Annotated in this window: 476 protein-coding genes, 6 pseudogenes, 5 riboswitches and 2 other annotated features (2 of these 489 only partly in view); of the genes and pseudogenes, 371 read left to right on the top strand and 111 right to left on the bottom strand. The window is 35.9% G+C overall.

What is annotated here, in order from left to right; translation table 11 throughout:
* From buk to MKY70_RS21425, 16 genes are all read left to right on the top strand, one after another.
* A protein-coding gene (gene buk, locus MKY70_RS21500; protein ID WP_002088555.1) for a butyrate kinase crosses the window boundary here: on the top strand, window positions 1-1,100 show its 3' portion. The gene continues 4 nt to the left of window position 1, outside the view; the window shows 1,100 of its 1,104 coding nt (coding positions 5-1,104); its start codon lies off the left edge, out of view; it ends in the stop codon at window positions 1,098-1,100.
* 4 nt (window positions 1,101-1,104) lie between these two features.
* Window positions 1,105-2,526 carry a dihydrolipoyl dehydrogenase gene (gene lpdA / locus MKY70_RS21495; protein WP_002033960.1) on the top strand — a complete coding sequence of 474 codons (1,422 nt, stop codon included), beginning with the start codon at window positions 1,105-1,107 and terminating at the stop codon, window positions 2,524-2,526.
* Window positions 2,527-2,553: 27 nt separating this feature from the next.
* Window positions 2,554-3,555 carry a 3-methyl-2-oxobutanoate dehydrogenase subunit alpha gene (gene bfmBAA / locus MKY70_RS21490; RefSeq protein WP_000852549.1) on the top strand — a complete coding sequence of 334 codons (1,002 nt, stop codon included), beginning with the start codon at window positions 2,554-2,556 and terminating at the stop codon, window positions 3,553-3,555.
* Window positions 3,556-3,568: 13 nt separating this feature from the next.
* Window positions 3,569-4,552 carry a 3-methyl-2-oxobutanoate dehydrogenase subunit beta gene (gene bfmBAB, locus MKY70_RS21485; RefSeq protein WP_000290070.1) on the top strand — a complete coding sequence of 328 codons (984 nt, stop codon included), beginning with the start codon at window positions 3,569-3,571 and terminating at the stop codon, window positions 4,550-4,552.
* A 15-nt stretch (window positions 4,553-4,567) separates the two neighbouring features.
* The gene (locus tag MKY70_RS21480; RefSeq protein WP_088034315.1) at window positions 4,568-5,887 is read left to right on the top strand and encodes a dihydrolipoamide acetyltransferase family protein; all 1,320 of its coding nucleotides are present in this window, start codon (window positions 4,568-4,570) and stop codon (window positions 5,885-5,887) included.
* Window positions 5,888-6,227: 340 nt separating this feature from the next.
* On the top strand, window positions 6,228-7,406 hold the full coding sequence (locus MKY70_RS21475; protein ID WP_000831201.1) for an FtsW/RodA/SpoVE family cell cycle protein: 1,179 nt from the start codon (window positions 6,228-6,230) through the stop codon (window positions 7,404-7,406).
* Window positions 7,407-7,512: 106 nt separating this feature from the next.
* Complete coding sequence (locus MKY70_RS21470; protein ID WP_088034317.1) at window positions 7,513-8,217, top strand: DUF421 domain-containing protein; 705 nt, start codon at window positions 7,513-7,515, stop codon at window positions 8,215-8,217.
* Window positions 8,218-8,290: 73 nt separating this feature from the next.
* Entirely contained in the window at window positions 8,291-8,755 is a 465-nt protein-coding gene (locus tag MKY70_RS21465) for an NUDIX hydrolase (RefSeq protein ID WP_088034319.1), read from the top strand.
* 122 nt (window positions 8,756-8,877) lie between these two features.
* Window positions 8,878-9,285 (top strand): YjdF family protein, encoded by a 408-nt coding sequence (locus tag MKY70_RS21460; protein ID WP_088034321.1) that lies wholly within the window; start codon window positions 8,878-8,880, stop codon window positions 9,283-9,285.
* A 143-nt stretch (window positions 9,286-9,428) separates the two neighbouring features.
* Window positions 9,429-9,842, top strand: coding sequence for a BrxA/BrxB family bacilliredoxin (locus MKY70_RS21455; RefSeq protein ID WP_002015097.1), 414 nt, complete (start codon window positions 9,429-9,431; stop codon window positions 9,840-9,842).
* Window positions 9,843-10,092: 250 nt separating this feature from the next.
* Window positions 10,093-10,872, top strand: a complete 780-nt coding sequence (locus tag MKY70_RS21450) for a transporter substrate-binding domain-containing protein (protein ID WP_044442658.1) — start codon at window positions 10,093-10,095, stop codon at window positions 10,870-10,872.
* A 36-nt stretch (window positions 10,873-10,908) separates the two neighbouring features.
* On the top strand, window positions 10,909-11,568 hold the full coding sequence (locus MKY70_RS21445) for an amino acid ABC transporter permease (RefSeq protein WP_016100640.1): 660 nt from the start codon (window positions 10,909-10,911) through the stop codon (window positions 11,566-11,568).
* Window positions 11,561-12,283 (top strand): amino acid ABC transporter ATP-binding protein, encoded by a 723-nt coding sequence (locus MKY70_RS21440; protein ID WP_002088545.1) that lies wholly within the window; start codon window positions 11,561-11,563, stop codon window positions 12,281-12,283. The genes MKY70_RS21445 and MKY70_RS21440 overlap by 8 nt, the downstream gene beginning before the upstream one ends.
* A 100-nt stretch (window positions 12,284-12,383) precedes the next feature.
* The gene (locus MKY70_RS21435; RefSeq protein ID WP_002033971.1) at window positions 12,384-13,352 is read left to right on the top strand and encodes an aromatic acid exporter family protein; all 969 of its coding nucleotides are present in this window, start codon (window positions 12,384-12,386) and stop codon (window positions 13,350-13,352) included.
* 16 nt (window positions 13,353-13,368) lie between these two features.
* Complete coding sequence (locus MKY70_RS21430) at window positions 13,369-13,929, top strand: L,D-transpeptidase (RefSeq protein WP_002015103.1); 561 nt, start codon at window positions 13,369-13,371, stop codon at window positions 13,927-13,929.
* A 64-nt stretch (window positions 13,930-13,993) separates the two neighbouring features.
* Window positions 13,994-14,233, top strand: a complete 240-nt coding sequence (locus tag MKY70_RS21425; protein ID WP_002088543.1) for a DUF3894 domain-containing protein — start codon at window positions 13,994-13,996, stop codon at window positions 14,231-14,233.
* Between the two features lie 90 nt (window positions 14,234-14,323).
* Here MKY70_RS21425 and prli42 read toward each other — a convergent pair whose 3' ends face one another.
* Window positions 14,324-14,416, bottom strand: a complete 93-nt coding sequence (prli42, locus tag MKY70_RS21420; protein WP_000549036.1) for a stressosome-associated protein Prli42 — start codon at window positions 14,414-14,416, stop codon at window positions 14,324-14,326.
* 188 nt (window positions 14,417-14,604) lie between these two features.
* Here prli42 and MKY70_RS21415 point away from each other — a divergent pair, with 188 nt between their 5' ends.
* Both MKY70_RS21415 and MKY70_RS21410 read left to right on the top strand, forming a co-directional pair.
* Entirely contained in the window at window positions 14,605-15,150 is a 546-nt protein-coding gene (locus tag MKY70_RS21415) for a GNAT family N-acetyltransferase (RefSeq protein WP_002015105.1), read from the top strand.
* A 127-nt stretch (window positions 15,151-15,277) separates the two neighbouring features.
* Window positions 15,278-16,396, top strand: coding sequence for a tripeptidase T (locus MKY70_RS21410; protein ID WP_002015107.1), 1,119 nt, complete (start codon window positions 15,278-15,280; stop codon window positions 16,394-16,396).
* A 51-nt stretch (window positions 16,397-16,447) separates the two neighbouring features.
* Here the strand turns inward: MKY70_RS21410 and MKY70_RS21405 are convergent, their stop codons facing one another.
* The gene (locus tag MKY70_RS21405) at window positions 16,448-16,648 is read right to left on the bottom strand and encodes a hypothetical protein (RefSeq protein WP_002138267.1); all 201 of its coding nucleotides are present in this window, start codon (window positions 16,646-16,648) and stop codon (window positions 16,448-16,450) included.
* A 160-nt stretch (window positions 16,649-16,808) separates the two neighbouring features.
* Between MKY70_RS21405 and MKY70_RS21400 the strand changes: the two genes are divergently transcribed.
* Complete coding sequence (locus tag MKY70_RS21400; RefSeq protein WP_002033973.1) at window positions 16,809-18,047, top strand: DNA polymerase IV; 1,239 nt, start codon at window positions 16,809-16,811, stop codon at window positions 18,045-18,047.
* Window positions 18,048-18,088: 41 nt separating this feature from the next.
* On the opposite strand, the pseudogene MKY70_RS21395 reads toward MKY70_RS21400, so the two are convergent.
* The 8 genes and pseudogenes from MKY70_RS21395 to MKY70_RS21360 all read right to left on the bottom strand — a co-directional run.
* Window positions 18,089-18,298 (bottom strand): annotated as a pseudogene (locus MKY70_RS21395) (MgtC/SapB family protein); the annotation flags it as partial.
* 243 nt (window positions 18,299-18,541) lie between these two features.
* The gene (locus tag MKY70_RS21390) at window positions 18,542-19,051 is read right to left on the bottom strand and encodes a hypothetical protein (RefSeq protein WP_088034326.1); all 510 of its coding nucleotides are present in this window, start codon (window positions 19,049-19,051) and stop codon (window positions 18,542-18,544) included.
* 12 nt (window positions 19,052-19,063) lie between these two features.
* Window positions 19,064-19,708, bottom strand: coding sequence for an ATP-binding cassette domain-containing protein (locus MKY70_RS21385; protein WP_002143084.1), 645 nt, complete (start codon window positions 19,706-19,708; stop codon window positions 19,064-19,066).
* The gene (locus MKY70_RS21380; RefSeq protein ID WP_002192555.1) at window positions 19,695-20,555 is read right to left on the bottom strand and encodes a hypothetical protein; all 861 of its coding nucleotides are present in this window, start codon (window positions 20,553-20,555) and stop codon (window positions 19,695-19,697) included. Before MKY70_RS21380 ends, MKY70_RS21385 begins: the two co-directional genes overlap by 14 nt.
* 5 nt (window positions 20,556-20,560) lie before the next feature.
* Window positions 20,561-20,914, bottom strand: a complete 354-nt coding sequence (locus MKY70_RS21375) for a hypothetical protein (RefSeq protein ID WP_253719104.1) — start codon at window positions 20,912-20,914, stop codon at window positions 20,561-20,563.
* 373 nt (window positions 20,915-21,287) lie between these two features.
* Entirely contained in the window at window positions 21,288-22,079 is a 792-nt protein-coding gene (locus MKY70_RS21370; RefSeq protein WP_341025665.1) for a hypothetical protein, read from the bottom strand.
* Between the two features lie 117 nt (window positions 22,080-22,196).
* Window positions 22,197-22,607 (bottom strand): hypothetical protein, encoded by a 411-nt coding sequence (locus tag MKY70_RS21365; protein WP_002033980.1) that lies wholly within the window; start codon window positions 22,605-22,607, stop codon window positions 22,197-22,199.
* A gap of 395 nt (window positions 22,608-23,002) precedes the next feature.
* Window positions 23,003-23,254, bottom strand: a complete 252-nt coding sequence (locus tag MKY70_RS21360) for a DUF3932 family protein (RefSeq protein WP_000665712.1) — start codon at window positions 23,252-23,254, stop codon at window positions 23,003-23,005.
* Window positions 23,255-23,443: 189 nt separating this feature from the next.
* Here MKY70_RS21360 and rnz point away from each other — a divergent pair, with 189 nt between their 5' ends.
* The 4 genes from rnz (at window position 23,444) to sdaAA (ending at window position 26,669) form a co-directional block, all read left to right on the top strand.
* The gene (gene rnz / locus MKY70_RS21355; RefSeq protein WP_002014952.1) at window positions 23,444-24,367 is read left to right on the top strand and encodes a ribonuclease Z; all 924 of its coding nucleotides are present in this window, start codon (window positions 23,444-23,446) and stop codon (window positions 24,365-24,367) included.
* A gap of 553 nt (window positions 24,368-24,920) precedes the next feature.
* Window positions 24,921-25,067: a hypothetical protein gene (locus MKY70_RS21350; RefSeq protein WP_158080567.1), complete on the top strand. Its 147-nt coding sequence runs from the start codon at window positions 24,921-24,923 to the stop codon at window positions 25,065-25,067.
* A gap of 45 nt (window positions 25,068-25,112) precedes the next feature.
* A complete protein-coding gene (gene sdaAB / locus MKY70_RS21345) occupies window positions 25,113-25,772 on the top strand; it encodes an L-serine ammonia-lyase, iron-sulfur-dependent subunit beta (RefSeq protein WP_002088527.1) in 660 nt (219 codons plus the stop codon).
* An 18-nt stretch (window positions 25,773-25,790) separates the two neighbouring features.
* Window positions 25,791-26,669 carry an L-serine ammonia-lyase, iron-sulfur-dependent, subunit alpha gene (sdaAA, locus tag MKY70_RS21340; RefSeq protein ID WP_002033842.1) on the top strand — a complete coding sequence of 293 codons (879 nt, stop codon included), beginning with the start codon at window positions 25,791-25,793 and terminating at the stop codon, window positions 26,667-26,669.
* A gap of 57 nt (window positions 26,670-26,726) precedes the next feature.
* Here sdaAA and proI read toward each other — a convergent pair whose 3' ends face one another.
* Window positions 26,727-27,566, bottom strand: coding sequence for a pyrroline-5-carboxylate reductase ProI (gene proI, locus MKY70_RS21335; RefSeq protein WP_341025663.1), 840 nt, complete (start codon window positions 27,564-27,566; stop codon window positions 26,727-26,729).
* Between the two features lie 167 nt (window positions 27,567-27,733).
* Here proI and MKY70_RS21330 point away from each other — a divergent pair, with 167 nt between their 5' ends.
* Window positions 27,734-28,687, top strand: a complete 954-nt coding sequence (locus tag MKY70_RS21330) for an MBL fold metallo-hydrolase (RefSeq protein WP_002014957.1) — start codon at window positions 27,734-27,736, stop codon at window positions 28,685-28,687.
* Window positions 28,688-28,696: 9 nt separating this feature from the next.
* Window positions 28,697-29,491 carry an SDR family oxidoreductase gene (locus MKY70_RS21325; RefSeq protein WP_002143077.1) on the top strand — a complete coding sequence of 265 codons (795 nt, stop codon included), beginning with the start codon at window positions 28,697-28,699 and terminating at the stop codon, window positions 29,489-29,491.
* Between the two features lie 29 nt (window positions 29,492-29,520).
* On the opposite strand, the gene MKY70_RS21320 is transcribed toward MKY70_RS21325, so the two are convergent.
* The gene (locus MKY70_RS21320) at window positions 29,521-29,706 is read right to left on the bottom strand and encodes a YqzH family protein (protein ID WP_002192562.1); all 186 of its coding nucleotides are present in this window, start codon (window positions 29,704-29,706) and stop codon (window positions 29,521-29,523) included.
* A gap of 224 nt (window positions 29,707-29,930) precedes the next feature.
* Between MKY70_RS21320 and argC the strand changes: the two genes are divergently transcribed.
* The 11 genes from argC (at window position 29,931) to MKY70_RS21265 (ending at window position 39,603) form a co-directional block, all read left to right on the top strand.
* Window positions 29,931-30,968 carry an N-acetyl-gamma-glutamyl-phosphate reductase gene (gene argC / locus MKY70_RS21315; protein WP_088034332.1) on the top strand — a complete coding sequence of 346 codons (1,038 nt, stop codon included), beginning with the start codon at window positions 29,931-29,933 and terminating at the stop codon, window positions 30,966-30,968.
* A 10-nt stretch (window positions 30,969-30,978) separates the two neighbouring features.
* Window positions 30,979-32,202, top strand: coding sequence for a bifunctional glutamate N-acetyltransferase/amino-acid acetyltransferase ArgJ (argJ, locus tag MKY70_RS21310; RefSeq protein ID WP_002192564.1), 1,224 nt, complete (start codon window positions 30,979-30,981; stop codon window positions 32,200-32,202).
* Window positions 32,203-32,213: 11 nt separating this feature from the next.
* A complete protein-coding gene (gene argB, locus MKY70_RS21305) occupies window positions 32,214-32,981 on the top strand; it encodes an acetylglutamate kinase (protein ID WP_088034334.1) in 768 nt (255 codons plus the stop codon).
* Window positions 32,978-34,138: an acetylornithine transaminase gene (locus tag MKY70_RS21300; RefSeq protein WP_000200537.1), complete on the top strand. Its 1,161-nt coding sequence runs from the start codon at window positions 32,978-32,980 to the stop codon at window positions 34,136-34,138. The genes argB and MKY70_RS21300 overlap by 4 nt, the downstream gene beginning before the upstream one ends.
* A 12-nt stretch (window positions 34,139-34,150) precedes the next feature.
* Window positions 34,151-35,101: an ornithine carbamoyltransferase gene (gene argF / locus MKY70_RS21295; protein ID WP_088034336.1), complete on the top strand. Its 951-nt coding sequence runs from the start codon at window positions 34,151-34,153 to the stop codon at window positions 35,099-35,101.
* Window positions 35,102-35,155: 54 nt separating this feature from the next.
* The gene (locus tag MKY70_RS21290; RefSeq protein ID WP_254904990.1) at window positions 35,156-35,278 is read left to right on the top strand and encodes a hypothetical protein; all 123 of its coding nucleotides are present in this window, start codon (window positions 35,156-35,158) and stop codon (window positions 35,276-35,278) included.
* 181 nt (window positions 35,279-35,459) lie between these two features.
* Window positions 35,460-36,452 carry a WXG100 family type VII secretion target gene (locus MKY70_RS21285; RefSeq protein ID WP_061689288.1) on the top strand — a complete coding sequence of 331 codons (993 nt, stop codon included), beginning with the start codon at window positions 35,460-35,462 and terminating at the stop codon, window positions 36,450-36,452.
* Window positions 36,453-36,474: 22 nt separating this feature from the next.
* Entirely contained in the window at window positions 36,475-36,936 is a 462-nt protein-coding gene (locus MKY70_RS21280; RefSeq protein WP_002190613.1) for an Imm30 family immunity protein, read from the top strand.
* 716 nt (window positions 36,937-37,652) lie between these two features.
* Window positions 37,653-38,465: an Imm47 family immunity protein gene (gene imm47 / locus MKY70_RS21275; RefSeq protein WP_088034338.1), complete on the top strand. Its 813-nt coding sequence runs from the start codon at window positions 37,653-37,655 to the stop codon at window positions 38,463-38,465.
* Window positions 38,466-38,780: 315 nt separating this feature from the next.
* Entirely contained in the window at window positions 38,781-39,332 is a 552-nt protein-coding gene (locus MKY70_RS21270; protein ID WP_033728147.1) for a DUF2062 domain-containing protein, read from the top strand.
* Window positions 39,333-39,390: 58 nt separating this feature from the next.
* Window positions 39,391-39,603, top strand: coding sequence for a hypothetical protein (locus MKY70_RS21265; protein WP_088034343.1), 213 nt, complete (start codon window positions 39,391-39,393; stop codon window positions 39,601-39,603).
* 24 nt (window positions 39,604-39,627) lie between these two features.
* Here the strand turns inward: MKY70_RS21265 and MKY70_RS21260 are convergent, their stop codons facing one another.
* Together MKY70_RS21260 and MKY70_RS21255 are read right to left on the bottom strand one after the other, a co-directional pair.
* Window positions 39,628-40,074: a MarR family winged helix-turn-helix transcriptional regulator gene (locus MKY70_RS21260; RefSeq protein WP_002088507.1), complete on the bottom strand. Its 447-nt coding sequence runs from the start codon at window positions 40,072-40,074 to the stop codon at window positions 39,628-39,630.
* Between the two features lie 72 nt (window positions 40,075-40,146).
* A complete protein-coding gene (locus MKY70_RS21255; protein WP_088034346.1) occupies window positions 40,147-40,926 on the bottom strand; it encodes a GDSL-type esterase/lipase family protein in 780 nt (259 codons plus the stop codon).
* A 397-nt stretch (window positions 40,927-41,323) separates the two neighbouring features.
* Here MKY70_RS21255 and cpdB point away from each other — a divergent pair, with 397 nt between their 5' ends.
* Window positions 41,324-43,705 (top strand): bifunctional 2',3'-cyclic-nucleotide 2'-phosphodiesterase/3'-nucleotidase, encoded by a 2,382-nt coding sequence (gene cpdB, locus MKY70_RS21250; protein ID WP_088034348.1) that lies wholly within the window; start codon window positions 41,324-41,326, stop codon window positions 43,703-43,705.
* A 56-nt stretch (window positions 43,706-43,761) separates the two neighbouring features.
* On the opposite strand, the gene nhaC is transcribed toward cpdB, so the two are convergent.
* A complete protein-coding gene (gene nhaC / locus MKY70_RS21245) occupies window positions 43,762-45,135 on the bottom strand; it encodes a Na+/H+ antiporter NhaC (RefSeq protein ID WP_002143067.1) in 1,374 nt (457 codons plus the stop codon).
* Between the two features lie 278 nt (window positions 45,136-45,413).
* Window positions 45,414-45,633 (bottom strand) — a binding site (T-box leader).
* Window positions 45,634-45,775: 142 nt separating this feature from the next.
* On the opposite strand from nhaC, the gene MKY70_RS21240 reads away from it, so the two are divergent.
* The 8 genes from MKY70_RS21240 to MKY70_RS21205 all read left to right on the top strand — a co-directional run bounded on the left by MKY70_RS21240 (window position 45,776) and on the right by MKY70_RS21205 (window position 52,538).
* A complete protein-coding gene (locus MKY70_RS21240; RefSeq protein ID WP_002128995.1) occupies window positions 45,776-46,132 on the top strand; it encodes a hypothetical protein in 357 nt (118 codons plus the stop codon).
* A gap of 77 nt (window positions 46,133-46,209) precedes the next feature.
* A complete protein-coding gene (bioA, locus tag MKY70_RS21235) occupies window positions 46,210-47,643 on the top strand; it encodes an adenosylmethionine--8-amino-7-oxononanoate transaminase (protein ID WP_088034352.1) in 1,434 nt (477 codons plus the stop codon).
* Window positions 47,643-48,371, top strand: coding sequence for a dethiobiotin synthase (gene bioD, locus MKY70_RS21230; RefSeq protein ID WP_088034355.1), 729 nt, complete (start codon window positions 47,643-47,645; stop codon window positions 48,369-48,371). Before bioA ends, bioD begins: the two co-directional genes overlap by 1 nt.
* A complete protein-coding gene (bioF, locus tag MKY70_RS21225; RefSeq protein WP_002088498.1) occupies window positions 48,337-49,524 on the top strand; it encodes an 8-amino-7-oxononanoate synthase in 1,188 nt (395 codons plus the stop codon). Before bioD ends, bioF begins: the two co-directional genes overlap by 35 nt.
* Entirely contained in the window at window positions 49,521-50,261 is a 741-nt protein-coding gene (locus tag MKY70_RS21220) for an alpha/beta fold hydrolase (RefSeq protein ID WP_088034357.1), read from the top strand. Before bioF ends, MKY70_RS21220 begins: the two co-directional genes overlap by 4 nt.
* Window positions 50,227-51,036, top strand: coding sequence for a malonyl-ACP O-methyltransferase BioC (bioC, locus tag MKY70_RS21215; protein WP_341074557.1), 810 nt, complete (start codon window positions 50,227-50,229; stop codon window positions 51,034-51,036). Before MKY70_RS21220 ends, bioC begins: the two co-directional genes overlap by 35 nt.
* Before the next feature lies 1 nt (window position 51,037).
* Window positions 51,038-52,036 carry a biotin synthase gene (gene bioB, locus MKY70_RS21210; RefSeq protein ID WP_002014986.1) on the top strand — a complete coding sequence of 333 codons (999 nt, stop codon included), beginning with the start codon at window positions 51,038-51,040 and terminating at the stop codon, window positions 52,034-52,036.
* Window positions 52,037-52,217: 181 nt separating this feature from the next.
* The gene (locus tag MKY70_RS21205; RefSeq protein WP_341025656.1) at window positions 52,218-52,538 is read left to right on the top strand and encodes a hypothetical protein; all 321 of its coding nucleotides are present in this window, start codon (window positions 52,218-52,220) and stop codon (window positions 52,536-52,538) included.
* 23 nt (window positions 52,539-52,561) lie between these two features.
* Here MKY70_RS21205 and ribH read toward each other — a convergent pair whose 3' ends face one another.
* The 5 genes from ribH to MKY70_RS21180 form a co-directional block, all read right to left on the bottom strand.
* Entirely contained in the window at window positions 52,562-53,023 is a 462-nt protein-coding gene (gene ribH / locus MKY70_RS21200) for a 6,7-dimethyl-8-ribityllumazine synthase (protein WP_088034361.1), read from the bottom strand.
* 18 nt (window positions 53,024-53,041) lie between these two features.
* A complete protein-coding gene (ribBA, locus tag MKY70_RS21195; protein WP_002033864.1) occupies window positions 53,042-54,235 on the bottom strand; it encodes a bifunctional 3,4-dihydroxy-2-butanone 4-phosphate synthase/GTP cyclohydrolase II in 1,194 nt (397 codons plus the stop codon).
* A 12-nt stretch (window positions 54,236-54,247) separates the two neighbouring features.
* Complete coding sequence (gene ribE / locus MKY70_RS21190) at window positions 54,248-54,892, bottom strand: riboflavin synthase (RefSeq protein WP_002088492.1); 645 nt, start codon at window positions 54,890-54,892, stop codon at window positions 54,248-54,250.
* Window positions 54,874-55,986: a bifunctional diaminohydroxyphosphoribosylaminopyrimidine deaminase/5-amino-6-(5-phosphoribosylamino)uracil reductase RibD gene (gene ribD / locus MKY70_RS21185; protein ID WP_012261664.1), complete on the bottom strand. Its 1,113-nt coding sequence runs from the start codon at window positions 55,984-55,986 to the stop codon at window positions 54,874-54,876. The genes ribE and ribD overlap by 19 nt, the downstream gene beginning before the upstream one ends.
* Before the next feature lie 309 nt (window positions 55,987-56,295).
* A riboswitch (FMN riboswitch) is annotated at window positions 56,296-56,439 on the bottom strand.
* A gap of 190 nt (window positions 56,440-56,629) precedes the next feature.
* Window positions 56,630-56,836: a CDGSH iron-sulfur domain-containing protein gene (locus MKY70_RS21180; RefSeq protein ID WP_001151582.1), complete on the bottom strand. Its 207-nt coding sequence runs from the start codon at window positions 56,834-56,836 to the stop codon at window positions 56,630-56,632.
* Window positions 56,837-56,975: 139 nt separating this feature from the next.
* Here MKY70_RS21180 and MKY70_RS21175 point away from each other — a divergent pair, with 139 nt between their 5' ends.
* The gene (locus MKY70_RS21175) at window positions 56,976-57,221 is read left to right on the top strand and encodes a DUF2552 family protein (RefSeq protein ID WP_002014992.1); all 246 of its coding nucleotides are present in this window, start codon (window positions 56,976-56,978) and stop codon (window positions 57,219-57,221) included.
* A gap of 10 nt (window positions 57,222-57,231) precedes the next feature.
* Here the strand turns inward: MKY70_RS21175 and MKY70_RS21170 are convergent, their stop codons facing one another.
* The gene (locus MKY70_RS21170) at window positions 57,232-58,155 is read right to left on the bottom strand and encodes an alpha/beta hydrolase (protein WP_088034363.1); all 924 of its coding nucleotides are present in this window, start codon (window positions 58,153-58,155) and stop codon (window positions 57,232-57,234) included.
* 82 nt (window positions 58,156-58,237) lie between these two features.
* On the opposite strand from MKY70_RS21170, the gene MKY70_RS21165 reads away from it, so the two are divergent.
* Window positions 58,238-58,714, top strand: a complete 477-nt coding sequence (locus MKY70_RS21165) for a GNAT family N-acetyltransferase (RefSeq protein ID WP_341025655.1) — start codon at window positions 58,238-58,240, stop codon at window positions 58,712-58,714.
* Between the two features lie 114 nt (window positions 58,715-58,828).
* Window positions 58,829-59,755 (top strand): LacI family DNA-binding transcriptional regulator, encoded by a 927-nt coding sequence (locus tag MKY70_RS21160; protein WP_002143052.1) that lies wholly within the window; start codon window positions 58,829-58,831, stop codon window positions 59,753-59,755.
* 25 nt (window positions 59,756-59,780) lie between these two features.
* On the opposite strand, the gene MKY70_RS21155 is transcribed toward MKY70_RS21160, so the two are convergent.
* Both MKY70_RS21155 and MKY70_RS21150 read right to left on the bottom strand, forming a co-directional pair.
* Complete coding sequence (locus MKY70_RS21155) at window positions 59,781-61,100, bottom strand: Na+/H+ antiporter family protein (protein ID WP_002014950.1); 1,320 nt, start codon at window positions 61,098-61,100, stop codon at window positions 59,781-59,783.
* Window positions 61,101-61,219: 119 nt separating this feature from the next.
* Window positions 61,220-62,218 carry an alpha/beta fold hydrolase gene (locus MKY70_RS21150; protein ID WP_002143051.1) on the bottom strand — a complete coding sequence of 333 codons (999 nt, stop codon included), beginning with the start codon at window positions 62,216-62,218 and terminating at the stop codon, window positions 61,220-61,222.
* A 131-nt stretch (window positions 62,219-62,349) separates the two neighbouring features.
* Here MKY70_RS21150 and MKY70_RS21145 point away from each other — a divergent pair, with 131 nt between their 5' ends.
* Window positions 62,350-62,826 (top strand): ribbon-helix-helix domain-containing protein, encoded by a 477-nt coding sequence (locus tag MKY70_RS21145; protein ID WP_002014948.1) that lies wholly within the window; start codon window positions 62,350-62,352, stop codon window positions 62,824-62,826.
* Window positions 62,827-62,875: 49 nt separating this feature from the next.
* Here the strand turns inward: MKY70_RS21145 and MKY70_RS21140 are convergent, their stop codons facing one another.
* The gene (locus MKY70_RS21140) at window positions 62,876-63,199 is read right to left on the bottom strand and encodes a ferritin-like domain-containing protein (protein ID WP_193662404.1); all 324 of its coding nucleotides are present in this window, start codon (window positions 63,197-63,199) and stop codon (window positions 62,876-62,878) included.
* A gap of 165 nt (window positions 63,200-63,364) precedes the next feature.
* The gene (locus tag MKY70_RS21135) at window positions 63,365-64,954 is read right to left on the bottom strand and encodes a bifunctional metallophosphatase/5'-nucleotidase (RefSeq protein WP_088034368.1); all 1,590 of its coding nucleotides are present in this window, start codon (window positions 64,952-64,954) and stop codon (window positions 63,365-63,367) included.
* A 201-nt stretch (window positions 64,955-65,155) separates the two neighbouring features.
* Between MKY70_RS21135 and MKY70_RS21130 the strand changes: the two genes are divergently transcribed.
* The 3 genes from MKY70_RS21130 to MKY70_RS21120 all read left to right on the top strand — a co-directional run bounded on the left by MKY70_RS21130 (window position 65,156) and on the right by MKY70_RS21120 (window position 66,970).
* Complete coding sequence (locus MKY70_RS21130; protein ID WP_002014945.1) at window positions 65,156-65,419, top strand: YqkE family protein; 264 nt, start codon at window positions 65,156-65,158, stop codon at window positions 65,417-65,419.
* Between the two features lie 68 nt (window positions 65,420-65,487).
* Window positions 65,488-66,012, top strand: a complete 525-nt coding sequence (locus MKY70_RS21125) for a GrpB family protein (RefSeq protein ID WP_002167715.1) — start codon at window positions 65,488-65,490, stop codon at window positions 66,010-66,012.
* 130 nt (window positions 66,013-66,142) lie between these two features.
* Entirely contained in the window at window positions 66,143-66,970 is an 828-nt protein-coding gene (locus MKY70_RS21120; protein ID WP_088034370.1) for an aldo/keto reductase, read from the top strand.
* A gap of 58 nt (window positions 66,971-67,028) precedes the next feature.
* Here the strand turns inward: MKY70_RS21120 and MKY70_RS21115 are convergent, their stop codons facing one another.
* Together MKY70_RS21115 and mciZ are read right to left on the bottom strand one after the other, a co-directional pair.
* The gene (locus MKY70_RS21115; RefSeq protein WP_002192597.1) at window positions 67,029-67,943 is read right to left on the bottom strand and encodes an aldo/keto reductase; all 915 of its coding nucleotides are present in this window, start codon (window positions 67,941-67,943) and stop codon (window positions 67,029-67,031) included.
* A 193-nt stretch (window positions 67,944-68,136) separates the two neighbouring features.
* Window positions 68,137-68,271 (bottom strand): Z-ring formation inhibitor MciZ, encoded by a 135-nt coding sequence (gene mciZ / locus MKY70_RS21110; protein ID WP_000870297.1) that lies wholly within the window; start codon window positions 68,269-68,271, stop codon window positions 68,137-68,139.
* Between the two features lie 74 nt (window positions 68,272-68,345).
* Between mciZ and MKY70_RS21105 the strand changes: the two genes are divergently transcribed.
* A complete protein-coding gene (locus tag MKY70_RS21105) occupies window positions 68,346-68,885 on the top strand; it encodes an NUDIX domain-containing protein (RefSeq protein ID WP_002014941.1) in 540 nt (179 codons plus the stop codon).
* Between the two features lie 23 nt (window positions 68,886-68,908).
* On the opposite strand, the gene MKY70_RS21100 is transcribed toward MKY70_RS21105, so the two are convergent.
* Window positions 68,909-69,460 carry a GNAT family N-acetyltransferase gene (locus tag MKY70_RS21100; RefSeq protein ID WP_002145894.1) on the bottom strand — a complete coding sequence of 184 codons (552 nt, stop codon included), beginning with the start codon at window positions 69,458-69,460 and terminating at the stop codon, window positions 68,909-68,911.
* Window positions 69,461-69,586: 126 nt separating this feature from the next.
* Here MKY70_RS21100 and spoIIM point away from each other — a divergent pair, with 126 nt between their 5' ends.
* The 9 genes from spoIIM (at window position 69,587) to corA (ending at window position 77,617) form a co-directional block, all read left to right on the top strand.
* Window positions 69,587-70,234 carry a stage II sporulation protein M gene (spoIIM, locus tag MKY70_RS21095; protein ID WP_002014939.1) on the top strand — a complete coding sequence of 216 codons (648 nt, stop codon included), beginning with the start codon at window positions 69,587-69,589 and terminating at the stop codon, window positions 70,232-70,234.
* A 106-nt stretch (window positions 70,235-70,340) separates the two neighbouring features.
* Window positions 70,341-70,796 carry a ferric iron uptake transcriptional regulator gene (gene fur, locus MKY70_RS21090; RefSeq protein WP_000392654.1) on the top strand — a complete coding sequence of 152 codons (456 nt, stop codon included), beginning with the start codon at window positions 70,341-70,343 and terminating at the stop codon, window positions 70,794-70,796.
* A gap of 103 nt (window positions 70,797-70,899) precedes the next feature.
* The gene (locus tag MKY70_RS21085) at window positions 70,900-71,130 is read left to right on the top strand and encodes a YqzK family protein (protein ID WP_002088473.1); all 231 of its coding nucleotides are present in this window, start codon (window positions 70,900-70,902) and stop codon (window positions 71,128-71,130) included.
* Window positions 71,131-71,136: 6 nt separating this feature from the next.
* Window positions 71,137-72,027 (top strand): site-specific tyrosine recombinase XerD, encoded by an 891-nt coding sequence (gene xerD / locus MKY70_RS21080; protein ID WP_002143042.1) that lies wholly within the window; start codon window positions 71,137-71,139, stop codon window positions 72,025-72,027.
* Window positions 72,028-72,171: 144 nt separating this feature from the next.
* On the top strand, window positions 72,172-72,900 hold the full coding sequence (locus MKY70_RS21075) for a FixH family protein (RefSeq protein ID WP_140152420.1): 729 nt from the start codon (window positions 72,172-72,174) through the stop codon (window positions 72,898-72,900).
* A 363-nt stretch (window positions 72,901-73,263) separates the two neighbouring features.
* On the top strand, window positions 73,264-74,448 hold the full coding sequence (gene deoB / locus MKY70_RS21070; RefSeq protein WP_088034374.1) for a phosphopentomutase: 1,185 nt from the start codon (window positions 73,264-73,266) through the stop codon (window positions 74,446-74,448).
* A 12-nt stretch (window positions 74,449-74,460) separates the two neighbouring features.
* Entirely contained in the window at window positions 74,461-75,282 is an 822-nt protein-coding gene (locus tag MKY70_RS21065; protein WP_001078443.1) for a purine-nucleoside phosphorylase, read from the top strand.
* Between the two features lie 7 nt (window positions 75,283-75,289).
* Window positions 75,290-76,594, top strand: coding sequence for a pyrimidine-nucleoside phosphorylase (locus tag MKY70_RS21060; protein ID WP_002143040.1), 1,305 nt, complete (start codon window positions 75,290-75,292; stop codon window positions 76,592-76,594).
* A 72-nt stretch (window positions 76,595-76,666) separates the two neighbouring features.
* The gene (gene corA, locus MKY70_RS21055; protein ID WP_002033891.1) at window positions 76,667-77,617 is read left to right on the top strand and encodes a magnesium/cobalt transporter CorA; all 951 of its coding nucleotides are present in this window, start codon (window positions 76,667-76,669) and stop codon (window positions 77,615-77,617) included.
* Between the two features lie 33 nt (window positions 77,618-77,650).
* On the opposite strand, the gene MKY70_RS21050 is transcribed toward corA, so the two are convergent.
* Both MKY70_RS21050 and MKY70_RS21045 read right to left on the bottom strand, forming a co-directional pair.
* Window positions 77,651-78,940 (bottom strand): NCS2 family permease, encoded by a 1,290-nt coding sequence (locus tag MKY70_RS21050; protein WP_002192601.1) that lies wholly within the window; start codon window positions 78,938-78,940, stop codon window positions 77,651-77,653.
* A gap of 134 nt (window positions 78,941-79,074) precedes the next feature.
* Window positions 79,075-79,746, bottom strand: a complete 672-nt coding sequence (locus MKY70_RS21045; protein WP_002067033.1) for an SIMPL domain-containing protein — start codon at window positions 79,744-79,746, stop codon at window positions 79,075-79,077.
* A gap of 160 nt (window positions 79,747-79,906) precedes the next feature.
* Here MKY70_RS21045 and MKY70_RS21040 point away from each other — a divergent pair, with 160 nt between their 5' ends.
* Window positions 79,907-80,326: a MarR family winged helix-turn-helix transcriptional regulator gene (locus tag MKY70_RS21040; RefSeq protein WP_060749666.1), complete on the top strand. Its 420-nt coding sequence runs from the start codon at window positions 79,907-79,909 to the stop codon at window positions 80,324-80,326.
* Window positions 80,327-80,426: 100 nt separating this feature from the next.
* Window positions 80,427-80,972, top strand: coding sequence for a hypothetical protein (locus MKY70_RS21035; RefSeq protein WP_088034378.1), 546 nt, complete (start codon window positions 80,427-80,429; stop codon window positions 80,970-80,972).
* Between the two features lie 17 nt (window positions 80,973-80,989).
* Here MKY70_RS21035 and MKY70_RS21030 read toward each other — a convergent pair whose 3' ends face one another.
* The 4 genes from MKY70_RS21030 to MKY70_RS21015 are packed head-to-tail and all read right to left on the bottom strand — an operon-like array spanning window position 80,990 to window position 84,411.
* Complete coding sequence (locus MKY70_RS21030) at window positions 80,990-82,075, bottom strand: acetoin ABC transporter permease (protein WP_088034380.1); 1,086 nt, start codon at window positions 82,073-82,075, stop codon at window positions 80,990-80,992.
* A gap of 12 nt (window positions 82,076-82,087) precedes the next feature.
* Window positions 82,088-83,155, bottom strand: a complete 1,068-nt coding sequence (locus MKY70_RS21025) for an ABC transporter permease (protein WP_140152421.1) — start codon at window positions 83,153-83,155, stop codon at window positions 82,088-82,090.
* The gene (locus tag MKY70_RS21020; protein ID WP_159147039.1) at window positions 83,145-84,026 is read right to left on the bottom strand and encodes an ABC transporter ATP-binding protein; all 882 of its coding nucleotides are present in this window, start codon (window positions 84,024-84,026) and stop codon (window positions 83,145-83,147) included. The genes MKY70_RS21025 and MKY70_RS21020 overlap by 11 nt, the downstream gene beginning before the upstream one ends.
* Window positions 83,992-84,411 (bottom strand): GntR family transcriptional regulator, encoded by a 420-nt coding sequence (locus MKY70_RS21015; protein WP_002033900.1) that lies wholly within the window; start codon window positions 84,409-84,411, stop codon window positions 83,992-83,994. Before MKY70_RS21015 ends, MKY70_RS21020 begins: the two co-directional genes overlap by 35 nt.
* 166 nt (window positions 84,412-84,577) lie before the next feature.
* Between MKY70_RS21015 and dacF the strand changes: the two genes are divergently transcribed.
* The 14 genes from dacF to MKY70_RS20945 all read left to right on the top strand — a co-directional run bounded on the left by dacF (window position 84,578) and on the right by MKY70_RS20945 (window position 95,194).
* Window positions 84,578-85,768: a serine-type D-Ala-D-Ala carboxypeptidase DacF gene (gene dacF, locus MKY70_RS21010; protein ID WP_002088461.1), complete on the top strand. Its 1,191-nt coding sequence runs from the start codon at window positions 84,578-84,580 to the stop codon at window positions 85,766-85,768.
* A gap of 165 nt (window positions 85,769-85,933) precedes the next feature.
* Complete coding sequence (spoIIAA, locus tag MKY70_RS21005) at window positions 85,934-86,284, top strand: anti-sigma F factor antagonist (protein WP_002128957.1); 351 nt, start codon at window positions 85,934-85,936, stop codon at window positions 86,282-86,284.
* On the top strand, window positions 86,285-86,725 hold the full coding sequence (spoIIAB, locus tag MKY70_RS21000; protein WP_001243400.1) for an anti-sigma F factor: 441 nt from the start codon (window positions 86,285-86,287) through the stop codon (window positions 86,723-86,725). It begins immediately after the preceding gene.
* 12 nt (window positions 86,726-86,737) lie between these two features.
* Window positions 86,738-87,496, top strand: coding sequence for an RNA polymerase sporulation sigma factor SigF (sigF, locus tag MKY70_RS20995; RefSeq protein WP_002014922.1), 759 nt, complete (start codon window positions 86,738-86,740; stop codon window positions 87,494-87,496).
* A gap of 140 nt (window positions 87,497-87,636) precedes the next feature.
* Complete coding sequence (locus MKY70_RS20990; RefSeq protein ID WP_002143036.1) at window positions 87,637-89,163, top strand: sodium-dependent transporter; 1,527 nt, start codon at window positions 87,637-87,639, stop codon at window positions 89,161-89,163.
* The gene (locus MKY70_RS20985) at window positions 89,163-89,261 is read left to right on the top strand and encodes a methionine/alanine import family NSS transporter small subunit (RefSeq protein ID WP_000016829.1); all 99 of its coding nucleotides are present in this window, start codon (window positions 89,163-89,165) and stop codon (window positions 89,259-89,261) included. Before MKY70_RS20990 ends, MKY70_RS20985 begins: the two co-directional genes overlap by 1 nt.
* 115 nt (window positions 89,262-89,376) lie before the next feature.
* Window positions 89,377-89,997 (top strand): stage V sporulation protein AA, encoded by a 621-nt coding sequence (locus tag MKY70_RS20980; protein WP_088034383.1) that lies wholly within the window; start codon window positions 89,377-89,379, stop codon window positions 89,995-89,997.
* On the top strand, window positions 89,990-90,406 hold the full coding sequence (gene spoVAB, locus MKY70_RS20975; protein ID WP_088034384.1) for a stage V sporulation protein SpoVAB: 417 nt from the start codon (window positions 89,990-89,992) through the stop codon (window positions 90,404-90,406). The genes MKY70_RS20980 and spoVAB overlap by 8 nt, the downstream gene beginning before the upstream one ends.
* Window positions 90,407-90,418: 12 nt before the next feature.
* Window positions 90,419-90,877 (top strand): stage V sporulation protein AC, encoded by a 459-nt coding sequence (gene spoVAC, locus MKY70_RS20970; protein WP_002014918.1) that lies wholly within the window; start codon window positions 90,419-90,421, stop codon window positions 90,875-90,877.
* Window positions 90,878-90,890: 13 nt separating this feature from the next.
* A complete protein-coding gene (gene spoVAD / locus MKY70_RS20965; protein ID WP_002165116.1) occupies window positions 90,891-91,907 on the top strand; it encodes a stage V sporulation protein AD in 1,017 nt (338 codons plus the stop codon).
* 3 nt (window positions 91,908-91,910) lie between these two features.
* On the top strand, window positions 91,911-92,261 hold the full coding sequence (gene spoVAE / locus MKY70_RS20960) for a stage V sporulation protein AE (protein WP_002014916.1): 351 nt from the start codon (window positions 91,911-91,913) through the stop codon (window positions 92,259-92,261).
* A 5-nt stretch (window positions 92,262-92,266) separates the two neighbouring features.
* Window positions 92,267-92,836, top strand: a complete 570-nt coding sequence (locus MKY70_RS20955; RefSeq protein ID WP_002088445.1) for a stage V sporulation protein AE — start codon at window positions 92,267-92,269, stop codon at window positions 92,834-92,836.
* Complete coding sequence (gene spoVAF / locus MKY70_RS20950) at window positions 92,823-94,295, top strand: spore germination protein SpoVAF (RefSeq protein WP_088034386.1); 1,473 nt, start codon at window positions 92,823-92,825, stop codon at window positions 94,293-94,295. The genes MKY70_RS20955 and spoVAF overlap by 14 nt, the downstream gene beginning before the upstream one ends.
* Window positions 94,296-94,390: 95 nt before the next feature.
* Entirely contained in the window at window positions 94,391-95,194 is an 804-nt protein-coding gene (locus tag MKY70_RS20945; RefSeq protein ID WP_341025650.1) for a Cof-type HAD-IIB family hydrolase, read from the top strand.
* A 31-nt stretch (window positions 95,195-95,225) separates the two neighbouring features.
* Here MKY70_RS20945 and MKY70_RS20940 read toward each other — a convergent pair whose 3' ends face one another.
* On the bottom strand, window positions 95,226-96,092 hold the full coding sequence (locus MKY70_RS20940) for a DUF1002 domain-containing protein (RefSeq protein ID WP_088034390.1): 867 nt from the start codon (window positions 96,090-96,092) through the stop codon (window positions 95,226-95,228).
* A 187-nt stretch (window positions 96,093-96,279) separates the two neighbouring features.
* Here MKY70_RS20940 and MKY70_RS20935 point away from each other — a divergent pair, with 187 nt between their 5' ends.
* Together MKY70_RS20935 and ribT are read left to right on the top strand one after the other, a co-directional pair.
* Complete coding sequence (locus MKY70_RS20935; protein WP_000853785.1) at window positions 96,280-96,717, top strand: peptidylprolyl isomerase; 438 nt, start codon at window positions 96,280-96,282, stop codon at window positions 96,715-96,717.
* A 485-nt stretch (window positions 96,718-97,202) separates the two neighbouring features.
* Complete coding sequence (gene ribT / locus MKY70_RS20930; RefSeq protein WP_000908403.1) at window positions 97,203-97,571, top strand: GNAT family N-acetyltransferase RibT; 369 nt, start codon at window positions 97,203-97,205, stop codon at window positions 97,569-97,571.
* A 20-nt stretch (window positions 97,572-97,591) separates the two neighbouring features.
* On the opposite strand, the gene MKY70_RS20925 is transcribed toward ribT, so the two are convergent.
* Window positions 97,592-98,110: a DUF309 domain-containing protein gene (locus tag MKY70_RS20925; RefSeq protein WP_002033909.1), complete on the bottom strand. Its 519-nt coding sequence runs from the start codon at window positions 98,108-98,110 to the stop codon at window positions 97,592-97,594.
* A gap of 99 nt (window positions 98,111-98,209) precedes the next feature.
* Window positions 98,210-98,305 carry a YjcZ family sporulation protein gene (locus MKY70_RS20920; RefSeq protein WP_000510194.1) on the bottom strand — a complete coding sequence of 32 codons (96 nt, stop codon included), beginning with the start codon at window positions 98,303-98,305 and terminating at the stop codon, window positions 98,210-98,212.
* Between the two features lie 169 nt (window positions 98,306-98,474).
* Here MKY70_RS20920 and MKY70_RS20915 point away from each other — a divergent pair, with 169 nt between their 5' ends.
* From MKY70_RS20915 to phnF, 6 genes are all read left to right on the top strand, one after another.
* Window positions 98,475-99,218, top strand: coding sequence for a segregation/condensation protein A (locus MKY70_RS20915; RefSeq protein ID WP_002143025.1), 744 nt, complete (start codon window positions 98,475-98,477; stop codon window positions 99,216-99,218).
* Between the two features lie 156 nt (window positions 99,219-99,374).
* Entirely contained in the window at window positions 99,375-99,947 is a 573-nt protein-coding gene (scpB, locus tag MKY70_RS20910; protein WP_002128944.1) for an SMC-Scp complex subunit ScpB, read from the top strand.
* A 78-nt stretch (window positions 99,948-100,025) separates the two neighbouring features.
* A complete protein-coding gene (locus tag MKY70_RS20905; protein WP_002128943.1) occupies window positions 100,026-100,928 on the top strand; it encodes a ComEC/Rec2 family competence protein in 903 nt (300 codons plus the stop codon).
* Between the two features lie 206 nt (window positions 100,929-101,134).
* The gene (nagA, locus tag MKY70_RS20900) at window positions 101,135-102,277 is read left to right on the top strand and encodes an N-acetylglucosamine-6-phosphate deacetylase (protein WP_002088433.1); all 1,143 of its coding nucleotides are present in this window, start codon (window positions 101,135-101,137) and stop codon (window positions 102,275-102,277) included.
* Between the two features lie 4 nt (window positions 102,278-102,281).
* Window positions 102,282-103,070 carry a glucosamine-6-phosphate deaminase gene (gene nagB / locus MKY70_RS20895; RefSeq protein ID WP_002033913.1) on the top strand — a complete coding sequence of 263 codons (789 nt, stop codon included), beginning with the start codon at window positions 102,282-102,284 and terminating at the stop codon, window positions 103,068-103,070.
* A complete protein-coding gene (phnF, locus tag MKY70_RS20890) occupies window positions 103,000-103,731 on the top strand; it encodes a phosphonate metabolism transcriptional regulator PhnF (RefSeq protein WP_012261644.1) in 732 nt (243 codons plus the stop codon). The genes nagB and phnF overlap by 71 nt, the downstream gene beginning before the upstream one ends.
* A 73-nt stretch (window positions 103,732-103,804) precedes the next feature.
* Here the strand turns inward: phnF and MKY70_RS20885 are convergent, their stop codons facing one another.
* Window positions 103,805-104,611 carry an HAD family hydrolase gene (locus MKY70_RS20885; protein ID WP_341025648.1) on the bottom strand — a complete coding sequence of 269 codons (807 nt, stop codon included), beginning with the start codon at window positions 104,609-104,611 and terminating at the stop codon, window positions 103,805-103,807.
* A gap of 165 nt (window positions 104,612-104,776) precedes the next feature.
* Here MKY70_RS20885 and glcT point away from each other — a divergent pair, with 165 nt between their 5' ends.
* From glcT to ptsP, 4 genes are all read left to right on the top strand, one after another.
* Entirely contained in the window at window positions 104,777-105,625 is an 849-nt protein-coding gene (glcT, locus tag MKY70_RS20880) for a glucose PTS transporter transcription antiterminator GlcT (RefSeq protein ID WP_088034394.1), read from the top strand.
* Window positions 105,626-105,965: 340 nt separating this feature from the next.
* Window positions 105,966-108,029 carry a PTS glucose transporter subunit IIABC gene (gene ptsG, locus MKY70_RS20875; RefSeq protein ID WP_002014901.1) on the top strand — a complete coding sequence of 688 codons (2,064 nt, stop codon included), beginning with the start codon at window positions 105,966-105,968 and terminating at the stop codon, window positions 108,027-108,029.
* Window positions 108,030-108,164: 135 nt separating this feature from the next.
* On the top strand, window positions 108,165-108,428 hold the full coding sequence (ptsH, locus tag MKY70_RS20870) for a phosphocarrier protein HPr (protein ID WP_002033915.1): 264 nt from the start codon (window positions 108,165-108,167) through the stop codon (window positions 108,426-108,428).
* Window positions 108,428-110,140 carry a phosphoenolpyruvate--protein phosphotransferase gene (ptsP, locus tag MKY70_RS20865; RefSeq protein WP_107886389.1) on the top strand — a complete coding sequence of 571 codons (1,713 nt, stop codon included), beginning with the start codon at window positions 108,428-108,430 and terminating at the stop codon, window positions 110,138-110,140. Before ptsH ends, ptsP begins: the two co-directional genes overlap by 1 nt.
* A 96-nt stretch (window positions 110,141-110,236) precedes the next feature.
* Here the strand turns inward: ptsP and MKY70_RS20860 are convergent, their stop codons facing one another.
* The 3 genes from MKY70_RS20860 to MKY70_RS20850 form a co-directional block, all read right to left on the bottom strand.
* Complete coding sequence (locus tag MKY70_RS20860; protein ID WP_140152423.1) at window positions 110,237-110,617, bottom strand: DUF3915 domain-containing protein; 381 nt, start codon at window positions 110,615-110,617, stop codon at window positions 110,237-110,239.
* Window positions 110,618-110,813: 196 nt separating this feature from the next.
* Window positions 110,814-111,032, bottom strand: coding sequence for a hypothetical protein (locus tag MKY70_RS20855; protein WP_002088422.1), 219 nt, complete (start codon window positions 111,030-111,032; stop codon window positions 110,814-110,816).
* A 236-nt stretch (window positions 111,033-111,268) separates the two neighbouring features.
* On the bottom strand, window positions 111,269-111,886 hold the full coding sequence (locus MKY70_RS20850; RefSeq protein ID WP_002033918.1) for a nitroreductase family protein: 618 nt from the start codon (window positions 111,884-111,886) through the stop codon (window positions 111,269-111,271).
* Between the two features lie 310 nt (window positions 111,887-112,196).
* Between MKY70_RS20850 and MKY70_RS20845 the strand changes: the two genes are divergently transcribed.
* From MKY70_RS20845 to MKY70_RS20830, 4 genes are all read left to right on the top strand, one after another.
* Window positions 112,197-113,489 carry a GGDEF domain-containing protein gene (locus MKY70_RS20845; RefSeq protein WP_002033919.1) on the top strand — a complete coding sequence of 431 codons (1,293 nt, stop codon included), beginning with the start codon at window positions 112,197-112,199 and terminating at the stop codon, window positions 113,487-113,489.
* 149 nt (window positions 113,490-113,638) lie between these two features.
* A complete protein-coding gene (locus tag MKY70_RS20840; protein ID WP_061674461.1) occupies window positions 113,639-114,766 on the top strand; it encodes a serine hydrolase domain-containing protein in 1,128 nt (375 codons plus the stop codon).
* Window positions 114,767-114,770: 4 nt separating this feature from the next.
* Complete coding sequence (locus MKY70_RS20835) at window positions 114,771-115,649, top strand: NAD(P)-dependent oxidoreductase (protein WP_002033921.1); 879 nt, start codon at window positions 114,771-114,773, stop codon at window positions 115,647-115,649.
* 5 nt (window positions 115,650-115,654) lie between these two features.
* Entirely contained in the window at window positions 115,655-115,987 is a 333-nt protein-coding gene (locus MKY70_RS20830) for a DUF3909 family protein (protein WP_002014892.1), read from the top strand.
* Window positions 115,988-116,098: 111 nt separating this feature from the next.
* Here MKY70_RS20830 and MKY70_RS20825 read toward each other — a convergent pair whose 3' ends face one another.
* The 6 genes from MKY70_RS20825 to MKY70_RS20800 all read right to left on the bottom strand — a co-directional run bounded on the left by MKY70_RS20825 (window position 116,099) and on the right by MKY70_RS20800 (window position 121,143).
* Entirely contained in the window at window positions 116,099-116,374 is a 276-nt protein-coding gene (locus MKY70_RS20825) for a hypothetical protein (protein WP_002014891.1), read from the bottom strand.
* Window positions 116,375-116,704: 330 nt separating this feature from the next.
* Window positions 116,705-117,217 carry a 1,2-dihydroxy-3-keto-5-methylthiopentene dioxygenase gene (locus tag MKY70_RS20820; protein ID WP_341025645.1) on the bottom strand — a complete coding sequence of 171 codons (513 nt, stop codon included), beginning with the start codon at window positions 117,215-117,217 and terminating at the stop codon, window positions 116,705-116,707.
* The gene (locus tag MKY70_RS20815; protein WP_012261637.1) at window positions 117,195-117,833 is read right to left on the bottom strand and encodes a methylthioribulose 1-phosphate dehydratase; all 639 of its coding nucleotides are present in this window, start codon (window positions 117,831-117,833) and stop codon (window positions 117,195-117,197) included. Before MKY70_RS20815 ends, MKY70_RS20820 begins: the two co-directional genes overlap by 23 nt.
* A complete protein-coding gene (locus tag MKY70_RS20810) occupies window positions 117,830-118,489 on the bottom strand; it encodes a 2-hydroxy-3-keto-5-methylthiopentenyl-1-phosphate phosphatase (protein WP_002128925.1) in 660 nt (219 codons plus the stop codon). Before MKY70_RS20810 ends, MKY70_RS20815 begins: the two co-directional genes overlap by 4 nt.
* The gene (gene mtnW, locus MKY70_RS20805; RefSeq protein WP_002143008.1) at window positions 118,486-119,730 is read right to left on the bottom strand and encodes a 2,3-diketo-5-methylthiopentyl-1-phosphate enolase; all 1,245 of its coding nucleotides are present in this window, start codon (window positions 119,728-119,730) and stop codon (window positions 118,486-118,488) included. The genes MKY70_RS20810 and mtnW overlap by 4 nt, the downstream gene beginning before the upstream one ends.
* A gap of 64 nt (window positions 119,731-119,794) precedes the next feature.
* A riboswitch (SAM riboswitch) is annotated at window positions 119,795-119,900 on the bottom strand.
* A 52-nt stretch (window positions 119,901-119,952) separates the two neighbouring features.
* Window positions 119,953-121,143 carry a pyridoxal phosphate-dependent aminotransferase gene (locus tag MKY70_RS20800; protein ID WP_341025643.1) on the bottom strand — a complete coding sequence of 397 codons (1,191 nt, stop codon included), beginning with the start codon at window positions 121,141-121,143 and terminating at the stop codon, window positions 119,953-119,955.
* Window positions 121,144-121,157: 14 nt separating this feature from the next.
* Between MKY70_RS20800 and MKY70_RS20795 the strand changes: the two genes are divergently transcribed.
* The 4 genes from MKY70_RS20795 (at window position 121,158) to MKY70_RS20780 (ending at window position 124,980) form a co-directional block, all read left to right on the top strand.
* Complete coding sequence (locus tag MKY70_RS20795) at window positions 121,158-122,021, top strand: carbon-nitrogen family hydrolase (protein WP_113735428.1); 864 nt, start codon at window positions 121,158-121,160, stop codon at window positions 122,019-122,021.
* Window positions 122,022-122,092: 71 nt separating this feature from the next.
* Window positions 122,093-122,233: riboswitch (SAM riboswitch) on the top strand.
* 88 nt (window positions 122,234-122,321) lie between these two features.
* The gene (mtnK, locus tag MKY70_RS20790) at window positions 122,322-123,500 is read left to right on the top strand and encodes an S-methyl-5-thioribose kinase (protein ID WP_002131201.1); all 1,179 of its coding nucleotides are present in this window, start codon (window positions 122,322-122,324) and stop codon (window positions 123,498-123,500) included.
* Window positions 123,497-124,552, top strand: a complete 1,056-nt coding sequence (gene mtnA, locus MKY70_RS20785) for an S-methyl-5-thioribose-1-phosphate isomerase (protein ID WP_088034408.1) — start codon at window positions 123,497-123,499, stop codon at window positions 124,550-124,552. The genes mtnK and mtnA overlap by 4 nt, the downstream gene beginning before the upstream one ends.
* 290 nt (window positions 124,553-124,842) lie before the next feature.
* On the top strand, window positions 124,843-124,980 hold the full coding sequence (locus tag MKY70_RS20780) for a YvrJ family protein (protein ID WP_002066967.1): 138 nt from the start codon (window positions 124,843-124,845) through the stop codon (window positions 124,978-124,980).
* A 150-nt stretch (window positions 124,981-125,130) separates the two neighbouring features.
* Here MKY70_RS20780 and MKY70_RS20775 read toward each other — a convergent pair whose 3' ends face one another.
* Window positions 125,131-125,907 (bottom strand): 3-hydroxybutyrate dehydrogenase, encoded by a 777-nt coding sequence (locus tag MKY70_RS20775; RefSeq protein WP_002190555.1) that lies wholly within the window; start codon window positions 125,905-125,907, stop codon window positions 125,131-125,133.
* A gap of 196 nt (window positions 125,908-126,103) precedes the next feature.
* Here MKY70_RS20775 and MKY70_RS20770 point away from each other — a divergent pair, with 196 nt between their 5' ends.
* Genes MKY70_RS20770 through MKY70_RS20755 form a run of 4 tightly spaced genes read left to right on the top strand, consistent with a single transcriptional unit; the run spans window position 126,104 to window position 128,314 of the window.
* Window positions 126,104-126,436, top strand: a complete 333-nt coding sequence (locus MKY70_RS20770; protein WP_002014879.1) for a PadR family transcriptional regulator — start codon at window positions 126,104-126,106, stop codon at window positions 126,434-126,436.
* A complete protein-coding gene (locus MKY70_RS20765) occupies window positions 126,436-127,203 on the top strand; it encodes a DUF1129 domain-containing protein (RefSeq protein ID WP_341025642.1) in 768 nt (255 codons plus the stop codon). Before MKY70_RS20770 ends, MKY70_RS20765 begins: the two co-directional genes overlap by 1 nt.
* Window positions 127,204-127,216: 13 nt before the next feature.
* Complete coding sequence (locus MKY70_RS20760; RefSeq protein ID WP_088034412.1) at window positions 127,217-127,978, top strand: DUF1129 domain-containing protein; 762 nt, start codon at window positions 127,217-127,219, stop codon at window positions 127,976-127,978.
* A gap of 51 nt (window positions 127,979-128,029) precedes the next feature.
* Window positions 128,030-128,314 carry a DNA-binding protein gene (locus tag MKY70_RS20755; RefSeq protein ID WP_341025641.1) on the top strand — a complete coding sequence of 95 codons (285 nt, stop codon included), beginning with the start codon at window positions 128,030-128,032 and terminating at the stop codon, window positions 128,312-128,314.
* A 30-nt stretch (window positions 128,315-128,344) separates the two neighbouring features.
* On the opposite strand, the gene MKY70_RS20750 is transcribed toward MKY70_RS20755, so the two are convergent.
* Complete coding sequence (locus MKY70_RS20750) at window positions 128,345-128,962, bottom strand: ImmA/IrrE family metallo-endopeptidase (protein ID WP_002033939.1); 618 nt, start codon at window positions 128,960-128,962, stop codon at window positions 128,345-128,347.
* A 177-nt stretch (window positions 128,963-129,139) separates the two neighbouring features.
* Between MKY70_RS20750 and MKY70_RS20745 the strand changes: the two genes are divergently transcribed.
* The 3 genes from MKY70_RS20745 (at window position 129,140) to MKY70_RS20735 (ending at window position 131,459) form a co-directional block, all read left to right on the top strand.
* Window positions 129,140-129,433 carry a DUF3928 family protein gene (locus MKY70_RS20745; RefSeq protein ID WP_002088390.1) on the top strand — a complete coding sequence of 98 codons (294 nt, stop codon included), beginning with the start codon at window positions 129,140-129,142 and terminating at the stop codon, window positions 129,431-129,433.
* A gap of 261 nt (window positions 129,434-129,694) precedes the next feature.
* A complete protein-coding gene (locus tag MKY70_RS20740; RefSeq protein ID WP_012261633.1) occupies window positions 129,695-130,144 on the top strand; it encodes an NUDIX hydrolase in 450 nt (149 codons plus the stop codon).
* A 139-nt stretch (window positions 130,145-130,283) separates the two neighbouring features.
* Window positions 130,284-131,459: an acetyl-CoA C-acetyltransferase gene (locus MKY70_RS20735; protein ID WP_341025640.1), complete on the top strand. Its 1,176-nt coding sequence runs from the start codon at window positions 130,284-130,286 to the stop codon at window positions 131,457-131,459.
* Between the two features lie 29 nt (window positions 131,460-131,488).
* On the opposite strand, the gene MKY70_RS20730 is transcribed toward MKY70_RS20735, so the two are convergent.
* Together MKY70_RS20730 and MKY70_RS20725 are read right to left on the bottom strand one after the other, a co-directional pair.
* The gene (locus tag MKY70_RS20730; protein WP_002192628.1) at window positions 131,489-132,214 is read right to left on the bottom strand and encodes an AAA family ATPase; all 726 of its coding nucleotides are present in this window, start codon (window positions 132,212-132,214) and stop codon (window positions 131,489-131,491) included.
* Between the two features lie 10 nt (window positions 132,215-132,224).
* A pseudogene (locus MKY70_RS20725) lies at window positions 132,225-132,493 on the bottom strand (hypothetical protein).
* A 147-nt stretch (window positions 132,494-132,640) separates the two neighbouring features.
* On the opposite strand from MKY70_RS20725, the gene MKY70_RS20720 reads away from it, so the two are divergent.
* Window positions 132,641-133,369, top strand: a complete 729-nt coding sequence (locus tag MKY70_RS20720; RefSeq protein ID WP_002142995.1) for a DUF4184 family protein — start codon at window positions 132,641-132,643, stop codon at window positions 133,367-133,369.
* A 36-nt stretch (window positions 133,370-133,405) separates the two neighbouring features.
* Entirely contained in the window at window positions 133,406-134,164 is a 759-nt protein-coding gene (locus MKY70_RS20715; RefSeq protein WP_033715007.1) for a hypothetical protein, read from the top strand.
* Window positions 134,165-134,200: 36 nt separating this feature from the next.
* On the opposite strand, the gene MKY70_RS20710 is transcribed toward MKY70_RS20715, so the two are convergent.
* A complete protein-coding gene (locus MKY70_RS20710; protein ID WP_002033805.1) occupies window positions 134,201-134,632 on the bottom strand; it encodes a DUF3997 domain-containing protein in 432 nt (143 codons plus the stop codon).
* Window positions 134,633-134,763: 131 nt separating this feature from the next.
* Between MKY70_RS20710 and MKY70_RS20705 the strand changes: the two genes are divergently transcribed.
* The 3 genes from MKY70_RS20705 (at window position 134,764) to MKY70_RS20695 (ending at window position 136,192) form a co-directional block, all read left to right on the top strand.
* A complete protein-coding gene (locus tag MKY70_RS20705) occupies window positions 134,764-135,219 on the top strand; it encodes an RDD family protein (protein WP_002138152.1) in 456 nt (151 codons plus the stop codon).
* Between the two features lie 299 nt (window positions 135,220-135,518).
* Window positions 135,519-135,617: a hypothetical protein gene (locus MKY70_RS20700; protein WP_002142992.1), complete on the top strand. Its 99-nt coding sequence runs from the start codon at window positions 135,519-135,521 to the stop codon at window positions 135,615-135,617.
* A 65-nt stretch (window positions 135,618-135,682) separates the two neighbouring features.
* Window positions 135,683-136,192: an SDR family NAD(P)-dependent oxidoreductase gene (locus MKY70_RS20695; RefSeq protein WP_341025638.1), complete on the top strand. Its 510-nt coding sequence runs from the start codon at window positions 135,683-135,685 to the stop codon at window positions 136,190-136,192.
* A gap of 69 nt (window positions 136,193-136,261) precedes the next feature.
* On the opposite strand, the gene MKY70_RS20690 is transcribed toward MKY70_RS20695, so the two are convergent.
* The gene (locus MKY70_RS20690) at window positions 136,262-137,362 is read right to left on the bottom strand and encodes an ABC transporter ATP-binding protein (protein WP_002066938.1); all 1,101 of its coding nucleotides are present in this window, start codon (window positions 137,360-137,362) and stop codon (window positions 136,262-136,264) included.
* A 277-nt stretch (window positions 137,363-137,639) separates the two neighbouring features.
* On the opposite strand from MKY70_RS20690, the gene malL reads away from it, so the two are divergent.
* Complete coding sequence (gene malL / locus MKY70_RS20685; RefSeq protein ID WP_087955296.1) at window positions 137,640-139,316, top strand: oligo-1,6-glucosidase; 1,677 nt, start codon at window positions 137,640-137,642, stop codon at window positions 139,314-139,316.
* A 51-nt stretch (window positions 139,317-139,367) separates the two neighbouring features.
* Here the strand turns inward: malL and MKY70_RS20680 are convergent.
* Window positions 139,368-140,563, bottom strand: a protein-coding gene (locus MKY70_RS20680; RefSeq protein WP_340780769.1) for an IS3 family transposase whose coding sequence is annotated in 2 segments (ribosomal slippage) — window positions 139,368-140,257 and window positions 140,257-140,563 — 1,197 coding nt in all. Because the reading frame shifts where the segments join, the coding sequence is not laid out codon by codon here.
* A gap of 111 nt (window positions 140,564-140,674) precedes the next feature.
* A complete protein-coding gene (locus MKY70_RS20675) occupies window positions 140,675-142,435 on the bottom strand; it encodes an alpha-glycosidase (protein WP_341025637.1) in 1,761 nt (586 codons plus the stop codon).
* A gap of 323 nt (window positions 142,436-142,758) precedes the next feature.
* Between MKY70_RS20675 and MKY70_RS20670 the strand changes: the two genes are divergently transcribed.
* The 4 genes from MKY70_RS20670 (at window position 142,759) to malR (ending at window position 147,538) form a co-directional block, all read left to right on the top strand.
* Window positions 142,759-144,018 (top strand): extracellular solute-binding protein, encoded by a 1,260-nt coding sequence (locus tag MKY70_RS20670; protein WP_341025636.1) that lies wholly within the window; start codon window positions 142,759-142,761, stop codon window positions 144,016-144,018.
* A 77-nt stretch (window positions 144,019-144,095) separates the two neighbouring features.
* Entirely contained in the window at window positions 144,096-145,397 is a 1,302-nt protein-coding gene (malC, locus tag MKY70_RS20665) for a maltosaccharide ABC transporter permease MalC (protein ID WP_088034424.1), read from the top strand.
* The gene (gene malD, locus MKY70_RS20660; RefSeq protein ID WP_002145966.1) at window positions 145,398-146,240 is read left to right on the top strand and encodes a maltosaccharide ABC transporter permease MalD; all 843 of its coding nucleotides are present in this window, start codon (window positions 145,398-145,400) and stop codon (window positions 146,238-146,240) included.
* A gap of 266 nt (window positions 146,241-146,506) precedes the next feature.
* Window positions 146,507-147,538, top strand: coding sequence for a maltose operon transcriptional repressor MalR (gene malR / locus MKY70_RS20655; RefSeq protein WP_088034426.1), 1,032 nt, complete (start codon window positions 146,507-146,509; stop codon window positions 147,536-147,538).
* A gap of 4 nt (window positions 147,539-147,542) precedes the next feature.
* Here the strand turns inward: malR and MKY70_RS20650 are convergent, their stop codons facing one another.
* A complete protein-coding gene (locus MKY70_RS20650; protein ID WP_002033816.1) occupies window positions 147,543-148,706 on the bottom strand; it encodes an aminotransferase A in 1,164 nt (387 codons plus the stop codon).
* Window positions 148,707-148,940: 234 nt separating this feature from the next.
* Window positions 148,941-149,141 carry a hypothetical protein gene (locus MKY70_RS20645; protein ID WP_000929276.1) on the bottom strand — a complete coding sequence of 67 codons (201 nt, stop codon included), beginning with the start codon at window positions 149,139-149,141 and terminating at the stop codon, window positions 148,941-148,943.
* A gap of 309 nt (window positions 149,142-149,450) precedes the next feature.
* Here MKY70_RS20645 and MKY70_RS20640 point away from each other — a divergent pair, with 309 nt between their 5' ends.
* Window positions 149,451-150,725, top strand: a complete 1,275-nt coding sequence (locus MKY70_RS20640; RefSeq protein WP_002014814.1) for a sensor histidine kinase — start codon at window positions 149,451-149,453, stop codon at window positions 150,723-150,725.
* A 59-nt stretch (window positions 150,726-150,784) separates the two neighbouring features.
* Here the strand turns inward: MKY70_RS20640 and MKY70_RS20635 are convergent, their stop codons facing one another.
* Entirely contained in the window at window positions 150,785-151,528 is a 744-nt protein-coding gene (locus MKY70_RS20635) for a DUF3967 domain-containing protein (protein WP_002033817.1), read from the bottom strand.
* A gap of 236 nt (window positions 151,529-151,764) precedes the next feature.
* Between MKY70_RS20635 and nucA the strand changes: the two genes are divergently transcribed.
* Both nucA and comJ read left to right on the top strand, forming a co-directional pair.
* A complete protein-coding gene (nucA, locus tag MKY70_RS20630) occupies window positions 151,765-152,199 on the top strand; it encodes a DNA-entry nuclease (RefSeq protein ID WP_002014817.1) in 435 nt (144 codons plus the stop codon).
* A gap of 39 nt (window positions 152,200-152,238) precedes the next feature.
* Window positions 152,239-152,628, top strand: coding sequence for a competence protein ComJ (gene comJ, locus MKY70_RS20625; RefSeq protein ID WP_002088359.1), 390 nt, complete (start codon window positions 152,239-152,241; stop codon window positions 152,626-152,628).
* 40 nt (window positions 152,629-152,668) lie between these two features.
* Here the strand turns inward: comJ and metE are convergent, their stop codons facing one another.
* The 3 genes from metE to MKY70_RS20610 all read right to left on the bottom strand — a co-directional run bounded on the left by metE (window position 152,669) and on the right by MKY70_RS20610 (window position 157,819).
* On the bottom strand, window positions 152,669-154,957 hold the full coding sequence (gene metE, locus MKY70_RS20620) for a 5-methyltetrahydropteroyltriglutamate--homocysteine S-methyltransferase (RefSeq protein ID WP_341025634.1): 2,289 nt from the start codon (window positions 154,955-154,957) through the stop codon (window positions 152,669-152,671).
* Between the two features lie 130 nt (window positions 154,958-155,087).
* A riboswitch (cobalamin riboswitch) is annotated at window positions 155,088-155,275 on the bottom strand.
* Between the two features lie 353 nt (window positions 155,276-155,628).
* Window positions 155,629-156,186, bottom strand: a complete 558-nt coding sequence (locus tag MKY70_RS20615) for a PadR family transcriptional regulator (protein WP_000062071.1) — start codon at window positions 156,184-156,186, stop codon at window positions 155,629-155,631.
* Between the two features lie 91 nt (window positions 156,187-156,277).
* Window positions 156,278-157,819 carry an MDR family MFS transporter gene (locus MKY70_RS20610; protein ID WP_002192633.1) on the bottom strand — a complete coding sequence of 514 codons (1,542 nt, stop codon included), beginning with the start codon at window positions 157,817-157,819 and terminating at the stop codon, window positions 156,278-156,280.
* A 425-nt stretch (window positions 157,820-158,244) separates the two neighbouring features.
* Between MKY70_RS20610 and MKY70_RS20605 the strand changes: the two genes are divergently transcribed.
* Window positions 158,245-158,745, top strand: a complete 501-nt coding sequence (locus tag MKY70_RS20605; protein ID WP_002192634.1) for a hypothetical protein — start codon at window positions 158,245-158,247, stop codon at window positions 158,743-158,745.
* Window positions 158,746-158,776: 31 nt separating this feature from the next.
* Here the strand turns inward: MKY70_RS20605 and MKY70_RS20600 are convergent, their stop codons facing one another.
* Complete coding sequence (locus MKY70_RS20600; protein WP_002192635.1) at window positions 158,777-159,010, bottom strand: SPP1 phage holin family protein; 234 nt, start codon at window positions 159,008-159,010, stop codon at window positions 158,777-158,779.
* Between the two features lie 164 nt (window positions 159,011-159,174).
* Here MKY70_RS20600 and MKY70_RS20595 point away from each other — a divergent pair, with 164 nt between their 5' ends.
* Both MKY70_RS20595 and MKY70_RS20590 read left to right on the top strand, forming a co-directional pair.
* On the top strand, window positions 159,175-159,816 hold the full coding sequence (locus MKY70_RS20595; RefSeq protein WP_341025631.1) for a diguanylate cyclase domain-containing protein: 642 nt from the start codon (window positions 159,175-159,177) through the stop codon (window positions 159,814-159,816).
* 641 nt (window positions 159,817-160,457) lie between these two features.
* Entirely contained in the window at window positions 160,458-161,120 is a 663-nt protein-coding gene (locus tag MKY70_RS20590; RefSeq protein WP_105590041.1) for a YkyA family protein, read from the top strand.
* 32 nt (window positions 161,121-161,152) lie between these two features.
* Here the strand turns inward: MKY70_RS20590 and MKY70_RS20585 are convergent, their stop codons facing one another.
* The gene (locus MKY70_RS20585; RefSeq protein ID WP_002014827.1) at window positions 161,153-161,611 is read right to left on the bottom strand and encodes a YkyB family protein; all 459 of its coding nucleotides are present in this window, start codon (window positions 161,609-161,611) and stop codon (window positions 161,153-161,155) included.
* Window positions 161,612-161,752: 141 nt separating this feature from the next.
* Between MKY70_RS20585 and MKY70_RS20580 the strand changes: the two genes are divergently transcribed.
* Together MKY70_RS20580 and MKY70_RS20575 are read left to right on the top strand one after the other, a co-directional pair.
* Entirely contained in the window at window positions 161,753-163,327 is a 1,575-nt protein-coding gene (locus MKY70_RS20580) for a Ppx/GppA family phosphatase (protein ID WP_215576532.1), read from the top strand.
* Between the two features lie 108 nt (window positions 163,328-163,435).
* Complete coding sequence (locus MKY70_RS20575) at window positions 163,436-165,544, top strand: polyphosphate kinase (RefSeq protein WP_002014829.1); 2,109 nt, start codon at window positions 163,436-163,438, stop codon at window positions 165,542-165,544.
* Window positions 165,545-165,711: 167 nt separating this feature from the next.
* Here MKY70_RS20575 and MKY70_RS20570 read toward each other — a convergent pair whose 3' ends face one another.
* Window positions 165,712-165,948, bottom strand: a complete 237-nt coding sequence (locus tag MKY70_RS20570) for a hypothetical protein (protein WP_002033824.1) — start codon at window positions 165,946-165,948, stop codon at window positions 165,712-165,714.
* Window positions 165,949-166,045: 97 nt separating this feature from the next.
* Window positions 166,046-166,903: a metallophosphoesterase gene (locus tag MKY70_RS20565; RefSeq protein WP_002014831.1), complete on the bottom strand. Its 858-nt coding sequence runs from the start codon at window positions 166,901-166,903 to the stop codon at window positions 166,046-166,048.
* Window positions 166,904-167,098: 195 nt separating this feature from the next.
* Between MKY70_RS20565 and fadH the strand changes: the two genes are divergently transcribed.
* The 3 genes from fadH to MKY70_RS20550 all read left to right on the top strand — a co-directional run bounded on the left by fadH (window position 167,099) and on the right by MKY70_RS20550 (window position 170,007).
* Window positions 167,099-167,863, top strand: a complete 765-nt coding sequence (fadH, locus tag MKY70_RS20560) for a 2,4-dienoyl-CoA reductase (protein WP_002128892.1) — start codon at window positions 167,099-167,101, stop codon at window positions 167,861-167,863.
* A gap of 254 nt (window positions 167,864-168,117) precedes the next feature.
* Complete coding sequence (locus tag MKY70_RS20555) at window positions 168,118-169,335, top strand: EAL domain-containing protein (RefSeq protein ID WP_341025625.1); 1,218 nt, start codon at window positions 168,118-168,120, stop codon at window positions 169,333-169,335.
* A gap of 183 nt (window positions 169,336-169,518) precedes the next feature.
* The gene (locus MKY70_RS20550; protein ID WP_341025624.1) at window positions 169,519-170,007 is read left to right on the top strand and encodes a DUF3993 domain-containing protein; all 489 of its coding nucleotides are present in this window, start codon (window positions 169,519-169,521) and stop codon (window positions 170,005-170,007) included.
* A 25-nt stretch (window positions 170,008-170,032) separates the two neighbouring features.
* Here the strand turns inward: MKY70_RS20550 and MKY70_RS20545 are convergent, their stop codons facing one another.
* On the bottom strand, window positions 170,033-170,269 hold the full coding sequence (locus MKY70_RS20545; RefSeq protein ID WP_002014835.1) for a glutaredoxin domain-containing protein: 237 nt from the start codon (window positions 170,267-170,269) through the stop codon (window positions 170,033-170,035).
* A gap of 232 nt (window positions 170,270-170,501) precedes the next feature.
* Here MKY70_RS20545 and MKY70_RS20540 point away from each other — a divergent pair, with 232 nt between their 5' ends.
* The 10 genes from MKY70_RS20540 to MKY70_RS20495 all read left to right on the top strand — a co-directional run bounded on the left by MKY70_RS20540 (window position 170,502) and on the right by MKY70_RS20495 (window position 177,535).
* Window positions 170,502-170,738, top strand: a complete 237-nt coding sequence (locus MKY70_RS20540) for a YkuJ family protein (RefSeq protein ID WP_000055151.1) — start codon at window positions 170,502-170,504, stop codon at window positions 170,736-170,738.
* Between the two features lie 185 nt (window positions 170,739-170,923).
* Window positions 170,924-171,073, top strand: a complete 150-nt coding sequence (locus MKY70_RS20535) for a hypothetical protein (protein ID WP_002033828.1) — start codon at window positions 170,924-170,926, stop codon at window positions 171,071-171,073.
* Between the two features lie 74 nt (window positions 171,074-171,147).
* Window positions 171,148-171,666, top strand: coding sequence for a ribonuclease H-like YkuK family protein (locus MKY70_RS20530; protein ID WP_002033829.1), 519 nt, complete (start codon window positions 171,148-171,150; stop codon window positions 171,664-171,666).
* Between the two features lie 127 nt (window positions 171,667-171,793).
* The gene (gene abbA, locus MKY70_RS20525; protein WP_002145987.1) at window positions 171,794-171,985 is read left to right on the top strand and encodes an antirepressor AbbA; all 192 of its coding nucleotides are present in this window, start codon (window positions 171,794-171,796) and stop codon (window positions 171,983-171,985) included.
* 169 nt (window positions 171,986-172,154) lie between these two features.
* Window positions 172,155-172,598: a cyclic-di-AMP-binding protein CbpB gene (gene cbpB / locus MKY70_RS20520; RefSeq protein ID WP_002066926.1), complete on the top strand. Its 444-nt coding sequence runs from the start codon at window positions 172,155-172,157 to the stop codon at window positions 172,596-172,598.
* Window positions 172,599-172,775: 177 nt separating this feature from the next.
* Window positions 172,776-173,660, top strand: a complete 885-nt coding sequence (locus MKY70_RS20515) for a LysR family transcriptional regulator (protein ID WP_289404565.1) — start codon at window positions 172,776-172,778, stop codon at window positions 173,658-173,660.
* Window positions 173,661-173,731: 71 nt separating this feature from the next.
* Window positions 173,732-174,454, top strand: a complete 723-nt coding sequence (gene dapD / locus MKY70_RS20510; RefSeq protein ID WP_002014841.1) for a 2,3,4,5-tetrahydropyridine-2,6-dicarboxylate N-acetyltransferase — start codon at window positions 173,732-173,734, stop codon at window positions 174,452-174,454.
* 61 nt (window positions 174,455-174,515) lie between these two features.
* Window positions 174,516-175,646 (top strand): N-acetyldiaminopimelate deacetylase, encoded by a 1,131-nt coding sequence (locus MKY70_RS20505; protein WP_012261623.1) that lies wholly within the window; start codon window positions 174,516-174,518, stop codon window positions 175,644-175,646.
* A 273-nt stretch (window positions 175,647-175,919) separates the two neighbouring features.
* On the top strand, window positions 175,920-176,786 hold the full coding sequence (locus tag MKY70_RS20500) for a hypothetical protein (protein WP_002014843.1): 867 nt from the start codon (window positions 175,920-175,922) through the stop codon (window positions 176,784-176,786).
* Between the two features lie 83 nt (window positions 176,787-176,869).
* Window positions 176,870-177,535, top strand: a complete 666-nt coding sequence (locus MKY70_RS20495) for a potassium channel family protein (RefSeq protein WP_000504033.1) — start codon at window positions 176,870-176,872, stop codon at window positions 177,533-177,535.
* A 38-nt stretch (window positions 177,536-177,573) separates the two neighbouring features.
* On the opposite strand, the gene rnjA is transcribed toward MKY70_RS20495, so the two are convergent.
* Window positions 177,574-179,241, bottom strand: a complete 1,668-nt coding sequence (gene rnjA / locus MKY70_RS20490) for a ribonuclease J1 (protein WP_002033834.1) — start codon at window positions 179,239-179,241, stop codon at window positions 177,574-177,576.
* 4 nt (window positions 179,242-179,245) lie between these two features.
* The gene (locus tag MKY70_RS20485) at window positions 179,246-179,458 is read right to left on the bottom strand and encodes a DNA-dependent RNA polymerase subunit epsilon (protein WP_000576436.1); all 213 of its coding nucleotides are present in this window, start codon (window positions 179,456-179,458) and stop codon (window positions 179,246-179,248) included.
* A 548-nt stretch (window positions 179,459-180,006) separates the two neighbouring features.
* Between MKY70_RS20485 and MKY70_RS20480 the strand changes: the two genes are divergently transcribed.
* Entirely contained in the window at window positions 180,007-180,780 is a 774-nt protein-coding gene (locus tag MKY70_RS20480) for a Cof-type HAD-IIB family hydrolase (RefSeq protein WP_002014845.1), read from the top strand.
* 62 nt (window positions 180,781-180,842) lie between these two features.
* Here MKY70_RS20480 and def (MKY70_RS20475) read toward each other — a convergent pair whose 3' ends face one another.
* Both def (MKY70_RS20475) and MKY70_RS20470 read right to left on the bottom strand, forming a co-directional pair.
* Entirely contained in the window at window positions 180,843-181,397 is a 555-nt protein-coding gene (def, locus tag MKY70_RS20475; RefSeq protein WP_002014846.1) for a peptide deformylase, read from the bottom strand.
* A gap of 167 nt (window positions 181,398-181,564) precedes the next feature.
* Window positions 181,565-181,714 carry a YjcZ family sporulation protein gene (locus MKY70_RS20470; protein WP_002014847.1) on the bottom strand — a complete coding sequence of 50 codons (150 nt, stop codon included), beginning with the start codon at window positions 181,712-181,714 and terminating at the stop codon, window positions 181,565-181,567.
* Between the two features lie 513 nt (window positions 181,715-182,227).
* On the opposite strand from MKY70_RS20470, the gene pdhA reads away from it, so the two are divergent.
* The 5 genes from pdhA (at window position 182,228) to MKY70_RS20445 (ending at window position 187,571) form a co-directional block, all read left to right on the top strand.
* A complete protein-coding gene (gene pdhA, locus MKY70_RS20465; protein ID WP_000536893.1) occupies window positions 182,228-183,343 on the top strand; it encodes a pyruvate dehydrogenase E1 component subunit alpha in 1,116 nt (371 codons plus the stop codon).
* 3 nt (window positions 183,344-183,346) lie between these two features.
* A complete protein-coding gene (pdhB, locus tag MKY70_RS20460; RefSeq protein ID WP_000068162.1) occupies window positions 183,347-184,324 on the top strand; it encodes a pyruvate dehydrogenase complex E1 component subunit beta in 978 nt (325 codons plus the stop codon).
* A 93-nt stretch (window positions 184,325-184,417) separates the two neighbouring features.
* Complete coding sequence (gene pdhC, locus MKY70_RS20455) at window positions 184,418-185,713, top strand: pyruvate dehydrogenase complex dihydrolipoyllysine-residue acetyltransferase (protein ID WP_341074555.1); 1,296 nt, start codon at window positions 184,418-184,420, stop codon at window positions 185,711-185,713.
* A 5-nt stretch (window positions 185,714-185,718) separates the two neighbouring features.
* The gene (gene lpdA / locus MKY70_RS20450; protein ID WP_088034438.1) at window positions 185,719-187,131 is read left to right on the top strand and encodes a dihydrolipoyl dehydrogenase; all 1,413 of its coding nucleotides are present in this window, start codon (window positions 185,719-185,721) and stop codon (window positions 187,129-187,131) included.
* A gap of 212 nt (window positions 187,132-187,343) precedes the next feature.
* A complete protein-coding gene (locus MKY70_RS20445) occupies window positions 187,344-187,571 on the top strand; it encodes a hypothetical protein (protein ID WP_002088334.1) in 228 nt (75 codons plus the stop codon).
* A 1-nt stretch (window position 187,572) separates the two neighbouring features.
* On the opposite strand, the gene MKY70_RS20440 is transcribed toward MKY70_RS20445, so the two are convergent.
* Window positions 187,573-187,965, bottom strand: coding sequence for a DUF1885 family protein (locus MKY70_RS20440; RefSeq protein WP_002014853.1), 393 nt, complete (start codon window positions 187,963-187,965; stop codon window positions 187,573-187,575).
* 134 nt (window positions 187,966-188,099) lie between these two features.
* Between MKY70_RS20440 and MKY70_RS20435 the strand changes: the two genes are divergently transcribed.
* From MKY70_RS20435 to MKY70_RS20420, 4 genes are all read left to right on the top strand, one after another.
* Window positions 188,100-188,396 carry a DUF3055 domain-containing protein gene (locus tag MKY70_RS20435; RefSeq protein WP_000462037.1) on the top strand — a complete coding sequence of 99 codons (297 nt, stop codon included), beginning with the start codon at window positions 188,100-188,102 and terminating at the stop codon, window positions 188,394-188,396.
* Between the two features lie 195 nt (window positions 188,397-188,591).
* The gene (locus MKY70_RS20430; protein ID WP_000536778.1) at window positions 188,592-188,720 is read left to right on the top strand and encodes a GapA-binding peptide SR1P; all 129 of its coding nucleotides are present in this window, start codon (window positions 188,592-188,594) and stop codon (window positions 188,718-188,720) included.
* 59 nt (window positions 188,721-188,779) lie between these two features.
* Complete coding sequence (locus MKY70_RS20425; protein WP_002033839.1) at window positions 188,780-188,908, top strand: GapA-binding peptide SR1P; 129 nt, start codon at window positions 188,780-188,782, stop codon at window positions 188,906-188,908.
* 44 nt (window positions 188,909-188,952) lie between these two features.
* The gene (locus tag MKY70_RS20420; RefSeq protein ID WP_002111497.1) at window positions 188,953-189,081 is read left to right on the top strand and encodes a GapA-binding peptide SR1P; all 129 of its coding nucleotides are present in this window, start codon (window positions 188,953-188,955) and stop codon (window positions 189,079-189,081) included.
* A gap of 37 nt (window positions 189,082-189,118) precedes the next feature.
* Here the strand turns inward: MKY70_RS20420 and MKY70_RS20415 are convergent, their stop codons facing one another.
* Window positions 189,119-189,949 (bottom strand): protein-glutamine gamma-glutamyltransferase, encoded by an 831-nt coding sequence (locus tag MKY70_RS20415; RefSeq protein ID WP_002066931.1) that lies wholly within the window; start codon window positions 189,947-189,949, stop codon window positions 189,119-189,121.
* 619 nt (window positions 189,950-190,568) lie between these two features.
* Window positions 190,569-192,041 carry an arginine decarboxylase gene (gene speA / locus MKY70_RS20410; RefSeq protein WP_002128878.1) on the bottom strand — a complete coding sequence of 491 codons (1,473 nt, stop codon included), beginning with the start codon at window positions 192,039-192,041 and terminating at the stop codon, window positions 190,569-190,571.
* Window positions 192,042-192,424: 383 nt separating this feature from the next.
* Here speA and MKY70_RS20405 point away from each other — a divergent pair, with 383 nt between their 5' ends.
* The gene (locus MKY70_RS20405) at window positions 192,425-192,694 is read left to right on the top strand and encodes a UPF0223 family protein (protein ID WP_002014862.1); all 270 of its coding nucleotides are present in this window, start codon (window positions 192,425-192,427) and stop codon (window positions 192,692-192,694) included.
* An 80-nt stretch (window positions 192,695-192,774) separates the two neighbouring features.
* Here MKY70_RS20405 and MKY70_RS20400 read toward each other — a convergent pair whose 3' ends face one another.
* On the bottom strand, window positions 192,775-193,401 hold the full coding sequence (locus tag MKY70_RS20400) for a YktB family protein (RefSeq protein ID WP_002014864.1): 627 nt from the start codon (window positions 193,399-193,401) through the stop codon (window positions 192,775-192,777).
* A 206-nt stretch (window positions 193,402-193,607) separates the two neighbouring features.
* On the opposite strand from MKY70_RS20400, the gene MKY70_RS20395 reads away from it, so the two are divergent.
* Both MKY70_RS20395 and MKY70_RS20390 read left to right on the top strand, forming a co-directional pair.
* Window positions 193,608-193,796, top strand: coding sequence for a hypothetical protein (locus MKY70_RS20395; protein WP_002121995.1), 189 nt, complete (start codon window positions 193,608-193,610; stop codon window positions 193,794-193,796).
* A gap of 88 nt (window positions 193,797-193,884) precedes the next feature.
* Window positions 193,885-194,676 (top strand): inositol monophosphatase family protein, encoded by a 792-nt coding sequence (locus MKY70_RS20390; RefSeq protein ID WP_002033721.1) that lies wholly within the window; start codon window positions 193,885-193,887, stop codon window positions 194,674-194,676.
* Window positions 194,677-194,720: 44 nt separating this feature from the next.
* Here the strand turns inward: MKY70_RS20390 and MKY70_RS20385 are convergent, their stop codons facing one another.
* Window positions 194,721-194,900, bottom strand: coding sequence for a DUF5325 family protein (locus MKY70_RS20385; RefSeq protein ID WP_000400127.1), 180 nt, complete (start codon window positions 194,898-194,900; stop codon window positions 194,721-194,723).
* Window positions 194,901-195,040: 140 nt separating this feature from the next.
* On the opposite strand from MKY70_RS20385, the gene typA reads away from it, so the two are divergent.
* From typA to MKY70_RS20370, 3 genes are all read left to right on the top strand, one after another.
* Window positions 195,041-196,885 carry a translational GTPase TypA gene (gene typA / locus MKY70_RS20380; RefSeq protein ID WP_002014867.1) on the top strand — a complete coding sequence of 615 codons (1,845 nt, stop codon included), beginning with the start codon at window positions 195,041-195,043 and terminating at the stop codon, window positions 196,883-196,885.
* Between the two features lie 158 nt (window positions 196,886-197,043).
* Window positions 197,044-197,346, top strand: a complete 303-nt coding sequence (locus MKY70_RS20375) for a YlaH-like family protein (RefSeq protein WP_000893662.1) — start codon at window positions 197,044-197,046, stop codon at window positions 197,344-197,346.
* A gap of 14 nt (window positions 197,347-197,360) precedes the next feature.
* Window positions 197,361-197,636 carry a hypothetical protein gene (locus MKY70_RS20370; RefSeq protein ID WP_002033723.1) on the top strand — a complete coding sequence of 92 codons (276 nt, stop codon included), beginning with the start codon at window positions 197,361-197,363 and terminating at the stop codon, window positions 197,634-197,636.
* 35 nt (window positions 197,637-197,671) lie between these two features.
* On the opposite strand, the gene MKY70_RS20365 is transcribed toward MKY70_RS20370, so the two are convergent.
* A complete protein-coding gene (locus tag MKY70_RS20365; RefSeq protein WP_002094429.1) occupies window positions 197,672-197,872 on the bottom strand; it encodes a YlaI family protein in 201 nt (66 codons plus the stop codon).
* 145 nt (window positions 197,873-198,017) lie between these two features.
* Between MKY70_RS20365 and MKY70_RS20360 the strand changes: the two genes are divergently transcribed.
* A complete protein-coding gene (locus MKY70_RS20360; RefSeq protein WP_002014791.1) occupies window positions 198,018-198,473 on the top strand; it encodes a pyridoxamine 5'-phosphate oxidase family protein in 456 nt (151 codons plus the stop codon).
* A 246-nt stretch (window positions 198,474-198,719) separates the two neighbouring features.
* Window positions 198,720-200,048 (top strand): PhoH family protein, encoded by a 1,329-nt coding sequence (locus MKY70_RS20355; RefSeq protein ID WP_002088317.1) that lies wholly within the window; start codon window positions 198,720-198,722, stop codon window positions 200,046-200,048.
* 49 nt (window positions 200,049-200,097) lie between these two features.
* Here the strand turns inward: MKY70_RS20355 and MKY70_RS20350 are convergent, their stop codons facing one another.
* On the bottom strand, window positions 200,098-200,595 hold the full coding sequence (locus tag MKY70_RS20350; RefSeq protein WP_002014789.1) for a hypothetical protein: 498 nt from the start codon (window positions 200,593-200,595) through the stop codon (window positions 200,098-200,100).
* A gap of 150 nt (window positions 200,596-200,745) precedes the next feature.
* Between MKY70_RS20350 and MKY70_RS20345 the strand changes: the two genes are divergently transcribed.
* From MKY70_RS20345 to pyc, 3 genes are all read left to right on the top strand, one after another.
* On the top strand, window positions 200,746-201,033 hold the full coding sequence (locus tag MKY70_RS20345) for a YlaN family protein (RefSeq protein WP_002190534.1): 288 nt from the start codon (window positions 200,746-200,748) through the stop codon (window positions 201,031-201,033).
* 125 nt (window positions 201,034-201,158) lie between these two features.
* Window positions 201,159-202,340, top strand: a complete 1,182-nt coding sequence (locus tag MKY70_RS20340; RefSeq protein ID WP_341025615.1) for an FtsW/RodA/SpoVE family cell cycle protein — start codon at window positions 201,159-201,161, stop codon at window positions 202,338-202,340.
* A 333-nt stretch (window positions 202,341-202,673) separates the two neighbouring features.
* On the top strand, window positions 202,674-206,114 hold the full coding sequence (pyc, locus tag MKY70_RS20335; protein ID WP_341025614.1) for a pyruvate carboxylase: 3,441 nt from the start codon (window positions 202,674-202,676) through the stop codon (window positions 206,112-206,114).
* 86 nt (window positions 206,115-206,200) lie between these two features.
* On the opposite strand, the gene ctaA is transcribed toward pyc, so the two are convergent.
* Window positions 206,201-207,136 (bottom strand): heme A synthase, encoded by a 936-nt coding sequence (gene ctaA, locus MKY70_RS20330; protein WP_002014781.1) that lies wholly within the window; start codon window positions 207,134-207,136, stop codon window positions 206,201-206,203.
* 497 nt (window positions 207,137-207,633) lie between these two features.
* On the opposite strand from ctaA, the gene cyoE reads away from it, so the two are divergent.
* From cyoE to ctaG, 6 genes are all read left to right on the top strand, one after another.
* Entirely contained in the window at window positions 207,634-208,557 is a 924-nt protein-coding gene (gene cyoE / locus MKY70_RS20325; RefSeq protein ID WP_002033731.1) for a heme o synthase, read from the top strand.
* Between the two features lie 93 nt (window positions 208,558-208,650).
* A complete protein-coding gene (gene coxB, locus MKY70_RS20320) occupies window positions 208,651-209,700 on the top strand; it encodes a cytochrome c oxidase subunit II (RefSeq protein ID WP_002088304.1) in 1,050 nt (349 codons plus the stop codon).
* Between the two features lie 60 nt (window positions 209,701-209,760).
* On the top strand, window positions 209,761-211,596 hold the full coding sequence (gene ctaD, locus MKY70_RS20315) for a cytochrome c oxidase subunit I (RefSeq protein ID WP_176126945.1): 1,836 nt from the start codon (window positions 209,761-209,763) through the stop codon (window positions 211,594-211,596).
* On the top strand, window positions 211,596-212,219 hold the full coding sequence (ctaE, locus tag MKY70_RS20310) for a cytochrome c oxidase subunit III (protein ID WP_000557861.1): 624 nt from the start codon (window positions 211,596-211,598) through the stop codon (window positions 212,217-212,219). Before ctaD ends, ctaE begins: the two co-directional genes overlap by 1 nt.
* Before the next feature lie 3 nt (window positions 212,220-212,222).
* The gene (gene ctaF / locus MKY70_RS20305; protein WP_002014776.1) at window positions 212,223-212,555 is read left to right on the top strand and encodes a cytochrome c oxidase subunit IVB; all 333 of its coding nucleotides are present in this window, start codon (window positions 212,223-212,225) and stop codon (window positions 212,553-212,555) included.
* Between the two features lie 81 nt (window positions 212,556-212,636).
* Complete coding sequence (ctaG, locus tag MKY70_RS20300) at window positions 212,637-213,542, top strand: cytochrome c oxidase assembly factor CtaG (RefSeq protein WP_033708188.1); 906 nt, start codon at window positions 212,637-212,639, stop codon at window positions 213,540-213,542.
* 36 nt (window positions 213,543-213,578) lie between these two features.
* On the opposite strand, the gene MKY70_RS20295 is transcribed toward ctaG, so the two are convergent.
* Window positions 213,579-213,944: a YugN family protein gene (locus tag MKY70_RS20295; protein ID WP_002014773.1), complete on the bottom strand. Its 366-nt coding sequence runs from the start codon at window positions 213,942-213,944 to the stop codon at window positions 213,579-213,581.
* Window positions 213,945-214,152: 208 nt separating this feature from the next.
* Between MKY70_RS20295 and MKY70_RS20290 the strand changes: the two genes are divergently transcribed.
* The 6 genes from MKY70_RS20290 (at window position 214,153) to MKY70_RS20265 (ending at window position 217,668) form a co-directional block, all read left to right on the top strand.
* A complete protein-coding gene (locus MKY70_RS20290; RefSeq protein WP_341025610.1) occupies window positions 214,153-215,187 on the top strand; it encodes a CAP domain-containing protein in 1,035 nt (344 codons plus the stop codon).
* Window positions 215,188-215,360: 173 nt separating this feature from the next.
* Window positions 215,361-215,798, top strand: a complete 438-nt coding sequence (locus MKY70_RS20285; RefSeq protein ID WP_002014771.1) for a YlbD family protein — start codon at window positions 215,361-215,363, stop codon at window positions 215,796-215,798.
* 11 nt (window positions 215,799-215,809) lie between these two features.
* Window positions 215,810-216,055 (top strand): YlbE-like family protein, encoded by a 246-nt coding sequence (locus MKY70_RS20280; RefSeq protein WP_002014770.1) that lies wholly within the window; start codon window positions 215,810-215,812, stop codon window positions 216,053-216,055.
* Window positions 216,056-216,132: 77 nt separating this feature from the next.
* Entirely contained in the window at window positions 216,133-216,705 is a 573-nt protein-coding gene (locus tag MKY70_RS20275; RefSeq protein WP_002014767.1) for a histidine phosphatase family protein, read from the top strand.
* Window positions 216,706-216,821: 116 nt separating this feature from the next.
* Window positions 216,822-217,274, top strand: coding sequence for a YlbF family regulator (locus tag MKY70_RS20270; RefSeq protein WP_002014765.1), 453 nt, complete (start codon window positions 216,822-216,824; stop codon window positions 217,272-217,274).
* Between the two features lie 127 nt (window positions 217,275-217,401).
* Window positions 217,402-217,668 (top strand): YlbG family protein, encoded by a 267-nt coding sequence (locus tag MKY70_RS20265; RefSeq protein WP_002088292.1) that lies wholly within the window; start codon window positions 217,402-217,404, stop codon window positions 217,666-217,668.
* Between the two features lie 54 nt (window positions 217,669-217,722).
* On the opposite strand, the gene MKY70_RS20260 is transcribed toward MKY70_RS20265, so the two are convergent.
* Window positions 217,723-218,112, bottom strand: a complete 390-nt coding sequence (locus tag MKY70_RS20260; RefSeq protein WP_002014762.1) for a DUF7147 family protein — start codon at window positions 218,110-218,112, stop codon at window positions 217,723-217,725.
* Between the two features lie 529 nt (window positions 218,113-218,641).
* Between MKY70_RS20260 and rsmD the strand changes: the two genes are divergently transcribed.
* Together rsmD and coaD are read left to right on the top strand one after the other, a co-directional pair.
* On the top strand, window positions 218,642-219,208 hold the full coding sequence (rsmD, locus tag MKY70_RS20255) for a 16S rRNA (guanine(966)-N(2))-methyltransferase RsmD (RefSeq protein WP_001266992.1): 567 nt from the start codon (window positions 218,642-218,644) through the stop codon (window positions 219,206-219,208).
* Window positions 219,205-219,696 carry a pantetheine-phosphate adenylyltransferase gene (coaD, locus tag MKY70_RS20250; protein WP_044442849.1) on the top strand — a complete coding sequence of 164 codons (492 nt, stop codon included), beginning with the start codon at window positions 219,205-219,207 and terminating at the stop codon, window positions 219,694-219,696. Before rsmD ends, coaD begins: the two co-directional genes overlap by 4 nt.
* On the opposite strand, the gene ylbJ is transcribed toward coaD, so the two are convergent.
* Window positions 219,688-220,917: a sporulation integral membrane protein YlbJ gene (gene ylbJ / locus MKY70_RS20245; RefSeq protein WP_289404551.1), complete on the bottom strand. Its 1,230-nt coding sequence runs from the start codon at window positions 220,915-220,917 to the stop codon at window positions 219,688-219,690. The two genes, coaD and ylbJ, sit on opposite strands and share 9 nt — an antisense overlap.
* A 112-nt stretch (window positions 220,918-221,029) precedes the next feature.
* Between ylbJ and MKY70_RS20240 the strand changes: the two genes are divergently transcribed.
* Window positions 221,030-221,821 (top strand): patatin-like phospholipase family protein, encoded by a 792-nt coding sequence (locus tag MKY70_RS20240; protein ID WP_002088284.1) that lies wholly within the window; start codon window positions 221,030-221,032, stop codon window positions 221,819-221,821.
* Window positions 221,814-222,839 carry a SepM family pheromone-processing serine protease gene (locus MKY70_RS20235; protein ID WP_002088283.1) on the top strand — a complete coding sequence of 342 codons (1,026 nt, stop codon included), beginning with the start codon at window positions 221,814-221,816 and terminating at the stop codon, window positions 222,837-222,839. The genes MKY70_RS20240 and MKY70_RS20235 overlap by 8 nt, the downstream gene beginning before the upstream one ends.
* 26 nt (window positions 222,840-222,865) lie before the next feature.
* On the opposite strand, the gene MKY70_RS20230 is transcribed toward MKY70_RS20235, so the two are convergent.
* The gene (locus MKY70_RS20230; protein WP_176280948.1) at window positions 222,866-224,107 is read right to left on the bottom strand and encodes a nucleotidyltransferase; all 1,242 of its coding nucleotides are present in this window, start codon (window positions 224,105-224,107) and stop codon (window positions 222,866-222,868) included.
* Window positions 224,108-224,260: 153 nt separating this feature from the next.
* Here MKY70_RS20230 and MKY70_RS20225 point away from each other — a divergent pair, with 153 nt between their 5' ends.
* From MKY70_RS20225 to MKY70_RS20215, 3 genes are all read left to right on the top strand, one after another.
* The gene (locus tag MKY70_RS20225) at window positions 224,261-224,761 is read left to right on the top strand and encodes a YceD family protein (protein WP_002014753.1); all 501 of its coding nucleotides are present in this window, start codon (window positions 224,261-224,263) and stop codon (window positions 224,759-224,761) included.
* Window positions 224,762-224,822: 61 nt separating this feature from the next.
* Window positions 224,823-224,996: a 50S ribosomal protein L32 gene (gene rpmF, locus MKY70_RS20220; RefSeq protein ID WP_001984764.1), complete on the top strand. Its 174-nt coding sequence runs from the start codon at window positions 224,823-224,825 to the stop codon at window positions 224,994-224,996.
* A 129-nt stretch (window positions 224,997-225,125) separates the two neighbouring features.
* Entirely contained in the window at window positions 225,126-225,632 is a 507-nt protein-coding gene (locus tag MKY70_RS20215) for an RsfA family transcriptional regulator (RefSeq protein WP_061674434.1), read from the top strand.
* A 33-nt stretch (window positions 225,633-225,665) separates the two neighbouring features.
* On the opposite strand, the gene MKY70_RS20210 is transcribed toward MKY70_RS20215, so the two are convergent.
* Window positions 225,666-226,139 (bottom strand): N-acetyltransferase, encoded by a 474-nt coding sequence (locus tag MKY70_RS20210; RefSeq protein ID WP_002014751.1) that lies wholly within the window; start codon window positions 226,137-226,139, stop codon window positions 225,666-225,668.
* A 295-nt stretch (window positions 226,140-226,434) separates the two neighbouring features.
* Between MKY70_RS20210 and panE the strand changes: the two genes are divergently transcribed.
* The 39 genes from panE to pyrE all read left to right on the top strand — a co-directional run bounded on the left by panE (window position 226,435) and on the right by pyrE (window position 270,321).
* Window positions 226,435-227,322 (top strand): 2-dehydropantoate 2-reductase, encoded by an 888-nt coding sequence (gene panE, locus MKY70_RS20205; RefSeq protein ID WP_033709393.1) that lies wholly within the window; start codon window positions 226,435-226,437, stop codon window positions 227,320-227,322.
* Between the two features lie 79 nt (window positions 227,323-227,401).
* Complete coding sequence (bshC, locus tag MKY70_RS20200; RefSeq protein ID WP_088034447.1) at window positions 227,402-229,018, top strand: bacillithiol biosynthesis cysteine-adding enzyme BshC; 1,617 nt, start codon at window positions 227,402-227,404, stop codon at window positions 229,016-229,018.
* A gap of 366 nt (window positions 229,019-229,384) precedes the next feature.
* Entirely contained in the window at window positions 229,385-230,317 is a 933-nt protein-coding gene (gene rsmH / locus MKY70_RS20195; RefSeq protein ID WP_002014746.1) for a 16S rRNA (cytosine(1402)-N(4))-methyltransferase RsmH, read from the top strand.
* 15 nt (window positions 230,318-230,332) lie between these two features.
* Entirely contained in the window at window positions 230,333-230,695 is a 363-nt protein-coding gene (gene ftsL, locus MKY70_RS20190) for a cell division protein FtsL (protein ID WP_002014745.1), read from the top strand.
* Window positions 230,696-230,717: 22 nt separating this feature from the next.
* Complete coding sequence (locus MKY70_RS20185; protein WP_445662067.1) at window positions 230,718-232,865, top strand: penicillin-binding protein; 2,148 nt, start codon at window positions 230,718-230,720, stop codon at window positions 232,863-232,865.
* A gap of 81 nt (window positions 232,866-232,946) precedes the next feature.
* Entirely contained in the window at window positions 232,947-234,863 is a 1,917-nt protein-coding gene (locus MKY70_RS20180; RefSeq protein ID WP_002014741.1) for a stage V sporulation protein D, read from the top strand.
* A 210-nt stretch (window positions 234,864-235,073) separates the two neighbouring features.
* On the top strand, window positions 235,074-236,549 hold the full coding sequence (locus tag MKY70_RS20175) for a UDP-N-acetylmuramoyl-L-alanyl-D-glutamate--2,6-diaminopimelate ligase (RefSeq protein WP_341025603.1): 1,476 nt from the start codon (window positions 235,074-235,076) through the stop codon (window positions 236,547-236,549).
* Between the two features lie 22 nt (window positions 236,550-236,571).
* Complete coding sequence (mraY, locus tag MKY70_RS20170) at window positions 236,572-237,546, top strand: phospho-N-acetylmuramoyl-pentapeptide-transferase (protein ID WP_002014738.1); 975 nt, start codon at window positions 236,572-236,574, stop codon at window positions 237,544-237,546.
* Window positions 237,547-238,899, top strand: a complete 1,353-nt coding sequence (gene murD, locus MKY70_RS20165) for a UDP-N-acetylmuramoyl-L-alanine--D-glutamate ligase (protein WP_215588462.1) — start codon at window positions 237,547-237,549, stop codon at window positions 238,897-238,899.
* Between the two features lie 89 nt (window positions 238,900-238,988).
* A complete protein-coding gene (gene spoVE, locus MKY70_RS20160; RefSeq protein WP_002014736.1) occupies window positions 238,989-240,080 on the top strand; it encodes a stage V sporulation protein E in 1,092 nt (363 codons plus the stop codon).
* A gap of 102 nt (window positions 240,081-240,182) precedes the next feature.
* Entirely contained in the window at window positions 240,183-241,277 is a 1,095-nt protein-coding gene (gene murG, locus MKY70_RS20155; protein ID WP_002088269.1) for an undecaprenyldiphospho-muramoylpentapeptide beta-N-acetylglucosaminyltransferase, read from the top strand.
* A gap of 61 nt (window positions 241,278-241,338) precedes the next feature.
* Window positions 241,339-242,244 carry a UDP-N-acetylmuramate dehydrogenase gene (gene murB / locus MKY70_RS20150; RefSeq protein ID WP_002033752.1) on the top strand — a complete coding sequence of 302 codons (906 nt, stop codon included), beginning with the start codon at window positions 241,339-241,341 and terminating at the stop codon, window positions 242,242-242,244.
* A 98-nt stretch (window positions 242,245-242,342) separates the two neighbouring features.
* Window positions 242,343-243,113: a cell division protein DivIB gene (gene divIB, locus MKY70_RS20145; protein WP_002014733.1), complete on the top strand. Its 771-nt coding sequence runs from the start codon at window positions 242,343-242,345 to the stop codon at window positions 243,111-243,113.
* Window positions 243,114-243,514: 401 nt separating this feature from the next.
* Complete coding sequence (gene ftsA / locus MKY70_RS20140) at window positions 243,515-244,816, top strand: cell division protein FtsA (protein WP_002014731.1); 1,302 nt, start codon at window positions 243,515-243,517, stop codon at window positions 244,814-244,816.
* 39 nt (window positions 244,817-244,855) lie between these two features.
* Window positions 244,856-246,010 (top strand): cell division protein FtsZ, encoded by a 1,155-nt coding sequence (gene ftsZ, locus MKY70_RS20135; RefSeq protein ID WP_002014730.1) that lies wholly within the window; start codon window positions 244,856-244,858, stop codon window positions 246,008-246,010.
* Between the two features lie 454 nt (window positions 246,011-246,464).
* A complete protein-coding gene (spoIIGA, locus tag MKY70_RS20130; protein WP_002165147.1) occupies window positions 246,465-247,382 on the top strand; it encodes a sigma-E processing peptidase SpoIIGA in 918 nt (305 codons plus the stop codon).
* Between the two features lie 19 nt (window positions 247,383-247,401).
* On the top strand, window positions 247,402-248,121 hold the full coding sequence (sigE, locus tag MKY70_RS20125) for an RNA polymerase sporulation sigma factor SigE (protein ID WP_002128857.1): 720 nt from the start codon (window positions 247,402-247,404) through the stop codon (window positions 248,119-248,121).
* A gap of 157 nt (window positions 248,122-248,278) precedes the next feature.
* The gene (gene sigG, locus MKY70_RS20120; protein ID WP_002014725.1) at window positions 248,279-249,058 is read left to right on the top strand and encodes an RNA polymerase sporulation sigma factor SigG; all 780 of its coding nucleotides are present in this window, start codon (window positions 248,279-248,281) and stop codon (window positions 249,056-249,058) included.
* A gap of 293 nt (window positions 249,059-249,351) precedes the next feature.
* Window positions 249,352-249,630 (top strand): YlmC/YmxH family sporulation protein, encoded by a 279-nt coding sequence (locus MKY70_RS20115; protein ID WP_012261605.1) that lies wholly within the window; start codon window positions 249,352-249,354, stop codon window positions 249,628-249,630.
* Between the two features lie 117 nt (window positions 249,631-249,747).
* Entirely contained in the window at window positions 249,748-250,557 is an 810-nt protein-coding gene (gene pgeF, locus MKY70_RS20110; RefSeq protein ID WP_002128855.1) for a peptidoglycan editing factor PgeF, read from the top strand.
* Between the two features lie 5 nt (window positions 250,558-250,562).
* Window positions 250,563-251,237 carry a YggS family pyridoxal phosphate-dependent enzyme gene (locus tag MKY70_RS20105; RefSeq protein ID WP_341025599.1) on the top strand — a complete coding sequence of 225 codons (675 nt, stop codon included), beginning with the start codon at window positions 250,563-250,565 and terminating at the stop codon, window positions 251,235-251,237.
* A gap of 19 nt (window positions 251,238-251,256) precedes the next feature.
* The gene (locus MKY70_RS20100) at window positions 251,257-251,727 is read left to right on the top strand and encodes a cell division protein SepF (protein WP_002014721.1); all 471 of its coding nucleotides are present in this window, start codon (window positions 251,257-251,259) and stop codon (window positions 251,725-251,727) included.
* A 6-nt stretch (window positions 251,728-251,733) separates the two neighbouring features.
* Window positions 251,734-251,997: a YggT family protein gene (locus MKY70_RS20095; RefSeq protein ID WP_002014720.1), complete on the top strand. Its 264-nt coding sequence runs from the start codon at window positions 251,734-251,736 to the stop codon at window positions 251,995-251,997.
* Window positions 251,998-252,012: 15 nt separating this feature from the next.
* Window positions 252,013-252,780: a YlmH family RNA-binding protein gene (locus MKY70_RS20090; RefSeq protein WP_002033759.1), complete on the top strand. Its 768-nt coding sequence runs from the start codon at window positions 252,013-252,015 to the stop codon at window positions 252,778-252,780.
* Between the two features lie 89 nt (window positions 252,781-252,869).
* On the top strand, window positions 252,870-253,376 hold the full coding sequence (gene divIVA / locus MKY70_RS20085; RefSeq protein ID WP_001131609.1) for a septum site-determining protein DivIVA: 507 nt from the start codon (window positions 252,870-252,872) through the stop codon (window positions 253,374-253,376).
* Window positions 253,377-253,427: 51 nt separating this feature from the next.
* Window positions 253,428-253,652: a binding site (T-box leader), on the top strand.
* A 72-nt stretch (window positions 253,653-253,724) separates the two neighbouring features.
* Window positions 253,725-256,490: an isoleucine--tRNA ligase gene (gene ileS2, locus MKY70_RS20080; RefSeq protein ID WP_341025598.1), complete on the top strand. Its 2,766-nt coding sequence runs from the start codon at window positions 253,725-253,727 to the stop codon at window positions 256,488-256,490.
* A 158-nt stretch (window positions 256,491-256,648) separates the two neighbouring features.
* Window positions 256,649-256,978, top strand: coding sequence for a molecular chaperone DnaK (locus MKY70_RS20075; protein WP_044442869.1), 330 nt, complete (start codon window positions 256,649-256,651; stop codon window positions 256,976-256,978).
* A 124-nt stretch (window positions 256,979-257,102) separates the two neighbouring features.
* Window positions 257,103-257,561, top strand: a complete 459-nt coding sequence (gene lspA, locus MKY70_RS20070; protein WP_002128849.1) for a lipoprotein signal peptidase LspA — start codon at window positions 257,103-257,105, stop codon at window positions 257,559-257,561.
* A 4-nt stretch (window positions 257,562-257,565) separates the two neighbouring features.
* Complete coding sequence (locus MKY70_RS20065; protein ID WP_002033761.1) at window positions 257,566-258,474, top strand: RluA family pseudouridine synthase; 909 nt, start codon at window positions 257,566-257,568, stop codon at window positions 258,472-258,474.
* Window positions 258,475-258,678: 204 nt separating this feature from the next.
* A complete protein-coding gene (gene pyrR, locus MKY70_RS20060) occupies window positions 258,679-259,221 on the top strand; it encodes a bifunctional pyrimidine operon transcriptional regulator/uracil phosphoribosyltransferase (RefSeq protein WP_001156489.1) in 543 nt (180 codons plus the stop codon).
* A gap of 146 nt (window positions 259,222-259,367) precedes the next feature.
* Entirely contained in the window at window positions 259,368-260,660 is a 1,293-nt protein-coding gene (gene uraA, locus MKY70_RS20055; protein WP_002014712.1) for a uracil permease, read from the top strand.
* Between the two features lie 147 nt (window positions 260,661-260,807).
* On the top strand, window positions 260,808-261,722 hold the full coding sequence (pyrB, locus tag MKY70_RS20050) for an aspartate carbamoyltransferase (protein ID WP_002128846.1): 915 nt from the start codon (window positions 260,808-260,810) through the stop codon (window positions 261,720-261,722).
* Window positions 261,706-262,992 carry a dihydroorotase gene (gene pyrC / locus MKY70_RS20045; protein ID WP_088034457.1) on the top strand — a complete coding sequence of 429 codons (1,287 nt, stop codon included), beginning with the start codon at window positions 261,706-261,708 and terminating at the stop codon, window positions 262,990-262,992. The genes pyrB and pyrC overlap by 17 nt, the downstream gene beginning before the upstream one ends.
* The gene (locus MKY70_RS20040) at window positions 262,989-264,086 is read left to right on the top strand and encodes a carbamoyl phosphate synthase small subunit (protein ID WP_002111416.1); all 1,098 of its coding nucleotides are present in this window, start codon (window positions 262,989-262,991) and stop codon (window positions 264,084-264,086) included. The genes pyrC and MKY70_RS20040 overlap by 4 nt, the downstream gene beginning before the upstream one ends.
* Window positions 264,071-267,289: a carbamoyl-phosphate synthase large subunit gene (gene carB / locus MKY70_RS20035; RefSeq protein WP_002165154.1), complete on the top strand. Its 3,219-nt coding sequence runs from the start codon at window positions 264,071-264,073 to the stop codon at window positions 267,287-267,289. Before MKY70_RS20040 ends, carB begins: the two co-directional genes overlap by 16 nt.
* Complete coding sequence (gene pyrK, locus MKY70_RS20030) at window positions 267,286-268,065, top strand: dihydroorotate oxidase B electron transfer subunit (RefSeq protein ID WP_002088239.1); 780 nt, start codon at window positions 267,286-267,288, stop codon at window positions 268,063-268,065. The genes carB and pyrK overlap by 4 nt, the downstream gene beginning before the upstream one ends.
* A complete protein-coding gene (pyrD, locus tag MKY70_RS20025) occupies window positions 268,062-268,991 on the top strand; it encodes a dihydroorotate oxidase B catalytic subunit (RefSeq protein WP_002088238.1) in 930 nt (309 codons plus the stop codon). Before pyrK ends, pyrD begins: the two co-directional genes overlap by 4 nt.
* Entirely contained in the window at window positions 268,976-269,692 is a 717-nt protein-coding gene (gene pyrF / locus MKY70_RS20020; RefSeq protein WP_000083510.1) for an orotidine-5'-phosphate decarboxylase, read from the top strand. Before pyrD ends, pyrF begins: the two co-directional genes overlap by 16 nt.
* Window positions 269,689-270,321 (top strand): orotate phosphoribosyltransferase, encoded by a 633-nt coding sequence (pyrE, locus tag MKY70_RS20015; RefSeq protein ID WP_002142936.1) that lies wholly within the window; start codon window positions 269,689-269,691, stop codon window positions 270,319-270,321. Before pyrF ends, pyrE begins: the two co-directional genes overlap by 4 nt.
* Window positions 270,322-270,437: 116 nt before the next feature.
* Here the strand turns inward: pyrE and MKY70_RS20010 are convergent, their stop codons facing one another.
* Both MKY70_RS20010 and MKY70_RS20005 read right to left on the bottom strand, forming a co-directional pair.
* Window positions 270,438-270,692: a YbeF family protein gene (locus MKY70_RS20010; RefSeq protein WP_088034459.1), complete on the bottom strand. Its 255-nt coding sequence runs from the start codon at window positions 270,690-270,692 to the stop codon at window positions 270,438-270,440.
* 166 nt (window positions 270,693-270,858) lie between these two features.
* Window positions 270,859-272,244: a membrane protein gene (locus MKY70_RS20005; protein ID WP_002033770.1), complete on the bottom strand. Its 1,386-nt coding sequence runs from the start codon at window positions 272,242-272,244 to the stop codon at window positions 270,859-270,861.
* Window positions 272,245-272,282: 38 nt separating this feature from the next.
* Here MKY70_RS20005 and MKY70_RS20000 point away from each other — a divergent pair, with 38 nt between their 5' ends.
* Genes MKY70_RS20000 through MKY70_RS19990 form a run of 3 tightly spaced genes read left to right on the top strand, consistent with a single transcriptional unit; the run spans window position 272,283 to window position 273,162 of the window.
* Window positions 272,283-272,456: a hypothetical protein gene (locus tag MKY70_RS20000; RefSeq protein ID WP_341074633.1), complete on the top strand. Its 174-nt coding sequence runs from the start codon at window positions 272,283-272,285 to the stop codon at window positions 272,454-272,456.
* A complete protein-coding gene (locus tag MKY70_RS19995; protein ID WP_088034670.1) occupies window positions 272,392-272,778 on the top strand; it encodes a YoqO family protein in 387 nt (128 codons plus the stop codon). Before MKY70_RS20000 ends, MKY70_RS19995 begins: the two co-directional genes overlap by 65 nt.
* Before the next feature lie 15 nt (window positions 272,779-272,793).
* On the top strand, window positions 272,794-273,162 hold the full coding sequence (locus tag MKY70_RS19990; protein ID WP_016100707.1) for a YoqO family protein: 369 nt from the start codon (window positions 272,794-272,796) through the stop codon (window positions 273,160-273,162).
* Window positions 273,163-273,194: 32 nt separating this feature from the next.
* Here the strand turns inward: MKY70_RS19990 and MKY70_RS19985 are convergent, their stop codons facing one another.
* The gene (locus MKY70_RS19985) at window positions 273,195-273,719 is read right to left on the bottom strand and encodes a DinB family protein (protein ID WP_002066772.1); all 525 of its coding nucleotides are present in this window, start codon (window positions 273,717-273,719) and stop codon (window positions 273,195-273,197) included.
* 85 nt (window positions 273,720-273,804) lie between these two features.
* Complete coding sequence (locus MKY70_RS19980) at window positions 273,805-274,875, bottom strand: M24 family metallopeptidase (RefSeq protein WP_088034463.1); 1,071 nt, start codon at window positions 274,873-274,875, stop codon at window positions 273,805-273,807.
* A gap of 279 nt (window positions 274,876-275,154) precedes the next feature.
* Between MKY70_RS19980 and MKY70_RS19975 the strand changes: the two are divergent.
* Window positions 275,155-275,283 (top strand): annotated as a pseudogene (locus MKY70_RS19975) (lysozyme inhibitor LprI family protein); the annotation flags it as partial.
* A 51-nt stretch (window positions 275,284-275,334) separates the two neighbouring features.
* Here MKY70_RS19975 and MKY70_RS19970 read toward each other — a convergent pair.
* Window positions 275,335-277,044: an Rqc2 family fibronectin-binding protein gene (locus MKY70_RS19970; RefSeq protein WP_088034465.1), complete on the bottom strand. Its 1,710-nt coding sequence runs from the start codon at window positions 277,042-277,044 to the stop codon at window positions 275,335-275,337.
* A 105-nt stretch (window positions 277,045-277,149) separates the two neighbouring features.
* Between MKY70_RS19970 and MKY70_RS19965 the strand changes: the two genes are divergently transcribed.
* From MKY70_RS19965 to spoVM, 17 genes are all read left to right on the top strand, one after another.
* Complete coding sequence (locus MKY70_RS19965) at window positions 277,150-279,873, top strand: calcium-translocating P-type ATPase, SERCA-type (protein WP_088034467.1); 2,724 nt, start codon at window positions 277,150-277,152, stop codon at window positions 279,871-279,873.
* 99 nt (window positions 279,874-279,972) lie between these two features.
* A complete protein-coding gene (locus MKY70_RS19960; protein WP_002088227.1) occupies window positions 279,973-280,848 on the top strand; it encodes a YicC/YloC family endoribonuclease in 876 nt (291 codons plus the stop codon).
* A gap of 67 nt (window positions 280,849-280,915) precedes the next feature.
* Complete coding sequence (gene remA, locus MKY70_RS19955) at window positions 280,916-281,179, top strand: extracellular matrix/biofilm regulator RemA (RefSeq protein ID WP_001251456.1); 264 nt, start codon at window positions 280,916-280,918, stop codon at window positions 281,177-281,179.
* Between the two features lie 13 nt (window positions 281,180-281,192).
* The gene (gmk, locus tag MKY70_RS19950) at window positions 281,193-281,810 is read left to right on the top strand and encodes a guanylate kinase (protein ID WP_002014492.1); all 618 of its coding nucleotides are present in this window, start codon (window positions 281,193-281,195) and stop codon (window positions 281,808-281,810) included.
* Window positions 281,811-281,812: 2 nt separating this feature from the next.
* Entirely contained in the window at window positions 281,813-282,025 is a 213-nt protein-coding gene (gene rpoZ / locus MKY70_RS19945) for a DNA-directed RNA polymerase subunit omega (protein ID WP_002014493.1), read from the top strand.
* Window positions 282,026-282,222: 197 nt separating this feature from the next.
* The gene (coaBC, locus tag MKY70_RS19940; protein WP_088034469.1) at window positions 282,223-283,428 is read left to right on the top strand and encodes a bifunctional phosphopantothenoylcysteine decarboxylase/phosphopantothenate--cysteine ligase CoaBC; all 1,206 of its coding nucleotides are present in this window, start codon (window positions 282,223-282,225) and stop codon (window positions 283,426-283,428) included.
* Window positions 283,425-285,830: a primosomal protein N' gene (gene priA, locus MKY70_RS19935; protein ID WP_341025584.1), complete on the top strand. Its 2,406-nt coding sequence runs from the start codon at window positions 283,425-283,427 to the stop codon at window positions 285,828-285,830. The genes coaBC and priA overlap by 4 nt, the downstream gene beginning before the upstream one ends.
* A gap of 11 nt (window positions 285,831-285,841) precedes the next feature.
* Window positions 285,842-286,312: a peptide deformylase gene (def, locus tag MKY70_RS19930; RefSeq protein ID WP_088034471.1), complete on the top strand. Its 471-nt coding sequence runs from the start codon at window positions 285,842-285,844 to the stop codon at window positions 286,310-286,312.
* Between the two features lie 22 nt (window positions 286,313-286,334).
* Complete coding sequence (gene fmt / locus MKY70_RS19925; protein WP_002014498.1) at window positions 286,335-287,279, top strand: methionyl-tRNA formyltransferase; 945 nt, start codon at window positions 286,335-286,337, stop codon at window positions 287,277-287,279.
* Entirely contained in the window at window positions 287,276-288,610 is a 1,335-nt protein-coding gene (rsmB, locus tag MKY70_RS19920; RefSeq protein ID WP_088034473.1) for a 16S rRNA (cytosine(967)-C(5))-methyltransferase RsmB, read from the top strand. Before fmt ends, rsmB begins: the two co-directional genes overlap by 4 nt.
* Window positions 288,611-288,614: 4 nt before the next feature.
* Complete coding sequence (rlmN, locus tag MKY70_RS19915) at window positions 288,615-289,703, top strand: 23S rRNA (adenine(2503)-C(2))-methyltransferase RlmN (protein WP_002014500.1); 1,089 nt, start codon at window positions 288,615-288,617, stop codon at window positions 289,701-289,703.
* Between the two features lie 4 nt (window positions 289,704-289,707).
* Window positions 289,708-290,460, top strand: coding sequence for a Stp1/IreP family PP2C-type Ser/Thr phosphatase (locus MKY70_RS19910; protein WP_002014501.1), 753 nt, complete (start codon window positions 289,708-289,710; stop codon window positions 290,458-290,460).
* Window positions 290,461-290,468: 8 nt separating this feature from the next.
* On the top strand, window positions 290,469-292,442 hold the full coding sequence (pknB, locus tag MKY70_RS19905; protein WP_088034475.1) for a Stk1 family PASTA domain-containing Ser/Thr kinase: 1,974 nt from the start codon (window positions 290,469-290,471) through the stop codon (window positions 292,440-292,442).
* Between the two features lie 270 nt (window positions 292,443-292,712).
* Window positions 292,713-293,594, top strand: a complete 882-nt coding sequence (gene rsgA, locus MKY70_RS19900; protein WP_002014503.1) for a ribosome small subunit-dependent GTPase A — start codon at window positions 292,713-292,715, stop codon at window positions 293,592-293,594.
* 2 nt (window positions 293,595-293,596) lie between these two features.
* Complete coding sequence (gene rpe, locus MKY70_RS19895) at window positions 293,597-294,241, top strand: ribulose-phosphate 3-epimerase (protein ID WP_002014505.1); 645 nt, start codon at window positions 293,597-293,599, stop codon at window positions 294,239-294,241.
* 100 nt (window positions 294,242-294,341) lie between these two features.
* Entirely contained in the window at window positions 294,342-295,022 is a 681-nt protein-coding gene (locus MKY70_RS19890; RefSeq protein WP_002014506.1) for a thiamine diphosphokinase, read from the top strand.
* A 66-nt stretch (window positions 295,023-295,088) separates the two neighbouring features.
* Window positions 295,089-295,169, top strand: a complete 81-nt coding sequence (spoVM, locus tag MKY70_RS19885) for a stage V sporulation protein SpoVM (RefSeq protein ID WP_001213599.1) — start codon at window positions 295,089-295,091, stop codon at window positions 295,167-295,169.
* 73 nt (window positions 295,170-295,242) lie between these two features.
* Here the strand turns inward: spoVM and rpmB are convergent, their stop codons facing one another.
* A complete protein-coding gene (rpmB, locus tag MKY70_RS19880; RefSeq protein ID WP_000124776.1) occupies window positions 295,243-295,431 on the bottom strand; it encodes a 50S ribosomal protein L28 in 189 nt (62 codons plus the stop codon).
* A 378-nt stretch (window positions 295,432-295,809) separates the two neighbouring features.
* Between rpmB and MKY70_RS19875 the strand changes: the two genes are divergently transcribed.
* The 91 genes and pseudogenes from MKY70_RS19875 (at window position 295,810) to MKY70_RS19425 (ending at window position 396,677) form a co-directional block, all read left to right on the top strand.
* Complete coding sequence (locus MKY70_RS19875; RefSeq protein WP_002014507.1) at window positions 295,810-296,172, top strand: Asp23/Gls24 family envelope stress response protein; 363 nt, start codon at window positions 295,810-295,812, stop codon at window positions 296,170-296,172.
* 22 nt (window positions 296,173-296,194) lie between these two features.
* Window positions 296,195-297,871, top strand: coding sequence for a DAK2 domain-containing protein (locus MKY70_RS19870; protein WP_002014508.1), 1,677 nt, complete (start codon window positions 296,195-296,197; stop codon window positions 297,869-297,871).
* Between the two features lie 424 nt (window positions 297,872-298,295).
* Window positions 298,296-300,344 (top strand): ATP-dependent DNA helicase RecG, encoded by a 2,049-nt coding sequence (recG, locus tag MKY70_RS19865; protein ID WP_016100712.1) that lies wholly within the window; start codon window positions 298,296-298,298, stop codon window positions 300,342-300,344.
* 88 nt (window positions 300,345-300,432) lie between these two features.
* A complete protein-coding gene (gene fapR / locus MKY70_RS19860) occupies window positions 300,433-301,026 on the top strand; it encodes a transcription factor FapR (RefSeq protein WP_000747354.1) in 594 nt (197 codons plus the stop codon).
* Window positions 301,023-302,015 carry a phosphate acyltransferase PlsX gene (plsX, locus tag MKY70_RS19855; protein WP_002128828.1) on the top strand — a complete coding sequence of 331 codons (993 nt, stop codon included), beginning with the start codon at window positions 301,023-301,025 and terminating at the stop codon, window positions 302,013-302,015. Before fapR ends, plsX begins: the two co-directional genes overlap by 4 nt.
* A gap of 14 nt (window positions 302,016-302,029) precedes the next feature.
* On the top strand, window positions 302,030-302,974 hold the full coding sequence (fabD, locus tag MKY70_RS19850; protein WP_088034478.1) for an ACP S-malonyltransferase: 945 nt from the start codon (window positions 302,030-302,032) through the stop codon (window positions 302,972-302,974).
* Window positions 302,974-303,714: a 3-oxoacyl-[acyl-carrier-protein] reductase gene (gene fabG, locus MKY70_RS19845; protein WP_002014514.1), complete on the top strand. Its 741-nt coding sequence runs from the start codon at window positions 302,974-302,976 to the stop codon at window positions 303,712-303,714. The genes fabD and fabG overlap by 1 nt, the downstream gene beginning before the upstream one ends.
* Before the next feature lie 69 nt (window positions 303,715-303,783).
* Window positions 303,784-304,017, top strand: coding sequence for an acyl carrier protein (acpP, locus tag MKY70_RS19840; protein ID WP_002014515.1), 234 nt, complete (start codon window positions 303,784-303,786; stop codon window positions 304,015-304,017).
* Window positions 304,018-304,075: 58 nt separating this feature from the next.
* The gene (gene rncS / locus MKY70_RS19835) at window positions 304,076-304,813 is read left to right on the top strand and encodes a ribonuclease III (RefSeq protein WP_002033792.1); all 738 of its coding nucleotides are present in this window, start codon (window positions 304,076-304,078) and stop codon (window positions 304,811-304,813) included.
* A gap of 148 nt (window positions 304,814-304,961) precedes the next feature.
* On the top strand, window positions 304,962-308,531 hold the full coding sequence (gene smc, locus MKY70_RS19830; protein ID WP_088034480.1) for a chromosome segregation protein SMC: 3,570 nt from the start codon (window positions 304,962-304,964) through the stop codon (window positions 308,529-308,531).
* Window positions 308,532-308,545: 14 nt separating this feature from the next.
* Entirely contained in the window at window positions 308,546-309,535 is a 990-nt protein-coding gene (gene ftsY / locus MKY70_RS19825) for a signal recognition particle-docking protein FtsY (protein WP_002088200.1), read from the top strand.
* Window positions 309,536-309,667: 132 nt separating this feature from the next.
* Complete coding sequence (locus MKY70_RS19820) at window positions 309,668-310,000, top strand: putative DNA-binding protein (RefSeq protein WP_002033794.1); 333 nt, start codon at window positions 309,668-309,670, stop codon at window positions 309,998-310,000.
* Between the two features lie 12 nt (window positions 310,001-310,012).
* Complete coding sequence (ffh, locus tag MKY70_RS19815) at window positions 310,013-311,362, top strand: signal recognition particle protein (protein ID WP_002014519.1); 1,350 nt, start codon at window positions 310,013-310,015, stop codon at window positions 311,360-311,362.
* 100 nt (window positions 311,363-311,462) lie between these two features.
* Window positions 311,463-311,735: a 30S ribosomal protein S16 gene (rpsP, locus tag MKY70_RS19810; protein ID WP_000268750.1), complete on the top strand. Its 273-nt coding sequence runs from the start codon at window positions 311,463-311,465 to the stop codon at window positions 311,733-311,735.
* A gap of 14 nt (window positions 311,736-311,749) precedes the next feature.
* Window positions 311,750-311,977, top strand: coding sequence for a KH domain-containing protein (locus MKY70_RS19805; protein ID WP_002088196.1), 228 nt, complete (start codon window positions 311,750-311,752; stop codon window positions 311,975-311,977).
* 121 nt (window positions 311,978-312,098) lie between these two features.
* A complete protein-coding gene (gene rimM, locus MKY70_RS19800; protein WP_002014521.1) occupies window positions 312,099-312,614 on the top strand; it encodes a ribosome maturation factor RimM in 516 nt (171 codons plus the stop codon).
* Window positions 312,614-313,348 carry a tRNA (guanosine(37)-N1)-methyltransferase TrmD gene (gene trmD, locus MKY70_RS19795; RefSeq protein WP_002014522.1) on the top strand — a complete coding sequence of 245 codons (735 nt, stop codon included), beginning with the start codon at window positions 312,614-312,616 and terminating at the stop codon, window positions 313,346-313,348. The genes rimM and trmD overlap by 1 nt, the downstream gene beginning before the upstream one ends.
* 146 nt (window positions 313,349-313,494) lie before the next feature.
* Entirely contained in the window at window positions 313,495-313,839 is a 345-nt protein-coding gene (gene rplS / locus MKY70_RS19790; RefSeq protein WP_002014524.1) for a 50S ribosomal protein L19, read from the top strand.
* A 100-nt stretch (window positions 313,840-313,939) separates the two neighbouring features.
* Window positions 313,940-314,491 (top strand): signal peptidase I, encoded by a 552-nt coding sequence (lepB, locus tag MKY70_RS19785; RefSeq protein ID WP_002066791.1) that lies wholly within the window; start codon window positions 313,940-313,942, stop codon window positions 314,489-314,491.
* A gap of 20 nt (window positions 314,492-314,511) precedes the next feature.
* Window positions 314,512-315,402: a ribosome biogenesis GTPase YlqF gene (ylqF, locus tag MKY70_RS19780; protein WP_002014526.1), complete on the top strand. Its 891-nt coding sequence runs from the start codon at window positions 314,512-314,514 to the stop codon at window positions 315,400-315,402.
* 55 nt (window positions 315,403-315,457) lie between these two features.
* Window positions 315,458-316,231, top strand: a complete 774-nt coding sequence (locus MKY70_RS19775) for a ribonuclease HII (RefSeq protein WP_002014527.1) — start codon at window positions 315,458-315,460, stop codon at window positions 316,229-316,231.
* Between the two features lie 193 nt (window positions 316,232-316,424).
* Window positions 316,425-317,585, top strand: a complete 1,161-nt coding sequence (gene sucC / locus MKY70_RS19770; RefSeq protein WP_002014529.1) for an ADP-forming succinate--CoA ligase subunit beta — start codon at window positions 316,425-316,427, stop codon at window positions 317,583-317,585.
* A 19-nt stretch (window positions 317,586-317,604) separates the two neighbouring features.
* Complete coding sequence (gene sucD, locus MKY70_RS19765) at window positions 317,605-318,507, top strand: succinate--CoA ligase subunit alpha (RefSeq protein ID WP_002033796.1); 903 nt, start codon at window positions 317,605-317,607, stop codon at window positions 318,505-318,507.
* Between the two features lie 88 nt (window positions 318,508-318,595).
* On the top strand, window positions 318,596-319,465 hold the full coding sequence (gene dprA / locus MKY70_RS19760; RefSeq protein WP_088034482.1) for a DNA-processing protein DprA: 870 nt from the start codon (window positions 318,596-318,598) through the stop codon (window positions 319,463-319,465).
* 144 nt (window positions 319,466-319,609) lie between these two features.
* Window positions 319,610-321,688: a type I DNA topoisomerase gene (topA, locus tag MKY70_RS19755; RefSeq protein WP_002088184.1), complete on the top strand. Its 2,079-nt coding sequence runs from the start codon at window positions 319,610-319,612 to the stop codon at window positions 321,686-321,688.
* Between the two features lie 48 nt (window positions 321,689-321,736).
* On the top strand, window positions 321,737-323,041 hold the full coding sequence (gene trmFO, locus MKY70_RS19750) for an FADH(2)-oxidizing methylenetetrahydrofolate--tRNA-(uracil(54)-C(5))-methyltransferase TrmFO (RefSeq protein WP_002014534.1): 1,305 nt from the start codon (window positions 321,737-321,739) through the stop codon (window positions 323,039-323,041).
* Window positions 323,042-323,112: 71 nt separating this feature from the next.
* Window positions 323,113-324,012 (top strand): tyrosine recombinase XerC, encoded by a 900-nt coding sequence (gene xerC / locus MKY70_RS19745; RefSeq protein ID WP_078175468.1) that lies wholly within the window; start codon window positions 323,113-323,115, stop codon window positions 324,010-324,012.
* 42 nt (window positions 324,013-324,054) lie between these two features.
* Entirely contained in the window at window positions 324,055-324,597 is a 543-nt protein-coding gene (gene hslV / locus MKY70_RS19740; protein ID WP_002014538.1) for an ATP-dependent protease proteolytic subunit HslV, read from the top strand.
* A gap of 22 nt (window positions 324,598-324,619) precedes the next feature.
* Entirely contained in the window at window positions 324,620-326,011 is a 1,392-nt protein-coding gene (hslU, locus tag MKY70_RS19735; RefSeq protein WP_002014539.1) for an ATP-dependent protease ATPase subunit HslU, read from the top strand.
* A gap of 77 nt (window positions 326,012-326,088) precedes the next feature.
* A complete protein-coding gene (gene codY, locus MKY70_RS19730; protein ID WP_002014541.1) occupies window positions 326,089-326,868 on the top strand; it encodes a GTP-sensing pleiotropic transcriptional regulator CodY in 780 nt (259 codons plus the stop codon).
* 354 nt (window positions 326,869-327,222) lie between these two features.
* Entirely contained in the window at window positions 327,223-327,924 is a 702-nt protein-coding gene (gene rpsB, locus MKY70_RS19725) for a 30S ribosomal protein S2 (RefSeq protein ID WP_002088178.1), read from the top strand.
* Between the two features lie 103 nt (window positions 327,925-328,027).
* A complete protein-coding gene (gene tsf, locus MKY70_RS19720; RefSeq protein ID WP_002088177.1) occupies window positions 328,028-328,915 on the top strand; it encodes a translation elongation factor Ts in 888 nt (295 codons plus the stop codon).
* 66 nt (window positions 328,916-328,981) lie between these two features.
* The gene (pyrH, locus tag MKY70_RS19715; protein WP_002014544.1) at window positions 328,982-329,704 is read left to right on the top strand and encodes a UMP kinase; all 723 of its coding nucleotides are present in this window, start codon (window positions 328,982-328,984) and stop codon (window positions 329,702-329,704) included.
* Window positions 329,705-329,707: 3 nt separating this feature from the next.
* The gene (gene frr / locus MKY70_RS19710) at window positions 329,708-330,265 is read left to right on the top strand and encodes a ribosome recycling factor (RefSeq protein WP_000531506.1); all 558 of its coding nucleotides are present in this window, start codon (window positions 329,708-329,710) and stop codon (window positions 330,263-330,265) included.
* 85 nt (window positions 330,266-330,350) lie between these two features.
* On the top strand, window positions 330,351-331,127 hold the full coding sequence (locus tag MKY70_RS19705) for an isoprenyl transferase (RefSeq protein WP_002014545.1): 777 nt from the start codon (window positions 330,351-330,353) through the stop codon (window positions 331,125-331,127).
* A gap of 17 nt (window positions 331,128-331,144) precedes the next feature.
* Window positions 331,145-331,936: a phosphatidate cytidylyltransferase gene (gene cdsA, locus MKY70_RS19700; protein ID WP_002088171.1), complete on the top strand. Its 792-nt coding sequence runs from the start codon at window positions 331,145-331,147 to the stop codon at window positions 331,934-331,936.
* Between the two features lie 23 nt (window positions 331,937-331,959).
* Window positions 331,960-333,102 carry a 1-deoxy-D-xylulose-5-phosphate reductoisomerase gene (gene dxr / locus MKY70_RS19695; RefSeq protein WP_002014547.1) on the top strand — a complete coding sequence of 381 codons (1,143 nt, stop codon included), beginning with the start codon at window positions 331,960-331,962 and terminating at the stop codon, window positions 333,100-333,102.
* 17 nt (window positions 333,103-333,119) lie between these two features.
* Entirely contained in the window at window positions 333,120-334,376 is a 1,257-nt protein-coding gene (rseP, locus tag MKY70_RS19690) for an RIP metalloprotease RseP (RefSeq protein ID WP_002088169.1), read from the top strand.
* Between the two features lie 109 nt (window positions 334,377-334,485).
* Window positions 334,486-336,186 (top strand): proline--tRNA ligase, encoded by a 1,701-nt coding sequence (locus MKY70_RS19685; protein WP_341025578.1) that lies wholly within the window; start codon window positions 334,486-334,488, stop codon window positions 336,184-336,186.
* A 124-nt stretch (window positions 336,187-336,310) separates the two neighbouring features.
* Window positions 336,311-340,612, top strand: a complete 4,302-nt coding sequence (locus MKY70_RS19680; RefSeq protein WP_341074554.1) for a PolC-type DNA polymerase III — start codon at window positions 336,311-336,313, stop codon at window positions 340,610-340,612.
* Window positions 340,613-340,945: 333 nt separating this feature from the next.
* On the top strand, window positions 340,946-341,416 hold the full coding sequence (rimP, locus tag MKY70_RS19675) for a ribosome maturation factor RimP (protein ID WP_002146103.1): 471 nt from the start codon (window positions 340,946-340,948) through the stop codon (window positions 341,414-341,416).
* Between the two features lie 17 nt (window positions 341,417-341,433).
* Complete coding sequence (gene nusA, locus MKY70_RS19670) at window positions 341,434-342,540, top strand: transcription termination factor NusA (protein ID WP_002014554.1); 1,107 nt, start codon at window positions 341,434-341,436, stop codon at window positions 342,538-342,540.
* An 11-nt stretch (window positions 342,541-342,551) separates the two neighbouring features.
* Window positions 342,552-342,824, top strand: a complete 273-nt coding sequence (gene rnpM / locus MKY70_RS19665) for an RNase P modulator RnpM (protein WP_002088161.1) — start codon at window positions 342,552-342,554, stop codon at window positions 342,822-342,824.
* A complete protein-coding gene (locus MKY70_RS19660) occupies window positions 342,825-343,136 on the top strand; it encodes a YlxQ family RNA-binding protein (protein WP_002111365.1) in 312 nt (103 codons plus the stop codon).
* A gap of 4 nt (window positions 343,137-343,140) precedes the next feature.
* Window positions 343,141-345,207, top strand: a complete 2,067-nt coding sequence (gene infB, locus MKY70_RS19655) for a translation initiation factor IF-2 (RefSeq protein ID WP_002014558.1) — start codon at window positions 343,141-343,143, stop codon at window positions 345,205-345,207.
* Entirely contained in the window at window positions 345,204-345,485 is a 282-nt protein-coding gene (locus tag MKY70_RS19650; RefSeq protein ID WP_002088157.1) for a DUF503 domain-containing protein, read from the top strand. Before infB ends, MKY70_RS19650 begins: the two co-directional genes overlap by 4 nt.
* A 15-nt stretch (window positions 345,486-345,500) precedes the next feature.
* Window positions 345,501-345,857 carry a 30S ribosome-binding factor RbfA gene (gene rbfA / locus MKY70_RS19645; protein WP_000776437.1) on the top strand — a complete coding sequence of 119 codons (357 nt, stop codon included), beginning with the start codon at window positions 345,501-345,503 and terminating at the stop codon, window positions 345,855-345,857.
* Between the two features lie 90 nt (window positions 345,858-345,947).
* Window positions 345,948-346,871 carry a tRNA pseudouridine(55) synthase TruB gene (truB, locus tag MKY70_RS19640; protein ID WP_341025577.1) on the top strand — a complete coding sequence of 308 codons (924 nt, stop codon included), beginning with the start codon at window positions 345,948-345,950 and terminating at the stop codon, window positions 346,869-346,871.
* A 43-nt stretch (window positions 346,872-346,914) separates the two neighbouring features.
* Window positions 346,915-347,886: a bifunctional riboflavin kinase/FAD synthetase gene (gene ribF / locus MKY70_RS19635; RefSeq protein ID WP_002128800.1), complete on the top strand. Its 972-nt coding sequence runs from the start codon at window positions 346,915-346,917 to the stop codon at window positions 347,884-347,886.
* Window positions 347,887-347,986: 100 nt separating this feature from the next.
* On the top strand, window positions 347,987-348,256 hold the full coding sequence (rpsO, locus tag MKY70_RS19630) for a 30S ribosomal protein S15 (protein WP_001229392.1): 270 nt from the start codon (window positions 347,987-347,989) through the stop codon (window positions 348,254-348,256).
* A 161-nt stretch (window positions 348,257-348,417) separates the two neighbouring features.
* A complete protein-coding gene (gene pnp, locus MKY70_RS19625; protein ID WP_002033682.1) occupies window positions 348,418-350,571 on the top strand; it encodes a polyribonucleotide nucleotidyltransferase in 2,154 nt (717 codons plus the stop codon).
* A 154-nt stretch (window positions 350,572-350,725) separates the two neighbouring features.
* Window positions 350,726-351,625, top strand: a complete 900-nt coding sequence (locus MKY70_RS19620; protein WP_002033683.1) for a polysaccharide deacetylase family protein — start codon at window positions 350,726-350,728, stop codon at window positions 351,623-351,625.
* 86 nt (window positions 351,626-351,711) lie between these two features.
* Window positions 351,712-352,953, top strand: coding sequence for a M16 family metallopeptidase (locus MKY70_RS19615; RefSeq protein ID WP_002088150.1), 1,242 nt, complete (start codon window positions 351,712-351,714; stop codon window positions 352,951-352,953).
* Window positions 352,954-353,088: 135 nt separating this feature from the next.
* The gene (locus MKY70_RS19610; RefSeq protein ID WP_050000361.1) at window positions 353,089-353,337 is read left to right on the top strand and encodes a YlmC/YmxH family sporulation protein; all 249 of its coding nucleotides are present in this window, start codon (window positions 353,089-353,091) and stop codon (window positions 353,335-353,337) included.
* Between the two features lie 172 nt (window positions 353,338-353,509).
* Window positions 353,510-354,412 (top strand): dipicolinic acid synthetase subunit A, encoded by a 903-nt coding sequence (dpaA, locus tag MKY70_RS19605; RefSeq protein ID WP_002088148.1) that lies wholly within the window; start codon window positions 353,510-353,512, stop codon window positions 354,410-354,412.
* A complete protein-coding gene (gene dpaB / locus MKY70_RS19600) occupies window positions 354,409-355,008 on the top strand; it encodes a dipicolinate synthase subunit B (protein ID WP_002111357.1) in 600 nt (199 codons plus the stop codon). Before dpaA ends, dpaB begins: the two co-directional genes overlap by 4 nt.
* A 149-nt stretch (window positions 355,009-355,157) precedes the next feature.
* Window positions 355,158-356,204: an aspartate-semialdehyde dehydrogenase gene (asd, locus tag MKY70_RS19595; RefSeq protein ID WP_002014577.1), complete on the top strand. Its 1,047-nt coding sequence runs from the start codon at window positions 355,158-355,160 to the stop codon at window positions 356,202-356,204.
* Window positions 356,205-356,227: 23 nt separating this feature from the next.
* Entirely contained in the window at window positions 356,228-357,460 is a 1,233-nt protein-coding gene (gene dapG / locus MKY70_RS19590) for an aspartate kinase (protein WP_341025574.1), read from the top strand.
* Window positions 357,461-357,471: 11 nt separating this feature from the next.
* Window positions 357,472-358,350, top strand: a complete 879-nt coding sequence (gene dapA / locus MKY70_RS19585) for a 4-hydroxy-tetrahydrodipicolinate synthase (RefSeq protein ID WP_002014579.1) — start codon at window positions 357,472-357,474, stop codon at window positions 358,348-358,350.
* A gap of 608 nt (window positions 358,351-358,958) precedes the next feature.
* A complete protein-coding gene (locus tag MKY70_RS19580; protein WP_002014581.1) occupies window positions 358,959-360,629 on the top strand; it encodes a ribonuclease J in 1,671 nt (556 codons plus the stop codon).
* Between the two features lie 102 nt (window positions 360,630-360,731).
* A complete protein-coding gene (gene tepA, locus MKY70_RS19575) occupies window positions 360,732-361,481 on the top strand; it encodes a translocation-enhancing protein TepA (RefSeq protein ID WP_002014582.1) in 750 nt (249 codons plus the stop codon).
* Window positions 361,478-361,681: a YlzJ-like family protein gene (locus tag MKY70_RS19570; protein ID WP_002088064.1), complete on the top strand. Its 204-nt coding sequence runs from the start codon at window positions 361,478-361,480 to the stop codon at window positions 361,679-361,681. Before tepA ends, MKY70_RS19570 begins: the two co-directional genes overlap by 4 nt.
* 214 nt (window positions 361,682-361,895) lie before the next feature.
* Entirely contained in the window at window positions 361,896-364,280 is a 2,385-nt protein-coding gene (locus MKY70_RS19565; RefSeq protein WP_088034582.1) for a DNA translocase FtsK, read from the top strand.
* Between the two features lie 203 nt (window positions 364,281-364,483).
* Window positions 364,484-364,585: riboswitch (purine riboswitch) on the top strand.
* 233 nt (window positions 364,586-364,818) lie between these two features.
* Window positions 364,819-365,544 (top strand): GntR family transcriptional regulator, encoded by a 726-nt coding sequence (locus MKY70_RS19560; RefSeq protein ID WP_002088063.1) that lies wholly within the window; start codon window positions 364,819-364,821, stop codon window positions 365,542-365,544.
* Window positions 365,545-365,634: 90 nt separating this feature from the next.
* Window positions 365,635-366,711: a BMP family lipoprotein gene (locus tag MKY70_RS19555; protein ID WP_044442918.1), complete on the top strand. Its 1,077-nt coding sequence runs from the start codon at window positions 365,635-365,637 to the stop codon at window positions 366,709-366,711.
* Between the two features lie 108 nt (window positions 366,712-366,819).
* Window positions 366,820-368,352, top strand: coding sequence for an ABC transporter ATP-binding protein (locus tag MKY70_RS19550; RefSeq protein ID WP_088034585.1), 1,533 nt, complete (start codon window positions 366,820-366,822; stop codon window positions 368,350-368,352).
* A complete protein-coding gene (locus tag MKY70_RS19545) occupies window positions 368,345-369,403 on the top strand; it encodes an ABC transporter permease (protein ID WP_002088061.1) in 1,059 nt (352 codons plus the stop codon). The genes MKY70_RS19550 and MKY70_RS19545 overlap by 8 nt, the downstream gene beginning before the upstream one ends.
* Entirely contained in the window at window positions 369,404-370,363 is a 960-nt protein-coding gene (locus tag MKY70_RS19540; RefSeq protein WP_002066758.1) for an ABC transporter permease, read from the top strand. It begins immediately after the preceding gene.
* A 210-nt stretch (window positions 370,364-370,573) separates the two neighbouring features.
* Window positions 370,574-371,848, top strand: a complete 1,275-nt coding sequence (yfmF, locus tag MKY70_RS19535; RefSeq protein ID WP_088034587.1) for an EF-P 5-aminopentanol modification-associated protein YfmF — start codon at window positions 370,574-370,576, stop codon at window positions 371,846-371,848.
* Entirely contained in the window at window positions 371,849-373,135 is a 1,287-nt protein-coding gene (gene yfmH / locus MKY70_RS19530; RefSeq protein ID WP_341025570.1) for an EF-P 5-aminopentanol modification-associated protein YfmH, read from the top strand.
* 117 nt (window positions 373,136-373,252) lie between these two features.
* The gene (gene ymfI, locus MKY70_RS19525) at window positions 373,253-373,966 is read left to right on the top strand and encodes an elongation factor P 5-aminopentanone reductase (protein ID WP_002014593.1); all 714 of its coding nucleotides are present in this window, start codon (window positions 373,253-373,255) and stop codon (window positions 373,964-373,966) included.
* A gap of 76 nt (window positions 373,967-374,042) precedes the next feature.
* Window positions 374,043-374,291, top strand: coding sequence for a DUF3243 domain-containing protein (locus MKY70_RS19520; protein WP_000114449.1), 249 nt, complete (start codon window positions 374,043-374,045; stop codon window positions 374,289-374,291).
* A gap of 139 nt (window positions 374,292-374,430) precedes the next feature.
* On the top strand, window positions 374,431-375,216 hold the full coding sequence (locus MKY70_RS19515) for a DUF3388 domain-containing protein (RefSeq protein ID WP_000574107.1): 786 nt from the start codon (window positions 374,431-374,433) through the stop codon (window positions 375,214-375,216).
* 21 nt (window positions 375,217-375,237) lie between these two features.
* Entirely contained in the window at window positions 375,238-376,149 is a 912-nt protein-coding gene (locus MKY70_RS19510) for a helix-turn-helix domain-containing protein (protein ID WP_002128706.1), read from the top strand.
* 63 nt (window positions 376,150-376,212) lie between these two features.
* Window positions 376,213-376,791 carry a CDP-diacylglycerol--glycerol-3-phosphate 3-phosphatidyltransferase gene (gene pgsA, locus MKY70_RS19505; RefSeq protein ID WP_002014596.1) on the top strand — a complete coding sequence of 193 codons (579 nt, stop codon included), beginning with the start codon at window positions 376,213-376,215 and terminating at the stop codon, window positions 376,789-376,791.
* A 20-nt stretch (window positions 376,792-376,811) separates the two neighbouring features.
* Entirely contained in the window at window positions 376,812-378,050 is a 1,239-nt protein-coding gene (locus MKY70_RS19500) for a competence/damage-inducible protein A (protein ID WP_088034589.1), read from the top strand.
* Between the two features lie 142 nt (window positions 378,051-378,192).
* Window positions 378,193-378,801, top strand: a pseudogene (gene recA / locus MKY70_RS19495) (recombinase RecA); the annotation flags it as partial.
* A gap of 97 nt (window positions 378,802-378,898) precedes the next feature.
* A complete protein-coding gene (locus MKY70_RS19490) occupies window positions 378,899-379,522 on the top strand; it encodes a topoisomerase I (RefSeq protein WP_088034594.1) in 624 nt (207 codons plus the stop codon).
* Between the two features lie 266 nt (window positions 379,523-379,788).
* Window positions 379,789-380,214 carry a recombinase RecA gene (locus tag MKY70_RS19485; RefSeq protein WP_002088046.1) on the top strand — a complete coding sequence of 142 codons (426 nt, stop codon included), beginning with the start codon at window positions 379,789-379,791 and terminating at the stop codon, window positions 380,212-380,214.
* Between the two features lie 483 nt (window positions 380,215-380,697).
* Entirely contained in the window at window positions 380,698-382,260 is a 1,563-nt protein-coding gene (gene rny, locus MKY70_RS19480) for a ribonuclease Y (RefSeq protein ID WP_002111330.1), read from the top strand.
* 179 nt (window positions 382,261-382,439) lie between these two features.
* Window positions 382,440-383,234, top strand: coding sequence for a TIGR00282 family metallophosphoesterase (locus MKY70_RS19475; protein ID WP_088034596.1), 795 nt, complete (start codon window positions 382,440-382,442; stop codon window positions 383,232-383,234).
* 149 nt (window positions 383,235-383,383) lie between these two features.
* Window positions 383,384-383,644, top strand: a complete 261-nt coding sequence (gene spoVS / locus MKY70_RS19470) for a stage V sporulation protein SpoVS (protein WP_000404341.1) — start codon at window positions 383,384-383,386, stop codon at window positions 383,642-383,644.
* A gap of 59 nt (window positions 383,645-383,703) precedes the next feature.
* Window positions 383,704-384,627 carry a dipeptidase gene (locus MKY70_RS19465; protein ID WP_060751723.1) on the top strand — a complete coding sequence of 308 codons (924 nt, stop codon included), beginning with the start codon at window positions 383,704-383,706 and terminating at the stop codon, window positions 384,625-384,627.
* A 226-nt stretch (window positions 384,628-384,853) separates the two neighbouring features.
* The gene (locus tag MKY70_RS19460; protein ID WP_002014603.1) at window positions 384,854-386,611 is read left to right on the top strand and encodes a 2-oxoacid:acceptor oxidoreductase subunit alpha; all 1,758 of its coding nucleotides are present in this window, start codon (window positions 384,854-384,856) and stop codon (window positions 386,609-386,611) included.
* Window positions 386,598-387,464: a 2-oxoacid:ferredoxin oxidoreductase subunit beta gene (locus tag MKY70_RS19455; protein WP_002088040.1), complete on the top strand. Its 867-nt coding sequence runs from the start codon at window positions 386,598-386,600 to the stop codon at window positions 387,462-387,464. Before MKY70_RS19460 ends, MKY70_RS19455 begins: the two co-directional genes overlap by 14 nt.
* Window positions 387,465-387,896: 432 nt before the next feature.
* Window positions 387,897-389,426, top strand: coding sequence for a tRNA (N6-isopentenyl adenosine(37)-C2)-methylthiotransferase MiaB (gene miaB, locus MKY70_RS19450; RefSeq protein ID WP_088034598.1), 1,530 nt, complete (start codon window positions 387,897-387,899; stop codon window positions 389,424-389,426).
* Window positions 389,427-389,429: 3 nt separating this feature from the next.
* Window positions 389,430-389,861, top strand: coding sequence for a RicAFT regulatory complex protein RicA family protein (locus MKY70_RS19445; RefSeq protein WP_002033698.1), 432 nt, complete (start codon window positions 389,430-389,432; stop codon window positions 389,859-389,861).
* A gap of 128 nt (window positions 389,862-389,989) precedes the next feature.
* Window positions 389,990-390,532 carry an outer spore coat protein CotE gene (gene cotE / locus MKY70_RS19440; protein WP_002014610.1) on the top strand — a complete coding sequence of 181 codons (543 nt, stop codon included), beginning with the start codon at window positions 389,990-389,992 and terminating at the stop codon, window positions 390,530-390,532.
* A 180-nt stretch (window positions 390,533-390,712) separates the two neighbouring features.
* Entirely contained in the window at window positions 390,713-393,385 is a 2,673-nt protein-coding gene (mutS, locus tag MKY70_RS19435; protein ID WP_088034600.1) for a DNA mismatch repair protein MutS, read from the top strand.
* 8 nt (window positions 393,386-393,393) lie between these two features.
* Window positions 393,394-395,337, top strand: coding sequence for a DNA mismatch repair endonuclease MutL (gene mutL, locus MKY70_RS19430; RefSeq protein ID WP_088034601.1), 1,944 nt, complete (start codon window positions 393,394-393,396; stop codon window positions 395,335-395,337).
* Window positions 395,338-395,690: 353 nt separating this feature from the next.
* On the top strand, window positions 395,691-396,677 hold the full coding sequence (locus MKY70_RS19425; protein ID WP_088034604.1) for a choloylglycine hydrolase family protein: 987 nt from the start codon (window positions 395,691-395,693) through the stop codon (window positions 396,675-396,677).
* A gap of 525 nt (window positions 396,678-397,202) precedes the next feature.
* Here the strand turns inward: MKY70_RS19425 and MKY70_RS19420 are convergent.
* Window positions 397,203-397,388 (bottom strand): hypothetical protein, encoded by a 186-nt coding sequence (locus MKY70_RS19420; RefSeq protein WP_000461142.1) that lies wholly within the window; start codon window positions 397,386-397,388, stop codon window positions 397,203-397,205.
* A 485-nt stretch (window positions 397,389-397,873) separates the two neighbouring features.
* Between MKY70_RS19420 and MKY70_RS19415 the strand changes: the two genes are divergently transcribed.
* Window positions 397,874-400,657, top strand: coding sequence for a dynamin family protein (locus tag MKY70_RS19415; RefSeq protein WP_341025564.1), 2,784 nt, complete (start codon window positions 397,874-397,876; stop codon window positions 400,655-400,657).
* Between the two features lie 100 nt (window positions 400,658-400,757).
* On the opposite strand, the gene MKY70_RS19410 is transcribed toward MKY70_RS19415, so the two are convergent.
* From MKY70_RS19410 to MKY70_RS19400, 3 genes are all read right to left on the bottom strand, one after another.
* On the bottom strand, window positions 400,758-402,677 hold the full coding sequence (locus MKY70_RS19410) for an LTA synthase family protein (RefSeq protein WP_341074553.1): 1,920 nt from the start codon (window positions 402,675-402,677) through the stop codon (window positions 400,758-400,760).
* A gap of 551 nt (window positions 402,678-403,228) precedes the next feature.
* Complete coding sequence (locus MKY70_RS19405; protein ID WP_341025562.1) at window positions 403,229-404,566, bottom strand: NAD(P)/FAD-dependent oxidoreductase; 1,338 nt, start codon at window positions 404,564-404,566, stop codon at window positions 403,229-403,231.
* Window positions 404,567-404,867: 301 nt separating this feature from the next.
* Window positions 404,868-405,665: a cell wall hydrolase gene (locus MKY70_RS19400; RefSeq protein ID WP_341025561.1), complete on the bottom strand. Its 798-nt coding sequence runs from the start codon at window positions 405,663-405,665 to the stop codon at window positions 404,868-404,870.
* Window positions 405,666-406,046: 381 nt separating this feature from the next.
* On the opposite strand from MKY70_RS19400, the gene MKY70_RS19395 reads away from it, so the two are divergent.
* The 10 genes from MKY70_RS19395 (at window position 406,047) to MKY70_RS19350 (ending at window position 414,361) form a co-directional block, all read left to right on the top strand.
* Window positions 406,047-407,036: a phosphatidylinositol-specific phospholipase C gene (locus tag MKY70_RS19395; RefSeq protein ID WP_002128693.1), complete on the top strand. Its 990-nt coding sequence runs from the start codon at window positions 406,047-406,049 to the stop codon at window positions 407,034-407,036.
* Window positions 407,037-407,241: 205 nt separating this feature from the next.
* Entirely contained in the window at window positions 407,242-408,651 is a 1,410-nt protein-coding gene (locus tag MKY70_RS19390; RefSeq protein ID WP_341025559.1) for a glycoside hydrolase family 1 protein, read from the top strand.
* 30 nt (window positions 408,652-408,681) lie between these two features.
* Window positions 408,682-409,389, top strand: a complete 708-nt coding sequence (locus MKY70_RS19385) for a GntR family transcriptional regulator (protein WP_341025558.1) — start codon at window positions 408,682-408,684, stop codon at window positions 409,387-409,389.
* A gap of 193 nt (window positions 409,390-409,582) precedes the next feature.
* A complete protein-coding gene (locus MKY70_RS19380; protein WP_002033711.1) occupies window positions 409,583-409,777 on the top strand; it encodes a hypothetical protein in 195 nt (64 codons plus the stop codon).
* A 32-nt stretch (window positions 409,778-409,809) separates the two neighbouring features.
* Complete coding sequence (bshB2, locus tag MKY70_RS19375) at window positions 409,810-410,490, top strand: bacillithiol biosynthesis deacetylase BshB2 (RefSeq protein ID WP_341026408.1); 681 nt, start codon at window positions 409,810-409,812, stop codon at window positions 410,488-410,490.
* The gene (locus MKY70_RS19370; RefSeq protein WP_215586763.1) at window positions 410,490-411,287 is read left to right on the top strand and encodes an alpha/beta fold hydrolase; all 798 of its coding nucleotides are present in this window, start codon (window positions 410,490-410,492) and stop codon (window positions 411,285-411,287) included. Before bshB2 ends, MKY70_RS19370 begins: the two co-directional genes overlap by 1 nt.
* Window positions 411,288-411,354: 67 nt before the next feature.
* Complete coding sequence (gene pdxR, locus MKY70_RS19365) at window positions 411,355-412,788, top strand: MocR-like pyridoxine biosynthesis transcription factor PdxR (RefSeq protein ID WP_002088019.1); 1,434 nt, start codon at window positions 411,355-411,357, stop codon at window positions 412,786-412,788.
* 33 nt (window positions 412,789-412,821) lie between these two features.
* The gene (locus MKY70_RS19360; RefSeq protein ID WP_002190466.1) at window positions 412,822-413,178 is read left to right on the top strand and encodes a CidA/LrgA family holin-like protein; all 357 of its coding nucleotides are present in this window, start codon (window positions 412,822-412,824) and stop codon (window positions 413,176-413,178) included.
* A 23-nt stretch (window positions 413,179-413,201) separates the two neighbouring features.
* Window positions 413,202-413,873 carry an LrgB family protein gene (locus tag MKY70_RS19355; protein ID WP_016100781.1) on the top strand — a complete coding sequence of 224 codons (672 nt, stop codon included), beginning with the start codon at window positions 413,202-413,204 and terminating at the stop codon, window positions 413,871-413,873.
* A 65-nt stretch (window positions 413,874-413,938) separates the two neighbouring features.
* Window positions 413,939-414,361, top strand: coding sequence for a YfmQ family protein (locus MKY70_RS19350; RefSeq protein WP_002088014.1), 423 nt, complete (start codon window positions 413,939-413,941; stop codon window positions 414,359-414,361).
* A gap of 27 nt (window positions 414,362-414,388) precedes the next feature.
* Here the strand turns inward: MKY70_RS19350 and MKY70_RS19345 are convergent, their stop codons facing one another.
* Together MKY70_RS19345 and MKY70_RS19340 are read right to left on the bottom strand one after the other, a co-directional pair.
* Entirely contained in the window at window positions 414,389-414,790 is a 402-nt protein-coding gene (locus MKY70_RS19345; protein ID WP_044442960.1) for a CBO0543 family protein, read from the bottom strand.
* Window positions 414,765-415,973, bottom strand: coding sequence for a DUF2515 domain-containing protein (locus MKY70_RS19340; protein WP_176280946.1), 1,209 nt, complete (start codon window positions 415,971-415,973; stop codon window positions 414,765-414,767). The genes MKY70_RS19345 and MKY70_RS19340 overlap by 26 nt, the downstream gene beginning before the upstream one ends.
* 290 nt (window positions 415,974-416,263) lie before the next feature.
* Between MKY70_RS19340 and MKY70_RS19335 the strand changes: the two genes are divergently transcribed.
* The 4 genes from MKY70_RS19335 to MKY70_RS19320 are packed head-to-tail and all read left to right on the top strand — an operon-like array spanning window position 416,264 to window position 419,612.
* Window positions 416,264-417,250: a UDP-N-acetylglucosamine 4,6-dehydratase family protein gene (locus tag MKY70_RS19335; protein WP_341025556.1), complete on the top strand. Its 987-nt coding sequence runs from the start codon at window positions 416,264-416,266 to the stop codon at window positions 417,248-417,250.
* Complete coding sequence (locus MKY70_RS19330) at window positions 417,247-418,155, top strand: NAD-dependent epimerase/dehydratase family protein (RefSeq protein ID WP_341025555.1); 909 nt, start codon at window positions 417,247-417,249, stop codon at window positions 418,153-418,155. The genes MKY70_RS19335 and MKY70_RS19330 overlap by 4 nt, the downstream gene beginning before the upstream one ends.
* Window positions 418,155-418,499: a DUF6572 domain-containing protein gene (locus MKY70_RS19325; RefSeq protein ID WP_341025554.1), complete on the top strand. Its 345-nt coding sequence runs from the start codon at window positions 418,155-418,157 to the stop codon at window positions 418,497-418,499. The genes MKY70_RS19330 and MKY70_RS19325 overlap by 1 nt, the downstream gene beginning before the upstream one ends.
* 48 nt (window positions 418,500-418,547) lie before the next feature.
* The gene (locus tag MKY70_RS19320) at window positions 418,548-419,612 is read left to right on the top strand and encodes an undecaprenyldiphospho-muramoylpentapeptide beta-N-acetylglucosaminyltransferase (RefSeq protein ID WP_061674386.1); all 1,065 of its coding nucleotides are present in this window, start codon (window positions 418,548-418,550) and stop codon (window positions 419,610-419,612) included.
* A 107-nt stretch (window positions 419,613-419,719) separates the two neighbouring features.
* On the opposite strand, the gene MKY70_RS19315 is transcribed toward MKY70_RS19320, so the two are convergent.
* Complete coding sequence (locus MKY70_RS19315; RefSeq protein WP_341025553.1) at window positions 419,720-422,440, bottom strand: putative bifunctional diguanylate cyclase/phosphodiesterase; 2,721 nt, start codon at window positions 422,438-422,440, stop codon at window positions 419,720-419,722.
* A 426-nt stretch (window positions 422,441-422,866) separates the two neighbouring features.
* On the opposite strand from MKY70_RS19315, the gene MKY70_RS19310 reads away from it, so the two are divergent.
* The gene (locus MKY70_RS19310; RefSeq protein WP_088034628.1) at window positions 422,867-423,256 is read left to right on the top strand and encodes a VOC family protein; all 390 of its coding nucleotides are present in this window, start codon (window positions 422,867-422,869) and stop codon (window positions 423,254-423,256) included.
* Between the two features lie 222 nt (window positions 423,257-423,478).
* On the top strand, window positions 423,479-424,054 hold the full coding sequence (locus MKY70_RS19305; RefSeq protein WP_088034630.1) for a histidine phosphatase family protein: 576 nt from the start codon (window positions 423,479-423,481) through the stop codon (window positions 424,052-424,054).
* A 67-nt stretch (window positions 424,055-424,121) separates the two neighbouring features.
* Here the strand turns inward: MKY70_RS19305 and MKY70_RS19300 are convergent, their stop codons facing one another.
* On the bottom strand, window positions 424,122-424,766 hold the full coding sequence (locus tag MKY70_RS19300; protein WP_088034632.1) for a YczE/YyaS/YitT family protein: 645 nt from the start codon (window positions 424,764-424,766) through the stop codon (window positions 424,122-424,124).
* Between the two features lie 182 nt (window positions 424,767-424,948).
* Between MKY70_RS19300 and pepT the strand changes: the two genes are divergently transcribed.
* Both pepT and MKY70_RS19290 read left to right on the top strand, forming a co-directional pair.
* A complete protein-coding gene (pepT, locus tag MKY70_RS19295; protein WP_016100789.1) occupies window positions 424,949-426,181 on the top strand; it encodes a peptidase T in 1,233 nt (410 codons plus the stop codon).
* Window positions 426,182-426,282: 101 nt separating this feature from the next.
* Complete coding sequence (locus MKY70_RS19290; RefSeq protein WP_088034634.1) at window positions 426,283-427,347, top strand: lactonase family protein; 1,065 nt, start codon at window positions 426,283-426,285, stop codon at window positions 427,345-427,347.
* A 34-nt stretch (window positions 427,348-427,381) separates the two neighbouring features.
* Here the strand turns inward: MKY70_RS19290 and MKY70_RS19285 are convergent, their stop codons facing one another.
* From MKY70_RS19285 to MKY70_RS19275, 3 genes are read right to left on the bottom strand one after another with little or no spacing between them, the layout of a single operon-like run.
* Window positions 427,382-428,293 (bottom strand): DNA-3-methyladenine glycosylase 2, encoded by a 912-nt coding sequence (locus tag MKY70_RS19285; protein ID WP_088034638.1) that lies wholly within the window; start codon window positions 428,291-428,293, stop codon window positions 427,382-427,384.
* A 2-nt stretch (window positions 428,294-428,295) separates the two neighbouring features.
* On the bottom strand, window positions 428,296-428,820 hold the full coding sequence (locus MKY70_RS19280) for a methylated-DNA--[protein]-cysteine S-methyltransferase (protein ID WP_002190454.1): 525 nt from the start codon (window positions 428,818-428,820) through the stop codon (window positions 428,296-428,298).
* Window positions 428,821-428,824: 4 nt separating this feature from the next.
* Window positions 428,825-429,397, bottom strand: a complete 573-nt coding sequence (locus MKY70_RS19275) for a bifunctional transcriptional activator/DNA repair enzyme AdaA (protein ID WP_002190452.1) — start codon at window positions 429,395-429,397, stop codon at window positions 428,825-428,827.
* 154 nt (window positions 429,398-429,551) lie between these two features.
* On the opposite strand from MKY70_RS19275, the gene MKY70_RS19270 reads away from it, so the two are divergent.
* The 6 genes from MKY70_RS19270 (at window position 429,552) to MKY70_RS19245 (ending at window position 435,301) form a co-directional block, all read left to right on the top strand.
* Window positions 429,552-430,310 (top strand): exodeoxyribonuclease III, encoded by a 759-nt coding sequence (locus tag MKY70_RS19270; RefSeq protein ID WP_088034642.1) that lies wholly within the window; start codon window positions 429,552-429,554, stop codon window positions 430,308-430,310.
* A 304-nt stretch (window positions 430,311-430,614) separates the two neighbouring features.
* A complete protein-coding gene (locus MKY70_RS19265) occupies window positions 430,615-431,580 on the top strand; it encodes an iron-hydroxamate ABC transporter substrate-binding protein (RefSeq protein WP_341025549.1) in 966 nt (321 codons plus the stop codon).
* Window positions 431,581-431,607: 27 nt separating this feature from the next.
* A complete protein-coding gene (locus tag MKY70_RS19260; RefSeq protein WP_088034646.1) occupies window positions 431,608-432,615 on the top strand; it encodes a FecCD family ABC transporter permease in 1,008 nt (335 codons plus the stop codon).
* On the top strand, window positions 432,608-433,630 hold the full coding sequence (locus MKY70_RS19255) for a FecCD family ABC transporter permease (protein ID WP_088034648.1): 1,023 nt from the start codon (window positions 432,608-432,610) through the stop codon (window positions 433,628-433,630). Before MKY70_RS19260 ends, MKY70_RS19255 begins: the two co-directional genes overlap by 8 nt.
* 14 nt (window positions 433,631-433,644) lie before the next feature.
* Window positions 433,645-434,466 (top strand): ABC transporter ATP-binding protein, encoded by an 822-nt coding sequence (locus MKY70_RS19250; RefSeq protein ID WP_002014663.1) that lies wholly within the window; start codon window positions 433,645-433,647, stop codon window positions 434,464-434,466.
* Between the two features lie 16 nt (window positions 434,467-434,482).
* Window positions 434,483-435,301 (top strand): alpha/beta hydrolase, encoded by an 819-nt coding sequence (locus tag MKY70_RS19245; RefSeq protein ID WP_044439843.1) that lies wholly within the window; start codon window positions 434,483-434,485, stop codon window positions 435,299-435,301.
* 37 nt (window positions 435,302-435,338) lie between these two features.
* On the opposite strand, the gene MKY70_RS19240 is transcribed toward MKY70_RS19245, so the two are convergent.
* The gene (locus MKY70_RS19240) at window positions 435,339-436,028 is read right to left on the bottom strand and encodes a class I SAM-dependent methyltransferase (protein WP_088034650.1); all 690 of its coding nucleotides are present in this window, start codon (window positions 436,026-436,028) and stop codon (window positions 435,339-435,341) included.
* A gap of 87 nt (window positions 436,029-436,115) precedes the next feature.
* Here MKY70_RS19240 and MKY70_RS19235 point away from each other — a divergent pair, with 87 nt between their 5' ends.
* The 6 genes from MKY70_RS19235 to MKY70_RS19210 all read left to right on the top strand — a co-directional run bounded on the left by MKY70_RS19235 (window position 436,116) and on the right by MKY70_RS19210 (window position 441,932).
* Entirely contained in the window at window positions 436,116-437,186 is a 1,071-nt protein-coding gene (locus MKY70_RS19235; protein WP_341025547.1) for a helix-turn-helix transcriptional regulator, read from the top strand.
* A 308-nt stretch (window positions 437,187-437,494) separates the two neighbouring features.
* The gene (locus MKY70_RS19230) at window positions 437,495-437,722 is read left to right on the top strand and encodes a hypothetical protein (protein ID WP_002190443.1); all 228 of its coding nucleotides are present in this window, start codon (window positions 437,495-437,497) and stop codon (window positions 437,720-437,722) included.
* A 292-nt stretch (window positions 437,723-438,014) separates the two neighbouring features.
* Complete coding sequence (locus tag MKY70_RS19225) at window positions 438,015-438,317, top strand: metal-sensing transcriptional repressor (protein WP_002014668.1); 303 nt, start codon at window positions 438,015-438,017, stop codon at window positions 438,315-438,317.
* Window positions 438,318-438,512: 195 nt separating this feature from the next.
* Complete coding sequence (gene copZ, locus MKY70_RS19220; RefSeq protein WP_002033654.1) at window positions 438,513-438,719, top strand: copper chaperone CopZ; 207 nt, start codon at window positions 438,513-438,515, stop codon at window positions 438,717-438,719.
* A 94-nt stretch (window positions 438,720-438,813) separates the two neighbouring features.
* Window positions 438,814-441,234, top strand: a complete 2,421-nt coding sequence (locus MKY70_RS19215) for a heavy metal translocating P-type ATPase (protein ID WP_341025546.1) — start codon at window positions 438,814-438,816, stop codon at window positions 441,232-441,234.
* A 218-nt stretch (window positions 441,235-441,452) separates the two neighbouring features.
* Entirely contained in the window at window positions 441,453-441,932 is a 480-nt protein-coding gene (locus MKY70_RS19210) for a GNAT family N-acetyltransferase (protein WP_341025545.1), read from the top strand.
* 19 nt (window positions 441,933-441,951) lie between these two features.
* On the opposite strand, the gene MKY70_RS19205 is transcribed toward MKY70_RS19210, so the two are convergent.
* A complete protein-coding gene (locus tag MKY70_RS19205; RefSeq protein ID WP_002033657.1) occupies window positions 441,952-442,224 on the bottom strand; it encodes an HU family DNA-binding protein in 273 nt (90 codons plus the stop codon).
* A gap of 141 nt (window positions 442,225-442,365) precedes the next feature.
* Window positions 442,366-443,181, bottom strand: a complete 816-nt coding sequence (locus MKY70_RS19200; protein ID WP_341025544.1) for a formate/nitrite transporter family protein — start codon at window positions 443,179-443,181, stop codon at window positions 442,366-442,368.
* 196 nt (window positions 443,182-443,377) lie between these two features.
* Here MKY70_RS19200 and MKY70_RS19195 point away from each other — a divergent pair, with 196 nt between their 5' ends.
* From MKY70_RS19195 to entD, 8 genes are all read left to right on the top strand, one after another.
* Window positions 443,378-444,271, top strand: coding sequence for a metallophosphoesterase (locus MKY70_RS19195; protein WP_002087972.1), 894 nt, complete (start codon window positions 443,378-443,380; stop codon window positions 444,269-444,271).
* A 278-nt stretch (window positions 444,272-444,549) separates the two neighbouring features.
* A complete protein-coding gene (locus MKY70_RS19190; RefSeq protein ID WP_078175321.1) occupies window positions 444,550-444,888 on the top strand; it encodes a hypothetical protein in 339 nt (112 codons plus the stop codon).
* A gap of 316 nt (window positions 444,889-445,204) precedes the next feature.
* On the top strand, window positions 445,205-445,747 hold the full coding sequence (locus tag MKY70_RS19185; RefSeq protein WP_000228315.1) for a DUF420 domain-containing protein: 543 nt from the start codon (window positions 445,205-445,207) through the stop codon (window positions 445,745-445,747).
* Between the two features lie 116 nt (window positions 445,748-445,863).
* Window positions 445,864-447,027: an iron-containing alcohol dehydrogenase gene (locus tag MKY70_RS19180; RefSeq protein WP_088034656.1), complete on the top strand. Its 1,164-nt coding sequence runs from the start codon at window positions 445,864-445,866 to the stop codon at window positions 447,025-447,027.
* Window positions 447,028-447,185: 158 nt separating this feature from the next.
* Window positions 447,186-447,938 carry a DeoR/GlpR family DNA-binding transcription regulator gene (locus MKY70_RS19175; RefSeq protein ID WP_002128628.1) on the top strand — a complete coding sequence of 251 codons (753 nt, stop codon included), beginning with the start codon at window positions 447,186-447,188 and terminating at the stop codon, window positions 447,936-447,938.
* Window positions 447,935-448,846, top strand: coding sequence for a 1-phosphofructokinase (gene pfkB, locus MKY70_RS19170; protein WP_002128626.1), 912 nt, complete (start codon window positions 447,935-447,937; stop codon window positions 448,844-448,846). The genes MKY70_RS19175 and pfkB overlap by 4 nt, the downstream gene beginning before the upstream one ends.
* Before the next feature lie 13 nt (window positions 448,847-448,859).
* Complete coding sequence (locus tag MKY70_RS19165; protein WP_088034660.1) at window positions 448,860-450,719, top strand: PTS fructose transporter subunit IIABC; 1,860 nt, start codon at window positions 448,860-448,862, stop codon at window positions 450,717-450,719.
* Window positions 450,720-451,067: 348 nt separating this feature from the next.
* Window positions 451,068-452,033 (top strand): cell wall-binding protein EntD, encoded by a 966-nt coding sequence (entD, locus tag MKY70_RS19160; protein WP_113735691.1) that lies wholly within the window; start codon window positions 451,068-451,070, stop codon window positions 452,031-452,033.
* A gap of 62 nt (window positions 452,034-452,095) precedes the next feature.
* On the opposite strand, the gene MKY70_RS19155 is transcribed toward entD, so the two are convergent.
* Window positions 452,096-452,341, bottom strand: a complete 246-nt coding sequence (locus MKY70_RS19155; protein ID WP_002014695.1) for a hypothetical protein — start codon at window positions 452,339-452,341, stop codon at window positions 452,096-452,098.
* Between the two features lie 181 nt (window positions 452,342-452,522).
* Between MKY70_RS19155 and miaA the strand changes: the two genes are divergently transcribed.
* Window positions 452,523-453,476: a tRNA (adenosine(37)-N6)-dimethylallyltransferase MiaA gene (gene miaA / locus MKY70_RS19150; RefSeq protein WP_002014696.1), complete on the top strand. Its 954-nt coding sequence runs from the start codon at window positions 452,523-452,525 to the stop codon at window positions 453,474-453,476.
* 21 nt (window positions 453,477-453,497) lie between these two features.
* Window positions 453,498-453,722, top strand: coding sequence for an RNA chaperone Hfq (gene hfq, locus MKY70_RS19145; protein ID WP_000813896.1), 225 nt, complete (start codon window positions 453,498-453,500; stop codon window positions 453,720-453,722).
* Window positions 453,723-453,797: 75 nt separating this feature from the next.
* Here the strand turns inward: hfq and MKY70_RS19140 are convergent.
* From MKY70_RS19140 to MKY70_RS30885, 3 genes and pseudogenes are all read right to left on the bottom strand, one after another.
* Window positions 453,798-455,151: pseudogene (locus tag MKY70_RS19140) on the bottom strand (IS3 family transposase).
* 99 nt (window positions 455,152-455,250) lie between these two features.
* A complete protein-coding gene (locus MKY70_RS19135; protein ID WP_341074551.1) occupies window positions 455,251-456,780 on the bottom strand; it encodes a Gly-Xaa-Xaa repeat protein in 1,530 nt (509 codons plus the stop codon).
* Window positions 456,781-456,927: 147 nt separating this feature from the next.
* Complete coding sequence (locus MKY70_RS30885; protein WP_445662174.1) at window positions 456,928-457,218, bottom strand: hypothetical protein; 291 nt, start codon at window positions 457,216-457,218, stop codon at window positions 456,928-456,930.
* Between the two features lie 2 nt (window positions 457,219-457,220).
* Between MKY70_RS30885 and MKY70_RS30880 the strand changes: the two genes are divergently transcribed.
* Entirely contained in the window at window positions 457,221-458,018 is a 798-nt protein-coding gene (locus MKY70_RS30880; RefSeq protein WP_445662173.1) for a hypothetical protein, read from the top strand.
* Here the strand turns inward: MKY70_RS30880 and MKY70_RS30875 are convergent.
* Window positions 457,991-458,236 (bottom strand): annotated as a pseudogene (locus tag MKY70_RS30875) (collagen-like repeat preface domain-containing protein); the annotation flags it as partial. The gene MKY70_RS30880 and the pseudogene MKY70_RS30875 overlap by 28 nt on opposite strands.
* Between MKY70_RS30875 and MKY70_RS30870 the strand changes: the two are divergent.
* A complete protein-coding gene (locus MKY70_RS30870) occupies window positions 458,157-458,363 on the top strand; it encodes a hypothetical protein (RefSeq protein ID WP_445662177.1) in 207 nt (68 codons plus the stop codon). The pseudogene MKY70_RS30875 and the gene MKY70_RS30870 sit on opposite strands and share 80 nt — an antisense overlap.
* A gap of 136 nt (window positions 458,364-458,499) precedes the next feature.
* Here MKY70_RS30870 and MKY70_RS19125 read toward each other — a convergent pair whose 3' ends face one another.
* A complete protein-coding gene (locus MKY70_RS19125; protein WP_088033958.1) occupies window positions 458,500-459,462 on the bottom strand; it encodes a tyrosine-type recombinase/integrase in 963 nt (320 codons plus the stop codon).
* A gap of 113 nt (window positions 459,463-459,575) precedes the next feature.
* Here MKY70_RS19125 and spoVK point away from each other — a divergent pair, with 113 nt between their 5' ends.
* Window positions 459,576-460,532, top strand: a complete 957-nt coding sequence (spoVK, locus tag MKY70_RS19120; RefSeq protein WP_002014481.1) for a stage V sporulation protein K — start codon at window positions 459,576-459,578, stop codon at window positions 460,530-460,532.
* A 31-nt stretch (window positions 460,533-460,563) separates the two neighbouring features.
* Here the strand turns inward: spoVK and MKY70_RS19115 are convergent, their stop codons facing one another.
* Entirely contained in the window at window positions 460,564-460,701 is a 138-nt protein-coding gene (locus MKY70_RS19115) for a hypothetical protein (protein WP_002087943.1), read from the bottom strand.
* 99 nt (window positions 460,702-460,800) lie between these two features.
* Window positions 460,801-461,373: the 3' portion of a trimeric intracellular cation channel family protein gene (locus MKY70_RS19110; protein WP_002014478.1), read on the bottom strand. 51 nt of this gene lie beyond the right edge of the window; 573 of the gene's 624 nt are visible here — the last part of the coding sequence; the start codon falls outside the window, past its right edge; the stop codon is at window positions 460,801-460,803.

The raw sequence follows: 461,373 nt of genomic DNA, 5'->3' as shown, positions 1-461,373 counted from the left end.
CTGTAAATCGAATTCTTGTTATTAACCCAGGTAGTACATCCACAAAGATTGGTGTTTTTGATAATGAAAGACCCGTTCTAGAAGAAACTATTCGTCATGACGTAGAACAGATTGGAAAATATAAGCGAATTATCGACCAATATGAGTTTCGTAAAGAAACGATTTTAGAAGTTCTACATTCTCATGGTATTAACATTTCAAAATTAAACGCTGTTTGTGGGCGTGGTGGATTACTTCGTCCAATCGAAGGCGGTACGTATACAGTAAACGATGCGATGTTAGAAGATTTGAAAAATGGGTTTAGTGGTCATCACGCTTCAAACCTTGGAGGCATTTTAGCATATGAAATTGCTTCTGGATTAAACATTCCTGCATTCATTGTGGACCCTGTCGTTGTAGATGAGATGGAGCCAATTGCTCGTATAAGTGGTATTGCTGGTATGGAACGCAAAAGTATCTTCCATGCATTAAACCAAAAAGCGGTTGCTCGTAAAGTAGCAGATGAATTAAATCACAAATATGAGGATTTAAATTTATTAGTTACACATATGGGCGGCGGTATTACAGTTGGTGCTCATAAAAAAGGAAAAGTTATCGATGTGAATAATGGCTTAAACGGAGAAGGACCATTTAGTCCAGAGCGTGCTGGTACAGTACCAGTAGGACAATTAGTTGAAATGTGTTTTTCTGGTGAGTATTACCGAGACGAAATGGTTAAAAAACTTGTCGGACAAGGTGGACTTGTAAGTCTTATCGGTACAAACGATGCAATTAAAGTAGAACAAATGGTTGAAAAAGGTGATCCTGAAGCAACTCTTATTTATAAAGCAATGGCGTATCAAGTTGCAAAAGAGATTGGCGGAGCTAGTGCTGTACTTCACGGGAAAATCGATGCAATCGTATTAACTGGTGGACTTGCGTACAGTAAAATTCTTGTCGATGAAATAAAAGAACGTGTTCACTGGATTGCAGATGTTATCGTACATCCAGGAGAAGATGAATTACAAGCGTTAGCAGAAGGAGCACTTCGTGTATTACGTGAAGAAGAAGCTCCAAAAGAATATATTGTACGAGAAAAACAAACAGTAGCTAGGGGTTGAGATAATGGCAAGAGAATATGATTTAGTCATCGTTGGCGGCGGTACTGGTGGATATGTTGCTGCTATTCGTGCATCACAACTAGGGTTAAAAACTGCACTTGTTGAAAAAGAAAATCTTGGTGGTACTTGTTTACACAAAGGATGTATTCCTAGTAAAGCTCTTTTACGTAGTGCGGAAGTATACGCAACTGCTAAAAAAGGAGAAGAGTTCGGAGTTATTGCAAGTAATGTAGAACTAAACTTTGCTAAAGTACAAGAGCGTAAAGAGAAGATTGTAACGCAGCTTCATAAAGGCGTTCAGCATTTAATGAAACAAGGTAAAATTGATGTGTTTGAAGGTATTGGCCGTATTCTTGGCCCATCTATTTTCTCTCCAATGCCAGGTACAATTTCAGTTGAACTTGCAAGTGGAGAAGAGAATGAAATGTTAATTCCAAAAAATGTACTTGTTGCAACAGGTTCTCGCCCAAATTCATTACCAGGATTAGAGTTAGACGGAGAGTATGTAATGTCTTCGGATCATGCCCTAAAAATGGAAACGCTTCCTAGCTCAATCATTATCGTTGGTGGCGGTGTAATTGGTATTGAGTGGGCATCTATGCTTGCTGACTTCGGTGTAGAAGTTACTGTATTAGAATATGCGAAAAACATATTACCACTAGAAGATAATGACGTTTCAAAAGAAATGCAACGTCTATTCAAGAAAAAAGGTATTAAAGTGGTAACTGGTGCAAAAGTATTACCAGAAACATTGGTAAAAGATAATGGAGTAACAATTCAAGCTGAACATAACGGTGAGAACAAAGCATTTAAAGCAGAAAAAATGCTTGTATCTGTAGGAAGACAAGCGAATACGCAAAATATGGGCTTAGAGAACACAGATATTGTTGTGGAAAAAGGATACATTCAAACAAATGAGTTTTATCAAACGAAGGAATCTCATATTTACGCAATTGGAGATGTAATCGGTGGCTTGCAACTTGCTCACGTTGCTTCTCATGAAGGAATTGTTGCAGTAGAACATATCGCTGGTAAAGAAGTTACACCAATTGATTATTCTATGGTATCAAAATGCGTATATAGTAGTCCAGAAGTTGCTTCTGTCGGCTTAACAGAACAAGAAGCAAAAGAAAAAGGCTATAAGTTAAAAGTCGGTAAGTTCTCATTCCGTGCAATCGGAAAGGCACTTGTATACGGAGAATCAGACGGTTTTGTAAAACTTGTAGTTGATGAAGAAACAAATGACATTCTCGGTGTTCATATGATCGGACCACATGTAACAGATATGATTTCTGAAGCTGGTCTTGCAAGAGTACTTGATGCAACACCTTGGGAAGTAGCACATACAATTCATCCGCATCCATCATTATCTGAGGCGATTGGTGAAGCTGCACTTGCTGTAGATGGAAGAGCGTTACACGCATAAAAATGTGGATTTAGGAGGTTATGAAAAATGGCAGAAGTAAAAGAAAAGCGCCATGAAGAGCTTGGCTTAAGTGATGAGCAAGTATTAGAAATGTTCCGTACGATGTTACTTGCACGTAAAATTGACGAACGTATGTGGTTATTAAACCGTGCAGGTAAAATTCCATTCGTAATTTCTTGTCAAGGACAAGAGGCTGCACAAGTTGGAGCGGCGTTCGCTCTTGATAGAGAGAAAGATTATGCATTACCATACTACCGTGATATGGGTGTTGTACTAGCGTTTGGTATGACAGCTAAAGAGCTTATGTTGTCTGCTTTCGCAAAAGCTGGAGATCCAAACTCTGGTGGTCGTCAAATGCCTGGTCACTTCGGTCAAAAGAAAAATCGTATTGTTACAGGATCATCACCAGTAACAACGCAAGTACCACATGCAGTTGGTATTGCACTAGCTGGAAAAATGGAGAAGAAAGATTTAGTAACGTTCGTTACATTCGGAGAAGGCTCTTCAAACCAAGGTGACTTCCATGAAGGAGCAAACTTTGCTGGTGTACACAAACTACCTGTTATTTTCATGTGTGAAAATAATAAATACGCAATCTCTATTCCAGTTGAAAAACAATTAGCATGTAAAAACGTATCAGACCGTGCAATTGGTTACGGTATGCCTGGATATACAATAGACGGAAACGATCCGCTTGCAGTATATAAAGCTGTAAAAGAGGCAGCAGACCGCGGCCGTCGTGGTGAAGGCCCAACTTTAATTGAAACAGTATCATATCGTTTAACAGCACATTCTAGTGACGACGATGATCGTGTTTATCGTGATAAAGAAGAAGTAGAAGAAGCAAAGAAAAAAGATTCAATTATAACATTTGCAGCTTATTTAAAAGAAGCTGGCGTGTTGACTGAGGAATTTGAAAAACAAATGTTAGACGAAATTATGCATATCGTAAATGAAGCAACAGAATATGCAGAAAATGCTCCGTATGCAGCACCTGAAGATGCATTGAAGCACGTATACGCAGAATAGGGGGGAACGTTTCATGGCTGTAATGTCTTATATTGATGCTATTACATTAGCAATGCGCGAAGAAATGGAACGCGATGAGAAAGTATTCGTTTTAGGTGAAGATGTTGGTAAAAAAGGTGGCGTATTTAAAGCGACACACGGATTATATGATCAATTTGGTGAAGATCGTGCGCTTGATGCACCGCTTGCAGAATCTGCAATTGCTGGGGTAGCAATTGGTGCGGCAATGTATGGTATGCGTCCAATCGCTGAAATGCAGTTTGCTGATTTCATCATGCCAGCAGTAAACCAAATTGTTTCTGAGGCAGCAAAAATTCGTTATCGTTCTAACAACGATTGGACTTGTCCAGTTACAATTCGTGCGCCATTTGGCGGCGGTGTTCACGGTGCATTGTATCATTCACAATCTGTAGAAGCGATGTTTGCAAACCAACCAGGTTTAAAAATTGTTATCCCTTCTACACCATATGATGCAAAAGGCTTATTAAAAGCTGCAATTCGTGATGAAGATCCAGTATTATTCTTTGAGCATAAGCGTGCATATCGCTTAATTAAAGGTGAAGTGCCAGAAGATGACTATGTATTACCAATCGGAAAAGCAGATGTAAAACGCGAAGGTGATGATATTACTGTTATCACTTACGGATTATGTGTTCACTTTGCTCTTCAAGCAGCTGAGAAGTTAGCACAAGATGGAATCTCTGCACACATTCTTGATTTAAGAACGGTATATCCGTTAGATAAAGAAGCAATCATTGAAGCGGCTTCTAAAACAGGTAAAGTTCTTCTTGTAACAGAAGACAATAAAGAAGGAAGTATTATAAGTGAAGTGGCAGCAATTATTGCTGAAAACTGTCTGTTTGATTTAGATGCGCCAATCGCACGTCTTGCAGGTCCAGACGTTCCAGCAATGCCATATGCACCAACAATGGAAAAATTCTTTATGGTAAATCCAGATAAAGTTGAAAAAGCAATGCGTGAACTTGCGGAATTTTAATCGGGGGGACTATACATGGCTGTAGAAAATATCACAATGCCTCAGCTCGGGGAGAGCGTTACAGAGGGTACAATTAGTAAATGGCTCGTTAATGTTGGCGATCACGTAAACAAGTATGATCCGCTTGCAGAAGTAATGACTGATAAAGTAAATGCTGAAGTACCATCTTCTTTCACTGGTATTGTGAAAGAATTAATCGCTGGTGAAGGTGAGACGTTAGCTGTAGGTGAAGTAGTTTGTGTTATTCAAGTAGAAGGCGCAGATGAAGTAGCAGCGACAGCTGTTGAGGAAAAAACGAAAGAAGAACCAAAGGCAGAAGTAGCTACGCCTGAAAAAGCACCGAAAGCAAAACAACCAACTGATGGAAAACCACGTTTTTCACCAGCTGTTTTAAAACTTGCGGGTGAGCATAATGTTGATTTAGATTTAGTAGAAGGTACGGGAGCAAATGGCCGTATCACTCGTAAAGATATTTTAAAGCTAGTGGAATCTGGAAATATTCCGCAAGCAGGTGCGAAGAAAGAGGAAGCGGTAGCAGCAGCAGTAGTAGAAGCGCGTCCAGAAGCACCAAAAGCAGCGCCAGTAGCACAAAAAGTAGAAGCTGCAAAACCAGTTTCTGTACCAACAATGCCTGGCGATATCGAAATTCCAGTAACAGGTGTGCGTAAAGCAATTGCAGCGAACATGTTACGTAGTAAACACGAAGCGCCACATGCTTGGATGATGATTGAAGTAGATGTGACAAACCTTGTGTCATACCGTAATTCAATTAAAGGTGATTTCAAAAAGCGCGAAGGTTTTAATTTAACGTTCTTTGCTTTCTTCGTAAAAGCAGTAGCACAAGCGTTAAAAGAGTATCCTCAAATCAATTCAATGTGGGCTGGCGATAAGATCGTTCAGAAGAAAGATATTAACCTTTCTATCGCTGTTGCAACAGAGGACGAACTATTTGTACCAGTAATTAAACACGCGGATGAGAAGACGATTAAAGGTATCGCTCGTGAAATTACAGAGCTTGCAGGAAAAGTACGTACGAAATCGTTAAAAGCGGACGAAATGCAAGGCGGAACATTTACAATTAATAACACAGGATCATTCGGTTCTGTTCAATCTATGGGTATTATTAATTACCCACAAGCGGCTATTTTACAAGTTGAATCAATTGTAAAACGCCCAGTAATTATGGATAACGGTATGTTCGGTGCTCGCGACATGGTTAACTTATGTTTATCACTTGACCACCGTGTACTAGATGGCCTAATTTGTGGTAAGTTCTTAGGACGTGTAAAAGAAATTCTAGAAAATACGTCAGAAAATAATACATCTGTATATTAATAAAAAGCTCGCTTATGCGAGCTTTTTATCATCTTATTTCTTCATCTACATCCTACTATATGTATAATATCTTTCCCAGTAATCTTACAATGAACGATTATGTATTAGGAATTTATGAAAATACATTGCTGATATATGGTATATGGATATAAAATAAGAAAAGAATAATTTTTTTGGCAAATCTTACTGATGAAACTGTAGTATAATATATTGTATTGTATGAAAAAGAGAGTTATTCTATATAAGTGTTTTATAGATAATGTGTAATCAGTCGTCAAAACATGAAGAATGTTGACTCCTGGTTTTTTATTTTGCTGTAACAATGTTTCAGGAGGATGTCATGAAAAGAAGTACCGAGTTTCTAAAAAGTTTAGATGTAAAATTAATATTAATTTTGTTAGCATTATGTGTTACGAGTATAGCTGCTATATATAGCAGTCAGCAAACTGGCCAATATGGAGAGGCAAACTTTGCGATGAAACAGGGTTTGAACTACATAATTGGAGTTGTATTGTTATTGCTTGTTGCAAGCATCGACTTAGATCAATTACAAAAATTGTCTTGGCCACTTTATATCGTCGGATTTGGTTCACTTATTCTTTTGAAAATACTACCGGTTTCCACTTTCACACCTGAAAAATTAGGTGCAAAAAGATGGTTTGTATTTCCGTTAGTTGGACAAATTCAACCATCTGAGTTTTTCAAAATTTCATTGCTTCTCGTAGTAGCAAGTATAGCAGTGAAACATAATGCACAGTATATGGCAAGGACATTCCAAACGGATTTACAATTAGTAGGTAAAATTGTGCTTGTATCCCTTCCGCCCATGGCTGTTGTATATAGCCAACCGGATACAGGGATGGTGTTCTTATATGCTGCTGCAATTGCATGTATTTTATTTATGTCAGGTATTCAGAAGAAATTGATAGCGTTATGTACAGTTATTCCAGTCACCATATTATCGGCGTTAATATTTATTTACGTAAGGTATGAGGATTTCTTCTTTAATAAGTTAGTTACGTTACTAAAACCTCACCAACAATCACGTATTTTAGGTTGGTTAGATCCATTTGAACATACAGATCAAGGTTATCAAACACAGCAATCGATTTTAGCTGTAGGTAGTGGTGGTATGGAAGGGAAAGGATTTGGCGAAGGGAACGTCTATATCCCTGAGAAGCATACTGACTTTATTTTCGCTACAATTGCCGAAGAAGGTGGATTTATCGTAGCCGCGTTAGTTGTGTTCTTGTTCCTATTACTGCTATATCGAACAATTATTATCGGTTATTCTGCTGATAATTTATTCGGTACATTATTATGTGCTGGGTCTATTGGTATATTAACAGTTCAAATATTCCAAAATATTGGTATGATCGTCGGATTAATGCCTGTAAAAGGGATTGCATTACCTTTCTTATCGTATGGGGGAAGTTCCTTATTCTCGAATATGATTATGATGGGGCTCATATTGTCCGTACGGAAAACGTATAAAAAATATATGTTTTCAGTTAAGTAAAAAAGCTAGTTCGTGTAAAAACGAACTAGCTTTTTTACATATATGCTCTTAAACGTTGCAAACTAAAACAGAATAGCAGTTTGAGACGGGTAAGGAGTGCAAAGTGATGCATATGCATATTTTTGAAGGGGCACGGCATCTTTCTAATAGTGAATGGGTTATTCGGGCTATCATAGCATACATATTTTTAATATTAGTTGCGAAAGCGATGGGACAAAGGTCCATCGCACAACTTCGTTTTTTAGATGTCGTATTAGTATTATTGCTTGGTGGGAATATTTCTAATGCGCTATCTGATGAAAAGGTCGGATTACTCGGTTCAATGATTACAACTTTTATACTAGTTGTACTTCATATTATAAGCTCTGTTTTAATGTTGAAATGGGATAGATGGAGACGCTTTTTAGAGCCTGCACCTATTATTCTTATACACAATGGTGCCATTGATTTTAGCAATTTGAAAAAGGCGAGAATTACGGCGGAATATTTATTTTCGGAACTTCGCATGCGAAATGTGAGCGATATTCAAACGATTAAATTAGCATTATGGGAAGCAAGTGGTGTTGTTTCTATATTTCAGTATCCAGAATATGAAGCAGTTTCTCGGCTTGATCTTAAAGTGGCGGGGAAAAAATCTCCAGTTGCTTTTATTTTAGTGAAGGATGGAAGAATTCAGCAGGACGTTCTCGCTTTAGTAGGAAAAACAGAAGAGTGGGCGAAAGAGTTTTTAGAGAAGAATGCAGAAATTGAATCCATTATGTTAGCTACAGTAGATGAAGCACATAAAATAAATATTTTGTTAAAAAAATGAAAAATATACGCATTTTGTCGTTTCATACATATGATACAATAGTGTGGACAACGAAAAAATGGGGGGTGTTTCCATGGGATATGTAGAGGAATTACGAAAAGTAGTTGGTCATCGCCCTTTAATTTTAGTTGGTGCTGTTGTACTCGTTATAAATGAAAGTGGATATGTATTATTACAGCAAAGAACAGAGCCGTACGGAAAATGGGGGTTGCCTGGCGGGCTAATGGAGCTTGGTGAATCACCAGAAGAAACAGCTTACCGTGAAGTATATGAAGAGACAGGAATAGAAGTAAAGAACCTCCGATTAATCAATGTATTTTCTGGAGCGAACTATTTTTCAAAATTAACAAACGGTGATGAGTTTCAATCCGTAACGACAGCCTATTATACCGATAAATACGAAGGGAATTTTGTTATGAATAAAGAAGAAGCGGTTCAGCTTACATTCTTCCCGGTAACAGAGCTACCTGATTATATTGTAGGATCGCATAAAAAAATGATTGCGGAATATATGAAAATTATGGAAAATAATATATAATAATATTGGAAGAAATACAAAAACACAGTTCTGGTCGGTAGTCCAGACACATGATTTCATGTCAGTAACCTTCCCCTCCGGGATGTCCTGTATTTCTAATTTTTTAAAAGGAGGGGCTGTCAATGGATTTGACAGTATATCACGATGGTCAATTTTTCGTAGGAATTATTACGCATAAAGAAAAAGGAAAATTGTATGGAGCAAGGTATATTTTTGGAATGGAACCTTCAGATGAAGAAGTACTTATATTTGTGAATGGTCCAATGTTAGCATATTTCCAGCACGTTGCAAAATGCGGTGTGGAAGTGAAAGAAAAACAGCGTCCCAAAAATATAAAACGTATCATACGACAAGCGGCAAAAGAAGTAAATGTAAAACGTTTTACAAAGGCGCAAGAAGCAATTAGTTTATCTTATGAACTGCATAAACAAGAACAGAAAGTGCAATCTAAGGAGAAACGGGAAGCTGAAAAGCAGAGAAAACGTTTTATAAAAGTACAAAAAGCAAAGCAAAAACATCGTGGTCATTAAAGAAAAGGTGTTAGATCAGGGCTCTAACACCTTTTCTATGCCTAAATACAAGTAAACTTACTTGTATTTCATAAACATTAACTGGTAAGATACAAATAGGTAGAATTAGAGGAGGGAAAAGATTGATTAACTTTAACTTTTTTATGAATGATGTTGTCCGTCAAGCGCGTGAAGAGATTGTCTCTGCGGGATATACAGAATTGACGACACCAGAAGCAGTCGAAGAAGCATTTAAAAGAAATGGTACAACACTTGTAATGGTAAACTCTGTATGTGGTTGTGCAGGTGGCATTGCTCGTCCTGCTGCTGCACATTCCGTACATTATGATAAACGCCCTAACCACCTTGTAACGGTATTTGCGGGTCAAGATAAAGAAGCAACAGCAAGAGCTCGTGAATATTTTGAAGGATATCCACCTTCATCTCCATCATTTGCGTTATTGAAAGATGGAAAAATTGTAACGATGGTAGAACGTCATGAAATTGAAGGTCATGAACCAATGCAAGTAATTGCAAAACTACAATCTTATTTCGAAGATAATTGCGAAGAACTATAAGGAAGAGAAAAAGGCGGTACGTCCACGATCAAGTGGGTGTACCGCCTTTTTTATTTAGTTTTTAAAATAATTAAATATGCAGGAAGTTTTTATTTTATGCATATTTTTATGCATTAACAACAGCTTTAATGCTGTTTTTGTATTTATTTTTATTTTAAATATTGCATAAAAATGAAAGTGCTGATACAATACAAACATCGAATAAATATTCTATTAAACTTTTAAATATACATTATTAGGGGGAAGAAAGATGAAGAAGTTATTATCAATATCATTTGCACTTATTTTAATTGTAAGTATGTTCAGTGCTTGTAGTAATGGGGAAGAAAAGGCGAATGGCGAAAATAAAAAAGTACTCGTTATGGGGACTTCAGCAGACTATAAACCGTATGAATACGTGGAAGCTTCAAAAAGTGATGAAATTATCGGCTTTGATGTTGATATTGCCAAATATATCGGAAAAGAACTTGGGTACGAAGTGAAAGTGAAAGACATGGATTTCGGCGGATTATTAGCATCTCTTAATTCAGGAAAAGTTGATTTCGTTATGGCAGGTATGACGCCAACTGCAGAGCGTAAAAATAATGCTGATTTCACAGATATTTATTTTGTTGCTAAAAATATGATCGTTTCAAAAAACGGCTCTAATATTAAATCGTTAGAAGATTTAAAAGGGAAAAAAGTAGGGGTACAAACAGGGTCAATTCAAGAAGAAAAGGCAAAAGAATTTCAGAAACAAGTCGATTTCAAAGCTGAGGGACGTGACCGTATACCAGAAATCGTACAAGAAATTAAAGCTGGTCGTTTTGACGCTGCAATTATAGAAGACACAGTTGCAAAAAATTATTTAGAAAAAATGAAAGAACTACAAGGAATTGAAATTCAAGAAGCACCAGAAGAAGTAGGTGCAGCAATTGCTCTTCCGAAAAATAGTGATAAAACAGAAGAATTTAATAAAGTAATTAAGAAAATGCAAGAAAATGGAGAAATGGATAAATTAGTGAAGAAATGGTTTGGCAGCGGAAAATAAGCTGCCTTTCACTTTTCTGTGAGGGGAATGAAAAGGATGAATCTAGATTTTTCGGCAATTACGCCTTCAATACCATATATATTAAAGGGATTAGAAGTTACATTGAAAATTGTAGCTACATCAGCTGTGGTAGGATTTATTTTAGGAACGTTATTAGCACTTTGCAAAATTGCTAGAATACGAGTATTAAATATTGCAGCAGATATTTATACGTCAATATTTCGTGGCACACCGCTAGTATTACAATTAATGATTATTTATTTCGGTGTTCCGCAAATGATGGGTTATGAGATACCAGCCTTTTTAGCAGCTGTACTTGCATTTAGCTTAAATTCAGGTGCATATATGTCAGAAGTAATTCGTGCCGGCATTCAAGCAGTCGATAAAGGACAAACAGAAGCAGCAATGGCTTTAGGTATTCCGTACAGTAAAATGATGAGAAATATTATTTTTCCTCAAGCTTTAAAAAATATATTACCAGCACTTGTGAATGAGTTTGCGACACTTACGAAAGAGTCGGCTGTAGTAACCGTAATAGGAGCGACTGATTTAATGCGCCGTGCTTATATTGTAGGTGGTGAAACATTTAAATATCTTGAGCCATTACTTTTTGTTGGACTTATTTATTATATATTAGTAATTATTCTTACATTAGTCGGGAAAGCCATTGAAGGGAGAATGAAGAAAAGTGATTAAAATTGACAACCTTCATAAATCATTTGGGAAAAATGAAGTATTAAAAGGAATTACAACAACGATTGAGAAAGGAGAGGTTGTTGCAATTATTGGACCGTCTGGATCTGGAAAGTCAACGTTTTTACGCTGTATGAATGTATTGGAAGCGCCGACAGATGGTCACATTTGGATTGGAACGGAAGAAGTAACGAATCCGAAAACAAATATTATGCACGTTCGTGAAAATGTCGGAATGGTATTTCAACATTTTCACTTATTCCCTCATATGACTGTATTAGAAAATATTACGTATGCTCCTATCAATGTAAAAGAAGTAACGAAGCAAGAAGCTGAAAAAAAAGCTGAGAAACTTCTAGAAAAAGTGGGGTTATTAGATAAGAAAGATGCATATCCAAATCGTCTTTCAGGAGGACAAAAGCAACGTGTAGCAATTGCAAGAGCGTTAGCGATGGAACCGGAAGTTATGTTATTTGATGAACCTACCTCTGCGCTAGATCCAGAAATGGTGAAAGAAGTGTTAGAAGTTATGAAATCATTAGTTACGACAGGAATGACGATGGCAATCGTTACACATGAAATGGGATTTGCAAAAGAAGTAGCAGACCGTGTTCTCTTTTTAGATGGTGGAAAGCTCGTAGAAGATAGTAATCCGGAAGAGTTTTTTACAGCACCAAAAAGTGACCGTGCAAAAGAATTTTTGCAAAAGATATTGTAATATGTGAAGGGTACGTGAATAATAGGTAGAAAAGGATGACATTGCGTCATCCTTTTTTTATACTATTTTTAAATACATTTATACATATAGGAGTAATGATATGTTTAAAATTGGATATAGAACAGTGAAAACAGCGCTTGGAACGGGAGCGGCAGTTTTTATTGCTCAGTTATTAGGATTAGAATTTTATAGTTCAGCTGGTATTTTAGTCATTTTATGTGTGCAAAATACGAAACGAAAATCCGTTCAAGTATCGTTGCACCGTTTTTTAGCTTGTGTATTATCAATGGTATTTGCGTTTTGTATTTTTGAAACGATTGGTTATACACCACTTGCGATTAGCGTATTACTGCTTACCTTTATTCCAACTGCAGTTATGTGCAAAATTCAAGAAGGGATTGTCACGAGTTCGGTTATCGTTATGCATCTGTATTCATTAAAGCAAATTACATGGTCTATAGTTGGTAATGAAATTGCTATATTAACGATTGGAATTAGTGTCGCTTTATTAGTAAACATGTACATGCCAAGCAGTGAGAATAAACTGAAAGAGTATCAAGGAAAAATAGAAGAGCATTTCAGAACGATTTTGTTTGAAATGGTCGTTTATTTACGGAATCGAGATAGTAATTGGAGTGGGGCCGAATTAATTGAAACAGAAATGATGCTGAAAGAAGCGAAAGATTTATCATTTAAAAAACTTGAGAATGAATTTATGCGTGAAGATGACTATTATTATCGGTATTTTGATATGCGTATGCAACAATTTGAAATTTTGGAGCGCATGATACCATTAGCTGCATCACTATCTTGGACGTATGAACAAGCTGATATGATTGCAGACGTAATTGAAAATATAGGGAATTCTATTCGACCTGAAAGTACAGGGGTCATTTCGTTAAGACAACTTCAAGAAATGCGAGAAGTATTTAGAGAAATGCCTTTACCAGTCTCGCGAGAAGAATTTGAAATACGTGCAAAACTTGTTCAACTTGTTTATGAGATGGAGCAATATTTACTCATTAAAAGTCGTTTTAAGGGAAAGGATAATATAAAAGAACTTATTTAGAAGGTAGGAACTATATATGCCGTATCTTCTTTCTTTATTATTATGTCTTTCTCTATCACCGATCTGGCCTCTTGGTGATAACCCACGTGCTGGAGATCCTTTTATAATTGTAAATAAAGCAACGAATAAACTAGCTTACATCGATGATGGGAAGATCCAAAAGGTTTTTCCAGTAGCGACAGGGAAAACAAATGAATTAACCCCAGAAGGAACCTTTGACATTGTATTGAAGGCGAAGGATCCCTATTATATTGCGAAGGATATTCCTGGGGGCTCTCCCAAAAATCCACTTGGATCGAGATGGATGGGATTTAATGCAAGAGGCACGGATGGAAGTAAGTATGGGATACACGGGACAAACCAACCTAGTTCAATTGGAAAATATATTTCGCAAGGATGTATAAGAATGAAGAAACATGATGTGGAATATTTGTTTGATCGTATTCCAATTGGAACGAAAGTATCGATTGTGAAATCGAAAAAAACATTTCAGCAATTGGCGAAGGAAAAAGGGGCCATAGTATTTGGAAAAGTCAACGAAACGGTTGGCTTTTTCTTTTATTATAAGTTGTCTTGACATGTGTACATAACCATGCGTTAATGAGAATATATAAAGATAATTGAGTAAAGGGGTTGCTCATATGTATTTAAATCCAAAAATTTCTTACATGCAGTTTTGTGTTGGTTTTCTATTTGTTATTACATTCATATTGGCAACTTTTAATATATGTTCTTACGTTGTAGCGATCGTATTTATGGCATTACTCAATCTTACTTTTGTTATTGGGGCATTTCAGCAGAAACAATATACAAGTTTTGTAATAGCACTTGTAATGGCCTTTTCCTTTAGCATTGTAGCAATTGTAATATATATAAAATAAAATGTTCATTACAAGATAGACTATCTCGATTTCGAGATGGTCTATTTTGTATGTGTAAGCAGTAAAAAAAGGACGAGTGAATCGTCCTTTTTACCAAAACATACTTGCGCCAGTAAGTAATGTTGTTACAAGCATAGAAATTAGCATTATATAAACCATAATTTTTTGAGCTTTTTTATGCATCGTTAAACCTCCTTGCAAATCAGTACAATTTCATTGTAACGAGAAATGAAATTGTGGACAAGGGGAGAGAAAGGACAAAATTCGGGAAGGGGGTGCAAAATATTACAGGAAATTTGAGCATACGTAGAGAATATGTTAAAAGATAGATTATTAATTTTTTTTTTTGCAAGCTGAAGAATGGAGATACAATGATGAAAATATACGAGACAGATCGTTTACATTTAAGAGAAATTGATGAGTCGTATGCGGAAAAAGTTCTTCAATATTACGACAAAAATCGTGAATTTTTAAAAGCGTGGGAAGAGTATAGACCGGAGGGGTTTTTCACGTTAGATTATCAAAAGAAAAAGTTACAAAAGGATAGAAAAGAGTTCGCGGAAGGCAAGATTATCAGGCTTTGGATTTTTAAAAAGGGTGATGATACAAAAATTATTGGATGTATTTCATTTAATCTAATTGTTCGCGGAATTTATCAATCTTGTGTACTCGGTTATAAATTAGATAAGGAAGAATTGAATAAAGGTTACACAACAGAAGCGCTTAGAAAAGCAATTCAAGTTACCTTTGAAGAATTTCATTTACATCGTATAGAAGCACCAATTATGCCACGAAATTTAGCATCTATACAAGTAGTGACGAAGATAGGATTTCAATATGAAGGTGTATCTCGAAAAATGCTAATGGTAAATGGCATCTGGGAAGATCATATGCGCTGGGTATTGTTAAACGAGTAATAGAAGGCAGATGGGTATCTAGATGTGTTAACCATCTGTTTTTTGTCTTGTATTTCGAAACTTTTGCGAAATTCTGTTATAATTAATGTTGTTACATACATAATGGTAGTGCAGGAGGCGCAGTCTTATGATTAATCAAGAACGTTTAGTAAATGAATTTATGGAGTTAGTACAAGTAGATTCTGAAACAAAATTTGAAGCAGAAATTTGCAAAGTGTTAACAGAGAAATTTACTGCTTTAGGTGTAGAAGTATTTGAGGATGACACGATGGGTGTGACTGGTCATGGTGCAGGTAACTTAATTTGTACTTTACCAGCAACAAAAGACGGTGTTGATACAATTTATTTCACTTCTCATATGGATACAGTAGTTCCTGGTAATGGAATTAAGCCTTCTATTAAAGATGGATATATCGTATCAGATGGTACTACAATTTTAGGAGCCGATGACAAAGCTGGATTAGCATCTATGTTTGAAGCAATTCGTGTCTTAAAAGAGAAAAACATTCCTCATGGTAAAATTGAATTTATTATTACAGTTGGAGAAGAATCTGGTCTTATTGGCGCAAAAGCGTTAGATCGCGAGCGCATTACAGCAAAATATGGTTATGCATTAGATAGTGATGGAAAAGTTGGTGAAATTGTAGTTGCAGCGCCAACACAAGCGAAAGTGAATGCGATTATTCGCGGGAAAACAGCTCATGCTGGCGTAGCACCAGAAAAAGGTGTATCTGCAATTACTATCGCAGCAAAAGCAATCGCAAAGATGCCACTTGGTCGTATCGATTCTGAAACAACTGCAAATATTGGACGTTTTGAAGGTGGTACACAAACAAATATCGTTTGCGATCATGTTCAAATCTTTGCAGAAGCTCGTTCTTTAATAAATGAGAAAATGGAAGCACAAGTTGCAAAAATGAAAGAAGCATTTGAAACAACTGCAAAAGAAATGGGTGGTCATGCAGACGTTGAAGTAAACGTTATGTATCCAGGATTTAAGTTTGCTGCTGGCGATCACGTTGTAGAAGTTGCGAAACGTGCAGCTGAAAACATTGGTCGTACGCCTTCTCTTCACCAAAGTGGTGGCGGAAGTGATGCGAACGTAATCGCAGGACATGGTATCCCAACAGTTAACTTAGCAGTTGGTTATGAAGAAATTCATACAACAAATGAAAAAATTCCTGTTGAAGAATTAGCGAAAACAGCAGAATTAGTTGTAGCTATTATCGAAGAAGTAGCGAAGTAAGTAATAAAGTCAAAAAGACGTGTGAACCAATTATGGTTTACACGTCTTTTTTTATTTTGATTCAATTGCTTTCACAAGGCGGATAAGCCAATATAGGAAAATCCATGGCAGTATATAGGTTGTTACGATACTTAGTAAGCGTGGAAGGAGCCCTGCTACGTTTATATCAAAAATAGGAAGTAATAAATAATTAATTAAGAGGACTAATATAATAATGAGAAATGTATAGTTGAGTTTACTATTTGATTTCACAATAGATCACCCCTTTTACAATAATATCCATATTTAATATAAAGTATAGCAAAAATAAGGATAAAAAAAAGAATAAGGATAAAAAGAATAAGTAATTATTATATTGTACATGAATTTGATATAATGAAAGAACAAACGTTCTTTGGAAGGGGTGAGTATAATGCGAGAAATGTATCCGAAAAATGGACGTGTTATTTTACATGTAGATATGAATTGTTTTTTCGCATCTGTTGAAATTGCTCATGACCCATCATTACAAGGAAAGCCATTAGCGATTGCGGGGAATGAAAAAGAGAGAAAAGGGATTATCATAACATGTAGTTATGAGGCGAGAGAATATGGAATACGTACGACGATGCCTCTATGGGAAGCGAAGCGATTATGCCCGCAATTAGTTGTGAGGCACCCTAATTTTACATTATATCGAGAAGCTTCATTTCAAATGTTTCAAATTCTTTCCCGTTTTACAGAACAAATACAACCGTTTTCTATAGATGAAGGGTATTTAGATATTACAGATTGCTATGCGCTCGGTTCGCCTCTTGAAATAGCGAAGATGATTCAACAAGCGTTACTAACAGAGTTACAGCTTCCATGTAGCATTGGGATTGCCCCAAACCTTTTCCTAGCAAAGACTGCTTCAGATATGAAAAAACCTCTTGGAATTACAGTACTTCGAAAACGTGATATCCCAGAAATTATTTGGCCACGATCAGTTGCAGAGATGCATGGAATCGGAGAGAAAACAGCTGAAAAACTAAAAGACATTCATATACATACAATTGAACAGTTAGCAAAAGGAGACGAGCATATCATTCGCGCTAAAATTGGAAAGCACGGTGTTGATTTACAAAAACGTGCAAAAGGTATGGATGACAGGGAAGTTGATCCGAATCAAATGGGACAACATAAAAGCGTTGGAAATTCGATGACTTTCTCAAAGGATATGGACGAAGAAAAAGAATTACTTGATATGTTAGAAAGATTATCGAAATCAGTAAGCAAAAGGCTACAAAAACGAACTCTCGTTAGTTATAACATTCAAATTATGATTAAATACCATGATCGTCGCACGGTAACACGGAGTAAACAATTGAAAAATGCAATATGGGAAGAACGGGTTATTTTCCAAGCAGCATCACGTTTATGGAAGCAACACTGGGATGGTGATTCTGTTCGTCTGTTAGGTGTTACAGCTACTGAATTAGAGTGGAAGACAGAATCAGTGAAACAGTTAGATTTGTTTTCATTCGAAGAAGATGCGAAAGAAGAGCCGTTACTTGCTGTTATTGATCAAATTAATGAAAAGTATGGAACACCTCTTTTACAGAGAGGTAGTCAATTATTGCGTAAGCAAGAAAAGTCGTTTCAGCAAAAATTAGAAAATAAATTTATGTAGAAGGTGGCATGAAGCAGTAAATATCATGCCACCTTTCATATTTAACTCGCTTCCAAATCTAATGAAGTCTTCCAACCAGCGGCAGTAACGCCAGATTCTAATAACATTCTACTTACTATTTTCTCAATTAAGACGGTTGTATTTGTATTGCAATGTAATGTAGCTCGTATAGATACTTTTTGGTTAGAATCAACGTCTTCACTATACAATTCCTTTAAACCGATACCTTCTGAACTTACCATGTGCATAAGAGAATCTTAAAAGTGTTTTTATACTTTTTTGCCTTAAAGGATTTGCTAAAATCTAAAATGCCAATAGAACCTCTTTCGGGGCTCTATTGGCATTTGTAGATTGATAACGTATATTTTTCATATTTGCACCACAGTAGGAATATTTTCTTTGTTTAATAGTAAGAGCAAGGTTATATATTACAAACCATCTGATGGAAAAGGTGATTTCATCTCATTCCAGAAATCAACAAGCAAATTAGGCTTTTAATTATTAGGTAAATCTAATATGTATTTTATTTTCTTACCATTTTTTTCGCCTAGATATACTAACTTCACCGGTGTACTAAGTGCAACACCCCAGCTTTCTCTCATTTTCATTGTTACAATGCCTTTATGATTTTCTAAACTCTCCCATGAAACTATTGTTTTCCTTGTACTCTCATTAAACATTCCATTCGTCTTGTTAACACCTTTTAAAGGTGCTAATATATGCAAATCTGTAAAAATTGTTTGTTCCGTTTGCGTGTTATTTGTTGCCTCAATATCAAAAACATAATGAACTTCTTTATTTCCGTTATCATCAATTACTTGTTTCTTCTTGAAAGAATTAATGCTAAATTTAAATATATCTGTATTAAATGATTGACCTAGATTAATATTCTCTGATTTCACAATATAAGATTCATTTAAATTATTTACTACCTGATATCTCCAACATGCCCCTAATATAAAAAATGTACAAATAATCATAAAAACATATCGTTTTTTATTCATATCTTTCTCCCTCTACATCTCTGAAGATAGTGATACTTTACCATTTTCAACTAGGAATATTCTGTCTGCAATTAAATTTAATGTTTCACTATCATGACTCGCAACTAATATAGTTGTACCTGTAGACTTTAAATCTAATAAGATTTTAGTTATATCCCTAATTCCATTTTCATCTAAAGCGTTTGTAGGCTCATCTAAAATTAATAACTTAGGATCTTCCATAATTGCTTGTGCTATACCCAATCTTTGTTTCATTCCAAGTGAATATTTTTTTACTTTTCTTTTATCTTCTGGATTTAATCCTACGAGCTCCATTGTTTCACTAATTGTTTTATCCGTTATTTTATTTTGAATAGAAGCTAATAGTTTTAAGTTTTTAAATCCTGTATAGTCTGGAATGAATCCTGGATATTCAATGATAATGCCTGTATTTTCAGGAAACGGATGATCAATACCAATTATTTTTTTATCTATTAATATTTCACCACTATCTATTTTCATCAATCCTAATAAAGCTCTAAAAAGCATTGTTTTACCTGAACCATTTCTCCCTTTAAAACCATAAATCTTTCCCTTTTCTAATTCAAAATTAACATCATTTAAAATAATATTACCTTTTAGCATTTTAGAAACGTGCTTGGCCTCAATGTATATCATCAGAATCATCCTTTCTATTAACAAATTCAAATGTTTTCCCTACCCAATAACCACTTATCCATAGAAAAAAAGTGCACAAAAGAAAATAGGAAATAGAATATAGAAAATGTTCATTATTAACGTAAAATAAACTCTTACGGATTAACATACTATCGAATGGATTACATATAACCGGTATAAATATAGTTATGGTAATAATCACTATAATCAATATATATGAAATAACACTTTTGAATTTAGTAGACACAATTAAATAAACCCAAACTAATAAGGAAGATGTTATTAGTTGTAAAGTAAAGCTTTTTATAACAAAAATGGTTTCTTTTAAATGATTATAAATTTTAGGATTAATATTTTCTGTATATATCCCCCAGTTAAATTGATAAGAACAAAAAATACCTCCCCAGAAGAACACGGCAATATAAAATAATAAAGTTATACAAATAGTTAGTATACCTGTACTAATAAATTTGCTAAACAATACTTGATACCTAGACACTTTCCTTGCTAAAAGATACGGTGTCTGTTGTATAAAATCAGCTCTTACATAAGTACCTAATATAAAACAATAAGATAATTGTAATATAAGCCATGTTACTGGAAGCTGGAATCGCCCCATTTCAACTTCTTTAAAAGATATCCCTTTTAGTAATTCATATAAAACATCAAGAATTGTTATAGCATTTGAAGGCAGTTCTCTATACAGGGCTGATTGCTTTAATAAAAATACCTCTCCCAAAACCAACACACTATAAATAATAAATGATATTATAAATCTTAATTTCATAATATGAATGCTTAATATTAAATCCCTTTTTACCAATTTATAAAAAATACTATTTTTCATCATAATTAATCACTTCCGTTATATAAGTCCATCCGATGTAAACAAATATTCAATATAGCAAATGAAATACTAATAATCCCTAACATAAAACCCAATTTCATCAAGATTATATCTATTAGAAACCAATCTTTTTCTTGGAAAATCAAACCTTTTGACCAAAATAAAGAGAAATTATATTTTTTTTCTAACAACTGATCTATCGTAATAAGGAAGTAAATAGTAAAAATACAAATAGCTTTATTTTTAATGAAAAAAACTAGTATTTGTGCAAAAATGCATATTGCTACAGTTACTAGCCATAACGATACTATAAAATATGTAATTACTAACCAATTTGAAGATGGGAGCAACCAAATCACTATTTTTTCTTTCACAATAAAAAAATTAATTCCTACAATTAACAGATAGATACTTGAATAGATGATTGTTAGACTTACAATTTTTATGATTAAATGAAAACAATATGATTGACGAGTGTTATGTCTAAAATACATATAAACATTCTTATCCGTATAATTAAATGAATAGAAAAAAAGCAACAATAATGGAAGATAACTAAATAACACTATTTTCATATCTCTTGAAGTACTAAGAAATGAAAACAAAGAATCATTAGATAAAAAGTAAAATGATCTAATGAGGTGAATAGACACACCAACTATAAGAAATAAAATATTAATCACAAATAACCCTCGTTTTTGAAACAACTCTAATAAATACATTTTTAAAAGGTTATAAAATAACATGTCTTTTTACTCCTCTTAAAAATAAAATTATCGATAAAATAAAAATCCCTATTAACACTAAAATAGAAACAATAATATTGGCTCCATGATATATATGGGATTCAGATAAGAAATATATAGGAGCGAGGGGCATAGGATAAAATAAATTAATTATCATTAAAAAAAGTTGTAATAAAAAAGCACTTAATAAAGTTACAAAAGTATGCTTGGCATAAAAGGACATACTAAGAGAAAACAAAGCAAATGCTCCTCCATAAACAAAAGCAATAACTGTATATAACATCATATGAATAAAAGGATGAGTGAAATAAATGTTAATAAAAAAGGTCGCTCGCTCATACATCCCTATATTGGAATTTAAAACTTCGTCAGGATTTACATTTGGAAGAAACATAAATGATAAAAAAATGTTTAAAATCAATGGAATAATAACAACAAAGCCACCGATAAAAAAGGTTTTACTAAACAGCTTAAGAAAATACATTTTATAATTACTTCTTATAATTACAAACAAAAAAGATCCATTTTTTTTATCTTCCTGAAAGATCGATGAACTAGGTGAACTTGCAATAACTGGAAGTATAAAGAAAAATAAAAAGGAAGGTGTTACAATACTATTAATTCCCATCCAAGTTGTATATGGAGTGAAGATAACATCCTTTTTATCGGCTAGTGGAATTACATAATATAATATATATACACAAGATAAGGCTATTCCTAACATAAGCGAAAAATAAAAATTCCTATTATTCATTCTTTCATTAAAATAAGTACCCATGTTTCACCTCTTAAAAATACAAATATACTCCTCGTAACATTTAAAATATGTAATGTTACGAGGAAAGGCTTACAAGAATATAAAGTATTATATTTATAAGTTCATTTTTTTATATAATTATTTACGAATACTATCCGGGCTCCAAACACCGCTTGCTGTACCCTCAGCCCATCTTCTGGTATCAATTTTAACCTTGATACCAGAATTATATTTCTCAACTGCTAAATTGTATAAGAATTCTTCTTGACCATCACGCATTTTGTATGAATGACCATCCGAAACATCAGTACCATCTTTTAATGCAGCCCAGGCATTGAAATATCCATCTAATCCCGACATGTTGTCTACCCTCATATAATAAGCCGTTTTATTATATTTAGGTTGAGATGGTGTTTCATCATTAGGACTGTAAACACGATATACATTTGACCAGGGTCTATCTTCATGATTAGACTTTGCTGCTGCTGATGCTGCAAAGCTTGACAAGGCAATTCCTGCCGTTAAAGTTAGAACTGTTATTTTTTTCATTTTTTCTCCTCCTATTCTTTTACTTGTAAGCCCTTAAAAAATATAGCACACTAAATAAAATAAAATATACAGATTTACTAATATTAATATTTCTTTAATATTAGCTATAACTTTTTAACAAATATCTTGTAAAACATATCATTACACAAAGTTTTTCAAGCAATAACAATTGTTTTACTTATAGATATTAAATAAAGAAAAGATATTTACAAAAAAGATACAATATAGTTGTTTCAATTGCGCTACAAGCAAAAGGATTATTTAATAAATCAAGTGAAAAGATAATTTTAGATGAATTTGATCGGAGTATGTATACAGATTTTCGGACAGAAGATGATTGTTTGTTAAGTAAGTATAAATAAAAAAGCACTGTAACCAGTGCTTTTTATTATAGATTATGAGATTGTAGGATTTTCAAAAATAACAATTTCTGAGTTACTTGTTGTTGAAACGCGTTGTGCGTAATATGTTAAAGCTGAAGAAATATATGTTGGTAACGTCTCATTTGTATGTGATGTTGTATATTCATGGATTAATTCTTTTAAAGTCGTCCATTCTAATTGTGCTGGGTGATCAGAAACGAAAGAACTTACCCAGCGATCAAATGAAGATGAAAAATCAGTTTGTAAACGAAATACTTCTTTCATAATAAAACGCTCCCTTAAAATGTAGTACAATCATTTTACCACAAAATACGAACGATAGATAAATTTTTTAAGTATAATGTTCGTGTTATATAGTTGTCTAGATGATTGGTTATACAAATTCAATTTGCCATTTGAAATAACATTCCGTAAGATGAAAGATAGATTATATAAAGAGCTGGAGGAAAGAAAGTGGAATTTGTATTTTTAGGGACTGGTGCAGGTGTTCCTTCAAAAGGAAGGAATGTTTCAGCAATTGCTTTGCAGTTGTTAGAAGAACGAGGACAGACTTGGTTATTTGACTGTGGCGAGGCGACGCAACATCAAATACTACATACGTCTGTACGTCCACGCCGCATTGAAAAAATATTTATTACGCATTTACATGGCGATCATATTTTTGGATTGCCGGGTTTATTGGGTAGCCGTTCGTTTCAAGGTGGAACAACAAAATTAACAGTGTACGGACCAAAAGGAATTAAACAATTTATTGAAGTGGCATTATTAGTAAGTACGACACACGTTAAATATCCACTTGAAATCGTTGAGATTACGGAAGAAGGTATTGTGTTTGAGGATAATGAATTTTGTGTAGAAACAAAAAGGTTATCACATGGAATTGAATGCTTCGGATATCGAATTGTAGAGAAAGATATACAGGGAGCTCTTTTAGTGGATAAGTTACTGGGAATGGGTGTGAAACCTGGTCCAGTTTTTAAACGCTTAAAAGATGGTGAAGTAGTTGAATTAGAGAATGGCACAGTGTTAGATGGAAAAGATTTTATTGGCCCACCTCAAAAAGGAAGAGTTATTACAATTTTAGGCGATACACGATATTGCGAAGCGAGTAGAGAGCTTGCGCAAGATGCTGACGTACTTGTTCATGAAGCGACTTTTGCGGCAGAAGATGAACAACAAGCGTATGATTATTTTCATTCCACATCTAAGCAAGCTGCGAGTATTGCACTTCAGGCAAATGCAAAACGCTTAATATTGACTCATATTAGTTCTCGTTATCAAGGAGATACATATAAGGAATTATTGAAAGAGGCAAGAGAGCTATTTTCTAATACAGAAATAGCTACGGATTTAAAATCATTTCCAGTAGAAAGATAATAATGTTGTGAAAAAATGGTGACGATAGGTTGCCATTTTTTTTATTTCTAAAAAAAATTAAAAATAAAACTGTTATCATTTTATTTTTATATAGGATGACACAGAAAGTTTTAATGATGTGAAGATATAGGATAAAAATACATAATACCGATTATTTAGAAAAACTGTTATATAAGTCAGACGACATACGAGTGGTACAAATAGCAAAAATGGATTTTTATTCAGAACTTTTAAAATTCATTAAAAGTAAGCGTTTTATTAAAAACAAGCTATAATGAGGGCAGATTATAATTTATTGTAGGCTACATGCGTTTTAGCCATTTGTCATAACAAGTGAAGTTGACTAAATCGTGAGAGAGCAACATGGAAATTATAATAGGAAGGATATTACTATTATTTGTACTAAGTCTTTTTTCCCTTTTTAGCTTTAAAATATCAAAAGGTATGAAAGCAATGGGAGTTTCACTTGTTTATGCTATGCTTGTAAGGGGTTCTGTGTTAAACTTTGGATTGCTACCAGACTTTATTGTGGACTATCTTATATTATTTTTAAATGCAGGTAATGCTAAGTTTCTTATTTATTATTATAACTGGTATTATTTCAGGATATATTGCTTCACTGTTATTCAAAAACTATCCAATTCTTACAGCGGAACAAATTCGTGGTACGACTGGAACAGCAACCGATTCGGTAGCTTAATAGAATAGTAAATAATTTTTTCATAGAGGTTTAGGGGGAGTTATGATGAAGTATCGCTCAGTGTTTGATATTATTGGTCCGGTTATGATTGGTCCATCAAGTTCACATACAGCAGGCGCGGCAAGAATGGGGCAAGTTGCTCGTCAGCTGTTTCGTCATGAACCAGAGAGAGTTAGCATTTCATTATATGGTTCATTTGCAAAAACATACCGTGGTCACGGTACGGATGTAGCGCTAATCGGTGGAATACTAGGATTTGAAACAGATGATTTACGTATTCCAAGTGCGTTAGATATTGCAAAAGAACGCGGGATTGAAGTGGAATTCATTGAAGAAGATGCAAATGCTCCGCATCCAAATACAGCGAAAATTCGTCTGTATAAAGGTGAAGAGGAAATTGAAGTTGTTGCTTGCTCAATTGGTGGCGGTAAAATTGAAGTTGTAGAATTAAACGGATTCGATCTTCAATTAACAGGCACGAGTCCAGCACTACTTATTGTAAATAACGATCGCTTTGGTGCTATCGCAGCTGTAGCTTCAATCCTTGCTAAGCATGAGATTAACATAAGTACAATGAGTGTTTCTCGTAAAGAAAAAGGAAGAAGAGCGCTTATGGTCATTGAAACAGATGAATTATTAGCAGATGAAGTAATTGCGGAAATAAATGGGCAACAAAATATTTGTCAAGTAACTATTATGGATTAATTGCAGGGGGGACACACCATGTTTCGGAACGCAGCGGAACTAGTGGCGCAAGCTAAAGAGCAAAATGTAAAAATCGCAGAAATTATGATTCAATGTGAAATGCAAACAAGAAATATCTCACGTGAAGAAGTAATTGCTGGAATGGAAAAGAACTTAGTCGTGATGGAACAAGCAGTAGAACGCGGTATTCGTGGTGTAAAATCACCGACTGGTTTAACTGGCGGGGATGCTGTGAAAGTCCAAGCGTATATGCAGAGTGGAAAAGGCTTATCTGGAGATACGATTTTGGACGCAGTGAGTAAAGCTGTTGCGACAAATGAAGTAAATGCGGCGATGGGAATTATTTGTGCAACACCAACAGCAGGATCTGCTGGAACAGTGCCAGGTGTACTGTTTGCACTGCAAGAAAAATTACAGCCGACACGCGAAGAAATGATTGAATTTTTATTTACAGCAGGAGCTTTCGGTATGGTTGTTGCGAATAATGCTTGTATTTCTGGCGCGGCAGGAGGTTGCCAAGCTGAAGTAGGTTCAGCAAGTGGAATGGCAGCTGCAGCAGCAGTTGAGATGGCTGGTGGAACACAAGATCAAGCAGCTACAGCGATGGCGATTTCATTAAAGAATATGCTTGGTTTAGTATGTGATCCTGTTGCAGGGCTTGTAGAAGTACCTTGTGTAAAACGTAATGCAGCAGGAGCTGCGAATGCCATGATTTCAGCTGATTTATCATTAGCTGGTGTAACTAGTACAATTCCATGTGATGAAGTCATTGAGGCGATGTTTAGAATTGGACAAACGATGCCAGTAGCACTTCGTGAAACAGCAGAAGGTGGCCTTGCAGCAACACCGACAGGTCGTCGTTTGCAAGAAGAGATTTTTGGTAAGAGTAATAACTAAAAGCATATCATATGATTAAAGTAAAAACGGAGCTCAAATAAAGTTGAGCTCCGTTTTTTATTTTTCTTTTGCTATTTCTTCTAATGTTTTTCCAAGATCGTGTGATCGTTTCGTTGCTTGTGTAATACATGAGATTAATGCTTGTTGAAAATTATGCTCCTTTAATACTTCAATACCTGCTTCAGTTGTTCCGCCAGGAGAAGTAATTTCTTTTCGCAAAATAGAAGGGTGTTTTTCGCTTGCTTTTAGCATTTCAGCAGAACCAATCATTGTCTGAAGAATAAGAGATTTTGCAACATCTTCTTTTAAACCAATTTTTTTTGCTGCCTCTTCCAGTGCCTCTACCACGTAATAAATATAAGCTGGTCCACTTCCAGATAATGCAGTGATAGCATGCATATCTTCTTCTTCTACAACGGAGACGAGACCAATCGTTTCAAATAAAGATGTTGCAGTGCGAATATGTTCCTCCGTTGTGTGTTCTGAAGGTGAGATAGCGGTAGCGGATTTTAAAATGGCTGCAGATGTATTTGGCATTGCACGAATAATCGGAACGTCTTTTTGAAGTAGGTTTCTAATTGAATGAGTAGAAACACCTGCTAATAATGAAATAATAAGCAAGTCATTATTTATGTATTCTTTAAGAGGAATAACCGCTTCTGCGACATCTTTTGGCTTCATAGCTAGAAAAAGAATATTTGCATCAGCAAGTAATTCCTTTTTATTATGTGTACCTTTGACACCGTATTTTTTATGTAACTCCTGTAATCTTGTCTCGTTAGAACGATTACTTACAGTGACCTGTTCTCCCTTAACAACATTTGCGTTTAATAAGCCACCAATAATCGCTTCGGCAATAGAGCCTGCACCGAGAAAGGAAATGTTTTGCATAGACATGATGTGCCTCCTTTAAATTTGGTTAGAAATACTTATAAATGTACATACATTCGTTTTTTTATGGAAAAGACCTCTTTTTATCTGAAAATAATGACAAATTTATAGGGAAGTTGTAAACTGAAGAGGTATTCATTTTTGAACCGGAAAAAGACAGGGGGGGGCTAAGCATGACGGCGATTCATCGAATGGAGATTCCTGTTCCATTTGCAGTTGAGACAGTGAATGTGTTTTTAGTTGAGGGAGAAACATTAACGTTAATTGATACAGGGACAAATACAGAAGAAGCAAAGAAAGCACTAGAAAGTCAATTAGGTGCATTAGGATATAAGATAGAAGATATTGAAACGGTAGTGATTACGCATCACCATGCGGATCATTGCGGACTTTTAAATACATTTTCTGAAAAAGTAAAGATTATCGGACATCCTTGGAATGAACCGTGGATTACACAGAATGCTGAATTTTTAAAGAGGTATCATGAATTTTTTAAAGAGACAGCCTTGCAGTTCGGCGTTCCAGCAGTATTTCTGAATGGTGAGGCGTTATTGACGACGAAGACACTTAAATATTCTTGTAATAGATCGTTAACACATACCGTGAGAGAGGGAGATCGTATAGATTCGTTACCTGGATTTACAGTGATTGAAACCCCGGGTCATGCTTCCACTCATATTTCATTATATAGAGAATCTGATGGAATATTAATTGGTGGGGATGCTCTCATTAGTCATATTTCTTCAAATCCAATATTAGAACCACCATATGAAGGGCAAACAGAAAGAGCGCATCCTTTATTGCAGTACAATCAAACGTTAAAACGTTTAAGTGAAATGAATATTTCACGGATTTTATCAGGGCATGGGGAAGATGTTCTGAATGTGAAACAACTTATTGAAACAAGATTACAAAAGCAAGAGACACGTGCTTTTAAAGTGCTTGAACTATTAAAGGAAAAGCCAATGACAGCATTTGAAGTGTGTGTAAAACTATTTCCGGTATTATATAAAGAGCAATTGCCACTTACTATCTCAGAAACTGTTGGACAATTAGACTTTTTAGCATATAATCAACAGGTGATGATTGATGAATCTTCACAACAATTGATTTATTATGCAAAGTAGGTGACAGCAATGACGGGACGTTTACAAGAAAAAGTAATCGTCATTACAGGTGCTTCTAGTGGAATTGGAGAGCAAGTTGCAATGCAGGTTGCAGAGCAAGGGGCGACGCCGGTATTAATGGCTCGAACAGAAGAGAAGCTACAAGCATTAGCAGACAAAATTAAAGTAACTTATAATACGCCTTGCTATTACTATGTATTAGATGTAAGTGAAGAAACGAAAGTACAATCTGTTTTTTCAAAGGTATTACAAGAAGTAGGACGTATTGATATATTGGTAAATAATGCTGGGTTTGGTATTTTTAAAACGTTTGAAGATGCTTCAATGGATGAAGTAAAGGATATGTTTCAAGTAAATGTATTTGGATTAGTAGCTTGTACGAAAGCGGTATTACCTAATATGGTAAAAAGGAACGAAGGACAAATTATTAATATTGCTTCATTGGCTGGAAAAATTGCAACTCCGAAGTCGAGTGCTTATGCAGCAACAAAACACGCTGTATTAGGATTTACGAATAGTTTACGTATGGAGTTATCTAACACAAATGTATATGTAACAGCAATTAACCCAGGACCGATAGATACGAACTTTTTTGAAATAGCCGATCAATCAGGTACATATGTGAAAAATATGGGACGTTACATGTTAAAACCAACATATGTAGCAGAACAAATCGTAAAGGCGATGCAAACGAAAAAACGTGAAGTAAACTTGCCGAAGTGGATGGGAATGGGGCCAAAGCTCTACGCATTATTCCCAGGTTTATTTGAACGCGTTGCAGGCAAATCATTAAGTAAAAAATAGGAGATTTCCATATGGAAATCTCCTATTTTTTATTTTCCAGTCACATAATCGTAAACGATATCCTCAACAGCCTCGTATACATCAATTTCAGTCTTTAAATGAATTATCATTTGAATATGTTTAATTAGCATTTCCTGATCCTCTTTTGAAACCGGATTACATTGATATTGCCGAAAACTTTTTATAATCATTTTCTCAATTAATTTTTTATTCATGTTTTTCCCCGCCTGTATGTATACATGTATTGTTTTATTGTACTTGAAGTGAAATGAAAATACTACTATGCACTATTTTTGCATAAAAATCCACTTGTATATATTGCTTTTATAGCAAAATTAATATTTTGAAGTTTTTAAAAATTATAAATATTTAATTGACTTTATAATTATGCAATATTATAATCAAACTTAATTTAAAGAATAGATATGAGGAGGAGCTTATGAAAGTCGCAATTATTGGAGCAACTGGATATGGAGGTATTGAGTTAATTCGGTTATTAGAGCAACATCCATATTTTTCGATAGCATCTCTCCATTCTTTTTCACAAGTCGGTGAATTTATAACAAATGTATACCCGCATTTTCGAAATGTTCTTGTCCATACGTTACAAGAAATTGATGCGGAGAAAATAGAGAAGGAAGCTGAAATTGTATTTTTAGCAACCCCAGCGGGAGTATCGGCAGAGTTAACACCAAAATTATTGGCAGTAGGTTTAAAAGTAATTGACCTATCTGGAGACTTTCGTATGATAGATCCCTCGTCATATGAATTGTGGTATAAAAGGCCAGCTGCACAGGAAGAACTTCTTAGGAAAGCAGTATATGGATTAAGTGAATGGAAAAGGCATGAGATCCAAAATGCAAATTTAATTGCAAACCCAGGATGTTTTGCTACAGCTGCATTATTAGCGGTAGCGCCGTTAGTACGTAGCGGCATAATTGAAGAAGCTTCGATTATTATTGATGCGAAATCAGGAGTATCTGGAGCGGGCAAAACGCCAACAACAATGACTCACTTTCCTGAGTTATACGATAACTTACACATTTATAAAGTTAATCAACATCAGCACGTTCCTGAGATTGAGCAAATGCTTGCAGAGTGGAATCGTGAAACGAAGCCAATCACGTTTAGTACACATTTAATACCGATATCACGAGGGATTATGATTACACTTTATGCGAAAGTGAAAGAGGAAATGAAAATAGAGCAACTTCAAAAGTTGTATGAAGAAACGTATGAATACTCAGCTTTCGTTCGAGTTCGCTTGCAAGGAGAATTTCCAAGTCCGAAAGAAGTAAGGGGCTCAAATTATTGTGATATTGGGATAGCTTACGATGAAAGAACAGAAAGAGTTACGGTCGTTTCTGTTATAGACAATCTGATGAAAGGTGCGGCAGGGCAAGCAGTTCAAAATGCAAATTTATTAGCGGGACTAGAAGAGACAACGGGTTTACAGCATATGCCGCTTTATCCATAAGGGGGAAATTATGATTAAAGCATCGTCTATTAAAAAATTAACAAATGGTTCAATTGTTACACCAAAAGGCTTTTTGGCAATCGGTACTGCAAATGGTCTGAAAAAGGTGAAAAAGGATTTGGGTGCAATCGTTTGTGAGGTGCCAGCATCATGTGCCGCTGTGTATACAACAAATCAAATACAAGCAGCGCCGTTGCAAGTAACGAAGGAGAGCATAGCAGCAGAAGGGAAATTACAAGCAATTGTTGTAAATAGCGGCAATGCAAATGCTTGTACGGGGATGAAAGGATTGCAAGATGCTTATGAGATGCGAACATTAGGAGCGGAACACTTTGGAGTAAAAGAAAAGTACGTCGCAGTCGCTTCAACAGGTGTAATTGGAGTACCTTTACCGATGGATATCATTCGAAAGGGAATTGAATCTCTTGTGCCAACAAAGGAAGTAAGTGAAGCTTATTCTTTTTGTGAAGCAATTTTAACGACAGATCTTATAACGAAAGAAACTTGCTATGAGATGATAATTGATGGGGAAGCAGTGATCATTGCTGGGGTCGCAAAAGGTTCAGGGATGATCAAACCGAATATGGCAACGATGCTTAGTTTTATTACAACAGACGCCAATATAGAGCATGAAGTATTGCAAACAGCATTATCACAAATTACGAATCATACGTTTAATCAAATTACGGTGGACGGAGATACTTCTACAAATGATATGGTCATCGTTATGGCAAGTGGATTATCAGAAACGAAAACGATGAATATGGAACATGAAGACTGGGAAACTTTCGTAGTTGCTTTACAAAAGGTATGTGAAGATTTAGCGAAAAAAATTGCACAAGATGGTGAAGGTGCTACGAAGTTAATAGAAGTAAACGTGTTAGGGGCTAGAACAAATGAAGAAGCAAAGAAAATTGCAAAGCAAATAGTCGGTTCGAGTCTTGTGAAAACAGCGATATATGGTGAAGACCCAAATTGGGGGCGAATTATTAGCAGTATTGGACAAAGTGAAGTAGAGATTAATCCGAATACAATTGATATTACTCTTCAATCTATCGCTGTGTTAAAAAATAGTGAACCTCAAATGTTTTCTGAAGAGGAAATGAAAAAGAGATTACAAGAACATGAAATTATTATTGATGTGTATTTACATTTAGGAGAAGAGAACGGATCAGCTTGGGGCTGTGACTTAAGCTATGAATATGTGAAAATAAACGCTTGTTATCGTACATAAGGAGAGGGAAGATGAGCGATTATATTGTAGTGAAATGCGGCGGTAGTATGTTGGATCAATTAAATGATGTGTTTTTTGATTGTATAAAGAAATTGCAACAAAAGTATAAGGTAGTGATTGTTCATGGTGGTGGTCCAGAAATTGATGCCAAATTAAAAGATTGTAACATCAAAGTAGAGAAAAGAGATGGGTTACGAGTAACACCAAGAGAAGTTATGGATATTGTTCAAATGGTGCTATGTGGAAGTACGAATAAAAAACTCGTAATGAATTTAAAAAAGCATAATTTACTTGCGGTAGGTTGTTCAGGATGTGACGGCAATTTACTTCAAGTTCAACCTGTCAGCAAGGAGATAGGATATGTGGGAGAAGTAAGTTATGTCGAAACAGCCTTACTAAAAGGGTTAATAAATATGAATTATATTCCTGTTATTGCTCCAATCGGGATAAATGAAAATGAGATTTATAACATAAATGCGGATAATGCTGCAGCTGGAATTGCGGCAGCATTATCTGCAAAGGAACTCATTTTTATTACAGATGTAGATGGAATATTACATGAAGGAAAATTAGTAAAGAAAACGGACGAATTTGAAATTGATACTTTTATTGAAAAAGGGGTTATTACAGGCGGGATGATTCCGAAAGTACAGGCGGCACTAGCGTCATTAAAAATGGGAGTGCAAAAGGTAAGTGTCGTGAATGGTACAAAAGACTTTGCTGAAGTTACCGGAGAGTGTATTGGAACGACGGTAACGAAAGGAGTGAGTATTGTATGACAAGTCATCTTTTTCAAACGTATGGGAGAAGAACTATTGAGTTTGTAAAGGGAAAGGGAACGAAAGTTATTGATACAAATGGTAAGCAATATTTAGATTTCACTTCCGGTATTGGAGTATGTAATGTAGGACATTGTCATCCTACTGTGATGAAAGCTGTACAAGAGCAACTTGATGATATATGGCATATATCTAATCTGTTTACAAACAGCTTACAAGAAGAAGTCGCGTCATTATTAACAGAAAATATAGCATTAGATCATGTATTCTTTTGTAATAGCGGGGCAGAGGCGAATGAAGCAGCTTTGAAGCTAGCCCGTAAGCATACTGGAAAATCTCTCGTCGTAACATGTGAGCAGTCTTTTCACGGGAGAACATTCGGAACGATGAGTGCGACGGGGCAAAATAAAGTGAAAGAAGGATTTGGTCCGCTCCTTCCGTCTTTTTTACATATCCCTTTTAACGATATAAAGGCGTTAGAGGAAGTAATGAATGAAGAAGTTGCGGCGATAATGGTAGAAGTTGTTCAAGGAGAGGGAGGAGTCATACCTGCTGATTTATCTTTTTTGAAAGCAATTGAAGCATTATGTAATAAGTTTGGCTCCTTATTTATTATAGACGAAGTACAAACGGGGATAGGAAGAACAGGAACACTATTCGCTTACGAACAAATGGGAATAAAACCTGATATCGTTACCGTTGCAAAGGCACTAGGAAATGGTATTCCTGTTGGAGCGATGATTGGTCGGAAAGAGCTCGGAACGTCGTTCACTGCAGGATCACACGGTTCAACTTTTGGCGGGAATTATATTGCGATGGCTGCAGCGAAAGAAGTATTACAAGTAAGTAAAAGACCATCGTTTTTAAAAGAAGTACAAGAAAAGGGCGAGTACGTATTAGAGAAGTTGCAAGAGGAATTACAACATGTCGAATATATTCAAAATATACGTGGTAAGGGGCTTATGATTGGAATTGAGTGTAAGCATGAAGTTTCAAGTTTTATAGAACAACTAGAAAAATCAGGACTTCTCGTATTACAAGCAGGGCCTAATGTTATAAGACTATTACCGCCACTCATTGTAACGAATGAAGAGCTAGAACAGGCAGTATATATGATAAAAAAAGTGGTTTGTACAAAAAATGCATCAATCATATAAGGGGGGAATTTCATGTCAACTGTACAAGTACCGAAATTAAATACGAAAGATCTTTTAACACTAGAAGAATTGACGCAAGAAGAAATCATTTCTTTAATTGAGTTTGCTATATATTTAAAAAAGAATAAGCAGGAGCCTTTATTACAAGGAAAAATATTAGGGCTCATTTTTGATAAACATTCAACTCGTACTCGCGTATCTTTTGAAGCAGGAATGGTACAGCTCGGAGGACATGGCATGTTTTTAAGTGGGAAAGAGATGCAAATTGGAAGAGGGGAGAGCGTTTCAGATACTGCGAAAGTGTTATCTCATTACATTGACGGGATTATGATACGTACATTTTCACATGCGGATGTAGAAGAGCTTGCAAAAGAATCGAGCATACCTGTAATTAATGGATTAACGGATGATCATCATCCATGTCAAGCGTTGGCAGATTTAATGACGATTTATGAAGAAGTGAAGACATTTAAAGGAATTAAATTGGCTTACGTAGGTGATGGGAATAACGTATGTCATTCATTGTTGTTAGCGAGTGCGAAAGTCGGAATGAATATGACTGTTGCAACGCCTGTAGGGTATGAACCGAATGAGGAAATTGTAAAAAAAGCGTTAGCGATTGCTGAAGAAACAGGAGCTGAAATTGAAATTTTGCATAACCCTGAACTAGCGGTGAGTGAAGCGGATTTCATTTATACTGACGTTTGGATGAGCATGGGGCAAGAGGGAGAAGAAGAGAAATATACTTTATTTCAACCTTACCAAATCAATAAAGAACTTGTTATGCATGCGAAGCAAACATATCGTTTCTTACACTGTTTACCTGCCCATCGTGAAGAAGAGGTAATAGGAGAAATTATAGATGGACCACAGTCTATCGTATTTGAGCAAGCTGGTAATCGATTACATGCGCAAAAAGCATTATTAGTAAGTTTATTTAAAAATGTAGAAGAGCCTTCCTAAATGATGTGCACCCCAATTGTTAGACACGAATAACAATTGGAGGTGTATTTTTTTATGGTTAAATTCTTACTAGAAGAAAAAGTAAATGAAATAAAAACATATTCCATTCAGTATACACTGAATGTACTTAATTATATGGATAGACGAGGGATATCCATTAGAGAAATAGCTACTTAATTTTTTATCTAACCTTTTGGGCCCTGTTCACCAGGAAGGCTCTTTCCTTTACTTCACATACACTTCATTTGTTGTTAAGCAGGTTTTATGTTATATAAAGACTTTTGGTTAGCCTGAAGTTTCCGTATTTACATTTTTTTCTTTTTATCTCATAATTTTAATTGGGAGAGGGAGGAAAAAAATGGTTCAAATTAAAGTAACACCTGAAATGCTAGAAGAAGTTGCTAATCGTGCAAGTAATACTCGAATCGCATTAGAATCTATACATAATAAATTATGTAATGAAATAGATCAATTGTGTTTTCAGTGGATTGGTGCCTCCAATCAACAGTTCATTCAAATGTTCAATGATGCGCGACCAAAAGCTTTTACATCTATTCATTCACTTGTAAAAGTAGAAGAAGATTTGAAACGAATTGCTGAGAAATTCCGCAATACAGATAATCAAGATGTTACAATGGAAAAAGGTGCAATGTGTGGACCACTATCATCAGAAAAAGAGGGTTTTGATGGTAAAAAACTAGCTAGGGATATAGCGGGTGAAATAAGTGGGGAGTATGATGTTCGTCGTGTTTGGGATGGTATTGATCCATCTACTGGCGAAAAACTTTCGGGGTGGGAACGTGCTGGGGCAGGTGTCATGGCTGTAGCCGGCCTTACACCCTTTGGAAAGATAGCTAAAGTAGGAAAAGGAGTTAAAATGACTGCTAAGGCTACTGAGGCTGTGAATAAAGCTAAAAAAGTACCTGTGGAGAAAGTCAATGGAGTTAATGGTGCGGATAAAGCTCTATTGACTAATGAAGGAAAAGTTGGAACCTATAAACAACTTGTGAAACAAGGAACTGCTTTTGATAATATTACTCCACATCATATGCCTTCTGCACAGAAAATGAAACAAGCTGGTATAAAAAGGAATGATGGTGTGAGTATGAATATGGAACAACCTCATCCTGGAACTGGTGGGAGACATCGTGAAACATATACATATGGTCTATCAGGAGAAAAATCGCAGGCGTATTTAAACCTTAGCTTTCGTGAGGCCTTATCTCATGATATCTTGGATGCTCGAAAAATTTATATAAAAGATGGTTTATATACTGCTGAGATAAGAGAAGGTTTAAGAGAAGTTATTAAAAGAAACAAAGAGCTGTATCCGCATTTATTTGATAAATAAAACATGGAAAGGATGATTACCTTTGGATATTAAGAGTCATTTAAAAAGACTATATGATAATCGTTTATTAGAAAATGAAAATGAGATACGAGATTTTAATGAGTCATTAATGGAAGTAATAGAGTACAATGACGTCTCTGTTATTACAGATTTATGTTTAGTTCTGGATGATGAGACTGAGCAATTTGAGGTTATGTTTGGTTTGATTCATGGAATAGAGAGCTTATATAAAAATAACATAGAAGAAGGACTTGTATGTATTGTTAAAGCTTTTCCAAAGATGATTAACTCAGCTAAAGAATGGGTAGAAATTTTACATTATAGAATTCTTAATCACCCTCAAGTAAGATTAGCATATGGAAAAGTACTTTCGGGATTTGATCCATCAATTACGATTAGTATTAAAGAATTATTGATTGATATAAAAAATGAAGACCCTGATATGTTTAGTGAATCTGTTAATGAGGTAATTAAGAGCATCTAACCATCTAATGTTTAAAGTTGAAACGATATATAAGCACATAAGGCAAGCTAACAGAAAAGAATTTATTATTGGAGTGGAAAGAAAAAGAAAAAGAATAAGAATAAGAATAAGCTATTAAAAAGTACATACTCCATGATGGTTGTACCATCATGGAGTACTGTGTGCAATGATAGAATAGAAAAACGAAGTACGAGCTTAGGCGAGATGACATTTTACTGGATGATGAATATAAACACATGGAATGGACATAAAACTAATGAACTCGTACAAACTCGTAAGTTTTAACGTAGTAGTTGTCACAACATATAAAGGCTGTCAAACTGTTACTACAAAACTTAGAAATCTATGCTACTTAAAAACAGATGAACTTAAAGCACTGGGTTGTCGATTAAAGGCAACAAGTGCTTTTTTGTTTTAGCGTAGAAATAAGTTGGTACACGTATAATTGTATAAGTGTATGAAGTCTTAAATTTTATAGACTGTAATTTATCGCAATGTTCAAGATGGCGATAGTAAAGAGCTAATTTTAGTTAATAATGATGGTACACTTTCCTTAAATAGTAAATGGAGGGGAAATCATAACTTAAATGTATCTACTAGAAAAGAGCACTCTACATATTTTAAAAATAAACGATCAGACTCATATATATTGTGGGATTTGAAGTAACATAAGTATTTAGATAAATTAATTAAAGAAAATGGGAAGAGATAATTTAATGAAAGTAGGTGCGTTTATGGGAGAAACAGGAAATCTGATGAGTAGTAAATGGTTTGGAGAAAAAACGACGTTAGCTCAATCGGAAATTAAAGAAGAAATTTTAAAATCTGTAACAGAAAAGGAAGTTTTATTTAACTTAATAGAATTATTTAAAACGGGGGATTTTACTCAAAAACCACTATTCGTTCAATTAATGAATCAGACTAAAGATGAGACGATTCTAAATTTATGTATTAGAGTGTTTTTCTCTGTCGCAACACATGAAGACTTAAGGGATTCAAATAATCTTCGTTTTCTTAGTGAGGCAACTGAAGAGACAGTAGAGACTTTTGCATCAGCAGCCACAACCTCACTTTCTTTTGAGGTAATTCCATATTTATTGGCTTTACTGGAAGAGTGGGAGGAAGTTAGTGATACAGCTACTATAATAAGAGACTCTATTGATTCTTTTATTAATTTTGAAGAGCAAATTGGTGAAGAGGCAACTATTAATGAAATTGGAAGTTTTTATTTTATATATTGTCAGGAAAAGGATACAGATAGATATTATTTTCAACAAAATTTAGCTTTTCCAGGAGACTTAGCTAAAAAAATGATTCAGCGGGTTATGATTGCTGCAAATAATAAAGAACCATTAAAAATGGAATTAATACCATCTTTATTATCAATTTGGACTGGTGAAAGAGTGCCTGCGGATTACACCACTATTATTAGTGCAAGCAATTATAAAGATTTTATTGTTTATATAAATGGAATTTCAAGTGAAAACTGGGAAAAGGGACAAAAGTATTTTTACGGATATAAGCTTTGACTATAATATATGAACTTAAAGCACTTACTTGCAGACAAAAGGCAACAAGTGCTTTTTTCGTCTTGATATAAAAATAAATGACATGGGACAAACATTAGGAGAATAAATAAGAAAGAAGCCGTCCAACTAAAGTGCACCTCAAATTTTTAGACACGAATAACAATTAGAGGTGTGCTTTTTTATATTGAAATGTCGTATGTATATTTGGTTAACCATCTCTATATCATTTATAATAAAAAGAGTAAACTACATTTGTTTTTCATATCATGTAAGGACATACTAGATAGAAAAAATATAGTTAAAGAGATGATGAATTTGAAAACAACTAAGAAAACATATTCGTTTTTTCAGCGGATGTGGAGAATATTAAAGTTTCAATATTATAAGTTGCTTCGATCACCAGAAGGAGCAAAGAAAGTGTCGTTAGGTTTTGCGATTGGATTTGGTTTAGAAATGTTGGTAATTTATACGGCATCGCTCGTATATTTAATATTTTATCCAATTGTCAGGTTAGCAAAAGGATCTTTTCCAGCCGCAGTCATTGGTAATATTATTGGGAAAATATCGTTTCTCCCAGTATTTTTATTTCCATTTGCTTATGCGCTAGGAAAAATGATTTACCCATTTCATGTACAGAAAATACATCATGAACCATTTACGATATCAGATTTGTTTTCGAGCCATATTTTTACGATGTTAAAGAGCTTATTACAGAGTGAAGTATATGTATTAATTGGTATGACGATAATAGGAATTGTGTTTGGGGTAATTTCATATTTCGTTGTGCATTATTTATATGAAAAGAATCGTAAGTTACGTTTGAAGAAAAGAAAGAAACAAGTGAGAGAACCACTTGTTCAAATATAAAGAATGTCACATTCATTTTCTCCTTTGAATATGTTTAAGAAAAAGGGGGAGAGAATGAATGTATTATTACTATGTACCTCAAGTATATCCATATACAAATTATTATCCTGTAACTGGAGTGAGACAGCAATTCGGAGTATATCCGCAGCAACAAATACAGCAAATGCAGCAAATGCAACAGCCTGAGCAGCAACTTGTTCAAGAACGAAAACCGTATTTAATGACATGGCCGTATTCAAATGTATACTATGGTAATTATTACGAATCATAAAGCTGCTTCTATTTAGAAGCAGCTTTATGCGTTTGTTTTCAAAATTAAATTTTGAATGGTTTTAAGAGAATAAATGAGCTTTTCACGCTCTTCCTCAGATAATGTTTGAAAATTTTCTTTTAGTTTTCCTAAAATGAATTGCTGATACTGACTTACTAACATTTTCCCTTCAGTTGTTAGGGAAATTAAAATGACCCTTCGATCTTTTTCGCTATAATGACGCTCTATTAGCTCTTCTTGAATAAGTTTGTTTAATAGAGGGGTCATGTTAGGCCGTGAAATCGCTAGCCGCTTGCCAATTTCTGAAACTGCTAATGTACCATTTTCATGCAAAAGCAGTAACACTTGCGTATGTGATGGCGGCATATGTCTTTGAGAAGAAAACTCTCCAGGAAGCATAAATTTGCGATAAAAAAGAGGCACTAGCGAAAGAAGATGATCAACAATACGTTCCCACTCGCGTGATTCCATATAACGGCCCCCTTCCACTATCATTGTAACAAAAAAGACAAGGTATAAAAATAGAATTGTTTCACGGTAACCTTAATATTTGTAGGATAACACTTGTTTTGTAAATGTATTGGCAATTATCGCATAACCGTTATCATTTGGGTGTACTTGGTCAAATAGTAATTCTTTTTTATCATTCGATATTAATTTGCGAATTGGTAAAACGATCGACGGTTGATTTGCTTTTGAAATAGAATAAACAGAATCATTCCAACCATCTAAAAACATATCTGCATAACTTGAGATGGAGTCATCTAGTTGTAAAGGGTTATAGAGTTCAGAGAGAATGAGTAAAGCATTCGGATTTTGATCTCGAACGGTCTTTACAATATTTTTTACATCCGTTTCAAAACGGGCTTTTTCCTTATTTAAAATTTTAATACCATCTATAACACCTACATCACGATTTAAGCGGAATAAATTATTTGCTCCAATATTAATAGTAATTATATTTGCTTCCCTAATTTTTTGTTGAACTTCTTCTGACTGGACTTTTTTAACGAGACGATCTGTAGTGAGACCATTTACACCGAGGTTTTCTACCCTAATTGGTTTATGAATTTGTCCTTCTAATTGTTTAGAAGCTAATTCGGCAAATCCCCCTTGTGTAGATCCATATCCTTTTGCAAGTGAATCACCTAATACGAGGTGATAAAAGGAATCATTCGTTTGCTTATCAATCCAACTGGGAGCAGATGTTTTTTCTGTTTTTCTTTCATTTTCTTTTTGTTTTGTCTCATCGTTCTTTTCAAAATTAGAATAAGAAATGATTAGAAGGAGGAGACAAACAATTGTTAAGATGACTTTTTTCATAAATTCATCCTCCTTGTAATTGGTAATTGTATCATATTCAGCAGTATAAGCAATGTAAGGGCATATTATCTGTTTATGAAAACTTTACAGAAAATTTGTTGAAGTTTGTCAAAAAATATTGACGATACGAAAGAACTTTATATATGATAATGTCAGATAAGGTGAAATTATTGTTAGTGGAGCATGATTTCCTACTAATGATGTATCTTAACCAATCGGGCGTTAAAGAGCAGTGGAACTTTTTGTTTACCTATTTCTTTGAGGGAGCAGTCTGTTGTTCGTTAACGTGGGATAAAGTGAAAAGCATCGCTCTAATAGAAGAAAAAAGGTATGTGGTTAGGGACTGATAGAGATGCACTTCATTATTTTGGGGTAATTATATAAGGGGGATTTTTTTGTGAAAAAGTCAAAAAAAATGCTAGCTGGAGCAACACTTGCTATTGGCGTTATAGCACCGCAAGTGTTGCCGACAACAGCTCATGCAGAGGAAAAAGCTGGGGAGAATACAGTTAACTTACGAATTCTAGAAACATCGGATATTCACGTTAACTTAATGAATTACGATTATTATCAAACGAAAACAGATAATAAAGTAGGTCTTGTGCAAACTGCAACACTCGTTAATAAAGCACGTGAAGAAGCGAAAAACTCTGTCCTATTTGATGATGGAGATGCATTACAAGGGACACCGCTTGGAGATTATGTAGCGAATAAAATAAAAGATCAGGAGAAGGAGAATTCTGTTGATCCTAACTATGTCCATCCATTATATCGTGTAATGAATTTAATGAAGTATGACGTCATCTCTCTTGGGAATCATGAATTTAACTACGGTTTAGAGTATTTAAAAAAAGTGATTAAAAAAACGGATTTCCCGGTTATTAACTCGAATGTCTATATAGATGATCATGATGGTAATGATGAGAATGACAAGCATTACTTTGATAAACCATATCATATTTTTGAGAAAGAAGTAGTGGATGAATCAGGTCAAAAACAAAAGGTGAAAATTGGTGTAATGGGATTTGTTCCACCTCAAGTTATGAATTGGGATAAAGCGAATTTAGAAGGAAAAGTAAAAGCAAAAGATATTGTGCAAACAGCGAAAAAATTAGTTCCGGAAATGAAGGCGCAAGGTGCGGATATTATAGTTGCACTAGCGCATTCAGGTGTTGATAAGAGTGGATACAACGAAGGAATGGAAAATGCATCGTTTTATTTAGCGACAGAAGTTCCTGGCGTAGATGCAGTATTAATGGGACATTCACATACTGAAGTGAAGGACGTATTTAATGGTGTTCCAGTTGTAATGCCTGGTGTTTTTGGTAGTAACTTAGGTATTATTGATATGCAATTGAAAAAGGTAAATGGAAAATGGGAAGTACAAAAAGATCAGTCTAAGCCGCAACTTCGTCCGATTGCTGATAGTAAAGGGAACCCATTAGTACAATCTGATCAAAAACTAGTTAATGAAATTAAAGATGATCATCAAGCGACAATCGATTATGTAAATACAGCTGTAGGTAAAACGACAGCACCAATTAATAGTTATTTTTCATTAGTACAAGATGATCCTTCTGTACAACTTGTGACAAATGCACAAAAATGGTATGTAGAAAAGTTATTTGCTGAAAATGGACAGTATAGCAAATATAAAGGAATTCCAGTTTTATCTGCAGGTGCGCCATTTAAAGCAGGTGGCCGAAACGGTGCTACATATTATACTGATATTCCAGCTGGAACGTTAGCGATTAAAAACGTTGCAGATTTATATGTATATCCGAATACGTTATATGCTGTAAAAGTAAATGGGGCACAAGTGAAAGAATGGCTTGAAATGTCTGCAGGTCAGTTTAATCAAATTGATTCAAAGAAAACAGAAGAACAGCCACTAGTAAATATAGGTTATCCTACATATAATTTTGATATTTTAGATGGTCTAAAATACGAAATTGACGTGACGCAACCAGCGAAATACGATAAAGATGGTAAAGTTGTAAATGAAAATACGAATCGTATTGTAAATATGACGTATGAAGGTAAGCCTGTAGCTGACAATCAAGAGTTCATCGTAGCTACAAATAACTATCGTGGAAGTAGCCAAACGTTCCCTGGTGTAAGTAAAGGGGAAGTTGTATACCAATCACAAGATGAAACACGTCAAATCATTGTGAAATATATGCAAGAAACACCAATTATTGATCCAGCAGCAGATCAAAATTGGACGTTTAAGCCGATTGTTGCAGATAAATTAAATACAACATTTGATTCTTCACCAAATGCACAAAATCATATAAAGAAAGATGGAAAGATATCATATGTTGGACCATCTGAAAATGAATTTGCTAAATATGCAATTGATATAACGAAGAAGAATGATGATAAGGAAACTGGTGGAGAGAATCCAACGACGCCACCAACAGGTGAGGGCAATAACGGAGAAAATCCAACGACACCACCAACAGGTGAAGGCAATAACGGAGAGAATCCAACAATACCGCCAACAGGTGAAGGCAATAACGGAGAAAATCCAACGACACCACCAACAGGTGAAGGCAATAATGGAAATGAACCAAAACAAGATGGAAATAATACAGGATCTGGACAAACTACAACGGATAATCAAAACTCAAAAGAAACAACAACTGTAAGTGAAAATAAAGAAGTACGTGATTTACCGAAAACAGGTACAAGTGTTGCTTCTACAATTGGAGCAGGTTTGGCGTTTGTTGGAGCGGGATTACTTATGTTATTTAGAAGAAAGAAAGCAAATAGATAGTAAAGTATTGTAAAAAAAGGATTACCGTAATCGGTAATCCTTTTTTTACGTATATATTATGAAACTGGTACTGCTTTTTCTTTCTTCCATGAAAGGCCAAATCCAGTAAAGCCGACGATAATCGTTAAGACTGGGCAAGCTAAACAGAAGATTGCGTATGGAAGGTAATCGAATGTTGGAACGCCAAGGACGTTTGTTAAGAATACACCACTTACACCCCATGGTACGAGCGGGTTAATGACTGTACCTGCATCTTCTAATACGCGTGATAAATTACGACGTTCTAAACCGACTTCATCGTATTTATTAGCGAATGCTTGTCCTGTTAAAACGATGGATAAGTACTGCTCACCAAGTAAGAAGTTTACACCAATTGCAGTTGAAGCAGTAGAAATAATTAAGCGTGTGCTATTTTTTACGAAGCTAGAGATAATATTCATCAGCTGCGCTATAATACCCATTCCTTGTAATAATCCTCCCATACAAAGAGCTAGGAAAATAAGAGCAATCGACATCATCATACTTTGTAGACCACCGCGAGATAGTAAGCTATCAATGTCTTTAATACCAGTTTTAGAAACGTAGCCGTCTTGCATAATTTTCATTAAATCAGCTAAAGAAGTGCTAGGTTTAAAAATAAAGAGAATAATAATTCCTACCACAATTCCTGCAAGCAATGTTGGAACTGCTGGAACCTTTTTAAATGCGAATAGGAACAGTAATAAAATTGGAATAAGTGTAACGATAGAAATCGTTGTGTTTTTTTCTAACGTGCTAATAAAGTTTGTGAAGTCAACGTCTCCACTAGTACCGCTTCCTAAAATGAAAAATGCGATAAAAGCAATAATGAAAGCAGGAACTGTTGTCCAAAGCATGTTGCGAATATGCTCAAATAAATCTACACCCGTTACAGCAGGAGCTAAGTTTGTTGTATCAGATAAAGGAGACATTTTATCTCCAAAGAATGCACCAGAAATAATTGCACCAGCGATCAGAGCTGGATCGTATCCGAGAGCACTACCCATTCCCATAAAGGCAAGTCCTACAGTTGCGGCAGTTGTAAATGCACTACCGATACTCGTTCCAACAATTGCACAAACAACAAAAACAGTAGGAACGAAAATTTTTGGAGATACAAGTTGGAATCCGTATACCATTAAAGTTGGAATTGTTCCAGCTGCGATCCAAACACTAATTAATACGCCTACAAGTAAGAAAATAAAAATAGATGGAATACCAGCTGAAACACTACTTATCATTCCTTTTTCCATAGTAGACCAAGAGATTTTTTTCATAAATCCAAATGCTAATAAAAGAACGATACCAAATAAAATTGGGATGTGTGGTGAAACTTCTAATTTGATAACACTAAAGCCAATACAGAAAAAAATAAAAATTGTTAAAAGAACAGATTCAATTTTTGAAACCATTGTTTTCCCCTCCTAAGTAATTTAAAATAGCTCTTTTTTATATAAAATTCGCCAATATTGTATATTTCCTTCTAAAATTTAGGATTTTGTGACAAATTAACGGTAATTGTCAACATCTCAATATGATACGGAAATGATTGGATAAAAAAACGCCCCTGCATATAATTATGCAGGGACGAAGAAATCGCGGTACCACCCTAGCTTGTGAAAGGAATGTATCACAAAATAAAGGATCATATGATATGCGCTCATAAAAATAAAAACGCCCCTGCAATATATGCAGGGACGAAAAATTCGCGGTACCACCCTAAATTGTGAAACAGTTTCATTTCACCACTCTTTAGACATAACGGTCTAAACCGTCTTTCACTACTCCTCACGTTTCGTAAAAGAAGCTCCAGGGGGTAATTCATAAATCGCTCTGTACTGGTTCGCACCGACCACCAGCTCTCTGAAATCAGAAAACGAAATACTACTAAATCCTATCAACGCCGATTCATATGATGTTAGTTAAATTTTTATCATATATTCATCATACATGTCAATAAAAACATTCGATATTTTTTTAGGGAAATAAAGGAGAAATGTTTTTCACACTGTAAAAATGTGCGTTATAATGAATTTGAAAGGGGAGGAAAGAGTGAAGAAAAAAATAATTCTTTTTACCACCTTACTAGTCGTTGGCGGAAGTGCTGGAATTTACACAGCTTTTGCAGCTGAATCAGAGCAGTCGAAACAAAAGCAAATACAGCAGTCAGAAGTGAAGAAAGTGAAAGAAACTGAAGAGAAGAAATCGATGGAAAAAGCAGCTACTAAACTAGGAGTTTCTACTGAGGGGAAAACAAAAGAAGAGGTTACAAAAGAAGTAGATACCGCTAGATTTGAGCAGCGCCATGATTTGTTAATTGAGCATGCTAAGCAACTTGGAATTGATACAGAAGGAAAAAAAGATGAAGAGATTATTTTAGAAATTGGAAAGATACAACATGGAAAGTAGAACAACTTATCGTATGATAAGTTGTTCTTTTTTGAGAACTTTTTGATTTAAAAATAATTGACAGTCATTTGTTTTTAATGTTAACTATATTTATAAATAAGTTAACATTAGGGGTGACAATTGTGGCTGTTAATAGTAACACGAGTGAAAAATCGTCTTATACATATGAAGAATTATCGAAGAAGAATAAAGATTACGTATGGCACCCATTTACACAAATGAAAGATTATTTAGAAGAAGATCCTGTCATTATTGAACGTGGAGAGGGAAGAAAGCTATACGATGTAAATGGAAATGAATATTGGGACGGTGTTTCATCTATTTGGTTAAATGTTCATGGGCATCAAGTACCAGAACTAGATGAGGCAATTCGCGAGCAATTAAATAAAATTGCTCATTCTACTATGCTAGGACTTGCTAACGTTCCATCTATTTTATTAGCAGAAAAAATAATTGAAGTTGTACCAGAAGGTTTGAAGAAAGTATTCTATTCAGACTCTGGTTCTAGCGCCGTTGAAATTGCAATTAAGATGGCCTTTCAATATTGGCAGCATAAAGGAAAACCGAAAAAACAAAGATTTGTTACATTAAAAGAAGCATATCACGGTGATACGATAGGTGCTGTTTCAGTAGGAGCAATAGACTTGTTTCACCAAGTGTATAGTTCACTATTATTTGAGGCAATTAAAATGCCGTATCCATATACATATCGTTCTCCTTATGGAGATAATAAGGAACAAATTGTAAAGAAACATTTAGAAGAAATGGAAGAAATGCTACAAGAAAAACATGAAGAAGTAGCAGCTATTATTGTGGAGCCATTAATGCAAGGTGCTGGTGGGATGATTACAATGCCAAAAGGATACTTAAAAGGGCTTCGCGATTTATGTACAAAATACAATGTATTATTTATTACAGATGAGGTAGCGACTGGATTTGGGCGTACCGGGAAAATGTTTGCATGTGAACACGAGGATGTAACGCCAGACATTTTAACAGCCGGAAAAGGTTTAACAGGTGGTTATTTACCAGTGGCAATTACGGTAACGACAGATGAAATTTATAATGCCTTTTTAGGAGGCTATGAAGAACAAAAAACGTTTTTCCATGGTCATAGTTATACAGGGAATCCGTTAGGGTGTGCCGTAGCAATTGCAAATTTAGAACTATATGAAAAAACTAATTTAATAGAAGATGTTGCGTATAAAGCAGAATATGTAGCGGCACAATTAGAAGCTCTTAATGAATATAAGCACGTAGGAGATATTCGTCAGTGTGGGCTAATGGTTGGTATTGAACTTGTGAAGAATAAGGAAATGAAAGAATCGTTTGAATGGACAGAAAGAGTCGGCGTTCAAGTATGTAAACGTTCAAGAGAGCTGGGCATGATTTTGCGACCACTCGGTAATACGATTGTATTTATGCCTCCTCTTGCATCTACGGTGGCTGAGATTGATGAGATGTTACGCATTTTATATAAAGCAATCTCGGATGTTACGGAGGGAGAGTAATGAGTGGTTTCTTTATAACAGCAACGGATACAGAAGTTGGCAAAACGGTAGTGACAGGAGCATTGGCAGGTATATTTCGAGAGCGTGGACATAATGTTGGTGTATATAAACCGTTGCAAAGTGGACATGTTGCATCAAATCCTGAGGGTGATGCAGCAAGATTAAAAGCATTATCGGGTGTACCGACAAAAGAAGATGAAATTTGTCCGTATTCCATTGAAGAACCACTTGCTCCGAGACTTGCTATGAAAAGAGCTGGAAGGACGGTAATGTTAAAAGAAATTACTGCTCACTATAATGAACTACTAAAAGAGTTTAATAGCCTATTGGTAGAAGGAGCTGGTGGGCTTGCCGTCCCATATACAGAAGACGCTTTAGTGATTGATTTTGCAAAAGAATTAGAGCTCCCTCTTATTGTAGTAGCGCGTCCGACACTAGGGACAGTTAATCATACTGTCTTAACAATTTCTTATGCAAAGGCACACGGTTTAACAGTAGCAGGTGTAATTTTGTCTGGTTGTAAAGAATGTGAAAAAGAAAGAGTGCAAGAAAACAAAGAAATGATTGAGGAGTTAAGTGGAGTACCTGTTTTAGGTTTATTACCATTCCTTGAAGGTGAGTTTACAAGGGAAGAATTATTGGAATCGGTAAAAGAACATATTATGATTTCAAAATTAGAGGAGCTCATCCAAAATGAATCAAATGTGGCGCACGCATCTTCAATCTAAAGTAGAACAATTAAAGGAGCAAGGGCAGTATCGTAATTTACATGTAACAGAGAAAGCGGAAGAGACATGGCTTATTCGAAATGAGAAAAGGATGCTAAATTTAGCATCAAATAATTATTTAGGGTTAGCTGGAGATGAAAGGTTGAAAGAAGCTGCTATTGCCTGCACAAGAAAATACGGAACTGGAGCGACAGCATCTCGTCTCGTTGTAGGAAATTATCCACTGTATGAAGAGGTTGAGAGAAGTATATGTGATTGGAAAGGTACTGAAAGAGCATTAATCGTAAATAGCGGGTATATAGCAAATGTAGGTGCTATATCTGCTTTAGCCTGTCGTCACGATATGGTTTTTAGTGATAAATTAAATCACGCAAGTATTGTTGATGGAATTATATTAAGCGGAGCAGAGCATAAAAGATATCGTCATAATGATTTGGATCATTTAGAAAAGATGTTGCAAATAGCGTCACCAGAAAAGAGAAAATTAATCGTAACAGATACGATTTTTAGTATGGATGGAGATATTGCATATTTGAGAGGCTTAGTTCAGCTGAAAGAGAAATACGGGGCGATCATTATAGTTGATGAAGCACATGCAAGTGGAATATATGGAATCGGTGGAGCAGGATTATCTCATGTAGAAAAAGATATTGCTCAAAAAATTGATATACATATGGGGACGTTTAGTAAGGCTTTAGGGTGTTATGGTGCGTATTTAACGGGTGATTCCATTTATATAGAGTATTTACAAAATATGATGAGAAGCTTGATTTTTACTACAGCTTTACCACCAGGAACATTAGGGGCGATCCGAAAAGCAATTGAAATTGTGAAAGAAGATAACGAAAGAAGAGAGCGACTTATAGAGAATGGTGCATATTTCAGGACGCATTTACAAGAAGCTGGTTTTGATATTGGAAATAGCTCAACTCATATTGTACCGATTGTAGTTGGGTCAAATGAAAATACTTTACGGTTTAGTGAAAGGTTACAAGAGGTAGGTATCGCAGCCATTGCAATTCGTCCGCCGACTGTTCCAGTTGGTAGTTCTCGAGTCCGTTTTGCAGTTACGTCACAACATACAATAGCCGATTTAAAATGGGCTATTCAGCATATTATACGCATTGGCAAAGAAGAGGGGTTTTTAGTATGAAAGAGCTAAAGCTTATTTTTATTCCAGGATGGGGAATGGAAGAAGGTGTTTGGACTTTGGTTCTGCCGTATTTTAAAGGATATTCTGTTCAATGTATAGATTGGTGTAACGTGAAAGAACAAAGTGAGTTTGCGGGGCGAATAATAGATGTAGCGCAGGATGAAAATGTAATTTTAGTTGGATGGTCACTAGGAGCGTTAGCGGCAGTACAAGCTTATAAAAAGATTAAGACCCAAGGTATGGTACTAATTGGTGGTACCGCTAAATTTACCAATACAAGTGACTATACAAGTGGATGGAATTCCTTGCATGTAGAACGTATGAAAAAGAATTTAACGAGAAAAAAAGAAGATACTTTGAAGCGTTTCTATGAAAATATGTTTACAAAAAGTGAGCTGAGGGAGAATACGAGTTTTGAAGAGATTGCGCAGAAGTTTAAAGGAGACTCGATTCAGTCTTTACAATTAGGCTTAGATTATTTAATAGAAACAGATATGAGAAATGAAGTAATAGATATGAAAGCCCCGCTGTTACTCCTTCATGGAGAGCAGGATGTAATATGTCCAGTGTCTGCAGCCCATAGTATGGCGAATAATACGAATGCCAATCTAAAAGTAGTAAGCGGTGCTGGGCATGCATTATGTGTAACGAATTTTGAATATTGCGCAAATGAAATTATTCAATTTGTAGAGGGGATACGACATGATCAACAAAACGTTACTGCAAAAACGGTTTAACGGGGCGGCTGTATCCTACGATCAATATGCAAATGTACAAAAAAAGATGGCGCATTCGTTACTTTCTACATTGAAGGAACGATATAGTGAAACATCATCGATACGTATTTTAGAACTTGGATGCGGGACAGGATATGTAACAGAGCAATTATCAAATTTATTTCCGAAAGCTCATATTACAGCTGTGGATTTTGCTGATGAGATGATTGCAGTCGCGAAAACTAGAAAAAGTTTGGGAAATGTGATGTTTCGATGTGAAGATATTGAACAATTAAAATTAGAAAATCCATATGATGTCATCATTTCAAATGCTACATTTCAATGGCTTAATGATTTAAAAGAGACAGTGAAAAATTTATTTAACTATTTGTCTGAAGAAGGAATATTATTATTTTCCACGTTTGGTAATACGACTTTTCAAGAATTGCATACGACTTTTCAGCGTGCTAAGAAAGAAAAGGGGATACACAATTGTACTTCAATAGGACAACGATTCGTTTCGAAAGAACAGTTAGTGAATATATGCAAAAATCCATTAGGAAATGTACATGTTTCTGAAACGTGTTACATAGAAAGCTTTACAGAAGTTAGGGAGTTTCTACATTCTATTCGAAAAGTAGGGGCAACCAATAGTAATGAAGAGTCTTACTGTCAAAGCCCTTCACTCTTTCGTACGATGCTTCGTATATACGAAAGAGACTTCACGGGAAAAGAAGGGATAATGGCAACATATCATGCTTTATTTACGTATATAACAAAAGAGGGGAAGAGATGAAATGAAACAAGTACAAACAAAAAGGGATTGGAAAAAACTTGCATACGACGTAGTAGAAGAGAAAATGATTACGAAAGAAGATGCAATTGCAATATTAGAAGCTGATGATACAGAGGTTTTAGAAATTATGAATGCAGCTTACATCATTCGCCATCATCATTTTGGTAAGAAAGTAAAGTTGAACATGATTATAAATACGAAATCTGGATTATGTCCTGAAGATTGCGGATATTGTTCACAGTCTATTATTTCAGAAGCACCGATTGATAAGTATGCATGGTTAACACAAGAGAAAATTGTTGAAGGAGCGCACGAAGCAATTCGTCGTAAAGCAGGTACATATTGTATTGTTGCATCTGGTCGTCGTCCGACGAATAAAGAAGTAAATCACGTTATTGGAGCAGTTAAGGAAATTCGTGAAACGACAGATTTAAAAATTTGCTGTTGTTTAGGATTTTTAAATGAAGATCAAGCAGGTCAGTTAGCAGAAGCTGGTGTGCATCGTTATAATCACAATTTAAATACGCATGCCAACAATTATGATAGCATTTGTTCAACGCATACGTATGACGATCGTGTTGATACAGTCCAAAAAGCGAAGCAAGCCGGTATTTCTCCATGCTCTGGAGCAATTTTCGGAATGGGAGAAACGATTGAACAGCGCGCTGAAATTGCATTTGAATTACAACGTTTAGATGCGGATTCTATTCCATGTAATTTCCTTGTTGCTGTAAAGGGTACTCCGCTTGAAGGACAAAAAGAATTAACACCTGTAGAATGTTTAAAAGTGTTGGCGATGATGCGTTTTGTAAATCCAACAAAAGAAATTCGTATTTCAGGTGGTCGAGAACTTAATTTACGTTCTGTACAGCCACTTGGTTTATTTGCAGCAAACTCTATCTTTGTCGGGGACTATTTAACAACAGCTGGACAAGAGCCGACTGCGGACTGGGGTATGATTGAAGATTTAGGATTTGAGATTGAAGAATGTGCGCTATAAGATAGATGAAAAGCAAACTCTTTAAAGGGTTTGCTTTTTTTTGTAAATAAAATGTAATAAAAGTCCATTAACGCTTGATAGTAGTCACTTTTGGACGAGAAAAATAATTTTGTGGACGAATTTTCCAAGCCCTAATTGTACATAGTAAAAATGTAATTTATATCGGGTTGGAGGATTTTACATGTACAAATACATATTAACTATTATGACCTGTCTGATTTTAATAAAAGCGATAAGTGCTGATCCAGTTAAGGCGGCTGAAAATCCTGAACAAAAAGAAATGCAACAAAGAATTGAACAGCATTTTCGAACGAAAGCTGAACATTTTGGGCTTGAAACAGAAGGAAAAGATTTAAAAGAAGTGAGGAAGGAAATTTCTATTATAGAAGAAGCAGAAAAGAGAGAAAATGTGTGGAGAACAGCACAAGCTCTTCGTATAAAAACAGAAGGAAAAACGATGGATGAATTAATAGGAGATGTACGAAAAAAGGTGAGAAAATAAAAAAAGAGGCCGTAGCCTCTTTTTTAAGCCCATTGTTTTGATAAATGAGCCATTTCGATAGCAGCAACTGCCGATTCATATCCTTTATTACCAGCTTTTGTACCTGCACGTTCAATCGCTTGTTCAATTGTTTCTGTCGTTAATACACCGAAAATAACTGGAATGTCCGTTTGTAGTGATAAAGACGCAACACCTTTTGCTACTTCATTACAAACGTAATCGTAATGTGTTGTAGCACCGCGAATTACTGTACCTAATGTAATAACAGCATCATATTTTCCACTATTGGCCATCTTTTTAGCGATTAAAGGAATTTCAAATGCACCAGGAACCCATGCAACATCAATATCATTCTCTTTTACACCGTGACGCTTTAATCCATCTAAAGCTCCGCCAAGTAACTTACTTGTAATAAACTCATTAAAACGTCCAACAACAACCCCAACTTTTAATCCTGTACCAACTAAATGACCTTCGAATACCATAATGTATCTCTCCCTTAATTATAAGTTTAGTAAATGTCCTAATTTGCTTGCTTTCGTTTGTAAATACGTTTTATTTTCTTCTTTTGTTGGCATTTGTAACGGTACACGCTCGGTTACTTCTAAATCGTAACCTTGTAAGCCAGCAATTTTTCGTGGATTATTCGTTAATAATCGTAAACTTTGTAAGCCTAAATCTTTTAAAATTTGAGCGCCAATGCCGTAATCACGAAGATCAGCTGGGAACCCAAGTTTTTCATTTGCTTCTACAGTATCTAACCCTTCTTCTTGTAACTTATAAGCGCGGAGCTTATTCAGAAGGCCAATGCCTCGTCCTTCTTGTCTCATATAGAGAAGAACACCTTTTCCTTCACGCTCAATTTGAGCAAGTGCAGCATGTAGCTGTGGTCCGCAATCACAGCGGCACGAACCAAATACATCTCCTGTTAAGCATTCTGAATGAACGCGTACAAGTACAGGTTCGCCTGTTGAAATATCACCTTTTACGAGCGCGATATGTTCTTTCATATCTAATGAGTTAGAATAGCCAATTGCATGGAAAGTACCGAAATCTGTAGGTAATGTAATTTCCACTTCTCTCGTCACAAGTGTTTCGTGATGGCGGCGATAAGCAATTAAATCTTCTATTGTAATCATTTTTATATCAAATTGTTTTGCGCACTCTAGTAAATCAGGTACACGTGCCATCGTACCGTCCTCATTTATAATTTCGCAAATGACTCCAGCTGGTTCTGCTCCGCAAAGTTTGGCTAAATCGACAGCGGCTTCTGTATGACCAGCACGGCGCAGTACACCGCCTTCTTTCGCAATTAATGGAAAGATATGTCCAGGGCGATTGAAATCAGAGCCTTTTGATGCAGGGTTTAACAATTCTTGTATCGTAGTTGCACGTTCATGAGCACTAATCCCTGTTGTTGTAGAAACATGATCAATGCTCACTGTAAACGCAGTGTGATGTGAATCTGTATTATGAGATACCATTGGTTCTAACTGTAGACGTTCTGCGTACTCCTCCGTAATGGGTACACAAACGAGACCACGACCGTGTGTAATCATAAAATTAATCGTTTCTGGTGTAATGTACTCTGCTAAAGCAATAAAATCGCCTTCATTTTCTCGGTTTTCATCATCACATACGATAACAACTTTTCCTTGTTTTAAATCTTCTAGAGCTTCTTCAATACGATGAAACATTGTGCTTCCTCCTTATAGAAATCCGTTTTCTTGTAAAAAGCTTTCGGTCATTGAACCAGTTCTTTTTGCGGGCTTTGAGATAAAGCGTTCAATATATTTTCCAATCATGTCACACTCAATGTTTACGATGTCCCCGGCTTTTTTTTCTCCGATTATAGACTCGCTTACTGTGTGGGGGATGAGTGAAATTGTAATTGAAGATTCGTCTATATCAAATATTGTTAAGCTAGTGCCATCAACAGCAACGGATCCTTTATGCAAACAATAGCGTAGTAATTCATCAGAAATTGCTATTTTGTAATAGATGGCATTGTAATGTTGTTTTTTAGTTAAAATCGTACCGATGCCATCGATATGTCCGGTGACGAAATGTCCACCGAATCGTCCGTTTGCAGCCATCGCCCGTTCTAAATTCACCTTGGCACTTGGCTTTAGCATACGAAGTGATGTTGCTTTCATTGTTTCAGGCATTGCGTCGACAGTGAATGAAGTAGTCGTAAAAGTAGTTACTGTTAAGCAAATGCCGTTAACTGCGATACTATCACCTAATTTGACATCCGATAAAATTTGCTTTGCGCTAATAGTTAGCTTCATTGCTTCACCACTTTGAGTCATGCTTGATATCGTTCCTAACTCTTCTACGATTCCTGTAAACATTCCGTCACCTCGCTTTTTAAGGTTGCAACAATTTTTATATCATTACCGATTTGTTTCATCTCTTGAATTGTTAAGGAAAGTGCATCTTGTAACTTCGAAAAACCAGCTCCGCCAAATAAGGTGGGTGCATCTTTTCCACCAATTAATTTCGGGCTTATATAGGTCACGATTTCATTAAAACTATTTGTTTTTAAGAAGTTTGCATGCACCGTTTGACCACCTTCAACGAACAGAGAAAGAATTTGTTTCTCACCGAGCAGGGATAGGACATCTTGTATTTCAATTTGCTGTGTTTTCATTTGGAATACAGCTATATTGTTAGATTCATAAGACGCTATTTTCTCTTTGTTTACATCCTTACCGACAATAATCCATGTCGGAGTTAAGCCATCTGTTATGACATGAGAAGATGGCGGCGTTCGTAAGTGGGTATCTAAAATAACGCGTATAGGATGTTTACCTCCGTTTGGAATTCGTGTTGTTAAGTGTGGATTATCAGTTAGAACTGTATTCACACCGACTAGAATAGCATCATGTATATGACGATATTGGTGAACGTCAGCGCGTGCTTCTTCGCCTGTAATCCACTTACTTTCACCGGTTATAGTTGCTGTTTTTCCATCTAAGCTCATTGCTGTTTTTATTGTTACAAAGGGACGTTTCGTTTTCATATAGTGAAAAAAGTATCGATTTAATAAAGTGGCTTCTGCCTCAAGAACACCAGTAGTTACCTCGATTCCAACTTCTTCTAATCTCCTTTTTCCATTTCCGGAAACGAGTGGATTGCAATCAAGAGTAGCAATTACAACACGCTGAACTCCTTTTTCAATGAGTAATTCACAGCAAGGGGGTGTTTTTCCAAAATGGCTACACGGTTCAAGTGTTACATAAACGGTAGCGTCTTTTGCTCTTTCACCAGCCATGTGAAGAGCATGAACTTCAGCATGTTCTTCACCAGCACGCATGTGGGCACCCATTCCAACAATTTTTCCATCTTTAACAACAACGGCACCAACCATAGGGTTTGGGCTTGTTTGTCCCGATGTTCCTTGTGCTAACTGCAAGGCAATCCTCATATATTCTTGATCTGTCATTCTTTTCACCTCTCCTGAAAAAATCAAAAAACCCCAAGGATTTTATATCCTTGGGGTTTGGGAGACGTGATTTCTAGAAATATAGTTCGAATACGAAAGTATAGGAAAGAAACCTAACGATGACTGATATTTTGGCATAAGGAAAAAACCTAGCAAAATATCAAATTCTTTCAACGCTAGTCGTATCTTTTTATTTCAGTATAGAAACATAACTATACAAAATAAAACATATATAAAGATTCAAAATGAAACTTTAAAAATATGCATACTGAAATAAAAGTGTATTCGCTATATAAAATTACTAGAAAACATATCCTTCTCCCATCCAGACTATACTGTCGGCCCTAGAGTTTCACTAGATCCACCGTTTTCGCGTTGAAAACGGGTCACGGACTTAGAAGCTATCGCTTCATCACCGCCGGTTGGGAATTTCACCCGACCCCGAAGGATGTTGTTTGCTCACATTATAGCACAAAAAAGAAAAAAGCATAGTAAAAAATGTTCGAATGTGAAGAATTGTTTGAAAATACATAACGATTTGAATGGGGACGAAAGTAATAGAAATGTTGAAAGGGGAAGGGCTGTATAGGATTTGATCAAAAGAAAAAACATACACAAATAAATGTGCATGCTCTTTAAATATTTATTCTGCCTCTGGTGCTCTAACAACAGACTCGAATTTGCCTTTATGCGAAGCATCGCAATAAGGCATGTTTTTTGATAAACCACAACGACATAAAGAAAATGCTGGTTTTGCTGGGAATACATTCCCTTGTGAGTCAACTAATTCCACGTCCCCTGTAACGCGAAAAGAGCCATTATCATTCACTTTAATTTGTACTTTTGCCAACGTTATCCCTCCTTTCCAAACGCTTACTCTCATCATATAATTAGGGAGAGTACTTGACAATATAAAAAGAGCACTTTGTTTGAGAGAGAAGAGAGTGTTATAATAGTTTTTATAACTGACTAGAGTAAGGTGACGAAAGATGGATAAAAAATTACACACACTACAAAATATTGCAAATGAGCGCACATGGGCATCATTTTTGAATGATAATCATCCATATAGTTTACTTCATTGGTCAATCGCAGGTGTAGGACAAGAACCGAAAGATGTTTGGTTACTTCAAGATGAGGTAACTTTTCAAACGACGGAATTCCCAACGCTAGACGAGGCAGTAAAGTGGATTTCTGAAAATATGGAACAAGTTACAGACGTTTTAGCGCAGTAAAAAAACAGGCTTATGCAAGCCTGTTTTTTGTTTCTTTTACATATGTGTTTAAAAATTGATCGATGGCATCTTCGTACTCTTCTTTATTTTCATTATAAGAGCAAGCGTGTGCACCATGTTCTGCAATATAAAGCTGTTTATTATTTTCTTTCGCTTCATAAAGTGATTTCGTCATATCAGATAAAATATAGTCATCATCTTTACTATGAATAAAGAGAACCGGATTGTTAATACTTTTTATACAATCAATTGGTGAAACTTCACGAATTGTATAGCCATCACGAACTTTTAAAAAGGCATTTGCTAAAGGTAATAAAGGCCATTTTGGCAAATGAAACTCAACTTTCAAACGATGTTGTAACTGTCCATAAAAATCAGAGAAAGGACAATCAGCAATATAAAAATCAGCACCATCTTCTACAAATCCTGCATATTGAAGAAGAGTTGCAGCGCCCATAGATTCACCATGAATTCCGAGTGTAATATTCGTTCCGAAACGATCCTTTAGCCAGTCAACTACTGACTTTAAATCATGTTTTTCATAATAGCCATAACTTGTTGTTTTACCACCGGTTTTACCATGACGGCGATGATCATAAATAAATACGTTATATCCTCTATTTAAAAATAAGTTTGCATATTTAACGGAATTCATTTTATTTACAGTCACACCGTGGCAAAAAATCATAAATTTATTGGAATGACCAGCTGGCATGTAATATCCGTGAAGTTCGTATCCGAATTGAGAAGGGATGTGAACCTCTTCTTTTTGAATAGCCTTAAAATCGTCCAAATGAAAATGCTTTTTCGTTTCGCGCTCTAAAACTTCTTCCTCTGTTTTTTTCTTCAAGTACATAACTTTATTTGTAAAGAAAATCCCAATCGCAGTTAGTGCACCTAGTATAGTAAACAATGCTGTAAAAAAACGTTTCATACTTTACCTCATCCTCCAAATACCTCTACATGTGATACACTAACATTGTATCACAATGATGTGAAAAGGGGAGAAATCGTGTATGGTTCATATACAAAAAATCACACCAGAAATGAAAGAAGCAATTCAGGATTTTATGTGTGAAAACTGGGGAAGCTCAATGATGGTCTCGCGAGGCAGAGTACATCAATTAGAAGAATTACCTGGTTTTATTGCACTTACAAATAACAGAATAGTGGGAATTATAACGTATAAAGTGATAGAAAACATGTGTGAAATTGTATCGTTAAATAGTTTTGAGGAAGGGAAGGGGATTGGTACAAAACTGGTGGATTGTGTATTGCGAGTGGCAAAAGAGAACGAATGTAAAAAGGTGTGGCTTATTACGACGAATGATAATATGAACGCACTTCGCTTTTATCAAAAACGTAACTTCATGATGACGGACTTGTATATTGATGCGGTAAAGGAAGCACGAAAAATAAAGAAAGAAATTCCGTTTATTGGTTATGATAATATCGCGATTTCACATGAAATTCAGCTGGAGTATATTTTCTGAGTAGAGTGGAAATTGTGTAACAATTTTCAGAAATATAAAACAATAACCTTGACGAATGTTATATTTTGGTTTAATTTAAAATTGTAATCTATTACCATATTAAGGGGTGACGATGTGGCAACTATACGTGATGTTGCAAAATTGGCCGGTGTTTCAGTCGCAACCGTTTCAAGAGTCATTAACGAAAAAGGATATGTCCATGAAGATACGGTCAAACAAGTAAAAAAAGCAATTGAAGAATTACATTATAGACCGAATGCTACAGCAAAGCCTTTATTTAAACAGCCTTCAACGGTGATTGCATTACTTGTAGATAATTTGCATAATCCATCATACATCACTTTGCTCCGTTTCGTTGAGGAAATAGCATACAAAGAAGGGTATCAAGTAATAGTTTGTAATATAGAAAATAAGAATAGATACATAGATATGTTGGAGCAAAATAACATTGCAGGCGTTATAATGACGAAATCTGTTTTTCGAAGTATAGGAGAAATCTCACTTCCTTTCGCTGTGCTTGAAGAACGACAATCTCTTATGAGCTATTATGAAAGTGGACAGAAAGCTGTTTCTTTATTAAAAGAGAAAGGCTGCCAGTTTCTTGCTTATATCGGTGAGGGAGTAAAGAGTGAAGAAATGGAAGAGCATGTGGCAGGATTTCTAGATACTGCTTGGAAAGAAGGACTTTCTTATCGAGAGGAAATTGTACAAGGGTATACGAATCAACAGTTTCTTGAATTGTTACAAAAGCATCCATACATAGATGGGGTTGTAGCTTCAAGTGATAAGGTCGCTATTGAGCTAATCAGGGCGGCGAAAACTCTTAATATTCATATACCAGGTAAGTTACAAATCATTGGATTTAACGGGAGTGTAGAGGGTGAATGGATAAGTCCATCATTAACGACGATTGGAAGTTATATCGAAGAAAATGGGGAAATAGCTTTTCAACAGTTAATAGGAAAAATAAAGAAGAAACAAGTGCGACAAGAAGAAGTGGAAACAGAATTTAGGTGCATTGAGAGAGAAACAACAAAGTAAAAGGTGCGTTTTTAAAACGCACCTTTTATAGTGTAATTGCGGCAATAAAGCCGAATATAAGTAACGGTATATTATAGTGTAAAAATGTTGGGACACATGTATCCCATATATGATGGTGCTGACCATCAGCATTTAAACCGGACGTTGGTCCAAGTGTACTATCAGATGCTGGAGAACCTGCATCACCAAGTGCACCAGCTGTACCGATAATTGCGATTGTAGCCATGGGACTAAATCCGAGCTGGACGCATAATGGTACGAAAATTGTTGTTAAGATTGGGATGGTTGAAAAGGAAGAGCCAATTCCCATCGTAACGAGAAGTCCAATAATGAGCATAAGAAATGCAGCAAGCGGTTTATTATTTCCGATTATATGTGCACTCGTTTGCACAAGAGATTCAACATGTCCAGTTTTTCGAAGAACAGCGCCAAATCCAGCGGCAGAAATCATAACAAATCCGATAAAGGACATCATACGCATTCCACTCGTTAAAATAGCATCGGCTTCTTTAAGAGGGAGGCTACCGCTAACTGATAAGACGATAATACCTGCTAAAGCACCAAAAATCATTGATTCTGTTGCTAATTGCACAGTTAATGTAGCGAGTATTGATAATAAACCCAAAGTAATGCTTCTTTTCGTATAGGGAACGATTTCATTCTGTGCAGAATGAATTTGTTCTGTTTCATATGTACGTGGTTTTCGGTATGTAATGAAAACCGCTACACATAATCCGATAATCATACCGATTGCTGGAATAGTCATCGCTTTTGGAATAAGTGCGACATCAAATGTAAGACCGCTTTGCGCAGCATTTGTTTGCAATACGTCATGATAAATTTTTCCGAACCCTGCTGGAACCCACATGTAAGGGGTAATTAACCCAAATGTAATAAGACATGTTACAAGCCTACGATCCACCCTCAGCTCATTTAATACTTTTAAAAGTGCTGGAATTAAGATTGGGATGAAGGCGATATGAACAGGGATAATATTTTGTGAGAAACAAGCCATTGTTAAAATGATAAATAATATAAGTATTTTAGAATAGACTTGTTTTTTCGTGTCTTGTTCGTTGCCGATCCATTTTAAAGCTGATTGGATCATTGCATCAGGAAGTCCTGTTTTTGAAAGGGAAATAGCAAATCCACCGAGCATTGCGTAGCTTAATGCGATAGGAGCACTGTTCCCAAGACCGGCTGTAAAAGTACTGATTGTTTCTGAAATACCGAGTCCGCCGATAAGTCCGCCTGTTAAAGCTCCAACGATAATGGCGACAATGACTTGGACACGTAACAAACTAAGCAGTAGCATGACTGCTACTGCGATGAGTACAGCGTTCATAATAAATGTAATCTCCCTAATTTTTATTCTGTTAAGGCAAGCAAGTGTTTGTAGTGACATATACTTGCGACATATCATTATAAAATGTTTTCTATGAAATGTAAAAGCGCCTTTTGTTATTAATGTTGAAAAGATAGTTCTTGTTTAATTGATTGTAAAGATTTAGCGAATAACTCAGGCTCTTCTAAATCTGGAGAATGTGCCGAGTTTGGAAACCAAATCATCTTTTTAATAGGAGCTTGAATGATATCGCAATATTGTTGAACGAGTGCATAAGGAGTTTGATAATCATAGCGACCAGAACAAAAATAAACAGGAATAGATAAACTTGAAATAGATGAAAAGAAATCGATTGTCAGCATCTCTTCCCATAAAACTCCGGATTTTAAATTTCCTGCGAGAAATTTGAACCAATCTAATAGCGTATATTCAGGAGAAAAGAAGCCTTTTCGTATGAAAGAAAAGGAAGATCCATTTTGGATTGCTCCTCCGAATGTACCAAGCCACTTTCTTTGAATAATGAGGCGTCTCGTATCTAAAAAGGGTGGTTTCCCTAATTTTAAAAGAGAAGCTAATGCCTTTTTATGGTCATGTTTTTTGGCAGAGCTAATTAAATGTTGATATAGTAATTCTTCATTTTGCTTCATATGTACGATTTGACCGATGCCGATGTATGCTTCTATATATTCGGGACATTGATTAGCGATTTGTAGTCCGATAATACTTCCCCAAGAATGACCAGCGAGAAATAGTTTTTGCTTATTAAAGCGTTTGAGAAGATATTGAATAACCTTTTTTGCATCTGAAAAAAATTGATCAATCGTAAGATTTGTTTGGATGTCCCGCCATAAAAAGGATTTACCTGCCCCTCGCTGATCCCAATTAATAACGATAAAGTGCTTTTCTAACTCTTTTTGAAAATGGCGAATAAAGCCGATTTGTGCCATACCAGGGCCGCCGTGACAGCATAATAAAATAGGCTGGTCCACGTTTTGGCCGCGTATAAGGAGAGATTGTTTCCGGTCATTAATCATAACGCTTTCTATCGTAGCGATACTGTTAGGGATTAGTTGCTTCTTTTCGTTGTAAAACTGAGGGGTATGGCTACGAAAAAGCATATGTAAACCTCCTTTTCTTAAATGGTATGAATCGCACAGGCTCTTTCTTTTGCATATACTACTAGAAAATCATTGTATCATAACATACTGGTTTGATTTCAAGTTTAGGCGATTAAGAGAGGAGGGAGAATATGACGATTGGAGAAATTATTGATTCTTTAAATAGACGCGAATCAATCGCTATTATAGCGAAACGGCTTGAAATGAGCCCATATACATTATCAAAGAAATTAAGGGTGATTGGATATGAATATGATGGAGAGCAGAAAAAACGTATCTTTATAGGTGATGGTGAAGAGCCACGTCATTTGCAAATCCAAGAAGCTACTGCCCTTCAATATGCAAAAACAGACTATCAATTACTAATTTATGAACAGTTACAAAGCATTTATGAATTGCTAAGAAAAAGAGAAGAAGTAAGTGTTCAAATTATAAGTAAGAGCACAGAGAAAAAGAAACGAACCTTTTCGATTAATATAGAAGTATTAGCAAGACTAGATGTTATATCGGAATCAAAAGGGATTCAAAAGTCTAAAATTGTAGAAGAAGCACTACAGGAATTTTTGCAACGGTATGATGTTAATCATGAAACGTATCCAGAGAAATAAAAGAAAGGATACTATGTTCCATATAAGAGCGTGTATCCTTTCTTTTATTTCATTTTTTGTTTTGTTTCGAAAAGTAATATAGGAACCAAACGGCATGATTTTGTTCATCAGCTGCTGCGCGCCGAAATGTTTCTTTCACTTGTTGATTTGTCGTTTCGTCAGCAATTTCTAAGTGAAAATCAACTGTTCGTTGCTCATCTTGCCCAATTTCAAGGATTTGAGTTCGTTCATTTATGTCTGGAGCTAAAGTAGCTAATCTAGCATAAAAATGAATGGCGCTATATTCTCCGTTAATTGCTTTCTCAATACTACGAATGTGTTTGTCGTTTCGTCGATACAATGTATCGTCATTGTTTGATAGAAATACATACAAATCTTCCCGTTATAGTTTTCTATATACTACGAAGAAACAAGGGGCTATGTGCGTATCCTTTACTGCACTAGAAGAATGACAATACGTATGACTCTAAAAGAAGAAGCTCCTTGCATATAAAAGGAGCTTCTTCTTTCGAGTGTCACGCACTAGTTAGAATAGTATTTAATTGTTTTTTTGAATACGTCCATCAATAATCGGCTGAATTGGTTCTTTCACTTGTTTTACATAATCGACTAATGCTTCAAAATCGTTTGGACCAGTTTCAGCATTTTTTCCATTTTTAAAGGATACGAATCCATCACCGCCAGAAGCTAGGAAAGCATTTGCAACTACGCTATACGTTTTAGAGGGAACTAATTCTTCACCATTTGTTAAACGGATATTCGTAACCTTTTCGTTATTTGGTTTGTTTGCATCCCAAGTGTATTGAATACCTGAAATTTGAAGTATTCTCGTTGCTCCTTTTTGCCATTGTTGATTTAATATATCACGAATATCTTGACCTGTTAGATCTACTTTAATTAATTGGTTTCCGAAAGGCTGAATGCCGTATAATTCGCCCCATGTAATATCTCCAGCGTCTAGATCATTACGAATTCCACCAGGATTCATAAGAGCGATTTGTGTTTGCATAGTTTGGCGCTGGGCATCCGCAACTAAATTTCCAAGTGTAGATTCACCAGCATCGTTTTGTTTACGGTCGATAGGTGCTGTAGATTTTCCGACTACTTCATTTACAAGAGGTGCGATTTTTTCTTTATATTGATCTAACTTTTGTTTTACTTGTTTATCAGGCTCTACACCTTCATGGTACGTTGTAATAACTTCAGCTTTTTTCTTCACAATATCTTTTGTTTTTCTATCAATCGTTACATCTACATCAGAGAAAGCCATCCCGTAAGAGTTCGCTTGCACGATAAGTTTATTATTTACAGTACCATTTACATACGTATGACTATGTCCACCAAAAATAACATCGACTTCTGGATCTGTTTCATTTGCAATTCGAGTGAGGTCACCGTTTGTTACACCAGACTCATCAGTTGTTCCGCCGACATGTGCAAGAACTACGATAGATTTAACGCCGAGACGCTTTAATTGTTGTGTGGATTTATTAATAGCCTCTACTTCATCAGTGATTTCTACATTTTTAAGCATAGTAGGCATAACGACATTTGGTGTATCCGTTGTAACAACTCCAATGAACCCTACAGGAACTCCGTCAACCATTTTTACAGTGAATGGTGGTAAAAATAAGCGGCCAGTTGATTTATTATAGAAGTTTGCAGCGACATAAGGGAAGTTTGCTCCTTTGAAATTCCCTGTTTTTTCGTGATGTCCACCGTAAATGAGGCGTTTCATTTCATCGATACCCTCATCAAATTCATGGTTTCCGATTGTACCAACATCAAACTTTAAGTCATTTAAAAATTCAATTGTTGGTTCGTCCTGTAATAAAGCAGAAACTGGTGGGCTAGCTCCGACGATATCTCCAGCATGTACGAGAAGTGTATTAGGGTTTTGTTTTTTGCGTTCTTTTAAATAAGTAGCTAAGTAATCAGCACCACCAGCTTCTTTATTGTTAATTTTTTTTACAGTATCTAGTTGACCATGTAAATCATTAATACCAAGCATTTGTACGTCTATGTATCGGTTTTGTTCGGCAGGAGTCTGAGATGGAGGAGCGGCGAATACGCTTGAAAAAGTAATAGTACTTAAAACAGCAACAGCAGGAATAATTTTTTTCCACATAATTAATTTCCCCTTTTTTTATAATCTGACATCATACGACATAATTTTAATAGATTACTAGGATTATATCCATATAAAAATTTAGTTTTTTCGAAAAATTAACATATTTACAAAAGATAAATAATAGAGTAGGGAACCTTTTTTATTGTCGATTTCGCCGTGTATCCTCTATAATGGAGAAAAAAGTAAAAGGTGAATAGTATGAAGAAAAAGAAGCAAAGACAAACACAAAGACACTCTCAAATGAATCAACCAGAGAAAGAATCACTTACACTAGGTGATCAATTGAACGATTCGTTAATGCAACAATTAAAGAATAAGAAAAAAGAGTTGCAAGTGAGAGAAGAGAAAAAAGAGGCAGCAGAACAAGAAAGAAAGCGTAAGGAACAAAAAGAACGTGAAAAGAATAAATCATTTGAAGAACTGTTAAGTGAAAGTAGCCTTACTTGGAAAGACTTTAAATAATAAAAAGATGGTCAGTGAAATGCCGCTGATCATTTTTTTGACGAGTTTGTAAGAAAAGGGGAGTTAGAATGAGGGAAATTGTAGTCGTTCCGTATGAAAATCATTGGAGTGAGAAATTCCAAATGGAAGCCGAAAGATTAAAATCGGCGATGCCAGAAATGGTGAAAGTCCATCATATTGGAAGTACGTCAGTGCCAGGACTGGCAGCTAAACCTATTATAGATATGATTATGGAAGTAGAGAGTATCGACAGAGTAGATCATTGGAATGAACGTTTTAAAGAGCTTGGTTACATCGTAAAAGGGGAAAATGGTATTTCAAGACGTCGTTATTTTATTCATGGGACTGAGGAAAAACGCTCGTATCATTTGCACGTATTTGAAAAAGGGAATCCTGAGATAGTAAGGCATTTATCGTTTCGTGATTACATGATGGCTCATTGCGAAGAAGCAGAGGCATATGCAAATTTAAAGAAAGAACTAGCGGAAAAATATACATATGATGGCACGATGTATACGGAAGGAAAAAATGAGTTTGTACGTAATGTTGATGAAAAAGCGAAAGAATGGAAAGGAAATAACGTGAATGACTGAGTTCACGTTATTTTTTTAAATGTGTATAAAAGTATTATGTAAACTGTACGTATGTTTTGACTTTTTGGATGAATCTTGTTGAAATAAAGTTGTGGTTTATAAAAATGTAACAATGAAAGGGAGAAAGACTGTGCATATTCCAACAACTACACTTCATAATGGTGTGAAAATGCCGATGATTGGTCTAGGCGTTTATAAAGCGAAAGAAGGCGACGAAGTTAAACAAGCAGTAAAAACAGCGTTAGAAGTTGGATACCGTTCGATTGATACAGCAACTGTATATGAAAATGAAAGCGGTGTCGGAGAAGCGGTTCGTGAATCTGGAATCCCGCGAGAAGACTTGTTTATTACAACAAAAGTTTGGAACGACGATCAAGGGTACGAGGAGACGCTCGAGGCGTTTGAAAAAAGTTTAAAGAAATTACAAATGAAGTATGTAGATTTATATTTAATCCATTGGCCGATAAGAGGGAAGTATGTTGATACGTACCGTGCTTTAGAAAAGCTATATGAAGAAGGTAAAGTGCGCGCGATTGGTGTTTCTAATTTTCATAAACATCATTTAGAACTGTTATTACCAAATTGTAAAGTGAAGCCGATGGTCAACCAAGTGGAACTTCATCCGATGTTAGCGCAATTTGAATTGCGTGATTTCTGTCAAGGTGAGCAAATTCAAATGGAAGCATGGAGTCCTTTAATGAGAGGCGGCGAAGTATTCCAGCATCCAATTATTCAGGCTATTTCTAAAAAATATGAAAAGTCACCTGCACAAGTTATATTAAGGTGGGATATTCAAAGTGGGATTGTGACTATTCCTAAATCTGTTACGCCATCTCGTATTAAAGAGAACTTTACTATTTTTGATTTTTCATTAACTGAAGAAGAGATGGATCAAATTAATACGTTAAATCGTAATTTACATGTAGGAACGAATCCTGATAAATATGATACGTTATAAAAAAAGACTGCCGCCTAGTGTTGGGGGGCAGTCTTTTGCTTTTATCGGTATCAATATTTTAGCGATGCAAAGCATATGAATCATACTTAACAATCTTTTGAAGTTGTACATATTCTTCTTTTGTTAAAGATAACTGTTGGCTAGCTTGTATATTTTCTTGCAATTGTTGAATAGAGCTTGCACCAGGTATAACAGCTGCAACAGTTTCGTTATGTAAGCAATATTGAATAGCTGTTCCTGTTAAAGAGCTTTCTCCGATTATTTCTTTTACACTCGCGAGTGTCGAATATAACTCATCGTAAGAATAAGAGAGGTAATCTTTTTCTTTTACTCTTTCTATCTTTCTTGCATTATTGTTAGTTAAAATCCCTTTTGCAAGTGGTCCGCGAGCAATAACGCTAATTTGCTGTTCATTAAGAAGCGGGAACCATTCTTCAGGGCGACGATTTAAAAGGCTGTATTCCATTAATATGCTAACGATATTTGATCGTTTTGCATACTCACGAATGACATTTGGACGTATAGAAGAGATACCATAATGACGAATAATCCCTTCTTTTTTTAATTCTTCAAAGGCTTCAACTGTTTCATCTATAGGATCTTCAATCGTCCCGCCATGCAGTTGATATAAATCAATATAATCTGTTTGAAGTCTACGTAAACTCTCTTTTACTTCGGTCTTTATATAAGCTTTAGAAGGATCCCAAGACCAACCGTTTTTTTCTTCTGTCCATCGATTTCCAACCTTTGTTGTAAGAACAATTTGGTCGCGTTTTCCTTTCAGAGCTTTTCCAACAAATTCTTCATTTAATCCATAATCGTATAAGTCCGCTGTATCAAAAAAATTAATTCCTAAATCGATTGCCTCATCGATAATACGCATAGCTTCAGCCTCAGATGCACCGAGAGACATACAGCCAAATCCAATTTCCGTAACATATAAATCTGAGTTTCCTAATTGACGTTTTTTCATAGGTCAACCTCCTTACCTTTATTGTACGAAAGGGGAAGGAGGTTGACAAACGTTTACTTTTTGCCCCGCTATTTGCGGGCAGTAAGACTCCCACCTTAAACTTCGGCATATGCGAGGAAGTTAGGTGGGAGATTAACTGCCCGTAAAAGCCCGATTGGTGTGGGCTAATAATCAGAGGGGATGCCCCCTCTGATTAAAGTTTCACTTTATTTGCTGTAATCCACTCTTGTACAGTTGTATACTCTTTGCCATATTGTTTTAGCTTATGACGAATTTGCCATGCTTTGCCGACTAAAGTGACGCGATTTGGTAAAATGTAAACTTTCATTTCTATCACGCTCCTTTCAATGTGGTAAAATGTATGAAGAACGATTAGGAAATAGAACAGGGAGATGAAGTAGTATGAGTAATCTTGCAGAAAGAACAGTAAAAACTGAACCGATTTTTGATGGTAGAGTTATAAAAGTTCGTGTTGATGATGTAGTATTACCAAATGGAGAAATGAGTAAACGTGAAATCGTAAATCACCCTGGGGCAGTTGCTATTATTGCTATTACTGATGAGGGGAAAATTGTACTCGTTGAGCAGTATCGTAAAGCTCTCGAAAAGGCAATTGTGGAAATTCCTGCTGGGAAGTTAGAACCTGGGGAAAAGCCAGAGGTAACAGCAGTTCGTGAATTAGAAGAAGAAACAGGATATGTATGTGAAAATATGGAGCTTATTACATCTTTCTATACATCACCTGGTTTTGCAGATGAAATTTTATATGTATATAAAGCGACAGGATTAAAACAAAAAGAAAATAAAGCAGCTTTAGATGAAGATGAATTTGTGGAATTAATGGAAGTGTCATTAGAAGAAGCGATTGATCTTATGAAAGACCTTCGCATACATGATGCTAAGACGATGTTTGCAGTACAATATTTACAATTACAAAAATAAACACTCGCCTAAGGCGAGTGTTTTTAGTTGATTTTTGCATATACACGTGCATCGCGTAAGCTGCCATCGGGTGCTAGGAAATCATTTTCCATTGTACCTTCTAAAATAAATTCTAGACGTTCTGCTAAGTTACATGCGTTTATATTTGTTGCATCAGTACGAATTTCAATTCTTCTAGCACCTAGTTTATCAAATGCAAATTGAATCGCACCTTTAATGGCTTCTGTCATATAGCCATGCTTTGTATAAGCGCTATGTAGCCAAAAGTGAAGTGAAAACTTTGGAATATCCCAGTTTTCAGGCTTGAGCGTAATAGCTCCGATGAATGTACCAGATACTTTATCGTATAAGTGGAAATCAAGTGTTTCACGAAGTAAAAACTGTCCGTGAGCTTCGCGAACAATTTCTTCAGCACGTTCTTCTGTTTCAGCTGTAATTGGCACCCATGGTAATAAGTCTTCTAGCGAAGCTTGGATTGCTTCATATACTTCTGTGCCATCACCTGGAAACGGCTTACGTACTTGCAAGCGCTCAGTTTGAAATAATGTTGGAAAATCTAATAATAATGGTTTCAAGAGAAATCCCTCCTATTCTCTACTTTTTAGTTTAGCAAAGTAGAGCGGAATTTCAATGCTAATTCGTCATACTTTTTTTCTTTCTTTCATACATTTTTAGTAAGAGTGTGAACGGAGGGAAGGAAAATGTGGCGAAAAACGTGGCAAGACCGTGTAATGTCTCACATACAGGAAAATTCTTCACTATATATATTTAATGCGGTTTTATTACTGATGGGAGTAATATTTGGAGCGATTCTTGTGAATAGTTTACAAATAAACCAAAAGCAAGATTTATCATTTTATTTACAGCGTTTTTTTGGACAAGTTTCTAAAGGAGAATTTGCTGTCGCAGGCGAAATGTTTCGAGAAAGTTACTTTTCGCAATTAAAATATATCGGCTTTATTTGGATTTTGGGGATTTCAATTATTGGGTTGCCGCTCATTTTTATCTTACTATTTTTAAAAGGGGTAGTTGTTGGATTTACAGTAGGTTTTTTAGTAAGTCAGCACGGATGGAATGGACTATTATTAGCATTTGTATCTGTATTGCCACAAAATTTAATTATAATTCCTGTATTTCTCGTAATGACAACAATTGCTGCAAGCTTTTCCTTACGCATGATTAGGCATCAATTTATTCGGAAAATAACTGAGCCACTATTACCGTTATTAATTCGCTATACATGCTTTTTTCTCGTGATTGGAGCGGTATTAGCTATTGCTTCCAGTGTTGAAGTGTATGCATCACCAGTTTTAATGAAAGAAGTTGTGGAGGCTATTAACAAACAATAAATGTTTTTTGAGAATAATTATCAATTTGTTTTTATTGTTTTTCTTTTGACAGGAGCCCTTCTTCTGATATAATGGTGTAAGAGTGGCGAGGAGGGAGTAGTACCGAATGGAAGAAAGAATTGAACGAATTAAGAAGCAATTACATGCAGCGAGCTATAAATTGACACCACAACGTGAAGCAACAGTTCGTGTGCTGCTAGAAAATGAAGAAGATCATTTAAGCGCAGAAGATGTATACCTCCTTGTAAAAGAAAAGTCGCCAGAGATCGGATTAGCAACCGTTTATCGAACTTTAGAGTTATTGTCTGAGTTGAAAGTTGTCGATAAAATTAACTTTGGAGACGGTGTTTCGCGTTATGACTTACGCCAAGAAGGTGCACAGCGTTTCCATCATCATTTAATCTGTACACAATGCGGTGCTGTACAAGAAATACAAGAAGATTTACTTGGTGAAGTGGAGAATAAAGTGGAACGAGACTGGAGCTTTAAGGTGAAAGATCATCGTTTAACATTCCATGGGATTTGTAAAAATTGTCAAGAAAATGAAACGGATGAAAAATAACCTTTTCCTATTTAACTAGGAAGAGGTTTTTTATTTGAATAAGGTATAAATTGGTGAAAGCTTGGCATATGTTGTAATAACTTATATTTTGGAGGAATTTACAATGCGCCGAGCTTTAAAATTAACTTTTGATGGGATGAAAGTATTTTTATTATTTACAAGTTGTACGATTTTGTTTTATTTCGCTATACTATGGATAAATGAAGAATATGAAAGTTACCATCGTTATGAAAAGCCAAAAGAAGAGACTGTAGAAAAAGTATCAGGGAATGAGGAGCCGGAAAAGGATGCTTTCGTAAATAGAATGATGTTTTTCTATGAAAATGGGGAGTAGTGTAGATTGGAAGATCAATTAAAAGATTTTATTCATTATATGATTGTTGAAAAAGGTTTAGCGAAAAATACAGTTGTATCTTATGAACGCGATTTAAAAAGCTATGTGAAGTATTTGCAAAATGTAGAACAAACGAAGACGTTTCATGAAGTGACACGCTTGCATATTGTTAACTTTTTGCAGTATTTAAAAGAAAACGGGAAATCTTCAAAAACATTGGCGCGTCATATTGCATCGATTCGTTCGTTTCATCAATTTTTACTTCGTGAACGAGCAGTGGAGCATGACCCATCGGTACATATTGAAACGCCACAAGGGGAACGGAAATTACCAAAAGTATTATCAATCGACGAAGTGGAAGCATTGCTTCAAACACCGAAAACGGCAAGTGCTTTTGGGATTCGTGATAAGGCAATGTTAGAGTTGTTGTATGCAACAGGACTTCGTGTTTCAGAATTAATTGCATTAAATTTAGAAGATGTGCACTTAACGATGGGATTTGTTCGCTGTATCGGGAAAGGGAACAAAGAAAGAATTATTCCACTAGGAAGCTTAGCGACAGAAGCGATTCAAAAGTATATTGAAAAAGGAAGAAGAGAATTGATGGGTAAAAAAGCAGTAGATGCGCTCTTTTTAAACCATCATGGTAATCGATTATCGAGACAGGGATTTTGGAAAATTTTAAAACGGCTAGCGAAAGAAGCGAATATTGCAAAAGAGCTTACACCGCATACGTTGCGTCACTCTTTTGCTACGCATCTATTAGAAAATGGGGCAGACTTACGTGCTGTACAGGAAATGCTTGGACATGCAGATATTTCGACGACACAAATTTATACGCATGTTTCAAAAGCTAGATTAAAAGATGTATATAAACAGTTTCATCCGAGAGCATAGTTACTATGCTCTTTTTTTCATAGATTCAAAAGGCTATAGCACTTCACAAAAACTTCACAAACATTTCGTACATTGTTTTCAGCAGAAGACTAGAATATTACAATGTATTTCCTCTATACTAAATAAGGTATGAAGGAGGAAATGATGATGAAAAAACTTATTATGACTTTATTTATCGCGATGCTAGCATTGGCTGGCTGTAATACAAACAAAGAAGAACCGAAAAAAGAACAGAAACTGGAAGCTATAAAAGTAGCGGTTCAAACGAATCCGAAAGAAATTAAACCTGGTGAAAAAACAGAAGTACAAGCACTTGTTACACAAGGAAAAGAAAGAGTAACGGATGCTGATGATGTAAAGTTTGAGATTTGGAAAGATGGCGACGAGAAACACGAGATGTTAGATGGTAAGCATAAAGGAAAAGGTGTTTATGCAGTAGAGAAAACATTTGAAACTGATGGAGTATATCATATTATTCCTCATACAAATGCACGTGAAATGCATGTTATGCCAGAAACAAAAGTCGCTGTAGGAAATGCAAAAGTAGAAGATGCGAAAAAAGAAGAAGGTCATGGGGATCATAAAAGTGATACGATGATACATCTTATGGCTGGTGATATTAAAGCAAATGCTGAATCAACAATGAAAGTTCATTTGAAGCAAAAAGAAGAAGCGTTAACTGGTGCTGAAGTACAACTTGAGATTTGGAAAGACGGCGTTGAAAAACACGAATTTATTCCGGCGAAAGAGGGGAATAAAGGGGAGTATGAAAGTAAACATACTTTCAAAGAGAATGGTGCTTATAAAGTGAAAGTTCATGTAAGAAAAGGTGAACTACATGAACATAAAGAAGAAACAGTAGAAGTAAAATAAAAAGTAGCTCTTTAGAGCTGCTTTTTATTTTTATATTAGGAAATATGTTATAAAATGATTAGCACTTCTTTGCAGAATGGATTACAATAGAAGGGTAAAGAAAATGAGAAATTCTACGAAAATGTATTAAAAAGAAAGCGTAAACATGGTATGATATCAATATCAGATGTCTGACATCTGACTTGGAAAAACCTAGAAATTTTTTTGGTTCGTTTGAAAGTAAAACGAAAAAGTTAGAGAATGATTTAAAGCAGTACTGTTTAATAATGGGACGAAAGATAATTCCCATTGATAACAGTTTCACTTTATAGCGTTTTGAACATACTACAAGAAGTAGAACTGAACATATAGGAGGTTGCAGTTATGAATAAATATAAACGTATTTTCCTAGTCGTAATGGACTCTGTGGGAATCGGTGAAGCACCAGATGCTGAGCAGTTTGGTGATTTAGGTTCTGATACAATTGGTCATATCGCTGAACATATGAATGGATTACACATGCCAAACATGGTGAAATTAGGCCTTGGTAATATTCGTGAAATGAAAGGAATCTCTAAAGTAGAGAAACCGCTTGGATATTATACAAAAATGCAAGAGAAATCTACAGGTAAAGATACAATGACAGGTCACTGGGAAATCATGGGCCTTTACATTGATACACCATTCCAAGTGTTTCCTGAAGGATTCCCGAAAGAATTACTTGATGAATTAGAAGAAAAGACAGGTCGTAAAATTATCGGTAATAAACCAGCCTCTGGAACTGAGGTACTTGTTGAGCTTGGTCAAGAACAAATGGAAACAGGTTCTTTAATTGTTTACACTTCTGCTGATAGTGTATTACAGATCGCAGCTCATGAAGAAGTAGTACCACTTGAAGAGCTATATAAAATTTGTAAAATCGCACGTGAATTAACATTAGATGAGAAGTACATGGTAGGACGTGTTATTGCTCGTCCGTTCGTTGGAGAGCCAGGAAACTTCACACGTACACCAAATCGTCATGACTATGCACTAAAACCATTTGGTCGCACAGTAATGAATGAACTAAAAGATAGCGATTATGATGTAATTGCTATTGGTAAAATTGCTGATATTTATGATGGCGAAGGGGTAACTGAATCACTTCGTACGAAATCAAATATGGATGGAATGGACAAGCTTGTAGATACATTAAATATGGACTTTACAGGTATTAGCTTCTTAAATTTAGTTGACTTTGATGCATTATTTGGTCATCGCCGTGACCCACAAGGGTACGGAGAAGCATTGCAAGAATATGACGCACGTCTTCCAGAAGTATTCGAAAAACTACAAGAAGATGACCTATTATTAATTACAGCAGACCACGGTAATGATCCAGTACATCCTGGTACTGACCATACACGTGAATATGTACCGTTATTAGCATATAGCCCAAGCATGAAAGAAGGCGGACAAGAGTTATCACTTCGTCAAACATTTGCTGATATTGGCGCAACTGTAGCAGAAAACTTTAATGTTAAAATGCCAGAACATGGAACAAGCTTCTTAAACGAGCTAAAGAAATAGGGGGATAAACAGATGAATCGTGAACTAATTACAAAATCAGCTTCATACTTAAAAGAGAAATTTCAAGAGACACCACAAGTAGGACTAATCCTTGGATCTGGACTAGGTGTATTAGCAGATGAAATCGAGAACGCAGTAACAGTACCATACAGTGAAATCCCTGAATTCCCAGTTTCAACTGTAGAAGGACATGCAGGTCAACTTGTATTCGGTACACTTCAAGGTGTAACAGTAGTAGCAATGCAAGGACGTTTCCATTTCTACGAAGGATACGATATGCAAAAAGTAACATTCCCAGTTCGTGTTATGAAAGAACTAGGTGTAGAAACAGTTGTTGTAACGAACGCAGCTGGTGGTGTAAATACATCATTTGAACCAGGCGATCTTATGTTAATTTCAGACCATATTAACTTCATGGGTACGAACCCATTAATCGGACCAAATGATTCTGAAATGGGTGTACGTTTCCCTGATATGTCTACATCATATACGCCAGAACTTCGCGAAATGGCGAAACAAGTTGCAGCAGATTTAAATATTAAAGTACAAGAAGGTGTATATGTTGGAATGACAGGTCCTGTATATGAAACACCTGCTGAAATTCGTATGCTTCGTACACTTGGCGGAGATGCAGTTGGTATGTCAACAGTACCAGAAGTAATTGTAGCTCGTCATGCAGGTATGAAAGTACTAGGTATTTCTTGTATTTCAAATATGGCAGCTGGTATTTTAGATCAACCACTTCACCACGATGAAGTAATTGAAACGACAGAACGTGTTAAAGCTAATTTCTTAGCATTAGTAAAAGCAATTGTAAAACAAATGAAGGGGTGACTTCACAATGAGAATGGTGGACCTAATTGCAAAAAAACGTGATGGACATGCATTAACGACAGAAGAAATTAACTTTATCGTTGAAGGATACACAAATGGTAGTATTCCAGATTATCAAATGAGTTCACTTGCAATGGCAATTTTCTTCCAAGATATGAATGATCAAGAACGTGCAGATTTAACGATGGCAATGGTAAATAGCGGTGATACAATTGACTTATCAGCCATTGAAGGGGTAAAAGTAGATAAGCATTCAACGGGTGGAGTTGGTGATACAACGACACTTGTATTAGGTCCATTAGTAGCTGCTTTAGGTGTACCAGTTGCGAAAATGTCTGGACGAGGTCTAGGACATACGGGTGGTACAATTGATAAATTAGAAGCAGTACCAGGATTCCATGTGGAAATTGAAAATGATGAATTCATGCGTCTTGTAAATGAAAATAAAATCGCTGTTATTGGTCAAAGTGGAAACTTAACACCTGCTGATAAAAAGTTATATGCGCTTCGTGATGTAACTGCAACAGTAAATTCAATTCCTCTTATCGCTAGCTCAATTATGAGTAAGAAAATTGCTGCTGGTGCAGATGCAATTGTTCTTGATGTAAAAACTGGAGCAGGCGCGTTTATGAAAACGGATGAAGATGCAAAGCGTTTAGCAGAAGCAATGGTACGCATCGGTAATAACGTTGGTCGTAATACGATGGCGGTTATTTCTGATATGAGTCAGCCGCTTGGTGAAGCAATTGGTAATGCATTAGAAGTACAAGAAGCAATTGATACATTACAAGGTAAGGGACCGAAAGATTTAGAAGAGTTATGTTTAACACTTGGAAGTCAGATGGTGTACCTTGCTGGACAAGCTTCATCTTTAGAAGATGCACGTGAAAAGTTAATTGAAGTAATGAACAATGGTAAAGCGCTAGAATCATTTAAAACGTTCTTATCCGCGCAAGGCGGCGATGCATCTGTTGTTGATGATCCTTCTAAATTGCCACAAGCACAATTTAAAATTGAAGTGGAAGCGAAAGAAGACGGTTACGTATCGGAAATCGTTGCAGATGAAATCGGAACAGCAGCAATGCTTTTAGGAGCAGGGCGTGCAACGAAAGAGTCTGAAATTGATTTAGCAGTTGGTCTAATGCTTCGCAAAAAAGTAGGCGATAGCGTGAAAAAAGGTGACTCTCTTGTTACAATTTACGCAAACCGCGAAAATGTTGAAGACGTAAAAGCGAAAATTTATGAGAACATGAAAATCGCTAAAAATCACGTAGATGCACCGACTTTAGTACACGGTATTGTAACGAAGTAATAAAAAAAGCTGAGGAGATTTCTCCTTGGCTTTTTTTACTATTTTTTGTTTATAATAGTAAAGGGTGAAATTATGATTAGAATTTGTGCAATAACGAAAAAAAATGAAGTTTTATATGATGTGTCGCTAGAAGAAACGAGACAAGAAAACATCGTATGGTATTGGCTTGATTTATATAAGCCGACGAAAGAGGAGTATACATATATTTTACAAGATCACTTCAAATTCCATCCCCTTGCAATTGAAGATTGTGTAGAGTATGTACAGAGGCCAAAGGTAGATTTTTATGATGGATATAACTTTTTAGTTCTCCATGCATTCGGAGAAGACGGATTAGAACCGCATGAAATCGATTTATTTGTTAGTGATCGATATATAGTCTCTTTTCACTTCTCTCATAACAATGCGATTGAAAGAGTATGGAAAACGCTCGGTGAGAAGAAACGTATTAAGAAGAGTCCTTTAAATGTAGCACATACAATTATTGACCAAATTGTAGATGATTATTTCGCACCTGTATATTACATTGAAGACCATTTAAATGCAATTGATGATAATTTAACGGGTGAGACAGCAGGAAGTGTGCTAGAAGAGGTATTTGATATTCGGACAGATTTATCTAAGCTAAGGCGTACGATTATTCCGATGCGTGATTTATTGTATCGCATTTTAAATTCAACTCGTTTTTACGGTATAAGCGATCATGAAATTTATTTTAAAGACATACATGATCATTTGCTTAAACTGACAGAGATGATTGAAGCGAGCCGTGAATTGACGGCAGATATTCGAGATAGTTACTTTTCATTGAATTCCCACCATATGAACAATATTATGAAAACATTAACTGTTTTCTCAACTATTTTCATGCCGTTAACATTTATTGCAGGGGTATACGGCATGAACTTCGCACATATGCCAGAGCTTGGCGGGAAGTATAGTTATTTTATTTGCTTAATTTTAATGGCGTTAATTGGCGGCGGAATGATGGCTTGGTTTTATAAAAAAGGTTGGTTTAAGTAAAAAAACACCGAGGATTTCCTCGGTGTTTTTTTCTTAGCCAATAGCGTGTAATACGAACATGGCTAAGAATAAGCATGTAATAATATACATGGACGGTGCGACTTCTTTACGCTTTCCAAGAGCAACTTTCAAGATAGGATAAGCAATAAATCCGAACGCAATGCCATCAGCGATACTATATGTGAGCGGGATCATAACGATAATTAAAAACGCTGGAAATCCTTCTGAAAAGTCGTTCAGAGGAATTTGTTGAATGCTTGTAATCATCAGACCGCCAATAATAATTAAGATTGGTGCAATGGCACTATCAGGAATTATTTTGACAAACGGAAGCGCAAACAGTGATGCGAAGAATAACAACCCTGTAACGATAGACGTCAGACCTGTTTTTCCGCCTGCAGTAATACCTGCGGCACTCTCTACTGTTGAAACGGTAGGGCTTGTGCCAAATAGACCACATGTCATTGCTGAAATTGCATTTGCTTGGTAAGCACGTGGGAATTTACGATCATCTTCTAATAAACCGTGTAGTAGTCCCATGTTCTCAAAAATAAGCACCATGCTTAAGGAGAATGTTGCAATCCAAAATGGTAAGGAAGAAAGTTTCCCAAATGACATAGCTCCAAACACATCGCCATAATTAGCGAATGAAAACGAACTATTTCCCATTTGACTCGTATCAACAAGACCAAACAGCCATGCAATACCAGTTCCAATTGCAATCGTCCATAAAAAGTTTCCACGTACGTTACGAACAAATAGCACAAGTGCCACAATAAGAGTAAGTAGTGTTGCAAGAACGACAGGACTACTTAATTTCCCCATTGCAACAGCAGTATTAGGATGCGAAACGACTAAACCACCTTTTTGCAAGCCTATGAAAGCTAAAAACAACCCGATACCGACAGTGATCGCTTCCTTTAATGACTTTGGAATCGATACCGAAAGCACGCGAGCAATTGGTGTAAAAGCAGCAATTGCAAAAATAATACCGGCGATAAAAACAGCTGCCAATGCTTCTTGCCAAGCTAAACCGAGCGTATGCACAGCAGTGTACGTGAAGAATGCATTTACACCCATACCAGGGACAAGAATAGCAGGTGCATTTGCCCAAAATGCCATAAGTAGACATCCGACAAATGAACTGAAAACAGTTGCCAAAATTCCTGCTTCAAGAGGAATGCCGGCATCTGATAAGATTGACGCATTTACAATCATAATATAAACGATTGTGAAAAATGACGTGACTCCAGCTAAAACTTCTTGTTTTGGTGATGTTTGGTGTAAGTCTAATTTAAATGTTCTTTCAAGTATTCCTTTCATGTTAAACCTTCTTTTTCATATCCCTCTCCCACCCGTGATATCTCTTATGTAAGAGCTCACCGTCCTTTATTATATCAGAACATCATGTTTTTACAACAACGAAAATGATAACGGTTACTTATAAATGAATTTATTTATAAATACGTAAAAATTGCCCGGATAGATGAAATGATTTCTAGTTCTCCTGATTGAATGGGCGGAGCCGCTTGCGCATGCAAAGTAGCATATGATGCGATCTCCCGTGGTAATTGGACAGATTCTTCAACGAATGAGAGGGGAACAGGATTAATATTTAAATTGTAGGTACTCGCAATTGTACGAGCTTTGTCTACTGCTTGTTGCAGAGCTTGAATGAGAGCTTGCTCATAATATTTATTTGGATGAGATATTCGAAAACGTAATCCTTTTGCTACGTTTGCACCATTCGAAACGGCTATATCATATACTTCCCCTGCTTTTTGCACATTTAAAACGGTAATTTCATACAAATGCTCCACACGGTAGCCTTGTAGTAATGCTTTATCATTTACATATTCGTATTGAGGCGTAATCGTATAAGAAATGGTTTCTATATCTTTATCGGCAATACCTAGCTGTTTGAGTGCATCAAGCAATTGTTTCGATTGCACTGCATTTTCTTCTTGCGCTTGTTTTACATTTTTACTATCCGTTCGAATGCCCAGTGTTAATATGACAACATTTGGTTTTGCTTTTATAATGCCTTCTCCTTGTACAGTAATAGTAGCTTCTTTACCAGTATTTGTCGTACGGATATTATGTAAATACGGATTCATTCCACTTTGCATTTATGCTCACCATCCTTTTTTACATGTATATGTGTGAACAAAAAAGAAAATCGTATGAAAAAAGTTACATAAATGAGAATGTTGAGGGAAGAAAGCATATACAACATAGGTATTTATAGATTATAATATTTGTAAATATGATAAAAAAGGGACGAGGCTAGTGAGCGAAAATAGAGAAACACTGATTTTAGATTTATCTGCATCATTTCGAAAGATGATACGTTTATTACAAAATGATATTAATACACGTTTTTCAGAGCATATGCCATATAACGAATTCTCTGTATTACGTGCGTTATTTTTAAAAAGTCCACAGATGGCTTCGCAAATTGCGAGTGAAGTAAACGTAACCTCCAGTCATATTACAGCTGTAACAGATCGTCTCGTGCGAAAAGGATTTGTTGAAAGAAAACGTTCAAATTCAGACCGTCGTATCGTATACTTAGAAATTACAGAAAACGGACGAGAAGTAACTGAAAAACTTGAAGCTGTGCGTAAAGAATATTATAAAGAGAAATTTAAAGGTTGGAGCGACCAAGAGATAGAAATGGTTTTAGAGCTATTTGGCCGCGTATTATAATAAATGAGGATAGGAAGCGAGAGCTTTCCTATCCTTTTTCTTTTGAATAAAAATATTTTGAAACTCCGATACTTTAATTAAACAGATCGGAGGAAATATTATGAAATATATTGCTGCACTTACCGTTTTACTTGGAAGCCTTTTCTGCTTTAATACATTCACGTACGCCGATACCCCTATTCAAGTGGTGCAAAAAGAAGTGAAGTACATTGAGAATGATAATACCGTCTTGTATTCGAAATTATGGGTTCGTTCTATGCAAAACGCAGTATTATTTCATCATAGCGATAATGTTCGTAATCAGGACACTTTGCGCAATGTAACAAGTTCATCGCTCGTTAAAGCGAAGCAATTACCATTTAAGAAAGCATCAATGTACATTCCAAGATTATCGCAATACGTATCAAAAGCAGGGAAAGAAAATATTCAAGTGCACTACATTGCGGTGCACTATAATGTAAAAAAAGAAAATGCGTATCAATTAAATGGTATGAACTATTTTCTGCAAGTATTTGTGAAAGAGCGCGGGGAATGGAAAATTGCTGAAAGTGTAGTCGCACCGACAGAACAAATTGTACAAAACGGTGATGGGTTTGGAATGAAAGAAGAGATGGTGTATGGGGATAGGAGAGAGAATGTGAAATAACCTCCTTCAAAAGGAGGTTATTTCACACGCCAAGAAAATTTAAATTTTAATAAGCGAGATAATAGTAGGTAGACTATCGTACTGGTCCCTATAAAACCAATATAATAATTTAAAATAGAATGACTTCCTCCCGCTGCCATTCCTCCAAACATTCCAATAAAGATTACACAACATATCATACATAGTGTTTTAAGCTTCGGATATAATAGAAAGTTTCCGTTTTGTTCATTAGGTGATCTTGTATATAAGTACATTCCTAAAGGGAATAGAATAAGTATATTTGCGATTGGACCGATAAGTTTTGTTGCTGAAGGAATATACGTAAAATTAGGTTCATCATGACGTACGCCTTGTTGATCAGTATAAGCACGTTGAGGATCGTAATTAAAATTAATATTGAATCCGCGAACTGGCGCTAAAATACTCACTTTTTCTATTACTGAACCGTAACGATCTACATTCTCCTCCGTATAGACGGGATGATTGGAAATAAGTCCAACCGTATGAATAGAAATAGCTCCGGCAATTAGAGTCGGCAAAATAAAAGGGAATCCAAGTATAGCAACACTGAAGAATCCTTGTGAAATCATATTACCAGCAATTGTTCCTATACATAATGCAAGTGTATAGATAGCAATTAAGATGATAACCATGTATAAGAAATAGGTATGAAATGGTGAAAATATTTGATACTTATTATGAAAAGTTGTCTTTTTCATAACAGCAAAAAGTCCCCAATTCAATATAACGATAGCTACAATATTACACACACCAAAAAGCCATTTCGTCATGAAGAGATGTTTCCGTTTAAATGGCATAGACCATAGAATGTCACTTGATTGATTTTGACGCTCCCATCCAATAAGGATGCAGGCTAATGCAATAAGGAGTGCTCCTTGAACTATGATAGCATCGGGAAGTGAAAGGTGATAATTGTACCGGTATATATATTTCCATTCATTATGTTCATGTAAATGTTTTAGTTGCTCGGCAGCTGCTAAATAGTATTTATATGATAGTACATAAAAACTTACTAACCAAAATAGCCAAACAATATATTTACTTTGCTTGTAGGTATGCACCCATAATGCTTTTTGAAACATAGGATCTCTCCTTTAAAAAACTTTATAGTTTGTAAGACGTGATAATATAAAATAAGTGACGATTCCGAATAAAAAGAATCCAACATAGTAACTAAATAATAAATCAAAACGTTTTAACATTTGCCCACCTATTAATGCAAAATAAAAGGTAGTACCCCACATCCAGAGTGAGTTGTATTTTGGAAAAAGGAAAATTTTCTTATTATGTTCATTAGGTGATCGTGCATAAAGAAACATACCAATTAGTAAGCTGGAAATAGTATAAAAGATAGGAACAAGTATTACTTTTGCAGAGTAGTAACTATGAAAAGTGGGTCCCCTTTGTATTACTTTTCCATGATCTTCATCTGATTGGGCAGTAGGGTGGTAATTATAACTAATTGAAAAGTCTAATATAGCGCTTGAAATGTTGGTCTTTTTATTTAATTTATAAATGTTTTCGAAATTCGTATAACTTTTATTCCCCTGTATTGCCTCAGCGTGAGCTGTAAAGAAAAGGAGTAAGAGTGAAAAGATTCCCATTCCCATTATGCAAAAAGTAATGCTGAAGATGCTTTGTGAAATAATACTGCCAGTAAATGTACCTATACATAAAGAGACAGTATAGATAGCGATATATGTGAAAATTGCATACAGGAAATATCGATGAAATGGTTCGAAAGATTGATATTCAAAGTGAATCGTAGATTTATAAATAAAATACATAAGACCCCAATTGATTAGAAATGATAGTACAATGAAAAATCCACCGAAAACCCATTTCGATAAGAACATATCACGTCTTTTAAATGGAAATGTCATAAGTGAATCTCCATTTTGATTACTTCGCTCCCAGCCAATTAATATACAGGATAGGATAATTGTAATAATACCTAACCAAAAGCTATTAGAAGAATAAAAAGAATAATGATAGTAGAACTTTTCTTCACCTATTTTTTCTGGATGGAGAAAGAGAGACTGTTGAGTTTCTGCTGCTTGATAGTATTCGAAAGATAAAAAATAAAGTGAACTGAAGAGAAAAAGTAACGCAGCATATTTCCCGCGTTTCCAATTCCACATCCACAACGCCTTATGAAACATACCCATCCTCCTCAAGTGTCGTAACGAAGACATCTTCAAGTGACATTGTCAATTCTTCAATGAGTATTGGTTGCTCTTTATAGAACTTCTCCAGTGTTGTAGCCACATTTCCCTCAATTAAGATTGTATATACTTTTCCTGTTTGATTTAATATTTTAATATTGCTTAAGTTTTCTAGTTTTTGAGGTAGTGATCGTTCGTAAGCAACTTGCACTTTAGCAAATTGTGATTTTGCATCGTCTAGTGATGTAATAGAATCTACTGTATGCCCTTTTAAAATAATGATTGTATCGGCAATTTTTTCAACTTCATCTAAATGGTGAGTTGAGATGAAAATTGTAATTTCTTTTTCTGCTACTTCTTCAACGAGAAATTGTAGAATCTGTCTTTTGACGATAGGATCAAGTCCGTTTGTCGGTTCATCTAAAATGACATATTCTGCTTTTGCAGCGAAAGCTAAAATGATCGCAAGCAGTGCTTTCATTCCTTTTGAGTAACTACGAATACGTTTGTTTGGTAAATTAAAACGTTCTAATATTTCATAAAAATATTGTTCATCAAATGCTGTATAAACCGCTTTATAAAACTTTACGATTTCTTTTACTGTATATCCGTTCAGTATGTTAGTAGAGTCTGGAACGTATACAACTTTTTGTTTAATTTCAGGATGCATATGAACATCTGTATTCTCATATGTAACAGTTCCTTCATCGGGGTCTAAAATGCCGACCATCGTTCGTAATAAAGTTGTTTTCCCCGCACCGTTTCTTCCGAGCAATCCGACGATACTACCTTTTTGTAATGTGAAAGAAACATCGTCTAAAATCGTTTGGTTATCAATTGTTTTCTTCAAGTTTGTCACTTTCAACATCTGTATTTCCTCCAATCTCTTTATAGTATGAATCTATCCAATCGTGAATTTTATCTTTCGTAATCCCAAGATAAGAGGCTTCTAGTAATAATTGATGAAATTGCTTTTCAACCATAGCGATTTTCCTTTCGTCTAATGTTGGGGTAATCGATTGGGCTACAAATGTTCCTTTTCCTCGTAATGTTTCAATAATCCCTTGTCGCTCTAATTCTTGATAAGCTTTACTTACTGTATTTGGATTTATAACGAGCAAAGAAGCAAGCTCGCGTACAGAAGGAAGTTTATCACTTGGAGCTAACATATTTTTTAGTACGAGCTCTTTTATATTTTGAACAATTTGTTCCCATATCGGAGTGTTGCTTCTTGGATCAAGTTGAATATGCAAGAGCAATGTCTCCTTCCTGATGAGTATTAAGTGTACTACTACGTGTAATACAATTAATACAATATAGGCAATGAATTTATTTGTCAACTGAAAATAATAGAAAAATATGGTATTAAAAATGTATAAATTGGAAAAAATAAGTTTGATATAGAATGGAGGGTTAGTCATGAAGCGAGTTTTTGGAATACTTGTTTGTTTCATGTTATTGCTTTCTGGTACTTCAGTTAGTTTCGCACAATCTGAGAAAACGAAGCAGGAAAAAACAGAAGAAACCACGCCGAAGTTAGCGGAACAAGCGTCGTCAGCGATCGTAATTGAGCAAGATACAGGTAAAGTTTTGTTTGATAAAAATCCGAATGAAAAGTTACCACCTGCTAGTATGACAAAGATTATGACAATGCTATTAATTATGGAACAAGTTGAAAAAGGAAAACTAAAACTAAACGATAAAGTTAGAGCGAGTGAACACGCAGCTTCAATGGGCGGATCACAAATTTTTCTAGAACCTGGGGAAGAGATGACTGTAAATGAAATGTTAAAGGGCATTGCAATTGCATCTGGAAATGATGCATCGGTTGCAGTAGCTGAGCATATCGCTGGTTCAGAAGAAGGTTTCGTAAATATGATGAACAAAAAAGCGAAAGATCTAGGATTGAAAAATACACATTTTCAAAATCCGACAGGTCTCCCGGCGAAAGATCATTATTCTACAGCGAATGATATGGCTATTATGGCGAAAGAGTTGATGAAGTATCCACTTATTCGAAAATACACAGGTAAATATGAAGACTATTTACGTGAAAATACGGATAAGAAGTTTTGGCTTGTTAATACGAATAAGCTAGTACGTTTTTATCCTGGAGTAGATGGAGTGAAAACAGGCTTTACGACAGAAGCGAAATATTGTTTAACGGCATCGGCTGAGAAAAATGGTATGCGTGTTATTTCAGTTGTAATGGGAGCACCTACATCAAAAGAGCGGAACAATCAAGTAACGAAGCTTCTTGATTATGCATTTGGACAATACATGACAAAGAAATTATATACACGTGGTGAGAAAATTAAGACTGTACAAGTAGGAAAAGGTAAGGAAGAAAAAGTAGATTTAGTTGCGTCAGACAATGTGTCTCTTCTTATGAAGAAGGGCGAAAATATGGACAAAGTTAAACAAGAAGTGATTGCAGAAAAGAAAGTGAAGGCACCGATTAAAAAAGGTGATGCACTTGGCACACTTGTTATTAAAAGAGATAAAGATGTTTTATTAAAACAAACAATTGTAGCGAAAGAAGATGTTGAGGCAGCGAGCTGGTGGGAGTTATTTAAAAGAAGTTTTGGGATGTTTTCAACATCAAAATAGCGGCGAAAATTTTGATGTTTTTCTGTTCGTATTTACTGAAATAATTGCTGAAAGGTTTCACTTTATGACGAAATAGTTCTTCTTTTGTCAGTAGGAAGGATTCTGATTTTATATCACGAAAATCTTATGTTAATGAGTAAAGTTTGAGCATAAGGAGGAAATCGTGTGAGTCTTTCCATGCATTTAGAAGTAAAACGTGACGTCTTATGTGTGAGGCTAGAGGGCGAGTTAGATCATCATACTGCTGAAGAGTTGCGAACGAAAGTCACAGATATGATTGAGACACATGGTGTTCATCATATTATTTTGAGCCTAGAGAACTTAACATTTATGGATAGTTCTGGTTTAGGCGTTATATTAGGCCGATATAAACATGTAAAGGGATTAGGTGGAGAGATGGTTGTCTGTGCAATTTCACCGCCCGTTAAACGTTTATTTGAAATGTCAGGTCTATTCAAAATTGTTCGTTTAGAAGAAAGTGAAGCGCATGCGCTCGCGACGTTGGGGGTGGCGTAGATGAGAAATGAAATGAACCTTCAATTTTCAGCGTTAAGTCAGAATGAATCATTCGCTCGTGTTACAGTAGCTGCTTTTATTGCGCAATTAGACCCGACGATGGAAGAACTAACAGAGATTAAAACAGTTGTGTCAGAAGCGGTTACAAATGCAATTATTCATGGGTATGAAGGAAATGCAGAAGGTGTTGTTTATATTTCAGTGATTTTGGAAGAAGCGATGGTGAAACTCACGATTCGAGATGAAGGGATTGGTATCTTTAACTTAGATGAAGCAAGACAACCCCTTTTTACAACTAAACCTGAATTAGAGCGTTCCGGAATGGGATTTACTATCATGGAAAATTTTATGGATGAAGTAGAAGTTATTTCAAACGAATCTTTCGGGACAACAATCCATTTGACAAAATACTTATCAAATAGTAACGCTCTATGCAATTAAGGAGAATAGCCAATGGACATAGAGGTCAGAAATGAGAAGAAGAAACCTCAGTTAAAGGACCACGAGCTAAAAGCGTTAATTCAAAAAAGTCAAGATGGAGATCAACAAGCGAGAGATACAATCGTTCAAAGTAATATGCGTCTCGTATGGTCGGTTGTACAGCGATTTCTTAATCGAGGATACGAACCAGACGATTTATTTCAAATTGGATGTATTGGACTCTTAAAATCGGTAGATAAATTTGATTTATCTTTCGACGTGAAATTTTCAACATATGCAGTTCCAATGATTATCGGTGAAATACAACGATTTTTACGTGACGATGGATCAGTGAAAGTAAGTAGATCTTTAAAAGAAACAGGAAACAAAGTCCGAAAGATGAGAGACGAGCTTTCGAAAGAATTTGGAAGGGCTCCAACGATTAATGAGGTAGCACAGGCTCTTGAACTAACGCCGGAAGAAGTTGTTCTGGCGCAAGAAGCGAGTCGTGCTCCTTCGTCGATACATGAAACCGTGTATGAAAACGACGGAGATCCAATTACTATTTTAGATCAAATTGCAGATCAATCGGAAACGAAATGGTTTGATAAAATTGCTTTAAAAGAAGCAATTAGAGAATTGGATGAACGAGAAAGGCTAATTGTGTATTTGCGCTATTATAAAGACCAAACCCAATCAGAAGTAGCGGAGCGCATAGGCATTTCGCAAGTACAAGTTTCAAGACTTGAAAAGAAAATATTAAAACAGATGAAAGATCGAATAGATGAATAGCTATCTATTCGATTTTTTTTTTATTGTCACGAAAAGTAGAAGATTCCAACTATCGCTAAAAAATTTACAGAATTTATTGATAATTTAGTTAATTTAAACTATAATCCAAGTATGAACTTGTCACAAAGGGGGAAGGAAACATGGAAACGAGGCAACAATGGGGAACTAGGGCTGGATTTATTTTTGCAGCAATCGGTTCCGCTGTTGGACTAGGGAATATATGGCGTTTTCCTTATACAGCGTATGAAAATGGGGGAGGCGCATTCTTTTTACCGTACTTATTTGCATTATTAACGACTGGTATTTCATTGTTAGCTTTCGAGTTTGCTCTTGGGCATCGCCATCGTGGTTCGGCGCCACTTACATTCTTCCGTATTCATCGACGTGCTGAATTTATTGGATGGTGGCAAATGTGTGTGACATTTATTGTTTCAACATATTACGCTGTAATCATTGCTTGGTCTATTTCGTATACGTACTTTGCAATTACTGGAGCATGGGGGAAAGACACGCAATCATTTTTATTTAAAGAATATTTACATGTTGCAGATAAGCCAGGACAATTCGGGGGGCTCGTACCAGAAGTATTAATTCCGTTAGCTCTCGTTTGGATTATTGTGCTTGGTGTTGCGTTTAAAGGAGTTAAAAAAGGAATCGAAGTTGTTAACCGTATTTTTATTCCTTTACTAGTTGTTATGTTCCTTATTATCGTTGTTCGTGCAGTGACGATGGAAGGTGCGATGCAGGGGCTAGATGCATTTTTTAAACCAGATTGGAGTCGTATTTTTGATGGGAAAGTATGGCTTGCTGCTTACGGTCAAATTTTCTTTAGTTTATCTTTAGCATTCGGAATTATGATTACGTATTCTAGTTATTTACCGAAAAACTCAGATACAACTAATAATGCTTTTATTACAGGATTTGCAAATTCAGGATTTGAATTATTGGCAGGTATTGGTGTCTTTGCAGCTCTTGGATTTATGGCGAATAACATGGGGGTACCGGTTGATAAAGTAGCTAGTGCTGGTGTAGGACTTGCATTTGTAGTATTCCCGCAAATTATTAATGAGTTACCGATGTCGCCGTTATTTGGTGTATTATTCTTCTTATCTCTAACTGTTGCTGGAATTACATCACTCATTTCACTTGCAGAAGTATGCTTTGCCGCTGTATCTGAAAAATTCAGCTTGAGTCGTCAAAAGACGATTGGAATTATGGGAACGCTATTAGTATTAGTTTCTCTTGTTTTTGCAACACGTGGTGGACTTATGTTCCTAGATGTTGTTGATTACTTCGCTAACAATTTTGGGTTGATTACAATTGCACTCGTTGAAGTAGTTACAATAGGACTAATCTTGCGCCGTTTACCAGTTTATCAAAATCATGCAAACTTTGTATCTGATATAAAGTTAGGAACGTTTTGGAGAGTGAGTTTACTCGTTATTACTCCACTTATGTTAGGGTATATGTTGATTGATGGTACAATCCAAAACATTAAAAAGAACTACGGAGGTTATCCAACAGAGTTTGTTGTAACGTATGGTTGGTCGATAGCGGCAGCATTCCTTCTAGTCGCGTTAGTTATTGGTCTGAAAAAATGGAATGCACAAATACATTCAGACTCTGTCCAGCTTGAAAAAGAATGGAAGGACCGAGGTGTTTCATGATGAGTGGATCAGCGATTATGATGATGGTTATAGGTATGGTAGTCATTTGGGGAGGACTTGCATTAAGTATTGCAAATTTATTTAAGAAAAAGGCATAAGCTAAAAACATCTGTACCGAAATGGTACAGATGTTTTTTTATGAAAAAATTGTATTAGAAAAAAATTCAATAACCATACTACAACTACGAGGAAGAGTGAAGGGGTGAATGGAAATTGGAAGGAACAATTTATATTAAAATGCGCAATCGCTTAAAAGTGTCTCCTACGTATGAAGTAAAGCTGAGCGATGTTGCTCAACTTGCCGGAGATTCTTTTGTAGTTGAGTCGTTACAAAATGAGATAGTCTACAAAATAACAGCACATGATAAGACGCATGTTGTAATTGATGTCATGAAAGTAATTGAGATTATTCAACAAAAAGCATCTCATGTACAAATTAATTTACTGGGTTCTGGACAAACTCTTGTTGAAATTATATACGAAAAAAAGAAAGTGCATCCGGTTTTCTTCGGACTTGTATGGTTGTTACTTTTCATTGGAGCGGCCCTTGCGATCATTTATTTCCATGAAGATGTAAGTATGCAACAAGTACACCAGCGGTTATATTACATGATTACTGGAGAATTTAAGGCGCAACCACTTTTATTTCAAATTCCTTATTCATTAGGTCTTGGATTAGGTATGGTCTTATTTTTTAATCATGTATTTCAAAAGAGAATTAATGAAGAGCCGAGCCCGTTAGAAGTTGAGATGTTTCAATATCAGCAGTCGCTTGATCAATATGTAATTGTTCATGAAAACAAGGATAATATGAAACAGATTGCTGATGATTGAGTGTGCATTTGTTGTATTAATTGGCTTAGCTGGAGGGATTGCAGTAGGTAGCGGATATGTCGCGTTTTTAGCTGTACTTGGTATAATCCCTCGTTTAGCTCAATTAACGAGAAGTGGAAAGCATATTCAATACTTTGAGTGGGCGGTCATTGCAGGTACTTTAACAGGGGCTTGGTGTAGTTTGAAAAATATTACATTTCAAACGTCACAATATTGGCTTGTTATATTAGGGATATTTTGTGGCACATTCATTGGAATGCTTGCTGCGGCATTAACAGAAGTATTAAATGTTTTACCTATTTTAGCGAAACGAGTCGGGATAGAGGGAAAAATTGTTGTTTTACTCGTTGCTCTTGTACTTGGAAAAGTAATAGGCTCATTGTTTCACTGGATTTATTTCGTAAAGTAGGAGGCAATATATATGACAAGGCGAAAACTGAAAGATGATTACATAAATAAAGTGAAGGAGTACCATCCAAAGCCAAACTATTTGCTAAATTGTGTGAAGGCATTTCTTGTAGGTGGGCTCATTTGTACAGTCGGAGAAATATTGATGAAATTTTATATACATTATTTTCACTTTAGTGAACAAGAGGCAGGAAATCCGACAGTTGCAACTCTTGTTTTACTATCAGCGATTTTAACAGGGTGTGGTGTATATGATAAAATCGGGCAGTTTTCTGGAGCGGGATCAGCAGTACCAGTTACTGGATTTGCGAATTCTATGGCGAGTGCCGCACTAGAACATAGGAGTGAAGGGATTGTTCTAGGAATCGCTACTAATATGTTTAAGCTTGCAGGAAGTGTCATTGTATTTGGAGTCGTCGGTGCATACATTATCGGGTTAATAAGATATACATTTCAAATTTTAATGTCTTAAAGGAGGGGTGGGTATGAGATTGACAGGAAAACAAACGTGGGTATTTCAAAATGATATCTTCGTGAATGCAACTGGTACTGCTGTCGGTCCGAAAGAAGCTGAAGGCCCTCTTGGAAAGGATTTTGATATTTCATATTCTGACTTACATTGCGGAGAGGAAAACTGGGAACTTGCTGAACGAAGGTTAATGTCAGACTCAATTCAACAAGCGATGCAAAAAGGGAATATAAAAAAATCGCAAATTGATTTCTTTTTAGCGGGAGATTTATTAAACCAAACAGTGACAGCAAATTATGTTGCTCGTGAGTATGGTATTCCTTTTTTAGGGATGTTCAGCGCTTGTGCGACGTCAATGGAAACTTTGGCGATTGGATCAGCTTTTATAGATGGTGGATTTGCGAATCGTATTTTAGCTACAGTAAGTAGTCATAATGCGACGGCTGAAAGACAATTTCGTTCCCCAACAGAATACGGAGGACAAAAGCCAGGGACAGCAAACTCAACTGTTACCGGAGCAGGGTCAATATTAATTAGCAATGAGGAGAGTGCAATTAAAATAACAGCAGCAACAATTGGTAAAGTGCAAGATTTAGGAATTGCTAATCCTTTAGATATGGGATCAGCGATGGCACCAGCTGCTGCTCATACAATTCAACAACATTTTGAAGATTTGAGAAGAAGTGCAGCCGATTATGATCTTATTGTTACTGGTGATTTATCGGCTGTTGGGACACCAATTGCGAAACAACTTTTACTTGAGGAAGGGTATGATTTGGGGAATGTATACAATGATTGTGGATTAATGATTTACAATTCAAATCAAGAAGAAGTGTTTGCAGGCGGCAGTGGTTGTGCTTGTTCAGCTGTTGTAACATACGGCCATTTATTGCGTGAAATGCAAAAAGGGAATTTACAAAGAATTTTTGTCGTTGCAACTGGAGCTCTATTAAGCCCCATGATGATACAACAGAAGGAAACGATTCCAACGATTGCGCATGGTGTTGTGTTTGAAAGCGTTAAAGGAGAGTGAATTGTGGATTTTATATATGCATTTCTTGTAGGAGGAGCTATTTGTGTAATTGGACAAGTGTTGCTAGATTTCGCAAAGTTAACACCGGCACATTTAATGGCAACTTTTGTAGTCGCCGGAGCTATTTTAGACGGATTCGGATTGTACGATAAACTTATAAAATTTGCAGGTGCTGGGGCAACAGTCCCTATTACAAGTTTTGGACACTCACTATTGCACGGGGCAATGCATGCGGCAGAAAAACATGGATATTTAGGAATTGGAATCGGTATGTTTAGCTTAACGTCTGCGGGGATTTCAGCAGCGATATTATTTTCATTTTTTGTTGCACTTATATGTAAACCGAAAGGATAAATCAAATGAGACGAAGGGTTGTTTTGGTCACAGATGGAGATGAATATGCAAAGCGGACAATTGAGCTGTTAACAAAGGAATTTGGGGGGAGGTGTATTTCAGCATCGCAAAGTAATCCGACCAAATTGACAGGGAAGAAAGTTGTTGAGCTTATTATGCAAACGCCATATGACCCTGTATTTGTCATGTTTGATGACAGCGGATTTATAGGAGAAGGATCTGGTGAAAAGGCGTTAAAGTATGTCGCAACACATAAACAAGTTGATGTACTCGGTATTTTAGCAGTAGCATCTAATACACATCATTGGGAATGGGCGCGTGTAGATGTAAGTGTAGATCGGAATGGGAATTTGACAGAATATGGCGTTGATAAATTTGGACTCCCAGATGGTGAAATTGGCAGGATTAGTGGGGATACGATTTATTGTTTAGATGGTCTGAATGTTCCTGTCATAGTGGGGGTCGGTGATATTGGCAAGATGTGCGGAAATGATGAATGGGAGAGAGGATCACCTATTACTAGAAAAGCGATTCAATTAATTTTGGAAAGGAGTGGCTTTTATGACGAAGCCTAAAAAAGTGAATATCCCGATTTCATCTTTTTTAAGTGATAATGAAAATTATTTAAAGCAAACAGTTGGACTTGGTGTTACATACGATGTTGGTATTCGTAAATTTAAAATTTTAAATAAAGAAATTGGTGTGTTATTTGTAAATGGACTTTGTGATACGAATTATATTATCCCTATTTTAGAAGAAGCGGTGGATACAAATGAAATAAGGGATGTAGAAGAAGATACAGTAAAGCTTTTAGAGAATCGTTTAATTCATCAACAAGTAAGTAAAGTAAAAACGATGGATGATGTAATGCTCCAAGTATTATCAGGACTCATTGTTATATTTGTGGAAGGTGAAACTGAAGCGTTCGCAATAGATGTTCGTAGTTATCCGGGCCGGACACCGACAGAACCAGATACAGAAAAGGTAGTGCGTGGTGCAAGGGATGGCTTTGTTGAAAATATCGTTGTAAATACAGCGTTAATTCGTAGAAGAATACGCGATCCACGTCTTCGAAATGAAATGATTCGAGTAGGGGATAGATCGCAAACGGATATTTGTATTACATACGTACAAGATGTTGCAAATCCAGATTTAGTGAAGATTATAAAACAAGAATTAAATAATATTGAAGTAGATGGGATTACGATGGCGGATAAAACGGTAGAAGAATTTGTAGTGAAACAAGGTTATAATCCATTCCCGCTTATCCGATACACAGAGAGACCAGATGTAGCAGCAAATCATCTGTTAGAAGGACATGTGTTAGTACTCGTTGATACATCACCAAGTGCTATGATCACTCCAACAACATATTTTCACCATTTACAGCATGCAGAAGAGTTTAGACAAAATCCAGCTGTAGGTACATTTTTACGTTGGGTACGTTTTGTAGGTGTTATATTTTCGCTATTCTTACTGCCATTTTGGCTAGTTTTTGTTTTTGATCCGACTCTTTTACCGGAAAGTCTTGCTTTCATTGGACCAAATAAGATGACGCATTTACCGATTTTATTACAAATTTTGATGGCGGAAGTCGGACTCGAATTTTTAAGGATGGCCGCCATTCATACACCGACATCATTGTCGTCGGCAGCAGGATTAATTTCTGCCATATTAATTGGTCAAATTGCAATTGATGTAGGTTTGTTTGTACCAGAAGTTATTTTGTACGTAGCAGTTTCTATGATTGGAGCATACGCAACGCCAAGTTATGAGTTAGGGCTTGGGAATAAGATTGGAAAATTGTTTGTCATTATTTTAACAGGCATATTTCATGAAATGGGATTTGTCATTGGAATGACGATGTTGATTCTATTTTTAACATCTATAAAAAGCTTGCAAACACCGTATTTATGGCCGTTTTTACCGTTTGATTGGGGCGCGTTAACGAAAATTTTACTTCGTCCAACTATGTCTAGTTTAAAGGTTCGTCCAAGTATTGTAAGACCTCAAAATGTGCGAAGACAAAAATAAGCGGGATTATGCTCCGCTTATTTTTTATTGAAAATTTATTGTTTTTTTAACAAAAATCAAACATTTTTTTTGTACAATTAGAGTAGATATTGTGTATGGAAGGGGAAGAGGACATGATTAAACTATTTGTAAGTGATTTAGATGATACACTCGTTTACAATATGAATGATATGCAAAAAGAAGATGAACGAGCGCTTTGTTGGCTAGCTGAAAACGGGACAAATATTTGTTTTGCCTCTGGCCGTTTTACTCACCGAATTGATGAGGCGGTAAAAAGGTTTTCGTTCCCGTATTACACAACTAGTTTAAATGGAGCGACAATGATACTACCGGATGGAAAAGTATTTCATGAATCGAGTTTTGAAGATGGGGTTGCCCAGGAAATATATCGATATATACATAAAAAGGAACTAGCAGATATTGTTTGTGCAAATGAGCAGCGATATACAAAAAGGAAGAATGAACATCACCATACTTTTGAAGAGTATATGGGAGTGCATATTGCTGAAATCGAAGAGTTAGAAGAGGAATTTGGGAAGACTGTACATCCTGCGAAATTATTTGTTTTTGGAGAAGAAGAAAAAATTGTAGCATTAGATCAAGAGTTGAGAGATACATTTCATAGCGAAGCGGAAGTCTTTATATCGGGTAAGCGATATGTTGACATTATGCCAAGAGGTGTAAGTAAAGGAAGCGCTCTGAAGCGATTAATGGAACATTTACAAATTGAAGCAAATGAAGTTGCATGTATTGGAGATTCTTTCAATGATATTTCTATGTTTGAAGTAACCCCGCACTCCTTCACCCTCCATCATGCTCATCCGTATGTGAAGGAGAAAGCAAATCATGTTGTCCGTTCGGTTGAAGAAGCTATTATGAAATTACCGTTACTTGTATAAAAAAGAAGCTCGTCACTGGCGAGCTTCTTTTTTACTTGAATAAAGATTTAACGAAATCAATGATACTAGAGAAGAAATCTTTTACTTTATCTAGGAAACTTTGCCCTTCTTCAGATCCTAAGAAGGCAGACACATGGTCTTTTGCTTTCTCTAATTGGCTACCAACTTGGTTCCAATCGATATTAAGATTTTTCATTTTATCAAATAACGATACTAAGTTATCCAACTGTTCATCTGTTAATGTAATGCCAAGTTGATCAGCAATTTTTTTAATTAATGAACGTAAATCTTCAGTGGTTTTTGGCTGTTCTTTTGCAATTTCTTCTTTAATTTTTGCAACAAGTTGAACTGCTTTTTCTTCGCCGATTTTATCACCAAGTTGTGCTGTTTGTACCATTTCTTCATTGGCTACTTTTTTTACTTCTTCAGGAATGGCTTTGTTTGATGTTGTTTCATAGGCCTTCATTAAACCTGTTAAAGCAGCAGTTCCTGAAACTTTAAATGGTGCAGTAATTTGAATCTCTGCATCTTTCACACCTGCTGTAATAAGTGCATTTGTGTACATTGCATCTGTTATCGAATTAATGTTTTTTGAGCGTACAATGAGACCAGATCCTGGTTTTGTGTATGTAATCATAGAAGAGGAAATTGCTCTTGTACCAATTTGTGCTTTTGGAACAATTCCTTCTAGAAATTTATGTTCTTCCGCATTAGACACAGTGATGATTGTAGCATCTTTTGGTGCTTTCATTTCTTTTAACAGCTCTTGTTTTTGTTGTTCAGATAAGTTTTCTCCTAGTGTAACAATTGATTCTCCCTCAATGATGTCTGCAAATGAAGCTGTTGGCATAATAAATACGGCTACAGCTAATAGCAGAGCTAGTAATTTCGCTTTCACGAAAAATCGCTCCCTTTCTCTTTCTGAAATTTTCGGGCAACACAGTTATTATAGTATATTTTTCTTATTTGTCACCTAGCTTCTTCCACATTTCAAAAAAGAAGTATGCAGATTGTCGGATTCTTTTTGTTTCTCGTCATGAATATGGTAATATAGTGCTGAGATAGTTGAAAGGAGACATATACATATGAAAACTTTAGGATACATATTAATGGAAAATGGCGAAAAAATCGATTTAGAATTTTTCCCAGAAGAGGCACCAAAAACAGTAGAAAACTTTAAAAAATTAGCAGAGCAAGGATTTTATGATGGTGTGACATTCCACCGCGTTATTCCTGGCTTCGTAAGCCAAGGTGGAGACCCAACAGGCACAGGAGCAGGTGGCCCAGGTTACTCTATCCCATGTGAAACTGATGGAAATCCTCATAGACATCTTGTTGGCTCACTTTCTATGGCACATGCTGGCCGTAATACAGGTGGTAGCCAATTCTTTGTTGTTCATGAGCCACAACCGCATTTAGATGGCGTACATACTGTATTCGGTAAAGCAACAAGCGGTATTGAAACAGTATTAAACATGCGTCAAGGCGATGTAATGAAAGAAGTTAAAGTTTGGGAAGAATAAGTTACGAGAAAAGGAGAGCGATTTTGCTCTCTTTTTCTATTTCCTATAAACAGGGATTGGTATATATTTTAAAGTATATGACACAAATAGGAAGGCTACTAACGTTAAATTATATTGTTCATGAGAACACACTTTTAACAAAATACATAGGATGGAGTACGAATTATATGCTTCAATAAATGTATTTCTCTTAACATATTGCTTTTAGTAGAACTACTTTGTTCAAAAGTGGTTAATAAGTGAAATGTGATGAGAAAGGGATTTTTCTTTTAGTTCCTATATAGTATTGTCTCTTTTTTGAGCAGTGTAATAGAAAGAAATAGCGTGGAAACATATATTTGACTTTCTTCTTAACGCTTTGTATGATTATCAAGTTGTTTCAGCCCCTTCTCACTCTGGTAAAAATATTGTAGAATGAATGTGATATGAAAAGAGTGATTGAGGGGATAAATAGTTTGTAACTTTTGTAAGAAGGGATAAGGGTTATGTTAATTCGTTTTAAAAAAAGTTATGAAAAAATTGCAATGGGGCTTCTTTCATTTATGCCAACTGAAAAAGATGTGAAAACATTACAATTGACAATGAAAGAATATGAAGCGAAAGAGGATTGGCAATTGTATTTGTGGAAACAAAATGAAGATTTTGTTGGGATAATGGGGATTATAAAAAAAGAAGATCAGGTATTGGAAATTCAGCATTTGAGCGTGAATCCGTCTCACCGTCATATGGGGATTGGGACGAAGATGGTTCAAGAGCTTAAGAGTAAATTTCTTGAGTTTACAATTTGCGGAAATGAGCAAACAGCAAGTTTTTGCAAAAAGTGTAAAGAGCTTGAACAAAATATACATTCATGAAAGCAGGGATAAGTAGTTTATTATCTCTGCTTTCTTTTTTGTAGTTGCTCGTGTCGCTCAGAAATGACTTCTGTTCGATCACGCAATGTGTGCTTACTTATGATGTATTCACCAGGAATGACGTTCACATCTTTCCAAGAGAGGTTTTGTTTCTTACATAACTGTATGCATTGTTTTTCTAACGATACGTCTAATAAGGGTAAAAATAACGGCGCAAAAATTTCCTTTTTGTGGATAGAGTTTAATCTTTCATTTAATAAGAACATAAGTTGTTTATGATCTATTCCTAATTGATGTAAAGATGTACTGTTCTTTTCTAAAAGTGCTATTGCGCTTTTTATCATCTTCTCTGCACCATTCCAGTTGGATCGTCTGTGATGGTATAAGGAAACAGCAATTTGAATGAGACCGACTAAGTAATTGTCGCGTTCTCCTCTAGGTTTTAATTTCCAATACTCTTCTAATATTTCATGACATTCAAAATAATCATAGTCTCCGTGAAAATGAATTAAAAATTGTATGTACTCGGTAGGATACATTTTATTCGCTCCTGTCTAACGGTTATATGTACAGTTTATCATAGAAATATTAACAATAAGCGACTAGGGAAATATCCCTAGTCGCTTTATTGCGTCCTATTAGCAGAAGCAAGCTGCTCCTACAATGATTAGTAAAATGAACAGTACAACAAGTAATGCGAACCCACCGCTAAAACCGCAATCAACGTGACCCATAGTTTTTTGACCTCCTACATTGTTCTTACTACATTGTTATCATATGAAGCGGTGGGCATTATGACATGGGCATAGGTCTATTTTTAATTAAATTTCTTAAAAAGGTTGGATAGAACATGAGTATGCTCTATACTTATGGTGTTATAGAAAAAATGTGGTGGGATGCTTTGTGCAGTATAATTTTAAAGTAGAGGCTTTTGAAGGGCCTTTAGATCTATTGTTACACTTAATAAATCGTTACGAAATTGATATATATAATATTCCTGTAGCGAAAATTACAGAGCAATATCTATCTTATGTCCATACGATGAAAGAATTACAATTAGATGTTGCCAGTGAGTATTTAGTAATGGCTGCAACGTTATTACAAATTAAAAGTAAAATGTTGTTACCGAAACAAGAAGAAGATGTACCTGATAACGGTGAAGACTTTATAGATGATCCTCGTCAAGAGTTGATGGAGAGGTTAATTGAATATAAGAAATATAAGCAAGTTGCTACTGAGTTAAAAGAAAGAGAACAAGAAAGAGCACAGCTATATACACGTCCGCCAATTGATTTTACATCATTTCAACAAGAAGAGGAGACAAGCTTACCTCTTGATGTTACGTTATATGATATGTTAGCGGCATTTCAAAAGCTAATGCGTCGTAAAAAAGCAAAAACCCCCGTAACAACGCGAATTACTCGCCAAGAAATACCAATTGCACAGCGAATGACTGATATTCTACAACAGTTAGAAGTAAGAGGCGGTCGTCAAAGCTTTTATGATTTGTTTGCTGATGAAGAACGTGAAATAATGGTTGTAACATTTTTAGCGGTTCTTGAGCTAATGAAAAATCAACAAATCATAATTGAGCAGGAACATAATTTTGATGAAATTTTCGTATCAAGCTCTAATAAATCCGTATAGAGTTGATGTGAAGATGGGATAGAAATATTTTATCTCATGTTAGGTTTTAATGTATCGTTTGGAACGAGAGAAGAAATATTGAACCGAACGCATTTACTGTGATTCGGTTTTTTTATGTGTGTTTTTTATGGGAAATAGGAGGAAGGAGTTCGTAAAATGGATAGAAAAGAACAAAAATCGATTATTGAAGGGCTTTTATTTGTTGCAGGTGACGAAGGGATTTATCCGGAACAGATAGCTAAAGTTCTGGAAGTTGAAGTGGAAGAAGTAATAAACAGTATAGAGGAAATGCAAAAAGAATGCGAAGGATCGAATCGCGGTTTGCAAATTGTACAATATGCAAAAGTGTATCGTTTTGCAACAAAGAAAGAACATGCTTCGTACTATCAAAAATTAATAGATACTCCAACCGCGGCTTCACTTTCTCAAGCAGCTCTTGAAACGTTGGCAATCGTTGCGTACCGTCAACCGATTACAAGGACAGAAATGGAAGAGATTAGAGGTGTGAAAACGGATAAGGCATTACAAACGTTAGTTTCACACTTACTTATAAAAGAAACGGGAAGAGCGGAAGGACCAGGGCGCCCTATTTTATACGGAACGACGAAAGAATTTCTAGATACGTTTGGATTGAAAACATTAGATGATTTACCACCTCTTTCGGAAGAAAATGAACAAATGAATGAAGCAGATTTATTCTTTGGTTCTTTACAGGAATTATCAAAATAAAAGCTTAGCATTTTGCTAAGCTTTTTTTGTATATCAATTACAGAGCGTGCCATACTAAATGAAAAAAGGAGACGAGTTATGAAAGGTGTACGGAGTATTCTATTGTTGGTTTCTGTTTTATTATGTTTTTCGTTAAACAGCGCATCGGCTAAAAGATATATGATGTCTATTCATACTGCGTCTTCTATACATATGCAGCGGCAACATTTCGGTAAAATGAAAGTGAGTTTTTTAAAAGTTGGACAAGGTGATGCGACACTTATTACATTGCCAAATGGTCAAACGATGTTAATAGATGGGGGTCCTTATGAAGCGGGAGAGGTCATTATTCAAAAACTAATTGAAAAAAGAATTAATCATTTAGATGTGATTGTAAGTACTCATCCTGATATGGACCATATAGGAGGACTTATTCCAATTGTAGAGCAAATGCCAGTTTCCCTCGTATTAGATAGCGGGAAAACATATAGTTCATTTACTTATCATACGTATCGAAATAACATTAAAAAAAGGGGCATTCCTTTCATTTCAGTGAAGGAAGGACAATACATACCGCTAGATCCACATGTTTCTATACAAGTATTAAACAATGGTAAATCGAAAGACGAGAATAACGAGTCCTCAATTGTGTTAAAGATTCGATATGGTAAAGCGGACTTTTTATTAATGGGTGATGCTGATATACGGACGGAAAATGAAATATTAAAGCAATTTGATGTACATGCAGATGTATTAAAAGTTGGGCATCATGGCTCGTATACTTCAACGAGTGAAACATTCTTAAAAAAAGTAGATCCACAATTCGCTATTCTTTCGTACGGGAGTAGAAATCCGTATGGGCATCCTCATCAGAGTGTAGTAAGACGATTAAAACAGCGTGGTATAATGATATATGGAACAAACAAGCGAACTGTGGAAATAGAAACAGATGGTGAACATATTACTATGGGGGCAAGCGGTCTTATGCCATTACTTAAGTAACTAATTATATAAGAGGTTATTATCCATTTTGGTAAAAATGGATAATATATATTAGAATGAAAAAGAAATCAATTTCCTTTTTTCGCTGAACGAAGAGGAAATTTCATTAGAATGTATAGACAACTACTTGTGTGTATATTAAGATGGAATTAGGCGAATAAGGTAATAATAATAAGTAGGTATTTCATGGGAAAGGGTCGATGAAAATGAAAACGCAAGTTGTCATCAATGCCGAAATTTATACAGGTAAAGAAGTAGTGGAAAACGGATTTATTCGTTACACAGAAACAGTTAAAGAAATTGGTTTGATGGCTCAATATGTATCACAAGAAAATGAAACTGTGTTAGATGTGGCAGGAAAGATTGTGATTCCAGGTATGATTGATGTTCATATTCATGGTGGATACGATATTGATGCGATGGATGCAAATAGCGATGGATTAGTAACTCTTGGTAAAGAAATGTTAAAAGAAGGAGTTACAACTTACTTCCCAACAACAATGACACAAGCTCCAGAAGCGATTGAAGCGGCGCTAAGTGCTGCGAAGGAAGCGAAAGACAAAGGAGCACATTTCGAATATATTCACTTAGAAGGACCATATGTTTCAAAAAAACGTGCGGGTGCACAACCACTTGAACATATTGTTCCTGCGAGTATCGAGCAATTTAAACAATGGCAGGAAGCAAGCGGTAATCTAATTAAATTAGTAACATATGCACCGGAAGAAGAAGGTGCGTTAGAGTTTGAACAGTATCTTGCTGAAACAGGTGTTGTTGGCACAATGGGGCATACAGATGCAATTGATGCACAACTGAAAAATAGAAAAATTACACATGCAACACATTTATACAATCAAATGCGTGGATTACATCATCGTGAACCAGGAGTTGTTGGTCATGTGTTATTAAATCCAGATGTAATGGTTGAAGTAATTACAGATGGTATTCACATTCACCCTGATATGGTGAAATTAGCATATAAATTAAAAGGACCGAAAAAAGTAAGTGTCATTACAGATGCAATGCGTGCAAAAGGTCTTGAAGAAGGATTATATGAGCTTGGCGGACAGCCAGTACATGTAAAAGATGGCAGTGCCCGATTAGAAGATGGAACGTTAGCTGGTAGTATTTTAAAAATGGATCAAGCTTTCCGAAATGTAATTGAATTTACAGGATGTTCAATCGAGGAGGCAGTGTTAATGACATCAGTTAACCAAGCTGAAGAATTTGGATTAAATAATAAAGGTGCGTTAGCGGTAGGTAAAGATGCAGACTTTGTTGTTATGACTGAAGAATTACATGTATATGATACGGTTCGTTTAGGAATTCATATGAAGGAAGGGAAGTAATTAGATGAATATTCTAGTTGTAAAAACTCCAGAAGAATTAGCAGAAGCAGGTTATAAGTTAATTAAAGAGGTTGTAAAATCAAAAGAAAATCCAACTTTAGGAATGGCTACAGGAAGCTCTCCATTAGGTATTTATGCAGAAATGCGAAAAAATAAACTTGATACAAGTCATGCAACCACTGTAAACTTAGATGAGTACGTAAATTTACCACACGAAGATAAAAACAGCTATCACTATTTCATGCAAGAACAGTTGTTTGATCATCTTCCATTTAAACAAACTTATGTACCGAATGGGATGGCAAGTGATTTAGAGGAAGAGTGCAAGCGTTATGAAGGCATTCTAGTAGCTAACCCAGTTGACTTACAGATTCTTGGAATCGGTGAAAACGGTCACATCGGATTTAATGAGCCAGGAACACCATTTAATTCTCCAACTAACATTGTAGAATTAACAGAATCTACACGCCAAGCAAACCTTCGCTTCTTTGAAAATGAAGAAGATGTGCCGACTCATGCGATTACAATGGGAATTGGAAGTATTATGAAAGCGAAACAAATTCTTCTTGTTGCTATGGGATCTAAAAAGGCAGAAGCTATTAAAGAATTATTGCAAGGTGAATATAGTGAGGCGTGTCCTGCTACAGTTTTACAACGTCATCCGAATGTAACCGTAATCGCAGATCCAGAAGCTCTATCTTTATGCAGTGAGGCGATTGCTGATGAACATCGACAAGTATTCACCATTTCCGATTTATTATCAGATTCAAGAGTGGGTGAAACAGCTAATTGAGGAAGGCGAATGGAAGCCGGGAGATAAAATTCCATCTGAGAATGAACTTTGTGATAAGTTCGAAGTGAGTCGTATGACAATCAGACAGGCGATTAATAACTTAGTGGAACAAGGTTATTTATACCGGAAACGTGGGATTGGAACGTTCGTCCAACTTCCGAAAGTGGAGCAAAAGTTGCAAGGAATGACGGGATTCACAGAAGATATGATATCTCGTGGTATGAAACCGAGCAGCCAGTTATTAAGTTTCCGCCTAGTTCCAGCTACTGCTAAAATAGCAGACCGGCTGAGAATACAAGAGGGAGAATCGGTTTATGAAGTGAGACGTACGCGCTTAGCTGATGACGAACCGATTGCATTTGAGACGACATATTTGTCGCCAACTCTTGTGAAAGATATTAACGAAGAAATATTACAACAATCTTTATATGAACATTTAGAGAAAAAACTGGGCTTTAAGCTTGTTCGCGCTACTCAATCAATTGAAGCTTCAATTGCAACGGATAATGAAGCTGAACATCTGCATATTCCTAAAAAGGCGCCTGTACTTGTAATGCGTCAATGGTCATATGCAGAAGGTGAGTTACCGTTAGAGTATGTGAAATGTATTTATCGTGGGGATCGTTACAAGTTTATTACGAACATCGCACGTAACAAGTAATATATTTCAGTTTGTGAAGTACAGTGAACTTTGATGTTTTCAACATGTAAAGAAATAAAAATACGACTCATCCTTATAAGGAGTGAGTCGTATTTTTATTATGAGCAATTACGTGGTTAACAGCATCTTTAACCGTATTTACTACATAGTGAGCGTGCTCTTTTACTGCGTCATCTGCTTGAGACATAGCAAAACTGTGAGGAGTTAAAGAGAACATTGGAATATCATTATAAGAATCCCCTATGCAAGCAATTTCCTCTGGTTGTATTTGAAATTCTTTTAATAAAATAGAAATAGCAGAACCTTTACTAATATTAGGTGGCATTACATCTAAACATTGTTCTGCTGAAATGAAGGTGCTAACTTTTCCGTGAAATTTTTCATCAATTTTGTTCTGAAGGAGTTGTAAGCTTTCCTTCGTTCCACCGATAGAAATTTTATTTGGAAAAATTGTATCATCAATTTTCTGTAATAGATTAGGTTCTTCAACAGAAGTCATCGTTACTTGTTGTTCAAGTTCATGAATAAACGGTGTTTTTTCTTCAATGTAGTAGTTATGTTCATCACTTACATAACGGAAATAAGGGTCTTCATTTGTCATAGCTAACAAATCTGGAAGAATGCTGGAATCGAAAGTTGCAGATAATAGCTGTTTATTTTCATGTGTATATACAAAAACACCATTTACACTAATGCGATGGAAATTTGTATTAACCGCTCTCATTAGGTCTGCAATTTCATTATCAAGTCTTCCAGAAGCAAAACAAAGAATTACATTTTGCTCAGCAAGACTGCGAAGTGCCGCAACATCCTGTTCATCAATCAGACCTCCATGCTGCATCATTGTACCGTCAATATCACTTACAAACATCTTAATCATGTTGCAATCTCCTTTCTATGTACAGTTGCCCTTACATTATACGCATCATATACAAACATGTCTAAAAAATGAATTTTTATTAAATGGTAGATGTTTTATATTGACGAAAAAGAAGAATGTTCTGTAACATAAAAGTAGGCTATTTAAGTACGAGGGTGGTGTTATATGAGTAATTATCTAGAAATTAAAAAAGTTTTAAATAATAATGTCATCATTGCTAGCCATCCTGAACACGAGGAAGTAGTAGTGATCGGTAAAGGAATCGGATTTGGGAAAAAGACTGAAGATGTGTTGGAGCAAGAACAAATTGAGAAAATGTTTGTTTTAAAAAATGAACGTGATCGAGAACAATACAAACTTTTAGTACCACATGTGAGTGAAAAGCTAATTGAATTGATGAATGATATTATGTTATATATTCAAGAAAAAGCGGAGTCTCCATTAAATGAACATATTCATATCGCTTTAACAGATCATATTTCTTTTGCAATTAAAAGGCTGAAACAAGGACTTACAATAGATAATCCTTTTTTAGTTGAAACGAAAATGCTATATCCAGAGGAATATAAAATTGCTGAAGGCGTTGTGCAACTTTTAAATTCTCGTTTGCAAATTACATTGCCAGAAGGGGAAGTTGGCTTTATCGCACTTCACATTTACAGCTCGCTTACAAACTCTGATTTATCTTCTGTTAATCAAAATTCTCGTCTTATTGCACAACTTGTGTCTTTAATTGAGACAAGCCTACAAATTACATTAGACCAAGAAAGCATTCATTATTTACGCCTTATTCGCCATTTACAATATGCTATTGAGCGGGTGAAAAAAGGAGAAAAAGTAGAAGAAGCACAGAGTTTTGCTGATTTATTAAAGTTGGAATATCCAGTTTGTTATAATTTGGCGTGGAAACTAGTCAAAGTAATGCAGAAAGAATTACAACTTCCTGTATATGAAGCGGAGAGTATTTATTTAACGATGCATTTACAACGATTAGTGAAAGTAGAACATGTGTAAAAAGACATATATTTTTGTCTAAAATGAAAACGTTAAAAAAAATGATTGAATCGCTTACAATAGTTATGTATAATAACTATTGCAAAGTTATACAAAATTCGACAAACACATTAAGGTAAATAACGAAAACGTTTGCTTTAATTATAGTGAACTTATACGTAATCCTATTTTTGACACGTGTTACTGATTCGATCAGGCATGAGTGGAGAAAAGTTGGGAATGTAAGCTAAAGAAAGGGACATACTACCCTTTGTATAGCTATCGTTCTATCTTTTTTTTCCTCATGCCTTTTTGGCGTTTGTCGAAAAGTATCAATATAGATAAGAGAGGAAGGGTTTCCATGTTTAAGAAGATCTTTGGTGTTCTTCAAAAAGTCGGAAAAGCGCTTATGCTTCCAGTAGCGATTTTACCGGCAGCAGGTATTTTACTTGGATTTGGTAATGCATTTCAAAATCCACAACTAACAAATGTTATCCCTGCTTTAAAAGCAGATTGGTTCGTAATGGTTGCAAAAATTATGGAACAATCTGGCGATATTATTTTCGCTAACCTTGCGCTATTATTCGCAGTTGGGGTAGCGATCGGTTTAGCTGGTGGAGACGGAGTAGCTGGTTTAGCAGCGTTCGTCGGATACTTAATTATGAACAAAACGATGAGTGTGTTCTTAGAAGTAGATAAACTAGTGAAAGTAACAAGCACTGGAACAGATCCAGTAAAAATTGGATTTTCAGATCCAGCATATGCAAACGTATTAGGAATTCCAACGCTGCAAACAGGAGTGTTTGGTGGTATTATCGTCGGGATAGTAGCGGCATATTGTTATAATAAATACTTCAACATTGAATTACCATCATACTTAGGTTTCTTTGCAGGTAAGCGTTTCGTACCAATCGCAACTGCAACATTCTCTTTAGTGGTAGGTATTATCATGTGCTTCATTTGGCCATACATTCAGGGTGGCTTAAATACGTTCTCACATCAAATGATTGATGCAAATAGAACGATAGCAGCATTTATATTCGGTTTAATCGAACGTTCATTAATTCCATTTGGATTACATCATATTTTCTATTCACCGTTCTGGTTCGAATTCGGTCAGTATACAAATGCAGCTGGCGAATTAATCCGTGGTGACCAAAAAATCTTTATGGCACAGTTAAAAGACGGCGTAGAATTAACAGCAGGTACATTTACAACTGGTAAGTATCCGTTCATGATGTTCGGTCTTCCAGCAGCAGCTTTAGCAATGTACCATGAAGCACGTCCGGAAAATAAAAAATTAGCAGCTGGTATTTTAGGATCTGCTGCATTAACATCTTTCTTAACAGGTATTACAGAACCACTTGAATTTTCATTCTTATTCGTAGCACCAGTATTATTCGGAATTCATGCAGTATTCGCTGGTCTATCATTTATGACAATGCAAATTTTAGGTGTTAAAATTGGTATGACATTCTCTGGTGGTTTAATTGACTTCATATTATTCGGTGTACTACCAGGTCGTACGGCATGGTGGTGGGTAATTATTGTTGGTCTTGTACTAGCAGTGATTTACTACTTCGGATTCCGTTTCGCAATCCGTAAATGGAACTTAAAAACACCTGGTCGTGAAGTAGCGAATGCTAATGAAGGCGCAGGGAAAACAGAAGCAGGAGAACTTCCACGTGAAGTATTAGTAGCACTTGGTGGTAAAGAAAACATTGCTTCGTTAGATGCTTGTATTACTCGTTTACGCGTTCAAGTTAACGAACAAAAAAATGTAAATAAAGACCGCTTAAAAGAGCTTGGAGCAGCCGGTGTACTTGAAGTTGGAAATAACATTCAAGCTATTTTCGGACCGAAATCTGACACATTAAAATCACAAATTCATGATATTATGTCAGGTCGTACACCTCATGTTGAAAAAGAAGCGCCTGTAAAAGTGGAAGAAGCTCCTCAACAGGTTGATGAAAATGAAACAATCGTTTCACCAATTGAAGGGAAAATCTTACCGATTACAGAAGTACCTGACCAAGTATTCTCAGGGAAAATGATGGGAGATGGATTTGCGATTGAGCCAACAGAAGGAACAGTAGTTTCTCCGGTTAATGGTGAGATTGTAAATGTATTCCCTACAAAACATGCGATTGGTATTCAGTCTGAAGGCGGAAAAGAAATTTTAATCCACTTCGGTATTGATACTGTAAAATTAAATGGTGAAGGCTTTGAAGCGCTTGTAGCACAAGGTGATAAAGTGAAGCAAGGACAACCATTATTAAAAGTAGATCTTGCATTTGTAAAAGAAAATGCACCATCTATTATTACACCAATCGTCTTTACGAATTTACAACAAGGGCAACAAGTCGAATTGAAAAAAGATGGAAATGTTAAGAAGGGCGAAAACGCTATTATTGACATTCAGTAGGAATTTGACGCAAAATGTTTATAATTATAATAGGCGATGTGGTTGACCGAACATCGCCTATTATATACAATAGATGATGTAGTACTCACGTCTATACAACTAAAAAAATACTGTATTTGAAGGAGATAAATTATCATGGAAAAAATCTTTAAAGTAACTAGCGACTCAGGAATTCATGCTCGTCCAGCAACTCTACTTGTAAACACTGCAAGCAAATTTGGTTCTGACATCAACTTAGAGTATAACGGAAAAAACGTTAACTTAAAATCAATCATGGGTGTTATGTCTTTAGGAATTCAACAAGGCGCGGAAATTAAGGTCACTGCAAATGGTGATGATGCAGCTCAAGCACTAGCAGCTATCGAAGAAACTATGAAAAACGAAGGATTAGGAGAATAATGACTCTTAACATTCAAGGGATCGCTGCATCAAGTGGGATTGCTATTGCAAAGGCTTTCAGACTTGAGAATCCTGAATTTAACATTGAAAAGAAATCAATTACAGACGAAGCTGCTGAAATTGCACGCTTAGACGCTGCGCTTGAGAAAGCAAAATCTGAACTAGAAGCTATTAAGGACCATGCTTTTGCTGAGCTAGGTGCTGATAAAGCTGCTATCTTTGAAGCACATTTATTAGTATTAAATGATCCAGAATTAGTAAATCCAGTAAAAGATAAAGTAAATGGCGAAAAAGTAAATGCTGAATTTGCAATGGATGAAGTTGCATCAATGTTTATTTCTATGTTTGAAAACATGGATAACGAATACATGAAAGAACGTGCTGCGGATATTCGCGACGTAACAAAACGTGTTCTTGCACATTTACTAGGAATTAACTTCTCAAACCCTGGTACAATTTCTGAAGAAGTAATCATCATTGCTGAAGATTTAACACCATCTGATACAGCTCAGTTAAACCGTAAGTATGCAAAAGGTTTCACAACTGATATCGGTGGACGTACATCTCACTCTGCAATTATGGCTCGTTCTATGGAAATTCCAGCTGTTGTTGGTACGAAAGTTGTTATGGAGAAAATCCAAAACGGCGATATCGTAATCATTGACGGTTTAGATGGAGAAGTAATTGTAAACCCATCTGAAGAAACTCTTCGTTCTTTTGAAGAAAAGAAAGCGAAATTTGAAGAGCAAAAAGTTGTATGGGCAAAATTAAAAGACCAAGCAACTGTAACAAGTGATGGACATCACGTTGAGCTTGTTGCTAATATCGGAACACCAAATGATGTACAAGGTATTATCGATAATGGCGGAGAAGGCGTTGGTTTATACCGTACAGAATTCTTATACATGGGCCGTGACAATCTTCCAACAGAAGAAGAGCAGTTCGAAGCGTATAAAGCAGTTCTTGAAGGTGTAAAAGAAGATCAACCAGTTGTTGTTCGTACACTTGACATCGGTGGAGATAAAGAACTTCCATACTTACATTTACCAAAAGAAATGAACCCATTCTTAGGATACCGTGCAATTCGCTTATGTCTTGATGAGCAAGATGTGTTCCGTACACAACTTCGTGCATTACTTCGTGCTAGCGTATACGGTAACTTAAAAATTATGTTCCCAATGATTGCAACTCTTGATGAGTTCCGTCAAGCGAAAGCAATCTTATTAGAAGAGAAAGAAAGACTTGTTCAAGCGGGTACAACTGTTTCTGATTCTATTGAAGTTGGTATGATGGTTGAAATTCCAGCTTCAGCAGTATTAGCTGATCAGTTCGCAAAAGAAGTTGATTTCTTCTCTATTGGAACAAATGACTTAATCCAATACACAATGGCTGCAGACCGTATGAACGAACAAGTAGCTTACTTATACCAACCATATAACCCATCTATTTTACGTCTTGTAAAAATGGTTATCGATGCTGCTCATAAAGAGGGCAAATGGGCTGGTATGTGTGGTGAGATGGCGGGAGATTCACTTGCTATCCCATTATTATTAGGATTAGGCTTAGATGAGTTCAGTATGAGTGCAACATCTATCCTTCCTGCAAGAACACAACTAAGCAAGTTGTCAAAAGCAGAAATGGAAACATTAGCAGAAAAAGCATTAACAATGTCAACTGCTGAAGAAGTTGTTGAATTAGTTAAAAGCATATAATAGTAAAAAAACCTGAGTCGATTTGAAATCGGTCTCAGGTTTTTTCTATGAGAAAAGTAAATCTTGTTTTCTTACTATAGAGGATAAGGAACAGAATTAGATAGCGATTGCAACGATATCAGTTGGGCATACACGTAAAATACCAGTAAAAGTATTACGATTTTGATTGTTCTTATCGTCTTTATTGTTATTGTTATCTTTGTTGTCTTTGTCATTACGAGCTAAAGCAGAGAAAAGAGCAACACCGTTAGCGAAACCTTCAAAAATTACATTATTGAATGTTCCGTTACCTCTAATGCTTAAAAGAGAAAGCTCTGTTCCAACTGAAATGCTAGCAAGTACGTTACATACAGCTGTTTGTTGTGGTTTTACCTCTCTCTCTTTCTCGCGATGGTCACGATGGTCGCGATGGTCACACTCTCTTTCACGATGATGACAGTCTCTAAAGTTATCACAGCATCCAAATGATCCAAACATAATCCTCATCACCCCCTTCACACTTATAATCTATGTAAGTTCGGTAGTTAGTGACTGGACAGATAATGGAAATTTTTCTAGGGTATTTTCTCATTTTAAATGACTAGATGGGTATTTAGTATGGAATGATGTTGAAAATAGGGGAAATGTCACAAAAAAATGTAAAGACCACCGAAATGAATGAAATAGGTAGCCTTTACACTTTTTTACTTTTATATAAAACGATGATATATACAGGAAGAGCTAAGAGTAGTGGTGCAATGGATCGTGCAGTATGTTTTTCTGCTTCTAATTGTAACGCTTCTTCTTTAGGGAATTGTAACACTGATATGTTTGCAGCATCGCCAATAAAATATAGCAGTAGTACAGTTACTATGTAACTCAAAAGTGCGATAAAGCTTCCGTATGAACTCAATGAAAATCCCTCTCTTGTTATCTATTTGTTATCATTGTATCACAATTGTAACAAATATACACGGTTATATTTCAATGCTTTAACAAATTTCGACACAAAACGCCATATTTGTTTATAGTGATAGCGTAAAAATTACAATTTCTCTATGTATAGATGTCGAATAATACATTGTAATATTACGGATGTGTGACAGAATATAAAAAAACGAAGGTAATGAAATTACCTTCGTTTTTTTATTATTTTGCCCATTCACTTACTTGTTCTACGCTCATGCGCGGTGCAGGGTGACCTTTTAAAGTTGATTCACCAATTGTAATAAGCATAATTGGTACGTAACGAGATGAAACATTGAATTCTTCCATTAATGCCTGTGGATTGAAGCCACCAATAGCGCAAGTATCCCAGCCAGTTGCTTTAGCAGCAAGCATAAGTTGCATTGCTGCTAAAGCAGCATTTGAAAAGGCAGCATCTCGTGGGTATTGCTCACGAGTATATGCAGATTCAATATTTTTAGCTAAGCGCTCTTTTGCGTCTGCTTTCATAAATCCTTGTTCTACAATTGGACCGTAAACAGGTTCAACATTTTTATATGCCTCTAAATCACCTAAAATAGCGACTACGGCAGAAGCATCAAGAATTTGTTGTTGGTTATAAGCAATTGGGTGTAATCGTTTTTGTACATCTTCGCCTTGGAAAACAAGGAATTTCCAGTGTTGCAAGTTCCAAGCAGAAGGTGCTTGCGCAGCTGCTTTTAAAATTTCATGTAACTCTGTAGATGAAATTTCTTTTTCAGGGTTGAATGCACGTGTAGATGTGCGTTCATATAAAACGTTAAAAAAGTCGTTGTTTGTCATTATATATCCTCCAAATTACATATCAACTTAATATAAAATAAATGTAATATACTCTACTTACATTTTGTAAGTTATTGAATTTAAGAATATAATACCTTTATTTTAATTGTCAAGTTTTAAATAGTAAGGCAGGGCATTCATACAAACGATACAATTCATATAATCATAAACTAAAAAAGGAATTTCCAGAGCAGATAAGCGAAGATAACATTCTCAATTAGCTTGTTAATATGAGTTCCTCACAATTCTTTATAAAATGATTGTGAGGAATTCAGTAAAACAAGATATATGAAGTGAGTGAAGACTAGTGATGAACATACTACATTTTTTATTAGAGAATACTGTTTTCCAAAATGTATTACAAGATCTTCAGTTGAATGTCCTTTATATAGAAGATGGATGTACACATCAACAAACGATAGAAAACGTCCATCCAAAATGTATGTTTATAGCAAATAGTTTTGAAGAAGGAGAAATATTGTTTCATAGAACTAGACCACATATTGTAATTATGTATGTAACAGATTTTGCTCAAATAAAATATATAAAGAATATATATAATTCACAGAGCACATTCATTATCATTTGGGATCAACAGATAGACAATCAGTTTGCAGATTTACTACTGTTAGGAATACGTAATATTGTTATAGCACCAGTAACCCCACAAGTAGTACTAGAGGAAGTGAATAAGAGTTTATATCAGCTTTCTTTAGTGCGACAAGTAAGTTTACAACAAGAATTGCTTCAAACGATGTTTGATTTTCAAAATGATTTATTATTTATAGTAGAAGATGATGAGATTGTTGATTGTAATACGAATTTTTTACAATTCTTCGGACATGATAATTTATTTACGTATCGTGAACAACATTTAGTGTTTGCAGAACATCTTATTAGAGAGAACGGATATTATTCGACGACTCACGATATAACATGGCTGGATGATACTTTATCAAATGGAAGAAGAATTAAAATGTACAATTATGAAGGAGAAGCATTTACTTTTCTATTACGTGCGACACCATTACCAGAAGACTTATCGCGATTTATAGTAAAATGCACAGAGATTACAGAATTAGATGAAATCTATCAAGAGCAAGAAAGATTGGCTATGATAGATTCATTGACAGAAATATATAATCGCTTGAAATTCCAACAAATATTGGAGACAGAGTGGGAGAATGTATTACGTAATGATGAAAAAGTTGCACTTATTTTGTTTGATATAGATAATTTTAAATCAGTAAATGACACATATGGTCATGATTTTGGCGATTTAGCATTAGTACAACTTGCAGATCTTATGAAATCTAAAGTTGAAGATCAACATGTATTTGCAAGATGGGGAGGAGAGGAATTTATAATATTAGTGACAAATACGGTAGAAAAAGAAGCGTTTCAAGTTGCGGAATCATTGCGATTTTTCATTGAAACAAAGCATTTCTCTGGAATTTCGAAATTAACAGCGAGTTTTGGAGTTGCGTTATATGAGCAAGGGATTACAAGAGAAGAGTTAATGCAAAGAGCGGATATTGCGTTATATGAAGCGAAAAAAAATGGGAAAAATCAAGTATGTATATATAGAAAAGAAAAAATGTGATTTTTCGCAACAAATTGTTGCGATTTTTTTTTATTACTTGATAATAGAATATGGGGGACCATTTTAACCGAGAAGCTCCCACTTCAAGTAAGCTCGCAAGAGAGACTAAGTGGTGGGTAGTTCACATGAAGTAATTACGGAGGAACAATATGATAAAAAAAATAATGGTTATGGCTTCACTGTCTGCTGTAGTTTGCGGCGGAGTATACTATTTTCTCTATCCCGATCCAAAGGAACAAGCAGTATTAACAACAAAGGTAACTCCTGCTATTGAGTCAGAGGTACAGGATAATATAGAAGAAGTACAAAAAATTGATTATGCTAGTATATCTCAAAAGTTAGATCAGTATTTAGTAGGAAAGCAATTTAATGGGACAGTTTTGGTGACAGATAAAGAGCATGTTATATTGAATAAAGGATATGGATATGCTGATGTTCAAAATAAAATAGAAAATACGCCTCAAACAAAATATCGTATCGGTTCTATTACGAAAACAGTTGTTGCTACATCCATTCTACAGTTACAAGAACAAGGGAAGTTAAATATCCAAGATAATGTAAATAAATACATTCCTTCATTTCCAGCAGATAAACACATCACGTTATATCACTTATTAACGCATACATCTGGTTTACCGGAAAGTGGGAAAGGGAAGGTTAATGTAGCTTCACGTATAAATTTAGTAACTTGGATTGGAAGTCAAAAATTAGAGTTTCCACCAGGAACAGGTTGGAAGTATACGGATTATAATTATATGGTGCTCGCTTATATTATAGAAAATATAACGAAAAAGCCTTTAGGAGACTATGTAAAAGAAAATATATTTACAAAGGCCGAGATGCATGAATCAGGTATGGGAAATATGGTGCCTGGAGATAAAAACTTCACGAAGGGGTATGTGAAGAAAGATCAAGAGCTTGTACTAGCACAAAAATTAGGGGTGGACTGGTTATATGGATCGGGTGAGATGTATACGACAGTAGGGGATATGAAAAAATTAGATGAAGCGATTATAAATGGAAAGCTTCTTTCAGAACAAAGTATACAAGCGATGTTTACACCTTCACAAGAAAGAAAATATGCATTTAGCTTTTACATATATCCAGATTATTTCCATAACCATGGTGTACTATCTGGTTGGAACACTTTCAATAATTTTAATAAAGAAAAAGGAACTTTTGTTATTTTATTTTCAAATGTGAAAAATAGTATGGATGATGATTTTAATAAAGAGTTCCGAAAGATGGTAAATGATTTATTAGAACAAAGGGGATGAGAAGATGGAAAATAAAAATTTATCAATAGGTTTCATTGGTATTGGTGTAATGGGAAAAAGTATGGTCAACCATTTAATGCAAAGTGGTTATAAAGTATATGTATATAATAGAACGAAGGAAAAAGCGGATTCTTTAGTGCAAGAGGGTGCGACTTGGTGTGATACACCGAAAGCGTTAGTAAAGCAAGTTGATGTTGTTATGACGATGGTTGGTTATCCTCATGATGTAGAAGAAGTGTACTTTGGGATTGATGGAATTTTAGAACATGCAAATGAAGGTACGATAGCAATTGACTTTACAACATCTACACCAACATTGGCAAAACGTATTAATGAAGTTGCGAAAAGCAAGAATATATATACATTAGATGCACCAGTATCTGGCGGGGACATTGGGGCTAAAGAAGCAAGACTAGCAATTATGGTCGGTGGAGAGAACAGAATATATGATATTTGCTTACCTCTATTTGAAAAACTAGGAACAAATATTCAGTTGCAAGGCCCTGCTGGGAGTGGACAACATACAAAAATGTGCAATCAAATAGCAATTGCTTCTAACATGATAGGAGTATGTGAAGCGGTAGCATATGCGAAAAAGGCTGGACTTAATGCAGATAAAGTATTAGAGAGTATTTCGACAGGAGCAGCAGGTAGCTGGTCATTAAGTAATTTAGCTCCTCGAATGTTAAAAGGAGATTTTGAACCTGGCTTTTATGTAAAGCATTTTATGAAAGATATGAAGATTGCTTTAGATGAAGCTGAAAAATTACAATTACCAGTACCGGGTTTAACCCTAGCGAAGGAATTGTATGAAGAGCTAATCGCAGATGGAAAAGAGAATAGCGGAACACAAGTATTATACAAAAAGTATATAAGGGGGTAAATGGAATGGATCTCCAAAAGTTTGACGAGATGATTGATGCTGTGCAGCGAGCAACTTGTGTACAGATTAATGATAAGCAAAAAGAAGCTTTTAAACAAAAATACGATTTTGGACCAGATTTTGAATATGGAAGAGATGAGAAAGGGCATTATGTTATCCGAAGCTCGAAAAAGATGTTAGAGGAAATGGAGTTTTATTTGGCATTGAAATATGATCGGGATGGAATTGTCCTTTATATGCATGCTGAGATTGAAGGGACATGTCATGTATCCGTTAGCTACAGTGAAGATGCACTTCATTTGCAAGAATTGTTTCAATTTCTAGAAGAAAATAAATAAAAAGTCCTCATTTGAGGACTTTTTATTTATTTAGGCAGGCATAATATTTAAGTTGGATAATTTATCCCGCTATTTGTGGGCAGTAAAACTCCCACTGATTAAAGTTTCACTTTATAGGCTGGAAGCGCGGCGGCATCGTTCAATTGGGAATGGAATAACTTGGGCAATGTGATTAGGGCCGAGCTGTTTTGCGCGAGCATGGCGTAGTATATAGAATGCGCACAGAATAGAAACAGGAATAGCACCATATAAACCGAAAAATAAAGCGCTTACACATGATGCAACAAAACCTAAAACACCAACTTCTAATTCTTCCATAATAGCTCCTAAAATGACAGGAATAGCTCCGCATGTAACTCCTAGTATAAGTGCGATAAGTAAACTCATGATTATCCCCCTCTGTTTGCAATATTCTTTTCCTTCTTATTAGTTGTAGTATATCATATGTAAAACAGAATTTTCAGAAAAATTTCAAAAAAAGTTCAATAAATGTTCAATAAATGTTCAAAAAAAATTCCGAAATATACTTGATAAAGTGGAATTGTGATTCGAGATATTTGATTTAAACAAACGAAAGGGAAAAATCATTTTAGTAAATAAAAAATCAAGCTTACTTCAATGTTATGAAATAAGCCTGTTCCATAGGAGGATGTATATATGTAGAGTGAATAAAAGGTTGGAAAAGGGGTTCCAAGTTCTTTTATTCAACTAGCTACCTTAATAAATTGGAACCCAACCTTCTATTGTAACAAAAATACGAATAGCTACAACTTGGCGATCATCTTGTAAGGTGAAATAGTGTCTTGCATTTTCAGGCACAGATATAAGATCACCAGGCTCGAGTTCAACGTCAAAGAATCGACCATCTTTTCCTTCAATAGCGAAGATGCCATGACCGCTGACAATAAAGCGAACTTCATCGTCAGTATGATGGTGTTCTTTTTGGAAATTAATTAATAACTCGTCAAGGTTAGGTGTGCTATTTGAAAGTGAAATCACATCATATGCTTTATAACCTCTGCGCTCTGAAACATCAGCAATTTCTTTTGAAAACAACGTTAATATTTCAGCTTTGTTTTCATCTGTTAAGGAGTAATTTTCTTTTAAATGAGTAGGAAGTTTAGAAATATTCCATTTCTCATATAAAACATCTTCTCCTTGTAGAAAGTTTGATACTTCTACTTCATTTTCAATACGAGTATTTTCCTCATGAATACGAATTTGCGCCATTAGAAACGCCTCCTTGAATTGATAATAATTTTATATGAAATTGGAATAAAAACTCATAAGCTTCTAATCTTTTTTTTGCATCAAAGCTATCACGGCCCCATACGGTAATGCCATGGTTTCGAATTAATACTGCTCCTGAATCTCCTTGTATATGCTTTCGGAATTTCTCTCCAAGCGTCGGGATATGAGCATCATTTTCGATAATAGGAATGTTAATCGTTGCACCTTCTTCCCAAATATCAAGAGCTTTAATAATCTCTTGATTTTGAAGGGTGACTGCATCACTATACAAATTTGTGATGACATTGTTATCAGTTGTATGAACATGAAGTACGCACCCGGCGTTCGTATTGTTATAAATATGTGTATGCAATATTGTTTCTGCCGAAGGGCGTAACTCAGTTTCTAAAACGGGAATTCCTTGATGATTTACTAATAAAAAATCATCTGGAGTGGTTTTTGTTTTATCTTTGCCACTTGCTGTAATAAGAAAAGTAAGGGGATCATGACTGACTTTTATAGAAATATTTCCACTCGTTGCTGGAAACCAATTCCGAGTTGTTAATTCTTTTTTAATCTCACTTAAGTCATACCATTGACGAAAAAGTTGTTTCATAATTTCACCTCCAACAAATGTTTTAGTTCAGCTAGAACATCGTGAAATGTTTCAAACGGTGTATAAGCAATACGATTTTCTTCACACTTTGTAATAAGGAAGTCACGGGCGAATACTTTATCTGCTTGTTTTGTTGCTTGTAAATCAGTAATAGAATCTCCAATCACAATATGAAAATCATCTTTAGAGCTTAGTTTACGAATTAATGATGATTTACAGAGACCACAACTATGCTGACATTGCTCGTCACAAGGGTGCGGCCATTTCACTTCAACAAATTCTCCTGAAAAGTCAGTTGCATTACAATAAATTTGTTCTTTAGGGATTATTTCTTGTAAGAGTGGATAGACGAAGAAATCCATTCCACCTGATATAACGTAAAAGGAAATGTTATTTTCATTAATGAATTGTATGAATTCATGAAAACCTGTACGGATTTCAGCAGTTTCTTGTAAAAACTGAATAATATCATCGTGTAGATTAATAGGTATTAATCGAAATAATTGAGAAACACCTTCTTGAATAGAAAGTTCTTGCGATAAAATTTTTTGCTTTATTTCCTCTGCTTCTGGTGGTGCGAATTTTTCCATAATGGACATGATATTATCGTTATTTGTAATCGTACCATCGAAATCACAAAATACTTGAATACTCATAATTTCACCTCATGAGAAGGATTTCCCCATATTTGTAGTGCGCTATGCAAATTTATTTCATCCACTTCATGGAGTGGTTTACCTTGTAAAGTAGCTTCAATTGCAGCACGGAAAGCTTTGCCACCACCTTGAGCTCCATTTGGATGCCCATGAATCCCACCGCCGGCATTAATAACAACATCCTTACCAAAATCTCGTAAAATAAAGGGAACGAAACCAGGATGAATTCCAGCAGATGGAACAGAAAAACTTTTCTTGAAATAGTGGTCTTCCTCAGTTAATGCTGCTGTAATGAGAAGAGCTTCCTCTTTTTCTAATGCAACGTTGCCGTATGGTGATGGGAATAAAGAGAAATCAGCACCAGCGTAACGTAGTAATTTTCCAAGTAGTAATGGAGAAGAGAAACCGTATAGTTTCGATGATGAATATGCGCCACTTACAGCAGGGTGTGCCATAATAGGAATTGGAATTTCATCGTCTTCTACAAGTGCTTGCAGTACATCTAATCCATAAGAAAATACATTAAATAAAAGAATGTCTGCTCCAGCTACCACCGCACGTTTCGCGTTTTCTTTTAAATCATAAGTTCGACCTGTTAAATTTACTGCGTATAAAGTTTTATGCCCGTAAGTTTCGTATACAGATTGTAAAACTTCTTTACCAGATTCAATTCTTTTTATAAGTGGTGTTAATGAGTTTTCGAATAAAATTTCATCATCTTTTACAATATCTACGCCTCCAATTGCCTGATCGCGTAGTTGAGTTTTTAAATATCCAATATTCCGTCCTATCATCCCTTTGAAAATACTCATTAGAAGAGGTCGATCTTGAACTTGTAAAAGGTTTCGGATGCCTTCAATTCCAAATTTTGGTCCAGGGAACTGTTTCTTTAATTCGTCTGAGAATGTTAAATCAATTAGTTTAATTTCTCCATCTAACGAAAGTTTTCCAAATGTTGTTGTCAAAATGGCTGGTAAGTCAGGGCTAAAGTTCAGCGATGGATAATGAATTTTAATGAGTCCACGTGATACTTTTTTGCCAAGGTAAGAGTTAATATGTTCTTGTTCGTCTAACGCTTCAATATGAATGACATTGCCTTTATGTTGTTTTAATTGTTCTTGTAATAAGTGTGGTAAATGAGTCCATGAACCAATTGTTAAACCGATTGCAATTTGTTCTGCTTTCTTTTCTAAGTTGTGAGAATCATCGTGGATTAAATATGTCGCTATAATTCCGCTCATTGTTATACCCTCCTAGTTAAATAAAAAAACCTCTCAGCTAAGGAGAGGTTTTTTTACAACCAGCTCCTTATCTGTCAGCGTAACGCTGCGAGAATTAGCACCGTGTCTACAATTGTAGATCGGTTGCCGGGTTTCGTCGGGCTCGTCCCTCCACCTGCTCTTGATAAGAAGTATTTAGAAATGTTTAAATTTTTAAGATAACTGAATTTTGTCAGATATTTTTTATGTTGTCAATGACTTTTTGAAAAAATTTAATTTATCAATTCGATTAATTGCTTCTCGTAATCTATCTTCTGTATGCAAGAGACCAACACGAACATACCCTTCGCCGTGCTCACCAAATCCAACACCAGGAGCAACTGCAACGTGTGCTTTTTCTAGTAAAATGTCAGAAAATTGCTCAGATGTATATCCTTTTGGAACAGGAAGCCATGCAAAGAATGATCCTGTTGGAATGTTTACTTTCCAACCAATTGAGTGACAAGCTGAAATAAGAGCATTTCTCCGAGATTCATAACTATTAACAAGATCGACCACACAAGACTGCGAGCCTAATAGTGCTTCGCGGGCAGCATCTTGAACTGCACCAAAAATACTAACATACATATGATCTTGCAATAGGTTAATAGTTTCGATGACACTTTCATTTCCTACTGCAAAAGCAATACGCCATCCAGCCATATTGAAAGTTTTCGATAAAGTGTAAATCTCAATACCTGTATCTTTAGCGCCGTCTGCTTGCAAGAAACTAACAGGCTTTTGACCATCGAATCCGATAGCACCGTAAGCAAAATCATGAACAACTAATATATTATGTTTATTAGCAAAATGAATGGTTGCATCAAAAAAATCTTTTGATGCAGTAGCACCGGTAGGGTTATTTGGATAGTTTAAAAACATTAACTTTGCTCGCTCCGCAACAGAGTCATCAATTTTTGTATAATCCGGTAAAAAATTATTTCCTGCAATAAGCGGCATTGTTTCAAATTGTGCTTTTGCTAAAGCAACTCCTGATAAATAATCTGGATAGCCTGGATCTGGAACGAGAATAGTATCACCAGGGTTTGTAAAACAAACTGGTAATTCTACTAATCCAGCCTTTCCACCAAACAAAATAGCAACTTCAGTTTTTGGATTTACTACTACATCATATTCACGTTGATAGAATGTTGCCACGGCTTCTTTTAAGCTTTCGTGTCCGCGAAATGGCGGATATTTATGATGAATGGTCTTTTCAGCAGCATCTTGTAAAGCTTTAACGATATGCTGCGGTGTTGGTTGATCTGGATTACCTTGACCTAGATTAATAACATCGTGACCAGCTGCAACGACTTTGTTAACTTTTGCAACAAGTGAAGCGAAAAATTGTGTTGGCAATGATGTTACTATCTCAGAAGGTTGAAATAATTTCATACTTTCCACCTCTTTTGAAAGTTGTTACAATTCTAGTGACAAATGATATAATCTTTCCAGTATTTTGTAAAGAAAAAAATGAGAATGGGGCTGAAAAAATGAAAGTCGCATGTATTCAAATGGATATTGTCTTTGGAGATGTAGAAAAAAATATTGAGAACGCTAAAAAAAAAATAAGTGAAGCGATGAAAGAAAGACCAGATGTTATCGTCTTACCAGAACTATGGACAACAGGATATGATTTAACGAGACTTTCTAAAATTGCAGATACGGATGGATTAGAAACGAAAGAAAAGTTGAAAGAATGGTCGAAGCAATATGGTGTACATATTGTTGGTGGTTCCATAGCAAAGCAAACAGAGCAAGGGGTTACAAATACAATGTATGTTGTAAACAATGAAGGGAATCTAGTCAATGAATATAGTAAAGTACATTTATTTCAGCTGATGGATGAACATAAATATTTAGTTGCTGGTAATGAGACAGGTGAATTTAAGTTAGATGATGTAGAGTGTGCTGGTACAATTTGTTATGATATTCGTTTTCCAGAGTGGATGCGCGTTCATACTGCTAAAGGTGCAAAAGTTTTATTTGTTGTAGCAGAATGGCCATTAGTACGTTTAGCACATTGGCGTTTGCTTTTACAGGCGAGAGCAGTTGAAAATCAGTGTTATGTTGTTGCGTGCAATAGAGCAGGAAAGGATCCGAATAATGAGTTTGCAGGTCATTCTCTAATTGTGGATCCTTGGGGTGAAGTTGTGGTAGAGGCAAATGAAGAGGAATCAATTTTATTTGGAGAACTTAAATTCGAGAAAATTAAAGAGGTACGTAAAGGAATTCCAGTTTTTGCAGATCGTCGTCCAGAATTATACAAATAAAATGTTGACAAGTGATTTTTATTCTTGGTATAGTCTTCATCATAAAGTTAAAAATTCTAAAAATTATAAAACTCTTATCAAGAGCAGGTGGAGGGATTTGGCCCGATGAAGCCCAGCAACCGACCGTAATACCATTGTGAAATGGGGCGTTTATGACGCCAAAAGGCACGGTGCTAATTCCAGCAGAAAGTAAACTTTCTGGCAGATAAGAGGGGAGAAGATAAACTTCAAACCTCTTTCTTTGTGGAAAGGGGTTTTTCTATTTTAGAAAAACCTCTGAATGAAAAGGAGGAGAAGACGATGGGATATTATTCATTAACTGAAACAACAGCTATACAATATGCGAAAGAACACGGTTATTTTGAAAAGAAAGCAAATGTAGTTTGTCATGAAATTGGAGATGGAAATTTAAATTACGTGTTCAAATTAGATGATGGAGAGAAGTCTATTATAATAAAACAAGCACTGCCATATGCGAAAGTAGTTGGTGAGAGCTGGCCACTGTCTATAAAAAGAGCGACGATTGAAAGTAAAGCATTACAAATTTTTGCGAAGTATGTGCCAGATTATGTTCCGGTAGTGTACAGTCATGATGAAGAGTTAGCAGTTACAGTAATAGAAGACTTATCAAGACTAACAATTACAAGAAAAGGATTAATAGATGGAGAAGGATATCCACTTTTATCCCAGCATATCGGTCGTTTTCTAGCACATGTTTTGTTTTATACTTCAGATTTCGGTTTACAGTCAGAAGAGAAAAGGGTACTAGAAGGTACATTTGTAAATCCAGACCTTAGTAAAATTACAGAAGATTTAGTTTTTACGGATCCATTTGGACATTATGATACGAATGATTATGAGTCAGATTTACAGTCAGTGATTGATGAACTTTGGAGTGACAAAACTTTAAAACTAAAAGTAGCACAATATAAATATAAGTTTTTAACGAGAAAAGAAGCGCTTATTCATGGTGATTTACATACTGGTAGTATTTTTTCATCACCTTCTGAAACGAAAGTGATCGATCCAGAATTTGCAACGTACGGTCCATTTGGATTTGATATCGGTCAATTTATTGCAAATCTATTATTAAATGCTTTATCTAGAGAAGAAGAAAAGAGAAGTGTACTATTTTTCCATATAGAAAAGACATGGAGTTATTTTGTAGAAAACTTTACGAAGTTATGGATTGGAGAAGGTGTAGAAGCATATACGAAAGAAAAACAATGGTTACCAATTATTTTGCAAAATATCTTTACTGATGCCGTCGGATTTGCCGGATGTGAACTGATTCGTAGAACAATTGGCTTAGCTCATGTAGCGGATTTAGATGGGATAGCAAATAAAGAAAATAGAATTCAAGCTAAAAAACAAGCGTTATCCTTAGGTAGAGAACTAATAAAATATGAAGCCAAGGGTGCTGATATTCAACTGTTTCGAACATTATTTCAACAGACAGTTGGAGGCGTAAAAGCATGAGTACAATTATTACTATTCCGAGATCTGTAAGTTGGAAAGGCGATGCAATTGCAGTATTAAATCAAACAAAGTTGCCGCATGTCACTGAATACAAAACATTAACGAATATTGAAGATGTATGGAAAAGTATCATTATGTTAGAAGTACGAGGAGCGCCTGCAATTGGAATTGTAGCTGCGTTTGGTTTGGCGCTTGCGGCAAAGAAATACGATACTATAAATATCTATGAGTTTCAGAAGAAGTTTAATAGAGATTGTAACTATTTAGGAACATCACGCCCGACAGCAGTCAATTTATTTTGGGCAATCAATCGTATGAGAGAATCTATTCGAGAGATTACTACAATAAAAGAAGCTCAAAAAATATTAGAAGAAGAAGCGCTTCATATTCAGCAAGAGGATGAAATGGTGTGCCGAAGTATTGGAGAACATGCTTTAACATGTTTTAAAGACGGTGATAAAATTTTAACAATTTGTAACGCTGGAAGTATTGCAACTGCTAGATATGGAACAGCATTAGCCCCATTTTATATTGGGAAAGAGAAGGGTGTGCGTTTACATGCGTATGCGTGTGAAACGAGGCCGGTTTTACAAGGTGGTCGTTTAACGACATGGGAATTGAAACAAGCAGACATTGATGTAACGCTTATTACGGATAATACTGCAGCACATGCAATTCGAACGAAAGAAATTAATGCGATTATCGTAGGGGCAGATCGAATCGTTGAAAACGGTGATACTGCTAATAAAATAGGAACATTAAATTTAGCTATATTAGCAAATTATTTCGGTATCCCATTTTACGTTGCAGCACCGTTATCTACATTTGATACTACGAAACAAACAGGTGCTGAAATTGTCATTGAAGAAAGAGATGAAACAGAAGTTACGAAAATTTTTGGGAAACAAGTGGCGCCACTTGGAACGCCTGTATTTAACCCTGCATTTGATGTAACACCGCATGAATTAATTACGGGGATTATTACTGAGAAAGGTATTTTACGTGGAGATTATAAGCAAGAAATTACATCATTATTTGAAAAAATAAGCTAACTGCTCAGTCGCTATATAAAAAAACGGTAGAAAAGCATGTTTTTAAATGGTCGAGAGGGACTGGCTATGTATAGGAGCGGTAAGTGCCTGTTCCTACCACGCGCAACGTTTTAAAACAAAGAAAGGTAGCAAGGTGTAGGACCATTTGTATCTTCATGGTAGCAATCTATATGCTGAAAAATGAAATGTATGGCTGAGTAGTTAAAAAACAAGCTAATAAAAAATAGCTTGTTTTTTATGCCTTAAGTCTTCGTTTCCTCTTATTTATGTAATGAAGGGAGGAGAGAAAGATGGAAGAGTGGATCGGGATGATAGGTAATGTGGGCTTTCCAATTGTTGTAACATTATATTTACTCCATCGGATTGAAAATAAATTAGACGGAGTGATTGTTGCAATTGAGAAACTCCCTAAACAATTACTAAAGTAGAAAGATCCTCGCGATAGAAAGTAAAATAAAGTTTGCTCGCGAAGAGCAAACTTTATTTTTTATCCCGCATTAACTGCCCGTAAAAGCCCGATTGGTGAAGGCTAATAATTAGTGGGGATGAACAAAACCCCCACTGATTAAAGTTTCACTTTATTGAGCCGTATAACCACCATCGATAACGACGGCTTGACCAGTTATACCTTTTGCTTTTTCACTCGCTAAAAACATAGCATAATCAGCAATTTCTTGTACTTGTAGCAAACGTTTCTGTGGTACAAGAGGATAAATGACATCTTCTAAAACATTTTCAAGTGGTACATTTCGCGTAGTTGCTAAGTCTTGTAGTTGATTTCGTACAAGAGGGGTATCAACATATCCGGGACAAAGAGCATTTACAGTAATTCCATGAGTTGCTCCCTCTAAAGCAGCAACTTTTGTTAATCCAATTACACCATGTTTCGCACTATTATAGGCAGCTTTTCCAGCGAATCCAACAAGTCCGTTAATCGAAGCAACATTAATAATACGACCATATTTTTGCTTTTTCATAATCGGAAAGGCATGTTTGATGGCGATAAATGGAGCGATTTGCATAATTTTAATAAGAAGCTCGAATTTATCAGTTGGAAAATCTTCAATCGGTGAAACATGTTGCATTCCTGCGTTGTTAATTAATACATCTAATGAGCCGAAGTGAGTAACTGTTTGAGAAATTGCTGCTGTAATTTCTTCTTCAGATGTAACGTCACATTTTAAACCAATGGCTTGATAGCCTTCTTTTTGCAATTGTTCAGCAGCTTCTTTCGCACGTTCTTCAAGACGATCACTAATCACAACTTTAGCACCCTCTTTGGCAAAAGCACTTCCCATTTCATAACCAATACCGCTCGCAGCACCTGTTAAAAAGACAACTCGATTTGTAACCATGATGAAAAACACTCCTTCATAATAAAAGTTCTCTTATTGCTCTATTTAGAGAGGTGATAATAAAATCCCTGCAAACATTTGGAAAAATATTGCTAGCTATCTTGTTTTGCAAAGTAGCGTTTGCTATACTATTTTGTAAAGCAAGATACTTACGCTTATCTATCTTGTAAAACAAGATAGTGGGAGGATTTGAAATATGTCGACAAGTCAAATGCTGAAAGGGATTTTAGAAGGATGCTTACTTGCTATTATTTCTGAAGGTGAAATATACGGTTATGAAATGAGTGAAAGATTAGCGAAGTATGGTTTCACAATGGCGAGTGAGGGAAGTATTTATCCGTTATTAATACGAATGCAAAAGGAAGGATTAATAACAAGTGTAATGAAGGAATCTCCATCTGGTCCAAAGCGAAAATATTATACATTAACAGAAAAAGGCGAGGAAGCACTGGATGAATTTATGGATCGCTGGGAAGCGATGCAAAGTAGTGTAGAGCGTCTACTTGAAGGGAAGGGGAGAAAAAAATAATGTTATCAAATGAAGCGCGAAATTTTTTATTAGATATGAGATTATTTTTAACTGCAAAGAGTGTGAAAGAAAGCGATATTGAAAGCTTTTTAGAAGATGCAGAGTTGCATTTAATAGAAGGTGAGGGTGACGGAAAAAGTGTAGAAGATATTTTCGGAAGCTCACCGAAAGAATATGCAAATGAACTTGTAAAAGTAATGGAAAGGGATAGACAGGAAACGTGGAAGCAAATTGGTTTTACGGTAATGAATATCGTATCGTTTTGGATTATTGCTTCTATCTTAATAGTGAATAACGGAATTCTACAGATTTCACTTATTCAGTGTATTGGCTATAGTTTTACATTGATCGTAGCTGTAATGGGTCCTAATTTTCTACTTCGTAAAATGACCTTTGTAACAAGCTTTACAAAAACGTGGTTTTCAATGTGGTTTTTAGTCATGATAGCGCCAATGTTTTTATTAGGAGCAGTTACGATATTAGATGTGATAAATCCTACAACGATGTTTACGTTGACTCTAGTCCAAAGTTATATATTAGCTGGAGGGATCTTTATCCTCACGGTAGCTATAAATATATATTTTGAAGGATGGTTTAAAAACTTATATTTAATCATTCCGCTTTCTATTATGTTAGTGTTTAAAACATTTACATCAGAAGATCTCGTGCCAATGTTATTTCAAATTATATGTTTATACGGAAGTTTGTTTATTTTAATCTTCCTTGAAATTATGATGAAGGCGAATAGAAGAGAAACGGTTAAATAAGGGAGGGGTTCTAATGCAAGTTTCTAAAGAGGGAGAAAAGTTTTTAATTGATACGAAAGTGTATTTAATTACGAAGGGAATTAAAGAAGGAGATGTAGATGTTTTTTTAGAGGATGCAGAGCTACATTTAATAGAAGGTGAGAAAAAAGGAAAGACGGTAAGAGATATATTTGGTGATTCGCCAAAAGCGTATGCGGAAGAATTGGCAAAAGAGATGGAGAAGGATAAAAGCGGGAGTATAAAGACTATTTTAGGAATGATAATTGGGATAGGTGGATATTGGTTACTTACAAATATTTTATTTGAAAGTCCGAATCATGAATTTACATTAACGAATGTACAATTGATTGGGTATCCAATTGTTTTAATGATTACTATTGTGGGTATTATTTTTGCTTTTAAGATGTCATCATTTAAAAGCAAAATAAAAGAATTTAGCATTATTTATGTAGCAGCTTTGCTACCAATTTTATTACTAGTATTATTAATGTTTATGAATAAATGGTATGGGACACCTGTATTGCAATTAACTACTATGCAAAGTTATATACTAGCTGGAATTGTCTTATTAGTGTTGTTAATTGGTGAAGCTTTTATACTTGGATGGATTGGAATATTAGCTGTTATCGTACCGCTATTAATTATGTTTGTATTTAAAGAATTAGGGAAGCAAAACCCATATTGGGGAATACTAGAGCCTTTACTTCTGTACGGAAGTTTGTATGTATTAATGCGATGGTCTTTGAAAAATGAGGAGAAAAAAACTGTAAGCTAGCTTTATATTAATAGTGCACGAACTGAATTTTTTATTAAGGGGGGAACAAGTATGCAAAGTATATTTCTAGGTATATTGTCTATTGTATTTTTAGGTTTAACGATTTTTGGGCTATATACTACCTTTTCGAAAAAGGTACATGATGACTATTTCGATACTTTACTAGATGACACATCGGGTTATGTTTTGTTCTTCGGTTTAATAGGAAAAGGGCTGCTCTGGATATGCAAAAAAGTATTTCCAAAGAAATATTATATAGGGATTTTTAGAGGGATTACGTTTATCTTTAGTTGTATGTTTTTATTTCTAGCAGCCGGTATTTGGTTTGTTGATTAGAATATATTGTTGTAAACAGTAACAAGATCGTTACTGTTTTTTTCTTTGTAATAAGAGACTTTGTAAAGAGAGCGCTTTTTGTTCATTTGTTAATAATGAATTGATGTGAACGTTATTAGGGCTAGGGACTATAGGGTACATAAGGTTCGATGGTGAATGGTGATGTTCAGAACCGGTTGGAGAGTGGGGATCTGCGTGCGTAAGTTTTCCATGAATTCGTCTTGTAAATAAAATATGACCAATTTCGTGAGCGAGGGTGTATATATTTTTCATTGGAGCAGCTGAGTTTGTTAAAACGATGTAACCAGTAAGTTGTTGTTGTTTCGCTAGAGAGTAAGCGCAAGCGATTACTGCGGTTTCTTTGAAATAATCACTACCAATATAACAAATATAAAGGTCGCATTCAGGAGCTTCGTTAACACAAGTTTGAAAAAAAGATGATAATTTTTCCTGACTTTGAATGGAGTTTTTATAACTAATTTCCCGATTAGAAAAACGGAAAAGCTCGTTTAGTACAATTACTTCTTTAATTTTAAATGTAATGGGATGCCAAATTGATTCTGCAACTGCTAAATCTTTTGCAATACGGTCGTCAGAAATATCGGCGCCTGGAGTAATGCAAACACATATATTAACGTATGAATTCATAAGGAACACCTCAAATGAAAAAATTCTTTCTATAATATATGTGGGGGAAAGGTCCTATGTATGGATAAACGCCTTGTTTATTACACGAATATATAGACTATAAGTCGAAAAAATTTCATAGTTCTATAACGTAGTATGGTCATCTTTTTGATATAGTAAAGAAAAGGGGGAGAATATATGTATACATTAAAAATCGTTTCAGACAGAGAAGCTCTGTATCAATTTGCGAGCTATGTAAGAGTTGTGCAAGGGGTTGAAGATGTATATGTAGAGGTGGGAGAACCTTTATATGAACATCCATTAATGAAGTTTTATGTACATATTACAATTGAAGAAACATATGATCAGCATAAAGCATTGCAAGAAATAGCTAGATTAGTAGAATTAGGACGTTTTACATATGTCCATTATCATAATGAGGAAATTGAAGAAGCTTTTGAAGTTGTAAAATACGAAAGCTTTAAGAAATAAAGTGAAACTTTAATCAGTGGGGGTTTTGTTCATCGCCCACTGATTATCAGCCCTCACCAATCGGGCTTTTATGGGCAGCCCGATCCCCACCTAACTTCTTTACTTTCGCTGAATTTTGAGGTAGGGGTCTTACCGCCCGCAAATAGCAGGATAACGGTAAAAAAAGGAAGTGGAAGCTTCCTTTTTTATTGAAAATTACAGCAACAAAAGAAAGAGAATTTTGTTATGATAAGGAAGGGTGAGGAAAGGGGAGTTTACATATTGGGGTATATTGAAGAGTTACGCAAAGTAGTTGGTACGAGACCACTTATTTTAGTAGGATCAGCAATTATTATATTAAATGATAATCAAGAAGTATTGCTTCAATATCGTTCAGATACATATGATTGGGGCGTACCTGGTGGGGCAATGGAACTGGGAGAAACGACAGAAGAAACTGCTCGTAGAGAATTATTCGAGGAGACGGGACTAAACGCGAAAATTATGCAATTTCTTGGCGTTCTTTCAGGAAAGGAAGTTTATTTCCGTTATCCAAATGGAGATGAAATTTTTAATGTGATTCATCTGTATCAGGCACATCATGTAAGCGGAGAATTAAAGCTCGATCATGAAGGGTTAGAACTTCAATATTTTCCAGTAGATAAGTTACCAAAATTGAATGAAACGACAGAGAAGATATTACAAAAATTCTTATATGCATTGACAGAATAGAAGGTTAATTCCTTCTATTCTTATTATATTAAATATTTTGATTTTTTGGTATGTTTATAGTATGATAATTTTAGACATACAACTTATGGAATTTCACCTAAAAACTTACTAGGGTACATAAGAGAGGGGCAAGTACAAAATGCATAATGTTGTCATTACAGCTGCAGTTCGTTCACCAATTGGAACTTTCGGAGGAGCACTAAAAAATATAACACCAGTAGAATTAGCTGTTCCTGTACTTCAGGAAGCTGTAAAAAGAGGCGGAGTAGAGCCACATGAAGTTGATGAAGTAATTTTAGGTCATTGTATTCAAAGAACTGATGAAGCAAATACGGCAAGAACAGCTGCATTAGCGGCAGGATTTCCTGACACAGTTACTGGTTATACAATTCAACGTCAATGTTCTTCAGGTATGCAAGCAATTATGTCTGCTGCAATGCAAATCCAATTAGGTGTAAGTGATATTGTTGTTGCAGGTGGAGTAGAAGCAATGAGCTCGAGCCCTTATGCATTGAAACAACACCGCTGGGGACAACGTCTACAGCACGGAGAAATTCGTGATACGGTGTGGGAAGTTTTAGAAGATCCGATTCACCATATTATGATGGGTGAAACAGCGGAAAATTTAGTTGAACAATATGAAATTACAAGAGAGGAACAAGATGAAGTTGCGCTTCGTAGTCATACATTAGCGTTGCAAGCGATGGAGTCTGGATACTTTGACGATCAAATTGTTCCTATTACAATAAAAGAACGTAGAAAAGAAGTTGTATTTGCGAAGGATGAACATCCACGTACAGATATTACAGCGGAAAAATTAGCAGGATTAAAACCAGCTTTCCGTAAAGACGGATCAGTAACTGCAGGTAATTCATCTGGTCTTAATGACGGAAGTGCAGTTCTAGTATTAATGAGCGAAGAAAAAGCAAAAGAAAAAGGCTTACAACCGTTAGCTCGAATTGTTGGATACTCAGTAGCGGGTGTAGATCCGAAAATTATGGGTATTGGACCAGCACCAGCAATTCGTAAAGGATTAGAAAAAGTAGATTGGTCATTAGAAGATGCGGATTTACTTGAAATTAATGAAGCTTTCGCTGCACAATATTTAGCTGTAGAGAAAGAGTTAGGGTTAGACCGTGAGAAAGTGAATGTAAACGGTAGTGGTGTAGGACTTGGACATCCAATTGGTTGTACAGGAGCTCGTATTACGGTAAGTTTAATTCACGAATTAAAAAGACGTGGATTAGAGAAAGGTATTGCCTCTCTATGCGTTGGAGGCGGTATTGGAGTAGCTTTATTTATAGAAGCATTATAAAAAAGAGGCAGCGATTGCTGCCTCTTTTTTTATGACTCAAATAAGTGATGAAATAATCGATCGCGATTTTCAAAGAAAAGTTTCGTCGTTTGGTAATGCTCCGTTTCTTCTAATGTCGATTCGTGAATTCCTTCTTGAGTTAAAGAGTATATAGTAGATTCAGGATAAGCCATTAAAATGGGAGAATGCGTTGCGATAACAAATTGTGAACCTTGTTCAGCTAGTTCGTGCATGCGAATGAGCATTGAAAGTTGTCTCATTGGGGATAAAGCTGCCTCAGGCTCATCTAAAATGTATAAACCTTGTCCTGAAAAACGATTCATAAATAATGAGAAGAAGGATTCGCCGTGTGATTGTTCGTGAAGTGAAACGCCGCCATAAGATTTTATAGCATCTATTTCATCGATATAAGAAGCAACGTTATAAAATGATTCAGCGCGAAGAAAGAAACCGTCTTTTGGTGTATTGAAACTTTTTGAAATTCGAATGTATTCATGTAAAGATGAATGTGAATCGTACGTGTTAAAACGGAAGTTCTTCGTTCCACCTTCTGCATTAAAACCTAAAGCAACTGCAATCGCTTCGAGTAATGTTGATTTACCCGTTCCGTTTTCTCCAATAATGAATGTTACATTCGGATGGAAAAGGAGTGATTGTAATGTTCGTATAGCCGGTAAGCAGTATGGATATGCGGAAAAGCTAGGGATATTTTCTTTTTTTAATGTGACACTTTTTAAAAAGGGTACGTCAATCAATATATAAACCTCAATTCATAACGGATTTTGATTCTAAAAAAGCAGCAAATACAAGTGTAATACAACTTGCTAGTAATATTGTATATTGAAGTGCGCCAAAACCGAGCCCTTCCCAGCCGAAAGTCATTCTCTTCCATATGAAAATGAAAAGAACGCTCATAAAGCCAAAGAGAGCAGGCATATATTTTATAATTTTCAAGTGCTTCCATAGAAAGAAGCCAATGTATGTACTTAAAAAAAGGTAGACAGAACAAGAAAAAATACAAGTGTTAACGACACGTGAACTCCTCCTATTTTCTGAATATTTTATGTGGATTATAACACGTAAACTATCATATTCCAATGTGAAAATAAACATTGCATCAAGATTAATTCTCTCGTTATGATAGATGATATTCTATTAGAAATATGAAGAGGAGTATTAATATGCCGTTTACATTTGCACATCCAGCAGCTGTTCTCCCTTTTGCTAAGAAACATTCTAGTTATATTTCGGTGACGGCTCTTATATTAGGTAGTATGGCACCTGATTTTGAATATTTTTTATATTTTAGGCCATACGGTATTATTGGCCATACATGGGCTGGTTTCTTCTATTTGAATTTACCACTCGTTTTTTTATTAGCATATGCATATCATCGTATTTTAAAAGGACCGTTTATAACACATTTACCTAAGCCTTTTGCTAGTTACTATAAATATGTAGTAGATGCGAAGTGGGGGCTATATACTTGGAAGGACTTTTTTGTATTTTGCTATTCTGCTTTATTCGGTATGGTGACGCATGTCGTTTGGGATGCTTTTACTCATAAGACAGGCTATTTTGTTGTGAAAATACCGCTGTTACAGCAAGAAGTATATAGTATTCCAATTTATAAATTTTTACAGCATGGGAGTACGTGTTTTGGTCTACTATTACTAATATATGTGCTATGGAAATATAGAAGGGAAACTGATCAAGATACTAGTTTAACTTCGGAAAAAAAGAAATATTGGGCTTCATCTATCGTTGTGGCGGCCATTATATTTATCGTGCACGCGTTATTAGACCCCTATTTTCATATTTTCCAAATAGGAGGTATAATAGTATCTGGACTGACAAGTTCGTTTTGTGGACTTCTTATTGTTTCTATAGTTTACAAATCAAGGGACTAATATATTTTAATGAATGATAGTGTTAGGAGAAATTAAATCATGAAAGCATGGAAAAGTATTTTTGTTTTATGTAGTTTTCTTCTTATGTTAAGTGGTTGCTTCCATCAAGAAGAAAAGAAGGCAGAACCTAAAAAGAAAGAATCTATTCCAGAAACAAAAGAGTATGGTGGGCGTGAGCTTAAAAAAGTAGGACAAAAAGTGAAAGAAAAAGGGTGGGGGACATTTGAATTAGAACAGATGCATTCTGTGAATCAGACATTTGAAGTAGCCCCAATGAAAATTCACGTACAAGACGTTAAAGTTATCTCATTATCACAAATGAGCAAAGATGCAAAAAATACATTGAAAGTGTATACTGCATTAACTCCTGAAGAAGTAAAGCGTAGATTGGGAGATAAAGTGAGTCAAGAAGACGCTGAATTATATGCATCGTTAAGTGGAACAGAGATTAGCGATACGATTCGGTATGTTGAAATTACATATAAGGTAGAGAATAGTGGAAATAAGAACATGCAATTCTTCTCTATGAATGATGTTATTATTAATGACAAACAGCATTTTAATGTAGCGACTCAAAACTTTTTATATGAAGAAGACACACTTGTAGGCACAAAGAGTGTATCAAGGGAAGATTATAAACCTGGTGAGACACGAGAAGGAATTATCGGTTTAATACTCGATGATGGAAAAGAGAAGGTAAAGGATATTAAGTTTACAACAGATGATTTAGCAGTGGGAGATACTCATGAAGCTGTTAAAGAGCCACAAACTTTCAATATCTCATTTTCTAAGTAAGGTGTGTATTTAAACGAAAACAGTCAGCATAAAAAGTTATGCTGACTGTTTTTTTAGTTCTTTCACATATGAATCTACACTTTGAAAAGGTACTGTAATTTTAAAAGCATCTTTTTGCTCGTTAAATTGTTTTTCATTATAAGGACCGAATCGTTTATTATGCTTTACATCGATAATCCAATAATGTTCACTTTTTTTATTTGTAATTGCTGCGTCAGGATTATTTGGATCTGATTTTTCCTCAATTTGTTTTGTGATAATGTATTTATCGTCCCAAGCAATTTCTGTAATCTTTGCAGGGATGTATTGTGTAGCATATACAGCATCCTGAGAGGGGAAAAGTTCAAATGCATCTCCAGAAGTATGGATGAGTTCATATTCATCGTTAATTGTATAAGTTAAATGGTTTGTATTGCCTGTACAACCTGTTAATAAGAGTGCGGCAAATAGGATTATCCATCTTTTCAATATGGGAACCTCCTTTATAATGCTGTTGTAACACATTGTACAAGAAAAGTAAGCGAAACGCCAGTTTACAATGTTTTTTAGAAGTGGTACGATGAGACGGGTAAAGAAGGATATGAAGGAGTCGACACAAAATGAAGTTAAAGATGCATCGTCCAGCGCTTGTAATGAATCGCATAGGTGCTTCCCTTATTGACATGTTTTTAATCTCGGTTACGTACGGTGCAGTAGTAGCTATTATTACCGGAAACTATAGTGCTATTTTTAATCGTTTTAATATAAGTTTAGGTGACTATAGATATGACCTTACACTTGTTTTCGTATTAATGGCTATAAATTTTATTCTGTTACCTTTTCTTTGGAACGGTTCTACACTTGGTAAAAAGGTAACAAGAACAAAAATAATCTCGTTAACAAGTGAAAAACTAACGTTACAAACATTAATAATACGATTTTTGGTATTATTATTACCAAGCATATTATTACTTGGAGTTCCATTAATATGCAATGTATATATGATGTTATTCCGCAAAGATAATTGTGGCTTCCATGATTTAATTGCAAAGACGAAAGTGATGAGTCTTGTATAATTAATATTTAGATTATACGTGCTACTAATGAAATAAGACTTTTTATCGTTTGTATATAAAAAGTCTTATTTTTAATTTCGTGAAAAATTTCATCATTCTCTTATTTTTTCATAAAATTAGATAAATGGAATTGATATAGGGTGGATATCTCCTATATAGTACCTTCCATATTACGGAAGGATGTTTAAAGAAGCTGTAGCTAATTCAAACATCCTATTTTCGTTTTGAATAGATTGAAAATTAAGAGAATGATATAATGGATATAAATAATATCGTTATATAACAAAGGGGGATTTGGAATGACTGGAGGTAGCTTAATATTTTGGGGAATTCTTATTTTTATTGGTTTAACCTTCGATCAATATAATAGTAAGAAAAAAAAAGAAACAGAAAAGTAATCGCTTACAAGTTGTGGAGTAAACTTTTCCTGCTTGCGGACTAATCTAATAAAGGAGTATACTGAATGACGGTAAGACATATAGAAGGGGTAATGAAAATGAAGCTTGCAGGAAAAGTTGCCATTGTAACTGGTGGTGGCATCGGTATTGGACGTAGTACAGCTCTTTTGTTGGCTAAGCAAGGCGCAAAAGTAATTGTGACGGACATTGATCAAGAAAGTGGACAAGCAACAGCCGAGGAAATTACGGATTTAGGCGGAGAAGCACTTTTTGTATCCTACGATATGGGGAAACAAGGAGATTGGCAACGTGTTATTAGTTTTGCTATGGAGGCATACAGTCGTATTGATATGCTTTTTCAAAATGCTGGTCTATATAAAATAGATTCTATTTTTTCTCGCCAACAAGAGAACGATTCCAATGCACTTTGTATTAATGACGTTTGGATAGAGATAAAACAATTAACGTCATCTTTTATGAAACAGCAAGAAGAAGTGGTGCTTAGTGATTTACCTGTTTTTGGTATTATTAGCACGAGAGGACAATCATTTCATACAATAGAAGCCCTAGTATAATAATGGAAAACCGCCCCCAGTATATATGTGGACGGTTTTTTTGTATGTTCTATTATAGAACTTTATTTTTTAACGAATACGTTGTTCGGTTTGGCTATCAAAGAAATGTGCTTTATTCATATCAAAAGCAAGTTTAATTTGGTCACCAGGTGAAAAAGTATGTCTTGCATCAACACGTGCTGCAAAATCTTGATTTCCAAGTTTCATATATAAAATGGATTCAGCCCCTAACAACTCTGCAACTTCAATTTTCGTTGTGAAAGTAGTAGCTTGTGAAGCTTCTAAAAATAATAGTTCATCATGAATATCTTCTGGACGAATACCTAAAACAATTTCTTTATTTACATAGCCTTGTTCGCGTAATAACTTCATTTTTCCTTCAGATACTTTAAACTTTAGTGAACTGTCTATAACGAAATCGGTTTCAGTTAATTTTCCACGGAAGAAATTCATTGCGGGTGAACCGATAAAACCACCAACGAAAATATTTTCAGGTGTTTCATATACTTCTTTTGGAGTTCCAATTTGTTGGATTTTGCCGTCTTTCATAACAACAAGGCGTGAAGCCATTGTCATTGCCTCAGTTTGATCATGTGTTACATAAATTGTCGTTGTGCCAAGGCGGTGGTGTAATTTAGAAATTTCTGATCGCATTGCAACACGTAGTTTAGCGTCTAAGTTTGATAATGGTTCATCCATTAAGAAGACTTTTGCGTCTCGAACAATTGCTCTACCTAATGCAACACGTTGACGTTGTCCACCTGATAAAGCTTTCGGTTTTCTATCTAAATATTGTTCAAGTCCTAAAATTTGAGCTGCATGTTTCACTCGACGGTCGATTTCATCTTTCGGTATTTTTCGAAGTTTTAATCCAAATGCCATATTATCATACACACTCATATGTGGATAAAGAGCGTAGTTTTGGAAGACCATTGCGATATCTCGATCTTTTGGAGGAACATCGTTCATTAGCTTACCATCAATTGAAAATTCTCCTTTTGAAATATCTTCAAGTCCAGCTACCATTCGTAGTGTTGTAGATTTTCCGCATCCAGAAGGACCAACGAATACGATAAATTCTTTATCTTGAATGTGTAAGTTAAAATCTGTTACGGCTGTTACATTATTATCATATATTTTATAAATATTTTCTAATTTAAGTTCTGCCATGATATTTCCCCCTAGAAAGTTTATGCAAACGTTTTCTTTGAATTTATTATAAACGAATAGATTCAAAAAAGAAATAAAAACACTATAAAAAAATAAAACGTTTTCATTATTCCTATGAATATATAATAAGTTTCACATGTTTTATTAGAAAAAGAAAATAAATATTGTAAGCGCTATTTTAAATTTGGATAGAATCTGTTATCATTCAGTAATGAAAACGTTTGCGCCTTAAAAAAAGAAAAAAGAATCAATAGTATAGATGAAATGGGGTAGCATAATGGGAAAACAATGGTGGAAAGAAAGTGTAGTATATCAAATTTATCCTCGTAGTTTTATGGATAGTAATGGTGATGGTATAGGTGACCTTCGTGGTATTCTTGCGAAGCTAGACTACTTAAAAGAATTAGGTATTGATGTAATTTGGTTATCACCAGTCTATGAATCTCCAAACGATGATAATGGTTACGATATAAGTGATTATTGTAAAATTATGAACGAGTTCGGAACAATGGAAGATTGGGATGAACTATTACATGAAATGCATAAACGTAATATGAAACTTATGATGGACTTAGTTGTTAATCATACTTCAGATGAACATAATTGGTTTATTGAATCATGTAAATCGAAAGATAATAAATATAGAGACTATTATATATGGCGCCCTGGAAAAGAAGGGAAAGAGCCGAATAACTGGGGAGCAGCATTTAGTGGATCTGCATGGCAATATGATGAGATGACAGATGAATATTATTTACATCTGTTTTCTAAAAAACAGCCAGATTTAAACTGGGATAATGAAAAGGTAAGACAAGATGTTTATGACATGATGAAGTTTTGGTTAGAAAAAGGAATTGATGGGTTCCGTATGGATGTTATTAATTTTATTTCTAAAGAAGATGGCTTACCAGCTGTTGAAACGGATGAAGAAGGATATGTTTCAGGGCATAAACATTTTATGAACGGTCCGAATATTCATAAGTATTTGCATGAAATGAATGAAGACGTATTGTCTCAGTATGACATTATGACGGTTGGGGAAATGCCTGGTGTAACGACAGAAGAGGCTAAATTGTATACAGGGGAAGCTAGAAAAGAACTACAAATGGTATTCCAATTTGAACATATGGATTTAGATTCCGGAGAAGGTGGGAAATGGGATGTAAAACCATGCTCACTTCTTACTTTGAAACAAAATTTAACAAAGTGGCAAAAAGCATTAGAACAAACAGGATGGAATAGCCTTTATTGGAATAACCATGACCAGCCTCGCGTTGTATCTCGTTTTGGTAATGATGGAGCTTATCATACTGAATCAGCGAAAATGTTAGCGACAGTACTTCATATGATGAAAGGGACACCATATATTTATCAAGGAGAAGAAATCGGAATGACAAATGTTCGATTTGAATCAATTGATGAATACCGAGATATTGAAACACTAAATATGTATAAAGAGAAAGTTATAGAGCGCGGCGAAGATATAGATAAAGTGATGCAGTCTATATATATAAAGGGCCGAGATAATGCTAGAACTCCGATGCAGTGGGATGATAGAGAACATGCTGGATTCACAACGGGTGAGCCTTGGATTGCGGTAAATCCTAACTACAAAGAGATTAATGTGAAACAGGCAATCCAAGATGAAGAATCAATTTTTTATTACTATAAAAAATTGATTGAATTACGTAAAAACAATGAAATAGTTGTGTATGGAACATATGATTTAATATTAGAAAATAACCCTTCTATTTTTGCTTATGTAAGAACATATGGAGAAGAAAAGCTTCTGGTGATTGCAAACTTTACTGCAGATGAATGTGTATTTGAATTGCCTGAGGACATTATTTATAGTGAAGCAGAGTTATTAATACACAATTATGATGTAGAAAATGTATTGATAGAAAACATTACATTACGACCATATGAAGCAATGGTATTTAAATTGAAATAAGAAAAGCCTTATGCTGGTCTTATCCCTGTCAAGTAGACAGTATTAAAAAGACTAAGCAGCCATCGAGATTCGATATTCTATCGGAGCTCGATGGTTGAGTCGTTTTTGGAACCGTTTATAGTTATAAAAGTAAATATATTCTTCAATTGCTTGTATTAAATCTTCTTCTGTTTTAAAATGATTCAAATACAACATCTCCGATTTAAAATGGGAGAAAAATGACTCGATACAGGCATTATCATGGCAGTTTCCTTTGCGAGAGTGGCTGCCAATGATACCTAAATCTAAAAGTCGTTTGTTGTAGGCATGAGATGTGTACTGGAATCCCTGATCTGAATGGAGAATGGTTCCACGCACATCTCTTTTTTGTGCCAACATTTCAATTGTATCTAATACAAGTTCATTATCATTACGCTTGGAAATTTTCCAAGAAACAACTTCGTTATTATAAATATCTTGTACGACAGAAAGATAGCGGAATCCCTCTTGAAATCGTAGGTAGGTAATGTCTGTAACAAGCGCTTCATTTTGTTGGCGATCTTTGAATTCACGGTTTAAAACATTTGGAAAAGTATTGGAGTAATTCCCTTTAAAGAAGCGACGCTTCTTCCGAATAATAGACTGAATGTTAAGCTCGCTCATTAAGCGATATACCTTTTTGTGATTTATAAAATAACCCTCCTCTTGTAAGGCGATTTTCATACGTGGATAACCATATTCTTTGTGCTTTACGTGAATAGATTGAATTACCTTTTTTAATTGTTTATCGGATTCTAGTCGCATGTTTTTCATACTTTTTGTATGAATCCACTTATAGTAACTTGAGCGATGTACATTCGCAAAATTAGTAAGCCATATAACGGGATATTTTCTCTTTAGTGATTCAATGATATGATATCTTTCTTTATATTTTAGTACGCCCCCATTTACAGATTTGGATACTGCTTTTTTAAATATTCAACCTGAGCCTTATAGTAGTCACGTTCCTCTTCAACGGTGTTAAAATGAACGCGTTTTCCTTTTAAAGGATTTGGTATACCTTTCATTCCACTATTTTTCCCACGAGTATCTGTAATTTCACCACATTCTTTATATTTTTTCACCCAATTTTTAAGTTGTGTAGAGCTTTTAATCTGATATTTCTCCGTTATCATATCGTAGCTTCCTTCTCCGTTTAAATAACTTTGAACAGCTGATAACTTTACTTCTTCTGAGTATGTATGAAATGTTGTGCCTTTTTTTGCCATGAAAAATCCCCTCCAAGTAATAGTGTAACATCCATGTGTTTACATGGTCTTTTTCACACTGTCTACCTAAAGGGGATAATATCATGCCACCCTGGCATAAGGCTTTTACTATTACCATTTTAAAATAGAGAATCCATACGGTGGAAGTGTAACTTGTAATACACTTGCTTCCGCTGAAAATTCTTCGTTTGTATAAATGTTAATTATTTTCTTCCTGGTAATATGAAGAGGGAGTGAAGTTGTAACTTCACTGTTAGTAGGATTTAAAACGAAAAAGATAGTTTCATCCTCATATGTTTTCGTATAAGAAATATAATTATGTTCATCATTTGCCTCAATGAATTGAAAAGTACCATTTCCTCCAAATGCTTTATGTTGTTTCCGTAATGAAATTAATGTTTGTATATGTGTAAATAAAAGAGTATCTTGTTCTTTTTCATCCCATATCATACATTTGCGGCAGTCAGGGTCCATTCCACCATCCATACCGATTTCATCGCCGTAATAAATACAAGGAGAACCGATGAAAGAAAGGTGAAATACATAGAGTAACTTTAACTTATTTTTATCCCCGTTACATGTTGCTAAAATTCTAGGTGTGTCATGACTGTCTAATAAATGAAATGCCGCTTCATTTACATTCATAGAGTAGGAATGTAGAGAATCGGTAATTTGTTTCATAAATTCACTTGCATGAATGGATTCGTTAGCAAAGTAAGAAAGTAGAGCGTTTGTAACAGGATAGCTCATTACAGCATCAAATTGGTCACCTTGTAGCCATGGGAGTGCATCGTGCCAAATTTCACCTAAAATATATACTTCAGGATTTAATGCTTTTATTTCACTTCGGAATTCTCTCCAAAAACTGTGATCGACTTCATTTGCTACATCAAGGCGCCAACCGTCTATATTGAATTCTCTTACCCAATAACGCCCTACTTCAAGTAAATATTCTTTTACATCTGGGTGTGCTGTATTTAATTTAGGCATATACGGTGTAAATGCGAAAGTATCATAATTAGGAAGTGGCTCGGTTATAATTGGAAATTCATGAATATGGAACCAATCTTTATAGGCGGAATTTTCACCTTGTTCCAGCACGTCTTGAAATTTATCAAAGAAGTACCCGCTATGATTAAAAACAGCGTCGAGCATTACTTTTATACCATGTTTATGACACGCCTGAACGAGTTCTTTGAAAGTTTCTTTCGTCCCAAATTGTGGATCGATTTCCATGTAATCAATTGTGTCATATTTATGATTCGAATGAGCTTTGAAAATAGGAGTGAAATATATTCCGGAAATTCCAAGCTTCACAAGGTAATCAAGGTTTTGAATAATACCAGCAAAATCTCCGCCGAAAAAATTAGTCGGAGTTGGTTCAGTACTTCCCCAAGGAAGGGTGTTTTCTGGATTCAGTGTGCAATCCCCATTAGCGAATCGTTCTGGGAAAATTTGATACCAAACTGTGTCTTTAACCCAGGACGGTGCTTTGAATACATCGTTTGCATGAATAAATGGAAAACAGAAAAAGTTACCAACATCATCATTTGGAATGTTAGAAAAAAATCCTCGTTCTGTATAAATAAGAGATTCTGCATCATTTATTAATTCAAATCCATAACGTAAGCGTTTAAATTGTGGTTCGATGGAAATTGACCAATAATCAAATAACTCAGTAGAACCAGTTTTTTTCATCGGTGTACTCGCTGTAATCCATTTCCCATCTTGCCATTCATAAGGATCACCGTAGATGAGAGCAGCGGAGTGAATATCGTCTCTTTTTGTACGCATCCGGATGTGAATCGTTTTTTCGTCGTAAGCGTATGCATAATTATCTTTCGGCCTATGATAGATCGCTTCTTTAAACATATAGAAAATCCCCCTTTAATATCTCTATACATATCGTTCCCTTAAACGTAATAATAAAGATTATGTTGCAAACGATTGCTTTCCCATAACTTTAATGTTGCTTATAAGAGTAGTATTCATTTTATATAAAGTCAATGGATAAAGAGTATAACGGCAATATTTAAAAAATTAATATTTGCAAAATAAATAAAAGGATGTATAATGATAGACAAATAGCGCAAACGTTTTCATAGATTATGATATTGTTTGCGCTTTTATTAAACTATCGAATGCAAACGTTTTCAATTAAAGAGGTACATAGACAATTTAGGGAGGTTTTTGGGATGAAGAAAGCATTATCACTATTAACGATTTCAGCATTGTCAATCGGTATGTTATCTGCATGTGGACCGAAAGATTCAGGGAAAAAAGAAGCAAGTAAAGAGAAGAAAGATTATGATCTTCTCGTTTGGGAAGATGAGAAAAAAGGTGTGGGTCTAGAGCCGGCAGTGAAAAGTTTTGAAAAGAAATATAATGTGAAAGTAAAAGTTGAAGAGGTTCAGATGACGAAACAAATAGAAAAACTTCGTCTCGACGGTCCAGCTGGCACAGGGCCAGATGTTGTAACATTGCCACATGATCATATTGGTAATGCGGTAACAGAAGGGCTACTTTCAGAGGTGAAAGTGGATGATACGGTAAAAAATAAATTTACAGATTTATCAATAAAGGCACAAACATACGACGGAAAACTATACGGTTTACCAAAAGCAATTGAAACACCAATCTTTATTTATAATAAAAAATTAATGTCAAAAGCACCAGAAACGATGGATGAGCTGTATAACTTCTCAAAAGACTTTACGAAAGATGACAAGTACGGATTTTTAACATTAGGAGATAACTTCTATTTTGCTAACGCATTTATGGAGGGTATGGGCGGTTATGTATTTGGTGAAAAAGATGGAAAACTGACTCCGACAGATATTGGATTAAATAATAGTGGTGCAGTACAAGGTGCTGAATATATTCAAAAATGGTATAAAGAAAAATTATTACCAAAAGGAATTATTGGTGAATCTGGCGGTTCAGCTGCAGATGGATTATTTAATGAAGGAAAAGCAGCATCTATTATGAATGGTCCATGGGCATTCCAAGCGATGGAAAAGGCTGGAATTGATTATGGTGTTGCTCCAATGCCGAAATTACCAAATGGTCAACCGATGAAAACGTTCGTTGGGGTAAAAGGATGGCATGTAACAAGTTTCTCTAAACAAAATGATTTAGCTGCAAAATTCACTGAGTGGGTAACAAATGAAGAAAACGCAAAAATTCGATTTGAGAAAACAAAAGAAATTCCTCCAGTAAAATCAGTGATGGAAGATCCAATTATTAAAGATAATGAGGCTGCAAAAGCAGTTGCAACTCAATCAGAAAATGGAATTCCAATGCCGAATATTCCAGAAATGCAAGAAGTTTGGAAACCAGCTGGAGATGCGCTTCAATTAGTTGTATCAAATAAACAAGAGCCAAAAGCAGCACTTGATAATGCAGTGAAACAAATTAAAGGTAATATTGAGGCAAACCACAGCAATAAAAAATAAGGTGAAATTCGTGCCTCTAAATATGAGAGGCACGAATTCTCTCCCTTCCAAGTAGGAAGAAAAAAGGGGGAAGGAACATGCAAACATCTATGGAACCAGCGAAAGAGTTAAACGGTTCAAAGCATAGGAAAATGGCGACCATGTTATCAATCATTCCAGGTATTGGTCAACTATATAATAAACAATATGTTAAAGGTCTTATTTTTCTAGTATTAACAGGTTCATTTATTGTAGCATTTGCTGATTTGTTAAATATAGGATTATGGGGAATTGTAACGCTTGGTACAGAAGTTCCACGTGACCATTCGGTCTTTCTATTAGTAGAAGGGATTTTGGCACTTATCGTCATAGTATTCGGACTCGGAATATATGGATTTAACTTGTATGATGCATACCAAAATGGGAAGAAACGTGATATAGGAACACCATTAAACTCAGTAAAAGAGCAGTACCGTAACTTATTAGATCAAGGTTTTCCATATTTAATGGTTTCACCAGGATTTCTATTACTAATCTTTGTAGTTGTATTTCCAATCATTTTTGTAATCTTAATTGGATTTACGAATTATGATTTATATCACTCTCCTCCAGCTAAATTAGTAGATTGGGTGGGCTTTAAAAACTTTATTGATATTTTCACATTACCAATGTGGAGAGATACATTTTTAAGTGTATTTTCTTGGACTGTCATTTGGACGTTTGTTGCAACAACATTACAAGTTGCACTTGGTATTTTTTTAGCGATTATCGTAAATCAGCCTGGTATTAAAGGTAAGGCAATTATTCGAACAATCTTTATTTTACCGTGGGCTGTTCCAGCATTCGTATCTATTCTTGTATTTGCTGGTATGTTTAATGAAACATTTGGAGCAATTAATAACCAAGTATTAGCTTTATTCGGGATTGAAAAGATTGCTTGGATGACAGACCCGTTTTGGGCGAAGATTGCTTTAATTATGATTCAAACGTGGCTTGGTTTCCCGTTCGTCTTTGCAATGACAACAGGTATATTGCAATCGATTCCAGGAGAATTATATGAAGCGGCTACAGTAGATGGAGCAACAGCTTGGCAACAGTTCCGCAAAATTACATTGCCACTTGTTTTATACGCAACAGCGCCAATATTAATTACGCAATATACGTTTAACTTTAATAATTTTAGTATTATTTATCTATTTAATAGCGGGGGACCTGCTGTGTCTGGACAAAATGCAGGTGGAACGGATATTTTAATTTCATGGATCTATAAGTTAACGATGACTTCGGCTCAGTACGGAAAAGCAGCAGCTCTTACAATGATTTTATCGTTAATTGTTATTACAGTTGCGTTATGGCAATTTAAGAGAACAAAATCATTCCAAGAAGAGGATATGATGTAAATGAATATTAAACGACAAAAGATGTTACGTCTTTCATTAAGTTATTTAGTTATCTTCATAATGTGTGCGATTATTTTCTATCCATTACTATGGATAATTGGCTCATCGTTTAATCCAGGGGATAGTTTATCTGGGTCAAGTATTATTCCGGAAAATGCCACGTTAGATCATTATCGCAAGCTGCTTGATCTCGATTCAAGTAATTACTTACTTTGGTATAAAAATACTTTGAAAGTTAGCGTAATGACGATGATTTTCTCTGTACTAGCCATTAGTTTTACTGCCTATGCATTTTCGAGATATCGTTTTGTTGGAAGAAAGAATGGTTTATTAACATTTTTAATTCTGCAAATGATCCCGAATTTTGCAGCGTTAATCGCACTATATATATTAGCTCAGTTAACAGGATTACTTGATACACATCTTGCATTAATTTTAATTTATGTGGGCGGGGCAATTCCGATGAATACATGGCTAATGAAAGGGTATTTTGATACGATTCCAAAAGAACTGGATGAATCAGCTCGAATGGATGGAGCAGGACATTTCCGTATCTTCTGGCAAATCATTATGCCGCTTGCAAAACCAATCGTAGCGGTTGTAGCGCTATTCACTTTCATCGGTCCATTTACAGATTTCATTTTAGCGAGTATTATTTTGCGCACACCGGAAAATTATACTTTAGCAGTTGGACTATATGAAATGGTAGCGAAAAAATTTGGTAATGAATTTACGACATTTGCAGCTGGTTCAGTATTAATTGCAATTCCGATTTCTATTTTATTCTTATCGCTGCAAAAATATTTTGTTTCCGGTTTAACAGCTGGAGGTACGAAAGGATAAAAATGGGACATTACGTCCCATTTCTCTTTTCATCTCCCTATAAAAAATTTGTAGGGAGATGAAAAGAGATTTGACATCATATGTGAAAAGAAGTGAAATAAATAGTATATTATAGTATAGGAAAAAATAGCTATATCCCTTACAATACATGAAGAGGGAGAATAGGATTAGTTTTGCAAGATATAAGAAATGAATGTTTATGACTTGCAATGAGTGCGAGATAAAATATATGAAAAATGGCAGAGAAGTGAGAGGAGGGGATTTTTATGACAGTTACAATTAAAGATGTGGCGAAGCAGGCAAATGTTGCACCATCAACAGTTTCTCGTGTAATTGCTGATAATCCAAGTATAAGTGAAAAGACAAAGCGCCGTGTTCGAAAAGTGATGAGTGAACTGGGATATCATCCTAATTTAAATGCAAGAAACCTTGCGAACCAAACGACGAAGACACTTGGTCTTGTTATGCCGAGTTCTGCAAGTAAAGCTTTTCAAAATCCATTTTTCCCAGAAGTTATAAGAGGAATTAGTTCATTTGCACATGTGGAAGGGTATGCGCTTTATATGTCGACTGGTGAAACGGAAGATGAAATTTTTAATGGTGTTGTAAAAATGGTACAAGGGCGTCAAATCGGTGGTATTATTCTTTTATATTCAAGAGAGAACGATCGGATTATTCAATACTTGCATGACCAAAACTTCCCGTTTGTTTTAATTGGAAAACCATATGATCGAAAAGATGAAATTACATATGTAGATAATGACAATTATACAGCTGCAAGAGAAGTAGCGGAATATTTGATTTCATTAGGCCATAAACAAATCGCATTCATCGGCGGTGGATCAGATTTACTTGTAACGAGAGATCGTTTGGCGGGGATGAGTGATGCTTTGAAACTAGCAGATATTCTATTGCCAAAAGAGTATATTTTACACTTTGATTTTTCAAGAGAGAGTGGTCAACAGGCTGTTGAGGAATTAATGGGACTAAAGCAACCACCGACGGCAATTATGGCAACGGATGATTTAATTGGACTTGGCGTGTTAAGTGCGCTTTCTAAAAAAGGATTTGTTGTACCGAAAGATGTTTCGATTGTAAGCTTTAACAATGCTTTATTATCAGAAATTGCTAGTCCACCACTTTCGACAGTTGATGTGAATATTTATCAATTAGGGTATGAAGCGGCAAAAGCTTTAGTTGATAAGGTGGAGCATTCTGAATCTACTTCAAAATGCATTATTATTCCGCATAAATTATTGAAGCGTCAAACTTGTGATCATTATGCAACAAAAAGCTAAGAGTTTAACTCTTAGCTTTTTTCTTTAGAAAGGCTTCTAAACGGTCACAGCCTTCTTTTAAAGTTTCGATACTGTAAGCATAGGAAAGGCGAAGGTAGCCTTCACCGTATTCGGAAAATGCGGTTCCAGGAACAACGGCTAGCCCAGCTTCTTTTACAAGATCAAGTGCAAAATCAAATGATGAAGATGTTAAATGTCCAACATATGGGAATAAATAAAATGCACCTGTTGGCTTCTCAACCGTTAAACCCATTTGAATGAGTCTATTATACACGTAATCACGGCGTTTTTTGTATTGATAGCGCATCATCTTCGGTGCATCTTTAGCAGCTGTTAAAGCTTCGATTGCAGCATATTGAGCGATTGAAGTAGCACATGTAACATTGTATTGATGAACTTTTAATATGTGTTTTGCTAAATATTCTGGAGCAAATAAAAGTCCGATACGCCAGCCGGTCATAGAATGTGATTTTGATAAGCCGTTAATGACAATCGTCTTATCACGCATTTCTGGGAAATGAGCGATAGATGTGTGTTTTTCTTCATATACAAGTTCACTATAAATTTCATCAGAAAGAACGAAAATATTTTTATCTTTTAAGACAGATACAATATCTTCTAATTCTTCTTTTGATAAGGTAACACCAGTTGGATTAGAAGGATACGGTAAAACGACGCATCTTGTTCGTTCTGTAATTGCATGTTGCAATGCTTCAGCTGTTAAACGAAATCCAGTTTCGCGAACATCTATAAAAATAGGAGTTGCACCACATAGTCGAATAATCGGCTCGTAACCAGGGTAAATAGGAGCAGGTAAAATTACTTCCGTTCCTGGTTCTAAAATAGTTCGGAATGCAACATCGATCGCTTCACTAGCACCGATTGTAACAATGGTTTCGTTTTCAGGCGAATAATGTAAATTGTAGTTGTCCTTTACAAAGTTACAAGCTGCCTTGCGTAATTCTAGTAAACCAGCGTTATGTGTATAGCTTGTATAATTTTCTGTAATGGCCCGTTTAGCTGCTTCTTTTACTAGAGAAGGTGTAGGGAAATCGGGTTGCCCAATTGTTAAAGAGATAAGATTATCATAGTTTTGAATCATATTAGAGAACTGACGGATTCCAGAAATTTGGATGTCCTTCACTCTAGGATTAATGAATTGTTCCATTGTATCTCCCTTTCTTCCGTTTGAAAATTAAGTTCATTTTATCATATTTTCAACTATTACGCTTCGTTTATAAAATTTCCCCCGCTATTTGTGAAAGATAAGAATTGTATCTTAAAATTCAGTGGAAGTAAGAAATTATGTGAGGATTCAAATGTCTATAAGAGTATAAGCTGTGTGAGTTAATTAAAGTTTCACTTAAGCATAAACACAAAAAAAGCCGCTGCAAGCGACTTTTTAATAACCGTATTCCCAATCTATTTCATCTTCGTTCCAAAGTACGGAAGATACTTTGCCAAGATGGACAACGGATTCATTTACAGCACATGTACAGTCTTCGTCCCCTGCTTTATGTTGCAATTCTTCGTATACTGATTTTTCAACGTTTTCTAGCACAACCAAATTTTCTTCTTTTAAAACAAGCGTAGTACCCGCCATATTTATCTTCCTCCTACTAAAGTAATGATCACTTATTTGTAAACATAGATAGTATGGATTATATGCTGTATTTTGCGATAGTTGTCCGTCTAGTGAAGTGTTTTTTATTTTCTTTGTAATCCGTATTCATTGTATACTGCACGAAGGAAATTTGGTACAGGGTTTACAATCATTTCGGAAATTTGTAACATTTATTATTAGTTGTTAACAAATAATTAACAAAGATATTAAGAAAAATCAAAATTTTGAAACAAATAGACTTATAAAATGATATAATCATATCAAAATACATATAGGGGATGAGAGGCTATGGAGCTGATTCGTGATTTAATGATCCAAATTGCCATCATTATTTTACCACTATTTTTATATGAAGCGATTCGTTTAAATCGTTATCAAGGAATGCTTCCGAAGCCTAATCGCTACTTTATTATGTTTTTATCTAGCGTTACACTCGTTCTCTCCATGACATACTCTATTTGTTTTGGTACCGTTTGCGGATACAATTTTCATCCAGTCCCAATTGTTAGTGGTTTTTTATATGGTGGGATTGTTGGGCTCATCCCTGCCATTATTTATGTTGCATATGAATGGATTTTTAAGGGGCTTAGTTGGTTGCCTATGGTAGAAGTTATATTTCTTTCGATAATTCCATTATTTTTGTCAAAGAAATGGTCTCTTTTTTCAAGAGATAAGAAGCTAATATTAGCTTTTATGATTGCATCATTTTATGTTCTTGTTTCATTAGTAGTCGGGATGTTGAATGTCCTTTTAGAAACAGGTTTTACACCGTACATATCTAATCTATATAGTGGGTATATATTTGCATCACTTATTATGGTTATGACAATGGTATTTCAAGTGTATTTGACTGAGTATTTAAACGAAAATGCATTATTGCGTACAGAAATGCAAAAATCAGAAAAACTTAATATTGTAAGTGAGTTAGCTGCAAGTGTTGCACATGAAGTTCGAAACCCTCTCACTGTTGTACGAGGGTTTATTCAATTGCTAGAGAGTACGGAAGACGTAAAAAACAAAGATTATATGCGTCTCGTATTAGCTGAACTGGATCGTGCTGAACAGATTATTTCAGATTATTTAAATTTAGCAAGGCCTCAAATTGAAAAAAAAGAACATATTTGTTTATCAGCACAATTAATTGAAATGACAACTCTTATGTCATCATTTGCAGCGATGCAGGGCGTTTATTTGCAAGTTGAGATTTCTGAGAGCCTTTATACTATCGGCGATAAGACGAAATTGAAGCAAGCTATTATGAATGTTGTTAAAAACGGTATTGAAGCAATTCAAGGAAACAAAGGGTATTTAAAAGTAACAGCTATTCAAAAAGATGAATTGATAATAATAAGAGTTAAAGATAGTGGTGTTGGAATGACAAAAGAACAGTTAGTAAGGCTTGGACAACCGTATTATTCTTTAAAAGAAAAAGGAACAGGATTAGGCCTTATGGTAACATTTAGTATTTTACAAGCGCATAATGGCACATTGGAATATAAAAGTGAAAGCGGAAAAGGAACTGAAGCTATTATTATATTGCCAGCTGTACGATATAAGGAATAAAAGTTACCGATAGAAGGTAACTTTTTATTTTATCGTGCATTAGAAAAAGATACAAAATTTCATTCATTTATTTTTTCTTGTTTTGTTCGAACGAATAAACTTTTAAATGATTGAAAGAAGCTTTGCTCTTTTGAGGCGGCGACTAATCTTTTTGTTTCTTGAATTTCGCGAATAACTTGCATAAGTTGTGTATCACGGTTGCTATCTTTATTGTAAATTTGATTGACAAGTTTATTCATTTTTTCTTCTTGTTTGGATTCTCGCTTATACATATGATTCATTAATAAGTCCATTTTTTCTTTTTGGAGTGCATCTGTTTGAGCGGCGTGAACAACTAGATCTTGTAACATTTTTTCTTGTGAGCCTTCTTTTACATAAACTTGTTGCATTAGTTCATCTAATTTCTCGTCTTTTAAACGATTTTGTGTAATGAGAGTAGAGTTTTGATGAATAATTGCTTCATTTAATTGAGCAAGCATTTCAAGTTTTAGCATGAACTCCTCAAAGTTACGCCCATCTTCTTTTGGTTGCACTTCTTGTTTATCTTGAATAACAGGTACAGGTGGGGCATCTTTTTCTTTTAAAATAATAGGTATTGTTTCTGAAATGTCTTCTTGTAATGTAGCAGCTCTTTCATGTATAGATTTCAATAGTTTTAAATCATCCAATTTATAAATACGAGCATCAGCTGTTTTTGAAATGATATAACCGTGTTCCTCTAAGAGTTGGCTATATTTTCGGACTATATGTTTTGGGATACCTGTTTTATTTGTAACATCTTTCGTTTTATAAATAGCTTCCATGATAGTTCCTCCCCAAAAAGTATCGTATATATTATTTCAACCTTTTATGTGGACTTCCTTTGAAAAAGAATGTCGGAAGGTTATTAGTTTTCTACAGCATTAGTGAAAAGATGAAGAAAAATGAATGTTTTTGGCGGAATGGAGAGGAAGAGCTAAAATAATGTCTGAAAACATACATAGAAGAAGTTTGTTATAATAACTGAGGAAAAGAAATTGGTAGGAACACGGAGGTACACATGAAGCAATTTAAAGGTATTATCATTTCAATTATTGCAATTCTTTCTCTTTTGGTAGCGGTATATGAAGTACTTGTGCCAGAGGAGACAAGTACTAAAAAGACAACTACGTATGATCAAATTCTAGAGTTCCCGAAAGAACGATATCCAGAGACCGGGAAACATATAACGGATGCTATAAAAGAAGGACATTCGGAAATGTGTACAATTGATCGTAATGGTGCAGCGGATAGAAGGAAATTATCGTTAGCGCCATATCCGACGAAGAAAGGTTATGATCGTGATGAATGGCCGATGGCGATGTGTAAGGAAGGCGGAAAAGGAGCTCATATTGAATATATAAGTCCAGCAGATAACCGCGGTGCAGGTTCTTGGGTAGGGAATAAGCTAGACAAATATCCAGATGGTACGCGTGTGAAATTTGAAGTGAAATAGTAATTGGCATACATTTCATAGTGGAGGAGAGGGATAGTTATGGAATTAACAATTTCATATTCGCAATTAATGATAATGAACTATGATGGTCAGCAGCCTTATGTAGATTGGACTCCTGAAGATTTTGAAAGAGGCTATGCTGAGGTGGATGGAGCTATTATTTTTGAAGCAATCTCTGACTATACTTGTGAAGTGGAAGTTACTTGTGGAAATCATATTGAGAAAGAAGAAGTGGTTAGAACGATATCAGTTCCTTTCACAGTGAAGAATGAAGAAGTATATATAACAAGTATTCTTTCTAATAAATATCATATTCCTATTCCGAACGGAGAATATATGATAGTCTTGCAGGCAACTCCTCTTGAAGAGCCATCAGACGATGAATTGTATAAAGTACAATACGACTTCTATTTTGAGAGTGTAGAATAAAAAAACGTGTTATCCTTCAAAAGGATAACACGTTTTTTTATTATGCGTTTGTTTTTAGGAGAGAACGAGCGTCTTTTGCTGCCTGAACCATGTGCTCTAAAGCAGGTATAACTTCCTCAGTTCTTCGTGTTTTTAAACCACAGTCTGGATTAATCCAGAAATATTTAGGGTCACATACTTGTAAAGATTGTTCTACGATTGTGAACATTTCATCTTTACTTGGGACACGTGGGCTATGAATATCATATACCCCTAGACCAATTCCTTTTTCATATGTTGTATGCTTTAATGTATTAATAAATTCTCCATGACTTCTTGATGTTTCGATAGAAATAACATCTGCGTCTAACGCTCGAATTGCATCTACAATATCTTCGAAGTTACTATAACACATATGAGTATGAATTTGTGTTTCATTTTCTACAGAAGATGTTGCTAAAAGGAATGATTGAACTGCCCATGTAATGTATGCATCCCAATCTTTTTCTTTTAACGGCATACCTTCACGAAGTGCAGGTTCATCGACTTGGATTACTCTAATTCCGGAAGATTCAAGTAATTCAATTTCATGACGAAGTGCTAATGCAATTTGATATGATACTTCTTTTCTTGAAATATCATTTCGAACGAATGACCAATTTAAAATAGTGACAGGTCCAGTTAGCATACCTTTTACTACTTTCTCTGTTAAGCTTTGTGCATATACAGTTTCTTTAATAGTCATTCCACTTATAAAGGCAACATCACCATAAATAACAGGTGGTTTTACGCAACGAGAACCGTATGATTGTACCCATCCGTTTTTAGTAAAGGAGAAACCAGCAAGTCTTTCTCCAAAATATTCCACCATGTCAGTTCTTTCGAATTCACCATGTACTAGTACATCAAGACCAATATCTTCTTGGTAACGAATCCACTTTGCAGTTTCTTTTTCAATGAATTGATTATATTGTTCATTTGTAATATCGCCGTTACGCCACTGTTTACGTGTTTGACGAACTTCAGATGTTTGCGGGAAGCTACCAATAGTTGTTGTTGGTAACAACGGTAATTGTAAAGCTACTTGCTGTAGTTCATATCGTTTTTCAAATGGAAGAGGACGTGAGAAATCATCTTCTTTAAGTGATGTACGTGCCACTTTTACATCTTCACGATTACGTGCAGCTGATGAGCGGATTGCATGATGTGCATTACGATATGTTGTTAAATCGCTACTGATGCTTTCTACACCTTTAGTAAGAGCAGAATGGATAAGGACTAGTTCTTCTAATTTTTGATTAGCAAATGCAAGTGCATCAAATAATTCACTTGTTAAGTGCGTTTCTTCCGTTTTATCAATTGGAGTATGCAATAAGCTACAAGAAGGTTGAACAATTAAACCTTTTGCTGTGATTTGATTTTGTAATGTTGTAAATAAAGAAAGTACATCATCAAGATCAGCTCTCCAAATGTTACGGCCATCTATACAACCGATAGCTAAAATTTTATCAGCTGGGAATCCATATTTTGAAATAGCATTTACATTACCTTCTTTGCCATGAACAAAGTCTAATCCAATACCAGAAACAGGGAATGCAATAATTTCTTCATAGTTCTCTTCTACACTATCAAAATATGTTTGTAGAAGAAGATTCGCATTTGGAACCTCTTTATGAATAGCTTCGTAAAGTTCTTTCGCTTGATTAATTTCATCTTTTGTTAAAGATGCGAAGATTGGCTCGTCAACTTGAATAATTTGTGCTCCAGCTGCTTGTAATTCAGAGAATAATTGTACATAAGGTGCAACTAGCTCTTTTAAAATAGTGGCAAATTGCTCTTCGTTATAACCTTTTGCCAGTTTTAGGAATGTATAAGGGCCTAAAATAACTGGTTTTCCATCAACGCCTAACTCTTTTTTCGCTTCTTCATATAAACGAAGAGGACGATTGTCTTTTAAAGAGATTTGTAATCCTTCTTCATATTCAGGAACAATGTAATGATAGTTTGTGTTAAACCATTTTGTCATTTCAGAAGCAACGTGATCTTTAGAGCCGCGTGCCATTGCAAAATATACATCAAGGTAAGAGGTAAACTCTGAAAAACGTGACGGGATGAATCCTAACATGTAGGCCGTATCCAGAACGTGGTCATAATATGTAAAATCGCCAACTGGAATTAATTCAATTCCCTTTTCTTGCTGTACTTTGACGTGTTGAAGGCGAATTTCTTTCATTGTCGTTAAAAATTGTTCTTCATCAATTTTATTGGACCAAAAAGCTTCCAATGTTTTTTTCCACTCTCGTTGTAGTCCGATACGTGGATAACCTAAGTTACTTGTTTGAATTGCCATTTTAAATTCCTCCCTAATTGAAAGTAAGCATTTCCGTTTACTCGGAAATACCTATAACAAAAAGCATAAAGGCATAGAAAAATAAGCCTTCCTTTTTGTTCTTAACACCTCATCATCATCCGTGAGTCTATCAGTGTTGTTAAAATAGGCAGGTATCCTGACTTATGCTTCATATAATTTCTTTCACCTTCCCGTTTTCACAGTGGCACAAAAAAGAAATCTCAGCATTTACAGTGGCGGGACCGTGTTGGAGTTTCACCAAACTTCCCTTTTAAACACGAAGTGAAATATTCGTGTACCTATTTTCCTTTTGAAAGGAATTTAACAAGCGATATGATATTGAAACAAATTCTAACACAATTTTCGGAATTTTGTCCACTGTTTTAAAATAAGAAAATTCTAAAGTTTTTTATTCTTATCATTCGGATTATTCTGATTTTTTCAAGAGGGAAGAGAGGTTGGGGAAATTGAAATGAAGTGCGATTAAACTTGTAAAGAAGTGGATATCTGTACAGAGATAAGATGCCATTTATGTTATTCAACAATTGGCTCATCTTATGTCGAACCTAAAACAAGCATACCCCCTTCCTAAATTAGAACGGGGGTATGCTTGTTTTAGGTTTTACAATGAAATAACTTTATTGTCTTTTTACAGTTTCTTCTTTATAAGTTCAACCTTCATCTATATCAATTTCTGAAAGTCGTCCTGCAACTGCATCTGTAAGGAGGGTGTTTAACCATTGCAATTCAACTGTAATATGTTCAATAACGCTTTGTAAAATATATAGTTGTGCACGAGGAATGTGTCCTTTGCTACAATCATAAATAGTTTGCATTTTATGTAAATATTGAACGGTATCATTTTTCTTTTTTTCTAAAATAGGAATTAACTCTTGATCATCACCAAAATGAGCGAAAGAGAGTGCCGAATAAATTGGTTTATATATTTGATTTTTTGCCTCAAATTGTTTTAATAGTAACGTGTGAAATAACCGTTTACCTTCTTCTGTTATATGAAAGATTGTTTTATCGGGTCTATTCGTATCTCGAACAATCGTGGTAATACGAATTGCACCCTGCTTTTCTAATTGTTCGAAGGCGTAGTAAAGTGATCCTTTTGCATATTTAATATAACAATCCATTTGTCGTTCTTTCATGATGTGCTGCACTTCATATGGATGTTTATCTCCTTCAAGTAGCAAGCCGAGAATGACTAATTTCATGCTCATGCTGTCTCAACTCCTATAAATAAAAACTTTATACATATTATAAACGGCATATCCGTTTTCATAAAGGGATATGCCGTTTCTTTTCTCTATATTAACTTACTTGCTTTTGTTTTTGTTTCGTTTTTGGACCTGTAAAGAGGCGTTCATTTCCCATAAGTAAAATACAAATAATACTTAGTACAGCCGGGATCAGTGCCCAGAAGAATGTACTGGCAATAGAGGTAGCGAGAGCATCTTTAATACCAGTTAATATTTCAGCTGGAATCTTATCGGTAGCACCTTGTGATAATAAGAAACTTGTGTCTCCGCCTTTTGGAGCTAATTTAGCTAGTTCAGGAGGGAACACAGTGTTTAATTTAGTAGTAAAAATATGGTTTTGAATTGTACCGAAAATCGTTACACCAAGAGTCATACCGAGTGAACGGAAGAATGAGTTTGTTGATGTAGCAGAACCACGGTCTCGCATTTCTAACTTGTGGATAGAAGACATACTTAAAACTGAGAACGAGAAACCAACTCCAAGTCCAGTGAGAACCATAAATAGCGTTACAAGTAGACGAGGTGTATCCATTGTTAAAGTGCTTAGTAAATAAATACCAATTACGAAGAAAACACCAGATACCATCATGATGTTACGATAACTTGTTCGAGAAGCTAACTGTCCACCTGTTTGACTTCCAATTACAGAGCCAACCATCATAGGTGTTAAAATTAATCCAGCATTTGAGGCTGAACCGCCGAGAACACCTTGAACGAAGATTGGGATATAAACTGTACAGATAATAAAAGCGGCACCATAGAAAAAGGCAACGCCTTGGCTAGCTGCGAATAAAGGTTTTTTAAATAGATGGAAAGAAATGATAGGCTCAGTTGCTTTTCGTTCTACGAAGAAGAAAATAATAAGCATAATAACAACTGTTGTAAATAAACCGATAATTACAGTGGAATTCCATGCGTATTCTTTACCACCAAGTTCTAAGGCGAACATTAAGCAAACGATACTAATAACAAGTGTAATAGCGCCAGCCCAATCAATTTTTTGTTTTCTAAATTCTAGAGATTCACTGTAGTATTTAGTAATGAAGAAGAAGGAGATAATTCCTAATGGAATATTAATATAGAAGACCCAATGCCAACTTATATAGTCTGTAATATAAGCACCTAATAAAGGGCCAAATACACTAGATGTCCCGAAAACCGCACCGAATAGCCCTGTCATTTTTCCGCGCTTTTCTGGTGGGAATATATCGTACATAATCGTGAAGGCGATAGGCATAAGAGCGCCGCCACCAATCCCTTGAATTGCTCTATAAATACTTAGTTGCTCAATACTAGATGCTGTCCCGCAAAGTGCAGAACCGAATAAGAAAAGAATGAGGCCACCAATATAAAAGCGTTTCCGTCCGTACATATCAGAAAGTTTTCCGAAGATAGGCATCCCAGCCATTGTTGCTACCATATATGCAGACGTGACCCAAACGAACTTGTCAAATCCTCCTAGGTCTCCAACAATCGTAGCCATTGCTGTTGCAACGATTGTATTATCCATTGCCGCCATTAAAATACCAAGTAATAAACCTGCAACAACAAATTTTGTATTGTTGGAGTCTTTTTTTGATAATTGAGATTCCAAATATAACCCTCCTTTAATAATAAGTAAACTATATGAAGTTTTGAGTGCAGCGCATAAAAATTTGAAATATAGTTTTTTAAATCAATTTACACAAGTACACTGACAAAGCCATAAAGAATATTATAGTCAAATTTGACTAAAAGGCAAACTTTTTCTTCCGTCAAAATATTCTGTTGTATGGACAGAGAAAGAGTGAGCGATACTTAGTAGTGGTGTAAAGTCAATGAAGGAAATTGTAAAAAAATATTTCAGTAAGAATACCTTCTGTTAACAGAGGAAAAATGGTTTTTTCTTTATATTGTCGAATAGGATAAAAGGAAGAGTAATAACTATATATCGTTTGTAACAAGCTTTATTAATATTGTGTGGAGAGGCAGAATAAGGTCGTATGGATATGATGCATCTGAAATGGGGTGAATATTATTATGAAAATATGGAAACGGATTTCGGATCAAGGAAGGCGTTCAATACCGTTACAACCGGTGTTATGGATTGATGGCTCAAAAAAGGAAAACGAATGTCCTAATGTAGCAGTTACATTGCAAATCCGTAGTATGTATAAAGAAAAATTTTCATATGAACTGACCTATGATGTAAATGACATACTTATTATTCGAATTGAAGTAGAAAATAAAGGAATGGAAATGATTTCACGAGTTGTAGTAAGTCATATGATTCGAGATTATTTTGCATATATCCCAAATTCATTAAAGGCTGATAAGGGGATGAGCGAGTTTTTGTTCCAGCTTGTAAGGTGGCGAATCAATAATTTATTACCGAATGAGAAAGTAGAACTAATTTGTAAAATAAAAGCAAATAAAGATAAAGCAATCAAAAACGCATTATTTCAGGCTACATATACATTTCAATATAAAGAAGTATCATATGGTCCGCTGCAAACAAATGAAGTTGTTGTGCGGCAATGATAAAAAGGAACCTGTAAGAAAGGTTCCTTTTTTAATGAAGGTTGTGTTTTTTGAGTACTTTTTTTTGCTCGATTCCTTTTTTTCCTACATAATTATTTTTATAACCAAAATATAAAATGAACAGAAAGGAAACGACATTTACAATAGCGTCAATTTGATCGTTTGTAATAAAGTTCACTCCGAAAGAATTACATAATAATTTTAATGATAGCAGAAACCCTGCTAGTAAACGTATAATATCTGATAGATTTTCTTTTTGTAGCATATAAGTCACCTCTTCCTAAAAACGATATATAGTATATATATGAAATAGAATAGAAATGGTATACAAGCTTAAGCGGAAATGTACACTCAATGTGTACATTTTTTATTTTGTAGAAAAACATAATTGTTATAGAAACATATATTGGTATAGAAAGGAGGAGAAATATGAAACATAAAGGTAAAATTAGTGGGTTATTACTTGGGAATACAGTGGCAGTTACAGAATGGATTGCGCTTCAGGATGTAATTACAAAACTGGATTCGCGATCATTTTATACCGTCTTTATTATTTATATATTGCAAATGATACTCAGCTATTATTTTGGACATTGGTATGATAAAAGAGCGAGTGGGCGTATGGATACGGAAGTAGGGGGAATGGCAAGTAATGATTTTGTAGTTGATTTCTTTGAGAAAGTAGCTGCTTTATCGGAACGGGATTCTCATAATATTACAGTGTACATTCTTTCAGTGAAAGAATGGAAAGAACTAAAAGAAACAGTACAAGAAAAAAAATTGGAGGTGTTAGTACAAAAATTGGAGAGTACGATTGTAAAGACAATTCGTAAAGGGGATGTCGTTACTAGGTGGGATGAAAATAAGTATGTTATTGTGGCGATTGATAACGGACATGAAAGGTCGACAATAACAAACCGATTAATGAAAAATATTGAAAATGAAATAGAAAATGGTTTGTTAAGTATGACGCTATTATTTGGAGCTGCTAGTTATCCAATAGAAGGAAAAACCTTTGAAGAATTGTTAAGAAAGGCACAAAATCAATTGTACCAGCATAGGGATTTGTAAGAAAATGAGTGAAACTTCGATTTGAAGAAATATGATATGAAGAAGTTTTGAATGTAACATTTTTTTGACTTTTATTACAAAAAGAACTTTTATTGTAATAAAAGTCTTTAAAAATATATGGAATAAGCATATAATTATGTTGGATGTGTCAATGCATTTTGCACAATGTGTTTCATTTTTAAAGTGTAGAGGAAAGCATGCTCTACACTTTTCCTTTTTAGGGAATGACAAGAATAATTGTAAGTTGTTGCAAGATGACATTTACACTGTGTAAAATGAACAAAGAAATTATTTGATAGAAAGCGGAAAGGAAATGATAGAATGATAGACGTGACAGAACAACGACCATCTTTTATCAGGTGAATTATTACTGTTGTTCTCCAAATTATTATGGCTGTGATGAATTCCGTTGTACTTTTATGTAATACATAGTATAAACAGGTTTTAAAAAGTGCCAAGTAAAAGGTAGATATGAAACTGCTATTTAGTTCAAAAATGTAATTTTGAGTAATACAATTTGTACAAGCATTATAAACAATATGAATGATTTTCGTAAAAAAGGTGCGAGTGTGGAGTTAATAAAAGGATAAATAATTTCATAGCTTTTTACACGATTATCGTATATAAGTAGGAGGAAAAAGATGTTGAAGTATAGTAAATTAGCAATTGTAACTGCATTATCAATGACTTTACTAGCGGGTTGTTTCGGGCCGAAACCAGAAGAGGAATTATATGTTGCATTTGAAAATGCTGCAAAACAAGAAAAAACAATGTTTGAAGATGCGAAGAAACTTGAAACTTTAGAAAAAGAGGGACAAGAATTATATAATCAGATTGTTCAAGAAGGAAAAGATAATAATCAAACTGTTAAGGAAAAACTGAACCAAGCAGTGAAAAATACAGATGAACGAGAAAAAGTGCTTAAAAAAGAAAAAGAATCTTTAAATAAGGCACAAGAAGAAGTGAAGTCAGCAGATAAATATGTGAAGAAAATTGAAGATAAGAAATTGAAAGATCAAGCGGATAAAGTGAAAAGCACATATGAGAAACGACACGATTCATTTAACAAAATGTATGATAGCTATAATAAATCGTTAAAACAAGAAAAAGAATTATATACAATGTTACAAGATAAAGGTACAAAATTAAAAGATATTAGTGAAAAAGTAAAAGTGGTAAATCAGTCTTATAAAGATATTGAATCAGAAAAAGACAAGTTTAATGAATTTACAAAAACTTATAATACAGAAAAAATAGCTTTTTATAAACAAGCAAATATTAAAATTAAAGAAGAGAAAAAATAAAACAGTTTGGCCTAATATTAGGCCAAACTGTTTTATTTTTTTGTATAGGTACGGCTATACCATGGAACTGGTTCGCTTAATTTTTTTTCCTGTTTTAATGCTTCAGGACCAATATAATCTTGAAGTGTTTTTTTTGCTATTGTTAAAGATAAGGTTGTTTTCGGATTTCGATAGGAGGATTCAAGGTGACCAAGATGCGGTAGGGTGCGAAAATCATCTTTCGTAGGAGGGATATGGAAAAAATAATCACCTAAACGTATAAGAACATCGGATTGTTGTTGACTAAAACGTGGATTTCTAGAAAAATGTAATCCTTCTTTGATAGCCTTTTTTTCAGTAATTAAGCGTTCTAAAGCAGTCTTTTTTAACCAATATAAGTACTTAGGGTTAGTTGCAGCTTTAGCATGACGATTCACAACGAAAATAGATTGAGCTAGTCTATTAATAGAATGTTGATTATGCAATGGAGATTGTGGTTGTGAAGGTTTCATATTGACTCTCCTTTCAATTTTTCCTTATTATAGCATAAATAAAATGGGTTTTTATTATATGCAAAAAGTAATTGTATATATTTTCAATATTAAAGCAATATTGTTACAAAAAACAACTATTTTGTATAATAGTGATAGAATATGTTTCAGAAATTTGATAATGAAAGAGTGAGAAGTTTGAAAGAAATATTAAAATTACAATATGCCATTATAGATATTGGATCTAATACAATGCGTTTAGTTATTTATGAAAAGCAAAATGGAGGTTTTTATAAAGAAATTGAAAATACGAAAGTGGTTGCTCGGTTAAGAAATTATTTAATCGATGGTGTTTTGAATGAAGAAGGTAAAGAAGTATTGTTACAAACATTATTTCAATTTCAAGAAAGTACAAAATTCCATCAGTTGCATCATGTACTTTGTGTTGCAACGGCAACAATTAGACAGGCTGAGAATCAAGAGGAGATTAAAAAACTTGTTGAAGGACAAACAGACTTTACTCTTAGAGTATTATCAGAATATGAGGAAGCACGTTACGGCTATTTAGCAGTTATGAATTCTACTTCGTTTTCGGAAGGAATAACAGTAGATATTGGTGGCGGAAGTACGGAAGTTACATATATTAAAAATAGAGAGATTTTAGAGTACCATAGTTTTCCTTTTGGTGCGCTTTCTTTAAAACATCTATTTATTAAAGGTGATATTCCTACTAAAGATGAATTAGAGGAAATTCGAGAGTATTTAGAGTGTCAATTTCGAACGTTACCATGGTTAATTGATAAGAAATTGCCTCTTATTGCAATTGGTGGTAGTGCGAGAAACTTAGCGAAAATCCACCAAAATTTAACAAACTATCCTATAGCGGGAGTACATTTATACAAAATGAAAGAAGAAGATATTGAAAATGTAAAAGGTGCATTGGAAAAACAATCGTTTATCGAACTTCAGAAAATGGAAGGATTGGCAAAAGATCGAGCTGATACAATTATTCCAGCGGTTGAAGTATTTCATAAGCTTGTAAATATTATAGAAGCAACGGCATTTGTATTAAGCAAAAAAGGATTAAGAGAAGGTGTTTTCTATGAAGAGTTGACGAAAGATTTAGGGATTTCATATTATCCGAATGTAGTTGAAGAAAGCTTACATTTGTTATCACACGAATATGAAATGGATATGGAATTTGTCATTCAACTTATTAAACATGGAAGATTGATTTGTAAACAACTCGAAGAAATGGGACTGATTTCTGTTTCAATAAAAGACTGGGAAGCATTCCATCAAGCAGCGAAAGTATTTAATATTGGAAAATATATAGACGAAGAAGCGAGTCGTTTACACACGTTTTATTTATTGGCAAATAAAACAATTGACGGCATGATGCATAAAGATCGAGTGAGGTTAGCGCTTATTGCATCTTATAAATCAAAAATGCTATTTAAACAACATTTATCTCCATTTGAAGGTTGGTTTGATAAAAGCGAACAAAAAAAAATCCGCCTATTAGGCGCTGTTTTACAATTTTCAGCTGCTTTAAATGTAAGACAAAGATTGCTTGTTGATACGATATCCATAACAGAAAATAAAGAAGGATTAACGTTTAGAATTTTATGTGAGCAATCGGCATTAGCAGAAAAAGTACAAGCTGAAAAACAAAAAAAGCAGCTAGAAAGAGTATTGAAAACAAATATTCACTTATCATTTGAATCAAAACGTTAAGTTGTACGGATGTCTTTACAGAAAATTAACACTTTGGAATATTGTAATTTGATAAAATGAAAGTAACTAAATTATAGTGAAAAAGTTTCAAAGGGAAGTGTGAAGAGAATGGAATTGCTAAAGGGGAATTTAGTAAATTTAAATGATACAGCGTATTATAATAATCGTGAATTAAGCTGGCTAGCATTTAATGAACGTGTACTACAAGAAGCGCAAGATGAAAATAATCCACTATTAGAAAGACTAAAGTTTATTAGTATTTTTAGTTCGAATTTAGATGAATTTTTTATGGTGCGCGTAGCAGGTTTGAAAGATCAAGTAAGTGCGGGATTTAATCAGCCAGAAAATAAAGCAGGTTTAACACCAAAGAAACAGTTAAATAAGATTGCGATAAAATCGCATGAGTTAATGACTGTGCAGTATGAAACGTTTAAAAATTATGTATTGCCAGCGCTTGAACTAGAGGGGATTGAGCGTTTAACATTTCATGATTTGACGAAAGAGCAAAGGGAATTTATCGAGGAGTATTTTGATGAACAAATATTTCCGGTTTTAACCCCTGTATCTATTGATGCGTATCGTCCATTTCCAATGTTATTAAATAAAAGTTTGAATTTAGCTACTATTTTATATGATGAGCAACAGGCTGAGGAAGAAAATCGTACGAAGTTAGGAATTGTACAAGTGCCTTCATTACTGGAGCGTTTCATATTTTTACCGAGTGAAGGGCAAAAACATAAATTTATTTTATTAGAAGATGTAATTAGTGGTTTTACTCATAAACTATTCACAGGATATAACGTATCACCTGTTACTCGTTTCCGTATTACACGTAATGCGGATTTAACGATCCATGAAGAAGGTGCACGCGATTTATTAAAAGTAATTGAAAAAGAATTGAAAAAGCGTAAGTGGGGAGCTGCCGTTCGTTTAGAAGTTGGTAAAGAACACATTGATGAAAGAGTGTTAGCGTTATTGTATGATGTGTTAGAAGTAAAAGATGAAGATGTGTACATGATGGATGGACCGTTAGATTTAACATGTTTATTCTCCTTATATAAAAAATTAGCGCCTTTATATGAACATCTAGTATACCCGGCTCTTATTCCTCAACCTCCTCAAGATTTAGGTGATGAGGAAGATGTATTTGAAAAAGCGATAGAACATGATATTTTATTACACCATCCCTTTGAGTCGTTTCAGCCAGTCGTTGATTTTGTCCGTGATGCGGCAGATGACTCGAATGTACTTGCGATCAAACAAACATTATATCGTGTAAGTGGAGATTCTCCAATAATTCAGGCGCTGAAGGTAGCAGCTGAAAAAGGAAAACAAGTGACGGTATTGGTTGAGTTAAAGGCAAGGTTTGATGAAGAGAATAATGTTCATTGGGCTAAAGAATTGGAACAGGCCGGATGTCACGTTATTTACGGAGTAAGTCACTTGAAAACGCATAGTAAAATTACGTTAGTTGTAAGAAGAAGAAACGGAAAAATTGAAAGGTTTGTACATCTTGGAACCGGAAATTATAATGATGCAACAGCGAAGTTGTATACCGATTTTGGATATATTACATCGCGAAAAGACTTTGGTGTAGATGCAACAAATTTCTTTAATTATTTGAGTGGTTATACAAAAAAACCGCATTTTCATCATTTATCTGTTGCCCCGTTTGATATAAGAGAGCAGTTTATGGAGTTAATAGATGAGGAAATCCGTTATCATAGACAATATGGAAATGGATATATTATCGCTAAAATGAATTCGTTAACAGATAAACCGTTAATAAAAAAAATGTATGAAGCATCACAAGCTGGGGTAAGGGTAGAGCTCATCGTTAGAGGGACATGTTGTTTAAGACCTGGGATTCCAAATGTAAGTGAAAATATTCGTGTAGTTAGTGTTGTTGGAAGATATTTAGAACATAGTCGTATTTATTATTTCCATCATAATGGAGATGAAAAAATATATTTATCTTCAGCTGATTTGATGACACGAAATATGGAAAAACGAGTAGAAATATCCTTCCCAATTTTAGATATTGAAATGAAAGCGAGAATAAAGGCAATTTTACAGCTGGTTTTGGCTGATAATGTGAAAACACGTGAACAAAATAAAGATGGTGACTATTATTATATAATTAATAGTAGTATAGAAGAAATTGATAGCCAAGTGAATTTATTTAAGATGGCGTATCAAAATACAGACGCTGAATAGTGTGAAAAAAGTAAAAACCTCTTATTGAATTTAAGAGGTTTTTACTTTTTTTTCTCTACTCATATATTCTCAAAATGGAAGGATGAGTAGAGAGAATAGTTTTTATTATAGGCGTGTGATGAGTCGGTTCGTTGAGAGAAAAACATTAGAAGAATGGTTGGTTTAAATTAATAATAGTATGGTTGTTGACAAGGCCCTCCGTAACAAGGAAAAGGTGCTGGTGGTGGGAAAGGCGGTGGATAAGGCGGATAAAACGGTCTAGGCCCGAAAGCTAATGCTCCGCCTAGCAGTCCGCCAGCAATTCCAGCTAGAAATGGAACACCGAAAAATGGAAAGAAGCGTGAGTCGCCTGCTGGGCCAAAAGGTGCTGAACGAACTGGGATTGGTTGATAATATGAATACATGAACAAACCTCCTTTACTGGACTCATTTTTATCATATGGTGGACCAAGTGTGGATGAGCGCGTACAAGGAAGGATATGTAAGGAAATAGGCGAATTGTTACGAATGTTGTAGGATGAAGAGTGTAATTTCAGGTTTTGACATAAAGCGGAATGGGACACGTGTTCTTCCAATACCTCGATTGACATAGAGAGTCAAACCTTGAATGTTATAGAAACCTTCAATATATTCTTTTGCAAGCGACGGGGTAATAATAGCACCTAAAAAAGGAATTTGTACTTGTCCGCCATGGCTATGACCAGAAAGTTGAAGATTGATTGGATATGTAGCGATTTGTGGCGCGATATCTGGTTCGTGAACGAGAACAATTGTATAAATATTTTGTTTTGCATGTTGTAAAGTTTCCGCTATTTTTGGTTTACCCAGTAGCATATCATCGAGTCCGAAAATAGAAATTTCACTATTATCCAGTAAACGAATTCGCTTTTCGCTATTTTGCAAAAGTTCAAATCCAGATTCGCGCATGATGTGATCATAGTATTCAGTTCCATATCCACCATGGTCGTGGTTACCATAAATGGAAAATTTACCGAAGGGTGCCTGTATATTCTTTAAAATGGATGCAACAAAAGAAGCCTCGGTATATGTTTGGTAATCATCAATGAGATCACCAGTAAAAAGGACAATATCTGGCTTTTCAGCATTAATCTTGGAAACGATTTGAGATAAATGTTGGAGAGAGAAATAGTATCCTAGATGTAAATCGCTAAATTGAAGGATCTTCATACCATGAAAACCTTTTGGTATGAGCGGTGATTTAAGTGTGTGTTGCGTAAAAGAAAGCAAATAGGGCTCTATATATTTAGCATAATAATAGCCGATGCTTGCGGTTATAAATGAATATAGACAAGTGCGTATTCCAGATTTTAAAAAATTTCTTCTTGTAATTTTCTTCATATACAGGTTACTCGAACCTCCCTTCAGTTTTTTAAAAATATATTTTAAATACTAAAAAAGTAGTATAGATTACGAAAAAAATGAACGAAAAGAAACCTCTTTACGTTAAAATATCAGAAAAATTGAAAAATATAAAGATTTCTATCAAATAAAGTGATAAAATGAATGTGTATTCATTTTTTGGAGGGGATGTATGTGAAAGAGAAGGTAGTTATTATAACAGGTGGATCAAGTGGAATGGGAAAAGGGATGGCGATACGTTTTGCGAAAGAAGGGGCACGTGTTGTTATTACAGGGCGTACAAAAGAAAAGCTAGAAGAAGCAAAGTTAGAAATTGAACAGTTTCCAGGGCAAGTATTATCTGTACAAATGGATGTACGAAATACTGATGATATTCAAAAAATGATTGAACATATTGATGAGAAGTTTGGACGAATTGATATTTTAATAAATAATGCAGCTGGAAACTTTATTTGTCCAGCAGAGGACTTATCTGTGAATGGCTGGAATTCGGTAATTAATATTGTATTAAATGGTACATTTTATTGTAGTCAGGCTATTGGGAAATATTGGATCGAAAAAGGTATAAAAGGAAATATTATTAACATGGTGGCAACATATGCATGGGATGCAGGCCCAGGGGTTATCCATTCGGCAGCAGCTAAAGCTGGTGTATTAGCGATGACAAAAACTCTTGCTGTTGAGTGGGGACGTAAATATGGAATACGAGTTAACGCTATCGCACCAGGACCAATTGAGCGTACAGGTGGTGCCGATAAATTATGGATTTCAGAAGAAATGGCTAAGCGTACATTGCAAAGTGTTCCACTTGGTAGAATGGGTACACCAGAAGAAATTGCGGGTCTAGCTTATTATTTATGTTCAGATGAAGCTGCATACATAAATGGAACTTGTATGACAATGGATGGTGGCCAGCATTTGCACCAATATCCATTTTAAAAGGAAAGAAAAATGAATGAATCATTAATTTTTCTTTGGTGAAATGTGACGAAGTTGTGACACATGAGAGAAATGTGTTTACAAAGGGGAATATATAGGTTATATTTAAGACCTCTTTTTTCTTCATAGTAGAATTGCTAATTCCCCTTAGCATTTTACCCCTCTAATCCCTTCAGGAAAACTGAAGGGATTTTTTATTATTTTTCCGTAAATATCGTGTTATAATTTTTGAAAAGTAAAGGGAGGGAAGCACGTTGATAGATGCATTAGATGTAATGAGTAACTTGGATAAAGTCCTTCCTTATTATCAAGCTATTTTTAGTGCTGATGAGCATACAGTAATTGGATATGAAGTTGTAGGACGTATTCAAACAGAAGAGGGCATACAAAGTTTAGCATCTTTCTTCCATGATGATTCTATTCCGAGTGAGTTCCAACTTGAAGCGGATAACATCATCGTAGAAAAAGCGTTAAATAGGTATTTAGAAACGGATCAAAAATTATTATTATTTATACATCGGAATGCTAATGTATTAATGAATGATGAAGATGAAAGTTTACTTCAACTTTTGCTGATGTATGAAGAACAAGGTTTGAACTTACAACGCATTGTTCTGGAAATAACAGAACATGAATGTAAAGAAGATATAGAACAATTTAATCATTTACTCATGTATTATCGTACATATGGTATTCAAATTTCGATTAATAAAGTCGGAACGGGTACAAGTAATTTAGAGCGTATTAGCGTGTTAGCACCGGATATTTTAAAAGTAGATTTAACAAATTTAAGGCAAACTGCACTTTTACAATCTTATCAAGATATTTTATATTCCTTATCTTTACTTGCTAGAAGAATTGGTGCGACATTGTTATATGAAGAAATTGATGCTTTTTATCAACTACAATATGCTTGGAAAAACGGTGGTAGATATTATCAAGGTAATTATTTGAAAGAATGTTTACCTGATTTTATTGAAACGAATGTTTTAAAAGAGCGACTTGGTAATGAATGTCATCAATTTATTCTGCATGAGAAGAAGAAGTTGCAAAAAATTTATAATTTAACAGAGATGTTACGTGATCGAATTGGTGATGTTCTGTCAAAACAAAAAAAGAATGAAGATATAAATGATTGGTTATTACAATTTAGCCAAAGCATATCACAATATAGTTTTCGGATATTTATTTGTAATGAAGATGGTTTTCAACAATCGGGTAATATTATGAAAAAAGATGGTGGATGGATCATTATGCCAGAGTATTATATGAAGAACTGGAGCTGGCGCCCGTATTTTCTAGAAAATATAATGAAAATGCGTTTTGAGAATAAGGCAAGACTTTCAGATTTATATGCTGATATCGAAACTGGTGAAATGGTACGAACATTTTCATTCCCGATTGAGGATGAAAACTTTTTATTTATAGATTTATCGTACGAATATTTATATGAAGAAGATGTTTTATTTTAATGCACGAAGAGATTCGTGTATTTTTTTGTTTGTTTTTATCATAAATTGGTAATAGTGAACATGATGATGAAAATGCTGTCTATCGTTGTAAAGATTTTACGAACGAAATCATCCCTTTCTTTGCATAATCATTGTTACAATGAATACTACAAAGACAAGCTCTTTTAAAAGGAAGGTGAAAAAATGAAGAAATATGGAATATGGTTTGTTCTATTTATATGTGTTGCCTTTCTAGTTGGCTATAGTGTCACAACTGTTTTAGGAAAAGAAGAAGTGAAAGTGGATCGGAAAGAAGTGTTTACAACGATACAAAAAGGTTATGAGACGCAATTTTCAATCCGCGGGAAGCAAATACCTATGAATAAGATGATAGAGACGTTATCACCATATTTTACAAATAATTTCCTTCAAGTTTTTACAGATGAAAACAGTAGAAATGAAAAACAAAGTGGTGAATATTTACTTCCAGCAAAAGAAGCTCCATTTTCTTTTAATTCAGAAACAAAAATGTCTTATGATGAAGACCATAAAAATTTATATGTCTATGAGCGGACAAAGAGTGGACAATATCAAATTGTGACATTGCAAAAGGATAATGGAAAATGGAAATTAGCAGGGTATCATGAAAGTCAGGAACTGTTGACTGAAATAAAAAGGTTACAACAATTATGAGAATAGGAATAGGTGTCGCCTATTCCTATTCTATACCGAGTAGCTGTTGTAATTTTTCAATTTGAAAACCTGCCACAACTTCTTCGTCAATTACAACTGTTGGAGTTGAATAGGATTCATAGTCATATAAAAGACGATTGCGTGCAGCAGCGTCTTTTTTTATGTCAAATTCTTCATATACAACGTTATTATGTTTTAAAAATTCTTTTACAATGGTACAAGGCGGACAATCAGGTTGTGTATAAACCTCAATTTTTTTCATTGTAATTCCTCCCTTTTTCTGTTGTTTATTATATTCTGCCAGTATAAAAAGCGCAATAAAGAAGTAAAAAGATGATCTTTCATCTTTTTACTTCTTATTTCGACAAATTTTAGTTGAGTTTCTTGCCAAGAACCTTTATCCTAGATTGTGGAACGTTTTTTCTGTTATGACGGATAGAATGAGTATAGCTGTAAAACCTATTGGTAGGAAGATCAGAGAAAGGAGAGATTTCATGTCTCTACTCCAAGGAATTTTAACTCGACTTGTTAGTCTACAAGAGCAAGCTGAAAGCGGTGAAGTAGCACAACGCTATTTTGAAGTGAACGGTGAGCGCAAATGTAGCGTGAAATTTTTCGATAAAAGTGAAATGTATGAGTTAGAAGTGTATCAACAAGGTGAAAAACCTCAAGTGTATCAATTCGATAACATCGATATGGTTGCAATTGAGATTTACGATATCATTTCTTGATACATATAAAAAAGGTACTGCCAAATGGCGGTACCTTTTTTAGTTATATTAATTAATGGGCTATATAGGTAGTAGAAGTTGAAATTTAAGTCGCGATTAAATAAAAGAGTTTTTACAAATGTATATGTATAGGAATTTTTTATTTTTCCTACAATGATAGTAAATATTAATAGGAGGTGCAAAGGATGGAACGCTTACCGATTGTTATTTGTCCTAATTGTCACAGTCATGCTGAAATTAATCACGTATTAACCGCCCAGTCTAATCAAAATGTAATATATACATGTAGGTTTTGTAATTATGTAATTCGAAATATTGAAACGAATAAAGGGTAGTAAGTTATAATTTTTGTTTTTGTCCCATACAATGAGAATACGAAAAGTCTGTCTAATTGAAAGGACGTGACTATGTGGACGGTGAGCATACATTTTATAATGTTTCAGAGAGACATTTGAATTTTGATATGGTATTTAACCGTATTTGTAGTTTCATTGAAAAGGATCCGCGAAATTTATATCGATTATCTATTGGGACAGACTCACAAGCGCATCAAAAGGATACGAGGTTTATTACAGCGATACATATTCATCGTGTTGGAAAAGGAGCATGGGGATGTTTGCATCATAAATCAGTGAAAAATAAGCCAGCAACGTTGCGAGAGAAAATATATTTAGAAACACAGTTTAGTCAAGAAATCGCCTATCTATTTACTCCCAATCATATACAAGCGATATGGGATTTATTGCACCCATACGCTCAAGATGGAGCAGGATTCATAATGGAAATTCATTTAGATATCGGGAATGATGGTTTAACAAAAGAATTTATTTTAGATATGACGATGAAAATTCAAGCAATGGGATTAACAGCAAAAATTAAACCAGATGCTTATGCGGCATTTAGTTACGCAAACAGATATACAAAATAATGTGAAATGATGTCTATATATTCGCAGTCGTTAAGTGTTTCTAACAAAAACTGAATATTACATCTGTTAAATAGACTGAAAAATTTATATAATGAGAGTGATGATGCGAGTGCAAGGAGAGGAGCATATGGAAAAGGAATTTGTTTTAACAAGAGAAGAAGAAAATTTATTGTTGGATATTCTGTTTCAGCAAAATTACGCGAGCGAAATTTTAGCGGTGGAGCTTACAGACATTGAGAATGGTTTAAAACAGACAGATGTGACGCAATATAAAAAAATCACAAGATTGTTTTACCGATTAAAAAATAAAGGATATTAAGCACTACCGGAATGGTAGTCTTTTTTTTATGTTATATGCTAAAATAGTTATGTATTTTTATTTTTATTAGAAGAATGTCAGGACAAAATAATAATATGAAAACGCTATCATAAAATGTGAATAGGATCGGAGAATATTAGCAGGAAAAAGGGAAAATGGGGGATGTAACATGATTAGTATTCCGAAAGACGAGTTTCAACAAATTCTTGTGAAGGATTTAATGATTTCATCAGATAAAGTAGCACATGTACAAATAGGGAATGGTCTAGAACATGCTTTACTCGTTCTTGTGAAATCTGGATATTCGGCGATTCCTGTTTTAGACCCTATGTATAAATTACATGGGTTAATTAGTACTGCTATGATTTTAGATGGTATTTTAGGATTAGAGCGCATTGAGTTTGAAAGACTTGAGAATATGAAAGTGGAACAAGTGATGAAGGAAGAGATTCCAGTTCTTATGTTAGAAGATTCTTTTGCAAAAGCTTTAGAAATGACAATTGATCATCCTTTTATTTGCGCTGTCAATGAAGAAGGTTACTTCGAGGGTATTTTAACACGGCGGGCTATTTTAAAATTGTTGAATAAAAAAGTGAGACAGCATAATCGATAACGTAGGGAAAGTGACTTCACAGAAAAGGCGAAGTCACTTTTTTTCGTGCATATCAGTTGTGTATGTATTATATTTAAAAAGACATAAAGCATAAGAAAAGTTTGAACTAACAAACCGTTCTAATGTATAAAAGTATGCAATTAAATTAAGGATGAAATACTTATTAAAATTAGGTGTATGGAAGCTAAGGAAAGAGGGAGAAAGTTGCAAATTGATGATTTTCAAATGATGGTTGTGTTAGCTCAGGAATCAAATATGAGAAAAGCGGCGGAACGTTTATTTGTTTCCCAACCTGCGCTTAGTCAACGATTACAATCTATGGAGAAACAATGGGGAATGAAATTTTTTATTCGTTCACAAAAAGGATTAACAATTACACCTGAAGGGGAAAAAGTTGCAAATTATGCAAAAGAAATGTTACAACGGGAAGAGAGTATTAAAAGTGAACTGGCTCTTTTTAGAACCGAAACATACGGTACGTTAAAAATAGCTGTTGCATCAGTTATTGGGCAATATTGGCTTCCACCTGTTTTGAAAAAATTTGTGCATAAGTATCCTTCTGTGAAGATATCTCTGTTTACTGGCTGGAGTAGTGAAGTGCAAAAGCAATTTTATGAAGGAGACGTTCATGTTGCTATACTGAGAGGGTCACAAGAATACAAAGGGCAGAAACAACAATTATTTGAAGATGAATTATATTTAGTTGATAAAGAAATAAAAGATATTTCGATGTTAAAAGAGACAAATAGACCATTTATTCAATTTAAAAGTGATTCGACCTACTATGGACAAATACAAAATTGGTGGTATGGATTATTTTCAAATCCACCTAAGCGAACGATTGTAGTTGACCAAATTGAAACGTGCAAACAGCTTGTTTTAAATGGAATAGGTTATGCTCTTTTACCTTCGACTGTTTTAAAAGAAGTGCAGGAAAATATGTATAAAACACCTGTTCAATTAACGAGAGAAACATGGTTATTGACGAGTGACTCGGCAAGGCAGTTGAAGCAAGTACAAGCATTTTTAGAAATTATAGAAGAAATTCAAATGGAAAAATAAGATTATTGTCTTGCTACTCGCTCTATCGTTTGGTAGAGTAACATTATAAATGGATTTAGGAGGCAACAAGAATGAAAATGATGGACGCTAACGAAATTATTTCGTTTATTCAAAACAGTGAAAAGAAAACTCCTGTAAAGGTATACATAAAAGGGGATTTAAAAGAGGTAACATTCCCTGAAACAGTACAAGCATTTGTAAATAAAAAATCTGGTGTATTATTCGGAGAATGGTCTGAAATTAAGACAATTCTTGATGAAAATAACAAGCACATTGTTGACTATGTAGTTGAGAATGACCGTCGTAATTCTGCAATTCCAATGCTTGATTTAAAAGGTATTAAAGCTCGTATTGAGCCAGGCGCGATTATTCGTGACCATGTAGAAATTGGTGACAACGCTGTTATCATGATGAATGCAACAATTAACATCGGTGCTGTAATTGGTGAAGGTACTATGATCGACATGAACGCAGTGCTTGGTGGACGTGCAACAGTTGGTAAGAACTGTCACGTAGGTGCAGGAGCTGTACTTGCCGGTGTTATTGAGCCACCTTCTGCAAAACCAGTTATCGTTGAAGATGATGTTGTAATTGGTGCAAATGTAGTTGTTCTAGAAGGCGTTACAGTAGGTAAAGGTGCAGTTGTAGCAGCAGGAGCTGTTGTAACAGAAGATGTGCCTCCATATACAGTTGTTGCGGGAACTCCGGCACGTGTAATTAAAGAAATTGATGAGAAGACAAAAGCAAAAACTGAAATTAAACAAGAGCTTCGTCAATTAAACCCAGAGAAATAAAAAATAAAAAGCGTAAGAGCATGAATGTGCTCTTACGCTTTTTATAGATAGAGGTGCAAAAATGACAGTAAGCAAATTTGTCCAAGTTCGTAGAGATTTACATAAAATTCCGGAGATCGGATTTAAAGAGTGGAAAACACAACAGTATATTTTAGATTATATAGGAACGCTTCCTAATGAATATTTGGAAGTGAAAACATGGAAAACAGGTGTAATTGTTAAAGTAAATGGAAAAAATCCAGAAAAAATAATAGGTTATCGTGCAGATATAGACGGTCTACCAATTACAGAGGAAACTGGATATGAATACTCTTCTGTCCATGAAGGAATGATGCATGCATGTGGACATGATTTGCATGCAACAATCGGTTTAGGACTTCTAACAGCGGCTGTAAGCGAAAGAATAGATGATGATCTTGTTTTTATATTCCAACCAGCTGAAGAAGGTCCAGGTGGTGCACTTCCTATGTTAGAAAGCGATGAGTTAAAAGAATGGAAGCCTAATATGATTCTTGGACTTCATATTGCGCCTGAATACTCTGTGGGAACAATTGCGACAAAAGAAGGTTTATTATTTGCGAATACATCAGAGCTATACGTTGATTTAAAAGGAAAAGGTGGACATGCTGCATATCCGCATACAGCAAATGATATGATTGTTGCAGCGAGTCATCTCGTTACGCAACTTCAATCAGTTATTAGTCGTAATGTGAACCCTCTTGACAGTGCGGTAATTACAATTGGGAAAATTACAGGTGGTACAGTCCAAAACATTATCGCAGAAAAGTCTCGTTTAGAAGGAACAATTCGAACGCTATCAGTGGAATCAATGAAACGTGTTAAAAGCCGAATTGAGGCAATTGTTGCGGGAATAGAAGCTTCTTTTCAATGTGAAGCTGTTATTGACTACGGAGCGATGTATCATCAAGTGTATAACCATGAGGAGCTAACGAGAGAGTTTATGCAATTTACACGTGAACAAACGACTATGGACGTAATTACGTGTACGGAGGCAATGACAGGTGAAGACTTTGGTTATATGCTTCGAGAGATACCTGGATTTATGTTTTGGCTTGGAGTAAATTCAGAATATGGTTTACATCATGCGAAATTAAAACCAGACGAAGAGGTTATTGAGAAAGCAATTGTATTTTTAAATCAATATGTGAAGTGGAAGGGAAATAGAAAGTGAACTTACTCGCTAATTGTGCAATAGTTTAGAGTGGGGACTTCTTAGTTCAGAGACGAAAACATCTTTCGTATTCGTTAGTGTTAGACATCTTCATACAAATGAGTAAAGTTAAATTTGACGTCTTAATAATGAGCAGGGGGTTTTTAGCCACTGCTCATTATTAATTATTGCTAATAGGGAAGATAATTATTTAACTACCCTATATATGTTTACTTTTAGTATGAAAAGTGTGTAAAATCAATGTGATACATAGAAAAAAGGGTGGGGAATGACGTGCAAATTAGCAGTGCGATTTTATGTTTCGTCTTATATGCATATGTTATTATTGCGGCGGTTTATTTTGGGATAAGTTTTTACGCCTATCGTTTAGCAAATAATAGTGAATATGAAGAAACATACAAATGGGTGAAAAGATATTTGTCACCTGTACTAGAAATTATGAATGGATTTGTTCTTTTTTTATTTATTGGATTAATTGCTTTCTCGACGAGTTTAGTAGGGAATAAGACTACGTTATTTGTACTAGGTATCATTATTTTTATGCTATTAGGAATTCGGATTGGTAATACGGTGTTTTGGAACGAAAGAAAAATAGATGGTTGGACAGGGATGTTTATTCCATGTATGTTAGCTGCAATTGTGACGAATATAGAACATGAATATTATCAATTACATTTTTGGCTTATCATTGTTTTAACAATCCTCTCTGTTTTGTATATAAGTACTGTCGTGCTAACATACATCGCAAATGAAAAAGGAGATGCAAAAGGTGCGCACTTCTTTAGAGGGCGTGCATTATTATGGAGTGTGCCGACGATGGCAGTTATAGGAATTATTGCGATATTAGTAAATGGATATCAATTTACTAATTGGCAATTGTTTTTAGAAACTTGGTGGATCTTCATTGTTTCGCTTGTAGCTTTTTTAGGCGCAACACATTATTTATTCCATCAACATCATTACATATTGGCACTGTTATTCGCATTTACACAACTTTTATTTGCTTTTTTCGGACAAGAAACGCTATTGTTCGTTTTTGAAACATTTAGTTCATTTGGAAATATATTTGTATTTGGTATGTTAATTTTCGGTATCGCGTTTTATTTACAACAGTATTTTTATATGCAAAAACAAAAATAAGAAGTATATACAGGTTTTTGTAGCGAATTTAAAGTATGTTACAATAAAAGTACATAGTATTTGATGTTATTGGAGGAATTCCTGTGGGCGAAAAAGAGAAAGAATTTGCTGTTATTGGGCTTGGCCGTTTTGGTGGAAGTATTTGCCGTGAATTAGCTCAATTAGGTATGGAAGTAATGGCAATTGACTCAGATGAGGATAAAATTAATGAGTTTGCAAATATAGCTTCGCATGCTGTAATTGCAGATTCAACAGATGAGATGGTATTAAAAAGTCTTGGTATTCGTAATTTTGATCATGTAGTCGTTGCTATTGGAGATAATTTGAATTCAAGTATTTTAACAACGTTAATTTTGAAAGAATTAGGTGTGAAAAATATTACTGTAAAAGCTCAAAATGACTATCATGAAAAAGTGTTAAGTAAAATAGGGGCAGATCATATTGTGCATCCAGAACGAGATATGGGAAAAAGGATTGCTAATAATATCGCATCAAGTAATGTGTTAGATTACCTAGAGCTTTCAGATGAGCATAGTATTGTAGAGATTATCGCAAATAAAAAAATTGATGGGCACTCTTTAATTGAATTAGATATTCGTGCGAAGTTTGGTTTGAACATTGTAGCAATTAAACGTGGAAAAGAAGTTATCGTATCTCCTCGAGCTACAGAAAACGTTCAGGCGGGAGATATATTAATTGTAATTGGTCATGACGATGAAGTAGATCGTTTTAAGCATTTTTTAAGATAAGAGAAAAGGACAATGCCGAGGAGGCATTGTCCTTTTTCTTATATTTCCATAATGATTGGTAAAATCATTGGACGACGTTTCGTTTTTTCGTATAGGAATGGTGCTAATGTGTCTGTAATCTCATTTTTAATTTCAGACCATTGTGTTGTTTTTCGCTCCATTACTTTTTCTAAATGTGTTGTAATTAATGTTTGAGCATCGTTGATTAAATCGCTGCTTTCACGCATATAAACGAAACCACGCGAGATGATATCAGGTCCTGCTGCAACTTTAAATTCTTTCATATCAATGCTTACAACTACAATAACAAGTCCTTCTTCAGAAAGAATGCGACGATCACGTAATACGATATTACCGATATCTCCAATACCATTTCCATCGATATAGACAGAGCCAGATGGGATTTTCCCAGCTACGCTTGCTTCATCAGAACGTAAAGCAAGAACATCTCCATTATCCATAATGAAACAATTTTCTTCTGGAATACCACAATCATTCGCTAATTTCATATGCATACGTTGCATACGATATTCACCATGAATTGGCATGAAATATTTCGGCTTAATAAGACGTAGCATTAACTTTTGTTCTTCTTGTCCACCGTGTCCACTCGTATGAATATTTGAGAGTTTACCATGGATTACATCAGCACCAGCGCGGTACAACATGTTAATTGTACGACTTACACTAATTGTATTGCCTGGGATTGGTGAAGAAGAGAAAACAACTGTATCGCCAGGGATAATTTGAATTTGACGATGTGTACCATTGGCAATACGTGAAAGTGCTGCCATCGGCTCCCCTTGACTACCTGTACATAACATAACAACTTTATTAGCTGGTAGGCGGTTTAGCTGAGCTGTGTCTATGAATGTATCCTTTGGACACCGGATATAACCAAGGTTTTGTCCGATTTCAATAGCCGCTTCCATACTTCGACCGAATACAGCTACTTTACGATTGTTTTCAACAGCAGCCTCAACAACTTGTTGTAAGCGATGGATATTCGATGCAAAGGTTGCGAATATAATACGACCGTCTACTTTGCGGAATATATCTTGAATACTATCACCAACGCGGCGCTCAGACATCGTAAAGTTTGGCACTTCACTGTTTGTACTATCAGATAAGAGACAAAGTACACCGTCTTTTCCGATTTCGGCCATTTTTGTTAAATCTGCTGGCTCACCTACTGGTGTGAAATCAAATTTGAAATCACCTGTATGAACGACTTGTCCTTGAGGTGTTTTCACAACAACTCCGTATGAATCCGGAATACTGTGAGTTGTACGGAAGAAGGAAACAGATGTCTTTTTAAATTTAATAACATCATCTTCTTGAATTTCATAAAGTTTTGCTTTACGAAGTAATCCGTGCTCTTCTAATTTGTTTTTTATTAGGGCAATTGCTAATTTTCCGCCGTAAATTGGAATGTTTACTTGACGTAATAGATAAGGAATTCCACCGATATGATCTTCGTGACCATGTGTAATGAATAACCCTTTAATTTTATCTTCGTTTCGCACAAAATAAGTGTAATCTGGTATTACATAATCGATCCCGAGGAGTTCGTCTTCTGGAAATTTAATTCCAGCATCAATTATAATAATTTCATCTTGAAATTGAACAGCATATGTATTTTTACCGATTTCACCAAGACCACCGAGGGCAAAAACGGCAGCTTGATCATTTTTTAGGAATTTCATATGACTATACGATCTCCGCTAATATTAAATCAGCGTTTTGTTTTTCATATTCAAGATGAGCACCAGTAACAGACTGAACGAACTCGATATTATATGCGAACTTATTTAATTTTTTACGAACATCCTTTTGAGACGTAGCCTCTAAATATAAAACTTTTGTATTTTCACGTACTGGGACCTCAGTTAATTTTTCTTGATAAAATACTTTAAAAATCATTTGGAAAACCTCTCCTTGTCTATGTTTTGCATTATCTGTTACTTATTATAAAGCAAACAGTCACGATTTTCATGTTTTTTCGAATGAGAATGAAGAAAAAGCCCGAAATGGGCACAATTTAAGCGATTGTCTTCTTACGGACTAAATCGTTTAAATAACGCTTGAGCTTTTTCTTCAGCTTCTTCAGCATGATTACTCCTTCCTTTCCTTATTTAAAACATGCATATTACTAATGATAACTCTGTCTCCCATACAAGAAAGAAGATTAGAAGTGAATAGTGAATCTTGTTCTTTTTAGTATAGTGTAAGTTATCTTGTAGTAACGATTAGTAGCCGTTAGTTATAGATATAGTATGAGGAAGAATAGAAAAGAAAATTCATCCGAACAAGTATCCACATTTTTTCACTAATAGTATATGCACATTTCATAAATAAGGTCAGAAAGTGAACGCTTTCTTCACAGATGTTTAATATGTTATACTTTTTTTTGAAATTTGAAAAGTGATAATCAAAATAGGAATATAGAGTGCCAGAAAGGATTTTGACAAATGAATGATAAAATTGTCTTTTTTGATATTGATGGAACATTATTAGATCATGATAAGAAAATTCCGCAATCTACAAGAGATGCAGTAAGAGATTTACAAGAAAAAGGTGTGCATGTAGCGATTGCGACAGGGCGTGCGCCATTTATGTTTGAAGATATTCGTGAGGAACTCAATATACATAATTATGTTAGTTTTAACGGGCAGTATGTTGTATTTGAGGATGAGGTATTATTTAATAATCCATTACATCCTGATGCACTACATAAGTTTACTCAGTTTGCAAAACAAGAAGGATATCCACTTGTATATCTTGACCATCAAGAAATGAGAGCGTCAGTGGAATATCATGATTATGTAAAAGAAGGTTTTGGAAGCTTACAATTCGAGCATCCGGCATATGAACCTGATTTTTATGAGAAACGCGATATTTATCAAACGCTTCTTTTTTGTGAAGTAAACGAAGAAGAAAAGTTTATTCATCATTATCCAGATTTTCATTTTATACGCTGGCATGCATATTCAATGGATATTATCCCTAATGGTGGTTCTAAGGCAAAAGGGATTGAGAAGTTTATTGAGAAAATAGGATTTAATCGTGAACAAGTATATGCATTTGGGGACGGATTAAATGATTTAGAAATGATTGAAGCAGTAGGAACGGGTATTGTGATGGGGAATGGTCATGAGGATTTGAAAAAACTTGCTAATTATGTGACAAAAGATGTTAATGAAGACGGTATTTATCACGGATTAAAGTGGGCTGGCTTGTTATAAGTAAGTGTGGAACCCATTTCATATAATAAAAAGGCGGAAGGTTAACTTCCGCCTTTTTACTATTATCGCTCGAGAGGTTTTGAATCATCGGGAGCCACAAATGGATTGTCTTTATTAATATGGTCATAGAACATAACACCGTTTAAATGGTCGATTTCATGTTGGAATACAATTGCTGGTAAACCTTTTAATCGCAGTTTTACGTCTTCACCGTTAATCGTTGTTGCCTTTACTGTAATTCTCGTGTAACGAGGGACATAACCAGGTACTTCACGGTCTACAGATAGACAGCCTTCACCATTTTGTAAATATGTACGTTCAACAGAATGACTAATGATTTTTGGGTTAAATAATGCGTAGCTATATAACGTATCGTTCGTATCAGTTACATGAACCGCAATCATTTTCTTTGAAATACCGATTTGCGGAGCCGCTAATCCGATTCCGGGGCGTAAATTATATTTTTCAGCCATTTCAGGGTCCTGGCTATTTATTACAAATTCAATCATTTCTTTAAGAGTATTTGTATCTTCCTCGCTAGCAGGTAAGGAGACCTCTTCTGCGACGTCGCGCAAAATAGGATTTCCTTCACGAATTACCTCATTCATTGTAAGCATATGTAATCTCTCCTTTCTCCTCTAGTCTACCAAAGGAGATAAAAAAAGTCATCGGCAAGTAAGGAAGAGCTACTTGGAAACAAATCTTCTACAGATAAGTTATGTAATAAAAAGAAAAGACGGCAAAGCCGTCTGTTTCTTTCCATAGTTGTTTCATTTTACATTAATTAGCGAATGCAAGCAGCACCAACGATAATTAAAAGGATAAACAACACAACGATTAAGGCGAAGCCGCTTCCAGATCCGCCACAAGAACCGCCATAACCGTAGGAAGGATATGAACAAGTTGTTGGATAGCAATATGAGTATCCGTACATGAGATGACCTCCTTTATCATTTCCCGCTAATACTGCGGTTACTATAATGTATGGAGGAATGATCAGAAATGTATAGGTATTTACCTATAAAAGGAAGAAGTGTTTGTATAATTTTCTTGAGAAGAGAGAAAAACTAAGGAGAATTAAATCGTTTACATATTATTCTAAGAGAAAAAATAAGTTAAAAAGGGAATAATATAACAGCAGGTTATTGCTTACTAATACAGATGTGAAAAATAAAAACACGTTTGTGTAGAGGAAACCGGCATATTATTTATAAAAAAACGTATTCAAAGTAATTGACATCGTAATTAGAATAGTTGTAAACTAAAAAACGTGATCAAGATTGTATTAATATGTTTTTGAAAAAACATTAGTACAGATTGTTAGGTACACAAAATTATTCTCAACCGACAAACAAATTTGTTGGTTTACATTGTTGCGCTTTCAGTCTAGCTAATAGATAGTGAAAGCGTTTCAGAATATGGTTCAAGAGAGGAAGAGGTGAACGGAATGGGTACTAAAACAAAAAAGACCCTATTTAATGTTGATGAGCAAATGAAAGCTATCGCAGCTCAATTTGAAACATTACAAATTTTAAATGAAAAAGGCGAAGTTGTGAATGAAGCAGCTATGCCTGAATTATCTGATGATCAATTAAAAGAATTAATGCGCCGTATGGTGTATACTCGCGTACTAGATCAACGTTCTATTTCTTTAAACCGTCAAGGACGTTTAGGTTTCTACGCACCAACTGCTGGACAAGAGGCTTCTCAATTAGCAAGTCATTTCGCACTTGAAGCAGAAGATTTCATCTTACCAGGATATCGTGACGTTCCACAATTAGTGTGGCACGGTCTACCATTATACCAAGCATTCTTATTCTCTCGTGGACATTTCATGGGTAACCAAATGCCTGAGAATGTAAATGCACTTGCTCCACAAATCATTATCGGTGCGCAAATCATCCAAACTGCTGGTGTTGCGTTAGGTATGAAATTACGTGGTAAAAAATCTGTTGCAATTACTTACACTGGTGACGGTGGTGCTTCACAAGGTGACTTCTACGAAGGTATGAACTTTGCGGGTGCATTCAAAGCTCCAGCAATCTTCGTTGTACAAAACAACCGTTATGCAATCTCTACTCCAGTAGAAAAGCAATCTGCAGCTAAAACTGTAGCACAAAAAGCAGTAGCAGCAGGTATTTACGGAATTCAAGTAGACGGTATGGATCCATTAGCTGTATACGCAGCAACTGCTTTCGCTCGTGAGCGCGCAGTAAATGGCGAAGGTCCTACTTTAATCGAGACTTTAACATTCCGTTATGGTCCACATACAATGGCTGGTGATGACCCAACTCGTTACCGTACAAAAGATATCGAAAACGAATGGGAACAAAAAGATCCAATCGTACGCTTCCGTGCATTCTTAGAAAACAAAGGCCTATGGTCTCAAGAAGTTGAAGAGAAAGTTATCGAAGAAGCAAAAGAAGATATCAAACAAGCAATTGCTAAGGCTGACCAAGCTCCAAAACAAAAAGTTACTGATTTAATGGAAATCATGTACGAAAAAATGCCTTACAACTTAGCTGAACAATATGAAATTTACAAAGAAAAGGAGTCGAAGTAAGCCATGGCTCAAATGACAATGATTCAAGCAATCACTGATGCTTTACGCGTTGAAATGAAAAATGATCCTAACGTACTTGTGTTTGGTGAAGACGTTGGTGTAAACGGCGGAGTATTCCGTGCTACTGAAGGTTTACAAGCTGAATTCGGTGAAGATCGTGTAATGGATACTCCACTTGCAGAGTCTGGTATTGGTGGACTTGCAGTTGGACTTGCACTTGAAGGCTTCCGTCCAGTTCCAGAAATCCAATTCTTCGGTTTCATTTATGAAGTAATGGATTCAGTTTCTGGTCAATTAGCTCGTATGCGTTACCGTTCTGGTGGACGTTGGACTGCTCCAGTAACAATTCGTTCTCCATTCGGTGGTGGTGTTCATACTCCTGAACTACATGCTGATAGCTTAGAAGGATTAGTGGCACAACAACCTGGTCTAAAAGTTGTTATTCCATCTACTCCATACGATGCAAAAGGTCTTTTAATCTCTGCGATTCGTGACAACGATCCAGTTATCTACTTAGAGCATATGAAATTGTACCGTTCATTCCGTCAAGATGTACCAGAAGGTGATTACACAATTGATTTAGGCAAAGCTGACATCAAACGTGAAGGTACAGATGTATCTGTTATCGCTTATGGTGCTATGGTTCATGCTGCATTAAAAGCTGCTGAAGAACTTGAAAAAGAAGGTATCTCTTTAGAGGTTGTTGACTTACGTACAGTTCAACCATTAGATATCGAAACAATCATCGCTTCTGTTGAAAAAACAGGCCGCGTAGTTGTAGTTCAAGAAGCTCAAAAACAAGCTGGTATTGCAGCTAACGTTGTAGCGGAAATTAACGACCGTGCAATCTTAAACTTAGAAGCTCCAGTTGTACGTGTTGCAGCTGCTGATACAGTATTCCCATTCTCTCAAGCTGAGAGCGTATGGTTACCAAACCATAAAGATATTGTTGAAGCTGTTAACAAAGTAATGAACTTCTAATTTTTAGTTTTTCATGTGCAAAAGAAATCAGCACATGCTGGTTTCTTTTGTACATATTCCATAATAATGAAATGAATCAGGGGGCTGAATTCCGTGGCATTTGAATTTAAACTACCAGATATCGGTGAAGGTATCCACGAAGGTGAAATCGTAAAATGGTTTATTAAACCAGGCGATGAAGTAAATGAAGACGATGTACTTCTTGAAGTACAAAATGATAAAGCAGTAGTAGAAATCCCTTCTCCTGTTAAAGGTAAAGTACTTGAAGTACTTGTAGAAGAAGGAACAGTTGCAATTGTAGGAGATACATTAATTAAATTTGATGCTCCTGGATACGAAAACCTTAAATTTAAAGGTGACGATCATGATGAAGCTCCAAAAGCTGAAGAAGCAGCAGTAGAAGCTCCAGCAGCGGAAACTACTCCAGCAGCAACTGCAGAAGTAGTAAATGAGCGAGTAATCGCTATGCCATCTGTTCGTAAATATGCTCGTGAAAAAGGTGTAGATATTCATAAAGTAGCTGGTTCTGGTAAGAACGGCCGTGTTGTGAAAACTGACATCGATGCATTTGCAAATGGTGGACAAACTGTAGCAGCAACTGAGGCTCCAGCAGCAGTAGAAGCTACTCCAGCAGCAGCAGCAGCGAAAGAAGAAGCACCAAAAGCACAACCAATCCCAGCTGGTGAATATCCAGAAACTCGTGAGAAAATGAGTGGTATCCGTAAAGCGATTGCGAAAGCAATGGTTAACTCTAAGCATACAGCTCCTCACGTAACATTAATGGATGAAGTAGATGTAACAGAACTTGTTGCTCACCGTAAGAAGTTCAAAGCTGTTGCAGCTGACAAAGGTATTAAATTAACTTACCTTCCATACGTTGTAAAAGCTTTAACATCTGCATTACGTGAATTCCCAATGTTGAATACTGCTTTAGACGATGCTTCTCAAGAAATCGTTCATAAACATTACTTCAACATCGGTATCGCAGCTGATACAGACAAAGGTCTATTAGTACCAGTTGTTAAAGATACAGATCGTAAATCTATCTTTACTATTTCTAACGAGATCAATGAACTTGCTGGTAAAGCACGTGATGGTCGTTTAGCTCCAACTGAAATGAAAGGTGCTTCTTGCACAATTACAAACATTGGTTCTGCAGGTGGACAATGGTTCACTCCAGTTATCAATCACCCAGAAGTAGCAATCCTTGGTATCGGCCGTATCGCTGAGAAACCAGTTGTGAAAAACGGTGAAATCGTTGCAGCTCCAGTATTAGCATTATCTCTAAGCTTTGACCATCGTTTAATTGACGGCGCAACTGCTCAAAAAGCATTAAACCAAATTAAACGTCTATTGAATGACCCACAATTATTAGTAATGGAGGCGTAATAACAATGGTAGTAGGAGATTTCCCAATTGAATTAGATACAGTCGTTGTTGGTGCAGGTCCTGGTGGATACGTTGCGGCAATTCGTGCAGCACAATTAGGTCAAAAGGTAGCGATTATTGAAAAATCTAACCTTGGTGGCGTATGCTTAAACGTTGGATGTATTCCTTCAAAAGCGTTAATCAATGCAGGTCATCGTTATGAGAATGCAATGCATTCTGATGACATGGGTATCACTGCAGAGAACGTAAAAGTTGACTTTACAAAAGTTCAAGAATGGAAAAACGGCGTAGTTAAGAAATTAACTGGCGGTGTTGAAGGCCTTCTTAAAGGTAACAAAGTTGAAATCATTCGCGGTGAAGCTTACTTCGTAGATGCTAATACATTACGCGTAATGACTGAAGATGCAGCACAAACTTATACGTTTAAAAATGCTGTTCTTGCAACTGGTTCTACACCAATCGAAATTCCAGGATTCAAATACTCTAAACGTGTTATCAACTCTACAGGCGCTTTAAGCTTACCTGAAATTCCTAAAAAACTTGTTGTAATCGGCGGCGGTTACATCGGTATGGAATTAGGTACTGCATATGCTAACTTCGGTACAGAAGTTACTGTAGTAGAAGCTGGCGACGAAATCTTAGCTGGTTTCGAAAAAGCTATGAGCTCTGTTGTTAAACGTGCTCTACAGAAAAAAGGTAACGTAAATATCCATACAAAAGCTATGGCTAAAGGCGTTGAAGAAACAGAAACTGGCGTAAAAGTTAGCTTTGAAGTTAACGGTGAAATCCAAACTGTAGAAGCAGATTACGTATTAGTAACTGTAGGTCGTCGTCCAAACACTCAAGAAATCGGTCTTGAGCAAGTTGGAATTAAAATGACTGACCGTGGCATTATCGAAATTGATGAGCAATGCCGTACAAATATTTCAAACATCTATGCAATCGGTGATATCGTTCCTGGACCACCATTAGCTCACAAAGCTTCTTACGAAGGTAAAGTAGCTGTTGAAGTAATTAGTGGCCATGCATCAGCAATCGATTACATCGGAATTCCTGCAGTATGCTTCACTGATCCAGAATTAGCATCTGTTGGTTACACTAAGAAACAAGCTGAAGAAGCAGGAATGAAAGTAGCTGTATCTAAGTTCCCATTCGCTGCAAACGGTCGTGCGTTATCATTAAACAGCACTGACGGTTTCTTACAACTTGTAACGCGTAAAGAAGATGGTCTTCTTGTAGGTGCACAAGTTGCAGGTGCAGGTGCTTCTGATATTATCTCTGAGATTGGTTTAGCTATCGAAGCTGGAATGACAGCTGAAGATATCGCTCAAACAATCCATGCTCACCCAACATTAGGTGAAATCACAATGGAAGCAGCTGAAGTTGCTCTTGGAATGCCAATTCACATTGTAAAATAATTTAAGTAATGTAAATACCCCATCTCTTATTTAAAGAGATGGGGTATTTTTATTTTCATAAAATGACTTGCAAGGTCTTTATATGTACTTGTCGAATGAATATATAATACTTTAAATGAACCGTTAGCATATATGCCGTTATATAATATGTAATTGATTCAAACTTAATCCCATATATTAATAAAATAGAGCATGTCAAAGGAGAAGGTTCCATGAGAATATTACATGTTATATTTTATCATTTTCTATTATGGAGTGGTTTTTCCATTGTATTAACATTATCGAATGGTGATAAGTTTCATTATAAAGTAATTCTCTTTTTCGTATTTCTTTATTTGGCATATGTGATTGCATGTTTTGTATTACACGTAAGAAAGCAGGCATTATTCCTTACGTGTTCAAATTGCATACTTTTTTTAATCATATTCTCTATTTTTTAAATTAACGTTTATAGAAATACATTGTTCTTCCATTAAATAGTTGTAACTCTCCTTCTAATTTCTTCGCTAGAAAACGGCTAAATTCATTTGCTTTTCCTTTATCACCAAATGTTGCTGTAGTAGGCAAAGAAACCTGAATAAAAGATTGTTCCTTTTCTATTCCAATCCCAACATAAATAGAATCATATCGATCGTGACTCGATTGGAGTTTTAATGTTGTTGCTGATGTATCTAATATTTCATAAGGAAAAGCTGTATTTGTATAAGCATAATTAATTTGATCACCAGTCTTGGAAGTAACGGTTTTATAGTTATGAAAAAGGTGTTTAACATCTTCTATTGAAACAGATTGTTGATTGGATTTAGGTACAAGTGTGATAAAGGCGTGTTGCATACAAATTCCCCCTTAGCTTAGTAGAATAATATCATTCTACATCCTACTGAATTTTTTGACAATTAAAAGGAGTATTACTTTTTTTGTTTAATATATTAATGAGTAGGAAGTGTTATTTAGAAAGGTGGAAACTCATGTTTGAAAAATTGTATGATGAGCATGAAAGTGTGAAGGTACGATTTTTAGGATTTATGACGCATGATACACGTTATGATTTTGGAGTTATTTATACAAATATGTTTTTTGGAAAGCCACTTATTGTTTGTATGCAAACAGGGAGATCTACTTTGCTTGGGAGAGATGATGTAGAAAATGTTCCATATATACAGGAAACTTTTAAGTTAGGATCGGAAGAGGAGGCGGAGGAGTTAGCTCAGTTTTTTAAATTTCTTGTTCCGTCTACTTCTTTGCATGCGGAGTATGAAGAATAATTAACAAGAAACAGTCGTACGTATGAGATATGGCTGTTTTTTTGTGTTAATATCGCATACTAATTTAATTTTAAAATATTTAATGTGTTATACTAAAAACCTATTGACGTAAAAAGTATAACATATTAAAATAAAGACAGAAAGTTAAGCGGTTACAAAAGTTTTTGGGATTATAAACTTAGGGGGAAATGAAAAATGGGAACAATCGTATGTCAAGATTGTGAAGGTACAATTGCACACTTCGAGGATGAGAAAGTAACGGTACTTTACGGGAAATGTGGATCTTGCGGATGTGATCACACAGAACATACAAAAGCCCAATAATTGATAGGAAATTGACAGCTAAAAGTTTTTAGGACCATAAACTTAGGGGGAAATGAAAAATGGGAACAATCGTATGCCAAGTTTGTGAAGGAACAATCGGACATTTTGAAGATGAGAAAACGACAGTACTTTATGGGAAATGTGGTTCCAATTGTGACTGTGCTAGTAGAGACAATGCGAAAGCTTAATCATATATAAGTAGATTATTCTTTAAACTCAGGGGGAAATGAAAATGGGAACAATCGTATGCCAAGTTTGTGAAGGAACAATCGGACATTTTGAAGATGAAAAATCAACAGTACTTTATGGGAAATGTGGATCTCATTGCGAATGTGACCATACAGAACATACAAAAGCTTAATAATTAAGAAAAAACGCCTACACATGTAGGCGTTTTTTTAATAGATTGTAGTTGTATGCCCGACTGTTGCAACAATTGCATCATCTCTAATAGGAATAAATCCTATTGATGTTTGTGGCGTGTTAGGAGGGGCATATTGACTCATCATACGGCTATCAATACGAGTAATAAAATCGGTTAAATAAGCTGAAATAAAAGCATAAGGAATCCTTCGTTCATTTAATGAATAAATAATTTCCTCTTTCGTTTTTACGCCTACGCCATGTCCGTAAAAAAAGAAGTTTCCTAGATAGATTGTATTTTCTCCTTGCCACTCAATCGTAGCTGGATTAACTTGTGGATTTTTAAAGTAAACGAGGTCACCTGGAACGATATCGCCACTCGTTTTTGTTATGAGCTTTAAGTCGCGATCGTAGTCCCATGTATAAAGTAAGAGGTTTGCGAATAGACGGTTGAAAGTTTTTTCCTCATATAATGATAGTAATGCTTTGTAAAAAATGATAATCATTGCGGTGGCACATTCAGTTCCATATAGTTTTCCGTTTTTAAAAATATCTTGGATGGCAATGGAAGGGGCTATGTTTGGGAGTAGTTGAAATCCGCCAAGTGATGTTCTTTCCCAAAACTGAGGGTTGCAAAAAGATTGTTGAAACGTACGAAACTGAAATCCACTTTGAAAAAGTTCTAGCGCGGAAGTAATAATATTAACTCGTAAATTAAGATCAAAGCTGAGTTCATCGGCTGTTCGGAAGGAATAAACTTCTTGATTTCCCGCCATTATGGATAAAATCTGTTGTTTTTCAGCTGCAAATGGCTCATATTCATTTGTGATATAAGGGTGTACAATAGAACGGCCTATCACAATCATAATGGTATCCCCACCTATACGTTACAGATTTCGCGATACGGGAAAGCCTATATTGGACTTTAGACATAGGATGAAAGTATCGCTTTTTCATAGAAAAACATTTATCCCGCTATTTGCGGGCAGTAAGAATTCCACCTCAAAATTCGGCTGGAGCCCTGCTGTCCGTAAACGCCCGATTGGTGAAGGCTAATAATCAGTGGGGATGAACAAAACCCCACTGATTAAAGTTTCACTTTATATTTTGGTAGACTTTAACTACAGACAAGTACAAGTCTTTAAAACGCCAATGTGTTCTTTGAAAAAAGATAGCATAGGGAGTTCGATAGCCGAATTCAAGCTATCGGTAAAATGATATGTGTCGTCAAGAACAAGACGCTAAAACACCTGAACACGAATCTGTACGGTATGGTTATAGTACCGTAGCTCACGAACCTATACGATTTGTTGTGAGAGTGGTGATGGCACACCGCAATCTTGCACGTCAGCGATACCAGAAATGGACTTCGCCTTAGGTAGCAAAAATCCCACTGAGGTTAGTTAGCTTGCCCCATTAGGGTGGGAATGTCAAATTCTTTAGTATCGTATGAAAAAAAGAGAAAAAAGGTGAAAGAAAAGCCTATCAACTGATAGGCTTGTACTCTTTAATAACACGTAATGTTTGTAATGTCATATCTTCAGGACCTTGTACAGGTAACCCAGCTTCTAAATTTTTAAGAATATACTCTAAGTTATCTTGTGTAATAATTTCCCCCGGAGTAAAGATTGGAATCCCTGGTGGATAAACCATAACAAAATCAGCTATAATACGACCTGCTGCGTTTTCAAATGGAATGACTTCTGTTTCTGAATAAAAAGCATCTCTAGGAGAAAGTGCTAGCACAGGTATTTCTGGTATTTCTACTTGTACTTGAACACCTTTGTCTGCTCTATTTCTATATGTTGCTGCTAAATCTTGTAATGCTGTAATAAGTGTATCTGTTTCACTTTCTGTATCTCCAAATGTGATAAGACAAAGTATGTTATATAAATCAGAGAGTTCTACTTCAATGTTGTAATGTTCTCTAAGCCATACTTCAGCCTGATGGCCTGTAATACCTAAATCTTTTACAGATACAATTATCTTTGTAGGATCATAGTTAAAAGTAGCATCTGTTCCTAGCATTTCTTTTCCGGGACAATAAAGATGCTCAATAGCATTAATAGCATCACGAACATGCTCAGCTAATTGTATTGTTTGTTCTATGAGAGCTGTTCCTTCTGTAGCAAGACGTTTTCTAGCAACATCAAGGGATGCTAACAAAATGTAAGAAGTTGATGTAGTCGTAAGCATGCTAATAATGGATTGGACATGCTTTACGTTCACAAGACCTTCTTTTACATTAAGAATAGAGCTTTGGGTTAAAGACCCACCTAATTTGTGAACACTTGTTGCTGCCATATCTGCACCTGCTTGCATAGCTGATATTGGTAGTTCATCATGAAAATGGATATGAACACCGTGAGCCTCATCAACAAGTACAGGAATATCGTAAGAATGAGCTAATTCTACAATCTGCTCTAAATCTGCAGCAAACCCAAAATATGTTGGATTTATAACAAGTAAGCCTTTCGCATCTGAGTGCTCTTCAAGAGCCTTTTTGACAGATTGAATTGTGATCCCATGTGAAATACCGAGCTTCGGATCAATCTCAGGATGCATGAAAATTGGTTTTGCACCTGAGAAAATAATAGCTGACATTACTGATTTATGCACATTCCGTGGCACGAGGATTTTATCCCCAGGACCGCACACGCTCATCACCATTGTCATAATTGCACCACTTGTACCTTGAATAGAAAAGAACGTATGATCTGCACCGAAAGCAGCGGCTGCTAAATCCTGTGCTTCTTTAATCATACCTTTTGGATGATGTAAATCATCGAGCGGCGCAATATTAATTAAATCAATTGCTAATGCATTATGCCCAATAAATTCGCGAAATGTAGGATCCATGCCCTGTCCTTTTTTATGACCAGGAATATGGAATTGAACTGGATTTCGCTTACTGTGCTCAACTAAAGCGGTAAACAATGGTGTTTCGTATTGGGACAATCTATACACCCCTTCTTCTTCGTAATATTTATTAGAGTTTGTTTTATATGATTTCATCTCATTCTAAAAGGAAATTAAGATGACAAACTTTTAGAACTTGACTTGTTTTTCTGCCATTCGCAAAAGCCTTTTTGGGGATGGTAGTCTCACTTTATTCTCTATAAAACAAAAGCATTATATCACCAATAATTATAGATGTATAGAAAAATCGCCTTTTCAAGGTGAGTATGTTTAATAGTTATATTTTAAATACTGCAAAGAGGAAGACAATTCCATTGAAATGGATAAATGGTGTATAATGCAGAGTGGCTATAGTGAAGAATAAAAGGCTGTCTTAAAGGTAGCATAATGGAAAAAGAAAGAATACTGAATGAGGTGCAAAAATGGAATATCAATATCCACTTGATTACAATTGGTCAAATGAAGAAATGGTAGCAGTTGTAAAGTTTTATGAAGCGATTGAAAAGGTATATGAAAAAGGAGTTTTGAGAGAAGATTTGATGGAATTATATCGTCGTTTTAAAGAGATTGTGCCATCGAAGGCAGCGGAGAAAAAAATTGATAAAGAATTTCAAGAAGTAAGTGGATATTCTATATATCGTACGATTCAAAGAGCAAAAGAAGTAGCGGAAAAAAAGATTGTAAAAATGTAAAAATATTTTGAAAATTAAAATGCGAAGTGCTATAATGTGATAACAACTAAAAACGGACAATATAAATTGTCCGTTTTCTACTATCGATTACAAAGTGCATATAAAGGAAGGAGTGGTTGCATCGTAGATTCAATCTTAGCAAGGAATTGTTCGTTGGTCATTGCTGAAAACTCCTCTGGTGATATATGAATACCGACTAATAACTCTGCTTTTTTCACAGTAGCTAAACGTTCAATCATCTTTTGTAAGTCTTCCGTTTCAAGCGTTTTATGTAGTTTTACACCTGGTTTAGTATGGTCAATGGACCAAACGAAGTCATTTGGAATATTTGTTTTTAAATCATTTAAATGTTCTAAGAAGGCGTGAGCCGTCTCCACTTTTTGTGGACACTCATAGATTAAACCAAAGTATATGAAGGCGTGAGTACCCCATAAACCAATTTGAAAGTGTGGTAACATTTTATATCCACGTTTATTTGTTGAAAAAGCAACCCAAGTATCGTTTGGTGGATTGACTTTGCGGCGTGCATGTTTTGCTACATGGTAGAAAAAGTTTTCATCAGTTTGTTGTGATAAATATTCTGCAAATTGTTCCCCTAAAGCTTCTAGCTTAGGATGAATATTCGTTTTAATTGCGCTCATTCGTTCTTCAAGACCATCAACAGTAAAGACTTCAAAATCAGTTGATGTGAATGTTTGTAGTGTCATGATTGTTCCTCCAACTCCTATTTTGTTTTAATTTTAGCATAGCTTGTACTATTCATAAAAAAAACATCACAAAAAAATTTAAATAAAAAAATATAATTTTGTTGCATAGATGATTTATCCAACATAGTATAGTATAAAACAAAAAATCAGAAAATTGAATCAATTCTAGTCCGAGGGCAGACGAATATTGGGAGGAGGCAAAAAAAATGAGACAGGTGATTAATGCGTTAAAGAGAACAGATGCTGAAAAGAGAATTCCGGTGCTACGTTTGGAGCTAGATTATGAATTAGCAACTTTATATGATGCGATGATGGATAACGACAAACAGAAAAAAGAAGAGTGCGTACAAAAATTAGAAGTGTTAAGACTTGAAATGATCCGTTTAGAAGCGTAATAATAGTATATGTATAAATAATTAGTTGGTGCGAACCTTATAAAGGGTTCGTTTTTTCTGTGAACAGTATAGATCGGAGTGTTTAAACATGCAAGAAGTATGGAAAGACATCGATACACACGCGAAACAGTGGATTCGAGAAGCCGGAGAACAATTAATGGCGTCACTGAAAAAAACACTTATTATAGAAACAAAGTCAAATGCAGCTGATCTAGTAACAAATATGGACCGAGAAACGGAGCAGTTTTTAATTGGGAAAATTAAAGAAACATTCCCGGCTCATAATATTTTAGGAGAAGAAGGCTATGGAGATGAGATTACCTCTTCTAATGGGGTTGTTTGGTTAATTGATCCAATTGATGGCACGATGAACTTTGTTCATCAAAAAAGAAATTTCGCAATCTCAATCGGGATTTATGAGAACGGTATCGGAAAGATTGGTCTTATTTATGATCCAGTTCATGACGAACTATATCATGCGGTAAAGGGAGAAGGGGCTTTTTGCAATGATTTAGCTATTCCCATGTTGGAAAAAGGAACGGTAGAGCATGGAGTTATAGCTTTGAATGCGATATGGCTTACTGATAATCCATTGCTTAATATGGAAAAAATGATGATGCTCGTTAAGAAGGCGAGAGGTACGAGGTCATATGGTTGTGCAGCGTTAGAAATGGTATATGTTGCCACGGGAAGATTAGACGCATATGTAACACCGCGCTTATCGCCATGGGACTTTGGCGGGGGACAGATTATTGTAGAGGAAGTTGGCGGTAAAGTGACAACGTTCTTGGGAACGCCTCTTTCTATTGTAGAGAAAAGCAGTGTGTTAGTTGCAAAACCAGGAGTATACGAAGAATTATTACCATTTGTATCGCAATAATGAAAAAAAGTAAGAGGCATAAAGAAGCTTCTTACTTTTTAATGTTATTGCGATTTACGCATTTTTCTTTTTGTTACAAAACCGTATCCAACTGTAACAAATGTGCCGATAATGCAAATAATAATGCCGATGGGACTATTTTCAGCAATCATAATTCCGATACCAATTAAGAAGATAACACCGATAATTGCTGTTAATAAAAAGCGATATTGAATGTGTTCCATTTCTTCACCCTCCAATCTTATTTTACTTTCACAAAAGTAAGAATACAACTATATTTTCATTCTTGATTTTATTTTGATTGCCATTGTATCCCCTTCGCTCTTATAATAGAGAAGGATTAAAAAGACATTAGGAGTTGGACATGTTGAAAAAACGACAAGATTTACGAAATATAGCAATTATTGCCCACGTTGACCATGGTAAAACAACACTTGTTGACCAGTTATTACGTCAAGCGGGGACGTTCCGTGCGAATGAACATATTGAAGAACGCGCAATGGACTCAAATGATCTAGAAAGAGAACGTGGTATTACAATTTTAGCGAAGAATACTGCGATTCACTATGAAGATAAAAGAATTAACATTTTAGATACACCTGGTCACGCTGACTTCGGTGGAGAAGTAGAACGTATCATGAAAATGGTTGATGGTGTTCTACTTGTAGTTGATGCATATGAAGGTTGTATGCCACAAACACGATTTGTTTTAAAGAAAGCTCTTGAGCAAAACTTAACTCCAATCGTTGTTGTAAACAAAATTGACCGTGACTTCGCTCGCCCTGATGAAGTAGTTGATGAAGTAGTTGACTTATTCATCGAACTTGGTGCAAACGAAGATCAATTAGAGTTCCCAGTTGTATTTGCATCAGCAATGAACGGAACAGCAAGCTTAGATTCAAATCCAGCAAATCAAGAAGAGAATATGAAATCATTGTTTGACACAATCATTGAACATATTCCAGCACCAATTGATAACAGCGAAGAGCCACTTCAATTCCAAGTAGCACTTCTTGATTACAATGACTATGTTGGTCGTATTGGGGTTGGACGCGTATTCCGCGGTACAATGAAAGTAGGACAACAAGTTGCATTAATGAAAGTTGACGGAAGTGTAAAACAATTCCGTGTAACTAAATTATTTGGTTACATTGGATTAAAACGTCAAGAAATTGAAGAAGCAAAAGCTGGAGATTTAGTAGCTGTTTCAGGTATGGAAGACATTAACGTAGGTGAAACGGTATGTCCGGTTGAGCATGAAGAGGCTTTACCATTATTACGTATTGATGAGCCAACATTACAAATGACATTCCTTGTAAATAACAGCCCATTTGCAGGTCGTGAAGGTAAATTCATTACTTCTCGTAAAATTGAAGAGCGTCTTCGTTCACAATTAGAGACAGATGTAAGTTTACGTGTAGATAATACAGATTCTCCTGATGCATGGATCGTATCTGGACGCGGAGAGTTACATTTATCTATCTTAATTGAAAACATGCGTCGTGAAGGTTATGAACTACAAGTATCTAAGCCTGAAGTAATTATTAAAGATGTCGATGGCGTAAGAAGTGAGCCTGTAGAGCGCGTACAAATCGATGTTCCTGAAGAATACACTGGTTCTATTATGGAATCAATGGGCGCACGTAAAGGTGAAATGTTAGATATGGTGAATAACGGAAACGGTCAAGTTCGCCTTACTTTCATGGTTCCAGCACGTGGGTTAATTGGTTACACAACAGAATTCCTAACATTAACTCGTGGTTATGGTATTTTAAACCACACATTTGATTGCTACCAACCAGTACATGCTGGACAAGTGGGTGGACGTCGTCAAGGTGTTCTAGTTTCACTTGAAGCAGGAAAAGCATCACAATACGGTATTATGCAAGTTGAAGACCGTGGTGTAATCTTCGTTGAACCAGGTACAGAAGTATATGCTGGTATGATCGTTGGAGAACATACACGTGAGAATGATTTAACAGTTAACGTTGTAAAAATGAAACAACAAACGAACATTCGTTCTGCGACGAAAGATCAAACTTCAACAATGAAAAAACCACGCTTAATGACTTTAGAAGAGTCATTAGAGTACTTAAACGATGATGAGTTCTGTGAAGTAACTCCAGAATCAATTCGTCTACGTAAAAAGATTCTTGATAAGAGTGAGCGCGAAAGAGCTGCTAAGAAAAAGAAATCTGTAGAAGCGTAAAAATAAAAAAACAACTACCTTTATAAAAGGTAGTTGTTTTTTTATTTTGTTTATTTTTAGAATATTTATTCTTTTTTGTGGACAGTATTTTTTTTGCGAGTTACTCTTGTATTAAGTACATAAAGAAAATTTGTTTTTATGAGAAGGGAGGAAAGATAGTGTTAGAAAGAATGTCATTTTTCGCGAAATTGTGCAAAGTTGATGAAAATCCAGAACTAGGGATGTGGTTACTTTATGGAACAATTATTATATTGAGTGCACTTGTATATAATTTAGGATTTGCAAGGAAGCTATCAGTGCTAAAAAATATAGTAATATACATATCTTTAGCAATTGGATGCACGGTATTAACTTTCTTTGCAGTTTTTTTACCAGTTGGAGAGGGGCTCGTTGTAGCGGCGATTGTACTTGGAATTTATAGATTACGTTTACGTCAAGCGAAACAACAAAAGGCAGGGTGAAAAGGGGGAGTTTCATGCGCTCGGTACAAGATGCACTATATAATTGGTTAACAATTAAAACTGTTGCGGAAGCGCGTCCAGATGATAGCGCTGCACAAGAAACGTATGTATTATTTCGAAATATGATATATGAAGAGCATAAATTACGAAATGTAGAAGTGGAAAAGAACGAGGAAATGTATTTAATTACATATGAAATTGATGGAGAAATAAGGTGTGCAAGATTTCCAGTAGAAGCAATTGATTGTTTTTTGGATCAGATGAATCGTGAACCAGAAAAATACAAATAAGTCCTTATCTATATGATTAAGGACTTATTTACGGTTTACCAATCGTCTTCTACTTTTTTATCACGATATAATCGGAAATTACCACTTGCATGGCGTTCCATAGTACGCTCTGCAATGCGTTCCGTACATTCCATGCACATATATGTATGAATAGGGCGATTACGCAGTTTTTTTGCCATAGGATTTTCGTCATCTAACATATCTTTTTTATCACAAATCATACATCTGACTCTCATTTCGTCACCTCAATACGAATTCTATCAGTATAAGTATATCATGGAAGCATAATGTTTTTGAATAATAGCGGGAAAAAATAATATTTTCGCAATTCGAAAAATAGGTTATGATAAGGATATATAAATAATATTTGGAGGTGGAAATATGGCGAATGTAGTTGAGCCTACATTGACAGGTGATTTAGTACAATCTTTGCGTAAAGAGTGTATCGTTATGATAGCAACAACAGATTTCGAAAAACAAATTCCTAACGTAAGTGCTATTTCTTGGGTATATGCAGTGAGTGAAACTAGTATTCGATTTGCGGTAGATCAACGCTCACGTATTGTGGGGAATATACGGCATAGTGCAGGGGTTGTATTGACTATAATGGCGAATGAATCCGTATTTTCCATAAGTGGTGAAAGTGAAATTTTAACAGATAGAATGGAAGGGATTCCTCTAAAATTAACGGTAGTAGAAGTGAATGTACAAGAAGTTCGTGATGTTATGTTTTATGGTGCGAAACTTGCTACTGAACCAACATATGAAAAAACATATGATCTTCGAGCAGCTAAAAAGCTTGATAACCAAGTATTAGTAGGAATGAAAGAATTATAAAGAAGATGAATAGGAACATCGTTCATAAACTTTTACAAGTGAGTATTGTGATTTAATGTGAAAAATTATAATAAAAAGTAATATATTGAATAGAAATGAATAAAAAATAAAGAAAAGGTTTAATTTCTATGAGTTTCGATTCTACCTCGTTTTTACGGTACATATAATTATAACAATGGTTCGTCCATATTTTATGGATGAAACCCTTGTTCTACAAATTTAAAAGTGGAGTCAGGGGGTAACAGGTTGGATAAAATTTATGTGTTAGATACGAATGTACTTTTGCAGGATCCTTTATCTATTTTTTCATTTGCAACAAATGAAGTAGTGATTCCAGCAGTTGTATTAGAAGAGGTTGATTCGAAAAAACGTTATATGGATGAAGTAGGACGAAATGCTCGCTATGTATCTAAGTTAATCGACAAATTTCGCGAAATAGGAAAGCTGCATGAAAGTATTCCGTTAGAAAACGGCGGTACATTTCGTATTGAATTAAATCATCGCTCATTTGTTCAACTGCAAGATATTTTTGTAGAAAAAACAAATGATAATCGAATTTTAGCGGTAGCGAAAAACCTCTCTTTAGAAGAACAAGAAAAAGAGGACGGGAAATCAGTTATTTTAGTAAGTAAAGATGTACTCGTAAGGGTAAAAGCTGATGCAATCGGATTGCAGGCCGAAGATTATTTAAGTGACCGAGTAATCGAAGTGGAAAATATATATTCAGGGTTTTTAGAAGGGTATATATCAAAAGAACAGTTAGATTATTTTTATGAAAAAGGTGAACTGCCTTTATCTGAAATCGCAAATCATCCTTTTTATCCAAATCAGTTTGTTGTAATGAAAGATGCACTAGGGGGTTCTAGTTCTGCACTTGGGATTGTGGATCATTTAGGTAAGAAGGTAAAAAAACTTATTTTTCACAATGAACAGGTGTGGGGGATACGCCCACGAAACGTGCAGCAAATTATGGGATTAGAATTGCTACTTCGGGAAGATATTCCACTTGTAACGTTAACAGGGAAAGCCGGTACAGGAAAAACGTTACTTGCATTAGCTTCGGGACTAATGCAAACGGAAGATTTAGGGTTATATAAAAAACTACTTGTCGCGAGACCAATTGTACCGGTAGGAAAAGATATAGGCTATTTACCAGGAGAGAAAGAGGAAAAATTAAGACCGTGGATGCAGCCGATTTTTGATAATCTAGAGTATTTATTCAACACGAAAAAGCCTGGGGAGCTAGATGCTATTTTAGCTGGAATGGGTTCTATTGAAGTAGAAGCGCTTACCTATATACGCGGGAGAAGTATTCCAGACCAGTTCATTATAATTGACGAGGCACAAAATTTAACGAAGCATGAAGTAAAGACGATATTAACAAGGGTAGGCGAAAAAAGTAAGATTGTATTAATGGGGGATCCTCAGCAAATTGATCATCCGTATTTAGATGAATATAATAACGGTTTAACATATGTTGTAGAGAAGTTTAAAGAACAACGTATTAGTGGTCATGTAAAGTTTGTTAAAGGAGAGCGTTCTAATTTAGCACAACTAGCAGCGGATTTATTATAAAAAGGAGTGAGCTTAAGCTCACTCCTTTTTTGCCTTTTAATTATACAATTTAAATGATTGTAAATTTACGGATGTTACGAATCGGATTTTGTCTATTAGATCCATCATGGAAATATAGATGAACAGGCCCGTCTTCTCGTAATGGTTTACCTTCTTTTGAAAAACCGAGAATAGCTTTATGGGCTGTTTCTAACGGAAGTGTAATTGTATTGTCTGTGGTTTCAATTTCGACATGAGTAGCATCTTCTAAAATTTCAGCATTTTTTAGAAATGGATGAAGTGGTATGCCAAATGTCCCGTTAATAAGCTGTTCTTTTTTATATTTCTTTACACTTTGTTGTATTGGCGGGAAGGCAGCACCATCACGGATTTCGCGATCCCAATGCTCTGAAGTATGTTTTAAGTATGTTTCTAATTCGGATGATTCTTCTCTAGTTTCATCAAAGTAGGTTGTCAAATCTATTTTTCGATCATCGAAAATCCATACAGTTGGATCGATAGTGATTGGAAAACGAACTTTTCCATTAATAAATAAAATTTCGCTCATTGTTGTTCCCCCATTTGTGTTATACTCCCACTTTTCAGTATAATAGTATTAGACACTGTTGTCACAAAAAATGTTTCTATTGCAATTTATTAAAACTATCGCTAATATTAATAGATATGAGAGAGTAGGACGGAAACGGAGGGAATCAATTTGGCGTCTGAGACAGTATCAAATCATCAGGAAAAGGCACTAGCCCTTCTACAAGCGGATGCAGAGAAGATTTTAAGACTTATTAAGGTACAAATGGACAATCTTACAATGCCGCAATGTCCATTATATGAAGAAGTTTTAGACACACAAATGTTTGGACTATCCCGCGAGGTCGATTTTGCGGTTCGCCTTGATCTTATTGGAGAAGAACAAGGGAAAGCAATGTTAGGAGAGCTCGAACGTGAGTTGTCTGCACTTCATGAAGCATTTACAAACAAACAACAATAACGGGTTCAAATAAGGGGGCTCAAACTGAAATAGTTTGGGCTTTTTATTTGTATAATAAAGAAGGAAGAACCTATATACATATGGAATACAACAATAATTAAATTGAAACAGAAAGAGGAAATGAAATGAAAAAAGTATGGAAATCGATGGATTATTCCTTATTACTTCCTCTTGTTATCTTATGTGTGTTGGGAGTTATAATGGTATATAGTTCTAGTTCCATTGTTGCGATTTCGTCGAGACATAACTGGCCAGCAGATTACTTTTTTAAAAAACAATTATTTGCTCTAGCTGTTGGAACGATAATGTTAGCGATTATCGTTGCCATTCCTTATAAGTTGTGGAGAAAGCGAATAGTTTTGATCGCAATGGGAATAGGGAGTATTGGTCTATTAGCAGCAGCCTTTCTTTTCGGGCAGGTCATAAATGGTGCAAAAGGATGGATATTAGGTATACAACCAGCTGAGTTTGTGAAAATAACGGTTATTATTACGCTAGCAAACTTTTTTGCTAAGAAACAAGAAACGCAAACAGCTTTTGTACAAGGGATAATTCCTCCTCTAGCTGTTGTCGGTGGAGCGATGGGATTAATTTTACTTCAAAATGACTTAGGGACCGATATACTAATAGGTGGAACTGTACTGATTATGTTCTTTTGTTCAGGAGTTAATGTTAATTTAAGTATAAAACGATTCCTCTTAACGTCTATAATATGGATTCCAGCGTTATATTTTATTGGGAACTATAAGTTAAGTCAGTACCAAAAAGCTCGGTTTTCAGTTTTTCTTGATCCATTTAACGATCCTCAAAATGATGGGTTCCAATTAATAAATTCTTTTATTGGAATTGCTTCAGGAGGGCTAAATGGTCGAGGGTTAGGGAACAGTGTGCAAAAATATGGATACTTACCAGAACCGCAAACAGATTTTATTATGGCAATTATATCTGAAGAACTTGGATTTATAGGCGTAGCTGTCATTTTAATCTGTTTACTACTTATTATTATTCGGGCATTTAGGGTTGCACAAAAGTGCAGAGATCCGTTTGGAAGTTTAATAGCAATTGGAATTGCAAGTTTGTTTGGAGTTCAAACTTTTGTTAATGTCGGTGGTATGTCTGGGTTAATACCGCTTACAGGGGTACCATTACCATTTGTTAGTTATGGTGGGAGTTCTTTGTTAGCTAATCTGCTTGCAGTGGGTATACTGTTAAATATTGCTAGTTATGTAAAACGACAAGAGGAACAACAAAACAAATTGACTAACGAAATAGAACAAGGTGGACCGCATCTTGTTGTTGTAAAATAAAAAACACATTGAGCTCTAGAGTTCAATGTGTTTTTTATTTTGTTAGGTTTCAAATGTGATACAACATTGATTGTTTTAAAACGAAAAGTATATTACATTCAAGTGAATGTGATATACAATATTGTTGTTAGAAAAGGAAGAGGTATGCTATACTATTTTTGTGAAACAAATTGATCAGAAAACTTATCATTTGTTGAAAAATAAGGTATGATGGATAAAAATAAAGTGAAGCTTTCTAAGTATAATATAATGTAGAAAGTGAAGAACTTCACGCTCTTTAGAGTGTGTATGTATTTTATCTCTAGAGTGGTAGGAAAATAGAGGGGGAAAATCATGACAAAGCTGCAACGTATTCAAAAAGTATTGGTAGCTAACCGTGGAGAGATAGCAATTCGTGTGTTCCGAGCATGTTCAGAACTTGGATTAAACACAGTTGCGATCTATTCTAAAGAGGATAGCGGTTCTTATCATCGCTATAAAGCCGATGAGTCCTATTTAGTTGGGGAAGGGAAAAAGCCAATTGATGCTTATCTAGATATTGAAGGCATTATTGAGATTGCGAAAAGTAATCATGTAGATGCAATCCACCCTGGATATGGTTTCTTGTCAGAAAATATTCAATTTGCAAAACGTTGTGAAGAAGAAGGGATTATCTTTATCGGTCCAAAAAGTAAGCATTTAGACATGTTTGGAGATAAAGTTAAAGCAAGAACACAAGCGCAGCTAGCACAAATTCCAATTATTCCTGGTAGTGATGGTCCAGTAAATTCAATAGAAGAAGTTGAAGAATTTGCTGAAAAGTATGATTACCCGATTATTATTAAAGCATCCCTTGGTGGCGGCGGTCGCGGTATGCGTATTGTACGTGCTAGTGAAGAGTTAAGAGAATCGTATAATCGCGCGAAATCAGAAGCAAAAGCAGCCTTTGGTAATGATGAAGTGTACGTTGAAAAATTCGTTGAAAAACCTAAACATATAGAAGTACAAATTTTAGCAGATGAAGAAGGTAATGTTGTTCATTTGTATGAGCGTGATTGCTCTGTACAACGACGCCATCAAAAAGTAGTTGAAATTGCACCGAGCGTGTCGCTTTCAGATGATTTGCGTCAGCGTATTTGTGATGCTGCAGTAAAGTTAACGAAAAATGTAAATTATTTAAATGCTGGAACGGTAGAATTCCTTGTAAAAGGTGATGAGTTTTACTTCATTGAAGTAAACCCACGTGTTCAAGTTGAACATACGATTACAGAGATGATTACAGGAGTGGATATCGTTCAATCGCAAATTTTAATAGCTGATGGACATGCATTACATAGCAAAATGGTAGGTGTTCCTAAGGAAGTGGTTGTGCATGGATTTGCAATCCAATCTCGTGTAACGACAGAAGACCCACTTAATAACTTTATGCCTGATACAGGAAAGATTATGGCGTACCGATCAGGCGGTGGTTTTGGTGTTCGTCTTGATACAGGTAATAGTTTCCAAGGTGCAGTTATTACACCGTACTACGATTCTTTACTTGTAAAAGTTACTACTTGGGCACTTACTTTTGAACAAGCCGCTGCAAAAATGGAACGTAACTTAAAAGAATTCCGTATTCGTGGTATTAAAACAAATATTCCATTCCTAGAGAATGTAGTAAAACATAAAAACTTCTTATCAGGAGAATATGACACTTCATTTATTGACGCGTCACCTGAACTATTCTTGTTCCCGAAACGTAAAGACCGCGGAACAAAAATGTTAAATTATATTGGTACAGTAACAGTAAATGGCTTCCCAGGAGTAGGGAAAAAAGAGAAACCAATTTTCCCAGATGCTCGTATACCAAATGTGATACACTCAGAGCCAATGCAAAATGGAACGAAACAAATTTTGGATGAGCGTGGAGCGGATGGATTAGTAAAGTGGGTACAAGATCAAAAGCGTGTACTTTTAACTGATACAACATTCCGTGATGCACATCAGTCATTACTTGCAACTCGTGTTCGTGCAAAAGATTTACATCACATTGCAGAGCCGACAGCGAGAATGTTACCAAACTTATTCTCAGCAGAAATGTGGGGCGGTGCAACGTTTGATGTTGCATATCGTTTCTTGAAAGAAGATCCATGGGAACGATTACTAGATCTTCGTGAAAAAATGCCAAACGTTTTATTCCAAATGTTACTTCGTTCTTCAAACGCAGTTGGATACAAAAACTATCCAGATAATTTAATTCAAAAATTTGTAGAATGTTCCGCGCAAGCCGGAATTGATGTGTTCCGTATTTTTGATAGCTTAAACTGGGTAGAAGGCATGAGAGTTGCAATTGATGCTGTACGAGATACTGGTAAGATTGCAGAAGCAACAATGTGTTACACAGGAGACATTCATGATCCGTTACGCAGTAAATATGATTTAAATTATTATAAAAATTTAGCAAAAGAGTTGGAAGCATCAGGAGCTCACATTTTAGGAATTAAAGATATGGCGGGCTTACTAAAGCCAAACGCAGCATATGATTTAGTTTCAGCACTAAAAGAGACGGTGTCGATTCCAATTCACCTGCATACACACGATACGAGCGGAAATGGTATTTTAACGTATACGAAGGCGATTGAAGCAGGTGTTGATATTGTCGATGTAGCGGTTAGTTCTATGGCTGGTCAAACGTCACAACCAAGTGCGAATACACTATACTATGCGTTAGGTGGAAACGAAAGACAACCAGATGTTAATATAGACTCATTAGAAAAACTATCTCATTATTGGGAAGATGTACGAAAATATTATGCTCCATTTGAAAGTGGTATGAATGCTCCTCACACAGAGGTATATATGCATGAAATGCCGGGTGGACAGTATAGTAATCTTCAACAACAAGCAAAAGCGGTTGGCTTAGGAGATCGCTTTGATGAAGTTAAAGTGATGTATCGCCGTGTTAATGATATGTTTGGCGATATTGTAAAAGTAACACCATCATCTAAAGTTGTCGGTGATATGGCATTATTTATGGTTCAAAATCACCTAACAGAACAAGATATTTTAGAACGTGGACATGCTATGGACTTCCCAGGATCTGTTGTTGAAATGTTCTCTGGAGATTTAGGACAACCATATGGTGGTTTCCCGAAAGAATTACAAAAAATTATTTTAAAAGGGAAAGAGCCATTAACAGTAAGACCGGGTGAATTATTAGAACCAGTAGATTTCGATGCTTTAAAAGAAGAGTTATTCCACAAACTTGGACGCGAAGTAACAATTTTTGATGTAGTCGCATATGCATTGTATCCAAAAGTATTTATGGACTACGAAAAAGTTGCTGGGATTTATGGAAATGTATCTGTGCTTGATACACCGACATTCTTCTATGGTATGAGACTTGGTGAAGAAATTGATGTGGAAATCGAGCAAGGTAAAACATTGATGGTTAAACTAGTTTCCATTGGGGAGCCACAGCCAGATGGAAATCGTGTGCTTTACCTGGAGTTTAACGGACAACCGCGTGAAATCGTAGTGAAAGATGAAAACGTGAAATCAACTGTTGCACAGCGTGTGAAGGGGAATCGTGAAAATCCAAATCATATTAGCGCAACGATGCCGGGAACTGTTATTAAAGTAGTTGTAAAAGAAGGCGATGAAGTGAAAAAAGGTGATTCCATGGCAATTACAGAAGCTATGAAAATGGAAACGACGGTTCAAGCGCCATTTAGTGGTAAAGTGAAAAAAGTATATGTAAATGATGGGGATGCAATTCAAACGGGAGATTTACTCATTGAATTAGATCATTAAAATAAAGAAAAAGAGCTGTGCGAAAGCAGCTCTTTTTTGTGTGTAAATAATACCTTGCCGAATTGGCAAGGTATTAAAGTTTTACTTTATTTTGTTTGCTTAGAAGTTGATTCAGTTTCTTTTGCATTGACTGTACTTCTTGTACCTATCATAACTAAATAGCATAGTACAGCAAACAGGCAAGAAATGAAGAGCGAATGTAATAGTGCCATTGCTAAACTAGCATTTGTAAATACGACTAAAATCCCTACTATAGCTTGAAGTGTAACAAGGATAAATGAAATAATCCATCCCCAGTATACTACACGCTGCTGCTTGTAATGGCGAATAGCGATAATCATCGCATATAGTATCCAAGCGAAAATTAACATCGCTGCAACTCTATGCCCCATTTGGACCCACTCATGTAGTTGAGTTGGCATAGGTCTATTTTTACTGCATAAAGGGAAGTCTGGACAGGCTAAGGTAGCTCGTTCGTGACGTACTAAAGCTCCTGTGTAGACAACGATATAACTGTAAATTGTTACACCATAAATATGAAATTTCATTTTTTTGTCCATAATAAGTGAACGTGCATCAAATTTCTGATCAATTTCAAAAATAAGACACGTTAACAAGATGACAGAAGCAAATGAAATTAAGGAAATACCGAAATGAATAGCTAATACAGCAGGCATTTGACCCCAAACAACCGCCGCCGCCCCCATTAATGCTTGTGCAACTAAAAATACGAAGGATAAAATTGCTAACGTCTTTGTTTCGCGCACATGTTTATAATATTTCCAGGACAAGATACAAAGAAGAGTAACAAGGATTCCTGCTGATCCAGATGTTAAGCGGTGACTTAGCTCAATAATAGTTTCCATTGATAAATTAGATGGAACAAATTCACCGTTACAAAGAGGCCATGATTTGCCGCATCCTTGGCCTGAACCCGTTTTTGTAACTAAAGCGCCTCCTAGTAAAACTACTAATAAATCGAGACTTGTAATGACTGCTAACCATTTAATAAAGCGTTGCAATCTCTTTCACCATCTTTCTGCTATGAAGTTATTGCGAAATATTTTCATTCCATTATGTATAGAATAAAACGTGCTACAGTCCTATGATATATAAAAAATAATAAAATAGCAAAGAAATGGAGGGCGAGGACAACGTACGTATTATAAAGAAAAAAATGGGATTTAAAATACATATTTTAGGAGGGATTTAGGCTATTTTGAAAAGAAATGGGGAGAATACATGCTAAATATGACAAAATAGTTTATTATAGAAGATAACATCATGTTATGATAAGGATAAATTAGAATAAAGTTTTTTAATGTTCGACACAAAAAGTTCATGTTTTCTTCACAAAATGTTCGGGAAATGTGATTTAATATATTGGAGTATGGGCGTAGATTAGTAGTAGAATGGGTTAACAATATTTCTACTGTAATAATATTGCTATATAGAAGCGAAATATTTCACATGAAATATATGCTTAGAAAGATGATAGGTTTAAGAGGGGGTTAAAGTGATGAACCATGCAACAAGTGAGCTGCATGATGAGTCAGCTGTTTCAATTGTACCGGAAACAACTCGGTTACAAGATTTATCAGCGCTCGTTAAAATGGGGATTGTAAACTCAAATACACTTACTGTATTTACAGGATTTTGGTTGGCTTTACATTTTAATGGATTGAGTGTTATGGACAATCTAGATAAGTTATTTTTCACAATCGTTGGTTCGGCATTAATTATGGCAGGGGTATGTTGTTTAAATAACTACATTGACCGAGATATCGATCCATTAATGGAAAGAACAAAAAACCGTCCAACGGTAACAGGTAAATATAAACCTGGCTTTGCACTTGCATTTGGACTTGTAATTTTACTTCTTGGCTTTGCATTTTTATTACTTACTACACCGATGGCAGTGTTAATCTCATTTATTGGTGCCTTCACATATGTTGTTTTATATACGTTATGGACGAAGAGAAAATATACGTTAAATACTGTTGTAGGTAGTATATCAGGAGCAGTTCCACCTTTAATTGGATGGGCGGCAATTGATCCGTCTTTAAATCATCCAATTGCTTGGATGTTATTTTTAATTATGTTTATTTGGCAAATCCCACATTTCCTCGCATTAGCGATGAAGCGTGTTGATGAATATCGAAATGCAGGAATCCCAATGCTTCCTGTTGTACAGGGATTTGATATTACGAAACGTCAGATTATGATTTGGACAGTATGTTTATTACCACTACCATTTTATATGAGTGGACTTGGAATAACATTCATGGTAATTGCAACATTGCTTAACATCGGATGGATCGCATTAGGGCTTTATGGCTTCCGTCAGCAAGATGACATCAAGTGGTCCGTAAAAATGTTTGTTTATTCCCTGAATTACTTAACAATCTTATTTGTGTCAATGATTGTAGTTACATTCTTCTAAGACAACGACATGATTGGATTTCTTTACGTTGAGATTTACTTTACTTAACTATAAAGTACAATCTAATTCACAAAGAAAGTGGGGGTTGTTTGTATGAAGAAACAGTGGCGACTGCTTTCGTTCGTTTCACTGCTGGCTTTACTGTTAGGGGGATGCGGTAAAGCTTTTCAGTCTACTTTAATTCCGCAAGGGGAAGTAGCAAAAATGCAATATGATTTGCTCTTACTAGCGAGTGCAATCATGGTAGGAGTAGTACTTGTAGTTACTATTATTTTCTTATATGTAATTGTGCGTTTCCGACAAAAAAAGGGTGAGGAAGATTATATTCCAGAGCAAGTTGAAGGAAATCACAAACTAGAAATTATATGGACAGTCATTCCGATTATTCTTTTGTTAATCTTGGCTGTTCCGACTGTTACATATACATTCAAGCTTGCTGATGTAAGTGCGATGGAGAAAAAGAATATTGATAAAGATACTATCGTTGTTGATGTAACAGCGAATCTTTATTGGTGGGAATTTTCTTATAAATCAGAAAAAATAGTAACTTCTCAAGATTTAGTTATCCCCACAGGTAAGAAAGTGTATTTGAATTTGAAGGGTGCCGATATTAAACATTCGTTTTGGGTTCCATCTTTAGCTGGGAAAATGGATACAAATACAGATAATGTAAACAAAATGTGGTTAAAGGCAGATAAATCGGGCACTTATAATGGTTTTTGTACAGAATTTTGTGGCCCATCACATTCTTTAATGCAGTTCAAAGTGAAAGCTCTGGATGAAAGCGAGTACAAAAAGTGGCTTGCTGACATGAAGAAGATTGATGGAAAAAAAGAAGTAGCTTCCACAAAGGCGCAAGAGGGTCAAGAAATATTTAATAAAAGCTGTATTGGTTGTCATGCAGTTGGATCAAATGATAGTAGACCACCTTCTGCTCGTATCGCACCGAACTTAGCAAACTTCGCAGATCGCGATATGGTTGCTGGTATTGCCGAAAATAATGAAGAGAACTTAAAAAAATGGCTCAAAGATCCTGAAAATATGAAACCAGGTAATAAAATGACTGGTAAATATGGCAACTTAACGGATGATCAAATTAATGCATTAAATGCATATTTACAAACGTTAAAGATTGAAAAATAAAGAGGGATCATTTGCGAAGGGGAGGTTGAAAACGTGAGTTCTGTAGCAAAAAAACAGGGGATGGGTGCTGTCATATGGGATTATTTAACGACAGTAGACCATAAAAAGATTGCCATTCTCTATTTAATTGCAGGTGGATTGTTTTTTGTAATAGGTGGAATAGAAGCACTATTTATTCGCCTGCAGTTAGCGATTCCTAACAATGCTTTTCTTGTTGGGGATGCTTATAATCAAGTATTAACGATGCACGGTACAACAATGATTTTCCTCGCAGCTATGCCACTCGTGTTTGCATTTATGAACGCCGCTGTACCACTTCAAATTGGAGCACGTGATGTGGCGTTCCCGTTTTTGAATTCGCTCGGATTTTGGTTATTTTTCTTTGGTGGATTATTTTTAAATTTAAGTTGGTTTTTAGGAGGAGCGCCTGATGCAGGGTGGACATCGTATGCATCTTTAGCTTTAGCCTCTAAAGGACATGGTGTTGATTTTTATGTACTCGGCTTGCAAATATCAGGTATTGGTACATTAATTGGAGGTATTAACTTCCTTGTTACAATTATTAATATGCGCGCGCCAGGGATGACGTACATGCGCATGCCGATGTTTACATGGACAACATTTGTAACATCTTCACTTATTTTATTTGCATTTCCACCATTAACTGTAGGATTAGGACTTTTAATGTTAGATCGTTTATTTGGCACAAGTTTCTTTAATCCGGCACTAGGTGGGAACACGATTATATGGGAGCATTTATTCTGGATCTTCGGTCATCCGGAAGTATACATTCTTATACTCCCAGCTTTCGGAATATTCTCAGAAATCTTCGCCACATTTTCGAAAAAACGATTATTCGGTTATTCCTCTATGGTGTTCGCGACAGTATTAATAGGGTTTTTAGGATTTATGGTATGGGCGCATCATATGTTTACTGTTGGTCTTGGGCCTGTTGCAAATGCTATCTTCTCGGTTGCAACAATGGCGATTGCAGTTCCAACGGGTATTAAAATATTTAACTGGCTCTTTACAATGTGGGGTGGAAGTATTAGGTTTACAACACCAATGATGTGGGCGGTAGCTTTTATTCCATCCTTCGTTATGGGTGGAGTTACAGGTGTTATGCTTGCTTCTGCACCAGCTGATTATCAGTTTCATGATAATTATTTCGTAGTAGCACACTTTCATTATGTAATTGTTGGTGGTGTTGTATTTGGTTTACTTGCAGGTGCGCATTATTATTGGCCACTTATGTTTAATAAAGTATTAAATGAAACATTAGGTAAGATAACATTTTGGTTATTCTTTATCGGTTTCCATTTAACATTCTTTATTCAGCATTTCCTAGGTCTAATCGGTATGCCACGTCGTTACTACACATATCTTGAGGGCCAAGGGTTGGAAATGGGGAATATGATTAGTTCTATCGGAGCTGTGTTTATGGCTCTTGGAACGATTGTTCTTTTATTCAATGTAATAAAAACAACGGTATCAAAAGAGAAGGCTGGCCGTGATCCATGGGATGGACGTACATTAGAATGGACAATGCCAGCACCTACACCGGAATACAATTTTAAACAATTGCCATTTGTTCGCGGGTTAGATCCGTTTTGGATTGAAAAACGTGAAGGTAATAAAGAGATGACAGCAGCGGAACCGGCCGGTGATATTCATATGCCAAATGCTTCATTTTCACCATTTATCATTTCTCTAGGCTTATTCATAGCAGCATTCGGTGCGATGTATATGCAGGGTGGCAAAGATAAATTTTGGTTATTAGTAGCGATTATCGGTTTAATCATTACATTTGGTACAATGTTCCTTCGTTCAGTAATTGATGATCATGGATATCATATTCATAAGGAAGATTTAGATGATAAGGGGGGCAAGGCGTAATGCATGTAGATGAGAAATTAACGAATGAAACATTTCCAGCAGAGCCTGAAAAAGCAACCCTTGAGGGGAAAAATAAGTTTGTTGGTTTTTGGTTATTTCTTGGAGGCGAAACAGTGTTGTTCGCTTCCTTATTTGGCACATATTTAGCGTTAAAGAACTCTACAAATGGTGGACCAACATCTCAAGAGATGTTTCAAATGCCACTCGTTTTCATTATGACGATGCTTTTGTTAACAAGTAGTTTAACGAGTGTATACGCAATGTATCATATGAAAAATTTTAACTTTAAGAAAATGCAACTTTGGTTACTTGTAACAGTGTTGCTTGGCTTAGGATTTTTGGGGTTTGAAATATATGAGTTTTATCATTATACGCATGAATTTAAGCATACTATGAGAAGTAGTGCATTTGGTTCTGCATTTTATGCTCTTGTTGGTACACACGGGCTCCACGTGTTGTTTGGATTATGTTGGATTTTAACATTAATCTTTAGAAACGCGAAGAGAGGCTTAAATTTATACAACGCACCAAAGTTTTATGTTGCATCAATTTATTGGCACTTTATTGACGTAGTTTGGGTGTTTATTTTCACTGTAGTATATTTGATGGGAATGGTGGGATAAACAATGGCGGTTAAGCAAACGAATAATCCTAAGGTGGATCTTGTTTATCGGAAGAGAAAAAGTGCAGAGGAAATGAAGCACCAAGTTGTTACATTTTCACTAATGATTTTTTTAACATTAGTTGCATTTGCAGCGGTGGCATATCCGAAAACATTTAGCCCGATTTTTTCGGTTCCATTTATATTATTGTTAGCAGTCATTCAAGTTATATTTCAGTTATATTATTTCATGCATATGAGTCATAAAGGGCATGAAGCGGCGAGTTTCTTCTTGTACTCTGGATTGTTAATTGGTTTATTAACAATATTAGCCTTTATGACAATTGTGTGGATTTAAACAGTGATAGTAGGGGGCTCTGATATATCAAAGCCCTCTTTTTATATGAAATATAAGAATTTTGAAAAGGTAGGTGTGGAAATGGAAAACTTATGGGTATTTGGTTTTCAAGCTTTATGGAGTCCAATTTTTTTATTATTTATGATCTCGATTCTTATTAGTTATTTTTTAATTATTGGACCGTATAGAACGCGATTTGAAAATGCGACGAAGGTAAGTAAGAAGCAAATTTTTTATTTTACGACCGGGATTGTTCTTTTGTATGTTGTAAAGGGAGGACCTATTGATTTAATTGGTCATATCATATTTAGTGCACATATGTTTGAGATGGCAGTAATGTATATTGCGGTGCCTCCGTTATTACTGCTTGGTATACCTGTTTGGTTATATCGTTATATTACTTCTTTTAAGTTCGTTCAAATTGTGATAAAGTTTTTTGCTAAGCCGCTTATTGCATTGTTTGTATTTAATGGCCTGTTTTCCTTTTATCATTTGCCAATTGTTTTTGATGCAGTAAAACAAAGTCAAATAGCGCATCCTATTTGCCTTGCTATATTGTTTTTTGCAGCAATGATGATGTGGTGGCCGATGTTAAATCCACTGCCAGAATATCAAACTTTAAGTGATATTAAGAAGCTTGGTTACATGTTTGCTAATGGTATTTTATTAACGCCAGCTTGTGCGTTAATAATTTTTGCGACTGCACCATTATTTGCAACATATACAGATCCGGCCGCTTGGATGAAGGCAATGGAACTCTGTGTACCGGCGGGTACTTTATCAGATTTAAATATAACTGGACCAGAATTTTTACATTGGATGCCGGTAGTACAAGACCAGCAAACAGGTGGTATTATTATGAAAATTGTCCAGGAAATAGTGTACGGTACGATTATCGGTTATGTGTTCTTTAAATGGGCACGTAGAGAGCGTGAAAAGGATAAAGAGCAGCTGCAAGAGTTACCTCCTTATTTGCAGACGAAATAAAAACTAGCGCATCGTGTTAATGCGCTAGTTTTTTTGTTATTCAATAATTTGAAATTCTTTTAACTCTTTTTCAATATTTTGTAGGAGTTGTTCGCTTTTTTGAAGTACATTCGTTGGGAAAATCTCATCATCGCCATATTCAACGCCATGAGGATAATAATGTTTTCCTAATAAGGGTGGCAATAGTTTTACTTGAGCGTGTCTGCCGCCGATGTCACCTTCAACAGCAAATCCTTGTACACGTAAATAATAAATATCCTTTAATATTTCAAATTTATAATCATATGTAACACGTTCGTAATCCCATTGTCCGGCAAGTACAAAATGATTGTTTTCCATAATCTCAGTTAAAAGAGTTAGATCAACGACTGCATCAGTAAAGTTTGTATTTGTAAATTGCATAGAATACCTCCTTATTTTAATGTTAGTTCATTATTTTTATAATAGTACGAATAATAAGAAAGTGCAATTCGTATTGCGAGAAAAGGGATAATCCAGACTTTTTTCGTGAAAATATGATATAGTGAAAAGAGTACGGTACACACAAAAAAAGGAAATAAAAGGATTTGTGTATATCTCGATTTTATGCTTTGTTCAGGAGGTATATCGTTTGAAGAAATTATTGCGTATCGTAATGATTACATTTTTAATTTTAGCTGTTGATTTATACGGGAAGTTACTCGTGTCACAATATATATTAACCCCATCTCACTCTAAGCAAGAAAATAAAATTGTGAAAAAGAAGAAGCAAGTAAATGAAGAATCCACAGACACTGTTTTAAATATGATTGGCGGGGACTCTGAGAATTTATTAGCGAAGTGGGGCGAACCATCTCGAATAGAGCCGTCTGCTTATGGATATGACTGGTGGGTGTATAATCAAGATTTAGCTCAGTATGTTCAATTTGGAGTTGCTGAACGTAAAGTTGTAACGGCGTATGTTGCTGGTGAGCAAGTTAAGGTGGCTCCCTATTATATAAATGAAAAGTATGAAGAGGTATATAAAAAGAATCCACTTTCACATGAGATTTCATTAAAAAGAGGAAAGAATAGTTATCAATTTGAGTTATCTGATACGGAAGTAATGGAACAACCGCTAGTACCTGTAGAAGATGGATGGGCACAATTATACTTTGATCACTTTACACATGAGCTTGTTGGTCTTCGTTATATGGATGATGAAACGTTATTACGACAAAGACCATATCAACTTGTTTATTCAGGTGAATTAATAGCGGAACAGCCGCTGACGCCAGAAAAAATGAAGCAAGTAGAAAATGGAAATATGCAACAAATTCTCGATTTAACAAATATTATTCGGAGTCGTCATCAATTACCGTTGTTAACATTGGATCAACAAACTGCAGATGTTGCATTTGGCCATAGTAAAGATATGAAGGATAATAATTATTTTTCACACGATTCACCTACTTTTGGTACGTTAGGAGATCGCTTGCAACGTGGGCAAGTGGCTTTTCAACTTGCTGGTGAGAATATAGCGGCGCAACATAGTGATGGAATTGCGGCGGTACAGGGTTGGTTAAATAGTGAGGGGCATAGAAAGAATTTATTAAACGAACAATTTACTGGATTAGGTGTTGGGGTATATGATAAATTTTATACTCAAAACTTTATCCGAAAATAAAATGAAACTTTAATCAGTCGGGGCATCCTTCATTGATTATTAGTCTTCACCAATCGGGCTTTAATTGTCCACAAATAGGAAGATAAAAAGGTGCATGAATCGTCTAAAAATAGGCGAACCATGTGCCTTTTTTTTCTTACAATATAGTAGATATACATGAAGAGGTGAGGATTATGCCAACAACAAAAGGGCCGTTACATCCATCGGTTCAACAGTTTAAAGAGTTTGTAAACCATCACCCTAAAATGGTTCATGAGGTTAGAGGTGGTCAAAAAACTTGGCAGCAATTTTATGAAGAATGGTACTTACTTGGTGAAGAAGATCAAATATGGACAGCATATAGACCTGATGGAGCACCTGCTTTTTCTTCGGTAAAAGAAAATAAAGAAGAAAAAGAAAATCGAACAGAAGAGGAAAAAACTGCTGATGTGATGGGGCAAATGCTTTCTTTCTTTAAAAAGCTAGACGTAGAACAAATGCAACATCATTTAGCAAATGTAACGAGTGCGATTGGTAGCGTGCAACAAGTTATTCAACAATTTCAAGGAAACCGTGCGCAGCAAGAACAAAGTACTTCTGAAAATAATCCTTTTTTCTTTCAAAAGGATTAGGGGGAAAGAGAATGAGAGCAGAGCTTATGGAGTTTATAAAAGCTGATGAGGATTTAGCTCGCTATATTCGGGAACAGCCATACTGGTACCGGAAATTGACGCGTAACCCAGAAGAAAAAGAAGCTTTTGAGTTAGCTGCCATGCAGCATTTCAAAAAAACGATACCAGATAAAGTGGAAAAATTTCAAAATCAATTGGCCGTTGCTTCAATTATGATTGATATGTTCCAGTATATGAAGCAGCAAAATACGACGTAATTGGAAGGGAAAACTATGTCCGTTATGCAAAACTTTTGTTACAATAGAATCGGATTATTTAAAAAAGGAGTTGCAGCATGACGGAAATTTGTTTAGTACGACATGGACAAACTGATTGGAACTTTCAAGAGATTATTCAAGGGCGCGAAGATATTCCACTCAATGAAGTTGGGAAGAAGCAAGCGAGTCAAAGTGCAGCTGCCTTGCAAGCGGAATCGTGGGATATAATTATAAGTAGCCCGTTAATTAGAGCGCAAGAAACAGCTAAGGAAATTGCTGGGGCTATTGGATTACCATCTATTTTATTAGATGAGCGATTTATGGAACGTAATTTTGGGGAAGCTTCTGGGAAACCAGTTGCGGCCGTTAGAGAGTTAATTACAGAAGGTAATGTAGAAGGAATGGAGCAGGATGAAGAAATCGTAGAGCGCTGTTTTACGGCTTTACAACAGGTTGCAGCAGCACATGGAGATAAACGTATTATCATTGTTGCGCATTCACATGCAATAAAAGCTATTTTACACGCAATTGCACCAAATGAAATTACATTTAAAACGCCGTTAAAAAACGCATGTATTAGCTACGTGAAAGAGAATAGCGGGAAATGGGATGTTCTTAAATATAATATTGCGGAGCATATTAGTGTATAAGAGTGCAAGGAGATTGTATGAAAAGTAATTAGAATCATATCTTTCTTTTAGGTGAGACACTTCAATTAGTAGTTCTGTTCCAAATGTGTTATGATGAATACTCGGAGGTGTCTCTCATGATTGTAGCGACGCTGGAAAGCGTATTGATTTTAGATAAGGCAGAGCAGCTTGCAAAAGCGATCATCTGTTCAGATATAGCAGAAGATTACCGTAAGTATTATAAGGATTTACAAGAAGATATAGAAGTCCAGACGCTAATTCAGCAATTTACAGCGATGAAAGAGCGATACGAAGAAGTGCAACGTTTTGGTAAATATCATCCTGATTATACTTTCGTTTCGACGAAAATGAGGGAATTAAAGCGTTCTGTAGATATGCATGATAAGGTTGCAACTTTTAAAAGAGCAGAAACAGCTTTACAGAAGTTATTAGATGAAGTTAGTGTAGCAATTGGTTCTGAGGTATCTTCTTCCGTTAAAGTTCCAACAGGAAATCCGTTTTTTGATGCGGGTGGCTGTGGCGGTGGTTGTGGTACCGGAGGCGGTTGTGGTTGTAAAAAAACGGGGTAATTTACCCCGTTTTTTAGAATATAGAAGAAAACGTATACAGAGTTTGTTCTTTAATGTCATAAATTTATGATTGGTTTTCATAAAATATAAGAATATAAGTTTTTAAAAGGAGAAGATGGAGAAGATTATGTTCGGGCAACGACAAAGTATGATTGTTTATTTACATTCATTGAAACATGCCAAGATTTTAAGGAAATATGGTAACATTCATTACATATCAAAACGTTTGAAATATGCCGTTGTATATTGTGATATGGAACAAATTGAGCATATGATGCAAAAATTGAATAAACTTCCTTTTGTAAAAAAAGTAGAACAGTCGTATCGCCCATTTTTAAAAACGGAATTCGAAAATTCGCGTCCTGATCGGGCAAAAGAATACGATTATAGCTAAGTAAAAAAATCCCCTGCTAAATTTAGCAGGGGATTTTTTACTTGAAATAACGTGTTATTTCATTGGAGGAATGAAATTGTTCATTCGTAAAATACCAATTAGATGATTAAAAAATAGTTCTTTTTCAGGGAAAGTTGTTGATGGTTTTACAGTAAAGGGAGTAACTTTTTTTCCTATTTGTTCCGCCATTTCTTCAAATAAAACGACACGTTTACTTTTTTTATTTTCAAGTACAGGAATGCCTTCACGACATATGTATAATGGTTGGAAATCACCAGTAGTTGTCGGTTTTAGTATTACAACAAGTGAACACACTTTTTTTTCGTTTTTTACAGTTTCGAATTGTAACATATGTGTTACACGTTCTTGGTTTGTTTTGGCAATTTCAAGTAATTCATATAAGTCAGAGTAGCCTTCTCCGAGTTCTATAAAGCGTTGAATCATATTTTTTCCTCCTCTTTCTTTTACTGTACCACCTCACTTTTTAAATGAAAAGTAGACAAATAAAAAAACCCTGCAAAGCAGGGCCCTTCTAATACTAGTATGTACTACTAGTAAGAAGGCAAAGGGAGAGGAGAAACCGGAGGAAGAACTTATGGGGAAACGTAAGTCTTCTCCGCGGTTGGCAACAACATCGAAAATGATGTTGTTATATTTATTTATGTCCAATCTAAAATGAAGATATACATAATGAAATTAAAATTTATGTTAGGCTTTTTATTTTTCTTTTTTTTATTTTATGATAGGATAAAAAAGGTAAAGTGGAACTGATGTACATAGAGGGTTGTTACTTGCAAATAGTGAAATGGATATGAAAGAAATAGCGAGCGATTATTTTAACTGAGGTTTTCAATTAGTTAAATAACAGATTAATGAAAAAATGTATGAAATAGTATGAATCGGTAGCGGTTACCGAATTGAAATGAATTTGCTGTAATCGCTCTATAGATTGAAATAAAGGTAGTGACAACAGATGAGAGTAGTTTCAGGAAAATGTAAAGGGCACCCACTTAAAGCGGTACCTGGTAATACAACGCGTCCAACGACAGATAAAGTGAAAGAATCTATTTTTAATATGATAGGTCCTTATTATGATGGTGGTATCGCTCTTGATTTATTTGGTGGTAGCGGTGGTCTTGGAATTGAGGCCATAAGTAGAGGGATTGATAAAGCGATTTTTGTTGACCGAGATAGTAAAGCGATAAAAGTCATTCATCAAAATTTAGAAAGCTGTAGACTACAAGAACAAGCTGAAGTGTACCGAAATGATGCAGAGCGTGCGGTAAAGGCGCTTATAAAGCGTGAAATATCATTCGATCTTATACTAATAGACCCTCCATATAAAGCTCAAAAAATTGTGTCTTTAGTTAGTGTAATGGATCAACATGGATTGTTAAATAAAGATGGCATCATTATGGCAGAGCATGGGGATGACGTGGTTTTACCTGATTCTATAGGAGAACTTGTAAAAGTACGGGCAGAAAACTACGGGATTACAGCAATTTCGATTTATAAGTATGAAGGTGAGGGGACAGAATGACAAGTATAGCTATTTCTTCAGGGAGTTTTGATCCAATTACCCTTGGACATTTGGATATTATTAAAAGGGGAGCAAAAGTATTTGATGAAGTATATGTAGTTGTTTTAAACAATTCATCAAAAAAACCATTCTTTTCGGTAGAAGAACGCCTAGAGTTAATTCGAGAGGCGACAAAGGATATTCCGAATGTAAAAGTTGATTCACATAGTGGATTATTGGTGGAATATGCAAAAATGCGTAATGCAAATGCAATATTACGTGGTTTGCGAGCAGTTTCTGATTTTGAATATGAGATGCAAATTACTTCAATGAATCGAAAATTAGACGAAAATATCGAAACTTTCTTCATTATGACAAATAATCAATATTCATTTTTAAGTTCAAGTATTGTGAAAGAAGTTGCGAGATATGGTGGGAGTGTAGTAGACCTTGTTCCTCCGATTGTAGAGCGTGCTTTAAAAGACAAGTTTAAAACCCCGTTAAAGTGAACGGGGTTTTTCTTTATGAATACGTAAAAACAATAAGATGACATACAAATATAAACAAAATAAGGTGAAGATTGGTCCGTAGTGTATAAATGATGTCCAAATATCAGTTAGTGTATAAGAATGATTCAATAAAAATACGGGAAGATCTTCTTGCGTAGGCGAGAAAGAATGAAGTTTTTCATAAAATGGTCCCCAAAATATAAAAGTGAAAATAGGAGCGAGAATACTTTGGATAATTCGAGCTAAAAAATATGGTTTAAAGCGGATATCTGTCTCCGCTAATATGCTTGCTACTTGTGCCTGAATAGAAAGACCGCTAAATGCTAAAATGAAGCTTGTTACCATCGCTTGTTGAAGAAGTGTTGATTCATTAATTTGACTAATCATTTGGCTTCCAAGCGTCATTTCAAAAATACCGGATAATATCGGAATACTAAATTGGGATGTAAGTTGGAAGAATGATAAAATATGTTGCATAATAAAAGAAAGCGCTTCTGTAATTTTGAAAACAGTAATCATTTTATTTAAAACAGAGAATAAAATAATAAACCCACCAATCATGAGCAATGTTTGAATAGAAGAAACGATAGCGTCACCGAGTAGTTTTCCGATTGGTCTTTTTTCTTGCATACGTGTTTGGTGGAGGATGGAAAAAGGGTTTTGAAAGGCACGCTTTTGATTCGTATGTTTGTCTTTTATGTAAGTATCGTTATTACCATAAAAGCGCATAAGTAATCCGACGATAAAGTTACTTATATAATGTGCTGCTGCTAATACGAGTCCTAATTTCGGATTATTGAAAAAACCAATAGAAACCGCTCCGAAAATAAAAAGTGGATTAGAAGAATTTGTGAAAGATACGAGTCGTTCCGCTTCAATTTGTGTTAGTTGATTGCTCTTGCGTAGTCTAGCGCTTAATTTGGCGCCAGCGGGGAATCCTGAAGCCATTCCCATTGCCCAAACAAATCCGCCTACCCCTGGAACACGAAACAGTGGACGCATTAGTGGTTCTAATATAACACCGATAAATTTTACAATACCAATACTGATTAGAAGTTCCGCAATGATGAAAAACGGTAGTAGTGAAGGGAATACAACTTCCCACCATATATTTAACCCGCGAATTGAAGCCTGCAAAGCATCTTGGGGGTGAAGTACAAGAGAAAAGGTTAAAAACAACATTGATATGGTAAGAAAAGCAGTTTTCCATTTTTCGTACATGTAAGAAAATCCCCCTTTGTCCCAAAAACGTTCATTTCAGTATACGTGGATATGTGGTGAATTTAGACCATAAGTATGAAAAAGGAATGAAAAAAATTAAAGGGTGAGAAAAATGAAGGAACCAAAAATCGGTTTAGCGCTTGGATCCGGAGGTGCAAAAGGTTTTGCTCACATAGGGGTAATAAAAGTGTTGAGGGAAGCTGGCATCCCTATTCACATGATAGCAGGTAGTAGTATAGGGGCATTAATTGGTACATTTTATGCAGCGAGTTGTAACGTTGAAAGACTGTATAAATTGGCAGCTGTTTTCAAAAGGAAATATTATTTGGATTTTACAGTTCCTAAAATGGGATTTATTGCTGGAAAACGTATTAAAGATATGATTAAAATGTTTACATATAATAAAAATTTAGAAGAGTTAGATATCCCGACAGCTGTTGTGGCTACTGACATTTTGAAGGGGGAGAAAGTTGTTTTTACAAGTGGTCCGATTGCGGAGGCGGTTCGAGCTAGTATATCTGTACCAGGGGTGTTTGTTCCAGAAAAAATAGATGGCCGCTTATTAGTGGATGGAGGGGTAATTGACCGTATTCCCGTATCGGTTGTAAAAGATTTAGGTGCTGATATTGTTATTGCTGTTGATGTATCTCCAATTAAGGTGAATGGAGAGGTTACATCAATTTATGATGTAATTATGCAAAGTATTGAAATTATGCAACATGAACTTGTGATGAATCGGCAAATAGCATCAGATTTAATGATGCGGCCAGCAGTGGAACAATTTAGTTCGCGTGCTTTTACACATATTGAAGACATTATTAGGGTCGGAGAAGTGGAAGCGGAAAAACATATTTCAAACATTTATTTACTAATTGAGCAGTGGAAGGAGAAACATAATGTTTAAGCGTTTTCGGTTTATATATGCAATTTTAATAGGGGTTATATTGGCGATGCTACTTGTTTATGTGCGCTTGCCGTATTATGTGACAAAACCAGGTATGGCCGCGAAATTAGCGCCGTACGTGCAAGTTGACGGTGGAACTAAAGAGTCTGGTGATTTCATGCTTGTCACTGTCTCAATGGGACCTGCTAATGTGGTGAACTTAATAGCCGCGCAATTTAATAAATATACACACGTTTCGAAGGCGGAAGAAATATTGCAAAAAGGCGAGAGTGATGAAGAATATCAATTTCGCCAAAATTATGCAATGAAAGATTCGCAAAATGCAGCAATCTATAATGCTTATAAACGTGCAAATCGCTCTGTTTCTTTTGAAAATAAAGGTGTACTAGTTGCTGGTGTAGCAAAGGGTATGCCGTCAGAGGGAAAGCTTAAGCTTGGAGATGTTATTATAGCTGTCGATGGAAAAATATTCGACAAGACGGAACAATTTATTGAGTATATGACAGGAAAAAAAGAAGGGGACACAGTAAATATTGAATACAAGCGGGGCGGAAAACAGTTTAAAGAAAATTTAAATGTAAAGACGATCCCTAATGGGAATGGACGCGTCGGTATAGGGGTCTCTATCGTTACGGAAAGAGAGTTAGTAGTAGACCCGAAAGTGAAAATCGATTCCCATGAAATCGGCGGTCCATCAGCGGGGTTAATGTTTACACTAGAAATTTATAATCAGCTCGTTGAAGAAGATTTAACAAACGGACATGAAATAGCTGGAACAGGTACAATCAATGATAAAGGAGAAATTGGTCCAATTGGTGGTATTCAGCAAAAAGTAGTAGCTGCTAGTGATGCGGGAGCTGAAGTGTTTTTTGCGCCAAATGAAAAAGGTGTAGAGAAATCGAATTATAAAGATGCTCTTGAAGCTGCGAAAGATATTAAAACGAAGATGAAAATTGTACCAGTGGACACACTGGATGATGCATTAACTTATTTGGAAAAAATGGGTAAAACAAAGTAAACCTCTCTGAAGAAGAGAGGTTTTTCTTATAGGAATTTTTTCGTTATTTCATCATAACGAATTGGATGATGCGTTGCGTCTTGTTTTAGCAGTTGTGTCCGCAAAGGTTCTTGCATTATGGAGAAATATACAGCATTTGATTTTCGTTCTATGTCTAAAGTTGGATGTTCGAATGTTTTTGTATGAGTAAGGATTGGGAGTTCTATTTTTTTCTTATTTCTAGAAAGATAAGTTTGTCCTTTTTGTGACATTCCGAGAAGACGGATATACGGCGCATGTTGCTCTATATTTGCTTTGTGTATTTCTTCCTTCGTTGTATTTGTTAAAATATGTGTACAAGCTCTTTGCAATCTAGTCCATGTATAACGTTTTGTTTTTAATGCTTCCATGAATGAATAGAAAGATGAACTGTTTTGTATTTTTGATAAAATACGATGCTCTAAACCTTCTTCCATTTCATATATATGTTGTAAGTCCTCTGAAGACATCGTCATAAGTTTGTATTTAAAAAATGAAAAGTATTTTTCCCAGTTATGTAACGTCCCGTAGTTTTGCTTGTAGTTTTCTAAAAGAGAAGCAGTCATTTTCGGGATAAAAGGCTCAATAGTTGTAGAGGAACTGTTTTCATTAAATAGCTGTTTGCGAATACTTGTTGCACTTGCAATATGTTGATTGTGAAATGTTTCATCATGATAATGAGAGGCGAATCTTTTTATAGTTTGTGCTTGCATCGAACTGTTTTGTAAGAGAATTGCTTTAATGTACTGTAAGCCTAAAATGTTATTTGGTTGTGACATATCTACGTTTTTTTCGGGTGGTAAGATGTGTAGAAAGGCTTCAGATGTAGCTTTTGCATAACTATTACCTGCATTCATAAATTGCTTCACAAGACGATTAAAAGTCTCTTCTTCATTTTTTTGTATAGCGATGGTATTGTAGAAATTTTCAGCTTGTCCATCTTCACTACCGAAACAAATTTCAGAAACACCAAGGGCGTTTAAAATCGAAATTGCGCCATTTGCGAAAGTTTCGGCCTTTTGTGTTGCGAATGCATATGGAAGCTCTACAACGAGGTCTACGCCGTTTGTTAAGGCCATTTTGGTACGATACCATTTGGAGATGAGTGCGGGCTCACCACGCTGCAAAAAAGGACCACTCATAACGGCGATAATAATATCGGACTGTGTTAACTTTTTTGTTTGTTGCACATGATAAGCATGACCGTTATGAAAAGGGTTATATTCAACAACAATACCACTGGATTTTATGGTAATCTCTCCTTTCGATGTAGCATCTTTTTGGAAAACGTGATAGTCTATATATTATTTCCTATGATGACTTCATTATAGTGTAAAGAAAAAACATTGACAAATATAAAATGGCTAGCTATAATTTTGTTTGTTGCCTTGAGGTGATATGATATGAAATGGTCCATCCATCAATTGAATAAATTGAGAAATAAAGGATTGACATTAAATGAAATGGTAGATGTAAGTGAGCTAAAAGAGGTCGAGAAAGATATTCGTGAAATTAATCCTGCTCATGTAACAGGAAGAGTTGATTTTGGCTCCGGTAAGTTTACGTTTCATCTACATATAACTGGAAGCATGGTTTTACCATGTTCTCGCTCTTTAGTAGATGTGACATTACCATTTGACATTAAAACAACTGAGGTGTTCCAAACTTCGGAAGAAGAATTTGAAACAGAAGCTGAAATTCATTGTTTAGAAGGAGAAGTACTTGACTTACTGCCCGTAATCAAGGAAAATATACTTTTGGAGATTCCAATGCAAATTTTCAGTGATGATGTTTCTGGTGGAGCACCGATGCAAGGTCAAGACTGGCAAGTGATTTCGGAAGAAAACAAAGAAAAGACTGTTGATCCACGATTAGCAGGACTTGCAAAGTTTTTTGACAAATAATCGGAAGACTGGTTTAGGCCTTCATATGAAAATAACTATTTCTTTTAAGGAGGTGGGAAGAATGGCTGTACCTTTTAGAAGAACTTCTAAAACAGTAAAAAGAAAGCGTCGTACGCATTTCAAATTATCAGTACCTGGTATGGTAGAGTGCCCAAGCTGTGGTGAAGCGAAATTAGCTCACCGTGTATGTAAAGCATGCGGTACTTACAAAGGTAAAGAAGTAATCAGCAAGTAATTGCGGGAAAATAAACGTAGAAGATATCTTCTACGTTTATTTTTTTTGTCTTATTCTTTATTTGTTGTATTCTATCTTTTCTAGTAACTGCATATGCTTAATAAAAAATGCATAGGGAGGACTAGAGAGATGGCGACAACAAGACAAGATGCTTGGACTGATGATGAAGATTTGCTTCTGGCAGAAGTAGTACTCCGGCATATTCAAGAAGGTGGAACGCAACTTTCTGCCTTTAAAGAAGTGGGGAGACATTTGTCTCGCACACCAGCAGCATGTGGATTTAGGTGGAATTCTTATGTTAGAAAGCAATACAAAGAACGTATTGAAGAAGCAAAGCAACTTCGTAAAGTAGAAAATTATGAAGTGAAAGAGACAAAGGTATTAGAGCCTACATCAATTACATTGAATGATGTTATTGAATTTTTGCGAAATTATAAAGATGAAAGCTCTTTAATGGTGTTGCAACAACAAATTGAATCGTTGCAAACAGAGAAAGAACATCTTCTGGAGCGATTATCAGTATATGAGGAAGAATATAGAACATTACTTGATTATATCGATCAAAAAAGAAGTGTAATGGTAGCGGAAAGAAATGGCGCTCGCTCGAATGGAGAATTAGAAAAATTAAAGAAATAAAAACAGCTGCGTAACAGCTGTTTTTTTTGTTTCTTATGCAGATTCTTCGTTTGTAATCGCATTCGAATTTGTTTCTGGATGCCAAATATAAAAATCACCATCAGTTACTGATACTGGCTGGAAACTTAATTTATCCCAAAAACCAGATGACTGGATACGTGCTATCGTTTTAATTGGGAATTGTAGTTGTTTCGCATAATTAACAAGCATTTGTCCGAATCCTTGTTTTTGAAAAGTCGGCAATACTTCAAGTTTATAAAGTTCTAGGTAAGTACCTGTAATTTCAAATGGTTCTCCACCGTTCCTTTTCATATATAGACTCATACGTGCGATTAGCGATCCACCATAATAAATACCGTAAAATGGAGACTCACTATCATTTTCAATAATGTTTGCTTGTAATTCTTCCAACATGGATAGTTCTTGAGCTCCGCACCCTTTAAATTTTTTAAATTCATCTAATGTTTTATAATTGATGAGCAAGCGTTCAACTTTTGGGAATCCCATTACATCACGTCCTTTTCTTATCTTGTTGAATGCAGAAAAGTTAAAATATTTATAATAATATTATAACTCATTTTTAAATTTTTATGAAGAAGATAGAATATTTCTTTCATTATTTTTTTGAGGATTTGCTAAACTAAGAATAGAACTATGTATATAGGTAGTATATACGTAGTGAAAGAAGAGGTTGCATTTGTTAAAAGGTAATTGAATCCTCAACTATGTAATTGTAATTTAATAAGATATAAAGGGGGAAAGGCAAGGGAACTTATATCACTTGTTAATATGAGTTCTTTGTGTGAAGATGAAAATTGGAATTGTTGGACCGGGAGCTATTGGTCTCCTATATACATTTTATTTACAAAAAAGTAATCAAGATGTTACGTTGTTTACAAGAAACGATAAGCAAGCAGAAGAATTAAACTTAACGGGTGTAACTTGTATTAGGAATGGAGAACGTGAAACGGTATTTCCATCTATTTTACCGATAGAAAGTATGCTGGATAAACAGTTAGATTATATATTTATTGCTGTAAAGCAATATCATGTAACTGATATATTACCTTTTGTGCAGGGAGAATCGTCATTAATCTTTTTGCAAAATGGAATGTCACATCTTCACGTTATGCAAAAAATAGGAAATGAACGTATAGCAGTCGGGATTGTGGAGCATGGTGCAAAAAAAGAGGATGGACATACAGTTCGTCATACTGGAATAGGTGTTACAAAGTTTGGTGTAGTGCGTGGTCAATCTAGTTGTTTTAAAAAGGTATTTAATTGTTTTCCTTTTGATTATTTTCCGATTCAGATAGAAGATGATTGGAAGGGGATTATGCGTAATAAATTAGTAGTCAATGTATGTATTAATCCGTTGACGGCATTATTGCGGGTTGAGAACGGGGAGTTAATTTCAAACCCGCTTTTTTATCAAATGATGGAGCAAGTATTTCAGGAAGTTGCATTTCTTGTTAAAGAAGAAGATAAGGAAATGCTATGGAAAATGGTATGCCAAGTATGTGAAAAAACATCCCATAATACTTCATCTATGTTAGCGGACGTAAGAGCGAATAGACAAACGGAAGTTAATGCGATTGTTGGATATGTATTAGAAGAAGCTAAGGAACAACAACAATCTGTTCCGACACTTCAATTTTTGTTCAATGCAATAAAAGGAATGGAATTATAAGTGTTTTTCTTTGCTTTTACGTGAAACATTGAATACAATGTGGGTTGGTGAGAGAACAGGATACGAAAGGAAGAATTATATGGAGATAAAAGAAATCTCTGTTCCACTACAAGGTGTTGTAGCGGACTATATGAACGGTAAAAAAGAGATACAGTCATGTTTTGATTATCTGTTAACAGAGGATGCTTTTAAACAGCGTTTACATGATTTACGTGAGAGAGAGTTTTTCCGTCAAGATTTAGTAACGCATTTATTAGAATATAATACACAATTGCAAGCGGGAGAATTTACAATTCAAAATATAAAAGCGCTTGAAGATGAAAATACATATGTAGTTATAGCTGGACAACAAGCTGGGTTATTAACTGGTCCGCTTTATACAGTTCATAAGATCATTTCAATTTTACAGCTTGCAAAAGAAAAAGAAGAGAGCTTAGGGGTTCGGGTTGTTCCTGTCTTTTGGATTGCTGGTGAAGACCATGATATGGATGAAATTAATCATACATTTGTAACGAAAAATAAAAAAATAAAAAAGACCATTTTTCATGATCGTTATCCGAAAAAGGCGAGTGCTTCTGAGTCTGAGTTTTCTATTGAAGACTGTAGAAAATGGGTCGAAGAGATTTTTAAAACATATCCGGAAACGAATTTTACAAAGGATGTATTACAATTTGTTGATGATGCTTTAGGTAAATCGCATACATATGTAGATTTCTTTGCGCACCTTATTACGAAAATGTTCGCAAATTCTGGTTTAATTCTTGTAGATTCACATCATCCTGCATTAAGAAAATTAGAAGTGCCGTTTTTACAACAAATTATAAGTAAATATAAAGAAATTCAAGTAGGGCTTCGTAATCAACAGGAAGTACTTAAGGAATTAGGATTTAAACCGATTATTGAAACGAAGACAAATGCAGTGCATATATTTATGGAAATTGATAATGAGCGAGTATTGCTTGAAGAGAATCAAGGGAAGTTTATTGGAAAAGATGGAGTGCATTCATTTTCGTATGAAGAATTGATGGAAGAGATGGAAAGAAGTCCAGAACGTTTTAGTAATAATGTTGTAACGCGCCCTCTTATGCAAGAATATGTGTTTCCTACGTTAGCGTTTATTGGCGGTCCAGGGGAGTTAGCTTATTGGAGTGAATTGCAACAAGTGTTTCATACGGCAGGTTTCCAAATGCCACCTGTTGTTCCGCGGCTTACAATTACTTATATGGAGCGAGATACAGCGACAGATTTATATGATTTAGATTTGCAAGAAATTGATCCATTTCTAAATAATATAGATAATCTGCGTGACAATTGGCTTTCTAATCAAATAGAGGAACCGATAGACGAGCGATTTATAGAAGCGAAAAAAGAAATAATGGGTATTCATACATCATTACAACAATTCGTGAAAAAAATAGATCCAGGGTTAAATGAGTTTGCGGGGAAAAATGAACTGAAAATTAATGAGCAAATTGAACTGTTAGAAAAAATGTTGAAAAGAAATGTTGAGAAGAAACATGAGGTTCAACTGAATAAATTCCGCCGTTTACAATTCGCGCTTCGTCCATTAGGAGCACCGCAAGAACGTGTGTGGAATGTGTGTTATTATTTAAATCAGTTCGGCCTTGATTTTGTTGACCGGGTAATGGAACAATCTTTTTCGTGGGATGGAAAACATCATGTAATAAAACTATAGAATCTTGCTCTTTTGAGCAGGATTTTATTTTTATTCTGTTGAATTAACTGTGAAGTGAAATATTTCTGAATTATCCATCTTATGTTAATGTAATGAATCGCTATGTATCAGGTATATATATATGACAAAATAGCACAAAATGTAAACGGATTAATATCTTTTTCGACAGGTTTTTGTTTAAATTCCCGCAAAAAATGATAAAATTTAGTATATAATAAAATAAAATAGCGATTTGTATAGCGTACTACCTTGTTGGAAGTTAAATGAGTCGTTCTTTAGTAGCATTTCATCCTCTAGTAGTAAATTGTGTTTGTAGAGTGAGAAATGTATTTAACATAATTAATTGGAAAAAGAGTAGGTGCAGCAATGTTCAAACACGTAACAGTACTTTTGAAAGAAACAGTAGATGGCTTAGATATAAAACCGAGTGGTACATATGTAGATTGTACACTGGGTGGAGGAGGACATAGTTCTTATTTATTATCTCAGCTAACAGATGGTGGAAAGTTAATAGCATTTGATCAAGATGAAATAGCGATTCAAAATGCGAAGGAAAAATTTTCTTCTTATGGTGAACAATTTGTAACAGTGAAGAGCAACTTCCGTTATTTATCTGAAAAACTACATGAATTAGGTATCACAGAAGTAGACGGGATTTTATTCGATTTAGGTGTTTCATCCCCACAATTAGATACACCAGAGCGTGGCTTTAGTTATCATCATGATGCACCGTTAGATATGCGGATGGATCAAGATGCCCCATTAACAGCATATGATGTTGTGAACAGCTGGTCATATGAACAACTCGTAAGAATTTTCTTCCAATACGGAGAAGAAAAATTTTCAAAGCAAATAACAAGGAAAATTGAAGCTTATCGCGAGAATAAGGCTATTGAAACGACAGGAGAATTAGTGGAATTAATTAAAGAAGGTATTCCAGCTCCGGCACGTAGAACAGGTGGACATCCTGCGAAGCGAGTATTTCAAGCGATTCGTATTGCTGTAAATGATGAATTAAAAGTATTTGAAGAAGCGTTGGAATCTGCAATTGATATGGTCAAGCCTGGTGGAAGAGTTAGTGTTATAACATTCCATTCTTTAGAAGATCGTATTTGTAAAACGACGTTTAAGCGAAATAGCACAACGCCGCAATTACCACAGGGACTACCGATTATTCCGGATGAATTTAAGCCGAAATTAAAGCTTATTACAAGGAAACCGATTTTACCTTCTGACATTGAATTAGAAGAAAATAATCGAGCGCGTTCTGCGAAGTTGAGAATCGCTGAAAAACGATAAAAAGGAGAGAGAGGTATGACTAATTTAGCTGTAAAGTATAAACAACAGGCGCAAGAAGAGGTACAAATTCAAGCGCCGCCACAGCAGATGGTTAAGCCAAAAGTTAAAACGAAAATTACAAGAATTGAAAAGCTATTGTACGTAACGTTTATTGGGTTTTTATTATATGCTTGTGTAGCTTTTATTGGGAATAAAGCGGGTCTATATCAAGTTAATGTAGAAGCAGCGACGATAGAAGAACAAATTGTGAAAAAACAAAAGGAAAATCAAGAATTGCAGGCTGAAGTAGAGAAGTTAAGTCGTTATGAACGTATCGCTGAAGTTGCAAAAAAACACGGGCTAGAAATTAATGCGAATAATGTGAAAGGCCTAAAGTAAGGCAAATAGGTGTGAAGAAAAGATGAAGAGAAATATGACCAAATTTCATACCAATAAGGGAGCAGGTTATTTTATGATATTTTTCCTCCTGCTCTTTTTGCTGTTATTAGCCCGATTTTTTTACATACAAGCAACAGGAACAGTGGACAATCATGATTTGAAGAAACTTGCTGAGCAGAAACATAGTAAAAAGGGAGTTCTCGAAGCGAATCGAGGAACAATTTATGATCAAAATGGTCATGTGCTAGCACAAGACGCAAATTCCTATAGAATGGTAGCGGAATTAAAAGGTGCCAAGCCTGTTGAGGATAAAGAGGATACTGCAAAGAAAATCGCTGGAGTACTCGGAACGGGCGAAGACGCGATCTTAGCCGCTTTAAATAAAGATAGAAGTCAAGTGGAATTTGGAACATTGGGTAAGGGCTTGACGAAAGAAAAGAAAGAACAAATAGAAGCATTGAAATTGCCGGGAATAACTTTTATTACCGAAAATGCGAGAGTGTATCCAAACGGTGATTTCGCATCTTACGTCATAGGTCATGCCAGACCTGATGATAATGGAATCGCAGTAGGTGAATTTGGCTTAGAAAAGAGTTTGGATAAGTATTTAGGGGCTTCTAATGGTGAGGTAGCTTATACAGGTGACCGTAAAGGAGTATCTCTTGATGGTGGAAAAGTGAATGTAAAGGCACCTAAAAATGGAGATAATGTGTATTTAACGCTTGACCAACGTATTCAAAGTTATTTAGAAGACGCAATGAAAGAAGCGAGTAAACATTATGAACCAGAAAGTTTAGTAGGAATTGTTGCAGACCCCAAAACAGGGAAAATATTAGCGATGTCTAGTAAACCTAGTTATGATCCGAACCAAGAGAATAATAAATATTTTTATAATGATGCCATTGCAAATGCATTTGAACCAGGATCAACAATGAAGATTTTCACATTAGCAGCGGCCATTAATGAAGGTGTATACAAGGGACAAGACTTTTATCAGTCTGGTACATATCAAGTAGGTAATCGCAAAATAAAAGATCATAACGGCGGCGCTGGATGGGGTTCTATTACTTTTGACGAAGGGGTAGAGCGCTCTTCAAACGTAGCGTTTGCAATTTTAGGTGATCAAAAGCTTGGTCCAGATCGTTTCCGGAAATATATTCATAATTTTGGATTAGATGAAAAAACAAACATTGATTTACTTGGTGAAGGGTCAAATACAATTTTATTTGATCAACAAATACAACAAGTAACAACAGCGTTTGGACAAGGTTCTACAGTTACACCAATTCAACTTGTACAAGCTGCAACAGCGATTGCAAATGATGGGAAAATGATGAAACCTTATACAATTGATAAAATTGTGGATCCAATAACAGGTAAAGTACAGCTAGAGCATAAACCAAAAGAAGTAGGGAAACCTGTTTCCAAAGAGACAGCAGCGCAAGTAAGGCAATTACTAGAACGTGTTGTTACATCACCGAAAGGAACAGGAACTGCATATAAAGTTGATGGGTATTCAGTCGGGGGGAAAACAGGTACAGCACAAATTCCTGACGGGAAAGGTGGCTATATGACGGGAAGAGAGAATTATATATTCTCATTCTTAGGTATGGCACCGATGGACGATCCGCAACTTGTTGTGTATGTGTCCGTTAAACAACCAAAATTAAAAGATGATGAAAACGGGGCTAAACCTTTAGCAGATATCTTTAAATATGTAACGAAAAATAGCTTAGAGTACTTAAAGATTAAGCCGAATGAAGTAAAAGACCCGAAAAAATATGTGAAAGAACAACAAACTGTCGTTCCAGATGTAACCGGAAAAACGATGGAAGAAGCGAAAAAAGCAATTGATAAAGCAAAACTTCGTCCAATCGTATTAGGTGAAGGTAAAGTGCAGCAGCAAGTGCCAAAAGCAACTGAACAAACATTAAAGGGTGATCGAGTCTTCTTAGTAGGAGATAAACCTACAATGCCAAATATACAGGGATGGGCACTGCGTGATGTTATGAATTTAGCAAAAACATTAAAGCTTAACTTAAAACCTTCTGGTACAGGATATGTAACTGAGCAAAGTGTAGCGGAAGGGACATTGTTGCAACCTGGTACAGAATTAGGTGTAACACTCGTACCACCACTTGAACCGCAGCAAGAAGCAGAAAAGCCATAATGGTAATAGGGAAGAAGTTCTAATTAAATAAGTACAAGCATATATTGGAACAAGCTAGGCGTAAGGGAGGCTTGTTCCAATATGCGTGTATCAAATGTAACAGTTAGAAAACGACTTATTTTTATACTTATATCGGGTATACTCATTTTCACCATTATCGATATTCGTCTTGGATATGTGCAATTTTTTCTTGGAAATATGTTAACGGATCGTGCGAAGGATTCATGGAGTCGTAATATTACTTTTGAACCAGAGCGAGGGAAAATTTTAGATCGAAATGGTGTGGAGCTTGCTACGAATAAAAGTGCACCGACCGTCTTTGTTGTGCCGAGGCAAATTGAAAAACCAGCAGAGACTGCAGAGAAGTTAGCTGCAGTATTAGGTGTGGAAAAAGATGATGTTTATAAGCGGATTACAAAAAAAGAATCGATTGTAAGGCTTGATAAAGGCGGAAGGAAAATATCGCATGACAAAGCGAAAGAAGTACGCGGATTAAGTTTAAAGGGTGTGTACATCGCAGAGGATTCTATCCGGTACTATCCATTCGGTAATTTTTTATCACACGTATTAGGATTTGCGGGCAGTGATAATCAAGGGCTTATGGGACTAGAGAAATATTATGATAAAGAGCTAAATGGTGATAAAGGTCATGTGCGATTTTTTGCAGACGCGAAAGGACAGAGAATGCCTAACGTTGGAGATGATTTCAAAAAACCAGAAGCCGGCTTGAATTTAGGATTAACAATTGATTCACGCATTACGAGGATTATGGAAAGAGAAATGAATATTGCGGAATCAACGTATAATCCTGATGGTATGATAGCAATTGCAATGAATCCGAAAAATGGTGAAATTTTAGGTATGTCAAGTCGACCAAGTTTTGATCCAGCAGATTTCCAAAGTGTTTCTCCGGAAGTATATAACAGAAACTTACCTGTATGGAGTACGTATGAGCCGGGGTCAACATTTAAGATTATTACATTAGCTGCAGCCTTGAATGAAAATTTAGTAGACTTAGAGAAAGATACATTTTATGATGATGGGGCAGCTGAAGTTGGTGGAGCTAGATTGCGGTGTTGGAAAGCTGGAGGCCATGGTAGCCAAACGTTTTTAGAGGTAGTTCAAAACTCTTGTAACCCAGGATTTATTGAACTCGGTGATCGTCTTGGTAAAGATCGATTGTTTAAATACATTCGCAATTTCGGGTTTGGACAGAAGACCGGAATTGATTTACAAGGTGAAGGTAGCGGTATTTTATTTAATTTAGATAAAGTTGGTCCAGTCGAGCAAGCGACGACTTCATTTGGGCAAGGTGTTTCTGTTACACCGATTCAACAAGTAGCAGCTGTAGCGGCCGCTGTAAATGGTGGAACTTTGTATCAGCCATATATAGCGAAGGAATTTATTGATCCGAAGAATAATCAAGTTGTCAGCAAAAAGACACCTGTTGCGAAAAGGGAAGTTATTTCCAAGGAAACTTCAGAGAAAGTTCGTTACGCATTAGAGAATGTTGTAGCGAAAGGTTCGGGTAAAGGGGCTTATATTGATGGATATCGTGTAGGTGGAAAAACTGGAACTGCTCAAAAGGTGAAAGATGGAAAATATTTAGATAATAACTATATTGTATCATTTATCGGTTTTGCTCCAGCTGACGATCCGCAAATTGTTGTTTATGTAGCAGTGGATAATCCAAAAGGAGTCACTCAATTTGGTGGAGTTGTAGCAGCACCTATTGTTGGGAATATTCTTCGTGACGCACTTCCTGTAATGGGAGTGGAACCGAGAAAAGAGCAAGTTGAGAAAGAATATAAATGGGGCGATACACCAACTGTGGAAGTTCCTAATTTAATTGGTATGAAAAAGAAAGATTTACAAACGCAACTTGTAGACTTGAAGCTTGATATAAGTGGTGATGGTGGGAAAGTAATTAAACAATCACCAGAAGCAGGAGCTAAAGTAAAAGAGGGTTCAAAAGTTAGAATTTACTTCGGGAATTAAAGGTAACTGATTGTGTTTTATGGTACAATTGGTGGAAGTGAGTTCTTTATAGAAAAATTGCTTTACTTGAGACGATAAGTGTCTCATTAATAAATAAATCTATTGATTAGACTATAGTAGCACTTACCTCCTATTTTTATATAACTAGGAGGTAACGTGTTACTTGCTAAAATAAGAGATAAATAAACAATGTAGAGAGGGTTTAGTGAAATGAAGTTGCATACACTTGTATCATGTTTGCATGATTTTCCAGTTATTCCAACAGAAAATCCAGAAATAACATCTATTGAAGCGGATTCACGTAAAGTGAAAGAGGGAAGCTTATTTATATGTATGAAAGGATATACGGTTGATAGCCATGACTTTGCTAAGCAAGCAGCCGCACAAGGAGCGGCTGCTATTGTTGCGGAAAGACCAATTGATGTTGACGTTCCAGTTGTACTTGTGAAAAATACTTTTCGTTCGCTAGCGGTTTTAGCTGATTATTTTTATGGTCAACCAACACACAAGTTACATTTAATCGGTATTACAGGTACAAATGGAAAGACAACAACATCGCATATTATGGATGAAATTATGCGCGCACATGGTCATAAAACAGGGCTAATTGGAACGATTAATATGAAAATCGGTGATGAAACATTTGAGGTGAAAAATACAACACCAGATGCACTAACACTTCAACAGACATTTTCAAAAATGGTTGAACAAGGTGTGGATAGCACAGTAATGGAAGTTTCGTCTCATGCTTTAGATCTTGGCCGTGTACACGGGTGCGATTATGATGTTGCAGTATTTACGAATTTAACACAAGATCATTTAGACTATCATAAAACGATGGAAGAATATAAACATGCGAAAGGGTTGCTTTTCGCACAGCTTGGCAATAGTTATCATCATAATCGTGAAAAATACGCTATATTAAACAGTGATGATCCAGTAGCAGAAGAGTATATGAGAAGTACAGCAGCTACTGTTGTAACATACGGTATAGATGTTGCAAGCGACATTATGGCACGAGATATCGTAATGACGAGTGGCGGTACAACATTTACACTTGTAACACCGTATGAAACTGTAAATGTTACGATGAAATTAATTGGTAAGTTTAATGTATACAACGTGTTAGCTGCTACAGCAGCAGGTCTTGTTTCAGGAGTGAGCTTACAAACAATTATTGATGTAATTAAAGAGCTTGCTGGCGTTCCTGGACGTTTTGAAGTTGTAGATGGTGGACAAAATTACACAGTTATTGTTGACTATGCGCATACACCTGATAGCTTAGAGAACGTACTAAAAACAGCAAAACAGTTTGCAAAAGGCGATGTATATTGTATCGTTGGTTGCGGTGGTGATAGAGATAGAACGAAAAGACCAATAATGGCAAGTGTCGCAACCGAATATGCAACTCATGCAATTTATACATCAGATAATCCAAGAAGTGAAGATCCGAAGGCTATTTTAGATGATATGGTAAATGATGTGAATGGGAATAATTATGAAGTAATTGTCGATCGAAAAGAAGCGATACGTTCCGCTATCTCGAAAGTAAAAGCAGAAGATATTATTATTATTGCTGGTAAAGGGCATGAAACGTATCAAATTATTGGTAAAGAAGTTCATCATTTTGACGATCGTGAAGTTGCTAAAGAAGCAATCACGGAGCGTTTAAACAACGAAGTGTAACAGCATGAGAGGAGGACTACATGTGCTTGAACAAGGTTTATTAGTAACGGCTGGGGTAGCATTTTTAATTTCTGTTGCCCTTTCGCCATTATTTATTCCATTTTTAAGAAAGTTAAAGTTCGGACAGAGTATTCGTGACGAAGGACCGAAGTCACATCAAAAGAAATCAGGGACACCAACGATGGGTGGTATTGTCATATATGTATCTATGATGGTGACTACGCTTATTATGGCGATTAAATTTAACAATTTAGGTGCAGAAGTATCATTGTTATTATTAGTTACATTTGGGTACGGATTAATCGGATTTTTAGATGACTACATAAAAGTAGTAAAGAAAAGAAATCTTGGTTTAACATCAAAACAAAAATTGATTGGTCAGCTTGTAATTGCTATTGCGTTCTTTTTAATTGGAAAAGGGCAAGCATTTCACACGTATATCATGATTCCAGGAACCGATGTTAAATTTGAATTAGGCTGGGCGTATTTTGTTCTCGTATTATTTATGCTTATTGGTGGATCAAATGCGGTTAATTTAACAGATGGTTTAGATGGTTTATTATCAGGAACAGCTGCTATTGCATTCGGAGCATTTAGTATTATTGCTGTAGCTCAAGAACAATTTGGGGTAGCGATTTTCTGTATGGCAGTCGTAGGAGCTGTACTTGGCTTTTTAGTATTCAATGCGAATCCAGCGAAAGTATTTATGGGGGATACTGGTTCTCTAGCTTTAGGTGGTGCTATCGCAGCTGTAGCGATTTTGTTAAAACAAGAATTGTTACTCGTTATTATTGGCGGTGTATTCGTAGCGGAAACTTTATCTGTTATTATCCAAGTTATTTCGTTCAAAACAACAGGAAAGCGTGTTTTTAAAATGAGTCCATTACATCATCATTATGAATTATGTGGTTGGTCAGAGTGGCGCGTTGTTGTAACGTTTTGGTCTGTAGGATTTTTATTAGCTGTGCTAGGAATTTATATCGGGGTGTGGATGTAATTGAAAACTGTAACTGAATATCAAAATAAAAATGTTCTTGTATTAGGTATTGCTAAAAGTGGTTATGCAGCAGCTACTTTATTAAAAAAGTTAGGGGCAAACGTCATTGTAAATGATGGGAAACCATTAGCGGGTAATGTGCTTGCAGCTGAGTTACAAGCGGAAGGAATGGATGTTGTGTGTGGTGGGCATCCATTAGAATTGCTGGAGAGAAACATTTCACTTGTCGTAAAAAATCCAGGAATTCCATATTCTAATCCACTCTTAGTGGCGGCGAAAGAAAAACAAATTCCAATTGTAACTGAGGTTGAATTAGCATATTCCATTTCAGCAGCACCGTTTGTTGGGATTACGGGATCTAACGGTAAAACAACAACGACAATGTTAACGTTTGAAATGTTAAAAGAAGGACAAAAGCACCCAGTTATTGCGGGGAATATAGGTACTGTAGCTTGTGAAGTTGCACAATTGGCGAAGGAAAATGAAGTTGTCGTTACGGAACTTTCATCGTTTCAATTGATGGGAGTGGAATCGTTCCAACCAAAAATTGCAGCCTTTTTAAATTTATTTGAAGCGCATTTAGATTATCACGGGACGAAGAAAGAGTATGGTTTGGCGAAAGCGAATATTTTCAAAAACCAAACTGAAGCAGATTATAGTATAATTAACGCAGATGATGCAGATGTCATGGCGTTATCGGCATATAGTAAAGGACAGAAAGTATTATTTTCGACGACGAAAGAAATTGAAGATGGTGCGTATATAAAAGATAACGCTCTTTATTTTAAAGGCGAAAAAGTAGTTAAGGTAAGTGATATTGTTTTACCTGGTAAGCACAATTTAGAAAATATTTTAGCAGCAATGAGTATTGCTAAATTACTAGGTGTTTCTAATGAAGCAATTACTGCTGTGTTAAAAAGTTTTACAGGTGTAAAACATCGCTTAGAATATGTAACAACGATTAATAATCGTAAATTTTATAATGATTCAAAAGCGACGAATATGCTAGCGACAGAAAAAGCATTATCTGCATTTACACAACCGATTGTATTATTGGCTGGTGGACTTGATCGTGGTAATGAATTTGATGATTTAATTCCATATTTTAAACATGTCAAAGCGATTGTGACATTTGGACAAACTGCACCAAAATTAGTAAGAGCGGCAGAAAAAGCAGGATTAGATGTAATTGAAAGTGTCGATACTTTAGATGATGCAGTAGTGAAAGCTTATGCTCATTCTACCGAGGGTGATGTAATTCTTCTTTCACCAGCATGTGCAAGCTGGGATCAATTTAAAACATTTGAAGAAAGAGGAGACATTTTTATACAAGCTGTGCATAAACTTATATAAAGTAAATCAAAACATCAGTAGGCTAACACCTACTGATGTTTTGTTACATAGGGCAAAGGTTCTGCCCAAAGAGGTGGTGTTCATGGGTAATGAAGAAAACGCCTGATTTTATTCTCATCATCGTTACACTTGCGTTGTTAACAATCGGAATGATTATGGTTTATAGTGCGAGTGCGGTTTGGGCCTCTTATAAAATGGGGGATTCATTCTTTTTTGCAAAAAGACAATTGTTATTTGCAAGTCTTGGGGTAGTAGCTATGTTTTTTCTGATGAAAATTGATTATTGGGTATGGCGTACGTATTCAAAAGTAATTTTACTAGTTTGTTTCGTTCTTCTTATTCTCGTTCTTATTCCTGGAGTAGGTCTCGTTCGTGGAGGGGCGCGAAGTTGGATTGGAATCGGGGCATTTTCTATCCAACCGTCAGAGTTTATGAAATTCGCGATGATTATTTTCTTAGCAAAATTTTTAGCGGAACGACAAAAATTAATTACATCTTTTAAACGAGGTTTACTACCGGCTCTTAGTTTTGTATTTCTTGCTTTTGGGATAATTATGTTACAGCCAGATCTTGGTACGGGAACGGTAATGATTGGGACATGTATTATTATGATATTTATTTCGGGAGCAAGGGTCTTTCACTTTGCAATGTTTGGTTTGCTTGGTGCAGCGGGATTTGTAGGGTTAATTGCATCAGCGCCATATCGAATGAAACGCATCACATCATATTTAGATCCGTGGTCGGATCCGCTCGGAAGTGGATTTCAAATTATCCAATCGTTACTCGCAATTGGACCTGGTGGTTTATTTGGGCTTGGACTTGGACAAAGTAGACAAAAATTTCTTTATTTACCTGAACCACAAACAGACTTTATATTTGCAATCTTATCCGAGGAATTAGGTTTTATTGGTGGTTCATTTGTGTTATTATTATTTAGTCTATTATTATGGCGTGGGATTCGTATAGCATTAGGAGCGCCAGATTTATATGGTACGTTTTTAGCAGTAGGTATTGTGGCGATGATTGCGATTCAAGTAATGATTAATGTTGGTGTTGTAACAGGACTGATGCCTGTTACCGGTATTACTTTGCCATTTTTAAGTTATGGTGGATCAAGTTTGACCTTAATGTTAATGGCAGTAGGTGTATTATTGAATATAAGTCGCCATTCTCGCTATTAAACCCTGTTTAAAAGACAGGGTTTTTCGTGTGTGTGTGAAAATACAATATGTATATAGAAATAAATACGATTGAATAAGAACAGGGAAGTGGAGGAATCAGTAGTGCGAGTATTAGTAAGTGGTGGGGGTACTGGAGGACATATTTATCCAGCTCTTGCTTTAATTAGAGAAATAAAAAAACTAAATCCGGAAGCAAGATTTTTATACATTGGTACAGAGAATGGATTAGAGAGTACCATCGTACCGAAAGCGGGTATTCCGTTCCAATCTATTGTTATAAGTGGATTTAAACGAAAAATATCTCTTGATAATGTAAAAACCGTGATGCGTTTCCTAAAAGGTGTTCAAGATAGTAAACGATATATTCGTCGTTTTAACCCTGATATTGTGATTGGTACGGGTGGATACGTATGTGGGCCAGTTGTATATGCTGCGGCTAAATTAGGTATTCCGACTATTGTCCATGAACAAAATAGTGTACCTGGTGTAACGAATAAATTTTTAAGTCGTTATGTCGATAAAGTTGCAGTTTGTTTTGAAGCAGCTGCAGAACATTTTCCACAGTCAAAAGTGGTTATGACAGGTAATCCACGTGCATCAGAAGTAATGGACCAAAATGGAATGAAAGGAAAACGTTCGGTAGGACTATCCCTTTCTAAAAAATCCGTGCTTATTTTTGGTGGGAGCCGCGGGGCTAGACCGATTAACGATGCTTTTGTAGAAGCGATTGAACAATTTGGGAATAAAAGTTACGAAGTATTATATGTAACAGGCGAAGTACATTATGATAAAGTTATGGAAGCCGTGAAACAAAAAGGGAATCCGAATAATGTTATTATTAAACCTTTTATTCATAATATGCCAGAGGTACTGACGGGTGTAGATCTTGTTGTTTCAAGGGCAGGGGCTACAACGCTTGCAGAATTAACAGCGTTAGGAAAGCCGAGTGTATTAATTCCAAGTCCGTACGTAACAAATAACCATCAAGAAAAAAATGCACGATCAGTTGTTGATAAAGGAGCAGCTAAAATGCTACTTGAAAAAGATTTAACATCTGAAACGCTTATTCGTGACATTGATGAGATTTTATTGGATACACAAACATTACAAAATATGAAACTGGCTACTAAGCAACTTGGTATTCCAGATGCAGCAAATAAGCTATATGAAGTAATGAACAAGCTTATTAAAAAATAACATTAGGTGAACGCCCCGCATATTACTGTAATAAGGAGACTTGATATGGGGGAGATTGTCTATGGAACAATTAGTAAAAGAGCTTTTAGAAGCAAATGTTGGTCGCGTGTTAGTTAATGAACCGTTAGCGCGTTACACGACTATGAAAATAGGCGGACCAGCTGATATTTTAATTGTACCAAAGCATGTTGCTGGTATTGAGAAGACTCTAGAGTTAGTAAAGAAGTACAAGACAAGGTGGACTGCAATTGGTCGTGGTTCAAATCTTCTCGTATCTGATCAAGGTATAGAAGGTGTGGTTATTCGTTTAGGAGAAGGATTAGACCATTTAGAAGTCGAAAAACATAGAGTAAGAGTCGGTGCTGGATATCCCCTTATTAAATTGTCAACTTTACTTAGTCGACAGGGATTAGCGGGCCTGGAATTTGCAAGTGGTATTCCAGGAAGTGTTGGCGGTGCAGTGTATATGAATGCAGGCGCTCATAAGTCCGACATATCGAGTGTATTAACGAAAGCTCGTATTTTGTTTGACAATGGAACAATTAATTGGTTGACGAATACCGAAATGGGCTTTTCTTATCGCACATCTGTATTGCAAATGAAACGCCCTGGTATTGTTTTGGAAGCTGAATTCCAATTAGAGGTAGGCGAACGCGAGGGAATTGTAAGAAGCATGCAAAAGAATAAAGAGTATCGCCGTGAAACGCAGCCTTGGAATCACCCTTGTGCAGGAAGTATATTTCGAAATCCAGTCCCCTATTTTGCAGGAGATTTAATAGAAAAATCAGGGCTTCGTGGTTATACAATAGGTGGAGCTCAAATTTCTGAAATGCATGGGAATTTTATTGTTAATACTGGTGTGGCCTCAGCGCAAGATGTATTAGACTTAATCGCATTGGTAAAGCGTACAATTAAAGATAAATTTGGTGTTGATATGCATACAGAAGTAGAAATAATTGGAAGATAACGGTTATTCGTTCCGCTCATTATCATTTATGTTATAATAAGAAGATAAGAACGGCATGAGGAACATGCCGTTCTTTATGTTACATAGGGGGATCGTACATGAAAAATAGTAAAGTGATTAAACTACAAGATCGTGTACCAAAATTAAAGAATCAAAATAAAAAAAATAAGAAACCTGTTAATCATCGGTTAATTTTATACATATCGATTTTATTTTTATTAGTACTCTTTTTAATTTATTTTCGGTCTCCGCTTAGTAATATAAAAAAGATAAGTGTCTTTGGAAATCATTATATGACAGATGAACAAGTTATGAAGGAATCAGGTGTGACATATGATACGAGTTATTTCCGAGTAACAGCACATAAAGCAGAAGAAAACTTAACGAAACGAAAAGAAATTAAAGAGGTAAATGTAAAAAAACGTTTCCCAAACAAAATTGATGTTCATATCGAAGAATATTTAACAATTGGCTATATAAACAAAGATGGGAAATTACAACCGTTATTAGAAAATGGGAAAACACTCGATGTACTTCCGAACGGAAAGCTTCCAGTTGCAGCACCAATTTTTGAACCATTTAAAGAGGAAAAAATGAAGGAATTAATTGCAGAACTAGAAAAATTAACGCCAACTATTTTAAGGTCTATTTCTGAAATTCGTTATACACCAACGAACGCAAATGAAGATCATCTTACTTTATATATGAATGAAGGATATGAAGTGAGCACCACTATTCAAAATTTCGCAAAGCGAATGGAAGCTTATCCACTTATTTTAAAAACAATTGAACCTGGTAAGAAGGTTTTAATTGACTTAGAAGTGGGTGCATATACGAAGGAACTAGGTGCTGAAGAAAAGAAAGAATAGAATGATAGTTTTTACTGCGTTATTACGTATGAAATGAAACAAACGTTCTTTTATATGGATGCTAATTTGCAAGAATGCTTAATTTGATGAAAAAAATGTAAATTTTCTTAGATTCATACTAGGATTGGTACAAGTTTCACTTTTCTACAAGTACATCTTAGTGTAGACTTATACTTGGCGGTAATCTTTACACTTGAAATATAATTATTTCAAGATAGAGCAGTTATTCACAGGTTACTGCGATATTCTTAAATGAATGTTAAATAAAAATAAGAAAAATATAGGGTTAAAAAAGGGAAACGTACAAAGACGTTGAATATTTTTCTTATAAATAGTAAAGTTGCGATTGTTGTTCCATATATTGAGTTGTATGGTATAAATAAAGAAGGAGGTGCCAAAGAATGAACAGCAATGAAATATATGTTAGTCTTGACATCGGTACATCCAATGTTAAAGTCATCATTGGTGAAATGGTTAATGATAGCTTAAACATTATTGGTGTTGGAAACGTAAAATCAAATGGTTTGAAAAAGGGATCGATAGTTGATATAGATGAAACTGTTCGATCAATTAAAAAAGCAATTGAACAAGCTGAGCGCATGGTGGGTATCCACATTGAGCAAGTTGTAGTAGGTGTCAATGCAAACCAGGTACAGTTGCTCCCGTGTCACGGAGTAGTCGCTGTTTCAAATGAAGATCGTGAAATCGGGAATGAAGATGTCTTACGCGTTCTAGATGCAGCGCAAGTTGTGTCAATTGCTCCTGAACGTGAATTTATTGATGTGGTACCTCGACAGTTCATTGTAGACGGTCTTGACGAGATTAACGATCCACGCGGGATGATCGGTGTAAGATTAGAAATGGAAGGTACACTTATTACAGGCTCGAGAACTTTACTACATAACCTACTTCGTTGTGTAGAAAAAGCAGGTCTTGAAATTGTTGATATTTGTCTGCAACCTTTAGCGGCAGCGACAGTTGCGTTATCTTCGGATGAAAGAAATAGAGGGGTAGCCCTTGTTGATATGGGCGGAGGATCTACAACCTTATCTATTTTTAAAGATGGAGAGTTGCAAGCAACGAGCGTATTGCCATTAGGTGGAGATCATATAACGAAGGATATAGCGATTGGGCTGAAAACTTCAACAGAAAATGCAGATCAAATTAAGCTGAAATATGGACATGCTTTTTATGATACAGCATCTGAAGAAGAGATGTTTACGGTTCCTATTATGGGAAGCGATCAAACAGAACAATATTCTCAGTTGGAATTATCGGATATAATAGAGGCTCGTGTAGAGGAAATTTTAATGTTTGTTCAAGATGAAGTGCATAAGTTAGGAGTAAAGCAAGCTGCTTCTGGATATGTACTAACTGGTGGGATAGCTTCTATGCCAGGTGTTCTTGATCTTGCATACGATATTTTACATGAAAATGTTCGTATAGCAACTCCTGATTATATTGGTGTTCGTGAGCCTCAATATACAAGTGGAGTTGGATTAATTAAACATTCTTATCAAAAAGCTAAATTACGTGGGAAAAATGTGCAGGAAAAGCAAGAACATTTTGAACCAGTACCAGCACCAATGCCGGTACAACAGCAACCTGCGAAACAAAAAACTCGTAATCAAAACAATACTAATCAAAATGATGACCGCATGATGTCAAAAGTAAAACGTGCATTCCGTTATTTATGGGATTAAAATTGGACACGAAAAATGAGGTTCTAGGGGGATTTCGACATGTTAGAGTTTGATACTACTCAAGATCAATTAGCGAATATAAAAGTTATCGGTGTCGGCGGTGGCGGAAACAACGCTGTAAACCGTATGATTGAACACGGTGTACAAGGTGTAGACTTTATCGCTGTGAATACTGATGCACAAGCATTAAATCTATCAAAAGCTGAAACGAAAATGCAAATTGGTGGAAAATTAACGCGTGGACTTGGTGCAGGCGCAAACCCTGAAGTAGGGAAAAAAGCTGCAGAAGAAAGTAAAGAACAGATTCAAGAAGCGCTTCGTGGCGCGGATATGGTCTTCGTAACTGCTGGTATGGGCGGCGGAACTGGAACTGGTGCAGCTCCAGTTGTTGCTCAAGTTGCAAAAGAACTAGGCGCGTTAACAGTTGGTGTTGTAACACGTCCATTTACATTTGAAGGGCGTAAACGTGCAACTCAAGCTGCATCTGGTATTGCGTCATTTAAAGAAAATGTAGATACACTTATCGTAATTCCAAATGATCGCTTATTAGAGATTGTTGATAAAAATACGCCAATGTTAGAAGCGTTCCGTGAAGCAGATAACGTATTACGTCAAGGTGTTCAAGGTATTTCTGATTTAATTGCTACACCAGGTCTAATTAACTTAGACTTTGCAGACGTAAAAACAATTATGTCTAATAGAGGTTCTGCTTTAATGGGTATCGGTTCTGGTAATGGTGAAAATCGTGCTGCTGAAGCTGCGAAAAAAGCGATTTCTAGTCCATTACTAGAAACATCTATTGATGGAGCTCAAGGTGTTATTATGAACATTACGGGCGGCGCAAACTTAAGTTTATATGAAGTACAAGAAGCAGCAGACATTGTAGCTTCAGCTTCGGATCCAGAAGTAAATATGATCTTCGGTTCTGTTATTAATGAAGGATTAAAAGATGATATCGTTGTCACTGTAATTGCAACTGGTTTTGATGATAGTGCTTCGACACAACCACCAAAACCAATTATCCGTCCGACTGCGAATCACACACAACAGCAACAACAACCAGTAGCTCAACCTTCAAAACAACGTGAAGTTAAGCGTGAAATGAAACGTGAAGAGCCGGTTGTGCATGATCGTCATACAGATTCAGATGACATCGATATTCCAGCATTCTTACGTAACCGTCGTAGACGATAAAAGAAAAGGAGCTTTCATGCTCCTTTTTTTTTGTTGTCTAAATGGAAAAGATCTGCTAAGCAGATCTTTTTTTATTATTTTGCATATGGAGAGCCCAGTCCTATTTTTAAGCCATAAGCTGTGATAAATTGAAACTTTAATTAGTCGGGGGTGTTCATCCAAAAATGATTGTTAGCCCGACTCCCACTTAACTTCTGTCCTTTTTTATAGCTGAATTTTGAGGCAGGGTCTTACTGCCCGCAAATAGCAAGATAAACTTTGTATATATATAATTCAATTATTATGTATACAAGTAAAAAATTTATATTATTCTATGAAAAATACACTTTTATTTTTTACCGACAGATTATGTCTAGAAATCACAAAATAACAAAAAAATCCCTCCACCAATTGACACACTTTCCTATTGGATATGCATTATACTAGTCTCAACTTAAAAAAAGAGGTGAATTGTTTGGTTGTTTACGCCGACATTGTCTGGTTGTTAAACGCCTGCATTGATTTTCTTTTACTTTTATTAACAGCCACCGTGTTAAAAAAGAGAATCAAAAGATGGAGGCTTGTGTTAGGGGCATTTATAGGTTCAACTATTGTTATTTTCGCCTTTACGCCTTTTGCTTCTATGATGACACATCCAATTATGAAACTATTGTACTCGTTACTTATTGTGTATACAGCATTTGGGTTTTCGACATTTAGAAATTATACACAAACTGTTTTTACTTTCTATTTTGTAACCTTTATGGTTGGTGGAGGATTAATTGGAACGCATTACTTTTTGCAAACGAACGAAATGGTAAATGGATTAGTTCAATCTAAATCAGTTTCTTACGGTGATCCAATTAGTTGGGTATTTGTTATTTTTGGTTTTCCAGTAATTTATTATTTTTCTAAAAAGCGTATAGAAAGCGTAGAGGTCACAAAGATACACTATGATCAAATCGTGAAAGTGGAAATTCAATTAGCTGGAGAGGAACTAGAATTAGCAGGTCTAATTGATAGTGGGAACCAACTTTATGACCCGTTAACGAAAACACCCGTTATGATTATGCATATTTCATCATTAGAACATTGTTTGCCAGCTTGGTTAACAGAACAAATTTATTCCAAAACAGAAATTCCTCAAATACCAGAAAATGATTCTGGATGGGCGACGAAACTACGTTTAATTCCTTTCCGAGCAGTAGGAGTAGAGAATCAATTTTTATGGGCAATTAAGCCAGATTGTGTGCGAGTTTATCATGAAGGTAGTTCGGTTGTTGTAAACAAAGTACTGATTGGATTAAATACACAACAATTATCTACTAATGGAGAGTATCAATGCATTGTACATCCGAAAATGTTGATTTCGCAAAAGATGGTAATTGCTTAATTATGAGAGGCGGGATAATATGGTGAAATTTAAATTTTATTTGGTATACCTTTGGTATAAAGTATTGCTGAAATTAGGAATTAAGACCGATGAAATTTATTATATTGGTGGAAGTGAAGCGTTGCCACCGCCGTTAACGAAAGAAGAAGAGGCAGTTCTTTTGAATAAATTACCAAATGGAGATCAAGCTGCGAGGTCGATGCTTATTGAACGTAACCTAAGGCTTGTTGTATATATAGCAAGAAAATTTGAAAATACAGGGATCAATATTGAGGATTTGATTAGTATAGGAACAATTGGTCTTATTAAGGCAGTGAATACATTTAATCCAGAAAAGAAAATTAAATTAGCAACATATGCATCTCGTTGTATAGAAAATGAAATTTTAATGCATTTGCGTCGAAATAATAAAAATCGTTCGGAAGTTTCTTTTGATGAACCGCTTAACATTGATTGGGACGGAAATGAACTGTTACTATCAGATGTTTTAGGTACAGATGATGACATTATTACAAAAGATTTAGAAGCTACTGTAGATCGTCATCTTTTAATGAAAGCATTGCATCAATTAAATGACCGTGAAAAACAAATTATGGAGCTTCGGTTTGGACTCGCTGGTGGCGAAGAGAAGACACAAAAAGATGTGGCTGATATGCTTGGAATTTCACAGTCTTATATTTCTCGTTTGGAAAAAAGAATTATAAAAAGATTACGAAAAGAATTTAATAAAATGGTGTGAAGAATAAGACCAGTCGGTATCTAGACTGGTCTTATTCTTTTTTTGTGCATTAGGAAATATGATATTTGTGAAAAATGATAGAAAAACCGTATGCATAAAATCCCCTTCAAAGGAAATACTTTACACTGTACAGCAACTCCCGATAGGAGGGAACACTTTGACGAGAAACAAAGTAGAAATTTGCGGTGTTGATACAGCTAAACTTCCAGTACTAAAAAATGAAGAGATGCGTAAATTATTTCGTGAAATGCAAAGTGGAGAGATAAGCGCCAGAGAGAAATTAGTGAATGGAAACTTACGTCTTGTACTGAGCGTCATCCAAAGATTTAATAACAGAGGAGAATATGTTGATGATTTATTTCAAGTTGGTTGCATAGGACTTATGAAATCCATTGATAACTTTGATTTAGGCCAAAATGTAAAGTTTTCAACGTATGCTGTGCCGATGATTATTGGAGAAATACGCAGATATTTGCGTGATAACAATCCAATTCGTGTATCTCGCTCATTACGAGATATTGCGTATAAAGCCTTGCAAGTAAGAGAAAAATTGATTGCTGAAAATTCAAAAGAACCAACAGCAATGGATATTGCGAAAGTTCTTGAAGTGACACATGAAGAGATTGTTTTTGCACTAGATGCGATTCAAGATCCGGTTTCATTATTTGAACCGATTTATAACGATGGAGGAGATCCTATCTTTGTTATGGATCAATTAAAGGATGAAAAACAAAAGGACGAGCAGTGGGTTGAAGAACTGGCGTTGAAAGAAGGAATGAAGCGTTTAAATGATCGTGAAAAAATGATTATTCGAAAACGTTTCTTTCAAGGAAAGACACAGATGGAAGTTGCCGAAGAAATTGGGATTTCTCAAGCGCAAGTATCACGTTTGGAGAAGTCTGCTATTAAGCAAATGAATAAGACGATTCAAGGATAAGGACCTCACCAGTTATGGTGAGGTCTTTTTTATATATAATATTTTGCGCTCATAGTAGATTGGGTAGGTTCATATAATGAAAATAAAATGGATGTTCTATTAGTAGCGGTTATATACTGTTTATCCGCTTCGAAATTAGGCTGAAGTAAAAAGTTAGATGGAAGCGGGACTGCCCGTAAAAGTCCGATTGGCATGGGTTAATAATCAGTAGGGATGGGGATAATCCCACTGATTAAGGTTTCACTTTATTTGAGAGCGTACTTACGATTCATGATATAAGGGAGAGGATGAATATGATACGGATTTCGGAGTTTCAAATGAAGGATGTTGTAAATGTTTCAGATGGAAAGAGGCTTGGGAATATTGGAGATATTGATATTGATATAGACACAGGAAAGATTAGGGCGGTTATTATTTCTAAGCAGGCACGAATGCTTGGACTCTTTGGGAAGGAAGTAGAATTTGTGATTCCTTGGGAGCAAATTATGAAAATTGGAGAAGATGTCATACTTGTAAAAGTAGATCATGTTAATTCTGTAACAGAATCAATACAAACACCGACAATTTCATAAAGAATATTACAAATTCCTCTTTTTTTTCTGTTGTCATTATGAAAAAATAAAAGTATGGTAAAATAGACAGGAAGTACCATACTTTTTTCTGTTATTTTAATTAAAAGGAGTCGCTTTATGAGAGAACCATTTAAATATGCGGACGGTATACTGTATTTACAAGCGTGGAAAGAACTTGGAAACATTACTGTTGGATTTACGACAAAAGATGGTGGAGTAAGTACAGGCTCCTTTCATGCGATGAATTTAGGATTACATGTGAATGATATCGTGGAGAATGTTCATGAAAACAGACGCATTTTAGCGAATAAGTTACAAAAACCATTAGAAAAATGGATTTGCTCTGAACAAGTTCATGACCATCATGTTGAGAAAGTAGGACTGCAAGAAAAAGGGAAAGGCGTTTATTCATATGAAGACGGTATTCCAAAAACGGATGGCATTTATACGACTAACAAAGATGTTCTCTTAACATCTTGTTACGCTGATTGTGTTCCGCTCTATTTTTATGCACCATCACATGATATGATAGGACTTGCGCATGCTGGGTGGAAAGGGACTGTAACAGAGATTGCGAAAGAAATGATTCAAAAGTGGAATGCAGAAGGTGTTTCAAGTGATGAAATTCATGTCGCAATTGGTCCTGCAATCGGATCATGTTGTTATGTTGTTGATGATCGTGTATTAACAGCAGCACAGCAAGTAGTAAACGGATCTGTTCCTCATAAAGTAATTTCTGATGGTCAGTATGCAATTAATTTAAAAGAAGTTAATCGTATATTATGTGTACAAGCAGGCATAAAAGAAGAACATATTGTAATGTCATCTCTTTGTACAAGCTGTGAAGAACAATTATTTTTCTCTCATCGTCGTGATCAAGGTAAGACGGGGAGAATGTTGAGTTTCATAGGTTTTAAGGAGGAGTGAAGTAAGTGACAGTGCAAGGGAATTTAGTCGATGTAAACGAAGTAATTAAAGAATCTTGTGTACGAGCTGGACGTTCGATGAAAGATATTAAGCTCGTTGCAGTTACAAAAACTGTAGGGATTGAAAAAACAAGCGAAGTAATTGAAACAGGAATTATTGATTTAGGTGAAAATAGAAATGAAGGTTTCTTACAAAAATACGAGCATTTCGGTTCAAAAGTGAATTGGCATTTTATTGGATCATTGCAAACGAGAAAAGTAAAAGAAATCATTAATGAGATTGATTATTTACATTCATTAGATCGTCTTTCGCTTGCAAAAGAAATTCAAAAACGTGCTGATAAGAAAGTTAAATGCTTTATTCAAGTGAAAACATCATCTGAAGAATCAAAGCAAGGATTGGCGATAGAAGAAACAATTTCTTTTATTCAAAGTTTGCAAGAATTGGATAAGATTGAAGTGGTAGGATTAATGACAATGGCTCCGTTTACAGGAGAAGAGGAAGAGATTCGTCGCTGCTTTAAGGAATTGCGCATGCTACAAACAGAGGTGCAGGAGCTAGAATTATTACATGCACCATGTAAAGAATTATCAATGGGAATGTCAAATGATTACACGATTGCAATTGAGGAAGGCGCTACATATATTCGTTTGGGAACGGTTTTAGTAGGAAAAGCGTAGGAGGAAGGAGAAAGTTATTATGAGTTGGTCAAAAGTAAAATACTTCTTTTTTGACACACCGGAAGAAAAAGAAGCAGCTCAATATAGTTATGAAAAGGAGCAAACAGACATGAAAAAGCAACAAGATCCCCCAGAACAACAAGATGTTCCGTTTGCGAAAGTGCAACCGAAGCAAAATGTAGTGAGTATTGAAACAGCGAAGCAATCTTCAAAAGTTGTTTTACTAGAACCACGTACATATTCGGAAGCGCAAGGCATTTCGGATCACTTAAAAGGTAGACGAGCTGTTGTAATTAATTTGCAAAGAATGTCTACAGATCAAGCTGTACGTATCGTTGACTTTTTAAGTGGTACTGTATACGCTATAGGCGGGGATATTCAAAAAATAGGCCCGAAAACATTTATGTGTACACCTGAAAATGTTGATATCGTTGGTGCGATTTCAGAGTTATTCGGTGAAGAAGAAGAGACAAATATAAAGAGGTGGTAATACGCCATGACAACAGTTTTAACAGTGTTACTTACTGCTATCGAGATTTACTCGTGGGCACTAATTATTTACATTCTCCTATCATGGTTTCCTGGCGCAAAGGAATCAGCTTTTGGAGATTTTCTTGCGCGTATTTGCGAACCGTATTTAGAGCCGTTTAGGAGGTTTATTCCACCATTTGGTATGATTGATATTTCTCCACTTGTTGCTATTGTTGCCTTGAAACTTGCTAGAGGTGGTTTAGTGAGTTTATTCAACTATTTTTTATAGTGTGAGGTTAAATACATGAGCATCTATGAGCATTTTAGACCTGATGAAGAGGTCTTTGTGGATAAAGTATTAGAGTGGAAACAGGCTGCTGAGTACCATCAAGTCAAGTTAACAGATTTTCTTGATCCAAGACAGCAGCAAATTGTTTCTATGGTAATAGGGCAAGGAGATGTAGCTGTACGGTTTGATGGTGCGATGCCTGAAGCCGAACGGAAAAGAGCACTAATTTATCCAGATTATCTAGAATTAAATGAAGAGGAATTTCAAGTAGAAGTATTAGAAATTGACTATCCTTCCAAGTTTTTTACGCTAGAACATAGGCAAATATTAGGTGCATTCATGTCGCTTGGTTTAACAAGGGAAAAATGTGGTGATATTTTGCTTCAAGAAGACCGTGCCCAAATTGCAGTTGCCAAAGAAGTTGTATCGTATATTGAAATGAACTTACAATCAATAGGGAAAATGAAAGTCACACTCTCTCCTATACAAGTAGAGAAAATTTTGCGTGTAGGTGAAAAATGGGGAGAAAAATCTGGGACTGTTTCGTCACTTCGTCTAGATGTTTTATTAGCTGAAATGCTACATATATCTAGGCAGAAGGTACAGCCTCTTATAAAAGGTGGCTTAGTAAAAGTCAATTGGAAAACAGTAGAGCAAACTTCGTATGAATGTTTTCCAGGGGATGTTTTCTCGGTTAGAGGGTATGGACGAAGTAAATTATTTTCTGTAGAAGGTAAAACGAAGCGCGACAAATGGAGAGTTTTGTATGGTATACTAAAATGATTGGTTTTTTAGAAGGAAATTCTCTTATTTTGTCGAAGAAAAGATATAATTGAAAGAGGAAATTTAGATAACTACTTGGAGGTGGCGTTGTGCCGTTAACACCATTAGATATTCATAACAAAGAATTTGGTCGCGGGTTTCGTGGCTACGATGAAGATCAAGTAAATGAGTTTCTTGATCAAATCATCAAAGATTATGAATTAGTCATTCGTGAGAAAAAAGCTTTAGAAGAAAAGGTTGCACAATTAGAAGGAAAGTTAGATCATTTTTCTAATATTGAAGATACGCTGAACAAATCTATCATTGTCGCACAAGAAGCTGCTGAAGAAGTGAAGCGTAATGCACAAAAAGAAGCAAAATTAATTGTACGTGAAGCAGAAAAAAATGCAGATCGTATCATTAATGAAGCGTTAGTGAAATCAAGAAAAGTTGCTTTTGATATTGAAGAGTTGAAGAAACAAGCGAAAGTATTCCGAACTCGTTTCCGTATGTTATTAGAAACACAACTTGAAATGTTAAACAACGATGATTGGGATAAACTAATTGAATTAGAAGACGAAGTGGACGAACTGTTGAAAAAAGAAGAAACAGTGTAAGCTTGACGTTTTTCTCATTATTACATATAATTTTAAACAGCATATTTATTAAGAAAAACGAAGATAGGGATAAGTACCTTTTTCATACCTTATATAGCGAACTGAGGATGGTGTAAGCTCAGGATAAGGAGATAATGGGAATATCACCCTGGAGTTCCGCGCTGAACAAATTTAGTAAGCGTAGGCGTATATTCGCGTTAAGAATATAAAGAGGACCTTATGCATTTGTATATGGTCTACTAGGGTGGTACCGCGGGAGACTTTCTCGTCCCTTTTTGGGGATGAGAGGTCTCTTTTTTATTCCCTTTTTTAAGGTCTGTCGTTTATATATTTAAGGAGGAATTGAGCATGGAGTACAAAAATACATTACTAATGCCAAAAACAGAATTCCCGATGCGTGGGAATTTACCGAAACGCGAGCCTGCAATGCAAGAAAAATGGGCTGAAATGAATATTTATGAAAAGGTACAAGAACATACGAAAGGCCGTCCTTTATTTGTACTACATGATGGACCTCCATATGCAAATGGTGACATCCATATGGGACATGCACTAAATAAAGTGTTAAAAGACTTTATTGTTCGTTTTAAATCAATGACTGGATACTGTGCACCATATGTACCAGGTTGGGATACACACGGTTTACCAATTGAGCAAGCTTTAACAAATAAAGGTGTAAAGCGTAAAGAAATGACAGTTGCTGAGTTCCGTAAGTTATGTGCAGAGTATGCATATGAGCAAGTAGAACGTCAACGTGAACAATTTAAGCGTTTAGGTGTACGTGCAGATTGGGATAATCCATATATTACTTTAGAGCCAGCTTATGAAGCACAACAAATTAAAGTGTTTGGTGACATGGCGAAAAAAGGTTATATCTATAAAGGACAAAAACCAGTTTACTGGTCTCCAACAAGTGAATCAGCTTTAGCAGAAGCTGAAATTGAATATCAAGATAAAAAATCAGCATCTATTTACGTAGCATTCCCTGTAAAAGATGGAAAGAACGTATTAGAAGGTGATGAGAAATACATTATTTGGACAACAACGCCTTGGACGTTACCTGCAAACTTAGGTATTTCTGTTCACCCAGAACTTGAATATGCTATTGTGAAAGTAAATGATGAGAAATATATCATCGCTTCTGAACTATTTGAGACAGTTGCAAAAACGTTAGAGTGGGAAAATGCTGAAGTTGTGAAAACGGTAAAAGGTAGCGAACTTGAGTATACAGTTGCAAAACATCCATTCTACGATCGTGACTCATTAGTTATGCTAGGAGAGCACGTAACAACAGATGCAGGTACAGGTTGTGTTCATACAGCACCAGGACACGGGGAAGATGACTTCGTTGTTGGTAAAAAGTATGGCTTAGAAGTACTTTGCCCAGTTGATGATAAAGGTGTATTAACAAATGAAGCACCTGGATTTGAAGGCTTATTCTATGATAAAGCTAACAAGCCAATTACGGAAAAATTAGAAGAAGTAGGCGCGTTACTGAAACTAACATTCATTACGCATTCATACCCACATGATTGGAGAACGAAAAAACCAATTATTTTCCGTGCGACAGCGCAGTGGTTTGCATCTATTGAAGCGTTCCGTAAAGAATTATTAGAAGCTGTTGCGGAAACAAAATGGGTACCAGCATGGGGAGAAACTCGTCTTCATAATATGGTTCGTGACCGTGGTGACTGGTGTATTTCTCGTCAGCGTGCATGGGGTGTGCCAATTCCTGTATTCTATGCAGAAAATGGTGATCCAATTATTACAGATGAAACAATTAATCATGTAGCAGATTTATTCCGTGAGCACGGTTCTAACGTATGGTTCGAGCGTGAAGCGAAAGATTTATTACCAGAAGGATTTACACATACAGGTAGCCCAAATGGTGAATTCCGTAAAGAAACAGACATCATGGATGTATGGTTCGATTCAGGTTCTTCTCACCAAGCGGTATTAGAAGAGCGCGAAGACTTACAACGTCCAGCTGATTTATATTTAGAAGGATCTGACCAGTATCGTGGTTGGTTTAACTCTTCATTATCAACAGCAGTTGCTGTAACTGGTAAAGCTCCGTATAAAGGCGTACTAAGCCATGGTTTCGTACTAGATGGTGACGGACGTAAAATGAGTAAGTCGATTGGAAACATCGTCGTACCGAAGAAAATTATGGATCAATTAGGCGGAGACATTTTACGCTTATGGGTATCTTCTGTTGACTATCAATCTGATGTACGTATTTCAGATGATATTTTAAAACAAGTAGCAGAAGTGTATCGTAAAATCCGTAACACATTCCGTTTCTTATTAGGAAACTTAGATGATTTTAATCCAAGTGAAAATACAGTAGCGGTAGCTGAACTTCGTGAAGTAGATCGTTACATGTTAGTGAAGTTAAATGACTTAATTACAAAAGTAAAAGATGCATATGAAACATATGACTTTGCTGCTGTATATCATGCAATTCACAACTTCTGTACAATTGATCTAAGTTCATTCTACTTAGACTTTGCAAAAGACATTTTATACATTGAAGGTGCAGATCACGCGGATCGTCGTGCAATTCAAACTGTATTATATGATGTTCTTGTTGCATTAACGAAACTTGTAACGCCAATCTTACCTCATACAGCTGATGAAGTATGGCCATATGTTCCTGGTGCAGAAGAAGAAAGCGTACAGTTAACTAATATGCCAGAAGCTACAGAAGTAGAGGGTTCAGAAGCGTTAAGAGCAAAATGGGATGCATTTATGACATTACGTGATGACGTTTTAAAAGCGTTAGAAGTAGCTCGTAATGAGAAAGTAATTGGTAAGTCATTAAATGCGAGCATTACGCTATATCCGACTGCAGAAATGAAGGCTATGTTAGAGTCTATTAGCGAAGACTTAAAGCAATTATTCATCGTCTCTGAGTATGAACTTGGTGGTACAATTGAAGAAGCACCAACAGATGCACCAAAGTATGAGCATACAGCTGTAGTTGTAGCACAGGCGACAGGTGAGACGTGTGAACGTTGTTGGGTTATTTCAGAAACAATTGGTAAAGATGCAGAGCATGAAACATTATGTGAGCGTTGTGCAACGGTTGTTAAAGAAAATTATGTAAAATAATGAAAAAAAGCTGACTGCTCATAATAGCAGTCAGTTTTTTGTTGATGATATATCGAAATAACTTTCACTCTCTTTCCTATGAAGGAAAAATGTGTGTGAGGTAAGCGTGGAAATTTCGGACACACTAATTGTACATTGCAGCTGGGAGGAATGTACACGTGAATGAAATTTATATGGAAATAAAAGAAGAATTGCAATTGATGAGAAAAGAGTTGCAAGATAGATTGGCGAAAGAAGTAATGCACACATACTATATGGAATTTGGGCAAGAACTTGGATACGAAATAAAGGAAGAGACAAAGAAAAAATTGCTATTACATGATATAAAAGAGGATTTAAAAGATGTAGAACGTGCATTGTTTAAAATGGAAATAGATATGTACGGTATTTGTGAAGAAACTGGAAGAGCGATTTCTACAAAACAAATGAAAACAATGCCGACTGCTCGTACTATTCATGAATTTTTCTGTGAAAAGGTAAATGTATGAATACGCACAACGATATTATGTTACCTTTTTTTAATTTATTTTATTCTTCTACAAAGGTTCATTGTGAAAAGGTAGCAGCTATGCTAAAATTTTGAGGTACACTGTCTTTGTGGGGGAAATGAAAATGATATATTATGTAATAGCGTTATTTGTCATTGCCATCGATCAAATATCGAAGTGGCTAATTGTAAAGAACATGGAATTGGGTACGAGCATTCCGATTATCGATAATGTATTATACATAACATCTCATCGAAATAGAGGAGCTGCCTGGGGTATTTTAGAAAATAAAATGTGGTTTTTCTACATTATTACAGTCATTTTCGTAGCATTTATCGTATTTTATATGAAAAAATATGCGAAAACGGACAAGCTTCTAGGTATTTCATTAGGTCTAATTTTAGGCGGAGCAATTGGCAATTTTATTGATCGTGTATTTAGACAAGAAGTAGTGGATTTCATTCACGTGTATATTTTCTCGTACAACTATCCGGTATTCAATATAGCTGACTCAGCATTATGTATTGGAGTTGTATTAATTATTATTCAAACAGTATTAGAAGGAAAGAAAGCGAAGGAGTAATTGAATGAGTGAAGTAGTACAAGTAACAGTTGCAGAAGAACAAAAAAGCGAGCGAATTGATAAATTCGTTGCAGAAATAAACAGTGAATGGTCACGTTCACAAGTGCAGCAATGGATTAAAGATGCTGTTGTGACAGTAAATGGGAAATCAGTTAAAGGGAATTATAAAGTAAAAGGAAATGATGAAATTACAGTAACAATTCCCGAGCCAGAAGAGTTAGATATTCAACCGGAAGATATGAATTTAGAAGTTTATTATGAAGATGCCGATGTACTAGTTGTAAATAAGCCGCGTGGCATGGTAGTACATCCAGCACCAGGGCATACGAAGGGTACGCTTGTAAACGGACTTATGCATCATTGTACAGACCTATCAGGTATTAACGGTGTAATGCGTCCTGGTATAGTACACCGTATTGATAAGGATACATCTGGATTATTAATGGTTGCTAAAAATGATATGGCGCATGAATCACTTGTAAATCAACTTGTAGCAAAAACGGTAACAAGACGTTATAAAGCGATTGTACATGGTGTAATTCCACATGATAAAGGAATAATTGACGCTCCAATTGGTCGTGATAAAAAAGAACGTCAAAGTATGACTGTTGATGAAAATGGTAAGAATGCAGTTACACATTTCCAAGTGTTAGAGCGATTTAAGGATTTCACACTTGTAGAATGCCGCTTAGAAACGGGACGTACACACCAAATTCGTGTTCATATGAAATATATTGGTTATCCACTTGCAGGGGATCCAAAGTATGGTCCGAAGAAAACATTAGATATGAATGGACAAGCACTTCATGCAGGGATTTTAGGTTTCGATCACCCTCGTACTGGTGAATATATTGAGTTTGAGGCACCGATTCCAGAAGTGTTTGAAGAAGCGCTAAATATTTTACGGAAATAGTATTGACAAATCATAAGAAAACTGAGATACTGACAACAGTTAAATAATGATCCTTTAACACAGCCCCGTGAGGTTGAGAAGGTAACGGTTTGAAATACTTAGGGTATGTTGTACCCTTTTTTCAAAAGTCCTCTCGCACACGCTGAGAGGACTTTTTTTTATACCATTACTCTCACGCAAGAAAAAAACTTGGAGGTGTAGAGCATGCAAGAGAAAGCTGTCGTTTTAGATGACCAAATGATTCGCCGCGCTTTAACACGAATTAGTCATGAAATCGTGGAACGAAATAAAGGTGTCGATAATTGTGTTCTTGTCGGAATAAAAACACGTGGAATTTTTATTGCACAACGTTTGGCAGAACGAATTGGTCAAATTGAAGGAAAAGAGATGGAAGTAGGAGAGTTAGATATTACGTTGTATCGTGATGATTTAACACTACAATCGAAACATAAAGAACCACTTGTAAAAGGTTCTGATATTCCTGTAGATATTACGAAGAAAAAAGTTATCCTTGTGGATGATGTGTTATATACAGGAAGAACAGTTCGAGCAGCAATGGATGCTCTTATGGATTTAGGTAGACCATCACAAATCCAATTAGCTGTTCTTGTTGATAGAGGTCATCGTGAATTACCAATTCGCGCTGATTATGTAGGAAAGAACATTCCAACATCTAGTGAAGAGCGTATCGAAGTTGATTTGCAAGAGACAGATCAACAAGATCGAGTAAGCATATACGATAAGTAAAGCCCTTTTAAATGTAGTCCTGTGAGGCTGCCAAAGGGTCTTGGCTTTCATATGTCAAATTTGGCATACGAAAGTGTAGGACTCTTTGTGCACAGGCACAAAGAGTTTTTTTATTGCAAAAATTAAAACTGAAGGAGGATGTAACAATGGAGCAAAAGCCAGTGTTAGACATTCATGAAGTACCGAAACCGGGAAAATGGTTATTATTAAGTATACAACATTTGTTCGCGATGTTTGGATCAACAGTGCTTGTTCCGTTTTTAACAGGACTGAATCCATCAGTAGCTTTAATATCAAGTGGATTAGGAACGCTAGCGTTTCTTCTAATAACGAAAGGTCAAGTACCAGCATATTTAGGATCATCATTCGCCTTTATTGCACCAATTATTACAGCAAAAACAGCAGGTGGACCTGGAGCAGCGATGCTTGGAGGAATGCTTGCGGGACTTGTGTACATCTTAATCTCACTCGGAATTAAGAAATCTGGGTCAGAATGGATTATGAAATTACTTCCGCCAATCGTAGTTGGGCCAGTCGTAATGGTAATCGGTTTATCTTTAGCACATACAGCAGTGAACATGGCGATGAACGGTGCGGATGGTAAGTATAGCATTACACACTTTTCAGTAGCATTAGTAACATTAGCAATTACAATCATTTGCTCCATATTCGGGAGAGGATTTTTCAGTATCATACCAGTGCTACTTGGAATCATCGGCGGGTATATATTCGCTTACTTCCAAGGGCTAGTAGATTTAAAGCCAGTAGCTGAGGCAAAATGGTTTGTCATACCAGACTTCACAGTACCGTTTGTAACATATACTCCGGAGTTTTCATGGAAAATTGTACTCTTAATGGTGCCAGTTGCACTTGTAACAATTTCAGAACATATCGGACATCAAATTGTACTTGGAAATGTTATTAAAAGAGATTTAATTGAAAAACCAGGTTTACATCGTTCAATCTTCGGTGATGGGATAGCAACATTGATCGCATCACTAATAGGAGGACCACCGAATACAACGTACGGTGAAAACATCGGTGTGCTAGCAATTACGAGAGCATACAGTGTATACTTATTCATCGGTTCAGCAGTGTTCGCAATCATGTTTGGATTTATCGGGAAGATTTCAGCACTGATTCATTCGATTCCAACACCAGTTATGGGTGGTGTATCAATCTTACTCTTCGGTGTAATCGCATCAAGTGGTTTACGTATGATGGTAGACGATAAAACAGACTTAGGTGACAAACGAAACTTAATGATTGCATCAGTTATACTAGTAATCGGTATTGGCGGAGCGGTACTGCACGTAGGTGAATCGTTCCAAGTAGAAGGAATGGCGTTAGCAGCAATTGTAGGTGTACTATTAAATCTACTACTACCAGAGACAAAACAAACAAATAAAACAAAACAATCTAAGCAGATTGCTTCATAAAAATAACCTTTTAATTCAGTCCTGTGAGATAGAAAAGGGTGGCTACTTTAACGCACCCTAGTCTCAAAGACTAGGGTATTTTTATACAGTTATTGTTATATAAATTCAATGGTGTTATCATAAAAAACAGAAAGATGAGGGATGACGATGAGCCATTTGTTAACGATGAGTGAATTATCGGAACAAGAAATTTCAGAAATCCTAAAAGACGCAGAAGATTTCGCGAATGGAAAAGAGAGAAAAACGACAGAGCAAACATTTGTTGCGAACTTGTTCTTTGAGAATAGTACGAGGACAAGATTTAGCTTTGAAGTTGCTGAGAAGAGATTAGGACTTGAAGTATTAGACTTTTCCGCAGATGCATCTAGCGTACAAAAAGGAGAAACTTTATACGATACGATAAGAACACTAGAATCAATCGGAACAAAAGCGGTAGTCATCCGCCATGAGCAAGATCGTTACTTCGATGAATTAAAAGATCAGGTGAATATCCCAATCTTGAACGCTGGAGATGGATGTGGAAATCATCCAACGCAATGTCTACTCGATCTTCTAACAATTAAACAAGAGTTTGGAAGATTTGAAGGTTTGAAGATTGCAATAGTTGGGGATGTTCGTCATAGCCGAGTAGCACGTTCTAATGCAGAAGCATTAACGAAACTGGGCGCGACAATTTACTTTGCAAGCCCAGAAGAGTGGAAAGATGAAGAGAACACATTTGGAACGTACAAGAGTTTAGATGAACTTGTTCCAGAAGTGGATGTGATGATGTTACTTCGTGTACAACATGAGCGTCATGACCATTATGAAACAGACATTATGAAAGAGTATCACGAGCAACATGGGTTAACAGTTGAAAGAGAAAAACGTATGAAAGAAGGAAGCATTATTATGCATCCAGCCCCTGTAAACCGTGATGTTGAAATTGCGAGTGAACTTGTCGAGTGTGAACGCTCACGCATATTCAAGCAAATGGAAAACGGGGTCTACGTAAGAATGGCTGTACTAAAACGCGCATTACCAAATGTATTAGGAGGAATGAAACATGAATTATTTGTTTAAAAATGGTCGTTATATGAATGAAGAAGGAACAATTGTAGCAACAGATCTTCTCGTACAAGACGGTAAAATTGCGAAGGTAGCAGAAAATATTACGGCAGATAATGCTGAAGTAATCGATGTAAATGGAAAGTTAATCGCACCTGGATTAGTAGATGTACACGTTCATCTTCGTGAACCAGGTGGTGAACATAAAGAAACAATTGAAACAGGAACACTTGCAGCAGCAAAAGGTGGATTTACTACAATTTGCGCAATGCCAAACACACGCCCAGTACCAGATTGTAAAGAACATATGGAAGACCTGCAAAAGCGTATTAAAGAAAAAGCACATGTAAATGTATTACCATATGGAGCAATTACAGTACGTCAAGCAGGTTCTGAAATGACCGATTTTGAAACGTTAAAAGAACTTGGAGCATTTGCTTTCACTGATGATGGCGTAGGCGTGCAAGATGCAAGTATGATGTTAGCTGCAATGAAGCGTGCATCGAAATTAAATATGGCAGTTGTTGCACACTGTGAAGAGAACACACTTATTAATAAAGGATGTGTACATGAAGGGAAGTTTTCTGAGAAACACGGATTAAACGGTATCCCATCAGTATGTGAATCCGTACATATTGCCCGGGACATCTTACTTGCGGAAGCTGCAAATTGTCACTACCACGTATGTCACGTAAGTACAAAAGGATCTGTACGTGTAATCCGTGACGCGAAACGTGCTGGAATTAAGGTGACAGCAGAAGTAACACCGCATCACTTAGTATTATGTGAAGATGATATCCCATCGGCTGATCCTAACTTTAAAATGAATCCACCGCTTCGAGGAAAAGAAGATCATGCAGCGTTAATTGAAGGACTATTAGATGGAACAATTGATATGATCGCAACTGACCATGCACCGCATACTGCAGAAGAGAAAGCGCAAGGGATTGAAAGAGCACCGTTCGGAATTACTGGTTTTGAAACAGCATTCCCGCTTTTATATACAAACCTTGTGAAAAAAGGAATCATTACATTAGAGCAACTGATTCAATTCTTAACAGAAAAACCAGCTGACACATTCGGTTTAGAAGCAGGGCGCCTAACAGAAGGTAGAAAAGCTGATATTACAATTATCGATTTAGAACAAGAAGAAGAAATTGATCCAACAACATTCTTATCAAAAGGAAAAAACACACCATTCGCAGGTTGGAAATGCCAAGGTTGGCCGGTTATGACAATCGTTGGTGGTAAGATCGCATGGCAAAAGGAGAGTGCATTAGTATGAAAAGACAACTTATCTTAGAAGATGGAACAGTATTAATTGGAAAAGGTTTCGGAGGAGAAATAGAAAAGTCAGGTGAGGTTGTATTTACAACTGGGATGACTGGATATCAAGAAACTTTATCTGATCCATCATACTGCGGTCAAATCGTAACATTTACGTATCCATTAATCGGAAACTACGGCATTAACCGTGATGATTTTGAATCAATTCACCCATCTGTAAATGGTTTAATCGTAAACGAAATTTGTGATCATCCATCAAACTTCCGTAATGAAATTTCGTTAAATGATTACTTGAAAGAAAGAAATATCCCAGGATTAGCAGGAATTGATACGAGAAAATTAACAAGAAAAATTCGTCAATATGGAACTTTACGCGGACGTCTTTGCAATATGGATGTGGATGTAGAGGACATCGTTAGCCAATTGAAAGCAACTGTCTTTACAGATCATGTGAAACGCGTATCAACAAAAGATCCATATCCAAGTCCAGGCCGTGGACACCGAGTTGTACTTGTAGACTTCGGAATGAAACATGGTATTTTACGAGAATTAAATAAGCGTGATTGTGATGTAATTGTTGTACCTTACAATACAACAGCAGAAGAAATTCTACGCCTTAGCCCAGATGGAATTATGTTAAGTAATGGACCTGGGGACCCAAAAGATGTACCAGAAGCAATTGAAATGTTAAAAGAAATTATTGGTAAAGTTCCTTTATTCGGGATTTGCCTAGGACATCAATTGTTCGCCCTGGCATCTGGTGCGAATACAAGTAAGTTAAAATTCGGTCACCGTGGTTTAAATCATCCAGTAAAAAATCTTGCAACTGGAAAAGTAGCAATTACATCTCAAAACCATGGTTACGCAGTAGAAGAAGAATCAGTTGGAAATACAGAACTGGAAATTACACATGTTGCTTTAAATGATGGAACAGTAGAAGGTCTTCGTCATACGAAGTTCCCAGCATTTACAGTGCAATACCATCCAGAAGCTTCTGCAGGACCAGAAGATGCAAATGATTTATTCGAAGATTTCTTAGCAATGATTGAAAACTTCAAGAAAGAAGGGGAAGAGTTATGCCAAAACGCCTAGACATTAACACAATTTTAGTAATCGGATCAGGACCAATTGTAATTGGGCAAGCAGCAGAGTTTGATTACTCTGGTACACAAGCTTGTCAATCTCTTAGAGAAGAAGGTTACAAAGTAATCCTTGTTAACTCTAACCCAGCAACAATTATGACAGATACTGCAACAGCAGATAAAGTATATATAGAACCATTAACATTAGAATTCGTAAGCCGTATCATTCGTAAAGAACGTCCAGATGCACTCCTACCAACATTAGGTGGTCAAACAGGCCTAAACATGGCTGTTGAACTTGCGAAATCAGGCATACTTGAAGAGTGCGGAGTTGAAATTTTAGGAACAAAATTATCAGCAATCGAGCAAGCCGAGGATCGTGATTTATTCCGTACATTAATGCAGGAATTAAATGAACCAATTCCATCTAGCACGATTATTCATACGCTGGAAGAAGCACATGAATTTGTAAAAGAAATTGGTTATCCAGTTATTGTTCGCCCAGCATTTACAATGGGGGGAACAGGTGGCGGAATCTGTAATAATGAAGAAGAACTAATTGAAATCGTATCAGGTGGATTAAAACATAGTCCAGTAACACAATGTTTATTAGAAAAGAGTATTGCCGGTTGTAAGGAAATTGAATATGAAGTAATGCGTGATTCGAATGATAACGCGATTGTAGTATGTAACATGGAAAATATCGATCCGGTTGGGGTTCACACAGGTGATTCTATCGTTGTAGCACCGAGCCAAACATTAAGTGACCGTGAGTATCAAATGTTACGAAACACTTCATTAAGAATTATTCGTGCATTAGGAATTGAAGGTGGATGTAACGTTCAGCTTGCACTTGATCCACATAGCTTCCAATACTATGTAATCGAAGTAAACCCGCGTGTGAGTCGTTCGTCTGCACTAGCATCTAAAGCAACTGGATATCCAATTGCGAAGTTAGCGGCGAAAATTGCAGTCGGTTTAACATTAGATGAAATTATAAACCCAGTAACACAAAAAACATACGCTTGCTTCGAGCCAGCATTAGACTATGTTGTTTCAAAAATTCCACGTTGGCCATTTGATAAGTTTGAATCAGCAAACAGAACACTTGGTACACAAATGAAGGCAACTGGTGAAGTTATGTCAATCGGACGTAACTTAGAACAATCATTATTAAAAGCGATCCGTTCTTTAGAGCTTGGCGTTTATCACCTAGAGTTAGACCACTTAAAAGAGCTTGATAAAGAAACGATGAAAAAGCGTATTATAAAAGCTGATGACGAGCGTCTGTTCGTTGTAGCAGAAGCGATCCGTCAAGGTGTAACGAAAGAAGAAATCAACGAATGGTGTGAAATGGACTTCTTCTTCTTACAAAAAGTTGAAAATATCGTAAACATGGAACGCGAAGTAAAAGCGAATGTAGGAAATATGGAAGTGTTACAATCTGCGAAAGAAATGGGCTTCAGTGACCATTACATCGCCAATGCTTGGAACAAAACAGAGCGTGAAATTTACGATATGCGTAAAGAAAGCAATATGACTCCTGTTTATAAGATGGTAGATACTTGTGCGGCAGAGTTTGAATCTGCAACACCATACTACTACAGCACATATGGTGACGAGAATGAATCGATTGTAACAGATCGTAAGAGTGTAGTTGTACTAGGATCTGGTCCAATCCGTATTGGTCAAGGTGTTGAGTTTGATTATGCAACAGTTCACTCTGTATGGGCAATAAAAGAAGCTGGATATGAGGCAATCATTGTTAATAACAACCCAGAAACAGTTTCAACAGACTTCAGTATTTCTGACAAATTATACTTTGAACCATTAACAATCGAAGATGTAATGCACATTATCGATTTAGAAAAGCCAGAAGGTGTTATCGTCCAATTCGGCGGACAAACGGCAATTAACTTAGCGGCTAAATTAGAAGCACACGGTGTAAAAATCTTAGGAACATCACTTGAAGATTTAGACCGTGCAGAAGATCGTGATAAGTTTGAAGCAGCTTTAACAAAGCTTGGTATCCCGCAACCAGTTGGTAAAACAGCAACGACTGTAGAGCAAGCAGTAGCGATCGCTGACAAAATTGGTTACCCAGTATTAGTAAGACCATCTTACGTACTAGGTGGACGTGCGATGGAAATCGTATATCGTCAAGAAGAATTACTGCACTACATGAAAAATGCGGTTAAAGTTCACGCAGATCACCCAGTATTAATCGACCGTTATATGGTTGGTAAAGAAATTGAAGTAGATGCAATTTCAGACGGTGAGAATGTATTCATTCCAGGTATTATGGAACATATCGAACGCGCTGGAGTTCACTCTGGGGATTCAATTGGAGTATATCCACCACAGAGCTTATCTGAAAAACTAAAAGAACAAATTATTGAACATACAATTGGGCTTGGAAAAGGTTTAAACATTGTTGGATTACTAAACATTCAGTTTGTAGTATTCAAAGATGAAGTGTATGTAATTGAAGTAAATCCACGTGCGAGCCGTACAGTACCATTCTTAAGTAAAATTACAGGCGTACCGATGGCAAATATCGCAACGAAAGTTATTTTAGGTCAAAACCTTGTAGAACAAGGATATGGAACTGGCTATCACCCAGAAGAGAAGGAAGTGTATGTAAAAGCACCGGTATTCTCATTTGCGAAACTACGCTCAGTTGATACAACATTAGGGCCTGAAATGAAATCAACAGGGGAAGTAATGGGTAAAGATTTAACGCTTGAAAAAGCATTATATAAAGGACTTGTTGCTTCAGGAATTAACATTCCAACGCACGGATCAGTAATCATCACTGTAGCGGATAAAGATAAAGAAGAAGCGCTGGAAATTGCAAAACGCTTCCATGAAATCGGCTATAACTTATTAGCAACAGCAGGAACAGCACAATCGCTAACAGAACAAAACATTCCGGTGCAAGTTGTAAACAAAATTGATTCTGAAGACTACAACTTACTTGATATTATCCGTCAAGGGAAAGCGCAGTTTGTAATCAATACATTAACAAAAGGAAAACAACCAGCGCGTGATGGTTTCCGCATTCGCCGTGAATCAGTAGAAAATGGTGTGGCTTGCTTAACATCACTTGATACAACGAGAGCAATCTTGAGAGTATTAGAATCTATGACATTCTCAGCTCATTCAATGAAAGAAATTACGCAAACGAAGCGTCACGAGGTGGTACATGCATGATGCAAAAGCAAAATATGATCGTCGTTAACCAAAAAGAAATCGCAAAAAACATTTACGAATTAGTGCTTCAAGGGGATTTAGTGCAGCAAATGAACGATCCAGGGCAGTTTGTACACATTAAGGTAGCAGAGGGCATTACGCCCCTTCTGCGCCGCCCAATTAGTATTTGTAATGTCGATCAAGACAAGAACGAATTTACAATGCTATATCGTGCGGAAGGACAAGGGACAAAAACATTAGCGAAAAGAAAACAAGGTGAACTTGTAGATGTGTTAGGACCACTTGGTCATGGATTTCCTGTAGAAGAAGCGGAATCTGGACAAACGGCTCTATTAGTTGGTGGGGGAATTGGTGTACCACCACTATATGAATTGTCACAGCGTCTTGTAGCAAAAGGAGTACGCGTTATTCACATCTTAGGTTTCCAAACGAAAGATGTTGTCTTCTATGAAGAGAAATTCGCAGAACTTGGTGATACGTATGTTGCAACAGTTGATGGTACACATGGTACAAAAGGGTTTGTAACAGATGTAATCGATAGCTATGGAATTGACTTTGACATTCTCTACTCATGTGGACCTTTAGCGATGCTTCGTGCATTAGAAGGACGCTATAAGGAGAGAAAAGCCTATATTTCATTAGAAGAACGTATGGGCTGTGGTATCGGAGCATGTTTCGCATGTGTATGCCATTTGCAAGCAGATCCGAGTGGGCATTCTTACAAGAAGGTGTGTAGCGACGGACCAGTATTTCCAATCGGGGAGGTTGTACTATGAACAGATTGCAAGTTGAATTACCAGGGTTATCATTAAAAAATCCAATCATCCCAGCATCTGGTTGCTTCGGATTTGGTCGTGAGTATGCACAGTTCTATGATTTAAGTGTACTTGGATCAATTATGATTAAAGCGACAACAGAACAACCTCGTTATGGAAACCCAACGCCTCGTGTTGCTGAAACACCAGGCGGAATGCTAAATGCAATCGGGCTTCAAAATCCTGGATTAGAAAAGGTAATGAATTCTGAATTACCTTTTCTCGAGCAATTTGATCTTCCGATTATTGCAAACGTTGCGGGTTCACAAGCTGAGGATTACGTAGCGGTTGCGAAGGCGATTTCAAAGGCACCTAATGTTCATGCGCTAGAATTAAATATTTCTTGTCCAAACGTAAAAACGGGTGGTATCGCTTTTGGTACAAATCCTGAAATTGCTGCTGATTTAACGAAGCGAGTAAAAGAGGTTTCTGAAGTACCGGTATATGTGAAATTGTCACCGAACGTGGCAAACATTGTGGAAATTGCAAAAGCAATTGAAAATGCGGGTGCGGACGGTTTAACGATGATTAATACATTGCTTGGTATGCGTCTAGATTTAAAAACTGCAAAACCAATTTTAGCAAACCGTACGGGCGGACTATCAGGGCCTGCGATTAAGCCAGTAGCAATTCGTATGGTACATGAAGTAAGTCAAGCGGTTAACATTCCGATCATCGGAATGGGTGGTATTGAAACAGCGGAAGATGTAATTGAATTCTTCTATGCGGGCGCAAGCGCGGTCGCAGTTGGAACGGCGAACTTTATCGATCCGTTCGTATGTCCGACAATTATTGAAGAATTACCAGCATTACTAGATGAATTAGGATTTGATCATATTTCGGAATGTCAAGGAAGGAGCTGGAAGCAAACATGTCACAGTCGTTAATCGTTGCACTAGATTTTCCAGGGAAACAAGAGGTAGAACAATTCTTACACCACTTTGAAGGGGAAGAGTTATTTGTCAAAGTTGGTATGGAGTTGTTTTACAAAGAAGGTCCTGCAATTATTACGTACTTAAAAGAAAAAGGACATAAAATCTTCCTAGATTTAAAACTTCATGATATTCCGAATACGGTAAAAAGCGCTATGCGTAGCCTAGCTAGTCTAGATGTAGATATGGTAAATGTTCATGCTGCTGGGGGAAGCAGTATGATGAAAGCTGCGATTGAGGGATTAGAGGAAGGTAAGCAAGAAGGAAAAGAGAGACCGATTTGTATTGCAGTTACACAATTAACAAGCACTTCGGAAGCTATGATGAAAAAAGAGATTGGCATTGAGAAAACGTTAGAAGAAGCGGTTGCTCATTATGCAAAATTAACGAAAGAAAGTGGACTTGATGGAGTTGTTTGTTCAACACTTGAAGTACCAAAATTACGTGAAGTATGCGGAAATGAATTTGTAACAGTAACACCGGGGATTCGTCTTGCAAGCGATGATGTAAATGACCAAGTGCGCGTAGCAACACCGAAACGTGCGAGGGAACTTGGTTCAAGCTACATCGTAGTTGGACGTAGTATTACAAAAGCAGAAAATCCGCTTGAAGCGTATAAAACAGTAAAACAACAGTGGGAAGGTGTAACAGTATGAAAAAAGAAATCGCATCGCATTTATTAGAAATTGGAGCAGTATTTTTACAACCGAATGACCCATTTACTTGGTCTTCTGGTATAAAATCACCAATTTATTGTGATAATCGTTTAACTTTATCTTATCCAAAAGTACGCCAAGCGATTGCAGCTGGATTAGAAGAGTTAATTAAAGAGCACTTCCCAACTGTAGAAGTTATTGCAGGAACAGCAACTGCTGGTATTGCGCACGCTGCATGGGTAAGCGATCGTATGGATTTACCAATGTGCTACGTGCGTAGTAAAGCAAAAGGTCACGGTAAAGGGAACCAAATCGAAGGAAAAGCTGAAAAAGGTCAAAAAGTAGTAGTAGTAGAAGACTTAATTTCAACTGGCGGTAGTGCAATTACATGTGTAGAAGCACTTCGTGAAGCTGGCTGTGAAGTATTAGGAATCGTATCAATCTTCACATACGAGCTTGAGTCAGGAAAAGAGAAACTAGAAGTAGCAAACGTAGCATCATATTCTTTAAGTGATTACAGTGCATTAACTGAAGTTGCAGCAGAAAAAGGTATGATCGGACAAGCTGAAACGAAAAAATTACAAGAGTGGCGTAAAAATCCAGCTAATGAAGCTTGGATCACAGCGTAACACGAAAAAAGACGACCGCGGGGGAACGCGGTCGTCTTTTTTATATCATTGCTAAAATTGTATGTAAAGTTCCATTGATATCAAAGAAAATCATATTACAATCTCCTCACTAATAACTACTTATTGTTTTCTGCAACTTCATATCCTCTCACAAACAATAGAGTCATATAAGAAATAATAAATGAGAAGATACTATACATACCGACCCAAAAGAAAAACTTTGGAGGGAAGGCGATAGCACCTACTATTAAAAAACTAGCAAACGTTATAATGGGCATTACATAGTACGTTCTCGTTCTACGTGTTCCAATAACAGAAACGATAAAGATAAGTAATGGACAAATTAATAAGACAAAAATCAATTCATTCATAGTTATGTCCCCTTTTCTAATTGAAGTAATCTGTTTCTCGTAAACGTTTTGAAATAAATACTCTCCTAATATAACTTCGCTAACATATACATAATCCCTTTTGAAAGTCAGTAATAAATGATTGATTTCACAATAAAAAACGTAAGCAAGAGAATACTCGCTTACGCTATAGAATAAACATCGCAACGATCGTGGTGACGATTAAGCCAATCACAACTGGTAAAAAGTTTCGGCGTGCAAGTTCAAACGGATCTACTTTGCATATGGCAGCGGCAGGAATAAGCGCCCAAGGAATTAAAGTGCCACCGCCGGTCCAGATTGCTGCAATTTGCCCGAGTGCTGTTAATGTAGCGGTTCCATGCCCAAGTGCTGTTCCGAAAAGGTTTGCAATCGAACCAGCAAGTGATATACCGGAAAAACCAGATCCATCTAAGCCTGTTATGACACCAACGATAGTTAATGTTCCTGCCGATACATATTGGTTTAAAGGAACAATTTGAGATAAGGCGATTCCTAAGTCGTTAATGATTCCATGTGAACCTTTCGGTAAATAGTCCCCGATAATTTTCACAAAGCCGCTATCTCCTAAATAAAAGAGTGCAGCAATTGGGATAACTGGACCAAAGATTTTAAATCCAAATTGGAGCCCTTCTATAAAATAATCGGTCGTTTTATTCAGTCCATTACCTTTGTAGGCGATGAGAGAAATAATGATAATCATAATAACAGTCGTCCCGCCGATAAGTGCAGTTGCATCGCTTCCTTGTAGTTTAAATTGAATCATGCAAAGAATATCTATGGCATATACGATCGGAATACAAATAGCGAGCCATTTTTTTGTCTGAGGAGATAATGAAGTGAGCGTTTTAGAAGACTCAGTTGATGGAATAGATTCTTGTATAGATAAGCCTGTATGAAATTCTTTTCGTAAGAAGAAAAATGCGACGGAAGTTGTCACAATACCCATAACAATAACGAGGGGAACACTGGCTGAAACAACGCTGGAAACAGGAAGACCAGCAGCATCTGCAGTTAATTTCGGTGCACCTTGAATAACGAAGTCACCAGATAAGGCAATGCCGTGTCCGAATAAGTTCATAGCGATTGCGACTCCAATTGGCGGAAGGCCGACGCGTACAGCGACTGGTAATAAAATGGCCCCCATTAAGGCGACAGCTGGAGAAGGCCAAAAGAAAAAGGAAATTGTCATCATTAAAAGACCGATAATCCAGTAGGCATGTGCAGGTGTACGAATCATCTTTGTAAATGGTGAAATCATCGTATCATTTATGCCGGTATGAACGAGTAGGTTGCTCATTGATACGATAATGGAGATGATTAATATAGTTGGTAATAGTTCGGTAATGGCGTAAATGAAACTTTGAAAGATACCACTAATGGCAAGAGGGATAGAACTTGTAGCGGTTAATGCTAATAAAAAAATAAAAACGATACAAATGATCGTCGTATCTTTTCTAAAAATAAAAAAGGTAATAATAGTGAGTAAACAAAGAACATAGAGAGCATGTAAAAGCGTTAATTCAACTCCCATAACATTCACATCCTTTAGGCATTCGTGTAGTTCATTGTATGGAAGCAGTGAAAGTATGTGAGTATAGGAAAAAGAAAAAAAGTGAAATTTCATGTACTGTAATGGTAAGAACAATAAATGGATGTTACAATACAATTAATCCTAAAAATGGAATTAAAGGAGGGCTTATGCGCAAAAAAAATTGGATTTTGGGGATTTATCATATCTTGTAGTCTATTAATCATTTTAAATCTGCTTATAAACAATGAATGGATAAGTATCATACCTGTTCTCGGGTTTGTTTTTATACTGTTATATCGTTGGGATGACATGAAACAACATAGTAAGAAAAGTATTGGAATTATGATAGGTATCATTGTTGTTTGTTCATTTGTCGTAGGGGTTATTTTAATAGAGGGCCAAAAGCAAATGGAGAAAATGTCTATTTTTCAAGATTGGATGTCTTCTGCGAAAGGTCTTTATCTTGTAATTGTAGTCGTTATTTTTCTAAGAGTCATGATAAGAATAGCAAGTTACATGTTAAAGGAGAGGTAGAATGGGGGAGTACGAATGAGAGAGAAAATAGGGTATTATGGTGTGTTCGGTTGTTTAATATTATCAGTTATTTCGGGGCAATTTCTTAAAAGTGAATGGGTACCAGTAATATTATGTATAGGAGTATTGATTTTTGCTCCTATGTATCGCTGGGATGAATGGAAAGCATATAGTCGAAAAAAGAAAATTGTTTTCAGCATCGAGTTTGTCATTATAATTAGCACGATTCCGTTTTTGTTATTGAAAGGAAATGAGATAATAGATGGAATTGTAATGTTTCAAGGGTGGTTATTTATTGCGAAATTGCTATATTTAATATGCATTTTAATATCGGTAGCGGTAGTCGCTAAAAAAGTAAACGAAAAGTTATTCGTTAATGAATAAAAGAAAATGCCACCTTATTCGGTGGCATTTTCTTACTTTACTGAATGAGCTTTTTGCATCTTTTTAATTAAACGAATTTGTCCGCGATGATTGATTTCATCTTCAAATACGTGAAACCATTTAAAGTAGTTATTTGCTGGTTTGTCATGCCAAAAGTCGGTCGTTTTAAATAGCCATTCGTCAGGTAAAGACTGAAATGTTTCGATCGTTTTAGAGCGCACTTCTTGTAACGTATTTATGTAAAATTCTATTGAGTTGCCTTTTATTTTCTCGCGTCCAAGATTTCCTAACTCAACAGCAGGTAACCAACGTTCTAATTCAGCATCTGTTGGTTCACGATCTTCAAAAGTATGAATTTGGTAGTAAAATTCAATAGCAGCCATATGGTACAAAAGCATACCAATTGAATTTGCTTCATCATCATATAAATAATCAAGTTCTTCAATTGTTAAGCCTTCGACAGCCTGCATTGTTGTATAGCGAGCGTAATTCATCATGGAAACAAGTTTTGAAAACTCAACTTGTAAACCATCTACCTTATCGATTACAAAGTTCAATTAAAATTCCCCCTCTTTAAACAATTACTCCAGAGAAGGAATTCTATGTGTAAAGAAAAAACTCCTGTTAAAAAGTTCATGATTTTTAACAGGAAATGACAATTAGTTCCCGATTTGCCTTTGTAATAACCTCATAGCCCTCTTTTGTGATGACAATATCATCTTCAATTCTACACCCGCCCCAGTTTGGTATATAAATACCTGGTTCAACTGTAACAACCATACCTTCTTCTAAAGTAGCCTTACTTTCTTGGGATAGACGGAGAGGTTCATGAATTTCTAACCCAAGCCCATGACCAGTAGAGTGGCCGAAATATTGACCGTATCCATGTTCTGTAATGTAATCTCTCGTTATATCATCGATACTTTTCGCAGTTTCTCCAGGTTTAATGGCTGCAGTTCCACGCTTTAATGCTTCTAATACAACATTATATATTTTTTTGAATTCTTCCGATGGTTCGCCAATCGCTACAGTACGTGTTAAATCGGAACAATACCCGTTATAAAGTGCACCGAAATCTAAGGTAACGATATCGCCGTGCTCGATTATTTTATTCGATGCAACGCCATGAGGAAGTGAAGAGCGAACGCCAGAAGCTACAATAATTTGAAATGATGAGGATGTAGCCCCTTTCTTTCGCATGAAAAATTCTAATTCATCTCGGACATCAGTCTCACTTATTCCTGGCTTTAGAAACGTAAGGATGTGGTGAAATGATTCGTCAGCAATATTAGCTGCAATTTTCATTGTTTCTATTTCAGGTGTGTCTTTAATAATGCGAATATCTTCGATGATTTCGCACACTTGCACCATTTCCGCATGTATGTATTTTTGTAAGTTTTTATATTGTTGCAATGTCATGTTATTTTCTTCAATTCCAAGTTTTTGAATGTTTAATTTCGATACTTGATTTGCAATTTCTTTTTCCAAATTTCCTTTATGCATAATAATTTCAGCATCTTTTATTTGTGATTTCGCTTGATCTACATAGCGGAAATCAGTTATAAAAACAGCATTATCCGCAGAGATTAAGACGACGCCAGCGCTACCTGTAAAGCCTGTTGCATATTGGCGATTTTCTTTTTTTGTAATAAGTAATCCGTCAATTTCATAGTTTTTTAGTTGATTTTGGATTTTATTAATTCTTAAAGTCATGTTAATTCCCCCTTTTCACAGTATTGAATAAAGCAAATAGCGTGCCAAAAAATATCTTTAGAGAAAAGATAGTGGGAATTACATATGTTTTAGAGAAAATAAGAAATTTAGCCCATTATTTGTGGACGGTGGGCTGCTCGTGAAATACAGATTACTTCAATTAGCAGTTGGGAGAATGAAAAAAACATCAACTCAAGATTCAATTTCTTTACACACTGTAAAAAAATTTATACAAATATGAAATAGCACTGTCAAATTTTTTGACAATATTGAAGTTAGGAAAGTAAAGTTAAAGCAATTGCTACAGATGAAAATAATGGAACGATGAGATATATCAAAGCTGCAGATGAAAAATATAAGATGACAAAAGAAAGATGTTATGAATTAGTGAATGGGTATATGAACTAAGCTGAAAACATAGAAAAATGCGTTGCTTGCTAGCAACGCATTTTTAAGTATTTACGCTTTTAATTTCATTACTGTATCAGCATCTGGTGTTACATATAATGTTTGTTGATTGTCATATGTAACAAATCCAAGTTTTGCACCGCTCGGTTTTTTGACATGGCGTACCTTTGTGAAATCTACAGGAACAGAACTAGAATCTTTTGCTTTACTGTAATAAGCAGCGATTTTAGCGGCCTCTTGTAAAGTCTCTTCCGTAGGTTCAAGAGAACGAATGACAACGTGGGACCCAGGTATGTCTTTCGTATGTAACCAAATTTCATCACGACGGGAGAATTTCGTTGTTAAATAATCATTTTGCTTATTGTTTTTACCGACGAAAATTTCTGTGCCATCACTAGCTAAATATTTGTCCAATACTGGTTTTGTCGGTTTTTTCTTTGTGTTTTTCTTCTTACGATTACGTACATAACCTTCTTCGGTCAGTTCTTCACGAATCTCTTCAATATCTTTTGAAGAAGCAACCTCCATTTGTTGAAGTAAGCTATCGAAATAAAGAATTTCTTCATTTGTTTTTACGATTTGTTCTTCTACAATAGCAACTGAATTTTTCGCTTTTTGGTACTTTTGGAAATAGCGTTGTGCATTTTCAGATGGTGTTTTTAAAGGATTTAATGTGATTTTTACAGTCCCACCATTTTCGTCGTAATAGTTAACGACTTCTATCTCTTTATCACCTTTTTTCAAAGCGTACATATTGGCTGTAAGTAGCTCTCCAAATAGTTGATATTTATCTGCTTTTCCGGCATCTTGTAATGTTTTTTCTAGTTTAATTAGCTTCTTTTCGTTTTTTGTTTTTTCATTTTGCATAAAGCGTTCTAAATCGTGAGCTTGTTGTTTTACACGATCGCGCTCTGCTTTACCAAAGAAGAAACGATCTAATAATTCACTAACAGATGAAAATGTTTTTTCGTTTCCTTGTAAGTGAGAAAGAGGGAATAGGTAAAAGAACTCTTTTCCATTTGCTGTTATCATGGCAGGCACGTACTGATGTGTTAGCAAAGGTTTTTGCAAGCTGAAGAAAGCTTCAGATAATGCTTTTTCATTTGCCATACCTGCTTTATTTACAACTTCTTTTGCAAATAATGGGGAAATTCCCATGAATGCTCCGACAAGTTGTTTGTCCATGTTGCCAGATAAAAAGTCTAGCGGTTTAATAAAATCATCTTCTGTTTCGATAAGAAGCGGATTAACTTTATGTTGTGCCGGTGGGGCAACATATTCAGCTCCAGCATATACAGTACGATGTCGGTTTACCGCTAAAGAAACGTGTTTTAAGCTATCTAAAATAACATTTGTTTTCGTATCTACTAAGATAATATTACTGTGTCGTCCCATTATTTCGATTACTAATGTTTTTACTGATTCGTCACCGATTTCATTGCGACTGCGGACTGTAATTTGAATAATACGTTCTAAGTCAATTTGTTCGATTTTTTCAATAAATCCACCTTCTAAATGTTTGCGAAGAAGCATACAAAACATCGGCGGTAGCGCTGGTGAATTGTAGTTTTGATTTGTTAAGTGCATACGCGCATATGTAGGGTGAGATGAAAGAATTAGCTTTTGGTTTTTTCCGTTTGCTCGAATATGTAATAAAACTTCATATTTTGAGGGTTGATATATTTTTGAAATTCTTCCTGTTTGAAGAGAATTTGCAATTTCATGTGTAATTGCTCTTGTAAATAATCCATCGAATGCCATGAATGAACACTCCTTTCTAACTAAAAGTTAATTATAGCATTTTTTTGGACGAGGCTGAATAAGCTTTCATTAGAGTATGTCTGGAATCAGGAGGTCGATGGCAGGATGAACTGGTATGAAATGCGAGCACATGAAGTGGAGGAAAGAACGAATACGAATGTGGAGGTAGGTCTTACAGAGCAAGAAGCAGAGGGCCGATTAAAGAAATTTGGTACAAATGAATTGCAAGAAGCAAAGCGGCCTTCTGCGCTTATGGTGTTTTTAGCGCAATTTAAAGATTTTATGGTACTTGTTTTATTTGGTGCTACAATTATTTCAGCTTTTTTAGGAGAGTATATTGATTCGATTGCAATTGTTGCAATTGTTATTATTAATGGTGTCCTCGGTTTCTTCCAAGAGAGGAAAGCTGAAAAATCGTTGGAAGCTTTAAAAGAATTGGCAGCTCCTCAAGTTACTGTACTAAGAAATGGGAAGTGGATAAAAGCGCCGTCAAAAGCACTTGTACTAGGTGATATTATTAAATTTTCTAGTGGTGACCGTATTGGCGCGGATGTTCGCCTTGTGGAATCTTCAAGTTTATATATTGAAGAATCGGCTCTTACAGGAGAGTCATTGCCTGTACAAAAGAAGGTAGAGGCGTTACAAGGTCAAGATGTTTCAATTGGTGATCAAAAAAACATGGCATTTATGGGGACGATGATAACGAGAGGTGCTGGAACAGGGGTAGTCGTAGCAACTGGAATGAATACAGCTATGGGGCAAATTGCAAATATGTTGCAAAATGCTGAGCAAATGGAAACTCCATTACAAAGAAGATTAGAACAGCTTGGAAAAATTTTAATTATTGTTGCTCTTATTTTGACGGCTCTTGTTGTACTAGCTGGTGTATATCAAGGGAATGAAGTGTATCACATGTTTTTGGCTGGGGTTTCGCTTGCTGTTGCAGCTATTCCAGAAGGATTGCCAGCTATCGTTACGGTTGCGCTATCACTTGGCGTACAGCGTATGATTAAAAAGAGGGCAATTGTGCGAAAGTTGCCAGCTGTAGAAACGTTAGGCTGTGCTTCTGTTATTTGCTCAGATAAAACAGGAACAATGACACAAAATAAAATGATGGTAACACATATGTGGTCAGGCGGAGAATTGTGGAAAGTAACAGGTCAAGGCTATGAGCCAACAGGTTCGTTTATGAAAGGTGAAGAAGTAATTGACCCTACTAAGACGAAATCACTGTATCAACTACTTACATTTGGCTGTTTATGTAATAATGCGAATGTCATTCAAAAGAAAAAGACGTATGTGTTAGATGGAGATCCAACAGAGGGAGCTCTCGTTGCTGCTGCAATGAAGGCGGGAATATCACGTGAAGCTCTTAAAGGAAAGTTTGAAGTCATTCGTGAATTTCCTTTTGATTCAACTAGAAAAATGATGAGCGTTATCGTTCGTGATCGTGAAGGTAAAAAATTTGTTATTACAAAAGGGGCACCAGATGTTCTTTTGCAAATGAGTCAAACAATTTTGTGGGGAAATAAGCAGCAGCCTTTAAGTGAAATGTATCGAAAAGAAGTGCAGGCAGCGATTCATAGTTTAGGAAGTCAAGCTTTACGAACGATTGCGGTGGCATTTAAACCGTTAAAAGCTACAGATTCAATTGAACATGAAAGAGAAGTCGAGCAGGATTTTATGCTTGTTGGAATACAAGGAATGATAGATCCGCCAAGACTAGAAGTGGCGCAAGCGGTGAAAGAGTGTAAGGAAGCTGGTATTAGAACGGTAATGATTACGGGAGATCATAAAGTGACGGCAATGGCAATTGCGGAACAGCTAGGGGTTTTACCGGCGGGTGGACGCGTTGTTGAAGGTGTAGAACTTGCGAATATGGATGTAGAGGCATTAGAAGATATTGTAGAAGATACGTATGTATTCGCTCGAGTGTCTCCTGAGCATAAATTGAAAATCGTTAAGGCGCTGCAAAATAAGGGACATATAGTAGCTATGACAGGTGATGGAGTGAACGATGCTCCAGCTATTAAAACAGCTGATATAGGGATTGCGATGGGAATTACAGGGACAGATGTTGCAAAAGAAGCTTCTTCACTTGTGTTGTTAGATGATAACTTTGCTACGATTAAATCGGCGATTAAAGAAGGTAGAAACATATATGAAAATATTCGGAAGTTTATTCGGTATTTGTTAGCATCTAACGTTGGTGAAATTTTAGTTATGTTATTTGCGATGTTACTTGCACTGCCATTGCCGATGGTTCCAATTCAAATTTTATGGGTGAACTTAGTTACTGACGGTTTACCAGCGATGGCATTAGGTTTGGATAAGGCTGAAGGAGATGTGATGAAGAGAACACCACGCCATCCGAAAGAAGGGGTGTTCGCTAGAGGGCTTGCGTGGAAAATTATAAGTCGTGGTTTTCTAATCGGAGCAGTGACATTAGTAGCGTTTATTATTGCATTTAACCAGCATCCGAATGAATTGAAGTATGCACAAACGGTAGCCTTCGCAACATTAGTACTGGCTCAGCTTATTCATGTATTTGATTGTCGTAGTGAACATTCTATATTTCACCGCAACCCGTTTGGAAATATATATTTAGTAGGGGCGGTTATTATTTCTTTACTGTTAATGCTTGTAGTTATATATTATCCACCATTACAGCCGATTTTTAGCACAATGCCGATACAAGCACGAGATTGGTTGTTAATTGGAGGATTATCATCTATTCCGACCTTCTTATTAGTAGGATCCTTATTAACAAGAAAAAAGGAGAAAAAGAAAAAGCCGCTGTTATATAAGAAGGGATTAAACTTGAAATAGTCAATGATATGAAAATATGATATAATTTACAGAAGGTAGTAGAGCCTTGTCTCTATTGCCTTTTTCATTGAGTTATTTCATGGCTTGGATGTGATAAAGATGATTTGTAGTATGACAGGATTTGGAAGATCGAAGGTAGAAAACGATACTTTTCAAATAACAGTAGAAATGAAGTCGGTGAACCATCGTTTTTTAGAAATGAGTATTCGGCTTCCGAAGCAAATGATGGCGTTTGAAGACAAGATTCGTAAAATAATTGCAAAGCAAGTTCGCCGTGGACGTATTGAAGTGTCTATTAGTATAACAGGTGAAGGGCTTGTTGAAAGAAAATTAACTGTGAATTGGGAACTTCTCAAGCAGTACCAATCCATTATGGAAGATATAAAAGGGAAATTTCAATTACAAGATTCTATTACACTCGGGCAACTAATGGGAATGCCAGAAGTAACGGCAGTTGAAGAAATAGAAAATGTAAATGAACAATTTGAAACCGGTTTATATGAAGCTGTTCGCCAAGCTGCTCATATGTTGAAAACGATGAGAGATGGCGAAGGAGAACGATTACATAAAGATATAGCATATCGTTTGCAAGAGATTCATAATTGTGTAAATGCAATTATTCCACATGCACCAATTGTTACACAAAAATATCGTGAACGATTAGAAAATCGCTTAAAAGAATTACATAATCAAGATTTAGATGAACAACGATTGTTGACAGAAGTAGCAATATTTGCAGAGCGTTCAGATATTCACGAAGAATTAGTTCGATTACAAAGTCATTTAGATCAATTTCGTGAAGCACTGCAAATTACAGAGCCTGTTGGAAGGAAAATGGACTTCATCGTGCAAGAGATGCATAGGGAAGTTAATACGATAGGTTCTAAGGCAAATGACTTAACAATTTCAAAATATGTCGTAGAAATGAAAAATAACCTTGAAAAAATTCGTGAACAAGTACAAAATATTGAGTAGCTTTCAAAAAATATATAAAGTTATACGTGGTGGAGAAATCGGATAGACTTACTAGGAGGCGCAAACTATGGCCATGCGGTTTTTAAATATTGGATACGGAAATATTGTATCTGCTCATCGAATTATTGCTATTGTAAGTCCGGAGTCAGCTCCTATTAAACGGACAGTACAGGAAGCGCGTGAACATAATGCTTTGCTTGATGCTACGTATGGGAGAAAAACAAGGGCGGTTATTGTTATGGATGATGGGCATGTAGTATTAAGTCCAATTCAGCCAGAGACGATTGCACATCGTTTGAATAATAAAGAAGATCTAAGTGAGGAAGGGTAGGTTTTACATATTTATGAGAAGTAGAAGAGGATTGCTCATCGTTCTTTCGGGACCTTCTGGTGTCGGGAAAGGAACGGTTCGAAAAGAGCTGTTTAGCCATGAAGACACACGTTTTCAGTACTCTATTTCAGTAACGACACGTAAACCGCGTGAAGGTGAAGTAGATGGTGTGGATTATTTCTTTAAAGAGAGAGAAGAATTTGAAGAAATGATTCGTAATGAAAAGTTACTTGAATGGGCTGAGTTCGTTGGTAATTATTACGGAACACCGATTGATTATGTTGAAAAAACGTTACAAGAAGGAAAAGATGTGTTCTTAGAAATTGAAGTGCAAGGAGCAATTCAAGTTAAGAAAGCCTTCCCAGCAGGTGTATTTATTTTCTTAGCACCTCCAAGTTTATCTGAACTAAAGAACCGAATTGTCGGCCGTGGTACAGAAACTGAAGATGTTATTGAAAATCGTTTAACTGTAGCGAAAGAAGAAATCGAAATGATGGACGCTTATGACTATGTTGTAGAAAACGATCAAGTTGAATTAGCTTGCGACCGAATTAAAGCAATTGTGGTTGGTGAACATTGCCGCCGCGAAAGAGTGGCAAAATACTATAAAGAAATGACGGAGGGTCTATAATTATGTTAAATCCATCAATTGACTCATTATTAACAAAAATCGATTCTAAATATACACTTGTAACAGTAGCTGCAAAGCGTGCACGTGAAATGCAAATTGCTGACAATTGTGTTATTGAAAAGCCTGTTTCTTATAAATGTGTAGGTAAAGCATTAGAAGAAATCGATTTAGAAGTATTAAAATATGTACCAAGCGATGACACAATAATTGATTAAGACATTCTTTTCGACAAATTAAAACATAGACTTTATAATTTTCTATGTAACGGTAACAACCTATTTACAAGTAGGTTGTTATTTTTTTACGATAGGGATGAAAAGGAATTGAAAAAGACGGAACGAAATACTGGTACTGACGAGCTGGAAATTCTATTTCAGTAGAATAAGTTTGAAAAAGAAAGAGGACGAGTCATATGCTAAAAGGGAAAAAGATACTTCTATGTGTAACAGGAGGCATTGCAGTTTTTAAAGCGGCTGCGTTAACAAGTAAATTGACACAAGCTGGCGCTCTTGTAAAAGTAATGATGAGTGAGTCGGCAATGAAGTTTGTTACGCCTCTTACATTTCAAGCACTTTCTCGCCATGATGTATATACGGATACGTTTGATGAGAGAGACTCCGCTGTTATTGCTCATATTGATTTAGCGGATTGGGCAGATGTTGTACTTGTTGCACCTGCTACAGCTAATTGCATTGGAAAGTTAGCTGGCGGTATTGCTGATGATATGATTACAACTACTTTGTTAGCTACTACAGCTCCAGTGTGGATTGCACCTGCTATGAATGTGCATATGTATGAAAATAAAATTGTTCAAAAAAACATGATGACGTTAAAAACATTAGGATATACATTTATTGAGCCTGGGGAAGGTTTTTTAGCATGTGGTTATGTAGCAAAAGGAAGACTGGAAGAACCTGAAGCAATTATTGGACGATTAGAAGAGGCTTTCTCAGAACAACAACCATTGCAAGGAAAACGAATATTAATAACAGCTGGACCGACACGTGAAAAGATTGATCCGGTTCGTTTTATGACGAATTTTTCTTCTGGAAAGATGGGGTATGCGATCGCAGAAGTTGCAGCAAGCTTAGGTGCTGATGTCATACTTGTGTCAGGACCGACAGCATTAGAGTCACCATTACATGTCACAACAATACAAGTGGAATCTGCACAAGATATGTTAGAGGCAGTCCTTCAGCATTATCAGAGTGTGGATGTTGTCATCAAAACAGCAGCCGTTGCAGATTACCGTCCGAAATATGTTCATGATAATAAAATGAAAAAGAAAAATGGCGATGCTGTAATTGAATTAGAAAGAACAGTGGATATTTTAAAAACGTTAGGTGAGAAGAAGGACCGACAGTTACTTATCGGTTTCGCAGCTGAAACGACAAACATAGAGGAATACGCAACGAGAAAATTACGTGAGAAAAATGCAAATATGATTGTTGCGAATGACGTGAAAGCGCAAGGAGCTGGATTTGGTACGGATACAAATATTGTGACAATGTATAGAAAAGATGGAGAAATCATTGAGCTACCACTTTTAACGAAGAAAGAAGTGGCTCGTGAAATATTAAAGCAAATAGAAATGATGTTAGAAGATGATTATGTATGAAGTTTGCAAGTGTAATTGTTGATGTACCTGCACGTCAAACAGATCGACCGTTTGATTATATTATCCCTAAAAAATGGGAAGATATCGTGCAAACAGGAATGCGTGTAGTAGTCCCATTCGGTCCGAGGAAATTGCAAGGTTTTATTATTGGCATAAAGGATTCGGTTGAACTAGAAAGTAAAAAGTTAAAAGCGTTGTATGAAATATTAGATGTCACTCCGGTTTTAAATGATGAATTATTAAAACTTGGGTATTGGCTTACAAGTGAAACGTTATGTTATATGATTTCAGCTTTTCAGGTGATGCTTCCGACGGCGATTAAAGCAACATATAAAAAGCGTCTGCAACTTCGTAACCGAGAAGAAGTAGCACCAGAAATTCTTTCTTTATTTCAAGGGAAGGAAACGATAGATTGGGAAGTTATCGAAGCACAGCCGCACCTATATCGCACTATTCAACAAGAAATTAAAAATGGTACGACTGAAGTGGTTTATCAAGTAAAGGATAAAGTGCAGAAGAAGAAACAAAGAGTAGTTCAACCGGAGTTGCCGGCAGATAAATTGGAATTAGCAGCATTTGAACTGAAAAGTAAAAAACAACAAGATGTACTCTATTATTTTGTAGAAAACTACAAAAGTGTACCGTTAAAAAATTTAACAGAAGAATTACAAATAACAGATGCTCCAATAAAAGCACTTGTTAAAAAGGGTCTAATCTCAGAAAAGTATGTAGAGGTATACCGGAGTCCGTATGACGATGATGATTTTGAACAAACGAAACCATTTCCGCTTACTGAGGAACAAAAACAAGTAATTACACCGATTTTGTCATCAATTACAAATGAAACTTACAATCCATTTTTACTATATGGTGTTACAGGAAGTGGTAAGACTGAAGTGTATTTACAATCTATAGCAGCGGTGCTCGAGAAAGGAAAAGAAGCAATTGTGCTTGTTCCTGAAATTGCGCTAACGCCCCAGATGGTAGATCGCTTTAAAGGTAGGTTCGGTTCGCAAGTTGCAGTTCTTCACAGTGCGCTTTCTGTTGGCGAGAAATATGATGAATGGCGAAAGATATTAAGAAAAGAAGTGAAAGTTGTAGTTGGTGCGCGTTCAGCTATTTTTGCTCCATTTGAAAATTTAGGAATCATTATTATTGATGAAGAGCATGAATCAAGTTATAAGCAAGAGGATAACCCAAAGTATCATGCAAGAGATGTAGCAGTGTGGAGAGGACAATATCATAAGTGTCCAATCGTTCTCGGAAGTGCAACGCCGACACTTGAATCGTTTGCTAGAGCGAAAAAAGGTGTCTATGGGTTGCTTATAATGGAAAAACGTATGAACAAACAAGCTTTGCCGACTGTAGAAATTGTTGATATGCGTGAAGAGCTTCGTGATGGAAATCGCTCAATGTTTTCAAAGGCACTGCATGAAAAAATAGCAGATCGATTAGAAAAGAAAGAACAAATGGTTCTCTTTTTAAATAGAAGGGGTCATTCTACGTTTGTGATGTGTCGTGATTGTGGGTATGTCGTACAATGTCCGCATTGTGATATTTCGTTGACATATCACAAAATGAACCATCGTTTAAAGTGTCATTATTGTAGTCATGAGGAAAATATGCCAACGGAGTGTCCTGCTTGTAATAGTACGTATATTCGTTTCTTTGGTACAGGGACGCAAAAGGTTGAAGAAGAAATCACAAAACTATTTCCTGAGGCGCGGGTCATTCGAATGGATGTGGATACAACAAGCCGTAAAGGAATGCATGAAAAATTATTAAAGGCGTTTGGTGAAGAGAAAGCAGATATATTACTTGGAACACAGATGATTGCAAAAGGGCTTGATTTTCCGAAGGTGACGCTTGTTGGCGTTTTAACGGCGGATACGATGCTTCATCTACCTGATTTTCGGGCGAGTGAAAAGACGTATCAGCTATTGACGCAAGTAAGTGGACGTGCAGGAAGACATGAATTGCCAGGTGAAGTTGTAATTCAAACGTATACGCCGGAACATTACAGTGTAGAATTAGCAAAGAATCAACAATATGATGTATTTTATGAGCACGAAATGCAAATGAGGCAAATGAGACAATATCCGCCATATTACTACGTTGTACTTGTAACTGTATCTCATCCGGAGTTATTAAAGGCAGTCCAAGTGACGGAAAAAATTGTCGGTCATTTACGAACGCATTGTTCAAGGCAAACAATGGTGTTAGGGCCGGTTGCTTCAGCAATTCCAAGGATAAAAGATAGATATCGTTACCAATGCATGATAAAATACAAACGGGAACCAAACTTAAAGAACGTGCTCAAAATGGTAAATGAACATTATCAAGCAGAAATGCAAAAAGAGCTACAAATCTCAATTGATTTTAATCCAACAATGTTAATGTAGCGGAGGGAAATATGGCAGTTTTAGAAATTGTAAAGCATCCAAATGAAGTGTTAGAAACACCATGCGAAAGAGTAATTAACTTTGATAAAAAGTTAGTGAAATTGTTAAAAGATATGCATGAAACAATGTTAATTGCAGACGGAGTTGGTCTAGCTGCGCCACAAGTGGGTGTAAGCTTACAAGTTGCTGTTGTTGATATAGGTGATGATGCGGGTAAAATTGAATTAATTAATCCTGTTATTTTAGAAAAACGTGGTGAACAAGTAGGTCCCGAAGGCTGCTTAAGCTTTCCGGGACTTTATGGTGAAGTGGAGCGTGCAGATTACATTAAAGTACGTGCACAAAATCGTCGCGGTAAAATATTTTTATTAGAAGCGGATGACTTCTTAGCGCGTGCAATTCAGCATGAAATCGATCATTTACACGGTGTTTTATTTACATCTAAAGTGAAAAAGTATTATGAAGCAGGCGAATTAGAATAGGTTTAAAAGGAGCGGTTTTTGAATGATGAAAGTAGTATTTATGGGGACACCGGACTTTTCTGTGCCGGTGCTTCGTCGTCTTATCGAGGACGGATATGACGTAGTTGGTGTTGTAACGCAACCTGATCGTCCAGTTGGTAGAAAAAAGGTTTTAACACCTACTCCTGTTAAAGTAGAAGCGGAGAAACATGGTATTCCAGTAGTACAGCCGTTAAAAATTCGTGAAAAAGACGAATATGAAAAAGTATTAGCACTAGAGCCAGACTTAATTGTAACAGCAGCATTTGGACAAATCGTACCGAATGAAATTTTAGAAGCGCCAAAGTATGGATGTATTAATGTTCACGCATCATTACTTCCAGAACTTCGCGGTGGTGCACCAATTCATTATGCGATCATGGAAGGTAAAGAGAAAACAGGTATTACAATTATGTATATGGTAGAAAAATTAGATGCGGGCGATATATTAACGCAAGTAGAAGTAGAAATTGAAGAGCGTGAAACAACAGGTTCATTATTTGATAAGTTAAGCGAAGCAGGAGCACACCTTTTATCTAAAACGGTTCCTTTACTAATTCAGGGTAAACTAGAACCAATTAAACAAAGTGAAGCTGAAGTGACGTTTGCATATAATATAAAACGTGAGCAAGAGATAATTGATTGGACAAAAACAGGTGAAGAAGTATACAATCACATTCGCGGATTGAATCCATGGCCAGTTGCTTATACGACTTTGGCAGGACAAGTTATTAAAGTATGGTGGGGAGAGAAGGTCTCTATTACAGAGAAAGCTGAACCAGGTACAATAGTAGCTCTTGAAGAAGATGGATTTGTTGTTGCAACAGGGAACGAGACAGGCGTTAAAATCACTGAATTGCAACCATCTGGTAAAAAGCGTATGAGTTGTTCACAATTTTTACGTGGAACAAAACCTGAAATTGGTACGAAGTTAGGAGAAAATGCATGAGACAAAATGTTCGTGAATTAGCTCTGGATGGCTTAATTCAAGTAGAAAAAAGTGGTGCATATAGCAACTTACTTTTAAATAATTTGATTGAAAAAAATACAATTGACAGAAAAGATATTGGTTTATTAACTGAAATGGTATATGGAACAATTCAACGTCGTGACACACTAGATTATTATTTACAACCATTTTTAAGAAAAAAGGTTGAAGCGTGGGTAAGAGTGTTGCTTCGCCTATCTCTATATCAAATGCTATATTTAGACCGAGTTCCAGAAAGAGCGGCTATTCATGAAGCAGTTGAGATTGCAAAGCATCGTGGGCATAAAGGGATTTCAGGCATGGTGAACGGAGTATTGCGTTCAATTCAGCGAGAAGGTGTACCTTCGTTAGAAGAAATCGAAAATCCAGTAGAACGACTTGCGATTGCAACGAGTCATCCAATGTGGCTTGTACAAGAATGGGCATCCGAATATGGTTTAGAGACAGCAGAGAAAATGTGTGAAGTAAATATGTTGCCACCTGTACCAACAGCACGTGTAAATGTTGATAAAGTAACGGTAGAAGAAGCGGTTGCGTTATTAGCTGATGAGGGTATAGAAGCAAAACGTGGCGAATTGTCAGAGGATGCAATTCAAATTGAAAGAGGAAATGTCGCACATACAGAAGCGTTCAAAAAAGGTTTCCTTTCTATTCAAGATGAAAGCTCAATGCTTGTAGCACGTGCTTTAGAACCGAATAAAGGAGATACAGTTCTAGATAGTTGTGCTGCTCCTGGCGGAAAAACAACTCATATTGCAGAGCGTTTGGACGGAACTGGTAAGGTAATGTCGCTTGATTTACACGCACATAAAGTACGTTTAATTGAACAACAGGCGAAGAGACTTGGTTTAGAAAATGTAGAAACGATGGCTTTAGATGCTAGAAAAGTTCAAGAGCATTTTGCAAATGAATCTTTTGACAAAATATTAGTAGATGCACCATGTTCTGGATTTGGTGTTATTAGACGTAAACCTGATATTAAGTTAGGTAAAGATAAGGGCGATAGTGAAAGGTTATCAACGATTCAACTTGCGATACTAGAAAAAATAGCACCATTGTTAAAACAAGGTGGTCGCCTTGTTTATAGTACGTGCACAATTGAAAAAATAGAAAATGAACAAGTAATAAAGCAATTTTTACAAGAGCATCCTGAATTTGAATGGGATACTACGATAAAAGATCGCATGCCAGAAAAGTTAAATCCGTATATTGATGAAGGTCAAGTACGAATTTTACCGCATTATTTTGCAACAGATGGCTTTTATATTGCTTGTTTAAGAAAGAAGGTGTAGCATCATGGAAACGACTGTAAAAAAACAAAAGAAAAATCTAGAAACAAAGAAACCATCAATTTATTCTTTACAACTTCATGAAATGCAAGATTGGTTAAAGGAACAAGGAGAACCTAAGTTCCGTGCAGGACAAATTTTTGATTGGCTATATAAAAAACGTGTAAAAAATTATGAGGATATGTCAAACCTTGCTAAAGGATTGCGCGATAAATTGTCGAATTCCTTTGATATTACTACTTTAAACACTTTAGTAAAACAAACGTCTTCGGATGGAACGATTAAATTCCTATTCCAGTTATACGATGGATACTCTATTGAAACTGTACTAATGCGACATGAATATGGAAATTCCATTTGTGTAACAACACAGGTGGGTTGCCGCATTGGCTGTACGTTCTGTGCTTCTACACTTGGTGGGTTAAAACGAAACTTAGAGGCTGGAGAAATTGTAGCGCAAGTAGTAGAAGTTCAGCGTGCGCTTGATGAAACAGAAGAACGTGTAAGTTCTCTTGTTGTTATGGGAATTGGAGAACCATTTGATAATTATGATAACTTAATGTCATTCTTACGCATTGTAAATCATGAAAAAGGAATTCATATTGGTGCAAGACATATGACAGTTTCAACAAGTGGAATTGTTCCAAAAATTTATAAGTTCGCTGAAGAAGATATGCAAATTAATTTTGCGATTTCATTGCATGCTGCAAATACAGAGATACGTTCAAAATTAATGCCGATCAACCGTGCTTATAAGCTACCTGATTTAATGGAAGCTGTTAAATACTATGTAAATAGAACAGGGCGTCGTATTACATTTGAATATGGCTTATTTGGAGGAGAAAATGACCAAGTTGAGCACGCTGAAGAACTTGCTGCGCTCTTAAAAGGTGTAAAATGTCATGTAAACTTAATTCCGGTAAACTACGTGCCAGAACGTGATTATGTACGTACGCCACGAGAGCAAATTTTCTTATTTGAAAAGACGCTAAAAGATCGTGGAGTGAATGTAACCATTCGCCGTGAACAAGGTCATGATATTGATGCAGCCTGCGGTCAGTTGCGTGCAAAGGAGCGCAAAGAAGAGACGAGGTGACTAGATGAAAGCCGTGTTTCTATCGGATAAAGGAAAAGTTCGTCAACATAATGAAGATAGTGCAGGAGTTTTTCGCAATTTAGATGGAAATATTTTAGCGGTAGTAGCAGATGGAATGGGAGGTCATCGAGCTGGCGATGTAGCTAGCTCGATGGCTATTCAATTATTCCATGATTATTGGAAGCAAACGCATAATATGAATGAGCCTAAAAAGGTAGAAAAGTGGTTACATACTAACGTTGGAATTATTAATGAGCGCATATATGCTTACTCTAAGCAGCATGCAGAATGTAATGGCATGGGAACAACACTTATAATAGCCATTTGTACATCGAATTTTGTGACGATAGGTCATATAGGAGATAGTCGGTGTTATATGGTATCAGAGGGGAAAATGACGCTTGTAACGGAAGATCATTCGCTTGTAAATGAACTTGTGAGACATGGCGAAATTTCAAAGGAAGATGCAGAATATCACCCGAAAAAGAATGTTTTGTTAAGAGCATTAGGAAATGAAGAAACAGTTGGATTAGATGTTAAAACATTGGTGCTTGAAGAAGATGATCAATTACTTCTTTGCTCGGATGGATTGTCTAACAAAGTTTCTATTGCTGATATGCAACAAATTTTACAATTGAATGAACAGCTCGAGGCGAAGGGAGAGCATCTCATTCAATTAGCAAATGATCGTGGTGGAGAAGATAATATTACCCTCGTTATTATTGATTATACGGATTCGACAAACGAAAGTAGGTGAAGTGCAACGTGCTGATTGGAAAACGCTTAAATGACCGTTATAAGCTGCTGAAAATGATTGGCGGTGGAGGAATGGCCAATGTATATTTAGCTCATGATGATATACTCGGCCGAGATGTAGCGGTAAAAATATTAAGACTCGACTATTCAAATAATGAAGAGTTTATTAAACGTTTCCATCGAGAAGCGCAATCTGTTACAACGTTGTCGCATCCAAATATTGTGAATATGTATGATGTTGGGGAAGAGGATGATATATATTATCTTGTAATGGAATATGTACCTGGACGAACATTGAAGCAATACATAATTGATCGAGGGATGTTACCGATAGGAGAGGCTCTTGATATAATGGAGCAGTTAACGTCCGCTATGGCACACGCCCATCATTTTGAGATTGTACATCGTGATATTAAACCGCACAATATTTTGATTCGAGATGACGGAGTGGTCAAAGTAACAGACTTTGGAATTGCGACAGCTACAAGTGCAGCAACGATTACACATACAAATTCGGTGCTCGGTTCGGTGCATTATTTATCACCAGAACAAGCGCGCGGCGGTATAGCGAATAAACAATCAGATATTTATTCACTTGGGATTGTTATGTTTGAATTGTTAACAGGAAGACAACCGTTTTCTGGTGAATCTGCTGTTGCAATTGCGTTAAAACATTTACAAAATGAAATGCCATCTCCAAAAAGATGGAATGAAAATATTCCACAAAGTGTTGAAAATATTATATTAAAGGCAACTGCGAAAGATCCGTTCCATCGATATCAATCTGCTAACGCGATGAAACGAGATATTGAAACAGCACTATACCCAGAACGAATAAATGAACAACCATTTTACATACCAGAAGATATGGAAGCAACGAAAGCGATTCCAATTATTCAACAAGAACAACTATTTCAAAATGTAAGTGATGAAACGATTGTATTAAAAGGAAGTAAAGTGGATGAACAAGTAAGAAAAGAAGAGACCAAATCAGGTAAGAAGAAAAAGCGAAATAATAAATGGCTGAAAGTTTTAATTACAACATTTTTACTTTTAGCGATAGGGATAACATTAGCACTTACTGTTATTCCAGGCTTCTTTATTCCGAAAGATGTGAAGGTTCCTGATGTGGCTGGTATGAAATATACGACAGCTGTAAATACATTAGTTGAAAAAGGTTTTGAAGTTACTGAACCTAATCTTGTATATACAGATGATGTTGAAGCCGGAAACGTGATAAAAACAGATCCTATAGCAGGAAGAGTAGTGAAAGAAAACTCTAAAATTACTATCTATCAATCAGGTGGGAAAAAGAAAAGTAAGATGCGTGATTTGACAGGAAAAGATTTCGAGAGTATAAGAGCTGAGTTAGAAGAAAAATATAAACAAGTTACAATAAATTATATTGAAAATGATAAGCCGAAAGGTGAAATTGTAGAGCAAATACCAACGCCTGATCAAATGGTTATAGAGACAGAACAAGAGCTGAAAATTTGGGTAAGTAAAGGACCTTATCAAATAAGACCAGGTGATTTTTCAGGATGGACTGAAAATAGTGTAAAAGGTTATTTAAATGAAAGAAAGCTTGTTTCTGATATACAAAGAGAGTATTCAGATAAGGTTGATAAAGGTCTTGTTATTTCACAGTTACCAAAGCCTGGGACACCTTTAAAAGAAGGAGATAAAGTATCGATTGTTATCTCCGATGGTCCGAAGCCTAAAGTGACGAAAACGGTAAAAGTGGATAACATTTCTATCCCATATGAAGCTTCTGCAACAGGTGAGAAAAAGCCGCAAACAATAGAAATTTATAAAGAAGATATGCAGCAAAAAATGGATAAACCAGTTGAAACGAGAACAATTACTGAGTCAGCGATTATTTCTTTAGAATTTGTAATTCAAGAAGGTGCAAAGGGACACTATAAAATTGTCCGAGATGGAGTAACGATTATGGACAAGGAAGTACCATATCCGGCTCAATAATAGTGAATTCCATCGTCCTTATATAGAAGATGGAATTTATTACTCTTGCCTGTTATGCTGTCTACATCGTGGACTGTATAACAGGCAAAAATATATGATTCAAAAAGCTGTAAAAGTGATACTGTTGTAAATAATATTTCAAATTTGATGGTAGATTAAATATATGAACCTGGATATATATTTGGTGGGCTTTGAACTAATTGTTTAAAGAACGCTAGTCTATTCATATTTAATTGCAGTTTCATTTTATACAAAATAAAGGAGAATTATATGCCAGAAGGAAAAATTGTAAAAGCTCTAAGTGGGTTTTATTATGTGCAGAATGAGGAAGGGATTACACAATGTCGTGGGCGTGGTGTATTTAGAAAGAATAAAATTACGCCACTTGTAGGAGACCAAGTTGTTTTTCAAGCGGATAATCCGAATGAAGGTTATGTGTTAGAAGTATTTGATCGGAAAAATGAACTTGTTAGACCTCCTATTGCTAATGTTGATCAAGCTATTCTTGTTTTCTCTGCGGTAGAACCAGATTTTAATCCAGGACTGTTAGATCGATTTTTAGTATTAATTGAATATCATAACATTAAACCAATTATTTGTATTAGTAAGATGGATTTAGTAGATGAAAAAATGAGAGAAACTGTTGAATCTTATGCAAATGATTATCGTGAAATGGGTTATGATGTGTTGTTTACTTCTATAAATACATCGGAAAGTATTGATATTCTGAAACCATTCTTAGAAGGTTGTATTTCCGTCGTTGCAGGCCAATCTGGTGTTGGGAAATCTTCAATGCTAAACGTATTACGTCCAGATTTAGAATTGAAAACTAATGATATTTCTTCACATTTAGGACGTGGAAAGCATACGACAAGACACGTAGAATTAATTACAGTTGGAAGCGGACTTGTTGCGGATACACCTGGTTTTAGTTCGCTTGATTTCATAGATATAGAGGTAGAAGATCTTACATATTGTTTTCCAGAGTTGAAAGAAGCGAGCCAATACTGTAAATTTAGAGGGTGTACACACCTTGCTGAACCGAAATGTGCGGTGAAAGCTGCGGTTGAAGAAGGAAAGATTACCGAATATCGTTATAAGAATTACAAACAATTCGTAGAAGAAATTAGAGAGAGAAAGCCGAGGTATTAGTCATGATTAAAATTGCACCATCGATTTTATCAGCAGATTTTTCAAGATTAGGGGAAGAGATTAAAGATGTAGAAAAAGGCGGAGCTGACTACATTCACGTCGATGTAATGGATGGGCATTTCGTACCAAATATTACGATTGGACCATTAATTGTAGAAGCAATCCGTCCGATTACATCATTACCGTTAGATGTACATTTAATGATTGAAAATCCTGATAACTATATCCCAACTTTCGCAAAAGCGGGAGCGGATATTATTACTGTTCATGTAGAAGCGTGTCCTCATTTACATCGTACAATTCAGTTAATTAAATCTCATGACATTAAAGCAGGGGTTGTATTAAATCCGCATACTCCAGTTTCAACGATTGAGCATGTATTAGAAGATATAGACATGGTATTACTTATGACAGTAAATCCTGGATTTGGCGGGCAGAAGTTTATTCATTCTGTATTACCGAAAATCAAACAAGTTGCAGAAATGGTTAAAGAGCGAAATCTAGAAGTGGAAATTGAAGTTGATGGTGGTGTCAACGCTGAAACGGCAAGACTTTGTATTGAAGCAGGAGCGAATGTTCTTGTAGCGGGATCAGCAGTATACAATCAAAAAGACCGCGGTGAAGCAATTCGTGTAATTCGCGGATAAAGAATGAACGAACCTTTATCCTAGTGAAGCTTCTAGTTCATTAAGACTTCACTATTTATACATGTTAGAGTGGCAAATAAGGAGAAAGGCAATCTACCGAATGGCAGATTGCCTTTTTACAATAGAAGGGGAAGGAAAAATGATTATTCATATTTTAGCGGGAGGACCTGCAGAATACTGCGCAGATTTTTCGCGGTATGAAAATGAAGAAGTAGTTTGGGCGGCCGTTGATAGAGGAGTGTACCGTTTGTTGAAAAGAGGAATCACTCCGGCTGTTGCGTTTGGGGATTATGATTCAGTTACTGATGAGGAATTAGCATGGATGAGGCAGCAAACAAATGAATTACATATCGTCCCGCGAGAAAAAGATCAAACAGATTTAGAAATTGCAATTAGCTGGGCTTTAGAACAGAAACCAAAATTAATTCGTATTTTTGGTGCTACTGGTGGAAGACTTGATCATGGTTTAGCAAATATTCAGATGCTTTTAAAGGGATTAGAAGTAAATATAGAAATGTGTATTGTGGACAATAAAAATGAAATAATGGTGAAAAAGTTTGGTATGTATATAATTGAAGGAAACGAACATTTTCCATACGTATCATTTGTACCAGTTACTGAAAGGGTAGAAGGTATTACACTTCACGGTTTTAAGTATCCCCTTACTAATAAAACAATAGAGTGGGGATCGACACTTTGTATTAGTAATGAACTCGTTGAGGAAAAAGGTACTTTTTCATTCACTTCTGGCATATTAATGATGATAAGAAGCACTGATTGAAGAAACAATTTTGCTCCTTGCATCATATAGTGAACAAGTGGAGTAATGGGGATTAGGAGGGAAACCATGAGATTTTATACAATTAAGTTACCTAAATTTCTTGGTGGAATTGTTCGTGCGATGTTAAATACCTTCAAAAAAGACTAAAAAAAGCACCTATTACCGGTGCTTTTTCCAATGGTATAATAAAAAAAGAGCCTAGCGGCTCTTTTTTTTATTATTAAACACGTTCGATTTTGCCAGATTTTAATGCTCTAGCAGAAACGTAAACACGTTGAACTTTTCCGTCGATGCGTACGCGAACTTTTTGAAGGTTAGCGCCCCATTTACGTTTTGTAGCGTTCATTGCGTGAGAACGAGAGTTACCAGAACGAGCTTTTCTTCCAGTGATAGCACAAACACGAGCCATTTATATTTCCCTCCCTTAACTACCGTAACATACGTAATTTTTCAATATTAGTCTTTTATGCGATGCTAAAAACACTACTATAATTTAACACAACTAAAAAGAGAATGCAACACCGTAGGGAAAAGAAATCAAGAAAAAATACTTGACACTATATGTCAATGAAGAAAAGGTGAAATCAAGAAAAATTGCTTGACATATTATAGTGGTACATGTTGTATAATAACAATGGACTATTTTGCTCATCATAAAAAAATGTAATTTAAAACATAAAATATGAGAGTGAAAAAGAAAGAACGATGGAATTTTCTTTAAAAAGATTATATGATAGTAACTAAAGTAGTCTAGCTCACTTTCACCATTTATGAAGGGGGAAACGAGATGTCAATTGAAATTAAAACGAAGTACGGTCAAATTGATATTAGTACAGATGTAATTGCAACAATTGCTGGAGGTGCCGCAGTAGATTGCTACGGTATCGTAGGTATGGCATCAAAAAATCAGTTAAAAGATGGATTAACAGAAATTTTACGAAAAGAAAACTTCACTAGAGGCGTTATTGTTCGTAAAAATGAAGATGAAGTACATATTGATATGTATATTATTGTGAGCTATGGTACGAAAATTTCAGAAGTAGCACATAACGTGCAGACTAAAGTGAAATATACATTAGATCAAACTGTAGGACTAGCAGTAGATTCTGTAAACATCTACGTACAAGGAGTTAAAGTAATAAACTTGTAATGTGCATTAAGGAGGAAAATCTGTGTCAATTCAAAAAATTGATGGAAAACGTTTATCACAAATGATCATTCAAGGAGCCAATAATTTAACAAATAATGTTCAGCTTGTTGATGCATTAAACGTATTCCCAGTTCCAGATGGCGATACCGGTACAAACATGAACTTATCAATGACTTCAGGCGCACGTGAAGTGAAAGCAAATCCTTCGCAGCATGCTGGTAAAGTCGGTGTAAGTTTAGCCAAAGGATTATTAATGGGAGCTCGTGGTAACTCTGGGGTTATTTTATCTCAGTTATTCCGTGGTTTTTCTAAATCCATTGAACAAAAAGAAGAATTAACGACAGTTGATTTTGCTGCAGCTTTAGAAGCTGGAGTAGAGGCAGCTTACAAAGCGGTTATGAAACCAATTGAAGGAACGATTTTAACGGTTGCAAGAGAAACGGGTAAATATGCAGTGACAGTTGCGAAAAAACAGCGCGACTTTGTTTTGTTTATGGAAGACGTTGTAAAAGAAGCAAACGCATCGTTAAATCGTACGCCAGATTTATTACCTGTATTAAAACAAGTTGGCGTTGTAGATAGCGGTGGTAAAGGTCTTGTTGTTGTATATGAAGGATTTTTAGCTGACTTAAAAGGAGAAACGATTTCTTCTGATATGCCTGCCCAACCATCTATGAATGACATGGTACGTGCAGAACATCACCGTAGTGTACAAAGCCAATTGAGTACAGAAGATATTAAGTATGGATATTGTACGGAGTTCATGGTGAAATTAGAGCCTGGAAAAATGAAGGAACATAATTTCTCTGAACAAAAATTCCGTGAAGATATTAGTGTGTACGGAGATTCACTACTTGTTGTATCGGATGATGAGGTTGTAAAGGTTCATATTCATGCGGAACATCCTGGAGATCCTATGAACTATGGACAACGTTACGGTAGTCTAATTAAGATCAAAGTAGAAAATATGCGTGAACAGCATACTGCTTTATTAGATGAACCTAGCATGGTACCTGAACAAACGAATCAGCCAATAGAGAAACAACCGTATGGTATTGTAACTGTAGCTATGGGATCGGGTATTAAAACTCTATTTGAGAGCATTGGTGCAACGAAAGTTATCGAAGGTGGCCAAACGATGAATCCGAGTACGGAGGATATTGTGAAGGCGATTGAAGAGGCGAATGCTGAAAAAATCATCATCTTACCAAATAACGGGAATATCGTGATGGCGGCAGAACAAGCAGCGTCAGTTGTAGAACAAGAAGTTATTGTTATTCGTTCAAAAACAGTTCCTCAAGGTATGGCTGCAATGTTAGCATTTAATCCAGTTGGAACGCTAGAAGAGAATGAAGAAAACATGAAAGAAGCTTTAGCTCATGTGAAAACAGGTCAGATTACGTATGCTGTTCGTGATACGGAAATTGACGGTGTAGCGATTCAAAAAGATGATTTCATGTGTATTGCAGATGGGAAAATTGTATCTACAAATGCTGAGAAAGTAGGAGCTGCAAAGCAATTACTAGAAGCGCTAATTGATGAAGATTCTGAAATCGTAACGATTCTACAAGGTGAAGATGCAACAGATGAAGAAGTGGCTAAATTAGTTGCGTTTGTAGAAGAGAACTTTGAAGATGCAGAAGTAGAAGTACATGCAGGGAACCAACCGGTGTATTCTTTCATCTTCTCTGTAGAATAAGAAAAGATTCGATTTGAAAATAAATGGGTTACTTACTTGCTAATAGATAAGAAATAGTGATATGAAGTTTATTACTAGTTTTTATTCAAAAGGCTAGCATATTGATGATAGAAAAGAGCCTTGCTGCTAATAGTGAGGCTCTTTTCTTACGTATTGTACAACTTTGTTTTATCCCGCTATTTGTGGGCAGTAAAACTTCCACCCCCTATATTCGGCTGGAGCAAAGAAGTTAAGTGGGAGATTAACTGCCCGTAAACGCCCACTGATTATAGTTTCACTTTATATAGAGGGATTAGAGTAGTTTCTCTTAGAATGCCTATGATAGAATATATAAGGTGAAAGAGAGCGATTACAGATGTCAATGATAATAATGGATAATCAATAGAATGAATCAAAGAAAATAATGTGACGGAGCGTGAGAATCTTGAATGAAGTTGTACAAGTTCCTGTTACGGATGTAAAGGGAATCGGAGGAGAAACATCTGAGTTGTTACACGAGATGGGAATTTATACAGTTTCTCATCTATTAGAACATTTTCCGTACCGCTATGAAGACTATGCGATGAAAGATCTTGCTGAAGTAAAGCATGACGAGCGTGTAACGGTTGAGGGGAAAATTCATAGTGCTCCTTTACTGCAATATTATGGGAAGAAGAAGTCACGTCTTACAGTTCGTGTTCTCGTCGGTCGTTATTTAATTACAGCTGTATGTTTTAATAGACCATACTATAAACAAAAGTTAAATTTAGATGAAACGGTAACGATTACTGGTAAATGGGATCAGCATCGCCAAACAATTGCTGTATCAGAACTGAATTTTGGACCGGTTGTACGACAACAAGAAGTAGAACCTGTATATTCAGTGAAAGGAAAACTGACAGTAAAACAGATGCGCCGGTTTGTTGCACAAGCATTTAAGGAGTATGGAGATTCTATAGTCGAAGTGTTACCAGATGGTTTGTTAAGTCGATATAAATTATTATCACGCTATGAAGCGCTCAGAGGGTTACATTTTCCAGTGGGACAGGAAGACTTAAAGCAAGCGCGTCGCCGTTTTGTATATGAGGAGTTTTTCTTGTTTCAGTTGAAAATGCAAACATTACGGAAAATGGAAAGGGAAAACTCGAAAGGGACGAAAAAGGAAATTTCATTAGTAGAATTGCAAGAGTTTACTGATGCGCTTCCGTTTCCATTAACTGGCGCACAACGCCGGGTTGTAGATGAAATAATGAAAGATATGATATCTCCGTACCGAATGAATCGATTATTGCAAGGGGATGTAGGTTCTGGGAAAACAGTTGTTGCTGCGATTGCTCTTTATGCGGCGAAATTGGCTCATTATCAAGGTGCTTTGATGGTTCCTACAGAAATTTTAGCCGAGCAACATTATCAGTCGCTCGCGGAGACGTTTTCACATTTCGGTATGAAGGTTGAATTGCTAACAAGTTCTGTTAAAGGTGCGAGACGTCGAGAAATTTTGTCGAGATTAGAACAGGGAGAAGTAGACATCCTTGTTGGAACGCACGCTTTAATTCAAGACGAAGTTATATTTCATAGGTTAGGTCTCGTTATTACCGATGAACAGCATCGATTTGGTGTGGCGCAGCGCCGGGTTTTACGTGAGAAAGGTGAAAGTCCAGATGTATTGTTTATGACGGCGACCCCAATCCCGCGTACGTTAGCTATCACTGCATTTGGAGAGATGGACGTTTCTATTATCGACGAAATGCCAGCTGGTAGAAAGGTAATCGAAACGTACTGGGCAAAACATGATATGTTAGATCGTGTCCTCGGCTTTGTGGAGAAAGAGATAAAAAAAGGAAGACAGGCATATGTTATTTGCCCTCTTATTGAAGAGTCTGAGAAGCTTGATGTACAAAATGCTATCGACTTACATAGTATGCTGACTCATCATTATCAAGGGAAATGCCAAGTTGGATTAATGCATGGGAGACTATCATCTCAAGAAAAAGAAGAAATAATGGGACAGTTTAGTGAAAATAAAGTGCAAATTCTTGTGTCGACAACAGTTGTTGAAGTAGGCGTGAATGTACCAAATGCGACTGTTATGGTTATTTATGACGCGGAACGTTTCGGTTTATCACAGCTCCATCAGCTGAGGGGGCGTGTTGGGCGTGGTAGTGAACAATCATATTGTTTATTAATTGCGGACCCGAAATCAGAAACGGGAAAAGAAAGAATGCGCATTATGACTGAAACAAATGATGGATTTGTATTGTCAGAAAAAGATTTAGAGTTACGAGGTCCTGGGGATTTCTTTGGAAGTAAGCAAAGTGGTCTACCAGAATTTAAGGTTGCTGATATGGTACATGATTATCGGGCGTTAGAAACAGCAAGACAAGATGCAGCGATACTAGTTGATTCAGAAGCGTTTTGGCATAATGATCAGTATGCTTCGCTGCGTACTTATCTTGATGGGACAGGTGTGTTCCAGGGAGAGAAGCTCGATTAAAAGTAGTCTGCAAAAGTTTTTGTTGCATTCTACTTTTAATGATTATATACTACTTTTAGTACCTAGTCATAAAAATGGATGGTGCGGTATGAAAAAAAGAAGAAGTAAAAAAGAAAGACAAGAATTATTACAACAAACAATAGAAACGAATCCTTTTATAACGGATGAAGATTTAGCGGAAAAATTTCAAGTGAGCATACAAACTGTTCGTCTTGATCGTATGGAATTATCTATTCCTGAATTAAGAGAACGAATTAAGCATGTGGCTACAAAACAACATGAAGAAGATGTGAAATCTTTACCGTTAGAAGAGGTTGTCGGAGAAATTATTGATATAGAATTAGATAGACATGCGATTTCTATCTTTGAAGTAAAGGTAGAGCATGTATTTAAAAGAAATCAAATTGCTCGTGGGCATCATTTGTTTGCACAAGCAAACTCACTAGCTGTTGCGGTTATTGATGAAGAATTAGCTTTAACTGCAAAGTCCACCATTCGATATATTCGCCCTGTAAAATTAGGAGAGCGTGTTGTTGCAAAAGTACGTGTTGAAGATGTAGAGAATGATAAAGGACGGACGGTTGTCAAAGTGCGTAGTTTTGTTGGAGAAGAACTTGTCTTTACAGGCACTTTTGAAATGTATCGATCTAGTAATTATAGTGAGGAAGGTAACAACTTATGAAAATCGCAATAGATGCAATGGGCGGCGATCATGCACCAAAGGCTGTAGTATTAGGAGCAATGAAAGCTATTAAGGAATACTCAGATTTACATATTACGTTAGTAGGGAAAGAAGAGGGAATTCGTCAATATTTAACGAGTGAAGAGCGAATTACTATACTTCATACGGACGAAAAAATTGAATCGACAGACGAACCAGTAAGAGCGGTTCGTCGAAAAAAACAAGCTTCAATGGTACTAGCGGCGCAGCAAGTAAAAGACGGCGTAGCGGATGCTTGTATATCAGCAGGTAGTACAGGAGCTTTGATGGCAGCTGGATTGTTTGTTGTTGGTCGTATGGAAGGAATTGAACGACCAGCTTTATCACCTACAATGCCAACTGTTGATGGAGAAGGTTTTGTTATGTTAGATGTTGGAGCCAACGTTGATGCAAAACCAATTCATTTATATCAATATGCAGTAATGGGCTCTGTTTACGCAGAGAAGGTAAGAGGAATTAAAAATCCACGCGTTGGACTTTTAAACGTTGGAACAGAGGATGGTAAAGGAAACGAGCTTTCAAAACAAGTCTTTGCTATGCTCAAGGATGCACCAATTAATTTCGTTGGAAACGTTGAATCAAGAGATTTATTGCAAGGTGTAGCAGACGTTGTTGTATGTGATGGTTTTACGGGTAATGTAGCGCTAAAATCATTAGAAGGAACAGCACTTGCGTTATTCTCTATGTTAAAAGAACAATTAATGAGTTCGTTTACGAGCAAATTAGCAGCAGCGGTATTAAAACCAAAACTTATGGTATTGAAAGATAAAATGGATTATTCGGAGTATGGGGGAGCGGCGTTGTTTGGATTGAAAGCTCCTGTCATTAAGGCTCACGGTTCTTCTAATGACCAATCGATATTTAGTGCGATTCGTCAAACGAGAGAAATGGTAGCGAAAGAAGTAATTCCTACAATTTCAAGTGTAATGGAGAAGGAGCCGCTTCAATAAGAGGAGGATTTGAAATGGGAAAAATAGCATTTCTTTTTCCGGGCCAAGGTTCACAGGCAGTTGGAATGGGTAGACAGTTAGCGGAGAATAATAAAGAGGTTGCGAAAGTGTTTGCAAAAGCGGATGAGGTTTTGCATGATTCTCTTTCAGAAGTGATTTTTGAAGGACCGCAAGAAAAGTTAACATTAACAACAAATGCGCAGCCGGCACTATTAACAACGAGCTTTGCAATTTTAACAGCTTTGAAGGAGTATGATATTACACCTGATTTTGTCGCAGGACATAGTTTAGGTGAATATAGCGCTCTTGTAGCTGCTGGTGCATTAACATTCGAAGACGCTGTATATGCTGTAAGGAAACGCGGGAAATATATGGAAGAAGCTGTTCCAGGCGGGGAAGGTGCAATGGCAGCTATTTTAGGTGCGGATCCGGATATGCTGAAACGAGTTACAGAAGAAGTAACAAGTGAAGGATATGCAGTACAAATTGCTAATATGAATAGTACGAAGCAAATTGTTATTTCTGGAACAAAGCAAGGAGTAGAACTTGCTTCTCAAAGAGCGAAAGAAAATGGTGCTAAAAGAGCAATTCCGCTCAAAGTAAGTGGACCGTTTCATTCCTCGCTTATGAAACCAGCTGCTGAGAAATTCCAAAGTGTTTTAAATGAAATTACAATTCAAGACACGAATATTCCTGTTATTGCAAATGTTACGGCAGATGTTATTACGCGTGGTACAGATATTCAAGCAAAGCTAATTGAACAGCTCTATTCGCCTGTATTATGGTACCCATCTATTGAGTATATGGTGAATCAAGGGGTAGATACATTTATTGAAATCGGACCTGGAAAAGTACTTGCTGGTCTTATGAAGTCGATTGATTCTTCAGTGAAAGCATATGCGGTATATGATGAAGAGACATTAAGAGATACCATTTCAAATTTGAGAGGAGAAAGCTGATGTTAAAAGGGAAAGTAGCATTAGTAACTGGTGCTTCACGTGGGATTGGTCGTGCGATTGCTATTGATTTAGCGAAACAAGGGGCAAATGTTGTAGTAAATTATGCTGGTAATGAGCAAAAGGCGAATGAAGTAGTTGATGAAATAAAGAAATTAGGTTCAGATGCCATTGCAGTAAGAGCAGATGTTGCAAATGCTGATGATGTTACTGCAATGGTGAAACAAACTGTAGATACGTTTGGACAAGTTGATATTCTTGTAAATAACGCTGGTGTAACAAAAGATAATTTATTAATGCGTATGAAAGAAGAAGAATGGGATACAGTTATTAATACAAACTTAAAAGGTGTTTTCTTATGTACGAAAGCAGTATCGCGCTATATGATGCGTCAACGTCATGGACGTATTATTAATATCGCTTCTGTTGTTGGTGTAACAGGAAACCCAGGACAAGCAAATTATGTTGCTGCTAAAGCTGGTGTAATTGGATTAACAAAAACATCAGCAAAAGAATTAGCGAGCCGAAATATTACTGTAAATGCAATTGCTCCAGGGTTTATTGCGACTGATATGACGGATGTATTAGATGAAAATATAAAAGCCGAAATGTTAAAATTAATTCCTGCAGCTCAGTTTGGAGAAGCACAAGATATCGCAAATACTGTAACGTTTTTTGCTTCTGATCAAAGTAAATATGTTACAGGTCAAACGTTAAATGTTGATGGCGGTATGGTAATGTAATAAAAGAATCGATTTCACCTAGTTTTTTTGGACAATATTTTATATAATATTTGAGGGGAGGTGAATAGAATGGCAGATGTTTTAGAGCGTGTAACCAAAATTGTCGTTGATCGTTTAGGAGTAGAAGAAACTGAAGTAGTACCAGCTGCAAGCTTCAAAGAAGATTTAGGCGCAGACTCCCTAGATGTAGTAGAACTTGTAATGCAATTAGAAGATGAATTCGAAATGGAAATTTCTGATGAAGATGCTGAAAAGATTGCTACTGTTGGCGATGCTGTGACTTACATAGAGAGTCATCTATAATGCTTAAGTGAAGTCCCGTTTTTTAACGGGGCTTCTCGGCTTATATCTGGAGGGACCTATGCCGTACCGAAAACATAGAGAAAAAAAATACGAAGCAAAATATCGTGAAGCTTTTAAAGTATTTCAAGAAGAGATAGGTATTACGTTTACAGATGAAAAATTATTGATTCAAGCGTTTACGCATTCATCGTATGTGAATGAGCATCGAAAAAAACCGCATGAGGACAATGAGCGTCTTGAGTTTCTTGGCGATGCTGTATTGGAACTCACTGTATCACAGTATCTGTTTCAAAAATATCCGACAATGAGCGAAGGAGAGTTAACAAAACTACGTGCAGCTATTGTATGTGAGCCATCTCTTGTTCGTTTTGCAAACGAAATGTCATTTGGTAGCCTTGTTTTATTAGGGAAAGGTGAGGAAATGACGGGTGGACGTGAACGACCAGCTTTATTAGCGGATGTCTTTGAAGCGTTTATTGGTGCCCTTTATCTTGATCAAGGGCTAGAAACAGTTTGGGGATACTTAAAAGAAGTTGTATATCCAAAAATTAATGAAGGTGCTTTTTCTCATGTGATGGATTATAAGAGTCAATTGCAAGAATTGATTCAGCGTGATGGTAGTGGCAATGTTGAGTATCAAATTTTGCAAGAAAAAGGACCGGCCCACAACCGAGAATTTGTGTCCCGTGTAACTTTAAATAATGAGGCATTAGGTCTTGGAAGTGGTAAGTCAAAAAAAGAGGCAGAGCAACAAGCTGCTGCAGAAGCATTGAAAAAATTAAAAGAACAATCATGAGGAATCCCCCTTTGAATGAGGGGGATTCCTTATGCATAGAATGAAACTTTCCTTTTATTTATAAATAAAAGGAGTGGGAAATCCGTATAGTAGTTTGTTTTCGTACAGACAACGTTTACAACAACGGAGAATAGGAGGAAGGCCTTTCGTGTTTTTAAAAAGATTAGAAATAGCAGGATTTAAGTCTTTTGCTGAGCGTGTATCTGTCGATTTTGTTCCAGGTGTAACTTCTGTAGTAGGACCTAACGGGAGCGGGAAAAGTAATATTACTGATGCAATTCGCTGGGTACTTGGTGAACAATCTGCAAAGTCATTACGCGGTGCAAAGATGGAGGATATTATTTTTGCCGGCAGTGATACGAGAAGAGCGGTTAATGTTGCTGAAGTTACATTAACTTTAAATAATGAAGACCAACGCTTACCGATTGAGTATAACGAGGTGTGTGTAACGCGTCGTGTATCTCGTTCGGGTGATAGTGATTTTTATATTAATAAACAATCTTGTAGATTAAAAGATATTATTGATTTATTTATGGACTCTGGTATGGGAAGGGAAGCTTTTTCGATTATTAGCCAGGGGAAAGTCGAAGAGATTTTGAGTAGTAAATCAGAAGAACGTCGTGGTGTATTTGAAGAAGCTGCGGGTGTGCTGAAATATAAACTTCGTAAAAAGAAAGCTGAAGGGAAATTGGCGGAAACACAAGAAAACTTAAATCGTGTACAAGATATTATTCACGAATTAAGTAGTCAAGTAGAACCACTAGAAAGACAAGCTTCTATTGCGAAAGATTATCTTGAGAAAAAAGAAGAATTAGAGAAAGTAGAAGCTGCGCTTATTGTACATGAAATTGAAGAATTACATGAAAAGTGGGAAGCGCTTCGAAATCAATTTGGGCATAATAAAGATGAAGAAGCTAAAATGTCGGCGAACTTACAAAAAAGTGAAGAAGAGCTTGAGGAATTACGCGGGCAATTACAAGCCGTTGATGAATCTGTAAATTCCTTACAAGAAGTTCTACTTCTGTCTAGTAAAGAACTAGAAAAACTAGAAGGGCAACGCGAGCTGTTAAAGGAAAGAAAGCAAAATGCAACGACACATTGTGCGCAGCTTGAAAAGCTAATTGTTGAGTTAACAGAGAAAACTACAAGTTATGATGGCGAAATTGAAACAAGTACAGAAGCTTTAATGCAATTTGTGAATCAAGTAAAAGAATTGGAGAAGAAATTGCATGATAACGAGCAATTACTTGCGACTTTTGCTGAGAATTTAGAGGAACAAATTGAGAATTTAAAAGGTGACTATATTGAACTTTTAAATCAACAAGCAAGTCTTCGTAATGAATTATCTATGATTGAAGAACAATCAAAACAGCAAAACTCTAAAAACGAACGACTTGATGAAGAAAATGAAAAGTATGTACAGATGCGTGTGGAAATTACAGCGAAAAAGGCGAAACTTGTAGACAGTTATGAGCAAGCGAGAGAGAAAATAGCTGGCATTATTTCTAACATACAGAAGACAGAAACGGCACTTGGGAAATGTAAGTCACAGTATAGTGAAAATGAAACGAAACTGTATCAAGCGTATCAATTTGTGCAACAGGCGCGCTCTCGTAAAGAAATGTTAGAAGAGATGCAAGAGGACTACTCTGGCTTCTATCAAGGGGTACGTGAAGTATTAAAGGCTAGAGAAAATAGACTACAAGGTATTGAGGGAGCTGTTGCAGAACTTCTGACTGTGCCGAAAGAATATGAAATCGCAATGGAAATCGCCCTTGGGGCAGCGATGCAACATATCGTAGTACAAACAGAAGAGCATGCTCGTAATGCAATTGCATTTTTAAAGCAAAATAAACATGGCCGTGCAACGTTTTTACCTCAAGCTGTTATTAAAAGTCGATCGCTATCATTTGATCAATTACGCATTGTGAATCAGCATCCATCGTTTGTCGGTGTAGCGGCAGAACTTGTGCAGTACAATAATAAATATGAGAATGTAGTTTCAAGTTTATTAGGTACAGTTGTTGTTGCGAAAGATTTACGCGGAGCAAATGAGTTAGCGAAACAACTGCAATACCGCCATCGTATTGTAACACTCGAAGGTGACGTAGTGAACCCGGGTGGTTCTATGACGGGTGGAGCTGTAAAACAGGCGAAATCCTCTTTATTGGGACGTCAACGTGAACTTGAAGAGTGGACTAAAAAACTAACTGACATGGAAGAAAAAACAACAAAGCTAGAAAACTTTGTTAAAGCAGTAAAGCAAGAGATTCAAGAAAAAGAAGTACAAATACGAGAGCTACGCCAAGGTGTAGAGACCGAACGTGTAGATGAACAGAAGCTAAGAGAAGAAATTAATCGTTTAGAATTAGATGAACATCGTATTAATGATCGTTTATCGATTTACGATTTAGAGATTGAAGGATTTTTACAAGATCAAGTAAAAATGCAAGGGCGCAAAGAAGAATTAGAAAAGATTTTAGCGACTCTTCAAGCTGAGATTGGGGAATTAGATAGCAAAATCGTCGTTTTAACGAAACAAAAAAGTGAACAATATTCTTCAAAAGAAAAAGTTCAGAAGGAAATGACGGAGCTAAAAGTACAAGCTGCTGAACAACAACAACGTTTGTCTAATCAAAAAGAAAAAGTCGAACGATTGACGAAGGAAAAAGAAGAGACTGATGCGACGCTTGTAAAAACGAAAGAAGATTTAGCGTTCTTAAAGCAAGAGATGACATCTAATTCAAGTGGCGAAGAACAAATTACGAATATGATTGAGAAGAAAGCGTATGATCGTAATCAAACTTCGGAGTTAATTCGTTCTCGTCGTGAACAACGCGTATCATTGCAAGAAAGAGTCGAGCATTTAGAGCGCGGTGTGAAAGAAACAATAGGTAAACATAAATATATTCTTGAGATGCTGAAAGATCAAGAAGTGAAAATTAACCGACTTGATGTAGAGCTGGAAAATAGATTGCAACATTTACGTGAAACATATACTATTTCATTTGAAGCAGCAAAACTTAAGTATACAATGATGATGCCTGCAGAAGATGCACGTAAAAAGGTGAAATTAATTAAACTATCCATTGAAGAGTTAGGCGCAGTAAATTTAGGGGCAATTGATGAGTATGAACGTGTAGCAGAGCGCCATACATTCTTATTAGAGCAAAGAGATGACCTAGAAGAAGCGAAATCGACATTGCATCAACTTATTACGGAAATGGATGAAGAGATGAAAAAACGCTTTTCTACTACGTTCGAAGGGATTCGAACAGAGTTTCAATCTGTATTCTCTGAATTATTCGGAGGTGGAAGAGCGGATTTAGTAATGACAAACCCAGAAGATTTACTAAATACGGGTATTGATATTGTAGCGCAACCACCAGGGAAGAAACTACAAAATTTAGGTTTACTTTCAGGGGGAGAGCGTGCTTTAACGGCAATTGCGCTCTTATTTGGTATTTTAAAAGTACGCCCAGTTCCATTCTGTGTTCTAGATGAAGTGGAAGCAGCTCTTGATGAGGCAAACGTTGCTCGTTTTGCGCAGTATTTAAAGAAATTTAGTGATGAAACGCAGTTTATTGTAATTACACACCGAAAAGGTACAATGGAAGAGTCTGATGTATTGTACGGTGTAACAATGCAAGAATCAGGGGTGTCGAAGCTTGTTTCTGTTCGTTTAGATGATGGCGAAGAACTTGTTGCAAGTAGATAGGAAGGATGGGAAGTATGAGCTTTTTAAAAAAATTAAAAGAAAAAATTTCAAAACAAACGGATACGGTAACAGAGAAGTTTAAACAAGGATTAGAAAAAACGAGAAATTCATTTGCTGATAAAGTAAATGACTTAGTGTACCGTTACCGCAAAATAGACGAAGATTTCTTTGAAGAATTAGAAGAAATTTTAATTAGTGCGGATGTCGGAGTTTCGACAGTGATGGAATTAATTGATCAGTTGAAAGAAGAAGTGCAACGTCGTAACATTCAAGATCCGAAAGAAGTACAGGCTGTTATTTCTGAAAAGCTAGTGGGCATTTACAAAGGTGACAGCGATTTTAGTAATGAAGTTAATATACAAGAGGATCAATTAACAGTAGTTTTATTTGTTGGTGTGAATGGTGTGGGGAAAACGACGACGATTGGTAAGCTTGCACATAAATTTAAATCAGAAGGTAAGTCTGTCCTATTGGCGGCAGGAGATACATTCCGTGCTGGGGCGATTGAGCAATTAGAAGTATGGGGCGATCGTGTTGGTGTAGAAGTAATTAAACAAGGGTCAGGATCTGATCCAGCGGCTGTTATGTATGATGCTGTACAAGCGGCAAAGGCCCGTAAAGTGGATGTATTGCTATGTGATACAGCGGGACGCTTACAAAATAAAGTAAACTTAATGAATGAGTTAGAGAAAGTGAAGCGTGTAATTGAGCGTGAAGTACCAGGGGCTCCTCATGAAGTATTACTTGTTATTGATGCAACAACAGGGCAAAATGGTTTAAGCCAAGCGAAAACATTCCGTGAAGCAACGAATGTTACTGGTATTGTTTTAACGAAGTTAGATGGAACTGCTAAAGGTGGTATCGTCTTAGCGATTCGTAACGAAATGGATGTTCCGGTGAAATTTGTTGGGCTAGGAGAGCAAATGGATGATCTGCAACAGTTTGATCCAGAACAATATGTTTATGGTTTGTTTGCGAACGTAGTAGAAACAGAAGAAGTGTAAGTGAAAGAAGCGGTATTTCCGCTTCTTTTTTTATAAAAATATGTGATGTTAAGAAAAAAACTTGACACTCTTTTATACTCCATGTAAACTAAGTCATGTAAAGGGAAATCACTTAACAAAGGATGATCCAACATGCTCGAGAAAACAACGAGAATGAACTATTTATTTGATTTTTATCAATCGTTGTTAACGCAAAAACAAAGAAGTTATATGTCGCTTTATTATCTAGATGATTTATCTCTTGGTGAAATTGCGGAAGAATTTGATGTAAGTCGCCAAGCCGTGTATGATAACATTAAACGGACTGAAGCGATGCTTGAAGAATATGAAGATAAATTAGTATTACTTCAAAAGTTTCAAGAGCGACAGCGACTTGTTGCAAAGCTAAAACAGCTACTCAGCGAAGAAGAGCATGTGAATGAAGAAATGAAACAAGTTGTTGAAGCTATCGAAAAATTAGATTAGGAGGGCGGCAATATGGCATTTGAAGGATTAGCCGACCGACTTCAACAGACAATGCAAAAAATCCGCGGCAAAGGAAAAGTTTCTGAAGCCGATGTAAAAGAAATGATGAGAGAAGTTCGTCTAGCTCTTTTAGAAGCGGATGTTAACTTTAAAGTAGTAAAAGATTTTATAAAGCGTGTGTCTGAGCGTGCTGTCGGACAAGATGTAATGAAAAGTTTGACACCTGGACAACAAGTAATTAAAATCGTACAGGAAGAACTTACAGAACTTATGGGCGGAGAGCAAAGCAAAATTGCTGTTGCTAATAAGCCACCTACTGTTATAATGATGGTTGGTCTGCAAGGTGCGGGTAAAACAACGACGACAGGTAAGCTTGCAAATTTGCTTCGTAAAAAGCATAATCGTAAACCGATGCTTGTTGCAGCGGATATTTACCGTCCAGCAGCGATTAAACAGCTTGAAACATTAGGGAAGCAATTGGACATGCCTGTTTTCTCCTTAGGAGATCAAGTAAGTCCGGTTGAAATTGCGAAACAAGCGATTGCGAAAGCAAAAGAAGATCATCACGATTACGTTTTAATCGATACAGCGGGTCGCCTGCATATTGATGAAGAACTAATGGGTGAATTAGCGAAAGTCAAAGAAGTTGCGAAGCCGGATGAAATTTTCCTTGTTGTCGATGCGATGACAGGACAAGACGCGGTAAATGTAGCACAAAGTTTCCATGAACAGTTAGGATTAACAGGTGTTGTACTAACGAAATTAGATGGTGATACGCGCGGTGGTGCGGCATTATCTATTAAGGCTGTAACAAATACACCAATTAAATTTGCTGGTATGGGTGAAAAACTAGATGCAATTGAAGCGTTCCATCCAGAACGTATGGCATCCCGTATTTTAGGGATGGGCGACGTCTTAACATTAATTGAAAAAGCGCAAGCTACAGTTGATGAAGAGAAAGCAAAAGAACTTGAGCAAAAAATGCGTACGCTTTCGTTTACGCTTGACGATTTCCTAGAACAACTTGGACAAGTGCGTCAACTTGGACCGCTTGACGAATTGTTAGGAATGCTTCCTGGTGCAAATAAAATTAAAGGGCTGAAAAATGCACAAGTTGATGAAAAACAAATTGGGCATATTGAGGCAATTATTCGTTCTATGACTAAAGTAGAACGAGAACAACCGGAAATAATCAATGCTAGTCGTAAAAAGCGCATTGCCAAAGGTAGCGGTACAACGGTACAAGAAATCAATCGTCTAATCAAGCAATTTGATGATATGAAAAAAATGATGAAGACGATGACGGGAATGCAAAAAGGTAAGAAAAAAGGACTAGGTGGATTGAAGTTTCCATTCATGTAAGGAAAAAAGATGGCTCTGTTAAGAAAAAATACTTTACAAAGCAATAGTCTTTTTGCTAATATAATTATCTGTGTGAAATAAATTCGGAGGTGCTTTATAAATGGCAGTTAAAATTCGTTTAAAACGTATGGGAGCTAAAAAAACTCCTTTCTATCGTGTAGTTGTTGCAGATTCTCGTTCTCCTCGTGACGGACGTTTCATTGAGGAAATCGGTACTTACAATCCGGTTGCTCAACCAGCGGAAGTTAAGATCAACGAAGAAGCAGCATTAAAATGGTTAGGAAATGGTGCTAAACCATCTGATACAGTTCGTAACCTTTTCTCTAACCAAGGTATCATGGAGAAATTCCACTTATCTAAACAAGGTAAGTAATTGAGGCAATGACAATGAAAATGTTAGTCGAGACAATTGTTAAACCTCTTGTGGATCATCCTGGAGATGTAAAAGTTACACAGGAACTTTGCAACGGAGAAATAAAGTATCGATTAACTGTACATCCTGAGGATGTTGGAAAAGTCATTGGAAAGCAAGGGAAAGTTGCGAAAGCGATTAGAATGCTCTTGTATTCAGTGGGACATCATAATGATGAGAACGTCACACTGGAAATTCAATAAACGTAAAAAGGGCGAGGAGTTATTTCCTCTCCCTTTTTTAACATTTAAAGAGAAATTGCATGTTCCATATATAAAATGGAAATGCTTAATTTATATAGAAACCAGGGGTGACATACTATTTATGACAAAATGGTTTAATGTAGGGAAAATTGTAAATACTCATGGCGTAAAAGGAGAAATTCGTGTTATTTCTCGTACTGATTTTCCAGAAGAGCGATATAAAGTAGGGAACACGTTATACATATGGGATGAGAAAGGTACAGACTACCTTACAGTGAAGGTAACTTCTCATCGTCAACATAAGACATTTGATTTATTAACACTTGAAGGATACAACAATGTAGATGAAGTAGAGAAGTTAAAAGGTTCTTTAATAAAAGTACCAGAAGAGCAGTTAGGCGAACTAGCTGAAGGTGAATACTACTACCATGAAATTATTGGTTGCAACGTTGTAACGGAAGAAGGAGAAGCGTTAGGGACAATCAAAGAGATTCTATCTCCTGGTGCGAATGACGTTTGGGTGATTAAACGTCCAAAGGGTCAAGATTTGTTAATTCCTTATATTGATGACGTTGTACTTCAAGTTAACATTGAAAATAAATTAGTAACCATTCATGTAATGGAAGGGCTACTATAATGAAAATTGACATTTTAACATTGTTTCCAGATATGTTTACGGGTGTATTTGGTTCTTCAATTTTAAAGAAAGCACAAGAAAAAGAAGCGGTAGAGCTTCGTGTTGTCAATTTTCGTGAGTATACAACTAGTAAGCATAATAGTGTAGATGATTATCCGTATGGTGGGGGCGCTGGTATGGTATTAACCCCACAGCCTATCTTTGACGCAGTAGAAGAGTTAACGAAGGAAACAGACCGTAAGCCGAGAATCGTCTTAATGTGTCCACAAGGAGAGCGTTTCACGCAGAAGAAGGCAGAAGAGCTTGCTGGAGAAGAGCATGTTATTTTTGTATGTGGCCATTATGAAGGATACGATGAACGAATTCGTGAGCATCTTGTAACAGATGAGATTTCTATTGGGGATTACGTATTAACGGGTGGAGAATTGGCTTCTATGGTAGTCACTGACAGTGTTGTACGTCTTTTGCCAGGAGTGCTTGGGAATCAAACGTCACAAGTGGAAGACTCTTTTAGCACAGGTTTGTTAGAACACCCACATTATACACGTCCTGCTGATTTTCGTGGTATGAAGGTACCGGATGTACTAATGTCAGGAAATCATAAAAACATTGATGAATGGCGCCATAAAGAGTCACTACGTCGTACGTACACACGTAGACCGGATTTACTGGAAGAACGAGAATTATCTAAGCAAGAAGAGAAATGGCTGGAACAGATTAAAGAAGACCGATAAGGGCTTGATATATTTTCTATTGCAACAGTCCTAGCAATATGCTATTATAACATTTGTGCTACTGAAATCAGTAGCCGTATTAACGATGTTCCGCTGTAATTTAATAAGACTTTATAAGAGCATCTGTTTAAAGGAGAGAATTTAATATGCAACAATTAATCACAGAAATCACAAAAGGCCAATTGAAAACTGACCTTCCTTCATTCCGTCCTGGAGACACTTTACGTGTACACGTAAAAGTAGTTGAGGGAACTCGTGAAAGAATTCAGCTTTTCGAAGGTGTTGTAATTAAACGTCGTGGTGGCGGAATCAGTGAAACATTCACAGTTCGTAAGATTTCTTACGGTGTAGGTGTTGAGCGTACATTCCCAGTTCACACGCCAAGAATCGCGAACATCGAAGTACTTCGCCGTGGTAAAGTACGTCGTGCTAAGTTATACTACTTACGTAACCTTCGCGGTAAAAAAGCACGTATTAAAGAAATTCGATAAGACATGTATGGGAGCTTGTAAATACACAAGCTCCCTTTTTCCAATCTATATGAAATTTTGGTATAATACGAGCAGCTTACATAACAGTGGAGGGGAAAGCATGAAGAAAGAGAAGAGCTCACTTTGGGAATGGATCAAAGCAATTTTGATTGCTGTTGTATTAGCGGGCGTAATTAGACAGTTTTTCTTTGCCCCAATTCTCGTAGACGGTGTATCGATGTCGCCGACTTTACATGACCGTGATCGAATGATTGTTAATAAAATTGGCTATCACATAGGTGATCCGAAACGCTTTGATATTATTGTATTCCGAGCGACGGAAGAAAAAGATTATATTAAGCGTATTATTGGCCTGCCAGGCGACGAAATCGAATACCGTAATGATAAACTATATGTTAACGGGAAACCTTATGAGGAGCCGTATTTAGATAAGCAGAAAAAACAACTTGCTGACGGACCGCTTACATATGATTTTACTCTTGAAGAAATGACAGGAAAGAAAACTGTTCCAGAAGGTCAATTATTTGTTTTAGGCGATAATCGTCGTTTTAGTAAAGATAGCCGTTCGATTGGTACAATTTCAATGGACCAAGTGATTGGTAAAGCAAATATGCTATATTGGCCGTTAAAAGATGCACGTATTGTGAAATAAAAGAAAAAGAAGGTGGCAACATGGTAATTCAATGGTTCCCAGGACATATGGCAAAGGCTAGACGCCAAGTAACAGAAAAATTAAAGTTAATTGATGTTGTAATTGAGCTTGTAGATGCTCGATTACCTTTATCTTCTCGTAATCCAATGATTGATGAAATTATTACACATAAACCAAGGCTTGTTGTTTTAAATAAAGCGGATATGGCGGATGATCGTCTTACAAAGCAGTGGATTGCATATTTTGATGAAAGAGGTCAAAAGGCAATTTCAATTAATGCGCAAGCTGGACAAGGTATGAAAGAAATTGCAGCAGCTTGTAAAGTTCTTGTCAAAGAAAAATTCGATAAAATGGTTGCTAAAGGCATTAGACCAAGAGCAATTCGCGCTTTAATTGTAGGTATTCCAAACGTTGGTAAATCTACACTAATTAATAAATTAGCGAAGAAGAATATAGCAAAAACAGGAGATCGTCCTGGTGTGACAACGGCCCAGCAGTGGATAAAAGTTGGGAAAGAAATGGAATTATTAGATACACCAGGTATTTTGTGGCCTAAATTTGAAGATGAATTAGTTGGTCTTCGTTTAGCGACGACTGGTGCAATTAAAGATTCTATATTAAATCTACAGGATGTAGCTATTTATGCGTTACGTTTTATGGAAAAACATTATCCGGAACGTTTAAAAGAGCGATATAATTTAAATGACATTCCAGAAGAAATTGTGGAGTTATTTGATGCAATTGGAAAAAATAGAGGTTGCTTAATGGGCGGCGGAATGATTGATTATGATAAAACATCTGAGCTTATACTTCGTGAGCTTCGTGGTGGAAGATTAGGAAAAATGACATTTGAAACACCAGAAGAGTTTGCAGAGCAGGTAGAAGATGCGGAAAAAGTAGAAGAAGTATAAGACGTGCGTTTGTACGTCTTTTCTTTTTGGTTACGTTTAAAAGGAGTGTAAATAGATGCAAAAAATGACTATTCATGAAGCGGAATGTTTGCTGCAAGAAATTATGAATGAAGAAGACGAGCGTTTTCAAATGTTAGTGAAAGATGAGCGAAAAGGTGTTCAAAAACTAATTTTGAAGTGGTATAAACAAAAAGAGTTAGCGCAAAAAGAAAGAGAAAAATTTCTAGAAATGTCAAAGTACGAAAATGAGTTACGTGAAAAAGGGCTCACATACATTGCTGGTATTGATGAAGTGGGTCGTGGGCCGTTAGCAGGACCGGTTGTGACGGCGGCAGTCGTCCTTCCGGAAGATTTTTATATTCCAGGATTAAATGACTCGAAAAAATTAAGTGAAGCGAAACGTGAGCGTTTTTATGATGAAATTAAAGAGCATGCAATTGCGATTGGAGTTGGAATTATATCACCACAAGTTATTGATGAAATAAATATTTATCAAGCAACGAAGCAAGCGATGTTAGATGCCGTTGCTAATTTATCATGTACACCAGAATATTTATTAATCGATGCGATGAAGCTTCCTACATCAATTCCGCAAACATCAATCATTAAAGGTGATGCGAAAAGTGTCTCTATTTCAGCTGCATCTATTATTGCGAAAGTGACGAGAGATCGCATGATGAAAGAGTTAGGAGGAAAGTATCCTGCATATGGATTCGAACAACATATGGGATATGGGACGAAACAGCATTTAGAAGCGATTGAAGTACATGGAGTATTAGAAGAACATCGAAAATCATTCGCGCCAATTAAAGATATGATTCAAAAATAAGCTGTATATTCACAGCTTATTTTTTATTTTGGTATATAAACATTATTATTTTCGAAAAAGAATAAAGCGATTTCAGTTTTCTGACACTTTATTGTAGACAGCGTGCCAATCATCTTATACAATGGCAATGTAATGTTTTTTAAACATTAAAAAACTTTTCGAGTAAAACAGGAAAACAGGGGAGGATGGGACCATGAATATCCATGAGTACCAAGGTAAGGCAGTCCTTAGAAGCTATGGGGTTAGCGTTCCGAACGGGAAGGTTGCATTTACAGTAGAAGAAGCTGTAGAAGCAGCGAAAGAATTAGGAACGGAAGTATGTGTAGTTAAAGCGCAAATTCACGCTGGTGGACGCGGCAAAGCTGGCGGTGTAAAAGTTGCGAAAAATTTAGAAGAAGTTCGTACATATGCAGAAAGCATTTTAGGAACTACACTTGTGACGCATCAAACAGGTCCTGAAGGTAAGGAAGTAAAACGCTTACTTATCGAAGAAGGTTGCGATATTAAAAAAGAATATTATGTAGGTCTTGTATTAGATCGTGCAACTTCTCAAGTTGTTTTAATGGCATCTGAAGAAGGTGGAACAGAAATTGAAGAAGTAGCAGAAAAAACGCCTGAAAAAATCTTTAAAGAATATATTGATCCAGCAGTAGGTTTACAAGGTTTCCAAGCGCGTAGAATCGCGTTTAACATCAATATCCCAAAAGAACTTGTAGGACAAGCTGTGAAGTTTATGATGGGCTTATACAGTGCGTTTATCGAAAAAGATTGCTCTATCGCTGAGATTAATCCACTTGTTACAACAGGTGACGGTAAAGTTATGGCGTTAGATGCAAAATTAAACTTTGATTCTAATGCGTTATATCGCAATAAAGATATTTTAGAACTTCGTGATCTTGAAGAAGAAGATTCAAAAGAAATTGAAGCTTCTAAATATGACTTAAACTACATTCCTTTAGATGGAAATATCGGTTGTATGGTTAATGGTGCAGGTTTAGCAATGGCTACAATGGATATCATTAAACATTACCATGGTGACCCAGCTAACTTCTTAGATGTTGGTGGCGGCGCAACAGCTGAAAAAGTTACAGAAGCATTCAAAATTATCCTTTCTGACAAAAATGTAAAAGGTATCTTCGTTAACATTTTTGGTGGCATTATGAAGTGTGATGTTATCGCAGAAGGTGTTATTGAAGCGACGAAGCAGGTAGGCCTTGAGTTGCCTTTAGTTGTACGTCTTGAAGGTACAAACGTAGAGCTAGGAAAGAAAATTTTAAATGAGTCTGGTTTAAATATTGTTGCAGCAGAATCTATGGCAGACGGTGCACAAAAAATTGTTTCACTAGTGGGCTAATAGAAAGCGGGGGAGAAAAATGAGCGTATTAGTTAATAAAGATACAAAAGTTATTGTTCAAGGTATTACAGGTTCTCAAGGGTTATTCCATACAAAGCAAATGATTGAATACGGTACGAAAATTGTAGGTGGTGTAACACCAGGTAAAGGTGGCACTGATATTGAAGGCGTACCAGTATTTGATACAGTAGAAGATGCTGTGAAAGCAACAGGCGCAAACGCTTCAGTTGTATACGTTCCACCCGCTTTTGCGGCTGATGCAATTATGGAAGCTGTTGATGCAAAGGTTGATTTAGTAGTATGTATTACTGAAGGAATCCCTGTATTAGATATGGTAAATGTAAAGAGATATATGGCGGGTAAACATACACGTTTACTTGGACCAAACTGCCCTGGTGTCATTACACCTGACGAATGTAAAATTGGTATTATGCCAGGATATATTCACAAAAAAGGTCATGTTGGTATCGTATCTCGCTCTGGTACATTAACGTATGAAGCTGTACATCAGTTAACGCAAGAAGGTATTGGCCAATCTACTGCTGTAGGTATCGGGGGAGACCCTGTTAACGGTACGGACTTTATTGATGCGTTAAAAGCATTTAATGAAGATGAAGAAACGCATGCTGTAATTATGATTGGTGAAATCGGCGGTACGGCAGAAGAAGAAGCAGCAGAATGGGTACAAGCTAATATGACAAAACCAGTTGTAGGCTTCATTGGTGGTCAAACAGCGCCTGAAGGCAAACGTATGGGTCATGCTGGGGCGATCATTTCTGGCGGCAAAGGAACTGCTGCTGAAAAGATTAAAACAATGGAAGCTTGTGGTATTAAAGTAGCGGAAACACCAGCTGTTATGGGTGAAACATTAATCTCTGTTTTAAAAGAAAAGGGATTATTTGAGACTTGTAAAAACTACTAATCTTTTTGAAAGACACCTTCTTATTAGAGGGTGTCTTTTTACACATTTTTTGTTTACATAATAAAAATTATGGGTAAGGAGAATTGAGATGAAAAGAGAACGTTTATTGCACCTTCATTACATGTTGGCGGATCATTGGAAGGCGATGGAGAGACTACTATATGTTGATCCAGAACTGAAGGGAATATACACTTTTAGTCCGAAACAATTTGAATATTACGCTGGAATATCCTCGAAAAAATCTTTAGAACTAGTAAATTTTCTTCAAATTTCAAATCTCCAACAATATGTATCCCAGTTAGAAAAAAAGAGAATATTTTATATAACAATATGGGATAAGGACTATCCACAATTACTGCGAGAAATAGAAGATCCCCCTTTTGTTTTATACGGAAAAGGAGAAAGAGATTTTCTAAATAAAGTAAATAAATTAGCGATTGTTGGAACGAGAGAACCGTCTTTATATGGAAAGGAGAGTATGAAGTTTATTTTACAACCTTTACTTGAAAAAGAATGGCTTATTGTTAGTGGGTTTGCAAGAGGGATAGATACAATTGCTCATGAAGTTACAGTAAGGCAGCATTGCCCGACCATTGCAATATTAGGACATGGATTATCTTATATGTATCCAAAGGAGAATAGAGGTTTATATGACACGTGGAAAGATTATATATTGTTATTGACAGAGTATCCGCCCCATTATGTGCCGAAAAAATGGTATTTCCCAAAAAGAAATCGAATTATTAGCGGTATAAGTAAAGGTGTTTTAGTTGTAGAAGCAAAAACGAGAAGTGGATCCCTTATTACTGCAGACCTTGCGCTAGAACAAAATAGAGAGGTGTTTGCGCTTCCTGGACCTATATTTATAGAGAGTGCAGCGGGAACGAATCATCTAATTCAACAAGGCGCCAAGCTAGTAAGAAATGCGGAGGATATCCTTGAAGAAATTTTAAATTAACCATATATTTTTATGTTTTTATTAAACAATTATTGACAAATGGTAGATTGTCGCTGTATGGTATATTCATTCTTGATTGACAAAAACAAGAGAAATCAATAAGATTGATGAAGACTTGAATCCACCTCTTAAGGAGGCACTAGCATGTCAGATTACCTCGTAATCGTGGAGTCGCCTTCTAAGGCGAAGACCATTGAAAAATATTTAGGGAAAAAATACAAAGTCGTCGCGTCCATGGGACATGTCCGCGATTTACCTAAAAGCCAAATGGGGATAGAAGTAAAGAATAACTTCACCCCGAAGTATATTACCATTCGTGGTAAGGGTCCCGTTTTAAAAGATTTAAAATCAGCGGCAAAAAAAGCAAAGAAAGTCTATCTCGCGGCCGATCCGGATCGTGAAGGAGAAGCAATTGCTTGGCATTTAGCAAATACGTTAAATGTGGACGTTGAATCAGATTGCCGAGTTGTATTTAATGAGATTACAAAAGATGCAATAAAAGAATCATTTAAATATCCTCGTGCAATTAATATGGATTTAGTAGATGCACAACAGGCAAGGCGTATACTCGATCGTCTTGTTGGTTACAATATTAGTCCTTTATTATGGAAGAAAGTAAAAAAAGGATTAAGTGCAGGACGCGTACAATCTGTAGCAGTTCGTTTAATCATCGAACGTGAAAAAGAAATTCAAAGTTTTGAACCTGAAGAATTCTGGACAATTAAAACAGAATTTGTGAAAGGGAAAGACACATTTGAAGCAAGCTTTTACGGTGTAGATGGTGAAAAAGTTCAATTAACGAACGAAGCACAAGTGAACGAAATAATCGAAAAGATGAAAGACAATGCGTTTTCGGTTGAAAATGTAACGCGAAAAGAGCGAAAGCGTAACCCTGCATTACCGTTTACAACATCTTCCTTGCAACAAGAGGCAGCGCGTAAGTTAAATATGCGAGCAAAGAAAACAATGATGCTTGCACAGCAGCTGTATGAAGGGATAGATCTTGGAAAACAAGGGACTGTAGGTCTTATTACGTATATGAGAACTGATTCAACACGTATCTCAGAAACAGCTCAAACAGAGGCTCGTGATTACATTACTGAGGCGTTTGGTGCGGAATACATAGGAACAGAGAAGAGGAAAGAAACGAAAAAGTCGAAAGCACAAGATGCGCATGAGGCGATTCGTCCTACTTCGGTAATGAGAAAGCCAGAGGAACTAAAAAGTTTCTTAAGTCGTGATCAACTCCGTTTGTATAAACTGATTTGGGAGCGATTTGTTGCAAGTCAAATGGCATCTGCTATAATGGATACTGTTACAGCGAAACTCATTAATAACAATGTTCAGTTCCGTGCAAGTGGATCAGTTGTAAAGTTCCCAGGATTTATGAAAGTGTACGTAGAGTCGAAAGATGATGGTGCGGAAGAAAAGGATAAGATGTTGCCACCGTTAGAAGTAGGTGAAACTGTATTTTCAAAAGATATAGAACCAAAGCAACATTACACACAGCCTCCGCCGCGTTACACAGAGGCTCGTCTAGTAAGAACACTTGAAGAGCTTGGAATTGGGAGACCGTCTACTTATGTACCGACACTTGAAACAATCCAAAAACGAGGATACGTTGCTTTAGATAATAAACGCTTCGTTCCGACTGAGCTTGGTGGAATAGTAATCGAACTTATTTTAGAGTTTTTCCCAGAAATTATTAACATTGAATTTACTGCCAATATGGAGCAAAGCCTTGATGAAGTAGAAGAAGGAAATGCAAATTGGGTGAAAATTGTTGATGATTTCTACGTAGGATTTGAACCGCGCTTAGAAAAAGCGGAAAAAGAAATGCGTGAAGTGGAAATTAAAGATGAACCAGCTGGGGAAGACTGTGAATTATGTAGTCACCCGATGGTCTTTAAAATGGGTAAATATGGGAAGTTTATGGCTTGTTCAAATTTCCCGGAATGTCGTAATACAAAACCGATTGTAAAAGAAATCGGTGTTACTTGTCCGAAGTGTGATAAAGGGCAAATTATTGAACGCCGTAGTAATAAAAAGAAACGCCTTTTCTACGGATGCGGTACGTATCCAGAATGTGACTTTGTATCTTGGGATAAGCCGATTGGTCGTAAATGTCCGAAGTGTGAAGGTATGCTCGTAGAGAAAAAGTTAAAAAAAGGCGTGCAAGTACAATGTATTTCGTGTGATTATGAAGAAGAACAACAAATGTGAGCGTAACTGCTCACATTTTTTTCGGGAAGAAAAGGAAAGGTGATATATATGACAACACAAGTAGTAAACGTCATTGGCGCAGGTCTTGCAGGAAGCGAAGCAGCTTACCAAATTGCAAAGCGTGGTGTCCAAGTAAAATTATATGAAATGAGACCAGTAAGGCAAACACCAGCTCATCATACAGATAAATTTGCTGAATTAGTATGTAGTAACTCACTTCGCGCAAACACATTGACAAATGCTGTTGGTGTTATTAAAGAAGAAATGCGTCTAATGGATTCTGTCATTATTCGTGCAGCTGATGAGTGCTCTGTACCAGCAGGAGGTGCTTTAGCTGTAGACCGTCATGAATTCGCGGCGAAAGTGACTGAATATGTGAAAAATCATCCGAACGTAACTGTAATGAATGAGGAAATCACTGAAATTCCAGAGGGACCAACTGTTATCGCGACAGGTCCACTTACGTCTCCGGATCTTTCTGCACAATTAAAAAAACTAACAGGTGAAGATTATTTTTATTTCTATGATGCTGCAGCGCCAATCGTTGAGAAAGACAGCATTGACATGAATAAAGTATATTTAAAATCCCGTTATGATAAAGGTGAAGCGGCATATTTAAACTGTCCAATGACAGAAGAAGAGTTTGATCGTTTTTATGAGGCTTTAATTGCTGCTGAGACAGTGCCTTTAAAAGAATTTGAAAAAGAAATTTTCTTTGAAGGTTGTATGCCAGTAGAAGTTATGGCAAGTAGAGGAAGACAGACGTTAGTATTTGGACCGATGAAGCCTGTTGGGTTAGAAGATCCGAAAACAGGGAAAACACCGTATGCGGTTGTTCAGTTACGTCAAGATGATGCAGCAGGAACGTTATATAATATTGTAGGCTTCCAAACACATTTAAAGTGGGGGCCACAAAAAGAAGTGTTACAGCTAATTCCAGGACTAGAAAACGCAGAGATTGTACGTTATGGTGTAATGCATCGTAATACGTTTATTAATTCGCCTAATTTACTTCGTCCAACATATCAATATAAACAACGTGATGATTTATTCTTCGCTGGTCAAATGACTGGTGTAGAGGGTTATGTTGAATCAGCAGCATCAGGATTATTAGCGGGTATTAACGCTGCTCGACTTGTAAAAGGTGAAGAGCCAGTTGTATTACCACCTGTAACTGCAATGGGAAGTATGGCAAATTATATTACTGCGACAAATGCGAAAAACTTCCAGCCAATGAATGCAAACTTCGGTTTATTTACACCGTTAGAGAAGAAAATTAAAAAGAAACAAGAACGAAATGAAGCATATGCTACACGCGCTTTGGAAACAATTCAAAATTTTGTAAATATTTAATTAAATTTCTTGCAAAGGCTACTAAGTTGTGATACGATTTAGTAGCCTTTATTGAGGTGAATTATATGGATGTGAATGTGAAGAAATTGTTACAATTATTCGTTGGATATTTACAAATTGAAAGAAATTATTCAAAATATACAATTGCAAGTTATCAAAATGATTTAGAACATTTTGTGCAATTTATGGAGCGAGAAGGCATATCCTCTTTTTTAGATGTTACATACGCGGATGTTCGTTTATACTTGACGACGTTGCACGATCAGAAGTTAGCCCGTAAATCTGTCGCAAGGAAAGTATCAAGCTTACGAAGTTTATATCGTTTTTTGATGCGTGAAGGTTATCAAAAAGATAATCCGTTTGCACTTGCGTCACTTCCCAAGAAAGAATTGTCAATCCCAAAGTTTTTATATGCTGAAGAGTTAGAGGAATTGTTTGAAGTTTCTGATACAGGGGCGCCACTCGGTCAAAGGAATCAAGCTTTATTAGAGTTGATGTATGCAACTGGGATTCGTGTAAGCGAATGCGTTAATTTGCAACTTACCGACATTGACTTTGCAGTGGGAACAATTTTAGTGATGGGAAAAGGGAAAAAACAAAGATATATTCCGTTCGGAAGCTATGCACAAGATGCTTTAATTACTTATATAGAGAACGGGAGAAAACAGTTAGCTCAAAAGACTGAAGAACAATCTCATATGGTATTTTTAAATGCGAAAGGTAAGCCGTTAACAGATCAGGGTGTACGTTATGTTTTGAACGAACTCATTAAGAAAGCTTCACTTACAATGCGGATAAGTCCCCATATGTTAAGGCATACATTTGCTACACATATGTTGGATGAAGGAGCGGATTTACGTACTGTGCAGGAGCTATTAGGTCATGAGAATTTGTCAACCACACAAATTTATACGCATGTCTCTAAAGAAAGATTGCGTTCTGTGTACATGAAGCATCACCCGCGGGCATAAATTGCTTTTAAGGCTATAAAAACATATAAAGGAGTTTTTTCTATGGGAAATTTCCACGCTACAACGATATTTGCAGTTCATCATAATGGAGAATGTGCAATGGCTGGAGATGGTCAGGTAACGATGGGAAATGCTGTTGTAATGAAACATACAGCTCGCAAAGTTCGCAAACTTTTCCAAGGGAAAGTTTTAGCTGGTTTTGCAGGATCAGTTGCTGATGCATTTACTCTTTTTGAAATGTTTGAAGGAAAATTAGAAGAGTATAATGGCAACTTGCAGCGCGCTGCAGTTGAGATGGCGAAACAATGGCGTGGTGATAAAATGCTACGTCAGCTAGAAGCAATGCTCATTGTCATGGATAAAACAACGATGCTCCTTGTTTCAGGTACAGGAGAAGTGATTGAACCAGATGATGGTATTTTAGCAATTGGTTCAGGCGGACATTATGCACTTGCTGCTGGTCGTGCTTTAAAGCAACATGCAAGTGAACATTTAACAGCGAAACAAATTGCGAAGGCCAGTTTAGAAATTGCAGGCGATATTTGTGTTTATACGAACCACAACATAATTGTTGAAGAATTGTAGAATCGTAAGGGAGGCATTTTATATGCATTTACATTTTACTCCGCGTCAAATTGTGGAAAAATTAGATCAATACATCATCGGTCAAAAAGATGCAAAGAAAGCGGTTGCTGTAGCTCTACGAAATCGATACCGTCGCAGTAAATTAGTTGAAAATTTACGTGATGAAATTGCACCTAAAAACATTTTAATGATTGGACCGACAGGTGTTGGTAAAACAGAGGTAGCACGGCGAATGGCGAAACTCGTTGGAGCACCTTTTATTAAGGTTGAAGCGACGAAATTTACAGAAGTTGGATATGTGGGTCGAGATGTAGAGTCGATGGTCCGTGACCTTGTCGAAACATCTGTTCGCATTGTGAAAGAGGAAATGGTAGTTAAAGTTCAAGATAAAGCAGAAGAGCAAGCGAATCAACGTCTTGTTGAAATTTTAGTGCCGAGTCCGGAGAAGCAATCTGGATTTAAAAATCCATTAGAAATGCTTTTTGGTGGTAATCAAAATTCAAACCAAACATCTGATGCACAGGAAGATGATGAAATCGAAAAGAAACGTCAAGATGTGGAAAGAAAGCTTGCGGCAGGCCTTCTTGAAGATGAAGTGATATCGATCGAAGTGACGGAACAACAGTCTTCTATGTTTGATATGTTGCAAGGAACTGGCATGGAGCAAATGGGAATGAATTTCCAAGATGCACTAGGAAGTATCATGCCGAAAAAAACGAAAAAACGTAAACTTTCTGTAAAAGAAGCAAGAAAACTCTTGACAAATGAAGAGGCACAGCGCTTAATTGATATGGATGAAGTTACACAAGAGGCTGTTTATCGTGCTGAACAGCTCGGGATTATTTTTATCGATGAAATTGACAAAATTGCTGGTAAGCAGTCGAATAGCGTAGATGTATCGCGTGAAGGTGTGCAACGTGACATTTTACCGATTGTAGAAGGATCGAATGTAGCAACGAAATACGGATCAGTAAAAACCGATTATATTTTATTTGTTGCAGCTGGAGCGTTCCATATGTCTAAACCGTCGGATTTAATTCCGGAATTGCAAGGGAGATTTCCGATTCGAGTAGAATTAACAAAATTATCGGCGGATGATTTTGTTAAAATATTAATCGAGCCTGACAATGCGCTAATTAAACAGTACACGGCGTTATTAGCGACTGAAGGTATAGAAATTGAATTTTCAGACGAAGCTATTCGTAAGATTGCTGAGATTGCTTATCAAGTTAATCAGGATACAGATAATATTGGAGCGAGAAGACTTCATACTGTTATGGAGAAGCTCCTTGAAGATTTATCGTTTGAGGCATCTGAAATTACGTTAGAGAAAATAACGATAACACCTCAATATGTTGAGGAAAAATTAGCGACAATAGCTAAAAATAAAGATGTGAGCCAGTTTATTTTGTAATAGTGTCATCAGGTGACTCGCCCTAGTTTCCAAGTGATGAAAAAATATGTAAGTAACATGTAGGAGGAAATTTTGAAATGGAATTATTAGCAAAAACGAGAAAATTAAATGCGTTATTACAGAGCGCAGCAGGAAAGCCTGTAAACTTTAGAGAGATGTCTGACACAATGTGTGAAGTAATTGAAGCGAACGTGTTCGTTGTAAGTCGTCGCGGTAAATTATTAGGATATGCGATTCACCAACAAATCGAAAACGAACGTATGAAGCACATGCTTGCAGAGCGTCAATTCCCAGAAGAGTATACGCAAAGTTTATTCAATGTTACAGAAACATCTTCAAATTTAGGTGTGGATAGTGACTACACAGCATTCCCAGTAGAAAATAGAGAATTATTCGGTCAAGGTTTAACTACAATCGTACCAATCGTTGGTGGCGGTGAGCGTCTAGGTACACTAGTATTAGCTCGTCTTGGTCAAGAGTTCTTAGACGATGATTTAATTCTTGCTGAATACAGCTCAACTGTTGTAGGTATGGAAATCTTACGTGAAAAAGCAGAAGAAATCGAAGAGGAAGCACGTAGTAAAGCTGTTGTTCAAATGGCGATTAGCTCATTATCTTACAGTGAGTTAGAAGCAATCGAGCATATCTTCGAAGAATTAAATGGAACAGAAGGTTTACTTGTTGCAAGTAAAATTGCTGATCGCGTAGGAATTACTCGTTCGGTAATCGTAAATGCACTACGTAAATTAGAAAGTGCTGGTGTTATTGAGTCTCGCTCTTTAGGTATGAAAGGAACATACATTAAAGTGCTAAACGACAAGTTTCTACAGGAACTTGCTAAATTAAAAACAAACTAATTTATAAAAAAACTCTCCTCGCTTGAGGAGAGTTTTTTGTTTTTTTAAGTGAATGATTTTGCTTACGTAAGGCGTCATGACAACATTCATTAGAAAACTATTAATTAACCTTCAATTCCTTGCTTAAAGGAATTGAAGGTTGGTAATACTAGGATTTGAGCGTGAAAAAAAGAAAGTTTTACATTGTTCGCATTTTCGACTTGATTGTAATATTTCAGTATGATATAGTAAGCAGTGGTGTCAGTACAAAGTACACACGTTTACTGATTTAAGTGTTGGTGCTACGTTCGTAGTTTCGCTTAGAGATGAAGTAAACGGAGGATATCAAAAAAACCATTTAGGAGGAACTAAATTATGTCAGTAATTTCTATGAAACAATTGCTTGAAGCTGGTGTTCATTTCGGACATCAAACTCGTCGTTGGAACCCAAAAATGAAGCGTTACATCTTCACAGAGCGTAACGGTATCTACATCATCGACTTACAAAAAACTGTGAAAAAAGTTGAGGAAGCTTATAGAACGATGCGTGACATCGCTGCTGAAGGTGGAGACATTTTATTCGTAGGTACTAAAAAACAAGCACAAGAAGCTATTAAAGAAGAAGCAACTCGTGCTGGTATGTACTTCGTTAACCAACGTTGGTTAGGTGGAACTTTAACAAACTTCCAAACAATCCAAAAGCGTATCAAGCGTCTTAAAGATATCGAAAGAATGCAAGAAGATGGTACTTTCGAAGTACTTCCTAAGAAAGAAGTTGTTCAACTTAAAAAAGAGTTAGAGCGTCTTGAGAAATTCTTAGGCGGTATTAAAGATATGAAAGGTCTTCCAAGTGCATTATTCATAGTAGACCCTCGTAAAGAGCGTATTGCAGTTGCTGAAGCACGCAAATTACACATTCCAATCATCGGTATCGTTGATACAAACTGTGATCCGGACGAAATCGATCACGTTATTCCAGCAAACGATGATGCAATTCGTGCTGTAAAACTTCTTACATCTAAAATGGCAGACGCGATCCTTGAAACAAAACAAGGTGAAGAAACTGTTACTGCGTAACAAATTTGGAAAGGTGATAAGGGGTTCGGCCTTTTATCACCTTTTTTAAGGTATAAACACCTTTATAAAAGGTATAAATACATATTTTAGGAGGATGAAAAATATGGCAATCACTGCACAAATGGTAAAAGAACTTCGCGAAAAAACTGGCGCAGGTATGATGGACTGCAAAAAAGCTTTAACAGAAACTAACGGCGACATGGAGAAAGCAATTGACTTCTTACGTGAAAAAGGTATTGCGAAAGCTGCTAAAAAAGCAGACCGCATCGCTGCTGAAGGTTTAACTTTCATCGAAACAAACGGTAACGAAGGTTTAATCTTAGAATTAAACTCTGAGACTGATTTCGTTGCGAAAAACGAAGGTTTCCAAGCGTTAATTAAAGAATTAGCTGCTCACTTATTAGCTAACAAACCTGCTAACGTTGAAGAAGCTATGGCTCAAACAATCGAAGGCGGCAAAACAGTAGAAGAGCACATCAACGAAGCAATCGCTAAAATTGGTGAAAAACTTACACTTCGTCGTTTCGAAATCGTATCAAAAACTGATGCTGATGCATTCGGCGCTTACCTACACATGGGTGGACGTATTGGTGTATTAACAGTTCTTGAAGGTTCTACTGACGAAGCAGCTGCTAAAGATGTAGCAATGCACATCGCAGCAGTTAACCCTAAATACATCGACCGCGATGCTGTAACAGCTGAAGAAGTTGAGCATGAGCGTCAAGTATTAACACAACAAGCTTTAAACGAAGGCAAGCCTGAAAAAATCGTTGCGAAAATGGTAGAAGGCCGTCTTGGCAAATTCTTTGAAGAGATTTGCTTACTTGACCAAACATTCGTTAAGAATCCTGACATGAAAGTTCGTCAATTCGTTGAGTCTAAAGGCGGAACATTAAAAGGATTCGTTCGCTACGCTGTTGGTGAAGGTATCGAAAAACGCGAAGACAACTTTGCTGAAGAAGTAATGAACCAAGTAAAAGGTAACAACTAATACAGATTAGGGAACACATTGTGTTCCCTTTTTTAAAATAAAGATGTAAGCAATTGGAGGTTCATTATGAGTAAACCGAAATATAATCGTGTCGTTTTAAAGCTGAGCGGAGAAGCTTTAGCTGGCGAGCAAGGATTTGGAATTAACCCAGCTGTTATTAAGTCAGTTGCGGAACAAGTGAAAGAAATTGCAGAACTTGATGTAGAGGTTGCTGTTGTTGTTGGTGGCGGTAACATTTGGCGTGGGAAAATTGGAAGTGAAATGGGCATGGATCGTGCAGGAGCAGATTACATGGGCATGTTAGCAACAGTTATGAATTCATTAGCTCTTCAAGATAGCTTAGAGAATATTGGAATTCAAACTCGCGTACAAACTTCAATTGAGATGCGTCAAGTGGCAGAGCCTTACATTCGTCGTAAAGCAATTCGTCACTTAGAGAAAAAACGTGTTGTTATCTTTGCTGCAGGTACAGGTAACCCATACTTCTCTACAGATACAACAGCAGCATTACGTGCAGCTGAAATCGAAGCGGACGTTATTTTAATGGCGAAAAATAATGTGGATGGCGTATATAGTGCAGATCCATCTATTGACCCAACAGCTACGAAATACGAAACACTTACTTACTTAGATGTATTAAAAGCAGGTTTAGGTGTAATGGATTCTACAGCTTCTTCTTTATGTATGGATAATGATATTTCATTAATTGTATTCTCGGTTATGGAAAAAGGTAACATTAAACGTGCCGTTTTAGGCGAAAATATTGGAACAGTTGTAAGGGGGAAATAAATTATGGGACAACAAGTATTGAAGTCTTCAAATGAAAAAATGGAAAAAGCAGTTGCTGCTTATTCTCGTGAATTAGCAACAGTTCGCGCTGGTCGTGCAAGCTCGTCTGTATTAGATAAGGTACAAGTTGATTACTATGGTGCACCAACACCAGTTGTGCAATTAGCGAACATTACAGTTCCAGAAGCACGTTTGCTTGTAATTCAACCTTATGATAAAACTTCTATCGGTGATATTGAAAAAGCAATTTTAAAAGCAGATTTAGGCTTAAACCCTTCTAATGATGGAACTGTAATTCGTATTGCATTCCCTGCATTAACAGAAGAGCGTCGTCGCGATCTTGTAAAAGTTGTGAAGAAATATGCTGAGGAAGCAAAAGTTGCTGTTCGTAACGTACGTCGTGACAGTAATGATGACCTTAAGAAGCTTGAAAAAGCTGGCGACATTACAGAAGATGATTTAAGAGGATATACTGAAGATATCCAAAAAGAAACAGATAAATATATTGCAAAAGTTGACGAAATCGCAAAAAACAAAGAAAAAGAAATTATGGAAGTGTAATAGCGATAATTTCGCAAATATGACCCTCTTCTTAAGGGGGTCTTTTTACACTTTTAGGCATACGTCTGCTTGTTGGAGGGTATGAATGATGTTTAAAAAGTTTCCTTTTTTTAAAAGTAAAAAGGTCACATCGTTTGATCATCTCATTGAAAAAGTGAAAAAAGGATATATCCCAGAACATATTGCTATTATTATGGATGGTAATGGAAGATGGGCAAAGAGAAGAGCCATGCCTCGCATTGCTGGTCATCATGAAGGTATGCAAGTTGTGAAGAAAATCACAAAATTTGCAAGTAAGCTTGATGTGAAAGTATTAACTCTTTATGCTTTTTCGACTGAGAACTGGAAAAGACCGAAAAAAGAAGTTGATTATTTGATGAAGCTTCCAGAAGAATTTTTAGGTGCATTTTTACCAGAGTTGATTGAAGAAAACGTACAAGTCCGAGTAATAGGGCAAAAAGATCGTCTTCCTACGCATACGCGCAGAGCGATGGAAAAAGCCATGGAAGATACGAAAGAGAATACGGGATTAATTCTTAATTTCGCGTTAAACTATGGAAGTCGAGATGAAATCGTTTCTGCTGTGCAACATATGATGAAAGATAGTGAGGAAGGAAAAATTCGTTCGGAAGAAATAAGTGAAGAAAAGATTTCTTCTTACTTAATGACGAGTTCTTTACCTGATCCAGAGTTGTTAATCCGTACAAGCGGAGAGCTACGTATTAGTAATTTCATGTTATGGCAAATTGCTTATTCGGAATTTTGGTTTACAGATGTGTATTGGCCAGATTTTACCGAGGAACATTTGCTAAATGCGATTACAGACTTTCAACATAGAGGGCGCAGATTCGGAGGCGTGTAGAAAGAGAGGGTTTGGTAGTGAAACAGAGAATTATTACTGGAGTGATTGCTGCCGCGCTATTCATTCCCATCGTAATTTACGGTGGCGTGCCTTTTACAGTTTTAGTGTATGCACTTGCTTCTATAGGTTTATATGAATTAATTCGTATGAACAAGCTTACGCTTATTTCGGTACCAACAGTTTTAGCTGCAGTATTATTGTGGATTATTTTAATTCCGAGTAGTGCATCAGAACTGTTTACGTGGATTGGGTTAGGTAAATTAGAAATCACATTTGTGATTGTTTTATTACTTTTATCATATACAGTCCTTTCTAAGAATACATTTACTTTTGACAATGCTTCATTTTTACTTATGGCAACGACATATGTTGGAATGGGATTCTTATATTTAAATGAAACGAGAATATTAGGAATCAAATATGTGTTCTGTGCACTATTTGTCATATGGGCAACTGATTCAGGTGCATATTTCATAGGGAAAGCATTTGGAAAAAGAAAATTATGGCCAGAAATTAGTCCGAATAAAACGATTGAAGGTTCATTAGGCGGTATTGTTTGTGGAATTGTTGTTGCACTTGTTTACAATATGTTCTTCCCAGTTGAAGCGAATGTAGGAGTTTTAATCGTTCTGACGATTATCATTTCTATTTTTGGACAAATTGGTGATTTAGTGCAATCTGCATTTAAACGCCATTATGGTGTAAAGGATTCAGGTACAATTTTACCTGGACATGGTGGTATTTTAGATCGAACAGATAGTTGGTTATTTGTGTTACCAATTCTATACTTCTTATTACAATACAATTAATAAATGAACGAGGGGTTGGAGTCATGAAAAACATTAGTTTACTAGGTGCAAGCGGATCAATCGGTACACAAACATTAGATGTGTTACGCTCGCACCCAGACCAATTCCGTCTCGTTGCTTTTTCTGTAGGGAAAAATGTTGATTATGCAGTAAAGGTAATTCAAGAATTTTCCCCGCAAATTGTCTCTGTGCAAAGAGAGGAAGATGTTTTAAAATTACAAGCTGTTTCTGGTAATACAAAAGTAGTATATGGTAGCGAAGGCTTATTAGAAGTAGCGCTGCACCCAGATACAGAAATTGTAGTGAATGCTGTTGTAGGTAGCGTAGGGTTGTTACCGACACTCCGCGCAATTGAGGCGAAAAAAACAATTGGAATTGCAAATAAAGAAACGTTAGTAACTGCAGGGCATCTTGTAATGGAAGCAGCACGAAAACATAATGTATCGTTACTTCCAGTAGACAGTGAACATTCAGCGATTTTTCAATGCTTGAATGGTGAAAATGAAAAAAGAATCTCTCGCTTAATTATAACTGCTTCAGGCGGAAGTTTTCGTGATAAAACGAGAGATGAATTGCATCAAGTGACCGTAGAAGATGCACTTCGTCATCCAAACTGGTCAATGGGTTCGAAAATTACAATTGATTCTGCTACAATGATGAATAAGGGGCTAGAAGTAATTGAAGCACACTGGCTTTTTGGTATCCCTTATGAGCAAATCGATGTTGTTCTACATAAAGAAAGTATTATTCATTCTATGGTTGAATTTGAAGATCGTAGTGTAATGGCACAGCTTGGCTCACCTGATATGCGAGTACCGATTCAATACGCGCTTACATATCCTGATAGATTGCCTCTTTCAGACACGAAACAGTTAAATTTATGGGAAATGGGAACATTGCATTTTGAGAAAATGAATCAAGAGCGTTTCCGTTGTCTACGTTTTGCGTATGAAGCTGGAAAGACAGGTGGAAGTATGCCGGCTGTAATGAACGCGGCAAATGAAGTAGCTGTTGAAGCTTTTTTACAAAAGAGAATTGGTTTCTTAACAGTGGAAGACCTCATTGAAAAAGCAATGCACCATCACACTGTCATTGCACGTCCGAGCTTAGAGGAAATTCAGGAAATTGACGCAGCCACAAGACGGTTTGTGATGGAACAAATTTAGCAAAGGTGGTTATGGAATTGAATACAGCGATTGCCTTTATATTAATTTTCGGTGCACTCGTATTTTTCCATGAGCTAGGGCATCTATATTTCGCAAAAAGAGCAGGTATTTTGTGCCGCGAGTTTGCGATTGGTTTTGGTCCGAAAATATTCTCATTTGAAAAGAATGAAACGGTGTATACGATTCGATTACTGCCCCTTGGTGGCTATGTAAGAATGGCTGGCGAGGATGCGGACACAGTTGAGTTAAAACCTGGAAAAAAGGTTGGACTTGTATTAAATGAAAAAGACGAAGTTGTGAAATTAGTTTTTGACGGACATGAAAAATATCCAAATGTTCGTGTCATTGAAGTCGAACAAGCTGATTTAGAGCATAATCTTACAATTTTGGGTTATGAAGAGTACGAGGAAGAGCTGCAAACATTCCGAGTAAATGAAAAAGCTCGTATCATTTCTGCGGGAGAAGAAATTCAAATCGCTCCGTACAATAGACAATTTGGCTCTAAAAAATTGGGCCAACGTGCTCTAACAATTTTTGCAGGTCCTGCAATGAACTTTATTCTAGCATTTGTTATTTTTGTGATTCTTGGATTTGTACAAGGAGTTCCTGTTGACAAACCAATGGTCGGAAAAGTAATGGAGAATAGTGCTGCAGAACAAGCTGGATTAAAAGAAAACGATACAATTCAAGCAATCAATGGGAAGAACACTAGTACATGGAAAGATGTTGTAACGATTGTACGTGAAAACCCAAATAAAGAAATTACGTTACATGTAAAGCGTGATAGTGAGCAATTTAATGTGAAAGTAACACCAACGCTTGATAAAGAAGGAAAAGACGAAGTTGGTAGAATTGGTGTTTATTCTCCTGTAGAGAAAACAGTGATGGGTTCTATTAAATCAGGGTTTGAACAAACATACGAATGGACGAAACTAATTTTTGATTCTCTTGTGAAATTAGTAACGGGTCAATTTTCTATTAATGAGTTGTCAGGTCCAGTAGGAATTTATAATCTAACAGATCAAGTTGTAGATTATGGATTTACGCGTGTACTAAGTTTAGCGGCAGTTTTAAGTATTAACCTTGGTTTATTTAATTTATTACCAGTCCCAGCTTTAGACGGTGGACGTTTGTTCTTCTTCTTAATTGAAGCATTACGAGGAAAACCAATTGATCGTCAAAAAGAAGGAATGGTTCACTTTATTGGGTTTGCATTATTAATGTTGCTTATGTTAGTTGTAACATGGAATGACATCCGTAAGTTTTTCTTGTAAAATAAGAAGAAGTTTATAATGAAATAGAGCTCATAGAATAAAATCCCTCACCTAACTCGAGGTGAGGGATTTTATTGCGTGTAAGAGTAAAATGAAGAGGTGCGAATAAATGAAACAAAGTATGGTATTCAGTCCTACATTACGTGAAGTTCCAGCAGATGCTGAAATTAAGAGTCATCAATTATTACTTCGCGCAGGGTTTATGCGTCAAAATGCTTCTGGTATTTATAGTTTTCTACCATTTGGTTTAAAAGTGTTACACAAAGTAGAACGTATTGTTCGTGAAGAAATGGAGCGCGCAGGGGCAGTAGAACTATTAATGCCAGCTATGCAAGCTTCTGAATTATGGCAAGAATCAGGTCGTTGGTATTCTTACGGATCAGAATTAATGCGTATGAAAGATCGTAATGCTCGCGAGTTTGCGCTAGGGGCAACTCATGAGGAAGTAATTACAGATCTTGTACGTGATGAAATTAAATCATACAAAAAACTACCATTAACATTATATCAAATTCAAACAAAATTCCGTGATGAGCAAAGACCACGTTTCGGTTTATTACGCGGAAGAGAATTTTTAATGAAAGATGCGTATTCTTTCCATGCAACACAAGAAAGTTTGGATGAAGTATATAGCGGTTTATACAAAGCGTATTCTAATATCTTTGCTCGTTGTGGTTTGAATTTCCGTGCAGTTATCGCTGATTCTGGAGCAATGGGTGGAAAAGATACACACGAATTTATGGTGTTATCTGATGTAGGTGAAGATACAATTGCGTATTCTGATACATCTGATTATGCGGCAAATATTGAAATGGCTCCTGTTGTTGCTACGTATACGAAGAGTGATGAAGCCGAAAAAGCACTTGAAAAAGTAGCAACTCCAGATCAAAAAGCTATTGAAGAAGTATCTGCATTCTTAAATATCGCAGCGGAAAAATGCATTAAATCTATGGTGTTTAAAGTAGATGCGAAATTAGTAGTAGTACTTGTTCGTGGCGATCATGAAGTCAATGATGTAAAAGTGAAGAATGTATACGGAGCTTCAGTCGTTGAGCTTGCTTCACATGAAGAAATAAAAGAGTTATTAAACTGTGAAGTGGGTTCTTTAGGACCGATTGGTGTTACAGGGGATATCGAAATTATCGCTGACCATGCTGTAGCATCAATTGTCAACGGATGTTCAGGAGCGAACGAAGAAGGGTTCCATTATGTAAATGTAAATCCAGAACGTGACTTTAAAGTAAATCAATATACGGATTTACGCTTCATCCAAGAAGGAGACCAATCTCCAGATGGAAATGGAACAATTCTTTTCGCACGTGGAATTGAAGTTGGTCATGTATTCAAATTAGGAACTCGTTATAGTGAAGCAATGAACGCAACGTTCTTAGATGAAAACGGAAAAACAAAACCACTTATTATGGGTTGTTACGGTATCGGTGTATCTCGTACAGTGGCAGCAATCGCAGAGCAGTTTAATGATGAGAACGGTTTAGTTTGGCCAAAAGCTGTTGCACCGTTCCATGTGCATGTAATTCCAGTAAATATGAAATCTGATGCACAACGTGAAATGGGTGAAAATATCTACAACTCATTACAAGAACAAGGGTACGAAGTATTACTAGATGATCGTGCAGAACGTGCAGGTGTTAAATTTGCAGATGCAGATTTATTCGGCCTTCCAGTTCGCGTGACAGTTGGTAAAAAAGCAGACGAAGGTATTGTAGAAGTGAAAGTACGTGCTACAGGCGAGTCTGAAGAAGTGAAAGTAGAAGAACTTCAAACATATATTGCTAATATTTTAAAATAAGAAGAGGTACCTCGTAATGAGGTACCTTCTCTTTCTTTGTAAACGTATTTTGTAAAAGAAGAAGGAAGAAATCTTTCTTTGTAGTACGTTTCAATTTATAATAGCAAATGGAAGGAGAGTGCTTATGTCATTAACAAATGAACAACAAGAGCGATTTCAAATTTTGCTCCAACAGTTGCAAATACCAGAAGACCTTATAAATCAATATTTAGATGGCGGTGGTATTGAAAAGCTAGTTATTGATAAAGCGAATAAAAGTTGGCATTTTGACTTACAAGTGCCACGTATTTTGCCGACAGAATTATATGAGTTGCTAGAAACAAAGCTTAAGCAATCATTTTCTCATATTGCAAGAACAACATTTGCATTAGAAGCAGAGAATAAACAATTTACAGAAGAAGAAGTGAAGGCATATTGGCCGCTTTGTACAGAACGAATTACATTTTCACCTATGTTCGCGTACTTAAAGAAGCAACTTCCGCAGGTCAATGGCGTGAAGTTGCTATTAAATGTGAATAATGAGCTGGAATCTACTACTTTAAAGAAAAACGTTGCGAAACCAGTAGGTGATCAATACGAAGCTTTTGGATTCCCGCGTTTTCAGTTAGACACACATATAAAGCAAAATGCAGAAGAAATGCAAAAGTTTCGTGAGCAAACACAGGAAGAAGATCGTCAACGAGTTATACAGGCTATGGAAGAGATGGCTAAAAGGCAAGCTGAAGAAAGTGATGTTGTTCATGAAGGACCAGTTGTGCTTGGTTATCTTATTAAGCCAGATGAAGAGATTACGCCGCTGCGTGAAATTCAAGATGAAGAAAGAAGAAAAACCGTTCAAGGGTATGTTTTCCATGTAGAGACGAAAGAACTTCGTAGTGGACGTACATTATTAACTTTAAAGATAACTGACTATACGGACTCTATTATGATTAAGATGTTCTCACGTGATAAAGAAGATATCCCGATGTTACAATCCTTGAAAAAAGGAACTTGGGTAAAAGCGCGTGGTTCAGTTCAAAATGATACATTCGTGCGTGATTTAGTTATGATCGCAAATGATATAAATGAAATAACGGGACCTTCTCGTAAAGATAAAGCAAAAGAAGGGGAAAAAAGAGTAGAACTTCATCTTCATACTCCAATGAGTCAAATGGATGCTGTTACTTCTGTTTCTAAGCTCGTTGCCCAAGCCGGAAAATGGGGGCATGAGGCTATTGCAGTTACAGACCATGCTGTTGCACAGTCGTTCCCAGAAGCATATTCTGCTGGTAAAAAGGCTGGAGTTAAAGTTCTATATGGTGTAGAAGCAAATTTAGTTAATGATGGTGTGCCGATAGCATATAACGAAGCACATCGTCTACTTGCAGAAGAAACATATGTTGTCTTTGACGTTGAGACAACAGGGTTATCTGCTGTATATGATACAGTCATTGAGTTAGCTGCTGTAAAGGTAAAAGGTGGAGAAATTATTGATCGCTTTGAATCTTTCGCAAATCCCCATCAACCATTATCGGCGACGATTATTGAATTAACAGGTATTACAGATGATATGTTAACTGATGCACCAGAAGTGGACGAAGTGTTTAAAAAGTTTGAGGAATGGATGGGTGACCATACACTTGTTGCTCATAACGCAAGCTTCGATATGGGCTTTATTAACGTAGGTTTTAAAAAGGCTGGGATAGAAAAAACGAAAAATCCAGTTATTGATACGTTAGAACTTGCACGGTTCTTATTCCCAGAAATGAAAAATCATCGATTAAATACGATGTGTAAAAAGCTTGATATTGAATTAACGCAACATCACCGTGCGATTTATGATACAGAAGCAACGGGATATTTACTTGTGAAGATGTTAAAAGATGTGATTGAAAAGGGATTTGAATATCACGATCAACTAAACGATAGTATGGGACAAGGGGATGCGTATAAACGTGGGCGTCCAAGTCATATGACGTTACTTGCCACATCAGATGTTGGGTTGAAAAACTTATACAAACTTGTTTCATATTCTCACCTGAATTACTTTTATCGTGTACCACGTGTACCACGATCACTATTAAAAAAATATCGCGAAGGCATTTTAGTAGGAACAGCTTGTGACAAAGGTGAAGTATTTGAAGCTATGATGCAAAAAGCGCCTGAAGAAGTAGAAGAAATTGCACAGTTTTACGATTACATTGAGGTTATGCCTCCAGAAGTGTTACGTCATTTAGTGGAACGTGAACTCGTTCGAGATGAAGGACAGTTAAAAACAATAATTTCTAACTTAGTAAAACTAGGTGAGACGTTAGATAAGCCAGTTGTTGCTACTGGGAATGTGCATTATTTAGATCCAGAGGACGCGATATACCGGAAAATTTTAGTCAGTTCGCAAGGAGGAGCTAATCCGTTAAATCGCCATTCATTACCGCCTGTACATTTCCGTACAACAAATGAAATGCTAGATTGTTTTTCATTCTTAGGTGAAGACAAAGCAAAAGAAATTGTTGTGACAAATACACACAAGATCGCATCATTAATTGGTGATGTTCGTCCAGTAAAAGATGATTTATACACACCGAAAATTGAAGGTGCTGATGATGAAACACGTGATATGAGCTATATAATGGCAAGAAGTATCTATGGAGATGAACTACCGGAAATTGTAGAAGCTCGTTTGGAAAAAGAATTGAAAAGTATTATTGGACATGGATTCGCCGTTATTTATTTAATTTCACATAAGCTTGTGAAAAAATCGTTAGTGGACGGTTATCTAGTAGGTTCGCGTGGATCGGTAGGTTCATCATTTGTTGCAACGATGATGGAAATTACAGAAGTAAACCCATTACCACCGCACTATGTATGTCCAAAGTGTAAACAATCAGAGTTCTTTAATGACGGTTCTGTAGGTTCTGGTTTTGATTTACCAGATAAAGAATGCCCAACATGTAATGTTCCATATGTGAAAGATGGCCATGACATTCCTTTCGAAACGTTCCTTGGATTTAAAGGGGATAAGGTACCGGATATCGATTTGAATTTCTCCGGAGAATACCAACCACGCGCCCATAACTATACGAAATTACTGTTCGGTGAAGATTATGTATACCGCGCAGGAACAATTGGTACGGTTGCGGAAAAAACCGCTTATGGGTATGTGAAAGGCTATGCTAATGATCATAACTTAACAATTCGAAATGCAGAGATTGATCGCTTAGTTGCGGGATGTACAGGTGTAAAGCGTACGACCGGACAGCATCCAGGTGGTATTATCGTTGTACCAGATTACATGGATATTTTTGACTTTTCACCAATTCAGTTTCCGGCTGATTCAATAGGTGCTGAGTGGAGAACAACGCACTTTGACTTCCACTCGATTCATGATAATTTATTGAAACTTGATATATTAGGACACGATGATCCGACTGTTATTCGTATGCTTCAAGATTTAAGTGGTATTGACCCGAAAACAATCCCAACGGATGATCCAGAAGTAATGAAAATTTTCTCTGGTCCAGAGTCTTTAGGGGTAACGGAAGAACAAATTAACTGTAAAACAGGTACACTTGGTATACCGGAGTTTGGTACGAAATTCGTAAGACAAATGTTAGAAGAAACGAAACCAACGACGTTTTCAGAGCTTGTTCAAATTTCTGGACTGTCCCATGGTACAGATGTATGGTTAGGTAATGCGAATGAATTAATTTATAACGGTACGTGTACACTGAGTGAAGTTATCGGTTGTCGTGATGACATCATGGTATATTTAATTTATCAAGGCTTGGATCCATCATTAGCCTTCAAAATCATGGAGTCGGTGCGTAAAGGTAAAGGTGTACCTGAAGAATGGGAAGAGGAAATGAGAAATAACAATGTACCAGGTTGGTATATTGATTCATGTAAGAAGATTAAGTACATGTTCCCTAAAGCCCATGCGGCTGCTTACGTACTTATGGCTGTACGTATTGCATACTTTAAAGTACATTTCGCACTTTTATTCTATGCGGCATATTTTACAGTTCGTGCAGATGACTTTGATGTAGAGGCGATGGCGAAAGGTTCAGCATCTATACGTGTAAAAATTGATGAAATTGCACAAAAAGGATTGGATGCAGCACCGAAAGAGAAGAGTTTATTAACGGTACTAGAAATGACACTTGAAATGTGTGAGCGTGGTTATTCATTCCAAAAGGTTGATTTATACCGCTCGCATGCAACCGAATTTATAATTGATGGGGATACTTTAATTCCTCCATTTAATGCAGTTCCTGGTCTTGGTACAAACGCAGCTTTCAGTATTGTTGAAGCTCGTAAAAATGGTGATTTCTTATCAAAAGAAGACTTACAGCAGCGCAGTAAGGTTTCTAAAACGATTATTGAGTATTTAGATGGTCAAGGCTGTCTAGGAGATTTACCGGATCAAAACCAATTGTCACTGTTCTAATAGGTAGGAAAAATCTTTGCAAATCAACATTTGCTATGGTATACTATAAACCGAGATAACCATGTCATGTATATTTTGTGAAAAAGAGAGTGGGGAAACCCACTCTTTCGTGTTACTATCTACATTTTGCTTATGTAGATAGTAATGATATTTCTGTCGTATATACATATTTTGTTACAAGTTTTACTTCTTAAATTTGGTAATACTAAGACAGATATTCCCTGCTTAACGGCAGGGGCTTTTGTTAGCTAACGAGAAAGAATAAGATAGACCGTCTTTATGAACGGGATCTTTTCTTGTAAATGGTACATGGCGGCAGGAAGGAGGCTGTTTATGGATAAGAAAGTCACAGAAATTGTAGAAGCATTTGCGCAGCCAATCGTTGAAGAGTTAAATCTTGAACTTGTAGATGTAGAGTATGTGCAAGAAGGACAAGACTGGTTCTTACGCGTATTCATTGATTCTGAAAAGGGAGTCGAAATTGAAGAATGCGGTGCGGTAAGTGAACGTTTAAGCGAAGCTTTAGATAAAGAGGATCCAATTCCTCATCTTTACTTTTTGGATGTATCATCTCCTGGAGCGGAACGCCCATTAAAGAAAGAGAAAGACTTCCAGCAAGCGGTAGGAAAACAAGTGGCAATTAAAACATATAAGCCGATTGATGGTGAGAAGATGTTTGAAGGAAAGCTACTTTCCTACGACGGTACTACAATTACACTACTATTAACAATTAAAACACGTAAAAAAGAAATCCAAATTCCAATGGATAAAGTTGCAAATGCGCGACTTGCTGTTACGTTTTAGTAAGAAGGGGGATCTTCATGAGCACTGAGTTGTTAGATGCTTTGCTCGTATTAGAATCAGAAAAAGGTATTAGCAAAGATATTATTATTGATGCGATTGAAGCAGCATTAATCTCTGCTTATAAACGCAATTTTAACCAAGCACAAAACGTTCGTGTGAGCTTTAACCCAGAAGTGGGAACAATTCAAGTTTTAGCACGTAAGGACGTTGTAGATAATGTGTTTGATCCACGTCTTGAAATCTCTGTAGAAGAGGCAAGACAAATTAATCCAAACTACCAAGATGGTGACGTACTAGAAATTGAAGTAACGCCAAAAGATTTTGGTCGTATTGCAGCGCAAACTGCAAAACAAGTTGTAACACAACGAGTTCGTGAGGCGGAACGTGGTGTAATTTATTCAGAATTTAGTGATCGTGAAGAAGACATTATGGTTGGTATTGTACAGCGCCAAGATGCTCGTTTCATCTATGTAAGCTTAGGTAAAGTAGAAGCTTTATTACCTGTAAGTGAGCAAATGCCAAATGAGCAATATAAACCACATGATCGTATTCGCGTATTTATTACAAAAGTAGAAAAGACAACAAAAGGACCACAAATTTACGTATCACGTACACATCCTGGTCTTTTAAAACGTTTATTCGAAATGGAAGTTCCAGAAATTTATGATGGAACTGTAGAAATTCGCTCTGTAGCACGTGAAGCAGGCGACCGTTCTAAAATTTCTGTATATGCAGAGAATATCGATGTTGATCCAGTAGGTTCTTGTGTAGGACCGAAAGGACAACGTGTACAACGTGTTGTAGATGAACTAAAAGGTGAAAAGATTGACATCGTTCGCTGGTCGAATGACCCAGTTGAATATGTTGCAAATGCTTTAAGTCCATCACAGGTTGTTAAAGTACTTGTAGATGAAGCAGAGAAAGCAACAACTGTTGTTGTTCCAGACCACCAGCTTTCATTAGCGATTGGTAAGCGTGGACAAAATGCGCGTCTTGCAGCTAAATTAACAGGCTGGAAAATTGATATTAAAAGTGAGTCTGATGCGAAACAACTTGGTATTGTGACAGAAGAAGATAGCGTAATCGCATTCGGATTCGATTCAGCTGAAGACGAAATCGAATAGAGGTGATGAGTATGAGCAATCGAAAAGTTCCGTTACGAAAATGTATTGCGACGCAAGAGATGAAATCAAAACGAGAGCTAGTTCGCATTGTTCGTTCCAAAGAGGGCGAAGTGTCTATTGATTTATCAGGAAAAAAATCAGGACGAGGTGCATATTTATCAAAAGATAAAGAAAGCATTATTCAAGCCCAAAAGAAAAACATTTTGGAACATCATCTAAAAGCGAAAATCGACAGTTCTCTGTACGAAGAGCTTCTTGAGCTTGTTGAGAAGGAGTCGAAATAAGTGTCTGATTGGAAATCATTTTTAGGACTAGCAAACCGCGCTCGAAAAATTATTTCGGGTGAAGAACTCGTTTTAAAAGAAGTACGAAGTGGCAAAGCAAAGCTAGTATTGCTTTCTGAAGATGCGTCAGCGAACACTACAAAACGTATCATTGATAAAACCACGTACTACAACATACCAATGAGAAAAGTCGAAAATCGACAACAATTAGGGCATGCGATTGGGAGAGACGAGCGAGTCGTTGTAGCTATTTTAGATGAAGGCTTTGCGAAAAAGCTACGTAGCATGCTCGATACAAATTACCGGGGGTGAAGGTATGAGTAAAATTCGAGTACATGAATATGCAAAAAAAAATAATATCTCAAGTAAAGATCTTATGACAAAACTAAAAGAGATGAATATCGAGGTTTCGAATCATATGACAATGTTAGAAGATGAAGTAGTAAACAAATTAGATAATCAATATAGCGCTGGAGCGGAAAAACCTTCTGTTGCAGATGAGTTTGAAGTAGAAGAGAAAGTTGTTCGCAGTAAAAAGAACAGCAATAAGAATAAGAAAAAAGGCAAAGCAAATGAAGATAAACGTCAAGATAACTTTGCTGGAAGACAACAAACACCAATAGTAGAAACACCAGATAAAATCACTTTCTCTGGAAGCCTTACAGTAGGTGACCTTGCTAAAAAGTTAAGCAAAGAGCCATCTGAAATTATTAAAAAGCTCTTCATGCTAGGAATTATGGCGACAATTAACCAAGACTTAGATAAAGATACAATTGAGTTAATTGCTACTGATTACGGTATTGAAGTAGAAGAAGAAGTAGTTGTAAGTGAAACTGAATTTGAAACATTCATCGATGAGCAAGATGATGAAGAAAACTTAAAAGAACGTCCAGCTGTTGTTACAATTATGGGACACGTTGACCATGGTAAAACAACATTGCTTGACTCTATCCGTAATTCAAAAGTAACTGCTGGCGAAGCTGGTGGAATTACTCAGCATATCGGTGCATACCAAGTTGATGTAAATGATAAGAAAATTACGTTCTTAGATACACCAGGTCACGCGGCATTTACAACAATGCGTGCTCGTGGTGCACAAGTAACAGATATTACAATTCTTGTTGTTGCAGCTGATGACGGTGTTATGCCACAAACAGTTGAAGCGATTAGCCATGCGAAAGCAGCTGGAGTACCAATTATTGTTGCTGTGAATAAAATGGATAAACCAGCGGCAAATCCTGATCGTGTAATGCAAGAATTAACAGAATATGAATTAGTTCCAGAAGCTTGGGGCGGAGACACGATTTTCGTACCAATTTCTGCAATTCAAGGCGAGGGAATTGACAACTTACTAGAAATGATCCTTCTTGTGAGTGAAGTAGAAGAATATAAAGCAAATCCAAATCGCTATGCAGCTGGTACTGTAATTGAAGCACAGCTTGATAAAGGTAAAGGAACTATCGCGACATTACTTGTTCAAAACGGTACACTTCGAGTTGGAGATCCAATTGTTGTTGGAACATCATTCGGTCGTGTTCGTGCAATGGTAAGTGATATTGGTCGTCGTGTAAAAGTTGCTGGTCCATCAACTCCTGTTGAAATTACAGGTTTAAATGAAGTGCCACAAGCGGGAGATCGTTTCATGGCATTCGCTGATGAGAAGAAAGCTCGTCAAATTGGTGAATCACGTGCACAAGAAGCGTTAGTTGCACAACGTGGTGAGAAATCTAAATTCAGCCTGGAAGATTTATTCCAACAAATCCAAGAGGGCGATGTAAAAGAAATTAACTTAATTGTGAAAGCAGACGTACAAGGTTCTGTAGAAGCAATGGCAGCATCACTTCGTAAAATTGATGTTGAAGGCGTAAAAGTGAAAATTATCCATACAGGCGTAGGTGCGATTACAGAATCTGATATTATTTTAGCTTCTGCATCTAATGCAATTGTAATTGGATTTAACGTACGCCCTGATGTGAATGCGAAGCGTACAGCTGAATTAGAGAAAGTTGATGTTCGTTTACACCGTATTATCTATAAAGTAATCGAAGAAATTGAATCAGCAATGCAAGGTATGCTGGATCCAGAATTCGAAGAAAAAGTAATCGGTCAAGCGGAAGTTCGTCAAACATTCAAAGTAACAAAAGTTGGAACAATCGCAGGTTGTTACGTAATAGACGGTAAAATTACACGTGATAGTGGCGTTCGTATTATCCGTGATGGCGTAGTAGTCTTCGAAGGAAAACTTGATACGTTAAAACGTTTCAAAGACGACGTAAAAGAAGTTGCACAAAACTATGAGTGTGGTATTACAATTGAGAGATATAATGATCTTAAAGAAGGGGACATCATTGAAGCATACGTTATGGAAGAAGTGAAGCGATGATTATCGCTTCACTCTCATTCGAGTGTATGATTTACGATGTGCATTCTTTAAAAGAGAAACGAGCAATTTTGCAACGTGTGTTAACTCGTGTGAAACAGCGCTATAATGTAGCTGTTTCTGAAGTTGGGCATCAAGATGTATGGCAACGTACAGAAATTGCAATTGTTTCCGTATCCTCAAATCGTGTTGTCTGTGAAAAAGAAATGAATCGTGTACTTGAGTATATCGATTCATTTCCTGAAATTGAACGTACGATAACACATTTGGAATGGTATTGAATGAGGTGAAGAGTTATGAAATTACGTGCGAACCGTGTGGGCGAGCAAATGAAAAAAGAATTAGGCGACATTATCAGTCGTAAAATTAAAGACCCACGTATTGGATTTGTTACAGTAACAGATGTACAAGTGAGTGGAGATTTACAAATTGCTAAAGTATACATTTCTGTTTTAGGTGACGAAGAACAGAAAGAAAATACATTAAAAGGTTTAGCGAAGGCAAAAGGCTTTATTCGTTCAGAAATTGGCCAACGTATTCGTCTTCGTAAAACACCAGAAATTACCTTTGAGTTTGATGAGTCTATCGGATATGGTCATCGAATTGATACACTTTTACATGAAATTAATAAAGACGGTAAACGTGAAGAATAATGGATAGACATTTGTCTATCCATTTTTTCAATGTAAAATAAGTTTTGCATAATTGCAATTACTACAAAAGAATAATGATGAGGTGAGTATATGGAAGGTGTAGTATTATTACATAAGCCAAAGGGAATGACATCACATGATTGTGTGTTCAAATTAAGAAAGATATTGCGTGAGAAACGAATTGGTCATACAGGGACACTGGATCCAGATGTAACAGGAGTATTACCTATTTGCGTTGGGCGTGCAACAAAAATTGCGCAATTTTTAACAAGTGAAACAAAAACATACGAAGGTGAAGTGACATTAGGATTTTCGACAACAACAGAAGATGCTTCTGGTGAAGTTGTGGAGAAACAAGATGTAAATCGTGTCATTACACGTAAAGAAGTAGAAGAGGTACTAGCGGAATTAACAGGGACAATTGAACAAATGCCGCCGATGTTCTCAGCTGTAAAAGTTAACGGGAAAAAACTATACGAATATGCAAGGGCAGGACAAGAAGTTGAACGTCCAGTTCGTACAATTACAATTCATGAATTTGTATCACTTGATGAACGTGAAGTTTTTGAAGGGGAAAATATTTCATTTCGTTTCCGTGTAACGTGTAGTAAAGGAACATATGTAAGAACACTAGCAGTAATGATAGGTGAAAAACTTGGATTTCCATCACATATGTCTCACCTTGTAAGAACAGCATCTGGTGAATTTTTACTAGAAGATTGCATATCATTTGAAGAAATTGAAGAAAACGTGCAAAATGGAACAGTAGAGTCTATTTTCATCTCAATTGATGAGGCGCTAAGTAAGTTTCCAAAAATGGTTGTAGATGAAAAGCAAGCTGAAAAAATAAAGAACGGTATGTTCTTAAAGAATGAATTAGAAACAACAGCACCATTTATTACAGTATTTGATAAAAATGATCGTTGCTTAGCAATTTATGAACATCACCCAAAACACCCTGGAATGCTAAAGCCAATGAAAGTACTTGTGAATAATCAAGAACTAAAGCTATAATGAATTATTGGAAGGATTATTACAGAAAAAGGTGAATTCAAGCGTGAAACTTATTCATTTAACTCATCCACATGAACAAAATAAAATAGAATTACCACCTACTGTAATGGCATTAGGATATTTTGATGGCATTCATTTAGGACATCAACGTGTGATTCGAACAGCGAAAAAAATAGCGGATGAAAGAGGATGTAAAAGTGCTGTCATGACGTTCCATCCACACCCATCTGTTGTATTAGGAAAAAAAGAAGCGCATGTGGAGTATATTACACCGATGCGCCTTAAAGAAGAAATCATCGCAAGTTTAGGAATTGATATCTTATATGTGGTGAAATTCGATGAGCCATTTGCTGGATTATTACCACAGCAGTTTGTCGATGAGTATATTATTGGTTTAAATGTAAAGCATGTAGTAGCAGGCTTTGATTATTCATATGGACGTTTAGGGAAAGGGAAGATGGAGACTTTACCATTTCATGCAAGAGGGGAGTTTACACAGACCGTGATCGAAAAAGTTGAATATCAAGAAGAAAAAGTAAGTTCTACTTCATTACGAAAGTTAATTCGAAACGGTGAAATGGAACAAATTCCATCTATTTTAGGGAGAGCTTACACGGTAGAAGGAACAGTTGTACACGGTGATAAGCGTGGACGTCAAATTGGTTTCCCAACTGCAAATGTAGGTTTAAGTGATGAATATTTGTTGCCACCTGTAGGTGTATATGCGGTAAGGTTGAAGGTTCATGATGAATGGCATGATGGTGTATGTAATATCGGATATAAACCAACTTTCAAAGAGAATGAGCGTCAATTATCTATTGAAGTGCATCTATTTGAATTTAATAAAGACATATACGATCAAAGTGTTACAGTGGAATGGCACATGCGTATAAGAGAAGAAAAAAAGTTTAATGGAATTGATGAGTTAGTTGCGCAAATCGCTCAAGATAAAAAGGTTGCCCAAGAATATTTTGCGAGCGTAAAGAATATACTTGCTTTTTCAAATGAAAAGTAGTATTCTATGTTATGTACTTTATGACAACCATTACTTGGCATTGCGACTCACCGATGCTTGCTAGGTAACTGGGGGTTTAATTATTAGGAGGTGAAATAGGATGGCTTTAACACAAGAGCGTAAAAATGAAATCATTGCACAATTTAGAACTCATGAGACTGATACTGGTTCTCCAGAGGTTCAAATTGCTGTCCTAACGGAGCAAATTAACACTCTAAACGAGCACTTACGTACTCACAAGAAGGATCATCATTCACGTCGTGGTCTATTAAAGATGGTTGGTAAACGTCGTAACTTACTTACTTACCTTCGTAATAGCGATATCACACGTTACCGTGAATTAATCACAAAGCTTGGCTTACGTCGATAGTCAAAGAAGCGGGAATATTCCCGCTTTTTTGTTAGGTAAAAATATATCTTCTACTCTTTATAGCTTACTTAATTTTCGGCAATACTAGAGGAAAGAATATTGTGATATACTACCCATTTACATAGAAGAATTGAATATTTTAAATTGAGAGGGGTACTTAAATGAGTCAGGAAAAGCAAGTCTTCTCGATAGATTTAGCTGGTCGTCAGCTAACAATTGAAACAAGTCAGCTTGCAAAACAAGCAAACGGAGCAGTATTAGTAAGATATGGCGACACAGCAGTTCTATCTACAGCAACTGCATCAAAAGAGCCAAAAAATGTAGATTTCTTCCCGCTTACAGTAAACTATGAAGAGCGTTTATATGCAGTTGGAAAAATCCCAGGCGGTTTTATTAAGCGCGAAGGCCGTCCAAGTGAAAAAGCAATTTTAGCAAGTCGTTTAATTGACCGTCCAATCCGCCCACTTTTCGCAGATGGTTTCCGTAATGAAGTACAAGTTGTCAGCATCGTAATGAGTGTTGATCAAGATTGTTCTTCTGAGATGGCAGCTATGCTTGGTTCTTCATTAGCATTATCTATTTCAGATATTCCATTTGAAGGTCCAATCGCAGGTGCGACAGTTGGTCGTATTAATGGCGAGTTCGTTATTAATCCAACAGTAGAACAGCAAGAACAAAGTGATATGCACCTTGTTGTAGCTGGTACGAAAGATGCAATTAACATGGTTGAAGCAGGAGCGGATCAAGTACCTGAAGAAACAATGTTAGAAGCAATTATGTTTGGACACGATGAAATTAAACGTCTAATTGCATTCCAAGAAGAGATTGTACAAGCTGTCGGTAAAGAGAAAACAGCAGTGAAACTTTATGAAGTTGATGCTGATTTGAACCAAGCTGTACGTGAAATGGCTGAGACAGATATGCATTCTGCAATTCAAGTGCACGAAAAACATGCACGTGAAGATGCAATTAGCGTAGTGAAAAAGCGTGTAATTGAGCATTACGAAGCTGAGGAAGCTGATGCTGATACATTAGGACAAGTAAGTGAGATTTTATATAAAATTGTAAAAGAAGAAGTACGTCGTCTTATTACAGTTGAAAAAATCCGCCCAGATGGTCGTAAAGGTGACGAAATTCGTCCTTTAGCATCAGAGGTTGGCATTTTATCTCGTACACATGGTTCTGGTCTATTCACACGTGGACAAACGCAAGCATTAAGTATTTGTACATTAGGTGCATTAGGCGATGTGCAAATTTTAGATGGTCTAGGTGTAGAAGAGTCAAAACGCTTTATGCACCATTATAATTTCCCTTCATTTAGTGTTGGTGAAACAAGACCAATGCGTGGACCAGGTCGTCGTGAAATTGGTCACGGAGCACTAGGAGAACGTGCTCTTGAACCTGTACTTCCATCTGAAAAGGATTTCCCATATACAGTTCGTCTTGTATCTGAAGTATTAGAGTCAAATGGTTCTACTTCACAAGCGAGTATTTGCGGTAGTACATTAGCGATGATGGATGCGGGTGTACCACTTAAAGCACCAGTTGCTGGTATTGCAATGGGTCTAGTGAAATCTGGTGAGCATTACACAATTTTAACAGATATTCAAGGAATGGAAGACCATTTAGGTGATATGGACTTTAAAGTAGCAGGTACTGCAAAAGGTGTAACTGCACTACAAATGGACATTAAAATCGATGGTTTATCTCGTGAGATTTTAGAAGAAGCATTACAACAAGCGAAAGTTGGTCGTATGCACATTCTAAATCACATGTTATCTGTTATCGCTGAACCTCGCATTGAGTTATCTGCGTATGCTCCGAAGATTATTACAATGGCAATTAACCCAGATAAAATTCGTGATGTTATTGGACCAAGTGGTAAACAGATCAATAAAATCATTGAAGAAACTGGCGTTAAAATTGACATCGAGCAAGATGGTACAGTATTCATTTCATCAATTAATCAAGAGATGAATGAAAAAGCGAAGAAAATTATCGAAGATATCGTTCGCGAAGTACAAGTAGGCGAAATCTACTTAGGAAAAGTTAAACGCGTTGAAAAATTCGGTGCGTTCGTTGAATTATTTAGCGGTAAAGATGGACTTGTTCACATTTCTGAACTTGCACTTGAGCGTGTAGGTAAGGTAGAAGACGTTGTGAAAATCGGTGATGAGATTTCAGTTAAAGTTATCGAGATTGACAAACAAGGTCGTGTAAACTTATCTAGAAAAGTATTGCTAAAAGAAGAGCAAGAAAAAGAAGCAGCTAAAGAAGAAGCAGCTAAAGAAGAAAACGCACAAGAGCAACAATAAGTGAAAGCCAGTTTAGCTGGCTTTTTTTGTTATGTAAAAAATGTGATTTATTTAGATTTTTATGTGAGTATAGGTATAGTTTTCATCATAACGCTCAAATTAACAAAGATAAGAAGAAAATGGTTTCTTTTTTATAGTTAATGGGAGGGTTTATATGAAAGCTCGTATATTAGCGTACATATTTATATTTTCTTTATATATGGGTTGTGGCTCTTATTCCGTTTTTGCGCAGGATAACTTGCATGAAGAGATTCAAAAGCATGTAAAACAGTACGAGATTATGCCGCAAAATGCGATGATTGATAAGATTTGGAAGGCGACGCCTGGGTATAATGGAAAACAAGTGGATATAGAAGCGTCCTATAATAATATGAAGAAAATCAAGAAGTTTGATCAAAAACAACTTGAATTTAAGGAAGTATCACCGAGTGTTCACTTAGAAGATTTACCACCAGCTCCCATTTATCGAGGACATCCAAATAAAAAGATGGTGGGATTAACAATTAATGTGGCCTGGGGTAATGAGTATTTGCCACGTATATTAGAGATATTGAAAAAACATGATGTGAAGGCGACTTTCTTTTTAGAAGGACGCTGGGTGAAAGAAAACTTACGATTTGCCAAAATGATTGTCGATGCAAATCAAGAAGTAGGAAATCATTCTTACACACACCCTAATATGAAAACGCTGTCTACAGATGAAATACGAGATCAATTACAAAAAACGAATCGAATGATAGAAGCAGCTACAAATCAGAAAGTGAGATGGTTTGCTCCGCCAAGTGGAAGCTTTCGGGATGAGGTAGTAAAAATAGCGGATGATTTCCAAATGGGAACGATTATGTGGACTGTAGATACAATTGATTGGAAGCGGCCAGAACCGGGTGTGCTATTGCAGAGAGTAATGCGAAAAATACATCCAGGTGCTATCGTGCTAATGCATCCTACTTCATCTACAACAGAAGCGCTAGATACTATGATTAAAAATTTAAAGGAACAAGGATATAAAGTGGGGAATATTACAGAATTACTAGATGAAAAACGTGTGGATTAAATACATTTGCATGACATTCATCTCTAAACTTGTTATCATTAAATAATAGCAATTATTTAGAGAAACTGGCATTAGGAGGAAAGTTTTTGATTAAAAAATATACGTGTAAAAATGGTGTAAGAATTGTTATGGAGAATATACCAACTGTACGCTCGGTTGCGATTGGTATATGGATCCACGCAGGTTCAAGAAATGAAAATGAAAAAAATAATGGGGTTTCGCACTTTTTGGAACATATGTTCTTTAAAGGGACAGAAACGCGAAGTGCAAGAGAGATTGCAGAATCATTTGATAGCATTGGTGGACAAGTAAATGCTTTTACTTCAAAAGAATATACATGTTACTATGCGAAAGTGCTAGATGAGCATGCTAAATATGCATTAGATGTTTTAGCAGATATGTTCTTTAATTCAACATTTGATGAGGAAGAACTGAAAAAAGAGAAGAATGTTGTATGTGAAGAAATAAAAATGTACGAAGATGCGCCAGATGATATTGTGCATGATATGTTAACGAAAGCAACATATGAAACGCATCCGCTTGGATATCCTATTTTAGGAACAGAAGAAACGCTTGAAACATTTACAGGTGATACGTTACGTCAATATATGAAAGATCATTACACACCTGAAAATGTTGTTGTATCAATTGCAGGGAATATTGATGAAGCATTTTTACAAACTGTAGAGCAATATTTCGGTAGTTACGAAGGGACAACAAATCGTGAACAAGTACATAGCCCAATTTTCCATTTCAATAAAGTAGCACGTAAGAAGGAAACAGAACAAGCTCATTTATGTTTAGGATATAAAGGCTTGCAAATGGGACACGAAGATATTTATAACTTAATTGTATTAAATAATGTTTTAGGCGGTAGTATGAGTAGCCGTTTATTCCAAGAAGTACGTGAGCAACGCGGGTTAGCGTACTCAGTATTCTCTTATCACTCTTCTTATGAAGATACAGGAATGTTAACACTTTACGGTGGAACAGGTAGTAAACAATTAGATACACTGTATGAAACAATGCAAGAAACGTTAAATACGTTGAAAAATACAGGTATTACAGAAAAAGAGCTTGTTAACAGTAAAGAACAATTAAAAGGAAACTTAATGTTAAGTTTAGAAAGTACGAATAGTCGTATGAGCCGTAATGGTAAAAACGAATTGCTTCTTCGTAAACATCGTTCTCTTGATGAGATTATTGAAAGTGTAAACACTGTAACAAAGCAAAATGTAGACGAGTTAATTCGCAATATGTTTACCGATGAATTCTCTGCGGCACTTATTAGTCCAGATGGAAAACTGCCAAAAGGAATGAAACTTTAATCGATCTTGTAATTCATTCGCTTTCGGAAATAACCGTATCTCTTTTATATGAGATACGGTTATTTTTTTTATATATGCAGAATAGGTACTTATTATAGGATAACCTTCATAAAAAGTAGGATAGGGGGAGATTTAATGCGTTTAAGTGAATTAAGTGGCAAAGAGATTGTGGATTTAGAAAGAGCAGAAAAAATGGGAGTTTTAGGTCATGCAGATTTAGAAATTGATGAGAGAGATGGAAAAATACAAGCGCTTATTATACCTGCTGGGAAATGGGGAGGTTTTAAAAGAGAACAGCAAGAAGTGAGAGTAGAATGGAGAAAAATAAAGAAGGTTGGAAATGATATGATACTTTGCGATCTTACGAACCATTCAAGATCATAGTGAAAGATGACCATTTTGGTTGTCTTTTTTTTATCTTTATATAAAGAAGATAAATCACGTGTGCTTTTTGTTTTTCAATCACCTCAAACTCGTACATTACATATGATGTGGAGGAAAAAGAAAAAGTAGGCATTTTTCTTATAAATGAAAGAAAAAGAAGGTGAATTAGGGAATGTTGACTGAGATGCATATTGCTGTCATAGGAGGAGATGCACGGCAGCTAGAAGTAATTCGCAAGTTAGTCGAACTGGACGCGAAACTTTCATTAATAGGGTTTGAACAGTTAGATCATGGCTTCACAGGGGCAGCAAAGGAAAGTATACAAGATTTAAATTTCACTTCTTTAGATGCAATTATTTTGCCGGTTGCAGGGACGAATGCCAGAGGAGAAGTAGATACTATTTTTTCAAATGAGAAAGTTTCCATAACGAAAGAACAAATTGAAAAGACGCCAGAAAACTTCACTATATATTCAGGTATTGGTACACCTTACTTGGAAAATCTCGTAGCTACTACAAATCGCAAACTTGTAAAATTATTTGATCGTGATGATGTTGCAATCTATAACTCTATTCCGACCGTAGAAGGTACACTAATGATGGTTATTCAACATACTGATTACACAATTCATGGATCGAATGTAATGGTTTTAGGATTTGGTAGAACTGGTATGAGTGTTGCAAGAGCCTTTCAATCATTAGGAGCACATGTCAAAGTTGGAGCGAGACGTTCGGAACATATTGCTCGTATTACAGAAATGATGTTTTCTCCTTTTCATATGCAAGACATAGAGAAAGAAGTAGGTAATATCGATATTGTTATTAATACAATTCCGCATCTTGTTGTGACAGCGAATGTTCTTTCAAAAATGCCAGCTCATACGCTAGTTATTGATTTAGCTTCTAAGCCAGGTGGCACGGACTTTCGCTATGCGGAGAAGCGTGGAGTGAAGGCACTATTAGCACCTGGTCTTCCTGGGATTGTTGCACCGAAAACAGCAGGACAAATATTAGCGAATGTTCTTTCTCAGTTATTAATAGCAGATGCAATCGCAAAGGAGGATGATGAGAAATGAGTTTGAAGGGAAAACGAATTGGTTTCGGATTTACAGGGTCACATTGTACGTATGAAGAAGTTATGCCACATTTAGAGAAGTTAATTGCAGAAGGTGCAGAAGTACGTCCCGTTGTTTCTTATACTGTCCAATCAACAAATACTAGATTTGGCGAAGGGGAAGAATGGATTAAAAAGATCGAAGAAATAACCGGTTTTAAGGCAATTAATTCAATCGTTGGCGCAGAGCCACTAGGACCGAAAATTCCACTAGATTGCATGGTGATTGCACCACTAACAGGGAATTCGATGAGTAAATTTGCAAATGCAATGACAGACTCTCCAGTATTAATGGCAGCAAAAGCGACGCTTAGAAATGGGAAGCCTGTCGTATTGGCTGTTTCGACGAATGATGCTTTAGGGCTTAATGGAGTAAATCTCATGCGCCTAATGGCTACAAAAGACATCTACTTCGTACCATTTGGCCAAGATGCACCAGAGAAAAAACCGAACTCAATGGTAGCTCGTATGGAGTTACTTGAAGATACAGTATTGGAAGCGCTACAAGGAAAACAATTACAACCTGTTGTTGTAGAAAAATTCAGATATATGAATTAAAAAACGAAAAAAACGTACAATTTTTGTTGAAACCATCATTCTTACTGTAGAATATGATAAAATTAACGTTATTAAGATTAGAGGGGGCATTGTAAGCTCCTTCTAATTCTAAGTTATAGAAGGATTGGTATCTAGAAAGGGGCATAGTGATGGAAAAGCAAAAAACTTTTCATGTCGCTGTAGTTGGAGCAACCGGCGCAGTTGGTGAACAAATGTTAAATACTTTAGAGAAACGAGAATTTCCAATTGGGAAGTTAACGTTACTTTCATCTAAACGATCTGCAGGTAAGAAACTTGTATTTAAAGGCGAAGAATTTACAGTTCAAGAGGCAACTCCTGAAAGTTTTGAAGGAGTAGATATTGCACTATTTAGTGCAGGTGGATCTGTATCGAAACAATTAGCGCCAGAAGCAGCAAAGCGCGGTGCAATTGTTGTTGATAATACAAGTGCATTCCGTATGACAGAAAACGTGCCACTTGTTGTACCTGAAGTAAATGAAAATGATTTAAAAGAACATAATGGTATTATTGCAAATCCAAACTGTTCTACAATTCAAATGGTAGTAGCTCTTGAACCAGTTCGCCAGCAATATGGTTTAAAACGAGTAATCGTTTCCACATATCAAGCTGTATCAGGTGCTGGTGCGGCAGCTATTGAAGAACTTCATGAACAATCACAAGCAATCTTAAATGGCGAAGAAGTAAAGGCGAATGTTTTACCTGTATCAGGTGACGAAAAGCATTTCCAAATCGCTTTTAATGCTATTCCACAGATTGATAAATTCCAAGATAATGGATTTACATTCGAAGAAATGAAAATGATTAATGAAACGAAAAAAATTATGCATATGCCTGAATTAGAAGTAGCTGCGACATGTGTACGTTTACCAGTTGTATCGGGTCATTCCGAGTCTGTGTACATTGAAGTAGATAAAGAAGGCGTAACAGTAGAAGAAATGAAAAACTTACTTGCAAATGCAGAAGGTATTGTACTGCAAGATAATCCAGCAGAGCAGTTATATCCAATGCCAGCTACTGCAGTAGGTAAAAATGAAGTATTCGTTGGAAGAATCCGTAAAGATTTAAATAATGATAAAGGATTCCACCTTTGGGTCGTATCTGATAACTTATTAAAAGGCGCTGCATGGAATTCTGTTCAAATTGCAGAGCGCTTAGTAAAATTACAATTAGTGTAAACGGCTAAGAGAAGGTGCAAAATATGAAAATTATTGTTCAAAAATTTGGTGGTACATCAGTACGTGATGACAATGGGCGCAAGCATGCGCTTCACCATATAAAAAAATCGTTAGCTGCTGGTTATAAAGTAGTTACTGTTGTATCAGCAATGGGCCGTAAAGGTGAACCGTATGCAACTGATACGTTATTAAGTCTTGTAAATCAAGAGGAACCTAATATTTCTAAACGTGAGCAAGATTTATTATTATCATGCGGAGAATTAATCTCAGCAATTGTTTTCTCTAACATGTTGAATGAGAATGGTATAAAAGCAGCAGCATTAAATGGTGCGCAAGCTGGTTTTGTAACGAATAATGACTTTACGAATGCTAAGATTATTGAAATGAATTGCGATCGTATACATGAAGAGTTACAAAATGTAGATGTTATCGTCGTGACTGGATTCCAAGGTCAAACGAAAAATGGAGATACGACAACACTTGGACGCGGAGGTAGTGATACCTCAGCTTCAGCATTAGGTGTTGCGCTTCATGCTGAATATATCGATATCTTCACAGATGTTGAAGGTGTTATGACTGCGGATCCTCGTATCGTAAAAGATGCACGTCATCTTCAAACTGTAACATATAACGAGATTTGTAACATGGCTTATCAGGGTGCGAAAGTTGTTCATCCGCGTGCGGTTGAAATTGCGATGCATGCAAAAGTACCACTTCGTGTACGTTCTACGTATTCTGATAGTGAAGGTACGCTTATTGCGGCATATGATGGTGCTACAAAAGGGCAGGATGTAGAAGAACGTCCTGTTACAGGGATTGCCCATGTGTCAAACGTAACGCAAATTAAAGTGCTTGCAAAAGAAACTGCATATGATTTACAACAACACGTGTTTAAAGAAATGGCTAATGAAGGGATTAGTGTGGACTTAATTAACATTTCTCCTACCGGTGTAGCTTACACAGTAAAGGATAGTGTATCAGCGCGTGCAGTTGAGGTTTTAAAGCAACTTGGATATAATCCAGTGGTGACAGAGCATTGTGCCAAGGTTTCTATCGTTGGTGCTGGAATGGCAGGTATTCCAGGGGTTACAGCGAAAATTGTCACAGCTTTAGCGGAAAAAGGTATTCAAATTCTGCAATCAGCAGATAGTCATACGACAATTTGGGTTCTTGTAAAAGAAGCCGATTTAGTGGAGGCTGTGAATGCATTACATAGTGCATTTGAGCTTTCAAAAGAAAAGCAACTGGAACAATAAGGAGTGAGATCATGATAGATTTTGGGACAATTGCAACCGCGATGGTAACACCGTTTGATAAAAATGGTAATATCGATTTTGCAAAGACAACGAAATTGGTAAATTATTTAATTGATAACGGTACAACAGCAATCGTGGTAGGAGGGACGACTGGAGAATCTCCTACATTAACATCAGAAGAAAAAGTAGCGTTATATCGCCATGTCGTATCTGTTGTCGATAAAAGGGTGCCCGTCATCGCTGGAACAGGTAGCAATAATACGCATGCTTCTGTCGATTTAACAAAAAAGGCAACTGAAGTTGGTGTTGATGCAGTTATGCTAGTGGCACCGTATTATAATAAACCGAGTCAAGAAGGGATGTACCAGCACTTTAAAACAATCGCTGAAAGCACTCCGCTTCCGGTAATGCTATATAATGTTCCAGGACGATCTATTGTACAAATCTCCGTTGATACAGTTGTTCGTTTATCAGAAATAGAAAACATTGTTGCGATTAAAGATGCAGGCGGCGATGTATTAACAATGACAGAAATCATTGAAAAAACAGCGGACGACTTTGCAGTATACAGCGGTGATGATGGTTTAACATTACCAGCTATGGCAATTGGAGCAAAAGGTATTGTTTCTGTAGCATCTCATGTTATCGGGAATGAAATGCAAGAAATGATTGCTGCATTCCAAGCTGGAGAGTTCAAAAAAGCGCAGAAATTACATCAATTACTAGTAAAAGTAACGGATGCACTATTTATGGCGCCGAGCCCAACACCAGTAAAAACAGCATTACAAATGGTGGGATTAGATGTAGGTTCTGTACGTTTGCCACTTCTTCCATTAACGGAAGAAGAAAGAATAACGTTACAATCCGTAATGCAATCTATTCCTCGTTAATAAAAATGACCTAGTGTGAAACTAGGTCATTTTTATTTTGACTAACTATATGTAAGTGATGAAAATTAGCTATAGTTAATAGGCTGTAATAAGAAGGGGATGGCAGGGGGGAGAATTAGTAAGAAACTGATTACAGAGATAAGATTTTTTTAGTGAATATCGTTTCATATTTATGTAAAGAATTTACATAAATATTTTTCCATCAAACTCTTATTACGTAGGGAAAATAGTAAAACTGATATGAATTTTGCCCTCTTAAATTATAATCTCATTTTAGTGTCTTCTCTTGTCTTTCGCATAATTTAACTTGTGTTCTATTTCTTGTATCAGTTATAATATGGCTAAGTAGCTTAGTACGGGTATGCTTAGCAAAATTGGTAAAAATTACGATTTAATGAAATTTTCATATCATATCGAATAAGATATTTGATTTATATAATGAAAGAGAGGTGAAACCTGGTTTAAAAAATTAACAAGGACATGATATCGCATAACGGTAAGGACATTCGTCTTGGACGGTGAATATATGGTGGTTGTAGAGTTTCCCCTGGTGTCTCTGCAATTTTAGTGAAATCAGTGTTTGCAAGATTTTTAAACCAGGCAACAACATGAAGAGAAAAGAGAATGAGTCTGTTAAAGTATTTGCTCTTGGCGGAGTAGGTGAAATCGGAAAAAACATGTACTGTGTTGAAATTGATTCTGAAATCTTTATTGTAGATGCCGGATTGATGTTCCCGGGAGATGAAATGTTTGGGATTGATATTGTTATTCCTGACATTACATATTTAGTAGAAAATCAAGAGCGAGTAAAAGGACTATTTATTACCCATGGTCATGAAGATCATATTGGTGGAATTGTTTATGTGCTTCGTAAATTATCTATTCCAGTATATGCGACGAAATTAACGGTAGGACTTATACAAGAAAAGCTTGGCGAAGCAGGAATGTTAGGCCGTGTAGACTTAAAAACAATTGACTCGAATTCAACAGTAGAGTTTAATTCAACAAATGTGTCATTCTTCGGAACGACACATAGTATTCCGGATTCTGTGGGTGTTTGTTTCCATACATCAAAAGGTGCTGTAGTATATACAGGAGACTTTAAATTTGATCAAACTCCAATCGGAAATAGTGGAGCAGATCTTGGGAAAATGGCGCAAATTGGAAATGAAGGCGTACTTTGCTTGTTATCTGATAGTACAAACGCTGAACGTCCTGGTTATACAGGTTCGGAAAAAGAAGTTGGTATAGAGATTTCTAAAGTATTCTATAGTTCAGAAGGGCGTATTATTGTTGCTTCATTTGCCTCCAATGTACATCGTATTCAACAAGTGTTTGATGCAGCTGCTGAAACTGGAAGGAAAGTAGCGGTAGTAGGACGTAGCATGGTGAAAGTGGTAGATATTGCAAGACGTCTTGGTTATTTAGATGTTCCAGAAGGTATGGTTATTTCATTACAAGAAATAGACAATTTCCCGGAAAAAAAGGTAGCTATCTTAACGACTGGTAGTCAAGGGGAACCGATGGCAGCCCTTTCTAGAATGGCGAAACAAGCTCATAAACAAATTTCAATTCGTAAAGGTGATACTGTTATTATTGCAGCTTCTCCAATTCCAGGAAATGAAGTATCTGTATCAAAAATTATTGACTTGTTATTTAGATCTGGTGCTGAGGTTATTTATTACGGTGAAAGAAAAGTTCACGTTTCAGGTCATGGTAGCCAAGAAGAATTAAAGCTGATGATAAATTTAATGAAGCCGAAGTATTTTGTACCCGTACATGGTGAGTTCCGTATGCAAAAAGCACATGCGTATTTAGCGGAAGATGTAGGTATTGCGAGAGAGAATATCTTTATCGTAGAAAAAGGCGATGTAATTGCTTTTGGTGACGATGAAGCAAAATTAGCTGGTAAAGTGCAAGCTGGTAATGTTTTAATTGATGGATTAGGTGTAGGTGACGTCGGTAACATCGTTCTTCGAGATAGAAAGATGTTATCTCAAGATGGAATTTTAGTTGTTGTTGTAACACTTGGTAAGGATGAAAAGAAAATAATCTCTGGTCCAGAAATTATTTCACGCGGCTTTGTATATGTTCGTGAATCAGAAGCATTAATCGAACGATCCACAGATATTGTACGTATGATTGTTGAACAATCAATTAAAGAATATACAATTGAATGGTCTATGTTGAAACAAAATATTCGTGAATTATTAGGGCAGTTCTTGTACGAAGAAACGAAGAGAAAGCCAATGATTTTACCGATTATTATGGAAGTATAAAGAAGGTCACCTTTACAGGTGATCTTTTTCTTTTTTAACCCTATCGAATGAAATTCATAACTTAAGAAATAATAGTTATATACGAGTGAAAGGGGATGCGATATGACAGAACGTGATCGTTATACAAATGAAGAAAAAGAAGCTGAGCCGAAAGAAGTTCCAAAAGAGGCTTCTATAGTGGAGAAAATTCAGCAACTTGGACAGACAAATGTACCACAAATGAATGAATCGCGTATTCATTGCTTAACAATTGTTGGGCAGGTGGAAGGTCATATTCAGTTGCCACCACAAAATAAAACAACAAAATATGAACACATCATTCCGCAAATTGTCGCGATTGAACAAAATCCAAAAATTGAAGGTTTACTGTTAATATTAAATACAGTTGGGGGTGACGTTGAAGCTGGATTAGCGATTTCTGAAATGGTGGCTTCGCTTTCAAAACCAACTGTATCTCTTGTTTTAGGAGGAGGGCATTCAATCGGTGTACCGATTGCGGTCTCAACTGATTATTCATTTATTGCCGAAACAGCGACGATGACAATTCATCCGATTCGTTTAACAGGTCTTGTTATAGGTGTGCCACAAACATTTGAGTATTTGGATAAAATGCAAGAAAGAGTCATTCGATTTGTGACAAAGCATTCGAAAGTAACGGAAGATCGTTTTAAAGAGCTTATGTTTGCAAAAGGGAATTTGACGCGAGATATTGGGACGAATGTAATAGGTGGAGATGCAGTGAAGTATGGTCTTATAGATGGTGTCGGTGGTATTGGTAGCGCACTTCGAAAATTAAACGAATTAATTGATGAACGCAAGGATAATAGTACAGAAGGGACAATGCTACAATGATTTTATATACAATTATGCCAGAGCAACTTGTGTATCCGGCCGATTATTCACAATGCGAAAGCCAAAAAGTTGTGAATATAAATGGCGTGGAATTAGTGGTTTCTGAGGAGGATAATCAATGTTACTCTATTGTACGTGTATTAAGTACGAATCCGTCTCACTACCTAGAGTTTGAGCCTGGACAGAAAATTACCTTTTAGCAAAAAGAAGGATTTTGTTTAGGAGCTATGGTATAATATAAAAAACAAGACGGTTGAGCAGCCATGAGCAGGCTGCTTTCTTCTGTTTATTTAACATTTTACAAGAAGTGTAAAAATAGAAGATATAAAGACCTGAAAAATAGAGAGAAAGACATGTAAGTAGAGCTTTTTTATAAGAAAGTTGTACTTAATTTTTAGAACACGAGGTGAAGAAATGGCAAAACAAAAGCAAAGAGGGACGAAGGCTAAGGCAAGACGTACGATAAAGCCAACTTTGTATTATGAAATCGTCGGGTTGACTCTTTTTGCACTTTCGATTATTACGATTTTACAGCTAGGTGTTGTAGGGAAATCGTTTGTGTTATTTTTTCGCTTCTTCTTTGGTGAGTGGTACATAATTGGTGTGTTAGGTGTAATAGCTTTATCTGTTGCGTTTGTAATAAAGCGGGGATGGCCCAACCTTTTAAATAAACGGCTAATAGGTGTTTATTTAATTGTACTAGCAATATTAATGTTTAGTCATATTACATTATTTAACCTGCTTACGAAAGATGGAGCTGTGCAAAATACTTCTGTAATTGTTAGTACAAAAGATTACTTCTTCCTTGAAATGAAAAAGGGCCCGGATAGTGTTCATTTAGGTGGTGGTATGTTCGGTGCACTGATGTTCGCAACGTGCTACTTCTTATTTGACGAAGTAGGGGCATATATCATTGGAATTATTTTAGTTATTCTTGGAATACTTTGTATAACAAATAAACATATTGGAGAAGTACTTGCTCCGGTAGGGAGAATTCTTAGAAGTCAATTTCAAGTAATGCAAGGGGATTATAAAGATTGGAAATCTCAAAGGGTCGCCGAGCAAACTGAAAAGAAAAAAACAACAAGAAGCAAGAGGCGTGAACGTGTTGCTGAACAAGAAGAAGCTATTGAGCCAGTAGAAGAAATAGAAATTGGTCCACCAATTATTTCGAATTTTACTGAGAATTATCCAGTACATGAAGAGACGGAAATGCAGATAGAAGAAAATGATTTAATCACTCCTCCGTTTATTGAAGAGGCAGTTCCGCCTGCGCCAGAAGAACAACCTCACAAGAAACGAGGAGAAAAAATCGTTGAATCGCTAGAAGGTGAAACGAAAGCACCTCCTATGCAATTTTCTAATGTGGAAAATAAAGATTATAAGCTTCCTTCGCTTGATATATTAAAGTTTCCCCAAAATAAGCAAGTTACAAATGAAAATGCGGAAATTTATGAAAATGCTCGTAAATTGGAACGTACATTCCAAAGTTTTGGTGTGAAAGCGAAAGTAACAAAAGTACATAGAGGTCCTGCAGTTACGAAATATGAAGTGTATCCTGATATGGGAGTAAAGGTAAGTAAAATTGTTAGTTTAAGTGATGATTTAGCGCTTGCTTTAGCAGCGAAAGACATTCGTATTGAAGCACCTATTCCCGGGAAATCAGCTGTAGGGATTGAGGTTCCGAATTCAGAAGTTTCTATGGTAACGCTGAGAGAAGTTCTTGATTCAAAGGCGAATAACCACCCAGAAGAGAAGTTATTAATCGGTCTTGGACGTGATGTTACAGGAGAGGCTGTATTGGCACGTTTAAATAAAATGCCCCATTTATTAGTAGCTGGTGCGACTGGTAGTGGAAAGAGTGTATGTATTAATGGAATTATTGTAAGTATTTTAATGCGTGCAAAACCGCATGAAGTAAAATTAATGATGATTGATCCGAAAATGGTAGAGTTAAATGTATATAACGGTGTTCCGCATTTATTAACACCAGTCGTAACTGATCCGAAAAAAGCATCACAGGCTTTGAAGAAAGTTGTGAGTGAAATGGAGCGTCGTTATGAATTATTCGCGCATAGCGGTACGCGTAACATTGAAGGATATAATGATTATATTAAAGAACATAATAGCCAATCGGAAGCGAAACAACCTGAATTACCATATATTGTAGTAATTGTGGACGAGTTAGCTGATTTAATGATGGTTGCTTCTTCGGATGTAGAAGATGCGATTATGCGTTTAGCGCAAATGGCACGTGCTGCTGGTATTCATTTAATTATTGCAACTCAGCGCCCGTCAGTTGATGTTATCACAGGTGTTATTAAAGCGAATATTCCATCGCGTATTGCATTTGCTGTATCTTCCCAAATAGATTCTCGAACGATTCTTGACGGTGGTGGTGCAGAAAAGTTGCTAGGTCGTGGAGATATGTTATTCATACCAATTGGTGCATCGAAACCTGTTCGTGTACAAGGGGCGTTTTTATCAGATGATGAAGTTGAGAGAGTCGTAGAATCTGTTATTGCCCAGCAAAAAGCGCAATATCAAGAGGATATGATTCCACAAGATGTTCCTGAAACAAAGCAGGAAGTAGAAGATGAATTATACGATGAAGCGGTTCAGCTTGTAGTAGAAATGCAAACAGCATCTGTTTCTATGTTACAACGTAGATTTAGAGTAGGATATACGCGAGCAGCTCGTTTAATTGATGCCATGGAAATGAATGGTGTAGTAGGTCCTTATGAAGGTAGTAAACCAAGGGGAGTACTCATTAAAGATGTGCAAGAAAAAAGTTCTTAAAAAAAGCCTAATTGTTTTTACAATTAGGCTTTTTTATATGCTGTTTTTGTTATATACTATAGTCATTGACGAAGAAAGGGCTTACATCTTTAAGGGTCCTTTAGAATACGAATGCTTATCGTTTTGGTTTTCAAAACGTTCGATATTTAATGTAGAAAAATGTTGAATTCTGTTGACACATATGGGAGCAAGTGGTAAGATTACTTCGAAAAGAATCACTGCCTCATATAATCTTGGAGATAAGGTCCATAAGTTTCTACCTGGCAACCATGAATTGCTAGACTATGAGGGGAAAAGTGTGTAACAAAGGATGTAAGGAATCTTTGTGCCGAACTTTTTCTCTATATGAGAAATGTTTATGGTACAAAGTTTTTTTTATGGAATAAAGTGTGAAAATTTCATCTTGAAAAATTATTAATATTTATTCGATAATTACGCTTATTTTTAGTATGTAGTAATTTATACTATGTTGTAAGTTGAAAAAAGAGAAAAGAAGTCTTACATCAGAGGTCGAATAATTGAAATGCGGGGGAGTCTTATGTCAGTAAAATCCGATAGTCGTCACCTATATTTGCGGGTGATTGATCACATCAAAGGAAAAATTAAAGATGGGGCTTACAAAGAAAAACAAAAGTTACCTTCAGAGTTTGATCTAGCGAAAGAACTTGGTGTAAGTAGGGCAACTTTAAGGGAAGCGCTGCGTATTTTAGAAGAAGAAAATGTTGTTATTCGTAGACATGGTGTAGGGACATTTGTAAATGCGAAGCCGTTATTTTCTTCTGGAATAGAGCAACTTTCTAGTATTACAGATATGATTTCTAGTGTGGGGAAAACACCAGGAACAATCTTTTTATCATCATCTACAACAACTTTAACAGAAGAAGAAAAAGAGAAATTTAATTGTGAAGATGCTTTTAGCGCAGTAATGATTGAACGTGTTCGTACAGCGGATGGGGAACCAGTTGTATATTGCATTGATAAACTGGCAAAAGAGATATTACCAGATTTATCGGGATACAATGAGGAATCGCTGCTTACAGTAATACATAATAATACGCACAAGCGTATCACATACGCAGTTGCTCACATTGAACCGATTGGTTATCACCCGAAAATTTCACCGATTTTAGAATGTGAACCTGAAACGGCACTGCTAGTTTTAAAACAAATGCACTATGATCAAAATGATGAGCCAATCTTATATTCTATTAATTACTTTAGAGCTGATAAGTTTAGCTTCCACGTATTAAGAAAACGTATGTAGGGAAGTTCCTTTTTAGGGAGGTGACAGCAAGAAGTAAGGGACAGCAGCGTATGAATCATTAGACAAAACATTTCAGGAGGGGTTTCTAGTATGAAGAAAAAAACAGGTCTTTTATTATCGTTAACGTTAGCAGCAAGTACAGTGTTAGGTGCATGTGGTAACTCGGATAAAGCGGATAGTGACAAAAAAGGGGATAAAGAGTTTAAGGTTGGTATGGTTACAGATGTTGGGGGCGTTGATGACAAATCATTTAACCAATCAGCTTGGGAAGGTTTAACAAAATTCGGTAAAGACAACGATTTAAAGAAAAATGAAGGATATCGTTACCTTCAATCAAGTAAAGATGCTGATTACATTCCAAATTTAACGAAATTTGCGAAAGATAATTATAACACAACATTTGGTATTGGATACTTAATGGAAAAATCAATTGAAAAGGTGGCTGAACAGTATCCAAAAGAGCAATTTGCGATTGTAGATACTGTTGTAAAGAAGCCAAACGTAACAAGTATTACATTTAAAGACCATGAAGGTTCATTCCTAGTTGGAGCTGTAGCAGCGATGACAACAAAATCAAATAAAGTTGGTTTTGTTGGTGGTGTGAAGAGTCCATTAATTACAAAATTCGAATCAGGTTTTAAAGCTGGTGCAAAAGCAGTAAATCCAAATATCGAAATTGTATCACAATATGCTGATGCATTTGATAAGCCAGAAAAAGGATCTGTATTAGCTTCAGCAATGTACGGTCAAGGCGTTGACGTAATTTACCATGCTTCAGGTGCAACTGGTAACGGTGTATTCACAGAAGCGAAAAACCGTAAGAAAAAAGGTGAAAATGTTTGGGTAATCGGTGTTGACCGTGACCAAAATCAAGAAGGCATGCCTGAAAACGTAACTTTAACTTCAATGGTAAAACGTGTTGATGTTGCAGTAGCAAAAGTAGCGCAAGAAGCGAAAGATGGTAAGTTAAAAGGCGGTAAAGTAGAAGAGTTCGGCTTAAAAGATGATGGCGTTGGTATCGCGAAAACAACTGATAATGTGAAAAAAGTAAACCCAGAAATTTTAACAAAAATAGAAGAGTTTGAGAAGAAAATCACTGCTGGTGAAATTAAAGTACCTGCAACTGACGAAGAATATAAAGCATATGAAGCTTCTCTAAAGAAATAATGATAGAGAAATAGCAAAGGTTAGTTCTTAGAACTAACCTTTGTATATATAAAAATACTTTTAATAGAGTGTAATTGGGGAGTGTTCCCTGCTAGAAGGAGGAACAAAATGGAATACGTAATTGAGATGAACAATATTACAAAAGTATTCCCAGGTATTGTAGCGAATGACGATATTACGCTGCAAGTAAAACAGGGAGAGATACACGCTTTACTTGGAGAAAATGGTGCAGGGAAATCAACGTTGATGAATGTACTGTTCGGTTTGTATCAACCAGAACAGGGCGAAATTAAAATTAAAGGAACCCCTGTAAAAATTACAAATCCGAATATAGCAAATGACCTTGGAATTGGGATGGTCCATCAGCACTTTATGCTTGTTCATAATTTTACAGTTACAGAGAATATCATTCTTGGAAATGAGCCGAAGAGAAAAGGGAAAATAGCTGTTGAAGAGGCTGCAAAAGAAATTAAACAATTATCTGAACAGTACGGTTTAGCTGTTGATCCAAATGCAAAGATTGAAGATATTTCGGTTGGGATGCAGCAAAGGGTTGAAATATTAAAGACGCTTTATCGTGGTGCGGAGATTTTAATATTCGATGAACCGACTGCAGTGTTAACTCCTCAAGAAATTCATGAGTTGATTCAAATTATGAAAAAGCTTGTGCAAGAAGGAAAATCTATCATTCTTATTACACATAAATTAAAAGAAATTATGGAAGTTTGCGATCGTTGCACAATTATTCGTAAAGGTAAAGGAATTGGTACAGTTGACGTTGCGAAAATGGATGAACATAAACTTGCAGAATTAATGGTCGGACGTCAAGTGAATTTTAAAACAGAAAAAATAGGGGCCAAACCGAAAGAGGAGGTTCTGTCTGTTGCGAATCTTGTCGTTCATGATGCACGCCAATTACCTGCTGTAAAAGGCCTTGACTTAACTGTTCGTGCAGGAGAAATCGTTGGTATTGCAGGGATTGATGGAAATGGTCAAAGTGAATTAATAGAGGCGATTACTGGTTTACGAAAAGTTGAGTCAGGTTCTATTGCAATTAAAGGAAAAGAAATAACGAATTGGCCTGTTCGAAGAATTACAGAAGAAGGAATTGGTCATATTCCAGAAGACCGTCATAAACACGGGCTAGTTCTTGATTTTTCTGTTAAAGACAATATAGTTTTGCAAACATACTATAAAAATCCATTTTCAAAGAAGGGGATTTTAAATTTTAGCAAAATCACAGAGAAAGCAAAGGCGCTTATTGAACAGTTTGATGTACGTACGCCTAGCGAACAAACATTAGCGCGTGCTCTATCAGGTGGAAATCAGCAGAAAGCTATCATTGCACGTGAAGTAGATCGTAATCCAGATTTATTAATTGCAGCACAGCCAACACGTGGTTTAGATGTAGGTGCGATTGAATTTATTCATAAAAAATTAATCGAGCAGAGAGATAATGGGAAAGCAGTATTACTTCTATCGCTAGAACTGGATGAAATTTTAAATGTAAGTGATCGAGTTGCTGTTATATATGAAGGTAAAATTGTAGCAATTGTCGATGCGAAAGAAACAAATGAACAACAGCTTGGTTTGTTGATGGCTGGCGGAACGGAGAAAGAGCAGGTGAATACAAATGGCTAAAAAATTTTTAACGGAGCGAACAATTAACATTTTAGTTCCTGTATTATCCGTTATTTTTGGTTTACTTGTTGGTGCCATTGTAATGTTAGTTAGTGGATATGATCCAATTGTTGGGTATGCAGCGCTTTGGGAAGGAATGGTTGGAAATCCGCAGGCTATCGGTGAGACGCTACGTACGATGATTCCACTCGTGTTAGCTGGTCTGTCTGTTGCATTTGCGTTTCGTACAGGTCTCTTTAACATTGGGGTAGAAGGACAATTATTAGTTGGATGGCTTGCCGCTGTCTGGTTTGGATATGCAGTATCGTTACCAGCATTTTTGCATATTCCGTTATCTATTTTAGTAGCCGCGATTGCCGGTGGTTTATGGGGATTTATACCCGGATATTTAAAAGGAAAGCTTAAAGTAAATGAAGTAATTGTCACAATTATGATGAACTACATTGCACTTTATGTTACGTATGATCTTATTAAACGTTTTATACATGAAGGTAATGAGAAATCTTATGATGTACAAGCGAGTGCTTCATTAGCTTCTGATTGGCTATCTTCATTGACAGATGGATCTCGTTTGCACTGGGGAATTGTTGTAGCTATTTTAATTGCTATTGTAATGTGGTTCGTATTAGATAGAACTACGTTAGGATATGAGTTGAAATCGGTTGGTTTTAACCAAAATGCATCGCAATATGCAGGGATGAAAGTCTCTCGTAATGTTGTATTATCAATGACAATTGCTGGCGCTTTTGCTGGAATTGGTGGGGCAATGGAAGGTCTAGGAACATTCCAAAGTATGACGGCAATGACATCGTTTACTGGTATTGGATTCGATGGGATTGCGGTAGCTCTTCTTGGAGGAAATAATCCGTTTGGTATATTATTATCGGCTTTACTGTTCGGTGGTTTGAAAAGTGCAGCCCCGCAAATGAATTTTGAAGCAGATGTACCTTCTGAGTTAATTAATGTTATTATCGCATGTATTATTTTCTTTGTTGCTTGCAGTTATGTTTTACGCTGGGCACTTACACGCATGAGCAAGGAGGGGAAATAAATGAGCTTTATAGATATTTTAGCCATTCTTGTGACTGGTACGTTATATACGGCAGCGCCACTTATTTTTACGGCGTTAGGTGGAGTGTTCAGTGAACGTTCTGGGGTTGTAAATATAGCCTTAGAAGGTTTAATGTTATTTGGTGCATTTACTGGTATCGTTACAACGTTATTAATGGGTGATACGTGGGGAGCAATGACTCCTTGGATTGCGCTATTATTTGCAGCTATTGGAAGTGGATTGTTTGCACTTCTTCACGCAGTAGCATCCATTACATTCCGTGCGGATCAAGTAGTAAGTGGGGTAGCGATTAACTTCTTGGCTCTTGGTCTAACAGTATTTGCGATTAAGAAAATCTTTGGCAAAGGACAGACTGATTTTATTCAATACCGCATTGAAAAAATTGATGTTCCGGGCCTTTCGGATATTCCGGTAATCGGGAAAATCTTTTTCTCAAATGTACCGTTAACATCGTATATTGCCATTATTTTAGCATTTGTTGTTTGGTACATTATTTATAAAACACCGTTCGGTCTTCGTCTTCGTGCTGTTGGTGAACATCCAATGGCAGCAGATACGATGGGGATTAATGTATATAAAATGCGTTATATTGCAGTTTGTATATCTGGAATGTTTGCAGGAGTGGGTGGTGCGGTCTTCGCAATGTCGATTTCTGGTAACTTCTCAGGTGCTACAATTACTGGACAAGGTTTCTTAGCACTAGCAGCTATGATCTTTGGTAAATGGAATCCACTTGGTGCTCTTGGAGCAGCGCTGTTCTTCGGATTTGCTCAATCACTTGGGATAACAGGTGGTACAATTCCTATATTAAAAGAAATTCCAAGTGTATTCTTAACGATATTACCGTATGTATTTACAATATTAGCACTCGTTGGTTTTGTAGGCCGATCTGAAGCTCCGAAAGCATTAGGAACGCCTTATGAAAAAGGAAAACGATGAGTATTTAGAAAGTATAAAAAAAGCTCGCACATTAGTGCGGGCTTTTTTACATAGAATATATTTAATACGGAATTTTACTATGTTCCTTACATATTAAAGTTTTTAGAAAGACTCAAATGTAAGCATAATAAGGAAGAAAAGTTGATTTTTTATTTCTAAAAACTGTATATTGAAGAGGAATATTCCTACATACGTAAAGGAGGGCTATTAATGAAACTAATGGAACAGCAACTGCATGAATTAGGTGGCTTGCGAGTACATATTATTCCGACTGATAAATTTAAAACAAATACCTTTGTATTTCGTTTTAAAGCACCTTTAAATGAGGAGACGGTGACAGAGCGTGCCCTATTGCCGTACGTATTGCAAAGTGCGACAGAAAAACTGCCTTCTGTAATTCGTCTTCGTCAATATTTAGAAGAATTATATGGATCTTCTTTAGCGGTAGATGTAAGTAAAAAAGGGGAAGACCATATCATCTCTATTTATGTAGACATTGCAAATGAAACATATTTACACGATGCACCACCGTTATTTGAAAAAGCGCTTTCTATGTTATCTGATATTGTTTTACATCCAGCAACAGAAGGGGACGGTTTTCTATCTTCTATTGTAGAAAGTGAGAAACGAGCACTCTTGCAACGAATTGAAGCTACTTATGATGATAAAATGCGTTATGCAAATGAGCGTTTAATTGCAGAAATGTGCAAAGTAGAACCATATCGCTTAAGTGCAAATGGAAAAAAAGAAAGTGTTGCTTCTATTACAAATGAAAGTTTGTATCAATATTATCAAAAAGTGTTAGCTGAAGATGAAATGGATTTATATATCATTGGTGATATTTCAGAAGATGCTGTGGAGCTTGTAAATAAGTATTTTTCGATCTCACCTCGCGCTATGAAAGAGAGAAATGTACTTCTTCATAAACGAAATAATGAAGAAAAAGAAATTGTTGAAAAACAAGAACTAAAGCAAAGTAAATTAAATATCGGCTATCGCACATTCATTACGTATAAAGATGAAGATTATTTTGCATTACAATTGTTTAACGGATTATTTGGAGGGTTTTCTCATTCGAAGTTATTCGTAAATGTCCGTGAAAAAAATAGTTTAGCGTACTATGCAGCATCGAGATTTGAAAGTCATAAAGGTTTGCTCTTTGTTATGTCTGGAATTGAAGCGAAGAACTTTGAAAAAGCTGTTGAAATTATTAAAGAACAGATGAAAGCAATGCAAAGCGGTGATTTTTCAGAGGAAGAGATTCAGCAAACGAAAAGTGTAATTCAAAATCAAATCTTAGAGGCAATTGATACACCACGTGGTTTTGTTGAAATGCTTTATCACGGGGTGATTTCAGAGCGTACGCGTCCAGTTGAAGAATGGCTAACGGGCATAGAAAGCGTGACGAAAGAAGAGATTGTGAAAGTTGCTAATAATATTGAACTAGATACAATTTACTTTTTACATGGAACGGAGGGAGAATAAATGGAGAAAATTGTGTATGAGCAATTAAAAGAGACGCTATATTATGAAAAACTTCCGAATGGATTAGACGTATATATCTTACCGAAACAAGGCTTCAACAAAACATTTGCAACATTTACGACGAAGTACGGTTCTGTTGATAATACATTTGTACCGCTTGGAAAAGAAGACATGACTCGTGTACCAGATGGAATTGCTCATTTCCTTGAGCATAAATTGTTTGAAAAAGAGGACCATGACGCGTTTCAATTGTTTAGTAAACAAGGTGCTTCAGCGAACGCTTTTACATCTTTTACAAGAACCGCTTATCTCTTTTCCTGTACATCAAATGTAGAGAGAAATTTAAATACGTTGTTAGACTTTGTACAAGAACCGTATTTCTCTGAAAAAACGGTTGAAAAAGAAAAAGGTATTATCGGTCAAGAAATTCAAATGTACCAAGATAACCCAGACTGGCGTTTATACTTTGGGTTAATCGATAGTTTGTTTGTGAAACATCCAATTAAAATTGATATTGCAGGGACGATTGAGTCTATTAGTAAGATTACAAAAGACCTACTGTATGAATGTTATGAGACTTTTTACCATCCGAGCAACATGTTATTATTTGTTGTTGGAGCGATTGATCCTGAAAAAACAATGGATTTAGTTCGTGAAAATCAAGCGAAAAAAGATTACGAAAATCAACCAGAAATCGTTCGCTCTTTTGAAGAGGAACCAGAAGAAGTAAATGAAAAGAAAAAGATTATTTCAATGCCTGTTCAAACTCCAAAATGTTTAGTTGGTATTAAGGCAACGGATTTAAAAGAAAAAGGGCAAGCTCTGTTAAAACAAGAAATTGCGCTTACATTACTTTTAGATTATTTATTTGGAAAAGGGTCAGTTCATTACGAATCTTTATATAATGAAGGTCTTATTGATGATTCGTTCTCGTATGACTATACAGAAGAAAATAACTTCGGTTTTGCAATGGTTGGTGGAGATACGAAGCACCCTGATGAATTGGCAGAGCGACTAAAAGGTATTTTACTACAAACGAATTATGATCAGTTAGATGAGACTGCGCTGGAACGGGTGAAGAAAAAGAAAATTGGTGGATTTTTACGATCGTTGAATTCACCTGAATATATTGCAAATCAGTTTACACGATATGCGTTTAATGAATCTAGTTTATTTGATGCTCTTACAGTGTTAGAAGGATTAACTGTTCAAGACCTACAACAAGCAGCAAAAACATTATTAGTTGAAGAGAAAATGAGTGTCTGCCAAGTGTTACCAAAAAAATGAAGTAATATGTGAATAAAAAACGCAGTATCTATATCCCTCATCTAACGTTTGGTTATTGCCAAATGGTAAGATGAGGGTATTATTTATTTATACATAAAAAGATAAGAGAGGGAATTTATGAAAAAGTATGCATTAGTAACTGGAGGAAGCGGAGGGATTGGCTCTGCTATTTCGAAGCAGTTAATCGAGGATGGTTATACAGTCTATATTCATTACAATAAAAGCGAAGAGAAGATAAGGGGGTTACAAAAGGAGTTTGATGCAGTGATTCCTGTGCAAGCAAATTTAGCTTCTATCGATGGAGCAGAGAAATTGTGGGGACAAATCGAACATCCTATTGATGTTATTGTATACGCAGCTGGAAAGAGTATATTTGGATTAGTAACAGATGTTACGAATGAAGAATTAGATTATATGGTGGAGCTTCAAGTGAAGAGTGTATATAGACTTTTATCGATGGCGCTTCCACCGATGATCGGGCGGAGAAGTGGTAATGTTGTTGTTATTTCATCCATTTGGGGGCAAATAGGAGCGTCTTGTGAGGTGCTGTACTCAATGGTGAAAGGTGCACAAAATTCATATGTGAAGGCTTTAGCGAAAGAAGTTTCTCTAAGTGGATTGCGCGTTAATGCGGTAGCGCCAGGTGCGATCGAAACAGAAATGTTAAATGTATTTTCAGAAGATGATAAAAATGAAATTGCTGAAGATATTCCATTAGGTAGAATAGGACTACCCGAAGAGGTAGCAAAAACAGTCTCCTTCCTCGTTTCGCCAGGAGCTTCTTATATTACGGGGCAAATTATCGGAGTGAATGGCGGTTGGCATTGCTAAAAAATTCTTACATAAAAAACAAGAAATTGTACAAATTAAGCATGATTCTATTACTAAAATAGTGAGGTGCTTAAACATGTCAGTGTTAGATAATTTTGATCAGTGGAAGAGCTTTTTAGGAGAACGTTTAGAACAAGCGGGGGGAAAAGGGCTTGATGGTGGTGCCGTATCAGATATGGCATTTCGTGTTGGTGATTATTTAGCAAATGAAGTAGAAGCGCGCAACGATCAAGAAAAATTATTGTCTGAGCTTTGGAAAGTTGCTGATGAACAAGAGCAACATACAATTGCAAATTTAATGGTGAAGTTTGTACAACATAAGTAAAAGTAGAGAGGAGCTTCTCCTCTCTACTTTTTTTGTATAGTAATTAGGAGGAATAGATTATACATTTAGCTTCCCTATTAAGGTGAAATCATATAATATAGTACGTAGGTGTAAAGTAAGCGTAGGGGAGTGATCTTGGATGATTGAATGGTATTTTGAATATGAAATACATAAAAACCGACCTGGCTTACTTGGTGACGTTTCTTCGTTAATCGGTATGCTTGGCATCAATATTGTCACAATTAATGGTGTAGATAATGCACGACGTGGACTTTTGCTTATGTGTGATAATCAAGAACAAATCTCTAGACTTGAATCAATTTTAAATACGATGGATAATATAACGGTAACGAAATATCGTCCGCCAAAGCTTAGAGATAAGCTAGCAGTTAGACATGGTAGGTACATACAACGAGATGCAGATGATAAGAAAACATTTCGATTTGTGCGTGATGAATTAGGATTGCTTGTAGACTTTATGGCGGAGATAATGAAAAAAGAAGGTCATAAATTAATTGGGATACGAGGAATGCCTCGTGTCGGAAAAACAGAATCTATTGTTGCCGCAAGTGTTTGTGCAAATAAGAGATGGTTATTCGTATCATCTACTCTCATTAAGCAAACTGTTCGTAGCCAATTGATTGAAGATGAGTATAGCGACGATAATATTTTCATACTAGATGGAATTGTGTCGACAAAGCGTGCAAATGAAAGGCACTGGCAGCTCGTTCGTGAAATCATGAGATTGCCTGCAACGAAAGTTGTGGAACATCCGGATGTGTTTGTGAGTCAGTCAGAATACACATTGGATGATTTTGATTATATTATCGAATTGCGTAACGATTATGATGAAGAAATTCAATATAATTTAGTAGATGAAATTGAGCAAGGTACGCAAAACAATTTCTCTATGTTCGACTTTTAAAGAAATATTGAGGTGTTAGTAGTGACGGAATTAGGACAAAAGCTGACAGAAGCAAGAGAAGCGAAAGGCTTATCTATTGATCAGCTGCATGAGATTACAAAAATTCAAAAACGCCATTTAGTAGCGATTGAAGAAGGCAATTATGATGTGTTGCCAGGAGCTTTTTATGCGCGTGCATTCATTAAACAATATGCAGATGCTGTTGGATTAAATGGAGAGGAACTGCTTGTGGAATATCAGAGTACGATACCACAGTCTGAAAAACGTGAAGTTCCACAAGTATCAACTGGACAAAAAACACAAGAAACAATGCAAAAATCTTCATCATGGCCAATTGCGGATCATATGCCCAAAATTTTGATTGCGTTGTTAGTAATCGCATTTGGAGTGGTAGTCTGGTTTGTTATTCAAGCGTTAACTGGAAAAGATGATAGGCAAGTTCCAAATGCTCAAAGTGAGAAAATTGAGGTTCAAAAAGCAAAAAATTCTCCGTTAGATACGAAGAAAGATGAAGCGAAAGCGGAAGAACCAAAAAAAGAAGAACCAAAGAAAGAAGAACCAAAGAAAGAAGAGCAACCAGCGCAACCAACTGGACAACAAGAAGTGAAGGTAGTTGGAACGAGTGGTAAGGTATCTACTTTGGAAATTCATAATAATAAAACATTAGAACTGGAAATTTCAGCGAAGGGTGCAAGCTATGTAGATGTTAAAGATGATGCGGGTAACGAAATTCTAAACACTACAGTACAAAGTGGTCAAACAGAAAAACGTGATTTATCAACAGTAAAAGAAGTGCGGCTTAATATTGGAAGTGCACCGAATGTTGAAATTAAACTGAATGGCCAAGTGGTTACTTTCCCATTAGATCCAGCAAAAGAATATCACCAAAGATTGGTGATAAAAAACCAAGGGATAGGGCAAGCTGCGCAATAACAGTCATCGCTTCGATGACTTTTTTCAATGAACAAATGTTTTTGACATGATGGAGGAATAGCTGTGAATTTACCAAATAAAATTACAATATCTAGAATCTTCTTAATTCCAATTTTTATGGTAATTATGTTAGCGCCCTTTGAGTGGGGCTCATTTATAATTGGTGATGTAGAGTTACCAATTCAACATTTAGTAGGGGCACTTATCTTTATTATTGCTTCGGCTACAGATTGGATTGATGGACATTATGCAAGAAAATATAATCTTGTAACGAATTTAGGGAAATTCCTTGACCCGTTAGCAGATAAATTACTTGTTTCGGCAGCACTTATCACATTGGTAGAAATGCAATATGTACCTGCTTGGATCGTTATTGTAATTATAAGCCGTGAGTTTGCAGTAACAGGTTTACGCCTTGTACTTGCTGGGACAGGGGAAGTAGTTGCAGCAAATCAGCTAGGGAAAATTAAGACATGGACACAAATTATTGCGATTGCAGCATACTTATTACATGATGTACCGTTAAATCTACTTCATATTCCAGTTGCAGATATTTTCATATGGATTGCATTATTCTTTACCGTTATTTCAGGATGGGATTATTTCTGGAAAAATAAAGATGCTTTTGTAAACTCAAAATAGAAGTTTATGGGGGAATTGGGATGAATGCTGAAATTATTGCGGTTGGAACGGAATTATTACTTGGACAAATTGCAAATACAAATGCCCAGTTTTTATCTGAAAAGTTAGCTTCAATCGGAATTAACGTGTACTACCATACTGTTGTTGGGGATAATAACAAGCGATTACAGAAGGCAATTGAATTGGCTGAAGAACGAGCTGATATGCTCATTTTTACAGGTGGATTAGGACCGACAAAAGATGATTTAACGAAAGAAACAATAGCGTCTAGTTTAGATGAAGAGCTTGTGTATGATGAAAAGGCATTAACATCGATAAGCGATTATTTTAAGCGCACAGGCCGTGAATTTACGGAGAATAATAAAAAGCAGGCGCTCGTTTTAAATGGATCGACTGTATTTGCGAATGATCACGGTATGGCGCCTGGTATGGGATTAAATACGAACAGAAAAGTTTATATTTTATTACCAGGACCACCAAAAGAAATGAAGCCGATGTATATAAGTTACGTAGAGCCTTTTTTATGTAAGTTTACAACGGGGGAAAATATTTATTCTCGTGTTCTTCGTTTTTTTGGTATTGGGGAATCTCAATTAGAGGTGAAAGTTCAAGATTTAATTGATGGACAAACGAACCCAACCATTGCACCACTTGCAAATGATGGAGAAGTGACATTACGTTTAACTGCCAAACATCATGATGCTGATGAGGCGGAGAAACTGATTCAGCATGTGGAAGATTTGATTTTAGAAAGAGTAGGAGAATTTTTCTACGGATATGACCAAGATTTCCTTCATTACAAGGCAATAAGGCTATTGAAGGAAAAAGGGTTAACTTTAGCGTGTGCAGAAAGTTTAACAGGTGGTCTTTTTGGAAATCAAGTAACAGAAAATGCTGGTGTTTCGTCTGTATTTAAAGGCGGTGTCATTTGTTATCAAAATGATGTGAAGCAACAAATTTTACATGTACCTGAAGAAGTGTTACGTACTGATGGCGCGGTTAGTAAACAGTGTGCTCGCTATCTTGCTGAAAATGTAAAGGAACTGTTAAAAGCAGATATCGGAATTAGTTTCACTGGGGTGGCAGGACCGGATGCTTCAGAGCATAAAGAACCAGGAACAGTATTTATTGGATTGGTCATTAAAGATGAACCAGCTGTAGTCTTCTCGCTTAATTTAAGTGGAAGTCGTCAACAAATTAGAGAACGCTCTACAAAATATGGATTTTATCATTTATTTAAAAAGCTAGAAGAGATATAAATTTCTTCTAGTTTTTTTTGTTGGAAAACCTAGTTTTATTCGATATAAAATAAAAAAACGAATAAATGTTCGATTTTTGTTGGCAAATTGAATTGAAAATAGGTATAATAAGATTAGCAATTTAGTTAAGGAGGAATTTTGAATGAGCGATCGTCAAGCGGCATTAGATATGGCGTTAAAACAAATAGAGAAGCAATTCGGTAAAGGTTCAATTATGAAATTAGGAGAACAAGCGGAGCGTAGAATTTCTACATTTTCAAGTGGTTCTTTAGCACTTGATGTGGCACTAGGGGTAGGCGGATACCCACGTGGCCGTGTTATTGAAATTTATGGACCTGAAAGTTCAGGTAAAACAACAGTTTCATTACACGCAATCGCGGAAGTACAGCGTCAAGGTGGACAAGCAGCGTTCATTGATGCGGAGCATGCAATGGATCCTGTATATGCACAAAAATTAGGTGTTAACATAGATGAATTACTATTATCACAGCCTGATACAGGGGAGCAAGGACTAGAAATCGCAGAAGCACTTGTACGAAGTGGAGCGGTTGATATTATCGTAATTGACTCTGTGGCAGCTCTTGTACCGAAAGCTGAGATCGAAGGGGACATGGGTGACTCTCACGTTGGTTTACAAGCACGTTTAATGTCACAAGCACTTCGTAAACTTTCAGGTGCAATCAACAAATCAAAAACAATCGCAATCTTTATCAACCAAATTCGTGAAAAAGTTGGGGTTATGTTCGGAAATCAACCACAAGTTGCTTAATCAAAGTAATGTACTTGAATCTTTATTTGTCTTCTTCGACTAAGTCTTTATAAGGAATTTCTTATAAGGAGAGATTAAAGTGGCAGTGACAATTGGAAATAGAACTTATCGAAACATAGAACAATGGCAAGTGGATTTTATTGTGACACATGCGGATAGAAAATTGAGAGATATAGGTCAAGAAATTAATCTTGATGAAAGGCGAGTAGGTGAAATTTTAAAGTTACTTGGAATTAAAAGAACCAGACACAGGAAGATTTACTTGCCTAAAACCGCAGAAGTTGAACAAGAGTTGAAAAATCCATATTTATCACATGTTGAAATTGCCGTTAAGTATGGCGTATCCGATACGTGTGTTGCTAAAAGGAGAAAAGAGCTTAATGTAAAGGTCAGAAAGAAAAATTATGATACTTTACTTGAACAACAAGTTGAACAGATGTTGTTAAGTTTAGATCTGGCATTCATTAAGCAAAAAAGAATCGATAAGTGGTCTATTGATTTCTACTTAGGTAGAAAATATTGTTTAGATGTCCATGGGAAATGGGCACACTCACTCAAAAAAATAAAAGAACGAGATAAAAGAAAACTTTTATTTATGCAAGAGAGCTGCTATAAATATCTCGTTATACATGAAGAAGAGTTAGCAAATAAAGAAAAAGTCGTGCAAAAGATTAAGGAGTTTACTCTGGGTTTCCCTTGCTAGTGATAGCATGTTAAAAAACCTTGTGAACCTTATTGCCTAAGGGTGTAACTATTCATATAGTTGCTAACGGTGAAGCCCACCATTTTATTAGGGTAATACCGTGCCAAGTTCCATAGTTATATGGGGAAGGTGTAGAGACTACCGAAAAGGACTTTTAGTTAACTGAGTAGGGTACGGCAGATGATAGGCTACTGCTGGAAGTGCAAGGCTCTCTGCAAAGAGATGAAGAGATAGTCCGGACTATAGAGATGGAAAATCTATAGATAGTGCCAGAAACAACTCCAGGTGGTCGTGCGTTGAAATTCTATTCAACTGTCCGTCTTGAAGTACGTCGTGCTGAGCAGTTAAAGCAAGGTAACGATATTGTTGGTAATAAAACGAAAATAAAAGTAGTTAAAAATAAAGTAGCACCGCCATTCCGTGTTGCTGAAGTTGATATTATGTACGGAGAAGGTATTTCAAGAGAAGGTGAAATCTTAGATATGGCTTCTGAACTTGATATCGTTCAAAAGAGCGGTGCTTGGTACTCTTATAATGAAGAACGCTTAGGACAAGGTCGTGAAAATTCGAAGCAATTCTTAAAAGAGAATACGGATTTAAGAGAGGAAATTGCCTTCTTTGTTCGTGAACATCACGGAATTGGTGAAAACTCTGGTGTTGAAGACACGGAAGATTCAACTCGTCAAGATTAAAAAATAAAAGACACGGTCCCGTGTCTTTTATTTTTTAATCCACTATGAAAGCGTTATATATAGCTGGAGATAAAATATTTATTCTATCCAAAAGGCTATGTGTAAAGGGGAATATTCATATATTTTAAGTGAATGAATTGGGATTTTCTAAGGTTTTCCAGGATAATATGCCGTCTGTTTTTTAAATCCATATAAGATTCAGGGCTGAAGGTAAAGAAAGTAAAAGTAGACAACGCTTGACAATGAAAATTGCGATAGATACAATGAGAATGTATATTTTTTCTTATATACGATATACTCTTCTCAAGAAGAGAAGTAATATTCGGAGTAAGACTTTAATCTTGCCGAAATAATAATATGACATTTTAATTGTGAAATGAAGAAAGTCCCTTAAAAAAGCGGGACGACGGTCTTTGCTGTACGTTGTAATTCAATGTACATGCCGACAGTCTTTTTTCATTCATAGCAAGGGGAGGTGAAATCATGAGTAGTACAGTTTGGATACTCATCTCCATTTTGCTTGCAACAGTCGGTGCAGTTGTTGGCTTTTTTGTTCGAAAGTCTATTGCTGAAGCGAAGATTAATGGTGCAGCTAATGAAGCAAAACGTATTCTAGACGAAGCGAATCGTGATGCTGAAGCACTTAAGAAAGAAGCGCTTTTAGAAGCAAAGGATGAAATTCATACACTTCGTACAGAAGCTGAATTAGAAATTCGTGACCGTAGAAGCGAATTACAAAAACAAGAAAATCGTTTAATGCAAAAAGAAGAGAACCTTGATCGTAAAGACGAAACGCTCGATAAGCGCGAGCAACAGTTAGAAAAGAAAGAGGAATCTCTTGTAGCGAAACAACAACAGATTGAAGAGTTGGAAAGCAAAGTGGGAGAGTTAGTTCAAAAGCAACAAACAGAATTAGAGCGCATTTCCAATCTGACCCGCGAACAAGCGAAAGCAATTATTCTTGGTAAAGTGGAAAGTGAAGTTTCTCATGAAATTGCCGTTATGGTAAAAGAAAGTGAAGTTCGCGCGAAAGAAGAAGCGGATAAGAAGGCAAAAGAGATTTTATCTCTTGCAATGCAAAGATGTGCAGCTGATCATGTTGCTGAAACAACCGTTTCGGTTGTAAATCTTCCAAATGACGAAATGAAGGGACGTATTATCGGACGTGAAGGTCGTAACATTCGTACGTTAGAAACGTTAACAGGTATTGACCTTATTATCGATGATACACCAGAAGCGGTAATTCTATCTGGATTTGACCCGATTCGTCGTGAAACAGCTCGTATCGCTCTTGATAAACTAGTACAGGACGGACGTATTCACCCAGCGCGTATTGAAGAGATGGTCGAAAAATCAAGACGTGAAGTGGACGAGTATATTCGTGAAGTCGGAGAGCAAACAACGTTTGAAGTGGGTGTTCATGGCTTACATCCAGATTTAATTAAAATTTTAGGTCGTTTAAAATACCGTACAAGTTACGGACAAAACGTCTTAAAACACTCTATGGAAGTTGCATACTTAACTGGACTTATGGCAGCGGAGCTTGGTGAGGATGAAAAACTAGCAAGACGTGCTGGTCTATTACATGATATCGGAAAAGCAATCGATCATGAAGTAGAAGGTAGCCACGTTGAAATTGGTGTTGAACTCGCAACGAAATATAAAGAGCATCCTGTTGTAATAAACAGTATCGCATCTCACCATGGTGACACAGAACCAACTTCTATCATTGCAGTTCTAGTTGCTGCAGCAGATGCATTATCAGCTGCAAGACCGGGAGCTCGTAGTGAAACGCTTGAGAATTACATTCGTCGTCTTGAAAAGTTAGAAGAAATTTCAGAGTCTTATGAAGGCGTAGAAAAATCTTTCGCAATTCAAGCAGGACGTGAAGTTCGTATTCTGGTAAAACCAGATACAATTGATGATTTAGAAGCTCATCGTTTAGCTCGTGATATTCGAAAACGTATTGAAAATGAACTGGATTATCCAGGACATATTAAAGTAACTGTTATTCGTGAAACACGTGCAGTGGAATACGCAAAATAAAGTGGTGAAACACCACTTTATTTTTTTGTGTTGGAATTGGGTAAAATAAAGAAAATTATTTATGAGCAGTATGCAAGTGAAAGAAACTTATAATAGATAAATTGTAACTGTTGTAAGGAAATAGCTTTAAGGTTATAGTATGGTAATAAAAAATGTAGTACATAGAAAGGGTAAGACATATGAGAATATTATTTGTTGGGGATGTAGTAGGATCTCCTGGTAGAGACATGATTCAACAGTACGTACCGGCATTAAAGAAGAAATATACACCGACAGTAACAATTATTAATGGAGAAAATGCTGCGGGTGGACGTGGAATTACGGAAAAAATATATCGAAACTTTTTAGAGTGCGGGGCACAAGCGGTTACGCTTGGAAACCACGCTTGGGATAACCGTGAAGTATTTGAATTTATCGATGATGCAAAATATCTTGCAAGACCAGCTAACTTCCCAGAAGGAACGCCGGGAAAAGGGCTTATCTTTGTAAATTGTAATGGAACAGAAGTTGCAGTTATTAACTTACAAGGACGTACTTTCCTTCCTCCAATTGATTGTCCATTCCGTAAAGTGGATGAGTTAATCAGTATTGCAAAAAAACGTACAAACATTATCTTTGTTGATTTTCATGCTGAAACAACAAGTGAGAAGCAGGCGTTAGGTTGGTATGTAGACGGTCGTGCTACAGCGGTAGTAGGTACACATACACACGTTCCTACAGCTGATAATCGTATTTTACCAAGTGGAACAGCTTATATTACAGATGTTGGTATGACAGGCCCATATGATGGGATTTTAGGTATGGAACGCGAAGCGGTATTGAAGAAGTTTTTAACGAACTTACCAGTGCGTTTTGAAGTGACGAATGGTAGAACACAATTAAGTGCAGTGTTAATTGATGTGGATCCTAATACAGGGAAAGCAAAGAAAATTGAGCGCATTTTAATTAATGATGACCAGCCATTTTTTGACTGATTTTTAACAAAAAGTTAGAGGATTCGTTATATTTTAATTTTTTAGAAAAATTACAGAAATTTAGCAGGAATAGGTGCCATTCCTCGTGAATATAAGTTAAAGTGAAATAATTGCTATTACTTTTTATAGAAACGAGGAGGAAACGCGGAATGGAAATATTAAAAGTTAAAGCAACGTCGGTCCCTAATTCTGTAGCTGGTGCACTTGCAGGTGTTATTCGCGAACGCGGAACAGCAGAAATTCAAGCTATTGGTGCAGGTGCATTGAACCAAGCGGTAAAGGCAGTAGCAATTGCAAGAGGATTTGTAGCGCCTAGTGGTTTGGACTTGATTTGTATCCCAGCGTTTACAGATATTATGATCGATGGTGAAGAGCGTACAGCGATAAAATTAATTGTAGAACCTCGTTAAGTTGAAACAACCTGTTTGCATGTATGCAAACAGGTTGTTTTTATAGTGGAGGAATGAAAATGAAAATTTTTGATGCTCATTGCGATGTACTCTTGCAGTTATGGAGTGCAAAAGGAAAAAAAGACTTTCAAAACGATTCACAATTACATATTACATTTGAACAATTAAAGAAAAGAAAAGGAAGTATACAATGCTTTGCTATATATGTACCAGAAACAGTAGCGTATGAAAAGCGTTTTGAAGTTGCGCTGCAAATGATAGATATTTTTCACAATGAAATTCTATCGCTACCAGGAATGAAGTTTATTCAGACAAAAAACGATATTAATATGCTAAAACAGGACGAGATTGGAGCATTATTAACATTAGAAGGATGCGAAGCGATTGGAAACGAAGCGATGAAATTACGTTTGTTTTATCGCTTAGGTGTACGTTCTTTTGGATTGACATGGAACTATGCCAATCTGTTAGCTGATGGAGCGCTAGAGGCACGTGGAGTAGGTTTAACTACATTTGGTAGACAAGTTGTACAAGAACTTAATACGTTACATTTATGGACCGATGTGTCTCACTTAAATGAAAGAAGCTTTTGGGATGTTATTGAAATTGCACAAAATCCGATTGCATCTCACTCAAACTGTTATCAACTTTGTGGGCATCCACGAAATTTAACCGATGAACAAATAAGAGCTCTTATAAAGAAAAATAGCATTATTGGTATTACTTTCGTACCACAGTTTTTAACGAATGAAAGACAAGCGAATATAGCAGATATATTAAGGCATGTGGAATATATTTGTTCATTAGGTGGAGAAAAAAATATAGGGTTTGGTTCTGATTTTGATGGGATTTTAGAAACGGTTGTAGGTGTAGAGGCATATAGGGATTATGAAAGTATAATTAATCAACTGTGTAAAAAGTATAGTGAATCAACTGTAGAGCGATTTTTGTATAAAAATTTTGTTGACTGTATAACGTTCTAAAGATTATGTTTTAAAAATTCAGAAAAAATCAATAAATTCACTTGGATTTATTGATTTTTTTAAGACCTAATACTAGAATGGTAAACGAAATAGCATTATACTAAAGATTAAGGGAAATCAGAAGAGGCATAATTTGCGTCCGTTGTAGTTTATTTGCATAAAAAATGCTAAACTAATACTGTAAAAAAATACACTACAATGAATGCAGCCAAAAGGGGTGTAGGAGATGATTAGTCAACTTTCATGGAAAGTTGGAGGCCAACAAGGTGAAGGAATTGAAAGTACAGGGGAAATCTTCTGTATAGCATTAAACCGATTAGGATATTACCTATACGGTTACCGCCACTTCTCATCACGTATTAAAGGCGGCCATACAAATAATAAAATTCGTGTAAGTACAACAGAAGTACGCGCGATCTCAGATGATTTAGATATTTTAATTGCTTTTGATCAAGAAACAATTGATTTTAACTTCCACGAACTACGTCCGGGCGGAATTGTAGTTGCGGATGCGAAATTTAATCCGACAATACCTGATAATACAGATGTAAATCTATATGTGATACCGTTTACAGATATCGCTTCAGAATTAGGCACATCTTTAATGAAAAATATGGTTGCTGTTGGGGCATCTAGTGCGGTATTAGGATTAGACGAAACAGCTTATTTAGAGGTTGTTGAAGAAATCTTTGGTCGTAAAGGAGAGCAAGTCGTTCAAAAGAATATGGAAGCAATTAAACGCGGCTCTCAATACATGAAAGAATTGCTTGGTGAGAAAGTAAACATGATGCAACTTGAAAAAGCTGACGGTAAGAAACGCATGTTTATGATTGGAAACGACGCAATCGCATTTGGTGCGGTAACTGGTGGCGCTCGCTTTATGTCTGCATATCCAATCACACCTGCATCTGAAATTATGGAATATTTAATTAAAAAGTTACCGAAAGTCGGCGGAACAGTAATCCAAACTGAGGATGAAATCGCAGCTTGTACAATGGCGATCGGTGCAAACTACGCTGGTGTTCGTACATTAACAGCATCTGCTGGTCCTGGTCTTTCTTTAATGATGGAAGCAATTGGTTTAGCAGGTATTACTGAAACACCGCTAGTTATCATTGATACACAACGCGGTGGTCCAAGTACGGGCTTACCAACAAAACAAGAGCAGTCTGACTTAATGGCTATGATTTACGGAACACATGGTGAAATTCCAAAAATCGTAATGGCGCCAAGTACAGTTGAAGAAGCTTTCTATGATATTGTAGAAGCGTTTAACTTAGCAGAAGAATATCAAGTGCCTGTTATTTTCTTAACAGATTTACAGCTTTCTTTAGGAAAGCAAACAGTAGAACCACTTAAGTTAGATAAAGTGGAAATTCGTCGTGGTAAGCTTGATTTAGAAGTAGAATTACCAGAACGTGAAAATAAAGCATACTTCAAGCGTTATGAAGTAACAGAAGATGGAATTTCACCACGTGTTTTACCTGGTATGAAAAATGGTATTCACCATGTTACAGGTGTAGAACATGATGAAACGGGTAAACCATCTGAATCAGCGTTAAATCGTAAAGATCAAATGGACAAACGTTTCCGTAAAATGGCGAATTTACAGTTTAATACCCCTATTTACAAAAATGCTAAGCATGATGACGCAGACGTATTGTTAGTAGGCTTTAACTCAACTCGTGGTGCGATCGAAGAGGCAATGCAGCGTTTAGAACAAGAAGGAATGAAAGTAAACCATGCCCATGTACGTTTAATTCATCCGTTCCCAACAGCTGAAATCGATCCACTTGTGAAAAAAGCGAAGCGTGTTGTAGTAGTAGAAAACAATGCAACTGGTCAGCTTGCTAACATTATGAAAATGAATCTTGGCAATGGCGAGAAAATTTCTAGTCTTTTAAAATACGATGGAAATCCATTCTTGCCGAAAGAGATTTACAACGAATGTAAAAAAGGGGTTGTATTAAATGGCAACATTTAAGGACTTTCGTAACAGTGTAAAACCAAACTGGTGCCCAGGTTGCGGAGACTTCTCGGTGCAGGCTGCGATTCAGCGTGCGGCAGCTAACGTTGGTTTAAATCCAGATGAGCTAGCTGTTATTTCTGGTATCGGCTGTTCCGGTCGTATTTCAGGGTATATTAATTCATATGGTTTGCATAGTATTCACGGACGTGCTCTTCCAATTGCACAAGGTGTGAAAATGGCAAATCGTGATTTAACAGTTATTGCATCCGGTGGTGACGGTGATGGTTTTGCGATTGGTATGGGACATACAATCCATTCTATTCGTCGTAACATTGATATTACGTACATCGTAATGGATAACCAAATTTACGGATTAACAAAAGGGCAAACTTCACCACGTAGTGAAGCTGGATTTAAAACGAAAAGTACACCACAAGGTTCAATTGAACCATCACTAAATGTTATGGAAATGGCTTTAACAGCTGGTGCGACATTTGTGGCGCAAAGCTTTTCAAGTGATTTAAAAGAATTAACGCAAATTATTGAAGCTGGTATTAACCATAAAGGCTTTTCATTAATTAATGTATTTAGTCCATGTGTTACTTATAATAAAGTAAATACTTATGATTGGTTTAAAGAGAATTTAACGAAACTAAGTACAGTAGAAGGATATGATCCATCTAACCGCATGATGGCTATGCAAACATTAATGGAAAAGAACGGGTTAGTAACAGGTTTAATTTATCAAAACACAAAGCAGCCTTCTTACCAAGAGCTTGTAAAAGACTATAGTGAAAAACCTTTAGTGCAAGCTGATTTGAATATGGATCAGAAAATGTTTGATGAGCTTGTTGCTGAATTTATGTAATAATCGGAGAGAAGGTTGCCGCTTGGTAACCTTCTTTTTGAGTGAATAAAAATAATTAATAGATTTGTTTACTTAGAAAATTCAGAATGATAAAATAATATATAAATCGTTGTATAAAAATAGCATGTTCAATAACTGTGAAATGAAATATAGGATAAGAAGCCTTCTTCGTTAAAGTTGGCTAAAGGCTCTATACTATGATAATGTGTATAGGGATAAAGCAATATACTTTTGGGTAGGACAAGATGAAATAAAAAAAGGGAATGTCTATTTGTGTGGGGAAGACTTCATTCTTACGGATGATTAGATCGATTACTCAAGTTTCAAAGGGCAAGTTATCTCTCATGCTATCTAACATCATTGAGATGGGTCTAAGCGCATTAAAATGGACTACAGAGTGTGTGTATAGTTAAGGGTGAAAGGAGATTACCGATGAACGAGCAACAACGATTAGCAAGTCGACAAGCAAATTCCTCTACGAAAAAAGAAGAGAAAGATTATAGTAAATACTTTGAAAGTGTATACCAACCACCTTCCTTGAAATTGGCGAAAAAGCGTGGGAAAGAAGAAGTTAAAATTGAAAGAGATTTTGGCCTACCTAAAGAGTTTCGCGATTTTGGCGCAGGAAGAAAGTTTTACATTCGTACATATGGCTGTCAAATGAATGAGCATGATACAGAAGTAATGGCTGGGATTTTTACAACACTTGGATATGAGCCAACCTTTTCAACTGAAGAGGCAGATGTGATTTTATTAAATACTTGTGCAATTCGTGAAAATGCTGAAAATAAAGTGTTCGGTGAACTTGGTCATTTAAAATCATTAAAGCGAAGAAATCCGGATCTTATAATTGGTGTATGTGGTTGTATGTCTCAAGAGGAATCTGTTGTAAATAAAATTATGCAAAAAAATCAGCATGTAGATATGGTGTTTGGTACACACAATATTCATAGATTACCGTATATCTTAAAGGACGCAATGTTCTCAAAAGAGACGGTAGTTGAAGTTTGGTCAAAAGAAGGGGATGTAATTGAAAACCTTCCGAAAGTACGTCGTGGAGATATTAAAGCTTGGGTAAATATTATGTATGGCTGTGATAAGTTTTGTACATATTGTATTGTACCGTATACACGCGGAAAAGAGCGCAGCAGACGTCCAGAAGATATTATTAAAGAAATTCGCCATTTAGCTGCGAACGGTTATAAAGAAATTACGTTACTTGGACAAAACGTAAACGCATACGGTAAAGACTTTGAAGATATACAATATGGTCTTGGCGATTTAATGGATGAACTTCGTAAAATCGATATCGCGCGTATTCGTTTTACAACAAGCCATCCACGTGATTTTGACAATCATTTAATTGATGTTCTTGGAAAAGGTGGTAACCTAGTAGAACATATCCACTTACCGGTTCAATCTGGTAGTACAGATATGCTTAAAATTATGGCGCGTAAATATTCGCGAGAACACTATTTAGAGCTTGTACGAAAAATTAAAGAAACAATTCCGAATGCAGTGCTAACGACTGATATTATCGTTGGTTTCCCTAATGAAACGGATGAGCAGTTTGAAGAGACGATGTCGTTATATCGTGAAGTAGGATTTGATACGGCATTTACATTTATTTATTCTCCGCGTGAAGGTACACCAGCTGCAAAAATGCAAGATAATGTTCCGATGGAAGTGAAGAAAGAGCGATTACAACGCTTAAATACACTAGTGAATGAATATGCAGTTAATAAGAATAAGCATTATATAGGTCAAATTGTAGAAGTATTAGTTGAGGGAGAAAGTAAGAATAATCCTGAAGTACTTGCGGGATATACACGTACGAATAAACTTGTAAACTTTGTTGCTTCAAAATCTTTAATTGGTCAGCTTGTGAAAGTAAAAATAACGGAAGCAAAAACTTGGTCTCTTAACGGGGAATTGGTTAAGGAGCCGATTGAGGTGAAATAATAGATGAAAGTATATACGAAAGATGAAATTGTTGAGCAAGCGAAAGAATTAGCGAAAATGATCTCTGAAACAGAAGAAGTCGATTTCTTTAAGCGAGCAGAAGCACAAATTCATAAAAATGAAAATGTAAAGCGAGCAATTGATGAAATAAAAGCTTTGCAAAAACAAGCAGTAAACTTGCAACATTATGGGAAATGGGAAGCTTTGAAAAAAGTAGAAGCTGAAATTGATGCACTTCAAGATAAGTTAGATAATATCCCAGTTGTACAGGAGTTTAAATCTTCACAAACGTATGTAAATGACTTACTACAGCTAGTTGCTAGTACCATTTCTAACAATGTAACAGATGAAATATTAGTTTCAACTGGCGGCGATGTGTTGAAGGGTGAAACTGGTGCAGCAGTAGAAAGTAAAAAAGGAAATTGTGGTTGTTAAAGAGATGTCTTATTGACATCTCTTTTTTTTAGTGGGTTATATCGGAAATTCTTCTCAAAAAAAAGAATGACACATTCCGCTATTGTCACGCATATGATTAAGTGAATAGTGATTGAGGAGGGTTACGAATGTCCGAATTTAGAGAGATTATTACAAAAGCAGTGGTTGGAAAAGGACGTAAGTATACAAAGTCAACGCATACATGTGAATCGAATAATGAGCCAACAAGTATTTTAGGGTGCTGGGTAATTAACCATTCGTACGAAGCGAGAAAGAATGGAAAACATGTGGAAATTGAAGGTTTCTATGATGTAAACACTTGGTATTCATTTGATGGAAACACAAAGACTGAAGTTGTAACAGAACGTGTTAACTACAATGATGAAGTTAGTATTGGGTATCGTGATAAAAACTTCTCTGGTGACGATTTAGAAATTATCGCTCGTGTAATTCAGCCGCCAAATTGTTTAGAAGCTCTTGTATCGCCAAATGGTAATAAAATTGTTGTGACGGTAGAACGTGAATTTGTAACAGAAGTAGTTGGGGAAACGAAAATTTGTGTAAGTGTAAATCCTGAAGGTTGCGTAGAATCAGACGAGGATTTCCAAGTCGATGATGATGAGTTTGAAGAATTAGATCCGAACTTTATCGTCGATGCAGAAGAAGAGTAAGAGAAAGCTAGGGAGAAGTTCTTCCTAGCTTTTTACAGTACATAAGTGGTTCTGCATGAACATGATTCCTTATGAAATGTGCTATAATGAGGAAAGACTCCTGGAATAGGAGATATGGATGTCCGTGAAGTGTGACATATATGAATATAGATTATTATGTAAGAATTATGGAGGAAAGACATGACGCAATATACGCCTATGATACAGCAATACTTAAAGGTTAAGGCAGACTATCAAGATGCCTTTTTATTTTTCCGATTAGGTGATTTTTATGAAATGTTCTTTGAAGATGCTGTTAAAGCAGCTCATGAACTTGAAATTACATTAACGAGCCGAGATGGTGGTAGTAGTGAACGTATACCGATGTGTGGTGTACCGCATCATGCAGCTAAAAATTATATTGAACAACTTGTTGAAAAAGGATATAAAGTAGCTGTTTGTGAGCAAGTGGAAGACCCAAAAACAGCTAAAGGTGTAGTACGTCGTGAAGTAGTACAACTAATTACGCCAGGAACGATGATGGAAGGGCGTACAATAGACGAGAAGGAGAATAACTTCTTAGCAGCATTAACACATTTCGAAGATGGATCTTATGCGCTAGCTTGTAATGACTTAACGACTGGACAAAATACAGTGACGTTATTAACTGGTTCAGTAGAAGATATTTTATTAGAAGTGTATGCGACTGGTTCAAAAGAAATTGTTGTAGATTCTACATTTTCAAAAGATGAATTAAATAAGTTAACTGAAACATTAAAAATGACGATTTCGTATGAAGATGCAACAACTATTCCAGAAGGATTAGAACATCTTGTGAAAAGTGTTTCCCAAGCAAAATTAATTAAAGCAATTGGACGCTTATTTAACTATGTGATAAGAACACAAAAACGTTCGTTAGATCACTTGCAACCAGTAGAAATTTATTACACGAATCAATTTATGAAAATTGATGTGCATTCAAAACGTAATTTAGAGTTAACAGAGACTCTTCGCACGAAGGAAAAGACAGGCTCATTATTATGGCTATTAGACAAAACAAAAACGGCTATGGGTGGGCGTATGTTAAAACAGTGGATGGAACGTCCACTTATCCAGAAAGACAAAGTTGAAGAGCGTTTAGAAATGGTTGAAACGTTTGTAAATGATTACTTCTTACGTGAAGATTTAAAAGAAAAGTTAAAAGAAGTATATGATTTAGAGCGTTTAGCAGGGAAAGTTGCATTTGGTAATGTAAATGCACGGGACTTATTACAATTAAGACGTTCTTTACTGCAAGTACCAGCTATTTTAGAAGCGATTAGTCTGTTAGATAATGCTTATGCAGCAAGGTTAATTCAAGGTGCAGATCCATGTGAGAGCTTAACTGAATTACTGGGAAGAAGTATTCAAGAAAACCCACCGCTTTCTATTAAAGATGGAGATATTATTAAAGATGGTTATAATGATAAGCTTGATCAATATCGTTACGTTAGTAAAAACGGAAAAACGTGGATTGCTGAGCTTGAAAAACGAGAGCGTGATATTACAGGGGTTAAATCATTAAAAATTGGGTACAACCGTATTTTCGGCTACTATATTGAAGTGACGAAGGCTAATCTTGCAGCACTTCCAGAAGGGCGCTATGAGCGTAAACAAACGCTTGCTAATGCTGAACGTTTCATAACAGATGAATTAAAAGAAAAAGAAACATTAATCTTAGAAGCAGAAGAGAAAATTGTACAATTAGAATACGATTTATTTACAGCACTTCGCGAAGAAGTTAAAGTATTCATTCCGAAATTACAGCATTTAGCGAAAGTAATTAGTGAACTAGATGTACTGCAAAGCTTTGCGACAGTTAGTGAAGAAGAGCAGTTTGTAAAACCTGTTTTAACAAATAAGCGCGAAATCTTTATTAAAGATGGTCGTCATCCTGTCGTTGAAAAAGTATTGAACGGGAAATTGTATGTACCGAATGATTGTATTATGCCGGAGAAGATGGATGTCTTTTTAATTACAGGACCGAACATGTCTGGTAAAAGTACGTATATGAGACAATTAGCACTTGTTACTGTTATGTCACAAATTGGTTGTTTTGTACCAGCGACAGAAGCAGTATTACCTGTCTTCGATCAAATCTTTACGAGAATTGGTGCAGCGGATGATTTAATCTCAGGTCAAAGTACATTTATGGTTGAAATGTTAGAAGCGAAAAATGCAATTGCAAATGCATCAGAGAGAAGTTTAATTTTATTCGATGAAATTGGACGCGGTACATCTACGTATGATGGTATGGCACTTGCGCAAGCAATCATTGAACATATTCATGACCAAATTGGTGCGAAAACATTATTCTCTACACATTATCATGAATTAACAGTGTTAGAAGAAAGTTTAGACCAACTAAAGAATGTACATGTTTCAGCAATTGAAGAGAATGGAAAAGTAGTTTTCCTTCATAAAATTCAAGATGGAGCGGCTGATAAAAGTTACGGAATTCACGTTGCTCAACTTGCCGAGCTTCCAGAGAGCTTAATCGCTCGCGCGAAAGAAGTGTTAGCACAACTAGAAGGACAGGAAGAAATTGTTATTCCGAAACGAGTAGAAGTGAAAGTGCCAGAAGTCGCTCCAGAACCAGTTGTTGTAAAAGAAGAACCAGCAGAAATACAAGAGACGAAAGTAGAGACTGAGGAAGAATCGCAATTATCATTCTTTGGTGGAGAACAGTCTTCGAAAAAACAAGACAAGTCAGTTCTAGATGCAAAAGAAACGGCAGTACTTGCGCAAATTAAAAAAATTGATTTACTTGATATGACACCTTTAGAGGCGATGAACGAACTGTATCGCTTGCAGAAAAAGTTAAAGAAAGGATGAGTAAGTAGATGGGGAAAATTCGCAAACTCGATGATCAACTCTCTAACTTAATTGCGGCAGGGGAAGTAGTAGAGCGCCCTGCCTCAGTTGTAAAAGAACTCGTGGAAAATTCCATCGATGCGAATAGTACATCTATTGAAATCCACTTAGAAGAAGCTGGATTATCGAAGATTCGCATCATCGATAATGGAGATGGTATTGCTGAAGAAGATTGTATCGTTGCATTTGAACGACACGCAACGAGTAAAATTAAAGATGAAAATGATTTATTTCGTATAAGAACGCTCGGTTTCCGCGGAGAGGCCCTGCCGAGTATTGCCTCAGTGAGTGAATTAGAGTTAATTACGAGCACAGGTGATGCGCCTGGTACACACCTTAGTATTAAAGGTGGAGACATTATAAAACAAGAGAAAACGGCAAGCCGAAAAGGAACAGATATTACTGTACAAAACTTATTTTTTAATACACCAGCGCGCCTTAAATATATGAAAACGATTCATACAGAGCTTGGGAACATTACAGATATCGTGTATCGTATTGCAATGTCACATCCAGAAGTATCGTTAAAACTGTTTCATAATGAAAAGAAATTGCTTCATACATCAGGAAACGGTGATGTAAGACAAGTACTTGCATCGATTTACAGCATTCAAGTTGCGAAGAAGCTTATTCCGATTGAAGCTGAGTCTCTAGACTTTACAATTAAAGGTTATGTAACATTACCAGAAGTAACGAGAGCGTCGCGTAACTATATGTCAACGATTGTAAATGGCCGTTACGTTCGAAATTTCGTATTAATGAAAGCAATTCAGCAAGGATATCATACGTTATTGCCAATCGGACGATACCCAATCGGCTTCTTATCAATTGAAATGGATCCAATGCTTGTTGATGTCAACGTACATCCAGCAAAATTAGAAGTACGCTTTAGTAAAGAACAAGAATTGCTAAAGCTTATCGAAGAAACATTGCAAGCTGCATTCAAAAAAATACAACTCATTCCAGATGCTGGTGTAACAACGAAGAAAAAAGAAAAAGATGAAAGTGTGCAAGAACAGTTCAAGTTTGAGCATACAAAACCGAGAGAATCATCTATGCCTAACATCGTTTTACCAACAGGAATGGATGAGAAACAAGAAGAAACAACGACTGTAAAACAACCAGCACAACTGTGGCAACCGCCGAAGCAAGAATGGCAACCACCACAGTCACTCGTAAGAGAAGAGCAAAGCTGGCAGCCATCCTCTAAGCCGGTAATAGAGCAAACGGTTCGAGAGGAAAAGGAATGGACTAGCAACGATGACGATTTTGAATTAGAGGAATTGGAAGAAGAAGTCGGGGAGATAAAAGAGATTGAAATGAACGGTAATGACTTACCGCCGCTTTATCCAATTGGACAGATGCACGGAACATATATTTTCGCTCAAAATGATAACGGGCTATATATGATTGATCAGCATGCTGCGCAGGAGCGCATCAATTATGAATATTTCCGTGATAAAGTGGGACGAGTTACGCAAGAAGTACAAGAATTACTTGTACCGTACCGCATAGATTTATCTCTTACCGAATTTTTACGTGTCGAAGAGCAGTTAGAAGAACTAAAAAAAGTCGGACTATTTTTAGAGCAGTTTGGCCATCAATCCTTTATCGTTCGTTCGCATCCAACGTGGTTCCCGAAAGGACAAGAAACAGAAATCATTGATGAGATGATGGAGCAAGTCGTCAAACTAAAAAAAGTTGATATTAAAAAATTACGTGAAGAAGCAGCTATTATGATGAGCTGTAAAGCATCGATTAAAGCAAATCAATATTTAACGAACGATCAAATATTCGCTTTACTTGAAGAACTTCGTACAACAACAAACCCATATACATGTCCGCATGGAAGACCGATTCTGGTGCATCATTCTACTTATGAGTTGGAGAAGATGTTTAAGAGGGTTATGTAGGGTTAATGTCCAAAGAGAAAAAGTTCGTTCCCAGTTATTTGAAACGGTTTGAAAGTGCCTAGTATTATTTATATGTGCTGAAAGAAAATAAAATAAATATGTAATAGCAATGTTCTCTACAGTTATTTTAATAAAATATAGAGAGAAATAAAAAGGGGCGATAGTAACAAGTCGCTCCTTTTTAATATCATTCTTTTGCAACTATATTTTAAAAATTCATTTATAAACTAGAGATAACCTATTTGTAATTTATATGTGCTTTCTCATTTTTTTGTAAGAAAAGGGGCTTTTAATTTACAGAATTATCAGAATTATGTAAAGTGTATATAAAACCATAAAATGGGGTGTTCTTTATGTGTACTAGTTTGACATTACAGACAAAAAATGGTCAGCATCTTTTTGCAAGAACGATGGACTTCACATTAGATTTGAATCAAGAAGTAATAATCATTCCTCGGCATTACCAGTGGAATAATATAACTGGTGAAATCATTAATACGAAACATGCTACGGTCGGAATGGGAATTAATCATCAAGGAAGGATCATTATGGCGGACGGAGTAAATGAAGCAGGTATGACATGTGCAACACTCTATTTTCCAGGATTCGCTACTTATAGTCAAAGCATAGATGACAACAAAACGAATTTGGCTCCATTTGATTTTGTGACTTGGAGTCTCACACAATTCAATTCTGTCAAAGAGTTAAAGAAATCTGTAGATAGCCTTACCTTTTTGGATATACCATTACCGGATTTAGGACTTACACCACCACTACATTGGATTTTAGCGGATAAATGGGGAGATTGCATTGTACTGGAGCCAACAAATGAAGGATTAAAAATGTATGACAACCCACTAGGAGTGATGACGAATAGTCCGGAGTTTAGTTGGCATTTACAAAATTTAAGACAATATATTGGCCTTAAATCGCAGCCATTCGCGCCAACAGAGTGGAGTAACTTGCCATTAAGTGCTTTTGGTCAGGGCTCAGGTTCAATGGGACTTCCAGGGGATTTCACCCCGCCATCAAGGTTTGTGCGAGCAGCATATGGCAAACAAAACATTCAAGGTATAGATAGTGAAGAAGAGGGAGTATCGGCCCTTTTTCATATCTTATCAAATTGCGAGGTTCCTAAAGGCGGAGTAATAACAGAAGAAGGTGCATTAGATAATACCATTTATACAAGCGTAATGTGTATGGAGTCCGGAACATATTATTATCATACTTACGATTGTAGACAAATTATAGCCATTCATTTATTTCATGAAAATTTAGATACAGATGAGATTAAAGCCTATTCGTTCCAGCGGAAACAAAACATATTTTATGAAAACTAAGTTGCTTTGAAACTGCGTTTGGTAAATTTTAAAATATATATAATAGAGCAATAATGACCTATAAAAAGTAGGAATCGGAAGGAATATAATTGATAATCTAATAAGTAACCCGAATAAATACCCCTTAAGAAAAAATAGACGCAAAATATTCAAGGTATTATATAAATTCAATCCAATGACTCCTACCAGTAAAATTCTGCTGGTAGGGGCAGGTGCATTGGCTAAGAAACTTATTTTTTCATTAAACTAGCTTTTATTTCTTCTAGAAGGCCCATTAAAGTGCTATTAGGTAAAATAAACATGGACGTACTACTCCATTTATAAATAGCAAAGCACAAAAAAGGTGTGGAAAATATCCATACCTTTTTTGTGCTTCTATTATCTATGTATAAAAAAGCGCCGTATATCAGCACTTTTTAAAGGTACGTAAATTGTATAATAAGGATTTCTACATTATTAAACACATAACTATGCATGGCCAAATATAGATTCTTATTTGGTTAATTGTTATAAGGATCTATACGGTTATTTATTTTTATTATTATTAATTTTTTCAGTATATAAAACCTGCTCTTTATAATGCTTTTTAATTGGGAAGTTATGTGTACCAGAGCCGTTTTTGAAAGTTTTATTGATGGGGTTTTTTAGAGGGACTGTTGTAGTTTCAGTAAATTCATATGGGTAATTTATTTTAGATTTATCTTCAAACATGAAAATGCCTCCTTTTTAGGATTTCCTGAATTCTTTACTATAACATGATATGCATATAGATTTTTTTTGGACTAGTTATTTATATAGGTTAATGGAATTTAATTACGTAACTACTGAAATATTTCAAAGGAAAACAAGGTGAGAAATATATTATAAGGATTTCTTTTATTTATTAGCGAAGGGAATCTTGCATATATATTCGTTATAGATTGTTTTTATAATGTAATATATATATGGTTTTCTTGATAATATAATGTGGAATATTATAGTGTTATTAGGTTATTAGGAACATTTAATGTTGTTTCACAACTGAAAGGGAATTGAAAAAAAACTGAAACTTTTCTCATAAAAATTCAATCTTACTTGAAAAATGAAAGGAAAATGAAATTTTTCAAAAGGAATTCTTTGTTAAGATAAAAAGCATACATACAAAAAAGTATTGACATATCTCAAAAAATGTATTTTGAGATATAGTGGGGGAAAAAATGAGATTAGAAAAACAATTAATAAAAAAGATGTATTATGAAACATTCCTAATGGAGAATGAAACACACCCACCTCTTCAAGTACTTGGAGAAGCTTATGTAAACGAAGAAAAAAATGAGATTTCTGATGGATCTTATATTCGTTTTGCACAAGGTGAATTTTATTATCACCATCAAGATTTTGAAGCAGCTATTTTTAAATGGGAGAAAGTTAGTAATGAACTAGCACCATGGGCACAAAAAAATATTGCGGATGCTTACTTCGAACTTAACCAATTATCAGTTGCTGAAAATGTGTATACTTCCATTACTACTGATAACAAAACACTTATGACTGAAATTGTACTGCAATTACTGTCTCTTTACATCGAGCAAAATAATTTTGATTCAGCTTTCGCTGTTATAAAAGAAGCGGTTTCTTTAAATCCCGATTATCCAAACGTCACAACAATTGCCCGTTCCTTTTATGAAGAACAGCAAGATTTTGATAGTGCAGTAGAGCTTGCTGTGAACGAGTTAATTCGAACAGAATCTTATCCGTGGTTTGAGGTTCTAAAAGAATATATCGATAAAGGATTTACTAAAAATATTTCACCAGACTATTTTTATAAAGTATTAGTTACATTAAATAATGTAGATCAAGTACAATTTACGCAAATTGTTTCATCACTTTGGCACAGCTATAAAGATGAACAAAATTACTTATTATGGCTCAACACAATAAATGAATTTTTCATACATATCGAAATACATTCGTCCGATATATGGGACGAAATTTCTTCTCTTTACGAAGAAACATACTTTGAATTAATTCAAGGTCAATATATGCTTAGACAATTACACGATATCATTCCAAACCTGTTAACAAATTGGTTAAAGGTAGTCAATCCCTCTCATGCTGTATTTCCATCTGCAGCAGTATTGGCATGGGATGAGATTTTTCCTTCTAAAATAGATTCAGCGGATATAAAAGATGCAGAAGACCTACTGTCATATTCTATTAATCATGTGAATGGCTTAGAGTATAGTTTACATCTTTTTGAATCTATTACACACTGGGCACAAGAACATGATTTAGAAATGGGTAACCGATTTAGCTGGTTAGTTGGTGAGCTTGCAGATTTAAGAACAAATCGCCTATTAGTAACTGGAACTTCAGGGAACGGAAAAGCTTCATTTATTAACTCTATTTTAGGAGAAAATATATTAGAAAACTCAATCTCAAATGTAGTTGTTTTTAAAAATGACGCTTATACAGAAATTAACGCTATAACAGATTCGGAAATTACAACAACTGAGAATTTCTCTGATTTCCATAACATGATGGCAGTGCATCGTCAAACATATAGAGATAGAGCGTGTGTTGAATTTAAATTACCATGCAGGTTTTTAAGTGAAAATAAACTTACATTCGTTGTTACACCTAGCTTTAATAGGAACAATGACGCGAGAGATGAGGTGTTTGAATATTTAAACTCTGTAGATGAATTACTATTCGTATTGAATACGGATTCACCTTTTACTGACAAAGAACGTGACATTCTATTAAGTATCCAAGAACATACACCAAATCTACAAGTTCATTTCTTATTAAATAAAATTGATAACATTTATAATGAAGCAGAAGCAAAAAGAGTTATACAAGATACGCAAGTGAGAATAAATACATATTTCCCTAATGCAAGAGTTTTCCCTTATTCTTCGTTATATACAAATAGTAAACAACTAAACGATTTAACTGAGTTTATTCATTTTAACTTTAACCATAAAAATATCGATGCAGAACGTACTGAAAAGCTATTGTTTTTCATTAGAAAAACAATTACATATCTTTTGGATAAACGCGTCGAGAGGGAAAATAATCTAGTGGATTCTATTAATTGGAATGAAGATATGTTAGTTAAACTAAATGCTTGTATTAATAACCTTACTGCTTTTGAGAAGGAAAAAATTCATTTAATTACAGAAACATATCGTACAATGAAAAACGAAATTACTAATGATCTTACAGAACATATTCCGAAACTATTGCAGAGTTGTTCCGATTTAATTAGTGAAGAAAGTGATTTTGGGCACATTGATATTGAACTAAATACAGCGATGAATGAAAGGGTGCAACAATATCTAGAACAAACTGTATTACCTAATCTTGCTCGCTCTATGCAGAATTGGATTGCGACTTCTAATAACGAGCTCCTTCAAAGTCAATTGTACTTAGCAGAAACCAGTGAAGGACTTAATTCTTTATTTGGAGAAAATCGAATACAGTTAGAATGTGACTTTAAAGTAATTGATGACTGGCGCAGAGATACTGATAGAATGACAACTAGAATACAAATGGAAGAAGTAAATATTTTACGCCGATTTACGCCAGCACAATTTTTACTGAAAAGTGCCGGTAAATTATTTGGAGTTCTTCCTAAAAATAAAGCTATGCTATATAACAAATACAAACAGTATTTAGAAAATGAAGATTATACCGATGTAACGGCTTCTATTATGAAGAAATTTTTCTTGCAGTTTGAGCTATTTGAAAACACACAAGAGCGGGATATTAATATGTTCTTCAGAAATCCATTTGGCTCGTTGGAACAAGCTGTAAAAAACACTCATTTAGAAATAAAAGAAAAACAAGATAAACTGCATAAAATGAAATCAAACCCTGAAGTTTATCATGATCCTATAACGCTCTTTGAATTGAGATTACGTCAATGTGAAGTAATCTTAAATATAGGTGAGGATAATGCCTATACAGATTTAACTTTAGAAACAAGCGTAGAATAAAAGTAAAATATATCAAGTTTTTTATATAAAATTGCATCATGTGTTATAAGAGAGTAAAAAGGGAGCAACTGTAGTTAGTTGCTCCCTTCGCATTTATAGATTATTTTTCAGTTTCTTTAATTTTAGTTTTTACTTCTCCAGTTTTAATTTTATTACTTTCTGAGAAACGTAATAAATCGCCTTCAATAATTTTGTCAGACATTCTTAATTCATTTTGTGCACGATTAATCATTTCTTGAGCTTCTTTTTTTGGTAAATCTACAACCTCACCTGTTTCTCGATTATAAAAAGTATGATTTGTATATGCATACTTGTCTGTAACGAAGCTGCCATCACGGAAAACAACAAATCCGTTATATTCATCTGAAAACATATCATGACCAAAACCGATATCGTTAGTAGTATCAACCCCTAATAAATTTAGAATAGTAGGTTTCATATCGATTTGTCCAGTAGGCTTTGAAATGGTTTGACCTTCTTTTTGTCCAGGGACATGAATATATAAAGGTGTACGTTGTAAATTTAAAGTATCAAATTCTGTTATTTGATCTTTTTCTAAAAACTGCGCCATTGCGCGATTATGTTTTTCGGAAATGCCATAATGATCACCGTATAACACAATAATAGAATCATCATAAAGCCCCTCAGCTTTTAAACGCTCAATAAAGTTTTTAATTGATTCGTCTAAGTAACGAGCTGTTACGATGTAGCGATCAAATACGCCATTACCAGAGTTGTATGGTTCAATGAATTTTGTATCTTCATCATACGTAAATGGATAATGGTTTGTTAAAGTAAGGAAACGAGCGTAAAATGGTTGATCAACAGTTTTTAATATATCTACTGATTGATCAAAGTATTCGATATCTTTTAAGCCCCAATTTAAATTTGTTTCGGGTGTAATTTTGTAATCAAGTTCATTATAGTAACGATCATAACCAAGAGCAGAGTACATGATATTACGATTCCAAAATGTTGCGTTATTCGCATGGAATACAGTAGTGAAATAGCCTTGCTGACGTAAAATTTCTGGAGTCGCAGTATAATCGTTGTTACCGTGCGTGAAGAATACAGCTCCTCGATTTAATGGATACAACGATGTATCTATTAGAAATTCAGAATCTGATGTTTTTCCTTGACCAGTTTGGTGGAAAAAGTTATCGAAGTAATAGCTTTCATTTATGAATTCATTCAAGAATGGTGTAACTTCTTGACCGTTAACTGATGCGCCTATTAAAAAGGTTTGTAGGGATTCAAGAGTGACAACAATTACGTTTTTTCCTTTTGCTGCACCAAACATGTTAGGGTTTGGCTCACTTTGGTTTGCCTTTACGTAGTTTTCAGTTTCTTGTAATTTACTACTATCAGCAAGTGCTTTTTGTGATCCTGCTTTTACTTGTAGTGTTAAATCATATACTTGATGAGTGTATAGTCCTAAATTTTTAACAAGCATTACTCGGTCGAATGATCTCGTTAATAGTTCAGGTCGTTCTTTTTCTGCAAGGTGTAGATTCGCAAAAAATACACCAATTGTTAAGAGAAAATATAACAAGCGTGCCGGATGAGTTACACGTCCTGTTTGGAAGACTAGTGCCTTCTTCTTTAACAAAATAAAGAAGAAAATAATGTCTACGAAAGCGAGTATAATTTTATAGTTCAATATTTCTATAATACTGCCGCCTAATTGGCCAAAGTTTGATGTTTGTCCAAGTACTGGTAACGTAACGAAATCACTATAAAAATCATAGAACATTACATTTCCAACGAGAACTATAGTTAATAAGAGATTAATACATAGCGCTATATAATTTCGCTTTTCACCAGTTGCAAATAATGCTAATCCGACAAAAGCTAATGATGCAGCGAGAGGGCTAATAAACAAAATAAGCTCTTGTGTAGAAGACTCAATTTTTAAATTGAAACTGAATCTTGTAATAAGATATGTTTTTAACCATACTGCTAAAGCAATTATTAAAACAAAGCTTATATTTTGCATTTGTAAATTTATTTTATTCTTCATTTTTACACCTTCTTTATAGAGTTTATTTAACTAAGGTTATATATTATATTTTTATAACTATTAGAGTGTGGTGAATCATTTAGATTATATTTTTCTAAAGGTAATAATTTGAAGTATTCATATATATACAATGGAGAATTTTAAAGCGAAGTAACATACATCTAATTTTTTTAGAAACAGAGCAGAAAAAGTCATAGTCGTAGTAAAAAATACTTATAGACATCCTAACATATTAAACACTACGGCGATGTTACAAAATATCGAACAAATGAAAGTGAAAATGAATAGATGGATTTTTAAACTATTGACATTCAACTAGTTTGAATTTTCAGAAAAGTAAACTTGAAGAAAACGGTTATATTAATTAGTAGAAAACTACATTCTATATAGAATGTAGTTTTTCATGTGTTTTCAATATATCCCGTAAAATCCTGATTCTTTGTGGCTTAATCATCAGCGGGGGAGGGATAATAATTTCGTTAAAGCTATTATTAGATAAGTAAAGTGTTGGTGAAACTTAAAACATTTGACTGGCATCTTAATTAAAAAGTTTAAATACCTGATAAATATTTTCCAACATACAACCCACTTGCAGCTGCTTGAGATAATGAGTGAGTGACGCCTGAACAATCTCCAATTAAAAATAGCCCATTCATACTTGTTTCAAAGTGGTTATTGATTTTTATTGTAGGAGCATAGAACTTTCCATCAATTCCATATAATAAAGTATCTTTATCGATAGGTTCTTGGATAAATTGTTCTAAACGTAATAAAAATTTTTTGAGTCCTTCAATATATAATTGAGGAATTTCTTTATTCAAGTCTCCATAATCTCCGTGTAGTGTAGGCTGTATACGATTATGTTTCATGTTGTTCTCCGCTGTAGGTTGTTTCTTTATTAAGTCCTCTAAACGTTGTATAACAATCCGATCTCGCCCTTGGTTAATGCTTTTAATAATTGAACTTGCGTATACATTTGCTTCTTTGAGAGTTGAAAAATAGCGCGGGATAAATAAAGTGAAATTTAAGTTAGGTGTGCCAGTTCCTTCCTCTCGAAAATTTTGACCGTCAGGCATAACTAAACCTTCTTCGTACTTTCTAATGATGCGTCCTTTTGGATTCATACAGTACGTAGTTGCGGTGAAGTGTTCATGCTCATAAGAAAGTTTTGTCTCAAATGTATCTTTTAATATAGAACGTAATTGGTGCTCTTTCATCTCTACTCTAATCCCTAAATCTACACGAGTTTGCTCTTGAGAAATATTTAGAGAAGTGCACATTTCTTTTAGCCAATCCGCCCCGGAACGTCCTGTTGCAAATACGATTTGCTTAGATTGAACTATTCCTTGATTTGTATCTATTTTAAAATGATTTTTCTGTTTCATGATATGCTCTACATCTATATGAAATCGGATATTTATTTTCGTAAGTAAAAATTCGTAGAGCTGCTGAAAAATATTACTTGAAAGTGTAGTGCCAAGATGCCTTACTTCTGTTGTGAGCATTTGTAAACCACACGTTTCAGCTCTCTTATTAAGAGTTGGATTTTCTGTAGAATATTTTGAAACAGAATTTCCTCCGAACTGACATAGAATCTCATCTACTTCAGCCATAAGTTGTAAAAAGCCTTCTTTACCGACTTTTTGCTCAAGTTCTCCGCCAAATCCGTTTGTATAATTAAATTTCCCTTCAGATTTTCCTAAACCACCAAACCCGAAATATTTATCACATGTAGTACAATTACACACTTTTCCTTGGTCTAAAGGACAATGGCGATCTTCTAGCGCTTTACCTTTATCAAGAATTAAAACCTTTTTATTACTTTTAGCTAGTGAATAAGCCATAAAAATGCTACTCACTCCAGCTCCGATAATTGTAACATCATACATATTCTTTCACCTGCTAACGAATAGTTTGTTTTTTATTTTCTTAGTGTATAACACTTTTATGAAGTTAAGAAATAGCTTTTATTAATAAAGAGGGAGTTTTTGAACTTGATGCTTTTCTAATTTCTCCGAGTGGTGGAGTAAATACAAATGTTTTTATTTGAAAGAAGAAATAGTTTTAAATGATCACTATGTCATATGATTAATAAAATCTTACATATAAAAAACAGACCTTTTAAGTGAAGAGGTCTGCTAATCATTTGAAATAGTTGTTAAGTGCATAAATTTGAAGAGAATTATAGTTTTATTTAGCGAAGACGTGGTTACCGATTACCGCTACTGTTTGACGTGTCGTAATCCATTTGTTTGTTGAAGTTTTTGGATTGTAAAAATAAAGCCAATCAGAATGTATTCCATTTGTAGAGATAGCCTCTTCTACTGCCATTTTTGCTTCTGCGCTTGCAGGCTGATTAATTCTACCATCGGTAACAGGAGTAAATGCATATCCGCGTTTAATAGGTTCATAAATAACACCTGTTATTGTATTTGGAAAACCATTTGCATTTACACGATTCAGGATAACTTTCGCCACCGCTACTTTTCCTTTATATGATTCGCCACCTGCCTCAGCAGTAACTAAGCGTGCCATTAAGTCTTTTTCTTTTTCTGAAATACTTGAATTGATTTTTAAATGTTGTCCTGTATAAAGCTTGTTTCCGACTGTATTGTTAATTTGTTTTATAGATTGAACGGTAACATTGTAACGCTTTGCTATAATTTCTAATGAATCTCCCAGCTGTACTTGATAAATAATTTGTCCAGAGATGTTCTTAGGTTTGTCGTTTTGATGAACAGTGACCTCATTTGATTTCATGGATCCTGGAATATGTAACTGTTCACCAATAAAAGTTTGATCTTTTCCTTTATTATTTGCTTGTTTAATAGATTGTATTGAAACTCCATATTGTTTACTGATACCCCAAAGTGTATCATTCTTTTTTACTGTATGAATGGTGGAAGCCTCAGCTACACCTTGATTACATACGAATGTAATTGCTGCCGCAGATAAAGGAATTATATGTTTTATTTTTAATAATTTCATTGTAAATCCTCCCAATAAAAAATTAAGTTTTAACTGTTGAGTAATGTAGTTCAGAGTATATAAGGTATGTATTTGTATTTTAATATAAGTATATTAGCACGTATGGAATAAATAATCATTATAAGTTTTTTATTTATATCATGTAGGACCCAAATATGAAATATTGCATATGAAAGCCCATTGAAGTTCGAGTTGTTGATTACTATAATTTATCTAGTGAAAAGGGATATTAAATTTTTTTAATGCATTGAGATGAGAATATGTGGATGTTTTTAAATTTTACTTATATGCAATATTCCATATTTATGAAATGTTATTTATTAAGTAGCTTATGTTATATTCGATAAGTGTGATATAAAACAGAAAGAGAGAGGAATAAAAATGAGCAATAAGAAGTTTATTTTGAAATTATTCATATGTAGTACTATACTTAGCACATTTGTATTTGCTTTCAATGATAAGCAAGCAGTTGCTGCTAGCGCTGGTAATGGGCTTGAAAACTGGTCAAAATGGATGCAACCTATACCCGATAACGTACCGTTAGCACGAATTTCAATTCCAGGAACACATGATAGTGGAACGTTCAAGTTGCAAAATCCGATAAAGCAAGTATGGGGAATGACGCAAGAATATAATTTTCGTTACCAAATGGATCACGGAGCTAGAATTTTTGATATTAGAGGGCGTTTAACAGATGATAATACGATAGTTCTTCATCATGGGCCATTATATCTTTATGTAACATTGCATGAATTTATAAATGAAGCGAAACAATTTTTAAAAGATAATCCAAGTGAAACGATTATTATGTCTTTAAAAAAAGAGTATGAGGATATGAAAGGGGCAGAAGATTCATTTAGTAGTACGTTTGAAAAAAAATATTTTCCTGATCCTATCTTTTTAAAAACAGAAGGGAATATAAGACTTGGAGATGCTCGAGGAAAAATTGTGCTACTAAAAAGATACAGTGGTAGTAATGAATCTGGAGGATATAATAATTTTTATTGGCCAGATAATGAGACGTTTACGACAACTGTAAATCAAAATGTAAATGTAACAGTACAAGATAAATATAAAGTGAGTTATGATGAGAAAGTAAAATCTATTAAAGATACGATAAATGAAACGATTAACAACAGTGAAGATTGTAATCATCTATATATTAATTTTACAAGCTTGTCTTCTGGTGGTACAGCATGGAATAGTCCATATTATTATGCGTCCTACATAAATCCTGAAATTGCAAACTATATGAAGCAAAAGAATCCTACGAGAGTGGGCTGGGTAATTCAAGATTATATAAATGAAAAATGGTCCCCAATACTTTATGAAGAAGTTATAAGAGCGAATAAGTCACTTGTAAAAGAGTAAAGATTGTCATAGTAAGAAGCGATGAAATACATCGCTTCTTTTTTGTTTTCTAAAAATTAACATCAAATATAGTTTTACATATCGTACGTTCATGATAGAAAAAAATCGAAACTTAAGCTATAATTACTACATATAAAATTTGTACCTATAAATTAAATATGTGATAATGAATTTGATTTATTCTAACGAAACGGAGGTATATACTATGAAGTTTCCACATGATTTTTTATTCGGAGCTGCTTCAGCTTCTTATCAAGTAGAAGGTGCATGGAATGAGGATGGAAAAGGTGTTACGAATTGGGATGAGTTTTCAAAAATTCCTGGCAAAACATACGATGGAACAAATGGTGAGGTAGCGGTTGATCATTATCATCGATATAAGGAAGATGTTCGTTTAATGGCTGAGATGGGATTGGAATCGTATCGTTTTTCGATTTCTTGGGCGAGAATATTGCCGACTGGAGATGGAGAGGTAAATGAAAAAGGAATTGAATTTTATAACAATTTAATTGATGAATGTTTAAAGTACGGGATTGTACCGTTTGCCACTTTATATCATTGGGATCTACCATTACCGTTAGAAAAAGATGGTGGGTGGACGAATAAACGAACAGCAGAGGCTTTTGTAAAGTATGCAGAAATTTGCTTTAAGGCATTTGGTGATAGAGTGAAACATTGGATTACTTTCAATGAAACAGTAATGTTTTGTGGATTAGGCTATTTAAAAGGTGCACATCCACCAGGAATACAAAATGATGTTCCAAAGTATTTTCAAGCGACTCATTATGTATTTTATGCGCATGCGAAAACAGTTGCGGTGTACAAGCAGCTGAAACAGTATGGGGAGATAGGGATTACACATGTTTTCTTACCTGCTTATAGTGTGGATGATCAAAAAGAAAATATACTAGCAGCAAATCATGCGAATGAATATGAAACGCATTGGTACTACGATCCAGTTTTAAAAGGTGAGTATCCGTCTTATGTTGTACAGCAATTAAAGGAAAAAGGATGGACTCCTAATTGGACGGGTGAAGAATTAGAAATCATTAAACAAAATGCCGGGAAAAATGATTTTATTGGCTTGAATTATTATCAACCGATACGAGTGGAAAGATACGATATGGATCTAAAGAATGAAGAACATTCTCGAGAAAACTCAACACTTGCTCCAGGTAATCCTTCTTTTGATGGTTTTTATCGAACAGTAAAAATGGATGATAAAACATATACCAAATGGGGTTGGGAAATATCTCCCGAAGGTTTCTTAGATGGATTGCATATGTTGAAAGCGCGTTACGGTGACATAAAGATGTATGTAACGGAAAATGGACTTGGTGATGAAGATCCAATCATTGACGGAGAAATTGTAGATGCTCCGCGAATTAAATTTATTGAAGAGCATTTAAAAGTAATGAAGCGTGCAATTCAAGAGGGAATTAATTTAAAAGGTTATTATGCATGGTCAGTTATTGATTTGTTAAGTTGGTTAAATGGATATAAAAAGCAATATGGCTTTATTTTTGTCGATCATAATGATAACTTAAAACGTAAGAAGAAACTTTCGTTTCATTGGTATAAACATGTGATCGAAACGAGAGGAGAAAATTTATAAAAGATAAAAGAGTATTTTAGGAGAAAGTGTATGAGTGCAAAGTATAAACAAATTGCAGATATTTTAGAGCAAGACATTCGAGAAGGCCTTTTTAGTGAAACGAAAAAACTACCTACAGAAGAAGCGTTGATGAACCGATTTGAAGTAAGTCGTAATACGATACGTAAAGTGATTAGCCAGCTTGTTAATAGAGGCTATATTTTTCAAGTGCAAGGTAGTGGCATGTTTTTACGTGAAACTTCTGTAACAGATTACGTTAATTTAGGCAGTTTACGCGGATTAACAAAAAATCTTGTTTCGCAAAATATTGAAACGAAAGTGCTCGAGCTTGAAGTAATAGATGCGGACGAAGAGATAGCAAAGCGAATGCAATGTGAAACTGGAACTAGGTTATATTTCTTGAAGCGTTTAAGAATTGTAGACGGTAAACCATTCTCTATTGAAGTAAGTTATTTCAAAAAAGATATCATTCCTTATTTGAATGAAGAAATAGCATTAAGTTCTGTATACAGTTATTTCATTGAGGATTTACGATTAAATATTGGCTTTGCCGATAAAGTTATTAGTTGTGAAAAAATAAATAAAGAAAATGCAAAGCTTTTAGAACTAAATGAAGGTGATCCAGCGCTTCTTATTGAAAATACAGTTTATCTTGTAAATGGAACAATTTTCGAGCTATCTCAATCAATGTTTCATTATGAAAAGACCAAACTTTTAAATCGAATTAATTTTAATTGAAAATGAATATAAGTAGCCTTGTAAAAAAGCAACTGGTCCTAAGTGAGCAGTTGCTTTTTATTTTTAAAGTGGATGAGCAAAAAAACACAAAAGTGGTTGGTCCGTTTTTTACAAACTTCTATTATGATAAGAGAAGAAAGGTAGTATTTTATTCATGCTTTAAAATAGACTGGCCTAAGAGAGGTGGAAGACAATGAGTTTTGCGATTTCACTAGTTGTTATTATTGTAGTTGTATCACTATTTGGGACCGTACTAGTCGCACGAAATGTAGAAGAGAATTACGGTAAGTCTACAAAGAGGAATGTGAAAAACTTATCCGCTATCTATGTCATTCTTCTTTTAGTGCTTCTTGTAGGAGTTACTTGGTATGCGGTCGTTATTTTATAAAGTTTGTATATGATGAAGGAGTTAATATATTGATGAAAAATGAGCGCCACGTTTTAGTTGTTTTCCCGCATCCGGATGATGAGTCGTATTGCGTGGCTGGAACAATTTTGGCTTATACTGAGCAGAAAGTCCCTCTTACTTATGTTTGCTTAACACTTGGTGAAATGGGGAGAGCGATGGGGAATCCACCTTTTGCAACTCGTGAATCTTTATATACAATTAGAGAGAAAGAGTTAAAGCGAGCTACAAATATTTTAGGGATTGAAGATTTACGTATGATGGGATATCGTGATAAAACTCTTGAATTTGAAGAGCCTGGAAAATTAAGAAGCTTGATTCAAAACTGTATTGAAGAATTGGATCCTTCTGTAGTTATTTCTTTCTATCCTGGGTATGCAGTTCATCCGGATCACGATGCAACAGGGGAAGCAGTAGTAGAGGCCTTAGCTAATATTTCGGAAAGTAAACGACCAGCCTTTTATGCTGTAGCTTTTTCGAAAAATCATGAAGACGAAATAGGACCTCCAGATTTTAAAAATGAAGTGAAAAAATATGTTCCGAAAAAATTGGAAGCATTACGAGCACATGCATCACAATTTACAACTAAAGTGGATGAGCTGGAAAGGGAGTATGAAGACGGTATTTCAGGCGCAGTTGAGTGGTTAGAAAGAGAACCGTTTTGGATATATTCATTCAAAGATAAAAATATGTGATGCTACATCTGAAGGTGATGAATATGTATTTTGAATATAAGAATCGAAAGATTTTTTACAATATAGAAGGATCGGGTCCTGTCATATTGTTTTTACACGGTCTTGGAGGAAATTCGAATAATTGGTTATATCAAAGAAAATACTTCAAGAAGACATGGACCGTAATCTCACTCGATTTACCTGGGCATGGGAAATCCGAAGGGATGGAAATTAGTTTTAAAGAATATTCAAATGTTTTATATGAGTTATGTAATCATTTAAAGCTAAAATCAGTAACAATTTGTGGTCTTTCAAAAGGAGCTAGAGTGGGTATTGATTTTGCTATTCAATATCCACGTTTTGTTTCTAGCTTAATTGTTGTAAATGCATTTCCCTATTTAGAACCGGCAGATCGTAAAGAACGACTTGAAGTATATGATTTACTTAGCTTGCAGGATAAAGGGAAAACTTGGGCTGATACGTTATTGAGAGCAATGGGAGTAGAAGATAATGATGCAATTGTCCGAGGATTTCATCAATCCCTACAAACGATTCATCCGACGCATATTCAAAGGCTATTCGCTGAATTAGTTGATTACGATCAAAGACCATACCTCTCTAACATTGCATGTCCTGCATTAATAATACGAGGAGAGAATGATTATTTTGTTCCGGAAAAGTATGTGAGAGAATTTGAAAAACACCTGAGAAACGTGACTTTCGTTGAGTTGAAAAATAGTGGGCACTTGCCTTATTTAGAACAGCCTACTAGCTTTAATGTGACGGTAGAGGCATTTTTAAATCATGTGCTTGATTAATACCATTTTTGCAGTGAATACTGTTATTAATGAGTTCAGGACACCAGCTTGGAGAGGAGGGAACTAAATGGAATGGCAACCGAATCGTGAAGATAAGATACCAGTTTATAAACAAATTGCTGATTACATTGAAAGAGGCATTTCTACCGGTGAATTCCCTTCTGATAGAAAATTACCTTCCGAGCGTATGTTAGCACAGAATTTACAAGTGAACCGGAGTACGGTCGTAGCTGCTTATGAGGAATTGAAATCACTTGGGGTAGTAGAACGGAAAAAAGGAAGTGGCACTCGGGTGAATACAGATATATGGGGTGTGTCACATAAACGAATACCGAACTGGGGTAGGTACGTTGAGGATGGATCGTTCTTACCTAATGTACCACTTGTTCAACAAATTCGAACGGAAACACAAAAAGATGATTTAATCAATTTAGCGAGTGGTGAATTGTCATCAGATTTAATTCCGAGTGATAGATTTCGAACAATTTTGTCGGAGAAAACATTTATGGGAAATCTCGGTTATGACCATCCGCTTGGAAATGAAATGTTGCGAAAAACCATTGCGGCACATGTCGAGCAATATAAACAAATAGAAGCAGATTCAAGCTCTATTCTTATTACATCTGGAGCTCAGCAAGCACTTAATCTTATCGTTCAATGTTTGTTAAAGCCTGGAGATGCGATTGCAATTGAGGATCCCTCCTATTGTTATTCACTTCCGATGTTTAAATCAGCAGGTTTAAAAATATTCCGTTTACCAGTTGATCAGCATGGTATGAATCCAGATGACTTAATCGATTTGCACAAAAAGCATCGCATTCGTATGGTGTTTTTAAATCCGGATTATCAAAATCCAACTGGAACGGTACTTTCATTGGCAAGACGTAAAAAGGTTTTAGAACTATCTTCTGAATTTGGTATACCGATTGTAGAAGATGATCCGTATAGTTTGACTTCTTTTAATGGAGAAGTGAATCCAACATTGAAATCGATGGATCAAAATGGGAATGTTCTTTATGTGAGCTCATTATCAAAAATTGTTGCATCAGGATTACGTATTGGTTGGGTAATTGGCCCCACGCGCGTAATTGAGAGATTGGCAGATGCGAAGCAGCAAGTTGATTTCGGTCATAGTGTATTTACACAGTGGGTAGCGAACCAATTTTTAGAATCTGAGGATTTTCATACGCATATTACGATGCTCCGTGGACAACTGAAACAAAGAAGAGATGAGTTAATTAGAAAGCTTGAAGAAATATTAGGGGACCAGATTGAATTTTTTGTTCCTGAGGGCGGAATACATTTATGGTGCAAAGTGCAAGGAACGTTTGATGAATATCATTTACTAGGTGAATCTATACAAAATGGTGTAGCATTTGTCCCAGGAAGCGTCCTAGGTTCGAAAAGTGAATATATCCGATTTACTTTTGGCAGAGCGAATGTAGAACAAATTCAGCTTGGAGTTACAAGGTTTGCGGAAACATTAAATGAGATTTCATAATAGCGAAGCGTAATATGGAAATGAGGAAAAGAAATGAAGTACGTGACGCTTTTACTTCAAGTAGGCGTGCTATATGTGTTTAGCTTAGCTGGTACGTGGATTCAAGGAGTATTCCATCTGTCGATGCCAGGAAGTTTAATAGGGATGTTAATATTGTTTCTACTCCTTTCTACTCGTATTTTTCCATTAAAGTGGTTTGAGGTAGGGGCAGAAAAGTTAATAGTATTTTTACCGTTATTTCTAATTCCTTCGACAACAGGATTAATGGAATATGGATCTTTTCTTTTAAGTAAGGGGAGTGTTATATTCCTTTTAGTAATTGCAAGTACGGTAGTAACATTGATTGTTTCAGGGTATGTAAGTCAATTATTAGTAACATCAAAAAAATAAAATCGACAAGGTGCACGATTCAAATGGTCTTAATTATTATTACTGTAGTAATTTATTTATTGGCGACAAAGTTATATAAAAAATTTACGTTTCCATTTACGTTACCGGTATTAACAGTTACAGCAATTATGATTTGCTTATTTTTGATATTTGGTATTTCTCATCATGAGTATAAGGAAAATGGGGGAGACATTCTTTCAGGTTTTTTGAGTCCTGCAATTGTAGCGTTAGCCATACCTCTATTTAAAGAGCGAAAGATACTTATGAAAAACTTTTTAGCGATACTAATCGGCGTAGTGATAGGTATAGTGGCTTTAACGAGTATGAATATAGTGATTGGTGGAATTTTAAATATAGATAAGGAACTTATATTAACAACTTTACCACAATTAGCGACAATGCCTATTGCCATTTCATTAGCGGATCAAATTGGTGGCATTCCATCTATGACTTCTAGTTTTGTAGTTGTTGCAGGGATAACAGGTGCTATTATCGGACCGACAGTACTTAAGTTTTTCCGTATAACAAGTACGATTGGAAAAGGAGTGGGGATGGGCTGCGCATCACATATTATTGGTGTGAGCCGTCTAGTGAAAGAAGGAGAGAAAGAGGCAACTATCGGTTCGGTAACGATGATTGTAACAGGGATACTTATTAGTATATTAGTACCTTATGGAGTGAAATTTTTATTTTGAAAATTAATGAATCGTAATAAGGAGTATAACACTACTCATTTTAGAGCGTAATGGAGATGATTAAAATGACAACATGGTTTATAGTTACATTATTTATTTTTGGTGCTCTTAAAGTACTAGTTTCTAGTATGCCAACTTCTGTTGTAGAATCAATTATTAGTAGATTTGAGTTACACCAAAAACTTGATGAGGAAAATACTACTGTAACGGTAGATGGGGAAAGTATAGAAGGAGAAATGAAACTTCAAGTTATTCATGAATTTAACGAGGCTTTATTTTTAGATAAACATTATTTTCCGCCGCAAGGGAATGGTACACCGATAGTCATGGAGACGAAGAAAGGAAAAAGAGAGATTAGATTTTCTATATATAGCTACGAGGAACACGTTGATGTAGTAAAGCAATATAAGAAGAAAGTAGTTGCATATCGTTTGCGATCAAAAAGCCTTCAAAGTCGTTCAGTAGCAGTAACTGAAGATTATGCTTAAGGAGAGACCGTTATTATAACGGTCTCTTTATTTTTGCATCCAAGTATATAATTTCCAAATAAGAGAAAAGAAAATGATATATCCAAATAAAGAATAAGCATGATGCCAATTCCCGTTATGTACAAATAAACCTAACCTCTCAGCAACTTGTTCAAAAATACTAGCACAAAGCCCTATTAAAATAATAAATAGAGTTCTAGAAACTGCAGATAATGTTTTTGAAATTTGTATGAAAATGATTGTTAAAATTGGTAGCACAAACAACGTAAAGCCTATGTTAACTGAAAATATAGATGAGAAAGGTCTAACTGGAAAGGAATATATTTGTGTATGCACAAAGAAAGCATCTAAGCAAGTTCCAATAATAGAAGAAAGTAAGACTGTAACTAATAATGCTAAAAAATCATTCTTCTTCTCGAAGGAGGACATTTTTCTTTGCGAGAATTGCGAGTTCAATTTTTTCGAGTGTTTTGCAGTAGTCTTCTGTAATTTGTCCATTTATATTTTCCTCCTTATCAACTAAATAATTTACAACTTGCCAATCGTTAAACCAATCTTCATTTTCAACTTCTTCATGTTTCATATCCCGCCATGCATAGATGAGTGCAGGGCTGTATATACGATACGCGTCACTACGTAACTGGCATTTCTTTATTCGGCGTTTATAAAACTCACGCGAAAAAGATTCATTTACACTAGAAAATAAATGAGGCCAGTAATCTTTTCTTGAGCCTGTATGTGGATGGTGATGGACCCAGTTTATTATTTGAGATAAAATATGTGTATCCCGAAATAACAATGAATACAACCGTTTTCCAAGTGAAATTCGTTCATGCAAAGAAGTGAAATGTTTCATTGTATCACCAAATAGTAATACTTTTTGCTTTTTATCATTTTCGTAAAATGGGAAAAGGATATGATTAAACTGAAAAAAATCAAAGAGTTTAAATCCAATACTATTTAATACAGTCTTTTTAAAGTGTGCATTTTGAATAACTCTTTTTTCTAAGTAGTTTTGTTCATTAACAATAGTTGCGATCGCTAATGTTTTTTTGTTACCTGTTTTCCAAAAATGGTTCCACATTGTTTCCATAAATGTAGAAACATTTAAGTGAGTGAGAAGGTGAAATAGCTTTTTTGATTTTTTTACACTTTGCTCATATAGTAAAAATTGAGGATATACATCTTGGAAAATGAGCCAATTTCCTCTTTCTAAAAAAGAGAAAAATGTAATTTGATCTTTCTCGGATAAAAGCCTCGTATATAAATCTCCCTTTAAATCTGTCATATTCCAGCCACCGTTACGTGATACGATATGCCCAAGTAGTGCCCAATGTATTTCTGGATATTGAATGTAAAATTGGTAGTATGCACGTGTTCTTGTGACGTTATTTTTATTTAGTTCTTTTGTCTGAGCTTTAATTTTATCGATGATAAGTTGCTCTTCTTTCGTTAATGTATACATGGTGCCAGAATGAATGAGTTTGCTTTTTTGTTTTAACTCATTTTTTATATCGAATAGGGAGAGAGGAAGTGCTTTGGAAGGTTCGTTATATGTATTATTTGAGTTATTTGAATTGCTTCGGTACATGCCATTACCTCCCTTTTTCATGAATTTAAACGTGCATTGGCTATGAATCATTCTATTTATTTTATTACGAGTATAAGAAATAAATGAACGGTGTTTTTCTACATGTAATATAGTTATCATGCAAACAGTATGAAAAAATCTTACTGTTAAGAACTGAAATAAAAAAACAGAAACTATGTTTAATAGTTTCTGTTTTTTTATTTTGTCAATTAAATGTAACAAACGACGATTATGATTTGAATCAATTGAAAATAATTCAATAACCTTAATAAATACAATTTGAATTGAAATGTATGGTAGGAGGAAAAGGAATGCTTAATAAAATAATTTTAATTACTGGTGGTACAGGTTCGTGGGGACATGAACTTATAAAACAACTATTAGAAAAATCACCGAAAGAAATTAGAGTTTTTTCAAGGAATGAAACGGTTCAGTTTGAAATGCAGCAACAGTTTATAAATGAAGAGAGATTGAAATTTATTATTGGAGATATTCGTGATAAAGAGCAACTAGTATATGCTTGCCAAGGTGTACATTATGTATTTCATCTTGCAGCTTTAAAGCATGTTCCAGTATGTGAATATTATCCTTATGAAGCTATAAAAACAAATATACATGGTACGCAAAATGTAATTGAAGCATCTATCCAGAATCAAGTTGAGAAAGTTATATATGTTTCAACTGATAAAGCGGCCGATCCATCAAATACGTATGGGATGACAAAAGCAATTGGTGAAAAATTAATGGTTCATGCGAATGTGCAAACGAAGAAAACAAAATTCATTTGTGTTCGTGGCGGAAATGTTTTAGGAACGAGTGGAAGTGTGGTACCGCTTTTTAAAAAGCAAATTAAGCAATCTTCAAAAGTAGGGATTACCGATGCAAATATGACTAGATTTTTCTTAACCATTGAAGATGCTGTTGGATTGTTATTTAAAGCAGTATCTGAAGGAAGAGGAGGAGAAATCTTTGTTATGAAAATGCCAGCATGTAAAATAACGGATTTAGCAAGAATATTGATTGAAGATTCGAAAAAAGAAAACGTGAAGATAAAAGAGGTAGGGATAAGACCTGGTGAAAAAATAAGTGAAATGCTTTTATCTGAGGTAGAGAGTAAAACAAGTATTAGTTTTGATCAAAATTATTTTGTGGTACTACCGACTATTCCTATAGAAGGACTTCAAGAATATTATGCTAGTTATCCGCTTGTGGATGTGAAGAGTTTTAGTTCTCAACAAGACTTACTTACAAAACATGAGGTGAAACAAATGTTAGAAAAAGGAGGGTTTTTACGATGAAAAGAAATGCGAGCCTTTTAATAACTGGTGCAAATGGCTTCACAGGACGTCATGCTTGCCAATATTTTTTAGAGCAGGGCTTTCATGTAATTCCTATGTTTCAAAATCGTTCACATAGAGAAAAAATCGAAAATGGTATTACTTGTGATTTAACAAATAAGAGTGAAGTAATGAAGGTAATTAAACAAATAAAACCAGACTATGTATTGCATTTAGCAGGAAGAAACTCAGTTAATGAGTCTTGGACAGCTTCTCTGGAATATATAGAGATTAACGTAATAGGGACTTTATATTTATTAGAAGCCATTAAGCAGGAAGCCTCGCATTGTAAAACATTAGTTATAGGATCTGCATTGCAAGCAGATAGTATGAAAAACATAAAAGTTTCAAATCCATATAGTTTAAGTAAAACTATGCAAGTCATTATTGCGGAGGCTTGGGGCGGATTAATGGATTCAAATATTATCATTGCAAAGCCCTCAAATTTAATTGGTCCAGGAGTATCGAATGGTGTTTGTTCAATTCTCGCAAAAAAAATGATAGATATAGAATCGGGTAGAAGTAAAGCGATTATTGAAGTAAACAGTTTGAAAGATAGTAGAGACTTTCTAGATGTACGTGATGCAGTTAAAGCGTATCATGTGTTATTACGTGATGGTATAAATGGAAAACAATATAATGTTGGATCAGGAGTAAAACGCTCTTTATTAGATGTATTGGAACAATATAAAGGATTAACACAGTTGAATTTTACTATAAAAGAAACAGAGAATAGTGAGAGCGGCTCAAATGAAAGTTTAGTATTAGAGGATATAAAAAAGTTAGGTTGGGTTCCAGAAATCCCATTTCAGCAATCATTAAAAGATGTACTTGAGTATGCGAAGTGTAGTGACATCTGCATTTAATGAAAAATATAAAAGGATGTAAGAAATATATGAATTGTTATGAGACTATAAATAATCAAAATATGCTATCGCTTTCGATTGTTGATACGCTGGATTGGAAAGATGGAGAAGAACATGTTTTGCGCATCTATGAGGCGATAAATACATGTCGAGCATATGTGGAAAAGGTTAATCGAAAACCCAAAACAATATATACAGGAACTAGGCCTGTAATCCAAGTCTTTACTCAGTATGAATGTAGTGAGTATGGAAATGATTTTTATGAGCTCATCAAAGATCTTTTGCAAGACATAGGTCTGGAGTTAAAGATTTATATAAATCATAGTAAGTTAATGTACATTTGAAAGATTACTATAAAGCTAGACTTTAAATGATAAAGGTGGATATAAGTTATGAATAAAAAGATTCTCTTTACTGGGGGCGGTACAGCCGGACACGTAATGATTAATATGGTATTGATTCCTAAATTTATGGAAAAAGGATGGGGAGTTGAGTATATTGGATCTCAAAATGGAATTGAAAAATTATTAGTTCAAAATGTTAAGTACAATAGTATTTCAACGGGGAAGCTCCGGAGATATTGGGATTGGGAGAACTTTAAAGATCCTTTTAAAATTATAAAAGGCTGCTTACAAAGTTATAAATTAATTAAGAAAATAAAGCCTGACGTTATCTTTTCGGCAGGAGGATTTGTTTCAGTTCCTGTAGTAATAGGGGCATGGTTAAATAGTGTACCTATCGTAATACGTGAACCAGATAGCACGTTAGGACTTGCAAATAAAATAGCATTACCTTTTGCTACAAAACTATGCACAACATTCCCTCATACAGGGAAGAATGTAAGTAATGAGAAAAAGGTTTATGTAGGACCAATTGTAAGGGAAGAAATTGAGAGAGGTAACGTATTACGAGGAAGAAGGTATTGTGAATTTCAGCAAGATAAACCGGTATTGTTAATAATGGGTGGGAGTCAAGGTGCTAAGTGGATAAATGATATGGTAAGGAAAAGTTTAGATACATTATTATTAAGTTTTAATATTGTTCATATGTGTGGTAAAGGAAAGGTGGATCCTTCTATCGGAATGGAAGGTTATATGCAATTTGAATATATAGGGGAAGAGTTGCCACATATACTGAATATGGCAAGTGTTGTAGTTTCCAGGGCTGGTTCTACTGCTATTTCTGAATTGTTATTTTTGAAGAAACCGATGTTGCTTATTCCGTTAACTAATGGTTCTAGTAGAGGGGATCAAGTTTTAAATGCTGACTATTTTTCTAGGCAAGGATATGCGGAAGTATTACTTCAAGATAGAATAAGCACCAGTACATTTACAGATGTGGTAAATAAGTTGTATGTAAATAAGGAGAGATATATTCAAAACATGAATGGATTTAAGAAAACAAATGAGGAGGGAATTCATCAATTAATAGATTTAATAAATGAAGTAGTTAAATAATAAAAAAAGGAAAGAAATTATTTTCTTTCCTTTTTACTATAGTTGTTCAAATTCATTATTACCTATAACGATTACATTCCGTATAGAGTTATATGCATTTTGATTTACTATGGACGAATACCGTTTTCTAACAGCTTAGTAAATGCATTGGCATAAATAGGTTTACTGTAATAGTAACCTTGAATAAACTGACATTTATTTTTTTGAAGGAAATTTACGTGTTCTTTCGTTTCTACGCCTTCAGCAATGACAGACATTCCTAATGTATTTGCTAATGTGATGATTGTTTTAATGATTTCCATTCCATCTTCACACGTTTCAGACATTGTAATAAATTCTCTTGGGATTTTTAACGTATCGATTGGATATAAAGGTAAGTAGGCTAGGGAAGAATAGCCTGTACCAAAGTCGTCGATTGAAATGTGAATCCCTAAACTTTTTAGTGTACGCAGTTTTATCAATGTTTCTCTCTCATCCATCATTGCAATTCGTTCTGTTAATTCTAGATCAAGGGAACTTGCTGGTAAGCCTGTAGTTGCTAAAGTAGAAGAAATAGATTTTACAAAGCCTTCTTGTTCAAATTCTTTAGCAGATAAATTTACCCCTATTTTTAAATGCGAATATCCGAGTGCGTGCCAACGTTTCATTTGCTCACAAGCCTGCTGTAATGTCCATTTTCCTATTGGAATAATTTGTAGTGTTTCTTCTGCAATCGGAATAAACTCGTATGGAGAAATAACACCTAATTCAGGATGATTCCACCTGATTAAAGCTTCTGCACCGATAATTTTATTAGATTCACTATCAACTTGAGGTTGATACAAAAGGAACAATTCTTCATTTTGTATTGCGTTTGGTAAATCTTTTTCTAATCGTAATCGTCTTTCGATTTTTTTAGCGATTACATCGTCATAAATAGAGACAGAGTTAAGCTCTTTTACCTTTGCATCATACATTGCAACATTAGCGTTTTTCAGAAGTGTAGCGGTATCGATTCCGGAATGTGGATAAATAGCGATGCCGATACTCAGTGATAAAGTTAATTTATGCTCATGTATGACAAACGGCTTTTCCATGCTTTCAAATAATTGGTTACATAACTCGAATAAGGAATCTTCGTCAGTATAGTTTTCAATTAAGATTGTAAACTCATCACCACCGATTCTTGACAGATGAGTATGTGATGGAAGACATGATAGGAAACGTTTTGCTACTTCTTCTAATATGTAATCACCTGACGAATGTCCAAGTGTATCGTTAATTACTTTAAAGCGATCTAAATCTAAATATAATAATGCAAACTCACTTTGTGTTGTTTGAGCATTTTTTATAAATTTTCTTAACTTCCTATGGAAAAAGGATCGGTTCCCAATTTTCGTTACAGTATCGTGGAATGCTAAATATTTTATTTCTTCTTGTTGTTTTTTTAGTGCGGTAATATCCTTTACCATAATATAGCTTCCTGAAATTTGTCCATCTATCATAATAGGAACGATGGTAACGTATAAAAAATAAGTAAAGCCGTCTTTATATTGAGAACTAAGTTGTAAGGATGCTGATTCTTGTTGTTTAACTTTTTCTAATGCAGATATCAGTTTATGTTTATCTGCATCTAAAATAATAGAAAAACATGTCTCACCAAGTAACTCGTTCGTTGGTGCTCCAAGTAGTATGCTTCCTGCTTTATTTACATTTAAGAATATTCCATTTAAATCAATCGTAAAAATGGGATCAGGATGATATTCATATAATGATTTGAATTTTTGTTGTTTCTGAGATAGGGCCTCTGATTTATGGACTAAATCAGAAGTTCTTAAAGTAACTTTTTCTTCTAGTTGAGCATTAAATACTTGTAAACGTTTTGTTAGGGTGTCGTTTTGCATACGCACAATAGAATGGCGAATAAGTACGAAAACAAAAGCGATACAATTTCCTGTAATGAGAGTTGAAGACGATGTTTGTTCTTTTAATGTAAACCCGATTAGTATTGCAACAGCAAGATAGGGAAATACGACTAATACTTTTTTTCCTAGTATAGGGTTTACAATGAAATAATTTTTATGGCTATTATCATCTTCTGAAATAGACCCAGCTATTGCGATAAGCAATATAGGTATTCTATATAAAAGACGTAAAAATGTTATAGTGTCAGTTGATAAATGGGTATTTAAGTAAAAATAAATATAGTTAAAAGTTGCAGAACTAATCAATACAAAAATAAAGATATAAATTTTCCGCTTGGACTTAAAAATTGTTGGGCGGAAAAAGAGACTAACACCTAGTAGAAGAAATAATAGATCTGCAATTGGATATAGAAATGAAAGGAAAATATCTCCGAGTGAAAGTGAGAATATATTTAAATTTGGCTGATTAAATAAATACCATTCTAATGTGAATATGGAAGTAAGTACTATACATATATCACAAATAAAGAAAGCTTTTCCCCATTTATTGCATTCTTTTAAGATCTTATAGCAAAAAGCGATAAGGCAGAAGAATAGAAAAAACATGTAAAATACATCAGAAATAGTAAAATGATGTATTGGAAGTTCGAAAAAGGTATCTTGATACGTATATACTACTTTTCCTAATAAAAAACTACCAATTGCAATTGTAATACATATCCAAAAAGGATTTGAACTAACTTTTTTAGAGTATATAGAGTAAATTATCGATATAAATGTAATGACTTCAACGATGAGTGAAGCGAAGCGTACATTGAAATTTGAAAAATTAGTAGGGAACAGAAAGAAAAACATAAAATAGATTGAATAGCATATTAATGTTGTGATTAATATACATAGCTGTAAATTTTTATTTAATTTCAAAAAAATCACCTTCTTTAAGTATGTACTATATTCGTAATATCTATACATAATAATATTACTTAAGGATTGTATCAGATTTCCTTATAAAAAGCATGCTTATAAGGAAAAAAACAAGAGTGTAATAATTCTTAAAAATGAAAAAATACTACATTTAATGATTTTTAGTGTATCAAGATTTTAGATGGGAATTGTATATTTAGTCATCCAGTATATTTTAAAGGTTTTTTAGTGCTTTGCAAGTGGAGATGCAAATTTGCATATAAAATGATGGGATTTTCTTTCTAGGTGAGTTTTTGATTGTTATAGGCTAGTAAGTAACACCTTTGTATGTATCTATTTTCATACTAATGAGGGATTTCAAAAATGTTTTAAGTATATACAATAAAATATAGTCATTCATTACGTTTTTAGTATGGGAGGAAAAGCATGAAAAATTGGGTGAAGTTTCGAATAGCACGTCCAACAGATAAGTTTGAAGAGGTTATTGCATTCTATGGAGAAGGATTAGGTTTAAAACGTATAGGTGAGTTTAATGACCATGACGGCTATGATGGAGTCATGTTTGGTCTACCGGATGAAGAATATCATTTAGAATTTACAAGATATATAGATGGGAGCCCATGTCCAGCTCCAACAAAAGATAACTTACTTGTATTTTACATGCGAGAAGATAGTGAAATGAAAAAAGTGAGTAAAAGGCTGCATACAATGGGGTATGGTGAAGTAGAACCAGAAAATCCGTATTGGAAAGAAAAGGGGATAACGATAGAAGATCCGGATGGTTGGAGAATTGTATTGATGAAAATAGAAGAATGAGGTGTGGCGAAACTAGAGGAGAAAGACGTTTTGAGTTTTGATAGTGTAAAAGAAAATATATAAGCTTCCTTGAAGGGGATAAAATCAAGGAGAAGCTTTTTTGTGAATTTATCTGAAAATTAACATTTGATATTTTTTTCTGGAAAGATATGAAATAAGAACATATATTCTTATGGGTTGATAGTCATGTCTTTAAAGAGGGATATAGAAAAGGGAGGAATTATGAATACATATATCTATATGGTTAGGCATGGTGAATCGCCAAAATTAGAAGGAAATGAAAGAACACGTGGATTAACTGAGAAGGGAATTTTAGATGCTCAAAGAATAACTGAGATATTAGAAACAGAGGGAATTAATACTTTCATTTCAAGTCCGTATAAGAGGGCTATGTTAACGATAGAAGAGTCAGCGAATCTCCATGAAAAAGAAATATTAGTATATGAAAATCTTAAAGAGTGTAAGTTTTCAAATGAAGATAAAATTATATCGGATAAGGAAGTGTACCCACTTGTAAAGGAGATTTTTTTTAATCCAGAATATGCACTGACGGATGGAGAGTCATATGCGGATTGTCAGAGAAGAGTAGTGAGAGTGTTAAAAGAAATATTAATGAATTTTCAAGGACATAAAATTGTAATTGGTACACATGGGCTTGTAATGACACTAATGATGAACTATTTTGATAATCAATATGGACTTGAATTTTTAATGAATACATCCAAACCGGATATATATAAGCTAGAATTTAAAGAAGAGCAATTAATGAATGTAGAGAGATTATGGAGAGAAGAATGAAATGGGGTATATGGAGTGTGTTTTAAAAATTACTTTTAAAACACACTCTTTTGCATTAAGTTGAGTTTTAAATATTTTCACTAATACGTTCTTTGTTTTTGTTATTTAAAGTATGTAAGAGTTTTTGAAATACCTTAAATGAATGCTGGAATATTGGACTTTGAATAAAAGTGTATAGAAAAGTTACGATAAAAACAGGACCTCCTAGCATGAATCCAATGACTAGTACAAAGCATTCTACAATGATTCGAGCACGGCTAATAGATAACCCAGTTTTGTCAGAAATGGTAAGCATGAATCCATCGCGGGGTCCAGCACCAATGCCAGCCGCGACGTACATGCCGCCCCCAATTCCTGTAATTGCAATACCAGAAAATAAAATGAGTAAGTTTATCCATAAATAATCACTAGCGTTTGGAAGGATTTTTAATTGTAAGAAAAAGTCCATAATAGGACCGATAAGTAGTGCATTTAAAAATGTGCCCACGTTTATATATTTTCGATCTACTAGTAAAGAGATAAGAACGAGACATAATCCACATATGACACTCCAAGTACCAATTGTCCACCCAAACCGTTGGTAGAGAGCCATATTTAAAACTTCCCAAGGATGTAAACCGAGGAATTTAACTTTGACTGCGAGAGCATTTCCAAGTCCAAAAAAAATTAATCCTAGGAAAAAAAGAAAATAGCGAAAAAGAGTTAGCCTCATCTTTAAAACCTCCCAATATATAATGATGTATATTACATGTTTGAATTTAAATGTACAAATGTTATGTCTTTTTATGATTTATTAAAAATGTAAATGGATATATATTTTCACAGTCAAAAAAGTTAAAATATTTCGTTATAAGGATTATAATAGAGAGAGAACTATAAAAGGAGTGAACGAATTTGAAACAAGAACTTATTGAAAGATTTACGAGATATGTAAAGATTGATACACAATCAAATGAAGAAAGTCATACAGTGCCTACAACACCAGGGCAAATTGAGTTTGGTAAGTTATTAGTGGAAGAGTTGAAAGAGATTGGGTTATCAGAAGTGACGATGGATGAAAAAGGTTACGTAATGGCAACACTGCCTGCTAATACAGATAAGGATGTTCCTGTAATCGGCTTTTTAGCTCATTTAGACACAGCAACAGATTTTACAGGGAAAAACGTAAAACCACAAATTCATGAAAATTTTGATGGTAATGCGATTACGTTAAATGAAGAATTAAATGTTGTGTTAACACCTAAACAGTTCCCGGAATTACCATCATATAAAGGACATACAATTATTACAACTGATGGTACAACACTTCTTGGAGCAGATGATAAAGCTGGTCTTACAGAAATCATGGTCGCAATGAATTATTTAATACATAATCCGCAAATTAAGCATGGAAAAATAAGAGTAGCATTTACACCGGATGAAGAAATTGGCCGTGGACCATCGCATTTTGATGTAGAAGCGTTTGGTGCATCGTTTGCTTATACAATGGACGGAGGTCCATTAGGTGGTTTAGAATATGAGAGTTTTAACGCTGCAAGTGCCAAATTAACTTTTAGAGGGACAAATACACATCCTGGAACAGCGAAAAACAAAATGCGTAACGCAAGTAAACTCGCTATGGAATTCGATAGACAGTTGCCAGTAGAAGAGGCGCCAGAATATACAGAGGGATATGAAGGGTTTTATCATTTACTCTCTTTAAATGGTGATGTCGAGCAAAGTAAAGCTTACTATATTATTCGAGATTTTGATCGTAATCATTTTGAAGCGCGTAAAAATAACATTAAAGATATTGTGAAAAACATGCAAGAGAAGTACGGCGAAGATGCAATCGTTTTAGAGATGAATGATCAGTATTATAATATGCTTGAAAAAATTGAACCGGTGAGAGAAATTGTTGATATTGCGTATGAGGCAATGAAAAGTTTAAATATTGAACCGAATATTCATCCAATTCGCGGTGGAACAGATGGATCGCAATTATCATATATGGGATTACCAACGCCAAATATTTTCACTGGTGGTGAAAACTATCACGGTAAATTTGAGTATGTTTCGGTAGATACTATGGAAAAAGCTGTTCAAGTAATTGTAGAAATCGCAAGACGATTTGAAGAACAAGCTTAAAAAGAGAACCAAGTAGTAATGAAGTGCTACTTGGTTCTTTTCTATAGTAAAAAATACAAAGTGAAACTTGTTACAAGACGTTTGTAAAAGGGGGAAATGTTATGAGTGAAAATCAGTTTCATGGTTATATAGGGACATATACCAAAGCAGAGAGTAAGGGGATTTATAAATTTATACTTGATACGAACATCGGAGAACTTAAAGGGATTGAATTAGCAGCTTATATAGGAAGTCCGACATATGTAACGATTAGTCATAACAACGAGTACCTTTATTCTGTTGCGAAAGATAATGGGTTAGGTGGAATTGCTAGTTTTTCTATTCATAATAAATCCGGTAATCTAAATTCGATTAGCATGCAAGTTTTAGAAGGGGCATCGCCGTGCTATGTAAGTGTGAATCGGGAGAATAGTATAGTAGTAGCAGCTAATTATCATAAAGGAACAGTAGAGTCCTATTTAGTGAAAAAGGATAATGGAAGTTTAAATGCTGCTACGGTAATTGTAGAACATAAAGGGTCAGGACCAAATAAGGAAAGGCAAGAAAAGGCACATGCTCATTATATAGATTTTACTCCTGATGAAAAATATGTAGTAGCAGTTGATTTAGGAATAGACAAGGTGATTACATATAAAGAAAGTGATGGAGAACTAATAGAAGTTACACGGTTATCTGTAAAACATGGTAGTGGTCCAAGGCATCTTATATTTCATCCAAGTGCGCAGTATGCATATGTTATGACAGAATTAAGTTCAGAGATTATTGTACTTCAATATGATGCAAAGAGTGGCAGTTTTAAAGAAAAACAATACATTTCTACATTACCTGAAGATTTTAGAAAAGATAGTTACGGAAGTGCAATTCACATTTCTTCTGATGGCAAGTTTGTTTACGCAGCAAATAGGGGACATAATAGTATCGCGGTTTTCCGAGTGAATGAGCACAATGGAGAGCTCGCTTTTATTGAAACAGTATCGACAGAAGGTGATTGGCCACGTGATTTTTCTTTAGATCCGGATGAAAAATTTTTAATTGCAGCGAATGAAAGATCTAATACTTTGACTTTATTTGCTAGGGATGAAATGACAGGGGAGCTAACGCTTGTACAGACGGACGTAAATGTTCCAGAGCCAGTATGTGTGAAGTTTTTACATGTGAAAAAATAGATAGGTTTTCCTATCTATTTTTTATTAGGAAATTTTAATATAGAACTCGCCATAAATAAAAAGTCGCGTAAGACTCCCAATTTGTCCAATTTGATGCAAATTCTTTTATTTCATTTTTAGTCGGTTTCTTTTCGGAACCTGCTATAAATTTAATTGCATTATGCAAACCAACATCATCAATTGGAAAAGCTGAAGGGAATCGTAAACAACGCATCAAAACATAGTGAGCTGTCCATGGCCCTATACCGCGAATGCTAGTTAATTGTTTTTCAGCTTGCTTCACATCTTGTATTTTTAATAGAGATTCTTTTGATAATTTACCTTCTGTAATGAGCTGCGCGACGTCAATTAAGTATTCGCACTTTCTTGTAGTCATTTTTAATGTTGCGAGATCTTCTACATCTAAATTTGCTATTACTTCAGGTGATGGGAATATCCAATGTTTTCTACCGTTCCAATCTACATAATCGCCAAAATTTTCGACTAATCTTCTTTTTAGAGTATAGGCATATGTGAGGTTGATTTGTTGACCTAGAATCCCCCAGCATAGTGCTTCAAATAAATCCGGAATTCCCAAAGTACGAAGACCGTAAAATTCTTTAATGGGTTTTTGAAGGAGTGGGTCGTGTTTAGCTAATTTATAGAAGGGAGCTAAATCAGTAGTTAAATCAAACCACTCTTTTACATAGTTAGATACGGCATCGTGTGCCCATTTTTCAGAGACATATGATTCTCCTAAAAAACGTATTTGAATATTACTATCGGCATTAAAACCAATTTCAACTAATGGATTTATGTTTTGAACAGGAATGACTTTATAGATTTTATTATTTTCAATATGAAACATACATTCATTTTTAGAACGCGATAGATAGCGTAAGTTTTCTTGAAAACTAAATTCTTTTGGAACGACTAAAGACAATATTTCATTACAATCCTCTGTCATATTTACTCCTCCCGAAGCGCTTCTAATTTGAGCAATTCTTTTTTCATTTCTAAACCACCTCTAAAACCGGTAAGTTTACCATTTTTCCCAATAACGCGGTGACAAGGAATAGTGATAAGCAGAGGATTTGCCCCAACGGCAGTCCCAACTGCACGTACAGCGTTAGGTTTTTGAATTCTTTCCGCAATCTCTGAATAAGAATGTGTCTCCCCATAAGGAATTTCACGTACCGTATTCCAAACAGCTAATTGAAATGCAGTTCCGTAAACATCGATAGGAATTGTAAAGGTTTCTAGTTTGGTTTCCAAATACTCGATAAGTTCTTTTGTATATGTTTGCAGATAATCTGGATTTTGGATGAATGTATGTTGTGGCAGTTTTTTGCTAGCCCACGTATTTAGTTCTTCAAAAGTTTCATTTTGCGATCCGATGAAGCATAATCCATTTGAAGTAGCTGCAGTATGCATACGCCAATGTTTATGAATAAGCAATGTCCAATATATAGTTTTATTTTCATATGGTTTCATTATTTCATACCTCTTTTATTCCGTTCTTTTTTCGATATTCAGTAGGGGTAAATCCTGTCTTCTTTTTAAATAAAGTCGCGAAATAATCCGGATTTTCTATCCCAACATCAGTACTAATTTCCATAATGGATTGATTTGTATGTGAAAGGTATTCTGTCGCTTTTTTTATTCTGAATTGCTGTATATATTCTATTGGACTAATCCCTACAATTTTCTTGAAAGTGCGTTGTAGATGATAAGGGCTACCATGGCATATTTCTGCGAGTAAGTCGAGGGTTAGCACGTCACAATAATGTTTTTGGATATATTCTTTAATTTGCTCTACCCATTCTTCATTAGGTAAAGTTAGCCCGTTTGGTTTACAACGTTTACACGGACGAAAATTTTCATGTAATGCTTGCTCTGCCTTAAGAAAAATACGTACATTGTTTTTATTCGGTATTCTCGATTTACATGATGGTCGGCAAAAAATACCGGTTGATTTTACAGCGTAAAAGAATTTGTCATCATATGTGGAGTCATTATGAATAATTGCTTGCCAATACTCATTTGTTACTGTGAACTCTTCATTATGCACAGAACATCACCTCTGGCATTAGTATAACCTGAATAAAGTACGTATGTACGTATTTACGAATGTAAGAGCAAGATTACAAAGATGAAACTATGATAGGGTATCTATTTTGTGTTAGCATGAAAATTGAAAATGCACATCAAGAGGAGGAACATAGATGAAGTTGATTTCATGGAATGTAAATGGTTTGCGAGCAGTTATTGCAAAAGGTGGATTTCTAGAATATCTAGAAAAATCTAATGCAGATATATTTTGTTTACAGGAAATTAAATTACAAAGTGGACAAATTGATTTAAATCCCGAGGGATATTATACATATTGGAATTATGCTGTGAAAAAAGGCTACTCAGGAACGGCTATTTTCACGAAAAAAGAACCGATTTCTGTTACATATGGTTTAGGGATTGAAGAGCATGATCAAGAAGGACGAGTTATTACATTAGAATTTAATGATTTTTATATGATAACGTTGTATACACCAAATTCAAAACGAGGATTAGAACGTTTAGACTATAGAATGGAATGGGAAGATGATTTCAGGGCCTATATAAAGCGATTAGATGAAAAGAAACCAGTTATTTTTTGTGGAGATTTAAACGTTGCTCATAAAGAAATAGATTTAAAAAATCCAAAAAGTAATCGGAAAAATCCTGGATTTTCTGATGAGGAAAGGGAGAAGTTTACACGCATTTTAGAAGAGGGATTTGTTGATACGTATCGTTACCTTTATCCTAATCAGGAGGGAGCGTACTCGTGGTGGTCATATCGGATGGGAGCAAGAGCGAAAAATATTGGATGGCGTTTAGACTATTTTGTTGTCTCTGAAAGAATGAAAGAGCAGATATCGGATGCAAAAATTAATAGTGAAGTGATGGGATCAGACCATTGCCCAGTTGAATTGCATATAGATTTCTAAAAAAGAAGTATCTTCCTGGAGAAAGGAGGATACTTCTTTTTTTATTCAGTTTGTTAAAATTTTTCAAATCATTCTTGAAATAATTTAATATTAAATATATACTTAGTAACGATAATCATTATCATCGATAAAGTTTATCAATGGATGAGGTGTAAAAAGAATTATAGTTTAGGGGAAGTGAATGAGACTGAGTTCCGGATAAAATTATTAATATAATGAAATATATGTTTGGGACAAGTTTCATGTAGTTAAGTTTTTATATGAATATAATCTATTTAAAGGTTTCGAGAGGAGATATATAAAGATGAACAAGAAATTATTTACATTAGGGATGGTTACAGTTTTAAGTGTAGGATTAGCAGCATGTAATAGTGCGGATAAAACTTCAGGGGAGCAAAAGCAGCAGACAAAAGCTACGGAAACGAAAAAGGACGAAAAACGAAAAATTACATATTTAGGTAAAGAATACACAGTACCAGCAAAAGTAGATAAAATTGCGACAGCTAGTTTAGAGTCGATGGAAGATGCGGCAGTACTTGGAATTAAACCAGTTGGTGCGATTACTGTAGGTGGTAAATTACCAAAGTATCTTGAAAAAGATTTAGAGGGTGCGAAATCTGTTGGTGAGAAAATGGAACCAAATTTTGAAACATTACTTCAATTAAAACCAGATGTTATTACATCAAGTACGAAATTCCCAGCAGAAACAGCTGGAAAATTTACGAAAGTAGCTCCGACGTTCCCAGTATCACACGTTTCAACAAACTGGGAAGATAATTTAAAGTTAATGGGAGAATTAACTGGTAAAAAGGACAAAGCAGAAAAAATTATTAAAGATTACAATGCAGACGCTGAAAAAGCAAAAGCAAAACTTGGAGATAAGTTAAAAGATAAAAAAGTACTTGTCATTAGACTAAGAGCAAACGACCTATTTTTATATCCAGAAGGAGTATACTTTAATCCTGTCATTTATAAAGATCTTGGATTAACTGCACCAGAACAACTAAAAACTGTAAAAGCACAAGAAAAGATTTCTTTAGAAAAACTTGCTGAAGTTAATCCTGATTATATCTTCTTACAATACGAGTCAAGCGAAAATAATAAACCGAAAGTGCTAGAAGAAATTGAAAGCAATCCAATTTGGCAAAGTATGAATGCTGCGAAAGAAAAGAAAGTATTTGTAAACGTTGTGGATCCAATGGCACAAGGTGGTACAGCTTGGAGTAAAACAGCATTCTTAAAAGAAGCAGTGAAAAATTTATCTAAATAATATAATAAGTAAGGTGCGTTGAATGATATGCAGAAAACAAATGCAGTACCAGTAACCATATTATGTATAGCACCCATACTCATCCTATTTACAGTTATACTTTCTATTTTGTATGGGGCGAAAAGTATTGATGCTGAAACAGTGTGGAACGCATTATTTCATTTTGATTCAAGCGATGTAAATCATAATATTATTATTACTTCACGTTTACCAAGGGTAGTTGCAGCTCTTTTAGTCGGAGCATTTCTAGCCATATCAGGAGCACTTATGCAGGGGATGACAAGAAACTATCTTGCATCCCCTTCTATTATGGGTGTGACAGATGGTGCAGCCTTTGTTATTACACTTAGTATGATTTTCCTTCCAGGAATGTCATCGATCGGTATGGTTTTATGTTCAATGATTGGATCTGCACTAGGAGCCGGTATAGTGTTTGGTTTTGGTTCACTCCTTCAAAATGGATTATCCCCTGTTAGATTAGCAATTATAGGAACAGTTATTGGAACATTTTTAAGCAGTGTATCGGCCGCGATGGCTTCGTATTTCCAAATCTCTCAAAATGTTAGTTTTTGGTTTAATGCAAAATTAGATCAAGTGGATCCTAATATAATTAAAATTACGATTCCTTTTGGGATAATTGGGATAGTTCTAGCACTGTTCATATCAAAATCTATTACCATTCTTTCTTTAGGAGAAGAGGTTTCTATTAATCTAGGACAGCGTACAAAACTAGTTAAAGCGATGGCAATTTTATCAGTTATCTTTTTAACAGGAACAGCAGTTGCTTTAGTTGGGAAAATTGGTTTTGTAGGCTTAATTATTCCACACATTACTCGCTTTTTAATTGGGATAGATTATAAGTGGATTTTGCCATGTGCAGGCGTTATTGGTGGGATTTTCTTAGCATTATGTGACATTTTAAGTAGATTTGTAAACTATCCATTTGAAACGCCAATTGGAGTCGTTACTTCCTTAATTGGAATTCCTTTCTTCCTTTATTTAATCCGTACAAGAGGAGGAGAGAGACATGCTTAAAAGTTCAAGTCAACGTTTTGGAATGACAATGGGGATTAGTATATTTTTAATATTATGTGCTATTTATATTAGTTTAACGAATGGTACGTTTGATATTACGATTACAGATGTATTTAAAACACTCTTTAGAATAGATCCAGTACCAGACCATGATTTAGTTATTTTTGAGTTTCGCCTTCCGCGCATTGTAATTGCTGGATTAGTAGGATTAGGCCTCGGTGTTGCGGGTGCTGTAATTCAAGGGATTACGAGAAATGGATTGGCGGACCCAGGTATTTTAGGAGTGAATGCCGGAGCAGGTACAGCCATCGTAATTTTCATGTTCTTCTTTCAAGGGCAATTAAAGAGCACAGACTGGGTTTCTATTATGATGATGCCGATGTTTGGTTTAGTCGGTGGGCTAGGAGCCGCTATAATAATTTATCTGTTTTCTTGGAAAAACGGTAAGTTAGACTCGCAACGTCTTTTATTAACAGGGATTGCAATTGGATCTGGATTTGGAGCGTTTTCTATGTATTTATCGCTCAAAATGAAGTCAACTGATTTCGAGATGGCTGCAGTTTGGGTGTCTGGAAGCATATATAGTGCAAACTGGAAGTATATTGTTGCTATGTTGCCGTGGCTTATCATATTAATTCCGCTTATACAAAAGAAAGCTTATTTATTAGATTTATTTCAATTGGAAGAAACGAGTATTACAAATCTAGGTGTTTCAGTAGAAAGAGAGAAATCTATTTTACTATTAAGTAGTATCGGACTTGTGAGCGCATGTGTTGCTGTTTCAGGAAGTATTGGTTTCATTGGATTAATGGCACCGCATATAGCGAAAAGGCTCGTCGGTATTCAGCATAAATATATAATTCCTACGTGTGGAGTAATCGGAATGTTCCTTGTAATAGCTTCAGACTTTATTGCAAAAACAGTTTTCACCCCTGTAGAGTTACCAGTTGGAATCGTTATTTCTATTGTCGGTGTACCGTATTTCTTATATTTACTTTATAAGGCGAAAGCGTAAGAGGAGGAATAAAAGTGAGTATTTTAAGTGCAAAAAATTTAGAAACGAGTTATGAAAAGCTTACAGTGTTTCGCGATTTAAATGTGGAAATACAAGAAGGAAAAGTAACGACAATTATAGGACCAAACGGGTGCGGGAAATCGACATTGTTAAAAACAATGGGAAGAATTTTAAAGCAAAAGAGCGGTAAAGTATATTTGCAAGGACAGGATTTAAATACAATTCCAACGAAAGAAATTGCGAAGCAGTTAGCTTTACTTCCACAAACTCCAATTGCACCAGGAGAGCTTAAAGTAGAAGAGTTAATTTCTTATGGACGCTATCCACATCGAAATAACGTAAATAAGTTAACTTCAAAAGACAAAGAAATGATTGATTGGGCATTAGAAATAACGAAAACTTCTGAATTTCGAACGAGACAAATTGCAAATTTATCAGGTGGTCAACGACAGAAGGTATGGCTAGCGATGGCTTTAGCACAAGAGACAGAAGTGTTGCTATTAGATGAGCCAACTACATATCTTGATATGTCTCATCAATTAGATGTATTACAAATTGTGGAGAAGTTAAATAAAGAACATAATTGTACGGTCGTTATGGTATTACATGATATTAACCATGCAGCAAGGTTTTCAGATGAAATTATTGCAATGAAGGAAGGGGAAATCGTTACAACTGGTAGCCCAGAAGAAATAATTACAAATGAAGTGTTAAAAGAAGTATTTCATATTGATGCACGTGTCATGATTGATCCGTATAATGGGTCTCCTGTTTGTTTCGGTTACGATAGCGTTGTATCTCAAGAAGAGAAAGTAGAAATATATGTAACGAGTTAAGAAGGGGGGATATAAGATGAATACTACTATTGAAAAACAGCAGGTTATTACATTTAATACAGAACAGTGGAAAATGTATTCAAAATTAGAAGGTAAAGAATATCAAATTCATATTTCAAAGCCGAGGCAGCCAGCACCAGAGTCAGGATATCCTGTTATATACGTATTAGATGGCAATGCCTTTTTTCAAACATTCCATGAAGCGGTTAAAATACAATCAGTTAGAGCAGAGAAAACAGGTGTTTCACCAGCCATTATAGTAGGTATTGGTTATCGTATTGAAGGGGCATTTTCAGGTGAAGAAAGATGTTATGATTTTACGCCTAGCGTAATTTCAAAAGATGCGCCTTTAAAACCGGATGGCAAACCGTGGCCTAAAACAGGAGGAGCACATAACTTCTTTACTTTTATAGAAGAAGAACTGAAGCCTCAAATCGAAAATGATTTTGAGATTGATAAAGGAAAACAAACGTTATTTGGGCATTCGCTAGGTGGTTTATTTGCTTTACATATACTATTTACAAACGTAAATGCCTTTCAAAATTATTTTATAAGTAGTCCATCTATTTGGTGGAATAACCAATCTGTGCTTGAAAAAGAAGAGAATCTTATAGGTGAATTAAATAGTGCCAAGTTTGAAACGGGAGTGTTCCTTACAGTTGGGGCACTAGAACGAGAGCATATGGTTGTAGGGGCAAACGAATTGTCAGAGCGCCTTCTCCAAGTAAAACACGATCAGTTTAGATTTACGTTTTATGAAGCTGAAGGGGAAAATCATGCGTCAGTTGTGCCGACTTCTTTAAGTAAAGGGTTAAGGTTTATTAGTCACCTATAGAAGAGGGAAAAGGTAAGCAATTGCTTACCTTTTTTCATTATTGTTTAAAGGCAACGTATCCATCAATTAAAAAGCTACTGAAAAAGCGAGTGATGTGAATAAAGCCACATTCCTTCATGATAGTTAGTAGATTTGTTTCGGAAATAGGAAATATTTCTGTTTCAAAAGAATTTTCAAATCGGTTCCAATCTTCTAATGGAATTTGATTTTGCATCATGTGGTTGCACCAAGCATTCAATTGTGCAGAAAACATACTTGTATGGGGTACACCATTTATTGTAGAGAGAAAGAATGGAGCACCAGGTTTTAAGCGACTACTAATTTCATTAAGAAGCTCTTTTTTCTCCTTAATAGTTGGGATGAAATGAAGAACAAGCATACAAGTAGCAGCGTCAAATAATGGATTGGTTAATAATGAATGGACAGTTCCATGTACAAAGTGAATTTGATTTTGTATGCCTTCGCTTTCAATTCTTTTTTTAGCTAGCTGTAGCATGCTTTCAGATGGATCAACACCTGTAAAAGATAAGTTGCTATTTTGTTTGCCTATTGAGAGAATTTCTTGTCCACCACCAGCACCTATAACTAGTAAATTTGGATTCATATTTTCTTTAGGGAGTGTAGTAAACAAGAAATGATTCATCATTTCATATAGGTTGTAGTAGCCTGGGATTTTACATGGAATTCTTTGTTCATATGAATTTGCGGTAGTATCATTCCAATTCATTTTTAACCTCCTAAGTATGTGTATTATAGGTTTATTATGGAATGAAATTATGAAGGGAAACAATCCCGTAAATCTGGGGGGAAGAGGATGTATGAAAAAATAACGAAAGAAATTACAATGGTAGCGAATCGTATAAGTTCTATAAGGACATTTCAAGAGTCACTTCTCCACTTAATACGTAAAGTCATTGATTTTGACGCCGCTTGTTTTACAGCTATAGACCCAATTTCTTTTTTATCTACTGGGGCATTTACGGATGAAAGTGTTGAAAAGATTCATCCACAATTGTTTATGAATGAATTTCTAGAAGATGATTTTAATAAATTTAAATATTTATCAGAACACTATCCTCATGTTGCTTCTCTTAGTATGGTGACAAATGGTGAACAAAAGAAAAGCTCTAGATACCGAAATATTTTAAAACCAGCAAGTTTTGGAGATGAATTAAGGGGCGTTTGTATGAGTAAGGGGAACTGTTTTGGGCATCTTAGTTTATTTCGAGGGAGTACAAGTCCCGCTTTTCATATAGATGATTGTAAGTATTTGGCAACGATAGTCCCAATTGCTGGAGAGGCTTTAAAAAAGGCATTTCCTAAACCTTTTTCAGAAGAGAAGGTAATAGGGACAGGCACGATTATATTAAGTGAGGATTTTAATTTATTATATTGGAATCAAGATGGCAGCGATTGGCTCTCAAATCTTAGAAAGTATGAACAGTTAAATATAAAAGAAATACCAAGGCCAATACGTGCGGTTTGTTCGAAAGTAAAGGCTAACGAATATAATGTAGGTTGTATGAATAGAGAAGAAAAAGTTTGTATACCTTTAGCCTATGGACATTTTTTAATCATTCGGGCCAGTAAGTTAGAACGTACAAGTAGTTTTCAGGGTGGTTATGTTGTTCTATTCGAAAGAGCAAGACCGGAAGAAATCTTTCCGCTTATTACGGAAGTGTATAGTTTTACAACACGTGAGAAGCAAGTAATACGTAAAATTATTACAGGGATGTCGACAAAGGAATTAGCCCATGAACTTTGTATATCTATATACACGGTACAAGATCATTTAAAATCCATTTTTGAAAAGACTGGGGTAAGTAGTAGAAATGAACTCGTGTGGGAAGTTTTTTCAAGATTTTGTTTTGATGTCGATGAATAAAAATAAAATAACTCTACAAAAATCACATGAAGTACGGTGGATGAGTTGTAGAATAGGGCTGAAAAAAGGTTATGGATGAAACATTCCATAACCTTTTTTTATAAGTAGAATTGTCCTTTTTGAAAGTTTTGTTTCAACTTTTCGTCTAAATAGACAAAAAGTTGTCACAATTCGGTCACAATTAGCATAAACATAAAATAGACGAAATGAACTTATTTCCAAAAAGGCTTGATTCATTCCATTCATGATTAATAGAGCTGAAAAAGCATGGATTAAAAGTTCACTATATTCTCAAGGAGGTAGATCGTATGAAAACTATTCTTGCTATCGCTGGGCTTATTTGGGTTTTATCACATGGTATTCCAATTTATGAAGGAGAACAAATTCGCAGTGCTCTGAATAAAAATTTTAATGACTATCATATCATTGATCGGCAAGATAATGTTGTGACAGTTCGTGTAAATGACTGTTTTCATACGGTAACCGTTGAAGGAACTTCAGTAGTGAATGATACAAAAGTATGTGATCAGCAATAATTATATATAGGAAGAAAAAAGTCTCAATTTACACGTGTGAAAATTGAGACTTTTATATTTGTGGATGAATAATAAGCGGGGATGGACAATCCCTGCTTATTATTGTTTTTTTGAAAAAAAGAAAGGGTATCATATTAATTGAGACTGAGAAGCTAATGATGTGTTAAGAATAATCATAAAGCGGAAATATACTCATATGGGGTATCTTACATAGATATTTGATGATATAATTGGTATACTCATAAAAGCAATTGTTTTATTGGATGAAGAGAAACTTTAAGAAGGTGATAATATGGATCATAAGGACCATGAATCAGTAACACATAGATCAGAAAAAGAAAAAGAACAAATTATAAATAGATTAAAGAGAATTGAAGGCCAAGTCCGTGGTATTCAAAATATGATTGAAAATGATCGTTATTGCGTGGATATTTTAGTTCAAATTTCTGCGATTAATGCAGCGATGAAAAAAGTAGGAATGGGTGTCTTAAAAAATCATACGAGTCATTGTGTTTCAGGAGCTATTAAAAATGGTAATGGTGACGAAGCAATTGAAGAATTAATGACAGTATTTGAACGTTTTTCAAAAGCATAAAAGCCAAGCTAGTATTTGACTAGCTTGGCTTTTGTTTATATAGGAGAAGATATATAAATTCATAATTGGAGCAAAAAAATAAAGATTTTAGAAAAAAATAAAAATCATGATACAAAACCATTGATTACCTTAGGGGGGTATGGTAAGATGTAGTTGTGATTAATAAACAATGAATAAACAAGAGGAGGATTTTAAATGGAACAGTTAACATTAAAAGTTGAGGGTATGTCTTGTGGGCATTGTGTAAATTCTATTGAAAGTAATGTGAAAGAACTAAACGGCGTTGAACAAGTAAAAGTTCAATTAGCAGAAGGAACTGTTGAAGTTACTATCGACTCATCAGTTGTAACGTTAAAAGATATCGTTGCTGTAATTGAAGATCAAGGCTATGAAATTCAATAATAATTTTTAATATAGAAATAAATCGTACTTTATATGGAGTACGATTTATTTTGCTAAAAATTATACCTTATAAGGGTATATAGAGGTGAGAGACATGAATGAAAAAAAAGAGGCCAATCTCCAAATATCAGGCATGACATGTGCAGCCTGTGCAAATAGAATTGAAAAAGGCCTGAAAAAAGTAGAAGGTGTTCATGATGCAAATGTAAATTTTGCACTTGAAAAAACAAAAATAATGTATGATCCCCATAAAACAAATCCACAACAATTTAAGGAAAAAGTTGAGTCGCTAGGATATGGAATTGTAAGTGATAAAGCTGAGTTTACTGTTTCAGGGATGACATGCGCAGCATGTGCGAATAGAGTAGAAAAGCGTTTAAATAAGTTAGAAGGTGTGAACGGAGCGACAGTAAATTTCGCTTTGGAATCAGCTACAGTAGATTTTAATCCTGATGAAATTAATGTAAATGAAATGAAGAGTGCAATCACGAAATTAGGATATAAATTGGAAGTGAAATCAGATGAGCAAGATGGATCAACTGATCATCGTTTACAAGAAATTGAACGACAAAAGAAGAAATTTATTATTTCGTTTATTTTATCATTCCCGTTACTGTGGGCAATGGTAAGTCATTTCTCATTTACATCATTTATTTATTTACCTGATGTGCTTATGAACCCTTGGGTGCAGCTAGCTCTTGCAACTCCGGTTCAGTTTATCATTGGAGGCCAGTTTTATATTGGTGCTTATAAAGCGCTACGCAATAAAAGTGCAAACATGGATGTTCTTGTGGCACTTGGAACGTCCGCAGCTTATTTCTATAGTGTTTATTTAAGTATTAGGTCGATTGGTTCTTCAGAACATATGACAGATTTATATTTTGAAACGAGTGCGGTACTTATTACTTTAATTATTTTAGGTAAATTATTTGAGGCGAGAGCAAAAGGGCGTTCATCAGAAGCTATTAAAAAGTTGATGGGACTACAAGCGAAAACTGCCACAGTTGTGCGAGATGGAACAGAGATGAAAATTTTAATCGAAGAAGTGGTAGCTGGTGATATCGTTTATGTAAAGCCTGGTGAAAAAATACCAGTAGATGGAGAAATTGTAGAAGGAAAATCAGCGATAGATGAATCGATGTTAACAGGCGAGAGTATTCCAGTTGATAAAACAATTGGGGATGTAGTAATTGGCTCTACAATGAATAAAAATGGATTTTTAAAAGTTAAAGCAACTAAGGTAGGAAGAGATACTGCATTAGCTCAAATTATTAAAGTAGTAGAAGAGGCTCAAGGTTCAAAAGCTCCTATTCAAAGGGTAGCTGATCAAATTTCTGGTATTTTCGTACCAGTTGTAGTTGTAATTGCTATTATCACATTTGCAGTGTGGATGCTATTTGTTACACCTGGTGATTTTGGCGGAGCACTTGAGAAAATGATAGCAGTACTTGTTATCGCTTGTCCGTGTGCATTAGGTCTTGCGACACCTACATCTATTATGGCTGGATCAGGAAGATCGGCTGAGTATGGCATTTTATTTAAAGGCGGGGAGCATTTAGAAGCAACCCACCGATTAGATACAGTTATTCTAGATAAAACAGGTACTGTGACAAACGGGAAGCCTGTTTTAACAGATGTAATTGTAGCAGATGGATTCCATGAAGAAGAAATACTACGTTTAGTAGGTGCGGCAGAAAAAAATTCTGAACATCCACTTGCAGAAGCGATTGTAGAAGGAATTAAAGAAAAGAAAATTGATATCCCAAGTTCAGAAACGTTTGAAGCGATTCCAGGATTCGGTATCGAATCAGTCGTAGAAGGGAAACAATTATTAATTGGTACACGTCGATTAATGAAGAAATTCGATATTGATATTGAAGAAGTTTCTAAATCGATGGAAGAGCTAGAACGAGAAGGAAAAACAGCAATGCTTATTGCGATCAATAAAGAATATGCTGGTATAGTGGCCGTTGCAGATACTGTAAAAGATACTTCAAAAGCAGCTATCGCAAGACTTAAGAAAATGGGTCTAGACGTTGTTATGATTACAGGAGATAATACACAAACTGCTCAGGCAATCGCTAAGCAAGTTGGTATTGATCACGTAATTGCAGAAGTATTACCTGAAGGAAAAGCAGAAGAAGTGAAAAAACTGCAAGCGCAAGGTAAGAAAGTAGCAATGGTTGGAGATGGAATAAATGATGCTCCTGCACTTGCTACGGCGGATATCGGTATGGCAATTGGAACAGGTACGGATGTAGCGATGGAAGCGGCAGATATTACGTTAATCCGTGGTGATTTAAATAGTATTGCTGATGCAATTTTTATGAGTAAAATGACGATTAGAAATATTAAGCAAAATCTATTCTGGGCGTTAGCTTATAACGGCCTAGGAATTCCAATTGCGGCGCTCGGTTTCTTAGCACCTTGGGTTGCAGGTGCAGCAATGGCATTTAGCTCTGTATCAGTCGTATTAAATGCATTAAGATTACAAAGAGTTAAATTGAAATCTTAAACACTTTCAGCTATAAAGCGAATTTAATATGCTTTTTTACAATAAACAATACTTTGTATAAGTATTGTTTATTGTTCGTTTAGAAGGAAAAGTCGATATAATATAGAAAGAGCAGAAGTAGAATCATATATAGTGGAAGAAACTGCTTCGAAAATAAACACGAAATAATTATCCGGATAACCGAAATAAAAGAGTTAGTTTGATAAGGAGTTTTACATATGTTTAAAGATATTAAAATTAGAACATTCCAGAAAGAGGATTTAGAGCAAGTATTACAATTGTTCTATGAAACGGTTCGTACGGTGAATGCAAAAGATTATAACGAGTTACAGCTACAGGCGTGGGCCCCAGAGCGACTAGATAGAGAGAGATGGCTAGAGTCTTTAGAAAAGAATATTTGTTACGTTGCTGATTATAAAGGTGTGATAGTGGGATTTGGGGATTATAATGATGATCATTACGTAGATCGCTTATTTACGCATAAAGATTATCAAGGAAAAAGGATAGCATCATACATACTACAGAAGTTAGAAAAAGAAGCAGTGACCTTGCAGCATAGGGATATATATACAGAGGCGAGTATTACAGCAAAACCTTTCTTTGAAAGCAAAGGTTTTATTTGCATAAAGGAACAAAATAAGCAGCATAATGGTCAGATTTTTATTAATTATGTCATGAAAAAAATAGCCTTCTCATAAATGAGAAGGCTATTTTTCATTATTTTACAGCTTCTTTTAGTTCTTTACCAGCTTTAAAAGCAGGTACTTTAGAAGCTGCGATTTGCATTTCTTCACCCGTTTGTGGGTTACGGCCTGTACGAGCAGCTCTTTCACGAACTTCGAATGTACCGAATCCGATAAGTTGTACTTTTTCGCCAGCAGCTAAAGAGTTAGTGATTGATTCTACTACAGTTTGTAAAACTACAGTAGCTTCTTTTTGAGAAATCTCAGCGTTTTGTGCTACGTTTTTAATTAATTCTGTCTTATTCATGTTTTTCACCTCATATGTAAATAATGCTATTTAAGTTGTTATTATAACGTATAAAACATTCGAGAACAAGTGTACGTACATATATTCGCAAAAAAAATGAAATTTGTAATATTTTTTAGGACCAATTTATAGACATTCAATTTAAGCGGATACAGATTTTTTCTTTAATGCAGTTTGCTCTTTATTGGAAGGTAGTTTCTTATTATAAGATATGAAATAAGGTAATGCTACAAATAACATACCCCCTACTAAGTTTCCGAAGAAAACAAAAATGAAGTTTGGAACATATTCAACCCAAGTTAAATGACCAGAAAAAATTGCAGCTGGGATGACAAACATATTGGCTACAACGTGTTGAAATCCAATCACAACAAAAGTCATAACAGGGAACCAAATACCGACAATCTTTCCGATAAATTCTTTACTTCCCATACTGAGCCAAACAGCTAAACAAACGAGCCAATTACACCCGATTGCAGAAATGAAGGCTTGCAGTGGTGTATCTTGTAGTTTAGCTTGTGCAATAGTAACTGTTTTTGCTAAAAAAGCTCCCTCCGTTAAGCCGACGATATGACCAAAAAAATAAGCGACGAATATAGCACCTATGAAGTTGCTAAACGTAACAATAACTAAATTTCGTATGAAGTGAAATAAGTCGATTTTTTTGTGAAGCCATGCCATTGAAACGGTCATCATGTTGCCAGTTACTAATTCACCGCCTGCAAGGATAACGAGTATAAGACCGATAGGGAATACGGCAGCACCTAAAAAGCTAGTAAATGATCCCCAAGATTTTGGCATTGTTCCGATAACATGGATATCAAGTAAATATCCTAATGCTATGAAAGCACCACCAAAAAAACCGAGAATTAGCATAGGGAGCAATGATAAATGAGCTTTTTTTCTTCCAGAATTAGCAGCAAGTTCCGTAATTTCTTCTGGTGTAAATACAGACATGAATAACCTCTCCTTAATAGAATGATGGAATGAATAGAAGAAACATTTTAAAGAATCTATGTATGATAAAAATATGATATGATTTCTGTATAAATTTGTCAAAGTGAGTGGGGCTGAAATTGGATATAACGAACATTGTTCATGTTGTCACATTAATGTAACAATAAGGATTTAAAGTGATTTTAGAGGTGAAAACATGAATACGCATCATGTAAAAAAAGAACGAAAAAAATCAATCGTAAAGATATTTATTATTAGTTTCATAAGTATATTAATGATACCAGTAAGTTTGTATTTCTATGCGACTGAAATAGAAAGAAGACTAGTAACAGTTACGTGGAATGAAATAGAAGCTCCTACAATTCCTAAAGAGTTTAATAATAAAAAAATATTGCAGTTCTCAGATTTACATTTAGGACCAGATTTTACATTGAAACAACTAGAAAATTTGGTGGAGAAGATGAATGAATTACATCCAGATATAGTAGTTTTTACAGGAGATTTAATAGATAAGTTTGGATCCTATAGTGCGGAAAGAGAAGAAGCAAAGGTTATTTTGCAGAAAATTAAAGCTCCCCTAGGAAAATATGCTGTGTTTGGGAATCATGATAGAGGTGGGGGCGGTAGTTTATTTTACAAAAAGTATATGGAGGAAGCTGGTTTTTCTGTGTTAGTAAATGAAGTGCAGAAAATTAAAGGGGAAAACGGCAAGTATATTACAATATCAGGTTTGGATGATTTTTTATTAGGGAAGCCACAAATAGACTCGACTTTAAAAAACTTAAGACAACAAGATTTCAATATGCTATTAATACATGAGCCGGATGTTGTAGATAAAGTATCTCGTTATCCAGTCGATTTTCAAATGTCAGGACATAGTCACGGAGGACAAGTTCAAATTCCTTTTGTAGGTCCTTTAATTACTACAAAACTAGCTGAGAGTCATGTTGAAGGTATGTATGAATTAGAAGGGAAGAGTAAGCTGTTACATTTATACGTAAATCGTGGTATTGGGACAACCCGAATGCCTGTTAGATTTTTGAGTGTACCGGAACTTTCACTATTTGTATTGAAGCAAAGTAGTGACTGAAGTAGAACGTTTAATATTTTGAAGAATTAAGAGTACTTTTAAAGAAAGTTCTCTTTTTTTATTGATTAAATACAGAATATATAGAAATAAAAATAGTACATTGTTGAATCCTAAAAGTAAGAATGAGGAATCTGTTCGATTCTAATTTCTTGTTTTAGAAGAGAGTTACACCCAATCATTGCTATAAAAGAATCATATATAATCATAGAAACAAGTAATTACTATTGTCATAGTGAATATAAACTTTTTTCTTGACTTTTTATATGAAGGCGAGCAAAATGGTAAAAAAGGAAGGGGGGATGACGATGGAAGAGTACGTATTAGAGCTGTATAACTTTTTATATACGACAGAATGGCAAGATATTGTTTCATTTCTAGGAATAATGTTTTGTATGAAAATTGTAATTGTATATATGGAAGAGCAAGGTATGTTCTATTCCTTCTCATCTCCGTTCGATGTGCAGCGCGAGCCGTTGCCAAACTATGCCAAGGTAAATTACGAACAATTTCCTTTTGTGATTTTCTTTATGATTCGATTTATAACAGCAATTGTAAAGAAAAAGGAAAGTGACGATGAAGAGTGCCACTCAACTTGTAATATAGCGACTGCTTTTTAAGCTAAATACAAGGAGGAGATTTATATGTGGTTTCGATTTCTTATGATTGGTTTCTTTTCATTAACAGCAATTTCATTAATGGGATATCAAGTGTCTGAAATATATCAAGCGTATAGCAGTACGTTTTTTAACAAAAACTAATCGCATTGCTATTTGAATAATAAAGCGATAAAATCCTTCTTAAGAAGTATTGTTAAGAAGGGTTTTTTCTTTGCCCTGTCTTACTGTGTCAAACTATTGTCACATTTACACCGTGAATAATATGTTAAAATAGTGAGGTTAATTATACATATTTGAAAGAAGAGGAGTGACCAATTTGGTGGATCAATCAACGAATCAGAAAAGCTATGCTCCTATTGTGATAACGCTTTCTGTAATTGTAAATGCGATTATTTTGTTTTTGTTCTTTGGACCTGTTGGCTATGAAGGGGAAGTACATTTTGATGTAACTATCTTACCAATGTTAAACGCAATTTTTAATAGTTTTACGTTTGTATTTTTATTAGCAGCTTTATTCTCTATTATTAAAAAGAATGTAAAGATGCACCGTGGTTTTATTCTTGCAGCATTTACAACGACTTTATTATTTTGTGTGTCATATTTATCGTACCATTACTTGGCACCGGCAACACATTTCGGTGGAGAAGGATTCATTAAATATGTGTATTTCATCATTTTAATTACACATATTATCCTTGCGGCGATTATTGTACCCCTTGCATTGTTCGCACTTGTATTTGGTTTTACGAATCAATTAACACGTCACCGTAAAATTGTACGTTGGACGATGCCGATTTGGTTATATGTAAGCTTATCTGGGGTTATTGTTTACTTAATGATCTCACCTTATTATCAATAAAAAATCTCAGCCTAAAGGCTGGGATTTTTTTGTTAAGCAAATTTGTTTGTGAAATTAAAAAAGTGTGGTATACAAAAGTATAGTTGCTTTTCATATGGAAGGGATGGTAAAGGTATATGCAAAATTTTGTATTTCGTAATCCAACAAAACTTATTTTTGGTAAAGGACAATTAGAGCAGTTAAAAACTGAAATTCCACAGTTCGGTAAAAAGGTCCTTCTCGTATATGGAGGGGGCAGTATTAAAAGAAACGGTATTTATGATAATGTAATTTCTATTTTAAAGGATATAAATGCGGAAGTATTTGAGTTGACAGGAGTTGAACCGAATCCTCGTTTATCAACAGTAAAGAAAGGGATTCAAATTTGTAAAGACAATGGAGTCGAATTTATTTTAGCGGTTGGCGGAGGAAGTGTAATCGACTGTACGAAGGCGATTGCTGCTGGTAGTAAATATGATGGAGATGTATGGGATATTGTAACGAAAAAATCATTTGCTAGCGAGGCGTTACCGTTCGGTACTGTACTCACTCTTGCGGCAACAGGTTCTGAAATGAATGCAGGATCTGTAATTACAAACTGGGAAACGAATGAAAAGTACGGCTGGGGCAGTCCAGTTACATTCCCTCAGTTTTCAATTTTAGATCCACTACATACTTCGTCTGTGCCGAGAGATCAAACGATTTATGGTATGGTCGATATTATGTCGCACGTATTAGAGCAATATTTCCATCACGGCATGAATACAGAATTACAAGATCGTTATTGTGAATCTGTTTTAAGAACAGTAATTGAAACAGCTCCTAAGCTTTTAAGTGATCTAGAAAATTATGAGCATAGGGAAACAATTTTATATTGCGGTACTATGGCGTTAAACGGCATTTTAGCGATGGGAGTAAAAGGAGATTGGGCAACTCATAATATTGAGCATGCAGTTTCTGCTGTTCATGACATACCGCATGGGGGCGGACTCGCGATTCTATTCCCAAATTGGATGAAGCATGTTATAGATGAAAATGTGAGTCGCTTTAAACAGTTCGCTATTCGTGTATTCGATGTAGAAACAGATGGGAAGACAGATAAAGAGGTTGCATTAGAGGGAATTGAGGCGTTACGTCAATGTTGGACTTCAATTGAAGCTCCAGTAACATTAGCTGATTACGCTATTAGAGAAAGTGAAATTGACTTAATGGCGGATAAAGCGATGGCTTATGGTGAATTCGGTAACTTTAAAAAATTAAATAAAGACGATGTTTTAAGTATATATAAAGCTTCTTTATAAGTGAATCGAAAAAAGAAACCCATTTGATATAACAATCAAATGGGTTTCTTTTTTGTTGTCTATAACTGCTTGTGACTGGTTTTGGTTATTTGTGAATGTTTATGGTTGATTTTTGTGATCGTTTTCATTATACTGTAATCAAAGAAGAGGTGAAGAAAATGTTAACTCCTGAACGTCATCAAATGATATTGCAACTTGTAAAAGAACAAAAAGTTGTTAAATTGCAGCAATTAGTTGAAAGAACAGAAAGCTCTGAATCGACAATTCGTCGTGATTTAGCACAATTAGAAAAACAAAGGTTATTAAAAAGAGTTCATGGTGGTGCCTCTGTTTTAACAGGAAAAGGACAGGAGCCAACGATGATTGAAAAATCATCCAAAAACATTCAAATAAAACAACAAATTGCCAAGTATGCGGCTAGTATTGTTGAACAAGGGGATTGCGTTTATTTAGATGCAGGAAGTACAACATTTGAAATGATTCCATTTTTAATAAATAAAGATGTTACTGTCGTTACGAATGGACTTATGCATATTGAAGCTTTAGTTGAAAATAATATTCGTGCATATTTACTAGGCGGGATGATGAAAAGTAGGACGAAAGCTTTAATTGGTGCTATGGCACAGGAAAGCATGCAAAAGTACCGTTTTGATAAATGTTTCTTAGGAGCAAATGGTGTACATGAACAGCTTGGTTTTACAACTCCAGATCCAGAAGAGGCACTTTTAAAACAAATGGCATTAACATTTGCGAACGAAGGATATTTCTTAATTGATGAAAGTAAGTTCTCAGAAGTTGCATTTGCGAAAATTGCCAATGTTGAAGAAGCGAATATTATTACAAACCATTTAGAAATTGATTTAGAAAAATATAAAAGACAAACCAATGTAATTGAGGCTGATAAACAATGATCTATACAGTTACTTTAAACCCATCTATTGATTATGTAGTACAAGTTAATTCCTTCGATTTAGGCGCAGTAAATCGAGCAGAGAAAGATATGAAATTTCCTGGAGGGAAAGGCATTAACGTTTCTCGTGTTCTTCATCGTTTAGGTGTTGAAAATGTAGCGCTTGGATTTACTGGTGGATTTACCGGTCGATTTATTAAAGATGTATTACAGGCGGAAGGTGTAACAACAAACTTCGTCCAAGTAGACGGTGATTCCCGAATTAATGTGAAAATAAAAGGGCAAGAAGAGACAGAATTAAATGGGCAAGGTCCTAATGTGACAAATGAACAATTTGAACAATTAATGAAACAAATCGAAAGTATGAGGCAGGGAGATTGTGTTGTACTAGCTGGAAGTGTACCGGCGTCTATCTCAACTACTTTTTATGAATCAATCGCAGCGCTCGGAGCTGAGAAAGGTATTCGCGTAGTAGTCGATGCAAGTGGAAGTGCGCTACAACATGTAATTAAAAATAAACCATTTTTAATAAAGCCTAATCATCATGAACTTGGTGAGTTATTCGGAGTAGAGATTTCAACAGTAGAAGATGTTTTACCGTTTGGAAGAAAATTAGTTGAACAAGGTGTAGAGCATGTTATCGTATCAATGGCTGGAGATGGGGCTTTATTATTTACGGCACAAGGTATATATGAAGCAACTGTTCCAAAAGGTGTTGTAATTAATTCGGTTGGGGCCGGAGATTCTCTCGTTGCAGGATTTGTAGGTAAATATGAACAGACAAAAGATATTGAAAAGGCATTTCAATATGGCGTTGCAACAGGGAGTGCAACAGCATTTTCAGCTGATTTATGTGAAAAAGAAAAAGTAGAAGAATTATTGTCGCAAGTAATTGTAACTAAGCGATAGGGGGAAGCAACATATGAAAATTACAGAACTATTAAAAAGGGATACAGTCATTATGAATTTGACAGCTTCAAATAAAGAAGCTGTCATAGATGAATTAGTTGAGAAATTAAATGGTGCTAATCGTTTAAATAGTAAAGCTGAATTTAAAGAAGCTATTCTAAAGCGGGAGTCACAAAGTACAACTGGAATTGGTGAAGGTATTGCTATACCTCATGCGAAGACGAATGCCGTTAAACAACCATCGATTTGTTTTGGTAGAAGTGTAAGCGGTATCAACTATGAGTCGCTTGACGGACAGCCTGCACATCTGTTTTTTATGATTGCTGCGAGTGAAGGGGCGAATAATACTCATTTAGAAACGTTATCTCGTCTCTCTACGTTATTGATGGATGAAGGGTTCCGCAAGCAATTATTAGAAGCAAAGGATGAGGATGAGCTTCTCCGTTTATTTGATGAAAAAGAGAATGAAAAAGAAGACGAAGAAGTTGAAGTAGCAAAGCCGGAAGGGAATGAGCCATACGTATTAGCTGTTACAGCTTGTCCGACTGGTATCGCTCACACATATATGGCTGCGGATAGTTTAAAAGCAAAAGCGGCAGAGTTAGGGATTGCGATTAAAGTTGAAACGAATGGATCAACAGGTGTAAAGAACGGTTTAACGAAAGAGGATATTGAACGCGCAACAGCGATTATCGTTGCGGCAGATAAACAGGTAGAAATGAACCGTTTCGCGGGGAAGTATGTCATTCAAGTGCCAGTAGCTGATGGTATTAGAAAAACTGAATTCCTTCTTAATCGAGCTGTAAAACAAGATGCGCCAATCTTTAAAGGTGTCAAAGAGAATGGGAAGGCAGAACATGTAGAGAAAGAAAAAGGGCTAGGAATTTATAAGCATTTAATGAGCGGTGTAAGTAATATGCTTCCATTCGTTGTTGGTGGCGGGATTTTAATAGCGCTAGCGTTTTCGTTTGGTGGTATAAAAGCGGAAGGTCCTTTAGCTGAATTGTTCATGTCTATTGGGGGAGGAAAAACAGGTGCGTTTTTATTCCTTGTACCAATCTTAGCTGGATTTATTGCGAGTTCTATTGCTGATCGTCCTGGTTTTATGCCTGGTGTTGTAGGTGGGTTTTTAGCAGCACAAGCGAATGCGGGATTTTTAGGTGGATTAATTGCTGGTTTCTTAGCTGGATATGTTGTTTTAGGATTGAAAAGATTATTTTCAGGATTACCAGTACAGTTAGAAGGAATTAAACCTGTTTTGTTATATCCAGTCTTTGGATTGTTGATTACAGGAGTTGTTATGCAAAAAGTAGTAAATCCGCCTGTAGTAGCATTAAATGAAATGTTAACAGGATGGTTAAATGGTTTGAACGGTACGAATGCTATATTATTAGGTCTTATTTTGGGCGGTATGATGGCAATTGATATGGGTGGTCCAATTAATAAAGCGGCATTTACATTTGGTATTGCTGCAATAGAAGCACAGAATTTTGGAGTGCACTCAGCAGTTATGGCTGGTGGTATGGTACCGCCACTTGCGATTGCATTCGCAACCACATTCTTTAAAACAAAATTTACAGAAGCAGAACGTAAATCTGGTTTAACAAATTATATTATGGGAGCATCGTTTATTACAGAAGGTGCGATTCCATTTGCAGCTGCCGATCCGGTTCGAGTAATAGTAAGTTGTGTTGTTGGTTCAAGTATCGCGGGTGCCTTATCTATGTTATTCCAAATTACATTGCCGGCACCGCATGGTGGATTGTTTGTTATCGCATTAGTGAATAAACCGTTGCTATATATTGTTTCTATATTAATTGGAACGATTGTTTCAGCTATTATGATAGGTGTTTGGAAGAAGAAAGTTAAATAAAAGATAAAAAGGGACAGCTAATAGGAGTTGTTCCTTTTTCGTTACAAAAAGTAATTTAATAATTGGATTATGATGGATTTTGGTAAAAGATGTAATGAAAAGTGATTTTTTTGTAACAAAAAAGTAATACTGTAATTTTTTCTGGAAAAAAATTCTTATACTAATTTGTGAGAAATATATGAAAACTATTGCTAATTTTGGTAGAAATACAATTCTTTAATATGGAAATTTATGTTACAAATCATTAATCGTTTATTACGAATGCTTTGTAATTGTGTGATTTTCGAAATTCTACAAAAAACTGTTGCTATAATGAGAACACGAAAACAAAGCAAATGGAGGCTATTCATGAAAAAATTATTAGGTATAGCAACAGCAGCAGTTTTTGGTCTTGGGATTTTTGCAGGTTCTGCTAAAGCGGAAACGATTGTAACAACAGATGTATTAAACGTTAGAGAAAACCCAACTGTAGAATCAAAACTTGTAGGTAAAATGTTAAGTGGAAATAAATTAGATGTTATAAATACAGAAAACGGATGGTCCAAAATTAAATTAGATGGTAAAGAAGCTTTTGTAAGTGCTGAGTTTACGAAAAGTTCTTATTATGTAACAGCAAACGTATTAAACATTCGTGCTGGAGCGAATACTGATTCAGAAATTCTTGGCACGCTTAAAAAAGATGACTTGATTGAAACGACAAATCAAGTACAAAACGAATGGTTACAATTCGAATATGGCGGGAAAGCGGCGTATGTTCACATACCATTTTTAACAGGTACAGCACCTGTTATTGAAAGAAAAGAAGTTCCAGCTCAAGATGAAGCGCCAACTAAGGTGAAAACGGCGGTTAAAAATGATACATCAGTTAAGGTGAAAGTGCCGGCTAAAAATGATACGGCAGTTAACGGAAAAGAATCAGTTAAAAGTGGAGCATCAAGTAAACCAGTAGCGCAAGCGAAGCCGGCAACTAAGCCAGTGGCGAAATCTACTGAAACAAGTGAACCTGCTGGTCGTGAAATAACAGTAGAAGCGACAGCTTACACAGCTCACCCGAGTGAAAATGGCACATATGGTGGTCGTGTGTTAACTGCGATGGGGCATGATTTAACAGCGAATCCAAATATGAAAGTTATTGCTGTTGATCCGAAAGTAATTCCTCTCGGATCAAAAGTGTGGGTGGAAGGATATGGAGAAGCAATTGCTGGAGATACTGGTGGCGCGATTAAAGGAAACCGTATTGATGTTTTAGTTGGTTCAGATAGCACTGCTGATAGTTGGGGTCGTAAATCCGTTAAAGTGAAAGTTATAAAATAATTTATTAAAATAAAAAACGGCTGCTTGAAAATGTCTAAGCGGCCGCTTTTTTTATATAAGAATTATTGAAAAGGGTAAATTGTTTTACCTGTAATAATTTTATACGCGGTGCAAAATTGAGTTTGCATATACTCTGTATTTTTATTTTCTGGATGTAACGTTGTTTCTTGAAGAGTAGAATGAAAGGAACGTAGTAAACAATTTAGTGCGAAGTATAATTCTTCTTGTGAACAATTTTGTTCTTTTGTAGCAGTAGCTAAAATAAGGTCTTTTATTAATAATGGAAAATCGATAGTCGCTTGTTTCATAGTCATTGCACCCTCTCCGAGCTATTTTTTATCATGTATATGCAGAATTGGACAAGCTATGCTCTTTTTTTTGTGTAATTGCATGTACTGGATTCAAAGAACTTGCAATCATGCCGTTAAAATTGGTAAGATTGGGTATAATCAATAGATGGAGTATATTACATAAAGAGAGTTGAATGATATGGGAGAAGTGCAACGTGAAAAAGTTGCTGTCATCATTGGGCCAACTGCTGTCGGAAAGACGAAATTAAGTATCGATCTTGCAAAAGCGTTGAATGGTGAGATTATTAGTGGTGATTCCATGCAAATTTATCGTACGATGGATATCGGGACTGCAAAGGTGACGATAGATGAGATGGACGGAATTCCGCATTATATGATTGATATAAAAGATCCGGAAGATTCATTTTCTGTGGCGGAATTTCAAGAACGTGTCCGTAAGTGCATTCGAGAAATTACAGAGCGCGGGAAATTACCAATTATTGTTGGTGGAACCGGTCTCTATATACAATCTGTTCTATTCGATTACCAGTTTACAGATGAGGCTGGGGACGCTACATACCGAGAACAGATGGAAAAGTTAGCATTAGAACACGGTGTGGAATATGTACATAAAAAGTTGCAAGAAGTAGACCCAGAAAGTGCGGAGCGTATTCATGCCAATAATGTAAGGCGTGTTATTCGGGCGTTAGAAATTTTTCACACGACGGGTGAAAAAATGAGTAACCAGCTCGAAAAACAAGAAAATGAGTTACTGTACGATGTTTCATTAATTGGCTTGACAATGGATCGAGAAATGCTATACGATCGCATTAACTTACGTGTTAACCTAATGATTGAACAAGGTTTATTAGAAGAAGTAAAAGGTTTACATGAAAGAGGAGTGCGAGATTGTCAATCTATTCAAGCGATTGGTTATAAAGAGATATATGATTATTTTGAGAATCGTGTATCTTTAGAAGAAGCGGTATCACAATTAAAGACGAATTCACGCCGTTATGCAAAACGTCAATTAACGTGGTTCCGTAATAAGATGGATGTCGCGTGGTTCGATGTTACTGATGGTGAAAAAACGTCAGAAATTTTACGATACATAGAAGGAAAGCTACAACTAAAGTCGAATAATAGTAAGTAGAGAAAAAGAGGAGGATTCGACATGAAGCAATCAATCAATATTCAAGATCAGTTTTTAAATCAACTCCGTAAAGAGAATACGTTCGTTACGCTGTACTTATTAAATGGTTTCCAGCTTCGTGGATTAATTAAAGGATTTGATAATTTTACAGTCCTGCTGGAAACAGAAGGTAAGCAACAGCTTATTTATAAACATGCAATTTCTACATTTGTACCACAAAAAAATGTTTCAATTGAATTAGAGTAGTAATGAATTATTGTACATAACAAAAAAAGAGCGAGTTTCTGAAGTGACCCCTAAAAGTTAGACACGGTTATTTCATTAGGCAACTTGATCCAAATGAGTCCGGTATTGTACCGGGCTCATTTTTAATTTTGCCTTAATCCGTTTCGTATTATAATAATCTATATATTTTTCTAATTCTATTTTAAAATGCTCAATACATTCAAATTCTTTTATATAGAGGAACTCCGACTTCATAATCCCAAAGAAATTCTCTATTACTGCGTTGTCGTAACAGTTTCCTTTTCGAGACATACTCTGTACGATAGCTCTTGATTCAAGTGTACGGACGTACTGTCTCATTTGATAATGCCATCCTTGATCCGAATGCATCAGTAGCTGGTGGTTTTCAGGTAAACGTTCTAATGCTTTCTCTAACATCTCTGAAACAAGCGAATACGTCGGTCTAGAACCAATTGTATAGGTAATAATTTCACCATTATACAAATCTAATACAGGTGATACATACAGTTTTTCTCCAAACAATTTAAACTCTGTGATGTCTGTTACCCATTTTTGATTCGGTGCGTCTGCATAAAAATTACGCTCTAAAATATTGGGTGCAATTTTACCGACTTTCCCCTTATAAGATTTATATTTCTTCATGCGCACAACGCACTTTAAGCCAAGCTCTTTCATAATGCGTTGCACCTTCTTTTGATTCACTTTCTGACCACGATTCGTTAATTCATCACGAATGCGACGGTAACCATAACGACCTTCATTCTCCTCATAAATCGCTTTAATCTCAGCTTTCAAATCGGCATCTACATCTGGGCGATTCATTTTTTTACTAAATCATAATACGTGCTTCGTGGAATACCAGCTAGCTCCACGAGTGCCTTCACCAAATATTTATGCCTTAATTCATAGACTACTTGCGCTTTATCTTGTTTTGTGATTTTTCCTTGTTTTGAACTAAGGCATTCAACTTTTTTAAGTACTCATTTTCCATTTCAAGCTGTTTAATACGTGCTTCAAGTGCTTCGACTGACCCTTCAGCTAAAGCTTGTTTTAATTGTTTATTTGAATCTTTTTTCATGGATGAACGCCCCTTTTTCTTAGATTGAAGGGCATCAATTCCTTGTGTTTCGAGTTGTTTTTTCCAAACAGAAATCGTTGAAGGGGCAGGAATGTTAAAGATAGCTGCCGTCTCAAATAAGGACATACCGTTTTCAATCATAAAGTTTAGTACGTCTAGTTTAAATTGTTGTGTGTAATTTGTACATCGTTTTAGAAAAGCTTCCACACCATTTTGCTTATATTGGTTTACCCAATTCAAAATGATTGTGCCACTTATACCGATCGCTCTACCCATTTCTCGATAACTTTCATTTCCGTTCAAATAACGTAGAACGATTTGTATTTTTTCATCAGCTGTAAATTTAGCCATAGAAAAACTGCACCTCCAATTGTTAGACTGTGTCTAACAATTGGGGTGCAGTTCATTCTCGCTCTTTTTTTATTTGTCATAAACAATAAATAGTGAAATTTAAGCGATTCTAAATACAGTAAGACGAATGTTAGTGTTTCCTGTTGCAGGGATCGTAATCTCGTTAAGAGTAGATTGGACAGAAATGTTTGCTCCAGCAGCTAATGTTTCGATTGTAGTAAATGAAAGTGAGTCGCCTATTAGATTTGAAGAGAAGTTGTCAGTAGCAACTGCTCCATTAATTGAAATTCCTACTCCAAGTGGAGCGCATCCTGGCGCAGTTGTAGAAATAGATACGCTAATTACATAAATACCAGCGTTAATAACAGTAACTGTATTTGTGCCGTTAAAGATAATATTGTTTACGTTAATTGCAGTACTAAAAATAAAGTTGTTAAATTGGAGTACTGTTTGTTGGATGTTGTTTGTTACAACGATTGTTGCTACTGGGAAGCTAGGTCCAGTAGGTCCGGTAACTCCTATACCAGTAGCACCCGTTGGTCCTTGAACACCTTGAGGTCCGGTAGCACCCGTGTTACCTTGAGCGCCTTGAGGTCCGGTAGCACCCGTGTTACCTTGAGCACCTTGAGGTCCAGAAGGTCCAGTAGGTCCAGGAGGCCCACCAGAAGGTCCAGTAGGTCCGGTAACTCCTATACCAGTAGCACCTGTGTTACCTTGAACACCTTGAGGTCCGGTAGCACCCGTGTTACCTTGCGCACCTTGAGGTCCAGTAGCACCCGTGTTACCTTGAATACCTTGAGGTCCAGTAGCACCTGTGTTACCTTGAATACCTTGAGGTCCAGTAGCACCTGTGTTACCTTGCGTACCTTGAGGTCCAGTAGCACCCGTGTTACCTTGCGCACCTTGAGGTCCAGTGGAACCAGTAGCGCCTGTGTTACCTTGCGCACCTTGAGGTCCAGTAGCACCAGTAGCGCCTGTGTTACCTTGCGCACCTTGAGGTCCAGTAGCACCCGTGTTACCTTGAATACCTTGAGGACCAGTGGCACCTGTAGCACCCGTGTTACCTTGAACACCTTGAGGTCCAGTGGAACCGGTAGCGCCCGTGTTACCTTGAGGACCAGTAGCACCCGTGTTACCTTGAACACCTTGAGGTCCAGTGGAACCGGTAGCGCCCGTGTTACCTTGAGGACCAGTAGCACCTGTATTACCTTGCGTACCTTGAGGTCCAGTAGCACCCGTGTTACCTTGAGGTCCAGTAGCACCAGTGTTACCTTGTGTACCTTGAGGACCAGTAGCGCCCGTGTTACCTTGAATACCTTGAGGTCCAGTGGCACCTGTATTACCTTGAGGTCCAGTAGCACCAGTGTTACCTTGTGTACCTTGAGGACCAGTAGCGCCCGTGTTACCTTGAATACCTTGAGGTCCAGTGGCACCTGTATTACCTTGAGGTCCAGTAGCACCTGTATTACCTCTAGGTCCGGTAGCACCAGTAGCGCCCGTGTTACCTTGAATACCTTGAGGTCCAGTGGCACCTGTATTACCTTGAGGTCCAGTAGCGCCAGTGTTACCTTGAGGTCCAGTGTTAGCCTTGACCAGTGTTACCTTGTGTACCTTGAGGTCCGGTAGCACCAGTAGCGCCCGTGTTACCTTGAATACCTTGAGGTCCAGTGGCACCTGTATTACCAGTGAGGTCCAGTAGCACCAGTGTTACCTCTAGGTCCGGTAGCACCAGTAGCGCCCGTGTTACCTTGAATACCTTGAGGTCCAGTGGCACCATTACCTTGAGGTCCAGTAGCACCTGTTACCTCTAGGTCCGGTAGCACCAGTAGCGCCCGTGTTACCTCCAGTAGGTCCAGTAGCACCAGTAGCGCCCGTGTTACCTCTAGGACCAGTGGAACCAGTAGCACCTGTGTTACCTCTAGGTCCGGTAGCACCAGTAGCGCCCGTGTTACCTCTAGGACCAGTGGAACCAGTAGCACCAGTGTTACCTCTAGGTCCGGTAGCACCAGTAGCGCCCGTGTTACCTCTAGGACCAGTGGAACCAGTAGCACCTGTGTTACCTAGCACCTGTGTTACCTCTAGGTCCGGTAGCACCAGTAGCGCCCGTGTTACCTCTAGGACCAGTGGAACCAGTAGCGCCCGTGTTACCTCTAGGACCAGTGGAACCAGTAGCGCCCGTGTTACCTCTAGGACCAGTGGAACCAGTAGCGCCCGTGTTACCTCTAGGACCAGTGGAACCAGTAGCGCCTGTGTTACCTCTAGGTCCGGTAGCACCAGTAGCGCCCGTGTTACCTCTAGGACCAGTGGAACCAGTAGCACCTGTGTTACCTCTAGGTCCGGTAGCACCAGTAGCGCCCGTGTTACCTCTAGGACCAGTGGAACCAGTAGCACCTGTGTTACCTCTAGGTCCGGTAGCACCAGTAGCGCCCGTGTTACCTCTAGGACCAGTGGAACCAGTAGCACCTGTGTTACCTCTAGGTCCGGTAGCACCAGTAGCGCCCGTGTTACCTCTAGGACCAGTGGAACCAGTAGCACCTGTGTTACCTCTAGGACCAGTGGATCCAGTAGTGCCCGTGTTACCTCTAGGTCCAGTGGCTCCAGTAGCGCCCGTGTTACCTCTAGGACCAGTGGAACCAGTAGCGCCCGTGTTACCTCTAGGACCAGTGGAACCAGTAGCGCCTGTGTTACCTCTAGGTCCGGTAGCACCAGTAGCGCCCGTGTTACCTCTAGGTCCAGTAGGTCCAGTAGGTCCAGTAGGTCCTCTGCCGAACGAAGCTGAATTAACTAGAGTAGTTTGTAACTCTGCAATTAATTTAAGGAGTTCTTGGAGTGTACAAGGATCAATTCGGAATAACTTTGTAATGTAAAGTAAATAATTAATTAAAATTTGAAGTTCAACAAATACAGCACTTGCTACGAAGGTTGGATTTTTTAATATAGTTATTAAGTTTTTAATGATGGCTAATCCTTGTGCTTTCAGAGCGGAAGTAGTGTCTAGTGAACAGATGAATTTGCTTAGTAGGTGCAATGTATCTATTAGATCCTCAATGTTTTTGGGAGATGGATTGGCGAAAAGTTTAGGGATTATTTTTATTAAATCGTTAATGATTGCACGGAATGTCCTAATTTGCGCTTTAGTAATTGGAATTGTTGGGGTAGTTGGAATTCGTCCAGCGCTAGTTGGAAAGCAGGGATTGGAGTGTTTATTTTGATTGTCGTTAAAGCGAGACATTAAATCTCTCCTTTCTAATAAGAATGTGAACGAAACTCATCATAGTAGATGCAGGGAATAGCTAAATGGTCATAGTGAAATTGATTGTTTTGAGAAAAAAATAAAAAAACGCCTTATTATAGGGCGTTTTTTTTATTTTCAGCATATTGATAATATCGCTTTAGTGAAATTTTTGATTTGAAGCCAACTAATTTTATGATCTCTGGCTCTGGGGTTTGTTTTTTTATTAGGCGTAAAATAAATGTGTTCCGGAAATGTTGTCCAGAAATGCCTTTACGTAAATTCGCTCTTGCTACTTCAAGTCGGATCATTTTTTGAATAGCGATTTCTGTTAGTGCTTTTGGTGCGTCGTTTTCATATACCCATCTGTATGTTCCACGGTTAAAATCGAATGCAACAAACAACGGGTCATTACTATGGTATTTAGGGCGAACTGGTTCTGGAATACTTTTATAATATGTGTACAGTTGTTTTTTGTCTTCGATTGCTAATGTGATTGTTCTTTCTACTCCTGCGGTTGCTGGAATAGAAAGTGTATTAGTTTCAAAATGAACGTGATGCATAGTTAATGCTGTAAGCTCTTGTAAGGATAGTCCGTAGTCGATTAATAGACTTAAAATGGCGATATTACGATCCATTAATAATGGACGAACGGGACGTTGTTTTTCTGAAAGTCCTTCTAATGAAGTGACTATATGCTTTAATCTTTTTTCTTCATCGGATGAAATGAAATCTTCATTACGCAATGCACGGTTTGGTTGAATAGTAATTTCCATATCATTCAATGGATTTGGAATGTTAAGAAAATGATGCATTCTATTTAATACAATAAATACACGATGCATTGTTTTCTCAGAGTAGTGTCGATTCTTTTTTAAGTCTGAAAAGTAATCTTCATAGTCTTTTGTACAAAGTGTTGCCCATATATTACTGGAAGGGAGCTTTTTGTTTTTTTCTAACCAATGTCCAAAATCTTCAATGTCATAAACATAACGTTTAATGGTTGAAGACTTTCGGCCTTTATTCAATAAAAAAATAGAAAAGGCTTGTATTGTATCATGGAATTCCGTTGTTTCCATAGTCCCACCACCTTGATTATTTCTTATATTATAGCAAACTTTTCTGAAAATAGGCATTTGCAAGAGGGACTGGAATAATAATATTTGGTGAGTGGATAAAATGAGGTGATTGTATGGAACAATCGATGCGTAAGAAAAATAACAATCAAATTAATATTGTATTAAACCATCGAAAGAAAATTTCGTTACCGGCATCAGAAAATAAAACGGTAATTTCAAGTGAAACCACTACTAAACATGAGATGTTGCAGAGAATTGAAGAAGAGATGGGAAAGCTTGTTGGGATGGATGAAATAAAAAAGATAATAAAAGAAATTTATGCTTGGATTTATGTAAATAAAAAAAGACAAGAGATGGGGTTGAAATCTGAGAAGCAAGTGCTTCACATGTTATTTAGGGGGAATCCCGGTACTGGGAAGACAACCGTTGCTAGAATGATAGGGAAATTGTTGTTTGAGATGAATATTTTATCGAAGGGGCATTTAGTTGAAGCAGAACGTGCTGATCTTGTGGGGGAGTATATCGGTCATACAGCGCAAAAGACGAGAGATTTAATAAAAAAGGCCATGGGAGGTATTTTGTTTATTGATGAGGCGTATTCTTTAGCGCGGGGGGGAGAGAAGGATTTTGGGAAGGAAGCTATTGATACACTTGTGAAGCATATGGAAGATAAGCAGCACGGTTTTGTATTAATTTTAGCTGGATATTCAAGAGAGATGAATCATTTTCTTTCGTTAAATCCAGGGTTACAATCTCGTTTTCCGTTTATTATTGAATTTGCGGATTACTCGGTAAATCAGCTGTTGGAAATTGGAAAGAGAATGTATGAGGAGCGCGAATATCAGTTATCTAAAGAAGCGGAGTGGAAATTTCGAGATCATTTACATGCGGTAAAGTATTCGTCGCAAATTACATCGTTTAGTAATGGGCGATACGTACGGAATATTGTTGAAAAATCGATTCGTACACAAGCTATGCGATTGTTACAAGAGGATACGTATGATAAATATGATTTAATTGGGATATCAAGTATGGATTTAATGCTTGAAGAGGAGACGCACAGTACGTAAACTGTGCGTCTGTTTTTATGCATAAGTTCGTTTACTCTTTTTTTGCTTTTTCTTGGTGAGTTTTATGAAGACGTTCCATTTTAGCGCTCTTTTCGTGCGCTGAATTTGGATCATGTCCAAATTGGTTTACTGAGCTTTTTTGAGCTCCTTTATTAACATGGTTTGTCATTTGCATTCACCTCGCTTTAAAAATTAGTATAAACATTATGTAAAGAAAAACTCGTTAGAAAAGAAAAACCTCTTTACGATATGTAAAGAGGTTAGATTGCTATTTATGCATTGAGCGCTCCTTTGTATCGATGCGTCTATGTGGTAAATGCCATTTGTAATGAATAGAAACCATGCGGAAGCAAACAATTAAAATGAATAAGGTGTATAGAGCCCAATCGCTAACGATGACTTTAGCGCCAATCAAAAAACCGGCTAAAATCGTCCAAAACGCATATACATCAGCTCGAAGGACGAGAGGTTTTCTACGTGCCAAAAGATCACGAATAATACCGCCGCCAATGCCAGTTAAAACAGCAGCTACAATTGTAGCGCTAATTGGTAAATTTAATTTTTGGGCGTATAGAGCTCCTTGTACGGCGAACGCTGATAAGCCGATGGCATCTGTGATGTTTTCCCACTTTTTCCAATGCTTAATTAATTTATTAGGAAAAAGAAAAATGATCGTCATTGATAATAGTGCGATTTGGAATAACATGTCTTGTTGCCAAAACGCGACGATTGGATAACCGATTAATAAATTACGAAGGGCACCTCCCCCAAATGCGGTTGCCATTCCTAAAATATATACCCCGAAAATATCATAATCCTCTTCCATTGCAACAATTGCTCC

The organism is Bacillus sp. FSL R9-9492 (genome assembly GCF_038007365.1).
In the GTDB taxonomy this organism is placed as follows: domain Bacteria; phylum Bacillota; class Bacilli; order Bacillales; family Bacillaceae_G; genus Bacillus_A; species Bacillus_A mycoides.
The sequence above is the reverse complement of the archived record's forward strand: the minus strand, read 5'-3'. Positions and strand labels throughout refer to the sequence as shown.

What these genes read in the sequence shown, in the direction of transcription:
- fur (WP_000392654.1), top strand. Translation starts at nt 70,341, where the DNA reads ATGGAAGAAAGAATTGAACGAATTAAGAAGCAATTACATGCAGCGAGC.
- rsmH (WP_002014746.1), top strand. Translation starts at nt 229,385, where the DNA reads ATGTTCAAACACGTAACAGTACTTTTGAAAGAAACAGTAGATGGCTTA.
- MKY70_RS20615 (WP_000062071.1), bottom strand. Translation starts at nt 156,186, where the DNA reads ATGAGCATGAAATTAGTCATTCTCGGCTTGCTACTTGAAGGAGATAAA.
- MKY70_RS20365 (WP_002094429.1), bottom strand. Translation starts at nt 197,872, where the DNA reads ATGAGAGTCAGATGTATGATTTGTGATAAAAAAGATATGTTAGATGAC.
- nhaC (WP_002143067.1), bottom strand. Translation starts at nt 45,135, where the DNA reads ATGGTTTCAAAAATTGAATCTGTTCTTTTAACAATTTTTATTTTTTTC.
- rplS (WP_002014524.1), top strand. Translation starts at nt 313,495, where the DNA reads ATGCAACAATTAATCACAGAAATCACAAAAGGCCAATTGAAAACTGAC.
- MKY70_RS19260 (WP_088034646.1), top strand. Translation starts at nt 431,608, where the DNA reads ATGCAGAAAACAAATGCAGTACCAGTAACCATATTATGTATAGCACCC.
- MKY70_RS19565 (WP_088034582.1), top strand. Translation starts at nt 361,896, where the DNA reads ATGGCAAAACAAAAGCAAAGAGGGACGAAGGCTAAGGCAAGACGTACG.
- MKY70_RS21145 (WP_002014948.1), top strand. Translation starts at nt 62,350, where the DNA reads ATGACGATTGGAGAAATTATTGATTCTTTAAATAGACGCGAATCAATC.
- codY (WP_002014541.1), top strand. Translation starts at nt 326,089, where the DNA reads ATGGAATTATTAGCAAAAACGAGAAAATTAAATGCGTTATTACAGAGC.
- MKY70_RS19330 (WP_341025555.1), top strand. Translation starts at nt 417,247, where the DNA reads ATGAAAAGAAATGCGAGCCTTTTAATAACTGGTGCAAATGGCTTCACA.
- sdaAA (WP_002033842.1), top strand. Translation starts at nt 25,791, where the DNA reads ATGTTTCGGAACGCAGCGGAACTAGTGGCGCAAGCTAAAGAGCAAAAT.
- malC (WP_088034424.1), top strand. Translation starts at nt 144,096, where the DNA reads ATGCAAACATCTATGGAACCAGCGAAAGAGTTAAACGGTTCAAAGCAT.
- MKY70_RS19980 (WP_088034463.1), bottom strand. Translation starts at nt 274,875, where the DNA reads ATGACTTTAAGAATTAATAAAATCCAAAATCAACTAAAAAACTATGAA.
- ctaD (WP_176126945.1), top strand. Translation starts at nt 209,761, where the DNA reads ATGGGTGCTGTCATATGGGATTATTTAACGACAGTAGACCATAAAAAG.
- argJ (WP_002192564.1), top strand. Translation starts at nt 30,979, where the DNA reads ATGATTAAAGCATCGTCTATTAAAAAATTAACAAATGGTTCAATTGTT.
- MKY70_RS20585 (WP_002014827.1), bottom strand. Translation starts at nt 161,611, where the DNA reads ATGAAACCTTCACAACCACAATCTCCATTGCATAATCAACATTCTATT.
- MKY70_RS20240 (WP_002088284.1), top strand. Translation starts at nt 221,030, where the DNA reads ATGAAGGAACCAAAAATCGGTTTAGCGCTTGGATCCGGAGGTGCAAAA.
- MKY70_RS19265 (WP_341025549.1), top strand. Translation starts at nt 430,615, where the DNA reads ATGAACAAGAAATTATTTACATTAGGGATGGTTACAGTTTTAAGTGTA.
- MKY70_RS20985 (WP_000016829.1), top strand. Translation starts at nt 89,163, where the DNA reads ATGAGTGGATCAGCGATTATGATGATGGTTATAGGTATGGTAGTCATT.
- MKY70_RS20535 (WP_002033828.1), top strand. Translation starts at nt 170,924, where the DNA reads ATGGAACGCTTACCGATTGTTATTTGTCCTAATTGTCACAGTCATGCT.
- fmt (WP_002014498.1), top strand. Translation starts at nt 286,335, where the DNA reads ATGATGAAAGTAGTATTTATGGGGACACCGGACTTTTCTGTGCCGGTG.
- MKY70_RS20515 (WP_289404565.1), top strand. Translation starts at nt 172,776, where the DNA reads ATGGAAGCTAAGGAAAGAGGGAGAAAGTTGCAAATTGATGATTTTCAA.
- rsmD (WP_001266992.1), top strand. Translation starts at nt 218,642, where the DNA reads ATGAGAGTAGTTTCAGGAAAATGTAAAGGGCACCCACTTAAAGCGGTA.
- spoVE (WP_002014736.1), top strand. Translation starts at nt 238,989, where the DNA reads ATGAAGAAAACGCCTGATTTTATTCTCATCATCGTTACACTTGCGTTG.
- fabD (WP_088034478.1), top strand. Translation starts at nt 302,030, where the DNA reads ATGGGAAAAATAGCATTTCTTTTTCCGGGCCAAGGTTCACAGGCAGTT.
- coaD (WP_044442849.1), top strand. Translation starts at nt 219,205, where the DNA reads ATGACAAGTATAGCTATTTCTTCAGGGAGTTTTGATCCAATTACCCTT.
- MKY70_RS19970 (WP_088034465.1), bottom strand. Translation starts at nt 277,044, where the DNA reads ATGGCATTCGATGGATTATTTACAAGAGCAATTACACATGAAATTGCA.
- spoVAC (WP_002014918.1), top strand. Translation starts at nt 90,419, where the DNA reads ATGACAAGGCGAAAACTGAAAGATGATTACATAAATAAAGTGAAGGAG.
- MKY70_RS20775 (WP_002190555.1), bottom strand. Translation starts at nt 125,907, where the DNA reads ATGGTTACAAATCGAGTTGTCTTTTTAACAGGTGCTGCGAGCGGTATT.
- ffh (WP_002014519.1), top strand. Translation starts at nt 310,013, where the DNA reads ATGGCATTTGAAGGATTAGCCGACCGACTTCAACAGACAATGCAAAAA.
- MKY70_RS19350 (WP_002088014.1), top strand. Translation starts at nt 413,939, where the DNA reads ATGACAACATGGTTTATAGTTACATTATTTATTTTTGGTGCTCTTAAA.
- MKY70_RS19225 (WP_002014668.1), top strand. Translation starts at nt 438,015, where the DNA reads ATGGATCATAAGGACCATGAATCAGTAACACATAGATCAGAAAAAGAA.
- MKY70_RS20545 (WP_002014835.1), bottom strand. Translation starts at nt 170,269, where the DNA reads ATGAAAAAAATTGAGGTTTATACACAACCTGATTGTCCGCCTTGTACC.
- MKY70_RS20480 (WP_002014845.1), top strand. Translation starts at nt 180,007, where the DNA reads ATGAATGATAAAATTGTCTTTTTTGATATTGATGGAACATTATTAGAT.
- MKY70_RS20540 (WP_000055151.1), top strand. Translation starts at nt 170,502, where the DNA reads ATGTCTCTACTCCAAGGAATTTTAACTCGACTTGTTAGTCTACAAGAG.
- pyrE (WP_002142936.1), top strand. Translation starts at nt 269,689, where the DNA reads ATGAAAAAAGAAATCGCATCGCATTTATTAGAAATTGGAGCAGTATTT.
- MKY70_RS19705 (WP_002014545.1), top strand. Translation starts at nt 330,351, where the DNA reads ATGATGTTTAAAAAGTTTCCTTTTTTTAAAAGTAAAAAGGTCACATCG.
- typA (WP_002014867.1), top strand. Translation starts at nt 195,041, where the DNA reads ATGTTGAAAAAACGACAAGATTTACGAAATATAGCAATTATTGCCCAC.
- rpsP (WP_000268750.1), top strand. Translation starts at nt 311,463, where the DNA reads ATGGCAGTTAAAATTCGTTTAAAACGTATGGGAGCTAAAAAAACTCCT.
- bfmBAB (WP_000290070.1), top strand. Translation starts at nt 3,569, where the DNA reads ATGGCTGTAATGTCTTATATTGATGCTATTACATTAGCAATGCGCGAA.
- MKY70_RS21350 (WP_158080567.1), top strand. Translation starts at nt 24,921, where the DNA reads ATGCAGGTAATGCTAAGTTTCTTATTTATTATTATAACTGGTATTATT.
- rimP (WP_002146103.1), top strand. Translation starts at nt 340,946, where the DNA reads ATGGATAAGAAAGTCACAGAAATTGTAGAAGCATTTGCGCAGCCAATC.
- MKY70_RS19680 (WP_341074554.1), top strand. Translation starts at nt 336,311, where the DNA reads ATGTCATTAACAAATGAACAACAAGAGCGATTTCAAATTTTGCTCCAA.
- entD (WP_113735691.1), top strand. Translation starts at nt 451,068, where the DNA reads ATGAAAAAATTATTAGGTATAGCAACAGCAGCAGTTTTTGGTCTTGGG.
- MKY70_RS20010 (WP_088034459.1), bottom strand. Translation starts at nt 270,692, where the DNA reads ATGAATGAATTGATTTTTGTCTTATTAATTTGTCCATTACTTATCTTT.
- MKY70_RS20350 (WP_002014789.1), bottom strand. Translation starts at nt 200,595, where the DNA reads ATGAGCGAAATTTTATTTATTAATGGAAAAGTTCGTTTTCCAATCACT.
- MKY70_RS19380 (WP_002033711.1), top strand. Translation starts at nt 409,583, where the DNA reads ATGAGTTTTGCGATTTCACTAGTTGTTATTATTGTAGTTGTATCACTA.
- MKY70_RS19175 (WP_002128628.1), top strand. Translation starts at nt 447,186, where the DNA reads ATGTTAACTCCTGAACGTCATCAAATGATATTGCAACTTGTAAAAGAA.
- MKY70_RS19255 (WP_088034648.1), top strand. Translation starts at nt 432,608, where the DNA reads ATGCTTAAAAGTTCAAGTCAACGTTTTGGAATGACAATGGGGATTAGT.
- ribH (WP_088034361.1), bottom strand. Translation starts at nt 53,023, where the DNA reads ATGGTATTCGAAGGTCATTTAGTTGGTACAGGATTAAAAGTTGGGGTT.
- dapG (WP_341025574.1), top strand. Translation starts at nt 356,228, where the DNA reads ATGAAAATTATTGTTCAAAAATTTGGTGGTACATCAGTACGTGATGAC.
- MKY70_RS20645 (WP_000929276.1), bottom strand. Translation starts at nt 149,141, where the DNA reads ATGGCGGGTACTACGCTTGTTTTAAAAGAAGAAAATTTGGTTGTGCTA.
- MKY70_RS21410 (WP_002015107.1), top strand. Translation starts at nt 15,278, where the DNA reads ATGATTAATCAAGAACGTTTAGTAAATGAATTTATGGAGTTAGTACAA.
- pdxR (WP_002088019.1), top strand. Translation starts at nt 411,355, where the DNA reads ATGGAATGGCAACCGAATCGTGAAGATAAGATACCAGTTTATAAACAA.
- scpB (WP_002128944.1), top strand. Translation starts at nt 99,375, where the DNA reads ATGGATAGAAAAGAACAAAAATCGATTATTGAAGGGCTTTTATTTGTT.
- trmD (WP_002014522.1), top strand. Translation starts at nt 312,614, where the DNA reads ATGAAAATTGACATTTTAACATTGTTTCCAGATATGTTTACGGGTGTA.
- priA (WP_341025584.1), top strand. Translation starts at nt 283,425, where the DNA reads ATGAAGTTTGCAAGTGTAATTGTTGATGTACCTGCACGTCAAACAGAT.
- MKY70_RS19820 (WP_002033794.1), top strand. Translation starts at nt 309,668, where the DNA reads ATGCTCGAGAAAACAACGAGAATGAACTATTTATTTGATTTTTATCAA.
- MKY70_RS20185 (WP_445662067.1), top strand. Translation starts at nt 230,718, where the DNA reads ATGAAGAGAAATATGACCAAATTTCATACCAATAAGGGAGCAGGTTAT.
- MKY70_RS20605 (WP_002192634.1), top strand. Translation starts at nt 158,245, where the DNA reads ATGAAAATATGGAAACGGATTTCGGATCAAGGAAGGCGTTCAATACCG.
- MKY70_RS21170 (WP_088034363.1), bottom strand. Translation starts at nt 58,155, where the DNA reads ATGAAACGTTTTTTTACAGCATTGTTTACTATACTAGGTGCACTAACT.
- MKY70_RS19290 (WP_088034634.1), top strand. Translation starts at nt 426,283, where the DNA reads ATGAGTGAAAATCAGTTTCATGGTTATATAGGGACATATACCAAAGCA.
- MKY70_RS20100 (WP_002014721.1), top strand. Translation starts at nt 251,257, where the DNA reads ATGAGTTGGTCAAAAGTAAAATACTTCTTTTTTGACACACCGGAAGAA.
- MKY70_RS20755 (WP_341025641.1), top strand. Translation starts at nt 128,030, where the DNA reads ATGCAAAGTATATTTCTAGGTATATTGTCTATTGTATTTTTAGGTTTA.
- ribE (WP_002088492.1), bottom strand. Translation starts at nt 54,892, where the DNA reads ATGTTTACAGGAATCGTAGAAGAGTTAGGAACGATATCAAGCATGACT.
- MKY70_RS19230 (WP_002190443.1), top strand. Translation starts at nt 437,495, where the DNA reads ATGAAAACTATTCTTGCTATCGCTGGGCTTATTTGGGTTTTATCACAT.
- MKY70_RS20920 (WP_000510194.1), bottom strand. Translation starts at nt 98,305, where the DNA reads ATGGGTCACGTTGATTGCGGTTTTAGCGGTGGGTTCGCATTACTTGTT.
- ymfI (WP_002014593.1), top strand. Translation starts at nt 373,253, where the DNA reads ATGAAAAAGTATGCATTAGTAACTGGAGGAAGCGGAGGGATTGGCTCT.
- MKY70_RS20955 (WP_002088445.1), top strand. Translation starts at nt 92,267, where the DNA reads ATGAGACGAAGGGTTGTTTTGGTCACAGATGGAGATGAATATGCAAAG.
- MKY70_RS21265 (WP_088034343.1), top strand. Translation starts at nt 39,391, where the DNA reads ATGTATTATTACTATGTACCTCAAGTATATCCATATACAAATTATTAT.
- ribT (WP_000908403.1), top strand. Translation starts at nt 97,203, where the DNA reads ATGTTAATTCGTTTTAAAAAAAGTTATGAAAAAATTGCAATGGGGCTT.
- MKY70_RS21460 (WP_088034321.1), top strand. Translation starts at nt 8,878, where the DNA reads ATGGATTTGACAGTATATCACGATGGTCAATTTTTCGTAGGAATTATT.
- bioA (WP_088034352.1), top strand. Translation starts at nt 46,210, where the DNA reads ATGTTAACTATATTTATAAATAAGTTAACATTAGGGGTGACAATTGTG.
- spoVS (WP_000404341.1), top strand. Translation starts at nt 383,384, where the DNA reads ATGGAAATATTAAAAGTTAAAGCAACGTCGGTCCCTAATTCTGTAGCT.
- ptsH (WP_002033915.1), top strand. Translation starts at nt 108,165, where the DNA reads ATGGAAAAAATCTTTAAAGTAACTAGCGACTCAGGAATTCATGCTCGT.
- MKY70_RS21060 (WP_002143040.1), top strand. Translation starts at nt 75,290, where the DNA reads ATGAGAATGGTGGACCTAATTGCAAAAAAACGTGATGGACATGCATTA.
- MKY70_RS19190 (WP_078175321.1), top strand. Translation starts at nt 444,550, where the DNA reads ATGGTAAAAAAGGAAGGGGGGATGACGATGGAAGAGTACGTATTAGAG.
- nagA (WP_002088433.1), top strand. Translation starts at nt 101,135, where the DNA reads ATGAAAACGCAAGTTGTCATCAATGCCGAAATTTATACAGGTAAAGAA.
- ftsL (WP_002014745.1), top strand. Translation starts at nt 230,333, where the DNA reads ATGACTAATTTAGCTGTAAAGTATAAACAACAGGCGCAAGAAGAGGTA.
- rncS (WP_002033792.1), top strand. Translation starts at nt 304,076, where the DNA reads ATGCCGTACCGAAAACATAGAGAAAAAAAATACGAAGCAAAATATCGT.
- MKY70_RS20840 (WP_061674461.1), top strand. Translation starts at nt 113,639, where the DNA reads ATGATAAAAAAAATAATGGTTATGGCTTCACTGTCTGCTGTAGTTTGC.
- gmk (WP_002014492.1), top strand. Translation starts at nt 281,193, where the DNA reads ATGAGAAGTAGAAGAGGATTGCTCATCGTTCTTTCGGGACCTTCTGGT.
- trmFO (WP_002014534.1), top strand. Translation starts at nt 321,737, where the DNA reads ATGACAACACAAGTAGTAAACGTCATTGGCGCAGGTCTTGCAGGAAGC.
- MKY70_RS20280 (WP_002014770.1), top strand. Translation starts at nt 215,810, where the DNA reads ATGAGAGCAGAGCTTATGGAGTTTATAAAAGCTGATGAGGATTTAGCT.
- pyrD (WP_002088238.1), top strand. Translation starts at nt 268,062, where the DNA reads ATGAACAGATTGCAAGTTGAATTACCAGGGTTATCATTAAAAAATCCA.
- acpP (WP_002014515.1), top strand. Translation starts at nt 303,784, where the DNA reads ATGGCAGATGTTTTAGAGCGTGTAACCAAAATTGTCGTTGATCGTTTA.
- hslV (WP_002014538.1), top strand. Translation starts at nt 324,055, where the DNA reads ATGGGAAATTTCCACGCTACAACGATATTTGCAGTTCATCATAATGGA.
- pdhB (WP_000068162.1), top strand. Translation starts at nt 183,347, where the DNA reads ATGGCTCAAATGACAATGATTCAAGCAATCACTGATGCTTTACGCGTT.
- ftsY (WP_002088200.1), top strand. Translation starts at nt 308,546, where the DNA reads ATGAGCTTTTTAAAAAAATTAAAAGAAAAAATTTCAAAACAAACGGAT.
- ctaE (WP_000557861.1), top strand. Translation starts at nt 211,596, where the DNA reads ATGCATGTAGATGAGAAATTAACGAATGAAACATTTCCAGCAGAGCCT.
- MKY70_RS20225 (WP_002014753.1), top strand. Translation starts at nt 224,261, where the DNA reads ATGAAATGGTCCATCCATCAATTGAATAAATTGAGAAATAAAGGATTG.
- cbpB (WP_002066926.1), top strand. Translation starts at nt 172,155, where the DNA reads ATGATTAGTATTCCGAAAGACGAGTTTCAACAAATTCTTGTGAAGGAT.
- rpmB (WP_000124776.1), bottom strand. Translation starts at nt 295,431, where the DNA reads ATGGCTCGTGTTTGTGCTATCACTGGAAGAAAAGCTCGTTCTGGTAAC.
- MKY70_RS20760 (WP_088034412.1), top strand. Translation starts at nt 127,217, where the DNA reads ATGCAAGTTTCTAAAGAGGGAGAAAAGTTTTTAATTGATACGAAAGTG.
- spoVK (WP_002014481.1), top strand. Translation starts at nt 459,576, where the DNA reads ATGGAACAATCGATGCGTAAGAAAAATAACAATCAAATTAATATTGTA.
- dprA (WP_088034482.1), top strand. Translation starts at nt 318,596, where the DNA reads ATGAAAAGAGAACGTTTATTGCACCTTCATTACATGTTGGCGGATCAT.
- malD (WP_002145966.1), top strand. Translation starts at nt 145,398, where the DNA reads ATGAATATTAAACGACAAAAGATGTTACGTCTTTCATTAAGTTATTTA.
- malL (WP_087955296.1), top strand. Translation starts at nt 137,640, where the DNA reads ATGGGAAAACAATGGTGGAAAGAAAGTGTAGTATATCAAATTTATCCT.
- lspA (WP_002128849.1), top strand. Translation starts at nt 257,103, where the DNA reads ATGATATATTATGTAATAGCGTTATTTGTCATTGCCATCGATCAAATA.
- rsmB (WP_088034473.1), top strand. Translation starts at nt 287,276, where the DNA reads ATGAGACAAAATGTTCGTGAATTAGCTCTGGATGGCTTAATTCAAGTA.
- MKY70_RS21480 (WP_088034315.1), top strand. Translation starts at nt 4,568, where the DNA reads ATGGCTGTAGAAAATATCACAATGCCTCAGCTCGGGGAGAGCGTTACA.
- glcT (WP_088034394.1), top strand. Translation starts at nt 104,777, where the DNA reads ATGAGTAATTATCTAGAAATTAAAAAAGTTTTAAATAATAATGTCATC.
- MKY70_RS19340 (WP_176280946.1), bottom strand. Translation starts at nt 415,973, where the DNA reads ATGAAAAAGGGAGGTAATGGCATGTACCGAAGCAATTCAAATAACTCA.
- MKY70_RS21465 (WP_088034319.1), top strand. Translation starts at nt 8,291, where the DNA reads ATGGGATATGTAGAGGAATTACGAAAAGTAGTTGGTCATCGCCCTTTA.
- MKY70_RS20825 (WP_002014891.1), bottom strand. Translation starts at nt 116,374, where the DNA reads ATGAGTTTACTTATCGCACTTATACTAGGAGTTACATGCGGAGCTATT.
- MKY70_RS20580 (WP_215576532.1), top strand. Translation starts at nt 161,753, where the DNA reads ATGTTTCAGAAATTTGATAATGAAAGAGTGAGAAGTTTGAAAGAAATA.
- MKY70_RS20095 (WP_002014720.1), top strand. Translation starts at nt 251,734, where the DNA reads ATGACAACAGTTTTAACAGTGTTACTTACTGCTATCGAGATTTACTCG.
- prli42 (WP_000549036.1), bottom strand. Translation starts at nt 14,416, where the DNA reads ATGCATAAAAAAGCTCAAAAAATTATGGTTTATATAATGCTAATTTCT.
- MKY70_RS19610 (WP_050000361.1), top strand. Translation starts at nt 353,089, where the DNA reads ATGCGTTTAAGTGAATTAAGTGGCAAAGAGATTGTGGATTTAGAAAGA.
- asd (WP_002014577.1), top strand. Translation starts at nt 355,158, where the DNA reads ATGGAAAAGCAAAAAACTTTTCATGTCGCTGTAGTTGGAGCAACCGGC.
- nagB (WP_002033913.1), top strand. Translation starts at nt 102,282, where the DNA reads ATGAATATTCTAGTTGTAAAAACTCCAGAAGAATTAGCAGAAGCAGGT.
- MKY70_RS21320 (WP_002192562.1), bottom strand. Translation starts at nt 29,706, where the DNA reads ATGAATAAAAAATTAATTGAGAAAATGATTATAAAAAGTTTTCGGCAA.
- MKY70_RS21425 (WP_002088543.1), top strand. Translation starts at nt 13,994, where the DNA reads ATGTATTTAAATCCAAAAATTTCTTACATGCAGTTTTGTGTTGGTTTT.
- ftsA (WP_002014731.1), top strand. Translation starts at nt 243,515, where the DNA reads ATGAACAGCAATGAAATATATGTTAGTCTTGACATCGGTACATCCAAT.
- MKY70_RS21330 (WP_002014957.1), top strand. Translation starts at nt 27,734, where the DNA reads ATGACGGCGATTCATCGAATGGAGATTCCTGTTCCATTTGCAGTTGAG.
- MKY70_RS20575 (WP_002014829.1), top strand. Translation starts at nt 163,436, where the DNA reads ATGGAATTGCTAAAGGGGAATTTAGTAAATTTAAATGATACAGCGTAT.
- spoIIM (WP_002014939.1), top strand. Translation starts at nt 69,587, where the DNA reads ATGTGGCGAAAAACGTGGCAAGACCGTGTAATGTCTCACATACAGGAA.
- rpe (WP_002014505.1), top strand. Translation starts at nt 293,597, where the DNA reads ATGATTAAAATTGCACCATCGATTTTATCAGCAGATTTTTCAAGATTA.
- def (WP_002014846.1), bottom strand. Translation starts at nt 181,397, where the DNA reads ATGCTTACAATGAATGAGGTAATTCGTGAAGGAAATCCTATTTTGCGC.
- MKY70_RS19455 (WP_002088040.1), top strand. Translation starts at nt 386,598, where the DNA reads ATGGCAACATTTAAGGACTTTCGTAACAGTGTAAAACCAAACTGGTGC.
- MKY70_RS21360 (WP_000665712.1), bottom strand. Translation starts at nt 23,254, where the DNA reads ATGAAAGAAGTATTTCGTTTACAAACTGATTTTTCATCTTCATTTGAT.
- MKY70_RS20285 (WP_002014771.1), top strand. Translation starts at nt 215,361, where the DNA reads ATGCCAACAACAAAAGGGCCGTTACATCCATCGGTTCAACAGTTTAAA.
- MKY70_RS19420 (WP_000461142.1), bottom strand. Translation starts at nt 397,388, where the DNA reads ATGTTTGAAGATAAATCTAAAATAAATTACCCATATGAATTTACTGAA.
- MKY70_RS21325 (WP_002143077.1), top strand. Translation starts at nt 28,697, where the DNA reads ATGACGGGACGTTTACAAGAAAAAGTAATCGTCATTACAGGTGCTTCT.
- mutS (WP_088034600.1), top strand. Translation starts at nt 390,713, where the DNA reads ATGACGCAATATACGCCTATGATACAGCAATACTTAAAGGTTAAGGCA.
- MKY70_RS20885 (WP_341025648.1), bottom strand. Translation starts at nt 104,611, where the DNA reads ATGATTAAGATGTTTGTAAGTGATATTGACGGTACAATGATGCAGCAT.
- MKY70_RS20720 (WP_002142995.1), top strand. Translation starts at nt 132,641, where the DNA reads ATGCCGTTTACATTTGCACATCCAGCAGCTGTTCTCCCTTTTGCTAAG.
- MKY70_RS20945 (WP_341025650.1), top strand. Translation starts at nt 94,391, where the DNA reads ATGGAAGGGGAAGAGGACATGATTAAACTATTTGTAAGTGATTTAGAT.
- MKY70_RS20905 (WP_002128943.1), top strand. Translation starts at nt 100,026, where the DNA reads ATGAAAGGTGTACGGAGTATTCTATTGTTGGTTTCTGTTTTATTATGT.
- MKY70_RS21115 (WP_002192597.1), bottom strand. Translation starts at nt 67,943, where the DNA reads ATGAAAAAACGTCAATTAGGAAACTCAGATTTATATGTTACGGAAATT.
- fapR (WP_000747354.1), top strand. Translation starts at nt 300,433, where the DNA reads ATGAAAAAAAGAAGAAGTAAAAAAGAAAGACAAGAATTATTACAACAA.
- rpsB (WP_002088178.1), top strand. Translation starts at nt 327,223, where the DNA reads ATGTCAGTAATTTCTATGAAACAATTGCTTGAAGCTGGTGTTCATTTC.
- MKY70_RS20425 (WP_002033839.1), top strand. Translation starts at nt 188,780, where the DNA reads ATGGGAACAATCGTATGCCAAGTTTGTGAAGGAACAATCGGACATTTT.
- MKY70_RS21125 (WP_002167715.1), top strand. Translation starts at nt 65,488, where the DNA reads ATGAGGGAAATTGTAGTCGTTCCGTATGAAAATCATTGGAGTGAGAAA.
- plsX (WP_002128828.1), top strand. Translation starts at nt 301,023, where the DNA reads ATGAAAATCGCAATAGATGCAATGGGCGGCGATCATGCACCAAAGGCT.
- mutL (WP_088034601.1), top strand. Translation starts at nt 393,394, where the DNA reads ATGGGGAAAATTCGCAAACTCGATGATCAACTCTCTAACTTAATTGCG.
- MKY70_RS19805 (WP_002088196.1), top strand. Translation starts at nt 311,750, where the DNA reads ATGAAAATGTTAGTCGAGACAATTGTTAAACCTCTTGTGGATCATCCT.
- mtnK (WP_002131201.1), top strand. Translation starts at nt 122,322, where the DNA reads ATGGGATATTATTCATTAACTGAAACAACAGCTATACAATATGCGAAA.
- rpsO (WP_001229392.1), top strand. Translation starts at nt 347,987, where the DNA reads ATGGCTTTAACACAAGAGCGTAAAAATGAAATCATTGCACAATTTAGA.
- MKY70_RS30870 (WP_445662177.1), top strand. Translation starts at nt 458,157, where the DNA reads ATGAATTTGCTTAGTAGGTGCAATGTATCTATTAGATCCTCAATGTTT.
- MKY70_RS20695 (WP_341025638.1), top strand. Translation starts at nt 135,683, where the DNA reads ATGACGGTAAGACATATAGAAGGGGTAATGAAAATGAAGCTTGCAGGA.
- corA (WP_002033891.1), top strand. Translation starts at nt 76,667, where the DNA reads ATGATTAGAATTTGTGCAATAACGAAAAAAAATGAAGTTTTATATGAT.
- MKY70_RS19355 (WP_016100781.1), top strand. Translation starts at nt 413,202, where the DNA reads ATGGTCTTAATTATTATTACTGTAGTAATTTATTTATTGGCGACAAAG.
- fabG (WP_002014514.1), top strand. Translation starts at nt 302,974, where the DNA reads ATGTTAAAAGGGAAAGTAGCATTAGTAACTGGTGCTTCACGTGGGATT.
- cyoE (WP_002033731.1), top strand. Translation starts at nt 207,634, where the DNA reads ATGAACCATGCAACAAGTGAGCTGCATGATGAGTCAGCTGTTTCAATT.
- pyrH (WP_002014544.1), top strand. Translation starts at nt 328,982, where the DNA reads ATGAGTAAACCGAAATATAATCGTGTCGTTTTAAAGCTGAGCGGAGAA.
- MKY70_RS19995 (WP_088034670.1), top strand. Translation starts at nt 272,392, where the DNA reads ATGGAATTAAAGGAGGGCTTATGCGCAAAAAAAATTGGATTTTGGGGA.
- MKY70_RS19345 (WP_044442960.1), bottom strand. Translation starts at nt 414,790, where the DNA reads ATGTCCTCCTTCGAGAAGAAGAATGATTTTTTAGCATTATTAGTTACA.
- MKY70_RS21155 (WP_002014950.1), bottom strand. Translation starts at nt 61,100, where the DNA reads ATGAACGCTGTACTCATCGCAGTAGCAGTCATGCTACTGCTTAGTTTG.
- MKY70_RS21085 (WP_002088473.1), top strand. Translation starts at nt 70,900, where the DNA reads ATGCGCCGAGCTTTAAAATTAACTTTTGATGGGATGAAAGTATTTTTA.
- MKY70_RS21435 (WP_002033971.1), top strand. Translation starts at nt 12,384, where the DNA reads ATGTTTAAAATTGGATATAGAACAGTGAAAACAGCGCTTGGAACGGGA.
- MKY70_RS20215 (WP_061674434.1), top strand. Translation starts at nt 225,126, where the DNA reads ATGGCGACAACAAGACAAGATGCTTGGACTGATGATGAAGATTTGCTT.
- hslU (WP_002014539.1), top strand. Translation starts at nt 324,620, where the DNA reads ATGCATTTACATTTTACTCCGCGTCAAATTGTGGAAAAATTAGATCAA.
- MKY70_RS20440 (WP_002014853.1), bottom strand. Translation starts at nt 187,965, where the DNA reads ATGCAACACGCCTTTATCACACTTGTACCTAAATCCAATCAACAATCT.
- malR (WP_088034426.1), top strand. Translation starts at nt 146,507, where the DNA reads ATGACAGTTACAATTAAAGATGTGGCGAAGCAGGCAAATGTTGCACCA.
- MKY70_RS20570 (WP_002033824.1), bottom strand. Translation starts at nt 165,948, where the DNA reads ATGTATTCATATTATCAACCAATCCCAGTTCGTTCAGCACCTTTTGGC.
- pyrR (WP_001156489.1), top strand. Translation starts at nt 258,679, where the DNA reads ATGCAAGAGAAAGCTGTCGTTTTAGATGACCAAATGATTCGCCGCGCT.
- MKY70_RS19385 (WP_341025558.1), top strand. Translation starts at nt 408,682, where the DNA reads ATGAGTGCAAAGTATAAACAAATTGCAGATATTTTAGAGCAAGACATT.
- MKY70_RS19910 (WP_002014501.1), top strand. Translation starts at nt 289,708, where the DNA reads ATGAAAGCCGTGTTTCTATCGGATAAAGGAAAAGTTCGTCAACATAAT.
- MKY70_RS20005 (WP_002033770.1), bottom strand. Translation starts at nt 272,244, where the DNA reads ATGGGAGTTGAATTAACGCTTTTACATGCTCTCTATGTTCTTTGTTTA.
- MKY70_RS20675 (WP_341025637.1), bottom strand. Translation starts at nt 142,435, where the DNA reads ATGTTTAAAGAAGCGATCTATCATAGGCCGAAAGATAATTATGCATAC.
- yfmF (WP_088034587.1), top strand. Translation starts at nt 370,574, where the DNA reads ATGAAACTAATGGAACAGCAACTGCATGAATTAGGTGGCTTGCGAGTA.
- MKY70_RS20445 (WP_002088334.1), top strand. Translation starts at nt 187,344, where the DNA reads ATGAGAATATTACATGTTATATTTTATCATTTTCTATTATGGAGTGGT.
- MKY70_RS20850 (WP_002033918.1), bottom strand. Translation starts at nt 111,886, where the DNA reads ATGACAAACAACGACTTTTTTAACGTTTTATATGAACGCACATCTACA.
- tsf (WP_002088177.1), top strand. Translation starts at nt 328,028, where the DNA reads ATGGCAATCACTGCACAAATGGTAAAAGAACTTCGCGAAAAAACTGGC.
- imm47 (WP_088034338.1), top strand. Translation starts at nt 37,653, where the DNA reads ATGAAAGTAGGTGCGTTTATGGGAGAAACAGGAAATCTGATGAGTAGT.
- MKY70_RS21025 (WP_140152421.1), bottom strand. Translation starts at nt 83,155, where the DNA reads ATGTTTCATAAGGCGTTGTGGATGTGGAATTGGAAACGCGGGAAATAT.
- MKY70_RS19965 (WP_088034467.1), top strand. Translation starts at nt 277,150, where the DNA reads ATGAACTGGTATGAAATGCGAGCACATGAAGTGGAGGAAAGAACGAAT.
- MKY70_RS19475 (WP_088034596.1), top strand. Translation starts at nt 382,440, where the DNA reads ATGAGAATATTATTTGTTGGGGATGTAGTAGGATCTCCTGGTAGAGAC.
- bioF (WP_002088498.1), top strand. Translation starts at nt 48,337, where the DNA reads ATGAATCAAATGTGGCGCACGCATCTTCAATCTAAAGTAGAACAATTA.
- MKY70_RS19555 (WP_044442918.1), top strand. Translation starts at nt 365,635, where the DNA reads ATGAAGAAAAAAACAGGTCTTTTATTATCGTTAACGTTAGCAGCAAGT.
- MKY70_RS20845 (WP_002033919.1), top strand. Translation starts at nt 112,197, where the DNA reads ATGAACATACTACATTTTTTATTAGAGAATACTGTTTTCCAAAATGTA.
- MKY70_RS20635 (WP_002033817.1), bottom strand. Translation starts at nt 151,528, where the DNA reads ATGGAAGCTATTTATAAAACGAAAGATGTTACAAATAAAACAGGTATC.
- MKY70_RS19415 (WP_341025564.1), top strand. Translation starts at nt 397,874, where the DNA reads ATGAGATTAGAAAAACAATTAATAAAAAAGATGTATTATGAAACATTC.
- bshB2 (WP_341026408.1), top strand. Translation starts at nt 409,810, where the DNA reads ATGAAAAATGAGCGCCACGTTTTAGTTGTTTTCCCGCATCCGGATGAT.
- spoVM (WP_001213599.1), top strand. Translation starts at nt 295,089, where the DNA reads ATGAGATTTTATACAATTAAGTTACCTAAATTTCTTGGTGGAATTGTT.
- MKY70_RS19180 (WP_088034656.1), top strand. Translation starts at nt 445,864, where the DNA reads ATGCAAAATTTTGTATTTCGTAATCCAACAAAACTTATTTTTGGTAAA.
- MKY70_RS19460 (WP_002014603.1), top strand. Translation starts at nt 384,854, where the DNA reads ATGATTAGTCAACTTTCATGGAAAGTTGGAGGCCAACAAGGTGAAGGA.
- sigF (WP_002014922.1), top strand. Translation starts at nt 86,738, where the DNA reads ATGGACATAGAGGTCAGAAATGAGAAGAAGAAACCTCAGTTAAAGGAC.
- murB (WP_002033752.1), top strand. Translation starts at nt 241,339, where the DNA reads ATGGAACAATTAGTAAAAGAGCTTTTAGAAGCAAATGTTGGTCGCGTG.
- MKY70_RS19410 (WP_341074553.1), bottom strand. Translation starts at nt 402,677, where the DNA reads ATGAAGAATAAAATAAATTTACAAATGCAAAATATAAGCTTTGTTTTA.
- MKY70_RS21050 (WP_002192601.1), bottom strand. Translation starts at nt 78,940, where the DNA reads ATGAAAGGAATACTTGAAAGAACATTTAAATTAGACTTACACCAAACA.
- MKY70_RS21475 (WP_000831201.1), top strand. Translation starts at nt 6,228, where the DNA reads ATGAAAAGAAGTACCGAGTTTCTAAAAAGTTTAGATGTAAAATTAATA.
- MKY70_RS21445 (WP_016100640.1), top strand. Translation starts at nt 10,909, where the DNA reads ATGAATCTAGATTTTTCGGCAATTACGCCTTCAATACCATATATATTA.
- MKY70_RS19620 (WP_002033683.1), top strand. Translation starts at nt 350,726, where the DNA reads ATGAAAGCTCGTATATTAGCGTACATATTTATATTTTCTTTATATATG.
- ctaG (WP_033708188.1), top strand. Translation starts at nt 212,637, where the DNA reads ATGGAAAACTTATGGGTATTTGGTTTTCAAGCTTTATGGAGTCCAATT.
- MKY70_RS19300 (WP_088034632.1), bottom strand. Translation starts at nt 424,766, where the DNA reads ATGAGGCTAACTCTTTTTCGCTATTTTCTTTTTTTCCTAGGATTAATT.
- miaA (WP_002014696.1), top strand. Translation starts at nt 452,523, where the DNA reads ATGGGAGAAGTGCAACGTGAAAAAGTTGCTGTCATCATTGGGCCAACT.
- MKY70_RS19465 (WP_060751723.1), top strand. Translation starts at nt 383,704, where the DNA reads ATGAAAATTTTTGATGCTCATTGCGATGTACTCTTGCAGTTATGGAGT.
- MKY70_RS21045 (WP_002067033.1), bottom strand. Translation starts at nt 79,746, where the DNA reads ATGCAAAGTGGAATGAATCCGTATTTACATAATATCCGTACGACAAAT.
- pyc (WP_341025614.1), top strand. Translation starts at nt 202,674, where the DNA reads ATGACAAAGCTGCAACGTATTCAAAAAGTATTGGTAGCTAACCGTGGA.
- rlmN (WP_002014500.1), top strand. Translation starts at nt 288,615, where the DNA reads ATGGAAACGACTGTAAAAAAACAAAAGAAAAATCTAGAAACAAAGAAA.
- proI (WP_341025663.1), bottom strand. Translation starts at nt 27,566, where the DNA reads ATGTCTATGCAAAACATTTCCTTTCTCGGTGCAGGCTCTATTGCCGAA.
- MKY70_RS21385 (WP_002143084.1), bottom strand. Translation starts at nt 19,708, where the DNA reads ATGATATACATTGAGGCCAAGCACGTTTCTAAAATGCTAAAAGGTAAT.
- MKY70_RS19400 (WP_341025561.1), bottom strand. Translation starts at nt 405,665, where the DNA reads ATGAAATTATTAAAAATAAAACATATAATTCCTTTATCTGCGGCAGCA.
- MKY70_RS21065 (WP_001078443.1), top strand. Translation starts at nt 74,461, where the DNA reads ATGAATCGTGAACTAATTACAAAATCAGCTTCATACTTAAAAGAGAAA.
- MKY70_RS20925 (WP_002033909.1), bottom strand. Translation starts at nt 98,110, where the DNA reads ATGTATCCTACCGAGTACATACAATTTTTAATTCATTTTCACGGAGAC.
- bshC (WP_088034447.1), top strand. Translation starts at nt 227,402, where the DNA reads ATGGAGATAAAAGAAATCTCTGTTCCACTACAAGGTGTTGTAGCGGAC.
- uraA (WP_002014712.1), top strand. Translation starts at nt 259,368, where the DNA reads ATGGAGCAAAAGCCAGTGTTAGACATTCATGAAGTACCGAAACCGGGA.
- mciZ (WP_000870297.1), bottom strand. Translation starts at nt 68,271, where the DNA reads ATGAAAGTTTACATTTTACCAAATCGCGTCACTTTAGTCGGCAAAGCA.
- MKY70_RS20735 (WP_341025640.1), top strand. Translation starts at nt 130,284, where the DNA reads ATGCATAATGTTGTCATTACAGCTGCAGTTCGTTCACCAATTGGAACT.
- MKY70_RS20395 (WP_002121995.1), top strand. Translation starts at nt 193,608, where the DNA reads ATGAGACAGGTGATTAATGCGTTAAAGAGAACAGATGCTGAAAAGAGA.
- MKY70_RS19240 (WP_088034650.1), bottom strand. Translation starts at nt 436,028, where the DNA reads ATGAATTGGAATGATACTACCGCAAATTCATATGAACAAAGAATTCCA.
- MKY70_RS20595 (WP_341025631.1), top strand. Translation starts at nt 159,175, where the DNA reads ATGAAACATAAAGGTAAAATTAGTGGGTTATTACTTGGGAATACAGTG.
- MKY70_RS21370 (WP_341025665.1), bottom strand. Translation starts at nt 22,079, where the DNA reads ATGGGTACTTATTTTAATGAAAGAATGAATAATAGGAATTTTTATTTT.
- argB (WP_088034334.1), top strand. Translation starts at nt 32,214, where the DNA reads ATGAGCGATTATATTGTAGTGAAATGCGGCGGTAGTATGTTGGATCAA.
- MKY70_RS20470 (WP_002014847.1), bottom strand. Translation starts at nt 181,714, where the DNA reads ATGTACGGATACTCATATTGCTATCCAACAACTTGTTCATATCCTTCC.
- MKY70_RS21415 (WP_002015105.1), top strand. Translation starts at nt 14,605, where the DNA reads ATGATGAAAATATACGAGACAGATCGTTTACATTTAAGAGAAATTGAT.
- comJ (WP_002088359.1), top strand. Translation starts at nt 152,239, where the DNA reads ATGGAATTAACAATTTCATATTCGCAATTAATGATAATGAACTATGAT.
- MKY70_RS21150 (WP_002143051.1), bottom strand. Translation starts at nt 62,218, where the DNA reads ATGCTTTTTCGTAGCCATACCCCTCAGTTTTACAACGAAAAGAAGCAA.
- MKY70_RS19325 (WP_341025554.1), top strand. Translation starts at nt 418,155, where the DNA reads ATGAAAAATATAAAAGGATGTAAGAAATATATGAATTGTTATGAGACT.
- sucC (WP_002014529.1), top strand. Translation starts at nt 316,425, where the DNA reads ATGAATATCCATGAGTACCAAGGTAAGGCAGTCCTTAGAAGCTATGGG.
- MKY70_RS20400 (WP_002014864.1), bottom strand. Translation starts at nt 193,401, where the DNA reads ATGACACTACAAACATTCACATCAACTGATTTTGAAGTCTTTACTGTT.
- MKY70_RS20175 (WP_341025603.1), top strand. Translation starts at nt 235,074, where the DNA reads ATGAAGTTGCATACACTTGTATCATGTTTGCATGATTTTCCAGTTATT.
- mtnW (WP_002143008.1), bottom strand. Translation starts at nt 119,730, where the DNA reads ATGAGCGGAATTATAGCGACATATTTAATCCACGATGATTCTCACAAC.
- nucA (WP_002014817.1), top strand. Translation starts at nt 151,765, where the DNA reads ATGAAGCAATTTAAAGGTATTATCATTTCAATTATTGCAATTCTTTCT.
- lpdA (WP_088034438.1), top strand. Translation starts at nt 185,719, where the DNA reads ATGGTAGTAGGAGATTTCCCAATTGAATTAGATACAGTCGTTGTTGGT.
- MKY70_RS19165 (WP_088034660.1), top strand. Translation starts at nt 448,860, where the DNA reads ATGAAAATTACAGAACTATTAAAAAGGGATACAGTCATTATGAATTTG.
- MKY70_RS21400 (WP_002033973.1), top strand. Translation starts at nt 16,809, where the DNA reads ATGCGAGAAATGTATCCGAAAAATGGACGTGTTATTTTACATGTAGAT.
- MKY70_RS20690 (WP_002066938.1), bottom strand. Translation starts at nt 137,362, where the DNA reads ATGGCAGAACTTAAATTAGAAAATATTTATAAAATATATGATAATAAT.
- MKY70_RS21255 (WP_088034346.1), bottom strand. Translation starts at nt 40,926, where the DNA reads ATGAAAAAAGTCATCTTAACAATTGTTTGTCTCCTCCTTCTAATCATT.
- MKY70_RS19205 (WP_002033657.1), bottom strand. Translation starts at nt 442,224, where the DNA reads ATGAATAAGACAGAATTAATTAAAAACGTAGCACAAAACGCTGAGATT.
- MKY70_RS20040 (WP_002111416.1), top strand. Translation starts at nt 262,989, where the DNA reads ATGAAAAGACAACTTATCTTAGAAGATGGAACAGTATTAATTGGAAAA.
- MKY70_RS20090 (WP_002033759.1), top strand. Translation starts at nt 252,013, where the DNA reads ATGAGCATCTATGAGCATTTTAGACCTGATGAAGAGGTCTTTGTGGAT.
- carB (WP_002165154.1), top strand. Translation starts at nt 264,071, where the DNA reads ATGCCAAAACGCCTAGACATTAACACAATTTTAGTAATCGGATCAGGA.
- rbfA (WP_000776437.1), top strand. Translation starts at nt 345,501, where the DNA reads ATGAAATTACGTGCGAACCGTGTGGGCGAGCAAATGAAAAAAGAATTA.
- MKY70_RS20830 (WP_002014892.1), top strand. Translation starts at nt 115,655, where the DNA reads ATGGATCTCCAAAAGTTTGACGAGATGATTGATGCTGTGCAGCGAGCA.
- MKY70_RS20390 (WP_002033721.1), top strand. Translation starts at nt 193,885, where the DNA reads ATGCAAGAAGTATGGAAAGACATCGATACACACGCGAAACAGTGGATT.
- MKY70_RS19560 (WP_002088063.1), top strand. Translation starts at nt 364,819, where the DNA reads ATGTCAGTAAAATCCGATAGTCGTCACCTATATTTGCGGGTGATTGAT.
- MKY70_RS21030 (WP_088034380.1), bottom strand. Translation starts at nt 82,075, where the DNA reads ATGTTTCAAAAAGCATTATGGGTGCATACCTACAAGCAAAGTAAATAT.
- MKY70_RS20385 (WP_000400127.1), bottom strand. Translation starts at nt 194,900, where the DNA reads ATGGAACACATTCAATATCGCTTTTTATTAACAGCAATTATCGGTGTT.
- MKY70_RS19155 (WP_002014695.1), bottom strand. Translation starts at nt 452,341, where the DNA reads ATGAAACAAGCGACTATCGATTTTCCATTATTAATAAAAGACCTTATT.
- MKY70_RS19305 (WP_088034630.1), top strand. Translation starts at nt 423,479, where the DNA reads ATGAATACATATATCTATATGGTTAGGCATGGTGAATCGCCAAAATTA.
- lpdA (WP_002033960.1), top strand. Translation starts at nt 1,105, where the DNA reads ATGGCAAGAGAATATGATTTAGTCATCGTTGGCGGCGGTACTGGTGGA.
- dpaA (WP_002088148.1), top strand. Translation starts at nt 353,510, where the DNA reads ATGTTGACTGAGATGCATATTGCTGTCATAGGAGGAGATGCACGGCAG.
- ptsP (WP_107886389.1), top strand. Translation starts at nt 108,428, where the DNA reads ATGACTCTTAACATTCAAGGGATCGCTGCATCAAGTGGGATTGCTATT.
- miaB (WP_088034598.1), top strand. Translation starts at nt 387,897, where the DNA reads ATGAACGAGCAACAACGATTAGCAAGTCGACAAGCAAATTCCTCTACG.
- MKY70_RS19445 (WP_002033698.1), top strand. Translation starts at nt 389,430, where the DNA reads ATGAAAGTATATACGAAAGATGAAATTGTTGAGCAAGCGAAAGAATTA.
- pyrC (WP_088034457.1), top strand. Translation starts at nt 261,706, where the DNA reads ATGAATTATTTGTTTAAAAATGGTCGTTATATGAATGAAGAAGGAACA.
- coxB (WP_002088304.1), top strand. Translation starts at nt 208,651, where the DNA reads ATGAAGAAACAGTGGCGACTGCTTTCGTTCGTTTCACTGCTGGCTTTA.
- MKY70_RS20370 (WP_002033723.1), top strand. Translation starts at nt 197,361, where the DNA reads ATGCGCTCGGTACAAGATGCACTATATAATTGGTTAACAATTAAAACT.
- MKY70_RS20745 (WP_002088390.1), top strand. Translation starts at nt 129,140, where the DNA reads ATGTATACATTAAAAATCGTTTCAGACAGAGAAGCTCTGTATCAATTT.
- pyrB (WP_002128846.1), top strand. Translation starts at nt 260,808, where the DNA reads ATGAGCCATTTGTTAACGATGAGTGAATTATCGGAACAAGAAATTTCA.
- MKY70_RS20700 (WP_002142992.1), top strand. Translation starts at nt 135,519, where the DNA reads ATGACTGGAGGTAGCTTAATATTTTGGGGAATTCTTATTTTTATTGGT.
- divIB (WP_002014733.1), top strand. Translation starts at nt 242,343, where the DNA reads ATGAAAAATAGTAAAGTGATTAAACTACAAGATCGTGTACCAAAATTA.
- dapD (WP_002014841.1), top strand. Translation starts at nt 173,732, where the DNA reads ATGAAAATGATGGACGCTAACGAAATTATTTCGTTTATTCAAAACAGT.
- MKY70_RS21135 (WP_088034368.1), bottom strand. Translation starts at nt 64,954, where the DNA reads ATGTGGAAAAAAATTATTCCTGCTGTTGCTGTTTTAAGTACTATTACT.
- dxr (WP_002014547.1), top strand. Translation starts at nt 331,960, where the DNA reads ATGAAAAACATTAGTTTACTAGGTGCAAGCGGATCAATCGGTACACAA.
- MKY70_RS20360 (WP_002014791.1), top strand. Translation starts at nt 198,018, where the DNA reads ATGGCGAATGTAGTTGAGCCTACATTGACAGGTGATTTAGTACAATCT.
- pyrK (WP_002088239.1), top strand. Translation starts at nt 267,286, where the DNA reads ATGATGCAAAAGCAAAATATGATCGTCGTTAACCAAAAAGAAATCGCA.
- MKY70_RS21260 (WP_002088507.1), bottom strand. Translation starts at nt 40,074, where the DNA reads ATGGAATCACGCGAGTGGGAACGTATTGTTGATCATCTTCTTTCGCTA.
- copZ (WP_002033654.1), top strand. Translation starts at nt 438,513, where the DNA reads ATGGAACAGTTAACATTAAAAGTTGAGGGTATGTCTTGTGGGCATTGT.
- MKY70_RS19370 (WP_215586763.1), top strand. Translation starts at nt 410,490, where the DNA reads ATGCTACATCTGAAGGTGATGAATATGTATTTTGAATATAAGAATCGA.
- MKY70_RS21290 (WP_254904990.1), top strand. Translation starts at nt 35,156, where the DNA reads ATGGTTAAATTCTTACTAGAAGAAAAAGTAAATGAAATAAAAACATAT.
- MKY70_RS19285 (WP_088034638.1), bottom strand. Translation starts at nt 428,293, where the DNA reads ATGACAGAGGATTGTAATGAAATATTGTCTTTAGTCGTTCCAAAAGAA.
- lepB (WP_002066791.1), top strand. Translation starts at nt 313,940, where the DNA reads ATGAAGAAAGAGAAGAGCTCACTTTGGGAATGGATCAAAGCAATTTTG.
- MKY70_RS19200 (WP_341025544.1), bottom strand. Translation starts at nt 443,181, where the DNA reads ATGTCTGTATTTACACCAGAAGAAATTACGGAACTTGCTGCTAATTCT.
- MKY70_RS19875 (WP_002014507.1), top strand. Translation starts at nt 295,810, where the DNA reads ATGTCAATTGAAATTAAAACGAAGTACGGTCAAATTGATATTAGTACA.
- MKY70_RS20265 (WP_002088292.1), top strand. Translation starts at nt 217,402, where the DNA reads ATGTTCGGGCAACGACAAAGTATGATTGTTTATTTACATTCATTGAAA.
- ileS2 (WP_341025598.1), top strand. Translation starts at nt 253,725, where the DNA reads ATGGAGTACAAAAATACATTACTAATGCCAAAAACAGAATTCCCGATG.
- rnjA (WP_002033834.1), bottom strand. Translation starts at nt 179,241, where the DNA reads ATGAAATTCCTAAAAAATGATCAAGCTGCCGTTTTTGCCCTCGGTGGT.
- pnp (WP_002033682.1), top strand. Translation starts at nt 348,418, where the DNA reads ATGAGTCAGGAAAAGCAAGTCTTCTCGATAGATTTAGCTGGTCGTCAG.
- MKY70_RS20810 (WP_002128925.1), bottom strand. Translation starts at nt 118,489, where the DNA reads ATGAGTATTCAAGTATTTTGTGATTTCGATGGTACGATTACAAATAAC.
- MKY70_RS20770 (WP_002014879.1), top strand. Translation starts at nt 126,104, where the DNA reads ATGTCGACAAGTCAAATGCTGAAAGGGATTTTAGAAGGATGCTTACTT.
- MKY70_RS20600 (WP_002192635.1), bottom strand. Translation starts at nt 159,010, where the DNA reads ATGCTACAAAAAGAAAATCTATCAGATATTATACGTTTACTAGCAGGG.
- rimM (WP_002014521.1), top strand. Translation starts at nt 312,099, where the DNA reads ATGACAAAATGGTTTAATGTAGGGAAAATTGTAAATACTCATGGCGTA.
- ylbJ (WP_289404551.1), bottom strand. Translation starts at nt 220,917, where the DNA reads ATGTACGAAAAATGGAAAACTGCTTTTCTTACCATATCAATGTTGTTT.
- MKY70_RS19515 (WP_000574107.1), top strand. Translation starts at nt 374,431, where the DNA reads ATGATTGAATGGTATTTTGAATATGAAATACATAAAAACCGACCTGGC.
- MKY70_RS19210 (WP_341025545.1), top strand. Translation starts at nt 441,453, where the DNA reads ATGTTTAAAGATATTAAAATTAGAACATTCCAGAAAGAGGATTTAGAG.
- MKY70_RS19280 (WP_002190454.1), bottom strand. Translation starts at nt 428,820, where the DNA reads ATGAAACCATATGAAAATAAAACTATATATTGGACATTGCTTATTCAT.
- ctaF (WP_002014776.1), top strand. Translation starts at nt 212,223, where the DNA reads ATGGCGGTTAAGCAAACGAATAATCCTAAGGTGGATCTTGTTTATCGG.
- MKY70_RS19215 (WP_341025546.1), top strand. Translation starts at nt 438,814, where the DNA reads ATGAATGAAAAAAAAGAGGCCAATCTCCAAATATCAGGCATGACATGT.
- MKY70_RS21175 (WP_002014992.1), top strand. Translation starts at nt 56,976, where the DNA reads ATGGATAAAAAATTACACACACTACAAAATATTGCAAATGAGCGCACA.
- spoIIAB (WP_001243400.1), top strand. Translation starts at nt 86,285, where the DNA reads ATGAGAAATGAAATGAACCTTCAATTTTCAGCGTTAAGTCAGAATGAA.
- MKY70_RS21365 (WP_002033980.1), bottom strand. Translation starts at nt 22,607, where the DNA reads ATGAAAAAAATAACAGTTCTAACTTTAACGGCAGGAATTGCCTTGTCA.
- MKY70_RS19310 (WP_088034628.1), top strand. Translation starts at nt 422,867, where the DNA reads ATGAAAAATTGGGTGAAGTTTCGAATAGCACGTCCAACAGATAAGTTT.
- MKY70_RS21165 (WP_341025655.1), top strand. Translation starts at nt 58,238, where the DNA reads ATGGTTCATATACAAAAAATCACACCAGAAATGAAAGAAGCAATTCAG.
- rnpM (WP_002088161.1), top strand. Translation starts at nt 342,552, where the DNA reads ATGAGCAATCGAAAAGTTCCGTTACGAAAATGTATTGCGACGCAAGAG.
- ribBA (WP_002033864.1), bottom strand. Translation starts at nt 54,235, where the DNA reads ATGTTTCATCGTATTGAAGAAGCTCTAGAAGATTTAAAACAAGGAAAA.
- remA (WP_001251456.1), top strand. Translation starts at nt 280,916, where the DNA reads ATGGCCATGCGGTTTTTAAATATTGGATACGGAAATATTGTATCTGCT.
- MKY70_RS19650 (WP_002088157.1), top strand. Translation starts at nt 345,204, where the DNA reads ATGATTATCGCTTCACTCTCATTCGAGTGTATGATTTACGATGTGCAT.
- MKY70_RS19405 (WP_341025562.1), bottom strand. Translation starts at nt 404,566, where the DNA reads ATGTATGATGTTACAATTATCGGAGCTGGAGTGAGTAGCATTTTTATG.
- MKY70_RS20420 (WP_002111497.1), top strand. Translation starts at nt 188,953, where the DNA reads ATGGGAACAATCGTATGCCAAGTTTGTGAAGGAACAATCGGACATTTT.
- dpaB (WP_002111357.1), top strand. Translation starts at nt 354,409, where the DNA reads ATGAGTTTGAAGGGAAAACGAATTGGTTTCGGATTTACAGGGTCACAT.
- MKY70_RS21020 (WP_159147039.1), bottom strand. Translation starts at nt 84,026, where the DNA reads ATGTTGAAAGTGACAAACTTGAAGAAAACAATTGATAACCAAACGATT.
- MKY70_RS20815 (WP_012261637.1), bottom strand. Translation starts at nt 117,833, where the DNA reads ATGAAACAACTTTTTCGTCAATGGTATGACTTAAGTGAGATTAAAAAA.
- spoVAB (WP_088034384.1), top strand. Translation starts at nt 89,990, where the DNA reads ATGATTGAGTGTGCATTTGTTGTATTAATTGGCTTAGCTGGAGGGATT.
- phnF (WP_012261644.1), top strand. Translation starts at nt 103,000, where the DNA reads ATGAACATCGACAAGTATTCACCATTTCCGATTTATTATCAGATTCAA.
- deoB (WP_088034374.1), top strand. Translation starts at nt 73,264, where the DNA reads ATGAATAAATATAAACGTATTTTCCTAGTCGTAATGGACTCTGTGGGA.
- MKY70_RS19960 (WP_002088227.1), top strand. Translation starts at nt 279,973, where the DNA reads ATGATTTGTAGTATGACAGGATTTGGAAGATCGAAGGTAGAAAACGAT.
- sucD (WP_002033796.1), top strand. Translation starts at nt 317,605, where the DNA reads ATGAGCGTATTAGTTAATAAAGATACAAAAGTTATTGTTCAAGGTATT.
- MKY70_RS20000 (WP_341074633.1), top strand. Translation starts at nt 272,283, where the DNA reads ATGGAAGCAGTGAAAGTATGTGAGTATAGGAAAAAGAAAAAAAGTGAA.
- dacF (WP_002088461.1), top strand. Translation starts at nt 84,578, where the DNA reads ATGAAGCGAGTTTTTGGAATACTTGTTTGTTTCATGTTATTGCTTTCT.
- pfkB (WP_002128626.1), top strand. Translation starts at nt 447,935, where the DNA reads ATGATCTATACAGTTACTTTAAACCCATCTATTGATTATGTAGTACAA.
- bfmBAA (WP_000852549.1), top strand. Translation starts at nt 2,554, where the DNA reads ATGGCAGAAGTAAAAGAAAAGCGCCATGAAGAGCTTGGCTTAAGTGAT.
- def (WP_088034471.1), top strand. Translation starts at nt 285,842, where the DNA reads ATGGCAGTTTTAGAAATTGTAAAGCATCCAAATGAAGTGTTAGAAACA.
- MKY70_RS21390 (WP_088034326.1), bottom strand. Translation starts at nt 19,051, where the DNA reads ATGAATAAAAAACGATATGTTTTTATGATTATTTGTACATTTTTTATA.
- MKY70_RS20260 (WP_002014762.1), bottom strand. Translation starts at nt 218,112, where the DNA reads ATGATTCAACGCTTTATAGAACTCGGAGAAGGCTACTCTGACTTATAT.
- bioC (WP_341074557.1), top strand. Translation starts at nt 50,227, where the DNA reads ATGATCAACAAAACGTTACTGCAAAAACGGTTTAACGGGGCGGCTGTA.
- hfq (WP_000813896.1), top strand. Translation starts at nt 453,498, where the DNA reads ATGAAGCAATCAATCAATATTCAAGATCAGTTTTTAAATCAACTCCGT.
- rny (WP_002111330.1), top strand. Translation starts at nt 380,698, where the DNA reads ATGAGTAGTACAGTTTGGATACTCATCTCCATTTTGCTTGCAACAGTC.
- MKY70_RS21380 (WP_002192555.1), bottom strand. Translation starts at nt 20,555, where the DNA reads ATGAAAAATAGTATTTTTTATAAATTGGTAAAAAGGGATTTAATATTA.
- infB (WP_002014558.1), top strand. Translation starts at nt 343,141, where the DNA reads ATGAGTAAAATTCGAGTACATGAATATGCAAAAAAAAATAATATCTCA.
- sdaAB (WP_002088527.1), top strand. Translation starts at nt 25,113, where the DNA reads ATGAAGTATCGCTCAGTGTTTGATATTATTGGTCCGGTTATGATTGGT.
- MKY70_RS19550 (WP_088034585.1), top strand. Translation starts at nt 366,820, where the DNA reads ATGGAATACGTAATTGAGATGAACAATATTACAAAAGTATTCCCAGGT.
- sigE (WP_002128857.1), top strand. Translation starts at nt 247,402, where the DNA reads ATGGTGAAATTTAAATTTTATTTGGTATACCTTTGGTATAAAGTATTG.
- MKY70_RS21105 (WP_002014941.1), top strand. Translation starts at nt 68,346, where the DNA reads ATGAGTAATCTTGCAGAAAGAACAGTAAAAACTGAACCGATTTTTGAT.
- MKY70_RS20275 (WP_002014767.1), top strand. Translation starts at nt 216,133, where the DNA reads ATGACGGAAATTTGTTTAGTACGACATGGACAAACTGATTGGAACTTT.
- MKY70_RS19570 (WP_002088064.1), top strand. Translation starts at nt 361,478, where the DNA reads ATGATTTTATATACAATTATGCCAGAGCAACTTGTGTATCCGGCCGAT.
- MKY70_RS20415 (WP_002066931.1), bottom strand. Translation starts at nt 189,949, where the DNA reads ATGATTGTGATAGGCCGTTCTATTGTACACCCTTATATCACAAATGAA.
- MKY70_RS21470 (WP_088034317.1), top strand. Translation starts at nt 7,513, where the DNA reads ATGCATATGCATATTTTTGAAGGGGCACGGCATCTTTCTAATAGTGAA.
- MKY70_RS21430 (WP_002015103.1), top strand. Translation starts at nt 13,369, where the DNA reads ATGCCGTATCTTCTTTCTTTATTATTATGTCTTTCTCTATCACCGATC.
- MKY70_RS21455 (WP_002015097.1), top strand. Translation starts at nt 9,429, where the DNA reads ATGAATGATGTTGTCCGTCAAGCGCGTGAAGAGATTGTCTCTGCGGGA.
- MKY70_RS19360 (WP_002190466.1), top strand. Translation starts at nt 412,822, where the DNA reads ATGAAGTACGTGACGCTTTTACTTCAAGTAGGCGTGCTATATGTGTTT.
- MKY70_RS19390 (WP_341025559.1), top strand. Translation starts at nt 407,242, where the DNA reads ATGAAGTTTCCACATGATTTTTTATTCGGAGCTGCTTCAGCTTCTTAT.
- MKY70_RS20295 (WP_002014773.1), bottom strand. Translation starts at nt 213,944, where the DNA reads ATGCAATTTACAAATACAAACTTTACTGATGCAGTCGTTGATCTAACT.
- MKY70_RS20180 (WP_002014741.1), top strand. Translation starts at nt 232,947, where the DNA reads ATGCGTGTATCAAATGTAACAGTTAGAAAACGACTTATTTTTATACTT.
- MKY70_RS20640 (WP_002014814.1), top strand. Translation starts at nt 149,451, where the DNA reads ATGGAGCTGATTCGTGATTTAATGATCCAAATTGCCATCATTATTTTA.
- MKY70_RS20210 (WP_002014751.1), bottom strand. Translation starts at nt 226,139, where the DNA reads ATGGGATTCCCAAAAGTTGAACGCTTGCTCATCAATTATAAAACATTA.
- topA (WP_002088184.1), top strand. Translation starts at nt 319,610, where the DNA reads ATGTCAGATTACCTCGTAATCGTGGAGTCGCCTTCTAAGGCGAAGACC.
- MKY70_RS21130 (WP_002014945.1), top strand. Translation starts at nt 65,156, where the DNA reads ATGAAGAAAAAGAAGCAAAGACAAACACAAAGACACTCTCAAATGAAT.
- MKY70_RS19685 (WP_341025578.1), top strand. Translation starts at nt 334,486, where the DNA reads ATGAAACAAAGTATGGTATTCAGTCCTACATTACGTGAAGTTCCAGCA.
- MKY70_RS19115 (WP_002087943.1), bottom strand. Translation starts at nt 460,701, where the DNA reads ATGACAAACCATGTTAATAAAGGAGCTCAAAAAAGCTCAGTAAACCAA.
- MKY70_RS21035 (WP_088034378.1), top strand. Translation starts at nt 80,427, where the DNA reads ATGAAATATATTGCTGCACTTACCGTTTTACTTGGAAGCCTTTTCTGC.
- MKY70_RS20115 (WP_012261605.1), top strand. Translation starts at nt 249,352, where the DNA reads ATGATACGGATTTCGGAGTTTCAAATGAAGGATGTTGTAAATGTTTCA.
- argC (WP_088034332.1), top strand. Translation starts at nt 29,931, where the DNA reads ATGAAAGTCGCAATTATTGGAGCAACTGGATATGGAGGTATTGAGTTA.
- ylqF (WP_002014526.1), top strand. Translation starts at nt 314,512, where the DNA reads ATGGTAATTCAATGGTTCCCAGGACATATGGCAAAGGCTAGACGCCAA.
- MKY70_RS20590 (WP_105590041.1), top strand. Translation starts at nt 160,458, where the DNA reads ATGTTGAAGTATAGTAAATTAGCAATTGTAACTGCATTATCAATGACT.
- MKY70_RS19520 (WP_000114449.1), top strand. Translation starts at nt 374,043, where the DNA reads ATGTCAGTGTTAGATAATTTTGATCAGTGGAAGAGCTTTTTAGGAGAA.
- yfmH (WP_341025570.1), top strand. Translation starts at nt 371,849, where the DNA reads ATGGAGAAAATTGTGTATGAGCAATTAAAAGAGACGCTATATTATGAA.
- ptsG (WP_002014901.1), top strand. Translation starts at nt 105,966, where the DNA reads ATGTTTAAGAAGATCTTTGGTGTTCTTCAAAAAGTCGGAAAAGCGCTT.
- MKY70_RS21300 (WP_000200537.1), top strand. Translation starts at nt 32,978, where the DNA reads ATGACAAGTCATCTTTTTCAAACGTATGGGAGAAGAACTATTGAGTTT.
- MKY70_RS20860 (WP_140152423.1), bottom strand. Translation starts at nt 110,617, where the DNA reads ATGTTTGGATCATTTGGATGCTGTGATAACTTTAGAGACTGTCATCAT.
- mtnA (WP_088034408.1), top strand. Translation starts at nt 123,497, where the DNA reads ATGAGTACAATTATTACTATTCCGAGATCTGTAAGTTGGAAAGGCGAT.
- MKY70_RS21220 (WP_088034357.1), top strand. Translation starts at nt 49,521, where the DNA reads ATGAAAGAGCTAAAGCTTATTTTTATTCCAGGATGGGGAATGGAAGAA.
- MKY70_RS20935 (WP_000853785.1), top strand. Translation starts at nt 96,280, where the DNA reads ATGAAAACTTTAGGATACATATTAATGGAAAATGGCGAAAAAATCGAT.
- pgeF (WP_002128855.1), top strand. Translation starts at nt 249,748, where the DNA reads ATGAGAGAACCATTTAAATATGCGGACGGTATACTGTATTTACAAGCG.
- MKY70_RS20650 (WP_002033816.1), bottom strand. Translation starts at nt 148,706, where the DNA reads ATGGAACAATTCATTAATCCTAGAGTGAAGGACATCCAAATTTCTGGA.
- MKY70_RS19580 (WP_002014581.1), top strand. Translation starts at nt 358,959, where the DNA reads ATGAAGAGAAAAGAGAATGAGTCTGTTAAAGTATTTGCTCTTGGCGGA.
- MKY70_RS19335 (WP_341025556.1), top strand. Translation starts at nt 416,264, where the DNA reads ATGCTTAATAAAATAATTTTAATTACTGGTGGTACAGGTTCGTGGGGA.
- MKY70_RS20430 (WP_000536778.1), top strand. Translation starts at nt 188,592, where the DNA reads ATGGGAACAATCGTATGTCAAGATTGTGAAGGTACAATTGCACACTTC.
- MKY70_RS19125 (WP_088033958.1), bottom strand. Translation starts at nt 459,462, where the DNA reads ATGGAAACAACGGAATTCCATGATACAATACAAGCCTTTTCTATTTTT.
- rsgA (WP_002014503.1), top strand. Translation starts at nt 292,713, where the DNA reads ATGCCAGAAGGAAAAATTGTAAAAGCTCTAAGTGGGTTTTATTATGTG.
- MKY70_RS20705 (WP_002138152.1), top strand. Translation starts at nt 134,764, where the DNA reads ATGAAGTTAAAGATGCATCGTCCAGCGCTTGTAATGAATCGCATAGGT.
- MKY70_RS20820 (WP_341025645.1), bottom strand. Translation starts at nt 117,217, where the DNA reads ATGGCGCAAATTCGTATTCATGAGGAAAATACTCGTATTGAAAATGAA.
- MKY70_RS21075 (WP_140152420.1), top strand. Translation starts at nt 72,172, where the DNA reads ATGATGAAAAAACTTATTATGACTTTATTTATCGCGATGCTAGCATTG.
- coaBC (WP_088034469.1), top strand. Translation starts at nt 282,223, where the DNA reads ATGCTAAAAGGGAAAAAGATACTTCTATGTGTAACAGGAGGCATTGCA.
- MKY70_RS19545 (WP_002088061.1), top strand. Translation starts at nt 368,345, where the DNA reads ATGGCTAAAAAATTTTTAACGGAGCGAACAATTAACATTTTAGTTCCT.
- MKY70_RS21285 (WP_061689288.1), top strand. Translation starts at nt 35,460, where the DNA reads ATGGTTCAAATTAAAGTAACACCTGAAATGCTAGAAGAAGTTGCTAAT.
- pdhA (WP_000536893.1), top strand. Translation starts at nt 182,228, where the DNA reads ATGGGTACTAAAACAAAAAAGACCCTATTTAATGTTGATGAGCAAATG.
- MKY70_RS20485 (WP_000576436.1), bottom strand. Translation starts at nt 179,458, where the DNA reads ATGATTTTTAAAGTATTTTATCAAGAAAAATTAACTGAGGTCCCAGTA.
- MKY70_RS19270 (WP_088034642.1), top strand. Translation starts at nt 429,552, where the DNA reads ATGAAGTTGATTTCATGGAATGTAAATGGTTTGCGAGCAGTTATTGCA.
- MKY70_RS21205 (WP_341025656.1), top strand. Translation starts at nt 52,218, where the DNA reads ATGTACAAATACATATTAACTATTATGACCTGTCTGATTTTAATAAAA.
- truB (WP_341025577.1), top strand. Translation starts at nt 345,948, where the DNA reads ATGGAAGGTGTAGTATTATTACATAAGCCAAAGGGAATGACATCACAT.
- dapA (WP_002014579.1), top strand. Translation starts at nt 357,472, where the DNA reads ATGATAGATTTTGGGACAATTGCAACCGCGATGGTAACACCGTTTGAT.
- MKY70_RS20235 (WP_002088283.1), top strand. Translation starts at nt 221,814, where the DNA reads ATGTTTAAGCGTTTTCGGTTTATATATGCAATTTTAATAGGGGTTATA.
- MKY70_RS19890 (WP_002014506.1), top strand. Translation starts at nt 294,342, where the DNA reads ATGGCAGATTGCCTTTTTACAATAGAAGGGGAAGGAAAAATGATTATT.
- MKY70_RS19235 (WP_341025547.1), top strand. Translation starts at nt 436,116, where the DNA reads ATGTATGAAAAAATAACGAAAGAAATTACAATGGTAGCGAATCGTATA.
- MKY70_RS20750 (WP_002033939.1), bottom strand. Translation starts at nt 128,962, where the DNA reads ATGAATTCATACGTTAATATATGTGTTTGCATTACTCCAGGCGCCGAT.
- MKY70_RS19195 (WP_002087972.1), top strand. Translation starts at nt 443,378, where the DNA reads ATGAATACGCATCATGTAAAAAAAGAACGAAAAAAATCAATCGTAAAG.
- metE (WP_341025634.1), bottom strand. Translation starts at nt 154,957, where the DNA reads ATGGCAATTCAAACAAGTAACTTAGGTTATCCACGTATCGGACTACAA.
- MKY70_RS20065 (WP_002033761.1), top strand. Translation starts at nt 257,566, where the DNA reads ATGAGTGAAGTAGTACAAGTAACAGTTGCAGAAGAACAAAAAAGCGAG.
- MKY70_RS20270 (WP_002014765.1), top strand. Translation starts at nt 216,822, where the DNA reads ATGATTGTAGCGACGCTGGAAAGCGTATTGATTTTAGATAAGGCAGAG.
- MKY70_RS20780 (WP_002066967.1), top strand. Translation starts at nt 124,843, where the DNA reads ATGGAAGAGTGGATCGGGATGATAGGTAATGTGGGCTTTCCAATTGTT.
- MKY70_RS20670 (WP_341025636.1), top strand. Translation starts at nt 142,759, where the DNA reads ATGAAGAAAGCATTATCACTATTAACGATTTCAGCATTGTCAATCGGT.
- MKY70_RS19500 (WP_088034589.1), top strand. Translation starts at nt 376,812, where the DNA reads ATGAATGCTGAAATTATTGCGGTTGGAACGGAATTATTACTTGGACAA.
- MKY70_RS20505 (WP_012261623.1), top strand. Translation starts at nt 174,516, where the DNA reads ATGACAGTAAGCAAATTTGTCCAAGTTCGTAGAGATTTACATAAAATT.
- cotE (WP_002014610.1), top strand. Translation starts at nt 389,990, where the DNA reads ATGTCCGAATTTAGAGAGATTATTACAAAAGCAGTGGTTGGAAAAGGA.
- abbA (WP_002145987.1), top strand. Translation starts at nt 171,794, where the DNA reads ATGGAAAAGGAATTTGTTTTAACAAGAGAAGAAGAAAATTTATTGTTG.
- ribD (WP_012261664.1), bottom strand. Translation starts at nt 55,986, where the DNA reads ATGACAGATCAAGAATATATGAGGATTGCCTTGCAGTTAGCACAAGGA.
- MKY70_RS20835 (WP_002033921.1), top strand. Translation starts at nt 114,771, where the DNA reads ATGGAAAATAAAAATTTATCAATAGGTTTCATTGGTATTGGTGTAATG.
- rpoZ (WP_002014493.1), top strand. Translation starts at nt 281,813, where the DNA reads ATGTTAAATCCATCAATTGACTCATTATTAACAAAAATCGATTCTAAA.
- argF (WP_088034336.1), top strand. Translation starts at nt 34,151, where the DNA reads ATGTCAACTGTACAAGTACCGAAATTAAATACGAAAGATCTTTTAACA.
- frr (WP_000531506.1), top strand. Translation starts at nt 329,708, where the DNA reads ATGGGACAACAAGTATTGAAGTCTTCAAATGAAAAAATGGAAAAAGCA.
- MKY70_RS20340 (WP_341025615.1), top strand. Translation starts at nt 201,159, where the DNA reads ATGAAAAAAGTATGGAAATCGATGGATTATTCCTTATTACTTCCTCTT.
- MKY70_RS19245 (WP_044439843.1), top strand. Translation starts at nt 434,483, where the DNA reads ATGAATACTACTATTGAAAAACAGCAGGTTATTACATTTAATACAGAA.
- MKY70_RS20565 (WP_002014831.1), bottom strand. Translation starts at nt 166,903, where the DNA reads ATGAAGAAAATTACAAGAAGAAATTTTTTAAAATCTGGAATACGCACT.
- pyrF (WP_000083510.1), top strand. Translation starts at nt 268,976, where the DNA reads ATGTCACAGTCGTTAATCGTTGCACTAGATTTTCCAGGGAAACAAGAG.
- MKY70_RS19320 (WP_061674386.1), top strand. Translation starts at nt 418,548, where the DNA reads ATGAATAAAAAGATTCTCTTTACTGGGGGCGGTACAGCCGGACACGTA.
- tepA (WP_002014582.1), top strand. Translation starts at nt 360,732, where the DNA reads ATGACAGAACGTGATCGTTATACAAATGAAGAAAAAGAAGCTGAGCCG.
- bioB (WP_002014986.1), top strand. Translation starts at nt 51,038, where the DNA reads ATGAAACAAGTACAAACAAAAAGGGATTGGAAAAAACTTGCATACGAC.
- MKY70_RS20405 (WP_002014862.1), top strand. Translation starts at nt 192,425, where the DNA reads ATGGAATATCAATATCCACTTGATTACAATTGGTCAAATGAAGAAATG.
- rpmF (WP_001984764.1), top strand. Translation starts at nt 224,823, where the DNA reads ATGGCTGTACCTTTTAGAAGAACTTCTAAAACAGTAAAAAGAAAGCGT.
- MKY70_RS20800 (WP_341025643.1), bottom strand. Translation starts at nt 121,143, where the DNA reads ATGAAATTATTTCAACCTTCTGAGATAGTAACATCATTGCCAACACAA.
- MKY70_RS19425 (WP_088034604.1), top strand. Translation starts at nt 395,691, where the DNA reads ATGTGTACTAGTTTGACATTACAGACAAAAAATGGTCAGCATCTTTTT.
- MKY70_RS20550 (WP_341025624.1), top strand. Translation starts at nt 169,519, where the DNA reads ATGAAGAAATATGGAATATGGTTTGTTCTATTTATATGTGTTGCCTTT.
- MKY70_RS19775 (WP_002014527.1), top strand. Translation starts at nt 315,458, where the DNA reads ATGCAAAAAATGACTATTCATGAAGCGGAATGTTTGCTGCAAGAAATT.
- MKY70_RS20990 (WP_002143036.1), top strand. Translation starts at nt 87,637, where the DNA reads ATGGAAACGAGGCAACAATGGGGAACTAGGGCTGGATTTATTTTTGCA.
- MKY70_RS20765 (WP_341025642.1), top strand. Translation starts at nt 126,436, where the DNA reads ATGTTATCAAATGAAGCGCGAAATTTTTTATTAGATATGAGATTATTT.
- nusA (WP_002014554.1), top strand. Translation starts at nt 341,434, where the DNA reads ATGAGCACTGAGTTGTTAGATGCTTTGCTCGTATTAGAATCAGAAAAA.
- MKY70_RS21450 (WP_044442658.1), top strand. Translation starts at nt 10,093, where the DNA reads ATGAAGAAGTTATTATCAATATCATTTGCACTTATTTTAATTGTAAGT.
- MKY70_RS19395 (WP_002128693.1), top strand. Translation starts at nt 406,047, where the DNA reads ATGAGCAATAAGAAGTTTATTTTGAAATTATTCATATGTAGTACTATA.
- spoVAF (WP_088034386.1), top strand. Translation starts at nt 92,823, where the DNA reads ATGACGAAGCCTAAAAAAGTGAATATCCCGATTTCATCTTTTTTAAGT.
- MKY70_RS20435 (WP_000462037.1), top strand. Translation starts at nt 188,100, where the DNA reads ATGTTTGAAAAATTGTATGATGAGCATGAAAGTGTGAAGGTACGATTT.
- MKY70_RS19540 (WP_002066758.1), top strand. Translation starts at nt 369,404, where the DNA reads ATGAGCTTTATAGATATTTTAGCCATTCTTGTGACTGGTACGTTATAT.
- bioD (WP_088034355.1), top strand. Translation starts at nt 47,643, where the DNA reads ATGAGTGGTTTCTTTATAACAGCAACGGATACAGAAGTTGGCAAAACG.
- ftsZ (WP_002014730.1), top strand. Translation starts at nt 244,856, where the DNA reads ATGTTAGAGTTTGATACTACTCAAGATCAATTAGCGAATATAAAAGTT.
- spoVAD (WP_002165116.1), top strand. Translation starts at nt 90,891, where the DNA reads ATGAGATTGACAGGAAAACAAACGTGGGTATTTCAAAATGATATCTTC.
- MKY70_RS19990 (WP_016100707.1), top strand. Translation starts at nt 272,794, where the DNA reads ATGAGAGAGAAAATAGGGTATTATGGTGTGTTCGGTTGTTTAATATTA.